At 66.6% G+C, this 454,358-nt stretch carries 410 protein-coding genes, 5 pseudogenes and 2 riboswitches (2 of these 417 running past the window's edge); of the genes and pseudogenes, 233 read left to right on the forward strand and 182 right to left on the reverse strand.

Annotated elements, in window-relative coordinates; genetic code table 11:
• The 4 genes from HWX07_RS14760 to HWX07_RS14775 all read right to left on the reverse strand — a co-directional run.
• Positions 1-568 carry the 5' portion of a response regulator gene (locus HWX07_RS14760; RefSeq protein WP_027809340.1) on the reverse strand. Its footprint begins 125 nt before the window's first position, so the window shows 568 of its 693 coding nt (coding positions 1-568); it begins with the start codon at positions 566-568; its stop codon lies beyond the left edge, outside the window.
• 233 nt (positions 569-801) lie between these two features.
• On the reverse strand, positions 802-4,497 hold the full coding sequence (locus HWX07_RS14765) for an ESPR-type extended signal peptide-containing protein (RefSeq protein ID WP_175876709.1): 3,696 nt from the start codon (positions 4,495-4,497) through the stop codon (positions 802-804).
• A gap of 199 nt (positions 4,498-4,696) precedes the next feature.
• Positions 4,697-7,732 (reverse strand): ATP-binding protein, encoded by a 3,036-nt coding sequence (locus tag HWX07_RS14770; protein WP_244129989.1) that lies wholly within the window; start codon positions 7,730-7,732, stop codon positions 4,697-4,699.
• 136 nt (positions 7,733-7,868) lie between these two features.
• Entirely contained in the window at positions 7,869-8,660 is a 792-nt protein-coding gene (locus tag HWX07_RS14775; RefSeq protein WP_226211924.1) for a winged helix-turn-helix domain-containing protein, read from the reverse strand.
• Between the two features lie 315 nt (positions 8,661-8,975).
• Between HWX07_RS14775 and HWX07_RS14780 the strand changes: the two are divergent.
• The 3 genes and pseudogenes from HWX07_RS14780 (at position 8,976) to HWX07_RS14790 (ending at position 12,486) form a co-directional block, all read left to right on the forward strand.
• A pseudogene (locus HWX07_RS14780) lies at positions 8,976-10,028 on the forward strand (transposase).
• Between the two features lie 306 nt (positions 10,029-10,334).
• Positions 10,335-11,450, forward strand: a complete 1,116-nt coding sequence (locus tag HWX07_RS14785) for a serine protease (protein ID WP_244129990.1) — start codon at positions 10,335-10,337, stop codon at positions 11,448-11,450.
• A gap of 364 nt (positions 11,451-11,814) precedes the next feature.
• Positions 11,815-12,486, forward strand: coding sequence for an NAAT family transporter (locus tag HWX07_RS14790; RefSeq protein WP_074804566.1), 672 nt, complete (start codon positions 11,815-11,817; stop codon positions 12,484-12,486).
• 72 nt (positions 12,487-12,558) lie between these two features.
• Here HWX07_RS14790 and HWX07_RS14795 read toward each other — a convergent pair whose 3' ends face one another.
• The 5 genes and pseudogenes from HWX07_RS14795 to HWX07_RS14815 form a co-directional block, all read right to left on the reverse strand.
• On the reverse strand, positions 12,559-13,047 hold the full coding sequence (locus HWX07_RS14795) for a heme-binding protein (RefSeq protein WP_059721025.1): 489 nt from the start codon (positions 13,045-13,047) through the stop codon (positions 12,559-12,561).
• A 204-nt stretch (positions 13,048-13,251) separates the two neighbouring features.
• Positions 13,252-14,124, reverse strand: a complete 873-nt coding sequence (locus HWX07_RS14800) for an ion transporter (protein WP_175876710.1) — start codon at positions 14,122-14,124, stop codon at positions 13,252-13,254.
• Positions 14,125-14,440: 316 nt separating this feature from the next.
• Complete coding sequence (locus HWX07_RS14805; RefSeq protein ID WP_175876711.1) at positions 14,441-15,250, reverse strand: TlpA disulfide reductase family protein; 810 nt, start codon at positions 15,248-15,250, stop codon at positions 14,441-14,443.
• 575 nt (positions 15,251-15,825) lie between these two features.
• Positions 15,826-16,209: pseudogene (locus HWX07_RS14810) on the reverse strand (DUF4410 domain-containing protein); the annotation flags it as partial.
• A 2-nt stretch (positions 16,210-16,211) separates the two neighbouring features.
• On the reverse strand, positions 16,212-17,213 hold the full coding sequence (locus HWX07_RS14815; protein WP_175876712.1) for a hypothetical protein: 1,002 nt from the start codon (positions 17,211-17,213) through the stop codon (positions 16,212-16,214).
• Between the two features lie 195 nt (positions 17,214-17,408).
• Here HWX07_RS14815 and HWX07_RS14820 point away from each other — a divergent pair, with 195 nt between their 5' ends.
• Entirely contained in the window at positions 17,409-18,134 is a 726-nt protein-coding gene (locus HWX07_RS14820) for a class I SAM-dependent methyltransferase (protein WP_175876713.1), read from the forward strand.
• 184 nt (positions 18,135-18,318) lie between these two features.
• On the opposite strand, the gene HWX07_RS14825 is transcribed toward HWX07_RS14820, so the two are convergent.
• Entirely contained in the window at positions 18,319-19,356 is a 1,038-nt protein-coding gene (locus tag HWX07_RS14825; RefSeq protein WP_175876714.1) for an aldo/keto reductase, read from the reverse strand.
• 127 nt (positions 19,357-19,483) lie between these two features.
• Between HWX07_RS14825 and HWX07_RS14830 the strand changes: the two genes are divergently transcribed.
• The 6 genes from HWX07_RS14830 to HWX07_RS14855 all read left to right on the forward strand — a co-directional run bounded on the left by HWX07_RS14830 (position 19,484) and on the right by HWX07_RS14855 (position 24,325).
• Positions 19,484-20,365 (forward strand): LysR family transcriptional regulator, encoded by an 882-nt coding sequence (locus HWX07_RS14830; RefSeq protein ID WP_175876715.1) that lies wholly within the window; start codon positions 19,484-19,486, stop codon positions 20,363-20,365.
• 179 nt (positions 20,366-20,544) lie between these two features.
• Positions 20,545-20,844 carry a metalloregulator ArsR/SmtB family transcription factor gene (locus tag HWX07_RS14835; RefSeq protein ID WP_023477208.1) on the forward strand — a complete coding sequence of 100 codons (300 nt, stop codon included), beginning with the start codon at positions 20,545-20,547 and terminating at the stop codon, positions 20,842-20,844.
• A 20-nt stretch (positions 20,845-20,864) separates the two neighbouring features.
• Entirely contained in the window at positions 20,865-22,217 is a 1,353-nt protein-coding gene (locus HWX07_RS14840) for a pyridoxal-dependent decarboxylase (RefSeq protein WP_175876716.1), read from the forward strand.
• A gap of 186 nt (positions 22,218-22,403) precedes the next feature.
• The gene (locus tag HWX07_RS14845) at positions 22,404-22,871 is read left to right on the forward strand and encodes a cupin domain-containing protein (protein WP_175876717.1); all 468 of its coding nucleotides are present in this window, start codon (positions 22,404-22,406) and stop codon (positions 22,869-22,871) included.
• A 60-nt stretch (positions 22,872-22,931) separates the two neighbouring features.
• On the forward strand, positions 22,932-23,312 hold the full coding sequence (locus HWX07_RS14850) for a hypothetical protein (protein ID WP_175876718.1): 381 nt from the start codon (positions 22,932-22,934) through the stop codon (positions 23,310-23,312).
• A gap of 191 nt (positions 23,313-23,503) precedes the next feature.
• Entirely contained in the window at positions 23,504-24,325 is an 822-nt protein-coding gene (locus HWX07_RS14855) for an SDR family oxidoreductase (RefSeq protein ID WP_175876719.1), read from the forward strand.
• An 87-nt stretch (positions 24,326-24,412) separates the two neighbouring features.
• Here the strand turns inward: HWX07_RS14855 and surE are convergent, their stop codons facing one another.
• From surE to HWX07_RS14870, 3 genes are all read right to left on the reverse strand, one after another.
• Complete coding sequence (gene surE / locus HWX07_RS14860; protein WP_124550044.1) at positions 24,413-25,192, reverse strand: 5'/3'-nucleotidase SurE; 780 nt, start codon at positions 25,190-25,192, stop codon at positions 24,413-24,415.
• 191 nt (positions 25,193-25,383) lie between these two features.
• Entirely contained in the window at positions 25,384-25,692 is a 309-nt protein-coding gene (locus tag HWX07_RS14865) for an AzlD family protein (RefSeq protein ID WP_124700045.1), read from the reverse strand.
• Complete coding sequence (locus tag HWX07_RS14870; protein WP_175876720.1) at positions 25,685-26,419, reverse strand: AzlC family ABC transporter permease; 735 nt, start codon at positions 26,417-26,419, stop codon at positions 25,685-25,687. Before HWX07_RS14870 ends, HWX07_RS14865 begins: the two co-directional genes overlap by 8 nt.
• Positions 26,420-26,544: 125 nt before the next feature.
• Here HWX07_RS14870 and HWX07_RS14875 point away from each other — a divergent pair, with 125 nt between their 5' ends.
• Both HWX07_RS14875 and HWX07_RS14880 read left to right on the forward strand, forming a co-directional pair.
• Complete coding sequence (locus HWX07_RS14875; RefSeq protein ID WP_006486309.1) at positions 26,545-27,003, forward strand: Lrp/AsnC family transcriptional regulator; 459 nt, start codon at positions 26,545-26,547, stop codon at positions 27,001-27,003.
• Positions 27,004-27,229: 226 nt separating this feature from the next.
• On the forward strand, positions 27,230-27,799 hold the full coding sequence (locus tag HWX07_RS14880) for a hypothetical protein (RefSeq protein WP_011548437.1): 570 nt from the start codon (positions 27,230-27,232) through the stop codon (positions 27,797-27,799).
• An 82-nt stretch (positions 27,800-27,881) separates the two neighbouring features.
• Here HWX07_RS14880 and HWX07_RS14885 read toward each other — a convergent pair whose 3' ends face one another.
• The 7 genes from HWX07_RS14885 to HWX07_RS14915 form a co-directional block, all read right to left on the reverse strand.
• Positions 27,882-28,169 (reverse strand): helix-turn-helix transcriptional regulator, encoded by a 288-nt coding sequence (locus HWX07_RS14885; RefSeq protein ID WP_012338842.1) that lies wholly within the window; start codon positions 28,167-28,169, stop codon positions 27,882-27,884.
• A complete protein-coding gene (locus HWX07_RS14890) occupies positions 28,156-28,434 on the reverse strand; it encodes a type II toxin-antitoxin system RelE/ParE family toxin (RefSeq protein WP_308054887.1) in 279 nt (92 codons plus the stop codon). The genes HWX07_RS14885 and HWX07_RS14890 overlap by 14 nt, the downstream gene beginning before the upstream one ends.
• Before the next feature lie 278 nt (positions 28,435-28,712).
• A complete protein-coding gene (locus HWX07_RS14895; RefSeq protein ID WP_175876722.1) occupies positions 28,713-29,345 on the reverse strand; it encodes a LysE family translocator in 633 nt (210 codons plus the stop codon).
• 142 nt (positions 29,346-29,487) lie between these two features.
• Positions 29,488-30,357 (reverse strand): hypothetical protein, encoded by an 870-nt coding sequence (locus HWX07_RS14900; RefSeq protein WP_175876723.1) that lies wholly within the window; start codon positions 30,355-30,357, stop codon positions 29,488-29,490.
• 111 nt (positions 30,358-30,468) lie between these two features.
• Positions 30,469-30,801 (reverse strand): DUF2322 family protein, encoded by a 333-nt coding sequence (locus HWX07_RS14905; protein ID WP_175876724.1) that lies wholly within the window; start codon positions 30,799-30,801, stop codon positions 30,469-30,471.
• Positions 30,802-30,854: 53 nt separating this feature from the next.
• On the reverse strand, positions 30,855-31,019 hold the full coding sequence (locus HWX07_RS14910; protein WP_244129991.1) for a hypothetical protein: 165 nt from the start codon (positions 31,017-31,019) through the stop codon (positions 30,855-30,857).
• Positions 31,016-31,720 (reverse strand): flavin reductase family protein, encoded by a 705-nt coding sequence (locus HWX07_RS14915; RefSeq protein WP_175876725.1) that lies wholly within the window; start codon positions 31,718-31,720, stop codon positions 31,016-31,018. Before HWX07_RS14915 ends, HWX07_RS14910 begins: the two co-directional genes overlap by 4 nt.
• A 235-nt stretch (positions 31,721-31,955) precedes the next feature.
• Here HWX07_RS14915 and HWX07_RS14920 point away from each other — a divergent pair, with 235 nt between their 5' ends.
• Entirely contained in the window at positions 31,956-32,282 is a 327-nt protein-coding gene (locus tag HWX07_RS14920; RefSeq protein ID WP_006485487.1) for a thioredoxin family protein, read from the forward strand.
• 10 nt (positions 32,283-32,292) lie between these two features.
• Positions 32,293-32,712, forward strand: a complete 420-nt coding sequence (locus tag HWX07_RS14925) for a secondary thiamine-phosphate synthase enzyme YjbQ (protein WP_011548430.1) — start codon at positions 32,293-32,295, stop codon at positions 32,710-32,712.
• Between the two features lie 57 nt (positions 32,713-32,769).
• On the opposite strand, the gene atsR is transcribed toward HWX07_RS14925, so the two are convergent.
• The 3 genes from atsR to HWX07_RS14940 form a co-directional block, all read right to left on the reverse strand.
• Positions 32,770-34,590, reverse strand: a complete 1,821-nt coding sequence (gene atsR, locus HWX07_RS14930; RefSeq protein ID WP_175876726.1) for a hybrid sensor histidine kinase/response regulator AtsR — start codon at positions 34,588-34,590, stop codon at positions 32,770-32,772.
• Position 34,591: 1 nt separating this feature from the next.
• Complete coding sequence (locus HWX07_RS14935) at positions 34,592-35,095, reverse strand: molybdopterin-dependent oxidoreductase (protein ID WP_027806411.1); 504 nt, start codon at positions 35,093-35,095, stop codon at positions 34,592-34,594.
• Positions 35,096-35,159: 64 nt separating this feature from the next.
• Complete coding sequence (locus HWX07_RS14940) at positions 35,160-36,041, reverse strand: helix-turn-helix domain-containing protein (protein ID WP_175876727.1); 882 nt, start codon at positions 36,039-36,041, stop codon at positions 35,160-35,162.
• Between the two features lie 363 nt (positions 36,042-36,404).
• Between HWX07_RS14940 and HWX07_RS14945 the strand changes: the two genes are divergently transcribed.
• The 11 genes from HWX07_RS14945 to HWX07_RS14995 all read left to right on the forward strand — a co-directional run bounded on the left by HWX07_RS14945 (position 36,405) and on the right by HWX07_RS14995 (position 52,512).
• Positions 36,405-36,992 (forward strand): SEL1-like repeat protein, encoded by a 588-nt coding sequence (locus tag HWX07_RS14945; RefSeq protein WP_175876728.1) that lies wholly within the window; start codon positions 36,405-36,407, stop codon positions 36,990-36,992.
• Between the two features lie 121 nt (positions 36,993-37,113).
• Positions 37,114-37,941, forward strand: coding sequence for a hypothetical protein (locus HWX07_RS14950; RefSeq protein ID WP_011545763.1), 828 nt, complete (start codon positions 37,114-37,116; stop codon positions 37,939-37,941).
• 121 nt (positions 37,942-38,062) lie between these two features.
• The gene (locus HWX07_RS14955) at positions 38,063-39,091 is read left to right on the forward strand and encodes a hypothetical protein (protein ID WP_175876729.1); all 1,029 of its coding nucleotides are present in this window, start codon (positions 38,063-38,065) and stop codon (positions 39,089-39,091) included.
• 391 nt (positions 39,092-39,482) lie between these two features.
• Positions 39,483-42,566, forward strand: coding sequence for an ATP-binding protein (locus HWX07_RS14960; protein WP_175876730.1), 3,084 nt, complete (start codon positions 39,483-39,485; stop codon positions 42,564-42,566).
• A gap of 121 nt (positions 42,567-42,687) precedes the next feature.
• Positions 42,688-42,876, forward strand: coding sequence for a hypothetical protein (locus HWX07_RS14965; RefSeq protein WP_175877105.1), 189 nt, complete (start codon positions 42,688-42,690; stop codon positions 42,874-42,876).
• Positions 42,877-43,207: 331 nt separating this feature from the next.
• Positions 43,208-43,867 carry a response regulator gene (locus HWX07_RS14970; RefSeq protein ID WP_089468959.1) on the forward strand — a complete coding sequence of 220 codons (660 nt, stop codon included), beginning with the start codon at positions 43,208-43,210 and terminating at the stop codon, positions 43,865-43,867.
• An 81-nt stretch (positions 43,868-43,948) separates the two neighbouring features.
• A complete protein-coding gene (locus HWX07_RS14975) occupies positions 43,949-46,963 on the forward strand; it encodes a hybrid sensor histidine kinase/response regulator (RefSeq protein WP_175876731.1) in 3,015 nt (1,004 codons plus the stop codon).
• Between the two features lie 345 nt (positions 46,964-47,308).
• Entirely contained in the window at positions 47,309-47,905 is a 597-nt protein-coding gene (locus HWX07_RS14980) for a fimbrial protein (RefSeq protein ID WP_244129992.1), read from the forward strand.
• Positions 47,906-47,970: 65 nt separating this feature from the next.
• Positions 47,971-48,690 carry a fimbria/pilus periplasmic chaperone gene (locus HWX07_RS14985; protein ID WP_175876733.1) on the forward strand — a complete coding sequence of 240 codons (720 nt, stop codon included), beginning with the start codon at positions 47,971-47,973 and terminating at the stop codon, positions 48,688-48,690.
• A 230-nt stretch (positions 48,691-48,920) separates the two neighbouring features.
• Positions 48,921-51,299, forward strand: a complete 2,379-nt coding sequence (locus tag HWX07_RS14990) for a fimbria/pilus outer membrane usher protein (RefSeq protein ID WP_244129993.1) — start codon at positions 48,921-48,923, stop codon at positions 51,297-51,299.
• Between the two features lie 139 nt (positions 51,300-51,438).
• Positions 51,439-52,512 carry a fimbrial protein gene (locus HWX07_RS14995; protein ID WP_244129994.1) on the forward strand — a complete coding sequence of 358 codons (1,074 nt, stop codon included), beginning with the start codon at positions 51,439-51,441 and terminating at the stop codon, positions 52,510-52,512.
• A 359-nt stretch (positions 52,513-52,871) separates the two neighbouring features.
• On the opposite strand, the gene HWX07_RS15000 is transcribed toward HWX07_RS14995, so the two are convergent.
• Positions 52,872-53,879, reverse strand: a complete 1,008-nt coding sequence (locus tag HWX07_RS15000) for a fimbrial protein (protein ID WP_175876735.1) — start codon at positions 53,877-53,879, stop codon at positions 52,872-52,874.
• Positions 53,880-54,383: 504 nt separating this feature from the next.
• Between HWX07_RS15000 and HWX07_RS15005 the strand changes: the two genes are divergently transcribed.
• The 4 genes from HWX07_RS15005 (at position 54,384) to HWX07_RS15020 (ending at position 56,803) form a co-directional block, all read left to right on the forward strand.
• On the forward strand, positions 54,384-54,614 hold the full coding sequence (locus HWX07_RS15005) for a hypothetical protein (RefSeq protein ID WP_175876736.1): 231 nt from the start codon (positions 54,384-54,386) through the stop codon (positions 54,612-54,614).
• A gap of 672 nt (positions 54,615-55,286) precedes the next feature.
• On the forward strand, positions 55,287-55,469 hold the full coding sequence (locus HWX07_RS15010; protein WP_175876737.1) for a hypothetical protein: 183 nt from the start codon (positions 55,287-55,289) through the stop codon (positions 55,467-55,469).
• A 305-nt stretch (positions 55,470-55,774) separates the two neighbouring features.
• A complete protein-coding gene (locus tag HWX07_RS15015) occupies positions 55,775-55,984 on the forward strand; it encodes a hypothetical protein (RefSeq protein WP_175876738.1) in 210 nt (69 codons plus the stop codon).
• 18 nt (positions 55,985-56,002) lie between these two features.
• Positions 56,003-56,803, forward strand: a complete 801-nt coding sequence (locus HWX07_RS15020; RefSeq protein ID WP_175876739.1) for a fimbrial protein — start codon at positions 56,003-56,005, stop codon at positions 56,801-56,803.
• Between the two features lie 357 nt (positions 56,804-57,160).
• Here the strand turns inward: HWX07_RS15020 and HWX07_RS15025 are convergent, their stop codons facing one another.
• Positions 57,161-60,598: a GLUG motif-containing protein gene (locus HWX07_RS15025; RefSeq protein WP_175876740.1), complete on the reverse strand. Its 3,438-nt coding sequence runs from the start codon at positions 60,596-60,598 to the stop codon at positions 57,161-57,163.
• Positions 60,599-60,780: 182 nt separating this feature from the next.
• On the reverse strand, positions 60,781-62,325 hold the full coding sequence (locus HWX07_RS15030) for a ShlB/FhaC/HecB family hemolysin secretion/activation protein (RefSeq protein WP_244129995.1): 1,545 nt from the start codon (positions 62,323-62,325) through the stop codon (positions 60,781-60,783).
• A 902-nt stretch (positions 62,326-63,227) separates the two neighbouring features.
• Between HWX07_RS15030 and HWX07_RS15035 the strand changes: the two genes are divergently transcribed.
• The 11 genes from HWX07_RS15035 (at position 63,228) to HWX07_RS15085 (ending at position 76,188) form a co-directional block, all read left to right on the forward strand.
• Positions 63,228-64,634: an undecaprenyl-phosphate glucose phosphotransferase gene (locus HWX07_RS15035; RefSeq protein WP_175876741.1), complete on the forward strand. Its 1,407-nt coding sequence runs from the start codon at positions 63,228-63,230 to the stop codon at positions 64,632-64,634.
• Positions 64,635-64,771: 137 nt separating this feature from the next.
• Positions 64,772-65,902, forward strand: a complete 1,131-nt coding sequence (locus HWX07_RS15040) for a polysaccharide biosynthesis/export family protein (RefSeq protein ID WP_244129996.1) — start codon at positions 64,772-64,774, stop codon at positions 65,900-65,902.
• Entirely contained in the window at positions 65,899-66,390 is a 492-nt protein-coding gene (locus tag HWX07_RS15045) for a low molecular weight protein-tyrosine-phosphatase (protein ID WP_175876742.1), read from the forward strand. The genes HWX07_RS15040 and HWX07_RS15045 overlap by 4 nt, the downstream gene beginning before the upstream one ends.
• Before the next feature lie 7 nt (positions 66,391-66,397).
• Entirely contained in the window at positions 66,398-68,653 is a 2,256-nt protein-coding gene (locus tag HWX07_RS15050) for a polysaccharide biosynthesis tyrosine autokinase (RefSeq protein WP_175876743.1), read from the forward strand.
• Positions 68,654-68,672: 19 nt separating this feature from the next.
• The gene (wecB, locus tag HWX07_RS15055; RefSeq protein WP_175876744.1) at positions 68,673-69,851 is read left to right on the forward strand and encodes a UDP-N-acetylglucosamine 2-epimerase (non-hydrolyzing); all 1,179 of its coding nucleotides are present in this window, start codon (positions 68,673-68,675) and stop codon (positions 69,849-69,851) included.
• A 28-nt stretch (positions 69,852-69,879) separates the two neighbouring features.
• On the forward strand, positions 69,880-71,124 hold the full coding sequence (gene wecC / locus HWX07_RS15060) for a UDP-N-acetyl-D-mannosamine dehydrogenase (protein WP_175876745.1): 1,245 nt from the start codon (positions 69,880-69,882) through the stop codon (positions 71,122-71,124).
• A gap of 20 nt (positions 71,125-71,144) precedes the next feature.
• Positions 71,145-72,413 carry a hypothetical protein gene (locus HWX07_RS15065; RefSeq protein WP_175876746.1) on the forward strand — a complete coding sequence of 423 codons (1,269 nt, stop codon included), beginning with the start codon at positions 71,145-71,147 and terminating at the stop codon, positions 72,411-72,413.
• On the forward strand, positions 72,410-73,654 hold the full coding sequence (locus tag HWX07_RS15070) for a hypothetical protein (RefSeq protein ID WP_175876747.1): 1,245 nt from the start codon (positions 72,410-72,412) through the stop codon (positions 73,652-73,654). Before HWX07_RS15065 ends, HWX07_RS15070 begins: the two co-directional genes overlap by 4 nt.
• Positions 73,651-74,667, forward strand: coding sequence for a glycosyltransferase family 4 protein (locus tag HWX07_RS15075; protein ID WP_175876748.1), 1,017 nt, complete (start codon positions 73,651-73,653; stop codon positions 74,665-74,667). Before HWX07_RS15070 ends, HWX07_RS15075 begins: the two co-directional genes overlap by 4 nt.
• Entirely contained in the window at positions 74,664-75,428 is a 765-nt protein-coding gene (locus HWX07_RS15080; RefSeq protein ID WP_175876749.1) for a WecB/TagA/CpsF family glycosyltransferase, read from the forward strand. The genes HWX07_RS15075 and HWX07_RS15080 overlap by 4 nt, the downstream gene beginning before the upstream one ends.
• Positions 75,385-76,188, forward strand: a complete 804-nt coding sequence (locus HWX07_RS15085; RefSeq protein WP_175876750.1) for a heparin lyase I family protein — start codon at positions 75,385-75,387, stop codon at positions 76,186-76,188. The genes HWX07_RS15080 and HWX07_RS15085 overlap by 44 nt, the downstream gene beginning before the upstream one ends.
• Positions 76,189-76,233: 45 nt before the next feature.
• On the opposite strand, the gene HWX07_RS15090 is transcribed toward HWX07_RS15085, so the two are convergent.
• Positions 76,234-77,250 (reverse strand): 1-aminocyclopropane-1-carboxylate deaminase, encoded by a 1,017-nt coding sequence (locus HWX07_RS15090; RefSeq protein WP_175876751.1) that lies wholly within the window; start codon positions 77,248-77,250, stop codon positions 76,234-76,236.
• A gap of 195 nt (positions 77,251-77,445) precedes the next feature.
• Here HWX07_RS15090 and HWX07_RS15095 point away from each other — a divergent pair, with 195 nt between their 5' ends.
• From HWX07_RS15095 to HWX07_RS15125, 7 genes are all read left to right on the forward strand, one after another.
• Entirely contained in the window at positions 77,446-77,946 is a 501-nt protein-coding gene (locus HWX07_RS15095; RefSeq protein ID WP_023476957.1) for an Lrp/AsnC ligand binding domain-containing protein, read from the forward strand.
• 288 nt (positions 77,947-78,234) lie between these two features.
• Positions 78,235-79,956: a ubiquinone-dependent pyruvate dehydrogenase gene (gene poxB / locus HWX07_RS15100; protein ID WP_175876752.1), complete on the forward strand. Its 1,722-nt coding sequence runs from the start codon at positions 78,235-78,237 to the stop codon at positions 79,954-79,956.
• A 132-nt stretch (positions 79,957-80,088) separates the two neighbouring features.
• Entirely contained in the window at positions 80,089-80,289 is a 201-nt protein-coding gene (locus HWX07_RS15105) for a hypothetical protein (RefSeq protein ID WP_175876581.1), read from the forward strand.
• Between the two features lie 131 nt (positions 80,290-80,420).
• Positions 80,421-81,011, forward strand: a complete 591-nt coding sequence (locus HWX07_RS15110; protein WP_174433687.1) for a methyltransferase domain-containing protein — start codon at positions 80,421-80,423, stop codon at positions 81,009-81,011.
• 153 nt (positions 81,012-81,164) lie between these two features.
• Positions 81,165-82,598 carry an alkaline phosphatase gene (locus HWX07_RS15115; protein WP_175876753.1) on the forward strand — a complete coding sequence of 478 codons (1,434 nt, stop codon included), beginning with the start codon at positions 81,165-81,167 and terminating at the stop codon, positions 82,596-82,598.
• Positions 82,599-82,630: 32 nt separating this feature from the next.
• Positions 82,631-84,022, forward strand: a complete 1,392-nt coding sequence (locus HWX07_RS15120) for an alkaline phosphatase (RefSeq protein ID WP_174433689.1) — start codon at positions 82,631-82,633, stop codon at positions 84,020-84,022.
• 33 nt (positions 84,023-84,055) lie between these two features.
• Entirely contained in the window at positions 84,056-84,799 is a 744-nt protein-coding gene (locus tag HWX07_RS15125) for a hypothetical protein (protein WP_174433690.1), read from the forward strand.
• A 106-nt stretch (positions 84,800-84,905) separates the two neighbouring features.
• Here the strand turns inward: HWX07_RS15125 and HWX07_RS15130 are convergent, their stop codons facing one another.
• From HWX07_RS15130 to HWX07_RS15145, 4 genes are all read right to left on the reverse strand, one after another.
• The gene (locus HWX07_RS15130) at positions 84,906-86,045 is read right to left on the reverse strand and encodes an acyltransferase (protein ID WP_175876754.1); all 1,140 of its coding nucleotides are present in this window, start codon (positions 86,043-86,045) and stop codon (positions 84,906-84,908) included.
• On the reverse strand, positions 86,042-86,848 hold the full coding sequence (blaOXA, locus tag HWX07_RS15135; RefSeq protein WP_175876755.1) for an OXA-1043 family class D beta-lactamase: 807 nt from the start codon (positions 86,846-86,848) through the stop codon (positions 86,042-86,044). Before blaOXA ends, HWX07_RS15130 begins: the two co-directional genes overlap by 4 nt.
• Before the next feature lie 272 nt (positions 86,849-87,120).
• Positions 87,121-87,474, reverse strand: a complete 354-nt coding sequence (locus tag HWX07_RS15140) for a hypothetical protein (RefSeq protein ID WP_174433693.1) — start codon at positions 87,472-87,474, stop codon at positions 87,121-87,123.
• A complete protein-coding gene (locus HWX07_RS15145; RefSeq protein WP_175876756.1) occupies positions 87,471-88,196 on the reverse strand; it encodes a hypothetical protein in 726 nt (241 codons plus the stop codon). Before HWX07_RS15145 ends, HWX07_RS15140 begins: the two co-directional genes overlap by 4 nt.
• A 239-nt stretch (positions 88,197-88,435) precedes the next feature.
• On the opposite strand from HWX07_RS15145, the gene HWX07_RS15150 reads away from it, so the two are divergent.
• Entirely contained in the window at positions 88,436-88,786 is a 351-nt protein-coding gene (locus HWX07_RS15150; protein WP_175877109.1) for a hypothetical protein, read from the forward strand.
• A gap of 125 nt (positions 88,787-88,911) precedes the next feature.
• A complete protein-coding gene (locus tag HWX07_RS15155) occupies positions 88,912-89,478 on the forward strand; it encodes a hypothetical protein (protein ID WP_175876757.1) in 567 nt (188 codons plus the stop codon).
• Positions 89,479-89,505: 27 nt separating this feature from the next.
• On the opposite strand, the gene HWX07_RS15160 is transcribed toward HWX07_RS15155, so the two are convergent.
• Positions 89,506-90,381 (reverse strand): LysR family transcriptional regulator, encoded by an 876-nt coding sequence (locus tag HWX07_RS15160; protein ID WP_006485479.1) that lies wholly within the window; start codon positions 90,379-90,381, stop codon positions 89,506-89,508.
• 162 nt (positions 90,382-90,543) lie between these two features.
• Between HWX07_RS15160 and HWX07_RS15165 the strand changes: the two genes are divergently transcribed.
• Positions 90,544-91,863: a DUF3422 domain-containing protein gene (locus tag HWX07_RS15165; RefSeq protein ID WP_175876758.1), complete on the forward strand. Its 1,320-nt coding sequence runs from the start codon at positions 90,544-90,546 to the stop codon at positions 91,861-91,863.
• A 34-nt stretch (positions 91,864-91,897) separates the two neighbouring features.
• A complete protein-coding gene (locus HWX07_RS15170) occupies positions 91,898-92,101 on the forward strand; it encodes a hypothetical protein (RefSeq protein WP_124464760.1) in 204 nt (67 codons plus the stop codon).
• A 106-nt stretch (positions 92,102-92,207) separates the two neighbouring features.
• On the opposite strand, the gene cynR is transcribed toward HWX07_RS15170, so the two are convergent.
• A complete protein-coding gene (gene cynR / locus HWX07_RS15175) occupies positions 92,208-93,137 on the reverse strand; it encodes a transcriptional regulator CynR (protein ID WP_175876759.1) in 930 nt (309 codons plus the stop codon).
• Between the two features lie 113 nt (positions 93,138-93,250).
• Here cynR and HWX07_RS15180 point away from each other — a divergent pair, with 113 nt between their 5' ends.
• The 3 genes from HWX07_RS15180 to HWX07_RS15190 all read left to right on the forward strand — a co-directional run bounded on the left by HWX07_RS15180 (position 93,251) and on the right by HWX07_RS15190 (position 94,995).
• Positions 93,251-93,910 carry a carbonic anhydrase gene (locus tag HWX07_RS15180; protein WP_174433703.1) on the forward strand — a complete coding sequence of 220 codons (660 nt, stop codon included), beginning with the start codon at positions 93,251-93,253 and terminating at the stop codon, positions 93,908-93,910.
• Between the two features lie 30 nt (positions 93,911-93,940).
• Positions 93,941-94,411, forward strand: coding sequence for a cyanase (gene cynS, locus HWX07_RS15185; RefSeq protein ID WP_174433704.1), 471 nt, complete (start codon positions 93,941-93,943; stop codon positions 94,409-94,411).
• Positions 94,412-94,560: 149 nt separating this feature from the next.
• Positions 94,561-94,995 carry a GNAT family N-acetyltransferase gene (locus tag HWX07_RS15190; protein ID WP_174433705.1) on the forward strand — a complete coding sequence of 145 codons (435 nt, stop codon included), beginning with the start codon at positions 94,561-94,563 and terminating at the stop codon, positions 94,993-94,995.
• A gap of 61 nt (positions 94,996-95,056) precedes the next feature.
• Here HWX07_RS15190 and HWX07_RS15195 read toward each other — a convergent pair whose 3' ends face one another.
• On the reverse strand, positions 95,057-95,953 hold the full coding sequence (locus HWX07_RS15195) for a LysR family transcriptional regulator (protein ID WP_174433706.1): 897 nt from the start codon (positions 95,951-95,953) through the stop codon (positions 95,057-95,059).
• Positions 95,954-96,092: 139 nt separating this feature from the next.
• Here HWX07_RS15195 and tam point away from each other — a divergent pair, with 139 nt between their 5' ends.
• Positions 96,093-96,878 carry a trans-aconitate 2-methyltransferase gene (gene tam, locus HWX07_RS15200; RefSeq protein ID WP_175876760.1) on the forward strand — a complete coding sequence of 262 codons (786 nt, stop codon included), beginning with the start codon at positions 96,093-96,095 and terminating at the stop codon, positions 96,876-96,878.
• Between the two features lie 50 nt (positions 96,879-96,928).
• Here the strand turns inward: tam and HWX07_RS15205 are convergent, their stop codons facing one another.
• From HWX07_RS15205 to HWX07_RS15230, 6 genes and pseudogenes are all read right to left on the reverse strand, one after another.
• On the reverse strand, positions 96,929-97,519 hold the full coding sequence (locus tag HWX07_RS15205; RefSeq protein ID WP_175876761.1) for a GNAT family N-acetyltransferase: 591 nt from the start codon (positions 97,517-97,519) through the stop codon (positions 96,929-96,931).
• Between the two features lie 130 nt (positions 97,520-97,649).
• A complete protein-coding gene (locus HWX07_RS15210) occupies positions 97,650-98,537 on the reverse strand; it encodes a helix-turn-helix transcriptional regulator (protein WP_175876762.1) in 888 nt (295 codons plus the stop codon).
• A 457-nt stretch (positions 98,538-98,994) separates the two neighbouring features.
• Complete coding sequence (locus tag HWX07_RS15215; protein ID WP_175876763.1) at positions 98,995-100,386, reverse strand: MFS transporter; 1,392 nt, start codon at positions 100,384-100,386, stop codon at positions 98,995-98,997.
• Between the two features lie 216 nt (positions 100,387-100,602).
• Positions 100,603-100,956 (reverse strand): annotated as a pseudogene (locus HWX07_RS15220) (hypothetical protein).
• Positions 100,957-100,986: 30 nt separating this feature from the next.
• The gene (locus tag HWX07_RS15225; protein ID WP_175876764.1) at positions 100,987-102,039 is read right to left on the reverse strand and encodes an RNA-guided endonuclease TnpB family protein; all 1,053 of its coding nucleotides are present in this window, start codon (positions 102,037-102,039) and stop codon (positions 100,987-100,989) included.
• 114 nt (positions 102,040-102,153) lie between these two features.
• Positions 102,154-102,534: a helix-turn-helix domain-containing protein gene (locus HWX07_RS15230; protein ID WP_175876765.1), complete on the reverse strand. Its 381-nt coding sequence runs from the start codon at positions 102,532-102,534 to the stop codon at positions 102,154-102,156.
• Positions 102,535-102,670: 136 nt separating this feature from the next.
• Between HWX07_RS15230 and gstA the strand changes: the two genes are divergently transcribed.
• From gstA to HWX07_RS15260, 6 genes are all read left to right on the forward strand, one after another.
• Positions 102,671-103,303 (forward strand): glutathione transferase GstA, encoded by a 633-nt coding sequence (gene gstA, locus HWX07_RS15235; RefSeq protein WP_175876766.1) that lies wholly within the window; start codon positions 102,671-102,673, stop codon positions 103,301-103,303.
• A gap of 87 nt (positions 103,304-103,390) precedes the next feature.
• Positions 103,391-103,789 carry a hypothetical protein gene (locus HWX07_RS15240; RefSeq protein ID WP_175876767.1) on the forward strand — a complete coding sequence of 133 codons (399 nt, stop codon included), beginning with the start codon at positions 103,391-103,393 and terminating at the stop codon, positions 103,787-103,789.
• 91 nt (positions 103,790-103,880) lie between these two features.
• Positions 103,881-105,173 carry a TolC family protein gene (locus HWX07_RS15245; protein WP_175876768.1) on the forward strand — a complete coding sequence of 431 codons (1,293 nt, stop codon included), beginning with the start codon at positions 103,881-103,883 and terminating at the stop codon, positions 105,171-105,173.
• A gap of 11 nt (positions 105,174-105,184) precedes the next feature.
• Positions 105,185-106,720: an efflux RND transporter periplasmic adaptor subunit gene (locus HWX07_RS15250; RefSeq protein WP_175876769.1), complete on the forward strand. Its 1,536-nt coding sequence runs from the start codon at positions 105,185-105,187 to the stop codon at positions 106,718-106,720.
• Positions 106,717-109,923, forward strand: a complete 3,207-nt coding sequence (locus HWX07_RS15255) for an efflux RND transporter permease subunit (RefSeq protein WP_175876770.1) — start codon at positions 106,717-106,719, stop codon at positions 109,921-109,923. Before HWX07_RS15250 ends, HWX07_RS15255 begins: the two co-directional genes overlap by 4 nt.
• Entirely contained in the window at positions 109,920-110,288 is a 369-nt protein-coding gene (locus tag HWX07_RS15260; protein WP_006484513.1) for a copper-binding protein, read from the forward strand. The genes HWX07_RS15255 and HWX07_RS15260 overlap by 4 nt, the downstream gene beginning before the upstream one ends.
• 95 nt (positions 110,289-110,383) lie before the next feature.
• Here HWX07_RS15260 and HWX07_RS15265 read toward each other — a convergent pair whose 3' ends face one another.
• On the reverse strand, positions 110,384-111,394 hold the full coding sequence (locus HWX07_RS15265; RefSeq protein ID WP_175876771.1) for a sodium:calcium antiporter: 1,011 nt from the start codon (positions 111,392-111,394) through the stop codon (positions 110,384-110,386).
• Positions 111,395-111,463: 69 nt separating this feature from the next.
• A riboswitch (yybP-ykoY riboswitch) is annotated at positions 111,464-111,632 on the reverse strand.
• Between the two features lie 116 nt (positions 111,633-111,748).
• Here HWX07_RS15265 and HWX07_RS15270 point away from each other — a divergent pair.
• From HWX07_RS15270 to HWX07_RS15285, 4 genes are all read left to right on the forward strand, one after another.
• A complete protein-coding gene (locus HWX07_RS15270; protein WP_011548394.1) occupies positions 111,749-112,024 on the forward strand; it encodes a metal/formaldehyde-sensitive transcriptional repressor in 276 nt (91 codons plus the stop codon).
• Positions 112,025-112,036: 12 nt separating this feature from the next.
• The gene (dmeF, locus tag HWX07_RS15275; protein ID WP_175876772.1) at positions 112,037-113,053 is read left to right on the forward strand and encodes a CDF family Co(II)/Ni(II) efflux transporter DmeF; all 1,017 of its coding nucleotides are present in this window, start codon (positions 112,037-112,039) and stop codon (positions 113,051-113,053) included.
• A 2-nt stretch (positions 113,054-113,055) separates the two neighbouring features.
• On the forward strand, positions 113,056-113,241 hold the full coding sequence (locus HWX07_RS15280) for a DUF1289 domain-containing protein (RefSeq protein WP_006479855.1): 186 nt from the start codon (positions 113,056-113,058) through the stop codon (positions 113,239-113,241).
• A 91-nt stretch (positions 113,242-113,332) separates the two neighbouring features.
• Complete coding sequence (locus tag HWX07_RS15285; RefSeq protein ID WP_175876773.1) at positions 113,333-114,541, forward strand: MFS transporter; 1,209 nt, start codon at positions 113,333-113,335, stop codon at positions 114,539-114,541.
• Between the two features lie 23 nt (positions 114,542-114,564).
• Here HWX07_RS15285 and HWX07_RS15290 read toward each other — a convergent pair whose 3' ends face one another.
• Positions 114,565-115,974 carry a heavy metal sensor histidine kinase gene (locus tag HWX07_RS15290; RefSeq protein WP_175876774.1) on the reverse strand — a complete coding sequence of 470 codons (1,410 nt, stop codon included), beginning with the start codon at positions 115,972-115,974 and terminating at the stop codon, positions 114,565-114,567.
• On the reverse strand, positions 115,971-116,642 hold the full coding sequence (locus tag HWX07_RS15295; protein WP_012338817.1) for a heavy metal response regulator transcription factor: 672 nt from the start codon (positions 116,640-116,642) through the stop codon (positions 115,971-115,973). Before HWX07_RS15295 ends, HWX07_RS15290 begins: the two co-directional genes overlap by 4 nt.
• Before the next feature lie 232 nt (positions 116,643-116,874).
• On the opposite strand from HWX07_RS15295, the gene HWX07_RS15300 reads away from it, so the two are divergent.
• The 10 genes from HWX07_RS15300 to HWX07_RS15345 all read left to right on the forward strand — a co-directional run bounded on the left by HWX07_RS15300 (position 116,875) and on the right by HWX07_RS15345 (position 127,123).
• Positions 116,875-117,231, forward strand: a complete 357-nt coding sequence (locus tag HWX07_RS15300) for a hypothetical protein (RefSeq protein ID WP_175876775.1) — start codon at positions 116,875-116,877, stop codon at positions 117,229-117,231.
• An 88-nt stretch (positions 117,232-117,319) separates the two neighbouring features.
• Positions 117,320-117,589, forward strand: a complete 270-nt coding sequence (locus tag HWX07_RS15305) for a hypothetical protein (RefSeq protein WP_175876776.1) — start codon at positions 117,320-117,322, stop codon at positions 117,587-117,589.
• Complete coding sequence (locus HWX07_RS15310; RefSeq protein WP_175876777.1) at positions 117,586-119,076, forward strand: TolC family protein; 1,491 nt, start codon at positions 117,586-117,588, stop codon at positions 119,074-119,076. The genes HWX07_RS15305 and HWX07_RS15310 overlap by 4 nt, the downstream gene beginning before the upstream one ends.
• Before the next feature lies 1 nt (position 119,077).
• Positions 119,078-120,373 carry a copper oxidase gene (locus tag HWX07_RS15315; protein ID WP_175876778.1) on the forward strand — a complete coding sequence of 432 codons (1,296 nt, stop codon included), beginning with the start codon at positions 119,078-119,080 and terminating at the stop codon, positions 120,371-120,373.
• A 66-nt stretch (positions 120,374-120,439) separates the two neighbouring features.
• Positions 120,440-120,784: a copper-binding protein gene (locus HWX07_RS15320; RefSeq protein WP_175876779.1), complete on the forward strand. Its 345-nt coding sequence runs from the start codon at positions 120,440-120,442 to the stop codon at positions 120,782-120,784.
• A 16-nt stretch (positions 120,785-120,800) separates the two neighbouring features.
• Positions 120,801-121,181, forward strand: a complete 381-nt coding sequence (gene copC / locus HWX07_RS15325) for a copper homeostasis periplasmic binding protein CopC (RefSeq protein WP_034175001.1) — start codon at positions 120,801-120,803, stop codon at positions 121,179-121,181.
• Complete coding sequence (locus tag HWX07_RS15330) at positions 121,178-122,119, forward strand: CopD family protein (protein WP_175876780.1); 942 nt, start codon at positions 121,178-121,180, stop codon at positions 122,117-122,119. The genes copC and HWX07_RS15330 overlap by 4 nt, the downstream gene beginning before the upstream one ends.
• Positions 122,120-122,288: 169 nt before the next feature.
• Complete coding sequence (locus HWX07_RS15335; protein ID WP_175876781.1) at positions 122,289-124,103, forward strand: ExeM/NucH family extracellular endonuclease; 1,815 nt, start codon at positions 122,289-122,291, stop codon at positions 124,101-124,103.
• Positions 124,104-124,800: 697 nt separating this feature from the next.
• On the forward strand, positions 124,801-126,648 hold the full coding sequence (locus tag HWX07_RS15340) for a peptidase S10 (RefSeq protein WP_175876782.1): 1,848 nt from the start codon (positions 124,801-124,803) through the stop codon (positions 126,646-126,648).
• 82 nt (positions 126,649-126,730) lie between these two features.
• Positions 126,731-127,123 carry a 2-oxoglutarate dehydrogenase gene (locus HWX07_RS15345; RefSeq protein WP_244129997.1) on the forward strand — a complete coding sequence of 131 codons (393 nt, stop codon included), beginning with the start codon at positions 126,731-126,733 and terminating at the stop codon, positions 127,121-127,123.
• 90 nt (positions 127,124-127,213) lie between these two features.
• Here HWX07_RS15345 and HWX07_RS15350 read toward each other — a convergent pair whose 3' ends face one another.
• Positions 127,214-128,224, reverse strand: coding sequence for an AraC family transcriptional regulator (locus HWX07_RS15350; protein WP_175876784.1), 1,011 nt, complete (start codon positions 128,222-128,224; stop codon positions 127,214-127,216).
• A gap of 88 nt (positions 128,225-128,312) precedes the next feature.
• On the opposite strand from HWX07_RS15350, the gene HWX07_RS15355 reads away from it, so the two are divergent.
• Complete coding sequence (locus tag HWX07_RS15355; RefSeq protein WP_175876785.1) at positions 128,313-129,413, forward strand: DJ-1/PfpI family protein; 1,101 nt, start codon at positions 128,313-128,315, stop codon at positions 129,411-129,413.
• Positions 129,414-129,428: 15 nt separating this feature from the next.
• On the opposite strand, the gene HWX07_RS15360 is transcribed toward HWX07_RS15355, so the two are convergent.
• Positions 129,429-130,508 carry a zinc-binding alcohol dehydrogenase family protein gene (locus HWX07_RS15360; RefSeq protein ID WP_175876786.1) on the reverse strand — a complete coding sequence of 360 codons (1,080 nt, stop codon included), beginning with the start codon at positions 130,506-130,508 and terminating at the stop codon, positions 129,429-129,431.
• Between the two features lie 109 nt (positions 130,509-130,617).
• Here HWX07_RS15360 and HWX07_RS15365 point away from each other — a divergent pair, with 109 nt between their 5' ends.
• Entirely contained in the window at positions 130,618-131,409 is a 792-nt protein-coding gene (locus HWX07_RS15365) for a helix-turn-helix transcriptional regulator (RefSeq protein WP_175876787.1), read from the forward strand.
• Positions 131,410-131,502: 93 nt separating this feature from the next.
• Here HWX07_RS15365 and HWX07_RS15370 read toward each other — a convergent pair whose 3' ends face one another.
• The 7 genes from HWX07_RS15370 to HWX07_RS15400 all read right to left on the reverse strand — a co-directional run bounded on the left by HWX07_RS15370 (position 131,503) and on the right by HWX07_RS15400 (position 141,796).
• Positions 131,503-132,981: an aminotransferase class V-fold PLP-dependent enzyme gene (locus HWX07_RS15370; protein ID WP_175876788.1), complete on the reverse strand. Its 1,479-nt coding sequence runs from the start codon at positions 132,979-132,981 to the stop codon at positions 131,503-131,505.
• Between the two features lie 166 nt (positions 132,982-133,147).
• The gene (locus HWX07_RS15375; protein ID WP_226211638.1) at positions 133,148-133,462 is read right to left on the reverse strand and encodes a TrfB-related DNA-binding protein; all 315 of its coding nucleotides are present in this window, start codon (positions 133,460-133,462) and stop codon (positions 133,148-133,150) included.
• A gap of 18 nt (positions 133,463-133,480) precedes the next feature.
• Positions 133,481-133,738, reverse strand: a complete 258-nt coding sequence (locus HWX07_RS15380) for a PAAR domain-containing protein (RefSeq protein WP_175877110.1) — start codon at positions 133,736-133,738, stop codon at positions 133,481-133,483.
• Between the two features lie 79 nt (positions 133,739-133,817).
• Positions 133,818-135,161: a virulence factor gene (locus tag HWX07_RS15385; protein ID WP_175876790.1), complete on the reverse strand. Its 1,344-nt coding sequence runs from the start codon at positions 135,159-135,161 to the stop codon at positions 133,818-133,820.
• 62 nt (positions 135,162-135,223) lie between these two features.
• Positions 135,224-136,705 (reverse strand): virulence factor, encoded by a 1,482-nt coding sequence (locus tag HWX07_RS15390; RefSeq protein WP_175876791.1) that lies wholly within the window; start codon positions 136,703-136,705, stop codon positions 135,224-135,226.
• Complete coding sequence (locus tag HWX07_RS15395) at positions 136,702-139,014, reverse strand: hypothetical protein (RefSeq protein WP_175876792.1); 2,313 nt, start codon at positions 139,012-139,014, stop codon at positions 136,702-136,704. Before HWX07_RS15395 ends, HWX07_RS15390 begins: the two co-directional genes overlap by 4 nt.
• A gap of 19 nt (positions 139,015-139,033) precedes the next feature.
• Positions 139,034-141,796 (reverse strand): type VI secretion system Vgr family protein, encoded by a 2,763-nt coding sequence (locus HWX07_RS15400; protein WP_175876793.1) that lies wholly within the window; start codon positions 141,794-141,796, stop codon positions 139,034-139,036.
• 620 nt (positions 141,797-142,416) lie between these two features.
• On the opposite strand from HWX07_RS15400, the gene HWX07_RS15405 reads away from it, so the two are divergent.
• The 6 genes from HWX07_RS15405 (at position 142,417) to HWX07_RS15430 (ending at position 148,335) form a co-directional block, all read left to right on the forward strand.
• On the forward strand, positions 142,417-143,232 hold the full coding sequence (locus HWX07_RS15405) for a hypothetical protein (protein WP_175876794.1): 816 nt from the start codon (positions 142,417-142,419) through the stop codon (positions 143,230-143,232).
• A gap of 128 nt (positions 143,233-143,360) precedes the next feature.
• Positions 143,361-144,176 (forward strand): MipA/OmpV family protein, encoded by an 816-nt coding sequence (locus tag HWX07_RS15410; protein WP_175876795.1) that lies wholly within the window; start codon positions 143,361-143,363, stop codon positions 144,174-144,176.
• Between the two features lie 8 nt (positions 144,177-144,184).
• Complete coding sequence (locus HWX07_RS15415; RefSeq protein WP_175876796.1) at positions 144,185-144,859, forward strand: response regulator transcription factor; 675 nt, start codon at positions 144,185-144,187, stop codon at positions 144,857-144,859.
• Between the two features lie 51 nt (positions 144,860-144,910).
• On the forward strand, positions 144,911-146,263 hold the full coding sequence (locus HWX07_RS15420; protein WP_175876797.1) for an ATP-binding protein: 1,353 nt from the start codon (positions 144,911-144,913) through the stop codon (positions 146,261-146,263).
• A gap of 150 nt (positions 146,264-146,413) precedes the next feature.
• A riboswitch (SAM-I-IV-variant riboswitch) is annotated at positions 146,414-146,517 on the forward strand.
• Positions 146,518-146,559: 42 nt separating this feature from the next.
• A complete protein-coding gene (locus tag HWX07_RS15425; RefSeq protein WP_164728209.1) occupies positions 146,560-146,913 on the forward strand; it encodes a hypothetical protein in 354 nt (117 codons plus the stop codon).
• Positions 146,914-147,150: 237 nt separating this feature from the next.
• A complete protein-coding gene (locus HWX07_RS15430) occupies positions 147,151-148,335 on the forward strand; it encodes a hypothetical protein (protein WP_175876798.1) in 1,185 nt (394 codons plus the stop codon).
• A 229-nt stretch (positions 148,336-148,564) separates the two neighbouring features.
• On the opposite strand, the gene glmS is transcribed toward HWX07_RS15430, so the two are convergent.
• Complete coding sequence (gene glmS / locus HWX07_RS15435; protein WP_175876799.1) at positions 148,565-150,394, reverse strand: glutamine--fructose-6-phosphate transaminase (isomerizing); 1,830 nt, start codon at positions 150,392-150,394, stop codon at positions 148,565-148,567.
• A gap of 156 nt (positions 150,395-150,550) precedes the next feature.
• Here glmS and HWX07_RS15440 point away from each other — a divergent pair, with 156 nt between their 5' ends.
• On the forward strand, positions 150,551-151,042 hold the full coding sequence (locus HWX07_RS15440; RefSeq protein ID WP_006479823.1) for an Lrp/AsnC family transcriptional regulator: 492 nt from the start codon (positions 150,551-150,553) through the stop codon (positions 151,040-151,042).
• Positions 151,043-151,071: 29 nt separating this feature from the next.
• Here HWX07_RS15440 and panB read toward each other — a convergent pair whose 3' ends face one another.
• Positions 151,072-151,926 (reverse strand): 3-methyl-2-oxobutanoate hydroxymethyltransferase, encoded by an 855-nt coding sequence (panB, locus tag HWX07_RS15445; RefSeq protein ID WP_175876800.1) that lies wholly within the window; start codon positions 151,924-151,926, stop codon positions 151,072-151,074.
• 77 nt (positions 151,927-152,003) lie between these two features.
• On the opposite strand from panB, the gene HWX07_RS15450 reads away from it, so the two are divergent.
• Positions 152,004-152,822, forward strand: a complete 819-nt coding sequence (locus HWX07_RS15450) for a helix-turn-helix transcriptional regulator (protein WP_175876801.1) — start codon at positions 152,004-152,006, stop codon at positions 152,820-152,822.
• Positions 152,823-152,835: 13 nt separating this feature from the next.
• On the opposite strand, the gene HWX07_RS15455 is transcribed toward HWX07_RS15450, so the two are convergent.
• Together HWX07_RS15455 and HWX07_RS15460 are read right to left on the reverse strand one after the other, a co-directional pair.
• Positions 152,836-153,369: a methylated-DNA--[protein]-cysteine S-methyltransferase gene (locus tag HWX07_RS15455; protein WP_175876802.1), complete on the reverse strand. Its 534-nt coding sequence runs from the start codon at positions 153,367-153,369 to the stop codon at positions 152,836-152,838.
• Positions 153,366-154,838 (reverse strand): AlkA N-terminal domain-containing protein, encoded by a 1,473-nt coding sequence (locus HWX07_RS15460; RefSeq protein ID WP_175876803.1) that lies wholly within the window; start codon positions 154,836-154,838, stop codon positions 153,366-153,368. Before HWX07_RS15460 ends, HWX07_RS15455 begins: the two co-directional genes overlap by 4 nt.
• A gap of 322 nt (positions 154,839-155,160) precedes the next feature.
• On the opposite strand from HWX07_RS15460, the gene HWX07_RS15465 reads away from it, so the two are divergent.
• Positions 155,161-156,453 (forward strand): MFS transporter, encoded by a 1,293-nt coding sequence (locus tag HWX07_RS15465; RefSeq protein WP_124639343.1) that lies wholly within the window; start codon positions 155,161-155,163, stop codon positions 156,451-156,453.
• Between the two features lie 75 nt (positions 156,454-156,528).
• Here the strand turns inward: HWX07_RS15465 and HWX07_RS15470 are convergent, their stop codons facing one another.
• Positions 156,529-157,638 carry a LacI family DNA-binding transcriptional regulator gene (locus tag HWX07_RS15470; RefSeq protein WP_175876804.1) on the reverse strand — a complete coding sequence of 370 codons (1,110 nt, stop codon included), beginning with the start codon at positions 157,636-157,638 and terminating at the stop codon, positions 156,529-156,531.
• Positions 157,639-157,708: 70 nt separating this feature from the next.
• Between HWX07_RS15470 and HWX07_RS15475 the strand changes: the two genes are divergently transcribed.
• Positions 157,709-158,545, forward strand: a complete 837-nt coding sequence (locus HWX07_RS15475; RefSeq protein WP_175876805.1) for an NAD(P)-dependent oxidoreductase — start codon at positions 157,709-157,711, stop codon at positions 158,543-158,545.
• Between the two features lie 28 nt (positions 158,546-158,573).
• On the opposite strand, the gene HWX07_RS15480 is transcribed toward HWX07_RS15475, so the two are convergent.
• Both HWX07_RS15480 and HWX07_RS15485 read right to left on the reverse strand, forming a co-directional pair.
• On the reverse strand, positions 158,574-158,894 hold the full coding sequence (locus tag HWX07_RS15480; protein WP_175876806.1) for a DUF1330 domain-containing protein: 321 nt from the start codon (positions 158,892-158,894) through the stop codon (positions 158,574-158,576).
• A gap of 190 nt (positions 158,895-159,084) precedes the next feature.
• On the reverse strand, positions 159,085-159,543 hold the full coding sequence (locus HWX07_RS15485; protein ID WP_175876807.1) for a MerR family transcriptional regulator: 459 nt from the start codon (positions 159,541-159,543) through the stop codon (positions 159,085-159,087).
• A gap of 77 nt (positions 159,544-159,620) precedes the next feature.
• Between HWX07_RS15485 and HWX07_RS15490 the strand changes: the two genes are divergently transcribed.
• Positions 159,621-160,865 carry an NADH:flavin oxidoreductase/NADH oxidase family protein gene (locus HWX07_RS15490; protein ID WP_175876808.1) on the forward strand — a complete coding sequence of 415 codons (1,245 nt, stop codon included), beginning with the start codon at positions 159,621-159,623 and terminating at the stop codon, positions 160,863-160,865.
• Between the two features lie 88 nt (positions 160,866-160,953).
• On the opposite strand, the gene HWX07_RS15495 is transcribed toward HWX07_RS15490, so the two are convergent.
• The 4 genes from HWX07_RS15495 to HWX07_RS15510 form a co-directional block, all read right to left on the reverse strand.
• Positions 160,954-163,077: a TonB-dependent receptor gene (locus tag HWX07_RS15495; protein WP_175876809.1), complete on the reverse strand. Its 2,124-nt coding sequence runs from the start codon at positions 163,075-163,077 to the stop codon at positions 160,954-160,956.
• Between the two features lie 40 nt (positions 163,078-163,117).
• Entirely contained in the window at positions 163,118-164,599 is a 1,482-nt protein-coding gene (locus tag HWX07_RS15500; protein ID WP_175876810.1) for a PepSY domain-containing protein, read from the reverse strand.
• Positions 164,600-164,840: 241 nt separating this feature from the next.
• The gene (locus HWX07_RS15505; protein ID WP_175876811.1) at positions 164,841-165,326 is read right to left on the reverse strand and encodes a hypothetical protein; all 486 of its coding nucleotides are present in this window, start codon (positions 165,324-165,326) and stop codon (positions 164,841-164,843) included.
• 122 nt (positions 165,327-165,448) lie between these two features.
• Positions 165,449-165,772: a DNA-binding protein gene (locus tag HWX07_RS15510; RefSeq protein ID WP_175876812.1), complete on the reverse strand. Its 324-nt coding sequence runs from the start codon at positions 165,770-165,772 to the stop codon at positions 165,449-165,451.
• Between the two features lie 590 nt (positions 165,773-166,362).
• Between HWX07_RS15510 and HWX07_RS15515 the strand changes: the two genes are divergently transcribed.
• Positions 166,363-166,995, forward strand: coding sequence for a LysE family translocator (locus HWX07_RS15515; RefSeq protein WP_175876813.1), 633 nt, complete (start codon positions 166,363-166,365; stop codon positions 166,993-166,995).
• A gap of 73 nt (positions 166,996-167,068) precedes the next feature.
• On the opposite strand, the gene HWX07_RS15520 is transcribed toward HWX07_RS15515, so the two are convergent.
• Complete coding sequence (locus tag HWX07_RS15520) at positions 167,069-168,697, reverse strand: NADP-dependent glyceraldehyde-3-phosphate dehydrogenase (RefSeq protein ID WP_175876814.1); 1,629 nt, start codon at positions 168,695-168,697, stop codon at positions 167,069-167,071.
• An 811-nt stretch (positions 168,698-169,508) separates the two neighbouring features.
• On the opposite strand from HWX07_RS15520, the gene HWX07_RS15525 reads away from it, so the two are divergent.
• Positions 169,509-171,638 carry a TonB-dependent siderophore receptor gene (locus tag HWX07_RS15525; protein WP_175876815.1) on the forward strand — a complete coding sequence of 710 codons (2,130 nt, stop codon included), beginning with the start codon at positions 169,509-169,511 and terminating at the stop codon, positions 171,636-171,638.
• A gap of 196 nt (positions 171,639-171,834) precedes the next feature.
• On the opposite strand, the gene HWX07_RS15530 is transcribed toward HWX07_RS15525, so the two are convergent.
• Entirely contained in the window at positions 171,835-172,779 is a 945-nt protein-coding gene (locus HWX07_RS15530) for a LysR family transcriptional regulator (RefSeq protein WP_175876816.1), read from the reverse strand.
• Positions 172,780-173,315: 536 nt separating this feature from the next.
• Between HWX07_RS15530 and HWX07_RS15535 the strand changes: the two genes are divergently transcribed.
• On the forward strand, positions 173,316-174,344 hold the full coding sequence (locus tag HWX07_RS15535; RefSeq protein WP_027808207.1) for a DUF1338 domain-containing protein: 1,029 nt from the start codon (positions 173,316-173,318) through the stop codon (positions 174,342-174,344).
• Between the two features lie 237 nt (positions 174,345-174,581).
• Here HWX07_RS15535 and HWX07_RS15540 read toward each other — a convergent pair whose 3' ends face one another.
• From HWX07_RS15540 to HWX07_RS15550, 3 genes are all read right to left on the reverse strand, one after another.
• Positions 174,582-174,779 (reverse strand): CsbD family protein, encoded by a 198-nt coding sequence (locus HWX07_RS15540; protein ID WP_006479804.1) that lies wholly within the window; start codon positions 174,777-174,779, stop codon positions 174,582-174,584.
• A 53-nt stretch (positions 174,780-174,832) separates the two neighbouring features.
• Positions 174,833-175,183, reverse strand: a complete 351-nt coding sequence (locus HWX07_RS15545; protein WP_006479803.1) for a BON domain-containing protein — start codon at positions 175,181-175,183, stop codon at positions 174,833-174,835.
• Between the two features lie 76 nt (positions 175,184-175,259).
• Positions 175,260-175,424, reverse strand: coding sequence for a hypothetical protein (locus HWX07_RS15550; protein WP_006484627.1), 165 nt, complete (start codon positions 175,422-175,424; stop codon positions 175,260-175,262).
• Positions 175,425-175,820: 396 nt separating this feature from the next.
• On the opposite strand from HWX07_RS15550, the gene HWX07_RS15555 reads away from it, so the two are divergent.
• The 4 genes from HWX07_RS15555 to HWX07_RS15570 all read left to right on the forward strand — a co-directional run bounded on the left by HWX07_RS15555 (position 175,821) and on the right by HWX07_RS15570 (position 180,580).
• The gene (locus HWX07_RS15555; protein ID WP_175876817.1) at positions 175,821-177,353 is read left to right on the forward strand and encodes a PAS domain S-box protein; all 1,533 of its coding nucleotides are present in this window, start codon (positions 175,821-175,823) and stop codon (positions 177,351-177,353) included.
• Between the two features lie 142 nt (positions 177,354-177,495).
• The gene (locus HWX07_RS15560) at positions 177,496-177,687 is read left to right on the forward strand and encodes a CsbD family protein (RefSeq protein ID WP_012338779.1); all 192 of its coding nucleotides are present in this window, start codon (positions 177,496-177,498) and stop codon (positions 177,685-177,687) included.
• A 418-nt stretch (positions 177,688-178,105) separates the two neighbouring features.
• On the forward strand, positions 178,106-179,257 hold the full coding sequence (locus HWX07_RS15565; RefSeq protein WP_011694518.1) for a branched-chain amino acid ABC transporter substrate-binding protein: 1,152 nt from the start codon (positions 178,106-178,108) through the stop codon (positions 179,255-179,257).
• Between the two features lie 150 nt (positions 179,258-179,407).
• Positions 179,408-180,580, forward strand: coding sequence for an FAD-binding oxidoreductase (locus tag HWX07_RS15570; protein ID WP_023475367.1), 1,173 nt, complete (start codon positions 179,408-179,410; stop codon positions 180,578-180,580).
• Positions 180,581-180,679: 99 nt separating this feature from the next.
• Here the strand turns inward: HWX07_RS15570 and HWX07_RS15575 are convergent, their stop codons facing one another.
• Positions 180,680-181,861 carry a serine hydrolase domain-containing protein gene (locus tag HWX07_RS15575; protein WP_175876818.1) on the reverse strand — a complete coding sequence of 394 codons (1,182 nt, stop codon included), beginning with the start codon at positions 181,859-181,861 and terminating at the stop codon, positions 180,680-180,682.
• A gap of 274 nt (positions 181,862-182,135) precedes the next feature.
• Here HWX07_RS15575 and HWX07_RS15580 point away from each other — a divergent pair, with 274 nt between their 5' ends.
• The 4 genes from HWX07_RS15580 to HWX07_RS15595 all read left to right on the forward strand — a co-directional run bounded on the left by HWX07_RS15580 (position 182,136) and on the right by HWX07_RS15595 (position 186,695).
• The gene (locus tag HWX07_RS15580; protein ID WP_175876819.1) at positions 182,136-183,263 is read left to right on the forward strand and encodes an aminotransferase class V-fold PLP-dependent enzyme; all 1,128 of its coding nucleotides are present in this window, start codon (positions 182,136-182,138) and stop codon (positions 183,261-183,263) included.
• Positions 183,264-183,359: 96 nt separating this feature from the next.
• Positions 183,360-183,929, forward strand: coding sequence for a YdeI/OmpD-associated family protein (locus HWX07_RS15585; RefSeq protein ID WP_175877111.1), 570 nt, complete (start codon positions 183,360-183,362; stop codon positions 183,927-183,929).
• Between the two features lie 138 nt (positions 183,930-184,067).
• The gene (locus HWX07_RS15590) at positions 184,068-186,092 is read left to right on the forward strand and encodes an SMI1/KNR4 family protein (protein ID WP_175876820.1); all 2,025 of its coding nucleotides are present in this window, start codon (positions 184,068-184,070) and stop codon (positions 186,090-186,092) included.
• 96 nt (positions 186,093-186,188) lie between these two features.
• Positions 186,189-186,695, forward strand: coding sequence for a GNAT family N-acetyltransferase (locus HWX07_RS15595; RefSeq protein ID WP_175876821.1), 507 nt, complete (start codon positions 186,189-186,191; stop codon positions 186,693-186,695).
• A 102-nt stretch (positions 186,696-186,797) separates the two neighbouring features.
• Here HWX07_RS15595 and HWX07_RS15600 read toward each other — a convergent pair whose 3' ends face one another.
• Complete coding sequence (locus HWX07_RS15600) at positions 186,798-187,373, reverse strand: TetR/AcrR family transcriptional regulator (RefSeq protein WP_175876822.1); 576 nt, start codon at positions 187,371-187,373, stop codon at positions 186,798-186,800.
• 146 nt (positions 187,374-187,519) lie between these two features.
• On the opposite strand from HWX07_RS15600, the gene HWX07_RS15605 reads away from it, so the two are divergent.
• Positions 187,520-188,212: a glutathione S-transferase gene (locus HWX07_RS15605; protein WP_175876823.1), complete on the forward strand. Its 693-nt coding sequence runs from the start codon at positions 187,520-187,522 to the stop codon at positions 188,210-188,212.
• Between the two features lie 210 nt (positions 188,213-188,422).
• On the opposite strand, the gene HWX07_RS15610 is transcribed toward HWX07_RS15605, so the two are convergent.
• The 9 genes from HWX07_RS15610 to HWX07_RS15650 all read right to left on the reverse strand — a co-directional run bounded on the left by HWX07_RS15610 (position 188,423) and on the right by HWX07_RS15650 (position 196,618).
• Positions 188,423-189,643 (reverse strand): cation:proton antiporter, encoded by a 1,221-nt coding sequence (locus HWX07_RS15610; RefSeq protein ID WP_175876824.1) that lies wholly within the window; start codon positions 189,641-189,643, stop codon positions 188,423-188,425.
• A gap of 74 nt (positions 189,644-189,717) precedes the next feature.
• Positions 189,718-190,860: an acyl-CoA dehydrogenase family protein gene (locus HWX07_RS15615; RefSeq protein WP_175876825.1), complete on the reverse strand. Its 1,143-nt coding sequence runs from the start codon at positions 190,858-190,860 to the stop codon at positions 189,718-189,720.
• 11 nt (positions 190,861-190,871) lie between these two features.
• On the reverse strand, positions 190,872-191,345 hold the full coding sequence (locus HWX07_RS15620; protein WP_023475376.1) for a YbaK/EbsC family protein: 474 nt from the start codon (positions 191,343-191,345) through the stop codon (positions 190,872-190,874).
• Positions 191,346-191,350: 5 nt separating this feature from the next.
• Positions 191,351-192,916: an amino acid adenylation domain-containing protein gene (locus HWX07_RS15625; RefSeq protein WP_175876826.1), complete on the reverse strand. Its 1,566-nt coding sequence runs from the start codon at positions 192,914-192,916 to the stop codon at positions 191,351-191,353.
• A 3-nt stretch (positions 192,917-192,919) separates the two neighbouring features.
• Positions 192,920-193,684, reverse strand: coding sequence for an alpha/beta fold hydrolase (locus HWX07_RS15630; protein WP_175876827.1), 765 nt, complete (start codon positions 193,682-193,684; stop codon positions 192,920-192,922).
• Positions 193,681-193,938 carry a phosphopantetheine-binding protein gene (locus HWX07_RS15635; RefSeq protein WP_175876828.1) on the reverse strand — a complete coding sequence of 86 codons (258 nt, stop codon included), beginning with the start codon at positions 193,936-193,938 and terminating at the stop codon, positions 193,681-193,683. Before HWX07_RS15635 ends, HWX07_RS15630 begins: the two co-directional genes overlap by 4 nt.
• A 22-nt stretch (positions 193,939-193,960) precedes the next feature.
• A complete protein-coding gene (locus HWX07_RS15640; protein WP_175876829.1) occupies positions 193,961-194,920 on the reverse strand; it encodes a chlorinating enzyme in 960 nt (319 codons plus the stop codon).
• Positions 194,921-195,075: 155 nt separating this feature from the next.
• The gene (locus HWX07_RS15645) at positions 195,076-195,366 is read right to left on the reverse strand and encodes an XRE family transcriptional regulator (protein WP_164728213.1); all 291 of its coding nucleotides are present in this window, start codon (positions 195,364-195,366) and stop codon (positions 195,076-195,078) included.
• Positions 195,367-195,457: 91 nt separating this feature from the next.
• Positions 195,458-196,618 (reverse strand): branched-chain amino acid ABC transporter substrate-binding protein, encoded by a 1,161-nt coding sequence (locus HWX07_RS15650; RefSeq protein ID WP_069230635.1) that lies wholly within the window; start codon positions 196,616-196,618, stop codon positions 195,458-195,460.
• Positions 196,619-196,882: 264 nt separating this feature from the next.
• On the opposite strand from HWX07_RS15650, the gene HWX07_RS15655 reads away from it, so the two are divergent.
• On the forward strand, positions 196,883-197,530 hold the full coding sequence (locus HWX07_RS15655; RefSeq protein ID WP_074804363.1) for a GntR family transcriptional regulator: 648 nt from the start codon (positions 196,883-196,885) through the stop codon (positions 197,528-197,530).
• A gap of 110 nt (positions 197,531-197,640) precedes the next feature.
• Positions 197,641-198,318, forward strand: a complete 678-nt coding sequence (locus tag HWX07_RS15660; protein ID WP_175876830.1) for a hypothetical protein — start codon at positions 197,641-197,643, stop codon at positions 198,316-198,318.
• Between the two features lie 4 nt (positions 198,319-198,322).
• Here HWX07_RS15660 and HWX07_RS15665 read toward each other — a convergent pair whose 3' ends face one another.
• On the reverse strand, positions 198,323-199,294 hold the full coding sequence (locus HWX07_RS15665) for a LysR substrate-binding domain-containing protein (protein WP_175876831.1): 972 nt from the start codon (positions 199,292-199,294) through the stop codon (positions 198,323-198,325).
• A gap of 135 nt (positions 199,295-199,429) precedes the next feature.
• On the opposite strand from HWX07_RS15665, the gene HWX07_RS15670 reads away from it, so the two are divergent.
• Positions 199,430-201,730, forward strand: a complete 2,301-nt coding sequence (locus tag HWX07_RS15670) for an NADP-dependent malic enzyme (protein ID WP_175876832.1) — start codon at positions 199,430-199,432, stop codon at positions 201,728-201,730.
• Between the two features lie 400 nt (positions 201,731-202,130).
• Positions 202,131-202,604, forward strand: a complete 474-nt coding sequence (locus HWX07_RS15675) for a GNAT family N-acetyltransferase (RefSeq protein ID WP_175876833.1) — start codon at positions 202,131-202,133, stop codon at positions 202,602-202,604.
• 144 nt (positions 202,605-202,748) lie between these two features.
• Here HWX07_RS15675 and HWX07_RS15680 read toward each other — a convergent pair whose 3' ends face one another.
• The gene (locus tag HWX07_RS15680) at positions 202,749-203,159 is read right to left on the reverse strand and encodes a GNAT family N-acetyltransferase (protein ID WP_175876834.1); all 411 of its coding nucleotides are present in this window, start codon (positions 203,157-203,159) and stop codon (positions 202,749-202,751) included.
• Between the two features lie 25 nt (positions 203,160-203,184).
• A complete protein-coding gene (locus tag HWX07_RS15685; protein WP_175876835.1) occupies positions 203,185-204,114 on the reverse strand; it encodes a LysR family transcriptional regulator in 930 nt (309 codons plus the stop codon).
• A 258-nt stretch (positions 204,115-204,372) separates the two neighbouring features.
• Between HWX07_RS15685 and HWX07_RS15690 the strand changes: the two genes are divergently transcribed.
• From HWX07_RS15690 to HWX07_RS15720, 7 genes are all read left to right on the forward strand, one after another.
• Complete coding sequence (locus HWX07_RS15690) at positions 204,373-205,284, forward strand: EamA family transporter (protein ID WP_175876836.1); 912 nt, start codon at positions 204,373-204,375, stop codon at positions 205,282-205,284.
• Between the two features lie 62 nt (positions 205,285-205,346).
• A complete protein-coding gene (locus HWX07_RS15695) occupies positions 205,347-206,372 on the forward strand; it encodes an alpha/beta hydrolase (protein ID WP_175876837.1) in 1,026 nt (341 codons plus the stop codon).
• 497 nt (positions 206,373-206,869) lie between these two features.
• Positions 206,870-208,132, forward strand: coding sequence for a DUF6402 family protein (locus HWX07_RS15700; protein ID WP_244129998.1), 1,263 nt, complete (start codon positions 206,870-206,872; stop codon positions 208,130-208,132).
• Positions 208,133-208,140: 8 nt separating this feature from the next.
• On the forward strand, positions 208,141-208,785 hold the full coding sequence (locus HWX07_RS15705) for a hypothetical protein (RefSeq protein WP_244129999.1): 645 nt from the start codon (positions 208,141-208,143) through the stop codon (positions 208,783-208,785).
• 366 nt (positions 208,786-209,151) lie between these two features.
• Positions 209,152-210,351 (forward strand): PLP-dependent aminotransferase family protein, encoded by a 1,200-nt coding sequence (locus HWX07_RS15710; protein WP_175876839.1) that lies wholly within the window; start codon positions 209,152-209,154, stop codon positions 210,349-210,351.
• 12 nt (positions 210,352-210,363) lie between these two features.
• Positions 210,364-210,555: a hypothetical protein gene (locus HWX07_RS15715; protein WP_175876840.1), complete on the forward strand. Its 192-nt coding sequence runs from the start codon at positions 210,364-210,366 to the stop codon at positions 210,553-210,555.
• A gap of 94 nt (positions 210,556-210,649) precedes the next feature.
• The gene (locus tag HWX07_RS15720) at positions 210,650-211,249 is read left to right on the forward strand and encodes a pyridoxamine 5'-phosphate oxidase family protein (RefSeq protein WP_175876841.1); all 600 of its coding nucleotides are present in this window, start codon (positions 210,650-210,652) and stop codon (positions 211,247-211,249) included.
• 16 nt (positions 211,250-211,265) lie between these two features.
• Here the strand turns inward: HWX07_RS15720 and gcvA are convergent, their stop codons facing one another.
• Positions 211,266-212,165: a transcriptional regulator GcvA gene (gene gcvA / locus HWX07_RS15725; protein WP_175876842.1), complete on the reverse strand. Its 900-nt coding sequence runs from the start codon at positions 212,163-212,165 to the stop codon at positions 211,266-211,268.
• A gap of 134 nt (positions 212,166-212,299) precedes the next feature.
• Between gcvA and HWX07_RS15730 the strand changes: the two genes are divergently transcribed.
• The gene (locus HWX07_RS15730; protein WP_174387204.1) at positions 212,300-213,004 is read left to right on the forward strand and encodes an SDR family oxidoreductase; all 705 of its coding nucleotides are present in this window, start codon (positions 212,300-212,302) and stop codon (positions 213,002-213,004) included.
• A gap of 166 nt (positions 213,005-213,170) precedes the next feature.
• On the forward strand, positions 213,171-214,448 hold the full coding sequence (locus HWX07_RS15735; RefSeq protein WP_175876843.1) for an epoxide hydrolase: 1,278 nt from the start codon (positions 213,171-213,173) through the stop codon (positions 214,446-214,448).
• Between the two features lie 53 nt (positions 214,449-214,501).
• Here the strand turns inward: HWX07_RS15735 and HWX07_RS15740 are convergent, their stop codons facing one another.
• On the reverse strand, positions 214,502-215,887 hold the full coding sequence (locus HWX07_RS15740; RefSeq protein ID WP_175876844.1) for a PLP-dependent aminotransferase family protein: 1,386 nt from the start codon (positions 215,885-215,887) through the stop codon (positions 214,502-214,504).
• Positions 215,888-216,050: 163 nt separating this feature from the next.
• On the opposite strand from HWX07_RS15740, the gene HWX07_RS15745 reads away from it, so the two are divergent.
• From HWX07_RS15745 to HWX07_RS15800, 12 genes are all read left to right on the forward strand, one after another.
• The gene (locus tag HWX07_RS15745; protein ID WP_175876845.1) at positions 216,051-217,337 is read left to right on the forward strand and encodes a hydroxymethylglutaryl-CoA reductase, degradative; all 1,287 of its coding nucleotides are present in this window, start codon (positions 216,051-216,053) and stop codon (positions 217,335-217,337) included.
• Between the two features lie 88 nt (positions 217,338-217,425).
• Positions 217,426-217,923 (forward strand): hypothetical protein, encoded by a 498-nt coding sequence (locus HWX07_RS15750; RefSeq protein ID WP_175876846.1) that lies wholly within the window; start codon positions 217,426-217,428, stop codon positions 217,921-217,923.
• Positions 217,923-219,302, forward strand: a complete 1,380-nt coding sequence (locus HWX07_RS15755; protein WP_175876847.1) for a tripartite tricarboxylate transporter permease — start codon at positions 217,923-217,925, stop codon at positions 219,300-219,302. Before HWX07_RS15750 ends, HWX07_RS15755 begins: the two co-directional genes overlap by 1 nt.
• Positions 219,303-219,559: 257 nt before the next feature.
• A complete protein-coding gene (locus tag HWX07_RS15760; RefSeq protein ID WP_175876848.1) occupies positions 219,560-220,603 on the forward strand; it encodes an alpha/beta hydrolase in 1,044 nt (347 codons plus the stop codon).
• Entirely contained in the window at positions 220,603-221,145 is a 543-nt protein-coding gene (locus HWX07_RS15765) for a cytochrome P460 family protein (RefSeq protein WP_175876849.1), read from the forward strand. The genes HWX07_RS15760 and HWX07_RS15765 overlap by 1 nt, the downstream gene beginning before the upstream one ends.
• A 283-nt stretch (positions 221,146-221,428) precedes the next feature.
• Positions 221,429-221,776 carry a DUF4148 domain-containing protein gene (locus tag HWX07_RS15770; RefSeq protein WP_175876850.1) on the forward strand — a complete coding sequence of 116 codons (348 nt, stop codon included), beginning with the start codon at positions 221,429-221,431 and terminating at the stop codon, positions 221,774-221,776.
• Between the two features lie 84 nt (positions 221,777-221,860).
• Complete coding sequence (locus HWX07_RS15775; protein ID WP_175769007.1) at positions 221,861-222,652, forward strand: alpha/beta hydrolase; 792 nt, start codon at positions 221,861-221,863, stop codon at positions 222,650-222,652.
• A gap of 449 nt (positions 222,653-223,101) precedes the next feature.
• Positions 223,102-223,572, forward strand: a complete 471-nt coding sequence (locus HWX07_RS15780; protein ID WP_175877113.1) for a rhodanese-like domain-containing protein — start codon at positions 223,102-223,104, stop codon at positions 223,570-223,572.
• Positions 223,573-223,600: 28 nt separating this feature from the next.
• Positions 223,601-224,539 carry a serine O-acetyltransferase EpsC gene (gene epsC, locus HWX07_RS15785; protein WP_011694557.1) on the forward strand — a complete coding sequence of 313 codons (939 nt, stop codon included), beginning with the start codon at positions 223,601-223,603 and terminating at the stop codon, positions 224,537-224,539.
• A gap of 8 nt (positions 224,540-224,547) precedes the next feature.
• Positions 224,548-224,769 (forward strand): helix-turn-helix transcriptional regulator, encoded by a 222-nt coding sequence (locus HWX07_RS15790; protein WP_006484517.1) that lies wholly within the window; start codon positions 224,548-224,550, stop codon positions 224,767-224,769.
• A 135-nt stretch (positions 224,770-224,904) separates the two neighbouring features.
• A complete protein-coding gene (locus HWX07_RS15795) occupies positions 224,905-225,837 on the forward strand; it encodes a family 2A encapsulin nanocompartment shell protein (protein ID WP_006479760.1) in 933 nt (310 codons plus the stop codon).
• Positions 225,812-227,812, forward strand: coding sequence for a family 2A encapsulin nanocompartment cargo protein cysteine desulfurase (locus HWX07_RS15800; RefSeq protein WP_175876851.1), 2,001 nt, complete (start codon positions 225,812-225,814; stop codon positions 227,810-227,812). Before HWX07_RS15795 ends, HWX07_RS15800 begins: the two co-directional genes overlap by 26 nt.
• Before the next feature lie 72 nt (positions 227,813-227,884).
• Here HWX07_RS15800 and HWX07_RS37175 read toward each other — a convergent pair whose 3' ends face one another.
• From HWX07_RS37175 to HWX07_RS15825, 5 genes are all read right to left on the reverse strand, one after another.
• Complete coding sequence (locus tag HWX07_RS37175; protein WP_279612756.1) at positions 227,885-228,007, reverse strand: hypothetical protein; 123 nt, start codon at positions 228,005-228,007, stop codon at positions 227,885-227,887.
• Positions 228,008-228,304: 297 nt separating this feature from the next.
• Positions 228,305-229,597, reverse strand: a complete 1,293-nt coding sequence (locus HWX07_RS15810) for a hypothetical protein (RefSeq protein WP_175876852.1) — start codon at positions 229,595-229,597, stop codon at positions 228,305-228,307.
• Between the two features lie 159 nt (positions 229,598-229,756).
• Positions 229,757-231,397, reverse strand: a complete 1,641-nt coding sequence (groL, locus tag HWX07_RS15815; protein ID WP_175876853.1) for a chaperonin GroEL — start codon at positions 231,395-231,397, stop codon at positions 229,757-229,759.
• A 12-nt stretch (positions 231,398-231,409) separates the two neighbouring features.
• Complete coding sequence (locus HWX07_RS15820) at positions 231,410-231,700, reverse strand: co-chaperone GroES (RefSeq protein WP_011694564.1); 291 nt, start codon at positions 231,698-231,700, stop codon at positions 231,410-231,412.
• 142 nt (positions 231,701-231,842) lie between these two features.
• A complete protein-coding gene (locus tag HWX07_RS15825) occupies positions 231,843-233,126 on the reverse strand; it encodes an alpha/beta fold hydrolase (protein ID WP_175876854.1) in 1,284 nt (427 codons plus the stop codon).
• 376 nt (positions 233,127-233,502) lie between these two features.
• Between HWX07_RS15825 and HWX07_RS15830 the strand changes: the two genes are divergently transcribed.
• Together HWX07_RS15830 and HWX07_RS15835 are read left to right on the forward strand one after the other, a co-directional pair.
• On the forward strand, positions 233,503-234,183 hold the full coding sequence (locus HWX07_RS15830; protein WP_175876855.1) for a class II aldolase/adducin family protein: 681 nt from the start codon (positions 233,503-233,505) through the stop codon (positions 234,181-234,183).
• 120 nt (positions 234,184-234,303) lie between these two features.
• On the forward strand, positions 234,304-235,437 hold the full coding sequence (locus HWX07_RS15835; protein ID WP_124548054.1) for a sigma 54-interacting transcriptional regulator: 1,134 nt from the start codon (positions 234,304-234,306) through the stop codon (positions 235,435-235,437).
• Here the strand turns inward: HWX07_RS15835 and HWX07_RS15840 are convergent.
• Genes HWX07_RS15840 through HWX07_RS15855 form a run of 4 tightly spaced genes read right to left on the reverse strand, consistent with a single transcriptional unit; the run spans position 235,428 to position 239,271 of the window.
• On the reverse strand, positions 235,428-236,216 hold the full coding sequence (locus HWX07_RS15840; protein ID WP_175876856.1) for an ABC transporter permease: 789 nt from the start codon (positions 236,214-236,216) through the stop codon (positions 235,428-235,430). The two genes, HWX07_RS15835 and HWX07_RS15840, sit on opposite strands and share 10 nt — an antisense overlap.
• A gap of 22 nt (positions 236,217-236,238) precedes the next feature.
• Positions 236,239-237,057, reverse strand: a complete 819-nt coding sequence (locus HWX07_RS15845; RefSeq protein WP_175876857.1) for an ABC transporter permease — start codon at positions 237,055-237,057, stop codon at positions 236,239-236,241.
• Positions 237,057-238,163: a PhnD/SsuA/transferrin family substrate-binding protein gene (locus tag HWX07_RS15850; RefSeq protein ID WP_175876858.1), complete on the reverse strand. Its 1,107-nt coding sequence runs from the start codon at positions 238,161-238,163 to the stop codon at positions 237,057-237,059. The genes HWX07_RS15845 and HWX07_RS15850 overlap by 1 nt, the downstream gene beginning before the upstream one ends.
• Positions 238,164-238,194: 31 nt before the next feature.
• The gene (locus HWX07_RS15855; RefSeq protein WP_175876859.1) at positions 238,195-239,271 is read right to left on the reverse strand and encodes an ABC transporter substrate-binding protein; all 1,077 of its coding nucleotides are present in this window, start codon (positions 239,269-239,271) and stop codon (positions 238,195-238,197) included.
• 441 nt (positions 239,272-239,712) lie between these two features.
• On the opposite strand from HWX07_RS15855, the gene HWX07_RS15860 reads away from it, so the two are divergent.
• The 8 genes from HWX07_RS15860 to HWX07_RS15895 all read left to right on the forward strand — a co-directional run bounded on the left by HWX07_RS15860 (position 239,713) and on the right by HWX07_RS15895 (position 248,809).
• On the forward strand, positions 239,713-240,885 hold the full coding sequence (locus tag HWX07_RS15860) for an LLM class flavin-dependent oxidoreductase (protein ID WP_175876860.1): 1,173 nt from the start codon (positions 239,713-239,715) through the stop codon (positions 240,883-240,885).
• A gap of 50 nt (positions 240,886-240,935) precedes the next feature.
• The gene (locus HWX07_RS15865; protein ID WP_175876861.1) at positions 240,936-241,982 is read left to right on the forward strand and encodes an ABC transporter substrate-binding protein; all 1,047 of its coding nucleotides are present in this window, start codon (positions 240,936-240,938) and stop codon (positions 241,980-241,982) included.
• A 33-nt stretch (positions 241,983-242,015) separates the two neighbouring features.
• The gene (locus HWX07_RS15870) at positions 242,016-242,816 is read left to right on the forward strand and encodes an energy transducer TonB (protein WP_175876862.1); all 801 of its coding nucleotides are present in this window, start codon (positions 242,016-242,018) and stop codon (positions 242,814-242,816) included.
• Between the two features lie 40 nt (positions 242,817-242,856).
• Positions 242,857-243,573, forward strand: a complete 717-nt coding sequence (locus tag HWX07_RS15875; RefSeq protein WP_012338724.1) for a MotA/TolQ/ExbB proton channel family protein — start codon at positions 242,857-242,859, stop codon at positions 243,571-243,573.
• On the forward strand, positions 243,573-243,983 hold the full coding sequence (locus tag HWX07_RS15880) for a biopolymer transporter ExbD (protein WP_006484323.1): 411 nt from the start codon (positions 243,573-243,575) through the stop codon (positions 243,981-243,983). Before HWX07_RS15875 ends, HWX07_RS15880 begins: the two co-directional genes overlap by 1 nt.
• A 36-nt stretch (positions 243,984-244,019) precedes the next feature.
• Positions 244,020-245,084 (forward strand): ABC transporter substrate-binding protein, encoded by a 1,065-nt coding sequence (locus HWX07_RS15885; RefSeq protein ID WP_124464544.1) that lies wholly within the window; start codon positions 244,020-244,022, stop codon positions 245,082-245,084.
• Positions 245,081-246,298, forward strand: coding sequence for an MFS transporter (locus HWX07_RS15890; RefSeq protein WP_175876863.1), 1,218 nt, complete (start codon positions 245,081-245,083; stop codon positions 246,296-246,298). Before HWX07_RS15885 ends, HWX07_RS15890 begins: the two co-directional genes overlap by 4 nt.
• A 195-nt stretch (positions 246,299-246,493) precedes the next feature.
• A complete protein-coding gene (locus HWX07_RS15895) occupies positions 246,494-248,809 on the forward strand; it encodes a TonB-dependent receptor (protein WP_175876864.1) in 2,316 nt (771 codons plus the stop codon).
• A gap of 72 nt (positions 248,810-248,881) precedes the next feature.
• Here the strand turns inward: HWX07_RS15895 and HWX07_RS15900 are convergent, their stop codons facing one another.
• Complete coding sequence (locus HWX07_RS15900) at positions 248,882-249,901, reverse strand: NAD(P)-dependent alcohol dehydrogenase (RefSeq protein ID WP_175876865.1); 1,020 nt, start codon at positions 249,899-249,901, stop codon at positions 248,882-248,884.
• 126 nt (positions 249,902-250,027) lie between these two features.
• On the opposite strand from HWX07_RS15900, the gene HWX07_RS15905 reads away from it, so the two are divergent.
• Positions 250,028-250,957 (forward strand): LysR substrate-binding domain-containing protein, encoded by a 930-nt coding sequence (locus tag HWX07_RS15905; RefSeq protein WP_175876866.1) that lies wholly within the window; start codon positions 250,028-250,030, stop codon positions 250,955-250,957.
• 122 nt (positions 250,958-251,079) lie between these two features.
• Here the strand turns inward: HWX07_RS15905 and HWX07_RS36975 are convergent, their stop codons facing one another.
• Complete coding sequence (locus tag HWX07_RS36975) at positions 251,080-251,589, reverse strand: hypothetical protein (RefSeq protein WP_244130000.1); 510 nt, start codon at positions 251,587-251,589, stop codon at positions 251,080-251,082.
• Between the two features lie 264 nt (positions 251,590-251,853).
• On the opposite strand from HWX07_RS36975, the gene HWX07_RS15915 reads away from it, so the two are divergent.
• The 6 genes from HWX07_RS15915 (at position 251,854) to HWX07_RS15940 (ending at position 257,926) form a co-directional block, all read left to right on the forward strand.
• Entirely contained in the window at positions 251,854-252,573 is a 720-nt protein-coding gene (locus HWX07_RS15915; RefSeq protein WP_175876867.1) for an SDR family oxidoreductase, read from the forward strand.
• A 136-nt stretch (positions 252,574-252,709) separates the two neighbouring features.
• Entirely contained in the window at positions 252,710-254,680 is a 1,971-nt protein-coding gene (locus HWX07_RS15920) for an arylsulfatase (protein WP_175876868.1), read from the forward strand.
• A 15-nt stretch (positions 254,681-254,695) separates the two neighbouring features.
• Positions 254,696-255,745, forward strand: coding sequence for a formylglycine-generating enzyme family protein (locus HWX07_RS15925; protein ID WP_175876869.1), 1,050 nt, complete (start codon positions 254,696-254,698; stop codon positions 255,743-255,745).
• Positions 255,742-256,554 carry a MetQ/NlpA family lipoprotein gene (locus HWX07_RS15930; protein WP_175876870.1) on the forward strand — a complete coding sequence of 271 codons (813 nt, stop codon included), beginning with the start codon at positions 255,742-255,744 and terminating at the stop codon, positions 256,552-256,554. The genes HWX07_RS15925 and HWX07_RS15930 overlap by 4 nt, the downstream gene beginning before the upstream one ends.
• The gene (locus HWX07_RS15935; protein WP_175876871.1) at positions 256,548-257,534 is read left to right on the forward strand and encodes a YkgJ family cysteine cluster protein; all 987 of its coding nucleotides are present in this window, start codon (positions 256,548-256,550) and stop codon (positions 257,532-257,534) included. Before HWX07_RS15930 ends, HWX07_RS15935 begins: the two co-directional genes overlap by 7 nt.
• 65 nt (positions 257,535-257,599) lie before the next feature.
• Positions 257,600-257,926 carry an antibiotic biosynthesis monooxygenase gene (locus HWX07_RS15940; RefSeq protein ID WP_175876872.1) on the forward strand — a complete coding sequence of 109 codons (327 nt, stop codon included), beginning with the start codon at positions 257,600-257,602 and terminating at the stop codon, positions 257,924-257,926.
• A gap of 14 nt (positions 257,927-257,940) precedes the next feature.
• On the opposite strand, the gene HWX07_RS15945 is transcribed toward HWX07_RS15940, so the two are convergent.
• Together HWX07_RS15945 and HWX07_RS15950 are read right to left on the reverse strand one after the other, a co-directional pair.
• Positions 257,941-258,837: a hypothetical protein gene (locus HWX07_RS15945; RefSeq protein WP_175876873.1), complete on the reverse strand. Its 897-nt coding sequence runs from the start codon at positions 258,835-258,837 to the stop codon at positions 257,941-257,943.
• 155 nt (positions 258,838-258,992) lie between these two features.
• Complete coding sequence (locus HWX07_RS15950; protein WP_175876874.1) at positions 258,993-259,925, reverse strand: LysR family transcriptional regulator; 933 nt, start codon at positions 259,923-259,925, stop codon at positions 258,993-258,995.
• A gap of 206 nt (positions 259,926-260,131) precedes the next feature.
• Here HWX07_RS15950 and HWX07_RS15955 point away from each other — a divergent pair, with 206 nt between their 5' ends.
• The 4 genes from HWX07_RS15955 to pdeR all read left to right on the forward strand — a co-directional run bounded on the left by HWX07_RS15955 (position 260,132) and on the right by pdeR (position 268,632).
• Positions 260,132-260,905, forward strand: a complete 774-nt coding sequence (locus HWX07_RS15955; RefSeq protein WP_175876875.1) for a putative hydro-lyase — start codon at positions 260,132-260,134, stop codon at positions 260,903-260,905.
• Between the two features lie 86 nt (positions 260,906-260,991).
• Positions 260,992-262,290, forward strand: coding sequence for an MFS transporter (locus HWX07_RS15960; RefSeq protein WP_175876876.1), 1,299 nt, complete (start codon positions 260,992-260,994; stop codon positions 262,288-262,290).
• A 128-nt stretch (positions 262,291-262,418) separates the two neighbouring features.
• Positions 262,419-266,057, forward strand: a complete 3,639-nt coding sequence (locus tag HWX07_RS15965) for a hydantoinase B/oxoprolinase family protein (RefSeq protein ID WP_175876877.1) — start codon at positions 262,419-262,421, stop codon at positions 266,055-266,057.
• 571 nt (positions 266,058-266,628) lie between these two features.
• Positions 266,629-268,632, forward strand: coding sequence for a cyclic di-GMP phosphodiesterase (gene pdeR, locus HWX07_RS15970; protein WP_175876878.1), 2,004 nt, complete (start codon positions 266,629-266,631; stop codon positions 268,630-268,632).
• 48 nt (positions 268,633-268,680) lie between these two features.
• Here pdeR and HWX07_RS15975 read toward each other — a convergent pair whose 3' ends face one another.
• Both HWX07_RS15975 and HWX07_RS15980 read right to left on the reverse strand, forming a co-directional pair.
• Complete coding sequence (locus HWX07_RS15975; protein WP_059579986.1) at positions 268,681-269,544, reverse strand: crotonase/enoyl-CoA hydratase family protein; 864 nt, start codon at positions 269,542-269,544, stop codon at positions 268,681-268,683.
• 276 nt (positions 269,545-269,820) lie between these two features.
• Positions 269,821-270,168 (reverse strand): hypothetical protein, encoded by a 348-nt coding sequence (locus tag HWX07_RS15980; protein WP_244130001.1) that lies wholly within the window; start codon positions 270,166-270,168, stop codon positions 269,821-269,823.
• Positions 270,169-270,245: 77 nt separating this feature from the next.
• Between HWX07_RS15980 and HWX07_RS15985 the strand changes: the two genes are divergently transcribed.
• Both HWX07_RS15985 and HWX07_RS15990 read left to right on the forward strand, forming a co-directional pair.
• Complete coding sequence (locus tag HWX07_RS15985; RefSeq protein WP_175876879.1) at positions 270,246-272,162, forward strand: DUF3857 and transglutaminase domain-containing protein; 1,917 nt, start codon at positions 270,246-270,248, stop codon at positions 272,160-272,162.
• 69 nt (positions 272,163-272,231) lie between these two features.
• On the forward strand, positions 272,232-272,396 hold the full coding sequence (locus HWX07_RS15990; RefSeq protein WP_175876880.1) for a hypothetical protein: 165 nt from the start codon (positions 272,232-272,234) through the stop codon (positions 272,394-272,396).
• A gap of 43 nt (positions 272,397-272,439) precedes the next feature.
• Here the strand turns inward: HWX07_RS15990 and HWX07_RS15995 are convergent, their stop codons facing one another.
• On the reverse strand, positions 272,440-273,489 hold the full coding sequence (locus tag HWX07_RS15995; RefSeq protein ID WP_175876881.1) for an AraC family transcriptional regulator: 1,050 nt from the start codon (positions 273,487-273,489) through the stop codon (positions 272,440-272,442).
• A gap of 70 nt (positions 273,490-273,559) precedes the next feature.
• Here HWX07_RS15995 and HWX07_RS16000 point away from each other — a divergent pair, with 70 nt between their 5' ends.
• The gene (locus tag HWX07_RS16000) at positions 273,560-274,762 is read left to right on the forward strand and encodes an MFS transporter (RefSeq protein WP_175876882.1); all 1,203 of its coding nucleotides are present in this window, start codon (positions 273,560-273,562) and stop codon (positions 274,760-274,762) included.
• A gap of 49 nt (positions 274,763-274,811) precedes the next feature.
• Here HWX07_RS16000 and HWX07_RS16005 read toward each other — a convergent pair whose 3' ends face one another.
• Positions 274,812-275,690, reverse strand: a complete 879-nt coding sequence (locus tag HWX07_RS16005) for an aldo/keto reductase family oxidoreductase (protein ID WP_175876883.1) — start codon at positions 275,688-275,690, stop codon at positions 274,812-274,814.
• Positions 275,691-275,791: 101 nt separating this feature from the next.
• Here HWX07_RS16005 and HWX07_RS16010 point away from each other — a divergent pair, with 101 nt between their 5' ends.
• Positions 275,792-276,691, forward strand: coding sequence for a LysR family transcriptional regulator (locus HWX07_RS16010; protein ID WP_175876884.1), 900 nt, complete (start codon positions 275,792-275,794; stop codon positions 276,689-276,691).
• Between the two features lie 196 nt (positions 276,692-276,887).
• On the opposite strand, the gene HWX07_RS16015 is transcribed toward HWX07_RS16010, so the two are convergent.
• Complete coding sequence (locus HWX07_RS16015; protein WP_175876885.1) at positions 276,888-277,649, reverse strand: isocitrate lyase/phosphoenolpyruvate mutase family protein; 762 nt, start codon at positions 277,647-277,649, stop codon at positions 276,888-276,890.
• 146 nt (positions 277,650-277,795) lie between these two features.
• On the reverse strand, positions 277,796-278,263 hold the full coding sequence (locus HWX07_RS16020; protein ID WP_175876886.1) for a MarR family transcriptional regulator: 468 nt from the start codon (positions 278,261-278,263) through the stop codon (positions 277,796-277,798).
• An 81-nt stretch (positions 278,264-278,344) separates the two neighbouring features.
• Here HWX07_RS16020 and HWX07_RS16025 point away from each other — a divergent pair, with 81 nt between their 5' ends.
• Both HWX07_RS16025 and HWX07_RS16030 read left to right on the forward strand, forming a co-directional pair.
• Positions 278,345-278,713, forward strand: coding sequence for a hypothetical protein (locus tag HWX07_RS16025; protein ID WP_175808221.1), 369 nt, complete (start codon positions 278,345-278,347; stop codon positions 278,711-278,713).
• A 97-nt stretch (positions 278,714-278,810) separates the two neighbouring features.
• Positions 278,811-279,428: a glutathione S-transferase family protein gene (locus HWX07_RS16030; protein WP_175808222.1), complete on the forward strand. Its 618-nt coding sequence runs from the start codon at positions 278,811-278,813 to the stop codon at positions 279,426-279,428.
• 60 nt (positions 279,429-279,488) lie between these two features.
• Here the strand turns inward: HWX07_RS16030 and HWX07_RS16035 are convergent, their stop codons facing one another.
• The 5 genes from HWX07_RS16035 to HWX07_RS16055 form a co-directional block, all read right to left on the reverse strand.
• Complete coding sequence (locus tag HWX07_RS16035; RefSeq protein ID WP_175876887.1) at positions 279,489-280,211, reverse strand: HAD family hydrolase; 723 nt, start codon at positions 280,209-280,211, stop codon at positions 279,489-279,491.
• Positions 280,212-280,235: 24 nt separating this feature from the next.
• A complete protein-coding gene (locus HWX07_RS16040) occupies positions 280,236-281,207 on the reverse strand; it encodes an ornithine cyclodeaminase family protein (RefSeq protein ID WP_175876888.1) in 972 nt (323 codons plus the stop codon).
• A gap of 107 nt (positions 281,208-281,314) precedes the next feature.
• A complete protein-coding gene (locus tag HWX07_RS16045) occupies positions 281,315-282,445 on the reverse strand; it encodes a DSD1 family PLP-dependent enzyme (protein ID WP_175876889.1) in 1,131 nt (376 codons plus the stop codon).
• A gap of 128 nt (positions 282,446-282,573) precedes the next feature.
• On the reverse strand, positions 282,574-283,533 hold the full coding sequence (locus HWX07_RS16050) for a LysR substrate-binding domain-containing protein (protein ID WP_175876890.1): 960 nt from the start codon (positions 283,531-283,533) through the stop codon (positions 282,574-282,576).
• Between the two features lie 137 nt (positions 283,534-283,670).
• Positions 283,671-284,585 (reverse strand): NAD(P)/FAD-dependent oxidoreductase, encoded by a 915-nt coding sequence (locus HWX07_RS16055; protein WP_175876891.1) that lies wholly within the window; start codon positions 284,583-284,585, stop codon positions 283,671-283,673.
• Between the two features lie 140 nt (positions 284,586-284,725).
• Between HWX07_RS16055 and HWX07_RS16060 the strand changes: the two genes are divergently transcribed.
• The 4 genes from HWX07_RS16060 (at position 284,726) to HWX07_RS16075 (ending at position 290,673) form a co-directional block, all read left to right on the forward strand.
• Positions 284,726-285,166, forward strand: coding sequence for an Rrf2 family transcriptional regulator (locus HWX07_RS16060; RefSeq protein WP_175876892.1), 441 nt, complete (start codon positions 284,726-284,728; stop codon positions 285,164-285,166).
• A gap of 262 nt (positions 285,167-285,428) precedes the next feature.
• Positions 285,429-286,019 carry a DUF2760 domain-containing protein gene (locus HWX07_RS16065; RefSeq protein ID WP_175876893.1) on the forward strand — a complete coding sequence of 197 codons (591 nt, stop codon included), beginning with the start codon at positions 285,429-285,431 and terminating at the stop codon, positions 286,017-286,019.
• Positions 286,016-287,857 (forward strand): Hsp70 family protein, encoded by a 1,842-nt coding sequence (locus HWX07_RS16070; RefSeq protein WP_175876894.1) that lies wholly within the window; start codon positions 286,016-286,018, stop codon positions 287,855-287,857. Before HWX07_RS16065 ends, HWX07_RS16070 begins: the two co-directional genes overlap by 4 nt.
• A gap of 5 nt (positions 287,858-287,862) precedes the next feature.
• On the forward strand, positions 287,863-290,673 hold the full coding sequence (locus tag HWX07_RS16075) for an Hsp70 family protein (RefSeq protein ID WP_175876895.1): 2,811 nt from the start codon (positions 287,863-287,865) through the stop codon (positions 290,671-290,673).
• Positions 290,674-290,928: 255 nt separating this feature from the next.
• On the opposite strand, the gene HWX07_RS16080 is transcribed toward HWX07_RS16075, so the two are convergent.
• The 4 genes from HWX07_RS16080 to HWX07_RS16095 are packed head-to-tail and all read right to left on the reverse strand — an operon-like array spanning position 290,929 to position 294,528.
• A complete protein-coding gene (locus tag HWX07_RS16080) occupies positions 290,929-291,522 on the reverse strand; it encodes a peroxidase-related enzyme (RefSeq protein ID WP_175808231.1) in 594 nt (197 codons plus the stop codon).
• On the reverse strand, positions 291,519-292,049 hold the full coding sequence (locus HWX07_RS16085) for a hypothetical protein (protein ID WP_175876896.1): 531 nt from the start codon (positions 292,047-292,049) through the stop codon (positions 291,519-291,521). The genes HWX07_RS16080 and HWX07_RS16085 overlap by 4 nt, the downstream gene beginning before the upstream one ends.
• Before the next feature lie 44 nt (positions 292,050-292,093).
• A complete protein-coding gene (locus HWX07_RS16090) occupies positions 292,094-293,518 on the reverse strand; it encodes an NAD(P)/FAD-dependent oxidoreductase (RefSeq protein WP_175876897.1) in 1,425 nt (474 codons plus the stop codon).
• Positions 293,515-294,528 carry a LysR family transcriptional regulator gene (locus HWX07_RS16095; RefSeq protein WP_175876898.1) on the reverse strand — a complete coding sequence of 338 codons (1,014 nt, stop codon included), beginning with the start codon at positions 294,526-294,528 and terminating at the stop codon, positions 293,515-293,517. The genes HWX07_RS16090 and HWX07_RS16095 overlap by 4 nt, the downstream gene beginning before the upstream one ends.
• Positions 294,529-294,883: 355 nt before the next feature.
• On the opposite strand from HWX07_RS16095, the gene HWX07_RS16100 reads away from it, so the two are divergent.
• The 5 genes from HWX07_RS16100 (at position 294,884) to HWX07_RS16120 (ending at position 300,096) form a co-directional block, all read left to right on the forward strand.
• On the forward strand, positions 294,884-296,077 hold the full coding sequence (locus tag HWX07_RS16100) for an ABC transporter substrate-binding protein (RefSeq protein WP_175876899.1): 1,194 nt from the start codon (positions 294,884-294,886) through the stop codon (positions 296,075-296,077).
• A gap of 39 nt (positions 296,078-296,116) precedes the next feature.
• Positions 296,117-297,928 carry an ABC transporter permease gene (locus HWX07_RS16105; protein ID WP_175876900.1) on the forward strand — a complete coding sequence of 604 codons (1,812 nt, stop codon included), beginning with the start codon at positions 296,117-296,119 and terminating at the stop codon, positions 297,926-297,928.
• 11 nt (positions 297,929-297,939) lie between these two features.
• Entirely contained in the window at positions 297,940-298,797 is an 858-nt protein-coding gene (locus HWX07_RS16110) for an ABC transporter ATP-binding protein (RefSeq protein ID WP_175876901.1), read from the forward strand.
• 30 nt (positions 298,798-298,827) lie between these two features.
• A complete protein-coding gene (locus tag HWX07_RS16115) occupies positions 298,828-299,559 on the forward strand; it encodes an ABC transporter ATP-binding protein (RefSeq protein WP_175876902.1) in 732 nt (243 codons plus the stop codon).
• 87 nt (positions 299,560-299,646) lie between these two features.
• Entirely contained in the window at positions 299,647-300,096 is a 450-nt protein-coding gene (locus tag HWX07_RS16120; RefSeq protein ID WP_175876903.1) for a hypothetical protein, read from the forward strand.
• 58 nt (positions 300,097-300,154) lie between these two features.
• Here the strand turns inward: HWX07_RS16120 and HWX07_RS16125 are convergent, their stop codons facing one another.
• Together HWX07_RS16125 and HWX07_RS16130 are read right to left on the reverse strand one after the other, a co-directional pair.
• Positions 300,155-301,579: a sensor histidine kinase gene (locus HWX07_RS16125; protein ID WP_175876904.1), complete on the reverse strand. Its 1,425-nt coding sequence runs from the start codon at positions 301,577-301,579 to the stop codon at positions 300,155-300,157.
• Positions 301,566-302,231: a response regulator transcription factor gene (locus HWX07_RS16130; protein ID WP_006479706.1), complete on the reverse strand. Its 666-nt coding sequence runs from the start codon at positions 302,229-302,231 to the stop codon at positions 301,566-301,568. The genes HWX07_RS16125 and HWX07_RS16130 overlap by 14 nt, the downstream gene beginning before the upstream one ends.
• A 237-nt stretch (positions 302,232-302,468) precedes the next feature.
• On the opposite strand from HWX07_RS16130, the gene HWX07_RS16135 reads away from it, so the two are divergent.
• The 3 genes and pseudogenes from HWX07_RS16135 to HWX07_RS16145 all read left to right on the forward strand — a co-directional run.
• Complete coding sequence (locus tag HWX07_RS16135) at positions 302,469-303,494, forward strand: ABC transporter substrate-binding protein (protein WP_175876905.1); 1,026 nt, start codon at positions 302,469-302,471, stop codon at positions 303,492-303,494.
• A gap of 119 nt (positions 303,495-303,613) precedes the next feature.
• A complete protein-coding gene (locus tag HWX07_RS16140; protein WP_175683301.1) occupies positions 303,614-304,924 on the forward strand; it encodes an MFS transporter in 1,311 nt (436 codons plus the stop codon).
• A 158-nt stretch (positions 304,925-305,082) separates the two neighbouring features.
• Positions 305,083-305,247: pseudogene (locus HWX07_RS16145) on the forward strand (prevent-host-death protein); the annotation flags it as partial.
• 37 nt (positions 305,248-305,284) lie between these two features.
• On the opposite strand, the gene HWX07_RS16150 reads toward HWX07_RS16145, so the two are convergent.
• Entirely contained in the window at positions 305,285-307,075 is a 1,791-nt protein-coding gene (locus HWX07_RS16150) for a sensor histidine kinase (protein ID WP_175876906.1), read from the reverse strand.
• Positions 307,072-307,719, reverse strand: a complete 648-nt coding sequence (locus HWX07_RS16155) for a response regulator transcription factor (RefSeq protein WP_175876907.1) — start codon at positions 307,717-307,719, stop codon at positions 307,072-307,074. The genes HWX07_RS16150 and HWX07_RS16155 overlap by 4 nt, the downstream gene beginning before the upstream one ends.
• 331 nt (positions 307,720-308,050) lie before the next feature.
• On the opposite strand from HWX07_RS16155, the gene HWX07_RS16160 reads away from it, so the two are divergent.
• The gene (locus HWX07_RS16160; RefSeq protein WP_011694632.1) at positions 308,051-308,503 is read left to right on the forward strand and encodes a hypothetical protein; all 453 of its coding nucleotides are present in this window, start codon (positions 308,051-308,053) and stop codon (positions 308,501-308,503) included.
• 115 nt (positions 308,504-308,618) lie between these two features.
• The gene (locus HWX07_RS16165; RefSeq protein ID WP_175876908.1) at positions 308,619-310,637 is read left to right on the forward strand and encodes an LssY C-terminal domain-containing protein; all 2,019 of its coding nucleotides are present in this window, start codon (positions 308,619-308,621) and stop codon (positions 310,635-310,637) included.
• A 24-nt stretch (positions 310,638-310,661) separates the two neighbouring features.
• On the opposite strand, the gene HWX07_RS16170 is transcribed toward HWX07_RS16165, so the two are convergent.
• The 4 genes from HWX07_RS16170 to HWX07_RS16185 form a co-directional block, all read right to left on the reverse strand.
• Positions 310,662-310,991, reverse strand: coding sequence for a transcriptional regulator (locus tag HWX07_RS16170; RefSeq protein WP_006479699.1), 330 nt, complete (start codon positions 310,989-310,991; stop codon positions 310,662-310,664).
• On the reverse strand, positions 310,988-311,320 hold the full coding sequence (locus HWX07_RS16175) for a type II toxin-antitoxin system RelE/ParE family toxin (protein ID WP_175876909.1): 333 nt from the start codon (positions 311,318-311,320) through the stop codon (positions 310,988-310,990). Before HWX07_RS16175 ends, HWX07_RS16170 begins: the two co-directional genes overlap by 4 nt.
• Before the next feature lie 406 nt (positions 311,321-311,726).
• Positions 311,727-314,177 carry an alpha/beta hydrolase fold domain-containing protein gene (locus HWX07_RS16180; protein WP_175876910.1) on the reverse strand — a complete coding sequence of 817 codons (2,451 nt, stop codon included), beginning with the start codon at positions 314,175-314,177 and terminating at the stop codon, positions 311,727-311,729.
• Positions 314,164-315,882, reverse strand: coding sequence for a choline dehydrogenase (locus HWX07_RS16185; RefSeq protein WP_175876911.1), 1,719 nt, complete (start codon positions 315,880-315,882; stop codon positions 314,164-314,166). The genes HWX07_RS16180 and HWX07_RS16185 overlap by 14 nt, the downstream gene beginning before the upstream one ends.
• A gap of 290 nt (positions 315,883-316,172) precedes the next feature.
• On the opposite strand from HWX07_RS16185, the gene HWX07_RS16190 reads away from it, so the two are divergent.
• Both HWX07_RS16190 and HWX07_RS16195 read left to right on the forward strand, forming a co-directional pair.
• On the forward strand, positions 316,173-317,204 hold the full coding sequence (locus HWX07_RS16190) for an AraC family transcriptional regulator (protein WP_175808248.1): 1,032 nt from the start codon (positions 316,173-316,175) through the stop codon (positions 317,202-317,204).
• 64 nt (positions 317,205-317,268) lie between these two features.
• Positions 317,269-317,778: an N-acetyltransferase gene (locus tag HWX07_RS16195; RefSeq protein ID WP_053526629.1), complete on the forward strand. Its 510-nt coding sequence runs from the start codon at positions 317,269-317,271 to the stop codon at positions 317,776-317,778.
• A 17-nt stretch (positions 317,779-317,795) separates the two neighbouring features.
• On the opposite strand, the gene HWX07_RS16200 is transcribed toward HWX07_RS16195, so the two are convergent.
• From HWX07_RS16200 to HWX07_RS16205, 3 genes are all read right to left on the reverse strand, one after another.
• A complete protein-coding gene (locus HWX07_RS16200; protein ID WP_175808249.1) occupies positions 317,796-318,749 on the reverse strand; it encodes a leucyl aminopeptidase in 954 nt (317 codons plus the stop codon).
• Positions 318,750-318,807: 58 nt separating this feature from the next.
• Positions 318,808-318,930 carry a hypothetical protein gene (locus tag HWX07_RS37180; protein ID WP_006479692.1) on the reverse strand — a complete coding sequence of 41 codons (123 nt, stop codon included), beginning with the start codon at positions 318,928-318,930 and terminating at the stop codon, positions 318,808-318,810.
• A gap of 404 nt (positions 318,931-319,334) precedes the next feature.
• Positions 319,335-319,790 (reverse strand): Lrp/AsnC family transcriptional regulator, encoded by a 456-nt coding sequence (locus HWX07_RS16205; protein ID WP_124701649.1) that lies wholly within the window; start codon positions 319,788-319,790, stop codon positions 319,335-319,337.
• A gap of 115 nt (positions 319,791-319,905) precedes the next feature.
• On the opposite strand from HWX07_RS16205, the gene HWX07_RS16210 reads away from it, so the two are divergent.
• The gene (locus HWX07_RS16210) at positions 319,906-320,451 is read left to right on the forward strand and encodes an alpha/beta hydrolase (RefSeq protein WP_175876912.1); all 546 of its coding nucleotides are present in this window, start codon (positions 319,906-319,908) and stop codon (positions 320,449-320,451) included.
• Between the two features lie 186 nt (positions 320,452-320,637).
• Positions 320,638-321,888 carry a YbfB/YjiJ family MFS transporter gene (locus HWX07_RS16215; RefSeq protein ID WP_175876913.1) on the forward strand — a complete coding sequence of 417 codons (1,251 nt, stop codon included), beginning with the start codon at positions 320,638-320,640 and terminating at the stop codon, positions 321,886-321,888.
• A gap of 42 nt (positions 321,889-321,930) precedes the next feature.
• On the opposite strand, the gene hpaC is transcribed toward HWX07_RS16215, so the two are convergent.
• Entirely contained in the window at positions 321,931-322,476 is a 546-nt protein-coding gene (gene hpaC / locus HWX07_RS16220; protein WP_006479688.1) for a 4-hydroxyphenylacetate 3-monooxygenase, reductase component, read from the reverse strand.
• Between the two features lie 351 nt (positions 322,477-322,827).
• Here hpaC and HWX07_RS16225 point away from each other — a divergent pair, with 351 nt between their 5' ends.
• The gene (locus HWX07_RS16225; protein WP_006479687.1) at positions 322,828-323,460 is read left to right on the forward strand and encodes a response regulator; all 633 of its coding nucleotides are present in this window, start codon (positions 322,828-322,830) and stop codon (positions 323,458-323,460) included.
• Between the two features lie 135 nt (positions 323,461-323,595).
• Here HWX07_RS16225 and HWX07_RS16230 read toward each other — a convergent pair whose 3' ends face one another.
• From HWX07_RS16230 to HWX07_RS16250, 5 genes are all read right to left on the reverse strand, one after another.
• Positions 323,596-324,339: an SDR family oxidoreductase gene (locus HWX07_RS16230; RefSeq protein WP_027812267.1), complete on the reverse strand. Its 744-nt coding sequence runs from the start codon at positions 324,337-324,339 to the stop codon at positions 323,596-323,598.
• A 59-nt stretch (positions 324,340-324,398) separates the two neighbouring features.
• Positions 324,399-325,523, reverse strand: a complete 1,125-nt coding sequence (locus HWX07_RS16235; RefSeq protein WP_175876914.1) for an amidase — start codon at positions 325,521-325,523, stop codon at positions 324,399-324,401.
• A gap of 32 nt (positions 325,524-325,555) precedes the next feature.
• A complete protein-coding gene (locus tag HWX07_RS16240; RefSeq protein WP_175876915.1) occupies positions 325,556-326,077 on the reverse strand; it encodes a nuclear transport factor 2 family protein in 522 nt (173 codons plus the stop codon).
• An 8-nt stretch (positions 326,078-326,085) separates the two neighbouring features.
• A complete protein-coding gene (locus HWX07_RS16245) occupies positions 326,086-326,463 on the reverse strand; it encodes a hypothetical protein (RefSeq protein ID WP_175876916.1) in 378 nt (125 codons plus the stop codon).
• A 102-nt stretch (positions 326,464-326,565) separates the two neighbouring features.
• Positions 326,566-327,759, reverse strand: a complete 1,194-nt coding sequence (locus tag HWX07_RS16250) for an acyl-CoA dehydrogenase family protein (protein WP_175876917.1) — start codon at positions 327,757-327,759, stop codon at positions 326,566-326,568.
• Positions 327,760-327,908: 149 nt separating this feature from the next.
• On the opposite strand from HWX07_RS16250, the gene HWX07_RS16255 reads away from it, so the two are divergent.
• A complete protein-coding gene (locus HWX07_RS16255) occupies positions 327,909-329,456 on the forward strand; it encodes an ATP-binding protein (RefSeq protein WP_175876918.1) in 1,548 nt (515 codons plus the stop codon).
• A 50-nt stretch (positions 329,457-329,506) separates the two neighbouring features.
• Here HWX07_RS16255 and HWX07_RS16260 read toward each other — a convergent pair whose 3' ends face one another.
• The 3 genes from HWX07_RS16260 to HWX07_RS16270 all read right to left on the reverse strand — a co-directional run bounded on the left by HWX07_RS16260 (position 329,507) and on the right by HWX07_RS16270 (position 331,799).
• On the reverse strand, positions 329,507-329,893 hold the full coding sequence (locus tag HWX07_RS16260; protein WP_053526569.1) for a 2-hydroxymuconate tautomerase family protein: 387 nt from the start codon (positions 329,891-329,893) through the stop codon (positions 329,507-329,509).
• Positions 329,894-330,015: 122 nt separating this feature from the next.
• Positions 330,016-330,519, reverse strand: coding sequence for an aromatic-ring-hydroxylating dioxygenase subunit beta (locus tag HWX07_RS16265; RefSeq protein ID WP_175876919.1), 504 nt, complete (start codon positions 330,517-330,519; stop codon positions 330,016-330,018).
• Positions 330,516-331,799, reverse strand: a complete 1,284-nt coding sequence (locus HWX07_RS16270; RefSeq protein WP_175876920.1) for an aromatic ring-hydroxylating dioxygenase subunit alpha — start codon at positions 331,797-331,799, stop codon at positions 330,516-330,518. Before HWX07_RS16270 ends, HWX07_RS16265 begins: the two co-directional genes overlap by 4 nt.
• Before the next feature lie 140 nt (positions 331,800-331,939).
• On the opposite strand from HWX07_RS16270, the gene HWX07_RS16275 reads away from it, so the two are divergent.
• On the forward strand, positions 331,940-332,857 hold the full coding sequence (locus HWX07_RS16275) for a LysR family transcriptional regulator (protein ID WP_175808261.1): 918 nt from the start codon (positions 331,940-331,942) through the stop codon (positions 332,855-332,857).
• A gap of 134 nt (positions 332,858-332,991) precedes the next feature.
• Here HWX07_RS16275 and HWX07_RS16280 read toward each other — a convergent pair whose 3' ends face one another.
• Together HWX07_RS16280 and HWX07_RS16285 are read right to left on the reverse strand one after the other, a co-directional pair.
• The gene (locus tag HWX07_RS16280) at positions 332,992-333,972 is read right to left on the reverse strand and encodes a PDR/VanB family oxidoreductase (protein WP_175876921.1); all 981 of its coding nucleotides are present in this window, start codon (positions 333,970-333,972) and stop codon (positions 332,992-332,994) included.
• A 214-nt stretch (positions 333,973-334,186) separates the two neighbouring features.
• Complete coding sequence (locus HWX07_RS16285; RefSeq protein ID WP_175876922.1) at positions 334,187-335,590, reverse strand: MFS transporter; 1,404 nt, start codon at positions 335,588-335,590, stop codon at positions 334,187-334,189.
• 410 nt (positions 335,591-336,000) lie between these two features.
• Between HWX07_RS16285 and HWX07_RS16290 the strand changes: the two genes are divergently transcribed.
• Positions 336,001-337,119 carry a porin gene (locus HWX07_RS16290; protein ID WP_175808264.1) on the forward strand — a complete coding sequence of 373 codons (1,119 nt, stop codon included), beginning with the start codon at positions 336,001-336,003 and terminating at the stop codon, positions 337,117-337,119.
• Between the two features lie 38 nt (positions 337,120-337,157).
• On the opposite strand, the gene HWX07_RS16295 is transcribed toward HWX07_RS16290, so the two are convergent.
• Positions 337,158-338,195: a LysR family transcriptional regulator gene (locus tag HWX07_RS16295; RefSeq protein WP_175876923.1), complete on the reverse strand. Its 1,038-nt coding sequence runs from the start codon at positions 338,193-338,195 to the stop codon at positions 337,158-337,160.
• The gene (locus HWX07_RS16300; protein ID WP_175876924.1) at positions 338,192-339,166 is read right to left on the reverse strand and encodes an AraC family transcriptional regulator; all 975 of its coding nucleotides are present in this window, start codon (positions 339,164-339,166) and stop codon (positions 338,192-338,194) included. Before HWX07_RS16300 ends, HWX07_RS16295 begins: the two co-directional genes overlap by 4 nt.
• A 149-nt stretch (positions 339,167-339,315) precedes the next feature.
• On the opposite strand from HWX07_RS16300, the gene HWX07_RS16305 reads away from it, so the two are divergent.
• Together HWX07_RS16305 and HWX07_RS16310 are read left to right on the forward strand one after the other, a co-directional pair.
• The gene (locus HWX07_RS16305; RefSeq protein WP_175876925.1) at positions 339,316-340,422 is read left to right on the forward strand and encodes an NAD/NADP octopine/nopaline dehydrogenase family protein; all 1,107 of its coding nucleotides are present in this window, start codon (positions 339,316-339,318) and stop codon (positions 340,420-340,422) included.
• Positions 340,419-341,429: a 3-hydroxybutyryl-CoA dehydrogenase gene (locus HWX07_RS16310; protein ID WP_175876926.1), complete on the forward strand. Its 1,011-nt coding sequence runs from the start codon at positions 340,419-340,421 to the stop codon at positions 341,427-341,429. The genes HWX07_RS16305 and HWX07_RS16310 overlap by 4 nt, the downstream gene beginning before the upstream one ends.
• A gap of 11 nt (positions 341,430-341,440) precedes the next feature.
• Here HWX07_RS16310 and HWX07_RS16315 read toward each other — a convergent pair whose 3' ends face one another.
• Both HWX07_RS16315 and HWX07_RS16320 read right to left on the reverse strand, forming a co-directional pair.
• Positions 341,441-342,781, reverse strand: a complete 1,341-nt coding sequence (locus HWX07_RS16315) for an MFS transporter (RefSeq protein ID WP_175876927.1) — start codon at positions 342,779-342,781, stop codon at positions 341,441-341,443.
• A 189-nt stretch (positions 342,782-342,970) separates the two neighbouring features.
• Positions 342,971-344,050, reverse strand: a complete 1,080-nt coding sequence (locus tag HWX07_RS16320) for a DUF1176 domain-containing protein (protein WP_175876928.1) — start codon at positions 344,048-344,050, stop codon at positions 342,971-342,973.
• A 245-nt stretch (positions 344,051-344,295) separates the two neighbouring features.
• Between HWX07_RS16320 and HWX07_RS16325 the strand changes: the two genes are divergently transcribed.
• The 3 genes from HWX07_RS16325 (at position 344,296) to HWX07_RS16335 (ending at position 346,590) form a co-directional block, all read left to right on the forward strand.
• A complete protein-coding gene (locus tag HWX07_RS16325; protein WP_175876929.1) occupies positions 344,296-345,042 on the forward strand; it encodes an SDR family oxidoreductase in 747 nt (248 codons plus the stop codon).
• A gap of 152 nt (positions 345,043-345,194) precedes the next feature.
• Positions 345,195-346,049, forward strand: coding sequence for a DJ-1/PfpI family protein (locus HWX07_RS16330; RefSeq protein WP_175876930.1), 855 nt, complete (start codon positions 345,195-345,197; stop codon positions 346,047-346,049).
• A 67-nt stretch (positions 346,050-346,116) separates the two neighbouring features.
• Entirely contained in the window at positions 346,117-346,590 is a 474-nt protein-coding gene (locus HWX07_RS16335) for a nuclear transport factor 2 family protein (protein WP_175876931.1), read from the forward strand.
• Between the two features lie 100 nt (positions 346,591-346,690).
• On the opposite strand, the gene HWX07_RS16340 is transcribed toward HWX07_RS16335, so the two are convergent.
• Both HWX07_RS16340 and HWX07_RS16345 read right to left on the reverse strand, forming a co-directional pair.
• Positions 346,691-347,638 carry a helix-turn-helix domain-containing protein gene (locus tag HWX07_RS16340; protein ID WP_175876932.1) on the reverse strand — a complete coding sequence of 316 codons (948 nt, stop codon included), beginning with the start codon at positions 347,636-347,638 and terminating at the stop codon, positions 346,691-346,693.
• Positions 347,639-347,800: 162 nt separating this feature from the next.
• Positions 347,801-348,322 (reverse strand): GNAT family N-acetyltransferase, encoded by a 522-nt coding sequence (locus HWX07_RS16345; protein WP_175876933.1) that lies wholly within the window; start codon positions 348,320-348,322, stop codon positions 347,801-347,803.
• A gap of 357 nt (positions 348,323-348,679) precedes the next feature.
• Here HWX07_RS16345 and HWX07_RS16350 point away from each other — a divergent pair, with 357 nt between their 5' ends.
• Positions 348,680-349,063 carry a hypothetical protein gene (locus HWX07_RS16350; protein ID WP_011548356.1) on the forward strand — a complete coding sequence of 128 codons (384 nt, stop codon included), beginning with the start codon at positions 348,680-348,682 and terminating at the stop codon, positions 349,061-349,063.
• A gap of 168 nt (positions 349,064-349,231) precedes the next feature.
• On the opposite strand, the gene HWX07_RS16355 is transcribed toward HWX07_RS16350, so the two are convergent.
• Complete coding sequence (locus HWX07_RS16355; protein ID WP_175876934.1) at positions 349,232-350,089, reverse strand: helix-turn-helix transcriptional regulator; 858 nt, start codon at positions 350,087-350,089, stop codon at positions 349,232-349,234.
• Between the two features lie 95 nt (positions 350,090-350,184).
• Between HWX07_RS16355 and HWX07_RS16360 the strand changes: the two genes are divergently transcribed.
• The gene (locus tag HWX07_RS16360) at positions 350,185-351,078 is read left to right on the forward strand and encodes an SDR family oxidoreductase (protein ID WP_175876935.1); all 894 of its coding nucleotides are present in this window, start codon (positions 350,185-350,187) and stop codon (positions 351,076-351,078) included.
• Positions 351,079-351,123: 45 nt separating this feature from the next.
• Here the strand turns inward: HWX07_RS16360 and HWX07_RS16365 are convergent, their stop codons facing one another.
• From HWX07_RS16365 to HWX07_RS16385, 5 genes and pseudogenes are all read right to left on the reverse strand, one after another.
• Positions 351,124-352,113 (reverse strand): zinc-dependent alcohol dehydrogenase family protein, encoded by a 990-nt coding sequence (locus tag HWX07_RS16365; RefSeq protein ID WP_175876936.1) that lies wholly within the window; start codon positions 352,111-352,113, stop codon positions 351,124-351,126.
• Between the two features lie 123 nt (positions 352,114-352,236).
• Complete coding sequence (locus tag HWX07_RS16370) at positions 352,237-353,139, reverse strand: LysR family transcriptional regulator (protein WP_175876937.1); 903 nt, start codon at positions 353,137-353,139, stop codon at positions 352,237-352,239.
• A 79-nt stretch (positions 353,140-353,218) separates the two neighbouring features.
• Entirely contained in the window at positions 353,219-354,598 is a 1,380-nt protein-coding gene (locus tag HWX07_RS16375; RefSeq protein WP_175876938.1) for an FAD-containing oxidoreductase, read from the reverse strand.
• Positions 354,599-354,779: 181 nt separating this feature from the next.
• Complete coding sequence (locus HWX07_RS16380; protein ID WP_175876939.1) at positions 354,780-355,358, reverse strand: hypothetical protein; 579 nt, start codon at positions 355,356-355,358, stop codon at positions 354,780-354,782.
• Positions 355,359-355,406: 48 nt separating this feature from the next.
• Positions 355,407-355,873, reverse strand: a pseudogene (locus HWX07_RS16385) (GNAT family N-acetyltransferase).
• A gap of 150 nt (positions 355,874-356,023) precedes the next feature.
• Here HWX07_RS16385 and HWX07_RS16390 point away from each other — a divergent pair.
• The 5 genes from HWX07_RS16390 to HWX07_RS16410 all read left to right on the forward strand — a co-directional run bounded on the left by HWX07_RS16390 (position 356,024) and on the right by HWX07_RS16410 (position 362,211).
• Positions 356,024-356,662 (forward strand): LysE family translocator, encoded by a 639-nt coding sequence (locus tag HWX07_RS16390; protein WP_175876940.1) that lies wholly within the window; start codon positions 356,024-356,026, stop codon positions 356,660-356,662.
• 428 nt (positions 356,663-357,090) lie between these two features.
• The gene (locus HWX07_RS16395) at positions 357,091-357,879 is read left to right on the forward strand and encodes a DUF3348 domain-containing protein (protein WP_175876941.1); all 789 of its coding nucleotides are present in this window, start codon (positions 357,091-357,093) and stop codon (positions 357,877-357,879) included.
• Between the two features lie 10 nt (positions 357,880-357,889).
• Positions 357,890-360,937, forward strand: coding sequence for a DUF802 domain-containing protein (locus HWX07_RS16400; RefSeq protein WP_175876942.1), 3,048 nt, complete (start codon positions 357,890-357,892; stop codon positions 360,935-360,937).
• 3 nt (positions 360,938-360,940) lie between these two features.
• Positions 360,941-361,585, forward strand: a complete 645-nt coding sequence (locus HWX07_RS16405; protein WP_175876943.1) for an OmpA family protein — start codon at positions 360,941-360,943, stop codon at positions 361,583-361,585.
• Positions 361,582-362,211 (forward strand): DUF2894 domain-containing protein, encoded by a 630-nt coding sequence (locus HWX07_RS16410; RefSeq protein WP_175876944.1) that lies wholly within the window; start codon positions 361,582-361,584, stop codon positions 362,209-362,211. Before HWX07_RS16405 ends, HWX07_RS16410 begins: the two co-directional genes overlap by 4 nt.
• Before the next feature lie 32 nt (positions 362,212-362,243).
• Here the strand turns inward: HWX07_RS16410 and HWX07_RS16415 are convergent, their stop codons facing one another.
• Together HWX07_RS16415 and HWX07_RS16420 are read right to left on the reverse strand one after the other, a co-directional pair.
• The gene (locus HWX07_RS16415; RefSeq protein ID WP_175876945.1) at positions 362,244-362,816 is read right to left on the reverse strand and encodes an NADPH-dependent FMN reductase; all 573 of its coding nucleotides are present in this window, start codon (positions 362,814-362,816) and stop codon (positions 362,244-362,246) included.
• Between the two features lie 54 nt (positions 362,817-362,870).
• Positions 362,871-363,545: a histone acetyltransferase gene (locus HWX07_RS16420; protein WP_175876946.1), complete on the reverse strand. Its 675-nt coding sequence runs from the start codon at positions 363,543-363,545 to the stop codon at positions 362,871-362,873.
• A 685-nt stretch (positions 363,546-364,230) separates the two neighbouring features.
• Between HWX07_RS16420 and cml the strand changes: the two genes are divergently transcribed.
• Positions 364,231-365,430 (forward strand): CmlA/FloR family chloramphenicol efflux MFS transporter, encoded by a 1,200-nt coding sequence (gene cml, locus HWX07_RS16425; RefSeq protein WP_175876947.1) that lies wholly within the window; start codon positions 364,231-364,233, stop codon positions 365,428-365,430.
• A gap of 62 nt (positions 365,431-365,492) precedes the next feature.
• Here cml and HWX07_RS16430 read toward each other — a convergent pair whose 3' ends face one another.
• Entirely contained in the window at positions 365,493-366,776 is a 1,284-nt protein-coding gene (locus tag HWX07_RS16430; RefSeq protein WP_175876948.1) for an isoprenylcysteine carboxylmethyltransferase family protein, read from the reverse strand.
• Between the two features lie 127 nt (positions 366,777-366,903).
• The gene (locus HWX07_RS16435) at positions 366,904-369,216 is read right to left on the reverse strand and encodes a collagen-like triple helix repeat-containing protein (protein ID WP_175876949.1); all 2,313 of its coding nucleotides are present in this window, start codon (positions 369,214-369,216) and stop codon (positions 366,904-366,906) included.
• 366 nt (positions 369,217-369,582) lie between these two features.
• Here HWX07_RS16435 and HWX07_RS16440 point away from each other — a divergent pair, with 366 nt between their 5' ends.
• On the forward strand, positions 369,583-369,981 hold the full coding sequence (locus HWX07_RS16440) for a carboxymuconolactone decarboxylase family protein (protein WP_175876950.1): 399 nt from the start codon (positions 369,583-369,585) through the stop codon (positions 369,979-369,981).
• Between the two features lie 57 nt (positions 369,982-370,038).
• On the opposite strand, the gene HWX07_RS16445 is transcribed toward HWX07_RS16440, so the two are convergent.
• Genes HWX07_RS16445 through HWX07_RS16455 form a run of 3 tightly spaced genes read right to left on the reverse strand, consistent with a single transcriptional unit; the run spans position 370,039 to position 373,524 of the window.
• A complete protein-coding gene (locus HWX07_RS16445) occupies positions 370,039-371,022 on the reverse strand; it encodes an alpha/beta hydrolase (RefSeq protein WP_124547974.1) in 984 nt (327 codons plus the stop codon).
• A 7-nt stretch (positions 371,023-371,029) separates the two neighbouring features.
• Positions 371,030-372,625 (reverse strand): NAD(P)/FAD-dependent oxidoreductase, encoded by a 1,596-nt coding sequence (locus HWX07_RS16450; protein ID WP_175876951.1) that lies wholly within the window; start codon positions 372,623-372,625, stop codon positions 371,030-371,032.
• Entirely contained in the window at positions 372,622-373,524 is a 903-nt protein-coding gene (locus HWX07_RS16455; protein WP_175876952.1) for an SDR family NAD(P)-dependent oxidoreductase, read from the reverse strand. The genes HWX07_RS16450 and HWX07_RS16455 overlap by 4 nt, the downstream gene beginning before the upstream one ends.
• An 87-nt stretch (positions 373,525-373,611) precedes the next feature.
• Here HWX07_RS16455 and HWX07_RS16460 point away from each other — a divergent pair, with 87 nt between their 5' ends.
• The 4 genes from HWX07_RS16460 to HWX07_RS16475 all read left to right on the forward strand — a co-directional run bounded on the left by HWX07_RS16460 (position 373,612) and on the right by HWX07_RS16475 (position 376,086).
• Positions 373,612-374,268 carry a TetR/AcrR family transcriptional regulator gene (locus HWX07_RS16460; RefSeq protein WP_006479640.1) on the forward strand — a complete coding sequence of 219 codons (657 nt, stop codon included), beginning with the start codon at positions 373,612-373,614 and terminating at the stop codon, positions 374,266-374,268.
• 325 nt (positions 374,269-374,593) lie between these two features.
• On the forward strand, positions 374,594-375,076 hold the full coding sequence (locus HWX07_RS16465; protein WP_175876953.1) for a DUF4189 domain-containing protein: 483 nt from the start codon (positions 374,594-374,596) through the stop codon (positions 375,074-375,076).
• A 53-nt stretch (positions 375,077-375,129) separates the two neighbouring features.
• A complete protein-coding gene (locus tag HWX07_RS16470; protein WP_175876954.1) occupies positions 375,130-375,570 on the forward strand; it encodes a hypothetical protein in 441 nt (146 codons plus the stop codon).
• Positions 375,571-375,690: 120 nt separating this feature from the next.
• Positions 375,691-376,086: a hypothetical protein gene (locus HWX07_RS16475; protein WP_175876955.1), complete on the forward strand. Its 396-nt coding sequence runs from the start codon at positions 375,691-375,693 to the stop codon at positions 376,084-376,086.
• A gap of 97 nt (positions 376,087-376,183) precedes the next feature.
• Here HWX07_RS16475 and HWX07_RS16480 read toward each other — a convergent pair whose 3' ends face one another.
• Positions 376,184-377,125 carry a LysR family transcriptional regulator gene (locus HWX07_RS16480; protein ID WP_175876956.1) on the reverse strand — a complete coding sequence of 314 codons (942 nt, stop codon included), beginning with the start codon at positions 377,123-377,125 and terminating at the stop codon, positions 376,184-376,186.
• Between the two features lie 126 nt (positions 377,126-377,251).
• Between HWX07_RS16480 and HWX07_RS16485 the strand changes: the two genes are divergently transcribed.
• The 12 genes from HWX07_RS16485 (at position 377,252) to HWX07_RS16540 (ending at position 393,627) form a co-directional block, all read left to right on the forward strand.
• A complete protein-coding gene (locus HWX07_RS16485; RefSeq protein ID WP_023475046.1) occupies positions 377,252-377,896 on the forward strand; it encodes a glutathione S-transferase in 645 nt (214 codons plus the stop codon).
• 34 nt (positions 377,897-377,930) lie between these two features.
• Complete coding sequence (locus tag HWX07_RS16490; RefSeq protein WP_175876957.1) at positions 377,931-380,000, forward strand: pyridoxamine 5'-phosphate oxidase family protein; 2,070 nt, start codon at positions 377,931-377,933, stop codon at positions 379,998-380,000.
• Positions 380,001-380,120: 120 nt separating this feature from the next.
• Complete coding sequence (locus HWX07_RS16495) at positions 380,121-380,324, forward strand: DUF2970 domain-containing protein (RefSeq protein WP_006486164.1); 204 nt, start codon at positions 380,121-380,123, stop codon at positions 380,322-380,324.
• A 646-nt stretch (positions 380,325-380,970) separates the two neighbouring features.
• Positions 380,971-383,202, forward strand: coding sequence for a TonB-dependent siderophore receptor (locus HWX07_RS16500; protein ID WP_175876958.1), 2,232 nt, complete (start codon positions 380,971-380,973; stop codon positions 383,200-383,202).
• Between the two features lie 59 nt (positions 383,203-383,261).
• Positions 383,262-383,906: a nicotinamide riboside transporter PnuC gene (gene pnuC / locus HWX07_RS16505; protein ID WP_124547964.1), complete on the forward strand. Its 645-nt coding sequence runs from the start codon at positions 383,262-383,264 to the stop codon at positions 383,904-383,906.
• 36 nt (positions 383,907-383,942) lie between these two features.
• Positions 383,943-385,133, forward strand: a complete 1,191-nt coding sequence (locus tag HWX07_RS16510) for a phosphotransferase (RefSeq protein ID WP_175876959.1) — start codon at positions 383,943-383,945, stop codon at positions 385,131-385,133.
• Positions 385,134-385,375: 242 nt separating this feature from the next.
• Positions 385,376-386,689, forward strand: a complete 1,314-nt coding sequence (locus HWX07_RS16515; protein ID WP_175876960.1) for a TolC family protein — start codon at positions 385,376-385,378, stop codon at positions 386,687-386,689.
• Between the two features lie 26 nt (positions 386,690-386,715).
• The gene (locus HWX07_RS16520; RefSeq protein WP_175876961.1) at positions 386,716-388,185 is read left to right on the forward strand and encodes an efflux RND transporter periplasmic adaptor subunit; all 1,470 of its coding nucleotides are present in this window, start codon (positions 386,716-386,718) and stop codon (positions 388,183-388,185) included.
• Entirely contained in the window at positions 388,178-388,318 is a 141-nt protein-coding gene (locus tag HWX07_RS16525; RefSeq protein WP_175876962.1) for a hypothetical protein, read from the forward strand. The genes HWX07_RS16520 and HWX07_RS16525 overlap by 8 nt, the downstream gene beginning before the upstream one ends.
• Positions 388,311-391,523, forward strand: a complete 3,213-nt coding sequence (locus HWX07_RS16530; protein WP_175876963.1) for a CusA/CzcA family heavy metal efflux RND transporter — start codon at positions 388,311-388,313, stop codon at positions 391,521-391,523. The genes HWX07_RS16525 and HWX07_RS16530 overlap by 8 nt, the downstream gene beginning before the upstream one ends.
• The gene (gene irlR, locus HWX07_RS16535) at positions 391,523-392,206 is read left to right on the forward strand and encodes a heavy metal response regulator transcription factor IrlR (protein WP_034205392.1); all 684 of its coding nucleotides are present in this window, start codon (positions 391,523-391,525) and stop codon (positions 392,204-392,206) included. The genes HWX07_RS16530 and irlR overlap by 1 nt, the downstream gene beginning before the upstream one ends.
• A complete protein-coding gene (locus HWX07_RS16540; RefSeq protein WP_175876964.1) occupies positions 392,203-393,627 on the forward strand; it encodes a heavy metal sensor histidine kinase in 1,425 nt (474 codons plus the stop codon). The genes irlR and HWX07_RS16540 overlap by 4 nt, the downstream gene beginning before the upstream one ends.
• Before the next feature lie 79 nt (positions 393,628-393,706).
• Here HWX07_RS16540 and HWX07_RS16545 read toward each other — a convergent pair whose 3' ends face one another.
• Positions 393,707-393,994 carry a DUF4148 domain-containing protein gene (locus HWX07_RS16545; protein ID WP_175876965.1) on the reverse strand — a complete coding sequence of 96 codons (288 nt, stop codon included), beginning with the start codon at positions 393,992-393,994 and terminating at the stop codon, positions 393,707-393,709.
• A 208-nt stretch (positions 393,995-394,202) separates the two neighbouring features.
• Between HWX07_RS16545 and HWX07_RS16550 the strand changes: the two genes are divergently transcribed.
• A complete protein-coding gene (locus tag HWX07_RS16550; protein WP_175876966.1) occupies positions 394,203-394,529 on the forward strand; it encodes a hypothetical protein in 327 nt (108 codons plus the stop codon).
• 199 nt (positions 394,530-394,728) lie between these two features.
• Here HWX07_RS16550 and HWX07_RS16555 read toward each other — a convergent pair whose 3' ends face one another.
• Positions 394,729-395,889 (reverse strand): porin, encoded by a 1,161-nt coding sequence (locus tag HWX07_RS16555; RefSeq protein WP_175876967.1) that lies wholly within the window; start codon positions 395,887-395,889, stop codon positions 394,729-394,731.
• A 315-nt stretch (positions 395,890-396,204) separates the two neighbouring features.
• Between HWX07_RS16555 and HWX07_RS16560 the strand changes: the two genes are divergently transcribed.
• Positions 396,205-396,480 carry a DUF4148 domain-containing protein gene (locus HWX07_RS16560; RefSeq protein ID WP_175876968.1) on the forward strand — a complete coding sequence of 92 codons (276 nt, stop codon included), beginning with the start codon at positions 396,205-396,207 and terminating at the stop codon, positions 396,478-396,480.
• Positions 396,481-396,545: 65 nt separating this feature from the next.
• Complete coding sequence (locus HWX07_RS16565) at positions 396,546-397,034, forward strand: hypothetical protein (RefSeq protein ID WP_175876969.1); 489 nt, start codon at positions 396,546-396,548, stop codon at positions 397,032-397,034.
• 20 nt (positions 397,035-397,054) lie between these two features.
• Here the strand turns inward: HWX07_RS16565 and HWX07_RS16570 are convergent, their stop codons facing one another.
• Positions 397,055-397,780 carry a hypothetical protein gene (locus tag HWX07_RS16570; RefSeq protein ID WP_175876970.1) on the reverse strand — a complete coding sequence of 242 codons (726 nt, stop codon included), beginning with the start codon at positions 397,778-397,780 and terminating at the stop codon, positions 397,055-397,057.
• 164 nt (positions 397,781-397,944) lie between these two features.
• Complete coding sequence (locus HWX07_RS16575; protein WP_175876971.1) at positions 397,945-399,240, reverse strand: aminotransferase class I/II-fold pyridoxal phosphate-dependent enzyme; 1,296 nt, start codon at positions 399,238-399,240, stop codon at positions 397,945-397,947.
• A 150-nt stretch (positions 399,241-399,390) separates the two neighbouring features.
• Here HWX07_RS16575 and HWX07_RS16580 point away from each other — a divergent pair, with 150 nt between their 5' ends.
• The gene (locus HWX07_RS16580) at positions 399,391-400,062 is read left to right on the forward strand and encodes an O-methyltransferase (protein WP_175876972.1); all 672 of its coding nucleotides are present in this window, start codon (positions 399,391-399,393) and stop codon (positions 400,060-400,062) included.
• A 9-nt stretch (positions 400,063-400,071) separates the two neighbouring features.
• On the opposite strand, the gene HWX07_RS16585 is transcribed toward HWX07_RS16580, so the two are convergent.
• The 3 genes from HWX07_RS16585 to HWX07_RS16595 all read right to left on the reverse strand — a co-directional run bounded on the left by HWX07_RS16585 (position 400,072) and on the right by HWX07_RS16595 (position 402,796).
• Positions 400,072-401,223: a DUF1176 domain-containing protein gene (locus tag HWX07_RS16585; RefSeq protein WP_175876973.1), complete on the reverse strand. Its 1,152-nt coding sequence runs from the start codon at positions 401,221-401,223 to the stop codon at positions 400,072-400,074.
• 180 nt (positions 401,224-401,403) lie between these two features.
• A complete protein-coding gene (locus HWX07_RS16590; RefSeq protein WP_175876974.1) occupies positions 401,404-402,156 on the reverse strand; it encodes a class I SAM-dependent methyltransferase in 753 nt (250 codons plus the stop codon).
• Positions 402,157-402,169: 13 nt separating this feature from the next.
• On the reverse strand, positions 402,170-402,796 hold the full coding sequence (locus HWX07_RS16595) for a LysE family translocator (RefSeq protein WP_175876975.1): 627 nt from the start codon (positions 402,794-402,796) through the stop codon (positions 402,170-402,172).
• 166 nt (positions 402,797-402,962) lie between these two features.
• Here HWX07_RS16595 and HWX07_RS16600 point away from each other — a divergent pair, with 166 nt between their 5' ends.
• The 3 genes from HWX07_RS16600 to HWX07_RS16610 all read left to right on the forward strand — a co-directional run bounded on the left by HWX07_RS16600 (position 402,963) and on the right by HWX07_RS16610 (position 405,415).
• On the forward strand, positions 402,963-403,763 hold the full coding sequence (locus HWX07_RS16600) for a helix-turn-helix transcriptional regulator (protein WP_175876976.1): 801 nt from the start codon (positions 402,963-402,965) through the stop codon (positions 403,761-403,763).
• 120 nt (positions 403,764-403,883) lie between these two features.
• Entirely contained in the window at positions 403,884-404,303 is a 420-nt protein-coding gene (locus tag HWX07_RS16605; protein ID WP_175876977.1) for an ATP--cob(I)alamin adenosyltransferase, read from the forward strand.
• Between the two features lie 107 nt (positions 404,304-404,410).
• Positions 404,411-405,415 (forward strand): LysR family transcriptional regulator, encoded by a 1,005-nt coding sequence (locus HWX07_RS16610; protein ID WP_175876978.1) that lies wholly within the window; start codon positions 404,411-404,413, stop codon positions 405,413-405,415.
• Positions 405,416-405,633: 218 nt separating this feature from the next.
• Here HWX07_RS16610 and HWX07_RS16615 read toward each other — a convergent pair whose 3' ends face one another.
• Positions 405,634-406,554 carry a LysR substrate-binding domain-containing protein gene (locus tag HWX07_RS16615; protein ID WP_175876979.1) on the reverse strand — a complete coding sequence of 307 codons (921 nt, stop codon included), beginning with the start codon at positions 406,552-406,554 and terminating at the stop codon, positions 405,634-405,636.
• A 108-nt stretch (positions 406,555-406,662) separates the two neighbouring features.
• Between HWX07_RS16615 and HWX07_RS16620 the strand changes: the two genes are divergently transcribed.
• Positions 406,663-407,745 carry a tartrate dehydrogenase gene (locus HWX07_RS16620; RefSeq protein ID WP_175876980.1) on the forward strand — a complete coding sequence of 361 codons (1,083 nt, stop codon included), beginning with the start codon at positions 406,663-406,665 and terminating at the stop codon, positions 407,743-407,745.
• A 173-nt stretch (positions 407,746-407,918) separates the two neighbouring features.
• Entirely contained in the window at positions 407,919-409,229 is a 1,311-nt protein-coding gene (locus tag HWX07_RS16625; protein WP_175876981.1) for an MFS transporter, read from the forward strand.
• Between the two features lie 120 nt (positions 409,230-409,349).
• On the opposite strand, the gene HWX07_RS16630 is transcribed toward HWX07_RS16625, so the two are convergent.
• The 4 genes from HWX07_RS16630 to HWX07_RS16645 form a co-directional block, all read right to left on the reverse strand.
• Positions 409,350-409,841: a shikimate kinase gene (locus HWX07_RS16630; RefSeq protein WP_175876982.1), complete on the reverse strand. Its 492-nt coding sequence runs from the start codon at positions 409,839-409,841 to the stop codon at positions 409,350-409,352.
• Between the two features lie 225 nt (positions 409,842-410,066).
• Positions 410,067-411,404: an argininosuccinate synthase gene (argG, locus tag HWX07_RS16635; protein ID WP_175876983.1), complete on the reverse strand. Its 1,338-nt coding sequence runs from the start codon at positions 411,402-411,404 to the stop codon at positions 410,067-410,069.
• 318 nt (positions 411,405-411,722) lie between these two features.
• Positions 411,723-412,793, reverse strand: coding sequence for an FUSC family protein (locus HWX07_RS16640; RefSeq protein WP_175876984.1), 1,071 nt, complete (start codon positions 412,791-412,793; stop codon positions 411,723-411,725).
• Between the two features lie 148 nt (positions 412,794-412,941).
• Positions 412,942-414,474 (reverse strand): sensor domain-containing diguanylate cyclase, encoded by a 1,533-nt coding sequence (locus HWX07_RS16645; protein WP_175876985.1) that lies wholly within the window; start codon positions 414,472-414,474, stop codon positions 412,942-412,944.
• Positions 414,475-415,063: 589 nt separating this feature from the next.
• On the opposite strand from HWX07_RS16645, the gene HWX07_RS16650 reads away from it, so the two are divergent.
• From HWX07_RS16650 to HWX07_RS16665, 4 genes are all read left to right on the forward strand, one after another.
• Entirely contained in the window at positions 415,064-416,599 is a 1,536-nt protein-coding gene (locus HWX07_RS16650) for an amino acid permease (RefSeq protein WP_175876986.1), read from the forward strand.
• A gap of 266 nt (positions 416,600-416,865) precedes the next feature.
• Positions 416,866-417,111 (forward strand): DUF3717 domain-containing protein, encoded by a 246-nt coding sequence (locus HWX07_RS16655; protein WP_047901546.1) that lies wholly within the window; start codon positions 416,866-416,868, stop codon positions 417,109-417,111.
• Positions 417,112-417,384: 273 nt separating this feature from the next.
• Positions 417,385-418,302 (forward strand): LysR family transcriptional regulator, encoded by a 918-nt coding sequence (locus HWX07_RS16660; RefSeq protein WP_006479595.1) that lies wholly within the window; start codon positions 417,385-417,387, stop codon positions 418,300-418,302.
• A gap of 121 nt (positions 418,303-418,423) precedes the next feature.
• A complete protein-coding gene (locus HWX07_RS16665; RefSeq protein ID WP_175876987.1) occupies positions 418,424-419,308 on the forward strand; it encodes an alpha/beta hydrolase in 885 nt (294 codons plus the stop codon).
• A 38-nt stretch (positions 419,309-419,346) separates the two neighbouring features.
• Here the strand turns inward: HWX07_RS16665 and HWX07_RS16670 are convergent, their stop codons facing one another.
• Complete coding sequence (locus HWX07_RS16670) at positions 419,347-419,700, reverse strand: hypothetical protein (protein ID WP_006482519.1); 354 nt, start codon at positions 419,698-419,700, stop codon at positions 419,347-419,349.
• 294 nt (positions 419,701-419,994) lie between these two features.
• The gene (locus tag HWX07_RS16675; RefSeq protein WP_175876988.1) at positions 419,995-420,615 is read right to left on the reverse strand and encodes a TetR/AcrR family transcriptional regulator; all 621 of its coding nucleotides are present in this window, start codon (positions 420,613-420,615) and stop codon (positions 419,995-419,997) included.
• 95 nt (positions 420,616-420,710) lie between these two features.
• On the opposite strand from HWX07_RS16675, the gene HWX07_RS16680 reads away from it, so the two are divergent.
• Positions 420,711-421,952 carry a glycosyltransferase gene (locus tag HWX07_RS16680; RefSeq protein ID WP_175876989.1) on the forward strand — a complete coding sequence of 414 codons (1,242 nt, stop codon included), beginning with the start codon at positions 420,711-420,713 and terminating at the stop codon, positions 421,950-421,952.
• Between the two features lie 20 nt (positions 421,953-421,972).
• Here the strand turns inward: HWX07_RS16680 and hutC are convergent, their stop codons facing one another.
• From hutC to HWX07_RS16695, 3 genes are all read right to left on the reverse strand, one after another.
• Entirely contained in the window at positions 421,973-422,668 is a 696-nt protein-coding gene (gene hutC, locus HWX07_RS16685) for a histidine utilization repressor (RefSeq protein WP_175876990.1), read from the reverse strand.
• 181 nt (positions 422,669-422,849) lie between these two features.
• Positions 422,850-423,977, reverse strand: a complete 1,128-nt coding sequence (locus tag HWX07_RS16690) for a porin (protein WP_175876991.1) — start codon at positions 423,975-423,977, stop codon at positions 422,850-422,852.
• A gap of 136 nt (positions 423,978-424,113) precedes the next feature.
• A complete protein-coding gene (locus tag HWX07_RS16695; protein ID WP_244130002.1) occupies positions 424,114-424,428 on the reverse strand; it encodes a hypothetical protein in 315 nt (104 codons plus the stop codon).
• 676 nt (positions 424,429-425,104) lie between these two features.
• On the opposite strand from HWX07_RS16695, the gene hisQ reads away from it, so the two are divergent.
• The 6 genes from hisQ (at position 425,105) to HWX07_RS16725 (ending at position 428,785) form a co-directional block, all read left to right on the forward strand.
• A complete protein-coding gene (gene hisQ / locus HWX07_RS16700; protein WP_175876992.1) occupies positions 425,105-425,794 on the forward strand; it encodes a histidine ABC transporter permease HisQ in 690 nt (229 codons plus the stop codon).
• On the forward strand, positions 425,791-426,504 hold the full coding sequence (locus HWX07_RS16705; protein ID WP_027805616.1) for an ABC transporter permease: 714 nt from the start codon (positions 425,791-425,793) through the stop codon (positions 426,502-426,504). Before hisQ ends, HWX07_RS16705 begins: the two co-directional genes overlap by 4 nt.
• Positions 426,505-426,537: 33 nt before the next feature.
• Positions 426,538-427,305, forward strand: a complete 768-nt coding sequence (locus tag HWX07_RS16710; protein ID WP_069230782.1) for an ATP-binding cassette domain-containing protein — start codon at positions 426,538-426,540, stop codon at positions 427,303-427,305.
• 83 nt (positions 427,306-427,388) lie between these two features.
• Positions 427,389-427,823 (forward strand): cupin domain-containing protein, encoded by a 435-nt coding sequence (locus HWX07_RS16715; RefSeq protein ID WP_059575277.1) that lies wholly within the window; start codon positions 427,389-427,391, stop codon positions 427,821-427,823.
• A gap of 294 nt (positions 427,824-428,117) precedes the next feature.
• Complete coding sequence (locus HWX07_RS16720; RefSeq protein WP_175876993.1) at positions 428,118-428,258, forward strand: HHHH-motif protein; 141 nt, start codon at positions 428,118-428,120, stop codon at positions 428,256-428,258.
• 62 nt (positions 428,259-428,320) lie between these two features.
• Positions 428,321-428,785: a hypothetical protein gene (locus HWX07_RS16725; RefSeq protein WP_175807281.1), complete on the forward strand. Its 465-nt coding sequence runs from the start codon at positions 428,321-428,323 to the stop codon at positions 428,783-428,785.
• Positions 428,786-428,892: 107 nt separating this feature from the next.
• Here HWX07_RS16725 and phaZ read toward each other — a convergent pair whose 3' ends face one another.
• Positions 428,893-430,248 (reverse strand): polyhydroxyalkanoate depolymerase, encoded by a 1,356-nt coding sequence (phaZ, locus tag HWX07_RS16730; protein WP_175876994.1) that lies wholly within the window; start codon positions 430,246-430,248, stop codon positions 428,893-428,895.
• Between the two features lie 287 nt (positions 430,249-430,535).
• Between phaZ and HWX07_RS16735 the strand changes: the two genes are divergently transcribed.
• The 8 genes from HWX07_RS16735 to HWX07_RS16770 all read left to right on the forward strand — a co-directional run bounded on the left by HWX07_RS16735 (position 430,536) and on the right by HWX07_RS16770 (position 442,392).
• Positions 430,536-431,198 (forward strand): glutathione S-transferase family protein, encoded by a 663-nt coding sequence (locus HWX07_RS16735; protein WP_124700829.1) that lies wholly within the window; start codon positions 430,536-430,538, stop codon positions 431,196-431,198.
• Positions 431,199-431,439: 241 nt separating this feature from the next.
• Complete coding sequence (locus HWX07_RS16740) at positions 431,440-432,690, forward strand: cyclic nucleotide-binding domain-containing protein (protein ID WP_175876995.1); 1,251 nt, start codon at positions 431,440-431,442, stop codon at positions 432,688-432,690.
• A gap of 13 nt (positions 432,691-432,703) precedes the next feature.
• Positions 432,704-433,468 (forward strand): flagellar motor protein, encoded by a 765-nt coding sequence (locus HWX07_RS16745; RefSeq protein ID WP_175876996.1) that lies wholly within the window; start codon positions 432,704-432,706, stop codon positions 433,466-433,468.
• 74 nt (positions 433,469-433,542) lie between these two features.
• On the forward strand, positions 433,543-434,214 hold the full coding sequence (locus HWX07_RS16750) for an OmpA family protein (RefSeq protein ID WP_175876997.1): 672 nt from the start codon (positions 433,543-433,545) through the stop codon (positions 434,212-434,214).
• Between the two features lie 178 nt (positions 434,215-434,392).
• Positions 434,393-436,255: a methyl-accepting chemotaxis protein gene (locus HWX07_RS16755; protein WP_175876998.1), complete on the forward strand. Its 1,863-nt coding sequence runs from the start codon at positions 434,393-434,395 to the stop codon at positions 436,253-436,255.
• A 256-nt stretch (positions 436,256-436,511) separates the two neighbouring features.
• Positions 436,512-438,974, forward strand: coding sequence for an AAA family ATPase (locus tag HWX07_RS16760; protein ID WP_175876999.1), 2,463 nt, complete (start codon positions 436,512-436,514; stop codon positions 438,972-438,974).
• Positions 438,971-439,744: a hypothetical protein gene (locus HWX07_RS16765; protein ID WP_175877000.1), complete on the forward strand. Its 774-nt coding sequence runs from the start codon at positions 438,971-438,973 to the stop codon at positions 439,742-439,744. The genes HWX07_RS16760 and HWX07_RS16765 overlap by 4 nt, the downstream gene beginning before the upstream one ends.
• Before the next feature lie 776 nt (positions 439,745-440,520).
• The gene (locus HWX07_RS16770) at positions 440,521-442,392 is read left to right on the forward strand and encodes an ATP-binding protein (RefSeq protein ID WP_175877001.1); all 1,872 of its coding nucleotides are present in this window, start codon (positions 440,521-440,523) and stop codon (positions 442,390-442,392) included.
• Between the two features lie 376 nt (positions 442,393-442,768).
• Here HWX07_RS16770 and HWX07_RS16775 read toward each other — a convergent pair whose 3' ends face one another.
• The gene (locus tag HWX07_RS16775) at positions 442,769-443,977 is read right to left on the reverse strand and encodes a hypothetical protein (protein WP_175877002.1); all 1,209 of its coding nucleotides are present in this window, start codon (positions 443,975-443,977) and stop codon (positions 442,769-442,771) included.
• Positions 443,978-444,665: 688 nt separating this feature from the next.
• On the opposite strand from HWX07_RS16775, the gene HWX07_RS16780 reads away from it, so the two are divergent.
• Positions 444,666-444,962, forward strand: a complete 297-nt coding sequence (locus HWX07_RS16780) for a hypothetical protein (protein ID WP_175877003.1) — start codon at positions 444,666-444,668, stop codon at positions 444,960-444,962.
• Positions 444,963-445,163: 201 nt separating this feature from the next.
• Here the strand turns inward: HWX07_RS16780 and HWX07_RS16785 are convergent, their stop codons facing one another.
• The 9 genes from HWX07_RS16785 to HWX07_RS16825 form a co-directional block, all read right to left on the reverse strand.
• Positions 445,164-446,405 (reverse strand): amidohydrolase family protein, encoded by a 1,242-nt coding sequence (locus HWX07_RS16785; RefSeq protein ID WP_175877004.1) that lies wholly within the window; start codon positions 446,403-446,405, stop codon positions 445,164-445,166.
• Between the two features lie 13 nt (positions 446,406-446,418).
• Positions 446,419-447,735: an MFS transporter gene (locus tag HWX07_RS16790; protein WP_023474996.1), complete on the reverse strand. Its 1,317-nt coding sequence runs from the start codon at positions 447,733-447,735 to the stop codon at positions 446,419-446,421.
• A 139-nt stretch (positions 447,736-447,874) separates the two neighbouring features.
• On the reverse strand, positions 447,875-448,786 hold the full coding sequence (locus tag HWX07_RS16795) for a LysR substrate-binding domain-containing protein (RefSeq protein WP_074804052.1): 912 nt from the start codon (positions 448,784-448,786) through the stop codon (positions 447,875-447,877).
• Between the two features lie 246 nt (positions 448,787-449,032).
• Positions 449,033-449,899, reverse strand: coding sequence for an alpha/beta fold hydrolase (locus HWX07_RS16800; protein ID WP_175877005.1), 867 nt, complete (start codon positions 449,897-449,899; stop codon positions 449,033-449,035).
• Positions 449,900-449,913: 14 nt separating this feature from the next.
• Positions 449,914-451,167 (reverse strand): 3-(3-hydroxy-phenyl)propionate transporter MhpT, encoded by a 1,254-nt coding sequence (gene mhpT, locus HWX07_RS16805; protein ID WP_175877006.1) that lies wholly within the window; start codon positions 451,165-451,167, stop codon positions 449,914-449,916.
• 58 nt (positions 451,168-451,225) lie between these two features.
• Positions 451,226-452,248 carry a 4-hydroxy-2-oxovalerate aldolase gene (dmpG, locus tag HWX07_RS16810; RefSeq protein WP_347879189.1) on the reverse strand — a complete coding sequence of 341 codons (1,023 nt, stop codon included), beginning with the start codon at positions 452,246-452,248 and terminating at the stop codon, positions 451,226-451,228.
• Positions 452,249-452,263: 15 nt separating this feature from the next.
• Positions 452,264-453,211 (reverse strand): acetaldehyde dehydrogenase (acetylating), encoded by a 948-nt coding sequence (locus HWX07_RS16815; protein ID WP_175877008.1) that lies wholly within the window; start codon positions 453,209-453,211, stop codon positions 452,264-452,266.
• A 17-nt stretch (positions 453,212-453,228) separates the two neighbouring features.
• Complete coding sequence (gene mhpD, locus HWX07_RS16820; RefSeq protein WP_175877009.1) at positions 453,229-454,017, reverse strand: 2-keto-4-pentenoate hydratase; 789 nt, start codon at positions 454,015-454,017, stop codon at positions 453,229-453,231.
• A protein-coding gene (locus HWX07_RS16825) for a 3-carboxyethylcatechol 2,3-dioxygenase (RefSeq protein WP_175877010.1) crosses the window boundary here: on the reverse strand, positions 454,007-454,358 show its final stretch. It continues 617 nt past the right edge of the window; the window shows 352 of its 969 coding nt (coding positions 618-969); the start codon falls outside the window, past its right edge; it ends in the stop codon at positions 454,007-454,009. The genes mhpD and HWX07_RS16825 overlap by 11 nt, the downstream gene beginning before the upstream one ends.

Genomic DNA, 454,358 nt, shown 5'->3' on the forward strand with positions numbered 1-454,358 from the left:
TTTTCTGCGTGCTGATCGTCTTCTTGCTGCGGTTCAGCTTGTCGGCGATCTCGTTGACCGACAGCCCCGACGAAAAGAGACGGATCACCTCGACCTCCCGCACCGACAGCGCGGGCGCCCGGCCGCCGACGCTGCCCGTATTGCGCAGGATCCGGTCCATCGACGGCGACAGGTAGCGACCGTTCGTATAGGCCGCATGAATCGCCATCGTCAGGTGATTCGGCATGTCCGACTTGCTGACGATGCACGCGATGCCGATATCGATCAGCGCGCGCAGCGCCACCGCGTTTTCCATCATCGTCATCACGACGATCTTCAAGCCGGGAAAGCGCTTGAGGATGGTCGTGAACATCGCGAGGCCGTCACCGTATTCGGTGCCCGGCATCGCGTAGTCGGACACCAGCACGTCGCACGGATGGTTCGACAGCGCGTCCATCAGCTCCGTCGAGTTGTGCGCGGTCGCGACGACCGCGACGGTGTTCGTCGCCGACAGCTCGTAGCGGGCGCCGATGACGACCGCCGGATGATCGTCGGCGATCGCGATGCGAATGGGAAAGGTTCTGTTCATGGGTTTCTCGCGCGTTGCGCGGTGCCTGGCGGCACGCGCTCGGCGTCGTTGACGCGGATTGGGGCCGGCGCGGGGCGCGATCGGTCGCGGCGAAACGGCTGGCCGGACGCGATCCCGTCGCGCCGACGGCCGGTGGTGACTCGGATGAATCGCCACTGGCCGTCGGCCGAACAGCGGAAGGGATTGCGCCCTTCCGCTTCGGGTCGACGCTCCGCTTGCGCGGAGCGCGCCGGTCAGAACTCGTAGCCGACCTGGGCACGCACCCCCACATCGCCGACCGACGTGATCGACGTCGCGCCGTTCACCAGCCAGTTGCCGTTGCGCGACCGATAGGTGGCGCCGGCGGCAATCGCCGAGCCGCTCTTGAAGTTCGCGGCGCCGACCGCGACGACCGTCTTGCCCGGCTGCGACGGCGTCATGTTCGGCATCGCCATCGCGGCCGCGATACCGGCGTACGCGTTCTTCGCGACGTCGTTGATCGCGCGGTTCGTGTCGTTGAAGCGTGCGTCGACCGATTCCATCGCACGGTCGAGCTGGCCCTTCGTCGCCGCGTCGGACGCGTTGATGCCGTCCGCGATGTTGACGAGCCGGCGGTTGCCTTCTGCCGTGCCGTCGCCGAACGAAACGGTTTTGGCTTCCGTCGCGACCGAACCTTGACCGATCGCGACCGAGCCGCTGCCGGTGGCCGACGCGCCCTGGCCGAGCGACGTGCTGTTCTCGCCCGATGCGACCGCGCCCTGGCCGACGGCCGTGCCGTTCGCGCCCGATGCCGCCGAGCCCTGGCCGAGCGCCGTGCCGTTTTCGCCCGACGCGACCGCGCCTTGACCGAGTGCCGAGCCGTTCTCGCCCGATGCCACCGAGCCCTGGCCGATGGCCGAGCCGTTGTTGCCCGATGCGACCGCGCCCTGACCGACCGCCGATGCGTTTTCGCCCGATGCGAGCGCGCTGTCGCCAATCGCCGAGCTGTTCTCGCCCGACGCCACCGCACCCTCGCCGACGACGGTCGACCCATCGCCCGTGCCCGGGCCGCCCGTGCCGGGGTTCGCCTCGAGATCGCCGAGGCGGTCGGACAGGTCGCCGAAGCGGCTCGACAGGTCGCCGAGCTGGCCGCTCAGGTCGCCGTACTGCTTCGCGAACTGCTCCTGCAGATCGAACAACTGGCTGCCGTTGACGGCGTCCATGCTCGTCGCGCTGATCTCGCCGGCCGCCACGCGCTGCAGCTTCGTGCCGAAGGTGCCGGCGAACGTCACGGTGTCGAAATTCAGGCCCGAGTCGTAGGTGACCGCGCCGACTTCCTTGCCCGTGTAGTCGATCAGGCCGGTCGCGCGGAGCTGCGACACGGTCACGACGTCGTCGTCGTCCACGCCGTTGGCGACGCCGGACAGCACGCGTGCGCCATCGGCGCCGGTGAAGTTCACCGACGTGCCGCCGGCCAGCGCGCCGACGGTGATCGTGCCGGCCGAGTTTTGCTGGACGAGGCCGAGCGAGCCGTTTTCGAGCTGCTCGGAGAGCTTCTTCAGGCCGCCTTCGTTGGTCGTCATGCGGCCGTCGAGGTTGGTGACGACATCGCCGACCGAGTTGACGATCTTCGTGCCGCCGCTGCCGTCGCCGACGGTGAAGGACGGCGCGGAGATCGAGCCGTCGGCGTTCACCGTTGCGCCGCCGCCGATTGCCGAGGCGACGCTGTCCGACACGCCATGCAGTTGCGCACCGTTGATGGCTTCGGTGCTGGTCGCCGACACGTCACCCGCCGCGATGCCCGTGAGCTTGCGTGCGCCGGTCTTGCTGCTGAAGTTCACGGCATTGCCGTCGGTGTTTGCGCCGACCGTGATGTCGTCGCCCGGCTTGGCCTGCTGGACGAGGCCGAGCGTGCCGCTGCCGATATCGTCAGCGAGTTTCTTGATATCGCCTTCGTTGGCCGTCGTACGGCCGTCGAGGTTGGTGACGACATCGCCGACCGAGTTGACGATCTTCGTGCCGCCGCTGCCGTCGCCGACGGTGAAGACCGGCGCGGAGATCGAACCGTCCGGGTTGACGATCGAGCTACCGCCGATGGCGGAAGCGACGCTTTCCGACAGGCCATGCAGTTGCGCGCCGTTCACGGCTTCGTTGCTCGCAGCCGATACGTCGCCTGCCGCGATGCCCGTGAGCTTGCGTGAGCCGTCCGAGCCGGTGAAGTCCACAGCGCGGCCGCCGGTTTTCGCGCCGACGGTGATGTTGTCATCCTTGGCGGCTTGCTGGACGAGGCCGAGCGTGCCGCTGCCGATATCGTCCGCGAGCTTCTTGATATCGCCTTCGTTGGCCGTCGTACGGCCGTCGAGATTGGTGACGACGTCACCGACCGAGTTGACGATCTTGGTGCCGCCGCTGCCGTCGCCGACGGTGAAGACCGGTGCGGAGATCGACCCGTCCGGGTTGACGATCGAGCTGCCGCCGATTGCCGACGCGACGCTGTCCGCTACACCATGCAGTTGTGCGCCGTTCACGGCTTCGGTGCTGGCCGCCGAGACGTCACCTGCCATGACGCCGGTGAGCGTGCGGGTGCCGTCCATGCCGGTGAAGTCCACGACGCGGCCGCCGGTTTTCGCGCCGACGGTGATGTTGTCATCCTTGGCGGCTTGCTGGACGAGGCCGAGCGTGCCGCTGCCGATATCGTCAGCGAGCTTCTTGATATCGCCTTCGTTGGCCGTCGTACGGCCGTCGAGGTTGGTGACGACGTCACCGACCGAGTTGACGATCTTGGTGCCGCCGCTGCCGTCGCCGACGGTGAAGACCGGCGCGGAGATCGAACCGTCCGGGTTGACGATCGAGCTACCGCCGATAGCGGACGCGACGCTTTCCGACACACCGTGCAGTTGCGCGCCATTCACGGCTTCGTTGCTGGCTGCCGACACTTCGCCTGCCGCGACGCCCGTGAGTTTGCGCGTGCCATCCATGCCGGTGAAGTCCACGACGCGGCCGCCGGTTTCCGCACCGACGGTGATGTTGTCGCTCTTGGTGGCCTGCTGAACGAGACCGATCGTGCCGCTCGACAACTCGCCCAGCTTGTCGTTGAGCTTCGTGATGTCGGAGGTGTTCGTCGAGATGCCGGTTTTCGCGGCCGCCATGTCGCCGTTCAACGCAGTAATTTGTGTATTGGCCGTCGACAACGACGCGTTGGTGGCGGCAAGCGTGGTGTTGGTCGTCGACAGGGTTGCATTCGTCGTCGAAAGCGATGCATTGGTCGTCGACAATGCCGAATTCGTCGCCGCAATCGAAGCGTTCGTGGTCGACAGGCCGGCGTTCATCTGGCCGACGTTTACGGCATCGTTGTTTTCCATGCCTGCTGCGACGTTGACGATCTGACGCTTCAGCGCGTCCGAGCCCACAGAAACGGTGTTTTCACGAGTAGCCGAGCTGGCTTGCCCTAAGGCCACGCTATTCAAACCGGTGCTAGTAACCGAGGCTAAACGGCCAAGGGCGATACCGTAGTTCGCAGCGGCATCCACGGTTGCCGCTGAACCGATAGCAATCGACCTGTCGGCGTATGCCCTTGATGAATAGCCAACGGCAATCCCGTTCGCCCCGTCCGCATAGGCTGCGCCCCCGATCGCGACTCCCGCATTGGCGGTTCTTGCGGCTCCGGCACTACCGCTGTTGATTTGGATATATGTGTCTTCGAGAGCGGCTTGTGTGCCGATCGAGCTTGTGCCAAAAACGCTGTCGGTCCGGCATACACCAGCGGTGTCTCGGCTTCCATCCCTTCCATCGTCGGTTACGCACGCATCGATTGCAAATGCGCTGCCGATCGATGTGGCACCAAGTGTCAGTGCGACGACGGCCTGCCGTGCCGCGCGCGACGAACCCTTCGAATGCGACTTCGCCGTTTCGGCCGCGGCCGTCCACGTGCTGGTCACGGCGTTCCAAACGCTGCGATAGGTCTTGTTCATATCCCTACTCCTTTCAGTTTGTCAGTTCACAAACCGATGGTAGGGATCGGCCTCGTCCTAATCAGTCGTCCTTGGCTGATTCGAGATAGCGTCTTTGTAGGCCCAGTCCTACAGGCGTGCAATGCCCTCGCCGGCGTGGTCCGAACGTCAGACAGGGAGAGAGAAAAAGACCGACCGGCGAGCGCCGGTCGCGTCGTATTCAGGCAGACGGGGCTTGCGTCGCACGCCGTTGAAGTGCTTCACGCGCAAGACGTTCCATATGCGCCAGCCGCGCGTCGAAAGCGCTCATGTCACCACCATGAATGGCCGCCTGCAACACGCCGACCGTATCGGCCACGTCATGCTCGTGAATCGTCGCAAACGCCCCGCGCAGCGAATGGAGTTCGTGCCGCAACGCGGCCACGTCATCGCGTGCCCGCGCATCGCGAATCCCCGCCAGCGATTGCACGAGGCTCGTTTCCAGCAGCTTATGGACGTCCGGCGGCAACGGCCCTTCCGCGAGATCGACGAGCGCGCGCCGGGCCGGCGCTTGCGCGGCGGCCGCATGCGCATACCGCCGCACGGTGCGATCGATCGTGTCGAGCAGCACGGGCTTCACGAGCACCGACACGATCCCGGCTTCCGCGCACCGCGCATGCTCGGCCGCGCTTGCATGCGCGGTGACGGCGACGATCGGCAGCCCCGGATACTGCGCACGCAGCACGCGCGCGAGCGTGTAACCGTCCATGCCCGGCATGTTCAGGTCGGTCATCACGAGGTCGTAGCGCGTATCGGCACAGCGCCGCAGCGCCGACGCACCTTCCTCGGCCGCGTCCGCCGCATAGCCGAGCGTGACGAGCTGCCCCTGCAGCAGCGTGCGGTTCACCGGATGATCGTCGACCACCAGCACGCGCGCGCTCACGCTGGGCAGCACGCCATCGTCGGCGAGCGCCGCGTCGTGCTCGGCCACCTGCGCGTCGCTCGCCGCCCGCATCGGCAACGTGACGACGAACGTGCTGCCCTTGCCGGGCGCGCTCTTCACTTCGACCGCACCGTGCATCATCTGCGTGAGCTGCTTCGTCAGCGCGAGCCCGAGGCCCGTGCCGCCGTAGCGCCGCGTGATCGACGTATCGGCCTGCGTGAACGGGCGGAACAGCGCCGCGCGCTGCGCGTCGGTCATCCCGATCCCGGTATCGCTGATGCCGATCGCGATCGGCGAATCGGGGTTCGTGTCGTCGCGCAGATACACCTCGAGCGTGACTTCGCCATGATTCGTGAACTTGATCGCGTTGCCGAGCAGGTTCGCGGCGATCTGCCGGATGCGCGTCGGGTCGCCGAGATAGCGCGACGCCAGCGCATCGTCGACGAACACGTCGAACTGCAAGCCCTTCGCTGCCGCGAGCGGTTCGAACATCGCGCCGGTCTGCCGGATCGTCTCCGCGAGATCGAACGGAATCGCCTCGATCGTCATCTGGCCGGCCTCGATCTTCGACAGGTCGAGGATGTCGTTGATCAGGTCGAGCAGCACCGACGACGCGCCTTCGACCGTATGCAGTCGTTCGCGCTGCGACTCGGCGAGCGGCTCGCGGCCGATCAGTTCGAGATTGCCGAGGATCGCGTTCAGCGGCGTGCGGATCTCGTGGCTCATCGTCGCGAGGAACGCGGATTTCGCGTCGTTCGCGGCGTCGGCGGCGCGCGCCGCTTCGTCGAGCCGGCGCTCGATGTTCTTCTGCGACGTGATGTCGGAAAAGTTGCACAGCACGACGTCCATGTCGTGAAAGCGTGTGCGCACGAGGTTGACGAGCAGGTCGACCGCTTCGCCGCCGGCGGTGGGCAGCGTCACGTGCAGATCGGGTTGCCACGCGGCGGCGGCCGGCGAACGGTCGAAGCGTTCGAGCAGCCTTGCCGGCAACGACGGTTCGCCCGCGCGGCGCGCATCGTAGTCGCGCATCGTGTCGTTCTGCAGCAGCACCGCGCCGTCGGCGAGCGACAGCAGCGCGATGCCGGACGGCGCGGCTTCGACGATCGTCCGGTTCAGGTTCTCGCTGTCGATCACGCGCCGCGTGCGCGCGTCGTCGGGTTTCAGCACGCGGCGGTCGAAACGCACCAGCAGCCACCACACGAGCGCGATCACCGCGAACATGATCGCGACGTACCAGCCCGCGCGCAGGCCGATCGTCGCGAGCAGCGAGCGCAGCGTGAACGCCTGCACGAGCGTCCAGTCGGTTTCGGCGATCGGCTGGCTCAGCGAGAACAGCCCGTCGCCGAACGCGGTGCGCGGCCCGCCGCGGCGGACGGCTTCGCGCGTGTGCGCGCCGAGCCGCTCGACGGCCGCGCGGGTGGCGTCGTCGTCGGCCGCGGTGCCGGCGCGCAGCAGCGTGCGTCCGTGCGCGTCGACGATGATCGCCGAATCGGCCGTGTCGCCGGTCGCGAGGCGGGCGCGCAGCACGTCGACCGGCACCGTCGACAGGAACACCGCGCGCGGCACCTGCATGTCGTAGACGGCGCCGGCGATCCGGAACACGTCGCGCCGCTGCACGGGATCGTAGACAGGCGGATGCCATTCGTATTGCCCGGGTGGCGGCGTCGCGATGCCGGCGGCGACTTTGTCGACCAGCGTGGCTGCATCGGTGGCGGGCGACGCGGTGAGCGGATCGGGCGGCACCGGTTCGGGAATGACGACCGCAAAGCTGCGGTCGGGGCGATACACGTAGCCCGCGATCGAGCGATCGGCGTCGTGCTTCGCGACGTACGCGCCGACGCGATAGCTCATGTCGCTCGCCATCGCCAGATCGTGCGCGTAGCTGTCGGCCGGGTGCGCGGGCGACAGGTCGGCCAGCACGAGCGTCGGCGGGAAAGTCGGGCTGCCCTGAATGATCAATCTGCCATGGCCGGCCGCGAGCGCGGCGACGCGCGCCGGATCGGTCGCACGGGAATTCCACACGGCTTCGTCGTGGGTGACGAGCGTGTCCATGCCCGTCGTGCGCATCTTGAATTCGATCTGGACGAGGAACTGGCGCACCGCGAAGGTCGTATAGCGCGCCTGGATCGCTTCGCGCGCCATCGTGTACAGCATCAGGCCGCTCGCGAGCAGGATCGCGACCGTCACGGCCGCGCCGCCGGCATAGAGCAGCGCGCGCTGGCGGCGGCCGACGCGGGTGGGCGCGGCGGGCGCGGGCGCGGCGGCGGAGCGGGCGGAATCGGGTGCGGCGCGGTGGTCCATCGGGAGCGGGGCGGTCGGCCAGGGTGCCCCCATGATAATGGAGTCCGATCAGCGCGCAATGGAGCCTGTCAGGGTTGCGGGGGGCGGCGAGTCGACCGGGCGACACACGTGCGGCACAGGCGCGCGACTGGCGACCGCGCGAGCCCTCACGATTCCGATGCGCCGCCGGCTATTGCCGCGCCGCGTCTTCCTGCGCGGGCTCCGCACCCGGCTCGCACGTGACGAGCCGATAGCCGAATCCGTACATCGTCATCATCTTCACGCCGTGCCGCCCGTCGAGTTCGAGCCGGTCGCGCAGATACGCGACGTGCGTGTCGAGCCGCCGGCTCGTCGATGCGACGAGCGAGCCCCACACGAGCTGGCTCATGTGCGTACGGTCGAGCGCGCGGCCCATGTTCAGGAAGAACGCGGTCGCGATCTGGAAGTGCTTCTCGGTCAGCACGTGCTCGCGGCCGGCGACGTTCACGCTGCGCGTGGCCGTGTCGAATTCGAACGCGCCGATGCGCCAGTGGCGATGATGGGTCGCGCGATGATGCGACCAGCGCAGCCAGGTCGCGATGCTGGCGATCAACGTGTCCGGGGCCACGGTGTACGGATGATGTTCATTCGCGCCGGCGACGAAACACGCGGAGCGCGCGAGCTCGGCGTCGCGCTGGCTGATCGACACGATCGCCACGGTGCCGGCGAACCGCGCGCGCAGCGCACGGATCGCGTCCGTCGTGCGGCGGCACGCCGTTTCGCACTGGACGATGAAGAGATCGAACGCGCGTGTCTCGCAGCTCGCGAGCAGGTCGGGCAAATACTCGAAGCGCGACGGCCGGTAGCCGGCGCGGCGCAGGATGTCGTCGATGCGCAGGCGGTCGTAGCCGTAACCGGCGCGACGCAGCCGATCGTCGAACGTGCCGCGGCTCGGATGGTCGATCGTCAGGATCGCGACGGCGGTGGAAGGGGCGTCGGTCACGATGCGATCGCACCGGGCGTGCGCGAATGAGGAGAGGAGAGCGCGATCATGGCCGGACAGGTTCCGGGCAGGTAGCGGCGTGACGCCGTCCAAAAAAGTCCCGCCAGGGAGGGCGGGAAAATATCGACTATGGAGCCTGTACTCCAGGAGGCAACGGAGAACAAGCAGGCCGATTGTGTTCGATTCGGAGTGTGAAGGAAATCAGCCTGGTCTGAAACTACGTACGACGAGCGCATTCCGTCCGGTACCGCCGTTAAAATAAACCGCTTTCTTGTCGCTTTTTGTCGGCAGCAATCCTTCGTTAGAGCGATCCGCATGATTTTTGTCTACCGCTACCGGGTGAAGTCGCGCAACGGACTGCTCAACAAGCAGAGCCGCGCGGTGAACTACGTCTGGAACTTCTGCAATGCCACGCAGAAGCACGCGCTGAAGTGGAACAAGAAATGGCCGACCGGTTTCGACCTGAACGTGCTGACGACCGGCAGCAGCAAGGAACTCGGTATTCACTCCGGCACAGTCAACGCGACGTGCGAGCAATACGCGAAGTCGCGCAGTCAGCACCGACGCCCCTACCTGCGCTATCGCGGCAGGAAATCGCTGGGCTGGGTGCCGCTGAAGGGACGTGACCTGAAGCGCGAGGGTGACGCGTTCCGTTTCGCCGGCAACACGTTTCGCGTGTTCAACAGTCGACCGCTTCCCGAAGGCAAGATCAAGGACGGCACCAACTTTGCGCAGGATGCGCGCGGCAATTGGTTTCTCAACATCGTGATCGAAGTACCCGACGTTCAGGCCCGACCTATCCGTTCCGGCGTCGGCATCGATCTCGGCCTGAAAGACTTCGCCACACTTTCGACCGGCGAGAAGCTGCCCAATGACCAGTTCGGCCGACGAGCGGCGGAAAAGCTGGCGAAAGCGCAGCGAGCACGCAAGCACAAGCGACATATCGCGAAGCTGCACGCCAAGGTCGCCAATGCCCGCGCCGACTTCCAGCACAAGCTCGCGTTCGATCTGGTGCGGCGCTTCGATTACATCGCGGTCGGCAACGTGTCGGCCGCGAAGCTCGCCAGAACCAGGATGGCGAAGAGCGTCTACGACGCATCCTAGTCGTCCTTCCGAAACAAGCTCCGCTACAAAGCGATCGCGCACGGGGCCACGTTCGAGGAAGTCGACGAAAGCGGTTCCACCCAGTCCTGTTCGGCGTGCGGATCGAAAGACAGCACGACGCGGCCGAAAGGTATCGCGGGACTGAGAATGAGAGAGTGGGCCTGCAGTGACTGTGGTGCCGAGCATGATCGAGATACCAACGCTGCGCTGAACATTCTCCGATGCGGACGTGCATCGCCATATGTGGGAATCACTAGCCTTTAGGCGCGTGAGGACGTCAAGATCAAGCGCTTTGCCCTGTTGTCCACGATATCTATCTCGGGTATAGCTACGCCGACATGGAAAACGTCGAGACCGGCTTCAACACGTTCGCGAACCGCGTCAACGCGCGCGACGAGCAATTGAAGGCATAGCTGTCGTCGAACGGGATACCCATCGGCCTGCGCGGCCGGTTCTGATGGCGATGCGTCGTCGTGAGGCGGCGCGTGCATGAGTGAGGAGGGGTATCTGGCCCGGCTTTCCGTCGTTGTGATAGGACTAGGCTTACCGCCGCGTGCGGCGGGATGTATCGTGGTCCGATTTACCGAAACCGGTGCCAAAGCGATACTCGAAGCCATTCGTTCAACTACGGGAGCACGGATTGCCGCGACGGATGTCGCGCAATGCGTCGTCGACATCATGAGCATGCAGGACATCACCGGGCATTACGCGATTCCGCTCGCGCATCCGTTCTCGGATGTGCCGCCGCCGTACGGCCGGCGACGCCGACCGTTCGTGGCGAGCCGACGCGCGCGGCAACACGTGTTCGATATCTACGGCGCGCCTCGCGTGCCGGCACCCGCGGCTGGCGGCGGCAACGTCGCCAAGGCCGCGCGGCCCGTCAAGGTCGTGCGCGCGACCGACTTCGGCTCCGACAACCGCGCGTGGGTGCGCCCGCATCCGCTGCGCCGCCGCTGGCGGCTCACGCTGATGGCGTGCGCGCTGTTCGGCGCGACATGCATCCTCGCGACGCATCTGGTCGACGAGCGCCAGCACGCGGCCGAGCACGACGCGGTTTATTCGGCGGCGATCGCGGCCGGGCCGACGGCGGCCGTCGCGGCGACGGAAGTCGCGCGGGCGACGGGCCACGCCGCGGAAGTCGCGATCGTGCGGGCGGATCGGGCGCCGCCGACGGATGCGCAGATGAAGGCTGCCGCGACGGTGGTAGCGCAAACCGCGTCCGCGGAAGCGCGTGCGTTGCACGTCGCGGGTAGCGGCTCGGCGGGTGAGCCGGTTGCGGTGGCGATGGCGGTCGCGTCGAATGCCGTCGTCGCGGAAGCCGCGGCGCCGCGTGCCGATCGTGGATCGTCGGCGCGCAAGCCGGCTGCAGTGGCCGCGGCGCGGCCGGCAGCGAAGTCCGCTGCGGCGTCGCGCGGCAAGGCGGCGCGTCAGGCGGGCGCGAACGCGCCTGCCGCGCAACACGCGGCGACCGCGGCACGCGGGGCGACGCCGCATTCGCCGCAGGCGGCCCGCGGGGCCGATATGCCGCCGGCCACGCCGGTATCGAGTTCGGCCCAGGCCGTGGGCATGACCGCCGCCGAGTTCACGCAATGGCTCGCCGCGACGCGCGATACGTCGCGGCCGGCCGCGGGCGGCGCCGATCTGTCGGTCGAGCTGCCGAGTCATACGCGGTTGATCGGGCAATGATGCGTCGATGCCGGGCAGGCGGCGCCCGGCCGAATCGATGTGCGGAAACTTCTCCTCTCTTGAGCGGCCGCTCGTTCCGACCGGCCGCATTTTTTTGCCCGCATCGCATGGCCGCCGGCGCGTGATCGTGACGTCGCACAACGTTGCCCGGCAACCTCGATGGATCTCACTGCACGCCACGCGCGGCGTGCATGCAGAATCAGACCCGACTGATTCCCTTCCCGGCCCACATTCCCGACAATTCAGTTTCTGCGGCCCGGCATACCCCCCGTGTGCCGGATCATGGAGATATCTCCTCTTCGCGGCCGGTCTTCTCGACTGGCCGCTTTTTTATTCCCGTTCGTTACCGGAGAGCACGATCGCGATGCAGCTCGACCGCCTGATTCCTGAAATCCTGTTCGGCTTCACGGGCCTGATCGGCATCATCAACCCGTTCGGCATGGCGTTCGTGTTTCTCGAACGCACGCAATCGCTGACCGAAGCCGAGCGCGCGATCCTGTCGAAGCAGCTTGCGACGAACGTGTTCTTCACGCTGCTCGTGATCTTCTTCGTCGGCGCGCCGGTGCTGAACTTCTTCGGGATCTCGATGGAGGCGCTGCGGATCGGCGGCGGCTTCGCGGTGGCGGTGGCCGGCTGGTCGATGCTGAACGCGCCGGACGTCCCGGCCGGCGGCGACGTCGCCATGCATGGCGACGATCTGCAGAAGCTGATGTCGCGCGCGTTCTTTCCGCTGACGGTGCCGCTGACGATCGGCCCCGGCTCGATCGCGGCCGGCATCGCGCTGCATGCCAATCGTGCGCATACGGCGAGCGATTACCTGGTGTCGGGTGTCGTGTCGGTGGCGGTCGCGGCGCTCGTCGCGTTCGCGATCTGGCAGATCTACAGCCGCGCGACGACACTCGCGCGCTATCTCGGCAGCGAAGGGACGAAGGTCGCGATGCGCGTGTCCGCGTTCCTGCTGCTGTGCGTGGGCGTGCAGATCATGCTGACGGGCCTGGCCGCGTTCGTGCAGATGCTGGGCGGGCAGGCGGGGTGAGCAGCGGCAGCATTCATGGCTAGTGCTGGCGACAAATAAAAAAACCGCTCAATCAAGGAGCGGTCCGTCGCGTTACATCAGCTTGGCCTGTACCCGCGCAATTCCCTGTAACGCACACGCTTCGTCGAGATGCCCGCCCGGCGCACCACCGACACCCACGGCGCCGATCACTTCGTCGCCGGCCTTGATCGGCACGCCGCCGCCGAGCACCAGGAAGCCGTCGATGGCCGTCATCTGCGCGGCGGCCGGGTTCTTCTGCAGGTTCGTGGCCAGCGTGCCGGTCGGCGTTTTCGTCGACAGCGCGGTATAGGCCTTGCGCTTCGACGCATCCACGGTATGCAGCCCCGCGTTGTCGCCGCGCAGCACCGCGCGTTCGATACCGCTGCGGTCCACCACCGTGACCGTCACGTCGTAGCCGCTGGCCGAGCATGCCTGGATCGTCTGCTGCGCGATGTCGGCGGCGAGATTCAACGGCAGGTTTTTCTCGTGAAGCACCTGGGCGGAAGCGGCGGTCGTCAGCGTGGCGGCGACGAGCGTCGCGAGGGTAGCGCGAATGATCATGTGAACTCCTCGATGAAATGACGGATGCGAGCGGGGCATTGGGCGGGCGGTTTCATGCGAACTTTCATGAAAACCGCCGGCGCTTGCGACCGATGCGCAGGCCGTTGCGGCCCGAGGCGATCGATCGCGGCCGTCCGCTCAATGAGTTCAGTGTCGGCCAGCGGGAAGGGAAGCTGAATAGGACAGGGCTTATTCTTGCAGCGGCTATCGCGCGTTGCGGCCTTTGGCGGGCACGCGGCCGTGCGCATGAGTATCCGCCGCACGTTGCACGGGGAGCGTGCCGCCGCAATGCGGGCAGCACGGCCCGTCGCCGTCGCCGTCGGCCGGCCGCGCGTTCGCCCTGTTGCGCTCCATCGCCGATGCGACGAGTTCCGCGCCCATGATCCCGGTTGGAAACGCGATGATCCCGTAGCCGAGCAGGATCGCGCACGACGTGATCAGTCGGCCGAGCGGCGTGACGGGTGTCAGGTCGCCGTAGCCGGTCGTGCTCATCGTCACCGCCGCCCAGTAGACGCCTACCGGAATGCTCGTGATTCCGTGCTCCGGCCCTTCGACCAGAAAGATCACGGTGCCGAGAATCACGACGAGCACGAACATCCCGCCGATGAACACGAAGATCTTGCGCCGCGCGCGCGTGAGCGCCCGGATCAGCATCTGCCCTTCCTCGAGATAGATCGACAGCCCGAGGATGCGGAACACGCGCAGCAGACGCAGCAGCCGCACGTCGATCAGCGCATGCAGGCCGGGGAAGAAGAACGCGAGATAGGTCGGCAGCACCGACACGAGATCGACGATGCCGAAGAAGCTGCGCGCATACGCGACCGGCTTTTTCGCGGTGCAGAGGCGCAGCAGGTACTCGGCGGAAAACAGCAGCGTGAACGCCCATTCGGCCGCGTAGAGCGCGTGGCCGTATTGCTGGTGCAGCGCCTGTACGCTGTCGGCCATCACGACGAGCACGCTCGCGACGATGAGCGCGAGCACCGCGATGTCGAGCTTGCGCAGGAACGAAGGGCGGCGCACGACATGTGTGACGGCATCGCGCGCCGTGGCGAGGGAGGACTGGATCGGCGAAATCATGCGCCCGAGTGTACGAGCCGCGTATCGCCGGGCCTATCGGACGAGTCTGATTCCAGCGTTGCGCGTCACGCGGGCAGCGCGCCCCTTCCACTTGCGCGGTTTCCCCCGGCCCGCCGTTGAAACCGCGCGGCTTCGTGTCCAAGCGCCTTCGCGCCGCGCAGCACATGAGACAGTGCGTTTCCCGGCACCGGCAAGCCGTTGGCGTGGCCGCTGACCTTTGCGCTACGCGACGAACGTGTCGATCGGCGTACCGGCTTGCGTCGACGCGGGGAGGTGACGACGCGGCGTGGCGCCGCATCCCGTCGGCCGCCGGGCATTACTGCCCGAAGCGTTGCGTGACGGTGTCCTTCAGCCGCGCGGCGGTCAGCTCGCCCATGTGCGATTCGACGAGTTCGCCTTTCGCGTTGAAGAACAACGTGGTCGGCAGCCCGCGCGAGCCATACGCGTGCATCGCGTGGAGCGAAGGATCGAGCAGCACGTGATCGAAGCGCAGGCTCTGCTGTTCGAGGAACGCACGCACGGCTTGCGCGTTTTCCCCCTGGTTGAGCATCAGTACCGTGATGCCCGGATGGTCGCGCTGCGCCTGTTCGAGGATCGGCATCTCGCGGCGGCACGGCGCGCACCACGTCGCCCACAGGTTCACGACGACCGGTTTGCCGACGAAGCTTGCCGGCAACACGGGCGTCGAATCGAGCGCCTGGAGCGGCATCGAGGCAAGCGGCGGCGCGCCGCGCTGCAACGTCGCCAGCGTGCCTTGCGCGATGCCCCACGCACCGAGGCCCGCGACGATGCCGGCCAGCACCGGCCGACGCAGCGCGGGCAGGCGGCGCAGGCGCCAGCCGGCGAACACCAGCGCGGCCGCGATGCCGATGCGTGCGTCGAAGCCGCCGTCGCCGAGCGCGACGATCGCGCGTGGCGACGCCGCATAGTCCGGCCACCATTGCGCGACATAACCGGCCCGCGCCGCAATCAGCCCGAGCAGCAGCACGTCGAGGATCAGGCTCGACGCGGTCTTGTGATGCCCGTCGGGCGGACGGCGCTGGATGAAGCGCGCGACGAGCCACGCCAGCAGCGCGGCGACGGCTACCGCGACGACGCGGATCGAGAAGGGACCGATGCTCAGCATGAGAGAGGAAGAATGGACGTGGTCGAGCGGGACAGGAGAGCCGGTGGTCCGCCGCGGCGATCGAGCCGTCGACGGTCGTGCGGCGTTTCGACCGGTTGCCGCGCATGGGGGTTCCGTCGGAGAACGTAACGGCGTGTTGCGGATCGCGACAGGTGCCCGGGCAGCTCAGGCGTGCGCGATGTTCACGCCAGCGTACCGCGAATCAGACCGGTCCGATGGTCAACGGCATACCGATCATCAACAATAGGCAGGCCGGTCTGGTGTGGTGTCCGCCGGTATCCCGCTAGGGATCTCTCCTTGACGGCCGCTCCGCTTCGGAGCGGCCGCTTTTTACCGACGTGCGTGCGCGCGTGAATGCCTTGTGGCGGTCGGTGGGCGCGGCCGCACTCCGATGCATATCGGCTGATTTAACGGAATAGGACCGCTGCCAGATGCGAGCACAGGGCATTCACTCGCGCATTGCATGACGCATGATGGCCGGTTCGCGACCGGCGAGGCTGGTCGTGGGCGGAGGTACAGGGTCTGCCGCCATGGCCCGACGGGCCGCGCATCTGCGCTCCGTCGGGCGTCGGGTCTTACAGCTTTTTCGACGCTGCCAGTGCCGCGTCGCCTTGCGTGGCCGCGGTCGCCGGATCGAGCGTCGCGAGCGTCTTCTCTGTGAATTTCTCGTACAGCCAGTCCATGCGCATGCTGTCGATGCCGGCGATACCGCCGAGCGCATACGACGCCGACACCTTGAAGTGGTCGACCGGGTGATTGTCGGCATCGGCGAACGTGACGGTGCCATCGACGTAATCGCTGCCGGCCATGAAGCCGAACATGACGGCCGAGAAACTCGAGCGCACGCGAATGCCGGTGAATTCGACATTCAGGGGCATCGCATCGGTTGCATACGCCTTGACCAGCAGCTTGCGTGCGTCGAGTGCGTGTTCGATTTTCTCCTGCAGTTTCTTCGCATCGGTTACCGACCGTTGCCCGACACCGTTTCGCCCAGCCGATACGCGGTAAAGAACTCATACCACGGCGTCCCTTCCCCGACGGGCAGGTCGAGCGCCGTCGTTCGCCGTTTCAGCACGCCGAACACGTCGTTGATGAGCGTGTTCAGCGTGCCGTCGCGGAACGGAACCGGTTGCGCCCGCCCCGCGGCGAACGCGCCGTACGCGATAGCCAGCAGGCGTGCGCGGTCATCGGTGTCCGCGATGGCCTGGTCGATCGTTTCGACGAAGCGTGGCCGGTCTTCCGCGCGTGGCGCGGACAGGCACAGGTACACGATCGTCGACAGTTCGTGCCGATCCTTCACGCGCAGCAACGCAGGCAGTAGCGCAACGATCCGTTCCACCGGTTCTTCCCGTAGCGCAGCGCCGAAGTCGAGCACGGCGGTCATCGGGTTGCCGTCCGCTTTCAGGCGTTCGAGCGCGGCTTGCGAGGCCGTAGCACCATCGGGTATCGAAGGCGGCGCAGACCGCAACGCATCGGCCACCTGCTGCGCCCACTCCGGAAAGATCATCCGCACGTTGCCGAACTGCTCGCCGCCTTCCGCGGCCGGATTCCACCGATAGACGATCGTGCCGCCGCGAATGAACGGCGAATACAGGTGCTCGGGCGTTTGCGGCAACGGCCGCCGGTTGATCGGCAGCCACGCGAGCGTGAGCCAGTCGTAGCGGCTCGTTGCGGGCACGGCGGGGCTCGAACTCGCGACGACCTGCCAGGTGCCGCGATTCGCATAGCGGCGGCGCGCATCGGGGACCGGGACGGTGCGGCCTTTCGCGGTGTCGAAATACGTCTTTCCCGTGACGCTCGCGCCGCTGTCGGCGGCCGGCGTGATGGTCGAGATGACCCACGACGCGCCGTCCGCCGAGCGGTAGTCGGACAGCTTCAGCGTCGCCACGTCGTGCACCATGCGCGTTTCCGCCGCGACGGGGCTGGGCGGGGCATCGGCGGGCGCGGCGAAGATACCTGGCATGGGTTTTCCTCGGAATCGGGTGCGTATCGTCGTCGATCGGGGCGATGCGCGGTGGCACGGGTAGTTGTGTCATAACTGTAGAACGTCGTGGCCGGAAACGGAAACTGGCCAAACGGGTAATCGGCGCACACTGTTCGCCACCTGGGCTTACCATGCGCATCCTGAGCCAACGATGCATACCGGGCAGGAGTACGCATGACCGACACGAAAGCCATCACCGAACACTGGACGCGAGTCGCCGACCAATGGATCGGCTGGGCCGGCAAGCCGGGCCACGATGCGTTCTGGAAATATCGCGCGGGGCTCGCGGCCTACATCGGTCGCGGCACCGGCGCCGCGCTGGAGATCGGCTGCGGCGAAGGCCGCGTGAGCCGCGAGCTGAAGGCGCTCGGCTACGACGTGACCGCGAGCGACGCGGTGCCCGCGATGCTCGACGCCGCGCGTCACGCGGATTCCGCGCATCGCTATCAACTGGCCGATGCAGCGGCGCTGCCGTTCGACGCGGCCAGCTTCGATCTCGTGATGGCGTACAACGTGCTGATGGATCTCGACGACATGCAAGGCGCGCTGAACGAGGCGCGCCGCGTGCTGAAGCCGGGCGGCACGCTGTTCATCTCGATCGTGCATCCGTTCCGCGATCGCGGCGGCTTCGCCGGGCCGCAGCCCGATGCGCCGTTCGTGCTGACGGGCAGCTATTTCGGGCGCGAGCATTTCGACGGCGTGGAAACGCGCGACGGGCTGTCGATGCACTTCGCGGGCTGGTCGCTGCCGCTGCAGGCGTATATGGAGGCGCTGGAAGCGGCCGGGTTCGCCATCGTGTCGCAACGCGAGCCGCCGCCCGATCATGCCGATACGGATCAGTTGAAGCAGTGGGCGCGCGTGCCGCTGTTCATGTGGATCAAGGCGCGGCCGCTGGGGTGAGTGCGGCCGGGGCTTGGTCCGGTGGATTGAATCGGGCGGAAAAATTAGCGCGCACGAATGGAGTCCCGTGGGCTACTGAAAATGAACGGCGGGCCTGTTTTGTATCCCGAGGGCTACCGCATGAATGGGCGGCAGTCCGGCGGCGGCGGCCCGCGAGCCGGCCTGATGCTCGCGCCTCGACGACTTACCCGCGCATCGGCGGATTGAGCCGCGCGAACGCCGCCTGCCGGCGATACGGGAAGTACGGATACGGCGCTTCCACCGCACTCGCCGCATCGAGTTTCGCGACCTGCGCATCGGTCAGCGCCCAGCCGACCGCGCCGAGGTTCTGCCGCAACTGTTCCTCGTTGCGCGCGCCGACGATCACCGACGACACGGTCGGGCGCTGCAGCAGCCAGTTCAGCGCGATCTGCGGCACCGTCTTGCCGGTTTCTTCCGCGATCGCGTCGAGCGCATCGACCACGTCGTACAGGCGCGCGTCGTCGACCGGCGGCCCGTAGCTGGCCGTTTCATGCAGGCGGCTGCCCGCGGGCAGCGGCGCATTGCGCCGGATCTTGCCGGTGAGCCGGCCCCAGCCGAGCGGGCTCCACACCAGCGCGCCGAGGCCCTGGTCGGCGCCGAGCGGCATCAGGTCCCACTCGTAGTCGCGGCCGACGAGCGAGTAGTACACCTGGTTCGCCACGTAGCGCGACCAGCCATGCCGGTCGGCCGCCGCGAGCGACTTCATGATCTGCCAGCCGGCGAAGTTCGACACGCCGATATAGCGCAGCTTGCCCGCGCGCACGAGATCGTCGAGCGTCGACATCACTTCCTCGACCGGCGTGCCCGCGTCGAACGCGTGCAGTTGCAGCAGGTCGATGTAGTCGGTGTCGAGGCGGCGCAGCGCGTCGTCGACGGCGCGCACCAGCCGGGCGCGCGACGTGCCCGCGTCGTTCGGGCCGTCGCCGGTGGGCAGGCCCGTCTTGGTCGAGATCAGCACCTGGTCGCGGCGCCCCTTGAGCGCGGCGCCGAGCACGCGCTCGGACGCGCCGTCCGAATACACGTCGGCCGTGTCGAACAGGTTGACGCCGGCTTCGAGACAGATGTCGATCAGGCGGCGCGCTTCGTCGACGCCGGTATTGCCCCATGCACTGAACAGCGGGCCGGTGCCGCCGAAGGTGCCGGCGCCGAAGCTCAGGGCGGGGACCTTGAGGCCGGAGCGGCCGAGCGTACGGTATTCCATGTGCGGTTCCTCTCGTCGTGTGAGCGCGGCGCGGCCGCGCGTCGATCGTCAGGCGACCAATGTACCGTTTGCGCCTTTCCCGGATAATCCAGAAGATGGCGAAAATATCCTTCGGAAGGGGCGAATAATGCTGCTCGACAACCTCGCGCTGTTCCTGCGCATCGTGGAGAAGGGCGGGCTGGCTGCGGCGGGCCGCGAGGTCGGCCTGTCGCCGGCCACGGTGTCCGAGCGGCTGACGGCGCTCGAGCGCCACTACGGCGCGGCGCTGCTCACGCGCACGACGCGCGCGATCAGCCTGACCGACGAGGGGCGCACGCTGGTGGACGGCGCGCGACGCCTGCTGGCCGAGGCCGACGAACTCGAAAGCCGGGTGCGGCTGGGCGTGCAGACGCTGTCGGGGCCGGTGCGGCTGAGCGCGCCGGCCGATCTCGGGCGCGAGCGCGTGGTACCCGTCGTCGACGCGTTCCTGGCCGAGCATCCGGGCGTGACGGTCGACTTGCATCTCGGCGACGGGTATGTCGATCTCGTCGGGCAGGGGCTCGATTTCGCGATCCGCCGCGGCATGCTGGCGGACAGTTCGCTGCGCAGCCGTTCGCTCGGCCGGGCGCGGCGCGTGGTGTGCGCGTCGCCTGCGTATCTCGCCGCGCATGGCACGCCCGCACATCCGGACGCGCTGGCTTCGCACGACTGCATCGTGATGCGCTTCGGCCAGGAGCTGTATGCCGAATGGCCGTTCAGCATCGATGGTGTTTTGAAGCGGGTGGTGGTGCGCGGCCGGCGCGTTGCCAACGACGGGGCGCTCGTGCGCGCGTGGTGCATCGCGGGGCACGGCGTCGCGCTGAAGTCGCTGGTCGACGTCGAACGGGATCTGGCGTCGGGCTTACTCGTCGAGATCCTTCGCGACTTCTCGCCGGGCGAAGTCGATCTGCAGATCGTCTATCCGGGCAGCGTCGCGCAGCCGCGGCGCGTACGGGCGTTGATCGACCGGCTGGCGGAAGCGCTGGCATAGAAGCACGTTGCCCGCGCGCGGCCTGCGAGACGTTGCGGCGACGATTCCGCTGCGATCGCAGCGAATGCCGACAGTGCATACCGACGAACGACATCACGCACGAAAATCGTTCTTCAAACCATTTGCCCACGTTTCGTCATTTAGCTAATATTCAAAACGTCAAACGAATCCGAATCCCGATGGACGACGTCACCCGCATCAGCGCCCTGGCCAACGAAAGCCGTCTCGCCGTGATGCGCTGGCTCAGGCAGCCGCGCAAGCATTTCCCGCCGCAGCCGCATGGCGATTTCGACGAGCTCGGCGTGTGCTGCACGTACATCACCGAGAAGCTCGGCATCGCGCCGGCCACGACCACGCGCCACATGCGCATCCTTGCGGACGCCGGCCTCGTGCAGGCGACCCGCGTCGGCAAGTTCACGTACTACAAGCGGATCGACGGCGCGCTGCAGCAGCTCGGCCGCGATCTCTCGCAACTCTGACCCTGACCGAGGCACCCGACATGGACGAACTGGCACTGCTGGCCGACGCCGACCGGCGCGCGCACGCGTACCTGGCTGCAACGAACGAACGGCGCGCGTTTCCCGATGCGGCAGCACTCGCCGGCCTCGCCGCGTTCGACGAGCCGCTGCCCGATACGGGCCACCCGGCCGACGGCGTGCTGCGCCTGCTCGACGAGCACGGTACACCCGCGACGGTCGCATCGAATGGCCCGAACTACTTCGGCTTCGTGATCGGCGCGACGCTGCCGGCCGCGGCGGCGGCCGAGCGGCTGATGCTCGCATGGGACCAATGCGCGTCGTCGTACGCGAATTCGCCGGTGGCCGCGACGCTCGAGCGCCAGGCCGCGCGCTGGGTCGTCGATGCGCTCGGGCTGCCCGAAGGCAGCGCGGTCGGCTTCGGCACGAGCGCGACGGCCTGCACGCTCGTCGCGCTGGTGGCCGCACGGCGGGCGCTGCTCGCACGCAAGGGCTGGGATATCGATGAAGACGGCCTGATCGGCGCGCCCGAAGTGAAAGTCGTGATCTCCGCGCTCGCGCACATCACGGTGAAGAAGGCGCTGCGCGTGCTCGGCTTCGGGATGAAGCGCATCGTCGTCGCGCCGGTCGATACGCACGGCCGGATCGACCCGGCGCAGTTGCCGCCGCTCGACGACATGACGATCTTCTGCGTGCAGGCGGGCGAAGTGAACACCGGCGAATTCGATCCGTTCGCGGCATTGATCCCGCCCGCGAAGGCGGCCGGCGCGTGGGTGCACGTGGACGGCGCGTTCGGCCTGTGGGCGCGGGCCTCGTCGAAGCGCGCATTGACGGACGGCATCGACGGCGCGGACAGCTGGACGACCGACGGTCACAAATGGCTCAACACGCCGTACGACGGCGCGATGGTGATCTGCCGCGACGCGGCCGCGCTCGCCACCGCGATGAACAGCGACGCCGTCTACCTGAGCGGCGCGCAGGATGCGCAGAAGAACCTGAACCTCGAATTCTCGCGACGCGCGCGCGGCATTCCCGTGTGGGCCGCGCTGCGCTCGCTCGGCCGCGCCGGCGTGGCGACGATGGTCGAGCGGCATTGCGCGCAGGCGGCGCGCGTCGCGGACGGCCTGCGTGCCGCCGGCTACGACGTGTTGAACCGCGTCGTGCTGAACCAGGTGCTCGTGCGCGCCGGCAGCGACGAGGAAACGGCGGCGATCCTCGAAGCCGCGCAGGCGTCGGGCGACGTTTGGTTCGGCGCGACCGTATGGCAGGGGCGGCCCGCGTTCCGGATCAGCGTGTCGTCGTGGCGCACCGAGGACGCACACGTCGATCGGCTCGTCGCGTTGCTGACGAAGCTACGCGGCGTGCACGTCGGTTGAGCGTCACACGTCGTCCGCGGTCTTAACGGTTGCGTGCGCAACCTTATGGCGTTCGATGATGTGCGATGCGCCTGCGGGCTCGCGACACATCCGCAAGCGTGAAAATATCGGACAATAGCTGCTGCGCGGGCCGCGCCGGCATCGCGTCCAACAGAAAACAGCAGCATTCACGCTTGCGAGATCCCCATGTCGACTCCCTTTCCCCGGGAACTGCTGAAGGCCGCCGATATCGCGAAGATGGAACCGTCGCGCGAGGTGCATTCGCTCAATCCCAATGCCGTGCGTCTGAAGCGGCAGCTCAGCGACCTGACCGGCCTGACGCAATTCGGCGTTCATCTGCTCACGCTGATGCCCGGCCACGAATCGGCCGAATATCACCGTCACCTGTACGAAGAGGAATTCGTGTACGTGCTGTCCGGCACCGGCACGGTGACGATCGGCGAGCACGCCAGTGAAATCGGGCCCGGCGATTTTCTGGGCTTTCCGCGCGGCGGCGAAGCGCATACGGTGCAGAACACCGGCGATGCGCCGCTGGCGCTGCTCGTCGGCGGGCAGCGGCTCGAACATGACGTGTGCGAATACCCGCGCGTCGGCAAGCGGCTTTATATCGCGGGCGAGCTCGAGGATTATGTCGAACTGCCCAGGCAGCCGTGACGGCCGCTTGCACGGCATCTTCGGAGAATCGCTGCAGCCGGCGGCTGTCTGCCTACATCGATGCGTCAGATTCCTTTTCTTGCGTTTGCGCTCTCGGCCCTCGTGCCCGGCCTGGTGTGGTCGTATTTGACCGACGATCCCGGTTCGCTCAGATATTCCGTTCCAATCGCCTACTTCGGCACGGCAGCGTTTGCGATTCCGCTATATCTGCTGGTCACGAAATACGGGCGTGTTTCCGTCGTTTCATCGTGCCTGTGCGGCAGCATCACGGGGTTGCTGACGTGGATTGCCAGCTATTTCATTTACACCGTCATCTGGGATGACGACGTTTTCAAGGAGGGCTTGTCGGTCGCGTTGGGATGCTTGGCGTTCGTGGGCCTGGGGGCAGGGGCGGGCTTCGTGTTCTGGCTCATGCATCGTTGGCAGCGAGCCGGAGGATGAATCCGCTTGGTGCGAGCGGGGCGGCGACCCGATGAACGACTTGCGGCAGGTTGAAGTTCGACGACGCGCGATGCCGCCCGATTCACCGGGCAGCGCCGCCGGCAGGCAGGAAGGGGCCGGATCGATTGCGCTTCGATCCTGTGCCCCGTCGCGCTTATGATGCGGGAACGCCACTGACAGGGTTCCACGCCATGGACGCGCCGCTTCCGCCGATGTCTGCCCCGATTGCCGAAACGGCACCTGAAACCGAAACCGCCGGCGAGCCGCGCGCGTCGCGCGTGCATCGGCCGGTCGCGCTCGTCACCGGCTCGACGTCGGGGATCGGCGCGGCCGTCGCACGGCGTCTCGCGGCCGACGGCTACGCGGTGATCCTGCATTCGCGCAGCTCGGCCGACACCGGCCGTGCGATGGCGCGTGAACTGGGCGGCGCATATGTGCAGGCCGATCTCGCCGACGATGCCGAGCGCGTGCGGCTGATCCGCGATGCGCTCGCCGTGCACGGGCGGCTCGACGTGCTCGTCAACAACGCGGGCGCCAGCCGCGTGATTGCGCATGACGACCTCGCGGCCGCCACGCCCGACGTGTGGCGCGAAATGCATGAAATCAACGTGATCGCGCCGTTCCGGCTGGTGGCCGAAGCGGAGGCGGCGCTGCGCGAAGCGGCGTCGCACGGGCGGGCCGGGTGCGTCGTGAACGTCAGCTCGCATGCCGGCGTGCGGCCGAAGGGCGCTTCGATCCCGTATGCGGCCGCGAAGGCCGCGCTCAATCACACGACACGGCTGCTCGCCCGCACGCTCGCGCCGGCGATTCGCGTCAATGCGGTCGCGCCGGGGCTCGTCGATACGCCGCTGACCGCCGACTGGACGGACGCGCAGCAGCTCTGGCGCGAGCGCGCGCCGATGCGTCGCGCGGCGACGCCGGACGATATCGCACAGACGGTCGCGATGCTCGTCGCGTCCGATTACGTGACGGGCGAGATCGTGATGCTCGACGGCGGGTTGAATCTGACCTGAGGCGGCTGAGGCGGTAATGCAGTGATGCGGCGGCGCGCAGGCATCGCGTGTTGCGCAACCGCCGAGGTCGTTCGTACGCGCGATCGATCAGCCGAGGTTCGATCGCAGCCGCGCGAGCGCCTGCTCGTGCGTGCGCTCGAACTTCAGCGGCGTGACCGCGATATACCCTTCGCCCAGTGCGACCGTTTCCGAATCCGCATCGTCGTCGCGCGGTGCACGCGCAAGCTTCAGCCAGTGATAGTCGATCTCGCGCGGATCGCGTCCCGACACGATCTCGACACCCTGCAGCGTGCCGGCGCCCTGGTTCGTCACCTTCAGGCCGCGCACGTCGTCGGCCGGCCGCGGCGGGAAATTCACGTTGAGACACGCGTCGCTGTCCCAGCCGGCCGCGACGAGCCGGCGGATGACGTCCGGCGCATGCGCGAGCGCGGTGCCCCACGGCACCGCGTTGCGATCGGTGAAGGCCTGGCTCAGCGCGATGGCCGGCACGCCGACCAGCATGCTCGTCATTGCCGCGCCGACCGTGCCGGAAAACACCGTTTCGGTGCCGAGGTTCGCGCCGCGATTCACGCCGGACAGCACGACGTCGGGCCGCGCGCCGTTCATCAAATGGCTGACCGCGATCGCGACGCAATCGCCGGGCGTGCCGCGCACCGCGAAGCGGCGCTCGCCCTTGCGATGCACGCGCAGTGGTTCGTGCAGGCTCAGCGAATGCGACGTGCCGCTCTGGTCTTCGGCCGGCGCCACGATCCACACTTCGCGGGCGAGTTGCGTGGCGACCTGTTCGAGTATGTCGAGGCCGGGGGCATCGAATCCGTCGTCGTTGGTGAGCAGGACACGGTCGAACAGCGGGCGGGTTGCTTGCATCGGGACGATCCTCGTGAAGGGCAATGAGCGGGGAAGTGCGGCGTGGCGCAAGCCACAAGGCTAGCACTCCGGCGTGAGGATCGTCGTGTCGCGCCCGTGGCGCCGGTCAGCGCGGACGTGAAAACGGGCGCATCGTGCGCCCGTTCGTCGTGTCGTGAAATGGATGTGCCAGCGTGGCGGGCCGGAACCGTTCAGCCGAGCAGGTAGCGCAGCAGGCCGGCCGACACGACGCCGACGATGACCGTCGGCAGGATCGACAGGCGCGTCGCTGCGATGAGCGTGACCGCGAGCGCCAGCAAGTCGGCCGGGCGCGTCGACACGAAGGCCGGCGCGATCACCGAGATCAGCACGCAGCCCGGCACGTTCTCCATCACCGACGCCATCCGCGGGCTCAGCGTGCGGTTGCGCAGCAGCACGTAGCCGAGGATGCGCGACAGGTAGGTGGTCGACGCCATCAGCACGATCGTCGCGACGGTGCCGAAATCCGGAAGCTCAGGCATCGCGCGGCTCCCACAGCAGCGCGGCGATCAGCCCCGCGCAGGCGCCGGCCGCGACATACCACGCACCGGGCAGCGCGAGATGGGTAGCCGCCGCGACGACGAGGCTCACGAACCAGGGGCGGCTCGCGCGCACGCCTTTCCACATCCCCCGCAGGAGCACCAGAAACACGGCCGTGAACGCCATGTCGAAGCCGTACTGTTCGACGTTGCCGATCGTCGGGCCGACCGCCGCGCCGAGCGTCGTCATCGAGATCCACGTCAGGTAGAGCCCCATGCAGATGCCCGCGTAATAGGGCACGCTGATGTGCGTGGCCGAGTGCTCGCGCGCGTCGGCGAGCGACATCGCCCAGCTCTCGTCGCACATGAAGAACAGCGCGACGAATGCGCGGCGGCGCGGCAGGCGGCGGATATACGGCTCGAACGCGGCGCCCATCAGGATGTGGCGCGAATTCACGAGGAACGACATCGCGACGATCAGCGCGATGTGCGGCGGCGACGTCCACAGATGGATCGCCGCGAATTCGGAGCCGCCGCCGAAGTTCAGGCCCGTCATCATCGGCACCTCGAACAGGCTCAGCCCTTTCTGCGCGGCCTGCGCGCCCAGCACCAGCGCGAATGGCACGAAACCCAGCATGACGGGCAGCGCCGCGCGCAAACCGCGACCCATCTCGGCGACATAGGCGGGCCTGTCGCGAAGCCCGGACGACGTTGAAACGCTACTGCTCATCACTCCTCCTTCGGGGGAGGGATTGTCTGCTTTTTTGACTCGAATCGGGTTGCGTTGTCGCCAGATTTTTCTCAGAATTTGGCATTGAACGCGTGATACGCGAATTTTTTGGAATCGGATGCCACATGAAACTTGACGCCATCGACCGCCGGATCCTGAGCGCGCTGCAGCGCGACGGCCGCATGCAGAACGTGGAGCTCGCGCACGAGGTCGGGCTGTCGCCGTCGCCGTGCCTGCGGCGCGTGCGGCTCCTCGAGGAAGCCGGCGTGATCGAGAAATACGTGGCCGTGCTGAATCCGGCGAAGGTCGGCAAGGGGCTGACGATCTTCACGCGCGTATGGCTGAAGGGGCAGGACGCGGAATCGGTGAACCGTTTCGCCGAGGCCGTCCAGCAGATGCCGGAAGTCGTCGAATGCCACCTGATGGCCGGCGACTGCGATTTCCTGCTGCGCGTCGTCGCGGCCGACATCGACGATTACCGGCGCTTCCAGATGGAATACCTGACGCGCATCCCCGGCGTGCTCAGCGTGAAGACCGACATTCCGATGCAGAAGGTCAAGCTCACGTCGGCGCTACCCACCTGAAGCGGGGCGGCCGCGCGGCGGCGCGTCGACGAGCAGTCATGCCGCGGTGACGATCGCCCGATAAACTGATGCGGTGCGCTACATCGCATGGTTTGCCGGTGCGGTCGCGCACTGTTCGATGTGCAAGCAACTAACGGTCAATGTCGACGCGCTCGGCCGAGCGGCGCTGCGTAGCGCGCCGGGGTTACGCGTCGGCGCGAATGCGTTTCTTCCTGTCGAGCCCTACATGCAGCCATTCAATACGCCGTGGAATTCGCTGGAAATCGTCAAGCTCGTGCTCGGCGTGCTGACGCCGTTGTCGGTCGCGTGTCTCGGCTGGCTCGTCGCGCGCCGGCTGAAACGGCTCGAGCTCGTGCAGTGGACCAACCAGCGGCTGATCGAGAAGCGGCTCGCGCTGTACGACGCGGTCGCGCCCCAGCTCAATGCGCTGCTGTGCTTCTACACGTGGATCGGCTACTGGAAGGACATCTCGCCGGACGACGTGATCCGCGCGAAGCGCGACCTCGACCGCACGTTCCACATCTACCGCTACCTGTTCGACGACGACGTGTACGACGCGTATCACACGTTCATCCACGCGCTGTTCGAGATGCATACGGGGCCGGGCCGCGACGCGCGGATCCGCTCGCTGATCCAGGCGCCCGACGGCGATCGCAGCGTGCACGGTTCGTATGAATGGAAGCCGGTGTGGTCCGAGCGTTTCTCGACCGCGAATGTCGTGTCGAAGGACGACGTGCTGCGGCACTACACGCGGTTGATGGAGCGGCTGCGCGTGGCGCTGGGGGCGACGCGCTGAAGGGTTCTGCGCCTGGGCGCCTCGCGCGTCATGCCGGTATCGAATCCGTCATGGACGGCCGACTGCTTTGAGCGCGCGTGATTCAGGCGAACGAGATCACGAGCGTCTTGCCGCAAGCCGCCGCATACTTGCGCAGCGTATCGACGGACGGGGAATGCTGCCCCGTTGCGAGCGCGCGCTCGAGTCGGGTAATGGCGGGTGCTTTCGTGCCCATGCGTGCCGCCACGTCGGCTTGCGACAAGCCCGCTTCTCGGCGCGCAGCCAGCATCGCGTCGAGCAGCGCGAATTCCTCGCGATTCAATCGTTCGTATTCCGTGCGCACCGCGGGATCGGCCAGTGCCCGCTCACGTAGTTCCTTATACGTTGCCATCTCGAACCTCCTTCAAGCGACGACGCGCGATTTCCAGTTCCTTCAGCGGCGTCCTTGGCGTTTTCTTCACGAAACAGTGGAGCATGACGATACGCCGCTCGACGATCGCCCAGTAAAACACCCGCGCAATACCGTCCGCGCCCTTCAGTCGCATCTCATACAGGCCGTTTCCCATCGATTGGGAGTGCGGTTCCCCCAGATGCGGGCCGTACCGTTCCATGCGGTCCGCGAGTGCAAAGTACCGGGCAAGCAGCGTCGTCGGCAACGACGCTACGCCTTTCGCTACACGCTCATTGAAGAACTGGATCTCGTAACCATGAGTCGGCATAGTAACAAATATGTTATATCGATACAAGAACGATGACCGACCGCGGAAGCGGACATAGGCGGCGGGTCAGAAGTGAGGGGAGTGCGCGACCGTACTTCTTCGGTCGGAGAGATCGGTGAGGATGTGCGGACCCGAATGCGCTCGGGAAATTCGGGTCCGGAAAGCAGTGTGGCCGAGTATCAGGGTGGACTGCGCGCCAAGAAATCGCGACGGGGTTAGTTCCGCCCCGCCACCGCGAGCCGCGCCGCCAACCCCACGAACACCGACCCGAGCAGATACTGCGGCACCTTCGACGGTCGGCGGCGCGCGCCGATCCGCTGGCTCAGCCGGCTCGCGGAGAGAATCACCGCGCCGTTCGCGACGAGCCCGATCAGGTTGAGCACCGTCGCCAGCACGAGAATCTGCACGGTGATCGAACCCTGTTCGGGCCGCACGAACTGCGGGAACAGCGCGAGCACGAACAACGCCATCTTCGGGTTCAGCAGGTTGGTCGTCAGCCCCTGGCGGAAGATCGTCGCGGTCGAGCGGCGACGTTGCGACGCGACGGGCGACAGCGCGGTCGCGTCCGAACGGAACGTTTTCCAGGCGAGATACAGCAGATACGCGGCGCCGGCGAAGCGCACGACGTCATACGCGAGCGGCACCGCGACGAAGAGCTGCGACAGACCGAACGCGGCCGCGAGCGCGTGACAGTAGGTACCGGCCTGAATGCCCGCGAGCGTCGCGAAGCCGGCGCGCCGGCCCTGGCTCACGCTGCGGGAGGCGATCAGCAACATGTCGGGGCCGGGCGTGATGGTCAGCGCGAGACACGCGCCGGAGAACAGCGCGAGCGTGGAGAGGTCGATCATGGCAGTCCCTTTTGCTGGTGCGGCGTAAAAGGGAACTCAGTGTAGGAGGGCGCGCGAGGCCGGTCAATCGAGCGAACGGACGATGGCCGGACGGCACGAATCGCGTGCGCATGCATCGCCGCATGCGCGGCCTGCACACCGCTCACTGTTTGCGACAGCCAACCTGATAGTCGATCACGGTGTTGGCCGACGGCTCATCCGGTTCGCCGCCCACCGTCGTCACGCCCAGCACGCCGGCCGCGTTCCGGTAGCGCAGCGCGCAATATCCGACGCCGGTGCCCGAACATGCTTCGGCTTCGACGATGCCGTGCTTCGCGAGCGTTGCCGCCCCGTCCATGGCATCCGGCTTCTCGCGCGGTCGCAGCGGCTGCCAGCCATGCGCGATCAGTATCTTGCGCGCCACGTCGAGCGGCTTGGCATACACGTTCGGCACGACCGCGCGGCCGTCGCAGAACGTGCGCTCGGCGGCGACGCGGGTCAGCCGCAGGCCGCCGCTTGCTTCATGCAGTTCACCGACGGGTGCGCCGGGGCCGTTGCCGCCCCACACGAGCAGCGCGCCGTTTTCCATGCGATCGACCGTGCCGAGCTGCCAGCCCGCCTTGCGTGCCGTATAGCCGAGCGCGACGAGCGTCGTGTCGTCGAATACGCCGATATTGCCGTTGCGCGCGAAGCAGATCGCGCTCGTGCCGGCGTTGAATCCGCTCGCGAAGGTCACGACCGTGTAGCGCCCGAGCGGTGCCTCGGACGTCACGATCCAGTTGCGCCGCGCGACTTCGCGGCCGGCCGCCGTGGTCGTTTTCGCGCGATATTGCGTGCAGAACGGATCGAGCGAACCGCTTTCAGGCGAGTGCGGCAGCGTGCCGAGCGGCACGAGCGATGCCCCGGCGATATCGGAGCCCGTGCGCAGCGGCTCGGCCGATGCCGTGGCGCCGAACGGGGTGCCGGCAAATATCGCGATCGAGATGATCGAAGCAAGATGGCGGGTGAGCGGTGAGGCAACGGAAAGAAACACGCAGGCTGTCTCCGGGGGAAAGTGGGACGGGCGTGGCAATCGCCTTTTTTCGCCCGTCTGTCACAGTCGCGCGCATCGCCCGGCGGCATGCGCGCGCGTTTCGCCGCCGACTCAGCCCTTCGCGACCACGTCGATGCGCAGCGCTTCGCCGCCCGCGACGATCGCCAGCAGACGATCGACGTTCGGGTGCGCGCCCGGGCGATTGCGCGCGTCGGCCGTATGTTCGGCGAACACCGCGAGGCCGTGCTCGGCCGCTTTCGCGTCGAGCGTGCCGAACGCCTGCTTCAGATAGTGGTACACCGCGAGCGAGCCCTGCTTGCCCGGCTGGTTCTCGATGGTCGCGACCACGTCGCCGTTCGCGCCGATGAGATCGATGCGCGCGATGCCGTCGATGGCCGGCAGTTGCGCGAGGTTGTCCTTGAATACTTCGGTCGGTTGAATCACTGAAAACACTCCGTCGGTTCGGTCATGGGCCAAGGTGCGTGGCCGGCCGTATCTTATCCGATCGGCTTAGGCGCACCGGCCCGCGTGCCGGTGCCGGCCGTGCGCCACGCGAGCGCCGCGCCCGCGAGCTGCAGCGTGCTGCCCGTCAGCATCGCAACGCCGAATACCGCGCCGATCATCCGGGTCACGTTCATCGGCGACGCCGCGTGCGGCGTCATGACCGTCCGGTACCGGTCAGCATGCCCGCCTCGCGCGAGCGCTCGATGTCGGGGCTGCGATACGCCCGCTCGGGAATCTCGGCGAGCCGCGACGCATGCACTTGCTGCGGCGCCAGCCCGTAGAACTTCTGGAAACTCATGATCAGCGGCGACCACTTGTCCGGATCGATGCGATCCGGATGACCGTCCATCAGCAGGTCGGGATGCGCGTGCACGCGTTGGATGCGCACCTCGAACACGCGGATGCGGCCGCGCAGGTCGGGCAGGTCGTCGCCGATGCCGTGCGTGGCCGCGACGACCGCCTCCATATGCACCGGACATTCGAGCGCACGCGGCGGCGCGACGGTGTGCGACGCGGCTTCGGTGAGCCCGGCCGTGCCGAACTTGTCGGGCTCGAATACGTAGCCTTTCGCGCGCTTGCCGTCGGGCACCGGGTACGTGCCGGTCGTGCGCGCGATCCGGTCGACCGCGTCGGCCTGCGCCGACGACGGCAGGTTCAGCACGCACTCGCCGGTGCGCAGCAGGTTGCGGGTGGTCTGCGAGCTGGCGGCGATGCCGATCACGCCGCGCCAGCCGAGCCAGAACGCCGACGAGATCGGCGCGAGATTGGCCGTGCCGTTTTCGTTCAGCGTGCTGACCAGCACGACGGGCGTGCCGAAGTACAGAATGTTCAGTTCGGTGACGCAATGCGGCGCATTCATGGTCGAGTCCTTCGTTGACGGGATCGGTTCCCATGCTGATCCAGTCGCGGCGGCGCGGCGCTCCGAATCTTGTCGTGTCATTCTGAAAGGCGCACAAAAAGGGGGCTGGCGCCGCGCCGGGCCGAGCCGAGCCGGCAGCGCCCGGCCTTTTCCGCTACAGTAAGAAATCGAAGGCTGCATCCGCGCATCACGCTGGCGCGTGCAGTCACGTTCCGCCAACGCACACGAGGGCCTGATGGACACCGAGCAACGCTATACCGCCAACGCGCCGACCCGCGCGGAAGTCGACGCACTGGGCGGCGCTACCGTCATCGAATTCGGCGCGAACTGGTGCGGGATCTGCGCAGGCGCGCAGCCCGCGATCACGGCGTCGTTCTCCGCACATCCTGCCGTGCGGCACCTGAAGATCGAGGACGGCCCCGGCCGTCCGCTCGGTCGCTCGTTCGGCGTGAAGCTGTGGCCGACGCTGGTCTTCCTGCGCGATGGGGTCGAAGTCGCGCGCGTCGTGCGCCCCGCCGATGCGAAACAGATCGAAGCCGACGGCTTCGCCGCGCTGGCCTGAGGTCATGGCGATGCAACAGGCGATTACGCACGTCGGTGTCGATACGCGCGGCAGCGGGCTCGTCGAAGTCACGCCGCAGGTGCGCGCGTTCGTCGACCAGCAGGCGATCCGCACCGGCCTGCTCACCGTGTTCTGCCGCCATACGTCGGCGTCGCTGCTGATCCAGGAGAATGCGGACCCGTCGGTGCAGCGCGATATCGAACGCTATTTCGCGACACTCGCGCCCGAGGATGACACGCGCTATGAACACGACACCGAAGGCGCCGACGACATGCCCGCGCATCTGCGCACGGCGCTCACGCAGGTGCAGTTATCGATTCCGGTCGAGCACGGACGCATGGTGCTCGGCACGTGGCAGGGGATTTATGTGTTCGAGCATCGCCGCGCGGCGCACCGGCGCGACATCGTGCTGCATCTGATCGGCGAATAAGCGAGCAGACGAGCGGGCGAGCGGGCGGAAGCGCATGACGCCGCGCTGCCGCGCGGCTCAGGCGAGCAGCTTCTCGACGAGCGCGCCGAGCTCGCGCAGGTGAACCGGCTTCGGCAGGAACGCGTCGAATACCCGCTGGTTCTCGCGCAGTGCGGCCGATTCATACGCGCTGACGCCGAGGATCGCCGGATGCCGGCCGTCGTCGTCGGGTTGCGCCATCGCGCGAATGCGCCGCGCCACGTCGAATCCGCTCAGGTCCGGCAGTTCGAGATCGAGTACGACGAGATCGTAGCGGCCCGTACCGAAGCGCGCGACGCCTTCCTGTCCGGTGCTGCACTGATCCGCCTCGAGGCCGAGCGCCGACAGCATCGCGCCGAGCGTTTCGCGCGCGTTGTCGTTGTCGTCGACCACCAGCGCGTGCCGGCCGCGGTGCGCCGGTACGGCCGGCAGCGCGGGCACGTCGCCAGCCGCGGTGCCGGCCGTGTCGACGGCGGGCACTTCGACGGGCAGCGTCACGACGAACTCGCTGCCTTCACCGACCACGCTGCGCACGTCCACATGCCCGCGCAGCGTCGTCACGATTTCGCGCACGACCGCGAGCCCCATGCCGATCCCGTCCACGTGCAGCCCGACCGCGTCGTTCGCGCGATAGAACGGCTCGAAGATCTTCGACAGATGCTGCTTCGCGATGCCCGCGCCGGTGTCGCGTACGGCGATCCTCACCTGCTGGCCGGCCGGCGCGTCGGCGAGCGTGATCGCCACCGTGATCGAGCCGCCGGTCGTGTACTTGACCGAGTTCTCGATCAGGTTCGACAGCACCTGTCGCAGCAGCTTGCGATCGGAACGGATCGCGAGGCCGGGCGGCTCGACGTGCTGCGTGACCGTGATCCGTTTCGTCGCGATCCTCTCGCGCAGCGGCTCGAGCGCCTCGGCAAGCAGCGGCGCGATGCCGACGGTATCGAGTTCGGCGACGCGCTTCGTCGAGCGCAGCTTGATGTAGTCGGTGAGGTCCTTGACGAGCGCCTCCAGCGACAGCGCGGAATTCTGCAGCCGCCGGATCGTCTTCAGGTTCGCGTCGGACTGCGGGCGCGCGAGCAGGATCTCGATCGATCCGCAGATCGCCTGCAGCGGCGTACGCAGCTCGTGGCTGACCATCCCGAGGAACGCGTTCTTCGCCTCGATCATCTCGAACGCGCGGTCGGACGCCTTGCGTTCCGCATCGAGCGCCGCGTTTTGCCGCTCCAGCAGATCGTCGCGCGTGCGCATCGTATAGAACAGCAGCAGGAACAGCGCGCACAGGATCACGCCGAGCACGATGCCGAGGATCAGGATCGCGCGCTGCTTGTCCTTCAATTGATGGAACGTGAAATCGCGCTGCGCCATTTCGATCGCGCGGAAGTAGTTCGCGAGGCCGTTGACCTTCGGCCAGTACGCATTGACTTCGTCGATCACCTGACGCGCCTGCTTCGGCGAGTCGCGCAGTAGCGGCACCTCGCGCTTCAGGCGCGTCATGAATTCGCCGAGCGCGTCGATCTCGTTGCGCGCGCGCGGGATGCGCAGCCAGTATTGGGACACCTCCGACGGCCGCTGCAGGAACCCGAACGACACCGACAGGCTGTCGAGCTGCATCTGCACGTGATCGAAATCGTCGTCCTCGTGCGTCGCGTAGAGAATCAGTTGCCGGTCGAAGCGCGTATAGACGTTGCGGTATTGCGCGGCGGTCCAGAACACGCTTTCGCGCGGCCCCTCGAGCACGCCCTCGTTGACCGAGGTAGCGAGGAGATCCCACAGCAGGAACGCCCACGCGGCGAACCCCATGATCCACAGCGAGCCGAGGACCAGGATGATTTTTCTATTTTTCCATCGCCGCCGCGTCATGTCACTTCACGGTCAGACCGATGATCTGCCACGCGAACTTCGCTTCGCCGAGCGGCGTCTTCAGCTCGTCGGGATACTGGTCGCGCGGATACATGATCCACAGCGGGCCGTAGTTGTCGTTGCCGAGCACCTTGCCGTTCATCGTCCGCGCGAGGATCACGCCGTACCTGGCGGCATCGGACACGGGAATCGTGAACGTGTATTCGTCGATGCAGCGGAATTCGATCTGCGTGCCGTGCGCGCCGACCGTCTTCAGCACGTCGGACAGGCGCGGCCCGGTGAAGGTCGCTTTCGGCGTCCAGCTCGTCGACGTGACGATCGTATGCTGCGGCAGCGCCATCAGCGCCTGTTCGGAAAAGACGTAGGTCATCTTCCCCTGCTGGTTGCTCTTGCTGATCTTGCCGTCGACGGTGAACGTGAACGACGACGCGGCCCACGCCGCGACGGTCATCCCGAGCAGGCAGGCCGTCAGCAGGCTTTTGATCCAGATGGTTGAAACGCGCATGTCTTTCCCTCGGTCTGGTGGTTCGTGTGGCGGGTCTTCGTTCCCGGTGCCCGGCTCCGGGTTTTCAGTTCGTCGCCGCCGCCGTCGCCGCCGCCGGCGGCGTGAGTTTCAGTTCACGGGCGACTTCCGCGAACAGGATCGGCAGGCGCACCGGCTTTTCTTCGCAGCGCGCGTTGTAGTGCGACACGATGTGCGCGATTTCGTCCTCGCTCGCTTCGCCGGTCGAGATCTTGCCGGTCAGCAGGAAGATCGGCGCGCCGCTGTTCTCGCTCGAGCGGATGCCGCGCACGAGTTCGGCGGCCGTCTGGTCGCCGAGCATCCAGTCGAGGATGTAGCCGTCGAAATCCTCGACTTCCAGCGCCTTGCGGAAGCTCGCGCCGTCGAAGTACGGAATCGCGTTCACACCTTTCTCGATGAAATATTCACAGACCGTTTCGGCGACGTCGTGCGAATCGTCGACCACGGCGATGCGCGCTGCATACACGTTCGGCTGTGCCGAGCGCAGCTCGATCACGTCGACCGGATACGTGCGACCCTCGCGCGCGTGCTCGCGCTCGGTGACGATCCATTCGCCCTGCCACTGCAGCGCGACGAAATCCGTTTCGATCTGGCTGGTGGCCTTCGTCGAGATCGCGGCGCGGCAGCGCAGGCGCTTCGACTCGATCACGAACGTCGCGTCGATCATCTCGGCCGCGGCCGGCTGCGTGCCCTTGTCGTCGAGCAGGATCGCGGGCGGCACGCCGAAGTGCGTCGCGATGTCCTGCAACTGCGACAGGTTCCACGGGATCAGGCCCTTCATCTTGCGCGTGACGACCGAGAAGCTCAGGCCGAGCACGTTCGCGATCGTCGTGTTGTGACTTCGCGGCGGAATGCCGTTCCGGTTCAGGAGATCGCGCACCTTGTTGGCGGTGATGAGATCGACGTTGGCCTGCTCGGTGGTGGACATCTCGATGGGGTCTCCAGGGGTTTTTGGCGAGGGAGAGCATATCAAAACTGACGTGTCACGCAAACTTCAAACACGCCAAGGGCCTTGACATGCCGTTTTTCTCCATTATTATTGCTCACCACGTCACTATTGTTTGTTGCGTCATGTTTGGAGATCGTTGCTGGCCCCGGTCGGGCAGCGAAAATCGGCAGCAATGAAATAGTGACGGAACGATTCGAAGAGAGAACCTGAGAGAGCCTAGGACTGCGTGTCGGCGTTGGCGGATGGAATTGTATCCGCTGCGCCGCGCGCAACCAGGTACGAGCTCACGGGGTGGGATAGCTCGAAGAATTGCGGCGCCAATAAAACTTGAGGAAAGTACCCATGTATCGCCGTTTACTCGCACCGGGGCTGCTGTTGCTGTTGGCCGCGTGCGCGCAGGATCCGTCGGTCACCGCCGGCACGGTACGGATCTGCGACGACACAGGATGTTCCGATCGCCCTAAAGATCAGGTCTCCTATCAAAAAAGGGACGATGCGGAAGACCGGGACGATCCGCGCATCGCCGCGCTCAAGCAAACCGCTAAAACCCAGCCGAAGGCCGCCTACGACCTCGGCCTGCGCTATTTCCGCGGCGACGGCGTGCGTCAGGACAGCTACCAGGCCCTCAAGTGGATGCGCGAGGCCGCCGAGCGCGGCGACCTGAACGCACAGAAGGCGCTCGGCAGTTTCTACCTGTTCGGCCTCGAGGAAATGGGCTCGGATGCGCGCGAAGCGGAGAAGTGGCTGTCGATCGCGGCGGGGCGCGGCGACAAGGAATCGAAAAAGCTGCTCGAGCTCGCGCGCAAGGCGAAGAAAGAAGACGAAGAAGACTGGAAATGGCGCACGCAGTGGCGTGACACCTATTACGGGTACTGGTACTCGGGCTATCCGTACTACGGCGTCTGGCAGCAGACGTACTGGTACTACTGACCGGGCATCGCGCAACGGGGGCAGCCGCGGGGAGACCACCATCGCGCGCCACGCCGGGGGGCTTATCGAAGTTCGCACGGACACATAAGCCGAACAACGACTCTAATCGATCGACAACGACATGAAGACCAACCTTTCCCAACGTCTCACTCAAGGTGCGCTGGTGGCAGCGCTTGGCGCGTCCGTCGCGGGCTGCGGCGGCGTGGTGACGCCCGGCGGCCAGAACGCTGGCGTGACGGGCGCGGCGGCAGGCGGCGCGAGCGCCGGCGCCGATTCGCAACTGCAGCGCTGCACGTCGCCGCTCGGCACGATCGCGGTCGACGACGGCCGCAACGCCGACTGGTGGGGCCAGTTCGGCAGCGCCACCAAGGTGACGAGCATCGATCCGCTGCTGCGGCTGGCCGTGCAGCAGTCGAACTGTTTCGTGATCACGTCGATCGGCAACCAGAAGAGCGACGCGCGCCTGTCGCGCATCACGCAGCTGCAGCGCAACTCGGGCGAATACCGCGCGGGCTCGAAGCAGCAGAAGGGCCAGCGTGTCGCGGCCGACTACTACATGGAGCCGCAGATCGTGATCAACGATTCGCCGATCGGCGGGATCGGCAGCATGATCGGCGGGCTGATCGGCAACAGCGCGGTGGCGGCGGTGGCGGGCCACCTGCAGACGAAGGCGTCGGTGGTGACGCTGACGCTGTTCGACGTGCGCTCGGCGGTGCAGATCGCGGCGTCGGAAGGCAGCTCGACGGCGACCAACTACGGCGCGGCGCTGGGCGGCTTCGGCGGCGGGGTGGGCGGCGCGCTGGCGGGCTTCTCGTCGACGCCGGAAGGCAAGGCGACGGTCGTCGCGTTCATCGACGCGTACAACAAGATGGTCGTCGCGCTGCGCAGCTACAAGGCTCAGGACGTGAAGGGCGGGCTGGGCCGCGGTGGCCAGCTGCAGGTGAACTGATGTTGCCGGGCCGGCGGGGCTGCCGGCCGCTTGTTAATTCCTGATTCTTGATGATCGGTGCGTGCGGCGTGATCCGCGCGTGCCGGCTTCGTTCGTCCTGTTCGTTCAGAAGGTGATCCCGATGAAAGCCGTTGCACTGATCGCATTGACCTGCCTCGCGCTGACCGCTTGCGGCGGCGACGATAATTCCTCGCCCGCTGCATCAGGCGGATCGGGCACGAGCAACAACGGCGGCAGCGGCGGGACGGGCGGCACCGGTTCGGGCGGAACGGGTTCCGGCGGTAACGGCTCGGGCGGTTCGGGGGGCTCGGGCGGCGGCACGCTGACGTGGCGCTACGAAGCCCAGCCTGTCGCGGCCGACAAGGCGAGCTTCCTGACGCTGGTCAACAACGAAGGCGCGAAGGGCTATCGCTATCTGGGCGACTACTTCTACACTGCGGGCAATGGCGGAACGCAGTCGATCTTCGTGAACGACGGCACCGCGCAGACCTACACGTACCAGCTGCAGACCGCGCCGGCCGACATGACGTCCTTCGTCAACGCGGCCAACGCGCAAGGGGCGAGCGGCTACCGCTACGAAGGGCCGCTCACGTACGGCGATCTCTATCGCAAGGATGGCGGCTCGTCCGCCACCTACACGTACACGACGACGGGCCTGCCGGCCGATGCGAACGCATTCCTCACGCAGGCGAACGGGCAGGGCCAGTCGGGCTACTGGTTCCTTGGCCCGATGGCGGTGGGTGCCGTGCAGGCGAACGTGTACATGAAGAACAACGCGTCGAACGCGACCTATACGTACGACGCGCTGGCGCCGACGTCGACCGTTAGCGACTTCATCGCACAGGCCAACAGCGAAGGGGCGAAGGGCTATCGCGCGAAGGGCGGGATGGCATTCGGCACGACGATCTCGTGGATTTACGTGAAGGACCAGACGCAGTCGCCGACCTTCGCGTACCAATCGGCCGCGATCCAGTCGACCGGCGCGAACTTCGTGCAGCAGGCGAACACGTTCGGCGCGCAAGGCGCCGCGTATCTGAGTGACATCGCGCTCGGCACCACCGTGCCGCCGGTGATGGCGTCGTTCTATTTCACGCCGAAGAACTGCACGGGCTTCCTGTGCACGACGCTGAATCCGCTTACGCAGAACTGAGCGGGTGTTTTCGGCGCGGCGGCACGGGATGGGTTCCGTACCGCCCACGTCGTATCGGGTGCCTCAGGCGCGCTGTGTCCACCGTGGGTGCGCCTTTTGCCGCCGGCTTGCCGGCGGTATTTCATGTGCGCGGCCGCTCGCCGCGAATCGACGACGCGGCCTGTCGGAGCGGGTCCGTCCACCGACGCGATTCCGCGATGAACTCTCGTTCAAGTTCAAAATCACATTCCAATAATATCGGACGTGTACTAAAAGGATAATACACGACTGATTTTCGCAGAGTCGTTTGGCATGATCGGGACATCGCTATCCCGAATGTACCCATCGTGACGCCCGGTCCGGCAGTGAATCTGCCGCATGTCCGCATCCCCGGGCGCCGTCACGTCGAGCCATGCCATACAGCACACTCCAGTCCATTCGCCGCTACCAGAGCATCTCGATGTTCGGCGGCGGCATCGTCGTCACGGTCCTGATTCTGATCGCCTGCGGGCTCGGGATCACGTCGATCGTATACGGCTATCTGGACGGCGAGCGGCGCAATTTCCTGAACGGGGTGGAGGAAACAGTCGATCAGGTGCAGGTGGCCGAGACGTCGTTCCGCAACGGCGTCGCGAATACGCAACTGATCTGGCGCGAACTCGGCGCGGCGCCGGCGGATGTCACGAAGGCGTTCTTCGATAACGGCCAGCAGCTTGCAATCACCCCGTATCCATCGCTCGTGGTCGGCGTGCCGGGGCAAACCGCGCAACGCACCGAGGTCGGGCGTTACCTTGCGCTCTCGTTCCTGCTGTCCCGCATCTGTGCGGCGAGTTCGATCAATCGCGGGCGCACGCTCGAGGGTTACCACTACAGCACGCGAACCGGGATGTTCGGGCTCGTGCCCCACCTGTCGCGCGACAACCCGGCGCTCGCGTCGGCCGACGCGCGCGCGAAGGTGTTCGATGCGCTGCACGTGGATTTCGACGACCGGCCGCCGGCGCCGAACGACGGCCGGCCGAATGTCCATTGGCTGCCCCCTTATCTCAATCCGGTCACGGGGCAGGCGCGCATCCGGCTCGCCGCCGAGGCCCGGTCCGACGGCCAGCCGTTCGCGGTGCTGGTCACCGAATACGCGCCCGGATATCTGCTGTCATGGCTGCCCGAGCGCACGCAGGCCGGCGTGTTCTTCATTACGTCCGCGGACAACCGGCTCATTGCGATCGATCCCGGGGTCGAGCGCACCCACGCGCTGAGCGAGCGCTTGTTGAACCTCGACGTCGTACACGACGATCGTGCATCCGGCGAGCCGCTCTTTCGCGACGGTGCGATCGTGTTCCGCAGCAAGCTCGCGGCGACGGGCTGGACGATCGCGTATGCGCTCTCCTGGGCCGACGTGGCAGCCGGTATCGGCGTGCAGGCCGGATCGCTGGCGGCGACGACGCTCGTCACGATCGTCGTGATGTGGCTGCTGCTCGTGCGATTCCACCGGCGCGTGCTCGTGCCGGTCTACGCGCGCTCGGCGCGCGTGTTCGACAGCGAGGCGCTGTGCCGCAGCGTGATCGCGATGGCGCCGGTCGGTATCGGCCTCGTGTCGCTGTCCGACCGGCGGGTGATGCTCGCGAGTGACGCGCTGACGCAGATGTTGCTGCCGCACGGCGGCGATCATCATGCGCTGTCCGCGCAGGTGCTCGAGAAGTACGACTCGTTCGTCGCGGACGGCGGGGCAGGGCGGACGATGACGACCGAGTGCGTACTCGATGCACACGGCGATGCGCCGCTGCATCTGGAGGTCATCGCGCACAGCGCGCGTTACGAGGGCGAGGACGTGCTGATCGCCGCGTTCGCCGATACGAGCGCGCAGCGCCGTCTCGTGCACCAGCTCGAGGAAGCGGTGCGCGCGGCCGATTCGGCGAATGCGGCGAAGTCGTCGTTTCTTGCCGCGACGAGCCACGAGATCCGCACGCCGCTGAACGTGATCCTCGGCAATCTCGAACTGCTCGAACGCACGGCGCTCGATGCGTCGCAGCAGAGCCGCGTGCAGACGCTGCGCGTGTCGGCCGAAGGGCTGCTCGCGATCGTCAGCGACATTCTCGATTTCTCGAAGATCGAAGCCGGCGCGATGTCGGTCGAGTCGATCGAGTTCGACGTGATTGCAGTGATCGAGCGTGAGCTCGCGGCATTCGCGCCGGTCGCGAAGGCGAAAGGGTTGCCGCTGTTCGCCGATATCGACGCAAGCGGCACCCAGCGCATGCGCGGCGACCCGACACGGCTCGCGCAGGTGGTCGGCAACCTGTTGAGCAACGCGATCAAGTTCACGAGCGAAGGGCGCATCGTCGCGCGCGTGGCGGTGGGACGAAGCCCGCGCGGTGCGCCCGAGCTCGCGATCGGCATCGAGGATACCGGCATCGGAATCGACCCTGCGCAACGCGCGAGGCTGTTCAAGCCGTTTTCGCAGGTCGACGCGTCGATTACGCGGCGGTACGGCGGCACGGGGCTTGGCCTCGCGCTGTGCGATCGGCTGGTCGCGGCGATGGGCGGGGCGATCGCGGTCGATAGCGCGCCGGGCATCGGCAGCCTGTTCACCATTCGCCTCCCGTTGCGCATGAGCATCGCACCGAAATGTCCGGCCGGCGCGGGGGCGGGCGCCGGCAAGACACTGATCGTCGTGTCGCCGGAGGACGCATGGCGCGCGTTCGCGTTTCCGCATCTGCGTGCATGGGGCTTCGACGTCGCGATGCATCCGAGTCCGATCGGGATTGCCGCCGGGTGCCTCGCGCGCGCTCACGCGATCGTGCTCTTCGGCGATTCCGATCAATGGCGGCGCGAGGAGCTCGACAGTCTAGGCGGTGGGGCGCCGGTCGTACTGGCCACGCCGGACGGCCCGATGCAGCCTGACGTCGCGGGCCGCACGATCCGTGTGTCGAGCTATTCGCTGAACGGATTGCGCACGGCGATCGAGCAAGCCCGCGTCGCCACGGCCGAATTGCGGCGCGGGCGGGGCCGCGCCGCCGATGCCGCCCGGCCGGCGCTGCCGGCTTCCAGCGCGCGTGTGCCACGCGTGCTGATCGCCGACGACGCGGCGGTCAACGGATCGATTTTCCGCGAGCAACTCGACGTGCTTGGCTGCACGGTCCGGTGCGTGTCGTCCGGTGGCGCGGCGCTCGACACGCTTGCTGGCGGCGCATGGGATGTGCTGCTGCTGGGTGCCGACCTGCACGACATGTCGGCGCGCGAGCTGGCGGAGGCCGTCCACGCGCGTGCGCTGCCATGCGAGATGATCGTCGTCGCGTCGCATCTCGCGCCCGACGACGCCCGGCGTTACACGGCATCGAACGTCGAATGCGTGCTGACCAAGCCGGTGACGCTGGCCGACCTGCGCCGCGGTCTGGCACGCATCGCGCGGCGGCGCGGAATCACGTTTCCCGCCGGTGCGGCGGACGAGCGGCCGGGGGCGAGCGTCACGGCGGCCGCCGCGGCGCATTGGCCGGGACGATAAAAAAGAAGCGACGTCGGCGCGGCGGAGATCGCCTGCGTCGGAACGGGGAAGGCAGACACGCCGCATCGCTTCGGTGCCGCGTGATTTCGACTGAAGAAGGAAGGGTAAGGCCGTGCGCTATATGGGAAAGGTGTTCGGGTTGCTGCTCGGATTTGCGACGCTGCCGGAGAAATCCAGACGGGATTTCCTCACGAAGCTGAACGAATTCATGATGATGTCGCCGTCGCAGAAGCGGAGGATCATCACCGAGTGGCAGCACGCCGCGGATGACGGATCGGGCGAATCCGATCCATCCGCGGTCAAGCGTTAGACGGCGGCCTGGGCCGCCCTGCGGGACGCAATGGATCGACGGCGTGGGGGCGCCGCCGATCGGTTGCGTGCGGGCGTCGGATCAATGCAGGTTCATGCAGCAACAACGCCGTGCGCGGCGAGGCCGAGGTCGCATCGGGTCGGTGCAGGCGCAGGCCGCCATGCCGCATTGCACCGCCGCGAAGCGGAACCCGGCTATTATCTTAAAATTACGCTGCGCACCGCCCGGTTCGCCGAACGTTGCGACGCGACCGTGTTGCAGGCTGGATTCGAATCATGGCGCGTCGCACAACATGGCACGTTAGGCCGCGTGTATCGGGAGAAGAACAGAGATGGATGAATTTTTTGTGCGAGTGATGGTCGCGGACGATCATCCTTCGTCCGCACTCGGGATGTCGCAGGCGCTCGCGGGCAGCAGCACGATCAAGCTGCTGGGTACCGTCTCCAATTCGACCGACCTGGTGGCGATGCTCGATGAACAGCAGAGCGACGTGCTCGTGGTCGATTACGTGATGCCCGGCGGCAAGTACGGCGACGGCCTGTCGTTACTGTCGTTCCTGCAACGCCGCTATCCCGCGCTGCGCCTCGTGACGATCACGATGATCGACAACCCGAGCGTGCTGCTTGCGATCCAGAAGCAGGGCGTGGGATGCATCTTGAGCAAGTCCGATGCGATTTCGCACCTGGTCGGCGCGGTTCATGCGGCGTTCGTCGGAGCGAACTATCTGTCTCCGTTCGTCAAGAAGCTGCTGGAGGAGTGTCAGCCGTCCGCAGGTATCCGTACGCTGACTGCCCGCGAGATCGAAGTCGTGCGGCTGTACGGGGCTGGCCTGACGGTCGGCGAGATCGCGGTGCAGCTGCACCGGAGCAAGCAGACGATCAGTTCGCAAAAATCGAGCGCGATGAAGAAGCTCGGCATCGTCCGTGATGCGGACCTGATTCGGTACGCGAGCGAAGGCCAGTTGCCCGAATTGCCGGCGACCGATGCCTAGACGGGCAACCGGCGGGCAGCACCGAGCGACCCGGACGGCATGTGATGCCGTGCCGGCACCGACGCAACTTCGACGATACGTATGCCCGGCAAACTGAAAACGGTGATCGCGCACGCCACCGCCGCGGCGGGCCGCAAGCCGTTCGAGCCAGGGCGCGTGCGACGCCAGCAGCAATGGCTGCTGTACGGAAGCGGCGTGGTGATCACGGTGTTCGTACTGGTCTGCACCGCGCTGGTTGCGCGAATCGACCTGCAGGAATCGGTTGTGCAGTTCCGCTCGGACTTCCTGGTGCGCAAGGCCGATCTGTTGGCGGAGATGGAGGTGGTCAGGGCGCTCCAGAATCGCTACGTCGAGAACCTCGAACTGATCGCGCGGCAAGGTCCGACTGCATCGCCCGCTACGCTCGGGCGGTTCGTCGACGATCGCGGCAGATTGGTCGCAGCGGGCCAGGCAGGGCGTGTGGCGTTTGCCGCGTTCGCGGTCGCGCCATCGTCGCAACCGGTGAGCGCCTACGCACCCTTGCTCGGCAAGCTGCTGGCGCAGGTCGAGTTCACCGGCAGCATGCCGATACAGCAGCCCGGCGACCCGGGGATGGGCGGGTATCTGGTCGATCCGGACGGCAATTTCGTCGTTGTGACCGGCTATCCGCTGGTCAAGCAGGCGCGGGCGCTTCCGGCCGGTTTCGACATCAAGGCATTGGTCCGGCAGTTGCAACCGTCGCGCGATTTCGTGTCGGCGGCGGCTGCGCCGGATTACCGGAAGATTCTCCTTGATCGCCGTGAGGATCCGTTGACCGGACGCTCGGTGCTGCGGTTCGTGCAGGCGGTGCGCGATGGGCAGGGCAAGCCGATCGCCTGGTTCGTCGTGGTCACGCGGCCGGCGGTCGACGATTTTCTCCGTTCCTCGTCGGCGGGCAAGGACTACGCGCTGGTCAGCCCCAACGCGCAGGTGCTGACCGGTCGCGCGGCCGATCCCATGCTGACTGCCCGGGCGCTCGACTTTACGCGTACGGCGCATGGCGAACGCGCCGCGGCCCATCGCGTCGGCATGAACATCGTGATCGGCGACCCGATGCCGGGGTTCCGCGAAGTGCTGACGGCGACGATTTCGTGGCGTAGCCTGTTTGACGATGTGGCCGTCCGCCTGGGTATTGCGGTCGCTCTCGCGCTGCTCGCGATCGCCACGGTATGGTTAGCGATCATCATGTTCGATCGGCGCGCGCTGCGCCCCGCCAATCGCCGCGCGATCCGCCTGATCGAAAGCGAGGCGCTGAACCGCACGCTCATTCGCACGGCGCCGGCCGGCCTCATGTTGCTGTCGCTGGCCAACGGCGAAACCATGGTGCGCAACGACGCCGCACAGGTCTACGGCGACACCGGTCCGGCGCCGTCGCTCGGCAAGCGTATCTGGCAGGCCTACCACGACAGCATGGCGAGCGGGAAAGCGCGGCGCGTCGTCACGCACGAGGTGCCGGTCGAGCGGGCCGACGGCGGCACGACCTATCTCGCCGTGCATATCGTCCGTACGCGCTATCGCGGCGTCGATGTGCTGCTCTGCACGCTGACCGACATCACCGCGCGCAAGCAGGCCGAGGACAAGCTGCGCGAGGCGCGGGAAGCCGCGGACGATGCGAACAAGGCGAAGTCGACCTTCCTCGCGACGATGAGCCACGAGATTCGTACGCCGCTGAACGCGATCGTCGGCAATCTCGAATTGATGACGCGCGCGACGTTGCCGGTCGACGAGCGGCGGCGTCTGCAAACGGTGATGTCGTCGTCGGATGCGCTGCTGCGCGTGATCAACGACGTGCTCGACCTGTCGAAGGCCGAATCCAACCAGATGGTACTGGAGGCCATGCCGTTCGATTTGCGTGCGGTGCTGCACGACGTCGCGGCGATCTTCCGCCCGCTCGCGGAGGCGAAGCATCTGGCGCTCGACTGCCGGATCGCGCCAGAGTTGGCCGACGGCTACATCGGCGATCCGACCCGGCTGCGCCAGCTCGTATCGAATCTCGTCAGCAATGCAATCAAGTTCACGGAGCGCGGCGGCGTAAGCATCGATGCGCGGCCGGCATCGGGCGAAGGGGCGGCGCGCAGTCTCGAGATCGCGGTGCGGGATACCGGAATCGGCATTCCTGCCCGCAGCCTGCCATCGCTGTTCGACGTCTACATCCAGACGGATGCGTCGATCTATCGCCGCTTCGGCGGTACCGGGCTGGGTTTGCCGCTGTGCCACCGGATCGTCCGGCTGATGCATGGCGATCTGGCTGTCGAGAGCCAGCCGGGCGAAGGTACGACAATCACGGCCATGTTCCCGCTGCCCGCCGCGCCTGCCGACTGGCGGGTAGCGCTCGACCAACCGCACGCCGACGCGCCGATCGCGCCGGCGCGGCCGCACGAAGACGAAGCGCCATTGCGTGTACTCGTGGCGGAAGATCACCCGGCGAGCCGCGCGTTGCTGCGCGATCAACTCGATGCACTGCACTACGACGCGACGATCGTCGCGAACGGCATCGAGGCGATGCGTGCGTATTTTTCGCATCCGTTCGACGTCGTGCTGACCGATCTCGGCATGCCGGAGCTCGACGGGTTCGCGCTGGCGAACTTCTTGCGCGAGCAGGGAGCGCGCGTGCCGGTGATCATGATGACCGCTCATGCAACCGAGGAGGACTACCGTCGCTGCACGCAGGTCGGCGCGGTGGAGGTCGTGCTCAAGCCGCTGTCGATCGATGCGCTCGACACGGTGTTGCGGCGGCACGGACGATGCGGTGCCGTGGCCGGCTCCGCCGCCGTCGATTCCGGTGATCGTCGGCCTCCGGCGATCACCGACGAAATGCGTGAAAAGCTGCGTAGTGCGACGGTGCGTTCGTTGACGGCGATCGACGAAGCGCTGTCGCGCGACGACGCCGAGCCCGTCAGGATTGAGCTGCATTCGATGCGCGGCGGTTTCGCGCTGGCCGGCAATGCGCAGGCAACCGATGCGTGCGCGCGAGGCGAACGCACGCTCGCCGAAGGCGGCGTCGATGCGCTGAAGCCCGAGTGGCTGGCGATACGAGCAGTTGTCGAGGCCGCGCTTTCGAGGTTGTCCGGCACCTGAGCCGCCTGGCGTCGCATCTGGCCACGCGGCCAAACGTCGCGATCCGATTGACAAGGTTCATGCGGTGCCGACCACAGGCGGTTTCATGCGAGGCCGTCTTCCTTTCCTCTCGCTTTCTCGTTCTCGAGCGTCCGCTCGCGGGACGAATCCCGCTTCCATCGTATGGAATCCCTGAATTCGATCGGAGTTCAGGTATCCAAACGGCTGAAAATCAGAATTTAGTACATGTACTAGTTATTTCTATGTAGATATCGTTCAGCAACTAAATACCAAATGTGCGTGGATTGGCATCATTCATCCTGCTCTGAAAAGAGTCGTTCAATCACGTTTCATTTGGAGAAAATCGTGGCTCTCAACAAGAAAATTCTCGCCGCAGCAGCGGTCGTCGGCATGGTCGCAGCAGGTTCGGCAATGGCCGCTGACGGCACGATCAATTTCACTGGCAGCATCTCGGCGGCATCGTGCTCGATCACGGGTGGTGCGGGCACCAACGTGACCGGTGAAAAGGGCAAGCAGGACATCGCGGTCAACCTCGGCAAGGTCAGCGCCGATTCGATCGGCGGCACGGCCGGCGGCGGCATCGCGGGCGGCACGTCGATCAGCCTGAACCTCGACTGCGGCAATACGGCAACCGACCTGACGCTGATCAAGATGAAGTTCGATCCGCGCGCGGGCTCGGGCGTCGACGGCAAGAACAACAAGCTGCTGCAGGTCTCCGGAACCGCCAAGGGTGTCGGCATCGGCATCTACAACGGCAGCAACACGCTGGTGAACCTCGCGGCCAACGAGACGATCGATGCACCGCTGGTCAAGGGTGGCACGGAAGCCGCGCCGGTCTACACCGCGGCCCTGGATCTGCGCGCCGGTTACGTCGCCAACGGCGACAAGATCGAAGCAGGTTCGGCGAACGGCACGCTGCCGTTCACGCTGACGTACGAGTAAATCGTCCAACCGAGCGGCGAAATGGCGCGAGCCGTTTCGCCGCCGCCTCCAGGTTCGAATCCGATATGAAGAAATCTCTCATTGCCGGGCTGGTCGCGGCCAGCTCGATGTTTTTTTTGTCCACACCGTCGCATGCTGGCATTTCGCTGTCAGGTACGCGTGTTGTTTATCCTGGGCAAAGCAAGGAAACATCCGTCGTCGTCAAGAATCAGTCGAAGGACGACGTGATGATCCAGTCGTGGATTGAGTCCCTCGATGAAAAGCAAGGCGACTTGCCATTTGCTCTTACGCCTTCGCTGAGCCGGCTCGGAGGCGACAAGCAGCAGATCCTGCGAATTTTCTATGCGGGAGAAGGCTTGGCGGCCGACCGGGAGTCGGCGTTCTGGTTGAGCGTGCAGGAGATTCCGCAGCGCGCGAAGGGCGACAATTCGCTGCAAATCGCCGTTCGCCAACGTATCAAACTCTTTTATCGGCCCGCCGATCTGCCCGGCAAAGCAGACGAGGCACCTGCCCAATTGAAGTGGCGTTGGAACAGCGACGGCGGAAAGCCGGCGCTGGACGTCGTCAATGACACCCCCTATTTTGTTTCGCTCGGCCACGCAAGCCTCAAGGTCGGCACGAATGCCTATCCGATCGTCACCGAGATGGTCGCACCCAAATCCGTGAAGCGTCTGCCGATTAAGGACTACACGGGGCATGCGCAACCGGTGAACGCCAAGGTCGAATTCAGTTCGATCAACGACTTCGGCGCGACTGTCGACGCGCAGGCCGATATGTCGAAGTAGCCCGCCACGCGCCGGATGGCCGGCCGGATTCTTCACGATAAATAAATACGTTCTACTAATAAAGGAGAGGTGCGTATATCCGATAGCTCGCTCGAGTGACAGGTGCACGCAACAAGGACATGAACACAACTGTCAAGAAAATCGTAGAGGCTTGCCAGCGCGCGTCTTGTCTGATGGCGTTCGGCGCCATCATTGCACCTGTTGCCGGTAATGCGGCCGAGTTCAACGAGATGTTCCTCAAGAAGGGGGACGGCCCCGTCGAACTCACATACTTCGAGCGCGGCAGTTCGATCGCGCCCGGCATCTACGACGTAGACGTATCGTTGAACAAGCGGCGCGCGAAACGCGAGTCGATTGCGTTCAAGGAGGACGCGTCGGGCGAAGTGCGCCCGATGATCACGTATGGTTTGCTCAAGTCGCTCGGCGTGGATTTGAAGCGTCTCGAGCGCGAGCACAAGCTGGAAGCGGGTCTGGACGACAACTCGCTCGTTCGTCTCGACCAGCTGGTAGACGGTGCGGCCGCGAGTTTCGACGTCGGTACGCTCACGCTTGATATCAGCATCCCGCAGCTCTATGTGCCGGGGCAAATACGTGGCCTTGTCGATCCGTCGCTCTGGGATGAGGGCGTCGCCGCGGCCTATTCGAACTATCAGGCGAACTTCAGTCACGATACGAATTCCGGATATCGCAGCGACTACGGGTATCTCGGGTTGCGCAATGGCGTGAACATCGGCGCCTGGCGGTTCCGTAACGAGTCGGCGCTATCGTGGCGGCGTGGCTCGCCGTCGGAATTCAGCGTCAACCGCAGTTACGTCGAGCGCGACCTGAAAGGCATCAAGGGCCGATTGGCCGCGGGCGAGGTGTACTCGTCCAGTGAAATCTTCGACAGCGTGCGTTTCCTTGGCGTGCAAGTCAACTCCGATACGGGGATGCTGTCCGACAACGAAGTCGGCTATGCGCCGGTGGTGCGTGGTATCGCGCAAAGCAACGCGGTCGTCGAAGTTCGTCAGAACGGTTACGTGATCTACTCGGCGTCCGTGACGCCGGGCGCGTTCGAGTTCCGGGACATCTACCCGAGCGGCTCGAACGGCGACCTCGAGATCAGGATCATCGAGTCCGACGGGAGCACGCGCACTTTCCGGCAATCGTATTCGTATCTGCCCGTCATGATTCGTCGCGGCACGATGCGTTACGCATTTTCGGCCGGTCAGTATCGCGGCTATGGTCAGTCCCGCCCCAAGTTTGCCCAAGGGTCGCTGGTCTACGGCGTGTCGGACAACCTGACCGGTTATGGCGGCTTGATCGGCGCCGAGCGCTATGCGGCGATTGCGCTCGGCGTCGGCTATAACTCGCCATTGGGCGGGATCTCTTTCGACGTCACGCACAGCCAGTCGAGCACGCAAGGCCGCAAGTCGACCGGGCAGAGTCTCCGCTTCCTGTATTCGAAAACGCTGACATCTACCGACACGACCTTCACGATGGTCGGCTATCGCTACTCGACCGACGGCTATCGCACGTTCAGCCAGCACGTCGACGATCTCGATCGCCAAGGCGGGGGTGGGTATCGTCGTCAGAAAAGCCGCGTCGACCTGAACATCAACCAGTCGCTCGGGGCGAGAGGTTCGATTTACGCGAGTGTCGGCGACACGAGCTACTGGAACCGCGGCGGCTCGAGCCGCAACATTCAGCTTGGTTATAGCGGCGCGCTGAAGAATCTCAGCTACAGCGTCTCGGTCGCGCATACGCGGGACACCGGCGCATTCGGCCGTGCCGACACGCAGTTTTCCGCATCGGTCAGCATCCCGATCGGCGGCGGTGCGCGTTCACATCGTGCGTTCGCGAACACGGTGGCGTCGACGAGTGGCGATGTGAGCGTCCAGGCGGGCGTGAACGGGTTCCTGAACGAAGCCAATACCGTCAACTACTCCGTGCAGGGCGATTACCGCAAGGATTCGGGCGGATCGGGCGGCGTGGGCCTCGGTTGGGATACGCCGATGGCCAAGCTGACGTCGAACTACACGCAATCGGGCCACGGGAAACACGTCGACGTCGGTGCGGCGGGTTCGATCGTCGCACACAGCGGCGGTATCACGTTGGGCCAGACGGTGGGCGAGACTTTCGCGATCGCGGAAGTACCGGGCGTGCGTGGCGCACGCTTCTCGTCGTCGTCGAGTATCAGCACCGACCGTCGCGGCTACGCGATCGTGCCGTATGCGCAGCCGTATCGCTACAACTGGCTGAACATCGATACCGAGAGTCTCGGTTTCGACACGGACCTGACCGACAACTCGAAGTCGGTGGTGCCGACGCGCGGTGCAATCGTCAAGGCCCGCTTCACGGCAGAGACGGGTCGCCGTATCCAGTTCGACGTGACGGGCAGCAACGGTGACAAGGTGCCATTCGGTGCGACCGCGTACGACGAAAACGACAAGGTGCTCGGCATGGTCGACAACGCATCGCGTGTGCTCGTGTTCGGTGTCAAGGATCAGGGGCGCCTGTCGATCCGCTGGAGCGAGGGTTCGTGCGAAGGCAACTACGCGTTGCCGGAACGGAAGAAGTCGCTCGCGTACGAGCGGGTGGCGATGAGTTGCAAGATGGCAGGCCGATGATTGGCAGATGAAATGAAGAGTTCGGCGGGATGCAAAGTCAGAATGTTGAGCGTCCCGTATCCGATAGCTTCAGGCCATCGACGGGGATGGTGAAAATGGACATGTAAGCCGCGAAATAACAGGCTGGCGCCTTTTATACATGGATCTCGATTTGCTGCAAATACTTGCAGTGAAATCAGGCAAGCGGCTTTGCTCTTTCGGTCGGAAGAGGGTGATGAAAATATTTGCCGTTTGTACGTTCGCCGTTGCTGCTGCGATTCCAGCGTCCGCGTTTGCGGAGTGCCAGGTCAGGCAAAACTCGGGCCAAATTGTTCCTTTTCAGAGAGTCGAGTTTCCGTCCTTTCAACCCGCAGTGTTCGATCCCGAGGTTCCGAACGGTACTGTCTTGTATCGAGCTAACGGGACCGCTAGCGGGGTAGGGGGCGTCGCGACCTGCGATGGGAAAATCATGGGCACGCGGATGTATCGGGGAATGGATGCCTATAATTCGACCTATAGTACATATGCGACTTCTGTAGAGGGCGTTGGCTATCGAATCGCGGGAGGCATCAACACGCCCCAATGGTGGCCACAGCAGGACTACTACGATGGGACAGCCGCGCCTCTGGCTGATTCGGCCTATTTTACGATCGAACTTGTCAAAACTGGACCGATCACGTCCGGAGGGGTTTTAACCGGGCAGATTGGGCAAACATATTTCGCCGATCAAGGATATGTGGCCCGCCGCCTTTTCTTGACCGGAGGCTTACCCATCAAGCCTACGGTGCCGACCTGTACCGTGCGGAACAAGGTGATTGGCGTACCGCTTGGTTCGGTCTCGGCCAAGTCGCTCGAGACCGGCGGTGGGTCGGACTTCAAACCATTCTCGATCGATTTGGACTGTTTTGGCGGAACGCAAGGAGCGTCGACCAGAATGTTCATAACCATGACCGACGCTGCGATCCCGGGCAATCGCAGCGGCGTGCTGACGCTGGCGTCGTCCGGTTCGAGCGCGGCGGCTGGAGTCGGCGTGGAAATCCGGCGGGCGGACGATACCATCGTCCGTTATGGACCCGACTCGTCGGCATCCGCTAATCCCAATCAATGGTTTGTCGCGCAGCAGGGTAATGGGCATGTGTCCATTCCGTTGAAAGCGCGCTATCTGCGAACCGTGGGGCCGATGAAGGGTGGAACGGCTAATGCAACGGCTACCTTCACGATGAGCTATCAGTAACCCGTGCAATGCAGGTTTCAATGGCCTTCAACTCAACGCCGATTTCTCCGGATCCAGGTTCAAGCCCCTGCCGGGTTCCATCGTCACTTGCACGGGATATTACGAGAGGGGAGGGCGCGTAGATATTCGGCAAGTACGAGCCTATGTATGAAATCGCTCTGTCGTGCATGGTTTTACGCGACGAGTCATCGAGCGTGCGGCCGGTGGAAGGCGTCAAATGCGAGCCGATAGTGGACGGTAAGCGCGTTGGCTGAGTAGCTATACCGTTACCGGCTATAGTGCGTCCATTGATCCGGGCCTTTCTCGGGCCGCGGCAATCAAGAAAGCCGTCCCCAGTTTGGGTACGGCTCACCGCGATTTCACTGGTAGCTCATCGTGAAGTTTGCGATCGCATTTGCCGTTCCCACTGTAACGCGCGGGCTGGTTTGCACATAGCGCGCCCGCAGTGGGATGCTCATGCCAGAAGCGCCTTGGGCGACCGACCCGCCCAGCCATTGATTGGTGTTGCCGATAGCAGAGGATGCGGGACCGTATCCAAGCACGTCGTCGCCCTTCAGGATCTGAAGGCCCACGCCGGTGGCTTTGGAGTCCTTCGACAGCGATAGCGTTTTCGACGTGTTCCCCGGGTTCGTTGCATCGGTCAGCGTGACATATACCTTGGCGGAGGTACCCTTGTCGCCGCCCGAACAGGAAAGGTTGATCTCGAACGATTGTGACGGCGCGGTCGCGCCGACGCCGGTGAAGACCGTTGAGGCCAACGTCTTGCCCATCGGCACCTGTATGCGCGGGGTCGTGACCGTGCAACTCGGCACCTTGGGCGTGACTAGAACAGGTCCGGCGAAGCGATATTCGGCCAGTACCTGCCCGCCGTCGGTGTTTGCCCTGTAGTAGGCATAAGCGCCGCTCAATACGCCGCTCTCCGTGATGTTTCCGGTCTTGATCAGTTGGATTTTAGGCGCGTAATTGACGTTCCAGGGCGTCTCCCACCCTGGGGGTGCACCGCTAGAGAAGGGAGCCACCTCCCCTCTGGGCGATACGATTCGCATTCCGACATTGGGTATGGAGGTCGGATAGATGTTGGATGCGCCGGGTGTGCCGACACCTGTCATGCGATTCACGAATTGGAAATCGCACTTCGTCAGGGGATTCTGCGGATCGGTCGCATTGGTGAAGGAAAGCCCCGTCGCTGTCGCCTCATAGATGACGCCGCCGATCGGGATGTCGCCGGGGCTGAAAGGGGGCGGGTTGAATCCGCGCCCGGTGACGATAAAGTAATCGCGGCCGTCAGTTGTGTTAGCCTTGCACGCTGCAAGAGCGTGAATGGGAAGTACTGCTGATAGAAAAAGGGCGAGTTTGATTTTCTTCATTGTCGGGAATTGGAACCAGGAGTGGTCGCCCGAATTTCCGGGCCATCGATCGACGATGGACGCTGGAGGCGCATCCGTTGCTGATCGACTAGTGTGATGTGGTTAATGACGTTGGCTCATTATCCATTGGCAGAGCGATGAGCGAAATGAGACAAGTATTAAAGTCGCTCCCGGAACGGTGTCGCAGGCGCATGCGCACCGAACGGCTTTCGTGCTTCGATCGGGCTGCATGCAGACCGCATCCACGCATTGACTAACGTCGTTCACTCGATGTTCGAACCCCTTGAACATTCGAATGGCCGGCCGTCCGGTATGCCCGGCCGGCCAGTCTTTTAGCCAGCGAAGCGGAGCCGCCAGCTACGCGCGTTCACGTTGCGCGCGCCGCGTCAAGGCGTTCGGGCGTCGTTGAACTCACCACACCGACCGCCATACCGGCATGCTCAGGCCCTCACTTGCCCGTAGTTGACACCGACCAGTTGACGCTGGATCTGGTTGTAGCCGTCCGTGACGTCGATCCGGCTGCTGGTGGACGAGTTTTGGAGGGAGCCGAAGTTTCCGCCCGCAAGGCCGCCGGCGATTGCGATGACCGCGCATGCGATCGACGCGGTGTCGCGCCGGCACGGCAAACGCGAGCCGACGGCGGGAGCCGATCCGGCGGTGGCGAGTGCCACGCCCGTCATGACGGACGAGATGCGCGACAGCTACGAACGGCGACGCTGCACTCGCCTGCAGTGATTGACGATGTGTTGTCGCTTGATACTTCGATCCGGTTCGGAGCGAACTGCACTCGTTGTGCGGCGGCTTCGCGCTGGTCGGCGACGCGCTGGCGCGGGACGCGTGCGCCGCCATGGAAGGATCGTCAACGGCGGCGGAACCGACGCGCTCGAGGATCGCTGGCCGGCGTTCCGGGGCGAGATCGCATGCGCCGTCGATCGCTGATGGCCGATCGAACGACATTCAGAGCTGGGCTCGTCCTTGTCGGTTCAGCGTGGCAATTGCGACGCCACCCGTCGGCAAGGCAAACCGCAACCGACGCGAAAGTAGTCGTTCCGCCCATCCTTGATGCTGGCGCCCGGATGTATCGATTCGTTGAAGCGTGTGTTGCCAAATTTAGCCTGCGGACAAATCGCATGGATCTCACAAATTGATAAGAAAATAATTATTTGATGTGACGTGCGTGCATTTGTGGGCCTTATTGTTCTTAAAAGCGCTCTTGAAACTCGATTTTTATAAAAAATAGAGTTTTCATAAAATCGAGATGTTAGTTCCGGTGCGACCCATAAAAATTCAAATATCGTTCGGCAACTAGATACTGAATTTGTAAAGGTTGTCATTATTCTATTAACTCTTGGTCGGGTTTCCATTCCGATAAGGCGCTTCCGAGTTTAGTCAAAACTGGAGAAGATAGTGACGGCTTTCAACGAGAAGATTCTCGCCCCGGCGGCAGCCGTAGGGATAATCACCGCAGGGTCGGCCATGGCGGCCGACGGCACGATCAATACCGGAAAGATCACCGCAGCATCGTGCCCGATCACGGGCACCGACGGCACGAACGTGACCGGTGAAAAAACAAGCACAACATCGACGTGAACCTCGGCACGGTGAGCGTCGACTCGATCGGCGGTTGGTCGGCCACGGCATCATGGGCGGCACGTCGATCAGCCTGAACCTGGACTGTGGCAACACGGCAACCGCTGTGACGCTCGTCAAGAATGCCCGTGTTTGGCATCCAGGATCAAGGGCGCATGTCGATTCGCTGGAGCGAAGGTTCGTGCGAAGGCAACTACGCGCTGCCGGCGCGGCGGAAGGCAGTCGCATATGACCACGTGGCGATGAACTGCAAGATGGCGGGTCGGTAAGCGCCGAGTGATGGTATTGCGGCAGGAGATTATTTCATGCGGAAGATGAAGTCCATTGGACGTTTATCGATTGTTTTTGGATTTTGGTCTGCGCTCTGCACGGGCTCGGTGGTGGCGGCCACGGTAGGCGACTGCTCGTTCCATGACATGTTCCATCGACCGACCGTGGACGCGAGCGTCGAATCCTATGCGTCGTGGGATGTGGGTGAATTCGATCCGAATGTGCCGGATGGAACCGTACTGTAGGAAGCGGCGGCAAGTATCGTGAAGGAAAACGATGTCTATTTGGTTTTGTGTAAAAAGGACGTCGGGTGGACGACCCTCGCCGGCATCGGAGCACGCGGGCCGTACGAGACCTACGCATCCAGTGTTTCCGGTGTGGGCTTGCGTTTTTTGTATAATGATGGCAAGTACGTTTATCCCCATAGGATGTTCAGAATGGGAGGGGCGCTTGCCCTCATGGCGCTCAGAAATACAAGAATTCAACTCGTCAAAACCGGGCCCATTACGGCTCAAGGAAAAGTGACGGGAAAAATCGCGCAATACACATTCGACGATAGAAATTTAGTCGTAGGCAGGCTCTATATTGCGGGCAGCGTGGAGATCAAACCCAAGGTGCCGACCTGCAGCGTCCTCACGAAAACGATCACCGTTTCCATGGCGAGCGCGAACGCAAAGCGCTTTACCGGAGTCGGTTCGACGTCGCCCGGCAAGGCGTTCGACATCAGGCTGAACTGCGGAAACGGCACGCACGGGGCGACGACCAAGATGTACATCACAATGACGGACGCCACCCATCCCGATAACCGATCCACCATGTTGTCCCTCAGCAAGGATTCGACCGCGAGCGGCGTCGGCTATCAAATCGTGCGCCAGACGGACGGATCGCCGGTTACCTACGGGCGCGATTCGTCCGAGGCAGGCAATCCGGGACAGTGGTTCGTCGGTCAATATGGAAACCAGAGCGCGGATATTCCGCTGGTGGCGCGCTACGTTCAGACTCAGCCGAAGATCAAGGCTGGCACCGCGAATGCAGCGGCCTCTTTCACGATGAGCTACCAGTAATACGCACGATGCCGGGTTCGAATGGCCTCGAACCGGCAACCGATCCGGCGAGGTCACTGCCCGGATGGCTGGTTCGCTGCAATATTTCCGAGCCAGATCGTCGCCAGCGCCCGTCCTGCCGCCGGTCGCATGGCTGTATCGTCAGGATCGCTCCGCGCGAGTGAGCCGGCGTTGTTCGTTTTGTTTCCGCATTCCCCCAAAAATCAAAAAGCCGGCCGTCGGATATGCCCGATCGGCCGGCCTTTTTGACCGGCAGCCCGGAGGCTGCCGGCCCGACACGGTGATGCCGCTGGCGACACGTCACGGCGTTCGGTCACCGGTTCGAACCGATGACGCGGAACGCCATGCCGATGACGCTCAGGGCTTCACTTGCCCGTAGTTGACACCGACCAGCTGACCATGGAACTGGTTGTAGCCGTCCGTGACGTCGATCCGGCTGGTGGTCGATGAACCCTCGAAGCGGCCGAAGTTTCCGCCCGCGAGGCCGCCGAGCCTTGCATGGCGGCCGCCGGAAACCGTGCCGCTCGACGACGACGCCTTGACGATCCCGCCGTTGCTGCCGATGAGGCCGCCGACGTAGCTGGCGTCACCGCCCTTCGCCGAACCGGTCGCACGCGACTGATCGACTGTCCCCGTCAGTTCGCCGATGAGGCCGCCGACGTTGGCATTCGCGCCGCCCTCGGCATCGCCCGACGCGCTGGACAGGGTCACGTTGCCCCGCTCATTGACGCCGATCAGGCCACCGACCGCGGAGCTATCGCCGGCCTTCGCCGAGCCGCTCGCACGGGATTCGGAGACTTGCGAGCGATTGCGCCCGATCAGCCCGCCGACCGCACTCGAGTGGCCGGCCACGACGTTCCCGCTCGCTTGGGCCGCGTGGATCGTGCCGTTGTTGATGCCCGCGAAGCCGCCCGCGTTGCTCGCATAGCGGGCGGTGACGTTGCCGGACGCGGTCGACGTGTCGATCTTGCCCGCGTTGTAGCCTGCGAAGCCGCCGACCGTGCTGCTGTCGGTGGCGATCACGTCGCCGGACGCGCCGGATGCGTCGATCGTGCCCTCGTTCAGGCCGACGAAGCCGCCCGCGGTGCTGGCGCCGCCGCCCTGGACCCGGCCAAGTGCGCGGGACGTTTCGATGAAGCCGCTGTTCACGCCCGCGAAACCGCCGGCCGTCGAATTGTCTCCGACGCGCACGCTGCCGGTCGCCTTCGACGCCCGGATGCGCGCATTTTGCTCGTTGCGGCCGACGAAGCCGCCGGCCGTGCTGTCCGAACCGACGACGAGGTCGCCAGTCGCGGTCGATGCGTCGATCTCCCCGGTGTTGACGCCGACGAGCCCGCCAGCTGCCCAGGTCTTGTCGCCCGCCGTCACGCGGCCGTTGGCTTGCGAATTGCCGATGCGGCCGTGGTTCGAGCCGACCAGCCCGCCGACTATGCCGAATTGGCCTGCCACGACGGTGTTGTCGGCGACGGACGACTCGATCGTGCCGAAGTTCAGGCCGACGAGGCCGCCTGCGGTCGAGATGTCGCGAACCAACACGTTTCCGCTGGCGCGCGACGCTTCGATGGTGCCGAGGTTGATGCCCACCAGGCCGCCGGCGATCGCGTTGCCGTTTGTCCTCACGGAGGCGGACGCGGAAGACGACGACTGGCGAATGATGCCGTCTTCGCGGTTGAGCCCGACGAGGCCGCCCACCATCGCCGCGTCGCCGTCCGCCACCACGCTGCCTGCGCTCGACGAGCGCTCGATCGTCCCGTTGTTGATCCCGACGAGGCCGCCCGCGGAGCCGTCCAGGCCGACGCTGACTTGCACGTCGGCATGGCTGTCGCGAATCGTCGCCGTGGCCGGCGACCGGTCCAGCCGCGTCAGGTTCTCGCCCGCGAGGCCACCGGCCGCCATTACGCCTCGATCGCCACCCACGAAGCCTGATACCGTCGCGTGTTCGATCGTGCCGCCGTAGTTGCCGCCGACCAGGCCGCCGATGATCGTGCGCCCCTTGGCCGACACGGCCACGTTGAGCGCCGTCACGTTCGAGATCACGCCGGTGTTGATGCCGGCGAGCGTGCCGCCCAGAACCGGGCTACCGTAGGGCAGGCCCGTTACGACCGTCATGGTGCTGCGCAAGTTGAGGTTTGCGATGCGACCGGCGTTCTGGCTGAACAGGCCGACGGTCGTCGAGCCTGGATTGTAGATGGACAGGCGGCTCAGCGTATTGCCGAGCCCGTCGAAGACGCCCGAGAACGCGCGGTCGCCGCCGATGCTGCGGAGGCGCTCGGTGTAACCGTTGTCGATTGCGTTGCCGAGCACATAGCGGCCCTTCAGGTCCGCGTCGATGCCGCGCAGGTCAGCGAGCGTGTGCAGCACCTTGTAGTCTTCGCCGTTCGAACGATACGATGCGTTGTCGCCGGACAGCGTGACGACGGCCTGGTCGCCGGTGAACGTATGGCCGTTCGTCGAATTCAGCTCGAGATGGGCGTTGCGGCCGGTCAGCTTGATCGCATCGTTCACGCGGATCTTGTCGGCGGCATTGACGACGACACTGGCCTTTTCGCCTGCGGCAGACAGCGCCTGCTTCAGTTCGACGTCGCCGTGCTGCGCGGTGAGCGTAAGCGCGCGGTCGCTGTTCCACGCGACGGGGCCGTCGACGGTCAGGTTGCTGCGCGTGTTCGTCAGCGCGACGTTCGTGGTATCGAGGTTGCGCGACAACGTGTCGGCGCCGATCGACCGGTCGCCGCCACCTTGCCCGTTCACGCCGGCGTTGGCGGCCTCGATCGTCCACGTGCCTGCCGCGTTGCCCGCGCGCGTGTCGACCTGCGTGTCGGCCGCGACGTTCACGCGTTCGCCGCGGGTGAGTACCGTGCCGGTCGCGTCGCCGCCGGCATCGAGCTTGCCGGCAACGTTGACGGTGCCGCCGTCGAGCGTGATCTTGCCGCCTCGGCCGGAGAGCCCCTTCGCTTCGATCGTGCCGGTGTTGTTGACTACCGCATTGAGCAGGTTGCCGGCCGCGCGCGCGGTCATCAGCACTTCGCCGCCGTCGGCCTTCAGCAGACCGCCGTTGGTTGCCTGCGCATCGACCGCGCCACCTTCGACCTGCAGGCTGAGCAGGTCGCTGCCGTCGAAGTTGACCTTGAACGCATTGCCGGCGCCGAGCGCGACGCGCCCCATCTTCGCCTGGATCACGCCGTTGTTCGACACGCGTGCGCCGAGCAGGGCGACACTGCCGCCGTCGGCGGCAGTGATCTTGCCGTCGTTGGCGATCGACGCGGTGGACGTGCCGGAGAAGCGGTAGTTGCCGGCGAGGAAATCGCCGTCGGAGATGTTCTGCGTCGATGCGACGAGGCCGCCGACGTTGATCTGCGCGCCGGAGCCGAACAGCACGCCGTTCGGGTTGACGAGGAAGACCTTGCCGTTCGCGTCGATCTGGCCGTGAATCTGGCTGCCGTTGTTGCCGATTACGCGGTTCAGCGCGATGGACTGGCTGCCGGGTTGATGGAACGACACGCGCTCGCCGCCGGCGACGCTGAAGTCCTGCCAGTTGGTGACGAGCTTGTCGGTATGCTGATTGATCGACATCGACTTGCCGTCCGCGTCGCGGAGGATGTCGGCCTTGCCGTGCGCGATGTTTTCGCCGGTGGGTAGCGCGAATGCGGGCAGGGCCGTGAAGCCGAGCAGCGAGACAGCGGCTGCGGCGACAACACGCTTGCCGCCTGCCGATTTGCCGCGGCGGCGCGCGGTTTCCCCGACTGCGCTCCAGCATCCCTGGGTCTGGTTCCATACCAGTGCGTAGGTCTTGTTCATGAATTGTTGTCTCTCTTGAAGATCCAAAGTTAGTGCTCCGCAAAATCATCTGTATACCTAATGATTGTGCGAAGACGTTGTTCCGGAAGCTCGCTGTCGTGCTGCTTCCGACGATGCGAACCGCAGTGCGGCTCGCAATACTCGCGACCCGGCACGTGACCGGGCCGTTCGTCCACAGCCGCTCAGAAATACCGTGCGGCCTGTATCCAGACGCTCGGTGAGCGCGTGGCCGACGCGACCGCGTAAGCCGGCCCCAGCGGCAGCGCGGCGGTCAGGTTGATTTGATGACGCTCGCCGAACCAGCTTGCACCGACGCCGAGCGACGACAGCTGCACGGTGTTGCGCTCGTGCGCCCACGGTTGCTTGCTGAGCTGCACGCGGCCGGTATCGATGAATGTGCTGAATTGCCAGTGGGGTGCAGCGAAATAGCGCAATTCCGCGCTCGCCTGCCAGCCCTGATCGCCGTTGCCGGCGCCGAGCGCGTACGCGCGCACGCCGTAGGGGCCGCCCAGGCTGAATTTCTCGGACGCGTCGAGATTGCGCGACGATAGTTGCGCGCTGAACTGGGTATAAAGCTGAAAGCGGGTGCCGAGCGCCTGCAGCCGCAACGCGTTGACGTTCAGCTTGGTGAAGCGGCCATGCGTGTGCGCGATGGAATTCATGTCGAAGCCGTCGTTGCCGTCCAGGCGACCGGTGCCGACCGTGACCGAGAAGCCGTTCCGACCGCCGCCGCCCACGCTGTCCTGGCTGTTGCCGCTCAGCCCGACCGTCCACAGGTCGATGCGCTTGTCGTTGTCGAGGTCGAAATAGCCGTAGCTATCGCGTAGGTGCTTGTTGTCGTACGTGAGTTGTGCACTGAGGGTGGCCCGGCGGCTGCGCATCAGCGGTTGCGTGACGAACGCCGACCGGACGTCGGCGCTGCCGTGATAGTCGAGATCCTTCAGGCTGCCGCCGACCCGGTAGTTCATGTCGGAATAGGCGACGCCGATGCGCGTCGACGCAGGACCGACCGGCAATTGATAGGCGGCGCGGTAATAGCGCTGGTGCGTATCGCTGGTCAGCCCGCGCATCGAGAAGCGATCGCCGAGCCGCAACGGCGAGTTGACGTCGACGCTGCCGGTTGCCCGATAACGGCCGGTCAACGGATCGCCGAAGTTGTCGAATTCGAGCGAGCCGGTGGCGAGCGGGCCGCGCTCCGCGTCGACCACGAGATCGGTCGTACCGGGTTCGGTGCCGGGCCGCAGCGTGCCTTTCGCACCGACGCCGGGCATTTCATCGAGCAGCATGAGGCTGCGCTCGAGGCTCCCGCCGTGCGCAATGTCGCCGGGGTGCAGTGCGGCGAGCGGCTGGCGTAGCGCGCGATCGAACACACGTGTCCGATTGTGCAACTCGATTTGCCCGTAGCGCCCTTCGACGATCGCGATACGGACGATGCCGTCATCGATCTCCTGGGGCGGCAGGTAGGCGTGGGCGAGGACGTAGCCGCGCTCGCGATAGCGGGCGGTGATCCGGTTCGCCGCCTGCTGCAACTCGCCGAAGCCGAGGTCGCGACCGACGAGATCGGCGAGCAATGCTTCTAGTCGGATCGTCGGAATCGCCGTGTTGCCTTCGATGACGAACGCGCGGACCGCGACGCGCGGGCCCGCGCCGTCTTCGGCGGCCGGCGCGGGTTCGGCCGGCGCAATGTCGATGTCCGGACGCGTGGCGGCAGGCAGGGACGGACGCACGGCTTCGATGTCACGAATCGATTGCCCGGCGCTGGGTACCTGTGCGTGCGCGAGACTGAAACCGAAGCCGGGAAGGAGCCATGCGGCGGCGATACAGCCGGTTCGCCGGAGAGCGCCGCGCAGGGCGCGGGTGCCGGTCGGCGTCGCGGGGGAGCGTGCGAGGGCGATGTGCGTAATGAACTGCTGGCTCGCTGATACACAGGAGGCGGCTGTCGATGCGCCGACGACCACGGACGCTCGCGTGCGACGGATGATAGGAATATCTCACCCCGGAGAAATAATTGTGGATCTGTCTCAAGCTTTAGAGTCGATCCGTTGAGAATGCCGGGGATATTACGAAAGGGACGCGGTCGTGGATATTGAACAAGTACGAGCGCGTGGGGGAAATCGCTCGGTCTTGCATGATTCTTTGCGAGATGCGCGTGAGCGCCATGCGCGGCGCTGTCGGACGTGGCCGAAAAGCGAGGGTGACGGCCGGTCGTGATCTCAAGGAGACGGCCACGTAATTGCTTGACTGTGAATGGTTCTTTCAATAGGCGCGCCTGTTTTTCTGATATTAGGACGAAACACAGGCTAATCCCAATTTCTTTAGGACGTGTCCGATTAAAAACGCGCTTTCACGATGGCAATATACGGACTCGCATTGGTTTGATTTGAGGTGTCCTGTAAATAAGTGCTGCGTGCCTTGGTTTTTGCGTCCCGGAATGACGCTTTATAAATCAGATATTTAATAGTTTATGACGTTTTTTCGGCTTGTCGTCGTAATCAATATTTTGTATCTCTAAATAACAGGATGAAACTCGTCGTCGATTTGACAATCGAGCCGTGTCGGCACGACCGCATCGCGTAAATACTCGCTGCCGTCCCGCCGTCGTTCGATTTCGGCGGCTGATCGCTCAGATATGCATTCGTTCGACTCTGTTGACTACGCACTCGTTGTTCGCGGGAAGATTTCCAGGTTTCGGCTGGTCGATGGCGGCCTGCTTGTCGCTGCGGCATGGGCGGCGAAGCGCTGGTTCGACGGCGCACCCTGGTCGGCGGCCGATGCCGCGTTGACCGCCATTGCGATCGCATGCGCGCTGGTCCTGTTTCCGTTGATCGGCCTGTACGGCAATCGCGAGCGACGCATGTCGTGGCGTTACATGTGGCGGGTGCCGGCCGGCCTTGCCGTCGCTATGTGCGTCGGCGTGATGTCGGTTACCGCACTCGACTGGCAATCCGGCGCGGCACCCGGCTGGATGATCGGCTGGTTCGTGCTGTCGACGGTTGCACTCGTCGCATCGCACACATTGCGGCGATGGCTGGGCGTCCAGCGAGTGGCGCACGATGCCGGGCGCAGGTCTGTCGCACTCGTCGGGTATCGCGAACGATGCCTGGCGCTTGCGAGTCGCGACGCGCGCGAGGTCGGGTCGCCGTTTCTGGTGGCCGCGATCTTCGACATGTCCGGCGCACCGGCACTCGATGCCGACAAGTTCGAAGTGCATGTCGATCTCGACCGGTTCGTCGACTGCGTGCGCCGCGCGCGCGTCGGGGAGATCTGGATCGTGCTGCCGCTGTCGGAAGCCGACCGCATCGGCGCGATCGTTCGTGCGTTCGACATGGATCTCGTGGATATCCGCTTCATGCCGGACCTCGCCGATCTCACGCCGCTTCATCCGCGCCGCGCGAGTCGCGGCCGCGCGCTCGATCTCGTGGCCGCGCCGCTGTCGACACGGGCGCTCGCGGGCAAGGCCGTGTTCGATCGCGTGTTCGCGGGGCTGGCGCTGATCGCGATCGCGCCGCTGATGGGGGCGATCGCGATCGCGGTGAAGTGCTCGTCGCCGGGGCCGGTGTTGTTCCGGCAGCAGCGCAGGGGCGCGTACGGGCGCATTTTCACGATCTACAAGTTCAGGACGATGCGCGAGCACGACGCCGACGCGCCGGGCGAAGTGCGTCAGGCGACGCGCGGCGATCCGCGCATCACGCGCGTCGGCGCGCTGCTGCGGCGCACGAGCCTCGACGAGTTGCCGCAGTTCCTGAACGTGCTGAAGGGCGACATGTCGGTGGTCGGCCCGCGTCCGCACGCGGTGGAGCACGACCGCTTCTACCAGCATCGGATCGACGGCTATATCCAGCGCTACCGGATCAAGCCGGGCATTACCGGTTGGGCGCAGGTCAACGGGCATCGCGGCGAGACGGACCGCGTCGAGAAGATGCAGCAGCGGGTCGAACACGATCTCTATTACCTGAACAACTGGTCGTTTGGGCTGGATATGCGGATCGTCGCCGCGACCGTGATGTGCGGATTCACGCATCGCAACGCTTATTGAACGACGCGTCGACGCACGCGGCTTGGAAAATACGAATGGAAACTGGAAAACGGTCCCGCTCCTGGGCACAACGCTCGCGAACGGCGCTGACGGTCTTGCCCGTCGTGCTGTTGTCCGCTTGCGCGGTCGAGCCGGGCATGCACATGGATTTCGCGCAAGAGGCGCCGCACACCGGCGGTATCGCAACGCAGACGCGCGACGACGGCCTGACGGTATCGATGCGCCGTATCGATGCGGCCTCGCTCGATCGAGCGCGGCAAGCATCCGCTTCGCGTGACGCGGCGTCGGTGCCGATCGGTTCGATCGACGGTGCAATGATCGCGGCGCAGCGGCGCGATGCCCGCGTACAGGAAGAACGCATGCGCGCCGCGCTGTTTGCCGCACCGGCGCCGTACGCGGTCGACGCGGGCGACGTGCTGCAGATCACCGTGTGGGATCACCCCGAGCTGGTCGCCGCGCAAGGCAACCCGGGCAATCAGACGGTCCGTCCCGCCGATCCGCCGACGGGCTTCGTCGTCGATCAGAGCGGTAACCTCGCGTTTCCGTATGCGGGCGAACTGCATGTCGCGGGCATGAGCACGAGCGAGATTCAGGCCGCGCTGCGCGCGCGGCTGTCGAAATGGTTCGTCGCGCCGCAACTGACGGTGCGCGTCGCGTCGTATCGTGCCAATCGTGTCTATATCGACGGCGAAGTCCATGCACCAGGCGCGCAACCGCTCAACGACACGCCGATGACGCTGCTCGAAGCCGTCACGCGAGCGGGCGGCTTCACGGCCGCCGCCGATCAGAGCCGCATGACGCTCGTGCGCGCCGGTGTCGCCTATCCGGTCGATCTGCCGGGACTGATTCGCGAGCGTCTCGATCCGTCGCGCATCGTGTTGCGCAACGGCGATCTGTTGCAGGTCGGCGCGCGCGACCAGTTCGGCGTGTACGTGATGGGTGAGGTCAACCGGCCGACGACCGCGCTGCCGCTGCGCAACGGTCGGCTCACGCTGGCCGACGCGCTGTCGCAGGCCGGCAGCGTCAACCAGGGTACGTCCGATCCGAAGCAAACCTACGTGATTCGCGCCGGCGAGGGACGGCAGGCTCAGGTGTTTCACCTGGACGGCCGATCGCCGGTGTCGATGGTGCTGGCCAATGAATTCGAACTGCAGCCGCGCGACGTCGTGTACGTCGACAGCACGAAGCTCGCGCGCTTCGGCCGCGTGCTCGCGCAATTGCTGCCGGCCATCAACGCGGGCCTGACCGCCGCAATCGTCACGAAATGATGAAGCGAATCCTGTTGGTGTGTACCGGCAACGTCTGCCGTAGCCCGGCCGCGCAGGCGCTGCTGTCGCGCGCGTTGCCCGGCCGCACGATCGAGTCGGCCGGCCTCGCGGCGATCGGCGGAACGCGGATCGATCCGGTGATGAACGAGTTGCTGGCCGCGCGCGGCTTCGGGCAGTCGCCGCACCGGGCCCGGCGCGTCGACGACCGCGTCTGCCGGTGGGCCGACCTGATTCTCGTGATGGAGACCGCGCAGCGTCATCTGATCGAGCGGACCTACCCGACGACACGCGGTCGCGTGTATCGCCTCGCCGAGCGCTACCAGACCGACGTTCCCGATCCGTACCGCCGAAGCCGCCATGTGTACGACTACGCGATGAAGCTGATCGAACACGGCGTCGTCGACTGGGCCGAGCGGGTCGCCCGCCTCGAATCGAACCGGCCGCGACGCCCTGATCCCGGCGCAGATGTGCCGGAACACTTGAGGTGAGCCTTTGATGAACGCAACCAACCCAGGTCGAGCCCTTGCACGCGAGGCCGACGAGCTCGACGTGCGCGGCATTCTCGACGTGCTGATCGCGCACGCCGGCCGCATCGTCGCGGTCACGGCGGCGTGTACCGCGCTCGGCGCCGCGTATGCGCTCGTCGCGAAGCCGGTCTACAAGGCCGACATTGCCGTGCAGGTGGAAAGCGGCGGGTCCGACCTGCGCAGCATGGCGGAAGGCGGGCTCGTCGGCGGGCTCGGTGCGCTGTTCGACGTGAAGTCGACCGACGACGGCGAAATGGAAATCCTGCGCTCGCGGCTCGTGACCGAACCGGTCGTCGACGTGCAGCGCCTGTACATCGATGCGCGGCCGCGCCGCGTGCCCCTGATCGGGGGCGCGATCGCGCGCTTCAATCGCGGGTTGTCGACGCCGGGCCTCTTCGGGATCGGCGGCTTCGTCTGGGGCACCGAGCATATCGACGTCACTGCGTTCGACGTGCCGCCCGACTTCCACGAACACCCGTTCATCGTCACGTCGCTGGGCGACGGAGGCTATCGGCTGTCCGGCAACGATCTCGATCGCGATGTGGAAGGCGAGATCGGCGCACCGCTGCGCGTGCGGACGTCGGCCGGCGACGTGATGCTGCAGGTCGCCGGCATCGACGCCGCGGCCGGGGCGCAGTTCGTCGTGAAGGCCGAGTCGAAGCAGGTCGTGCTCGCCGAACTACAGAAGAAGCTGGCGATCGCGAATCGTGGCAAGGATCAGTCCGGCGTGATCGGCGTGTCGTACGAAAGCCATGATCCGGTGCGCGCGGCGGCCGTGCTGAACGGGATCGCGGACAACTACGTGCAGCAGAACGCGAACCGCAAGGCGGCGACCGCCGAGAAGTCGCTGGCGTTCCTCAGCGATCAGGTACCGACGGTGGAGCGCCAGTTGCGTACGGCCGAAGACCGGCTCAACGCGTACCAGGCCCGCCATGAAATCGTCGATCTGACCGAACAGGCGAAGGCGATGCTGACGCAATCGACGGCCGTGCAGACGTCGCTGTTCGAACTCGAACAGAAGCGGCTCGCGCTGGCGTCGACGTTGACGCCGGCGCACCCGGAGCTCACCGCGGTCGACCGGCAGATCGCCGCGGCCCGCGCGCAGATCGGGATGGTCAATGATGCGATCCGGCGTTTGCCCGACGCGCAGCGCAACATCGTGCGGCTGCGCCGCGACGTGACCGTGCAGACCGAGATCTACGTCGGCCTGCTGAACAGCATCCAGCAACTGCGAGTCGCGACCGCGAGCAAACTCGGCAACGTGCGCGTGATCGACCGCGCGATCGTGCCGGACGAGCCCGTGCGGCCGAGGCCGGTACTGGTCACGGTGATTGCCGCGCTGGTGGGCCTCGTGCTCGGTACCTGCGGCGTCATCGGCCGCGCGGTGCTGTTCGGCGGCATCACCGATCCGGCCGAGATCGAACGCGACACCGGCCTGAACGTGATGGCGACGATTCCGCACAGTGCAGCCCAGCGCCGGCTCGCGCAGCGCGCCGCCACCGCGGTGCAGGGCGCTGTGCCGATCCTGTCGCTCGCACGGCCGAACGAACCGGCGGTGGAGGCGCTGCACAGCCTGTGCACGGCGCTGCGGTTCCAGTTGCTGGACTGGCCCGAAGGCAACCGCGTGCTGATCACGGGGCCTTCCGCAGGGGTCGGGAAATCGTTCGTGTCGGCCAACGTCGCTGCCTTGCTCGGACAGTCGGGCCAGCGCGTGTTGCTGATCGACGGCGATCTGCGACGCGGGGAGCTGGCCAAGCGCTTCGGCGTGGGGCCGGACATCGGCCTGTCGACCGTCCTGCGCGGCGGCGCGACCGTCGACGACGCCATCGTGCGCGATATCGCACCGAACGTCGACCTGCTGCCCGCCGGCCCGCGTACCGACCGGCCGGTCGAGCTGCTGTCGTCGGATCGGCTGGCGGCATTGCTGACCCACGTTGGCCGCGATTACAGCCTCGTGCTGCTCGATGCACCGCCGCTGCTGCCGGTGACGGACGCCACCGTGCTGGCCGCGCATGCCGACACGATCCTGCTCGCCGCGCGATCCGGCGTGACGACCACGGGCGAACTGCTCGAATCGGCGAAGCGCATCGAACGCGTCGGCGCGCGCACGACGGCCGTCGTGTTCAACGGCTTCCGGCCGGGGCTGCGCTCGGCGCAGTACGGCAACTACGGCGCTTACGCGTATGACAGCGCCGATTCGCACACCGCGGCGGATCGCGCGTGATCCGCCGACGGAGAATCCGATGACTCACCACTACGAAAACATTCTCGTTACCTTCGGCACTCGCCCGGAAGCCATCAAGATGGCGCCGCTCGTCCATGCGTTGCGGGCCCGCGAAGGCGTGCGTTGCGGCGTCTGCGTGACGGCCCAGCATCGCCAGATGCTGGACCAGGTGCTCGACCTGTTCGGCATCGTGCCGGATTTCGATCTTGACCTGATGCGCGCCGGGCAGACGCTCGGCGGCCTGACCGGGCACATCCTCAATGCGCTCGACCCGGTGCTGGATGCGTTCCGGCCCGATCTCGTGCTCGTGCACGGCGATACCACCACCACGCTCGGCGCGACGCTCGCGGCTTACTACCGGCGCGTTCCGGTCGGGCACGTGGAAGCCGGCCTGCGTACCGGCAACCTGTATTCGCCGTGGCCGGAGGAGGCGAACCGCCGGGTGACGGGCGCGCTCGCGCTGCATCACTTCGCGCCGACCGAAACGTCGCGCGCGAACCTGCTGGCCGAGGGCGTCGAGGCCGGCCGGGTTCACGTGACCGGCAACACGGTGATCGACGCGCTGCTGACGGTCACCCAACGCCTGACTCGCGACCGGGCGCTGGTGCAGCAGATGCGCGAGCGGTTCCCGTTCGTCGACGACGCACGACGCATGATTCTCGTCACCGGCCACCGCCGCGAGAACTTCGGTCGCGGCTTCGAACGAATCTGCGAGGCGATCGCGACGATCGCGAAGCGCTATCCGGCATGCCGGATCGTCTATCCGATGCATCTGAATCCGAACGTGCGGGAACCCGTCACGCGGCTGCTCGGCGACATCGACAACGTGATGCTGATCGAGCCGCAGGAGTATTTGCCGTTCGTCTATCTGATGAGCCGCGCGTGGCTGATCCTGACCGATTCCGGCGGGATCCAGGAAGAAGCGCCGTCGCTCGGCAAGCCGGTGCTCGTGATGCGCGATACCACCGAGCGGCCGGAAGCCGTCGCGGCCGGCACGGTGCGGCTGGTCGGCACCGAGGTCGAGCGGCTGGTCGGTGCGGTGGTCGAGCTGTGGGAAGACGGCCGCGCCTATCGCGCGATGAGCCGTGCGCACAACCCGTACGGCGACGGCCGCGCGAGCGGGCGGATCGCCGATCTGCTCGTGTCGCCGCCGACGTTGACGCAGGGGCCCGCCTCTTTGGCCGGCTCGCTCTGCTGACTCCCCTGACGTCTGGAGAACCCCATTCATGTCATTCGAAACCGTTTCCGTCATCGGGCTGGGCTATATCGGCCTGCCTACCGCAGCGGCGTTTGCCGCACGTCGTAAAAGCGTGATCGGCGTCGACGTGTCGCAGCATGCGGTCGACACGATCAATCGAGGCCAGATCCATATCGTCGAGCCCGAGCTCGACATGCTCGTGCATGCGGCCGTGACGCAGGGCCACCTGCGTGCGACGACGACACCCGAGCCGGCCGATGCGTTCCTGATCGCGGTGCCGACGCCGTTTACCGACGGCAACAAGCCCGATCTGAGCTATATCGAAGCCGCATGCCGGTCGATCGCACCCGTGTTGAAGAAGGGCGACCTCGTCGTGCTCGAGTCGACTTCGCCGGTCGGCGCGACCGAACGGATGGCGGCGTGGCTCGCCGCGCAACGCCCGGACCTGACGTTCCCGCAGCAGGCCGGCGAGCGCTCGGACATCCGGATCGCGCATTGCCCGGAGCGCGTGCTGCCGGGCCACGTGGTGCGCGAGCTCGTGGAGAACGATCGCGTGATCGGCGGGATGACGCGCAAGTGCGGCACGCGGGCGCAGGAGCTGTACGCGGTGTTCGTGCGTGGCGAGTGCATCCTCACCGATGCGCGCACGGCCGAAATGTGCAAGCTCACCGAGAACTCGTTTCGCGACGTGAACATCGCGTTCGCGAATGAGCTGTCGGTGATCTGCGACCAGCTCGACATCAACGTGTGGGAACTGATCCGGCTGGCGAACCGTCATCCGCGTGTCAGCGTGCTCCAGCCGGGGCCGGGCGTCGGCGGACATTGCATCGCGGTCGATCCGTGGTTCATCGTCGATTCCGCCCCGGATCACGCGCGATTGATCCGCACCGCGCGCCAGGTGAACGACGACAAGCCGCATTTCGTGGTCGAACGCGTGCGGCACGCGGCGAGCCGGTTCCGCGAGCCGGTGATCGCGTGTCTCGGCCTCGCGTTCAAGGCCGATATCGACGATCTGCGCGAGAGCCCGGCGGTGGAGATCGTCGAAGCGCTGGCCGGGCATGCCGACGCGACGCTGCTGGTCGTCGAACCGAACGTCGATGTGTTGCCGGCGTCGCTCGACGCGAAGGCGCGGCTGTGCGATCTGCCTACCGCGCTCTCGGAAGCCGACGTGATCGTCATCCTCGTCGATCACGCGCCGTTCCGTCGCATGGACCCGGTGCGGTTGCAGACCAAGGTCGTGATCGACACGCGCGGCGTGCTGGCGCACGCGTAACGGGCGGGATGCGCAACGTCATGATGCGGAACGCCGATGCCGGAAAGCTGCTGGGCCGTCTCGAGGCGCTCGTCTGTACGGGCGCGCCCGGCGTGTATCGCGTGCTGACGTTCCGGGTCATCCAGCGGATCTATTCGCTGGACGAACTCGGGCATGCGGCGTCCAACCTGTCGGTCGCGCAGATGATCGGCTTCTTCACGGCCATCGGCTGGGCGACGCTGATCCTGGTACGCGTGCCGGCCAGCGACGGGCGGCACGCGGCGCGCGACGCGTTCTACTCGCTGGTGTCGATGGCGGGATGGACGACCGTGGCCGCCACGCTCGCGTGCGTGCTGGTGTCCGCGAGCGGTCTTGTCGCGTTCGATCTCGGCGGCGTGGTCGCGTTGATGTGGGGCTGGACCGTGTATCAGCTCGCGCGGCATTTCTTCGTGTCGACTCGTCGCTACCGGATCACGATTGCGTTCGACTGCCTGCTGATCGCGGGCTCGTGCGCGATGCTCGAAGTCGGCATGCGGCACGGCTATTCCGCGTCGCTGTGCCTGGCGCTCTCGCTGATCGGGGCGGCCGTCGCGATGTTCGTCGCGATCGGGGCGCCGGGGCGTGGCGCGTTCTCGATGCGGCTCGACATGAAGGGGCTGCAGTTCGGGTTGACCAATTTCCTGTCCGGCGGTATCGCGCTCGTGACGGTGCCGGCGGCCAAGGCGATGTGCGGCGCATCGTTCGCGGGGATGCTGTCGCTGTTCGCATCCGTGACCGCGGTCGGTAACCTGCTGCCGCGCGCCATCTCGATCGCGCAGTTGCCCGATCTCGTGAAGCGGAAGAAGGACAAGGCGCCGCTCGATACGACGCTGGGCGCGATGCGGCGGAACATCGGGCTGTCGAATAGGGTCGTGCTCGTCGTGAATCTGGTGATCGTGGTGGGGCTGACTTATCGGGCGGGGTTGGATAGCCCGGACAGGTACATGGCGCTCGCGGGCGGTGCATTGCTGGCGATTCAGTGCGCGGCCGGCGTGCTCGGCGTGGTCGGCAGCAACGTGATGATGGCGTTCGAGAAGAGTGCCGTCACCGCGCGAATCAACATCGGTACGTCGACGCTGTTCATCGCGTTGCTCGGCGGCAGCGTCGCGATCGGCGGCGAAGTCGGTTTCTTTTGCATGCTCGCGTCGGCCGTGCTTGTCACGCTGATCCGGAACGGGATCGTGGTCTTGCATGCGCGACGGGTTTGTTCGGCGTATGCGGCATCGATTAGCGCAGTGGATGTTCCGGTCCCATCGGGAGCGCGCCCATGAGCGTGGCGATTGGGGGGCCAGTGGTGGGTCGTCGCTCGCGGGTCGCCGACCTGGGCGCCGGCCTGCTGGCGCTCGCATATTGCGTTTTTTGTGTCAGCGATACGTTGCTCACGCTCGACGACGATCGCTCGCAGATCGTCAAGATGGGCGCGTTCGCGCTGGTGTTCGCGGCGATCCTGCTGCGTCCGCGCTTTCACCGGCTGGCCGTCGTTGCGCTTCCAGTCGCGGTGTCGCTGTGCATCGGGATGCTGCTGTCGTTCAACACGGCCGCAGGGATCGAGGAACTGGTCCGCTTCCTCTTTCCGGTCGCGATCACGGTGGCGATCTTTCCGTACCGCGACCGGCTCGACGTGCTGATCAAGACGTTCATCGGCGTGGTGGTCAGCAACGATCTGTTCCAGTTGTACTTCTACGTTTCGTACGCGAGCGGGCTGCCGCTGTTCATGCCGGTCCGGATCGATTCCGGACTGTTCCTGCGCGCACAGGGGTGGATGGGATTCTTCTCGGAATTCAGCTTCATCAATCTGTGCGCATTCCTGCTGTGCCGCTGGTACTGGTCCGGTCGTCGCGCGGCGATGGCGTCGTGGGGCTTCCTGTTCTTCGGGTTGCTCGGCTTCTCGTTCAAGCTGTTCGCGGCGCTGGCGTTCTACCCGTTCGTGCGGAACGTCAGGGACGTGCGCGCTTGGCTGGCCGCGGCCGGTATTGCGGGCGCGATGCTCGTGCTGATGGCGATGGGCGCGCTCGATTCGCTGTTGAAGGTCGGGATGGCGAAGATCCTGTTCTATGTCGTCGCGGGCAATTCGGCGCGCGCCGAATCCTATCGCGTGATGTTCGAATCGATCCGCAACGGCAATCTGCTCGGCGAGGGGCTGGGCAGCTTCGGCGGCCCGGCCTCGGTGAAATTCTCGTCGCCGCTCTACCAGCTCTATCACTTCGACTGGTATGGGCTCGGCGGGCTGTTGAAGACCACCGATACGTTCTATCCGCACCTGTTCGTCGAGATGGGCGTGTTCGGCGCGCTCGCGTGGCTTGTGTTCGTGGTGGCTTACGGGCAGGCGCGGCGCAAGCCGACCGTCTGGCTTTACGTCGTCGGCGCGTTCTGTTTCGACAACATCTTCTCGATGGCGTTTGTGTCGCCGTCTTACGTATTTTCCGCACTGCTGGCCATGTACGCGTTCTCGTGGGGGCGGCCGGGGGCCGGTCGCGCGTCTGGCAACGGTGCGATGGAGGTTCGCTCATGAAAATTCTCGTCGTCACGAACATGTATCTCGGCAGCAACCGCGCGAGCCCATGGCAAGGCGTGTTCGTGACCGAGCAGGTCGAGGCGCTCCGGCGCTCGGGCGGCTGCACGGTCGACGTGCTCGTCATCGAAGGGTATCGCAACAAGGGCGAATACCTGCGATCGATCGGACAAGTCTGGCAGGCGGCGCGCGCGGGACGATACGACATCGTGCACTACCACTTCGGCCTGAGCGCGTGCTCCGCGCCGCTGGTTCGCCTGCTTACGCGGGCGCGGGTCGTCATCACATTTCACGGCACCGACATCCTCGGCCCGCTATGGATGCGGCTGGTATCGAAAACGATGGCCTGCTTCGCGCACGCGTGCATTGGCGTCAGCGCGGAAATTTCATCGCGTTTGATCCGGCTGCGCCGGCGCTGCGAGACGATCCCGTGCGCGGTGAACGAGACGGTCTTCGTCGAGCACCGCGACGATGCGCGTGTTGAATCCGCGTTGCCGATCGTCGTGTTTCCGTCTTCCGCGCAACGCCCGGAAAAGAACTATCCGTTGTTTGCGCAGGTGCTTCGGCAACTGTCGGCGCAACATGGCATCCGGGTGCAGGAGCGGCATATCGATGGTCTGGAGCGCAGCGAGGTGCGTGACCTGCTGGCGCGTGCCGCATGCCTGCTGATGACGTCGACCCGCGAAGGCTCGCCGCAATCGGTGAAGGAAGCGATGGCGGTCAATCTGCCGGTGGTATCGGTCGATGTCGGCAACGTGCGGCAACTGCTCGACGGCGTGTCGCCCGGCATGGTCGTGTTCGACCACGACGCTGGCCGGCTCACGCACGAGCTTGCGGATGTGTTGAAGGCCGGCACGCGATCCAACGGCCGAGAGCGGCTTGCGGCGCTCGGGTACTTCTCCGCCGATGTATCCACGAAGTTGAAGGCGCTGTATGCGTCGCTTTGCCGGCCGCCGCGATTCGCCCGCGTGGCACCGGATACCGAAAAACGCGATAACGAGGCCATGCAATGAACCGCGCCGAATTCTTTTCATGCCCGATTCATCTGATGTCGATGAACGAGACGGTCGACTGGATCGGTGCGAGAGTCGAGAAGCGGGAATTCACGCAGCACGTGGTCGTCAACGTCGCTAAGGTTGTCCATCTGCAGCGCGACGCGGAGCTTGCCGCGTCGGTTCGCGCATGCGATATCGTCAACGTCGACGGCATGGGCGTGGTGTGGGGCGCGCGGCTGCTCGGTATCCCGGTGCCGGAGCGCGTCGCGGGCGTGGATCTGTTCGATCGCCTGCTGGCGCTGGCCGATGCGAAAGGGCTGCCGGTCTATCTGCTCGGCGCGACGCAGGATGTCGTCGAACAGGTTGTGGCCGTGGCGGCCGCGCGTTATCCGCGGTTGCCGATCGCGGGATATCACCACGGCTATTTCTGGGACGACGAACAGGCGATCGTCGACGACATCCGTCGATCGGGCGCGCGCATGCTGTTCGTCGCGATCACGTCGCCGCGCAAGGAGAATTTCATCAATCGCTGGAAAGCGCGATTGGGCGTCGATTTCGTGATGGGCGTGGGCGGGACGTTCGACGTGGTGGCGGGGAAGGTAAAGCGTGCGCCGCTGTGGATGCAGCGCAGCGGTCTCGAATGGGCGTTCCGCGTGATCCAGGAGCCGGGGCGGATGTGGAAGCGCTATCTGTCGACCAACAGCCGGTTTCTGGCGATGCTCGCAGGCGCGTATCTTGCCCGGTTGTTTCGGCGCAAAGGAGCGGCCGATGCGCAGTAGATTGGTTATCGCCGCATGCATGTTCGTCGTATCGGCTTGCCACGCGGGCCCGTCGGGTGGCGCGCATGAGGAAACGCGTTTCTATCGGTCGGACTGGACGCGCGGTATCGATTCGCGGCTTCGTCTGCAGGAACCGGCACCACAGAACATCACGACGGGTGAATTGTCCGGCATTCGCGACACGCTGCTGAAGGTATCGATGAACCGTTCGCAGGACTTCAGCGAGGTGGCGAGCGGGACGCCCCGTGCGGAAGTCAGTTTTTCCCCTGTGTTTCGCTTCGTGAACGGCCGCGATTGCGAGGTGCGCTGGTCCACGGTGATTCCCGCCGATTATCGGTTCGATTCCAGACAGCCGGAACTCATTGCCCAGTTGCATCAGGGCGGTAACGATGGATCGCCGCCGTTCGCGTTGCTGCTGAACAATGGGAAATACGAAGTCGATGTACGTGGCGCGCCAGGCACGCCGAGCCGGTCGTTCGCGTTTGGCGACCCGTTCGCGGATCGCGGGCAACCGGTCCGGTGGATGCTCCGGTATCGGCCCGACGATCGCGGCGTCGATGCGTTGACCGACGTCTTCCGGAACGGGGAACGCGTCGTGCATGTGACGGGTGTACCGAACGCGTTCCCGAACGACCATCAGGCCTACTTCAAGCTCGGCCTCTACAAATGGTGGTGGAAGACCCGGCCGTCCGATGTGACCGAGCGGACCATGTATTACGGCGACATCGAAATGAAGGTATTGCGCCAGTCGGCCGACTGAGCCGAGCGGCGCCGGGCGCATGTCGCGCATGCGCTCCGCGCCCCCTCAACCCTCCCGAAAAATCCCGTTATACGCACTCAACGCCGGCGCTCCGCCGAGATGCGCATACAGCACTTTCGACCCCGGCTCGAATTCCCCCAGCCGCACCTTGTCGATCATCCCGTGCATCGATTTCCCTTCATAAACGGGATCGGTCAGCATACCTTCCAGCCGTGCGCACAGCCGAATCGCTTCCAGCGTGCCGTCGCTCGGCAGCCCGTATTCGGGCCCGCCGTACCGCGTGTCGAGCACGACGTCCTGTTCGACGATATCGCGGCCCAGCCCCACCAGCTCGGCCGTATGCCGCGCGATGCGCGTGATCTGTTCGCGCGCCTGTTCCGGCTTCGCCGACGCGTCGATGCCGATCACGCGGTCCGCGCGTCCGTCGGCCGCGAAGCCCACGACCATCCCCGCCTGCGTGCTGCCCGTCACCGAGCAGACGACGACGTAGTCGAACTTGAAGCCTAGCTGCGCTTCCTGCGCCCGCACTTCTTCCGCGAAGCCGACGAACCCGAGCCCGCCGAGCGGATGCTCGGAGCAGCCGGCCGGAATCGGATACGGCTTGCCCCCCGCCTGTCGCACGCTCTCCATCGCTTCTTCCCAACTGCGGCGAATGCCGATGTCGAAACCGTCGGATACGAGCCGCACGTCGGCGCCCATCATCCGCGACAACTGGATGTTGCCGACCCGGTCGTACACCGGATCTTCATAGTTGACCCAGTGCTCCTGCACGAGCACGCATTTCATTCCGAGATGCGCGGCGACGGCCGCGACCTGGCGTGTCTGGTTCGACTGCACGCCGCCGATCGACACGAGCGTGTCGGCACCCTGCGCAAGCGCGTCGGGAACGAGATATTCGAGCTTGCGCGTCTTGTTGCCGCCGAATGCGAGGCCGCTGTTGCAGTCCTCGCGCTTCGCATACAGCTCGACCTTGCCGCCGAGATGCGCGCTCAGGCGCTTGAGCGGCTGGATGGGCGTCGGGCCGAACGTCAGCGGATAACGGGGGAAGCGTTGCAGATTCATCGGCGGGGCTCCGGAAGGGGAACAAGGCGGGAAATCGGATCGTTCGGGCGCGGCCGGCAGGCCGTGCGCCGATGACGAAAATGATAGGCAGAAGCGCGGGAAATGAGCTTGCGAAATGAATTGCGTCGACCTACTTTATCGGCGTTATGAATTAAAAATAAACAATTCTGATTCGCTGAAAAGGAGATTGGCGCAATGAAATTAGACCGCGGCAGCGCATCACCCGCCGACGCCGCCCCGGCGCTCGACCGCATCGACCGCGCGATCCTGCGGCAACTGCAGCAGGACGCGTCGATCTCGAACGTGAGCCTTGCGGCGAAAGTGAAGCTGAGCGCGCCCGCGTGCCTGCGGCGCGTCGAGCGGCTGAAGGAAATGGGGCTGATTCGCGGCATCGTCGCGCTGCTCGACCCGAAGCCGCTCGGTGCCGGGATGCTGGTCGTGATCGGCTTCGTGCTCGATCGCTCGACGCCGGAAACGTTCGCCGCGTTCGAGAAGGCTGCGCAGAAAGTGTCAGGATGTGTCGAATGCCATGTCGTGACCGGCGAATTCGACTATTTCATGCTCGTGCGGACGCGCGACAACGACAGCTTCAATCGGCTGCATGCCGAACAACTGCTGTACCTGCCCGGGGTACGGCAGGTGCGCTCGTTCATGGTACTCAAGGAGATTCTGTCGACGCATGCGCTGCCGGTATAGCGGATGACGTCCGCCCACGGCCGGGCGGACGCTCCCGGACGAAGCGGCGTCCGGCCGAGCCCGCGTCGGCCCGCGTGCACGGATTGCCCAGGCGGCAGCGACGCTCTTCCGATCGCGCGGAAAGAGCGGGCTGGGCCGCGCGAACGGTCCCGCCGCGCTGTCGCGCATGCCGCTTGCACCGTCACGACGCCGCCCGGCGCGATCGCGTATGCTCGTCCCGTCATCTCGGCGAAGGCCGCAGGCGCCGCAGCCGGATCAATCGACGACCGATCAACGAGCGAGGGCATCATGGCAAGACAGACGATGGCGGAATATCTGGCGAAGACGCTGGCGGCAGCGGGCGTCGAGCGCATCTGGGGCGTGACGGGCGACAGCCTGAACGGCCTGTCGTTCAGCCTGAGCCAGATCGGCTCGATCCGCTGGATGCACACGCGGCACGAGGAAAGCGCGGCGTTCGCGGCCGGCGCCGATGCCGCGTCGACCGGGCGGCTCGCGGTGTGCGCGGGCAGTTGCGGCCCCGGCAACCTGCACCTGATCAACGGGCTGTACGACTGCCACCGCAATCACCAGCCGGTGCTCGCGATCGCCGCGCACATTCCGTCGACCGAGATCGGTCTCGGCTATTTCCAGGAAACCCATCCGCAGGAGCTGTTCCGCGAATGCAGCCACTTCGCCGAGCTCGTGACGAACGCGTCGCAGTTTCCGCGCGTGCTGGCGCGGGCGATGCGCACCGCGATCGAGGAGCGCGGCGTGGCGGTGATCGTGCTGCCGGGCGACATCGCGCTCGGCGACGGCCCCGACGAGGCGCCGGTGTGGAGCGAATCGGCGCCGCCGTCGATCCTGCCGGCCGATGCCGATCTCGACCGGCTCGCGGCGCTGCTCAACGGGTCCGACGCGGTCACGCTGCTGTGCGGCAGCGGCACGCAGGGCGCGCACGACGAAGTGGTCGCGCTGGCCGACACGCTCGGCGCGCCGGTCGTGCATGCGCTGCGCGGCAAGCAGTTCGTCGAATGGGACAACCCGTTCGACGTCGGGATGACGGGGCTGATCGGCTTCAGCTCCGGCTATCACGCGATGGAGTCGTGCGACACGCTGCTGATGCTCGGCACGGATTTCCCGTACCGGCCGTTCTATCCGACCAACGCGAAGATCGCGCAGATCGACTGGAAGGGCTCGCAGCTCGGCCATCGCGCGCCGCTCGCGCTCGGGCTGGTGGGCACCGTGAAGGAAACGATCGCGGCGCTGCTGCCGCGGCTGACGCGCAAGACGCAGCGGCGCTTCCTGGAGAACGCGCTGAAGCACTACGCGGCCGCGCGCAAGGGGCTCGACGATCTCGCGGTGGCCGAGCCGCCGGGCCGCGCGATTCATCCGCAGTACCTGACGAAGATCGTCGACGAAGTCGCGGCGGAGGACGCGATCTTCACGGCCGACGTCGGCACGCCGACGCTGTGGGCCGCGCGCTACCTGACGATGAACGGCAAGCGGCAACTGCACGGCTCGTTCAATCACGGATCGATGGCGAACGCGATGCCGCAGGCGCTCGGTGCACAGGGCGCGCATCCGGGGCGGCAGGTCGTGTCGCTGTCGGGCGATGGCGGGCTGTCGATGCTGCTCGGCGATCTGCTGAGCGCACGCCAGCTCAAGCTGCCGATCAAGGTCGTCGTGTACAACAACAGCCTGCTCGGCTTCGTGTCGATGGAGCTGAAGGCGGCCGGCTATCTCGACACGAACGTCGACCTGAGCCCGACCGACTTCGCGGCGATCGCGAAGGGCGCCGGTATCTTCAGCGTGCGCGTCGAGCATTCGGAGAACGTCGAGCACGCGTTGCGCACGGCATTCGAGCATGACGGGCCGGCGGTGGTGGATGTCGTCACGTCGAAGTACGAGCTCGCGATGCCGCCGAAGATCGAACTCGCGCATGCGAAGGGCTTCAGCCTGTTCATGCTGCGCGCGATCCTCAGCGGGCGCGGTGACGAGATCGTCGAATTGGCGAGAACCAACTTGCGGTGACGGTACGGGCGCGCGTCGTGCGGCGAGCATGGCGCGCGGTTCACAACTAGGCTGTGCCGCGCGCGCACGGCTTCGACGAGCCGTGGCAGCAGAGACGCCGCGCGCGGGAATACTGACCCCATTTCGACCGTCGTGGCGCTGACGGTCGACGATCTCGCCGCGATCGAGATGGCGCTGCGGCAGATCCGGATCGTCGCCGAGCGTTATCCCGCGCACTTCAGCTGCGCGTCGATCGCCAAACGCAAATCGGCGGCTGATCGGGCACGAATTGGTCAGGGGAATCAGGGTCAATCTTCACGTCGCCTTAAGTTTGCGTTTCCTAGAATCGATTGACCGTCGCGCGCCCCGCGGCGGACCGATTCGCCCAAGAGGATGCGCATGAATCTTGCCCGTGTCGCCGTAGCCCTGTTCCTTGCCGTCATCGGCACACCGCCGCCAACCGCGCAAGCGCGGGAGGCCCGCCTATGATGTGGCCGAACGCGTGGCGTGTCTCGGCACTGTTCGTGCGCGAGTGGGTCGGCCGGCCGGCCGCGGTGGGCGCGTTGTGCCCGAGTTCGCGGCATCTGGCGCGCGAAATGGCCGACGCGGTGCCGGATGGAGACGGGCTGGTCGTCGAGCTCGGCGGCGGCACCGGCGCGATCACAGCGGCGCTGCTCGAGCGCGGTGTCGCGCCGCGGCGCCTCGTGGTGGTCGAACGCTCGCCGGCGTTCGTGCAGCATCTGCGGCGGCGCTTTCCCGGGATCTCGATCGTGTCGGGCGACGCGCGGCGGCTCGAACGGCTGTTGCCGCCGGGCGCCACGGTCGATGCGATCGTGTCGTGCCTGCCGCTGCGCACGCTGCCGCGCGAGGACGTGGCGGCGATCGTCGGTCAATGCCGTCGCGTGCTGTCCGCCGACGGCGTGATGATCCAGTTCACGTACGATTTGCGTCCGCCCGGCCGCCATCCGCTCGGCGACTCGGCGTTCGTTGCCAGCGGCAGCCGGATCGTCTGGGCAAATATTCCGCCTGCGCGCATCGTGACCGTACGCTGCGCTGCCGCCGAATACGCCGGCTGACCCGCCGCACGCGGGGCGCCCGGACGCAGCGCCCCGCCGCATTCTTTCATTCGCCATACTGATCCTTCCATCGTCCCTTCATCCTGCCGTCACATCCGGTTCCTACCATCGCCTTTCATTTCGAAAGCATCAACGGCGGGGAGAACCGGCAACATGAATCGAATCAAAATGGCGGCGCTGCTGTGTGCCGGCGCCTTTGCGCTGGCCGGATGCGGCAGCGACGACGGCCCGACCAGCTCGACCCCCGCCCCTGTGAAGACGGCGGCGCGCAACGTGATCTTTTTCCTCGGCGACGGGATGGGGATGACGACGCTGACGGCCGCACGCATCTACGGCGTCGGTGAAGACGGCGCGCTCACGATCGACACGCTGCCCGAATCGGCATTCGTGAAGACCTATTCGAACGATGCACAGGTGACGGACAGCGCGCCGTCGATGTCGGCGTACATGACCGGCGTCAAGACCAACAACGAAGTGATCTCGATGTCGCCCGACACGAAGGCGATCGAACCGAGCGCCGGCCTCACCGGCAACTGCGGCGCGAACAACGGCAAATCGGTGTCGACGCTGCTCGAGATCGCGAAGGCGAAAGGGATGGCGACCGGCGTCGTGACGACCACGCGCGTCACGCACGCGACGCCCGCCGCGACGTATGCGCACGTGTGCCACCGCGATGCCGAGAACGACATCGCCGCGCAGCTCGTGCCGGGCGGCGCGGGCTACAACGGCGCGCTGGGCGACGGCGTCGACGTCGTGCTCGGCGGCGGCACGCAGTTCTTCGTGCCGAAGGACGGCGGCGGCAAGCGCGCCGACGGCCGCAACCTGGTCAACGAACTGAAGGCGAAAGGCTATGCGTTCGCGCAGAACCGCGACGACCTGCTGGCCGTCGATGCGACGAAGAGCGGGAAGCTGGTCGGCCTGTTCGCGTCGAGCCACATGAGCTACGACCTCGATCGCGGCGCGACGAAGGAGCCGAGCCTCGCCGACATGGCGACGCGCGCGCTCGACGTGCTGCAGAACAACCCGAACGGCTATTTCCTGATGGTCGAGGGCGGCCGGATCGATCACGCGCTGCACGACACCAATGCGAAGCGCGCGCTGCAGGACACGATCGCGTTCGACAACGCGATCAAGGCGACGCTCGACAAGGTCCGCAAGACCGATCCCGACCTGACGAACACGCTGATCGTCGTCACGGCCGACCACGATCACACGCTGGTGCTCAACGGCTATGCGGCGCGCACCGGCAAGACTGAAGCAGGCAAGCCCGGCGTGCTGGGCGTGCTGCGCAGCTACCAGACGGGCGCGATCGCGAAGGACGCGGACGGCGCGCCATACACGATCATCGGCTTCGGCAACGGCGAAAACCGCGTGCAGGGCAGCCGCGCGGGCACCGCGCTGACCGATGCGGTGACGGGCGCCGACGACTATCGCCAGGAGGCTGTCGTGCGGATGGACAAGGGCAACGAGACGCATGGCGGCACCGACGTGTTCCTCGGTGCGATCGGTCGCGGCGCGGATGCGTTCCATGGCGTGATCGAGAACAACAAGGTCTTCGAGCTGGTGCGCAACGCGGTGCAGCTTTGAGCGCCGACAACACGGGTACAGGGGAATACAGGATGTCGACCATCAAGTGCATCGCGGCGGCGCTGGCCGTCGCGGGTTTCGCGTGCGGCGCGGCGCAGGCCGCCGGCCAGGCGAAGAACGTGATCTTCTTTCTCGGCGACGGCATGGGGCCGACGACCGTCACCGCGAGCCGGATCTACAAGGTCGGCGAGTCGGGGCAACTGACGATGGAGAAGCTGGCCCGCACCGCGCGCGTCAAGACCTTCTCGAACGACGCTCAGACGACCGACAGCGCGCCGTCGATGGCCGCGTACATGACCGGCGTGAAGATGAACAACGAAGTGCTGTCGATGTCGTCCGATACGCGCGCGGTCGCGCCGGGCAGCGACGTCAACGGCAACAAGACCGTCAACAACTGCGCGCCGGGCAACGGCCAGCCGGTCGCGACGCTGCTGGAGCTGGCGAAGTCGCGCGGCAAGGCGGTCGGTGCAATCACGACGACCGAGCTCACGCACGCGACGCCGGCCGCGACCTATTCGCACATCTGCCATCGCGACGCGCAGTACGACATCGCCGCGCAGGCCGCGCCGGGCGGTGCCGGCTACAACGCGGCGCTCGGCGACGGCGTCGACGTGCTGATGGGCGGCGGCCGCAACCACTGGACGCCGTTCGATCCGGTGTCGAACAAGCGGGGCCGCGCGGACGGACGCAACCTGCTCGACGAGATGAAGGCGAAGGGCTACACGGTCGTCGCGACGAAGGACCAGCTCGCGCAGGCCGGCAACGGCAAGCTGGTGGGCCTCTTCAGCTCGACGAGCCATCTCGAATACGAACTCGACCGCGTCGCGGGCAAGGGCGAAGGACCGACGCAGCCGAGCCTGGCCGACATGACGTCGAAGGCGATCGACGTGCTATCGAAGCATTCGAACGGCTATTTCCTGATGGTCGAGGGCGGCCGGATCGATCACGCGCTGCACGGCACCAACGCGAAGCGCGCGCTGGAGGACACGGCGGCGTTCGACGAAGCGATCCGCGTCGCGCTATCGAAGGTCGACCTGTCGAATACGCTCATCGTCGTGACGGCCGACCACGACCACACGATGACGATCAACGGCTATTCGAAGCGCGGCAACCCGATTCTCGACATCAGCCGCAACTATCGCGACGGCCAGCCGAGCAAGGATGCCGACGGCAATACCTACACGACGCTGGTGTTCGGCAACGGCGCGAACCGGCCGAACGTGCGCGCGTCGATCGATTCGGCCACCGCGATGAACGAGGCGTACCTGCAGGAAGTCGGTGTGCGGATGGGCAGCGCCGGTTCGGAGACGCACGGCGGCGGCGACGTGATGCTGTTCGCCGACGGCGCGGATGCGAAGGCGTTCAAGGGCACGATCGACAACACGAAGGTGTTCGGCCTCGTGCGCTCGGCGTTCGGTTTCTGAGCCCGGAGGTTTCAGGATGAACGGGAACGCGCGATGAAACGTCAGCTTCTCTGTGTGCTCGCGTGCGGGTCGGTTGCCCTGCCGGCTTTTGCCGCGGCCGATCTCGACGCCGTGCTGCAGCACGACAGCCGCACGGTCACGGCCGACGGCGTGACGCGCACGACGTCGTACCGCGAACGGATGGTGCGGCGCGATGGCCACGTGTGGGTCGAACGCGTGCTGCCCGTCGCGGCGGCCGGTGGCGAGCATGGCGACGATCACGGCCATGACCATGACCACGACGCGGGCCGGCGCACCGGCGTGCAGCCGGCTGCCGCTCACGCCGGTCACAAGCACTTCAACTTCCAGGCCGCCGCGCGGCACGTCACGTACGACGGCAAGTCGGCTCGCATCGAGTACGTGGACGTGGCCAACCGGACGGTCGTCGGCGTGCCGCCGGCCGAGTACGAAACCACGGGCTTCGACGGCTCGTGGGACAACGCGTACTACGTGACGCCGCCGTCGCAGTTGAAGCGGCTCGCGGTCGCGAAGCGCGGTGATGCGCCCGGCACCGTCTGGTACGAGCAGGCCGTCGATACGCCCGGTGCGCGCGGCGTGAATCGGATTCTGTGGAGCGAGCGGTGGCAGGCGCCGCTGTCGGTCGAATACCGCAGCGCGGACGGGCGGGTCACGCGCAAGCTGACGTTGACGCCGGCGCCGGCCGCGCGGCGGGATACGTTGCCGTGGCGGACGCTCGCCGGCTATTCGCGCAAGGAATACGCGGACTATCTGGATTGATCGACACGTCGCACGCGGCGCTCGTGGTCAGGCCGGCCGGTATCGCGTTGGCCATACGGCCGAGCGTTGGCCGCTTTCTTCCTGGTTCACCGCCGCACGCGGAAAACTAGACGCGCGCGCTATCGGTCACCCGCGCCGCCGGCCGCGACGCGATGCGCTTGATGAAGCGGTCGAGCGGCGTCGCATAGCCGCGCGCGATGATCGCACTTGCTCCTGCCGACAGCGCCAGATACGCGACGAGCAACGCCAGCTTGCCGTCGCCCTGCGTGGACGACGGCGGCCAGAACGTGCGCAGCGCGCCGAGTACGATCAAATGGAACAGATACAGCTCGTAGCTGAGCCGGCCGCTCCAGCGCAGCGGCGCGAGCACGCGGCCGTGAGCGGGTGCGTGTTCGGCGTGCGCGCCGATCAGCAGCACGGCCGTGCCGAGCGCCATTGCCGAGACGCCCAACACATGGCTTTGCGCGATCGGCCACGCGAGATAGAGCGCGGTCATCAGTGCCGCGACCAGCCATTGCACGGGCGCGGCCGCGAGCAACTGCCAGCGCGCGCGTTCGGCGAGCAGCGCGGTGCAGCAGCCGATCGCGATACCGTCGAAGCAGGCGAAGTACGCGTACAGGAAGCCGCCTTCGTCGCCCGGATGCGTGTAGCGGTACACGGGACCGATCGCCGCAATCAGCAGCCAGAACGCGAACAGCCGCGTGTCGCGGCGCAGTGCGATGCACAGCAGCGGGAACGACAGGTAGAACACCTCTTCGACCGACAACGACCACAGAACGCCGAGCGCGTAGTTGACCCATCCGTACGCGCCGATCAGCACGTTCATCCAGAACGTGAGCGACGCCAGATTCACGAGCCAGTACGATACGGCGATGCCCTGCGGCGCATGGTTCGTGAAGATCGGCACGCCGGCCGCCGCGAGGCCGTTGACGAGCGCGAGCAGCAGAAGCAGGCACGGGACGATCCGCGCAATGCGCGACACGTAGAACGCGCGCACGTCGAGCGCGCCGAGGCTGCCCCAGCGGCGGCGCGCGTTCGACGTGATCAGGTAGCCCGAGATCGCGAAGAACATCGTCACGCCGTAGTTGCCGTTGCGCACGATCGCATGGATCGTGTCCCAGCCGAGCACGCGCGCGAGCGCGGTGTCGCGCAGCGGATACGCGATGTTGAAGTGATGCAGCAGGACGAGCAGGATCGAGACGCCGCGCAGCAGGTCGATGCGGGCGTTGCGGGGAGCGGCGCTCATTGCGGCGGGGCAGCGGCGGCGAGCGTCGGCAGCGCCGCGAGGAACGTGTCGCGCGAGCGCAGGCCGGCATTGGGCGTTTGCCGCTCGTCGTCCTGGATCAGGTTCGCGAACACCAGCGTGCGCGGCCCCTTCGTCGCCCAGCCGACGAACCAGCCGTACGCGTGTGCCGCGTCGTACTGGATGCCCGGCGAGCCGGTGCCGGTCTTGCCGTGCACCGTCCAGCCGCCCGGTTGCGTGTCGAGCAGCGTGATGCGCGCGGTCATGTCATATGCGTGCGCGCTGACGGGCAGCGTCCGCTGGACGATCTTGCGCATGAACGCGACCTGCTCGAGCGGCGAGATCCGTAGCGACGAATTGACCCACGCGCCCATCATGCCGGGGAGTTCGCCCGCTTTGCTGGTGACGTCGGCGTTGCCGTAGCCGAACGCGCTCGTGTACTGCTGGAAGCGTGCCTGCCCGAGCGCCTGCGTGATCTGCTCCGAATACCAGAAGATCGACAGCCTCATCCAGCGCGCCGGATCGGTCGGTTCGCGCCACGGCGCGCCGCCCCAGTCGGGGTAGCCGGCGTGGAACTCGAGCGTGGGCGTGTGTTCGTCCTTCAGCACGCCGGCGTCGAAGCCCATCAGGCCGATGGCGACCTTGAACGTCGATGCCGGCGTGACGCGGGTCGTGCAGTCGCCCTGCTGCACGAGCACCTTGCCGGTAGCGGCGTCGGCGACGACGGTGCAGACGGGGTGCGCGTGAGAGGACGTGGCGGCCAGGAGGCCGGCGAAGGCGAACAGCGCGTAATGCCAGTGCTTCAAGTGCAATTCCTTTGAAAGCGTGCGGAAGATGCGCGGGGCGGACGGAAAGCGGGAAGCCGTGCGCAAGCGAAGCGGCGGCCGGCATCGGTGAGGGCGATCGCGGCCGTCGGGATGGCTCACAGTGTATCGACGGATCGCCGGCTGTCGACCTGTCATGGTTGACGGGGCGCGTGCGCGCCCTGCACCGTTACGGCTGCGGCTGCGGCTGCGGCTGCGGCTGCGGGCAGGCCGGCGGTGAGGCAGTGATAGGGGCCGCCCGTGACTGCGCGGCGTTACAGATCCGGATCCAACCCGAAGTGCAGGAGCGTTTCCCGGCGACAACGCGCTTCGGCGTCGGCTATCGAGATGACGCTCAGCGTGCTCTTCGATCGGTCGATCGGCCCCACGTCGAAGACTTTTCGTTGCGGCGGTGCAGCCGAGCGGCGGAGCAGCCGTGTATCGGGCGCGACGGTAGCCGTATTTGAAGCAGGCGTGTGCGCATCACGACGTTCTTGCGTGATGAGCTCGTCAATGAGCTGCTTGAACTGCGAGAAGCGAATGGGACGATTGGCGTTCGGCGCGCGACTGCGTCCGGCCGGGGGCTTCTTGATCCGGAACCCGGCAATTGGACGGTGTTTCTGAGTCATCCGTATATCCCTTTTTCGATCAAGTATCGTTGCAGTGCTCGCACCGACGCGCCATGACGCGCAACGTTGAACGTCATCACGCGATGCGATCCGGCCACCCGCCAGAAGTCTCGTCCGGATCGAGTCGCGTAAAGCGCACGCAGAGACCGGAGCGATCCGTCGGCCAACCCGACCGGATAGCCCTGAAAGTACTGGAACAGTGCGGCCTCGTCGCCATGCAGGCCGGGAATGGGCGCATCGAAACCAAACCGCGGCCATGCGTAGTATCCGCAGAGACGAGGGCCGCCGGGTACAGGTGGCGCTTTACGGCCGCCTATTGCGAATGCGCTGATCCGCGCGATCTTCAACCTATCACACGCCCTGACGATCCGCCACAGCATTGCCGCACCGAGCCCGGCGACAGCGTTATCGGCGAGATCGACGGTCCCGAGTTCGAGTACGGACGCGTCTTCGGTTTGAAGCACGGATACGCGGTTCTCCGATCGGATCAGTCCCGGATGCGTCACGGAGAATGTCAGTCGACTCGCACAATCGAGATACACCTGAATGTCCGACCCGGCAGGCGCGCCACACAGCGAAACCAGCAGTTCGTCCGAGACGTCGCCGTCTGCGCCGAGGCACGCGGCGATATCCAGATCGTTTCGATCGACCGTCAGGCGATCGTCGAAGTACGTCATCTCGTATGGCAGGACGTGACTGAGATCGACATGCTGGACGGTCATGGTTGCGGGCGACGAGTGGAAAGCGCCCAGCATATCGCCGCGAACCCGGCGGGCCGAGTCCGCCAAACGGCTAATCGGGCGTCGAGGTGATTGCCCCGACGCCACAAGCGACGTACGGGGCGCGATCCCGGCGCTCATGCCGTTTTTTGCACGGCCGCCCCGTTTTTTTGCACGGCGTTTATACCGCCTCTTCTAAGCTGGGGACGTGCCGAACAGCCGAGACGGCTTCCGTCCGCGCCATGACCTTCATTCATCCCTTTCCCGCGTTCGATGTCGCCCGCCGGCGGTGGCGTGCCGGCGCACCCGGCAACGTCGGGCCGTTCCCGGCGCCGCGCCCGCGCCTGCAATTGCCTGTCACGCTGACGGCCGACTCCGTCGCGGCGGCGCACGCCCGGCTTGCCGCGCTGCTGCATTCCCCGCTCGGTGTGTATGTCGTCAGCGCACGCGCCGTGCGCAACGTGATCCACGTGCATTTCGACATCGCCCCGGAGGATCTGGATTTCACGCTGCACACGCTGATCGCGCAGCAAGTCGACGCGGTGATCGGGCCGATCGCGCGCCGATTGTGCGTTCCGGCTGGCGCCCGCTGAGCCGGGAACGGTCATTGCTCAGCTAATCCGCCGCCGATTCGCGGGCCGTGCTGTCCGCCGGCCGCTGACGGTGGCCGTTTGTGCGCTGCGTCGAACGCGGCGCTACCCCTGAACAGGGAGGGCCTATGTACCTTACGGAAGAAGTGCGTATCGCGCGTCCGGTTGCCCGTCGCGCGCATACCGCGGCGTTGCCGTCGGGCAGGCAGCTTGCCCGGCAGTTGATGGTGACGGTTCGCACGGCGGACGTGCTGCTGCGCCAGGCGATTCGCGTGCCCGATCGCCATCAGTGGCTGGTCGACGCCGAACGCGTCGACGCGGCCGGCGGGCCGCTCACCGCGTGGGATTCTCACGTGACGTTCCGCATCGTCAAGGCATTCGCACCGGCGTTCGATGCGGATGCGTGTGCGGCCGACCCCGATCAAGCGGCGGTCGAGATCCGCCTGTTTCTTCCCGAACAGGCTTATGTCGCCGAGCGGCGCATCGGCATCTTCGGCCGGCGGCATGGCCAGCGGTTCAGCGCGACGCTGTCGGTCACGGCCGGTTCGCACTGGGGCGGCCGGCGCAACGAGCACGTTCCGCCGGCAGGGCGCCACGTGCACGGCGACACGCTGGAGGCGCTCGTCGACACGGTGGCCGGCATCGTCAACGCGGCGTTGCGCGTGGCCGGGCATGGCGCGACCGATCACGGCTGACGCGGCGGCGCGCGGCCGCCGGCGGGCTCACGCGTCGCCGGTCTGCCCGGTCTGCCGTTGCAGGTCTTCCATCAATTGTTCCGCGAGGAAGTCGCACGGCGGCCGTTTCGACTTGGTGCTGCGCGCAAGGATCAGCTCGAGCGGCGGCAGGTCGGGCAGCCCGTGCGAGCGGCCGAGCATCGACAGTTGCGCGGGAATCGCGCAGCGGGCAAGCGGCGCGACCGCGAGGCCGGCCTCGACCATGCTGAGCAACCCGAGCAGGCTCGGGCTTTCATACGAGGTGCGGTACGGCACTTTCGCGCGTTCGAGGCTGCGGATCGCGTTCTCGCGCGCGACGCTGCCCGGCATGAACACCGCGATCGGCAGCGGCCGTTCCTCCCAGACGCGCGGCCCGTTCGTCATCGCGGCCCACGCCATCGGCTCGTGGCGGATGAAGTCGCCCGACAGCCCCTTGATGCGCGTCCCGCACACGAGATCGACGGTGCCCTCCTTGATCAGCGGCGCGAGCGCGCTGCTCGGCAGCCCCATCACCTGGATCTCGACCTTCGGGTAGGTCGCGGAGAATTTCTTCAGCACCGACGGCAGCAGCGACGACGCATAGTCGTCCGGCACGCCGATCACGACCTTGCCGGTCACTTCCGGCCGTACCACGGCCGCCCATGCCTCGTCACGCAGCGCCAGCATTCGTCGGGCGAATCCCAGCAGCACCTCGCCTTCCCGCGTCAGCACGATGCTGCGCGGCTTGCGCACGAACAACGGCCGGCCGATCGCGTCCTCCAGGCTCTTGATCTGCATGCTCACGGCCGACTGCGAGCGGTTCACGGCCTCGGCCGCGCGGGTCATGTTGCCGGTTTCCGCGACGGCGACGACGGTGGCCAGCACGTCGTGATCGAGCATCTTCATAGGTATCAGGAAAACTGGACGTAACGATCAGCATTATGCGTTTTTATTGTTGCTGTGTGTCTGCCATAGTGCGATCACGCTGGCGTTTCGCCCGAGGGTGGCGCGGCGGTCGGGCCGCGCCAATCCGGCGTGCGGGACTGAACAGGGAAGCGTGGTGAATCGATGATGGACCATCCGTTGCGCGCCGCACTGGCCGCGGAATTGCATGCGCGGCCGTTCCTGCGGCTCGCCGAAGCCGTGTCGCTCACGCATTACGCGATCTATGCGGACGGCCAGCCCGACATCCACGAAACGCTGCTGCACGCGCTGTGCCGCGATACCGGCATCGACGTGCCGTACGAAGGCGCGACGCACTACGCGGCGCAGTCGCCGTGCGGCTGGCACCTGAAGTGGGAGCGCCACACCGAATTCTCGACCTTCACGTTCGTCGCGCCGCGTCGCGACACCGGCTATTTCGACGATCTCGCGATCGACGGCATTCCGGCCGCGTGGTTCGCGCGGCTGGCCGGTATCCGCTTCGTCGCGGTGCGGATGGAACTGCTGTCCGGCGACGCCGCGCGGCGCGTATGCGGCGACCTGCGGCGCTGGATCGACGGGCCCGCGCTCGTCGGCAGCCGCGTGCTCGGCGGCGGCAAGGTGTTCTGCGACTGGCACGTGCGCGACGACGGCTTCATGCGCTTTCTCGTGGTCGACGAGGATTTCCGCGAGGAGCAGGGCGGCCGGCTGTTGCAGCGTCTGTATGAAATCGAAACGTACCGGATGATGGCGCTGCTGGCACTCCCCGTCGCGCGCCGGATGAGCCGCGAGCTCGACGAGATCCATGCGGCGCTGCACGCGCTGATGCAGCGGATGGATGCGAGCGGCGCAGACGGCGACGATGCGGCGTTGCTCGTCAAGCTCACGCATCTCGCGGTGCGGGTCGAATCGTTGTCGGGATCGGGGGCGCGCTTCAGCGCGTCGCGCGCGTACGAAAAGCTCGTGCTGGCGCGCATCCACGAGCTGCGCGAGGAGCGTATCGAAGGGATGCCGACGATCGCCGAATTCATGGAGCGGCGCTTCGCGCCGGCGATGGAAACGTGCCGCAGCGTATGGGCGCGTCACGAACAGATCGCCGCACGGATCGCCCGGGCGGTCGACCTGCTGCGCACTCGCGTGAATCTCGCGCAGGAAAAGGACGTGACGCGTCTGCTGGCCGGCATGGAGCGCACCGCGCGCAACCAGCTGCATTTGCAGCACGCGGTCGAAGGGCTGTCGGTGGCCGCCATTTCGTACTACGTGCTGTCGCTCGCGACGGCGGCATTCAAGGCGCTGCACGTGATGAACCTGCCGGTCGATCCCGAACTGGCGGAAGGGCTGCTGATCGCGCCGGTCGTGTTCGCGGTGATCCACATCACGCGGCGCACGCGTGCGCAGCTTGCGCGGTCGGAGGCGGTGCATGACGCTGCACCGGCCCATCCGGCGGCGTTGAAGCAGGCCAGCTAGAACATCAACGACCTGTCAAGGCAAAGGAGTGGAGATGACTTTTTCGCAGAATCAAGCGGGTTTTTACAGCGGTTTCGATGCCGCGTTCGATGAGCCGGTGCCGGATGATGCCGGTGTGCCGGAAGCGGTGCGCGTGACGTCGTATCAGGCAGTGCTGCAGGAGCCGATGACGTCGCTCGTTGGCAGCACCATCGATCGTCCGGAGGTCGCGGCGGTGGCGATTCTCGGGTACAACTGACGCACGTTCCTTTCGCGTCGTTTCGACATCACGCCGGCGTTTCGTTCGAGTGAAACGCCGGCCGTCCGAGCGGGACGGCGCTGTTTTCCGTTCCGCGTGGTTGTATTCAGCCGGCCGCTTTTTTGCGCGCCGCGCGCGCGCCGCCTTCCCTCTTTGATCGTTCTGCCCCCTGCGCCAGCGCCAGCTCGACGAACGCCCGCGCGGCCGCACTCCGATATCCACCCTTGCGCTGCAACAGCACGGCCGTGCGCCGCAGCCCCGCCGGATCGAGGGCAACCGCGACGAGATCGTCGTGCTCGACCGCGACCGTCGCCGGCAGCAGCGTCGCGAGGTTCGTGCGGCGCACGATCTCGATTACCGCACCGAGCGAATTCGCTTCCATCAGCACGCGCGGCTGCAGGTCGTGCTCGCGGAAATAGCGGTCGATCTGCATGCGCGTCGCGAATTCCGCGGTGAGCAGCACGAGCGGCGTGCCGTGCAGCGCGCGCAGGCCGGCCTTGCGTTTACCGCCGAGCGCGTGTCCGCGGTTCACGACCAGCGCCAGCGTTTCGACCAGCAGCGCTTGCGCGTCGATATCCGCCGTCCGCACCTCGTCGAATGCAATGCCGACATCGAGCTCGTCGTCGACGAGCAGTGCCTCGATACGCTCCTGCGACATCTCGCGAACCGACAGCGACACGTCCGGATAGCGGCGGTGAAACGCCTCGACGAGCGGCCCGACGAGATAGCTCGTGAAGGTCGGCGTGACCGCGAGGCGCAGCGAGCCGCGACTCAGGTCCTGCACGTCGTGAATCGCCCGCCGGCCTTCCGCGAGATCATGCAGCGCCTGCCGCGCATAGCGGAAATACACGTCGCCGGCATCGGTCAGCCTCGTGACGCGGCCGGTGCGGTCGAACAACTGCGCGCCGAGCGAGTCCTCGAGCTGGCGGATCTGCTGCGACAGCGCGGGCTGCGAGACGTGCAGCGCGGCGGCCGCGCGCGTGAAACTGCGATGTTCGGCGACGGCCAGAAAGTAATGGATGTGACGCAGCAGCATGGCGGTTCCTATAAGTCGTGCTTATCAGGTGGATCGTAAATCAGTCTTTTACGTTATCGGAAGTCGGGCGTAACCTGTCCTTCATCGATTCCACCCGAACCGGAGAACACGCGATGAAGGACATCATCGAAGGCTTCCTGAAGTTCCAGCGCGACGCCTATCCGGCGCGCGCCGCGCTGTTTCGCGATCTCGCACGCAGCCAGAATCCGCGGGCGCTGTTCATCTCGTGCTCGGATAGCCGGCTCGTGCCGGAGCTCGTCACCCAGCGCGAGCCGGGCGACCTGTTCGTGATCCGCAACGCGGGCAACATCGTGCCGTCGTACGGCCCCGAGCCGGGCGGCGTGTCGGCGTCGGTCGAATATGCGGTCGCCGCGCTGCGCGTGACGGACGTCGTGATCTGCGGGCATTCCGATTGCGGCGCAATGACCGCGATTGCGACCTGCCAGTGCATGGACCACATGCCGGCCGTCGGCCACTGGCTGCGCTATGCCGATTCGGCGCGGGTCGTGAACGAGGCGCGCACGCATCGCAGCGAGCGCGAACGGATCGACTCGATGGTGCGCGAGAACGTTGTCGCGCAACTGGCCAACCTGAAGACGCACCCCGCCGTGCGGCTCGCGCTCGAAGAAGGGCGTCTCGCACTGCACGGGTGGGTCTACGACATCGAATCGGGCTGTATCGACGCTTACGACGGCGCGCGCGGCCGGTTCGTTTCCCTTGCGGACCATCCCGGCGTCCGTGCAACCCCCGCGACACTCCCCGTCGCGGCCTGAATCGCTCCCACTCCACTACGAGGCATTACCATGATCCAGTCCCAGCACAGTCAGACGGCGCGCCACGCGCTGGCGGAAACCGTCGTCCTCGCGAAGGCGCGCAAGAACCTGTCGTTCGCGCAGCTCACCGAAGGCACGGGCCTGAGCGAAGCATTCGTCACGGCCGCGCTGCTCGGCCAGCATGCGTTGCCGGCCGACGCGGCGCGCCTCGTCGCCGACAAGCTTGGCCTCGACGACGACGCGGTGCTGCTGCTGCAAATGATCCCGCTGCGCGGCAGCATCGACGATCGCGTGCCGACCGACCCGACCATCTACCGTTTCTACGAAATACTGCAGGTGTACGGCACGACGCTGAAGGCGCTCGTTCACGAGAAGTTCGGCGACGGCATCATCAGCGCGATCAATTTCCGGCTCGACGTGAAGAAGGTCGACGATCCGGAAGGCGGTTCGCGTGCGGTGATCACGCTCGACGGCAAGTACTTGCCGACCAAGCCGTTCTGACGCCGGCGGCGCGTCGTGGCGTCACGGCGTCGCGCGATATCAAGCGATCATCGCGCGTCGTCACGGCGCATGACGACGCGCTATAGTCGCGTGATACCCGCCGCGGGCGCCGCCCGCCCGGCGGTCTTTTCACGCACGCGTTCGCTTCGATGACAGCCCATCCCGACGTCACCCTTCAACTGACCGACACCGAGCAGCCGGCCGCCCGAGACTTCATCAGCCGCAAGCTCGGCGAATTCAACCATGCGATGACGGGGCGCGCCGATACGGCCGCGCTCGACGTCTACGTGACCGATCCCGCGACCGGCGACGTACTGGGCGGCCTCACCGGCCGCACGTCGCTCGGCCTGTTCTTCATCGATCTGTTCTATCTGCCCGAAGCGCTGCGCGGCGGCGGCTTCGGCAGCCGGTTGCTGCGCGAGGCAGAAGCGGAGGCGAAGCGGCGTGGTTGCGCGCGTGCGGTGCTGTACACGATCTCGTTTCAGGCGCCCGACTTCTACCGGAAGCACGGTTACGAGACGTTCGGCGAAGTGCCGTGCGAGCCGGAAGGCGCGGCGCGCGTATTTATGGTCAAGGTGCTTTGAGCGGCAACGGGCGGTTTCCTGACATCTCGTGACAAGCTGGTAGCGCCGCAAGGCTCACGAATCACCGCCCGGGCGCTGCCCGTTCGACGATCATGTCGTACAGCGCCCGCGCGGCGGGCGACAGTTGCGCGTTCCGCCGCATGACGAGCACGAGCGTGCGCGACACCGACGGCTCGACGAGCTCGATCGTGCGGATCATCGGATACGCATTCTTCTGGATCGCGAGCTTCGGCACGACGGCCGCGCCCAGCCCTTGCGCGACGAGCCCGAGCGCGGTCGAACTGCGCTGTACCTCATAGAACGAATGCAGCGACACACCGCTCGTCTTCAACGCGCCATCGAGCAGCCCGCGATTGCCGCTCACTTCGCCGGCGAAGATCAGCGGATGCGGCTGCAGCGCCGCCCAGCGGATGCGCCGCCGCTTCGCGAGCGGGTGATCGTCGCGGCACACGAGTACGTAAGGGTCGTGCGTGAGCGGTACGCTGACGAGTTCCGGGTGCTGGTCGCCGGCGATGCTGATGCCGAATTCCGCCTCGCGGCGCAGCACGGCCTGCAACACCGACGCCGACGCATGATCGAGAATCTTCACGCGATCGTGCGGCCGGTGCGTGGAGAACGCGCGCAGGATGCGCGGCAGGTACTGCACGCCGACCGTCGGCACGCACGCGATCGTGACGTCGCCGCGCTGGCTCAGGCCGGTCTCGCGGATTTCGGTCAGCGCATCGGACAGTTCGTTCAGGAGCCGGCGCGCCTGCGGCAGGAAACGCCGGCCGATCTCGGTCAGCGTGGTGCGGCGCGTCGTGCGCTCGACCAGCGCGACGCCGAGATACGCTTCGAGCTTGCGCAGCCGCTGCGTGATCGCCGTCTGCGTGACGTGCAGCGTATCGGCTGCCTGCCTGAAGCTGCCGCCGTCGGCAATCGCGACGAAAGCCTGGACACCGAGCGTATCGATCTTCATCAGAATTTTGAATCAATCACGATATTAAATTCATTTTACTGGAGCTCGGCGGCAGTCGCAGAATACGCTGAATCGACGGCCCGTTGCATCCGGTGCCCGGATGCGCGGGCGGCTGCTCATGCCGACCAGGAGACCTATCGTGACGACCCCGCTCGATCAATACGCGAACCAGTACGTGCAGTTCGAGGACGAACGCACGCGGCCGGTGCGCGATCTGCTGGCCGGCGTGCCGAACACGCCGATCCATACCGCGATCGATATCGGCTGCGGGCCGGGCAATTCGACAGAAGCGCTGATCGCGCGCGCGCCGGACGCGACGATCCACGGGATCGATGCGTCGGCGGACATGATCGAAGCCGCGCGCAAGCGGCTGCCGGCGCTGCGTTTCGACCTTGCCGATGTCACCACCTGGGACGATCCGGGCGGCTATGACCTGATCCTGTCGAATGCGGTGCTGCAATGGGTGCCTGCGCACGACACGCTGTTTCCGAGGCTCGTCGGCCGGCTCGCGCGAGGCGGCCATCTCGCGGTGCAGATGCCCGACAATCTCGACGAACCCGCGCATCGGCTGATGCGCGAAGTCGCCGCAGGCGGGCCGTGGGCCGACAAGCTGAAAGGCGCGGCGCGCACCGAGCGATTCGATGCGCGCTATTATCATGCACTGCTGGCGCCGCTGTGTTCGCGTGTGGATGTGTGGCGCACGACCTATTACCACCCGCTGCGCGGCGGCGCGGAGGCGGTCGTCGAATGGTTCAAGGGCAGCGCGCTGCGGCCGTTCCTCGCGGCGCTCGACGCGTCCGAACAGCGCACGTTCGTCGCGCGCTATCGCGACGCGCTGGCCGGCCCGAACGGTTATCCGGTGCAGGACGACGGTACGGTGCTGTTGCCGTTTCCGCGCCTGTTCATCGTGGCGACGCGCAAGTAACGCGGCAATCACACTGCATTGACGTGACGATCAGCCGTGCATCAGCGCAATTAGCGCACCGGCTGCACCGATGCCGGGTCGACCGAGCGGCTTCGCGTGGTCTGCCCGTCGCGCAGATCCTTGTACCAGAACAGCGCGACTTCTCCGGCGTTCTCGCCATCGGCGTACAGAAAGCGGTCGTGGCCGCCGAGCACGAAGCCCGCACGCGCATACGTCGAGCAGGCCGCGACGTTGTTCGCCTGCGTTTCGAGCCGCATGAAGCCGAACCCGTGGCTGCGCGCCCACGCTTCCGCGGCTGCCAGCAGGAATTGCCCGATACCCTGGCGCCGGCAGTGGCGGTCGACGGCCAGATCCGCGATCTCGGCCATGCCGTTCCAGCTTTCCTCGATCGCGACGAATCCCGCGAGCCGTTCGCCGGCCGTCGCGCGAAACAGCGCCGTGCGGCCCGACGCGCCGCGCGCCCAGCCGGCAGGATCGAAGCCGTAGTCCTTGCGCCGCGCCGGCAGCGCGCGAAGATCGAGCAAGTCTTGATACGGCGCATTCAATTCCCACACGATGTCGAACGAGAAATCGCATCCGTCCAGTTCGTCGGCGGCAAGCGCGAGCGCCGGTTCGATGCTGATGTGTTCGGCTCGGTCCATAGGTCGTTGTCCTGTCTTCGGCGCGATGGCGTGATGGTATCGGTGATGCGATCGTCGGTACGATGAATACGCGCCGCGTCCTTGTCGTTGCTTCGTTCATTGCGCCGGGACACAGATGCAGCGGCTCAGGTCAGCGCGGGATGGCCGCCGGTGCGTCGCCGGCGTCGTACGATCCGGCGGCGGGGAGCACGGCGGTGGCCGAACCCCACGCGGCGAGTTCGCGCTTCGTGCGCACGCCGAGCTTCGCGAATGCGCGTTTCACGTACGACTCCGCCGACGCGACGCCCACGCCGAGTATCCCGGCGGTTTCCGGCACGGTCTTGCCGGAGAGCAAGTGCTTGCAGGTTTCGTATTCGCGCTTCGACAGCTTCACGCCGTCGGCCGCGAGCCGCGCATCGAACTGCGCGAGCGGATGGACGTCGGGCGTCGCGTGCGCGATGCGCCGCGCGGCGGTGGTCGACGCATGCAGTTCGAGCAGCGGAAACAGCATGTCGCTGATGCTGCGGAAGCGGTTCATCTCGGCGAGCGTGAACGGCGGCCGGTCGCGGCCGCGCTCCAGCGCGATCGAATGCTGCGAATAGCGTGTGCCGCGTGCGAGCACGCATTCATGGCCGATATGCACGTCGTCGAACAGCCGCTGGCGGAATTCGCCGGGCGGGATCGCCGCGATGTCGCGCACGACGAGCATCGTGCCGGTCTTGCCGCGCAGCCCCGCGAACAGCGGATCGCTGTCGAGAAAGCGCTCGTAGTAGAGCGTCATCACGTCGGAGATATCGGTGGACGCGCCGCCGATGCCGCTGCTGCCGATCCATTCACAACGGTAGCCGGAGGGCATCGTCGCATCGACGCGCGAGCGTTCGACGTGCGCGACGTCGAGCGGCACGACCTCGTTCAGCAGTTGCGTGAGGCGCGGCACGAAGTGCGGCGTGCCGACCGTCTCGATCAGTTCGCCCAATGCCTTGAACGATATGTTGACGCGATCGTTGTCGCGGTGGAAGGAGTTCACGTTGAGCAGCATGCGGTTTCCGAAGCCTGTTCCGCCCATGACGCGCGTTCCGTTGATACGAAAAAAGCAACTGTTCGGCTCGTGATCGGGAGGGAATACAGGCAGGCGACCTGCCGATCCGTTCGCCCGTAAAACGTCGCGTGTCATCCCGAAGAGGGCATACCGGGGCAGTGTAAACGAGTCACTGCGTCCCGGTCTTTTTCAATCGAGCGACAAGCGATTCCGATGACCGACCTGATTAGGCGCGTCCTGCCGCAGGGCGCGCGCTTGGGCGAATCGAAGGCGCTCGACCTCGGGGGCACGAAAGCGATCGGCGCGCGGCGCGAAGGCAGGCGCGGCAACTGAATCGACGGCTGTCGGGCAGGCAAGGGCGGGTCAGGTGCGTTTCCGGAGTCGGCCGCATCGGCGGTGTGGCGCGCCGATCGCAGCGGTCAAGCAGGGCGACGCAGGTGCGCCGCCCTTGCAACGCTTACGCGTCGATGCGCTCGACCTTGCCGACGAGCAGCCCGTACGACAGGCTGCCCGCGAGCGCCATCGCGGCGATGTAGGTGATCGCGCGCGAGAAGTCCGCGCCGTCGACCAGCAGCCCGATCACGATCGGCGTCGCGATCGCGGACAGGTTGCCGATCAGGTTGAACACGCCGCCCGTGAGGCCGAGCAGCCGCGCGGGTGCGAGCCCCGATACGAGCGACCACGTGATCGATGCGAAGCCGTTGCCGAAGAACGCGATCGTCATGAACGCGATCACCCAGCCGGTGGAGCTCACGTAGTTCGCGCCGATGATGCAGGTCGAGATCAGCAGCCCCGAGATGATCGGCAGCTTGCGCGCGAAGCCCTGCGATGCGCCGCGCCGCATCAGCCAGTCCGACAGCACACCTGAGCACAGCACGCCGACGAATGCGGCGAGGAACGGCAGCGACGCGAGGAAGCCCGACTTGATGAAGTCCATCCCGCGATACTTGACGAGGTAGGTCGGGAACCACGTGAGGAAGAACCACAGCGTCGAGTTCAGCGCGAACTGGCCGAGGTAGATGCCCCACAGCTTGCGCCGGCCGAGCACGACACCGAGGTCGCGCCACGTCGACGGCGTGCGGTCGCTGCGCGCCGCGATGCGATCCTCGAGATCGACGAGCCCGCCGCCGTCGCGGATCAGCGCGATTTCGGCCACATTGACGCCGCGCAACGCGCGCGGCTCGCGATACACCGCATACCAGATCGCGGCCCATGCGATGCCGGCGAGGCCGGTCGCGACGAACACCATGTGCCAGCCGAGATGAACCTGCAGCCACGCGAGCACCGGCGTGAGGAACGCGAGGCCGACGAACTGCCCCGACGTGTAGCCGCCGATCGCGCTCGCCCGCTCGCGGGTCGGGAACCACGTCGTCACCACGCGGTTGTTGATCGGATAGGCCGGCGCTTCGAGCGCGCCGACCGCGAGGCGCAGCACGATCAGTCCGACGAACGAGCCGGCGAAGCCGAGCAGCAGCGTCGCGGCCGACCACAGTGCAAGCGCACCCGCATACAGCACGCGCGGCGACACCTTGTCGACGAGCCAGCCGCCCGGAATCTGCATCAGCGCATAGGTCCAGCCGAACGCGGAGAACACGAGGCCCGCGCGGACGGGATCGATGTTCAGTTCCTTGAACAGTTCGGGCGCCGCGATCGACAGGTTGCTGCGGTCGAGATAGTTGATCACGACCGTGACGAACAGCAGCGCCAGGATCAGCAGCCGCTTGCGGCTCGGCGGCGTGGCCGGGGGAGCGGTGGCGGCCGAGCGGGTAGCTGATTCGGATGAGGTGCCGGTGTGCGCGGATGGCCGCTGCGGCGGGTTGGCATGGGTGCGTGACGCGGATGGGCCCACGGTCGTCTCCTGTGTTCTATGCCCCGGCCGGCGCTCGTGAACGAGGCGGCCGAATCGAATGGCGTTGGGGCGAACGTTAGAGCCGTGGCGCGGCGTGCGTCAACATTTGGGCAGGTATCCCCATTAATGGGACGTTTGCCTTTCAATATATGGGAACGCGCGCCGAGACGCGCGGGTCGGCGTCGTCGTCACGAAGGAGAGCAAGCAGGCGAACGGTTAGCCGCCCGTGCTGTCGTCGCGATAGCCGCTCTTGCCGACGAAGATCTCCTTCAACGCGGCGCGCAGCGTGCCCGGATCGTACTGACCGGGCGCGAGATGGATCACTTAGCGCGTCTGGCCGTCGAGCCGCGCGGCGATGCCCGGTTCGATCTCGACGTCGATCGTATCGTCGGTCAGCCGCACCGACAGATCCTTGACGCGCACGTTGAGTTGGTCGCGCACCATCACTTCGATCAGCGCATCGTCCGGAAAGCGCGATAGCGCGAAGCAATAGTCCTGCTCCGCATCGTGACAGTAGAGGTTGGCGAAGCTTTCGTCGTCGTCGAGGTCGGACGTGGCCGCCCCGATGATAGCGTGAAGTTCCTTGACGTCCTCCTCTCCCTAAAGGGCGAGGATTCCCACACCTGGCGATGCACGTCCGCATCGGAGAATGTTCAGCGCAGCGTTGATATCACGATCATGCTCGACACCACAGTCACTGCAGGCCCATTCTCTTATTCGCAGTCCCGCGATACCTTTCGGCCGCGTCGTGCTGTCTTTCGACCCGCACGCCGAACAGGACTGGGTGGAACTCCTTTCGTCGACTTCCTCGAACGTAGCCCCGTGCGCGATCGCTTTGTAGCGGAGCTTGTTTCGGAAGGACGACCAGGACGCGTCGTAGACGCTCTTCGCCATCCTGGTTCTGGCGAGCTTCGCGGCCGACACGTTGCCGACCGCGATGTAATCGAAGCGCCGCACCAGATCGAGCGCGAGCTTGTGTTGAAAATCGGCACGGGCATTGGCGACCTTGGCGTGCAACTTCGCGATATGCCTTTTGTGCTTTCTCGCCCGTTGCGCTTTCGCGAGCTTTTCCGCCGCGCGTCGGCCGAACCGGTCATTCGGCAACTTCTCGCCGGTCGAAAGTGTGGCGAAGTCTTTCAGGCCGAGATCGATGCCGACGCCGGAACGGATCGGGCGAGCCTGAACATCCGGCATCTCGATCACGATATTGAGAAACCAGTTGCCGCGTGCATCCTGTGCAAAGTTGGTGCCGTCCTTGATCTTGCCTTCGGGAAGCGGTCGACTGTTGAACACGCGGAAGGTGTTGCCGGCGAAACGGAACGCGTCGCCCTCGCGCTTCAGGTCTCGGCCCTTCAGCGGCACCCAGCCCAGCGACTTCCTGCCGCGATAGCGCAGGTAGGGCCGACGGTGCTGACTGCGCGACTTCGCGTATTGCTCGCACGTCGCGTTGACCGTGCCGGAGTGGATGCCGAGCGCCTTGCTGCTGCCGGTCGTGAGCACATTCAAGTCGAAACCGGTCGGCCACTTCTTGTTCCACTTCAGCGCGTGCTTCTGCGTGTCGTTGCAGAAGTTCCAGACGTAGTTCACCGCACGGCTCTGTTTGTTGAGCAGTCCGTTGAGCGACTTCACGCGGTAGCGGTAGACAAGGATCATGCCGGTGATCCTAACCCGTGGAAGAAGCTGTCTGTCAACAGCACGCCTTTCTTCCCCGTCCTGAAGGACGGGGTTTCTCGGAGCAACTGATAAACGTAGTTCCTGCTGAAAGGGTTATTTGTGAGTGTGCATCGTCGTTTCGGTCTCAGCCGCGGCGTCGGACATCGCATCGGCCAGCACATCGCGCGCCTTCAGCCACAGCCCGAATTCGCGCATCACGTCGACCACCGGCCGCAGCCGCTCGCCGTCCGCGGTGAGATCGTACTCGACACGCACCGGCACTTCCGGATAGACGGTGCGCCGCACGAGCCCCGCGTCTTCCAGCGCGCGCAGGTCGAGCGTCAGCATGCGCTGCGAGATGCCCGGCATGTCGCGCCGCAGGTCGCTGAAGCGGCGCGGCCCGTCGAGCAGATACGACACCAGCAGCAGCCGCCAGCGGCCGCCGAGCAGGCGCATCGCTTCTTCAACGGAACATCCTGTCGCACTCGTTTTCATCGCGCCGAATCCTGGTCGGTAAATTTTTTGTGACTACGGCACAAACGACTGCCGTCTTCTCAGCCGTGTGCCGATGCGAGATATTAGCGCCCGCGTCGCGGCGAATCGATACATGGACAACCCACGAAGGAAACATATGAAGCTCTATCACGCTCCCGGCAGCTGTTCGCAGGCGATCTGCATCGTGCTGCGCGAAGCCGATATCGACGCCGAGATCGTCAAGGTCGACGCGCGCAAGCATGTCGTCGAAGACGGCCGCGATTACTACGACGTGACCGAACTCGGCTACGTGCCGCTGCTCGAACTCGACGACGGCACGTTGCTGCGCGAAGGGCCGGTGATCGCGCAGTATCTCGCGGACCAGCGCCCGGAAGCCGCGCTGGCGCCCGCTTACGGCACGCTCGCGCGCTACCGGCTGATGGAATGGCTGAACTTTCTCGGCACCGAGATCCACAAGGGCTTCATCCCGCTGCTGTATGCGGTGCAGGCGGGGAAGTACGTCGAACCCGTGCGGCAGAAGCTCGACAGCCGCTTCGCATGGATCGACCGCCAGCTCGACGGCAGGACGTTCCTGACCGGCGACACGTTCACCGTCGCCGATGCGTATCTGTTCGCGCTGACCGGCTGGGGCAAGGCCGACTGGATGCGCTCGGTGTACAACGCGGATATCGACCTGAGCCGGCATGCGCATCTGCGTGCGTGGTACGAGCGGGTGCGGGAGCGGCCGGCCGTGCAGGCGGTGCTGGCGGCGGACAAGCTGTTGCGATGACGCGCGGCCGCCGCAGCGGGGAGGGCGCGTCGTTTCGTCGTAGCGGCGCCGCGCCATGCCGCAACAGTGCGCGCTATAATCGCCGCCATGAAACTGCTTCGGACCTTCATCCTGCTGCTGCTGTGCGCGGTGCTGCCCGTCACGGGGCTGGCAGCCAGCGGCCTGACCGGTGAATGTCCGATGCAGCACACGATGTCGATGGACACGGACACGGACACGGACACGGGCATGAACATGGCCATGTCCGCCGACATGAGCGATTGCGATTCGATGCAGCCGCCATCCGCCGATCACGCGAAGGCCAAAGCCAAGGGCATGGCCTGCAAGGTGACGGCCCAATGCCAGTTCGGCAGTCTCTACCACCCGGCCGCCCGCGCCGACGTCAGCCGTCCCGCTGCATTCGCCAGCACGATCGTCTTCCACTACACGCAGTCCGTCCCGGCTCGCGACCCGAACGGGTTGTGGCGCCCGCCACGCATCAGCTGATCCCGATTTGACCGGTTCGCCGCGCACGCGGTGAGGTTCGTCCTGCGCGCAGGACGTGGAATCCCTTTGGGTTCCGATTTGGGGTTACACCATGTCATTCGTTTTCCGCACGCTGCGCATGCCGCGTGCAGGTCGGCGCGCGCCCGTACCGTGGGCCGCGCTGTTGGTGGCGGGCGCCGTTCACGCGCAGCCGTCGCCGCTGACGCTGGACGCCGCGCTGCAGTCCGCCACCGATCGTTCCGCGTCGATGCAGGCCGCGCAGGCTTCCGTGCTCGCGCGTTCCGAAGCGGCCGTCAAGGCGGGCCAGTTGCCGGACCCGATGCTCAAGGCCGGCATCGACAACCTGCCGGTCAACGGCGGGCAGCGCTTCACCGTCGGCCAGGACTTCATGACGATGCGCCGCATCGGCATCGAGCAGGAATGGGTGTCCGGCGACAAGCGGCGGCTGCGTACCGCGCTGGCCGACGAGCAGGTCGGCCGCGAGCGCGCCGGCTATCTGATGCAGCTCGCGGCCGTGCGCCGGCAGACCGCGACGGCGTGGCTCGATTCCGTCTATGCGAAGCAGGCGCTCGCGCTTCAGCAGGCGCTGCTCGGTCACATGAACCATGAACTCGACGCGACGCAGGCGTCGTATCGCGGCGCGAAGGCGAGCGCGGGCGACGTCGTGCAGGCCCGCGCGATGCTCGCGCAGACGCAGGACCAGGTGCTCAAGGCACAGCAGGCGTATCGTGCCGCGCTCATCGCGCTGGCCCGCTGGACGGCGGTGCCCGTGACGGATGTGGCCGGTACGCCGCCCGCGCCCGAATCCTTCGTATCGGCGTTGCCGCCGGACGAACTGCGCCTGTCGCAGCCGGCGCTCGTCGCCGCCGCGGACGACATCGCGGTGGCCGAAGCCGACGCCGCGGTCGCGAACAGCGAGCGCAGCCCCAACTGGACGTGGGAAATCGCGTACCAGCAGCGCGGCGGCGCGTATTCGAACATGGTGTCGATCGGCGTCTCGATCCCGCTGCCGCTCAATCGCAAGAATCGCCAGAACCGCGACGTCGCCGAAAAGGCGGCGCTCGCGACGAAGGCGCGCCTGATGTACGAGGACACGCTGCGTCAGGTACAGGCCGACATCCGCACGCAATCGGACACGCTGGCGAGCGGCCGCGAACGCATCGCGAACCTCGGCGCCGCGCTATTGCCGGCCGCCGACCAGCGCGTGCAGCTCGCGACGGCGGCGTACCGGGCCGGCACGGGGTCGCTCGCCGACACGTTCGCCGCGCGGCGTGCGCAACTCGAAGCGCAATTACAGGTGCTCGACCTCAGGCGCGACGTATCGCAGACCTGGGCACAGCTCGAATATCAGGTCGTGCCGTCGGCGATGGCCGCCGCGCAGTGAAGGAGACGCTCATGACAAGGCAATCACTGATGCGTGCGGCGTTGATCGCATCCGCCGGCGCGGTGCTCGTCGGGGCCGGCTATTTCGCGGGCGTTCGCCATGCAACGAACGGCGCGGCGACGGCCGCCACGCCCGCCGCTGCGCCGTCGGGCGTACCGTCGGGTGTGCCGGCTCAGCAGGCCGCACGCAAGGTGCTGTACTGGCACGACCCGATGGTGCCGAACCAGCACTTCGACAAGCCGGGCAAATCGCCGTTCATGGACATGCAGTTGCAGCCGGTCTATGCGGACGAAGGCGGTGCCGCGGCAGGCATCCGGATCGATCCGGGCCTGCAGCAGAACCTCGGCATCCGCTATGCGACCGTGCGTCGGCAGCAGACGGCGGCCGGCTTCGACGCGGTGGGCACCACGCAGTTCGACGAAGCGCGCGTGGAGGTCGTGCAGTCGCGCGTCACGGGCTACATCGACCGTCTGTATGCGCGCGCGCCGATGCAGCGCATTGCGAAGGGCGCGCCGGTCGCATCGCTGTTCGTGCCCGACTGGCTCGCGCCGCAGGAGGAATATCTCGCGCTGAAGCGCGGCGGCATGGACGGCAGCCTGCTCGATGCGGCGCGCGCACGGATGCGGGCGTTGTCGATTCCGGACGGCATGATCGCGACCCTCGATCACACCGGCCGCGCGCAGACGCACGTCGTGCTGAGTGCGCCGGAGACGGGCGTCGTCAGCGAGCTGAACGTGCGCGACGGCGCGATGGTCGCGCCCGGCCAGACGCTCGCGAAGATTGCCGGGCTGTCGACGCTGTGGCTGATCGTCGAGGTGCCGGAAGCGCTCGCTTTGAACGTGCAGCCGGGGATGTCGGTCGACGCGACGTTCGCGGGCGATCCGGCCCGGCATTTCAGCGGACGCATCCGCGAAGTGCTGCCCGGCATCAGCACGGGCAGCCGCACGCTGCAGGCGCGCGTGGAGATCGACAACGCATCGCTGAGGCTCACGCCCGGCATGCTGATGCGCGTGAAGGTTGCCGCGCAGGAGAAGGCGTCGCGCCTGCTCGTGCCGTCCGAGGCCGTGATCGCGACCGGCCAGCGCACGATCGTCATCGCGAAGCTCGGCGACGGCCGGCTCCAGCCGGTGTCGGTGACGGTCGGCAACGACGTCGGCGGCGATACGGAAGTGCTCGGCGGGTTGAACGAAGGCGATACGGTTGTCGCATCGGGGCAGTTCCTGATCGATTCGGAAGCCAGCCTGAAAAGCGTGCTGCCGCGGCTGGAGCGGGCGGCAGGAGCAAGCTCGGCCGCGTCGTCCGCGACGGCAAGCGCGCCGGTCTACGAAACCACCGGCAAGGTGGAGAAGGTCACGGCCGACGACATCACGTTCTCGCATCAGCCGGTGCCGGCGCTCGGCTGGGGCGCGATGACGATGGCGTTCGGCAAGCCGTCGGCGCACGCGTTTCCGGACGTGAAGCCGGGGCAGACCGTGCGTTTCGCGTTCACGCAGGCCGACGACGGCTACCGGCTGACGAAGGTCGAGCCGCAGGGAGGTGAGCGATGATCGCGCGCCTCATTCACTGGTCCGTCCATCATCGGTTTCTGGTGCTGCTGGCCACCGTGCTGCTCGCGGCATGGGGCGTGCATTCGCTGCGGCAGACACCGCTCGACGCATTGCCCGACCTGTCGGACACGCAGGTGATCGTGAAGGCGTCGTATCCGGGCAAGGCGCCGCAGGTCGTCGAGGATCAGGTGACCTATCCGCTGACGACGACGCTGCTCGGCGTGCCCGGCGCGAAAACCGTGCGCGCTTACTCGTCGTTCGGCGACGCGTTCGTCTACGTGCTGTTCGACGACCGCACCGATCCGTACTGGGCGCGCTCGCGCGTGCTCGAATACCTGAGCCAGGTGCAGAGTCGCCTGCCGGCGGGCGCGACCGTGTCGCTTGGGCCCGATGCGACCGGCGTCGGCTGGGTATACGAGTACGCGCTCGTCGATCGCACCGGCCATCACGATCTCGGCCAGTTGCGCGCGCTCAACGACTGGTTCCTGAAGTTCGAACTGAAGGCCGTGCCGGACGTCTCCGAAGTCGCGAGCATCGGCGGCATGGTGCGCCAGTACCAGGTCGTGCTGGACCCGGACAGGCTGCGCGCATACGGCATCACGCAGGCGGCGGTCGCGGAGGCGCTCGGCAAGGCCAACCAGGCCTCCGGCGGCTCGGTCGTCGAGCTGGCCGAGTCGGAGTACATGGTGCGGTCGTCCGGCTACCTGCGCACGCTCGACGATTTCCGTCACGTCGTGCTGCGCACCGACGACACCGGCACGCCGGTCCTGCTCGGCGACGTCGCACGCATCCAGGTCGGCCCGGCGATGCGGCGCGGTATCGCGGAACTGAACGGGCAGGGCGAAGTGACGGGCGGTGTCGTCGTGATGCGCTCGGGCAAGAACGCGTTGACGACGATCGACGCGGTGAAGGCGAAGCTCGCCGACCTCAAGCGTTCGCTGCCGCCGGGCGTCGAGATCGTCACGACCTACGACCGATCGCAACTGATCGCGCGTGCGGTCGACAACCTGACGGACAAGCTGATCGAGGAATTCGTCATCGTCGGTGTCGTTTGCGCGGTATTCCTGTTCCATCTGCGCAGCGCGCTGGTCGCGATCCTGTCGCTGCCGCTCGGCGTATTGGCCGCGTTCATCGTGATGCGCTACCAGGGCGTGAATGCCAACCTGATGTCGCTCGGGGGGATCGCGATCGCGATCGGTGCGATGATCGACGCGGCGATCGTGATGATCGAGAATGCGCACAAGCATCTGGAAGCGTACGACCGCGCGCATCCCGGCGAGCCGATCACTGCCGCGCGCCGCTGGGAACTCGTCGCGGCGTCGGCGGCGGAGGTCGGCCCCGCGCTGTTCTTCTCGCTGCTGATCATCACGCTGTCGTTCGTTCCGGTGTTTTCGCTGCAAGGACAGGAGGGCAAGCTGTTCGCGCCGCTGGCGTTCACAAAGACCTATACGATCGCGGCCGCCGCCGGGTTGTCGGTGACGCTGGTGCCGGTGCTGATGGGCTATCTGGTGCGCGGCCGCATTCCGCACGAGCACGCGAACCCGATCAATCGCGTGCTGATCCGCCTGTACCGGCCGCTGCTCGAAGCGACGCTGCGGCGCCCGTGGGCCGCGATTGGCGTCGCGGTGGTTGCGCTCGTGCTGACGGCCGTGCCGTTGTCGCGGCTCGGTGGCGAATTCATGCCGCCGCTCGACGAAGGCGACTTGCTGTACATGCCGACCGCGCTGCCGGGCATCTCGGCGGACAAGGCGAGCGAGCTGCTGCAGCAGACCGACCGGCTGATCAAGACCGTGCCCGAGGTCGACACGGTGTTCGGCAAGTCGGGCCGAGCCGATACCGCGACCGACCCCGCGCCGCTCGAGATGTTCGAGACGACGATCCGCTTCAAGCCGCGCAGCACATGGCGACCGGGCATGACGCCGGAGAAGCTCGTCGACGAACTCGACCGGACGGTGAGGGTGCCGGGCCTGTCGAACGTATGGGTGCCGCCGATCCGCAACCGGCTCGACATGCTGTCCACCGGGATCAAGACGCCGGTCGGCGTGAAGATTTCCGGGCCGGACCTGACGGGAATCGACGCGATCGCGACGCAGGTCGAGGCCGCCGTGAAGCGCGTGCCGGGCGTGACGTCCGCGCTCGCGGAGCGGCTGAACGGCGGCCGCTACGTCGACGTCGACATCGATCGGCTCGCCGCCGCGCGTTACGGGCTGACGGTGGCGGATATCCAGTCGGTCGTGTCGTCGGCGATCGGCGGCGAGGACGTCGGCGAAGTGATCGCCGGGCGCGAGCGTTTCCCGATCAACATCCGCTATCCGCGCGAGATCCGCGATTCGCTCGAGAACTTGCGGCAACTGCCGGTCGTCACCGCGCGCGGCGCGCAGATTCGCCTCGGCGACGTCGCGCGTGTCGCGATCGCCGACGGGCCGCCGATGATCCGCAGCGAGAACGCACGGCTGTCCGGCTACGTGTACGTCGATCTCCGCGGGGTCGACCTGAGCACGGCGGTTCGTGCGATGCAGCAGGCCGTCGCGCGGCAGGTCGCGTTGCCGCCCGGCTATTCGATCGCGTGGTCGGGACAGTTCGAGTATCTCGAACGCGCGGCGGCGACGTTGCGCACCGTCGTGCCCGTCACGCTCGTCGTGATCTTCGTGCTGCTGTTCGTCACGTTCGATTCGGCGGCCGACGCGTTGCTGCTGATGTCGACGGTGCCGTTCGCGCTGGTCGGCGGATTCTGGCTCGTATGGGCGCTCGGCCACGCGGTGTCCGTCGCGACATCGGTCGGGTTCATCGCGCTGGCGGGCGTGGCGGCCGAATTCGGCGTGGTGATGCTGCTGTACCTGAAGGGCGCGCTGCAGCGCCGGCTCGATGCCGGCGAACCGCCGACCGATGCGTTGCTGCTCGACGCGATTCGCGAAGGCGCGGTGCTGCGCGTGCGGCCGAAGGCGATGACGGTCGCCGTCGTGCTCGCCGGCCTCGTGCCGATCATGATCGGCCACGGCGCCGGTTCCGAAGTCATGCAGCGCATCGCCGCGCCGATGGTCGGCGGCATGGTCACGGCGCCGCTGCTGTCGATGTTCGTCATTCCCGCCGCGTGGCTTCTGCTTCAGCGCCGTCGTGCGCGAAGCGCGGACCGCACGCGGCATTCCGATGCAGTTCCTTCCGGCACGAACGTGCCACCCCTTCACACCGGAGAATCACGATGAAGATGAATCAATTGATCGCCGCTGCAACCGCTGTCGTCGCGCTGAGTGCTTTCGCGGTACCGGCGCTTGCCGCCGGCGAGATGTCGAACATGGACATGTCCGGCATGAAGATGTCGTCGGACGGCGCGGCGGAATCGAACGCCGCGCTGACCGACGCCGAAGTGAAGAAGGTCGATGCCGCGAGCGGCAAGATCACGTTGAAGCACGGCGCGCTGCAGAACGTCGGGATGCCGCCGATGACGATGGCGTTCAAGGCGAAGGATGCGGCGATGCTCGCGCAAGCGCATGCGGGCGACAAGGTCAAGGTGCGGATCGAGAAAGTCGACGGCACGTTGACGATCGTCAAACTCGTCAAGGGTTCCTGATCGTCCGGATGCGGGCGTCGCAGCCGCCGCCCGCATCCGGCGCCGTGAAGCGCGCCGCGCCGACGTGTTGGTCGGCCGGCGCGCCCGACCGGTGTTCAGCGCGCCAGCGTCACCGCCAGATACCCCGCATAACCCGCGCCATTCGCGAGCAACGCCCAGATCGCGAGCCCGCGCGTGCGTGCATTGACGCGCAGCCACGCCGCCGCCGCGAGCGTGATGATCACGCCGGTCAGCACTTCGGGGCGCGGCTCCCACGGCGTCAGCATGATGCCGATCGCCGGCAGCAGCGTGCCCTGGAACACCATCGCGCCGGTGATGTTGCCGAACGCGAGCGTGTCTTTCCCGCGGCGAATCCACAGCACGCTGTTGACCTTTTCCGGCAGCTCCGTCGCGATCGGCACGATGATCAACGACAGCAGCAGCGCCGACACGCCGAGCACGTGCGACACGCCTTCCACGCCGTGAATGAAGCCTTTCGCGCCGCCGACCAGCAGCGCGACGCCGATCAGCAGTTGCAGCACGATCGTCGCGAGGTTGGTCGGCAGGCCGATGCGCGACAGCAACATCGCGTGCGGCGCCTCGGTGCCGTGCCCGGCATCGACGAGCCGGGTCGACGCGCGGAACGTCAGCACGACGTACATCACGTAGAGGCCGACCAGCATCGCGGCGAGCAGCGCGCGCACGGCCCAGTTGTGATGCGGGACGAACATCGCGACGGTCGCCAGCGAGAAGGCGGCGAGGAAGGTGTTCATGTCGCGCACGAAGCCCGTGCGTTCGGGTGTGATCGTGCCGCCCGGCCCGCGCGAGCGGATCACGGCGAGCGTCATCAGGAACGTGGTGAGCGTCGCGAGCATCAGCGGCGCGCCGAGAATCGCGCCGACCCCGATCTCCTCGTTCACGGCCTGGTTCGACGTGCCGCCGGCCAGCGCGAGCAGCGGCACCATCGTTTCGGGCAGCGCGGTGCCGACGGCCGCGAACAGCGAACCGGTCACGCCTTCGGAAATCTTCAGGCGTTCGCCGAGATGTTCGAGCGCATTGGTGAAGACTTCGGCCGCGACGAGGATGACGACCAGCATGAACGCGAGTTCGACGAACATGAAAGTCATGCGGCACCTCCGCGGGCAGCGGTGGCGTAGGAAAGGCGAGCGGGAAGGAACATGGGGACTCCGTGGTCGGACGCTGACGAACCATGACACATCCGCCGACGTCCGACCAGGAACGACGCGATGTGCCGATGGTCTCGCCAAGCCGATCAGGCCGAACGCGCCACGGCCGCAGGCCGAGTGTGTTGACGCGTTCGCTTTCCGGGGGACGGAAAGCAGGCTACTCCCCAAAGACGGAAAGCAGTCTAGCCGAGCGGTTTTCTTTCGACAAGCCTTCGTCTCGAAAAAATATACCCCTCCACCCTATAGGGGCAGTGCTTCGGAGATATACTCCCCTACCCTATACAGGAGTCATCGATGAGTCATACCGTTCGTGAAAAACAGAAGCTGCTGAACCGCGTGCGCCGTATCAAGGGACAGGTCGAGGCGATCGAGCGGGCGCTGGAAGACGAGCGCGGCTGCAACGACGTGCTGCAACTGATCACGAGCTGCCGCGGCGCGATGAACGGCCTGCTGGCCGTTGTGCTGGAAGACCACATCCGGTCGCATCTCGTCGATGCGGACACGCCCGATGCGCACGAAGGCAGCGCGACCGAGCAACTCATCGAGGTCGTGCACAGCTATTTCAAGTAAGCGGATCGAAACATGAACGAATTCAAGAGCCCGGCGGCCGGCGGCGCGCACAGTCACGCGTTTCTGGGCGCCGCACATGCGCGCAACGAGCGGAAGACGTGGATGGTCATCGGCCTGTGCACGGCGATGATGATCGCCGAGATCGTCGGCGGCACGCTGTTCGGGTCGCTCGCGCTGGTCGCCGACGGGCTGCACATGTCGACGCACGCGGGCGCGATGCTGATTGCCGCGCTGGCCTATACCTATGCGCGCCGGCACGCCGACGATCCGCGCTTCGTGTTCGGCACCGGCAAGCTCGGCGACCTGGCCGGCTTCACGAGCGCGATCGTGCTGGCGATGATTGCGTTGCTGATCGGCTATGAGGCGATCGCGCGCCTGCTGGCGCCCGTGCCGATTCGCTTCGACGAAGCGATTCCGATCGCCGTGCTGGGGCTCGCCGTGAACCTCGCCAGCGTATGGCTGCTGAGCGGCGATCACCATCACGGGCATGATCACGGCCATCATCATGCGCATGGGCACGACGATCGCCATGACGCTGACCACGACGACGCCCAACACGCGCGTCATGCTCACGGTTCGCACTCGGCGGCCGCGCATCGCGATCACAACATCCGGTCGGCCTACGTTCACGTGATCGCCGACGCGGCCGTGTCGGTGCTGGCGATCGTCGGCCTGCTGCTCGCGCGTGCGTTCGGCTGGGTCTGGATGGACCCGCTCGCGGGCATCGTCGGCGCGCTGGTGATCGCCAACTGGGCGTACGGGCTGATGCGCGATACGGGCGGAATCCTGCTCGACGTCAACGTCGATCGCAAGCTGACGGACAACGTGCGCCGCGCGATCGAGGCGCTCGGCGACAAGGTCAACGATCTCCATGTGTGGCGCGTGGGCCCCGGGCACATGAGCGCGATCGTGTCGGTCGAATCCGGCGACACCGCGCGCGACGCGCGCTTTTATCATGCGCTGATCGCGGGGTTCGACGGCGTGTCGCACGTGACCGTCGAAGTGCTGACACCCGCGAAGGCGGCCTGATCGTGGCCGTGAAATCGCCGTGTATCGAGCTGTGCGCGTTCGACGGCCGCACCGGCTTTTGCGTCGGCTGCCTGCGCACGCGCGACGAGGCGCGCGACTGGAAGAAGCTGACCGACCATCGCCGGCACCAGATCCTCAACGACCGCACGCGCCGGCAGGCGAAACTCCGGCGCGACGCGGCGGAATAACCAGGACGCGCGCGCAACCTGCGATCGTGTCACGGGACTGCAGTAGCATCGCGGGCAGTCAGCGTCACGATTCCTGAACCGGGGGCGACCCATGCAGACCGACTCATCGACCGGCATTCTTCGGCAGATTCCGCGCAGCGTGTGGGTGCTCGGCTGTGTCAGCCTGCTGATGGACGTGTCGTCCGAAATCATCCACAGCCTGTTGCCGATGTTCCTGATGACGGGGCTCGGGGCGAGTGCGACGACGATCGGCCTGATCGAGGGGATCGCCGAGGCGACGTCGCCGGTCGTCAAGGTGTTCTCCGGCACGCTGAGCGACTATCTGCGCAATCGCAAATGGCTCGCGGTGGCCGGCTACGCGCTCGGCGCGCTCAGCAAGCCGCTGTTCGCGATCGCGCCGACGATCGGCGTCGTGGTCACGGCGCGGATCGTCGACCGCGTCGGCAAGGGGATTCGCGGCGCGCCGCGCGATGCGCTCGTCGCCGACGTCACGCCCGTTCACCTGCGCGGCGCCGCGTACGGGTTGCGTCAGTCGCTCGACACGGTGGGCGCGTTCCTCGGGCCGTTGCTGGCCGTCGTCATCATGCTGATGTGGCGCGACGATTTCCGCCTCGCGTTCTGGCTGGCCGTGATCCCCGGCGTGCTCGCCGTGGCGCTGCTCGCGATCGGCATCGACGAACCGGCGCGTGCGCCGGGCGAGAAGCGCGTCAATCCGATTCGCCGCGAGGTCGTCGCGCAACTCGGCGCGCGCTACTGGTGGGTCGTGGCCGTCGGCGGCGTGTTCGCGCTGGCGCGTTTCAGCGAGGCATTCCTGGTGCTGCGCGCGATGGGCAGCGGCGTGCCCGTCGCGCTCGTGCCGCTCGTGATGGTCGCGATGAACGTCGTATACGCATTGTCGGCTTACCCGTTCGGCAAGCTCGCCGATACGACGAGCCACACGAAACTGATGGTGGTCGGGCTCGCGCTGCTGATCGCCGCCGATATCGTGCTGGCGCACGGCGCGCACTGGCCGACCGTGCTCGTCGGCGTCGCGCTGTGGGGTCTCCATATGGGCATGACGCAAGGGTTGCTCGCGACGATGGTCGCGCAGGCCGCGCCGGCCGAATTGAGAGGGACGGCGTTCGGCGTGTTCAACCTGATCAGCGGCATCGTCACGCTCGTATCGAGCGTCGTCGCGGGTGCCCTGTGGGACCGGGTGGGCGCCGCCGCCACGTTTTACGCGGGGGCCGTATTCAGCGCGGCGACCATCGTGCTGCTCGTATGCGTGCGCACGTCGTTCGGCGCGGTGCAGGATCGCTAGCGCCGAATGCGGCGGCGCATGACCTAATTATCGGTACCGCGCGGAAAGTACAGCGCGAACGTCGTGCGCCCGTCGCGGCTCGCGACTTCCACCTTGCCGCGATGCAGCTCGATGATCGACTTCACGATCGCGAGCCCGAGCCCCGCGTTGCGCGCCGCGCCGTGCCGCGACGAATCGATCCGGTAGAAGCGCTCGAAGATCCGCTCGACCTGTTCGGGCGGAATTGGGATGCCGCGATTCGTGACTTCGACGACGGCGTAGCTGCCTTGTACGGACACGGCCAGTTCGATCGTCGACGCGGCTTGCGCGTGTTCGAGCGCATTCGACGTGAGGTTGCTTACCGCGCGCCGGAACAGTGTCGCGTCCGCGACGACCGGCGCTTCGCCGTGCACGTCGATGCGCACGCCGGCCTCGTCGGCCAGCGCCTGGAAATACGACGCGAGCCGGCGCAGTTCGCTGCCCGCATCGAGTTCGGCGGTCTTCAGGTGCTGCCGCGCATTGTCGGTACGCGCGAGAAACAGCATGTTCTCGATCATCCGCTGCAGCCGTTCGCATTCCTCGATGTTCGATTCGATCAGCGCTTCATATTCGTCGGTCGTGCGCGCCCGCGACAGCGTGATCTGCGACGAGCTGATCACGTTCGCGAGCGGCGTGCGCATGTCGTGCGCGAGATCGGACGAGAACTGCGACAGCCGCACGAACGCGCGTTCGAGGCGGTCGAGCATCCGGTTTACCGACGTCGCGAGCTCGCGCAATTCGACCGGGCCGCCGCGCGCGTCGAGGCGCGCGTTCAGGTTGTGCGCCTCGATGCGCGACGTCTGCCGGCCGAGGCTCTCGACCGGGCGCAGCCCGCGCGACGCGACCGCGTAGCCGAGCGCGCCGACCAGCAGCGCACCGACGGCCGCCGCGAGCCAGATGTCGACGCGATAGCTTTCGAGCAGCGATTGCCGATCGGTTGCGGTGCGCGCGAGCGCGACCTGGATCGCTTCGCCGGACGGCAGCGTTTCGCGCGCATACACGCAGCGCGACGTGCCGATGCCGGACGGCGCGCACGTGAACGGCCCATCGGCGCTGCCAGCCGGATGCGAGGCCGAGATCACCGACGCAAGCGAGTTGCCGGCTTCGTCGGAATGCTCGACGAGCGGCCGGTGTTGCGCATCGTAGATGCCGAGATACACGCCCGGATGCGACAGCAGCACGTCGTGGAACACGGCCGGATCGGCACGCAGCGCGGCCGTCGATCCGCTGGCGCGTGCGAGTTGCAGGAACTGATTGAGCTTGGCCGAGATCTCGATGTCGTCGCGCCGTGTCAATTCGGCGGACAGCGAGCGGTAGAGGTACGCGCCGGTCAGCGCGAACACCAGCGCCGCGACGGCGGCGAACGCGAGCGTCAGGCGCCGCAGCAGCGAATACGCAGCGGGGCGCGCGGTCACGAACGATCCTCGAGCACGTAGCCCATGCCTCGGATCGTGTGGATCAGCTTCTTCTCGTATGCGTTGTCGATCTTTGCGCGCAGGCGCTTGATCGCCGCGTCGACGACGTTCGTGTCGCTGTCGAAATTCATGTCCCAGATCTGCGACGTGATGAAGGTGCGCGTCAACACCTCGCCTTCGCGTTCCGCGAGCAACTGCAGCAGCGCGAATTCCTGCGCGGTCAGGTCGATGCGAGTGTCCGCGCGCCGCACGCGGCGCTTGAGCAGGTCGATTTCGAGATCGGCGACGTGCAGGATGTCGCGCACGTTGCGCGGCGCGCGCCGCAGCAGCGAGCGGATGCGCGCGAGGAATTCGGCATACGCGAATGGTTTGAGCAGGTAATCGTCGGCGCCGAGTTCGAGCCCGGCGACCTTGTCCTCGATCGCCTCGCGGGCCGTGAGCAGCAGCACGGGCGTCTGCTTTTGCGCGCGCAGCCGCCTGAGCACCTCGAAGCCGTCCAGCGCGGGCAGCATCACGTCGAGCACGATCAGGTCGAAATCCTCGTGCAAGGCGAGGAACAGGCCGTCCTGGCCGTTTTCCGCGACGTCGACCGTGTAGCTCGCCTCCGTCAACCCCTTCCGGAGGTATGACGCCATCTTGGGTTCGTCTTCGACTATCAGTATCCGCATGGTGAGGCAGGCTGTCCGTGATTCCAGCCGGTCAGTGTAACGCCGGAGCTTACGGCAGCGCGCGTGCGTGAAGGATGACCGGCGGATGACGGAATTGTCATGAAAAGCCGGCCATGTTTCGGCCATGCCGCCGTCACCGCGATGGCGATAAGCTGCGACCGTCTTGTCCCCGGAGCGCGCCGTTGTGCCACGCGCCGGCCCTAACGATCGCTGTCTGTCTGATCTCGCATCCATGTCGTACTGGCGCACATTTCTCGTCGTCGTGTTGCTTGCGCTGAGCCTGTCGATCCCGTCGTTGGCGGCGGTTTCGATGCAGTGCGCGGGCGCCGCCGTGCCGCAAGAGGAAACGGCGTCGCATGCGATGGCGGCCGCGCAGGATGGCCAGCATGATCACGGCGATCACGCGCGGCATGCGTCGTCATGTGCCGCGTGCGTGTCCTGCTGCTTCGGCACGGGGATGTCGAGTGCGGCCGCGGTGCCCGCCGCGGCGAGCGTCGGCGTCACGATCGTCGCGCCTCCGCGCTCGGCCGGGGGCGTGTCGTTCCTGACGGGCGGCATCGACCGGCCGCCGCGCCGGATGCCCGCCTAGTCGCTGCCCGCGGCCGATGCGCCGCGATCCGCCATCCGCTCCGGCGGCCGCATCAGGCGCGCCGGACGACTTACGACGAGACATGTTCATGCGATTGATCATTGCGGCGCTGTTGGGCGCGGTGGCCCTCGTGCCGTCGCTCGCGCCCGCGCAAACCCTTTTTCCCGATCCGGCGGACGCCGCCGCGTCGGTGCCGGACGTCACCGTGACGTCCGTGTTCGACGGCTACCGGCCGTATCGGGACGACGCAGGCCCGGGCTGGAAGCAACTGAACCGGGACGTGATGGAGCGGCCCGCGAAAGGGCGCACGACCGGCAACGCCGCCTCCCATTCGACGCACGGAGGGGCCACGCGATGACGACGCTGGCGATATCACCGAGGATCGGCGCGGCCGCGATCGCGCTGGCGTTTCTCGCGGGCTGCACGACGTTTTCGAAGGATGGCGGGTTCGACGCCGTGTCGTCGGCTGCATCGGAACGCATCGGAAAGGACGCGGTGGTGGTGAGGACCGACGCCGACCGCGAAGCGGTCGACCAGCGGACGAAGGAACTGCTCGGCAAGCCGCTGTCGATGGACGACGCGGTGCAGGTCGCGTTGCTGAACAACCGCGGGCTGCAGGCGTCGTACGCGGAACTCGGGCTGTCGGAGGCCGACCTCGTGCAGGCCGGCCGGTTGCCGAACCCGCGCTTCGCATTCAGCCGCACGCGTGCCGGCGCCGGCGAGCTGACGCTCGGCCGCACGTTCTCGGCGAACGTGTTCGCGCTGCTGACGATGCCGCTCGCAACGAAGATCGAACGCCGCCGTTTCGAGCAGACCAAGCTCGAAACGGCCGATGCGATGCTGAAGGTCGCCGCCGACGCGCGCCGCGCGTATGTCGAGGCCGTCGCCGCCGAGCAGGCCGCACACTATGCGCAGCAGGTGCGCGACGCCGCGAGCGCTGCAGCCGAACTCGCACTGCGCATGCGGCAGGCCGGCAACTTCAGCCGGCTCGACTACGCCCGTGAACAGGCGTTTCATGCCGATGCGGTCGCGCAGCACGCGAAGGCGCGGCAGCAGGCCGTCGCCGCACGCGAGAAGCTCACGCGCGCGATGGGGCTGTGGGGCGAGCGTACGCGGTACGCGCTGCCCGAGCGCTTGCCGGATTTGCCGAAGGCGCGCCCGAACCTGCCCGACCTCGAACGCTTCGCGATGGGCAATCGCCTCGACGTCCAGGCCGCGAAGCTGCAGACGCAGGGCGTCGCGTCGTCGCTCGGCCTGAGCAAGGCCACGCGCTTCGTCAACGCGGTCGAGCTGGGCTACGTGAACGACTACGAAACCGGCAAGGGCCACGAGCACGGCTACGAGATCAGCATCGAGATTCCGCTGTTCGACTGGGGCGGAGCCAAGGTCGCGCGCGCCGAGGCGATCTATATGCAATCCGCGAACCGGCTCGCGAAAACGGCCATCGATGCACGCTCGGAAGTACGCGAATCGTATGCGGCGTACGTGACGAGCTACGACGTCGCGACGCACTATCGCGACGAGGTCGTGCCGCTGCGCAAGAGGATCTCCGACGAACTGCTGCTGCGCTACAACGGGATGCTCGCGAGCGTGTTCGAGCTGCTGACCGATGCGCGCGAACAGGTCGGCTCGGTCAACGGCTACATCGATGCGCTGAAGGACTACTGGCTTGCGGAAACCGATCTGCAGATGGCCGTCGGCGGCCGGTTGCCGTCACCGGGCGCGACGCATTCCGCCGAATCCGCATCCGAATCCATACCCGACGCAGACGCTGCGCCGCAGCCGGCTTCCATTCCCGAGGCGCCGTCGGCGCCCGCCACGCAACCGCATCCGGAAGGTCATTGACATGGTGTCCCGTCGACAATTTCTCAGCGGCTCGGGCGCCGCGCTGCTCGGTGCGGCGATGGTCAGCAAGGCTGGCGCCGCGTCGTTGCCCGACGCGCCTACGATGGCGAAAACCGGCACGCAGCCGCCGCTCGTGCCGCCCAACGGCCGCCCGTACACGCCCGTCGCGACGCTGAACGGCTGGTCGCTGCCGTGGCGGATGAAGAACGGCTGGAAGGAATTCCACCTGACGGCCGAGCCCGTCGTGCGCGAGATGGCGCCCGGCATGAATGCGAACCTGTGGGGCTACAACGGCCAGTCGCCGGGCCCGACGATCGAGGCCGTCGAAGGCGACAAGGTCCGCATCTTCGTGACGAACAGGCTGCCCGAGCATACGACGATCCATTGGCACGGTATGCGGCTGCCGAACGGGATGGACGGCGTCGGCGGCCTCACGCAGCCGCACATTCCGCCCGGCAAGACCTTCGTCTACGAGTTCCAGCTCGAAGCGCACGGCACGTTCATGTATCACCCGCACGCCGACGAGATGGTGCAGATGGCGATGGGGATGATGGGCATGTTCATCGTGCATCCAAAGGACCGCGGCACGATGGCGGTCGATCGCGATTTCGTGTTCCTGCTCGCCGCGTACGACATCGACCCGGGCAGCTACACGCCGCGCGTGAACGAGATGACCGACTTCAACATGTGGACCTTCAACTCGCGCGTGTTCCCGGGTATCGATCCATTGCCGGTGCGCGCCGGCGACCGCGTGCGGATTCGTTTCGGCAACCTGACGATGACGAACCACCCGATCCACCTGCACGGCTACAGCTTCGAGGTCGCGGGCACCGACGGCGGCTGGATTCCGCCGGCCGCCCGCTGGCCGGAAGTGACGGCCGATGTCGCGGTGGGCCAGATGCGCGCGATCGAGTTCACCGCCGATCGTCCGGGCGACTGGGCGTTCCATTGCCACAAGTCGCACCACACGATGAATGCGATGGGCCATCAGGTGCCGAACCTGATCGGCGTGCCGCAGAAGGATCTCGCGAAGCGCATCGGCAAGCTCGTGCCCGACTACATGGCGATGGGCAGCACGGGCGGCGCGATGGGCGGCATGGAGATGCCGCTGCCCGACAACACGCTGCCGATGATGACCGGCACGGGCCCGTTCGGGCCGCTGGAGATGGGCGGGATGTTCACCGTGCTCAAGGTGCGGCAAGGGCTGGGCCGCAATGACTATCGCGATCCGGGCTGGTTCCGGCATCCGAAGGGCACCGTCGCATACGAATACACCGGCGAATTGCCGGACGGCTGAAGCAGCATGCGGCGGCCGCGTCGATGCGGCCGCCGGTTTCCATTCACTCACACGGGAGTCGACACGATGAAGAAGGGACTGGTTTTGATGGCGACGGGGTGCGCGCTGGCGTTCTCCGCGGCGTCGTACGCGGCCGGCGACATGGCCGGCATGGACATGAGCGCGAATGCGAAGCTGGACGCCGCGGCGTCGCGCATGTCGCACGGCGAGATCCGCAAGGTCGACACGACGGCCGGCAAGCTGACGATCAAGCACGGCCCGCTGGAGAACCTCGGGATGGACGCGATGACGATGGTGTTCAAGGTGAAGGACCCGGCGATGCTGGCGCAGGTGAAGGTGGGCGATACGATCGATTTCGTCGCCGAGGACGTGGACGGTGCGTTGACCGTCGTCGAGCTGAAGAAGCCGTGAAGCGGAGCGCGTGAACATGACGATCTCGATGCTCAAGCGGCTGGCCGGCTTTGCCGCTGCTACCGCCATCTTCGCAGGCGCACCGGTCGCGGCGTCGGCGCACGGCAAGCTGGAGCGCGCCGTACCGGCGGCCGGCGGCACGGTCGATGCGGCGCCCGACACGGTACGGCTCACGTTCAACGAAGACCTCGAACCGGCGTTCAGCTCGGTGAAGGTGTCGGACGCGAGCGGCAACGCCGTCACGCAGGACAAGGCGAAGGTCGACGCGTCGAACCCGCGCGTGATGACCGTCGCGATACCGAAGCTTGCGGCAGGCGCGTACACCGTACAGTGGGCGGCGATGACGGCCGATGCGCATCGCACGAAGGGCGCCTATACGTTCCGGGTGAAGGAATGAACGACGGCATCGTCGGCCTGCTGCGGCTCGTGGCGGTGGCGATCCAGAACGCCGGGTTCGCGGTCGTCGTCGGCGCATTGCTCGGCCGGCACTGGCTCGCACGCGGCGTGTCCGCGTGGCAGCGCGACGTTGGCCGGCGGCTCGCCGCGACGCTGCGCATTGCGTCCGTCGTATCGCTGCTCGCGAGCGTCGCCGCATTCTGGGCGCACTGCGCATTGATGAGCGAGGTGTCGCTGCTCGACGCAGGGCCGGCGGTGTGTTCGATGCTCGCGCGCACCGGCTTCGGTCATGCGTGGCTGGCCGGAGCGGTGTTCATGCTCGTCGTCGTGCTGTTGTCGTTCGTCGGACGCGCGAACGACACGCGGTTTCCGCTCGCGATGGTGGCTGCCCTCGCTTGTGTCGCGCTGGCGCGCAGCAACGGCGGCCATCCGGTGGACGCCGGGCTGTTCAGCGTGCCGGTGTGGATCGACTGGCTGCATCTGCTGGCGATCAGCGCGTGGGTGGGGCTCGTGCTCGTGACGGCATTCGGCGTGATGTCGCGGCTCGCCCGCATGCCGGCGAGCGAACGCGCGACGGGCGCATCGTTCGTGCAGTCGCTGTCCGATGCATCCACTTACGCGCTGGTCGTGCTGTTCGCAACCGGCGCGTACAACGGCTGGCGCGGCGTCGATACGCCCGCCAACCTGTTCGCGTCGACGTACGGGCAAATCCTGCTGCTGAAGCTTGTGCTCGTGCTGATTGCCGCGATGCTCGGCGGACACAATCGCTTCTTCGGGATGCCGAAGCTGCTGGCCGCGTTGAAAGACCCGGCCGCCGCGATACCGGTACGCGCGTTGAAACGGTTCGGCACGGTGCTGCGAGCCGAGGCGGTCGTGCTCGGCGGCGTGCTGATGGCGGCGGCCGTGCTCGTGTCGAGCGCATTGCCGGGGACGGCCTAGCGGCGGGGCTTCGTCGTCGGAAGATCGGCTGCATTGTCGAGACTTGACCGGACGACGCATGGCGATCGCGGCGTGATGATGACAATTACATCGGCCTGTCTCCCGATTACCAAAAACTGTCACCGAGCGCCGCTAAGCTTTCGCCACCCTCACAACCGGGATTCCCGCCATGCGCTCGACAATCCGCCTGTTTGCCCCGCTATTGCTGCTCCCGACGCTCGCCGCGCCGGTATTCGCCGCCACTGCCGCGCCCGTCAGCGCGAATTGCGGCGGCAGCACGACGCCGATCGCCGATATCCAGGGGGCAGGCGCGCCGTCGCCGCTCGCCGGTCAGAACGCCTCGATCGAAGCGGTCGTCACCGCCGATTTCGGCGGCACCGACGGCTTCGGCGGCTTCTTCGTCCAGCAGGCGGACGCGCAGCGCCGCAACCAGCCGGGCGTGTCCGAAGGCCTGTTCGTCTATGCGCCGAAAGCGCGCGCGAAGGCCGGCGATCTCGTGCACGTGACGGGCAAGGTCGAGGAGAAATACGGGCAGACGCAGCTCACGCTGCAGGGCGCGATCGCGGTATGCGCGAACGGCCAGACGGTCACGCCCGCGACGCTCACGCTGCCGGTCGACAGCCGGAGCGCGTTCGCCGCATACGAAGGGATGCTCGTGCGCCTGCCGCAGACGCTGAGCGTCACCGACAACTACGAACTCGGCCGCTACGGCAGCGTGATGCTCAGCAACGGCCGCCTGCGTACGCCGACGAGCGTCGTGCCGCCCGCGCAGGCGCAGACGCAGATCGACGCGAACGCGCGCAACCGACTGATCCTCGACGACGGCTCGAACAAGCAGAACCCCGCGACCGTGCCGTATCCTGCGCCGGGGCTGTCGGCCGCGAACACGCTGCGCGCGGGCTACACCGTGCGCGACGTGGAAGGCGTGCTCGAAGTGCGTTACGGCGCATGGCGCGTGCAGCCGCTGCCCGGCGCGGCCGTGCCGGCGTTCGACGCGCGTTCGAACCCGCGCACCAATGCACCGGCGCGCGATCCGAAATCGAACCTGCGCGTCGCGTCGTTCAACGTACTGAACTACTTCAACGGCAACGGTCTCGGCGGCGGCTTCGACGATCCGAACAATCGCGGCGCGAAGACGTTCCAGGAGTTCCAGCGCCAGGAAGCGAAGATCGTCAGCGCGCTGAAGGCCATCGACGCCGACGTGATCGGCCTGATGGAAATCCAGAACAACGGTTATGGCGAACTGAGCGCGGTGCGCCAGCTCGCGGCGAAGCTCGGCAACCACTGGCGCGTGGTCGATCCGGGCACGTCGCGGCTCGGCGGCGATGCGATCGCGGTCGCGCTGATCTACGACAGCCGCAAGGTCGAACCGGTCGGCCGCGCGGCGACGCTCGCGATCGACGACAAGAATCGCCAGCCGCTCGCGCAGTCGTTCCGGCTGATCGGCGGCAACAAGCAGGCGCTGACGGTGGCCGTGAACCACCTGAAGTCGAAGAACTGCCCGGACGCCGCGAACGACGATCTCGACCAGGGCGATGGTCAAGGCTGCTGGAACCCGACGCGCACGCGCGCGGCGGCGAAGGTCGCCGACTGGCTGGCCGGCAACCCGACGGGGGTCAAGAGCCAGGGCGTGCTGCTGATCGGCGACTTCAACAGCTACACGTACGAAGACCCGATCCGCGCGCTGGAATCGCGCGGCTACCGCAACCTCGTCGCGCGCTGGATCGGCGCGAACGCGTACAGCTACGTGTACAACGGCGAAGCCGGCTATCTCGACCACGCACTGGCGACGCTGCCGCTCGCGTCGCACGTGAAGGCCGTGCACGAATGGCACATCAACGCGGACGAGCCGCTCGCGCTGCAGTACACGCTTGCGTACAAGTCGGCCGAGCAGCAGAAGACGTTCTACGCGGCCGATGCGTATCGTTCGTCGGATCACGATCCGGTGCTGATCGATATCGCGCTGCCGGGCGGCGGGAAGTAATCGCGGCTCGAGTCTTCAAGACGGGCGCGATGCGCGGCAATACCGGCATCGCGCCTGTCCACGAAAGCCGTTTGAATATCGGGTAAATAATGCCGCGAAGAATTAATCGAACCGGTATTTTATGGATGATGCGATGCACATCAATGCCGCGATTGAAGCCTGATTGAAGTGAATCGAATCATTCAATGCCGCGCGCATGCCGCGGCATTGCGTTAATCGATTGGCCATAATAAAAATGAAAGAATTGCCCTGCCGATCTGAAGGCTTTGAACGCACTGCGTCAATGCAGTAGCGGCTTCTACGTCGTGCGGAAAATTAAAACACTCGGCGGGGCATTGCCGGTAAAGCGCGCCTTCCACGCATAATCCCGCTTCCTTTCAAATGCCAGACACTGTCCGGCCTTCGCATCATTGCGGGATTTTTAATATCCGAATGATCTTTGACAACGCGGCGCAGCACCGCCTATTTTTGTCATGTCGTAAATTTCGGTAATACACAAAGTAGGCCAAACTGCAGGGGGCGCGTCCGGGCATCATTCTCGCCAGCAGTTTGCTGTGTCTGTATCAAGTTCAGTCTCTGAGAAGTCCCATTCCCAACCGCCGACTGCCGACCGTGCAACGCGAGTGGCGGGTCGGCCTGCGCGTGTCGCAGGCGTTGGCGGCCTTTGTGATGCGGTATCCGAAGCCAAAGGAAAGAGATGAAACCAGACAGGAGCAGTATCGGCAGCCGCCGTGTTCGTCGCGGCCGGCTGGCCGGGCTAGGCGTATTGTCCGCCATGACACTGGCGCTCGCGGCTTGCGGCGGCGACGATTCGTCGTCCGTCGGCGCGTCGAGCCTTGCGCAGGCCACCGCGAGCCAGCAGGCCAGCGCGCAGGCGGTCGGCACCCAGGCGCCTGCGGCCAACCAGCCGTACGTCGACCCGGTCGCGTACTCGATGAACGCGACCGACGGCCTCGCGCCGTCGCAGGTGTCCGAGAAAGCGGCCGTCATGCATTACCAGTGGAAAGGCGGCGGCAAGACGATCGACTACACGACCACCACCGGCCACCTGACCGCGCAGGACGCGAGCGGTAATCCGGAAGCGTCGATGTCGTATGTCGCGTACACCGCGCCCAGCACGAACGGCAAGCCGCGCCCGGTCACGTTCGTCTACAACGGCGGGCCCGGCTCGTCGTCGATCTGGCTGCGGCTCGGCTCGTTCGCGCCGACCCGCGTGGCCACGCCCGATCCGCTGTTCGGCAACAACTGGCCGAACTATCCGCTCGTCGACAACGCGGAGAGCCTCATCGACACCACCGACCTCGTGTTCATCGACCCGCCCGGCACCGGGCTGTCGGAAGCCGTGTTGCCGAACACCAACCAGAAGTACTGGGGTTCCGACGTGGACGTGAACATCATGCGCGACTTCATCCAGCGCTACCTGAACGTCAACAGCCGCGGCACGTCGCCGATCTACCTGTACGGCGAATCGTACGGCACGCCGCGTACCGACATGCTGGCGCTCGCGCTCGAATCGGCCGGCGTGCACCTGACCGGCATCGTGCTGCAGTCGGCGATCCTCAACTACTTCGCGGACGCGGTGGAAGCGGTGGCGATCACGCAGTCGACCGAAGGGCTGCTGCTCGACACCGATACGGTGGCCGGCTATCTGCCCGGCTACGCGGCGGTCGCCGCGTACTTCAACCAGGTGTCGCCGGCGCCGGTGAACCAGGGTCTGTACGCACTGCAGACGGAACTGTTCACGACGCTGATCTACAGCCAGTTGCAGAAGTACTCGCAGTCGTGGGTGTTGAGCCAGCTTGGCATTCCGGATGCGCTCGGCACGCCGGTGTTCCCGAGCGATGCGACGCTCAGGCTGTGGTCGATTCCGTCGAGCCTCACGCAGCAGGCGCTGCGCGGCTACTTCAACGCGAATCCGTTCGGCACGAGCCTGCTGCCCGGCACGACGATCGGCCGGTATGACGGGCGCGTGTCGTTGCCGAATTCGGACCCGCGGCTGCAGAACGACGGCGATCCGTCCGACATCCTGATCTCGCAGCCGTTCACGAACGCGCTCGCGACGCAGATGCCGGACTACCTCGGCTATACGGCCCCGAACGCGACGTACCTGCCGCTGAACGACAACATCATCGAGGTCTGGGACTTCTCGCACGACGGCCAGCCGATGCCGGACACGATCCCCGATCTGCTCGGCGCGCTGCAGCTCAACCCGAAGCTTCGCGTGCTCGCGGAGAACGGCTTCCACGATCTCGCGACGCCGTTCTTCAGCACCGAGAAGCAACTCGCGCGGCTGCAGACGGTGAAGGGCCTGAATCCGAAGCTGCAGGTGAACTTCTTCCAGGGCGGTCACATGATCTATCTGGACGACGTCGCCCGCCCGCAGATGAAGCGGGATTTGCAGACCTTCTACAAGGGCGCGCGGATTCCGACGGCGCTGACGCTGCACACGCTGCCGCCGCCGTGGCCGGATGAAAACCCGCCGAGCGTCCCGACCGGCAGCGTCCCGAGCGCGACGGCCGCGACGACGCTGGCGGCAGCCCCTTGAGCGACGGAGTCCTTATCAAAGGAACCCTCTCTTCATCCATTGAATGCGAGCGATCATGTCCCTAATCCAATTGATGCGGCGTATGTCTCCGTTGATCGTGCTCGGTGCCGTGATGAGCAGTGCCCATGCGTTGCCGCCGCAGGCGGTGGCGCCGGTGAAGCTGCCGCACGGCGGGCGCGGTGTCGACGGTCCGTTCTTTCCGGCCACGCGGGCGGCGCCGGTGTTGCCGTCGACCGGCGCGGCCTTGCAGCAGCAGGCGCAACAGCGCGTCGACGCGCGGCTCGGCGGCAAAACCGTGCTGAGCAACGGCGCGGCGGTGACGAAGGCGCAGGCGCAGAGCAGCGGGCTCGGCTTCGTGTCGAAGCACTTCGACGAGATCGATGCGAAGCACACCGGCCGCGTGACGCTGAGCGATGTCCGGCAGTTCATCCGGCAGCGGCAGGTGCAGGCGCAGCAGGAACAGCAGGACGAGTGATGTAGCCGGGCAGGGCGGCGGCCGGTGCGGCTTTCGGTCGCGCGGGCCGCCGAATGGTCGGCGGGCGCAGGCGCTGGATCGCCCGGCGTCCTATTCCCTCCGCCGCCTCTCGCGTCGCGGCCCGAAGCGCGCGCGATAGTCGCGCGGCGAGGTGCCGACGCGTTTCGCGAACGCACGCTGCAGCGCGTCCACGCTGCCGAATCCCGCGCGCTCCGCGATCCGTTCGAGTGGCCAGTCGGCCCGCTCCAGCAGCGCCTTCGCTCGCTCGACACGCGCGGCCAGCACGTACTGCGCGGGCGACACGCCGGTCTCCCTGAAGAAATTGCGCGCGAAGGTCCGTTCGCTCATGTGCATTCGCGCGGCCAGCGCGGCGACGCCGAGGTCGCCGGCCGGATCGTCGGCGATGTCGGCGAGCAGTGACCGCATGCGCGGCGTCGCACGAGCCTGGATGTCGAGCCCGACGCTGAACTGCGCCTGTCCGCCAGGACGATGCATGAACAGCACGAGTTCGCGCGCGACCGCGAGCGCGGTGGGCGCACCGCAGTCCGCCTCGACGAGTGCCAGACACAGATCGATGCCGGCCGTCACGCCGGCCGACGTATGGAACGGCGGATCGCTCACGTAGAGCGCGTCCGGTTCGATCCGCGCGTCGGGACAGAGCGCCTGTAGCGTCGCACACTGGTTCCAGTGCGTGGTCGCGCGCTTGCCGTCCAGCCATCCGCCGGCGGCGAGCACGAACGCACCCGTGCAGATGCTCGCGATGCGCCGCGTGTCCGCGATCCGCGTGCGGAGCCACGGCAGCACGCCGGCTTCCGACGCCGCGTGCCGCAGCGCCGCTTCAGCGCCGCCCGCGACGATGATCGTGTCGATTCGTGCGGGCAGTGCCGCCAGTGCGGCCGCGCCGGCGAGGCGCAGGCCCGCGTGCGTGACGATGTCGTCCCCATGTTGCGACGCGAGCGTGAGCCGGTATGGGGCGGCGTGCTCCGGAAGATGACGGTTCGCGACCGCGAACACTTCCATCGGCCCCGTGATGTCGAGCGACTGGACGCCTTCGAAGCCGACGACGACGACGTCGCGTGCCGAACAGTTTGACTGGGACATGGCGGAAAGTGCGGTGGAGTTGTCCTTGTGACCGCGAGCATGATCCTTGTAATTTCCCGGACATGCAATCGATCGATACGGGTGGGCGATGCGGGAACGGAAGACAGGCAGCGCGGTGTTGCTCATGTGCGGGCTGCTGGGTGCGTGGGCATTGGGGTGGCCGACGCGGGCGATGGCGGAAGATGCGCCGGCGGCGGCCCGGACGCTGACGATCGGCATGCCGAAGGCGGGCCGCACGCGGCCGCTCGTTGCGGTCGTCGCGGACAACGCCGGCACGGAGACGACCGATTTCATCGTTCCGTACGCGATTCTGAAGCGCTCCGGCGCCGTCGATGTCGTCGCCGTGTCGGCCGACGAAGGCGCGGTCGAACTGATGCCGGCTCTACGCGTGCTGGCCGATACCACGTTCGACCGGTTCGACGCGACGGTTCCGTCGGGGGCGGATGTCGTGATCGTTCCCGCGATGCACCGCGCCGACCGGCCGGCCGTGCTGGCCTGGCTACGCAAGCAGGCTGCTGCCGGCGCGACGATGGTGGCGATCTGCGATGGCGCCGAGGTGCTCGCGAACACCGGCCTGCTGCGGCAGCGCACCGCGACGTCGCACTGGTATTCGCGCGAGGGGCTGCGTCGCCGCTTTACCGATACGACCTGGGTGGACGATCGTCGCTACGTGATGGACGGCAACGTCATGACGACGACCGGCGTGTCCGCATCGATTCCCGCTTCGCTGGCGTTGCTGGGTGTGCTGGCCGGCCCGAGCGCGGCGCGCGAGACGGCGCGGGGCCTCGGCGTGCAGGTATGGAGCGATGACCACGACGGTGGCCGGTTCGGGTTGACCGCGCGCGCGGTGGCGATTGCATTGATGAACCGCGTCGCGTTCTGGCGGCACGAGACATTCGATCTTCCGGTCGAAAGCGGGTTCGACGAACTCACGGTTGCGTTGACCGCCGACGCATGGGGGCGGACCTGGCGCAGTGACGTCGTCGCGACGGCCGATGCGAGCGTGGTCGAGTCGAGGCACGGGCTGCGGTTGCTGGTGCAGCCGGCCGATGTCCGGCACGCGCGTGTGACGATACCCGCTGGCCGGCGGGGCGATTCGGTGCTGCCCGGCGTGCTCGCCGATATCACGGCGCGCTACGACGACGCGACGTCCAGCTGGGTCGCGCTGCAACTGGAGTATCCGAAGTAGCACCCGTCGCGCAGGCTAAGGCGCGATCACCGTCATCCTGAACGGGCCGCCATGTTCCGCCGCGTGCGCGACCGCTTCGTTCGCGTCGTCGAGCGCGAAGACCGTCACGTCGAAATGCCCGAGGTCGAGCAGCCCGCCGCGCACGAGCCCCGTCATCAGCGTCACGGCTTCCGTCGGGTACATCCATTTGCCGCGCAGCGTGATGTCGTTGCGCATGATCCACGGGTACGGCAGTTCGAGCCCTGCTCCGCCGAGCATGCCGACGCCGCCCATCAGCACCACGCGTCCATAAGGACGCACGGCCATCACGGCGGCACGCACCGTCGTCGCCGGCACCGACGGCGGCATCAGGTCGATCACGCAGTCGATCGGCCCGGGCGCCGCCTGCTGCATGCGGATGCGGTCCGCGGTTTCGTCGCCGGTCAGCGCGACCGTGCGCACGCGTTCGCCGAAGCGGCGTTCGAGATCCGCCAGCACGCGTGCATTGCGGCCGGGCGCGACCACGCATCGTGCGCCCATCGCCAGCGCGACGGCGATGCAAGCGCTGCCGAAATTGCCGGTCGCGCCGCTGACGAGCAGGATTTCACCGGCGCGCAGGTCGGACGCAAGCAGGCCGCCGTACGGCACGAGCAGCGTATTGAGCGCGCACCAGCGCGCGGCGTCGGCCGGCGTTATCGCGCCGATGCGCACCGCGTTCTCGGTCGGCACGCGCAGCCGCTCGGCGAACGGGCCGTCGTGAAAGTAGCGTTGCAACTGCTTGCCACCTTCGCCGCGTGCACTCCAGCCCTGCAGCACGATGTCGGGCATCCGTGCGTCGTCGCGCGAGCGTACGGTCGGGTCGCAGAATACCCAGTCGCCCGGCTGCAACCGCGTCGCGTCGGGGCCGGTTTGCCGGACCCGGCCGATCGCGCCGCAGCCCGGCACCATCGGCAGTTCGATCGGATAGCGGCGCTCGCCGCTGAACACTTCCCGCGCATAGGACAGGACCGGTGTCGCGACGACATCCACGATGACTTCGCCGGTGCCGAGCACGGGCTCCGGCATCGTTTCGATCGCGAGCGGCTGGCCGAGCGACTTCAGAATCGCAGCTTTCATGACGCTTCCTCGGGGTAGGGACGCGTCGATTCTGGCAGGCTTAGAATTCGCAACAAGGCCCGGCGCGAACCCAGGATCGGCCGGTACCACTCAGCACGGAGCGAACCCGATGACCGTCACCACGCGAACCCCGTTCGGCGATTTCCTGCGCTCGCGGCGCGAGAAGCTGCGCCCGGATGCCGTCGGCCTGCACGACGGCCCGCGCCGGCGCACGCCCGGCCTGCGGCGCGAGGAAGTCGCGGAACGGGCGGGCATCGGCGTCGACTGGTACGTGCGGCTCGAGCAGGGGCGCGACGTCAACCCGTCGGATGCGACGCTCGACGCGCTGGCGCGCGCGTTGCGGCTCGACAAGGCCGAAGCCGCGCATCTGCGCATGCTCGCGCGGCGCGATGCGTCACGTGCGTTCGTGCCGGAACGCGTGCCGCCGACCATCGCGCGGCTCGTCGCGCATCTTCAGCAGCCTGCCTACGTGACCGGCCGGCGCTGGGACATCCTCGCGTGGAATGCGGCCGCGGCCGATCTGCTCGGCTTCGACCGGCTGGCGCCAGCCGATCGCAACATCCTCGTCTACATGTTCATCGAGCCGCATGCGCGTGCGCTGTTCGCCGCGGGCTGGGCCGACGAGGCGCGCCGGATGATCGCGCTGTTTCGCACGAACCACGATCTCTACGCGAACGATCCGGCGTTCGTCGAACTGGTCGCGCGCTTGCGCACCGGCAGCGGTGAGTTTGCGCAATGGTGGGATGCGCACGACGTGCGCAGCGGCGTGTCGGGCGAGAAGGTGCTCGTGCATGCGCGACGCGGCACGCAGCGCTACGAGTACGCGACGTTTCAGGCGAACGATGATCCCGCGCTGAAGCTGGCGATCTATACGCCGGTGAGCGGCGATGAACAGACGTGACGCGGAAGTGACCGGCGCCACCTGGCGGCCACGCGGCGAAGCATCGGCTCCATGCGTGAGCGCAGGTGGTTGGGCGTAACGGCGGGGAGCGGCTTATGCCGTGCGTCGCGCGGACAGCCGATTCCACAGCATGCCGGAGCGGCTGCCGCTGCGGCAATACGCGAGCACCGGCTTCGGCAGCGTGTCGACCAGTGCGCCGAACGCATCGATTTCCGCATCGCCGATGCGATCGCGTTCGACCGGCAGGTAGCGCGCGTCCATGCCCAGTTCGCGCGCGGCGGCGGCGATCTCCTCGAACGCCGGCTGATCCGCGCCTTCGCCGTCCGGCCGATTGCAGATCACCGCACGGAAGCCGGCATTGCGGATCGCCTTCAGGTCGGCCGGCGTGATCTGCCGCGACGCGGTGAAGCCGGTCGCCGCGGCTGCCCGGCATTGCTCGATCGCCCGCGCGAAACAGGCGATCGCGTAGTCCACATCCTGCTCCGTCGTGAAACGCCCGAAACTGATGCGCACGGTGCGGCCGGCCGCTTCCGCATCGAGGCCGATCGCGGTCAGCACGTGGGACGGCGCGCCGCTGGTCGAATTGCATGCGGAGGTGGACGACACGGCGAGCGCATCGCCGAGCATGAACGGGAAGAAGCCCGGCGCGTGCACCGTCAGGCTCAGCGTGTGCGGGATGCGGCGGGCCGTGGCCGCGTTCTGCGTGACGTCGCCGAGCGTGGACAGCGCTTCGATGAGCCGCGCGCCGAGCGCCGCGATCCGTGCGGCTTCGCCGTCGAGTTTTTCAGCGGCGACTTCGCACGCGACGCCCATGCCGACGATCTGATGCGTGGCGAGCGTGCCCGAACGCAGCCCGCGCTCGTGGCCGCCGCCGTGGATCTGCGGCGCGATCCGGCTCGCGATCTCGCGGCGGACGAACAGCGCGCCGATGCCTTTCGGGCCGTACACCTTGTGGGCGGACATCGACATCAGGTCGATGCCGAGCGCGCGCACGTCGATCGGCGTCTTGCCGAGCGCCTGCGCGGCATCGACGTGGAGCAGTGCACCGGCGGCGTGCACGATGCGGGCGATCGCGCCGATGTCGGTCAGCGTGCCGATCTCGTTGTTCACGAGCATCAGCGACACGAGGCCCGTGTCCGGGCCGATCGCGGCCGCCACCGCGTCGGCGGTGATTTCGCCGTGGGCGTCGGGCGTCAGGAAGGTGACCTGCATGCCGTGCTTCGACAGGTTCGCCATCGTGTCGAGAATGGCCTTGTGCTCGAGGCGGCTCGTGATCAGGTGGCGCTTGCCGGTCGCGTTTTCCGCATAGCCCTTCAGCGCGAGGTTGTTCGATTCGGTGGCGCCCGAGGTCCAGACGATCTCGTCGGCGTCCGCGCCGATGAGGGCGGCCACTTGCGCGCGGGCGTGCTCGACCTTGTCTTTCGCGAGCCGGCCGGCGGCATGCGAGCTGGATGCTGGGTTGCCGAAGATGCCGTCGAAGCCGAGGCAGGCCGTCATCGCTTCGATCACGCGGGGATCGGCTGGGGTCGTGGCTGCGTAGTCAAGGTAGTGCAGCGGGGTGGTGTCGCTCATGTCCGTCTCTTGCTGATTGCGTAGTGACGGAAATGATACGGGGGACAGAAGGGAAAAAGGATCCAAAGTTGGCTGAAGATGCGGCTCGAAGTGGAATTATGTTTTCTCGGGGCGGGGAACGGGGGAATTGGTTTCTATGGGGCTTCGCCGGCCGGAATCGTCGCGATTACGTCGCCGCGTCGCCGCGGGATTGGGTCGATAGGCGGTGCGCATCCCGCACCCATGCCAGCAACGCCTGCTCGTACCTCGACGGAATCGTGACCGTGAGCGTCGTGAGGCGGGCGGCGTTGCACGGCAGTTCGAGATAGCGTCGCCAGGCTTTCCGCACGAGTTGCGACATCGCGGAGTGCGTCATGCCGAGTTCGGCAGCCAGCGCCCGTTGTGATCTGCCCTTCACGAAAATCTCATGCAAGGCCCACTGGTTCAGCGGCTTGATCCGCGTATCCTGCATCCGCAACGACCGGAACTGTTCGGCGGTCATGCGTCGGGTCGTCGGCATTCAGACTCGCCCCGAATGTTGAAGCGACGACATCAATTCCGCGCCGCATGAAGTCTTGTGGCCGTCGAACGCGGCGGGGCGGCCTTCGATGTCGAAGGCCGGGTCGCCTTCGGCAATCGTGCAGGCGCCATGAATCGGACACGAGCACGCGTCGCCGATACGAGCGACCGCGCGTCCCATCACCGTGCTTTTTCGGGCGCCGGATTCGACCCGGCCGCCGTGGGTGTGCGTATCTTCCACCCGGATAATTCCCCGCATGGGATTCCATCCTCCAAATGGTTTGAGGTCTGACGCGGCGATCACGTTCGGATGAAGCAATCTGCCGCACCGGTGTGCATCACCATGAATAGCCTTGCATGCCGTAATTTGTATCGTGTCGGCGGCCCCACCACGGCAGGTAGGCATTGTTGCCGCCGCGTGCGCGGAACCAGTCCTTGTCGGGATCGATCGGCGTGAGCTTCGACGGCGGCAGGACGACGACCGCGACCGGGTGCTCGGGGTCGGTCGTGCCGGCGACGAGTGCGTTGCCGCCGAAGTGATTGATCCGGCCGATGGCGAGCGCGACGTCGGTCAATGCGCTGCCTGTTCCCATGTCGCCGAGCAGGGCGGCCGTGTTGAATGTCTGCTTGCGGTGGTCGTATTCGGGGAGGGTTTCGGTCAAGGTCTGCGCGAGCACGGCAAGACGTGCCGACGATGCGTCGCTGCCTTTACCTGCGTCGTGGACGATGTAGTTGAGGTCAGGGACCGCGATGCCGACATTGCGTGCCGCTTGGTCGATGGTCGCCTTCCACGCCTGCACGGCGCGGGTCGTGCCGACCTTCTCCGGAAAATCGTGCGTGTTGCCGGTGGCGACCTTGCCGATCCAGGCGAGGGGCTCACGCTCGGTGTTGAAGGTTGGGCCAGCGAGGAACAGAACGACAAGATTCTCATTGATCTGTGCATCTGTGGGCGGGAAGTTGGGTGCGTCCCAGTTCATCACCCAGACGCTCTTGTCGGGGTTCGACTGCAAGTAGTCCAATGCGTTGTTCAATGAAGTGAACCCGGCGTTCGCGCCGCCTCGCGTGATTTGTACGTCGGGAAGCGCGCTGCGACTCCACATCGTCGGGAAATGTGGGTTGCCGATAAAGAAGGTTTTTCGGATCGGCTCTGCCAGGTATTCGCGCGCGATAGCCGGATCAAGGCGCTCAGAAACTGCACCCTCGATGCGAATCCCGGAAAGTTCGCGCCAATCCTTCTTGTCATCCGGTTTTACTGTGTAGAAATACTTGGCGTTCATCGCGTAACGACTACTCAATAGGCCGGGAAATTTTTCCATGTACTTGTGGTAGAAGCCCTTGAATGTCTCCGTGCCGCGATTCCCATAAGCGATTCCGGCTACCGATTGCAACGTAGTGAAAGACTTCGGATCTGTGCGCACCATGTCGTCATTCTTGTTCGGCGAGGCAAGCCCTTGCGTCCACAGCAGTTGCCATTCGGTCGGGTAGTCCATGCGTTGCAACGGATTCAGCCAGATCATGCCGACAACCTGTGCAACGAACGGTTTCACTGACTCTTCGACGGAGGGAGCTGCGTTCGCTATTGGTTCAGCGGCAGGTGCGGAATGCGCCGAGCGCATCATGACCGTCGGGAACAGAAGCGCCACGAGTGCCACCAAACTAGGTACAACTACAAATCGTTTCATCCCATCTCCTGCTGCTCGATGTAGCTACGTTCACATGTAGCGTGCTGCCGCACCGGTGTGCATCACCATGAATAGCCCTGCATGCCGTAATTTGTGTCGTGCCGACGCCCCCACCACGGCAGGTAGGCGTTGTTGCCGCCGCGCGCGCGGAACCAGTCTTTGTCGGGATCGATCGGCGTGAGCTTCGACGGCGGCAGGACAACGACCGCGACCGGGTGATCCGGATCGGTCGTGCCGGCGACGAGTGCGTTGCCGCCAAAGTGATTGATCCGGCCGATGGCGAGCGCGACGTCGGTCAATGCGCTGCCTGTTCCCATGTCGCCGAGTAGGGCGGCCGTGTTGAATGTCTGCTTGCGGTGGTCGTATTCGGGGAGAGATTCGGTCAAGGTTTGCCCGAGCACGGCAAGGCGTGACGATGATGCGTCGCTGCCCTTACCTGCGTCGTGGACGATGTAGTTGAGGTCAGGGACCGCGATGCCGGCGTTGCGTGCCGCTTGATCGATGGTCGCTTTCCACGCTTGCACGGCGCGGGTCGTGCCGACCTTCTGCGGAAAATCATGCGTGTTGCCGGTTGCGGCCTTGCCGATCCAGGCGAGCGGTTCGCGTTCGGTGTTGAAGGTTGGGCCGGCGAGGAACAGCACGACAAGGTTCTCGTTGATCTGTGCATCAGTGGGCGGGAAGTTGGGCGCGTCCCAGTTCATCACCCAGACACTCTTGTCGGGGTTCGCCTGCAAGTAGTCCAATGCGTTGTTCAATGAAGTGAATCCGGCGTTCGCGCCGCCTTGCGTGATTTGTACGTCGGGAGGCGTGTCGCGGCTCCACAAAGTCTTGGGTGACGGCGGGCCGATTTCGAAGTATTCGACAATCTCCTTGGTCAGGATAGCTTTGGCATAGCCCGGTTCGAGCCTGACGGGTATGGCGAGTTCGACGTGAACTCCGGCGAGTTCGCGCCAGTCTTTTGAATTTTCAGGACTAACTGTGTAGAAGTACTTTGCGTTTATCGCGTAACGCGTATGCATCAAACCAAGCGCTTCGTTGATGTACTTGTGATAGAAACCTTTAAACGTCTCTTTCCCTTGGTTGCCATATGCAACGCCTGCTACTGATTGCAACGTTGTGAACGACTTCGGGTCGGTTCGTACCATGTCATCGTTCTTGTTCGGTGCGGCGAGTCCTTGGGTCCACAATAATTGCCATTGAGTCGAGTAGTCTTTACGCTCCAATGGATTTAACCAGATTAGCCCAACGACCTGTGCGACGAACGGCTTCACCGCTTCTTCCACAAAGGGTCCCGCATGCGTTACGGGTTCCGTCGCCGGTGCCGCGTACGCCGACCGTACCGTGGCAGTGGTGAACAGGAGCACCATGAGTGCAGCTAGGCTGGGCACGACGAAGAATCGTTTCATCCAATCCTCTATTTCCAGTTGTGTCGGGTCCGGTTGTTCTACGTGTGCCATCAACGACGCCATGAGTACGGCCGCGATCATCCATGCTGCGACCGCAACGGCGGCGCGTCGCGGCCATGTAGCGATCAATGCCTTCATATCGCTCCCCCGACCTTCAGATAGAACTGACCTTCACGCTCATCCACAATCGTACCGGGCATGTTTCCTTCGCTTTTTTCAGCGTGGACCCATTCATACAATGGCAAATTATCAAGCTTCCCTTTTGCGAAATAGCTTGCATATTTCTCGTTTGGATTGTCTTCAGGGATACCCGTACCCATCCGCCAGTCCGCCTCAATTCGCAGGTCGTAGAGCTGCTCGGGCGTCAGATAGCAAACCCCAATCGCCACATCGTACGCAAGCGCCTTTTTGGCATGATCCGGATTGGTCATCGTCGTGGAGTGATTTGTCGGGCTGTTGGTCGAGCCACGATCGAGCCAATCGACAATCTGTTGATCGCGCCATTCCTTGTAACCCTTCGGCATTTCGCTCTTGCCGTCCTCGCCGATCACGTGGCCGTCGCCATCGAGCCATTCCGTATTCAGCGTGCGCCGTGCCTCCATCCGCATCAACGCGCGGTCCTCGTAACGCTGTCCGGCTTCGCTCTCTGCCGTCCCTTGCGCGACGCTGTCCGCGTTCTTCGCCTCGTACTGATCGTAAGGATCGTCCGCGCGCTTGTCTGCCTCGCTCTTGCTTGCGTCACGCCATGCGGCTGGCGGATCGTTGCCTTCGTTGAAGTCGCTTATCGCATTGCCGTCCCTCGTTTCGATGGGCTTGCCGAACCGCAACGCTTGCGGCGGGAACGGTTCGTCGAGCGCCGGCGCGTCCGCTACAACGGCCCAGCCCTTCGGCGGAAGGGCGTTCACGCGGAACATATTCAATGCCGAGCTGATCTGGGTCACGAAAAACATGATCGGCGCGGATGCAAGCGTGGCCGCCACCCCGAACACGGACTCGTTTCCCTTGAGCGCACCGATGAGATTGAACTTGGCGGGCGGCGAAGGCGGATACCAGAATCCCGACGTCTTTCCCTTTTGCCGATGCCGCCAGTCGTCTTCCCGATACCGATAGCGCTCCTGCACGCCAACCTGGAAGCCGGAGGCAAAGACGCGCTGCGTCAGCACGCCGGGGACGCTGATATCGTTCAGCTCGTTCTCGTCGATGCCGCGCCAGCCGATGCCTTGAACCGTGACCGCCGAAATCACCTGGTCGTGTGGACAGCAATACGCGGTGACGCGACCATATGTCGATCCGTTCAGGCCGTGGCGAGCCCGATCCTCTTGTGCCGCATAAGACCGCTTGCTGGTCGGCGATACCCGCTCGTTGGCCATGTCTTCATCGATCTTGTCGGCGGGCAGTTCGTAGGCTTTGCGCGTGCCGATGATCGACAGAAACTTGCCGAACGTTTTCGTGCGGGCGGCGTAGGTCTGCCGTCCGCGGCGGCCGGCACCGTCCCTGGTCGCGCGTTGCGACCAGGTATCCATGAACGTATCGGATGGATTGGGGCCGTCTGCGCGCGCAAGGCTGTACGGCGCATTCGCCAGTACATAGGCATCCGCCACGCAATGCCCGCTACGTCCCCACGGATCTTCGACATCGGGCAGCGCATCGCCGAAGAACGCCGCCGTCAGGCCCACGATGTTGCCCTGGCTATGGCATACGACGGTAATCGGCACGTCGGCCTGCATGCGGCGAATCGACTCGATCAGCCTCGCAAGGCGCAACGCCGCGAGCACGCCATACGCGCGGGGCGGCGCGCGATATAGCGGCCGATTGGTCGGGTTGATCCCCTGGACGGTCAACCATCCGGCCGCACGGTCGTCGAGGCCGCCGTGCCAGAGATCGGGCAGGCTCGCGCAGCCGTTCGTGAACGGACCGCCGCCCCAATAGTCCTTCTCGTTCAGGAAAATCTTGTCGCCGTACTCTTTCAGTTCTGCGGCAGTCGCCCGATAGCCCCATCGGAAATGAATGACGGGCGAGAAGGACGGGTCGGATTTGATGTAGTTGCCGGACCAAAGCTTCGGATTCAGAAACCCGTCCGGCGTCACGCTTTCCGTGTACTTCGCCGGCACCAATTGCCCGGCGTCGATGCCGTGATACATCAATTGATCATCCAGCCGCCCGAGCCGACGATTCAGGCCCTCGCACAGCCCTTGCTCGGCGGCTTCGAACCATTCGCCTTCGGAGTTCACCCCATGGACGAAGATGACGACACCAGGCAACGACATTTGCTTGATGCAGATCAGCCGCGTGTCTTTCGTCCACATCGAGACCCCGTCGCTCCGGCCGACGACGATCTGAGGTGGCTCCGGGCGCGGTGCAGCCGGATCGGGCACGTCGGCCTTCGCGGCGTGCTCGTCGGTGCGTGCGTCCTCTTCCGGCCGAGGATCGAGAGATGAATCAATCATCGGGACTCCTGCGCTTGCGTTAAACATTCTTCTTGGTGAACTGCACCGCCAGCCTTTCGAACCGGTCGGTATCGACCGCCGGCAGTTCCCCGGCCGTGTCGGTCGTCAAACTCGACATCGTTCCCGATGCCTTTCGAATCTGTCCCTCGAACCCCGGCGCCGCGTTACCGTCCGTCGGGCGGATCAGCTTCGGGACGCGGCCGAGCGGACTTTGATCGAATGTCGGCAGGTCGACGCTCATGCTGGCGGGGCCGTCCCACGCATGACCATCGGATTTCACGGTGAACTTGCCGGGGCATCCCAGTTCGATATCGCCGCCATGCAGCTTGAGATACGCGCCGCCGGACGTGACGAATACGATTTCGTCGCTTGCCGTGCCGGCAAGCCTGCCGTCGGCTGCGGTCAACTGGATGTTTTTGCCGGACTCGATCTGCGTGTCGTCGTTCTGCGATTGAAGGGCCACTTTCCCCTGATGCGCGATCGCCGATATGCCGTTGCCATGCGCGAACATCGCGACGCCGCGCCCGGCTTGCAGATTGATTCGCTCGCCGCTCGTGATTTGCATGTGTTGCTGCGCGATCTGATCGATGTTCTCGCCCGCATACGTGACGTGCGTCTTCGGCGTGACGTTCAGCGACCCCGCTTGCGCGCCGAACGCCATGAACGCGGATGCGTCGTCTGTGGTGCCGGATTCCGACCGGCCGGGTTTCCAGTGACGGAATGCATTGGCGATGTTGTCCTGACCGGCCGTGTCGGCGGATTGCCCGCCGTGCTGGCCGGCGTGATCGCCGAGCGACTTGAACAGCGCCGTGCATTGATCGAGCAAGCGAATCAGTTCGTCGCGATCGAGCTGACCGCCGGTTGCGTGCGAACGCGCATAGGTCGTCAACAGCATGCCCTGGGCGGCGCGCAACGCCGCAGCGGCGTCGGTGCGCAACTCCGCGCCTTCGCCCCGATCGTTCCCGTGCCCGTCCTTGCGCGGCTGCGTCAGGTAGCCGAGATTCAACTGGGTATGCGCATGTTCGCTCGCCAACTGCGCGGAGATTTGCGATGGCGTATCGTCCAGCCGAAGCTGGTTGTGCCGGCGGCCCTTGATCTCCCGCGTCTTGATCCCGGACACGTAGCGATTACCCGGCAGCGCGCCGGTATTGCTGAAAGTCGCGGGCGGGTTCTCGCCGTTGCTCAACACGCCGATGATCACCAGACGGTCCGGATCGCCCGCCAGGCTCCCCAGCAAGACCTCCATGCCGACACGCGGCAGGAACAGCGCACCGAAGCCTTCGCCCGCGAGACTCGCGGCGACGCGAATCGGCGCGCTGTCGCCGGCCAGGCCGTTCGTGCCGGCACCTTGCGCGTGCGCATGGTCCGCCGGGTCCAGCCCGTGAATTTGCACACGCACGCGGCCGGCCTTGTCGCAAAACACCTCTTCGCCCTGCGTGCCGACGATCGTGCCGGTCAGCAGGTGAACCGGCGGCACGTCGATCGCCGGATCGTAGGCGGGCTTGAGCGGCACGCCGCGTTGCACGCACGTGAAACTGTTCTCGTAGCGGGTGTCCGTTTGTCCCGATGCATCGGGCGGCGGGGCGGTTGGCGTCAGGTTGCGGCTCGCCGCGAACAGCCCGCTTGCGCGGCCCGACAGGTCTTTCGGCAGGTTGTTCCAGATGACGTGTCGAATCGACGTGACGACGAACCGGCGACGATCGATCGACTTCATGTCCAGTTCCGGGTCGCCCGTCAGCGTGAATCCGTGCCCCACCAGCATGTCGCGCACGGTGCCGATGCCTTCGAAGCGCGCGGCCGCGAACTGATGGGCCAGCATCCGGTCGTGCGCGATGCGCGCGTGATCGTTCCACGAGTCGCCGACGTGCGGGATGTCGATCGCGACGTCGGTCAGCAGGCGCGCAAGATCGTTCCCCGACTCGCCCTGGTCGAGGCCGGTGACGGCCTCGAAGTCGTCCATGCGAACGGTCTTGTAATCCCACGATGGGCGGCGGACCTTACTGGGCGACAGGCTCTGGTCGTACGCAAAGAGGGTGACGGTGTCGCGTTGCTCGACGCCGGCGTCGCGCGGGTGAAGGCGGACGGTGCCGGCCGGTGCGTCCGGCAGACGATGCGGATCGTCGCAGAACACGAGCGTGTGAAGCGGCCGCTCGTCGGTCACGCCGCGTCTCCCGTCGACCGGGGCGGCCTTCGCGAAGACCGTGATGCCTTCCCGGCGCAGCAGACGCCGGATGAAGCGTGCGTCGGATTCGTTGACCTGCCGCGTCAGCTCGCGTGCCGGATACCGATCGGCCCGCAATGCCGACAGGTCGAAATCGAACGCTCGCGCGAGTGCGGGGCTGCGCTGTTTCCACTCGTTCATCAGCGTCGCCAGAATGTCCGGCACGCTGCGCGAGCGGAACAGGCGGGCGTTCGTGCGACGGTCCATCAGCGAAAGGGCGTCGCACACCTGCAGCTGATAGACGGTCAGTTCACCGTCGGATTGCCCGGCTCGCACTTCGTGCACGATCGCGTTGATCGCCTGGATGTTGCCGCGATCGGTCGTCAGCCGGACCGATACGGGCAACCCGAGAAACAGCGCAGGCGGCAGATGATCGTAGGTCGACACGCAGGTCAGTTGCCCTTCGATGCCCGACATCAGCCCCTCGCGGATATCGGCGTGATGGAGCGCCAGCAGATGGCCGACCGCGCGTTGCGCCTGCCCGAAATGAAGGGAGACGGGACGCTTGTTCAGGTCGACCCGGCCCGACGCAAAGTTTCTCAAAGTTGCTGCTATCGACATAACGACAATCTCGTTATTTTTGTTCCGGATTCGGATGGGTTCGAATCCGCCTCTCAGGATGGCAATGCGACGGCACTTGGAATTTCGGTGCGAAGAATAGCAAGCTATTTCTAGCTTCAACTAATATTTTTATTTTGAGATGAGAAATAATTTCTTTTGAAACAATGGTTAATGTTTCTTTGAATTGAGTGGGTTTTTTGTTTGGATGGAAATATATCGAGGTGATCATTATGAATTGGTATTTGTCGTGCCTCGTTTGCCCATATCGTCGAAATAGGGGATTTTTTGTCAAGACATGATTGAATTTGATGGTGAGAATTCGGAATTGTCCCGAATCAAAATGAGCAACGGCACGTCACGCCATTGAAATCAGCGCGAGCGGCCTTGTGCACTGGCGCGCGATGTGTACGCCCGCCGATGGGATGCCGAAAAGGCATCTTTCAACATACAAATTCGCCGCCAGATGGTTCGGTCAGCGCCGATTGACGTGCCGCGGGGCGACAAGGAACCTATGACGAGGCGTACCGGCATCGGCGAATTTCGAACGGTGGGTGCGTTGCCGATCATTCCACCCTATAGTGCTCGTCGTTGATCGATCCGCAAGCAATCGGGAGTTCGTCGTGTTTCACCGGAAATTCAAATTGGGTTGTTCGCGCTTCGCGTGCATCGTCGCCGTGACGACGATGCTGGCGCCCGTCGCGGCGCATGCAGAGGTGGAGGCTGTCGACGGCACGGCGCACGTCGCGTCGGCTGTCGACCACGACACGTCCCCGGCACGACCGATTGTCGGCGACGATCCGGTTGCCATCCGGGACGCGCTGCAGAAGGTGCATGCCAGCACGCTCCCACCTTCGTTGCGCGACCGGGTTCGCGGCGCGGTGTCCGGCGCCGCCGGCCGGCACGGCCCGACGAATCCCGACCTGGCGGCCGTCGGTCTGGATCGTGACGTGACGTTCGTGGTGCCGGTGCGGTACGGGGTGAGGTACCGGTCGCGGCGGCAACTGCTGACGCTGGATGTCGACCTGTTCGATGCGGAGCGCGACGGCCAGGCAGGCATCCTGCTCCACAAGGTGACGACGGGGCCGCGAGGGCGCGGGCTCGTGATTGCACCGGAAGCGAAGGCAAAAGGGTACATCCAGCACGTCGACATCATCGAGCTCGAGGCCGGACAAGGCAAAAAGAACACGGTTCGGAGCCGCATGCGGCTTTCGCCCGCCGAATACGCGCAAACGCATGGCGACTTCGCACTGGTTTTTTCCGGACGCCTGGTTCGGCCTTATCTGACCGAACAGACCGAACACGCCGATCCGAGTATCGAGGAGCCGACGGACATTTCGACGAGGATCTCCACGTTGCATATGGATCTCCGCGACATCTGGCTGGTGAGTCCGTCGAGCGGCGTCGTGGTGTCGAAGAAGCTGGGGTTGTCGAAGTAGCGGGTTTCGGCGGGCGGGTCATGCAGGCGCGCGGAGAGGCCTTGGACGATATTTTTCCTGGTAAGTGAGCGGTAAGTCGACTGGTCCTACAGTAGCCCCCGTTTCGACCCTCGACTCCAGGAACGATTGTGAAAACTGCCTTCCGCCGCGAACGCCCGTTATGGCTGATTGCCGCTTCATTCGCACTTTCATCTGTTTCCGCGTGGGCGGACGAGGGCATGAGCCCGCCCGATCCCGACAATACGGGGCTGACCATCCTCAACAACGCGACGAACGTCACGCATTGGGGATTGGGCGCGGGCGTCGGCATCGAGCCGTCGGCCTACAGGGGCGACGGCACCCGTGTATTGCCTTTTCCGCTGGTCTACTTCGACAACAAATGGGTGCAGGCCATCGGCACCACCGTCGATCTGAAAATCGGCAACTGGAGCGGCGTCAATGTCGCGCTGCGTGGCCAGTTCTCGCTGTTCGACGGATACAGTGGCTCCGACGCCCCGATCCTGAACGGCATGGAAAAGCGCAAGGGCGCGTTATGGTACGGGCCCGCGCTGTCATGGAGCACCAGCTTCGGCACGTTCTCGGGTAGCTTCCTGCTCGGCGGAAACAAGGGCGAGCGCGCGAAAATCGGCTTCGAGAAGGCGTTCGCCTTGGGCGCATTCTCGATCACGCCGCATGTCGGCGCGGAATGGCTGAGCAACAAATACGTCGACTACTATTACGGCGTGCGACCATCCGAGGCGCGTGCGTGGCGCGCCGCCTACAGCGCGGGTTCGGCCGTGAACATGTCGGCCGGCACCCGTGTCGACTATCGGTTGACGAAGCAGCAGACGATGTTTGTGGACGTCGGCGTGTCGCGTCTCGGCGACGGCATCACCGACAGTCCGCTCGTCGGCAGGCGGTTCATTCCCGAGGCCCGGATCGGCTACATGTATCGGTTCAAGTGAGTGCGAGCATGCCAAGAGTGGCGATAGTCGAGGATCACGAGCGCCTGGCTGGCCTGTTGTCGCAGGCGTTGGCCGCGGCGGGCATCGAATCCGATCGGTTCGGCAACACCCGGGAAGCCGCTTACGGTATCGACCGGGCCGATTACGCGCTGCTGATCGTCGATCGCGGATTGCCCGACGGAGACGGTCTGGCGTTCTTGCGGACGCTGCGCGCGGCGGGGCGCATGATGCCTTGCCTGATGCTGACGGCGCGCGACGCGTTGCATGACCGCATCGACGGACTCGAAAGCGGCGCCGACGACTATGTGACCAAGCCGTTCGAAATGAGCGAACTCGTCGCCCGCGTCCGTACGCTGATGCGGCGCCCGGCGCTGCTCACGACGCTCGTCGCGTCGTTCGCGGACGTGACCGTGGACCCGCCCCAGCGGGCGATGCGCTGTGGCGACCGGACGGTACTGCTGGCCCCGGCCGAGCTGCAGATCATGCTTTGCCTGATCGAAGCCGCGGGCCGGACTGTCCGGCATTCGAACCTCGAGCATGCCGCATGGGGGCTCGCGGAAGCGGTCACGCCGAACGCGCTCGAGGTGACCGTACACCGCTTGCGCAAGAAACTGACGGCGATCGGCGCAACGATGCGGCTCACCAATATCCGCGGCGCCGGCTTCGCGCTGCGGGAGGCGTGACGATGCTTCGCCGCGTGTCGCACGTGGCTACTCCCTCGTAAGAAAACCGCCATGTTCCGTCATTGGGTCTTGCGTCTGTCGACGCGCCTGTGGGTGACCAACGTCGCCGCGTTCGCCATCAGCCTGGCGCTGCTGTCCGCGCTTTCCGTCTATTTTCTGGATCGATATCCCGATTTCCTGGGAAGACGCCAGCAGATGGAGAGCATCCGCCATATCGTGGCCGGGATGCGTTTCGATGCGGCCGGGCGGCCGGCATCCGTGCGATTGGGCGAGCATCCGGCGGTGATTTTCCGGCTCTTGCCGGCCGACGTGCAGTATCGCGTGCTCGACGCGACGGGGAAGGTGTTGCTGGCGTCGGTGCCTTCGAGCGAGGATCGATCGTGGTTGACGGAGGACATCGCGACCGTGGCCGGCAAGGTGCTGCCCACCACGATCGACGGCAAGGCGTACGCGGTCGCGACGCAGCGCGCGTTGAACGGGAGCGTCGTCTATTACGTGCAGGTGGCGCAAAGCAGGCAACTCGTCGATGCGCTCGTCAGGACGCGGATCGATCCGATACCGAAGACCGTCGCTTATGTGCTGGTCATCGCGACCGTCATTTTCGGACTGACGCTGCCGTTGACGATCAGCCATGTGCTGAAGCCGTTGCGGGAGGTGTCGCGGGCCGCGCGGGAAATCGAGCCGCGCAATCTGAAGACGCGGCTGTCGTCAGCCGGGATTCCCAGCGAGATCAAGCCGCTGATCGATGCGTTCAACGACGCGCTGACCCGGCTCGAGAATGGCTTCGCGGTGCAGCAGCAGTTTCTGGCCGACGCCGCGCATGAGTTGCAGACACCGCTCACGCTGGTCAGAGGGCAGATCGAGTTGCAGCCCGATATCAGTCAGAAGGCGCTTTTGCTTCGCGAGATCGATTTGATGGCCCGGCAGGTCAAGCAACTGCTGCATCTGGCTGAAGTCAGCGAGGCGCAGAACTTCAGTTTCGGCGACGTGAATGGTGCCGACGTCGCGCGGGACGTCGTGAGCTTGCTGGCCGGCAAGGCCGATGCGAAGCAGGTGACGCTTCATATCGAAGCGCGTGATTCCGCGTCGCCGATACGCGCGGACGGCGGGGCGCTTTTCATCCTGCTCAAGAACCTGCTCGAGAATGCGATCAATGCGTCGCCGTCGGGCGGGGTCGTGGTGCTGACTGTTCTTGATACGGCGATTCATGTCGAAGATGAAGGGCCGGGGATTCGGCGGGAACATCTTCCTCGGCTATTCGACCGATACTGGCGGGCGCCGGATTCGCGGTATGACGGTGCGGGGCTCGGCTTGTCAATCTGCAGGGAGATTGCGGAGGCCCATCAATGGACACTGACGGTCGATGTGCTGATGACGGGGACGCGGTTCAGTGTTTGGTTTTAGTCGGGGCGGTGGTCGTGCGGTGGCGGCTTCCACGGTAAAAGGGCTGGATCGAACGGTCCGTCCGGTCGAATTGCGGCTTTCCCCGGGTGACTTGTTCGGCGTCGGGTTTTCGGTATAATGAACCAACGTTCGGAATGTCGAACGTGAGAAATCAAGCATCCAGAGTCGGGTTTCCCGACGCCAACCTGCCCTCCCGGGCAAGGTGGACGCCCTTGGGGCGATGCGGCCGATTGACGGCAACGAAACGGGAGCAGCATGGCTGGCACCGGTTCGATAACCATTCATCCGGAGCAACCATGAGCCAAGTTTCCTCCGCTTCCCATCCGACGGTCTGCGAAGACTGGTCGCATTTTCTTCCCGGTTTTACGTTGACGCATACGGTTCATCTCGTTTCGAGACGGAATCCGGGCATCGTTTCGACCGCGGCGGCTGTGCTCGAAGGTGAAACGGCTACGGTCGATCGGTGGGCCATTACTCGCTGTGGCGACGTTCTCGAACAAAAAATCGTGCTCGGTGAGATGACGGAAGGGCAAGCGGTAAGGCTGCGTGAGCGGCTTGCGGCGGTGGAGGGTGTGCTCCGGACGAGGGTCGAGCATCATTTTGTTCGAGCGAGGGCGGCGGCGGGAAGCGCGTCGGAGGGTAGCCACTAGACAATGCATGCGCGTCGTCGCTGTATCAGGTGATATGTATGAAGCTGGACTAGACCAAACAGACAGCGTCGTTTCATCTGACTCAATTCGGCCAAATTCAGTCGTTCGTGCTAGCGCTCGGAGAGCAACTGGATGTCGCCTCCTCCTTAATATCGACCGTTCGCCTTTCGAGGCATTGACCGCACGACCAGTCGGATAGAATTGCTCCAACAGTATTGAACGAGCTCGAGGTCAACCATGTTCGAACACGTCGTTCTGCGAAGAGCTGAAGGCGGATCTCCCGTGACCGCTGGTCAAATCGCAGAGGCACTGCTCTACTATCAGAAAGTGCATGTCGTGATCGACCGTGGCACGCTGTTCCAGCTAGTAAAGCAGATCGGCATCGAGCGTCTCAAGTTACTGTTGACGCGTCCAGAGTTGTCCGCTGTTTACTGTGAAGAGAACCTAGGCACGCATACCACGTCTGTGGGCGTCACCCAGTTTCACGACTATCTTGCTTTTTCGCTAGCTGGCGACCAAAGCACCAAGCTTAATTCGCCCGAAGAGCGAACAGCGTTTGAACTGGAACGCCAAGGCATTCCGCGAAAGACCGCCAAGGAATTTTCGAAGTGGTTCACTAACCGCGTTCCGATTCATAAGTACACTGGAAACCACTTTGTAAAGGGCGGCATCCCTGATGCCGCAAGGCGTGACCTATCCGATGCCGAATTTGTACGGGAAGCGATTCGACAGGCGATTGCCGCGTCATTGGAGGGGCAGGCACCTAGCAGTGATCTGCAGTTTGAGCTATTGCACACGGAGCAAGGTTATTGCGCCTTCTCGAACATCGACTTCGACACAATTAATACACGACGGGCGAAAGCGGTGCCGCCATTGGAGCCCGTTACCGTCGCACATTTTCTGACTAACATTCTGGATGCGCGGGCGGATCTCACGATGGCTTCTTACTATGGAGGTGACTTTGTAACCTCTGCGCTCACGTCAGCAATTATCCGCGTACGGTACGAAGATGTGTTGCGGCGTTCGCAACTGAATCTGGAGTCGCGGGAACAATTTATTGACATTGTCCTTCCAGGGGCGCCAAGTCTGTCCGAAGCTATCGACGCGGGCGAACGTTCGATCGATGAGTTCTTTCGCTTGCTAGATAAGAGTGGTCGATTCAGAAACTGGCTTGGAACAGTGAATCCAGATGAAAATTTGGTCCGCGCCTACATTCGCGAAATTACATCCGAACCTTCAGTTCAAGGCATTACAGCAAAGACCGTACGATACGCTTTAACGACCGCACTTGGTTTTGCAAATCCAGTCGCAGGCGTGGTCGCGGCGGGTGTAGACAGTTTTGTTGTTGACAAACTTTTGTCGGGCTGGCGGCCAAACCATTTCATCGTCAAAAAACTTTTGCCTTTCGTGCGTGGTTATTGACTGATGGGGTTAGCAGTGACCGTTGTACCTTGAAAACTACCGTTGAGAGGATCTCGCGTCGAAGGGCTGAAACGGGTCGGCAGCGGGCATCGACGCTGCCTTCTTTCCGAGTCAGTAACGGGGTCGATTTCGTCGCTTGATGAAGTGACGGCCAGGCAAATCCAAGATCCTGATCCGACGCTGACTGAGAGAACAGATCTTGGCATACGCAGGTGGGAGAAAACACCCCTCACTCCACCGTCACCGACTTAGCCAGATTCCTAGGCTTATCAATATCTGTGCCCCGTGCCAACGCCGCGTGATACGCGAGCAATTGCATCGGCACAGTATGCAAGATCGGCGACAACGGCCCGTAGTACTCATTGAGCCGAATCACCTCGATCCCTTCAGTCGGCACCAACCCACAGTCCACATCCGCAAACACAAACAGCCGTCCATTCCGCGCACTGACCTCATGCATGTTCGATCGCAGCTTTTCAAGCAACATGTCATTCGGCGCGACCGCGATCACCGGCATCTCGTTGCTGACGAGCACCAGCGGCCCATGCTTCAGCTCACCGGCCGGATACGCCTCCGCGTGAATATAGGAAATCTCCTTCATCTTCAGCGCACCTTCGAGCGCGATCGGATAATGCATCCCGCGCCCGAGAAACAGCATGTTGTCGCGTCGCGCGAGCAACTCCGACCACGCCATGATCTGCGGCTCCAGCGCGAGCACTTTCGACATCGCATCGGGCAGGTGCCGCAGCGCGCGCAAATGCTCCTTCTCCTCGTCGTCGCTCAATCGTCCGCGCACCTGCGCGAGTGACAACGTCAGCAGGAACAACGCAACGAGCTGCGTCGTAAACGCCTTCGTCGAAGCGACGCCGATCTCGATCCCCGCACGCGTGACGAACTGCAGCGCACATTCGCGCATCAACGCACTCGTCGCGACGTTGCAGATCGCGAGCGTATGCGTCATCCCGCTTTTCTTAGCGACATGCACGGCACCGAGCACATCGGCCGTTTCACCGCTCTGCGACACCGCGACAACCAGCGTGCGCGGATTCGGCACGCCGTCGCGGTAACGAAACTCACTGGCGATTTCGACGCTCGCCGGAAGCTTCGCGATGCTTTCGATCCAGTACTTCGCGGTCAGCGCTGCGTGATAACTGCCGCCGCACGCGAGCAGCAGCACCGAATCGACGTCGTTGAACACGCGCCAAGCGCCGTCGCCGAACAGCTCGGGCATGATCGACGAAACGTCGAGCAGCGTATCGGCCACGGCCTGCGGCTGCTCGAAGATTTCCTTCTGCATGTAGTACCGATACGACCCGAGATCGGCCGCGCCGCTATGCGCGGCGACGCGTTGCACCGCGCGCTCGACGCGTTGGCCGTTCGCATCGACGATCCAGTAGCGATGCAGTTGGATATCGGCGACGTCACCGTTCTCCAGGTAGGCAATGCGATCGGTGATACTCGACAGCGCAATCGCATCGGACGCCAGAAAATTCTCGCCTTCGCCGACCCCGACGACGAGCGGCATCCCGTCGCGCGCGCCGACGATCCGGTGCGGCTCGTCGCGGCACATCACCGCGATCGCATAGCTGCCGCGCAGTCGCGCCACCGCACGTCGAACCGCGTCGAACAGGTCGCCGTCGTACAGGTGGTCGATCAAATGCGCGATCGCCTCGCTGTCGGTCTGACTCGCGAATACATAACCGTGGCCCTGCAGTTCCGCGCGCAGTTGATCGCAGTTCTCGATGATCCCGTTGTGCGACAGCGCGATGCGCGCATTCGCGTCGCTCGGCGAGAAGTGCGGATGCGCATTGAGCGTGACGGGCGCGCCATGCGTGGCCCAGCGCGTATGCGCGATGCCCGTGTAACCGGATAACGCCAATTCGGCAATCTCACGCTGCAGGTTCGCGACACGATCGACGCTGCGGGCGCGCGCCAGCGCGCGGTCGCGGTAGACCACGACGCCGCACGAATCGTAGCCGCGGTATTCGAGCCGCTTCAGGCCGTCGACCAGGTTCGGCAGGATGTCTCGCTGGGCGACCGCCCCGACAATTCCACACATATCGCGCTCCGTAAATGTCCTGTCTGAATCAGTGAGAGCGATGGTAGAGCCGGTGAAATGGAATTAAATTTCAAAAAACAAACGAATATGAAACGGACAGATGATCTTCTATCATGTTGAAATTAAATTTCACTCACTAACCGGAAGGAGTGGCCGATGGCCGGCATCACCCTCGACGATCTCGACCTGCGCATCCTCGCGATCCTGCAGGACGACGCGTCGGTGTCCAATCTGCAACTCGCCGAGCGCGCGCTGTCGTCGCCGCCTACCTGCATGCGTCGAGTGCGCCGGCTGACGGAGGCCGGCGTGATCCGCCGGCAGGTTGCGGTGCTCGACCCGGTCGCGATCGGCACGGCCGTCACCGCGCTGATCGAGATCAGCCTCGATCGTCAGACGGCCGAGGACTACGACGCGTTCGAAGCGTACGTGTGCGCGGAGCCGGCCGTCACGCAGTGCTACCGCGTGTCGCCGGGGCCCGATTTCGTCGTGATCGCCGATCTGGCCGACGTCGCCGAATACGACGAATTCGCGCGGCGGCTGTTCACCGGCGCGTCGAACGTCCGCAACGTGCGGACGTTTTTCTCGACGCATCGCGCGAAATTCGAAGCGAACGCACGGGTCGCGCATGCGATGCGCAAGCGCACGTAGCATGAGGTAGCCGCGTCGTTCGTCCCGCATCACGCAGCGGTGGCCGCGTCCGCCAGTTGCAGCGGCTTGCCGTACCCGAAGCAATGCGCGGGCTCCGGAAACACGCGCTCCCGCACGTCGTGCGCGTACTGGCGGATCGCGTCGCGCATCACCGCATTCGCATCCGCGTAACGCTTCACGAAGCGCGGCGTGTACGCATCGAATGCACCGATCATGTCCTCGGTCACGAGCACCTGTCCGTCGCACGCGGGCGATGCGCCGATGCCGATCGTCGGGATCGTCAGCGTGTCGGTCAGGTGGCGCGCGAGCGCCTCGGCCGTGCCTTCGATGACGACGCCGAATGCGCCGGCCCGCTCGGCCGCGCACGCGGCGTCGAACACCTGCGCGGCGGAACGCGGGTCCATGCCCTGCGCGCGGAAGCCGCCCGTCGCGTTGGCCTGCTGCGGCATGAGGCCGACATGCGCCATCACCGGAATGCCGCGATCGGTCAGGAAGCGGATCGTGTCGGTCATCTCGCAGCCGCCTTCGAGCTTCACGGCCTGCGCGCCGGTTTCGGCGAGCAGCCGCGCGGCGGAGCGATAGGCTTGCGCGGGCGATTCCTGGAACGTGGAGAACGGCAGATCGACGACGACGCACGCCTGCGCGGCGCCGCGCACGACGGCTGCCCCGTGTGCAATCATCATGTCGAGCGTGACGCGCAGCGTATCGGGCATCCCGTACAGCACCATGCCGACGGAGTCGCCGACGATGATCACGTCGGCCACTTCATCGACGAGCTTCGCCATCGGCGCGGAATACGCGGTCAGCGACACGAGGCTGCCGATGCCTTTGGTCGAGCGGATCGCGGTGACGGTCTTGCGGGTGATGCGGGTATGAGCGCTCATGGGCGGAAGCCGTGTGAAAAAGGAACCGCCACGGTAGCATCGCGCTCGTTCGTGCAATGACCTTCGGAGGACGTCTTATGTTGCTGGCGGGACAACCCGGGCACCCTTACGCGGTGCCGCCGATGGCGCGCCTGCCGAGGCCGCTGTACGTGCGTGCGTTCGGGATTCCCGGCAACGTGAGCGTCGACGCGCACAGTCATCCGTGGGCCCAGCTGATGTATGCGACGAGCGGCGTGCTCGAAGTGTCGACACCGTCGGGCCGGCAACTGCTGCCGCCGCACTACGCGATGTGGATTCCGCCGCACGTGCCGCACGCGGTGTCGACGCGCGATTGCGTCGCGTTCCACAGCCTGTATCTCGACGAGGCAATCGCGCGCAGCGACGTGAACGACGATTGCACGATCCTCCGCATGACGCCGCTGCTGCGCGAACTCGTGCTGGCGACCGGCGAGTTGCCGGTGAACTACGACGAGTCGGGGCCGGACGGTGCGCTCGTGTGCCTGATCGCGGACCGGATCGCCCGCATGCAGCCGGCGCCGCTCACGGTGCCGATGCCGCGCGATCCGCGCCTGCTGAAAATCGCGCGTGCGTTGCATGCGGCGCCGGGCGATACGCGCAGTCTCGACGAATGGGGCCATCAGGTCGGCGCGACGCGGCGCACGCTGTCGCGGCTGTTCCGGCAGGACACGGGGCTGTCGTTCACCGAATGGCGGCAGGCCGTGCGGCTGCTCGCGTCGCTGCCGCTGCTCGAGGCGGGCGTGCCGATCGGCACGGTGGCCGCGCAACTGGGTTACGACTCGACGTCGTCGTTCATTGCGCTGTTTCAGGCGAAATTCCGCGTGACGCCCGGCGCATATGCGAAGCGTGAAGCGCGCCGGCCGGTGTTGAGCGCGTGATGCGCACCCTCCATCAGAACGCGAGCGCCTGCTGCGTCGGTTGATACGCGCCACGCGAAAACCCCGCGCCTTCGAGCGACAGCAGCGCGCGCTTGCGGTCGATCCCGCCCGCATAGCCCGTCAGGCTGCCCGACGCGCCGACCACGCGATGACACGGCACGATGATCGATACCGGGTTGCGGCCGACCGCGCCACCCACGGCGCGTGCGCCGCTCATCGGCAGCCCGACGCGCTCGGTGATGTCGCCATACGACACGAGTTCGCCGAACGGAATCGCGAGCAGTTCCTGCCATACCCGTCGCTGAAACGCGGTGCCGCGCAGGTGGATCGGCACCGAGAACGTGTCGCGCGCGCCGGTGAAGTACTCGGCGATTTCCTCCGCGACCCGGCGTGCGACCGGCGACCTGGCGAGCGCGTCCGCTTCGCGCATGATCGCAAGCGACGGGAAGTATTTCTGGCCGACGAAGTACAGGCCGGTCAGCGCATCGTCCTCGATGCGCACGGCGATGTCGCCCAGCGGGCTCGGAATCAGGTGAGCGGGAGTCATCGCGATACATCTCCATGAAGGCGCCACACATGCAGTGCGGCATACGCGCGCCACGGCGCCCAGCGTGCCGACGCGTGCGGCGCGGAGGATGCCATGCGCGCGGGTTCGGTGCGGGCGGGCAGCCACGCGTCGTCGGCGGGGAACGCGTTCGGCCACGCCATCGCACGCATCGCGACGTACTGCACCGCGCGTTCGTCGAAGCGAGGCAGCGCGCGCAGCGCGGCAAGCGTCGCATCGAGCGGCGCCATCGGTTCGAGCGCGAGCGTGCCGTCGTCGACGGCGCGGGCGAGCGACACGATCGCGCGTGCGGTGTCGCGTTCGACGCCGATCGTTTCAAGGGCCGAAGGCGGCAGCGCGGCCAGCGTCGCGGCGCAGGGCAGCGCGTGCGTGAGGCCCGGCGGCGCGTCGTCGACGGAGTGGCCGAAGCGTTCCGCGATCCGTGCCAGCAACGGCGTATCCGCCTGCGCCGACGCAAGCTGCTCGCCCACGATCGCACGGATCGCGATCTCGAGACCGTCGAACGCGCCGGGCACGCGCAGGCCTGGCGAGCCGCTCGCGAGATCGCCGAGATGCGCATCGATCACGTCGGGGCGGCTGTCGAGATCGAACAGCCGGCGCACGCGTGCGAGCACGGCCGGCACGACCGGCGTCAGCGCGGGCGACACGGTGACGGCCAGCGCGAAGCGCTGCGGCACGTGCGCGACGGACAGCCAGCCGGCCACACGGCCGCCGTCGTTTCGATTCGGCAATTCGACGATGCGTGCATAACCCTTCGCGTCGATCCGCTCGACGCCATCGATCTGCCGCTGCGCGAGAAACCGCATCAGGTCGGCCCACGCGAACGGCGGCCGGTACGGCAGCGGAAACGTCATGTCGCCGTCGGCCGCTGCACCGGCCCCTTTGCGCAGCCGCAGCGGATTGAGGCCGTAGCGCTGGCGGAACAGGTCGTTGAAGCGCCGTACGCTGCCGAACCCGGCCGTCGACGCGACGACGGCCACCGGCAGCGCGGTATCGGTCAGCAGCCGCTTGGCCATCAGCAGCCGCTGCGTCTGCGCGAACTCGACCGGCGACACGCCGAACTGCGCGCCGAAGATGCGGCGCAGATGGCGTTCGGTCACGCCGACGCGCCGTGTGAGCGCAGCGACGGAATGCGCGTTCAGGAAACCGTCGTCGATCAGCGTCGCGGCCGCGTCGGCGAGGTTGCCGGACAGGTCGAGCAGCCCTTGCCCCGGCGCGAGTTCGGGGCGGCAGCGCATGCAGGGCCGGAAGCCGGCTTTCTCCGCGGCCGCGGCGGTCGGGTAGTAGCTGCAGTTTTGCGCTTTCGGCGGCTTCACCGGGCAGACCGGGCGGCAGTACACCCCGGTCGTCGCGACGCCGACGAAGAACCAGCCGTCGAAGCGGCGGTTTCGCGAAAGCAGGGCGTCGTAGCAGGTGTCGGGGTCGAGGCGCATGGGACGACTGTAAACCATCCTTGCGGTCGATTCTGGCTGGAATCGGACATGTGTCTCAACGGTCGCGCGCCCGCCGCGCCGCAGCGGGAAAATCAGGGGAAAAACGGTTAATACCACTCTGCGAAACAGTCGTCTCTTTTACCGCGACTAATTTGAGATGACTCATCGAAATCCCCGACTGACACGGCCCCGGCAGACGCCCTATCCTTTGAAAAACGTTTTCCAGATTGGTTGGTGAAAGGGCCTGTGCGTCAGCGCGCGGGCCGTTCGCCCCGGCGCCGGTCGCCGGTCAACGAATACCGCGCGGCGCGACGGGCGCGACCGCGCATCGGAGACATTCATGCCTTCTGCCGTCGTCGGCGCCGTGCGCGCGGCCGCCAGCCGCTACCGCTGGACCGTCTGTGCGCTGCTGTTTTTCGCGACCGTGATCAACTACATGGATCGGCAGATCCTCGGCCTGCTCGCGCCGATGCTGCAGCACGACATCGGCTGGAGCCAGGTGCAGTACGGCCGCATCGTGATGGCGTTTTCGGCGTTCTATGCGTTGGGCCTGCTCGGCTTCGGGCGCATCGTCGACTGGCTCGGCACGCGCGTGTCGTACGCGGTCGCGATGCTGGTATGGAGCATCGCCGCGATGCTGCACGCGGCGGTCGGCTCGGTGACGGGCTTCGCGGCCGTGCGCGCGCTGCTCGGCATCGGCGAAGGCGGCAACTTCCCGGCCGCGATCAAGACGACGGCCGAATGGTTCCCGCGCCGCGAACGCGCGCTCGCGACCGGCATCTTCAACTCGGGCGCGAACATCGGCGCGGTGTTCGCGCCGGCGATCATCCCGGCGATCGCGGTGGCCTACGGCTGGCGCGCGGCGTTCGTGATCATCGGCGCGATCGGCATCGTGTGGCTCGCGGTGTGGCTGGTGATGTATCGCACGGCCGACACGCGCGCGCTCGCCGCGGAATACGACGAGCCGCGCGACGAAGCCGAAGCGCTCGACGCGGCGAACGCGAACGCCGGCGCGCCGCGCTGGGGCGAACTGATCCGCAAGCGCGAGACGTGGGCCTTCCTGATCGGCAAGTTCCTGACCGATCCGGTGTGGTGGTTCTACCTGTTCTGGCTGCCGAAGTGGCTCAACGAGTCGCGCGGGATGGACATGCAGCACATCGGCTTGCCGCTCGTCTGCATCTACGCGCTGACGACGGTCGGCAGCATCGGCGGCGGCTGGCTGTCGTCGATGCTGCTGCGTGCGGGCTGGAGCGTGAACCGTGCGCGCAAGACGGCGATGCTGATCTGCGCGTGCTGCGTGCTGCCGATCGCGTTCGTGTCGCAGGTGCAGAGCCTGTGGATCGCGGTGCTGATCGTCGGCCTTGCCGCCGCCGCGCATCAGGGCTGGTCGGCGAACCTGTTCACGACGGCGTCCGACTTGTTCCCGCGCCGCGCGGTCGCGTCGGTGGTCGGCATCGGCGGGATGGCCGGCTCGATCGGCGGCGTGCTGTTCTCGGAAGTGATCGGCCAGGTGCTGCAGCGCACCGGCCACTACTGGGTGCTGTTCGCGATCGGCGCGTCGGCCTACCTGATCGCGCTGGCCGTGATGCACGTGCTCACGCCGAAGATGAAGCCCGCGAAACTCGATGCGTGATTGCGCGTCGGCAAGCAACAACGCCGCCCTCGGGGCGGCGTTTTTCGTTCGGGGACGTGACGCGTCGCGATCGCGTTATCCGGCCGCGGCCGGGGCCGTCGACGCACGCATGATCAGCCGCGGCTCGAACGTCGAATAGCTCGCGTCGGTGCGCCCGGCGAGCGCATCGATCAGCTTCTGCATCGCGAGTTCGCCCATGTTCTCGCTCTGGATGTCGACGGTCGTCAGCGCGGGCGCCGCGTATGCGCCGTACGGCACGTTGTCGATGCCGGCGACGGACACGTCCTGCGGCAACCGGAAGCCGAGCGACGCGGCTTCTTTCATGAAGCCGAGCGCGATCAGGTCGTTGTAGCAGATCACGGCCTGCGGGCGCTGCGGCCCGAGCATCACGCGCGAGCACGCACGCTCGCCGGCCTCGGCGGTCGGCGCGTGCGCGTCGTGCACGTCGAGCGTGAGCCCCGCTTCGGCGAGGCAGTCGCGCGCGCCCTGGATTCGTTCGTCGTTCACGCGCGCGGTGCCGAAGCCGAGATATGCGATGCGCGTGTGGCCGAGGTTGAGCAGGTGGCGCGCGAGCATGTAGGTCGACAGCCGGTTGTCGATGCCGACGCTCGGAATCGGCAGGCCGGGGCTGCGGCGCAGCAGCACGAGCGGCTTGTTGAGGTCGAGCATCCAGCCGGCTTCCTCGTCGGGCATCCGCGTGCTGACGATCAGCCCGTCGACGCGCTGCGCGAGCGCCTCGATCAGCGAGCGTTCGCGCGCCTGGCTCTCCTCGGTATCGACGAGCAGCAGCGTGTAGTCGTGCTGCAGCGCGACGCGGTTCGCACCTTTCACCACGTTCGTGAAGTGCGGGTTGCTGATGTCGAGGATCACGAGGCCGATGGTGCGCGTGCGGCCGGTGATCATCGAGCGCGCAAGCGGATTCGATCGGTAGCCGAGCCGCTCGATGGCCTCCTTGAGCCGTGCCTCGACGGTCGGCGAGAAGCGCTGCGTGCCGTTCACGTACTTCGATACCGTCGCGACCGACACGCCGGCTTCCGCGGCCACGTCGCGGATCGTCGAGGAAACTTTTTTCATCGGAAGGGTAACGTTTTCGTTCGATAACGCCGGATTGTGGCAGAAAAAGCCGGCGTGCAGCCACCCGTCGATATCGGGAAAGTGCGGATGGCTGCGAGCGGATTCGACCATTGACGCTCGACGCCGCGCACGCGTATAGTTGGAAAACGTTTTCCGATTTAGGTCAGATCAAGGAGATTCGATGAACGCCTCATCCACCGCCGCGCGCAAACCGTTCGGCCGCCTGCTGCTGACGGGCGCGGCCGGCAACCTCGGCCGCCAGTTGCGCGGCGCGCTCGCCGACTGGGCCGACGTCGTGCGCGTCAGCGACATCGCGGCGCTCGGCGACGCGGCCGCGCATGAAGAACTCCGCGTGGTCGACCTGGCCGACCGGCCGGCCGTGATGGATCTCGTCGACGGCGTGGACGCGATCGTCCACCTCGGCGGCATTTCGGTCGATGCGCCGTTCGACGATCTGGTCGGCGCGAACATCACCGGCACGTACAACCTGTATGAAGCCGCGCGCAAGCACGGCGTGAAGCGTGTCGTATTCGCGAGCTCGAACCATGCGATCGGTTTCCATCCGGTCACCGAGGTGCTCGACGCCGATGCACCGTTGCGCCCCGACAGCCTGTACGGCGTGACGAAGTGCTTCGGCGAATCGCTGTCGCGCTACTACTTCGACCGCTTCGGGATCGAGACGGTGTGCCTGCGGATCGGCTCGTCGTTCGAGGTGCCGAAGAATCCGCGCATGCTCGTCACGTTCCTCAGCTATCGCGACTTCATCGAGCTCGTGCGCTGCTCGCTGCTGACGAACCGCGTCGGGCACGCGATCGTCTACGGCGCGTCGGACAATCCGGTGAAGTGGTGGGACAACACGAAGGTCGGCTTCCTCGGCTTCCGCCCGCGCGACAGTTCCGAGCAGTTCGCCGGGCTGTTCCCGGTGACGGCGCCGACCGCCGAGTACGACGATCCCGCGCAGCGGTTCCAGGGCGGCGGGTTCGTCGTCGGCGAGCCGATGGAGCGCAACGCGTCGTAAGCATTGCCGGCGTCGCCTGCGTCACGCGTCAACGCAGAATGTCGGTCGCCTTGTGCCGCTCGTCGACGCCGTCGATCAGGATCAACGGGCCGCTCGCGTGCCGTGCGCGCAGCGGCTGGATCTGCCGGTACGCATCCGAGTCGTACCACGCGCGCGCCATGTCGAGATCCGGAAACGCGATCGCGATCAGGTCGCCGTGCCATGCGCCTTCGCGTACCTCCGGCCGTGCGCCGTGAATCACGAAATGGCCGTTGTACGGTGCGAGCGTGCCGTCGATGCGTTCGAGGTATTCGACGATGTCATCGCACATTTCGACGTCGTGCAGGTGGGCGATGGCGTAGGCGGTCATGGCGGGCTCCTTGGCGTGATGCGGTTCGAGAGTCGATGGCGCCATGATCGCGGCGCGGGCGGCGCGCGTCGATTACCTGCGACGTAAGCAAATCGGGGCGAGCGCGCCGCGTCTTGCTTCAGGCCGAGGCGCACATCGATCGATGGACGGCGCCGCGCAATCCCGCATCACAATCCCGCAGCACACGCCATCACGCCCGCTTGCGCGCTGGCCGCACGACGGGCGTCGCCTCCAGCGGCTCGCTGGCCTGCTCGCCCAGCTGGTCGAGTATCCGTTGCGCGGCGCCTGCGCAATCCTCGCCGGCCGGCTTGTTCTCGATCGCGTCGATCAGCGTTTCCAGATGCTGCCGGTTCTGCGCGAGACGCCGTTCGAGCAGCGCGATTTCGTCGACCTTGTGCCGCAGTGCGGCCAGCAGTTCGTCGTGCGGCCATGCGCCGAGGTCCGGCGGCAGCACCGTGCGGATCTCGTCGAGCGAGAAGCCCGCGCACTGCGCGCGGTCGATGATCGCGAGCCGCGTCAACGCTTCCGGCCCGTACTCCCGATAACCGTTCGCCTGCCGGCGGGCCGGTTCGAGCAGGCCGCTCGCTTCGTAGAAGCGGATGCGCGATGCCGCGAGGCCGCTCGCCTTCGCCAGTTCGCCGATTTTCATGATGGATTCCAAAAGGGCTTGACCTTAAAGTTGACTTTAAAGTTATCGTTGGCCATCGTCAATCGAGGATCTGCACCATGAATCTGTTTGCGCCCCTCACACTGCCCAACGGGGCGGTGATTCCGAACCGTCTGGCCAAGGCCGCGATGGAAGAAAACCTGGCCGATGCGGACCACGCACCGTCCGACGCGTTGCTGCGCCTGTACCAGGCGTGGGCCGACGGTCAGGCCGGGCTGATCCTGACCGGCAACGTGATGGTGGACGGCCGCGCGATGACGGGGCCGAACGGCGTCGTGCTGGAAAACGACGCGCATCTCGACCGTTTCCGCCGCTGGGCGCAGATCGCACGCTCGAACGGCGCGCACGTGTGGATGCAGATCAATCACCCGGGGCGCCAGATGCAGGCGGCGCTCGGCCAGACGACGCTCGCGCCGTCGGCCGTGCCGCTCGCGCTCGGCGCGCTGTCGAAGCAGTTCCCGGTGCCGAAGGAGATGACGGCCGCCGACATCGCGGACGTGCAGCAGCGCTTCGTCCGTGCCGCTCAGCTCGCGGAGCAAAGCGGCTTCACCGGCGTGCAGGTGCACGCGGCGCACGGTTATCTGCTGAGCCAGTTCCTGTCGCCGCTGACGAACCGCCGGCAGGATCAATGGGGCGGCGGCATCGAGAATCGCGCGCGCCTGCTGCTCGATATCGTGAAGGCGGTGCGCGCGGCGGTGTCGCCGGCGTTCGTCGTCGCGGTGAAGCTGAACTCGGCCGATTTCCAGCGCGGCGGTTTCAGCGCGGACGACGCGAAGCGCGTGGTCGAACTGCTGAATCCGCTTGGCGTCGATCTCGTCGAACTGTCGGGCGGCAGCTATGAAGTGCCGGCGATGCAGGGCGAGGCGCGCGACGGCCGCACGCTGGCGCGCGAAGCGTATTTCCTCGAATTCGCGCGCGACATCACCGCCGTCGCGCGGATGCCGCTGATGGTCACGGGCGGCATCCGGCGCCGTGCGGTGGCCGAGCAGGTGGTGAACAGCGGCGTGGCGATGGTCGGCATCGCGACCGCGCTGTCGATCGACCCGAACCTGCCGCGCGACTGGCGCGCCGGCAAGGACAGCGCGCCGGTGCTGCAGCCGATCCGCTGGAAGAACAAGGCGCTGGGCGCGCTGGCGAACATGGCCGTCGTCAAGTTCCAGCTCACGCGGTTGAGCGAAGGGCGCCGCACGCATCCGCGGGTGTCGCCGTTGCGCGCGCTGGTGGGGCAGCAACTGGCCGCGCAATGCCAGACGCGGCGCTACCGGAAGTGGATGGCGGGGCGCGCGGCGGGCACGCGTGCGTGAGGCATCGAGGCCGGCCGGCGATGCCGAAGGCTGACCTGCATGCCGCCGCGCCCGTGCCGCCTGGCACGTTGCGCGGCGGCCTGCGCGCTCAGAACCGGTAGTTCGCCAGCACCTCGAAGCGCCGGTCGTTGCCGAGCAGGTACTGCGTCTCGTTGTAGTACGCGGACTGCACGTAGCGGCGATTGAACACGTTGTACGCGCGGGCGGTGATCGTCGTGTCCTTGCGCGGCTTCCACGCGAGGCCGAGGTCCACGGTCGTGTACGACGGCATCACGAGCTGGTTCGCGGTATCGGCGAACCGCTTGCCGACGTACTTGATGCCCGCGATGCCCGTCCAGTCCGGCGCGAAGCGCCAGCTCACCCACAGGTTCGCGAGCCGCTGCGGCACCGACACCGGCACGTTGCCGGCGCGCGATACCGTCATGCCGCCGGACGTCTGCTGGAAATCGTCGTATTTCGCGCGCAGGATCGACACGTTCGCATCGACGCGCCAGTCCTTCGCGATCTCCGCGCCGACCGTCGCCTCGAGCCCGCGCGACGACTGCTGGCCGACCTGGATCGACTGGTTCGGATTCACCGGGTCGGCCGTCAGGAGGTTGCTCTTGACGATCCGGTACGCGGCGAGCGTCCATTCGGCCTTGCCGTCGAGGAACGACTGCTTCACGCCGATCTCGATCTGCCGGCCGGTCGCGAGCGTGAAGTTCGCCTTCGACGCATTGAGCGACAGCAGCGAGCTGACCGGATCGGCCGCGACCGAATACTGGCCGTACACGGCGAGGCCGGGCCGCACGTCGTACACGGTGCCCACGCGCCAGCCGGTGTTCGCGAACACCTTCGTGAACGCGCCGCCGTTCGCGAGATCGTCGCGGTTCACGCTCGCATGGTCGTAGCGCAGCCCGCCGATCACCGACCAGCGCGGCGTGATCTCCAGCCGGTTCTCCGCGAACAGCGCGTACTGGTTCGACTGGCTGCGGTACTTCGGGAACGTGCCGGCCGTGTTGATGAAACTGCCCGGATCGAAGTTGAACGGATCGACCGTCGACGTGCCCGCATACGGCGAATTGTTGTCGTGCTGGAACGTCGTGTGGTTGAACTCGACGCCCGCCGAAAACGTGTTGCGCATGCCGAGCAGCGCGCTGCCGACGGTGGCCGTCGTCACGTTGCCGTACTGTTCCTGGTCGTGAAAGATCTCGGTGTAGCTGCTGCGTCGCACTTGCGCGCTCGACGGCAGGTACGTGTAGTACTCCGCATCCTTCCAGTGACGGTTGCTCTTCATCCGGTACAGCGTGGTCGTCACGTTCAGGCTGTCGCTCGGCTGCCAGTTCGCCGAGACGGTGGCCCAGCTGTCGCGGAACGCGATGTCGGCGTCGCCGACGTTGTAGTTCTTCTTGTCGAGCGCGCGATCACGCGCACCGTTGACGAGCGGCACGCCGAAATACTGCATCGGATGCATGAAGCCCTGTGCGTACGACGCCGTCACGTACAGGTCGGGTGTCACATCGTAGCGCAGCGCGCCGGACACCGACAGGTTGCGCGAATCGCCGCGATCGACCCAGTTCGACGAGCGGTTGCCGCTGATGTCGAAGCGGTACGACAGCTTGTCGTTGATCGCGCCGCCGCTGCCGAACGCGGCGCGTGCCGTGCCTTCGGTGCCGCCGCCGACTTGCAGTTCGTTGCGGATCGGCGTGCGCGTCGGCTTCTTCGGCACGATGTTGACCACGCCGCCGATCGCGCCTTCGCCGTAGATCACCGACGCGGGGCCGCGCAGCACGTCGATATGGTCGACCGACCACGTGTCGAACGGGAACGTGACGCCGATCGCGCCGTACGGGCGCACGCCGTCGTAGAGCTGCGTGACCGACGACGCGCCGACGAAGCCGCGCGCGGCGAGCTCCGAGTTGCCGTTGCCGGGGTGCGGCGACGCGCTGATGCCGGCGGCGCGGCTCACGGCGTCGATGATCGAGCTGTCGCCGCGCGTGTCGAGCGTCGCGCGGTTGATCTGCTCGACGCTCGCGGGCGTTTCGAGCGGCGACAGCCCGAGATGGCTGCCTGTGTCGAGCGGTTGCGTCAGGGCGGGCGCCTTCCGCGCGTCGACGCGAATCGGCGCGAGCGTGGCGCCGGTGCCGTCGACGTTGCGTTCCTGTGTTTGTGCCTGCCCGGCCGACGACAGCGCCGCGAGCACGGCGGCGGGCAGCATCAATCTGAACTTCATGGGTTCGGTTTCCTTCGAATGGGGGAAGCGCTTGCGTCGGTCACGCCGCGGCGCGCGCCGCGCGGCCGAACAGCAGCCGGTCGAGCGACCAGACCGCGACGATCGTCAGCCCCATCAACGGGAAGACGAGGCCGAGCAGCACGAGCCCGGCGATCCAGCCGCGCATCGGCGGCGCGCCGCGTTCGCGCGACGGTGCGCCCAGCGTCCCGGCCGGACGGCGCTTCCACCACATCACGGTGCCCGTGGCGGCCATCGCGGCCAGCCCGAGCGACAGCACCGCGCAAATGATCTGGTTCGCGAGCCCGAAATAGCGGCCCATGTGCAGCGACGTGCCGTACGACACCGCTTTCGATACCGCGCCGTAGTCGCCATAGCGGATGTCTTTCAAGACGGCGCCGCTGTACTGGTCGACGTAGATCGTGCGTTCGGCCTTCGGGTCGGCCGGGAAGTACGATGCGGTGAACACGCCGTCCGGGCCGGACGGCAGCGCGAGCGTGTAGCCGCTCGTCACGCCGAGCCCGGCGACGATCGCGATCGCGCGGCCCAGCGGCAGCGGCACGGGTGTGGGCGCGGGCGCGGCCACGGCCGGCGAATGCGGCACCGGCACGTTGCCGACCGCCCACGGTGTTTGCGGCAACGGCAGGTCGTCCATCACCATGCCCGGCATCGATTCGCCGGAATCGTGGTGATGGCCGGACGGCGCGGCGGCCTGCGCAGGGGCATGCCCGGCCGTCGCGGCGGCACCCGGACGCGTCGAGTGCATCGACGCACCGCCCCACGCGCCTTCCGGCGCGCCGAGGTTCACGGTCGCGGCGAGCGCCTTGAAGTTCTTGCCCCACGAGCCCGACCACGGCAGCCCGGTCAGGATGAACGCGATCGTGCCGGCCGCGAGCCAGATGCCGGCCGTCGCGTGAAGGCTCTTCCACAGCGGCCGGCCGCGCAGCGACAGGTCGGGCCGCAGCGCGCGCCCGACGCGTGCCGCGCCGCGCGGCCACCACAGCGCTATGCCGGTGCCGATCATCACGAAGGTCCAGCAGGCGGCGAGCTCCATCAGCAACTCGCCGGTCTTGCCGAGCAGCAGCTTGCGATGCAGCATCCGGTCGACCTGCATGAAGCGGTTCTCGACGCTCAGCGTGCCGAGCACGCTGCCGTCGTACGGGTTCACGTACACGCTCTCGCGGCTGCCGTCGCGCAGCCGGAACACGTACTCGACGCTACGGTCCGGCGCGGTGGAGACCTGCACGGAAACCGGCGTGGCGTCGGCCGGCATCGCGGTGCGGGCACGGGCGAGCAGCGTGTCGGCATCGAGCCGCGGCGTCGTGCGCGGTTCGACGACCAGTCGGTGCGGATACAGCAGCGGCTCGATCTGCGGCTGGAAGCAATAGAGCGTGCCCGTGATCGCGAGGATCACGAGGAACGGCATCACGAACAGGCCGGCATAGAAGTGCCAGCGCCAGAGCGTCCGGTAACCGGCGCTGGCGGAACGGGCGGGCGCGATGGCCCGATCGACGGTGGTCGACATGGTGTGAACTCCTCGGGTTCGTCGAGCGGCGGGGCCGGCGCGGGCCGGCGGCCGTCAACGTGCGTCGCACCCGCGTGCGGGCATCGCCGCGGCAGGCGGCGCGGCGCGCTGCGCAAACGGGCGCAGCGCGGCGTCGCCCGCGCGATGCGGGCAGGCGGGTGAACGCGTGAATCAGGTCGGGTGAAACGAACGGCGTGAACGCGCAGGCACGTCGACGTGCCTGCGCCACGGGGCGGAACGTTCAGCAGAACAGAGGAGGGGCGCGGGAGGGCGGGCGATCGTCGAATATCGATCGCACGAAAGGAAGACTGTCGAAGTGAACGCGGAAGCGTCGCGGTGCCGCCGCGGGAAACAGCAGCACCAGCAGCACGAACGATGCGAGCGCGGTGAACAGCGCGGCGCCGAATGCGCACAGGCTGTCGCCGTTACCGGAAGACGCCGCCTTGTCGGCGTGCGCGTCATGTTTCAGTGCATCGACGAGCGCCAGCGCATCGTTGGCCGGCGTGATCGGCGCGCTCGCGTCGAAGCGGGCGGCCAGCGCGGCGCCCGTGACGATCAGCGGGCCCTGGCCTGAACACAGCACCACCGAGCCCGCATCCGGACCATCCGGATCGAGCATCACGGCGCCCGACATCAGCGCGCGGGACAGCAGCGTCACGAGGAGGAGCCCCCACAGCCACTGTCGCGCGACGCCTGGCCGGAGCAGGAAGCGGCGAAGTGCGTTCATGGCGCGCGATTGTACCTCCGTTTGCGCGGAGGGGCAGGCGGGCCGTGCGTGTGCGGGGGGCCAATCGCGCATGGCCGGCGTGGCCGCAAGGGTCGTGCGCGGCCCCGGTCCGTCGCGCCGGCTTACACCGGATACGCGTCGTCGACCTTCAGGTTCGCGAGCCGGAACAGCGTGCGCAGCGTCTGCGGATGAATGTCGCGATGCGCGGCGAGCGACGTCAGCATGAAGTCGAGCACCTTCGCGTAGCGCAGCAGCACGAGGCAGCGCGCGAGATCGGGCGTGCGGCCACGCATGTCTTCGGCGAGCGTGACCATTTGCGTCGACAGCGTGCGCGCCATCTCGAGTTCCATCTGCTGTTTTTCGGTCCAGTCGGGCAGCGGCTGTTCGAGCACCTTCGCGAGGAAGAGCTGGAACGACGAATCGGACGAGTTGGGCTGCGCATCCATGGAGAGCCTCGTTGCGTATGCATTGCGTACGGGCGGATCCGTGGAGCGCCCGAGGGTGAATTCATGTCCGCGCGGTACCGGGCGGGGCTTCTGCCCGAACGGAATGCAGATTCCGTACCAGCGCCGCCGGACGATTGTTGAGGAATGTTGAGCCGCGATCCGGCATCGCGCGGCGAGTCCCGTCGGGACTGGATCGCGCAGGCGATCGAGGACGGTGTCTATGGGCGGGAGCGGGACCGTGTCGAGCGCCCGGCGAGGCGCGACGACGCGAAATGCTTCACGGATGTAACGTAACGCGGGCATTCGGCGCATCGTGCGTTTCTGCCGGCGATAGGCCGGGACGACGCGTGCCGGCGGATGGCCGCGCCCGCCGTGCGTTCGCCGACGGGAAACGGCTGCACGCCACGCCCCGCCGCCGCGTCGCGCGAACCGGCGGCGGATGCGCCGGTTGTTTCAAAACAGAGACGGTCCGGCGCGCGACGATCGGTTGCATGGCCACACAACTGGCCCAGCGAATTGCCGCGCAATTGTCCATGGGCAGGCGACGCAGGTTTGCCAACAATCTCCCGATCATCCCCGCGAGGTTCGACATGAACGTCCACGCCTTCTTCTCCGCCAACCTGCTGCTTGCCTACACCGCTTATTTCATCGGCACGGCCAGCCCCGGGCCGAGCAATCTCGCGATCATGTCGGTCGCCGCGAACCAGGGCCGCAAGGCGGCGTTCGCGTTCGCGCTCGGCGTGATCACCGGGTCGATGTTCTGGGCGACGATCGCGGCGCTGGGCGTTTCGGCCGCGCTGCTCGCGTGGTCGAAGCTGCTGGTCGCGATCAAGGTATTCGGCGGGCTGTACCTGCTGTGGCTCGCGTTCAAGTCGGGGCGCACGGCGCTGTCGGGCCCGCCGGCGGCAGCGGCGAACGCGGCGCGCGAGCAACGGCTGTCGCGCTTCTACGTGCGCGGCGCGATGCTGCACCTGACCAATCCGAAGGCGATTCTCGTGTGGGTGTCGATCGTCGCGCTGTCGTCGAACGGCGCGGGCGGCGCGCACGGCGCCGTCGTGCCGGGCTGCCTGGCGATCGGCTGCGTGGTGTTCGGCGGCTATGCGCTGGTGTTCTCGATGGACGGGGCGCGCCGGTTGTACGTGCGCGGGCGGCGTGCGATGGAAGCCTGCCTGGCCGTCGTGTTCGGCGTGGCGGGCGTTCGGCTGCTGGTGACGAACGTCTAGCCGCGCAGCGTGTGCCGGAAGCGCTCCGCCGCATTGGCGTGCGACGGAGGCGCCGGCATCGATCAAGCCGGCTTCAGAAAATGAAGCCCGTATTGATGAACTTCGAGTGGTGATCCGACACGATCGAGTCGAGCAGCTGCTTGCTGCTGTCGGTCTGCTTCGCCGCGACCATCGAGCGGATCGAGAACGCGCGCAGCGCGTCGCTCACCGACAGCGTGCCTTCCGCCGAATCCTTGCGGCCCGCGAACGGGAACACGTCGGGCCCGCGCTGGCACTGGCAGTTGATGTTCACGCGGCACACCTGGTTCACGAGCGGATCGACGAGCGCGCCGATCTGCGCCGGATCGGAGCCGAAGATGCTGACCTGCTGGCCGTGCTCCGACGTCGTCACGTAGTCGAGCGCGGTTTCCACGTCGTCGAACGGCGCGACCGGAATGATCGGCCCGAACTGCTCCTCGCGGTACAGCTTCATCCCTTCGGACACCGGATACACGACGGCCGGGTAGAACAGCGTCTTGCTGAATTCGCCGCCCTGATGGTTGACGACCTGCGCGCCCAACGCCTTCGCGTCGTCGATCGCATCCGTCATGTACGCGGTGCGATGCATGCCGGGCAGCGGCGTGATGCTGACGCCCTTTTCCCACGGCATGCCGATCTTCAACTGTTCGAGCGCGGCGGTGAAGCGCTTCAGGAATTCGTCGACGATCGAGCGATGCACGAGCAGCATCTTCAGCGCGGTACAGCGCTGGCCGTTGAACGACAGCGCGCCGAGCAGGCACTCCTTCACGGTGAGGTCGAGATCGGCGTCGGGCAGCACGATCGCCGCGTTCTTCGCGTCGAGGCCGAGGATCGCGCGCAGCCGGTGCGACTTCGGGTGCTGCTTCTTCAGGTGATCGGCGACCTTGCTCGAGCCGATCAGCGCGAGCACGTTGATCTTGCCCGACGCGAGCATGTGCGGCACGACCACCGCGCCCGGCGCGTAGATCGTGTTGATCACGCCCTTCGGGAACGCGTCGCGGAACGCTTCGAGCAGCGGCTCGAACAGCAGCGTTCCGTACTGCGGCGGCTTGAACACCACGGTGTTGCCCATCAGCAGCGCGGGGATCAGCGTCGCGAAGGTTTCGTTCAGCGGATAGTTGTACGGGCCCATGCATAGCACGACGCCGAGCGGCGTGCGGCGGATCTGGCCGATCGTGCCTTCGGCGATCACGAAGCGCGAGTTCGCGTTGTCGAGCTCCTTCAGCGCGTCGATCGTCTGCGTCATGTACGTGACGGTGCGATCGAACTCCTTCTGCGAATCGGCGAGGCTCTTGCCGATCTCCCACATGATCAGGTTCACGACGAGTTCGCGCTGCGCGACCATTCGCTTGATGAAGTCCTGCATGCACGCGATGCGTTGCTCGACCTTCATCGTCGGCCACTCGCCGCGGCCGGCGTCGTACGCGCGCACGGCGGCGTCGAGCGCCGCGTCGCTTTCCGTTTCGCCCATCACCGGGTAGCTGCCGATCTCGACCTGCTCGACGCTGCCGTCCGCCTGCCGCACGCATACCGGCGACAGCACGGTCTTGGTTGCGCCGTCCCACGGTCGCAATTCGCCGTCGACGAGCGACACGCGCTGGTGGATCGGCGAAGCCAGCCGGAATTCGGCGGGAATCTCTTGCAAGGCGGGAAACAGGTGCTGCAGGGAGGCGGAATCAGGCATGACGGTCTCGTTTGACGGGGTGTCCGGGAAGGACGGGCGATGCGAATCCTGAGCGGAATGATCCTCGATCCTGAATCGGCATCATGACGCGCACGCGGCTGCTCGTCACGCACGAGCATGGCCGATTCAATGAATGGAACCAGTTCCATTTAAAAGGAACGCCGCAATGAATGCAACCTGGGCGTTATCGCGTCGAAATGACCGTAAGCATTTGGAAAGATTGTTGCCGAATTGCCGGTATAACAGCGTGGGTGCAACCGCAAACGTTTTACTTCGGCTGAATTGAGCGGATAATGGCCCGACGCGGTGAGGAAAAAAATGCAGTGAACCTGAGAGCAGACGTAGTGAAGAACAGAAGAAGATCCGCCGCGCCGCCGATACGAGGTCGGCTGCCCGGAGCGCCGGGTCGGGGTTGCCCGGTCCGGCGCGCACCGGACCATTGAATCCGTGCCGCCTGCTGCTCCTGATCCTTCGCGATCCTCTCCAGCTTCTCCGTCACCCTATCCCACATCCCGCCTTTTACCGATCGTTGCCGCATTCAGGCGATCGATTCAATTCTTTCGTTTTTATTACGGTTCAGGCCGTTCAATAGTCTGAAATGGAAAGGCATTCGTCAGGAATGCAGAGCGCGATACGTATTCACGTTGCGGGCAGGCGACACGACGAAAATTAATTAAAAACACGAATCATTCTCGTTTATTATTTCGCCGCATTACGCGCCGTGACGGGAGGTCACGGCTTTTTTCGTGCCGGTTGCGCCGGCCGGATGTGCTCTCGTTCGCCGTTTCCTTCACCACCTTCTACGTTCACGATGAAACTCAACACGAGCGCGTGCCATGCGCTTCTGATCGCCACGTCGCTGGCCGGCGCCCGCACTTCGTTTGCGCAGGCGGCCGACGCCGCGGCGACCCTGCCCGCGATTTCCGTCAACGCGGCCGCCGAGCATGCGTCGTACGACGGCGGCCATTCGCGCGCGGCGACCAAGACCGACATGTCGCTGATGGACGTGCCGCAGACCGTGAACGTCGTGCCGCACGCGGTGATCGAGGATCAGAACGCGACGTCGCTGCAGGACGCGTTGCGCAACGTGCCGGGCGTCGGCTTCTCGGTCGGCGACGGCCAGCGCGACCAGATCACGATCCGCGGCTTCAACAGCATCACGGACCAGTACGTCGACGGCATTCGCGACGACGCGCTGTACTACCGCGACCTGTCGAACGTCGATCGCGTGGAAGTGTTGAAGGGGCCGGCGGCCGTGCTGTACGGACGCGGCTCGGCGGGCGGCATCGTGAATCGCGTGCTGAAGCGGCCGCTCGCGAACCCGGTGAACGACGTGGGCGTGACGCTCGGCACGCGCGGCGAGCGACGCGGCGAATTCGACCTCGGCTGGAACGCGAACGACGCGGCGCGCTTTCGCATGACCGGCGCGGCCGAGAATTCGAACAGCTTCCGCGACCAGTTCCAGCTCAACCGGCAGGCGATCGCGCCATCCGCGCAGTTCAAGCTCGACCGCGACACGGTGCTGAACGTCGAATTCGACTACCTGCACGACCGCCGCACGTCCGACCAGGGGATCCCCGCGTATCTCGGCCGGCCGGTCGACGTGCCGATCAACACGTACTACGGGTCGGCCGACGGGGTGAACAGTTCGTACAACGACGTCTCCGCGAAAAGCGCGACGGTGTCGCTCGATCATCGCTTCAACGATTCGCTGTCGTTCCACGGCGCGATCCGCGCGTACGACTTCTCGCTCGAGCGGAAGAACTACGTGACGTACGAGCCGATCAAGACCGCCGCGCACCCGGTCGTCACGCTCGACCAGTCGACGCGCCAGCGCACCGATCACGGTATCGACGGGCTCTTCGAACTCACGCAGAAGACGTCGCTGTTCGGCATGCGCCACGAGCTGCTGTACGGGCTGGAACTGTCGCAGCAGCAGAAGTTCGACACGATCTACAGCGTGTCGAAGGTCGCGACCTACGATCTCTTCAACCCGCAGCCGGTCGTCCTGCCCGGCGTGCCGACCGGCACGCGTGCGAAGACCAACGCGTCGACCGTCGTCGGGCTCGCGGGCGTCTACGCGCAGGACCTGATCTCGCTGACCGAACACTGGAAGGTGCTCGCCGGCCTGCGCTTCGACTACCTGAACCAGATCCGCCACGACTACACGTCGTCGAACGTCAATCTCGACCGCACCGACCATGCGTGGAGCCCGCGCGTCGGCCTGATCTACGAACCGCTCGACTGGCTGACGCTGTACGGGTCGTTCAGCCAGTCGTTCTCGCCGCTGGCCGACACGCTGATCAGTTCCGGCGCGTTCTCGAACGGCGCCGCGCTCGCGCCGCAGAAGACCACCGCGTATGAAGTCGGCTCGCGCTTCGACCTCGGCGGCAAGGCGACGGCCAGCGTCGCGCTGTTCGACATGCGCCAGACCAACCAGCAGATCGGCGACCCGGCGAATCCGGGCTACGCGCTGCCGATCGGCACGCAGCACGTGCGCGGGATGGAGCTCGGCTTCACCGGCGAAATCGCGCCGAAGTGGTCGGTGTATGCGGGTTACGCGTACCTGAACGGCACGGTGGACGGTTCCGCGCAATCGACGGCGGCCGGCCTCGCGGTCTCGAGCAACACGCCGGGGCTGATGCCGCGCCACAGCGCGAACCTGTGGCTCAAGCGCGAGCTGCCGTACGGCTTCTATGCGGCGGCCGGCATGCAGTTCCAGTCGGCGCGCTACACGTCGGCGAGCGATCTCGTCACGCTGCCGTCGTTTACGGTGTTCAACCTGGGCGCCGGCTATCGCAGCAAGAAGGTCGACGTGACGCTCACGCTCGACAACCTGTTCAATCGCCGCTACTTCATCGCCGCGCACGGCAACGCCGATGTGTACAACATGCCCGGCGACCCGCGCACGCTGACCGCCACGGTGAAGTGGCACATGTAACGCACGCGGCGCGCGACGATGCGGGGCGCCGTCACGATGCCCCGCACGCGAGCGCCCATGATCCGGCCGACGATTGACGTGTCGAGCATGAGCGGCCGCACCCGTGCGCAGCGGGTGAGGATCGTTTGGGCCGACGCACTGGCGCGGCGCGCATCCAACAACGCCACTGCGTCATGACACCGGTGCGACCGCGTCGTTACTCGACGTCTTCATCCTCTTCATCGGTGTCTTGCGTGTCGCGTTCCGGCGCCGCATACGCGCTCGCCTGTTCGAGCAGCCAGCCGCGGAACGATTCCAGCGGCTTGCTGTGGCTGAACTCGGTCGGATACACGAGGTAGTAAGCCGAATCGCCGACGGTTGCCGCGTCGCACGGCACGACGAGGCCGAGCTGCTGCAACTGTTCCTCGACGAAGAACTTCGGCACGAGCGCGACGCCGAGCCCGGCCGCGGCCGCGCTGATCAGCATCGTATGCAGTTCGTAGCGCACGCCCTGCATCGTGCGGATGTCCTCGACGCCGTGCGTCTCGAACCATTGCGCCCACGCGCCGGGGCGCGTCGTCGAATGCAGCAGCGGATACGCGAGCAGATCCTCGACGCGCTCGACCGGCCCGTTCAGCAGCGCGGGCGAGCAGATCGGCACGACTTCCTCGCCGAACAGGTAGTCGGACGACGTGCCGGGCCAGGTCGGCTTGCCGTAGTGGATCGCGGCCTCGAAGTGCGTGTCCTCGAACGAGAACAGGTCGGTGCGGCTGCCCATGTTCACGCGCACGTCGGGCGTGCGGTCGTAGAAGCTCTTGATGCGCGGGATCAGCCAGTGCGACGCGAAGGTCGGCAGCACCGCGAGTTCCAGGTAACCGCCGCCGCTGCCGTGCGCGATGATCGACAGCGTGTCGCGGTCGAGCGTTTCGAGCGCGCGCCGCACCTGCGTGCCGTACAGCTTGCCGGCGCGCGTCAGCACGACGCGCTGCTTCACGCGCGCGAACAGCCGCACGCCGAGGCTCGCCTCCAGCGTCGCGATTTGCCGCGACACCGCGCTTTCAGTCAGGAACAGCTCCTTGGCCGCGTGCGTGAAGCTCTCGTGGCGGGCGGCGGCTTCGAAAGCCACGAGCGCGCCCATGTTGGGGATCTTGAATTTGCGCATGATGTCAGGGTCTGTTTAGATATGGAACGCGCATGCGTTGCCACGAGAACGGCCGCTCGCGAGGCGCGCGACGCTGCGAATACTGACGTATTCGCAAGGAGCGCAACGCGGCGAGCGGCCGTTCTCGTGGCAACCCCAAATTAAAAAATCATTCCACGGGAATGCCCGAAATCGCCCGTATGGCGGCGTCGCTCGTCGCTTGTTTGGCTCGGCCAAACGGCGCTCCTCACTCCTTGCCCTACGCCCCGAAGGAAGTCCCCTTGGGGGACGAGCGATTTCGGGCATTCGCATGTGTGTTCCATATCTAAACAGACCCTGAATTCATCTAATAAAAAGGGCCACTCCGGACGGGAGCGAGAGACGAGCGAAAAACGGCTGATAATTCCAAAAACTCATCACATATCAATTTAATCTCGCTTTACGCCCCGCTGCAACCCTTTGAATAATGCTTGCCATGCAAGGTCGGGCGCCCGTGGGCGGCCGGCCGACGAGTGGCCGGCACGTTTGCCGGCGGGTCCCCCGAGACGAGAATCCTGATGCGCAATCCGAATATCGACAGCTTGCTGACCAAGCTGCTGGGACAGGCGAAGACCGACGCCCTGTTCTCGACCCTGAACATGCCGGCCATCCTCGAAGAATGGGAAGACGGCGTCGTGACGCGCGCGGAAATCGCGCAGGCGATGAACATGGCGCTGTTCGAAGGGCTGCTCGAGCGGTCGGCGAACGGCCGCGCGTACACGGCCGAGGCGATCGAAAACGGCGGCTCGGTCTATTTCGACCACGGCGCGCTGCGCACGGTGCGCTGGCCGCACACGGGCGCGCTGCCGCCGGGCGAGGCGGCGTTCACGCGCATCCTGCGTCCGCTCGGCTTCCGCCTGAACGGCCGCTACCCGCTCGACAAGCTCGGCATGACCGGCCGCGCGTATGCGCATGAGGACGCGCCGGACGAAATCGCGCAGTTCTTCGTCAGCGAACTGCATCCGGAGCGCTTCTCGAAGGAATTCCAGCAGGCCGTGACGAACGTGGTCGGCTCGTCGCGCGACCCGCTGTCGCCGGCGGCCGTCGCGCGGCTCTGGGAAGTCGAGCGCGAAGGCTGGCTGTCGCTGGAAGACGCCCATGCGCTGCTGCCGGAAATCGTCGGCGCGTTCGCACGCCAGCACGACGTGCCGAACGAACTCGACTACGAGACGCTGCTGATGGAATCGGCGGAAATGGCGTGGATCGCGACCGAGGGCAACGCGTTCAATCACGCGACCGACCGCGTCGCCGACGTGTTCAAGCTGTCCGACGACGAGAAGGCGAAGGGGCGGCCGATGAAGCCCGAAGTCGAACGCTCGCGCTCGGGCCGCGTGTTCCAGACGGCCTATCGCGCGGATACCGTCGAGCGCGAGTTCCGCACCCGCGACGGCGGCACGGTGAAGCGCAACGTGCCGGGTTCGTTCTACGAGTTCATCACGCGCAAGCGCACGTTCGACCAGGCGGCGCGCCGCTGGGTGACCGACCTGCGCTTCGATGCGGGCAACGCGCAGGGCATCTTCAAGATGACGGCGAACGCGGCGAAGTAAGCACCGCGCGTCACGCACTGCGCAAGAAAGGAAACGGGCCGGCGGCTGATTTCAGCCGTCGGCCCGTTTGCATTGACGGGGCGTCGCGCGTCAGAAGAGGTGCGTGACCAGAAAAAACAGCACCAGCAGCCCGATCGGTACGCCGAGCAGCCACGCGATCAGATATTTGCCCATGTCGTGGTCCTCCTCGTGGCCGCGACGCGGTGTGCGTCGCGGCGGGGTGAGACGACTGGCGCGTTACAGCTCGCGGTCGAACTCCTTCAACTGCTTCTCGGCTTCGTCGCGGGCGATCCCGTAACGCTCCTGGATCTTGCCGGCCAGATAATCGCGATTGCCTTCCGCGACCTGGAGATCGTCGTCGGTCAGCTTGCCCCACTTGGCCTTCAGCTTGCCGGTGAGCTGCTTCCACTGGCCCTTGATCTTGTCTTCGTTCATGGTGTGCTCCTTTCGTAAGGGGAGAAAAGTGCGGCGCTCGGCCGCGGGGTAGCTCAGGCCTTCGCCTTCAGGCCGGATGCGTCGACGTGCTTCACGCCCTTGATCGCGCGTGTCACGGCGACGGCCTTCTTCACGGCGACCTTCGTCGGCAGCACGCCCGTCAGCGTCACGACGCCGTCTACCGTCTTCACGCTGATGTCGGTGCTCTTCACGCCGTCGGTGGTTGCGAGCTCACCTTTCACCTTGGTCGTGATCCACGTGTCGGTGACAGGCTGATTCGATTCGCTCGCCATGCCGCTGTCGGTCGACGAGGCCTGGGCATGCGCGTTCGTGAGCGGCGCGGCGGAAAGCAGGAAGGCCGCGCTGACGGCGAGCAGGGTCGAAAGGTGCGAGGTCTTGTTCATTGATGTTCTCCTTCGATTGGCGGGTTGAATCAATCAGTCGGTGAGCACGGCGCGTTCCCGCGCGGTGCCGGCGCGTTCAGCGCGCGATCGGCGTGTCGTAGCCGGGCTCGCGCGGCGGCATGTCCGGGCGCGGCACGTCGGGCGGAAGCGGGACCGGCGGGTCGGTGCCGGGCGCCGGTTCGGGCGGATTGTCCGGGGCCGGTTCGGGCCGCGTCGGATCGGGTGTCTGATGCAATTTCATCCGTGTGTCCTCCCTCTGCGGTATGAAAGGGCAGCGCATGAGCGCCGATGCAGTACCAGCGTACCGACGCGAACGCGAGCGGACATCGCGCAAATTCACCGGATCGGTTAGTGCGTTTGCACTGGGGGACGGAACAGACGGCGGGGCGGGTACATGCACCACGGCCCGGGCAACGCGGCGCGACAGGCGCCAGCCGCACCGCACCATTCGGCGGGGCACCGCACGATCACGGGCGGCGTGCGAATGTACTATTCGAGATAGTGCATTCGCGCGTGTCGCGCCGTTGCGCGGCACGCGATCATCGCCGCACGCGCCGGCCGGGGCATGCCGCTGCAACGGGCGCTCGGCCGGCGCTCGTGTTGATCGCTCATGTTGACGACAAGGGACAACGATTCGATGAACGAACCAGTAGACGAACAGGCGCTCAAGTCGCATACCGACCGGCGCCAGCTGCACCAGATCATCGCGGGGCTGACCGAGGGCGTGATCCTGATCGAGCCGGACCAGCGGATCGTCTGGGCGAACGAGGCCGCGCTCGCGATGCACGGCGTGACCGAGCTGAAGGCGCTCGGCGCGGACGTCACCGAATACCGCGAGCGATTCCGGCTGCGCTACCGGAACAACCATCCGGTGCGCGACGGCCACTATCCGATGGATCGCGTGATCGCCGGCGAGGAATTCAGCGACGTGACGGTCGAAGTCGAGTCGGCCGCCGACGAGTCGGTGAGCTGGGTGCACCGCATCCGCAGCCTGGTGCTGACGAACGCGGCCGGCGCGCCCGACTGCCTCGCGCTCGTGCTGCATGACGCGACCGAATGGGCGAGCGCGGAGGAACGCTTCGAGCGCACCTTCAACGCGAATCCGGCGCCGGCCGTGATCTGCCGGCTCGACGACTTGCGCTACGTGAAGGTCAACCAGGGCTTTCTCGACATGACGGGCCACGCGCGCGACGACGTGCTCGGCCGCTCGGTGTACGAGATCGACGTGCTCGAACAGGCCGAGCGACGCGAACTGGCGATCGAGCGGCTCGGCGAAGGCGCGACGATCCCGCAGATGGAAGCCGTGCTGAAACTCGCCGACGGCAACACCAAGGCGGTGGTCGTCGCCGGGCAGCCGATCGACATGAATGGCGAGGCGTGCATGCTGTTCACGTTCATGGATCTCGAGCCGCGCAAGCAGGCCGAACGCGCGCTGATGCAAAGCGAGGAACGCTTCGCGACGGCCTTCCGGATGGCGCCGGTCGCGATGGCGATCGTCACGGCCGACCGTTTCGAGCTGCTCGACGTGAACGACGGGTTTGCCGCGATGACGGGCCATGCACAGGCCGATCTCCTTGGTAAATCCGCGGACGAGATCGGGCTGTGGGCCGAACGCGGCGCGTGGTCGCGTATCGAAGGCCGGCTCGCGGGCGACGGTCACGTGCGCAACGTGGACGTGCAGATCCGCACGCGCGACGGCGACGTGCGCGATTGCGTCGTGTCGGCAGACCCCGTCGCGATTCACGGGCGCGACTGCCTGCTGGTCGCGCTGCTCGACATCAGCGACCGCAAGCGCACCGAGATGGAGCTCGTCTATGCGATCGAGACGGCGATGCAGGACGCGTCGTGGTTCAGCCGCACGCTGATCGAGAAGCTCGCGAACGTGCGGCGCGCGAATGCGCCGGATGCGGGCGCGCAGCTGTCCGACCTGACCGCGCGCGAGCGCGACGTGTTCGACCTGCTGTGCCACGGTCTGGCCGACAAGGAAATCGCCGGCCGCCTCGGGCTGGCGCCGAACACCGTGCGCAATCACGTCGCGACGATCTACGCGAAGCTCGACGTGCACAGCCGCGGCGAGGCGATCGTATGGGCGCGCGAGCGCGGGATCGTCGGCGCGGCCGAAGCGAACGGCGCGCGCGGCGACAAGGGCGGCGCGAAGGGCAAGGCCTGAGCGCGGCGGTACGAATGCACCATGCGAATTGGTGCATCCGCATCTACCTCGCGCGGCGCCCGCTTGCGATCCTGTCCACTCGGCGGTGCGACGCGGCGCGCCGCATCGCCGGCTCTCCCTCAAACCATCGCAGGAGATGACCATGGACAAGAATCGCATCGAAGGCAAGCTCAAACAGGTCAAGGGTTCGGTCAAGGAAGCGCTCGGCAAGGTGACGGGCGACCGCGAGACCGAAGCGGAAGGCGTGGCCGAACAGCAGGCCGGCAAGCTTCAGGAGAAGGCCGGCGAGGCGGCCGATGCGGTGCGCAACCAGACGGGCACCGATCGGCACTGATCGATGACGCGACGCCCGCAAGGGGCGTCGCGAAGGCCGGCCGGGCCGGCATCGCAACGATGATGCGTTGCCGGCATGACCACGGTCGGCCTTTACCCGGCGGCGCGGCCGCCATTCCCTACGAAGACCTCCATCCAGAGCCGACCGTCGTACGGGCCGCGGATCGGCCATGACCACGGAACTTGATGACCAAATCTCACAACATAGTTCCGATATTTCGTTTGCTGCACGGGTATTGGCTACCCACAATCCATTCACCTCTTTCGCGGTGAAAGGTTCTTCGGAGACGGAGCCGCGGTGATTGGCCAGCCGGTCGGGCGCATGGCGCTCCGGCGGCGCAAGCCAGCACCGGCGCGCAGGAGGTTGCCGACGCGCGCCGATCGCGCGTTGCATCCCGACCCCCAGAAGAAGGACAGCCATGACGTTCCGCATTCGTTCGCTTTCCGGCGTTGCACTGACCGCCGCGCTTCTCGCGTTCCAGACGGGCGCGGCCCATGCGCAGGAGACGATCGTCAAGGTGGGCGTGGCCGGCCCGCTGACGGGCGGCGGCGCCGCCTACGGGAAAGACATCGAGAACGGCGTGCGCATGGCGGTCGACGAAGCGAATGCCGCGCGCACGATGGTCGGCGGCAAGCCGGTGAAATTCGTCATCGCGTCGCAGGACGACCAGAGCGATCCGCGCACCGGCGTGCAGGCCGCGCAGCAGCTCGCCGACGCGCAGGTGGCCGTCGTGATCGGCCACTTCAATTCCGGTACGACGCTGCCCGCGTCGAAGATCTACGCGAAGGCCGGCATTCCGATGATCACGCCGTCGGCGACCAATCCCGACATCACGCGCGCCGGGCTCGGCACCGTGTACCGCGTGATCGCGACCGATACGCAAAACGCGGGCAACGCCGGTGCGTACGCCGCGAGCGTGACGAAGGCGAAGCGCATCGCGATCATCGACGATCGCACCGCGTTCGGCCAGGGCGAAGCCGACGAATTCGAGAAGGCCGTGAAGGCGAACGGCGGCACGATCGTCACGCGCGAATTCACGAACGACAAGGCCGTCGACTTCAGCGCGCAGCTCACGAAGATCAAGAGCACCAACGCCGATCTCGTGTTCTTCGGCGGCCTCGACGCACAGGCCGCGATGCTCGTGAAGCGCATGCGCCAGCTCGGCATCCGCGCGCAGTTCCTCGCGGGCGGCGGCGTGATGAACGCGAACTTCATCAAGCTGGCCGGCAATGCGGCCGAAGGCGCATCGGTGTGGGAATACGGGCAGCCGCTGTCGCGTCTCGCGAAGGGCAAGCTGTTCGAAACGAAATTCAAGCAGAAGTACGGCGTCGACATGCTCGCGTATGCGCCGTTCGCGTACGACGCGACGTGGATCGCGATCAACGCGATGCAGAAGGCGAACTCGACGAAGCCGGCTGATTTCAACGGCGCGCTGAAGGGCACGCGCTACGACGGCATCACGGGCACCATCGCGTTCACGAACACGGGCGACCTGAAGAACCCGAGCTCGACGCTGTATGAAGTGAAGAACGCCGCGTGGCAACCCGTCACGACCCAGTCGGCGGACTGAACGCAACCTGCGCGCGGACTTTCGCGGCGATGCCGGGCGTGCTGAAATAGCCAGGCGATCGTCGAGGAAGTTTGCCCGCGCGACGCCGCGCGAGTCGCGGCGCGAATCACCCACAGGCCCTGAGCCTTTTACGTGCAACCGGAGTCAGTCGTGAGTTCTCAAGTCGTCATCGTCGGCGGTGGTGTGATCGGCAGCTCGATCGCTTATTTCCTGCGCGCCACCGATCCCACGGTCGCCGTGACCGTCATCGAGCGCGACCCCACCTATGCCAGATCGTCGTCGGCGCTGTCGGCCGCGTCGATTCGCCAGCAGTTCTCCACGCCGCTGTCGATCGAGATGTCGCTGTTCGGCATCGAGTTCCTGCGCACGATCGGCGAGCGGCTCGAAGTGGACGGCAACCGGCCGTCGATCGATCTGCACGAAGGCGGTTACCTGTTCCTCGCGACGCCGGCCGGCGACGCGACGCTGCGCGAGAACCATGCGCTGCAGACGCGCCTCGGCGCCGATATCCGGCTGATGGACGGCGACGCGCTGCGCGCGAAATTTCCGTGGCTGAACGTGGACGATCTCGTGTCGGGCGCGTACGGCGTGAGCGGCGAAGGCTGGTTCGACGGCTACGGGCTCGTGCAGGCGCTGCGCAAGAAGGCGCAGGCGCTCGGCGCGCGCTACGTGCCGGCCGATGTGAAGGACGTGGTGCGCGACGGCCGCAGGATCACGCATGTCGTGACGGGCGACGGCGAGCGCTATGCGTGCGACACGCTCGTCAACGCGGCCGGCGCATGGACGCGCACGCTGTCGTCGATGATGGGCATCGACATTCCCGTGTATGCGCGGCGGCGCAGCATCTTCAACGTGTCTTCGCCGGCGAAGCTCGCCGATTGTCCGCTGCTGATCGATCCGACCGGCGTGTATTTCCGGCCGGAAGGGCGTACGTATATCTGCGGCACGTCGCCGAGCCCGGATCGCGACCCGGACGACCTGCCGCTCGACGAAGTCGACCACGATCTGTTCGACGACGTGATCTGGCCGACGCTCGCGCACCGCGTGCCGGAATTCGAGGCGCTGCGCGTCGAGAATTGCTGGTCCGGTTACTACGAGTACAACGTGTTCGATCACAACGCGATCATCGGCTACCACCCCGAACTCGACAACGTCGTGTTCGCGAACGGCTACAGCGGCCACGGGCTGCAGCAAGGGCCGGCCACGGGGCGGGGCGTCAGCGAACTCATTCTGGGCGGGCGTTACGACACGCTCGACCTGTCGTCGCTCGGCTGGGCGCGCGTGCTCGAAAACCGGCCGATCGTCGAAAAGAACGTCGTGTAGCGCGGCGTGACCGCCCGGTATGGGGTGGGCGGGATTCTCCTAGTGTCTCAAACCCGTTGGCCCGACGCTTGTCGGGCCTTTTTTCGTTGCGCGGGCGGGTTATCGCGCGTCGTAGACGGCATCGCGCAGATCGAGCGTGTACTGCCCGTTCATTCCTTCGTAGAGCGTGTTCGTCAGCGACACGACGGTGAGCCCGCGTGCGCGGTCGACGAACCACGAATGACCGTATACGCCGCCCCAGCGCCACGTGCCGACGGATTCCGGCGATGCGGCCGCCTGCGGGTCGCGCAGCACCGAAAAGCCGATCCCGAAGCCCGCGCCGGGCAGGTCCGGCAATTCCAAATCGCCGGTTTGTACGCGGCCCATCTCGTCGACCAGCTCGGCGGGGAGGATCGCGCCGCCGCCCGTGCGCAGCGTGTCCAGCACCGTCAGCACGTCGCCCGCGGTGCCGACCATTCCGGCGCCGCCCGACGGGAACGCTTGTGCATTCAGCGCGCGCGACGGCGAGTAGGTGACGCCGACGAACCCTTCGTCGATGGGCACCGTCTCGTTCTCGGCGAGTAGGTGCGGCTGCGGCGTGTCGTTCACGTACGGCGTGGCGAGCCGCGCCGGATCGCGTGCGACGAAGCCCGTGTCGCGCGCACCGAGCGGGCGCAGCACGAGCGCATCGATCGCATCGGGGAGCGGCACGCCGCAGACGGCCTCGATCAGCGCACCGATGACGTCGATCGACAGCGAATAGTTCCAGCTGGTGCCGGGCGCGAACAGCAGCGGCACGCTCGCGATCCGGCGCAGGTTTTCGGCGAGCGTGATCGATGCGCCATCGAGCCCGTCGGAGACACCCGCACGCGCATAGGGGCCGTTCGCGTCGGTTTCGTTGAAGCGATAGTCGAGGCCGGCGGTATGCACGAGCAACTGGCGCACCGTGATCGTCGGCACGCGGCCGTCGGGCAGCGCCGGACGGAAGTCGGGCAGCCAGCGCGCGATGTCTTCGTCGAGCGACAGCTTGCGTTGCGCGACGAGCGCCATCGCGGCGGCCGACACGATCGGCTTCGTCACCGATGCGAGCCGGAACAGCGTGTCCTCGCGCATCGGCGTACGTGATTCGCGATCCGCGAACCCGGCCGCGCGGCGATAGACGAGCTCGCCGTCGCGGGCGACGAGGACGACCGCGCCGACCAGCCGCTGCGTGTCGAGCTGGCGGGACAGGACCGTGTCGATGCGCTCGGCGAGCGCCGGATCGGTGGACGAATGCAGTGACGATGCGGGAGAGGAGGTCATCGTGAATTCCGTCGTGAGGGGGCTGTCGACATGTTAGGCGGCTGTTGCCGCACGCGTCGTTAACCCTTACACGGAACAGGGCAATGTGCGCGCGGCGGGCGGCGGCGGCGAACACCGACCCCGGCGGCCGCCAAAATAGGCGCCAATCGTCCGGCGGCGTTCGTTAGAATCTGCTTTCGTCGAGGAAATGACGCATTTGCATGGTGCAGAGCAGTATCGAATCGAAGACGCTGCTCGTCCTGATTCCATCGTTCATCTTTCACCGGAGGCGAGCATGCCAGGTTTACTTCCCGATGTTGACCGCGAGGGGCTCCTCGAATATTCGGTGGTGTACACCGATCGCTCGGTCAACCATATGTCGCAGCGCTTCCAGAGTGTCATGCGCGACATTTCCGCCACGCTGAAAAAAGTCTACAACGCGAAGTCGGTCGCGATCGTGCCGGGTAGCGGGACGTTCGGCATGGAGGCCGTGGCGCGACAGTTCGCGACGAACAAGAAGTGCCTCGTGATCCGCAACGGCTGGTTCAGCTTCCGCTGGTCGCAGCTTTTCGACATGGGCAGCATTCCGTTCGAGACGACGGTGCTGAAGGCGCGCCCGGTCGAAGCGGGCAGGCAAGCGGCCTATGCGCCGGCGCCGCTCGAGGAAGTGGTCGCCGCGATCCACGCCAACAAACCCGATTTCGTGTTTGCGCCGCACGTCGAAACCGCGTCCGGGATCATGCTGCCCGATGCATACCTGCGCGCGGTGGCCGATGCCGTGCATGCGGTCGGCGGCATGTTCGTGCTGGATTGCATCGCATCCGGCACCGTGTGGGTCGACATGCAGGCGAGCGGCGTCGATATCCTGATCAGCGCGCCGCAAAAGGGCTGGAGCGCGTCGCCGTGCTGCGCGATGGTCATGTTGAGCCCGCTCGCACGCGAGCGTATCGATGCGACGACCAGCACCAGCTTCGCGTGCGATCTGCGCAAGTGGCTGCAGATCATGGAAGCGTACGAGGGCGGCGGGTTCGCGTATCACGCGACGATGCCCACGGACAGCCTCACGACGCTGCGCGACGTGATGAAGGAAACCGACGCGTACGGCTTCGACAAGGTGAAGGCGGAACAACTCGAACTCGGCGAGCGCGTTCGTGCGCTGCTGACGGAGAAGGGGTTCAGGAGCGTGGCCGCGAAAGGGTTCGAGGCGCCGGGTGTCGTGGTGAGCTACACGGACGATGACGGGATTCGCACCGGGAAGAAGTTCGCCGATGTCGGTTTGCAGATCGCGGCGGGTGTGCCGTTGCAATGCGACGAACCGGAGGATTTCAAGACGTTCCGGCTCGGGTTGTTCGGTCTCGACAAGCTGCATGATGTCGATGGCGCGGTGAAGCGGTTTGCCGATGCGTTGAACCGGATTGTTTGACGCGGCTTTGCGGGGTGGAGTGTTTTGGTGGCCGCCGCTCATTCGTTGAGCGGCGGCTTTTTAGTCGTTGAAAACGCAACCATTCTGGATCGTGACATGACCGAAGGCGCTCTAACGTTTGCCAGTCAGGCTGAATGGGAAAGCTGGTTGGAGCAAAACGGCGGCACGTCGACTGGAGCATGGCTGCGGCTCGCGAAAAAAGGCGCGGGGCAGCGAACCGTCAGCTATGAAGAGGCGGTGGAAAGCGCCCTCTGCCACGGCTGGATCGATGGCCAGAAGAAGGCCGAGAGCGAGCAATACTGGTTACAACGCTTCACCCCGCGCTCGGTGAAGAGCATCTGGTCCAAAATCAACAAGGACAAGGCCGAAGCGCTGATCGTCGCCGGCAGAATGCGCCCGGCCGGCCTGCGTGAAATCGAGAAGGCCAAACAAGACGGCCGTTGGGAGGCTGCCTATACGTCGGCCAGCAATTCGATCGTGCCTGATGACTTGCAGGCGGCTCTGGACGCCAATCCAAAAGCCGCTAAGTTTTTTGCGACGCTGAACAGCCGTAATCGCTATGCGATCCTGTTCCGGATACAGAACGCCAGGAAGCCGGAAACACGGGCGCGCAAAATCGCGGAATTCATCGACATGCTGAAGCGGGGCGAGACTTTTCATCCGTAGATGAGTGGGGTTTCCGACGGAGATTTTGTCGAATGGGGCGTATAGCTCGTAGTGATCGCTCGCACCTGGCAGCCGTCGTGCGCTTGCATGCCACGAAGGGCTGGTATCTTCGGACCGCGGCACGAAAACATTCACCATATGAGCGATCACGAGAACTTCCCTTTCTGGCTTAACCAGCCCTATGAACGCTGTCGCCGCGTCGTGCCGGGCGCGATGCAATCCGAGACAGTGCCGATCGAGGATGCGCTGACGCGCGTGACGGCGGCCGATGTTTTCGCACCGGAGAATGTCCCGCCCGTTCCGCTCGCTGCGGTCGAAGGCTATGCATTGCGCGCATCCGATACCGTACATGCGACGCATGGTGCACCGGTCGAGCTCGATTTCGAGTTCAGTCGACGCGCACTGGCTTCGTCGGCGGGCAGTCCGGCGGCTCGCGCAATCCACGCGCAGTGTGCGGTCGATGTCCCTCCGTATTTCCCGCTGCCGGAAAACGCCGACACCGTCGTCCCGAAAGGCGGTCTTGAAGTGACGCATCGCGGCGCTCGGCCTTTCCTGCTGCTGCACGCGCCGTTATCCGCCGGGCAACACGTCATCGCTTCCGGCAGCGAATATCGACAAGGCAGCCTGCTCCTGCCCAAGGGCAGCCGGATAACGGCCGAATTGCAGATCGCGCTGACAGCGGCAGGCGTCCGCGATATCGAGGTGACGAAACGGCCGCGCATTGGCGTAGTGATCGTCGGGTATGAGCAGCGCGCTCCCGGCATCGCTCGCGAGCAATGGCAGCGGCCCGATACGAGCGGACCGTATATCCGTGCGGTACTGCAGCGCTGGGGATACACGGTGTCGTCGATCGAGTACATCGAGCCGCCGGACATGACACTGCCGCCGCTCGAAGTGCAACAGAACGAGTACGCATTCCAGAAGAAGCTCGCCGAGTTCGCGCAACGTTACGACCTGATCGTCGGAGCCGGATTGCCTGCCACGCCGCCCTTCCGGGACATCGGACTGAATGCGCGACGAGTGTATTCGCGCGACGAGGCGACCGTCGAGATCAGACAAACACCGGCTGATCGTTTCAACTTCGGACGCAGTGACGATCGCTCGCCACCGAAGAAGACCACACTCCCGTTCACGCGGCCCGATGGTACGCAAAGCGGGATGACGGTCCTGACCAGCTACGATCAGGCCACGCTGATCAACCTGCCGGGCCACACGAGCGCAGTGGCGATGCTGATGCACGCGATCATGCCGCGTGTGCTCGATTTGCTCGAGCACGCCGCAACGCCCGGGCCGCATTGGGAAACCGGCATCATCGACCACAGCGTCGAGCGCGATGCCCAACTGAACGCGATGCGATGGGGTAACCTGCATCGTGGGGCCGACGGACACGTGGTCGTCCGCCTGCTTCCGCCCGAAGGCGACGGGTTGATAGGCGGTGTCGTTCGTGCCGATGTGCTCGTCGCGATCCCGGCTGCGGAATATCCGATGGGGGCAGGTTCGCCCGTGCTGTTCCTGCGTCTCGATCGCGACCTTTCCAGCGAGCCGCCGCGCCAGGTGGCGGCGACATCCGCCGAGGCAGCCCCACAATCGCCGCCGGCCGTCGAAACCCGCACGACAACCGTCGATATCGACGACGCACGCCCCGTCGACCTTCGCGAAACATGGCAATGGCTCGACGCAGCATTCGCCGCCGATGCGTCACGCCTGCCTGGCGGACTCAACGGACCCGCGTCCGACGATGACATCGCTGCCTTACAGGTCGCGCTGGGTGCGACGCTGCCTGACGCACTCGTCGACAGTCTGCGCATTCACGATGGACAGGCGGCGTTGGGCGAGGCGTTTTCCGGAAGCGATGCGCTGCTGAGTGCTCGCGAGATCCTCGCGCAATGGCGCATTTGGAAAGGTCTCGTGGACGCTGGCGATTTCGGTGACATGACATCGGAACCGGATGCCGGCATCGCCGACGACTGGTACAACCTGAAATGGATTCCGTTTACGCATGACGGCAGCGGTAATCACTTGTGTGTCGACCTCGATCCCGCTGAGGGCGGCGTCGCCGGCCAAGTGATTCGGGTCTGGCATGATGATGCGCGGCGCGAGCGTATCGCGAGGAGTTTTCCGGAGTGGCTTGCCGGTATCGCGTCGGCGCGACAATCAAGTTGAGTATCCGTGGAGCGTGTGGTCGTGCCATCTCGTCGATAATCGACGCGTGACGCGATGCGCCGAGATGGCGGCTCAGACTCAACGGAGAAACGAGCGATGATCTCAAAAAGCGTCCGCAGAGCGACGGCAGACGATGTCCCGGTGCTGACACAGATCCGGAACGACGCACATGCCAAAAAAGTCACGCACGGCGACTACGTGTGGGGCAGGGAAGGCGACGGCTTCTCCGAGCGGTGGGTGCGAAACCATGTCGCCGAGAAAGCCGTGTACGTCGTCGAACAGGATGGCGCGCTGATCGGCACGTTCTCGCTCGACTTCGACGAGGACAGGCACTGGGGGCCTCAAGCGCCGATTGCAGGCTACGTGCACGGCCTTTGCGTGCGGCAAGGTTTCAACGGGTTCGGGCTCGGCGGCTTCATGCTCGACTGGTGCGCGCATGAGGTGAGCCGCTTGAATCGGCGTTTGCTTCGACTCGACTGCGGCGCTGAAAACACGAAGCTCTGCGCTTACTACGAGTCGCTGGGCTTTGTCCGCGTCGGATTGAAAACGGACGGTATTGTCTGGTCCCTGTACGAAAAACCTGTCAGTTCGACCAGCCGGTGATCGCGGCGGTTCGTCTGCAAACGCTACCAGTAGGCCGCACGATTGACCATCGCGCGTTCGCGAACGTTCGACGTCACTCGAAGCCGCGTCACCGTTGCCCTGCTACGCAGGCAAGAGGCCCGCTTTACGATAATTGTCGATCAGCGCGTCATAGAGCGACAGATCGGCGCGACTCCGCGCGATGAGCTGGGCGCCGGCGATCGCGGCGAAGATGGCCCGCGCCCGCTGTTTGCTTTCCCGAGCGCCGACCACCGCCGCCGCGGACAGAACCTTGCTCAGCCACGCGACATTCACGTCGGCGAAGGCCAGGACTTCTTTCATCACGACTTCCGGCAGGTCGTCGGTTTCGGCCGCCATGAAGCTGCAAAGGCACAGGCGGTTGCCGGTCTCGAGCGCCTTGCGGAAGGTATCCGGATAGCGACGCAGGCAATCCAGCGGATCGCGCGAGTTGGCCAGCATGTCGTCCAGCGCCGCCGCTGAATCCTCCCAATAACGCCGCGCTACCGCTGCGCCAAGATCGGCCTTGCTTTCGAAGTGGTGGTAGATGCTCGCGGCCTTGATCCCCACCTCGCTGGCGAGATCCCGATAGTTCAACCCGCCGTAGCCGTGTGTCTGCGCGAGCCTCGTGGCGGCTGCCAGGATTCTTTCTCTCGAGTTCGAGCTCGCATCGTTCGTCACCGCTTCAGTCTCCGCGCGCAGGAAATGGATGTTGACACCCCGGATTGTACCTTATATGGTTAACCTAACAAACGTTAGGTAGATTCGTGGGCGACGTGGTTTCACGTTGTCCGATCCAGTGCAACCGACTACGGAGCGCCCCTGCAATGACTTCCAGTAACGCCGATTTCGACCCAGCCCGACTACCCGTGATGAAGATCCACGATTTCCCGACAGGGCCCTATCCGACCCGCGTGCGTATCGCGCTGGCCGAAAAAGGGCTGCAATCGCGCGTCGAGTTCGTGATGGTCGATCTTTACAAGGGCGAGCACAAAAAACCCGAGTTCATCGCCGGCAAGAATTATTCGGGTACGTTGCCGGTGCTGGAGCTCGGTGATGGAACCTGTATTGCCGAGTGCACGGCCATTACCGAATACCTCGACGCGCTCGATGGCGTGCCTACGCTCACCGGCAGCACGCCAAGCGAGAAGGGCATCATCCACATGATGAGCAAGCGCGCCGAGCTGGAGCTGCTCGATGCCATCAGCGTCTATTTCCATCACGGCACGCCGGGGCTGGGCCCCGACGTCGAGACGTATCAAAATCCGGAGTGGGGGTTCCGCCAACGCGACAAGGCGCTGAGGGGCATGCGCTATTTCGATGCCGTTCTGCAAAGCCAACCGTATGTCGCGGGCGAGGCGTTCTCGATGGCCGACATCACCGTCATCGGCGGTCTGATCTTTGCGATGCTGGTGAAGCTGCCGGTGCCCGAGGAGTGCGAGGCGCTTCGGGCCTGGTACGCGAGAATGCGCCAGCGTGAGAGCGTCAGGAACCAGCCGGTGTTTGCCAACTTGACTTGATCTGGCGTGGCCGCCGGCCGATAAAGGGCAGGCGGTTCACGCAGCACCTGGACGGCGCACATTGAACGGCGCGGGACGCGGCAGGCGATGCTTCGTTGTATGAAGTAATCGCTGTCATACGGCATGAAATCCCTTGCCGTTGAGTCGGCCAGAGTGGCGGGGCCGTAGGCGGCACCGTGGTCTGCACTGAGCCGTGGCCGCCGCCTTGCGCTACACCGACCCCGTCGCGCCGTCCGCCACCGGGCGCAGATGGTGGCGCAACAGCGGCGCGGTGATCGCGGTGGTGAACAACGCGAAGATCACCAGCATCGTGTAGACGTTCTGCGGCAGGATGCGCAATTGCAGCCCGATCGACAGGAAGACTAGCTCCATCAGGCCGCGCGCGTTCATCAGCGTGGCGATCACCGTCGCGTCGCCGCTCGTGTGCCCCGTCAGTCGCGCGCCGGCGAACACGCCCAGGTATTTCCCGGCGAAGCCGACCACGATGAAGGCCAGCAGCCAGAGCCATTGCGCATGGGCGGTGACGTCGAAGAACTGCAGGTTCAGGCCCGCGCAGGCGAAGAAGATCGGCATCAGGATGGTATGCAGGAAGCCGCCCAGCAGGCGGTCGAACTGCTCGCGCACACTCGGTACGTCGCGCAGCAGCATGCCGATCAGCAGCGCGCCGAACGCGCTATGGAAGCCGAGCTGCGAGGTGATCCACCCCGACACCAGCACCGAGGCGACCAGGATCGCCACCGTGTCGCGCGACCAGCCCTGCGCAAGCGAGCGCCCGACCACGCGCAGCAGCACACCCTTGGCCGCGATCACGAGCAGCGCCACGTAGGCGACGAGCAGCACGACGTTGACGCCGAGGGCGCGCCATCCGGCGGCGTTGTGCGACAGGCAGACGAGCAGCGACAGCGCGCCCCAGCCGAGCAGGTCGCCGACCATCGCCGCCGAGAGCGCCGACGCGGCGCCGGCATGCCGCGTGAGATTCAGGTCGGTCACGATGCGCGCCATCACCGGCACGGCCGATACCGACAGCGCCACGCCGCAGAACAACACGAACGGCCAGAACGGCTGCTGCGGCGCCAGGACGTCGTGGGCGAGCCAGCCCACCGTCAGCCCCCCGCCGAACGGCAGCAGCATGCCCGGCACGGCGATCAGCACCGGCCCGAGCAGCGCGCGTTGCGCCGGCAGGCGCACGTCGAGGCCGATCTCGAACATCAGCAACGCGAGGCCGATCTCGCCGATGCGACTGATCGCCGAGGTGTTGTCGGGCGTGAACAGCTCGTGATAGAGCGACGGGGTGACGACGCCGAGCGCGAGCGGGCCGAGCAGGATGCCGCCGGCGATCTCGCCGATCACCTTGCATTGTCCGAGCCGCTCCGCGATCGCGCCGCAGCCGTTACAGACCAGAACGACGAGCGCCACTTGTATCAGCCACATCACGTGTTCCTTGCGCAGGAAGGGAAAAGTCGTTTCGCGACCGTGCGGCCCTGCGGGCGCGCGCGGCAGTGGGTTCAGTCGAGCAGTGCTTCCGAGTCGACGCTGTCGAAGATGATTTCGCGCACCAGTTCGCTGGCGCCGGCGGCGATCGTGCCGGCGGTCGCGTCGCGATAGAGCCGCGCGACATCGGATTCCGACAGGTAGCCGCGCGCGCCGTGAAATTGCGCGCACAGATGGGCCGCTCGCTTCGCCAGCTCGGTGCTGCGCAGCTTCAGGATCGACGCGTCGCCGCTGCCGAGTTTGCCGCCCACGTATTGCTGCACCAGCTGATAAGCGAAATGGCGCAACAGCCGCAATTCGGCGATCAATTCGACCAGTTCGTGACGGATCGTCTGGTTCGCGCTCAGCGGCGCGCCGCGCACCACGCGCTGGCGCACGAAGCGATTCATCAGCCGGATGCTGCATCCCGCGCCACCGAGCGCGAGCATGCCCGCCACCATGCGCTCGAAGTCGAGGCATCGCATCAGGTAGGTGAACGCCTTGTCGGGCTTGCCGAGCGTGTTCTCGCGCGGCACCGCGACGTCCTCGAAACGGATGTCGCAGACGTCGGCGCTGCGCCAGCCCAGCAGGTTCAGCGGCGTGCGCGTGATGCCGGGCGCCTCGGCATCCACGACCAGCAGGCTGCAACCGCCCAGCGCGTGGCGCTGCGCGTTGCTGCGGACCAGCGCGACGATCAGCGTGGCCTGCGAGCCGTTGGAGACGAAGCGTTTCGTGCCGTTCACGCGCCAGCCGTCGTCGCTCGCCGCGGCGCTGCATTGCAGGCCGCTCAGGTCGCTGCCGGCCTGATCCTCGGTGATGGCGAGCGCCGCCACGGCCGTGCCGTCGCGCATCCTCGCCAGATAGCGCTCGCGCTGTGCGTCGTCGCCGAACCAGGCGAGGTAGGACGCCGCCATGAACGCATGCACGCCGATCGCGGCGCGCACGCCCGCATACCCGAGGCGTCCCAGCTCCTCCAGGAACACGGCGCTGCGCACGAAGCCTTCGCCCGCCAGCGGCAGGTCCAGCCAGCCCTCGGCGGCCAGCGCCGGCCAGATGGCGCGCGGAAGATGGCCGCGCGCCTCGGCGCCCTCGGCTTCGGGCAGCAGGCAGGCCTGCAGGCGCTCGCGCAGCTCGGCCGCGAAGCCGCGATACGACTCGTCCGGATAGGGGCTGGACATGGGCAGCCTCGTTACTTCACCGAGACCACGCGATGCGCGGGCAGCACGTCGGTGAAGCGGCCGGCGATCTTGAACACCGCGCTCGGCGTACCGGCCGCCGCCCACAGTTCGTCGAACTGGAGCAGGTCCTCGTCGACCAGCAGCGCAACTTCCTCCCGGTGGCCGAACGGCGGCACGCCGCCAATCGCGAAGCCGGTGGTTTCCTTGACGAAGTCGGCATCGCCCTTGACGATCTGCGCGCCGATCAATTCGGAAATCGCCGCCTCGTTCACGCGATTCGGCCCGCTGGCGAGCACCACCACCGGCCGGTTGTCGGCCAGCGAGCGAAATACCAGCGACTTGACGATCTGCGCCTTCTGGCAGCCGAGCGTGCGTGCGGCGTCGTCGGCGGTGCGCGTGGAGGCGGGCAGTTCGAGGACTTCCATCTGCAGGCCGCGATCCGCCAGCAGATCCTGGAAATATTGGGCGCGTTTGCTCAGGCTCATGCTTGTCACTCCAGTGTCTGTTTCAGATGTCGATGATCGATCTTGCCGTTGGCCGAGATCGGCAGTTCGTCGCAAAGATGGATTTGCGCCGGCACCATGTACGCGGGCAGGACCTCGGCCAGCGCGGCCCGAATCTGCTCGGCCCCGCTGCCTTCGCTCTTGGGCACGACGAACGCCACCAGCCGCTTCTCGATGCCGTTGTCATGCACGGTCACATAGCTGCGCCGCACTTCGGGCCGGTTCTGCAGATGGAACGCGATCTCCCCGAATTCGATCCGGAAGCCGTTGATCTTGACCTGGTCGTCCAGGCGCCCCTTGAACACCAGCACACCGTCCTCGCGCAGGTAGCCGATATCGCCGGTGTGGTAGAGCCGCTCGCGTCGCCCCGCGATCTCGTATTCGACGAAGCGCTCGCGGGTGATCTCCGGCATGCCGAGATAGCCGGGCGTCAGGCCCGGCCCCGCGACGCAGATCTCGCCGGGCTCGCCGGCGCGGCACAGCGCATCCTGGTCGACGACATAGAGGCGTGTGTTCTGGATCGGCAGGCCGATCGGCAACATGGTTTCGTCGGGGCCGATTTCGCGCACCGGATACCAGGTCGTGAAGGTCGTGCATTCGGTCGGACCGTAGACGCTGACGATCCGGTCCGCGCCGTAGCGGCGCAGTGCCTCGTTCATGTGGCGTAGCGAGTGGGCCTCGCCGCCGGTCAGCACCGTTTCGACGCTCGCGAGCGTCGCCGGCGCTTCGTCGACGAGCGCGTTGAACAGCGCGGTGGTCAGGAACAGCAGGTTGATCCGGTGGCGCTCGATCAGGTCGCGCAGGCGCGACGCGCGCACGAAGCCGTCTTCGTAGACGACGCACGCGCCGCCATTGAGCAGCGGTCCCCAGATCTCGAAGGTCGCGGCATCGAACGTGACCGGCGCCATCTGCAGCACCCGGCTTTCCGTGTCGAGCCGCGCATAACGCGCGCCGAAGACCAGCCGCGCGACGCTCCGATGCTCGATCGGCACACCCTTGGGCTGGCCGGTGGAACCCGACGTGAAGTTGATGTAGGCGATCGAGGCCGCCGTCGCGCGCCCGTGGGGCGCTTCGCATCGGCCTTCCTCGCGGAGCGCGTCGACCGACACCGGCAGCGCGCGACACGCGCCGAGCGCCGCGGGCGCCGGGCCGGCCGCGCCGTGCAACGCATGGCGGCAGCCGGTCTGCTCGATCAGATGCGCGACACGCTGGGCCGGCCACGCTGCGTCGAGCGGCAGGTAGGCCGCGCCGGCCTTGACGATCGCCAGCAAGGCCGCCACCAGATCGACGCCGCGCGGCAGAACCAGCGCGACCACGTCGCCGGGGCGCACGCCCTCGTCGATCAGGCGCCAGGCCAGCGCATTGGCGCAGTCGTCCAGCTCACGATAGGTGCAGGTCCGGCTCGCCGTGATCACGGCTGCCGCGTCCGGCCGGCGCGCCACGACGCGATCGAACAACTCGCCGATGCTCGCGTCGTCAGGGTACGGCACGGACGTCTGGTTGATCCGCTCGTGAAGCGACCATGCGGCTTCATCGCAGCGAAGCGATTTCATCAACTAGCTCCTCAAACGAGTGGCCATGTGCGCAAGCAACAGTTCGCGATGGCTATCGAGAAAGAAATGCGCGCCGTCGAACCCGACCAGCTCGCATCCGGATGTGGTGAAGCCGCGCCAGCCGGCCACGCTGGCCTCGCTGTCGATCGGATCGGCGTGGCCGTAGTAGACATGCAGCGGTACGTCGAGCGGCGTGCGGTGCCAGTTGCCCCACAGCTCCGCGAGCCGCATGTCGGCGCGCATGATGGGCAGCATCAGGTTCATCAGCCGCTCGTCCTCGAGCACCTCGGTCGGCGTGCCGCCCATGGTGCGCAACGCGGCGCGGAACGCCGGCTCCGGCAGTTCGTGCAGGTAAGGCCGCGCCTGCGGACTGTCGGGGCTGCGGCAGCCGCCGATGAACAGCCCCCGGCAGGTGCCCGGCGGCAGCACCGGGCGCATTCGCTGCGCGATCTCATAGGCGAGACGGCCGCCGAAGCTGTGCCCGAACAGCGCGTGCGGCTCGCCGAGATACGGCGCGAGCGCGCTCGCGCAATCCTCGACGAGCGCGGGCCATTCGCCGTACAGCGGCTCGCGCAGCCGCATGCCGCGGCCGGGCAGGCGCACCGCCACCAACTCGACATCCGGGGCGAGGTGCTCGACCCAGTTGCGGAACAGGTCGGCGCTGCCGCCCGCATAGGCGAAACAGATCAACCGCAGCCGGGGAGCGGCCACGGGGCGCGGAACCAGGCACCACCGTGCCTGGGCCGCGCCGGCTTGCGCCTGCGTCACGAGGTGCGCGTTTCGCTGTGTTGCGCGATGTGGCTCGCGATGTCGGACAGGCGGCTCTGCTCGAACAGCGCCTCCGGGGTCAGCGCATCCTCGCCGAAGCGCTCCTCCACGCGCGAAAGCAGCTTGACCGCGGTGATGGAGGTGCCGCCCGCCGCGAAGAAGTCGCTGTCGGCGTTCTCGATCCGCAGGCCCAATGCATCGCAGGCCTCGACCAGCCACGCCTCGATCTCGGTTATATCGTTGCGATTGCTCATGGTATTTAGTGCTCCTGCCGGATTAGTTGGCCTGGAAACGGAAGCCGTTGACGTTCTCGGTGACGAAACGGTTGTGACCGAAGGCGTCCTGGCCCGCGACCTGCACGCAGCCGAACTTGTCGAGACTGGCGCTGCCGCCGAATTCCTCCAGCGTGTTGGAATACGGATAGACGCGCACCGAGTTGGGCAGATAGCGCGCGGCGAACCCCAGCCGCATCTTGTCGGTCAGCCCGCTGTGCGGATGCGACGCGTGCATGAGCGTCGACCAGAAGATGATGAACTGGCCCTGGCGCATGACCATCGACTTGGCCTGGCTCTCGTCCGGGCTCCAGTTCGGGTCCTTCTGCAGCTGCCGGTAGTCGTAGCCGAAGAAGCCGCGGCGCACGCCCTGTTTTTCCCGGTTGTTGATGGCGTCCTCGCGATACTCCATGACCTTCGATTCGTCGTAGTTCATGGTGCGATGCGTGCCGGGAATGAACTGCAGGCAGCCGTTCTCGATGGTGGCGTCGGTAAACGCCGACCAGACCGTGATGGTGCCGCCGAATTGCGCATCCTCCGGCCATACGATCTGCGGGTGCTTGGAGCCGGCCACGTTGGAGAAGTTGTCGGCCTGATGCCAGTCCGTGCCCTCGTCGCCCGGATACTTCGGGAAGAACTCCGAGCGCCAGCACAGTACGTCCGGGCCGAGGATGCTCGCGACCCGGTCGGTGATTTCCGGGCGCGTGATGTGCGAGGCCAGGAAGTCGACATCGAGATGGCGATCGTAATTGGCCAGATTGGTGACGCCGGAAATCGATTTTTCCTGGCTGTAGATGGCCTTTTTGGTGTTCAGCAGCTTGGGGCGCAGCGCCTGAAGGTTGGCTTCCATCTGGTCGCTGGGGTAAAGATCGAACGGCCCGATATAGCCGTTGCGATGAAAATCTGCCAATTCTTCCTGGCTCAAAGCAAACCTGGAACTACGTACCTCGATAGTATTGTTCATGGTTATTTTTACGGCCCTCGAATGATGGAACTGCATTGCTCGACTGCGACATCAAAAAGCGAATCTATTTTATTGTTGTTACGTTTTTGTTTTTAATCCGGGAGTTTGATTCGCGCCGCGGCATGCATGTCGCGAGCCGCAGGCGATACAGCTGCTCAGCCCTGCAGGGCCGGCTTGGCGTGGCTCATGCCGAACTTGATCGGCGCGCCGCGCGGTTTCTTCTGCTCGATTTCCATTTGATCGATAATATCGCGAAATTCGATTTGATGGTCAGCCATTTCGCCCATCAAGAGAGCGATTACCGCGAGGTGAGACGGTACCACACCTTTTTGTGAATAATTGGTGATTGAATTTTCATTCATCTTCACCAGGCTCGCGAATTCCCGTACGGTCAGCCGCGCGCGTTTGAGCTGATCGCGGAATTCGAAATACGTCATTACGGACACAACGGCTCTCCTTCAAAAAGATCCGGGGTTTTGCCTGAACAAATCCGCCCTGCACGATTTCTCGATTCCGCGATCCCGGGCAACGGCCCGCTTACATCTTCACCTGATCGAGGAACGTCTTCTTGCCTGCCTTGTAGACGTACAACGAGATCACGCCATGCGCGAGATCGCCGTGCGAATCGAACTGGGTTTCACCGATCACGCCGTGATAGTCGGTCGGCGGCATCTGCGCGAGGATCTTGGCGGGGTCGGTGGATTTCGCCCGCTTCATCGCATCGACGATGATGTACACGGCGTCGTAGGCGAACGGCGCGTCGTATTCGACCACCTGTCCGAAGCGCTTCTTGTACTTCGCCTGGAACGCCTCGCCGCCCGGCATCGTCTGGATCGCCGCGCCGGCCTGCGAGCACACCACGTTCTCGGTCGCATCGCCGGCGAGATTGGCCAACGATTCCGTGCAGACGCCGTCGCCCGTGAAGACGCGTGCGCGCAGGCCGAGCTGCTTGGCTTGCTTGGCGAACGGGCCGCCGGTCGAATCCGAGCCGCCGTACATGATCGCGTCAGGCGTCTCGCCCTTGATCTTGGTGAGTACCGAGCGGAAGTCGATGGCCTTGTCGCTGGTGGCATCGTGCGACAGCACGGTGATGCCCAATTCCTTCGCGCGCTTCTCGAATTCGTTCGCCAGGCCCTGGCCGTAGGCGGTCGAATCGTCGACGATCGCCACACGGTGGATATTGCCCAGCTTCTTCGCATAGTTGGCCAGCGCCGGGCCTTGCTGCGCGTCGGTGGCCACGACCCGGAAGGTGGTCTTGAAGCCCTGCTGCGTGTAGACCGGATTGGTCGAGGACGGGGAGATCTGCGTGATGCCGGCTTCGCTGTAGATCTTCGAGGCCGGGATCGACGTACCCGAGTTCAGGTGACCGACCACGGCCACCACCTTGTCGTCGACGAGCTTCTGCGCTACTTGCGTGGCCGTGCGCGGATCGGCTGCGTCATCCTGGGCGTCGAGCTGCAACGTGACGGAATGCCCGCCGATCGTCAGACCTTTCGCGTTGATTTCCTCCACCGCGAGGCGCGCGCCGTTTTCGTTGTCTTTACCAAGATGCGCGATCCCGCCGGTCAACGGCTCGACGCTGCCGATCTTCACGACGACCGGGTCTGCACTCGCGGCCGTCGCGGCGGCAAGCGCCAACACCGAAAGCGTGGCGTTCAGCGAAAGCTTGAGTGCGCTGGATAAATTTGCTCGTTTCAAGTGCGGCTCTCCTGCGAGTGTGGTTGAGAACTTCCCGTCACGCCCGGCAACTGACCGGTGCCTTGTTTTGAATCACGCCAGCCCCTCGCTCGCGACCCCGTGGGCAGCCTGCTGGCCCCGGGTCTCGCCGCTCTGGTGCAGGACGACGACGCGCAACACCGCAAATCGTCTTATGTATCCATATTATGTATTTTGGATACATTGGTAGCATATCGGTGCCAAGATACAATTGGCAAGTCAAAAAAATCAAGCCGGAGGTATGCATTGCGACCCCCAAACACGCTGGTCGCGGAAGCGATTCGCGAGGACATCCTGCGGGGAGAATTGCCGCCTGGAACGCCGCTGATCCAGGAGAACCTCTCGGTCAGATATGGTGTGAGCCGGATCCCGATCCGGGAGGCGCTGGTGCGCCTGGAAGCCGACGGGCTCGCCCGGCAAGAGGGCAAGCGCGGCCTGACGGTGGCGCCGCTGCATGCCACCGAGGCCGAGGACTTGTGGATGATGCGTTCGCGCCTGGAGCCGCTCGCGCTCGAAATGGCGTTTCCGTTCCTGACCAAGAGCGTGCTGGGCGAAGCGGAGGACCTGATCGACAAGGTCGAACACCTCGGCAACGATCCCGCGAAACAGAGCCAGGCGAACTGGCTGTTCCACCGCACGCTTTATGAGAAGGGCAACCGCCGGCGCCTGCTGGTCACGCTCGACGGGCTGCATTTGCAGGCGGAAAGGTACTTGCGGTTCCAGTACGACGTGATGAGCCACAGCCGCGACAGCCGCACCGAGCACATGGCCATCCTCGATGCGCTGCGTGCCCGCGACCTGGAGGCGGCCTGCCAGGGCCTCGTGCGGCACATCGAGGATGCCGGGCGCAAGCTGGTCACGGCGTTGCGCAACGTGCCCATCGCGGAGGCGTAGGCTTTCGCCGCATGGGCTCGCCGAATGAACCGATGCCCGCGATACCGGTGGGCGGCAGCCGGCGAGATCACTGACAATGTGCCGCTGTAAAAAATGAGAGAGGGTGCGGTATGCGTTGGATCGGCAAGACGCTCACGGTGATTTCGGGCATTGCGGTCGTCGGCATCGCCTGTGTTCAAGCCGCCCCCAGCGAAACCGTATTCCCGCGCTTCACGCAGGCCCAAGGCAAGCTCGATGCCGACGGGCTCCCGCTGTCCGGCGTGAAGCTCTGCGTGCTTCCCGACCATGCGCCGTGCTTCGAGATGCCGCCGAAGCTTGTCCCCGGTTCCGCCAAGGAGCTGTATCAGTTCGGTCTGAATCCACGGTCCGAACGACTGCCGATTGCATCCGGCGGCTCGTGGGTGTTTTTAGCCGGAACGTTTTCAGGCGGCGGCAGCGGCATGCTGGAGCGCGTGGCCGTCCTGCGTGTCGGCGCGAACGGCAAGATCGAGAACCTGATGCCGATCGTCACCGAAACGGAGATGGCCGATCGCGCGATGTGGAACTTGCCGGCGGTGTCGCCGTATCCGCTGTTCGTCCGGGCCGACTATGCGTGGGGCAAGGGCGAGGATCATTTCGGCAAGCACTTCTTCGACGTCGACGCATGGGCGTTCGATCCCGCCGCCAATCAATACGTGAAGCGCTTTTCCTACCGGACGAGCCAGCGCTACGACAGGGGCGAGGGCGCGGACCACGTGCTGAGCGCCGAGCGTGCGGAAATCCTCCGCCGCCTCGCCGCCGCCCAGTAGCGCGTTATCGCTGCGCGTCCCCGTAAGTTTCCTTGCATACCGTGCGTAGCGCGTCGACGAGCAAATCCCGCGCGGGCGACCGCGAATCGGCGGAGCGCGTGAACAGCGCAATGGGCGGCAGCGTCCACACCAGCGAATACGGCACGATCGCCACGCCGGCGATGCGCACCAGTTCCTCCGCGATATCGGCCGGCACGATCGATACGGCTTCGTCGCTCGACGCGATCATTTCGCCGATCAGCTTCGACGAGTAGCTTTCGACGATCGGCACGGGCGGCGCGATGCCGGCCGACAGGAACAGGTCGGTCACCTGTTCGCGCATTGGCGTATGCGGCGCACCGAGAATCCAGTCGAGCGCGTGCAGCTTGTGCCAGTCGAGCGGCGTGCGGGCGAGCTTCGCCGCCAGCCGCCGGCTCGCGATCATGCGCGGCTGCTGCTGATACAGCACTTCGAACGAAACCTGCCCGAGATCGACCGCCGACGACGCGCGCCCGATCACGATATCGACACTGTGATCCTTGAGCTGCAGCAGCAGCTGATCGCTGGTGCCTTCGTGAATCGTCACGGTCAGGCGCCGCTCCATGTGCGCCTGCAGCCGCTTCAGCGCGGCCGACAGCATCTGGCCGGAGATGAACGGAATCACGCCGATGTGCAGATGCGCCGCATGCCCGGCGGCGACGGCTTCCATCTCGCGGGCGAGGTGGTCGAGATCCTTGATCATCGCCTTCGCGCGCTCGAGCACGACCGCGCCGAGCGCCGTGGGCCGCATGCCGCGCGACGAGCGCTCGAACAGCGGCGTGCCGAACATGCTCTCCAGTTCGGACAGCGCGTTCGTCACGGCCGGCTGGCTGCTCGCCATGTGCTCGGCGACCCGCGTCAGCGAGCCGTGCTGCTGGATCTGCAGCAACAGCACCAGATGCCGGATCTTCAGACGCGCACCGAGCCGCCTGACCACGTCGTTTGCATCAAAATTCATTGACTGGTCATGCATTCATCAGGAAAAAGTGATGGACCGATATTAAAACAGAATCATCACGTTATGGCGGATCCCTAGAATCCCCTTCATGGATCGCGCCGGGACTGGCCTGGCGCCCACGCCGAGACCCAGAACATGAAACAGACAGAGACACAGCAGCAGGCCGCGTTCGACTATCACGAGTTTCCGACGCCCGGGAAAATCTCGGTCGTGGCGAGCAAGCCGCTGGTGACCCAGCGCGATCTGGCGCTGGCCTATACGCCCGGCGTGGCGAGCGTGTGCGAGTCGATCGCCGCCGATCCGCTGCAGGCGCACCGCTTCACGAGCCGCGGCAACCTGGTCGGCGTGATCACGAACGGCACCGCCGTGCTCGGTCTCGGCAACATCGGCCCGCTCGCATCGAAGCCGGTGATGGAGGGCAAGGCCGTCCTGTTCAAGAAGTTCGCCGGGATCGACGTGTTCGACATCGAGATCAACGAGACCGATCCGGACAAGCTGATCGACATCATCGCGGGCCTCGAACCGACGTTCGGCGGCATCAACCTCGAGGACATCAAGGCGCCGGAATGCTTCACCGTCGAGCAGAAGCTGCGCGAGCGCATGAAGATTCCCGTCTTCCACGACGATCAGCACGGCACGGCCATCACCGTGTCCGCCGCGTTCATCAACGGGCTGAAGGTCGTCGGGAAGTCCATCAAGGAAGTGAAGGTCGTGACGTCGGGCGCCGGCGCGGCCGCGCTGGCGTGCCTGGACTTGCTGGTCGACCTCGGGCTGCCGGTGGAAAACGTGTGGGTGACCGACATCGAAGGCGTCGTCTATCGCGGCCGTACCACGCTGATGGATCCGGCCAAGTCGCGCTTCGCGCAGGAAACCGACGCGCGCAAGCTCGCCGAAGTGATCGGCGGCGCGGATGTGTTCCTGGGGCTGTCGGTCGGCGGCATCCTTACGGCGGAGATGCTGAAGGCAATGGCGGCGCGCCCGCTGATTCTCGCGCTGGCCAACCCGACGCCGGAAATCTTCCCGGAACTGGCGCATGAGACGCGCGACGACGTCGTGATCGCGACGGGCCGCTCGGACTACCCGAACCAGGTCAACAACGTGCTGTGTTTCCCGTACATTTTCCGCGGCGCGCTGGACGTGGGCGCGACGACGATCACGCGCGAGATGGAAATCGCCGCGGTGCACGCGATCGCGGGGCTGGCCGAGGAAGAGCAGAACGAAGTCGTCGCGGCGGCCTATGGTGCGTACGACGTGTCGTTCGGCGCGCAATACCTGATTCCGAAGCCGTTCGACCCGCGCCTGATCGTGCGGATCGCGCCGGCCGTGGCGAAGGCGGCGATGGAAGGCGGCGTGGCGACGCGTCCGCTCGCGAATCTCGATGCGTACGTCGAGCAGTTGCAGCAATTCGTCTACCACTCGGGCGCGTTCATGAAGCCGCTGTTCGCGACCGCTCGCCAGCTCGTGCGCGACGGCGGCAAGGCGCGGATCGTGTTCACCGAAGGCGAGGATGAGCGCGTGCTGCGGGCGGTGCAGGTGATCGTCGACGAGAAGCTTGCGCGGCCGATTCTGGTCGGTCGCCCGGAGGTGCTGCTGGGGCGCATCGAGCGGTTCGGCCTGCGCCTGCGACTCGGTCAGGATGTCGAAGTGACCAATCCGGAATATGACGAACGCTTCCCGCAGTATTGGACGAAGTATTGGGAACTGCGCTGCCGCGACGGCATTTCGAAGGAAATGGCGCGCGTGGAAATGCGCCGCCGCCTGACGCTGATCGGCGCGATGATGGTGCAGCTCGGCGACGCGGACGGGATGATCTGCGGGACGGTGGGCGAGTATCACAATCACCTGCGGTTCGTGGACGAAGTGATCGGCAAGAAGCCGGGGGCATCGACCTACGCGGCGATGAACGTCCTGTTGCTCGATCAGCGCACGGTCGCGCTGGTGGATACACACGTGAACGACAACCCCGATGCGGAGCAGATCGCGGAATTCACGATCGCGGCGGCGCGGCAGATGGAATGGCTGAACCTGACGCCGAAGGTGGCGCTGCTGTCGCGGTCGAATTTCGGGTCGGGGAGCGCGGCTTCGGGCGTGAAGATGCGTCGGGCGCTCGAGATCGTGCGCGAGCAGGCGCCGGATATCGAGGCCGATGGCGAAATGCATGGCGACTGCGCGCTCGATGAAGGGCTGCGGGCGAAACTGCTGCCGATGTCGCCGTTGAAGGGCGCGGCGAATTTGCTGGTTTGTCCGAATGTGGATGCGGGGAATATCGCTTACAACCTGCTCAAGACCGAGGCGGGGAGCAATGTGGCGGTGGGGCCGTTCCTGTTGGGCGTCAATGCGCCGGTGAATATTCTTACTTCCAGCGCGACCGTGCGGCGGATCGTGAATATGGCTGCGTTGACGGTGATCGAGGCGAATCGGGGTGTGGCGGGCTGATTGATGGGGCGGTTGTTGCGGGGCGGCTGAGGCCGCCCTTCGTTTGTCGACATTCGGCCAGTTTGAGACATTCGCGTAGACCGCTTGAATCGCTCGATCTCCGGCTGGTCATTGACGGCTACCTCGTGGAACGGCAATATGGTCCGCATGAACTTCAACGCGCTCCAATCCATGATGTGCACCATGACAGCCTATGGCGAGTCGTGGGAGACGTGACGTTCATACATCGCACACACATTTCCTCTACGGCCCCGCCATCATGACGGGGCCGCGTCTTTTCAGTCGCTCCGGATTGCATTGGCTCAAACAGGAGTGATTGCATGCATGACAGAGTAGGTATTTCCGCCCCCCGAGCCTTTGCAGGCGTGTCAACTCGATTGCACGAGCCGAGGAGAGTGACATGCTGACGATACGAAAAGCGGGTTGCGATGACGCCGTCGACGCATGGGATATACGTAAAACTTCAGTGCATGCTGCATGCGCTGAGCATTATTCGGAGGCCGCTCTGTCCGGATGGGTCGATGGTGTGCTCACCGATAAATGGGTGAGCGTCGTCGCACGTGACTTCTACGTTGCCGTCGATGAAGGACTGGTTGTTGGCACAGGCATGCTTACAGTCGAGAACGGGCGGGTCGACGCAATCTTCGTCCGTCCATCCCATATGGGGCGTGGCATTGGCCGCAGGATGCTGCGCTTTCTCGAAGCGTTGGCCGCCGAACATGGCCTGGTCGAAATGCGCCTCGATGCAACGCTGAATGCAGCGCCGTTCTATCGTAGTTGCGGTTGGGCGGGCGATTCGGTTTCGACATATCGAACGTCGCGTGGATTGGAATTGGCGTGCGTGCCGATGAGTAAGTACATCGTCCTCGCGTAGGTGCATCCCGTGCCGATTGCTGTCGCCAGCAGTCGGCAAAATGGCGACGTTGAAGAACAGTAACCGGGAGCGCCGTAAGTTTGCTCCGGGTTGGCGGCGGTCGCATCATTCGGTTCCTCCTGACATTGGTAAGCGCGACCTGCATCATTTAATGCGAAGAAACATCCCCGCTTTCTCGGGAAGTATCGACGGCTGGAATCCATAGCGCTCATAGAACTTCGGTGTTCCGTGATCTGCCATCAGGCTGACATAGGCAGTCGGCGGCGCATTCTCGTGAATGTAGTCCATCAGTGCGCGCATGATCAGATCGCCTACGCCCTTCTTCTGGTGAATCGGCAATACGGCAATATCGACCACCTCGAAGAAACAGCCACCGTCGCCGATAATCCTGCCGATTCCGACCGGAACGCTATCCCAGTACGCGACGACGCTGAAGAGGCCATTCTTCAACCCGATCGTTGCAGCTTGCTCGGACTTGCGGCTCAACCCCGCAGCGAGGCGAATCTCGATATATGTCGATACTGCGGGTACTTCGTGGCAGATGATGTATTCCATGTGAGCCCTTCAAGGTCGGACCAACTTAGTTGACGAACGGCAGCCGCTCGGCACCGCGCCAGATTTGGCTGTCGATGATTTCGTCGACCATCCCGAGAACCATCCGCTTGCCTTCAAGCACCGCTTGCGAATGCGAGCGCGCCGCATTTTCACAGAGCGCCCAGGTGATGTAGGCGCCCCGGATCGGACTCCACGAGATTGATTCTTCCCAGAACGCGTTGCCGCTGACCGCGCAACATGGCGTCACGGTGTCCGCGATTCCCCGCCGCGCGAGGTCCATCGACAGATGCATCGCATCGAGTTCGAACAGGATGTCGAGTTCGAAATTGCGACGGGCCATCGCGTGCTCGATGGTCGAACGGATCACATTTTGTTTTCCCGCCAGCGCGAGTTTGCGATCTCTGAGACGCGACAGCGGCACCGCTTTGTCAGGCCTCAAGCCGGCATCCTTGGCGCTCACGAGAATCAGCGGCTCCCGAACGAGTGGGGTATGGACATAGCCCTGCGGCGGCGACGCTTCGAACGGCACGATGGCGAGGTCCAGCATGCCCGCATGCATGACGTCACGAAGCTCGTGGCTCACGCCCTCGTGAACACGAAGCCTCACGCGTGGATAGTCGGCGACCACGCGCGCCACGAAGTTCGATGTGAACAGATTGCGCCAGGAAGGCGTAATGCCTATCGCCAACTGGCCCGCAGCACGGTCGCCCACCTGCTCCACCAACCAAGTCAACTGACGAAGAATGGGCCGCGCGCGCTCCACCAGCAGCGTGCCGGCCTCCGTCAGCTGAACGCCGCCCTGCGTTCGCGTAAAAAGCTTCGCGCGAAGTTGATGCTCGAGCAGCGCGATGTGGCGCGACAGCGCCGGCTGGGAGAGCCGCAAATCAGTTGCGGCCTTGTTGATACTGCCGAGTTCGGCAACACGCAAGAAGTACTCGATAAGGCGGGAGTCCACTGGCGCCTCCGTGCGTTCCAGTTGGGTCTATTGCGAAAGCAGAGCAAGCATAACGCCGTTATTCAATATATGGATAACAGCCATAAAACGTCCGCATTATCGGGATAACGATGCGCTCGGTAGCATTGAAGTCAGCGCATACGAGGTCGTCGACCGCAACGGTCCCAAGGCAGCCCCGTATTGGGAGCATTTCATGAGCCTGTGCCCCTGCGGCAAGGAGGCCACGATCGCCGGATTCGTCAGGGAGGAGGACGGAAAGTGACTGCGACAACCACGGCCCATACCGGCTGGAGCGCGCATCGCGGGTGGGTCGCGCTCGCCGTCGGCTACCAATGGTTCTACAACGGCGCCAATTTCCTGGCTTTCAAGGTGGCCGGGAACGCGTTGCATCCTCTGATGGTGGCGACATTGCGCTTCTCGCTCGCGGCGCTGGTCGTCCTGCCTTTCGCGCTGGCGCGCTGGCGCCGATCGCCTGCGTCAGTCCGCGAGTCGGGTGGGGCGGCGTTGATTGGCGTCACCATGCTGGTGGCCAGTCAGGCACTCGCGATCTGGGGGACGCATTTTCTGCCGGCAGGCGTGGCCGCGGTATTCGGTTCGTCTTCGCCGCTCTTCCTGGCGTTGTTCGCATGGGCCGTGTTTCGCCAGCCGCTGACCAGCCGTCAGATCGCCGGGGTCGCCATCGGCTTTGCCGGCCTCGCGCTGATGGGCTGGACGTCTGCTACCGGCGGCGACTTCCGGCCGATGGGCGCGGTGCTTGCGCTTACCGCGACGGCAGCCTGGGCAGTCGGATCGTTGCTTGCGCCGCGACTGGCGTTGCCTCGCGATCCCGCGATCAGCCTCGCGATACAACTGATATCAGCCGGCGCGCTGCTCGGCGCGATCGTCGCCGTGTCGGGCATCGCTGCCACGACGCACCTTGCGCGCGTACCGCCTGCGGCATGGGCAGCGCTCGCGTTTCTCGTCGTGGCGAGCACGTTGATCGGTTACGCCGTGTTCCTGACGCTCAACGCTCAGGTCTCGACGACGCTCGCCAACACCTTCAACTATGCCGCGCCGGTGATCGCGCTGTGTCTCTCCGCGCTCCTTCTGCACGAGCCGTTGACGCTCGTGAAGCTGATTTCCGGCGGCATCGCGTTGGTGGGCGTGGCGCTGATGATCGATCGCAAGTAGCGCGGCGAACGGCGGGCTTTTCATCTTCAGCAAACTTCCGAAATCGACCGAAGCCTTGGATCATGACGAAGACATCTCGACATCCGCTGGTATCGCACACGCTCAACATGACGGGTCAGTCGACGCACTATCTCGAGAGTGGGCCGGCCGACGGGCCGCTGATGTTCTTTCTGCACGGCTGGCCGAGCATGAGTTTGATGTGGCGCGCCCAGATGGAGGCCTTCGCCGCCGACGGCTGGCGCTGCGTCGCGCCGGACCTGCGCGGCTACGGCGGTTCTTTTGCGCCTGAAGCCAACGACGCCTACACCATCGAGGCCGCCGTGACGGACATGACCCAACTTCACGACCACCTCGGCGGCACGCCTGCGATCTGGGTCGGGCACGACTGGGGGAGCGTGGTGGTCGCCGAGTTGTCCGCACATGAGCCGGAGCGCAGCCGTGGTGTGGTGCTGACCTCGCTGGCCTATCAACCCGACGGGCACGCGCTGAGCACGATCGTTCCACTGGTCGACCGGACGATTTATCCCGCCGACGCGTATCCCGATGGTCAGTGGGATTACTACCGCTACTACATCACGCATTTCGACGCGGCGGTCGCAGACCTGGATGCGGACCGGACGGCATCGCTGGCGTCGATTTTTCGATCGGGCAACCCTGATGGCGTCGGCAAGGTGTCGCCGAATGCGGTCGTCACGCGCAATGGAGGGCGTTTCGGTGCCGCGCATCGGGCGCCGCCGACTCGCCCTGATCCGGCTCTGTGGCCGCCGGCGGACTTTGAAGCGCTGGTAGCGTCGTTCAATACGCATGGCTTCCGTCCCGCGTGCGCGTGGTATCTGAACGACGAGGCCAACATCGATTACGCGCGCAACGCGCCGGATGGCGGCCGTCTCTCGCAGCCGGTGCTGTTCGTCAACGGCGAATTCGATCAGATCTGCAGCATCACCGGAAATCGCCAGGGCGATCCCATGCGTGCGGCATGCGCAGACCTGACCGTGACAACGATGCCGGCTGGACACTGGTTGCCGCTGGAATGCAAGGCACAGCACGTCGAGGTTATCCGTGCGTGGCTTCGGAGTAGAAATCTTTGATGCGGTGAGACATCGGTCGGATCGGGTGCATAGATTGACGTCTCATGGGCGGTGCAAGGAGACGGGTGGCGAGCTGCTGTGTGCTCGCGGCTGGTGCGCAGAGCGTTTCGATGCGCAGTCCGTTCATATAACGAACGAATTCAGCTTGACCTTCTCGTGAAGATTTCTCATGCCCTCGAGATAGCGAAAGCATCCGATTAGCGTCAGTGTAAAAATTGGCAGCAGATATCGATCCCCGCTCATTTTTCAGTTTTTCCTAAATTCATAATCGGACACATGGCTTGATGGCTCGATAAGGCGACAACGAAGCTCTAGAACGCGATATTTGAAGCGACCTGAGACAAAACCTTCAGCATCAATTTATCCATTGAGAATTGTCCCAATCTTCACGACTCTTGCGTACTGGGACAGATTTAACAGTTGTTTTAATTGCTATTGCGGACTTGCTTGGGCATCGATTATTTTGGCGCCGACTCATTCAGAGGTGCTATTTACCCATGCCAGTTGTCAAAAAAGTCCCGTACTACCAGATGGAGCCGCGGCTTTTATATTCCGGAAAGCATTGGAAATGCTACTCGGGCGTTGTCGGGTGCGTTCCCATCGACACGCAGCAAAAGATCTCGTTCGCCAGGCTTGCGCCAAATGAGCAGCCACCGCCACCTCCACCCAAGGTAGCCGACCCAGTCGCAGCACAGAAGCCGCCAGCCTCCGCTCCAGCACCGGCCAGGCCGCCGGACAAGCCACAGCCGAGCGACAAGCCTCAAGACGCCGAGCAAGCCGACAAACTGCCCGAGTTCGATCTGCAGGACATCCCCAATGCGATGGACAAGAAGGGCTGGCCAATTTCGGCCAAGTTGGCGCGAAAGTGGTTAGCGAGCCCCAAGCATGTCTACAACAACAAGCTCAACTCACCGCAGCCGATCGACGACACGACAGTCACTCTGGAATGGGCGTTGAGATTTCGCGGTGCATCCTGGCGATTCAAGCAACTCGTCCGGCACGCGATATACACGGAGAAAGCTGCTGAAGCAGTCAAGAATGCGCTGGCGCCCGTGATCGAGAGGTTTTTTTCTGCCGGAAAAATGAACACGGCAGGTATCGTGATCGACACTGCTCCGTTTCTGACGGACCTTCTCCAGTTTCATATCGCCTGGAGATTTCAGTTCCAGTCGGTATCATCCTTTGCGACGCTCGACGGCAGGGCTTTGACCGATCTAACCGGCGCTCTGGGAAACTTCAATTTCTACGCTGCTGTTGGGAGAGTGACTGTTACCGGTGAGCGCTACTACAAGTACGAAGGCAAGAACACAATATTCTGTCTCGAACCGGTTGCACAGATGACCCACATCTATGTCTACATCAAGGATAGCTATTCGTTCAACGACGATTCGTCTTCCAAGAGTCAGTATCTCGGCCACTGGAACAAGAACGGGATGGTGCTGCCGTACGCCGCGGTCATCAACGATTTTTTCGAGAGCAGCAACTTGAACGTTGGGAACTCGACAATTGAGGAAGAGCGCTATCTCCCAGAGGGAGAAGAGGTCGATAAGCCAATCGACAAACGAACCAGTCGCTTTCGGAAATTTCGAGCGAAGGATGTCTACTGGCCGGTGCATAACAAGACGTACCGGCACTGGAGGTCGGTGCATAATCGCGGCGGCGACTTCATGGTCTACAGCAAGCCAAAACTCATCAAGCTGGACAAGCCGATCATTCTGAAAATAGACACCGTATGCAGAACCATTCCGGCCGGGCAATGAACGTGGCAATGACCATCCTCAAAGTGGCCTTGTCTGTGGTCGCCATATATCTGGTGATCGATGCTGGGTGGACGTTCGTGCCGGTTGACGTGCATAACGCGATCACGATTTTCGCGCTCCTGCATACGAAGCTGGCGATCTTTGCCGTCACGTCGATCATCTTTGGGTTCTACGTGTACCGGCTCGTCAGAAATTTCAACCGTTTCAGCCGAGCGAAGCGCGCAGGCGTCGCGATTGTCACGCTCATTTTTTTTGCATTCGTCTACTTGGTAGGCTTTCGCGGAATCATGATTGACGGTACCGATTGTCAGCGCTTCAACTACAACGTCAGGATGAATGGTGGTGTCAAACAGGTCGACGGCACAACCTACATCGTCAACATCTGCGGAAGCGGTGTCCGCAGCAATAGTTTTTGGGGTGATCAGAATGAGCAGGTCAAACTCGTCGTCAGCGATGTACATGGCTCGACGCTTGCCACTCGACTATTTTTCGTTTTTTGGGACGGCCGGCCGGGTGAAGACTCGACCATCATCCGTAAGAACAAGCTGATTTATTTCGACGCATCGGATGAGGACGACAGTGAAAGGTCGATCTCGCTGCCACCCACCACGTTCGATTGGGTCGTGGCGAGAATTCCGATTTGGCTTCGCTGAGAACGGTTCCGCTGCCCGGGTGGTCGTCGCGTGGATGCGGCGCCACCCACGATTCGAGATTCTCGCTGAGCTGTCCAAGCCAAGAAAGTCGTAGTGATCGCTGTGCCCCCCCGGCGAAACAATCGCCCGAATCAAACACCCGTTCGACGAACCGCCCCCGAACCCCGCATCCCCCACGCACCGCCCACACCCCCCACCGCGATGTAATGACCAAACCGCAAGACCTAGTGCATAGATATCGTTTGCCGAGCCCTTAATGACTATCGACAATCGTGGCTCGAATTCACCGCCGCGGCGCCAGAAGCGCCTTGGCGGCCGGCACTCGGCGGCTATCCCGGCCGTCCGCGCCCCCCAGCACACGACGACATGTACGCGTTCACGCCCTCATTCCAAAACCCTGCCGGCTCGCCGATCCGCGAGTTGTTCAAGTACCTGTCCGAACCGGGCATGATTTCCTTCGCGGGCGGTTATCCGGCCAGCGACCTGTTCGACGTCGACGGCCTGAACGCGGCAGCCGAACGCGCGTATGCGCAGCCTGTCCGCTGCCTGCAATACGGCCCGACCGACGGCCTTGCCGAGCTGAAGCAGCAATTGATCGCGCTGATGGCGCGTCGCGCCGTCGCGTGCACGCCGGCCGAACTGCTCGTCACGACCGGTTCGCAGCAAGGCCTCGACCTGCTGCTGCGCGTGATGGTGTCGCCCGGCGACGTCGTGCTGACCGAACAGCCGGCATACCCGGCCACGCTGCAGGCCATGCGTTTGCAACAGGCGCGCATCGTGACGATTCCCGTCGATGGCGAAGGCCTCGACGTCGATCGCCTCGGCGAACAGCTCGCGTCCGGCGCGATCGCGCAGCCGAAGCTGCTCTACACGGTCCCGACCTTCGCGAACCCGACGGGTGCGACGCTCACGCGCGAACGCCGGCTGAAGCTGCTGCGTCTCGCGGTGCAATACCGCTTCCTGATCATCGAGGACGATCCGTACGGCGACCTGCGTTTCGCGGGCGAAGCCGTGCCGTCGATGCTCGCGCTGGCCGGCGAAGTGGACGGCGCGCGCGACTGGCTCGTGCATTTCGCGAGCCTGTCGAAGATCGTCGCGCCGGGGCTGCGCGTGGGCTGGACGATCGCGCCTGCCGAAATCGCGCGGCGCTGCGTGATCGCGAAGCAGACGGTCGACCTGTGCAGCGCGCCGTGGACGCAGGCGACCGCCGCCGAATATCTGGCCGACGGCGCGCTCGAACGTCATCTGCCGCGCATCACGGCCGCGTACCGGCGCAAATGCGACGCGATGTGCGATGCGCTGCGCGACGGGTTCGGCGATGCGATCGAATTCCATCGTCCCGAAGGCGGGATGTTCGTGTGGGCGCGGCTCGGCGCGGTATCGTCGGACGCGCTGCTGCAACAGGCGATCGCCAACAAGATCGTGTTCGTGCCCGGCAAGGCGTTCTTCGCGGACAACGTCGACGCGGCGTCGCTGCGCCTGTCGTTCGCCGCGCCGGACGTCGATGCGATCCGGGAAGGCATCGCGCGCCTCGTGCGCGCGTATGGTGCGGCGCTGGCCGCGTGAGGAGACATCAGCGTGAATATCACCGTCAACGAAACGGCATTGATGGGGGCGGCGGCGAGCGCCGCCTATAAGCAGCCGGCGAAGCATCGCTCGTCGCAGATCAGCGCCGGGCCGCAGTATGTGGCCGACGTGCTCGGCCGCTTCGGCGCGGAGCCGGCACCCGATGCTGGCGATGCGGCGCCGGTCGTGCTCGGCTACAACTGACCGGCACAACGGCGGCGACGCATCCCATGCGAGCCGTCGCCGAAACAAACGGGTAAGCTGGCGCGATCGAAATACCGACGATCGCCGCCGCCCCATGTCCGACTCGACCACCGACTCGATCTCCGACTCGCTCGCGCAAACCTACAACCGCCTGTGGTCCTGCCTCGAATCCGGCGTCAGCGTGCAGCGCTCGCCGTTCACGATGCTGCAGGCGGCGACGCTCGGCCTCGATGGTGCGCCGAAGGTTCGGACGATCGTGTTGCGTCAGGTGAATCGCGTCGAGCGCGTGCTGTCGTTTCATACCGATGCACGTTCGGCGAAGGTCGCGGAGTTGCGTCGCGATCCGCGTATCTCGATCGTCGCCAACGATCTCGACGCGCTCGTGCAGATTCGCGCGGAAGGCGTTGCGTCGATCTGCGACGACGAAGCGCGACGGCGCGCGATCTGGGAAGCGAGCCGCCCGCATACGCTGCTGCTGTATCGCGCGCCGCTGCCGCCCGGCACGCAGGTCGTGTCGCCGGAAGTCGCGCATCTCGACAGCACCGCACCCGCCGCAGACGGCTACGAAAACTTTTGCCTGATCCACATGACGGTCACGCGCGTCGACTGGCTCGAACTCGCGCGCACCGGCCATCGCCGCGCGGTATTCGATCTGAACGAATGCGGCTACGAAGCCCGCTGGATCGCCCCCTGACGCTGGCCCGGCGCGCTCACACCGTTTCAGGCCGCCCGTCCGACGCGGCGTGGATCATCCACTCGCGCATCACCGCGATCGCGTCGTCGTCGCGGCGCTCGGCCGGATACACGAGATAAAACCCCATCGACAGCGGAAACGCGAAATCGAACGGCTTGCACAGCCGTCCGGCGGCGATGTCGCGCTCGACGAGCGGCTCGGTCGCGAGCGCGATCCCCTGGCCGGCGACGGCCGCGTCGATCGCGAGCGACGTCTGGTTGAAGCGCAGGCCCTTGTGCGGATCGACGTCGACCGGTTCGGGCATCGCCGCCAGGAACTCGGGCCACAGATCATGCGCGTCGTGCAGCAAGACCTGACCGGCGAGCGCGCGCGGCGAAGCCGGCGCGGTCAGCACTGACGGGCTGCACACCGCGCACACGTCGAGCGGAAACAGCGCATGGGTAGCGAGATGCTTGCCGAACGGCGGCTTGCCGTAGCGGATCGCGAGATCGACGCCGTCGTGGCGGAACGTCGCGATCTGCGGATCGGCGATCACGCGCACGTCGTAGTCGGGGTGTGCTTCGGTGAATTGCGCGAGCCGCGGAATCAGCCACTTCGACGCGAACGACGGCGTCGTGCTGATCGTGAGCGCCGCGCGGCGCTTGACGAGCTTGTCGGTGGCGTCGGCTATCGCATGCAGCGCGCGCTGCACGTCGGAGAAATACGCGGCGCCGTCGTGCGTGAGCGCGAGGCCGCGCGGCAGGCGCTCGAACAGCTTCAGGCCAAGCACGTCCTCGAGGTGGCGCACCTGCTGCGCGACAGCGCCCTGCGTGACGCCGATCTCGCCGGCGGCGGCGCGGAAATTGAGGTGCCGCGCGGACACTTCGAACGCGCGAAGCGCATTCAGCGGCGGCAGGCGGGAAGGACGTGGCGGCATCGTCAGACTGTAGAAAAACTATCGGCTGGCGGCAGAAATACTGGTTCGACAGCCGGAATCGATGCGCCTACATTACCACCATGGCGCGCCGAATGGCGGCTGCGCGGCGGCAGAATCGGAACGAGGAGCGGATCGTGACTGTAGAAAAAGTGGCGTTGATCACGGCGGCGGGCAAGGGCATGGGCGCGGCGATCGCGCGTGAACTGGCGGCGACGGGCTATCGCGTCGCGCTGATGTCGCCGTCGGGCAGCGCGGTGGCGCTCGGCGAGGAATTGGGCGGTTTCGGCATCAAGGGCTCGGTGACGGAAGAGGCCGATATCGACAAGCTCGTGCAGGAAACGATCGCGCGCTACGGGCGGATCGACGCGGTCGTGAACAACACCGGCCATCCGCCGAAGGGCGAGCTGCTGGCGATCACCGACGACAACTGGCATGCGGGGCTCGACCTGATCCTGCTGAACGTGGTGCGCGTGATGCGCCGCGTGACGCCGATCTTCCAGAAGCAGGGCGGCGGCGCGGTGGTGAACATCTCGAGCTTCGCGGCGGACGCGCCGGAGCAGCCGATGCCCGTGTCGTCGGCGCTGCGCGCGGCGTTGAGCGCATGGACGCGCCTGTACGCTGAACGCTATGCGGCCGAGAACATCCGGATGAACGCGGTGCTGCCGGGCTTCATCGACAGCTGGCCGGAAACGCCGGAGATCGTCGCGCGCATTCCGGCCGGGCGCTTCGGCAAGACCGGCGAGATCGCGAAGACGGTCGCGTTCCTGCTGTCGGACGGTGCGGGCTACATCACCGGGCAGAACATTCGCGTCGACGGCGCGATCGTCAAGGCGCTCTGAGCGCCGCGCTACAGCTACAAACGCGTACAAATCAGACAAATCCGGGATACATCAGACCTTTCGAATAGGCGACGCCGCGTGACGAGGGCGCGCCTGATTGAAAGCCCGGGTGCGATCCCGCGCGCGGCATGTTCACTTTCCACTTCACGAAAGGAGATGCCGAACGATGTCTTCCACACCGTTTTCCCCGATGCGTCGTCACCTGCTGGCCACTTCCGTGGCCGCCGGGGTGTCGGCGATGCTGCCCACCGCGCTGCATGCCGCCACCGGCGCGAGCGGCATACGCCCGTTCACCGCCCACATTCCCGATGAAGCCGTGGCCGACCTGCGCCACCGCATTGCCGCGACGCGCTGGCCGGGCCGCGAGACCGTCGCCGACGAATCGCAGGGCGTGCGGCTCGCGCGCATGCAGGCGCTGCTGCGCTATTGGGGCACCGACTACGACTGGCGCAAGGGCGAGGCGCGCCTGAACGGTTTCCCGATGTTCATCACGGAAATCGACGGGCTCGACATTCATTTCATTCACGTCCGCTCGCGGCACGAGAACGCGATGCCGATGATCATGACGCACGGCTGGCCCGGCTCGATCTTCGAGTTGCTGAAGGCGATCGGCCCGCTGACCGACCCGACCGCGCACGGCGCGAGCGCGGACGATGCGTTCCACGTCGTCGTGCCGTCGCTGCCGGGCTTCGGCTTCTCGGGCCGGCCGACGAAGACGGGCTGGGGCTCCGATCACATCGCGCGAGCGTGGGGCGAGCTGATGGCGCGGCTCGGCTATACGCGCTTCGTGTCGCAGGGCGGCGACTGCGGCTCGGTGATCTCGCACCGGATGGCGATGCAGCGCGTGCAGGGGCTGGCCGGGATTCACGTGAACATGCCGGCGACGGTGCCGCCGGATATCGCGACGCTGCTCGCGACCGATGCGCCCGCGCCGGCGTCGCTGTCGCCGAAGGAGAAGGCCGCGTACGAGAAGCTCGCGACGTTCTATCGCGACAACTGCGGCTACTCGGCGATGATGGTCACGCGGCCGCAGACGGTCGGTTATGCGCTGGCGGATTCTCCGTCCGGGCAGGCTGCGTGGATGTACGACAAGATTTCGCAATGGACTTATAGCGAAGGTGTACCGGAACGCTCGATTCCGCGCGACGAGATTCTCGACGACATTTCGTTGTACTGGCTGACGAACACCGCAACGTCGGCCGCGCAGATCTACTGGGAGGATCACTCGAACAACTTCAACGCGGTGGATATTTCGTTGCCGGCGGCGATCACGGTGTTTCCGGGCGAGATCTACCAGGCGCCGCGCAGTTGGGCCGAGCGCAGTTATCACAACCTGATCTACTTCAACGAAGTCGACAAGGGCGGGCACTTCGCGGCATGGGAGGAGCCGGAATTGTTTGCGCGTGAAGTGCGTGCCGGGTTCCGGCCGTTGCGGCGCGTGTAAGCAGGGTGGCGCGACGAATGCGGGCTGGCCTGTCGCGCGGCTCGTGTTCGTTTTCAGGTCACCGCCTGCAACGCCTGCGCAAACCGCTTGTCCGCGAGATACGCGACGTTGAAGCGGCAATACTTCGACGGACGATCGGCCTGCGGCGAGAACACCGCCCCGGGCGCGAGGATCACGCCGCGCTCCAGCAGCGCCTGCGCGAGCTGCATCGAATCGGGCCAGCCGGGCAGCGCGGCCCACAGATACAGGTTCTGCTCGCACGGCCGATAGACTTCCGCGCCGAGACGGCCGAGCGCATCGAGCGCGGTGCCGGTCGCGCGCCGCAGCTTCTCCTGAAGATGATTCGTATGCCTGAGAAAATGGCCATCGCTGACGATCGCATCGAGCGTGCGTTCGCAGTATTCCGAGCTGCTGACGTGCGTCAACATCTTCACGTCGGCGAGATCGCTGGCAAGCGCCGCATTGCACGCGAGGAACCCGACGCGCAGCGCGGCCGATACCGATTTCGAAAAACTGCCGATATAGATGGTGCGGCGCAACTGGTCGAGCGTCGCGATGCGCGTGAGCGAGCGTGGTCGCAGGTCGGCCAGCGCATCGTCCTCGACGATGATCAGGTCGTGCGCGTCGGCGAGTTGCAGGATGCGGTGTGCCTTGGCCGCGCTCGTATCGGTCGCGGTCGGGTTGTGGCCGACCGATTGCGTGAAGAACAGCTTCGGCCGGTACGCGGCGATATGCTCGGCCAGCTTCGTGACGTCGGGGCCGTCGATCTCGCGCGGCACGCCGACGATGTTCGCGCCGCTCAGTTTCAACTTGCCGAACAGCGGGTAGTAGCCAGGATCGTCGACGAGCACGGTGTCGCCGGGGCGCACGAAATAGCGCAGCACGAGGTCCATCGCCTGGTTCGCGCCGTGCGTGAGCACGATCTGCGCGGGCGGCGCCTCGATCTCGTAGCCGGCGAGCTTCTGCTGCAGCGACTGGCGCAGCGGCAGGTAGCCGAAGCGGCTGCCGTAGCGGAACAGCGACGCGGCGCTCGTGCGCATGATGCGCTGCTGGTACTGGTTCAGCCGCGTTTCCTCGAGCCACTCGATCGGCGGGAAGCCTTCGCCGAGATTGAGCACGTCGGGCTTCACGTGCAGTTGCTCGCGCATCAGCCACACGATGTCCATCGCGCGGTCGAGCGAGCTCGGCTCGTCGAGGTCGGGCGCGGCCGCCGCGCGTCGTGTGACGAAGAAGCCCGAGCCGCGGCGCGGTTCGATCAGGCCGTCGGCCGCGAGCATCTCGAACGCGCTGATCACGGTGTTCTTCGAGCAGCCGGATGCCTCAGCGTATTCCCTGATCGACGGTAGTTTCGCGCCGGCCGGTAACATCCCTTCCTCGATCTGTCTGGCGAGATTGTCCGCCATCGCGCCAGACAGGCTGGCTTTTGCACGCTGTTTCATCGGAATCTTCCGTCGGGCCGCCCCACTGTCATGGGTACGGTTGAGTGACTGTCTGCGCCGTCTGTACCTTTTCAATGGGTACAGCGTGACTATTATTCGGCTGTCCGCCGCCCGCCGCAAGCACCGACGGGCAATACCGCCACCCCGCAACAGTCCACCCATCATGCCGATCGATTCCGCCTTGCCGAACTTCCGCTCGCTGACGCCCGAGCAACGCCTGTCCCACCTGTCCCGCATCGTCGGGCTCGACGATGCCGAGCACGCGCTGCTCGCCCAACCGGGCGCGCTGCCGCTCGATACCGCGAACGGGATGATCGAGAACGTGATCGGCACGTTCGAGCTGCCGATGGCGGTGGCCGGCTACTTCCGGATCAACGATCGGGACGTGATCGTGCCGATGGCCGTCGAGGAGCCGTCGATCGTGGCGGCCGCATCGTATATGGCGAAGCTTTCCCGCGCGGCGGGCGGCTTCCGCACGTCGAGCAGCGGCCCGCTGATGCGTGCGCAGGTTCAGGTGATCGGCGTCGACGATCCGTACGGCGCGCGGCTGGCGATCCTGCGTCATGCGGGCGAACTGATCGCCCTCGCGAACAGTCGCGACAAGGTGCTGGTCGGGCTCGGCGGCGGCTGCCGCGACATCGAGGTTCATGTGTTCCCCGACACGCCGCGCGGCGCGATGATCGTCGCGCACCTGATCGTCGACGTGCGCGACGCGATGGGCGCGAACACGGTCAACACGATGGCCGAAACCGTCGCGACGCGCATCGAGGCGATTACCGGCGGCCAGGTACGGTTACGAATACTGTCCAACCTCGCCGACCTGCGGTTGGCGCGCGCAGAGGTACGCTACTCGGCCGCGACGCTCGCGACCGACGATTACGCCGGCGAAGCGGTGATCGACCGCGTGATCGACGCATACGTGTTCGCGGCGACCGATCCGTACCGCGCGGCGACCCACAACAAGGGCATCATGAACGGCATCGACCCGGTGGTGGTCGCGACCGGCAACGACTGGCGCGCGGTCGAGGCCGGCGCGCATGCGTACGCGAGCCGCAGCGGCCGCTATACGTCGCTGACGACGTGGGAGAAGGCCGCCAACGGCGACCTCGTCGGCACGATCGAGATGCCGATGCCGGTCGGGCTCGTCGGCGGCGCGACGAAGACGCATCCGCTCGCGCGCCTCGCATTGAAGATCATGAACGTGACGTCGGCGCAGGAACTCGGCGAAATTGCGGTCGCGGTCGGGCTTGCGCAGAATCTCGGTGCGCTGCGCGCGCTCGCGACCGAAGGGATCCAGCGCGGCCACATGGCGCTGCATGCGCGCAACATCGCCGTCGCGGCCGGCGCGATCGGCGCCGACATCGACCGGATCGCGCAGCAGATGGTCGCGGCGAAGGACGTGCGTACCGATTTCGCCGTCGAGCTGCTCGCGGGCCGCAGCGGCGGCTGACGCGCGGCTGCGCGCCGCGTGATCGATGCGGCGTGCAGTCCGCGCCGCGCCGGCATGGCCGGCGACATATCAAACCAGGAGGAGACACATGGAACAGACCGGTTCAAGCGCCGTCGCACCCGCGCCGCATCGCACCCGGCCGTTGGCCGGCGCCGAGGCGGCGGCCACGACGCTCGTCGAGGTATGGGGCGACACGGTGGCGACGAGGCATCTCGCGTGGTCGGTGCTGCTCGGCATCGCGATCAGTCTCGGCGCGTTCGAGATCGGCCGCATCGCGCTCGCATCGTTCGTGCACGACGCACCGATCGCACGCGCTTATGCGATGCTGATCGGCCTCGGCGGCTGCCTGCTGGCGGGCACGATCTGCGCGGTGCTGTTCAAGCCGAAGCGCACGGTGATCGAACATGCGGCGGGCAGCGCCGAGCGCGACGACGCCTTGCGGCAACTTGCCGAAGCATCGGGCGGGCTCGGCGCGACGAGCGATCTGTCGGCCAGCGCGCGCGCCGAGATGGAGGAACTCGGGCTGCTCGACCTGTTCGCGTCGTACGACGCGTCGACCGGGCGCGCACGCGCGGGAGGCCGCTGATGGACGCACTGCTGCAGGCTTTGCCGGCCGCGTTCGCGATGGGGCTGCTCGGCGCGATCGTGTTCTCCGGCATCGGGCTGATCTCCGGCACCGACGAAACGACGACGATCGCGCCGCTCACGTTGCTCGTCGCGCTGCTCGGCGTGCCGCCGGCCGGCGTGTTCACGTTTTTTCTCGCGGGCGCGGTGGCCAAGCACATCACGCATGCGATCCCGACCGCGCTGCTCGGCATTCCCGGCGACACGATGGCCGCGCCGCTGCTGCAACAGGCGACGCTGCTGCGCGCGCTCGGCGTGCCGCATATCGCGCTGCGCAAGATGATCTCCGGTGCGATCGTCGCCGCGTTCGTCGCGCTGCCGCTCGCGGTGCTGTTCGCGTCGTTGCTCGCGCCGTTCGGCGCGGCGATCGCGAAGGCCGCGCCGTGGGTGTTCCTCGTGGCGGCCGTCGGCATCGCGTACTGCTCGGCGGGGCGCTGGGCGTCGGTGCTGCTGCTGGTGCCGTTCGTGATGCTGGTGGTCGGGCTGCAGGCGCTCACGGGTCATTACGGCGTGAAGCTGAGCGTCAGCTACTTCCTCGGGATCGCGATCGGCCCGCTGGTGGCCGACCTGTTCTCGATCCTGTCGCCGGCCGAGCGGCGGCGCATGCGCCGCGACGGGCCGTCGACGTTCGTGCTCGCACCCGACGTGAAAAGCTGGCGCGGCTATTTCCCCAATCCGCTGAAGGTGCTCGACCGCGAGCAGGTCGCGTGGACGGTCGGCACGGCGGCCGTGTCGAGCGCGACGTTCGTGTTCAGCCCGGTCGCGATGACGGTGCTGATGGGCGAGATCGTCGGCGCGCGCGTGCGTCATGCGTACCAGCGCCTGACGACCGTGATCGCCGCACGCAATGGCGTGACCGAGGCCACCTATATCGCCGAAGCGCTGATTCCGCTGATCGCGTTCGGGCTGCCGCTGAGCCCGGTGGCGGCCGGGCCGGCCGCGCCGCTGTTCAATGCGCCGCCGCGCTTCACGGTCGACGCGGTGAGCGGGCAAATCCACAACCTGCATACGCTGATGAGCTGGCCCGAGTTCCTCGGCTACGGGCTGCTGTCGATCGTGCTGGCCGCGCTGATCGCGTATCCGCTCGCGATGCACCACGCGCACCGCGCGGCATCGTTCGTCGCGCGCAAGCTGAGCCACGAAGCGATCATCGCGACCTTCGCGGGGTTGATCGTCGTGATCGGCGTGTGGGAAGGGCAACTGCTTGGGCTCGCCGTGATCGTGACGATCGGCCTGTTCGGCGGGATGCTGTCGCGCTTGTTCGCGTTCAACACCGGCGTGCAGTTCATGGGCTATTACGTCGCGGTGCTCAGCGTGCCCGCGATCGCCGGGCTGTTCTGACTCGCCGGCGCACGGGGCCGCGAGTGCCGCGCGGCCGTGCCGAAGCGTCGTTTTTCCCGCCATTTTTGAATCGCTGTGTGTCGTGTTCGCACACGGATACGTTGAGATACAAAGCGTCCGGACGGTTCGGATATAAAACCGGTGAAGCGATTCACACGGCGGCGCGGTGCCATGCGCCGCCGCCCCGAATGGCGAGAACCGATTGCCCGCGCGTGCCGCGGGCCCTTTCCTTAGCGATCGACAATGGAGAACGAGTCATGCCCGATACCGTGAACACCCGCCGCCGCCTGATCCTGGGCTCGACGCTGGCGAGCCTGAGCCTGGCCGACCTCGGCTTCAGCGCACTCGCGCAGGCGCAGTCGGCGCCCGATGCATCCGCGGCGAAGCGCCCGGCCAGCGTCGCGTCGCTGGGCACGATCCACCAGATCGACGCGGGCGTGCTCAACGTCGGGTATGCGGATCTCGGCCCGAAGAACGGCCCCGTCGTGTTCCTGCTGCATGGCTGGCCGTACGACATCTACAGCTACGCGGACGTCGCGCCGCTGCTCGTCGCGGCCGGCTATCGCGTGATCGTGCCGTACCTGCGCGGCTACGGCTCGACGACGTTCCGCTCGGCCGACACGGTACGCAACGGCCAGCAGGCGGTGACGGCCGTCGACATCGTCGCGCTGATGGACGCGCTGAAGATCGACCGCGCGGTGTTCGGCGGCTACGACTGGGGCGCGCGCACGGCCGACGTCATCGCGGCGCTGTGGCCGCAGCGTGTGAAGGCGCTGGTGTCGGTGAGCGGCTACCTGATCGGCAGCCAGGCGGCGAATGCCAAGCCGTTGCCGCCGCAGGCCGAATTCCAGTGGTGGTATCAGTTCTACTTCACGACCGAGCGCGGTGAACTCGGCTATACGCAGAACCGCGAGGCGTTCAACAAGCTGATCTGGCAGCTCGCGTCGCCGAAGTGGCAGTTCTCCGACGAAACCTATGCGCGCTCGGCCGCATCGTTCCGGAATCCCGATCACGTGGCCGTCGTGATCCACAACTATCGCTGGCGTCTCGGGCTCGCGAAGGGCGAAGCGCAATACGACGACATCGAGCGGCGTCTCGCAGCGGGGCCTGCGATCACCGTGCCGACGATCACGATGGAAGGCGACGCGAACGGCGCGCCGCATCCCGAGCCGGCCGCGTACGCGAAGAAGTTCACCGGCAAGTACCAGCACCGGACGATCACCGGCGGCATCGGTCACAACCTGCCGCAGGAAGCGCCGCAGGCATTCGCCGATGCGGTCCTGCAAGTGGAGCATCTGTGATGCGGGCCCGTGTAGGGCTCGGGCGGCGCGGTGTGCGTCGTGCGCTCGTCGCGGGTGTGCTGCTGGCCGGCGCGTGGTCGGCGAGCGGGCCGGCCGCGTTCGCGCAACAGCCGAAGCCGGCCGCGGCCGCGTCGCCGATCTACGGCGTGACGATTCCGCCCGGCTACCGGAAGTGGGAAATGGTCGCGCCGGCCGAAGAGGCCGCCCCGCTCGACGAGCTGCGCGTGGTGCTCGGCAACCCGGTCGCGATCCGCGCGCTCGAGCAGGCGACGCTGCCGTTTCCGGACGGCACGATTCTCGTGAAGCTCGCATATAAGCGCAAGCAGTCCGACGAGTTCGCGCCCGCGACGGTGCCTGGCCAGGCGACGACCGTGCAGGTGATGGTGAAGGATTCACGCCGTTACGCAGAGACGGGCGGCTGGGGATTCGGGCGCTTCGTCAACGGCGTGCCGGCCGATATAGGCCAGCATCAGACGTGCTTTGCGTGCCATCAGGCGCGGGTAAAGAATCACGACTACGTGTTCACGCGGCTTGCGCCGTGACGTGACACGGCGGTGTGAAGGCGAAGGAAAGGCGTGCCCCGCGAGGCACGCCTTTTTTCGTGGTGCGTAGCGCGAGGCGAAACGAATCCCCTCGGCAAACGGGTTTGTATCGCTCTGTATCTGCGGCCGTTCCTGAAAAACTGGCATGCAGAAAGCCCGGTTTCGGAAACATGCCGGATACGTGCGCGGGTTCTACTGTCGACATGCAGCAAACGTTCGGTGCCAGACGTTCGCACCGGATGCCAAGTGATCGACCACCCAACTTCGTTCAAGGAGAAATCTCATGAAAGCCGCTCGAATCCTCGCCGTTGCCGTTCTCGCCGTCGCCCCCGCATTGTCGTTCGCCGATACCGGCCACGGTCTCACGCGTGCCGAAGTGCGCGCCGACCTCGTCCGTCTCGAGCAGGCCGGCTACAACCCGGCCGGCAGCGAAGCGCATTACCCGGACGACATCGCCGCCGCAGAGCATGCCGTCGCGGCTGCCGAGCAGGTCGCGCGTTCCGACCAGAACGGCCCGGCGAAGTCGCAAGGCGACAACGTGGCCGATGCGTCGACGCCGGCCGGCCATCGCGATGCCGCGCCGTCGCGTGCCGCACGCAACGCCGCCGACGACCTGTACGCGCATTCGTGATCTCGCGTCGCGCCTGCCGCATGCAGGCGCGATCGCTCAGACAGCACTTCACTTCAACGACACGATAAAGAAAGGAGCATGACGATGGCCGGTTTGATGAAACGCGCTCTGGTATCCGCCGCGATGATCGGCGGACTGTTCGGTGCGGTCGCGGCGCAGGCCGCGCCGAAGGAAGACCTGAAGGGCACCAACGTCGTGCTCGTGCATGGCGCGTTCGCCGACGGGTCGAGCTGGAACCGCGTGATTCCGCTGCTCGAGGCGCGCGGCCTGCACGTGGTGTCGGTGCAGAATCCGCTGAGCTCGCTCGCCGACGATGCAGCCGCGACGAAGCGCACGATCGACGAACAGAAGGGACCGGTCGTGCTGGTCGGCCATTCATGGGCCGGCGTCGTGATCAGCGATGCGGGCAACGACGACAAGGTGAAGTCGCTCGTATACGTCGCGGCATTCGCGCCCGACAATGGCCAGTCGATCGCGGACGTCACGCAGGGGCTGCCGGCGCCGTCATGGGCCGGTGAGCTGCGCAAGGACGCGGGCGGTTTCGCGCGGCTGTCGGACAAGGCGATCGCGCAGGATTTCGCGCCGGATCTGCCGCCCGCGCAGCAGCGTCTCGTTGCCGCGACCCAGGGGCCGTGGTACGGCGGGTGCATCTCGGAGAAGGTCACGCAGGCCGCGTGGCATGCGAAGCCGTCGACGTTCGTGGTCGCGACGCAGGACCGGATGATCGATCCGGCGCTGCAGGAAGCGATGGCGAAGCGGATCGGCGCGACGGTCACGCGCGTGCACGCCAGCCACGTCGCGATGCTGAGCCAACCGAAGGCCGTGGCCGACGCGATCATCGCCGCCGCCGAGCGCGCGAAGCAGGATACGCAGTGAGCGAATGCGGCGCCGCGCTGCCGTGATATCGAGGCGCGCGGTGTGCCGGTGGCGGTGGTCGAACACGGTGGTGTGATGTACTGAACAACCATGCATCGGCGAGGCTCGGGCGGCTTCGTCGGTGCCTGACGTGATCCGTTCCATTTCGGATTCCGTGACGACACCCCGCGGACCAAGTCGATCGCCTCATCCTTCCTTCCAAATCCCTTCGATACACGCCATCGAACGGCGCTTGTCCTCCCTTTCCATCCCGCCATCGACCGCGCACCAATAGCGCGCGTCTGCTATTGCATTCCCCGCGGCGCTGATTAGGAAATGAATTTTTATTGGTTCTGCTTCCCCGACCGCGCTCGCATAGTGGCGTTGACGGCTATAGACAGCACGCAAGCTGCAACAGCCGCATTCCCGGTGTCTTTGTTCATACGAATCTGAGAAAACAAGGAAGTGTCATGACGGTTGAACTGGAAGAACGAACCGCTGCGCAGCAGGCGCTCGAAGACGCGCGCGCGGCAGCCTTGGCGGCCGGCAAGCCCTACGCGGGCGGCGTTGCGCCGGAAACCGCGTGGGCGTTGTTTTCGGCGGGCGACGCCGTGCTGGTGGACGTGCGCACGGCCGAGGAACGGAAATTCGTCGGCTACGTGCCGGAGTCGCTGCACGTGCCGTGGGCGACCGGCACGAGCCTGACGCGCAACCCGCGCTTCGTGCGCGAACTGGAAGCGAAGACCGGCAAGGACGTGGTCGTGTTGCTGTTGTGCCGCAGCGGCAACCGCTCGGCGCAGGCGGCCGAGGCCGCGGCGAAGGGCGGTTTCAAGCAGGTTTTCAATGTGCTCGAAGGCTTCGAGGGCGACCTCGACGAGCGGCAGCATCGCGGCGGCCAAAACGGCTGGCGCTTCCGCGGCCTGCCTTGGGCGCAGGATTGATTCACGGCCGTTACGGGGAGAAAGCAGCATGGCCGCATTCGATATCGACGACATCGTTCAATCGCTGCAAACGGTGCGTCGCGCATGGCGCGAAAAGCAGCGGCGTTCGCTCGAACCCGGCGGGCGCGATCTGCCGGCGCGCGAAGCGCTCGCGCAGATCGTCGGCGCACTGAAAGGCGTGCTGTTCCCGATGCGGCTCGGGCCGCCCGACCTGCGGCAGGAAAGCGAGAACTTCCACGTGGCCCACGCGCTCGACGCGGCGCTGAATGCGTTGCTCACGCAGGTGACGCTCGAATTGCGCTACGCGGCGCGTCACCGCAATGCCGACGGGCCGGCCGACAACCTCGACGAAGTCGCGTCGAAGGCCGTGCAGGCGTTCGCCGCGCGCTTGCCGGAGATTCGCCGGCTGCTCGACAGCGACGTGCTCGCGGCGTTTCACGGCGATCCGGCGGCCGGCAGCGTCGACGAAGTGCTGCTGTGCTATCCCGGCATCCTGGCGATGATTCATCACCGGCTCGCGCACGAACTGTACGGGCTCGGCCTGCCGCTGCTCGCGCGGATCATCGCCGAGCAGGCGCATGCGGAAACGGGCATCGACATTCATCCGGGCGCGCGCATCGGCGCGGGCTTCTTCATCGACCACGGCACGGGCGTCGTGATCGGCGAAACGGCGATCATCGGCGAGCGCGTGCGCGTGTACCAGGCCGTCACGCTCGGCGCGAAGCGCTTTCCGCGCGATGCGGCCGGCCATCTGGAGAAAGGGCTCGCGCGCCATCCGATCGTCGAGGACGACGTGGTGATCTATGCGGGCGCAACGATCCTCGGCCGCGTGACGATCGGGCGCGGCGCGGTGATCGGCGGCAACGTGTGGCTCACGCAGGACGTGCCGGCCGGCGAAAACGTCACGCAGGCCGTGCTGCGCAGCGAAGCGAACGCCGCGCCGCGCACGGCGGCGCGCGTCGCCTAGGAGGCGCGATGAGCGACCTCATCCATCACTTCGGCGCCACCGTGCGCAAGCTGCGCGAAGCGCGCACGTGGTCGCAGGAGCAACTGGCCGAGCATGCGGGGCTGAACCGCTCGTATGTCGGCGAGATCGAGCGCGGCGAGGCGATCGCGTCGATCGTCACGGCCGACAAGATCGCGCGCGCGTTCGACGTGTCGATCTCGACGCTGCTGCCGGGCGCGTACGTCACCTGAGCCGCCCGCATCGATTCCCCTTTCGGGTGCGCGACCTGACGGCTATAGCATGTTGAGCCGGCAGGGGCGTGCTTCCGATAATCACCCAGCGTCATAAGCAATCCCGTTTTTCATCTTAAGAACCCGGAGCCACACATGTCGACCGTTGCAAGCGGCACGGCTGCGCTGAGCGATCACGCCGCCCGCCAACTAGCGAACGCTACCAAGACCGTCCCCCAGCTTTCCACGATCACGCCGCGCTGGCTGACCCATCTGCTGCAATGGGTGCCGGTCGAGGCCGGCATCTATCGCCTGAACCAGGTCAAGAACCCGGAAGCCGTGCGTGCCGCGTGCACGCAGCTCGAGGACGAAAGCGTGCTGCCGCAGACGTTCGTGCCGTACGAGGAACAGCCGCGCGAGTACTTCCTGAACGCGGTGAGCACGGTGCTCGACGTGCATACGCGGATCTCCGATCTTTACAGCAGTCCTCATGACCAGATCAAGGAACAGCTGCGCCTGACGATCGAGACGATCAAGGAGCTGCAGGAAAGCCAGTTGATCAACAACCCCGACTACGGGCTGCTCGCGAACGTGACCGACGAACAGCGGATCTTCCCGCTGACGGGCGCGCCGACGCCGGACGATCTCGACGAGCTGCTGACGAAGGTGTGGAAGGAGCCGGCATTCTTCCTCACGCACCCGCTCGCGATCGCCGCATTCGGCCGCGAATGCACGCGGCGCGGCGTGCCGCCGCCGACGGTCAGCCTGTTCGGCTCGCAGTTCCTGACGTGGCGCGGCATTCCGCTGATTCCGTCGGACAAGGTGCCGGTCGCGGACGGCAAGACCAAGATCCTGCTGCTGCGCGTCGGCGACAAGCGTCAGGGCGTCGTCGGCCTGTATCAGCCGGGCGTCGCGGGCGAGCAGGGGCCGGGCCTGTCGGTGCGCTTCATGGGGATCAACAACCAGGCGATCGCGTCGTACCTGATCTCGCTGTATTGCTCGCTCGCGGTCCATTCGCCGGATGCGCTGGCTGTCCTCGATGACGTCGAAATCGCCAAGTTCCATGACTATCCCGACACCTACCGTTAATCCCGGCCTGGCCGGCGGCGACGCGCACGCGTTGCCGCATGCGCCGCTGCCGGCCGGCTTGCCCGACCCGGCGACGCTCGCGCGGCTCGCGTCCGAGTTCTTCGCGACGCCGCCCGGGCAGGCCACCGCGCCCGGGTTGTCGGCGGGCAGCGGCGCGGTCGGCGGCGTGCCGTCGGCCTTGCCCGCGGCGGCGCCGATTCTCGCGTCGGTGAGCAACCCGGTGCCGGGCGGTTCGCCGCTCGCAGGCCCGGGCGGGGCGGGCACCGGCGTGCCGGGGCTCGCGCTGCCGCAAGGCAAGGTACCGGGCGCGAACCTCGCGCCGTCCGCGCCGACGCACGTGCTGTCGCTCGGCAACCGCGCACCCGCGCTCGCGCCGCATGCGGCCGCGCAGAACGGGCTGCCCGACAACGCCGTGTCGATCGCGCCCGCGCTCGAACCGCGTGTCGGCGGCGCGGCCCTCGGCGTGCCGCAGGTGAATGCGCCGGTATCGGAAGGCGCGGCGAAGGCCTCGCCGTACTACTTCACCGACGGTTCGCTGCAAGGCTGGCAGGGGACGCCACAGGACATCGTCGTGCCGTCGAACGGCCTCGCGTCGCCGGAAGCGTTCGGGCTGCCGGGCGACGATGCGCTGCGCGCGCTGCTCGCCGTGCATCGCGACGTGCCGGTGTCGCGTGCATCGGGCGCCGACGTGCCGCGTTACTTCATCGACGACGCGCACGCAGCCGAGCCGCAAGGCCAGCTGTATCGTGGCGCTCATCCGCCGTTCGACGTGAACGCGATCCGCCGCGATTTCCCGATCCTGCAGGAGCGCGTGAACGGCAAGCAGCTCGTCTGGTTCGACAACGCGGCGACGACGCACAAGCCGCAGGCCGTGATCGACCGCCTCGCTTACTTCTACGCCCACGAAAACTCGAACATCCACCGCGCCGCGCACGCACTGGCCGGCCGCGCGACGGATGCGTACGAGCATGCGCGGGAAACGGTGCAGCGCTTCATCGGCGCATCGTCGCCCGACGAGATCGTGTTCGTGCGCGGCACGACCGAGGCGATCAACCTGATCGCGAAGTCGTGGGGTGTGCAGAACGTCGGTGAAGGCGACGAGATCGTCGTGTCGCATCTCGAGCATCACGCGAACATCGTGCCGTGGCAGCAGCTTGCCGCGCTCAAGGGCGCGAAGCTGCGCGTGATTCCGGTCGACGATTCGGGGCAGGTGCTGCTCGACGAATACCGGAAGTTGCTCAACGATCGCACGAAGATCGTGTCGGTCACGCAGGTGTCGAACGCGCTCGGCACGGTCGTGCCGGTGAAGGAGATCGTCGAGCTTGCGCATCGCGCTGGCGCGAAGGCGCTGGTCGACGGTGCGCAGTCGATCTCGCACATGCGTGTCGACGTGCAGGCGCTCGATGCGGATTTCTTCGTGTTCTCCGGGCACAAGATCTACGGGCCGACCGGGATCGGCGTGGTGTACGGCAAGCGCGCGATCCTCGACGACATGCCGCCGTGGCAGGGTGGCGGCAACATGATCGCGGACGTGACGTTCGAGCGCACGGTGTTCCAGCCGCCGCCGAACCGTTTCGAAGCCGGCACCGGCAACATCGCGGATGCGGTGGGGCTCGGCGCGGCGCTCGACTACGTGAACCGTGTCGGCATCGAGAACATCGCTCGCTACGAGCACGATCTGCTTGCGTATGCGACGAGCGTGCTCGCGCCCGTGCCCGGCGTGCGGCTCGTCGGTACCGCGCGCGACAAGGCGAGCGTGCTGTCGTTCGTGCTGAAGGGCTATGAGACCGAGGAAGTCGGGCAGGCGCTGAACGAAGAGGGCATCGCGGTGCGCTCGGGGCATCACTGCGCGCAACCGATCCTGCGGCGCTTCGGGCTCGAAGCCACGGTACGGCCGTCGCTCGCGTTCTACAACACGTGCGACGAAGTCGATGCGCTGGTGCGTGTCGTCAGGAGACTGGCGGCGCGGCGCTGACGTTGTCGTTGTGCTGACGCTGTCCGCTTGCGGCGGCCTTTGCGGGCCGCCGCAAGCGTTTTGATTACGCGATCAGAAGCGCATGACCGGCTTCTGCTCGACATTGAACCCGTCGCGCAGCACGCACGCCGAATCGGCGAAGTAGCGACGAGTTTCCGACAGCAGATCGGTGTTGCCGCGCCGGCAGAACACCACGCCCGATCCTTCCTCCGATGCATGTGCTTGAACGCACGCATGGCGATGCATGACGACCGCATTGACATCGTGTTCAAGCGTGCACGGGAAGGACTACGGCGCGCACCGTCCGCCTGGCGGCAGGACGGTGGCTCGGGAGGGACACGCAGTCGTCCGGCCCGTCAGGCAGAAAAGCGACTCGGAGCACGAGGACTTCGGATGCGCATGGCGCGTGCTCTCTGATGGATGACGAACCCATTCTAGTGAACGGATGCGCGCTCGCAAGTAAAAAGGTCGTAGAGGCGTGTGAATCGCGCGTTACGTGCACTGCCATAGATGCGCGCTGGTGCGGCAGCATGAGCACCAGAACGTGTAATTCGCGCCGCCGCTGCCCCACAGCCATTCACCGCCGTCGACCTGTGGAAGCTGCGAATCGAGCTGCATCGCGAAGTGCATCGTGCGGCCGCAGTCGGGGCAAGCGGGATACCACGCGGACTGTACCCACGACGGCGGGCCGCCGACGCGGCTCAGGTTCTGCCGGTCGTTCGACTCGCCCCAGTCCTGCCAGGTCCACCGTGCAGGGGCGGCAAAGAGTGCGACGTCGGATTCGACGAAGGCGGCGGCCGGGTAGTCGGGTTCGATCGGGGCATCGTGCTGCTGCGACGGGTGAGCGATCGCGTGGCCCGAGTCGTCGTGCCGGTAGAACAGCGGGCCGTCGCTTTCCCAGCCGAGACACGACAGGCAGGTGTCGAACGACACCGGCGTCGTGCTGTCGATGCCGGTGTCGGCGGGTTGCGGCAGCGTCAGCAGCCGGTGCAACGGCTGATGACACAGGCCGCATCGATGCGATGTCGTGCCGCCGAAGTGTGCGGTCGACCGAGGCGATTCGCCTGCGTGCCAGGTCGCATGATGCGTCTGAATCTCGCGTTTCCACTTCGGCATCTCGCGAAGCGCCGGTGCGCGCAGCGTGCGTCCGAAGTCGACATGCAGCGGCGAATCGCCGTGCAATGCGCGCAACGTGCCATGCTCCAGCGTGTAGCCCGCGGACATGAGCCAGTTTGCGGCTTGCTCCGGATCGTCGGGGAACAGCCGGCCCACTGCGTCGAGCACGGCTGCCGGTTGTCGAGAATGAAGCAGCGCGACAGCGCGTGCGCGTGCTGCATCGTCAAGCCCAGGGGTTTCCGCAAGCCGTCGGCGCCACGCATCGATCGTCGCGGGATCGAGCGCCCGCCACGCGTGTTCGGCGAGATATACGCTCGGTGAGCGCCGGGCGACGACCACGTCGAGCAGTGCATCCCAATGACCGGCAAACACCTGCGGCGAGCGCAGCGCCACGCTCGACAGCACGTTCGCGAGCCGCGCGTTCCACGCGCCTTCGAGCACCCGTCGCCATGCGTCGGCGGCAACTTTCTCGAACGAGGTGCCGTCCATCAGATCGAGTGCTGCGTCGATGAACGTCGCATGCGGCAACGCGCGATCGAACGACGCGATCACCAGATCGGCGAGCGCGGTCGGCTCTTCGCGCCGCAGCGCCAGCATCTGCGACATCGGATCGCCGCCGGTCCGGCCGAGGCGTTCGTAGTCGTCAAGAATGGTCTGTGCGGTCGGCATGGGAGCTGAATGGTGAGAGGGGAATTCATCTTACCCGAGCACGATAGCGGTTCCGCAAACGGCCGATCCAAAGAAAAACGCGTGACGACTTCCATCGCCACGCGTTGCAGGATCCTGCCAGGCCGCGCGCGCCGGCGAACCGGCGCGCACGCTGCGTCGTCAGAAATCGAATCCCGGCCCGCCCGCACCCGGGCCGCCCGGTGCGGCGGCCGGCGCCGCATCCTTCGGCGCTTCGTACACGGTCGCATCGGTCGTCAGCAGCAGCCCGGGCACCGACGCCGCGTTCTGCAGCGCGGTGCGCGTGACCTTGGTCGGATCGAGCACACCCGATTCGACGAGATCGCCGTACTCGCCCGTCTGCGCGTTGTAGCCGAAGTTGCCCGTGCCTTCCGCGACCTTCGCGACGACGACGCTCGCTTCCTCGCCCGCATTCGTGACGATCTGGCGCAGCGGTTCCTCGAGCGCGCGCAGCACGATCTTGATGCCCGCGTCCTGATCGGCGTTCGCGCCCTTCAGTTCGCGGATCGCCTGCCGCACGCGGATCAGCGCGACGCCGCCGCCTGGCACGATGCCTTCCTCGACGGCCGCGCGCGTGGCGTGCAGCGCGTCGTCGACGCGGTCCTTCTTCTCCTTCACCTCGATTTCGGTCGCGCCGCCGACCTTGATCACCGCCACGCCGCCCGCGAGCTTCGCGACGCGTTCCTGCAGCTTCTCGCGGTCGTAGTCGGAGGTGGCTTCTTCGATCTGCACGCGGATCTGCTTCACGCGCGCTTCGATGTTCTTCGCATCGCCCGCGCCGTCGATCACCGTGGTGTTTTCCTTGCCGACCTCGATGCGCTTCGCCTGGCCCAGTTCGGCCAGCGTGGCCTTCTCGAGCGTCAGGCCCGTTTCCTCTGCGATCACCTGCCCGCCGGTGAGGATCGCGATGTCCTCGAGCAACGCCTTGCGGCGATCGCCGAAGCCCGGTGCCTTGACCGCGACCGTCTTCAGGATGCCGCGGATGTTGTTCACGACGAGCGTCGCGAGCGCTTCGCCTTCGACGTCTTCCGCGATGATCAGCAGCGGCCGGCCCGACTTGGCGACCTGTTCGAGCACCGGCAGCAAATCGCGGATGTTCGAGATCTTCTTGTCGTGCAGCAGGATGTACGGGCTTTCGATCTCGGCGATCTGCTTGTCCGGATTGTTGATGAAATACGGCGACAGGTAGCCGCGATCGAATTGCAGCCCTTCGACGACATCGAGCTCGTCGGCGAGCGACTTGCCGTCTTCGACGGTGATCACGCCTTCCTTGCCGACGCGGTCGATCGCTTCCGCGATGCGCTGGCCGATCGACTCCTCGCCGTTCGCGGAGATCGTCGCGACCTGCGCGATTTCCTTGCTCGTGGTGGTCGGCTTGCTGATCTTCTTCAATTCCTCGACGGCCGACGTGACGGCCTTGTCGATGCCGCGCTTCAGGTCGAGCGGATTGAGCCCGGCCGCCACGTACTTCTGGCCTTCACGGACGATTGCCTGCGCGAGCACGGTGGCCGTGGTCGTGCCGTCGCCGGCCGCGTCGCTGGTGCGTGACGCGACTTCCTTCACGAGTTGCGCGCCGATGTTCTGCAGCTTGTCGGCGAGTTCGATTTCCTTCGCGACCGACACGCCGTCCTTCGTGACGACGGGGGCGCCGAAACTGCGTTCGAGCACGACGTTGCGGCCTTTCGGGCCGAGCGTGACCTTCACCGCGTTCGCGAGGATGTTCACGCCTTCGGTCAGCTTCGACCGTGCGATGTCGCTGAAAAGAATTTCCTTGGCTGCCATGATTGCGCTCCGTTATTGATTGACGACCGCGACGATGTCCTCTTCGCGCAGCACGAGAAACTCGTTACCGTCCACCTTGACGGCTTGCCCCGCGTACTTGCCGAACAGCACGCGTTCGCCGACCTGCAGGTCGGGCACGATGCGCTGACCATCCGTGTCCTTGCGGCCGGGGCCGACGGCAATTACTTCGCCCTGGTCGGGCTTTTCGGCGGCGCTGTCGGGGATCACGATGCCCGACGCGGTGGTGGTTTCCTGATCGAGTCGCTTCACGATCACGCGATCGTGCAAGGGGCGTAGGCTCATTTTTTCGTCCTGTCCTGTTCTGTCGAAATTGGCTGGCACTCTTTAACAGAGAGTGCTGACGAGTATAAAAATGCGCGGCGGCGCGATCCAATAACGGATTTGCACAAGCATTCGCGCCGTCGTGCAAAGCGCCGTAAGCCGGCTATTGCGACACGGCGGGCTGCGCGACCGGCGAACAGACCGGGCGGATCGTCTCGCCGGCCAGCACGCGCTTCACGAACGGAATCGAATCGGCGAGCGACGCGTTCACGGTGCCGTTGTGCTCGCGGCCCGCATACAGATGCGCTTCGACCGTCGTGCCCGCCGCACAGGCGTCCCTGGCGAGCGCGAGTTCGAGCGGCGCGAGCCCGTCGTCCGCGCCCGCGCCGATGAAAACGGGCGTCGCGATCTTCAGCGTCGGGTACTTCAGGTAGTCGTCCCACCATGCCTTCAGCCGCGCATCGCCACCCGGCTTCACGGTGTTCGCGTGCGTGAGGTGCGCGAGCGCCGCATCGTCCTCGAGCGATGCGAGGCAACTGATGCGCGACTGTTCGAGGATCGGCAGTGCGGTATCGGTCAGCACCTCGTCGGCGCGCAGCGACGGGTCGATCTGCTGCGCGGACAGCACCGAGTAGAACTGATACGCGAGCGTCGGATCGACGTGTTCGGGATCGCGCCGGTAGGCCGTCTCGAACTTCGGCAGCGATGCGAGGGTGGCGCGCGACGCGTTGTAGATCGTGCCGGTCGCGACGGTCGCGCGGATCGCCAGTTCGGGCGCATAGGCCGGCGCATAGCCGGCCGCCGCGATCACGGCCGTGCCGCCTTGCGACTGGCCGACCAGCACGACCTCGTTCGCGAGGCCCGGCACGCCGGCGAGCACCGCGCGCACGCTGTCGAGCAGCGTGTAGCTGTTCGAGCGGTTGTTGAGCTGTGGATTCGGGCCGGGCGTGCCGAGCCCCTGATAGTCGGTGGCGACCACCGCGAACCCTTGCTGAAGCCACGCGTTCAGGTAACGCACGTCGCGATACGAGCGGCCGAACCATGACGGCGCGCAGATGTCGGCCATCCCGAACGTGCCGTGCGCCCACGCGACGATCGGCCAGCCGCCGGCCGGCGGCGTGCCGCGCGGCAGGAACAGCGCGCCCGACACCGCGATCGGCGTGCGGCCGCCGACGCCGTCGGTCGACGCGTACAGGATGCGCAATTGCCGCGCGGCACTCGCGAGCCCGAGCGTCGCGGGCAGCGCTTCGGTGCGCAGCAGCGCGCCGGGCGTGGCCGGAACGTCGCGGTCCCACGTGTAGAACGCGGATACGCGGCCGTCGCCTTGTAGCGGGTCCGGGGCGGGGACACGGCCCGGCGACGCCGCGAGCGAAACGACGGAAGACACGGCGAGTGCCGATACGAGCAGCGTGCGCGCGGCGATGCCGCGCAGGGAAAGAAGCGTCATGGCTGGATGAAGGTCGGTGAGAGCGGATACGCCGGATAAGGCCGGCGCGGGCCGAGTGCGATGCAAGTTTCGAACCAGCGGGGTCGTTGCGTACGCAACGCGCGGTATGGCGGAGCGATGGATCGATGCCGCGCGCATCGTCCACACGCACTGACTGCGTGTCATGCAGCAATCCCGGCCGGCACGGTGTTGCTTGCGCAACAGATGCGTAGGCGCAGGCTGCACGCCGCAAGTCGGGCGTCGCATGCCTGCGCCGCGTCAGCCGGCCCTCGAGATGCCCATCGCCGCGCTGGCACGATTGCTGCTGATTCGTCGGCCATGCGTCGCTGCGTTGCGACGCGAGCCCATCCGTTCAACCGATCAAGGAACCTTCCTCATGTCCGTCACCCAAGCCATCGACAGCGGCGAACTCGTGGCATTCGTCGAGCGCGCCACGCGCGAATTCGCGCAGGCCGAGCGCGTGCTGAAGGAAACGCGCACGCTCAGCGCCACCAACACGTTCCAGGCGTTTCAGCGCGTGCCGGGCACGGAGCTCGTCGTCGCGCTGTCGGCGCCGAGCCCGTGGGCCGCGTCGCGGGAGATCCAGCCGGTCGTCGTGACGCTCGACGGCGACGTGCTGCACGGCGATGCGCGCGCGGGCGGCAACGGCCCGCGCTACGCGGGCGTATTCCGCGAGGTGCCGGAAGTCGACGTGGTGATTCATGTCCACGGCCCGTATCTCGGCGCATGGGCGAGCGCGCATCGTCCGCTGCCGATCCGTTACGCGCCGGCCGCGCGCTACACGCGGGCACGCGAAATCCCCGTCTACGTCGATCGCCGCCCCGGCGAGCCGCGCTTCATCGTCGACACGATCCGGCGCGATCCCGACGTGCCGGCGATCATCGAGGCGAACGGCGGCGCGACGTTCTGGGGCAAGTCGATCCTCGACGTGTCGAAGTACATCCTGATCCTCGAGGAAGCCGCGTACTTCCAGGCGCTCGCGGAACCGCTCGGCGGCTCGCTCGAATTCGGGCCGGGCGCGCTCGAACAGCAATGGAAGATGAGCGGCCTCGCATGATGCGGCGCGGCGGCCGGCGCAATCCGGCCGCCGTCATACCGATAGCTCGATGAATTGGTTCGTGGCCGGCGTGCGCCTTGCTATCGTCGAACCTTCCCCGTTCAACACGCCGGTCGTGCCATGGCCATCTTCAGCTTGCCGGACCCGACTTCGCACGCGATCACGATTCGCGCGAAGGCACTGACGTTCGACGATCCCAAATCGCGGGTGCTGCTCGAACGCATCCAGCTCGTCGCACCGAGCGATGCGACGGTGCTCGTCACCGGCGAGAGCGGCACCGGCAAGGAGCTGATCGCGCGCCTCGTGCATTCGCTGAGCGAGCGCCACGACGGGCCGTTCGTCGCGGTCAACTGCGGGGCTTTTTCGGAAACGCTGATCGAAAGCGAGCTGTTCGGCCACGAGCGCGGCGCGTTCACCGGCGCGATCAACAGCCAGCCCGGCTGGTTCGAATCCGCGAATCGCGGCACGCTGTTTCTCGATGAAGTGGGTGACCTGCCGCTGTCCGCGCAGGTCAAGCTGCTGCGTGTGCTGCAGGAGCGCGAGGTGACGCCGGTCGGCTCGCGCAAGACCGTGAAGATCGACGTGCGGCTCGTCGCGGCGACCAACGTGAATCTCGAAGCCGCGGTGCGCGCGGGTAATTTCCGCGAGGATCTGTACTACCGGCTCAACGTCGTGAAGCTGAGCCTGTTGCCGCTGCGCGAGCGGCCCGGTGATATCGCGCCGCTGATCGAACACTTCATCGACACCTACGCGAAGCGGCTGCGCGTGGCCGCGCCGACGTTGACCGACGCCGCGCGCGCGCGGCTGCATGCGCATGCATGGCCCGGCAACATCCGCGAACTGGAGAACGTGATTCACCACGCGGTGCTGATCTGCGCAGGCGGCGCGATCGACGTCGGCGACCTGCAATTCTCCGCGCTGTCACTTGCGCCCGACCCGGCCGACGCACCAGGCACGGCCGCCGCGCCGCCGCGCCGCGCGCGCGACGTGGCCGAAGCGACCGACGCGCTGCGCCACGCGGTGATCGAACTGCTGGATCTCGGCACGCCGGCGCTGTGGCAGCACATCGAGGACACCGTGTACCGCAGTGTGTTCGACTACAGCGAGCACAACCAGCTGCGGATGTCGCGCCTGCTCGATCAGTCGCGCAACATCGTGCGTGCGCGGCTCGCGCAGCTCGGCATCCTGAAGCCGCGCGACGCGGGCGACGGCGGCGACGCCGACACCGGCGCGCGGCTGCGCCGTCAGGCGTGATCGCGCCAGCGCAGCGCGCGCTGGGCGATCCGCTCGCATAACGCACTCATGCCGACGGCCAGCGCCGTCACGCCGAGCACGCACACCAGCAGCACGTCGGCGCGCGCGCCGGCCTGCGCGTTCTGCATCAGGCTGCCGACGCCGGCGCCCGTATTGAACAGCAGCTCGCTGCTGGTCGCGGTGATCCACGCGAACGGCACGGCCTGCAGCACGCCCGCGAACAGGTCGGGCAACGCGCCGGGGATCAGCACGTCGCGCCACAGGCCGATGCGGGTCAGGCGATACGACTGCGCGAGTTCGACGTAGCGCGGATCAACGCGGCGCAACCCGTCGAAGCTGGCGGTGGTCATCGGGTAGAACGCGGCCAGCGCGATGATGAACACCTTCGCGAATTCGCCGGTGCCGACCCACAGGCTCAGCAGCGGAATCAGGCCGAGCAGCGGTACGTAGCGCAGCGCCTGGAACGCCGGTTCGCCGAGCTTGCGTGCGAGCGTCGAGCGCGCCATCGCCGCACCGAACACGAGCCCGAACGCGACGCCGAAGCCGAGCCCGAGCGTCGTGCGGCGCAGGCTCGCGCCGAGATCGGTCGCGAGTTCGCCGCTGCGCGCAAGTTCGACGAGCGCGGCGCCGACCTGCTGCAGCGGCACGAACGCATATTGATGGGCCGCGTCGCCGGACGAGGCGGTTTGCCAGGCGGCCAGCAACAGCGCCGGTACGACGAGGCCGCGCGCGCGGCGGCGCAGCGGGGCGAGCGAGGCAACACGGGTAACGAAGGTCATGCCGAAGCGGTTCCGGTCAGGGTCAGCGCGCGGGCGTCTGCCAGCGCAGCGCATAACGTTGGACGAGTGCGATCGAGCGGTCGAGCGCGAAGCCGATCAGCCCGATTACCGCGACGTCGACGAGCACCACGTCGAGCCGCAGCATCTGCCGAGCGAGTTCCATCATCTGGCCGATGCCGCTGTCCGCGCTGAGCAGCTCGACCGCGACGAGCGCGAGCCACGCACGCGCGAGCGCGATCCGCACGCCGGTGAGCAGCGGCGGCAGCGCGGCCGGCAGCAGTACGTCGCGCAGCAGCGCGAAGCGGCCGAGCCCGTAGTGGCGCGCCATCTCGACGAGATCGCGCGGCGCGTCGTGCACGCCCGTGTACGCGGCCAGCGCGACCGGGAAGAACACGGCCTTGCCGACCACGACGAGCTTCAACGGTTCGTCGACGCCGATCAGCAGGATCAGCAGCGGAATCAATGTGAGCGTGGGCAATTGCCGCAACAGGTCGAAGGTCGGCCGCAGGTAGTCGGCGAACAGCCGGCTGCGTGCGAGCAGGATGCCGAAGGCGGCGCCGCTGGTCGCGCCGATCGCGAAACCGAGCACGAGGCGGTGCAGCGTGATCGACAGGTTGTCGCGCAGTTCGCCGGTGTCGAGCAGCGTGCGCAGCGTCGCCGCGAGGCGCTCGGGCGGCACGACGAGCTGCGGCGGAAACCAGCGCTGTGCGCTCGCGAGCCACCACAGCGCGGCGAATGCGACGGGTGTGATCCACCACAGCGCGTGGTCGACGAGCCGCGCGACGCTCGGCAGGCGAACCGCCGCGCGCAAGCCGTTCGGCGCGAGGGCGCGCGTCGCCATCAGCGGCTCGCGACGCGCGGGGCGTCGGCGCGCCAGTAGCCGTCGAGGCCGAGCTGCTTGAGCGCGGTCGACACGAAGGTCGGCGCGAGCAGCGCGTTCACGTCGACCGGCGCCGACGTCAGCCCGGCCTGGCGGCTGTACGCGACGACATCGCGGTAATGGCCGGTCAACGCCGGCGTGAACAGCGGCGTCCATTGCTCCTTCCACGGCGTCGCTTCGTCCGCGTATTCGCGGCGCAGGACGCTTTCCGGCTGGCCGGACGCGCTCAGGATCTTCACGTACGCATCGCGGTTCTGCGGCTGCGAGATCCAGTGCGCGGCCCGGACGTAGGCCGTCGCGACGATCTGCGTGATGTCCGGGTAGCGCCGCACGAAATCGTCGGACGCCCACAGTTCCGCGCGCATCTTCCAGTCGTCGGGCGCGCGCTTGGTCGACCAGATGATCTTGCCGACGTTCGTGTCGACGAGCGAATACGCGTCGGACAGCGTGAAGAAACCGTCGACGCGGCCGGCTGCGACGGCCGCCGCGCCGGCCTGCGGATCGAGGTTGTAGATCCTGAAGTCGGACAGCTTCAGCCCGTTCTCGGCGAGCAGCTTGCTGAACGGCACTTCCCACGGCCGGCCGCGATTGAGGGCGATGCGCTTGCCCTTGAGGTCGACGATCGACTTCGCGCTCGAGCCGGCCGGCACGACCAGATAGGTGTTGCTGCCGATGCCGCCCGGCACGATCAGGCGCGTATGCGTACCCGACGCGTTGACGACCACCGACGGCAGGTCGCCGTAGCCGGCGAAATCGATGCTGCCGTTCGTGAATGCCTCGTTGACGAGCGTGCCGACCGCGGCGGTCGACACCGGCACCCATTGCAGCGTCACGTGTCGCGCGGCGAGCGCTTTTTCGAGCGACTTGTCGGCGTCGATCAGCGCGGATGCGCCCGCGTATTGCGTCTTGCCGCCGCTCGAATACGCGACGACGGCGATTCGCACGACCTTGGGCGCGTCTTTCGCGTGGGCGGCGGGCGTGACGAACGATGCGACGGCCAATGGCAGCGCGGCGAGCAGCGTGCGCAGCGGGCGATGCAGCGACGCGAGGGAGAGTGTGGGTTTCATGATGGTCCGGAGCAGTGAACGTGAAAGGGGCTCACGCGCGCTTCTGCAACGACGGCCGCAGCACGTCGGCGAGCGGGCGCGGATCGATCCAGTCGGCGACGTCGAAATCGGCTTCCAGAAAACCGTGGTCGTGCAGGAAGGTCTTGAACTCGTCGAGCGCGGCGACCGATTCGTCGTCGAGATTGATGCCAAGATGCCGGTGCAACTGGTTGCCGTACGCGGCGCGCACCCAGTCGATCGACGACGCGGTTTCGCCGGCCACGTACTGCGCGGTTTCGTCTGGATGCGTGCCGGCCCATTCGCCGGCTGCGACCACGAGTTTCAGGAAGCCGGCGACGATGTCGGGGTGGTTCGCGAGCACGTCCGCGTTGACGGTCAGCGGGCGCGGCGTGCCGTTGTTGTTGCGGATCGAGCGCTCCGGATGAAAGCCGATGTCGATCACGACGTGTGCACCGATCAGTTGCGCGATCTCGAGGCCCGTCGAACCCTTCACGTAGATCGCGTCGACTTCGCCGCGCAGCAGCGCGCCGGCTTCGGCCGCATACAGCGCACGGCTCGAAAAGCCTTGCGGCGACGCGAACAGGCTGGCCGCGCGCGCCGGGCCGACGGCCTGCAGCGTGCGGGCGCGCACGTCGACGCGGTCAACGTCGCCGAGCGTCAGCCCGTCGAGGCTCAGCGCATTGACGAAGCCGCGCAGCGCCGACGCGCGAAAGATGTCGATGCGATCGTCGGGGCGGCTCGGAATCGCGATCCGGCGCCCGCGCAATGCCTTCACGGAGCGGATGCCCGACTCGGGGCGCGCGAGGATCAGCTGCGATTCGTCGACCCACGACAACCCGATCACGCGTGTGTTCGCGTCGTTCGAGCGCGCCCACATCGCGGGGATGCTGCCGCCCTGGCGAAACGACTGCGCGAGCGTGTGGTCGCTGATCGACGACACGTCGTGCCGCGTGGCGCCGCGCGGCGAGCGGATCGCGACGCCGTCGGCCGAGGTCTCGCCGTTGAGCCAGCCGAGGTGCACGGCGATGCCGAGCGGCGTCGGCACCGGCGATCGGGCGTACCAGAACGTCTGCTGCTTGTCCGATGACGAATCGGGCCTGTCTGTCATGTGTGAGATTCCCCTGTCTGGGTGAGCGTGGTCGAGGCGCGGTGTCGCCCGCGCGGGCCGTTCCACGTTGCAAGTTCCGGGCCAGTGAACGGCAACCGCCGTGCGGCCGGCGGCGCAGGCCTCGCGGGCGATGCGCGGCATGGCGGCAGTCCCCGGCGTTGTTGCGTGAGCAACAGTCACGTCGGGCGCTGTTGCGCGCGCAGCACCGGTGCGGCGGAAGCAGCAGCGGCATGGGTGCGTGTCGCGACATGTCCGGCGGCACCCGGCACACGTGATTCGAATCGTCGCGCACGCCCGACCCGCAAGGCGCCGCGCGCATTCGCCGGCGGCTTCGCGCATGTCGCGGCGAGCCCGTTGGCACACCGCGTGCTTTACAGCGCTACAAACGCGCGGCACGCCGGTGCCGCACGCAATCCGAATGGGCCGACAAGGAGAATCCCGATGGCTGTTGAATTTCTGTGGCGCCTGCCGATGCACGGCGACGGCCGGCGCGCACACGATCTGCATACGCGCGGCGAATGGAATCGTCAGCGCGCGTCGCGCGTCGCACCGAAAGTCGACGACGACGCGTTCGGCTACATCGACTATCTGTCGCAGGTCGCGCGCGCGGCCGACATCGCCGGCTTCCACGGCGCGCTGATTCCGATCTTCCGCTTCACCGAGGAACCGTGGGTCGTGGCGGCCGCGCTGGCGCGCGAGACGCGCCGGCTGCGCTTGCTGATCGCGCTGCAGCCGCATTTCGTGCATCCGGTCTATGCGGCGCAGATGGCCGCGAGCCTGCAGCGGATCAGCCGCGGCCGCGTCGAGTGGAACGTCGTCACGGGCGGCGGCGGGCCAGACCAGCGTGCGTACGGCGACTTCATCGATCACGACAGCCGCTATGCGCGCACCGACGAATTCCTCGATGTCGTGAAAGGCGTCGCAGCCGGCGCGCCGTTCACGTTCGACGGCCGCTTCTATCGCGTCGAGGAGGGCGGCCTGCTGCCGCCGCTGAGCGGCCAGAAACCGCCGCGGATCTATCTGGCCGGCGCGAGCGACGCGGCGCTCGCGGTCGCCGCGAAGCACGGCGACGTGCACCTGAGCTGGGGCGAGCCGCTCGCGAAGCAGAAGGAAGTGATCGATGCGGCGCGCCGCGCGCTCGACCGGCAGAACGCCGACCGCGACCTGCGCTTCGGCATGCGCATCGACATCCTGGCGCGCGAGACCGAAGAGCAGGCGTGGGCCGAGCTGCGGCAGATGTTCGCGACGGTGGGCGACACGACGCGCAATGGCTTCGGCGGGCGTGGCGCAGCGTCGGAATCGGTCGGCGCGAAACGCCAGTTCGCGCTGCACCAGGGCAACACGCAACACTTCGATAACCTGATCGTCGGCCCGAACCTGTGGGCCGGGATGTCGCAGATCCGCGGCGGCCCCGGCTGCGTGATCGTCGGCAGCCACGAGCAGGTGGCCGAGCGGCTCGCGGAATACGTCGAGATCGGCGTGTCGACGTTCATCCTCGCGAGCAACCCGCACCTCGAAGAAGCGTACCGCGTGGGCGAGGAAGTGCTGCCGCTCGTCGATGGCGCGCTGAACGCGCGCGGCACGCAGGCGGCGCTGCGCGTGGCCGGCGCCTGAGCGCGGCGGCCCGCCGCCACGCACCCATGACAACGACAAGGACACTCACCATGACGACACTCGCTGCGCAGGCCACGGCTTGCGACGCACTCTGGTACACGCGCTGCCCGGTGCCGACCGCGCTCGGCATCGCCGTGCATCGCGGCTGGTTCGACGAGGAGTTCGGGCAGGACGGCATCGCACTCCATTCGCTGCAGGAGACGGCCGACGCCGACAAGCGCGAATCGCACTTCGATCACAGCCTGCCGCACTCGTTCCGGCAGGGCGGCAACATTCCCGCGCTGTGGGCGCGGGCCCGCGGCGCCGATACGCGCGTGATCGGCCTGTCGTGGACCAACGAATTCCAGGCGATCGTCACGCTGCCCGAGCGCGGCATCCGCACCGCGCGCGACCTGCGCGGCCGACGGCTCGGCTTGCCGCGCCATCCGATCAGCATCGACTTCTGGCGCGCGGCCGCGCTGAAGGGGTTCCTGAGCGCGCTCGAGCTGGAAGGGCTCGGCCACGGCGACGCCGAATGGGTCGACTTGCCCGACACGCGCGAGCGCTACACCGGGCCCGCCTCGTTCACGCGTGGCCCGCACGAATACGGGCTCGAAATCGCGGCGCTCGTGCGCGGCGACGTCGAGGCGGTGTTCGTGAAGGGCGTGGCCGGACTGGAAACCGTGCATCTGATCGACGCGCAGGTCGTCATCGATCTCGGCGCGCATCCCGATCCGCTGGTGCGGATCGGCAACGGCACGCCGCGCACGCTGACCGTCGACCGCGCGCTGATCGACGCGCGTCCCGATCTCGTGAGCCGCTTCCTGTCGGTCGTGGTCGGCGCGGGCGACTGGGCCGCGCGCCATCCGGCGGAGACGGTCGCGTATATCGGCCGCGAAACGCGTGCATCCGACGAGTGGGTGCGTTACGCGTATGGCGCGGACGTGCATCGCCATCTGGAGACCGGGCTCGCGCCGACGTCGATCGACGGGCTGGTCGCGTTCAAGGATTTTCTCGTCGAGTGGGGCTTTCTCGAACACGATTTCGACGCGCGCGCGTGGATCGATCCGGCGCCGTTCACGCAGATCGACCGGCACCGCCATGCGTGGGTCGCGTAGCGCGCCGCGGCGTGTCATTGCAAGGAGTCGAACATGACAGGGCTGACGATCGAATACGGCGTGCCGCCCGCACGCCGGCATGCGGCACGTGCGGCGCCGCGCACGGTGGCGGCGGTTGCGCGGCCGCCGTCGTTGCCGCCGCCTGCGCAGGTCGAGGCACGGGCCGCTCCGGCGAACGGATGGCGTGGCGCGGCGGCGATTGCGCTGGCCATCGCGGCACTGCATGCGGGCGTCGCGTTGCTGGCCGCGCGCGTGCCTGCCGCACCGCCCGTGCAGCCGCCGCGGCCGCTGCCGATGACGGTCGAGCTGACGCGGCCGCCCGAACCGCTGCCGCAGGCCGCGCACCCGCCGCAGCCGGTCGTACCGCCGAAGCCGTTGAAGCAGGCGCCGGTCCCGCCGAAGCCGCGCGCGGCCGTACCGCGTCCGGCGACGGCGGCCACGCCGCAGGCGACGCGCGAAGCCGCACCTGCACCCGTGCCGGCGACGCCGGCCGTCGCCGCGCCCGCTGCCCCGGTTCAGGCGCCCGCGCCCGGACCCGCCGTACCCGTGCGCGAAACCGCGCCGATCGGCGACGCGGCGTACCTGCGCAACCCGGCGCCCGACTATCCGGCGTTCGCGCAGGACCAGGGCTGGGAAGGGCGCGTCGTGCTGCGCGTGCACGTGCTCGCGAGCGGCACGCCCGATTCGGTCGAGGTCCGCACGAGCAGCGGCCGCCGCTTGCTCGACAGCGCGGCGGTAGCCGCCGTGAAGCGCTGGACCTTCATCCCCGCGAAGCGCGGCGACGAAGCGGTCGACGGCTGGGTCAACGTGCCGATCGATTTCAAGCTGGGCTGACCCGCCGGGCCGCCCGCACATTTTTCGAGGAACTCACATCATGAACGCTATCCCGACCACCTTCATCGTCCAGGGCGCGCTCTGGCTGCTGGTCGTCTTCTCCGTCGTCACGTGGACGCTGATCGTCGTGAAGGCGATCCAGAGCCTGCGCTCGAGCGCGCGCAACCGGCGTTACGTCAGCGCGTTCTGGGCCGCGAACAGCTTCCACGACGCGGCCACGCTCGACGGCGCGAACAGCCCGGTGGGCGAACTCGCCGCGACGGGCTTCGACGCATTGCGACGCGCCGACGAGAGCAGCGCGCACGATCTCGAACACAGCTGGAGCCGCCACGATCTGCTCGAACGCCATCTGCGCCAGCAGATCCACAACGCGCGGCGGCGCGAGGAAGCGGGGCTCGCGGTGCTCGCGTCGATCGGCAGCACCGCGCCGTTCGTCGGGCTGTTCGGCACCGTGTTCGGCATCATCCACGCGCTGACCGCGATCACGCACAGCGCGTCGGCGAGCATCGACGTCGTGGCCGGGCCGATCGGCGAGGCGCTGGTCGCGACCGGCATCGGCATCGCGGTCGCGGTGCCGGCCGTGCTCGCGTACAACTTCTTCGTGCGCCGCGTGAAGGCCGCGTCGGCCGATCTCGATGCGTTCGCAACCGACTTCGTCACGCTCGCGCAGAAAGCCGGCTTCCGCGTGCCGGCTGCCGTGCCCGCCGCCGCGCCGGCGCGCCGTTCCGACGACACGCGCCAGGAGGCGTTCGCATAATGGCCTTCTCGTCCTCCTCCGACAACGACGACGTGCTCAGCGAAATCAACATCACGCCGCTCGTCGACGTGATGCTCGTGCTGCTGGTCGCCTTCATCGTCACCGCGCCGCTGCTGAACAACGCGGTGCACGTGAATCTGCCGAACACCGTCGCCACCGCGCCGGCCGACCGCAAGCCGAACGTCACCGTGAGCGTCGACGGCAAGGGCGTCGTGTACCTCGACAAGCGCGCGGTCGCGCTCGACACGGTGCCGGCCGAACTGGCCGCGCTGAAGGCCGGCCGGCCCGACGTCGCGCTCGACCTGCAGGCCGACGAGCACGTGCCGTACGGCACCGTCGCGAAGCTGATGGCCGCGATCGAGCACGCGGGCATCACGCGATTGTCGGTGCTCACCGCGCCGCGCGGCTGACGCGCGTTTCACGACTCCTTTTTTGCGAACGCATTCATGAGCACCACGGCTTCACACAACGTTCAGTCGATCTGGTACACGCGCTGTCCGGTGCCGACACCGCTCGGCATCGCCGCGCATCTCGGCTGGCTGGATCACGAATTCGCCGGCGACGGCATTACCGTGCGCGCGCTGCAGGAAAGCCAGCACGCGGCGCTGCATCACGCGCACGTCGACCATTCGCTCGACAACGCGTTCCGGCAGGGCGGCAGCATTCCGGCGCTGTGGGCGCGCGCGTCCGGCGCCGACACGCGCGTGGTCGCGCTGACCTGGGTCGACGAGGCGCAGGCGATCGTCGCGCTGCCGGAAGCCGGCCTCGCGCGGCCGAAGGATCTGCGCGGGCGCCGCATCGGCCTGCCGCGCCGCGACGGCGAGCGGATCGACATCTTCCGGGCGGCGGCGCTGCGCGGCTTCGTCAGTGCGCTGTCGCTCGACGGGCTCGGCCCCGGCGACGTCGAATGGGTCGACGTACCGGCATCGAACCTGCGCGCGCCGGTGTCGACGCCCGCGACTCGCGACGCGGCGTTCAGTCATCCGGCGAGCCTGTCGAGCCGCCGGCTCTATGCGGCCGAGGCGGCCGCGCTGGTGCGCGGCGACGTCGACGCGATCTACGTGAAGGGCTCGCTCGGGCTCGAAACCGCGCACCTGATCGGCGCGCAGCCGGTGGTCGACATCGGCTTTCATCCCGATCCGCAGATCCGCATCAACAACGGCTCGCCGCGCCCGCTGACCGTCAATGCGTCGACGCTCGAGCGCCATCCCGACATCGTCAGCCGCTTTCTCGCACGCGTGACCGACGTCGAAGGCTGGGCGCGCGAGCACGAGCACGAAGTGCTCGGCTATCTCGGCCGCGAGACGGGATCGGGCCATGACTGGCTGCGGCTCGCGTACGGCGTGGACGTGCACCGGCGGCTGCGCACGGATCTCGACGAAGCGTCGATCGCCGCGCTCGACGATTTCAAGCGCTTCCTGGTCGACTGGCGGTTCCTGCCCGCCGACTTCGACGTGCGCGCGTGGATCGACCGGCGCGCGCTCGATGGCATCGCGACGCTGTCGCGGTGAGCACGCCGGCACGCGTCGCCGACGCATGGCGGCGCGAGCGCTTCACCGGCGGCTTCATGCTGCTCGCGCTCGCGAGCGGCACGACGATCAGCATGGCGCAGCTCGCGACGACGCTGTATGCGCTGGCGCTCGGCGTCGACGACGCGCGGCTCGGCATCATCGCCGCGATGGAGCCGCTCGGCATCGCGCTGATGACGTTGCCGGCCGGGCTGCTCGTCGCGCGCTACGGTGCGCGCCGCGTGTACTTCGCCGCCAGCATGGGGCCGATGCTGCTCAATCTCGTCGTGCCGTTCACGGGCGCGTGGCCGCTGATCGCGCTCACGCAAGGGCTGATCGGGCTGTGCATCCCGTTCCGGATCGTGTCGATCAACGGCGTGTTTCTCGCGCGGCTCGCGCAGATCGGCCTGGCCCGTGCGGGCTGGTATCGCGCGGCGATGTCGATCGGCACCGGGATGGTGGGGCCGTGGCTCGCGAGCGGGCTGATCGGCACGCACGGTGCGGTCGCGACGTTCTGCGTGGCGTCGGCGAGCTTCGCGGGGATGGCGCTGTTCAGCCGCGTGTTGCTCGGCGATGCGGCGCCACCGTCGCGCGGCGCGTCACTTCGAACCGGCGGCCTGCGCGCGCTGTCCGCGCTCGCGTGGAGCCGCGACATCCGCGAGCAGCTCGTCGTGGAAGCGGTGAACAGCGCGACGCGCGCGCTCGTCGGCACCTATACGGTGGTGCTCGCGATCCAGTCGCTCGGCCTTACGCAGACGCGTGCCGTCGCACTACTGACGTTGCAGGGCGCGGTCGCGGTGATCGCGCTGTTCGGGCTCGGGCACGTCGCGCAGCGAATGACCGAGCGCCGCTGTCATGCACTCGGCCTCGCGGGCGGCATGGCCGGGCTGCTCGCGCTCGGCCTCGGGCGCGATGCGTGGATCGTCGGCGCGGGGCTCGCCGCGCTGTGCGCCGGCTCGTCGCTGCTGCATCTCGTCAACATGCAGCATCTCGGCCGTCATCCGGCCGACAAAAGCCAGGTATCGAGCCTCTACAACCTCGCGTCGATGACCGGCGCGTTCTGCGGTCCGCTGGTCGGTAGCGCGCTCGCGCCGCTCGTCGGGTTGCGGGCCGTGTTTCTGTGCTGGCTGCCGGTCGTCGTGCTGGTCGCACTTGCGCTGCGGCTCGCACACGGGCGTCGCGGTGCGACGCAAGCGCTGCCTGCGAAGCTGTCCTGACGAATTCGGCATCGTGCGCTGTTGCGTGACCAGCAATTTTCCGCTTACACAGATGCGCATGCAGCAACACCGGCGCAGCAGGCCCGCCGCGCGCCCCGTGCGACGGGCATGTCGATGCTGGCATCCGAATTGCATGAGAGAACCCGTGCGTCGCGCACGCACTGCGTTCAACCGATCAAACAGGATGACTCATCGATGTTCAGGAAAAAACTAATCGTCACCGCGCTGGGGGGACTGCTGACGGGCGGCACCGTATCGTTGCCCGCATGGGCAGAAGATGGCGCGGCGACGGCGGAGGCGCCGGACGCGAAGCCGGCGCAACAGGCATCGGACGATGCGGCCGCGGCCGCTGCGAAGGCGGTGCGTGCGAACCGCGGCACGGCCGTACGCGAAACGAACCTCGGCACGGTGACCGTGACGGCACGCCGGCGCAAGGAGCGCATCCAGGACGTGCCGGTCGCGGTCAGCGCGCTGAGCGGCGATGCGATCAAGAACAACGAGCTGCGCGTGATCAACGACGTGACGAAGTACGTACCGAACTTCACCGGGCAATCGACCGAAGGCCGCGAGCGGCCGCGCTGGTTCCTGCGCGGCGTCGGCAGCAACGATCCGTCGGACCTGTCGCTGAGCCCGATCGGCGTGTACTTCGACGACGTGTACATCAACAGCGTGTTCGGGCAGGGCTTTCCGCTGTTCGACCTCGACCACATCGAAGTGCTGCGCGGGCCGCAGGGCACGCTGTGGGGCAAGAATACGGTCGGCGGCGCGCTCAACATCACGTCGCAGAAGCCGACGTTCGACGTGAGCGGCTACGGCAAGCTCGGCTTCGGCCAGTACAACAGCCGGCTCGCGGAAGCGGCGATCGGCGGGCCGATCGGCAAGAACGACGTGCTGGCCGCCCGCGTGTCGGTGTATCACGAGAATGCCGACAGCTTCTACACGAACACGGTGCAGCAGGGGCGCTTCGGCGGCTTCCACGACAACGCGGTGCGCTTCCAGGTGCTCGCCGTGCCGACGTCGGACACCGATTTCCTGTTCAACATCCATGGCCGCAACTACACAGGCGGCGGCAACGCATGGCACGCGGAAGGCGCGGGGCGCGGCGGCACGAACCAGTTCGGCTTCGTCGGGTCGAGCGATCCGTATACGGTGTCGCTCAATGCGCCGTCGAGCGATCACATCTCGACGTGGGGCACGTCGCTGACCGCGCACTGGCGCATCAACCCGGCCGTGTCGCTGACGTCGATCACCGCGTTCGAAGGGCTGCACCGCTGGTACCAGGACGACGAGGACTATTCGCCGTTCGATGCGGCGCGCTCGCACGACCGCCTGTCGAGCCGGCAGTTTTCGCAGGAATTCCGGCTCGAATCGCCGCAGAGCGACCGCCTGAGCTGGATCGTCGGCACGCACTTGTTTACCGAGCAACTGGCCGAGCAGGGCGCAGGCGGCGGGCTGCCGGGCTCGCCGTCGCCCGCGTACTATCACCTGACGGATCTCACGCAGCACACGCAGAGCGCGGCGATCTTCGGCAGCGTCAAGTACCGCTTCAGCGACCGCTTCAACGTGACGGGCGGGCTGCGTTACACGATCGAGCGCAAGACCATCAACCTGACCGGGCTGCAGGATACCGGCAACGTGACGTTCAGCGATCCGAACAGCTGGTGGTCGCCGTCGTCGGTGTCGTCGCCGCTCGCGGTCAGCGCGCGGCAGAACCAGACCAACACCTGGCGCGCGCCGACCTGGGACCTCACGCCCGAATATGCGCTCAGCAGCAACGTGCGTGCGTATTTCCGCTATGCGCGCGGCTTCCGCTCGGGCGGCTACAACGGCAACGCCTATACGCAGAGTACGGTGTCGACCGTGTCGCCGGAGTACCTGACCGATTACGAGGTCGGCATCAAGAGCGAGTGGTTCGACAAGCGGCTGATCGTCAATGCGAGCGTGTTCCACTACGACTATCGCGACATCCAGGTGTTCGCGCTGGCGCCGAACCCGTTCGGCGGGCCGCCGGTGTCGACGCTGTCGAATGCGGGGCAGGGGCACGCGGACGGCTTCGAGTTGGAGCTGAAGGCGCAGCCGGTCAACAGCCTGTACCTGTTCGCGAACCTCGGGATGCTGAACACGCGCTACACGGAATTCCGCAACGTGCCGACGGCCGTGGGCAACTCGTTCGCGCGTTCGCCGCATACGACGCTGAACGCGGGCTTCGACTATCGCGTACCGGTGTCGTTCGGCACGCTGACGGCGGGCGGCGACGTGAACTACCGCAGCCGCGAGTACTTCAGCGCGACGCGGCAGACGATGCCGCAGCTGTGGCAGGGCGGCTATACGGTGCTGAACGCGCACGTGTCGTACACGACGCCGAACCAGAAGTACATCGTGACCGGCTACGTGACGAACCTGACGAACAAGATCTACAAGAAGCTCGAGCTGTTGCCGTCGTATGGCGCGTATCCGACGCTGTACGGCGATCCGCGCACGGTCGGGATCACTCTGACCGCGAAGATCTGACGCTGACGGGAGACGCCTGCCGCGGCGCCGGCGCCTGGAGCGTCGAGCCGCGGCAGGTCGTCCCTTCACGCGTCACGAAGCGACGCGAATCACCACCTTGCCGAAGTGCTGCCCCGATTGCAGGTGCGCATATGCTTGCGGCGCTTCGTCGAAGCCGAACACGCGATCGACCACCGGCTTGATCCGCTTCGCGTCGACGAGCCGCACGACGTCGTCGAGCATCGCGCGGCTGCCGACCATGAAGCCGTGCAGTTGCTTGACGCCGCCGATCAGCGGCAGCAGATCGAGTACCGGCCCGCCGAAGCTGCTGAGGCCTCCGATGATCGACACGATGCCGCCGAGTTTCGTCGCGGCGATCGAGCGCGGCAGTGTATCGCGGCCGCCGACTTCGACGACGAGATCCGCGCCCGCGCCGCCGGTGAGCCGTGATACTTCATGTTGCCATTCGGGCGTCGTCCGATAGTTGATCGTTGCGTCCGCACCGAGCGCGCGGGCGCGTTCGAGCTTCGCGTCGCTCGACGACGTGACGATCGTGCGCAACCCCGTGGCCTGCGCGAGCTGCAGCGCGATGATCGATACGCCGCCCGTGCCGAGCAGCACGACGGTCGCGCCCGGCTTCAATCCGCCGCCGACGAACAGCGCGTTCCACGCGGTGATGCCCGCGCACGACAGCGTCGCCGCTTCGTCGTAGTCGAGATGCGGGGGCATCGCGACCAGCGCGGTTTCGTCGGCGACGAAGCGTTCGGCCAGGACGCCATCGAATTGCGCGCCGGGCGAACCCGACACTTTGTGCGACGTCGGCGGCCCGTCGATCCAGCGCGGGAAGTAGGTGTTGATCACGCGGTCGCCCGGCCTGAAGCGCGTGACGTCGCGGCCGGTCTCGACCACTTCGCCGGCGCCGTCGGCGACCGGGATCAGCGCTTCCTTGCCGATACCCAGATAGTCGCCGCGCGCGAACATCAGGTCGCGATAGTTCAGCGCGGCCGAGTGGATCTTCACGACGACGTCGGTCGGCCCGACCGCGCGTGGCGTCGCGTCGATGCGCCGGAGCGCGGCAATGCCGTCGCCCGGTTTGAGGTGCCATGCATGCATGTCGACTCCTTTTCGAGATAGTCCGGACTATCATAGTGTTGCGCAGGCGGACGCATTGGCGAGAATTCGGCCAACGATTGTCGCCGGCACGGACACAACCTTGTCATCGCACCGGAGCGGAGCGGCATGGATGAACGGCTGAGAGGCGTCGCCGAATTCGTCGACGTGGTGGAATCGGGCAGCTTCGCGGCGGCGGCGCTGCGCCTCGGCATGACGCGCTCGGCGGTCGCGAAGATCGTCGCGCGGCTCGAACTGCGTCTCGGCGCGCGGCTCTTGCAGCGCACGACGCGCCAACTCGGCCTGACCGACGAAGGGCTCGTCTATTACGAGCAATGCCGGCGGCTGCTGGCCGAACTCGGGGAGACGGAAGCCGCGCTCGACGCGGGCCGCCGCGAGCCGGCCGGGCGCGTGCGCGTCAGCGTGCCCGTGCTGTTCGGGCGGCAGTGCGTGGCGCCCGTCGTGCGGCGTCTCGTCGAGCGCCATCCGCGGCTCGAAATCGACATGTCGTTCAGCGATCGCGTGGCCGATCTCGTCAACGACGGTTTCGACCTAGCGGTGCGCATCGGCGAGCTGGCCGATACGAATGCGCTGGTGGGGCGGAAGCTCGGCGTGCAACGCATGGGCATCTGCGCATCGCCCGCGTATCTGGCGCGTCACGGCCGGCCGTCGGGGTTCGAGGCGCTCGCGTCGCACGTCGGCATCGCGTATTCGCGCGGCGGGCAACCGACGCCATGGCGGATCATCGGCGCGGACGGCGCGGTGCACGACCATCGCGCGGTCGGCCGGCTGCGGTTCGACGACTTGCAGGCGATCGCCGATGCGGCTGCCGCCGACGCGGGCCTCGCATGGCTGCCGTGCTGGCTGATGGCGCCGTACGTGCGCGACGGCCGCCTCGCGCTCGTGATGGACAGCAACAGCGTGTCCGGCGCCGAGGTGTTCGTGGTGCGGCCGGCGGCGCGTCACGTGCCGTCGAAGGTGCGGGTGGTCGTCGATGCGCTGGTCGACGAGATTCCGCACATGCTGGCGTCGGATGACGCGAGCGGCGAGCGCGGATGACGGAGACTGATTCGCCGATGACGACGCGACAATCTGGCTGGATGTGTATCGCGTTCCCACGCGTCTCGCATAGTCAGCCTGAACCGAATGAAGAAATACCGGTAAGCCGCTTTTTCCGGCGACTAACGCTTGCGTCGTCTCGGATCGATGCCGTTTTGTTCGAGCAGCTTGCGCAGCCGCGAGTTTTCTATCCACAGTGAAGCGAACGCGGTCACCGTCATCAGAAGCGGAAACCATTCGCCTGTCGCGCTGATGATCGCCCAACCTGCGGCCGTGACAATCAGTGCCGTGACGATGAGAAGCAATCGGTCTCCAAGCCACTTCATTGCGCATCCCGGATCGCAGTGCCCGTCATCGCGGCAACGCTTGCGATGGGTGTTTGCAGTGTTGCGAAAAGCGTCGTTGGAACGGGCATATGCAACACGGTCGTGTTTGCATGGAAGGTTGTGAAAAAACTCGGACATTTCGACATCGGGACTTTCTCGGGATAAGTCGCGCAATGCTTGCATATCCTTTTCTCGAAATGGACCGGCAACTCTAGCAGGTTGTCGCGCAAACCGATCGAGTCTGGATCGGATGATCGCGCCGGTGATATCCCCACCGACCATGCCGGGTAGCGTTGATGCAGACATGCTGACCGATCGCGGCAACCTCCGCGATTGTCGCGATCGGCGTAGTTTGGCCGCTCGTCTCCACCGTCTTTAGACCTTTTCTAACGTTTTCACGCCAAGGACGGCGAGGGTATGGAGAACGCTGTAGCGACCGCTCGACGCGACGATGGCGACGACCGTACGCATTTCTCACCGCTGCGGCACAATCGGCCGGAGCACGCGCACGCCGGGTGACCCCAGGCGTGTCGCGCCATTTCCTCCGGATTCCTCGTCAAGGGCACGCCCATGTCATCCCGCACTTATCTCGTCACCGGCGCGTCGCGCGGCATCGGCCTCGCGATCAGCACCACGCTCGCCCGACGCGGCCATCGCGTCGTCGGTCTCGCGCGGCACGCGCAAGGCATCGACTTCCCCGGCGAATTGCTCGCGTGCGATCTCGCCGATATCGAACAGACCGCCGCGACGCTCGCACGGATCGGCGAACGCCACCACGTCGACGGCATCGTCAACAACGCGGGCATCGCGCTGCCGCAACCGCTCGGGAAAATCGATTTCCAGTCGCTGCAGACCGTGTTCGATCTCAACGTGCGGGCCGCGATCCAGGTCACGCAGCACTTTGCCGATGCGATGAAGGCGCGCGGCTACGGGCGCATCGTCAACATCTGCAGCCGCGCGATCTTCGGCAGCCTCGACCGCACCGCGTATTCCGCCGCGAAGAACGCGCTGGTCGGCTGTACGCGCACGTGGGCGCTCGAACTCGCCGAACACGGCGTGACCGTCAACGCGGTGGCGCCCGGCCCGATCGAGACGGAACTGTTCCGCCAGACGCGCCCGGTCGGCAGCGAAGCCGAGCGCAAGGTGCTCGCGACGATTCCCGCGCGGCGGCTCGGCACGGCCGACGACGTCGCGGCCGCCACCGCGTTTTTCTTGTCGGACGAAGCCGGTTTCGTCACCGGGCAGGTGCTGTCGGTGGACGGCGGCGGCAGCCTCGGCGGGCGCAGCTGACGCACGGCGGCGCGGTGCGTGGCGCACGACCTACGTCGCATATTCCCCCACCCCGTTAGCATGTGACGAATCCGACTTTGGGCGCCGCGCGAGCGACGCTAAGATCGCCGATCCCGTAGATCGAGCGTCAACAATAATGAAAAAGTCCGCGTCGCCGTTGCATGCTTTTCGTTTCCGTGTCGTTTGCGCCGCGATTGCCGGCGCGGTGTCGCTCGCGTCGTGCGGCGGCGTCGACAGCGATGCGCCGCCGTCGCAGGCCGGCGTCACGCCGACGCCTACCCCGACCCAGGCCGCGAAACGCCCGAACATCCTGTACATCATGGCCGACGATCTCGGCTATTCCGACATCCATGCGTTCGGCGGCGAGATCAACACGCCGAACCTCGACGCGCTCGTCGCATCGGGCCGCATCCTGTCGAACCACCACACGGGCACCGTCTGCGCGATCACGCGCGCGATGCTGGTGTCGGGCACAGATCACCATCTCGTCGGCGAAGGCACGATGGGCGTGCCGACCGACGAGCGGCGCGGGCTGCCCGGCTACGAGGGCTACCTGAACGATCGCGCGCTGTCGTTCGCGCAATTGCTGAAAGACGCCGGCTATCACACGTATATCGCGGGCAAGTGGCACATCGGCTCGGGGATCGTCGGCAGCGCGACGGGCAGCGGGCAGACGCCTGACCAGTGGGGCTTCGAGCGCAGCTACGTGCTGCTCGGCGGCGCGGCGACGAACCACTTCGCGCACGAGCCGGCCGGTTCGTCGAACTATACGGAAGACGGCCGCTACGTGCAGCCGGGCCAGCCCGGGCAGCCGGGCGGCACGGGCGGCAGCCCCGCCGTGTTCTATTCGACCGATTTCTATACGCAGAAGCTGATCTCGTACATCGATGCGAACAAGCAGGACGGCAAGCCGTTCTTCGCGTACGCGGCCTATACGTCGCCGCACTGGCCGCTGCAGGTGCCCGATCCGTGGCTGCACAAGTACGCGGGCGTGTACGACGCCGGCTACGACGCGATCCGCAACGCGCGGATCGCGCGGCAGAAGGCGCTCGGCCTGATTCCGGCCGATTTCAAGCCGTTCGACGGGCTGCCCGAGACGACGGCGGCATCGCCCGCGACCGCGAACAACGGCACGGCCAGCGCGAAGTACATCAACGCGGTGCATTCGGCCGCGGATGGCTATGGCGACTACGGCCCCGGCAAGGTCGACAAGCTGTGGTCGAGCCTGTCGCCGGCCGAGCGCAAAGCGCAGGCGCGCTACATGGAAATCTACGCGGGGATGGTCGAGAACCTCGACTACAACATCGGACTCCTGATCCAGCATCTGAAGGACATCGGCGAATACGACAACACGTTCATCATGTTCCAGTCGGACAACGGCGCGGAAGGCTGGCCGATCGATTCCGGCGCGGACCCGACGGCGACCGACACCGCGAACGCGCAGGAGCCGACCTATTCGGCGCTCGGCACCGACAACGGCAAGCAGAATGCGCAGCGCCTGCAGTACGGGCTGCGCTGGGCGGAAGTGAGCGCGGCGCCGTTCCGGCTCACGAAGGGCTATTCGGGCGAAGGCGGCGTATCGACGCCGACGATCGTGCACCTACCGGGCCAGTCGCAATCGTTGCCGACGCTGCGCGCGTTCACGCACGTGACCGACAACACGGCGACGTTCCTCGCGGTCGCGGGCGTCACGCCGCCGTCGCAGCCGGCGCCGCCGCTCGTCAACACGCTGACGGGCGTCGATCAGAACAAGGGCAAGGTGGTCTACAACAACCGCTACGTGTATCCGGTCACGGGCCAGTCGCTGCTGCCGGTGCTCACCGGTTCGGCGACGGGCGAAGTGCACACGACACCGTTCGGCGACGAAGCGTATGGCCGCGCGTATCTGCGCAGCGCCGACGGCCGCTGGAAGGCTTTGTGGACCGAGCCGCCGCTCGGCCCGCTCGACGGTCACTGGCAGCTTTACGACCTCGCGTCGGATCGCGGCGAGACGACCGACGTGTCCGCGCAGAATCCGTCGGTGATCGGCACGCTGGTCGATCAGTGGAAGACCTACATGGGCAACGTCGGCGGCGTCGAACCGTTGCGTCCGCGCGGCTACTACTGATCGCGGGGCGACACGATGCGGTTGCGTTTCTGGACGATCGGCGCGGCGCTGGCCGCCACGCTGTTCGCCGCCGCGTTCGCGGCGGGCTATGCGAATCCGGCGGCGCCGGCGGACGGCGCGTTCGACGACCTGAATCGCGGCCGCGCGCTCGCGCCGCTCGGTTCGGAGCGCGCGTGCGAACGCTATTCGGGGCTGCCGTCGAAGTGGCGTGACGATCCGCAGGCCGGGATGGTGCATCTGCGCGGCGGCGCATTCGTGTTCGGCAGCACGCGCGGCTATGCGGACGAGCGCCCGGTCGGCGACGGCAAGACGCGCGTCGGCGGCTTCTGGATCGACCAGACCGACGTGACGATCGCGCAGTTCGCCGCGTTCGTGCAGGCCACCGGTTACGTGACCGAGGCCGAGCAGCAGGGCGGCGCGGCGGTGTTCCATGTGCCCACGCGCGACGAGATGAATGCGCGCGACCTCGCGTGGTGGTCGTGGGTGAAGGGCGCGTCGTGGCGGCATCCGCGCGGGCCGGGCAGCGACGTGGAAGGGCTCGGCAACCTGCCGGTGACGCTCGTCACGCAGCACGATGCGCTCGCGTATGCGCGCTGGCTCGGCCGCGACCTGCCGACCGAGGCCGAATGGGAATACGCGGGCAAGGCGGGCCGCGACGACGCATCGCTCGATGCGGCGCCGCGCGATGCGCAGGGCAAGCCGGCCGCGAACTACTGGCAGGGCGCGTTTCCGGTGCTCGACTCGGCCGAGGATGGCCACGCCGGATTGGCGCCCGTCGGCTGCTATGCGGCGAACGGCTTTCGTCTTTACGACATGATCGGCAACGCATGGGAATGGACGAAGGACGCGTACACGGGCCCGCATCAGTCGCACACGAACGGCGATACGGCGGCCGTGGCGCCGCCGACGCGCCGGCACGATACGCCGATGGTGATCAAGGGCGGTTCGTTCCTGTGCTCGCGAGACTACTGCGTGCGCTATCGCGCATCGTCGCGCGAACAGCAGGAAGCCGATCTCGGCGCGTCGCACATCGGGTTTCGCACGATCTTGAGGGACGCGTCATGACGGCGCACATCGGGCGTTTCATGGCGGCGTGGCTGCTGGCTGCATGCGGCGTCGTGCTTCATGGCGCGGCAGTGGCTGCCGAAGCCGCGACGCCGGCCGTGCGCGTCGGCGTCACACGCGGCGTGCATGCGCAGATCCTCGACGAAGTGAAGCGAGTGGCGGCCGCGCGCGGGCTGGGCGTCGACGTCGTCGAATTCGACGACGCATCGCGCATCGACACGGCGCTGGCCGACGGCCGGATCGACGCGGCCAGCTTCGAGGATGCGCAACAGCTTGCCGCGACGCGCGCACGGAAGCGCTATGCGCTGACCGAAGTCGCGCCGACCGTCACGCTGCCGATGGCCTTCTATTCGCGCAAGCTGAAGAATCTGAACGAACTGCAACCCGGCGCGACGGTCGCGTTGCCCGCCGATCCGCGCGGGATGGCGCGCTCGCTCGTGCTGCTGCAGAACGACACGCTGGTGACGCTGCGCGAAAAAGCCGGCCTGCACGCGACGCTGCGCGACGTCACCGGCAACCGGCTAGGGCTGAAATTCGTCGCGCTGCGCCGCGACCGGCTTTACGCGGCGCTCGAGACGGCCGCGTTCGTCGCGATCGACAGCGACGACGCGGCTCGCTTCGGACTGCAGCCCGCGCGCGACAGCATCAGCCTCGAGGACGCCCGCTCGCCATATGCGAACGTCCTCACGGTGCGCGATGCCGATCGCGCGAAGCCGTGGGTCGCGCGGCTCGTCGCCGCGTATCACTCGGACGACGTCGCGCGCTTCATCCTCACGCGCTACCAGGATTCGGTGCGGCGGCCGTGGTAGACACCTACCTGCTCGCGTGCAACGCGTGCGGCCGCTGCTGCAACAGCGCGCCGGCGCTGTCGTTGCGCGAGCTGTTCCGGCATCGGCATCGCTTCGTCGGCGCATTGACGATTCGCCGCGTGCCGAAGCGGCGGATCGGCGAACGCTGGCAGGCGGGCGGGGGCGAGCATGTGCTCGGCGCGGACGACGTCGCGGCGGCCGATGCGCTGGCGGACCGGCTGTTCCATCGCGGCGGCGGCGTGCAGGGCGAATGGCTCGCGCTGACGCTGCAAGGCTACGACTATCCGTCGCTGGGCCGTTGCGCGGCGCTCGCCGACGACGGCCGCTGCGGCGTGCATGCGAACAAGCCGTCGATCTGCGGTGCGGTGCCGCTCGATCCGATGCTGCCCGACCGGTTGCAGGCACGCGTGCTCGCGGCACGGCGCGACGATGCGGCGTGGCTGGGCGCGAACTGCATCGTCGAGGCCGGGAACGTGCCATCCGCGAACGAATCGGTGTTCCCCATTCCGCTGGTGACGGCCGGGCAGGTCGCGGATCGCGCGGCGCTCGACGCGCATCGCGAGGCACTCGTGTTCGAGCGCGCGGTGTGGCGCGACGCCGTGTTCGCGTCGCTGGCCGACGGCGGGCCGGGGGTGAGCCATGCGCTGGCGCGGCTGGCGCCCGGCGGCTACCTGACCGTGTCGATCGTGCCGGTGCTGCTGGCCGTCGCGCAGGTTTCCGCGCGTTGCCGCACGCTGTGCATCGACTTCATCGACGCCCAGCTGACCTTGATCGGCGCGAACGTCGAAGCGGCACTCGCGCGCCGACAGGCGGCCGACCGGCCCGCGACGCACGAATTGCGCGGCTTCGCGCAGGCGCTGGGACGGGCGCGACAAGCGCTCGCGGCGACGCCGGTACCGGCAGCCACCGCGCATGAAGATGCGTCACGCATCGACGCGTGGCTCGACGATCGCGCCGACGCCGCGCCACTCGCCGCCTGACGCTTGCGGCACGCCGCGCGTGCCGTACACTTGGCGCTCTTTCAATCGTGGCAGAGTGAGCGGGCATGTACGCGTCGACCTTCATTTTTCGTGCCGGGCAGTACGACGACGAATTCCATCGGCTCGACCGGCAGATCGCCGACATGGCGCGCGCGACGCAGGGCTATCTCGGCGAGGAAACGTGGGAGAACGCGGAAGCCGGATTGATCCAGAACGTCTACTACTGGGAATCCGAGGCGGCGCTGCGGCAGTTGATGCAGCATCCCGCGCATCTGGAGGCCAAGGCGAAGCAGGCGCGCTGGCTGGACGGGTATCGCGTCGTGATTTCGCAGGTGCTTCGCGAGTATGGCGACGGCAAGCTGACGCCGCCGCATGCGGGGCCAGTCGCGTAACGCTTGCCGGTCGGTCAGGCGGTCGCGCCGGTTTCTCCCGGCGTGGCCGGTTCTCCCGCCGCGCGCGCCCAGATCGGGAACGTCGCGTTCTGGATCGACGTCTGCGCGTCGATGACCTTGCGGTGGTCGATGCCGGGCAGGTCGAGCAGCCGGTCGACCGCTGCCTTCGCGCCTTGCGCATCCTGCGGGAACGCGCATGCGAATTGCTTGTTCGTATCGAACAGAATCCACCAGATATCCGACGCGAACGGCCCCTGGTCGTTCGTCTCGATCATGATCGCGCCGAGGTCGGACAGCGCGATGCCGCGCATCGCCCCGGTTCCGTCGGTCGCTTCGATGCGCGTGTCGGTTGCCGTCACGGTCCAGCCGCGCTGCCGGGCAGGCGGTCGGGTCGATGACGGCGCGGCATGCGGTCCGGCCGGCCCGTCGGTCACAGCACCTGTGCCGCTGCCGGTCGGCATGGCTCCAGCCGCGGCACCCACGGCGAGGCTCGGCGCACCGTCATCCTGCGAACCGCGCCCATCGATCCACGGCAGCGCGGCGGCGCCCACCATCGCCGCCATCCATAAGTAGTACCCGGCCCCGAACGTGCGGATCGTTTCGTAGTTCGCGTCGGTCGGGATCGTATGCCACCCGAGCGCGAAGACTACGACCACGGCCAGCAGCGCGGATACGGTGCGGCTCGGCCTGAGCAGCGCGACGACGAGCAGCGGGTTGCCGAGCCATGCGAATTGCAGGTCGAGGATCGCGAGCGGGCCGAGCACGAGCACGGTGTAGCCATGCCACCAGCTCACCGCGCCGGCCGCATTCGGCGGTTCGGCCGCGACGGGCAGCAGCAGCGACGCGACATACAGCGCGACGATCACGACGCGGGCGAGGTTCAGGCGAGGCGAAGCGGAGCGAATCTGCATGTTGCCTTCTCGTGGTGCACGATCATGCGAAGCGACGAATGCCGGGCGGCCGGGCCGTCATTCTCGATGCGCGGCGCCGATAGGGCGACGCGCCGAACGCGATTGTGGGCGATTCGAGCGGCGATGTCGAACGCGCGTCGTTCGCCGCTGCAAGGTCAAAGCGCTTCGACCAGCAACCGCGTGCTCTTCTCGCAATACTCATGACACGCCGCCCGCGCGGCGATCGACGCACCGTGCACGAACCGCGGCGCGTCCGTTCGCCGCGACATCGACACGACGATCGACGGCGGCGACGGCTGCAGCGGCAGTTCGACGACTTCGCCGCTTTCTATCAATGCATCGACGAACAGCACCGGAATCGCGGCGACGCCGAAACCGTCACGCACCAGTTGCACGATCACCGAGATCGACGGTGACCCGGTGATGCGCGTCTCCGACAGCGGCACGCCGTGCGCATGCGCGAGGGTGCGGACGATGTCCTCCAGCGCGCGATGGGGCGCGGTGCCGCGCCCGTAGGTGAGGATCGGCTGGCGCAGCACCTGCCGTGCGAGGCCCGCGCGGGTATTGGGCAGCAGCCCGGCGCGCGCGATCCAGCGCACCGGGTAGTTCGCGAGCGCGTCGCACACGACCGACGCCTCGTCGCTGCCTTCCACACGGATGATCAGGTCGAGCTCGCCGGCCATCAGCCGGCGTTGCAGCACGACGCTGACGTCGACGGTCAGGTCGATCTCGAGTTCAGGATAGTCGGCGGCGAGCCGCCGCATGTAGTGCGGCAGCCAGCTGTGCACGACCGTCTCGATCACGCCGAGCCGCAGCTTGCCGCGCAGCGCGCGCTCGCCGGACGCGGCGGCCTGCAGTTCCTGCGTCGCCTCGACCACGGCTTTCGCATAGCCGAGCAGGTATTCGCCGTTCGGCGTGAGCCGGAACGCACGGCTGTCGCGATCGACGAGTACCGTATGCAGTTCGTCCTCGAGCGCCTTCAGGCGCTGCGAGATCGCGGCCGGCGTCGCGTGCAGCGCCGCCGCGGTCGTGCGGAAGTTGCGCAGCTTCGCGAGCGTGACGAAGGTTTCGAGAAAACGCGTGTTCATGGCGGTCGGGCGAGGCGGTGGATGCGCAGCTTGCCGGCGACGAAAAGTGAACGGGACCGGGGAAAACCCGCAGATCCGTTAAGAAATTCTATACGGCAGGCGCAAAAAAACTCGTTGGCGACAAAATTTTTTCCTTTCTATTCTTCGCCCTATCCGATGACACATCACCGTCATCGCCCCGCCATCCCGATCTGCGACCGACTCTCATGACGCCTTCCGAATTCCGTCAATCCGTGCGCCGCGGCGCGTTCCGCGGCCCGACCGCCGGCCATTGCGGCCCGTTTGCCCAGGCGAACCTGGCGATCCTGCCCGACGCGTACGCGCATGATTTCCTGCGCTTCTGCCAGGCGAACCCGAAGGCCTGCCCGCTGCTGGGCGTCGGCGAACCGGGCGCGTTCCGGATCGACGCGCTCGGCGAGGATCTCGACATCCGCACCGACGTGCCGAGCTACAACGTATACAGGGACGGCCGCCTGACCGAGCGCGTCGAGTCGCTCGACGCGCTGTGGCGCGACGATTTCGTCGTATTCGCGATCGGCTGCTCGTTTTCGTTCGAGGACATGCTCGCCCGCGAAGGCATCGGGCTGCGCCACGTCGAGGAGGGTCGCAACGTGCCGATGTACCGCACGTCGATCGCGAACCGCCGCGCGGGGATCTTCGGCGGCCAGCTGGTCGTGTCGATGCGGCCGCTGCGCGGCGCGGACGCGATCCGCGCGGTGCAGATCACGAGCCGGTTCCCGGGCGTGCACGGCGCGCCGATCCATATCGGCGATCCGCGGGCGCTCGGCATCGAGGATCTGAACGCGCCCGAATTCGGCGACGCGGTGACGATCCGCGACGGCGAGCTGCCGGTGTTCTGGGCATGCGGCGTGACGCCGCAAACCGCGCTGATGGACGCGAAGCTGCCGATCGCGATCGCGCATACGCCCGGCCACATGCTGATGACCGACATCACGAATGCCTCGCTGGCCGTGTTCTGACCCGGCCGGCCCACCCGTAAGCGACGTACAGACGACACACCGCACCCCACGCCATTGGATCGGCGCATAACGACAGGAGTACCACCATGGAAAGCAAGACCCTCGCGGCGCCCGCCGCCGAGCCCGCGAGCCGCGAGCGCAACGGCCTGTTCTCGTGGTACGCGGATGCGCAGCCGCGCGAGCGCCGCGCGTTCTGGAGCTGCAAGGTCGGCTACATGCTCGACGGGATGGACACGCAGATGCTGTCGTTCGTGATCCCCACGCTCGTCGCGACCTGGGGCATCACGCTCGCCGATGCCGGCTTCATCGGCACCGTCACGCTGCTCGCGTCGGCGCTCGGCGGCTGGATCGCCGGCATCCTGTCCGACCGGATCGGCCGCGTGCGCACGCTGCAGCTCACGGTGCTGTGGTTCGCGGTGTTCACCGCGCTGTGCGGGCTCGCGCAGAACTACCACCAGCTCGTCGCGGCGCGCGCGCTGATGGGCTTCGGCTTCGGCGGCGAATGGACGGCCGGCGCGGTGCTGATCGGCGAAGTGATCCGCGCGCGCGACCGCGGCAGGGCGGTTGGCCTCGTGCAGTCGGGCTGGGCGATCGGCTGGGGGCTGTGCGCGCTGCTGTATGCGCTGCTGTTCTCGGTGCTGCCCGCCGAGCAGGCGTGGCGCGCGCTGTTCCTGGTCGGGCTCGCGCCCGCGCTGCTGGTCGTCGCGATCCGCCGCTACGTGAAGGAGCCGGACGTCTACGAGAAGGAGAAGGCCGCGCAGACGAAAGTGGCCGACGCGCCGCGCCTCACCGAGATCTTCGCGCCGAAGCTGATCACGACGACGCTGCGCGCGGCGCTGCTGACGACCGGCGCGCAAGGCGGCTACTACGCGATCACGACGTGGCTGCCGACCTTCCTGAAGACCGAGCGGCACCTGACGGTGATGGGCACCGGCGGCTATCTCGCGATGATCATCTTCGGCTCGTGGGTCGGCTACCTGACGAGCGCGTACCTGACCGACCGCCTCGGACGCAAGCCGAACTTCATCCTGTTCGCGGTCGGCTCGATGGTGATCGCCTTCGCGTACACGTCGCTGAACCTGACCAACGCGTCGATGTTGTGGCTCGGCTTCCCGCTCGGCTTCTTCGCATCGGGCATCTTCTCGGGGATGGGCGCATTCCTCACCGAGCTGTTCCCGACCCGCGTGCGCGGCTCCGGCCAGGGCTTCTGCTACAACGTGGGCCGCGCGATCGGTGCGCTGTTCCCGTTCCTGATCGGCGCGCTGTCCAAACAATACGGGCTCGGCACGAGCATCGGCATCTTCGCGGTCGCCGCCTACGGCGTGGTGATCGTCGCCGCGCTGACGCTGCCCGAGACCCGCGGCCGCGAACTCGACGCCGCCTGACCGGCGGCAGCGGCGGGGCGGCCGGCCCCGCGGTTTTCTTTCCCTTTCATCGACACCGTGACACGGCGCGCGACGCGCGCCGTGCGGCGGCGCTCGTCCCTCGAATCAACGACGCATCGACCGACATCATGACTGACCGACAGCTTTCTCCCGTTCCCTCCGACACCGCGCGCTGGCAATTCTGGATCGACCGCGGCGGCACGTTCACCGACATCGTCGCGCGGCGGCCCGACGGCACGCTCGTCACGCACAAGCTGCTGTCGGAGAACCCCGAGCAGTACCGCGACGCGGCCGTGGCCGGCATCCGCCACCTGCTCGGCCTCGCGGCCGACGAGCGGATCACGCCCGCGCAGGTCGACATGGTGAAGATGGGCACGACGGTCGCGACCAACGCGCTGCTCGAACGCAAGGGCGAACGTACCGCGCTGGCCACGACGCGCGGTTTTCGCGACGTGCTGCGCATCGCATACCAGAACCGGCCGCGCCTGTTCGATCTCGACATCGTGCTGCCCGACGCGCTGTACGAGACGGTCGTCGAGATCGACGAGCGCGTCGGCGCGCACGGCGACGTGGTCGTGCCGCTCGATGTTCAGGGTGCCGAAGCGGCGCTGCGCCGCGTGTTCGACAGCGGGGTGCGCGCGCTCGCGATCGTGCTGATCCACGGCTACCGCTACACCGCGCACGAACGGATGCTGGCGGAACTCGCACGCCGCATCGGCTTCACGCAGGTATCGGTGTCGCACGAGGTATCGCCGCTGATGAAGATGGTGTCGCGCGGCGATACGACCGTGGTCGACGCGTACCTGTCGCCGATCCTGCGCCGCTACGTCGAGCAGGTCGCGCACGAGATGCCGGGCGTGAACCTGCAGTTCATGCAGAGCAGCGGCGGCCTCACGCGCGCGGATGCGTTCCAGGGCAAGGACGCGATCCTGTCGGGCCCGGCCGGCGGCATCGTCGGGATGGTGCGTGCGGCGCGCGCGGCCGGCTTCGGCCAGGTGATCGGCTTCGACATGGGCGGCACGTCGACCGACGTGTCGCACTACAACGGCGAATTCGAGCGCGAATTCGAGACGCAGGTGGCCGGCGTGCGGATGCGCGCGCCGATGATGAGCATCCACACGGTCGCGGCCGGCGGCGGCTCGGTGCTCGGCTTCGACGGCGCGCGGCTGCGCGTCGGGCCCGAATCGGCCGGCGCGAACCCGGGGCCGGCCGCGTACCGGCGCGGCGGCCCGCTGACGGTGACCGACTGCAACGTGATGCTCGGCAAGATCCAGCCCGATCATTTTCCGCGCGTGTTCGGCCCGCATGCGGACCAGCCGCTCGACCGCGACGGCGTGGTCGCGAAGTTCGCGGCGCTCGCCGACGAAATTCACGCGGCGACGGGCCGCCGCGAGACGCCCGAGGCGCTCGCCGAAGGGTTCCTTGAGATCGCGATCGGCAGCATGGCGAATGCGATCAAGAAGATTTCCGTGCAGCGCGGCCACGACGTGTCGCGCTACGTGCTGACGACGTTCGGCGGCGCGGGCGGCCAGCACGCGTGCGGCGTGGCCGATGCGCTCGGGATGACGCAGGTGTTCGCGCATCCGCTCGCCGGCGTGCTGTCCGCATACGGGATGGGGCTGGCCGACCAGACCGCGATGCGCGAGCGCGCGGTGGAAGCCGTGTTGTCCGACGCATCGCTGCCGGCGCTGAATGCCGCGCTCGACCGGCTGGCCGACGAGGCCATCGGCGCGCTGCTCGAACAGGGCGTGCCGCCGGAGCGGATCGCGACCGAGCGGCGCGTGCACCTGCGCTACCAGGGCACCGATTCGGCGCTCGACGTGCCGGCCGGCAGCGTCGCCGCGATGCAGGAGGCATTCGAGGCCGCGTACCGGCAGCGCTACGCGTTCCTGATGCCGGGCACGCCGCTGGTGGCCGAGCTCGCGTCGGTCGAGGCGATCGGCCGCTCGGACGCGCCCGTCGACATCGCACCGCTCGCGCCACGCGAAGCGGGCGCGGCGCCGCAAGCGCACCCGGCCGTGCGCTTTTATTCCGGCGGCCAGTGGCACGACGCGGCGCTGGTCGTGCGCGACACGCTGCGCGCCGGCGACACGATCGACGGCCCGGCGATCGTCGCGGAGCAGAACGGCACGACCGTCGTCGAGCCCGGCTGGCGCGCCGCGATGACCGCACAGGGCAACCTCGTGCTGACGCGCGCGACGCCGCTGCCGACGCGCCGCTCGCTCGGCACCGATGCCGACCCGGTGCGGCTCGAGATCTTCAACAACCTGTTCATGTCGATCGCCGAGCAGATGGGGCTGCGGCTGCAGAACACCGCGTACTCGGTGAACATCAAGGAGCGGCTCGACTTCTCGTGCGCGATCTTCGACGGCGACGGCAACCTGATCGCGAACGCGCCGCACATGCCCGTGCACCTCGGCTCGATGGGCGAGAGCATCCGCACGGTGATCGAGCGCAACCGCGGCCGCATGCGCGACGGCGACGTGTTCATGCTGAACGATCCGTACCACGGCGGCACGCACCTGCCGGACGTGACCGTCATCACGCCGGTGTTCGCGGACGGCTCGGACGCGCCGCTGTTCTACGTCGGCTCGCGCGGCCACCACGCGGACATCGGCGGCACGACGCCGGGCTCGATGCCGCCCGATTCGACGCATATCGACGAGGAAGGCGTGCTGATCGACAACTGGCAACTGGTGTCGGCCGGCGTGCTGCGCGACGCCGACACGCGGGCGCTGCTGGCGTCGGGCCGCTACCCGGCGCGCAACGTCGAGCAGAACATGGCCGACCTGCGCGCGCAGGTCGCCGCGAACCAGAAGGGCGTCGACGAGCTGCGCCGGATGGTCGCGCAGTTCGGCCGCGACGTCGTGCTTGCGTTCATGGGGCACGTGCAGGACAACGCGGAAGAAGCCGTGCGGCGCGTGATCGGCGCGCTGCAGGATGGCGCGTACCGCTACCCGCTCGACAACGGCGCGCAGATTCGCGTCGCGATTCGCGTCGATCGCGCCGCGCGGTGCGCGGAGATCGATTTCACCGGCACGTCCGCGCAGCTCGACAACAACTTCAACGCGCCGAAGGCCGTCTGCATGGCGGCGGTGCTGTACGTGTTCCGCACGCTGGTCGGCGACGACATCCCGCTGAACGCCGGCTGCCTGAAGCCGCTGACCGTGATCGTGCCGGCCCGCTCGATGCTGAACCCCGAATACCCGGCGGCCGTCGTGTCGGGCAACGTCGAGACGTCGTCGGCGATCACCAACGCGCTGTACGGCGCGCTCGGCTGCGTCGCGTCGAGCCAGGGAACGATGAACAACTTCACATTCGGTAACGATCAGTACCAGTACTACGAGACGATCGCCGGCGGCAGCGGCGCGGGCGACGGCTTCGCGGGCGTCGCCGCGGTGCAGACGCACATGACGAACTCGCGGCTCACCGATCCGGAGGTGCTCGAATGGCGCTACCCGGTGCGGCTCGATTCGCACGTGATCCGCGCCGGCTCGGGCGGCGGCGGGCGCTGGCGCGGCGGCGACGGCGCGGTGCGGCGGGTCCGCTTCCTCGAGCCGATGACGGCGTCGATCCTGTCGAACAACCGGATTCACGCGCCGTTCGGCGCGGCGGGCGGCGCGGCCGGCGCGCTCGGCCGCAACACGATCGAGCGGGCGGACGGTACGGTCGAGGTGCTCGACCATATCGGCCGCGCGCAAATGGCGGCCGGTGACGTGTTCGTCGTCGAAACGCCGGGCGGCGGCGGCTACGGCGCGGCGGACTGAGCCGCGCATCCGGCTTCCGGCGCGGATGCCCCGCGCCGGGGCGGGTAGAGGATATTGCAACGAACTGTGGAATAAAACCCGGCATTCACGCGCGAATGGAATCAAAAACGATAAAAAACCGGAGCGCGGCACCCGATTCGACCCCGCCGCGGCGCCCCTTTCGAGCATCCGGCCCCTTATCCTTTGATCGGTCATAAACGCCCGCCCGGCGTGGCTTCCGGGCTATCTGGCCGCCCCGAATGCGCGCCGCGTCACCTGCGCATTCGCCGCTGCCAATCATGAAAAATCCGGCTTGCCAATCGAGTCCCGATTCCTTGACACTCTGCTCTAAATGTGAGTGCCAATCCTCATCGTCATTTGATAAGATGGCTCTCATCGTTCGTAAGGTGGAACCTGCGCATCACGCGCGAACGCCGGTCGCATCAGCTGGAAACAAGTAACGGGACGAGGCCCGCTGTCACGGCAATCACGGCAGCCCTGCCAGGCACGCGCCCTGCGTGTGCCCGGGAAGGCGGTCGGCCCACTCGCCTCCGTCTACACTATGCGTTTTTTTCTGGATCGGGGCGTGTCCATGGATGACGAAAACGATAGCGCGGTGCTCGAGGCGCATGTCGGTACGCGCAGCCCCTGCTGGCGTCTCGGCAGCGACAGCAACGCACTCGAACTGGCCGCGGTACGCGGCCTGACCAACGTCGCGGTCGCGCTGACGGTCGAGCAGGCCGCGCGCATCCGCGCGCTGACCGGCGTCACGTCGCACCTCGTGCTCGACATCGTGCTGTTCGGCAACCCGGTCAGCCTCCATCTCGTCGGCAGGAAGGTCAATACGGTCGACTGGGCCGGCACGGCGTCCGCCTATTGCGATACCGAGTCCGTCGCCGGTGACCTGGCGCACGGGCTCGCGTTCGCCGAGCAGGTCGTGTCCGAAGTGAATTCACTCGTCGTGATCCTCGACCGCAACGGGATGGTGCAGCGCTTCAACCGCCTGTGCGAGGAAGTGACGGGCAAGCGCGAGGTCGACGTGATCGGCCGCAGCGCGTTCGAGCTGTTCATGAGCCCCGAGCAGGGCGCGCAGTCGCGCAGCAACATCACGGGCTTCTTCGCGAGCAACCAGTCGTTCGCGGTCGAGCGCTACATCAACACGGTCAACGGGCCGCGCCTGTTCCAGTTCCGCAACAAGTTCGTGCAGAGCGGCAGCGGCGTCGACGAGCAGTACCTGATCTGCTCGGGCATCGACATCACCGAGGAGCGCAACGCGCAGCAGCGGCTCACCGAGCTCGCGAACACCGACGTGCTCACCGGGCTGCCGAACCGCCATGCGATCAGCGAGCGCATCCACGCGGCGATCGCGGAGGAAGACGCCAATACGCGCGGCCAGGTCGGCATCCTGTTCCTGGATCTCGACAACTTCAAGCGTGTCAACGATCACTACGGGCACATCACCGGCGACCGGCTGCTGCAGGACGTGTCGGCGATCATCAGCGGCTGCCTGCCGTCGGGCGCGACGCTCGCCCGGCTCGGCGGCGACGAATTCCTCGTGCTGTTCGAACACGCCACGCGGCCGCTGCTCGAAGCGACCGCGCAGATCATCCTCGAACGGCTGCGTACGCCGATCCATCTCGGGCTGATGGAGGTCTACACGAGCTGCTCGATCGGCATCGCGATGCATCCGCAGCACGGCGATTCGCTCGAGACGCTGATCCGCAGCGCCGACACCGCGATGTACGTCGCGAAGGAAGAGGGCAAGCATACGTATCGCGTGTTCTCGCTGGAGATGAACCAGAAGGTCGCGAAGTACATGTGGCTCGACACGAACCTGCGCAAGGCGCTCGAGGAAGAGCAGTTCGTGCTGCACTACCAGCCGGTCGTCGACATCGCGACGGGCGACGTGCATGCGGTCGAGGCGCTGATCCGCTGGCAGTCGCCCGATCGCGGGCTCGTCGCGCCGGTCGAGTTCATCCGCTTCGCGGAAGAGTCGGGGCTGATCGCGCCGCTCGGGCGCTGGGTGATGCGCACCGCGGCCGCGCAGGCGGCCGCGTGGAAGGCGAAGGGGCTCGGCGTCCGGATCGCGGTGAACCTGTCCGCGCGGCAGTTGCAGGACATGAACATCGTGCACCAGTTCGCGTCGATTCTCGACGGCGCGGGGCTCAAGCCCGGCCTGCTCGACATCGAGCTGACCGAGAGCTGCTTCATCGAGGACGAGGAGGCGGCCAACGGGCTGATGCGGCAGTTCCGCCAGCTCGGCGCGGAGATCCATCTCGACGATTTCGGCACCGGCTATTCGTCGCTGTCGCAGTTGTCGCGCCTGCCGCTCGACGCGATCAAGCTCGACCGCACCTTCATCACGGCGATCGACCGCAACCCGCGCTCGCAGGCGCTGGTGCGCTCGGTCGTGTCGCTCGCGAAGGCGCTGAATTTCGCGGTGGTCGCGGAAGGTGTCGAAACGCATGCGGAAGCCGAATTCCTCAAGCAGCTCGACGTCGATCACGCGCAGGGCTACTACTACGCGCGGCCGATGCCGGCGCAGGCGTTCGAGGCGTGGCTCGCGGAGACGAGAAAGCTCAGGCTGATCGCCTGAGCGTCGTTCCGGAAAAAGGCGCCGCCGGCCCCGGCGGCGCCCATCGCATTACACCGTGCGCAGCTTCGACACGCGCCGGTTCTGCAGCATCACCAGGCGTTCCATGTACGCGAGATCCTTCGGCTCGATCGTGAACGCCGCATGCACCCACGCTTCCGTGATGTCCATCAGCTCCGAGCGCGACAGCTGGAACACGCGTTCGCGGGCGCGCAGCATCGCGCGGATGCCGTTCAGCTTGGGCTTCGTCACGTCGATGAAGGTGCGCGTCGCCAGATACGCGTCACCGGCGTCGAACGTCTCGTCGATCAGCCCCTGGTCTTCGTACCACTCGGCCGCATGCGCTTCGCCGGTCGCGATCAGCGATTCCGCGAGGCCGCGGTTCGCCTTGCGCGCAACCAGCGAATAGCCGCCCATGCCCGGGAACAGGTTGAACGCGATCTCGGGGAAGCCGAGTTTCACGCCCTTCTGCGCGAGCACGTAGTGATGCGCGAGCGCGGCCTCGAAGCCGCCGCCGAGCGCGCTGCCCTCGACCATCGCGATCGAGATCGCGCCGGTGCCGAAGCCCGTGTAGATCTCGTACACGCCGTCGATGCACGAACGCGCGTACGCCATCAACTGGTCGCGTCGGCCACTGCGGATCGCGTCGACGAAGAAGCTCAGGTCCCCGCCGACGTTGAACAGCTCGGGGACGAGCGAGCCCGTCACCCAGAAGTCGAACGTGAGGCCCGAGTCGCGTGCGACGCGCGCGAGATGGATGATGTCGGTGACGAGTTGTTGGTTGAAGCACGGCCGCGGCTCCGATCGCAGCATCATCCACATGACGTTACGGCCTTCTTCGTAGAAGGCGGTCAGTTGCGAGAGTTCGCCGGCTTCGTAAAACGGGCGGCATGCCGGATGGGATTGGAGTTGCATGGTATGTCCTCGTGAGATGTGGTTTTAAAGACCGCCGCGCCAGGCGCCATGCGGGGGATCGGGTTGCCCGCATGGCGCCTGGCGCGAGGCATCGCCATTGTTGCGCGCGCACAAATGTCGAATTGCGGGGAACAACGCACGACCGGGACACCGGTGCGGCTTGCGTTCGGGGCGCGGGGGCGGGTGACGACGGATCGAGGGGCCGAGGTCGGTGGATGGAAGGGACTGGAGCGGAGCGGGCGCGCCGGCGATGAGGCTGCCGGCGTCGCCGGTCGCTTACGCGCCGAAAGCGACGTCGGGACGCCGATCCGCTGTTGCGGGTCGGGCTGGCCGGCGTGCTGGCGGTTCGTCTCGCCGTGCGCGTGAGGGAGCGCGCGGCGCGCATGGCCGCTCGGCGTCGATCAGCTTCGGATGCCGCCGTTCGAGACGCAGCACCGTTGGCAGCGTGCCTGACAGGATCACGCGCAGCCACGCGAACGCCATCACGCGGTCAGCGGTTGCGGAAGCGTCGCCGATCGGCACGAGGTCTCCTTCCCGCTGGCGCGGCTTGACGCTCGCCAGCCCGTCGCCCACACTGGGCCGCACGGCGGCCACGCGTGCGGGTGCGTGCGAGCGGCCTGTCATGCGCGCGTCATGCGGTACGACTCCCGCTCCGGCGCGCGGCGCTGACGTCCGGTAACGAACGCGCGGAGAGCTTCGACGTGGTGCGTTTTTATTTCCGATGGACCAGCTGCCTGCTCGTGTGCGCCGTTGTGTTCGGCGCGGGCACGGCCGTGGCCGACACGCGCGGCTCACACGACACGCGGGACGCTCGCGACGCGGCCGATATGGCGCCCGTCACGCTCGTGAGCGATGTTCACGAATTCGTGATCCAGCACGACGGTTCGCTCGACGAGCACGACGATTCGACGCTGCGCGCGAACGACGCGAACGGCATCGATGCCGTTGCGCAGCGCTACGTATGGTTCGACAAGAATCTCGAGAAGGTGGAACTGCTCGCGGCCGAGACGATCGACCGCGACGGCGTCGCGCATCCGGTCGGCGCGGATGGCATTCGCGACGTGCAGGAGCCGCGCTCGGCCGGCGCGCCGACGTTCCAGGACGGGCTGCTGCGCACCGTCGTGTTTCCCGGCGTCGAAGCCGGGTCGAGCACTCGCGTTGCTTTCCGCAAGACCCGCACGAAGCCGGTCAATCGCGGCTACTTCGGCTACACCGTCGAGCCGTCGCGCGAGCCGGTCGACAGCCAGCGGCTGATCTTCGACGTGCCGGCCGACATGCCGCTGTACGCGGACGCGCGCGGCTACGTCGCGCTGCCGCCGGTCACGGCGAACGGCCGCACGCGTTACGAATTCGACTACCGGCACGGTGCGTATGATCGCATCGAAAGCGGCGCGGTCGGCTATCCGACCTACGGCGACCGGCTCGTCGTGTCGACGCTGCCCGACTACGCGGCGTTCGCCGCGCGCTACCGCAACGCGGCCGTCGACCCGAGCACGAACGATGCGGCCGTCGTGCAGCTGGCGCGTGCGCTCACGGCGAATGCCGCCGATCCGCGCGACAAGGCGCGCATCCTGTACGACTGGGTGCAGGCGAACGTGCGCTACGTCGGGTTGTTTCTCGGCGAGACGGCTGCCGCACCGCATCGCGTGACCGATATCCTGCGCAACCGCTACGGCGACTGCAAGGATCATGTCGCGCTGTTCGGCGCGTTGCTCGCGGCGGTCGGCGTTCGCAGCGAACCGGTGCTGATCAATCTCGGCGCCGTGTACACGCTGCCGTCGGTGCCCGGCTACGGCGGCGGCGCGATCAATCATGCGATTACGTGGCTGCCCGATCTCGGCCTCTACGCGGATACGACGACGGCCGGCATCGCGTTCGGCTACCTGCCGCCGATCGTGATGGATCGCCCGGCGCTGCTGGTCGATACGGGCGTGCTGTCGCGCACGCCGGCCACGCAGCCGCGTGCCCGCACCGCGCGGATCGCGATCGATGCCGCGCAGCCCGGCGCCGCGCGTTTTCAGGCGTATGTCGAGGACGACGGCTGGACGGCCGAACTCGAACGCAACCTGTTTCGCCGCGCGTCGCGCGAGCGCATCGCGCAACTGGCGAACGAGCGTCTGCGGCAAAGCGGCCTGCGCGGCCGCGCGCAACTGTCGACCAGCGACCGGCGCGTGACGGACGGGCCGTTCGACGTGACCGTGACCGGCACGCTCGATCATTTCGTCTGGCCGGACGGCACGACCGCGTTGCCCGCGCTGTCGAGCGTCACGGGCGGTATCGCGACCCAGGTCGAGACCTGGCTGGCCGAGCCGGTGCGCACGCAGCCGTGGGGCTGCATCGGCGGCGCGTTCGACGAGACCGGCCAGATCGCGTTGCCGGCGGGCGTGGTCGTGACCGACCTGCCGGCCGATACGGCCGTGCACGACCGCTTCGTCGACTTCACGTCGCATTACGTGTTCGATGCGGCCGCGCGCGTCGTGCAGATTACGCGGCGGATGAACGCGGATTTCGGGCGGCAGGTCTGCACGCCGGACGAATTCGCGGCGCTGCGCGCGTCGCTCGAGCGCATCGAGCGCGACACGCAGGCGCAGATCGTCGTGCGGGCGAAGCCGCGTTGAGCGGCGCGGGCACGGCATTCGCTCCGAACCGGCGAATCACCGGAATCGCCGACGCGCAGGAGGGACATCATGACGGAACGGGATCACGAGATCGCCGAACTCTCGAAGGAATTGCTGGGCCGGATCGTGCAGGGCACGCTCGCGACCGGCGCGACCGTCGACGTGGAGCAGTGCGCGGCGCTCGCCGTGCAGTGCGCGACGGCGCTGGTCGACCGGCTCGACGCGTTGAAGTGACGGCCAGCGGGCCGCCACCGCCGCCGGCGCCGCGCGTCGGTCGTTACGCTTCGGCGGGCACGTCGCCGTCCGCGCGCACGGCGCCCGGCGGCTTGCCGACCACGCGCTTGAACGCACGGCTGAACGCCGCGAGCGAACCGTAGCCGAGCCGGTACGCGACCGCTTCGATCGTCTCGCGGTCGCGGGCGATCCATTGCGCGGCGAGCCGCATCCGCAGCTCGGTCAGGTAGCGCACGGGCGTCATCCCGGTGGCCGCGAGGAAGCGCTCGGCGAACACCGAGCGCGACACACCTGCTTCGGTCGCGAGTTCCGCGACGCTCCAGTTGCGGCCCGGGTCGCGATGCAGCGCGACGATCGCGCGGCCGAGCTTCGGCTCGCGCAGCGCCTGCACCCAGCCGGTCGCGTCGCCGCATCCGCACTCGACCCAGCCGCGCACGATGAACGCCGCGACCACGTCCGCCAGCCGCGCGAGGATGCCCGCGAAGCCCGCGCGCGCCGTGCACGCCTCGCGCTCCATCGCGTCGAGCATCGGGCGGATCTCCGGGTAGCGCGCGAGCAGCGTGCCCACGTGCATGAACGCGGGCATCGTGCCGACCAGCGGCTGCATGCCGCCGAGGTCGAGTTCCATGCAGGCGCTGAAGATCAGCGCATCGCCGGCGCCGGGTTCCGTCGTCGCGCAGCTCGTGGGCGACACGCCGGCCGACGCCACCGACGCGACCGTATCGCAGATCTTCGCGACCTCGAAGCCGTCGATCTCGCGGCACGGCACATCCGGATCGGACACCAGTGCGTGCATGCCGCCCTGCGGCAACAGGATCGCGTCGCCGGCCTCGAGCCGCATCGTCTCGCCCGATGCGCCGCGCAGCAGCACGGGCCCGCGCACGACGAAATGGAACTGCGCGCGGCCCGGCGCATGGCCGAAATTCAGCCCGAACGGCCGCGCGACCTGGATGCGGCGGTACTGGACGCCGCTCAGGCGCATCCCGAGCAGCAACTCGCTGACGAGGTCGTGCACGTCGGGAATAGGGGGCAGAAGGGGCTCGGACATATCGAGATACGGACGTTCGATCAACAAGAACGGATTGTATGTCATAGACCGTCCTGTCGCTGTTCCTTACGATACGCCTTTATCAGTACTTTCCCTAACCGACACGGAACCCCGCATGAATCCCGGAATCTCCTCGGCCGCCTCGACGGCGGCCCCCCGCGAACCGGCCTGGGGCGCGGTCTTCGCAATGACGCTCGGCGTGTTCGGACTCGTCACGGCCGAATTCCTGCCGGCGAGCCTGCTGACGCCGATGGCCGACAGCCTCGGCGTGACCGAAGGCGTGGCCGGACAGGCCGTCACGGCCACCGCCACGGTCGCGCTCGTCACGAGCCTGCTGATCTCCGCACTCACGCGCACGATCGACCGGCGGCGCGTGCTGCTCGTGTTCTCGGTGCTGCTCGTCGTATCGAACCTCGCCGTCGCGTTCGCGCCGAATCTGGCCATGCTGCTGTTCGGCCGCGTCGTGCTCGGCATCGCGCTCGGCGGCTTCTGGACGATGGCAACCGCCACCGCGATGCGGCTCGTGCCGACGGCGATGGTGCCGCGCGCGCTGTCGATCATCTTCAGCGGCGTGGCGGTCGCGACCATCGCGTCCGCGCCGATGGGCAGCTACTTCGGTCACCTGATCGGCTGGCGCAACGTGTTCCTGATCGCGGCCGTGCTCGGCGGCATCGCGTTCGTGTCGCAGATCCTCACGCTGCCGTCGATGCCGCCGAGCGGCACGACGCGGCTGCGCACGCTGATCGACGTGCTGCGCCGGCCGAGCGTCGGCCTCGGGATGTTCGCGACGATCCTCGTGTTCACCGGCCATTTCGCGTTCTTCACGTATCTGCGGCCATTCCTCGAACAGGTGGCGGGCGTCGGCGTGAACGGGCTGTCGGCGATCCTGCTCGGCTACGGCATCGCCAACTTCGTCGGCACGTCGCTCGCGGGCCGCGTGCTCGAACACCGGCTGCGGCCGATGCTGATCGGCATGCCCGCGCTGATGGTCGTGCTCGGCATCGCGCTCGTCGTGCTCGGCCGCGCGCCGATGATCGACGCGGTGCTGGTCGCGTTGTGGGGGATGGCGTTCGGCGGCGTGCCGGTCGCGTGGTCGACGTGGGTCACGCGCACCGTGCCCGACGAGGCCGAGAGCGCGGGCGGGCTGATCGTCGCGGCGATCCAGCTCGCGATCGCGACGGGTGCGGCCGCCGGCGGCGTCGTGTTCGACGCGAACGGCGCGGCCGGCGTGTTCGTCGGCGCGGCGATCGTGCTGGCGGTCGCGGTCGCGACGATCGTGACCGGCGTGCCGAAGCGGGTCGGCGTGGTGGCGTCCTGACCGGCCTGGCGGCCCGCGTGGCACGGGCCGCCAGGCGATCGTCCGCGCGTCAGGCGGCGCCGGCGCCCGCGATGCCGTCGAGTGCCGCGAGCGCGTCGGCCGGCAGATCGAGGTCGGCGGCCGCGAGATTCTCGCGCAGATGCGCGACCGACGACGTGCCGGGAATCAGCAGGAGATTCGGCGCGCGGCGCAGCAGCCACGCCAGCGCGACCTGCATCGGCGTCGCGCCGAGGCGGGCCGCGACGCCGGACAGCGTCGACGACTGCAGCGGCGAGAAGCCGCCGAGCGGAAAGTACGGCACGTACGCGATGCCGTCACGGGCCAGCGTGTCGATCAGCGCATCGTCGCCGCGATGCGCGATGTTGTAGTGGTTCTGCACGCAGACGATGTCGCAGATCCTCCGGCCTTGCGCGACCTGCGCGGGCGTGACGTTGCTCAGGCCGATGTGCCGCACGAGCCCGCGCCGCTGCAACTCCGCGAGCGTGGCCAGCGGCGCCTCGATCGATCCTTCGGCCGGCCCGTGCGTGTCGAACATGATGCGCAGGTTGACGACGTCGAGCACATCGAGCCCCAGGTTGCGCAGGTTGTCGTGCACGGCCCGTTCGAGTTCGTCGGGCGCGAAAGCGGGCAGCCATGATGCGTCGTCGCCGCGGCGCGCGCCGATCTTGGTGACGATCACGAGATCGTCGCGATACGGATGCAGCGCGTCGCGAATCAACTGGTTCGTGACGTGCGGGCCGTAGAAGTCGCTGGTGTCGAGATGGTCGACGCCGGATTCGACGGCTTCGCGCAACACGTTCAATGCGGCTTCGCGATCTTTCGGCGGCCCGAATACACCGGGGCCCGCAAGCTGCATCGCGCCGTAGCCGATCCGTTTGACGTGGCGATCGCCGAGCCTGAAGGTGGCGGTGTGGCGAATATCGGGCATGACCGTACTCCTGTCGAAGAGATGAATGCGTTCAGCATAAGGACGAGTCGGCTGCGCGATAAGCCGGCATAATTCGCACGGGTTGTACGAAAAGGCGAACAATGCAAACCGATCTGGGCGATCTGAACGCATTCATGGCCGTGGCACGCGCCAATGGATTCCGCGATGCCGCACGCGTGACGGGCCTCAGTGCGTCCGGCCTGAGCGAGGCCGTGCGCCGGCTGGAAGCGCGGCTCGGCGTGCGGCTGCTGCACCGCACGACGCGCAGCGTCGTGCCCACCGAAGCCGGCGAGCGCCTGCTCGCGCGCCTCGCGCCCGCCCTGACCGAAGTGGCGGCGGCGCTCGACGGTATCGACGAATTCCGCGGCCGACCGGCCGGCACGCTGAAGCTCAACGTGCCGGTCAGCGCCTCGCGGCTCGTGTTGCCGGCGATCGTGCCGCGCTTTCTCGAGGCGTATCCGGACATCCGGCTGGAAGTGACCGCCGACGAAAGTTTCGTCGACGTGCTGGCGGCCGGCTGCGACGCGGGCATCCGCTACGACGAACGGCTCGAACAGGACATGATCGCGGTGCCGATCGGCCCGCGCATCCAGCGGTTCGCGACCGCGGCGGCGCCCGGCTATCTCGACCGGCACGGCCGGCCGCGGCATCCACGCGACCTGCTCGGCCATCGGTGCCTGCGCGGACGCTTCGCAAGCGGCGCGATGCCGCCGTGGGAATACGAGCGCGACGGCGAGGTCGTGCGGGTCGAGCCGGCCGCCGGGCCGCTGCTGGTCCAGATCGGCGGGGCGACGGAGCTGATGGTCGACGCGGCGATCGCCGGGACGGGGGTCCTGTATCTGTTCGAAGACTGGGTGCGCCCGCATTTCGACAGCGGCGCGCTCGAGCCCGTGCTCGAACCGTGGTGGCGGCCCTTCTCCGGCCCCTTTCTGTATTACCCGGGGCGGCGGCTCGTGCCGCCGGCGCTACGCGCGTTCATCGATTTCATCAAGGTATCCTGAGCATTGGTTCGTGCGCCGGGCGTGCGCGCCGAGCAGGTGCCGCGTGCCATCGTCGGTCAGGGGGCGATCGATGCGCGACGCATGTGCCGCAGCAGACCGCGCGACCCCGAAGCGTGGAAGCGGGCGTGCCGTGCGCCAATGACATGCGATGTAATCGTTTGACGCGCGGTGGACGCCCGCCGGTCCCGCGAATCCGTCAGTTGCCTTGCTTGACCAGCGCCGCGAGCGCTTTCATCGCCTGCAGATACGGATACGGCCCGTGGCTGATGCGCGCCACGCCGTAATCGGCGAGTTCCGCGAGCGTCGGCGTTTCCGCGACGCGCATCACGTTCACCGGCAGCGGCGACGCGGCGGTCAGCGCGCGAATCAGCGCCGGCGAGCGCAGGCCCGGCACGAACAGGCCGTCGGCGCCGGCCGCCGCATAAGCGCGGGCGCGCGCCAGCGTCGCGTCGAGCAATCGTTCGTCGTGCGTATCGGCGGCTGCCTTGAAGAACACGTCGGTGCGCGCGTTGATGAAGTAGTCGGCGCCCGCGCGATCGGCGGCTTGCCGGGCTGCCGCGAGGCGGGCCGCCGCTTCGTCGACGTCGCGCAGTTCGCCCGTCGACGGAAAACTGTCTTCGAGATTGCAGCCGATCGCGCCGGCCCGGATGCTGAGCGCGATCGTCTCGGCGACATCTTCCGGCCGCTCGCCGTAGCCGCTTTCGAGGTCGACGGTGACGGGCAGGTCCGTCGCGCGCACGATCCGCTCCAGCACTTCCATCATCAGCGCGCGCGGCATCTGCTCGCCGTCGCCGAAACCGTTGGCTGCCGCGACCGACCAGCTGCCGGTCGCCAGCGCGGCGGCGCCGGCGTCGGCCGCCGCCCGCGCACTGCCGGCATCCCATACGTTGAACAGCGCCAACGGCTGGCCCGCGCGGTGAAGCGACCGGAAAATCGCGCCTTTCTCGTTGCTGCCCATGCTCGTCTCCTCGTGAATACCGGATCGGTTGTCGTGCCGAGCGATATTGCCATCGAATCGGGCGGTGCGACCGGCGTGCGCAATGTCTGCTGACAGCGTGTGACAGGAAGTGCGCATGGCGGCCGCGGCACGATCCGTGCGCCGCCTCAGTCGCGCGACCCCGGCTCGATCGACAGCGTGCGCAACTGGCCGCGCAACTGGTCGACTTCGCCCGGCGCGAACGGCCGCTCGATCTCGGCATGCGTCTGCTGCCACAGCGGGAACGCTTCGGCCAGCAGCTCGTGTCCGGCTGGCGTGAGTTCCAGCAGGCGGCTGCGTCGGTCGTCCGGGTCTTGCGTAATCGTGACGAGGCCGCGCCGCTCGAGCGGCTTGAGCGCCGCGGTGAGCGTGGTGCGGTCCATCGCGAGCAGCGACGCGACCGATTTCATCGGGCCCGGTTGCGGCCGGTTCAGCGACATCAACAGCGAAAACTGGCCGTTGGTGAGGTCGAGCGGGCGCAGCACGTCGTCGAAGATGCGCGCCAGATTGCGGGCCGCGCGCTGCATGTGCAGGCATAGGCAGCAATCGCGCACCATCAGCGTCGTTTCGAAGGGAAGCTTTTCTTTGCGTGCCATGTTGCAATTGTGTTGATATCAACCTATCGTGTCAAGGTCGAGGCGCGGCAGCCCGCCGCGCCCGTCATCGGAGGAGAAGGCATGAGTGCGCAACAACCGTTGTATCTCGCCGTATTTCTCGGAACCCAGGATAGCCCGGCGATGAAGGCCTGGATCGCGCTGCCGGAGGAGGAGCGGCGCACCCGCGAGCGTGACGGCATCGCCGCGTGGCATGCGTGGGTCGAGCGGCATCGCGACGCGATCGTCGAGCTGGGCGGCCCGCTCGGCAAGACCAAGCGCATCGACGCGAGCGGCATTCACGACACGACCAATGCGCTGAGCGGCTTCACCGTCGTGCGGGCGGCGTCGCACGAGGCGGCCGCCGCGCTGTTCGAAGGTCATCCGCATTTCACGCTGTTCCCGGGCGTGTCGGTGGACGTGATGCCGGTGCTGGCGATTCCCGGCGCATGAGCGACGCGCGCTGCGGGGCGCCGCGCGTCGCGTCGCGCGACGTGTCGTGCCCGGCATGCGGCAAATATTTTTACGACGTTCTGGATGGAGACTGGCGATGAAGCTTTACGGATTTGCCGGCACCCGCTCGCAACGGGCGCTGTGGGGGCTGAAGGAACTGGATGCGGATTTCGAATTCGTGTCGGTCAACCTGCTCGAGGGCGCGCACAAGCGGCCCGAATTCCTGCGCCTCAATCCGGCCGGCAAGGTGCCGGTGCTGGTGGACGGCGACCTCGTGATTCCCGAATCGGCCGCGATCGTTCTGTATCTCGCGGACAAGTACCCGGAGAAGGCGCTGCTGCCCGTCGATCCGGCGCTGCGGGCGGAGGCCTATCGATGGATCATGTTCGCGGTGACGGAGCTGGAGCAACCGCTGTGGCGGATCACGCGGCATACGTTCCTCTATCCGCCGGAGAAGCGCTCGCCGGCCGATATCGAACTGGCGCGCGAGGATTTCACGACGATGGCCGCGATTCTCGACACGCATCTCGAAGGGCGCGAATTCATCGTCGGCGATTCGCTGACGGTGGCCGATTGCGTGACGGCCTACCTGATCGACTGGGCGAGCGAATGCCACTTGATCGAACCGTTCCCGCAATTGCGCGCGTATCTCGAACGGCTGTATGCGCGGCCGAAGGCGCCGCAGCGGATCGCGGACGCGAGGAAGGCGGCGTGAAAGTGAAACGGGCGGCGGGTCATGTGCCGCATCGGCATGACGCGCCGCGCCCGCCCATGATCACGAAACGGTGTCGGGCCCGCCCAGCGCACGACACAGCATCGCCAGGTCACGCAACATGAGATGCGGTGTTTCCGTACGCAGCGGCGCCTGTCCTCCTTCCTCCCCAGGCTCGCGTACGACCCAAGCGGCCTGAAGCCCCGCATTCAACGCGCCGACGATATCGAGGTGGAAGTCGTCGCCCACATGCAGCAATTCGGCCGGCCGCACGCCGAGCGCGTCCGCCGCCGCATGGAAGATTTCGGGTTCGGGCTTGGCGAAGCCGAATGCACGCGCGCTGAGCGTCGTGCGGAAGAATTCGCCGCCGCCGGTCAGCCGAAGGTCGGCGTTGCCGTTGGTGACCGCGATCAATGGAAAGCGGGCGCTCAACCACGCCAGCGCCGGCAATGCGTCTTCGTAGAATTCGACACGATTGCGCGCCGCGTAGAAGACGTCGTAAGCGGACTCGGTCAGCGAGACATCTTCGTTCGCGCGTTCCAGCGCAAGCCGGATCGAGCCGATTCGCATCGCGCGATAGTCGCTGGCGAGATCCGGGCACAACCGTTCGTATTCCTCACGGAGCGCACTGAGCGCCTGTTGCGTCGGCAGCACGCTTGCGGTATTGGGCGCGTGCTCGATCAGCCATGTGCGCAGCGTCGCCTCGGCCCGAACGACGGACGGCCCGAACGGCCACAGGGTGTCGTCGAGGTCGAACGAGAGGGCGGAAACTTTGGCGAGACGCATGGCGGTTGAAAGCGGGAAGTCGTTTTACCAGGGCCACGGAACGGAGGTTCCACTGCCGTTGTCGAGGGCATGCCGATACAGGAAGCGCGCGACGGTCAGATCCTGCAGCGCGAGCCCCGTCATGTCGAAGACGGTGATCTCGTGCGCGGCACGGTCGACCGATGTCGCACCCGCGAGGATGTCACCGATTTCCGTGCGCGGCAAATCCGGCGCCCACTGGCACTCGCCGATGCTGCGTGCCTGATCGTGATCGTCGACGACGATGCGCGCGCGTTCCAGCACGCCGGCCGGCAGTTCGCGCTTGCCCGCGGTATCGGCTCCCACGCAGGTCAGGTGGGTGCCCGGCTGAACCGCATCCGCATCGAACAAGGGGCCGCCGCCGGGCGTGGCCGTGATCACCACGTCGCTATTGGCGACCGCATCGTTCCGGTCGCGCGCCACCCCGATCGTGCATCGATCGACGAAGTGCGCTTCGAATACAGGGTCCGGTTTGCCGCTGACGGTCACGTATTGCACCGTGCACCGCCGCGGCAGCAGCGCGAGCGCGTAGTCGAGCTGCACGCGCGCCTGCACGCCGGTGCCGAACACGCAGAGCCGCGTGCTGTCGCGCCGCGCGAGCTGTTGCAGCCCAAGGCCCCCCGCCGCGCCGGTTCGCGCGGTGGTGATCGCGTTGCCGTCCATGATGCACAGCGGGCGGCCCGTCGCCGGATCGAACAACGCGACGGTGGCCTGATGCGGCTCGCCGCCGACGGTTCGATTGGCCGGCCAGAATCCGGCCGCCTTGAAGCCGAGCAGATCCTGGCCGGCGACGTCGCCCGACTTGATGCCGAACACGCCGCCGGTATGCAGCTTCTCGCGCACGACCGGGAATACGCGTCCGGCCCTTTGACTGTGCAGCACGAAGGCTTCGCGCACGGCCGCCATCACTTGCCCGGTTTGCAGGGCGGGCTCGACGGCATCGCGGTCGAGGAGAAGAAGGCGGGCGTCGGTCGGCATGGTCGGGGTGCCTTTGCGGTACGGGGCGAATCGAGAGTTTTTAAAGTTTGTCCAAATATGGACAAATAGTCAATGTGCGGAGGGCGCGGGATGGAAGCGGGCCTCGCTCACCAACCATAGAAGCGCGGCCACGTCTGCGCGGCGCCGTCGTCGCCGATGGCCTGGTATTCGGGATGCTGAGCGCCGGTGGCGCACGCGTGATTCGGCAGGATGCGCAGCCGCGTGCCGATCGGAAACCGCTGCGCGATGCCCGTATCCGGCGTGCCCGCGCGCGACACGATTCCGTGTTCCTGGTTGGCGCCGCTCATCAGGTAGTCGCCGAGCACGTCGCCGGCTTCGGTACAGACCTGCCCATAGCCGAAATCGCGCGCCTGGCGCTGCGTGCCGCGGTCGCGGCTCATCGCCATCCAGCCCGCGTCGACGATCGCCCACCCTTTCTCTTCCTGATGGCCGATCACGGTGGTCAGCACCGACAGCGCGATGTCGGACGGCTCGCACACGCCGATGTTGTGCATCACGAGGTCGAACATCACGTACACGCCGGCGCGCACTTCGGTCACGCCGTCGAGCCGTTCCGCGGCCAGCGCGGTGGGCGTCGACCCGATGCTCACGACCGGGCACGGCAACCCGGCGGCCCTCAGGCGGTCCGCCGCCCGCACGGTGCGGCTGCGCTCCTGTTCGGCGATCGCGATGAGTGCCGCGCGCGTGTCGTATTCGTAGCTGGAGCCCGCGTGAGCGAGCACGCCGCCGAGCAGCATGCCGCCGTCGGTCAGCGCGCGGCCGACGTCGATCAGCAGGTCGGCGTCGGGCGGGATGCCCGAGCGGTGGCCGTCGACGTCGACCTCGATCCACACGTCGAAACGTTCGCCGTGCTCGCGCCCGAAGGCGGCGATCGCGTGCGCGGCCGGCAGGCTGTCGGCGACGATCTTCAGGTCGCAGCCTTGGCGGCGCAGCGCAAGCGCCTGGCCGAGCTTGGCGGGCACCATGCCGACCGCATAGACGATGTCGCGGATGCCGTCCGCGAAGAACTGCTCGGCTTCCTTGAGCGTCGATACCGTGATGCCTTGCGCGCCCGCCGCGATCTGCGCGTCGACGACCTGTCGGCATTTGGTGGTCTTGACGTGCGGCCGGAACCGCACGCCGAGCGCGTCCAGATGCGTCTGCATGCGCGCGATGTTGCGCTGCATGCGGCCGACGTCGATCAATGCGGCCGGGGTGTTGAGGGTATGAAGGTCCACGATGCGTCCGATTGCGGGGTTGCCGATGCGGACACTGTAGGGCGGTTGGCTCGCGTCGTGTTTAATGCGGGGCTAATTTGCCATTAAGCGGCTTTTAATCCGGAAGTGCCTCGTGGACAGCAGTCGGTTCACGCTTTGCCGCGCCACGGCGGCGGATCGAGAAACTGCCGCGCGGCATCGAGAAACACGCGCTGCCGCGCGGAGCGGCCGGTGCGCGACGGCAGCAGCGCCGTTACCGGCGCGGGCGGCAGGCGCCAGCCGGGCAGCAACCGGACGAGCTTGCCGTTCGCGAGCAGCGGCGCGACGTCCCATTCGGAGCGCTCGACGATGCCGAGCCCGGCCAGCGCCCATTCGGTGATGACGGTGCCGTCGTTGGACGACAGCGCGCCGGTGACGCGGATGACGGTAGCCCGTCGCGATTCGCCCTCGATGCCGTTCGCGGGCGAGAAGCGCCAGCGCGGGATGTCCTCGTCGTTTTCGCGCAGGCACAGGCAGTCGTATCGGGTCAGGTCGGACGGATGATTCAGGTCCTTGAGGCGGCGCGCGTACCCGGGGCTCGCGCACAGGAAGCGCTCGTTGGGCGCGAGCGGATAGCCGATCCACGAAGACGACTTGAGGCTGCCGACATGGACGACCACGTCGGCCCCCGATGCGCTGGTCAGCGGGCTCTCCGACAGGTGGAGCGAGATTTCGAGTTTCGGATGCGCGCGCTGCACGTCGCGCACGATCCGCGCGACGTACTTGCGGCCGAAGCCGAGCGGGGCGACGACGCGCAGCGTGCCCTGCACGTCGCCGTGGTCGCCCGCGATGCTGACCGGCAGCGCCTCCACGCGCTCGAGAATGCCGACGGCTTCCTGGTACAGCCGCTGCCCTTCGTCGGTCAGCGCAATGCCTTTCGGCTGCCGCACGGCGAGCCGCGCGTTCAGGCGTGCCTCCATTCGTTGCAGGCGAATCGTGACCGCGGGCGGCGTGAGATCGAGCAGCCGGGCGGCAGCGGCCAGGGATCGCGATGTGCCGATCGCCCGGACGAGTCGGAGATCGTCGAGGTCGAGCATTTCATGGCTCTTAATGCGGATGATGTCGAGCATTAAACCGCATATCGAGCGGCGAAGCCATCGACGTGGCGTGGAGCCACGACGCCGAGGATGGCCGGAACGCGCCTGTCCCATTCGCCCGATATATTGAGTTTTCCGAATCGATCGCGACGTTCCGCCTGCGAACCCACCTACGCATCCAGCCCGAAAATCAGCGACCGGTGGGCGCCCACGCCGGCCGCCACGCCCGAAGCCGATGCGAACGTCGCATTGGTCATCAGGCTCGACGCGTCGCCGGCCGCGTACACGCCGGCGACGCTCGTCTGTTTCCACGTATCGACGCGAATCGCGGTGCCGAGCGGCCCTTCGTCGAACGCGCAGCCGAGTTGCCGCGCGAGGTCGCTCGCCATGTCGGTGCGCGCGCCGATGAAGAGTGCGTCGATCGGCACGACCTGCCCGTCGGCGAGCCGCAGCGCGTCGATACGCGGCGCATCGCCGAGGATCTCGACGACCGGCGAGTGCTCGATGCGCACGCCGCGCGCCGCAAGCAACGCGGCTTCCTCTTCGTTCGCTTCGACCACGCCCTGCGTGAACCACGTCGTCGGGCCCCAGTCCGGAATCAGGATCGCCTGATGGACCGACAGCGGATGCGTGGCGAGCACGCCGAGCCGCTGGCCGCTCACTTCATATCCGTGGCAGTACGGGCAGTGCAGCACGGTGACGCCCCAGCGTTCCGCGAGCCCCGGCAGCGCGGGCAGTTCGTCGCGAATGCCGGTCGCGAGAATCAGTCGGTCGGCGCTTGCGCGGCTGCCGTCGGCCAGCGTCACGTGAAAGCGTCCGTGCGCGTCGCGCTCGGCGGTGCGCGCCTCGCCTTCGATGCGCTGCACGGTCGGATACGCGGCGAGTTGCGCGGCGGCTTCGGCGACGATCCGCGCGGGCGGCTTGCCGTCCTGCCCGAAGAAGCCGTGCGCGTGTTCGGCAAAGCGGTTGCGCGGCCGGCCGGCATCGATCACGAGCACGCGGCGGCGTGCCCGCGCCAGCTGCATCGCGGCCGACAGCCCCGCGAAGCTGCCGCCGATCACGATCACTTCATGACGGGAATGCATGCATCAACTCCTTTCTGAACCTGCGTGAATGACCCACGTGCTCCGCTTGCGGCCAACTCATGAAACACGAGAAGTTGCATGATAGGGCGGTGATATCATTCATGCAACTTCAGAAGTTTCGAGAGAGGGGAGTCCCGCTTGTGAGAACCGACAGCCGTTTGTCGCGCATGCTGCATGCGCTGATCCACATGGACCAGGCCGACGGCCCGCTGACGTCGGAGACGATCGCGACGATGCTGTGCACGAACCCGGTCGTCGTGCGGCGCCTGCTCGGCGGGTTGCGCGATTGCGGCTACGTGCAGTCGGAGAAGGGGCACGGCGGCGGCTGGGCGCTGAGCGTCGCGCTCGACGACATCACGCTGCTCGACGTCTATCGCGCGGTGGGCGAGCCGCCGCTGTTTTCCGACCTGGTGCCCGAGGACGAGCCCGAATGCCTGGTCGAACAGGCGGTCAACGCGCATCTGTCGGCGACGCTGAAGGACGCCGAAGCGTCGCTCCTGGCACGCTTCGGCGAAGTCACGCTCGGCATGCTGTCGCGCGATTTCGAAGCGAAGGCGGCGCTGCGGGGGTACACGCGCTGACGTGGCGCAGGCATCCCGATCGAGCGCGCCTGACACGCAATCTGGCACGATCCGGCGCGGCCGAAACCGCCGCGCCGCCATGTTCTGTCCCCCAACTTCTGCCCGGTTCGCCCGCCACAGGGCAAAATACGGGTTTTCCGCACCCGCGAGGGCGCGTTCGAATCACGCGCCGGGCGGCGCCAGTGCGCATGCCGCACGCCGCCGCCGGGCGCCCAGGCAAGAAACGCTCGCCGTGCTGCGAGCCCACAGGAGTCCAGACCCCATGCCCGAATCCAACCTGTCCTTCTTCGGCCGGCTGTCGCTGGCCGTCGGCACGTTCTTCTCCGTGCTCGGCAATCGCGAGTTCGCGGCCGACGTACTGCGCGTGCGCGATGGCGCGCCGGCACCCGTTGCACCCGCCCCGACCCCGGCGCCCGCTGCCGCGCCCGTCGCACCCGCGCCGGTGAAGGCGGCGGCCCCCGAGCTGCGCGAAGCGAGCCCGCAGGCCGCCCTGCAACTGCTCGGCCTGCTGCAACGCGATGCGCGCTTCATCGATTTCGTCGAGGAAGACATCGCCGGCTACGCGGACGCCGACATCGGCGCGGCCGCACGCCTCGTGCACGACGGTTGCCGCGCCGCGCTGCGCGAACACTTCACGATCGTGCCGGTGCGCGACGAAGCCGAAGGCAGCCGCGTGACGCTGCCGGCCGGCTTCGACGCGACGGCCGTGCGCGTGACCGGCAACGTGGTCGGCTCCGCGCCGTTCACCGGCACCGTCAGCCATCGCGGCTGGCGCGTGGCCGACGTGCGCCTGCCGAAGCTGACGGGCAGCCACGACGCATCGGTCGTCGCACCGGCGGAGGTGGAACTGTGAGCGATCCACGCTATTCGATCGGTATCGACCTCGGGACGACCCATTGCGCGCTGTCGTACGTCGACAGCAGCACGAGCGACGGCGAAAAGATCACGCAGCAGGTGCTGCCGATCGCGCAGTTGACCGCACCCGGCGCGCTGGAATCGCGCGACCTGCTGCCGTCGTTCCTCTACCTGCCGCATGAAAGCGAACTGACGCAGGGCGACCTGACGCTGCCGTGGACGGATTCGCGCGGCTTCGCGGTCGGCGAAATGGCGCGCACGCGCGGTGCCGGCACGCCGATCCGCCTCGTATCGAGCGCGAAGAGCTGGCTGTGTCACCCGGGTGTCGACCGCCGCGCGGCGATCCTGCCGAGCGATGCGCCGCCGGAAGTGGCCCGCGTGTCGCCGCTGGAAAGCTCGATCCGCTATCTGACGCACCTGCGCGAAGCGTGGGACCACGCGCATCCCGACGTGCCGTTCGCCGACCAGGACGTGACGGTCACGATCCCCGCGTCGTTCGATCCGGCCGCGCGCGAACTGACGGCGGAAGCCGCGCGCGCCGCCGGCTACTCGCGGATGACGCTGCTGGAAGAGCCGCAAGCGGCGCTTTACAGTTGGATCCAGAAGAGCGAAGGCGGCTGGCGCAAGCAGGTGCAGGTCGGCGACCTGATCCTGTGCGTCGACGTCGGCGGCGGCACGACCGACCTGTCGCTGATCGCGGTGGTCGAGCGCGACGGCAATCTCGAACTGCATCGCGTGGCGGTGGGCGAGCACATCCTGCTCGGCGGCGACAACATGGACCTCGCGCTCGCGCACGTGGTCGCGCGCAAGCTCGCGCAGCAGGGCACGCAGGCCGATCCGTGGCAACTGCGCGCGCTGACCTACGCGTGCCGCTCGGCCAAGGAAACGCTGCTGTCCGACCCGACCACCGACGCGGTGCCGCTCGTCGTGCCGAGCCGCGGCTCGAAGCTGATCGGCGGCTCGATCCGCACCGAGCTGACGCGCGCGGAACTGACGCAGACGATTCTCGAAGGTTTCTTCCCGCAGGTCGATGCGGCCGCGCGCCCGGTGAGCCGCGCGCGTGTCGGCCTGACGCAGCTCGGCCTGCCGTATGCGCAGGATGCCGGCATCACGCGCCATCTCGCGGCATTCCTCGGCCGCCAGGTCGCGGCGCTCGACACGCTCGAAGGCGTGCAGCGCACGCTGCCGCAGGGCGCGACGTTCCTGCATCCGACCGCTGTGCTGTTCAACGGCGGCGTGTTCAAGTCGACGCTGCTCACGCAGCGCGTGCTCGATACGCTCAACAGCTGGCTCGCCGCGGAAGGCGCGCCGCCCGCCCGCCTGCTCGAAGGCGCGGATCTCGATCTCGCGGTCGCGCGCGGCGCGGCGTACTACGGCTACGTGAAGCGCGGCCGCGGCGTGCGCATTCGCGGCGGCACGGCGCGTGCGTACTACGTCGCGATCGAATCGGCGATGCCCGCGGTGCCGGGGCTCGAGCCGCCGGTGCAGGCGCTGTGCGTCGCGCCGTTCGGGATGGAGGAAGGCTCGGACGCGGCGCTGCCGCCGCAGGAGTTCGGTCTCGTCGTCGGCGAACCGGTGCAGTTCCGCTTCTTCGGTTCGTCGGTGCGCCGCCAGGATCAGGTCGGCACGCTGCTCGACTACTGGTCGCCGGAAGAGCTGCAGGAGCTGGAGGAAATCCAGGCGACGCTGCCCGCCGAAGGGCGCACCGTCGGCGAAGTCGTGCCGGTGAAGCTGCATGCGCGCGTGACCGAAGCCGGCACGCTCGAACTCGAGGCGATCCCGAGCGGCACGAACGAGCGCTGGAAGGTCGAGTTCGACGTGCGCGGCGCCGCCTGAGCGCGATGAAGCGTTATACGGTCGGCATCGACCTCGGCACGAGCAATACGGTCGTCGCGTACGTCGAGGCCGGCTCCGACGCGATCCGCGTGTTCGACGTCGAGCAACTGGTCGGGCCCGGCGCGGTGGCCGCGCAGCCGCTGCTGCCGTCGGTGCGCTATCACCCGGCGGCGGGCGAGCTGCCGCAGGATGCGTTGCGGCTGCCGTGGGCGGCGGATTCGAAGGGGGATGCGAAGGCGGTTTCGAAGGCCGCTCCGAACGCGGACGCGAAGGCTGATCCGAAGGCCGACGCTAATGCGGCCGGTGCACTGCCCGCCGTGATCGGCCGCTACGCGCGCACGCTCGGCGCGCAGGTGCCGGGGCGGCTCGTGACCAGCGCGAAGAGCTGGCTGTCGCACGCCGCGGTCGACCGGCTCGCGGCGATCCTGCCGTGGGGCGCGGCCGATGGCGTCGACAAGGTGTCGCCGGTCGATGCGAGCGCGAGCTATCTCGCGCATGTGCGCGACGCGTGGAACGCGCGTTTTCCCGATGCGCCGCTCGCGCAGCAGGACGTGATCCTGACGGTGCCCGCGTCGTTCGACGACGGCGCGCGTGCGTTGACCGTCGAGGCCGCGCGGCGCGCGAAGCTGCCGGCGCTGCGCTTGCTCGAAGAACCGCAGGCCGCGTTCTACGACTGGCTGTACGGCCAGCGCGACACGTTGCGCGAGACGTTCGCCGCGGCGCGGCGCGTGCTGATCTGCGACGTCGGCGGCGGCACGACCGACCTCACGCTCGTCGACGTCGCGCCGGGCGACGACGGCGAACCGACCTTCACGCGCGTCGGCGTCGGCAATCACCTGATGCTCGGCGGCGACAACATGGACCTTGCGCTCGCGCGCCTGGTCGAGTCACGGCTGACCGAGCCCGGTACGCGGCTGTCGGCCGCGAGCCTGTCGCAACTCGTCGAGCGCTGCCGCGCGGCGAAGGAGCGGCTGCTCGGTGACGACGCGCCGGCGTCCGTCACCGTCACGCTGCTCGGCGCGGGCAGCAAGCTCGTCGGCGGTGCGCGTTCGGCGGAGCTGACGCGGCAGGAAGTCGAGCAGATCGTCGTCGACGGGTTCTTTCCGCAGGTCGAGGCCGGCGAATTGCCGCGCCGTGCGCGCGCGGCGATCGTCGAATTCGGCTTGCCGTATGCGAGCGACGCGGCCGTCACGCGCCACGTCGCCGCGTTTCTGAACCGTCATGCGGAAGGCCCGCTGCCGGACACGCTGCTGCTCAACGGCGGCGTGTTCCGCGCGGGCGCGCTCGCCGGTCGTCTCGCGCAGACGCTCGGTGCGTGGCGCGGCGCACCGCTCGACGTGCTGCACAACGCGCATCCCGATGTGGCCGTCGCGCGCGGCGCGGTGGCCTACGGGCTTGCGCGCGCCGGGCATGCGCCGCGCATCGGCGGCGGCTCCGCGCGGAGCTATTTCCTCGTGCTCGACGATGGCGAAGGCGACGCAGCCGCCCGCGGCGTCTGCCTGCTGCCGCGCGGCGCGGAAGAGGGCCGCGAGATCCGCCTCGACGATCGCACGTTCGCGCTGCAGCTCGGGCAGCCGGTGCGTTTCCACCTCGTGTCGACGGTGGCCGACACGAAGTATCAACCCGGCGATCTCGTCGATCTCGACGGCGGCGATTTCGTGCGGCTGCCGCCGATCGCGACGGTCGTCGACGCGAAGGCGGGCGGCGACGCGCGCGAAACGCCGGTGAAGCTCACCGCGTCGCTGACCGAGGTCGGCACGCTCGAAATGCATTGCATCGCGACCGACGACGCGGCGCGCCGCTGGCGGCTCGAATTCCAGTTGCGCGGCGATGCACCGGTGCAAGGCGACGATGCGGCGCTCGCGCGGCATCCGCGGCTCGACCAGGCGCTCGAGCTGATCGAGCGTTCGTTCGGCAGCAAGGCCGCGGGCGTGACGCCGAAGGACACGCGCCGGTTGCGCGCGCAACTCGAACAGGTGCTCGGCGCGCGCGAAGACTGGGATGTCGCGCTCGCACGCGAACTGTTCGACGCGTTGCTTGCGCGGGCGCGGCGGCGGCGTCGCTCGGCCGATCATGAGCGCGCGTGGCTGAATCTCGCCGGGTATTGCCTGCGTCCGGGTTTCGGCCATCCGCTCGACGCATGGCGCATCGAGCAGCTGTGGCCGCTGTTCGACGACGGCATTCAGTATGTGACCGATGCACAGGTGTGGTCCGAGTGGTGGACGCTGTGGCGGCGCGTGGCCGGCGGCCTCGACGACGATGCGCAGACGCAGGTGCGCGACGCGATCGCGTTCCTCGAGCCATCCGACGACAAGCGGCGCAAGCTGCCGTTCGATCCGGCCAAGGTCGGGCCGGCCGACATGACGCGGTTGTCCGCGTCGCTCGAACGGCTGCCCGTCGCGCGCAAGGTCGAGCTGGCCGAGCGCCTGATCGCGCAATTGCAGAAGCCGGCCGATCGCGCGTTGTGCGCGTGGGCGCTCGGGCGGATCGGAGCAAGGCGGCCGTTCTATGGCAGTGCGCACAGCGTCGTGCCGGCGGAAATCGTCATCGGTTGGCTCGATGCGCTGTTCGCGCTCGACTGGAAGCAGGTCGAGCCGGCTGCGTTCGCGGCTGCCCAGATCGCGCGGATGACCGGCGACCGTTCGCGCGATCTGCCGGACGACACGCGCGAGGCCGTCATCAAGCGCCTGTCGGCGGCGAATGCATCGGCGGCGTGGATCGACATGGTCCGTGAAGCGATCGCGTTCGATGAAGCCGATACGGTGCGCGTGTTCGGTGAAACGCTGCCGGCCGGGTTGAAGCTGCTGGGCGGGTGAGCGCAGTACGGAGGCTTCGATCTCGTTCGCAGACCGAAGCCTCCAGTCTCGATCGCGGTCGCGCCGCCCATCGCACGACGTCGAAGCCGGTTTCATTCAGGCGTGCGACATCACTTCGCGACGCTTTTCCGCTGCCCGATTGCTGCACCATCGCGCGCGGTTACCGAACGGCGATCGCCCATACCGAGACGAGCATCTTGTTGTCGACGCACAAGGCGTGACGCGGGCAGGGCCGCGCCGCGTCCCTGCGCGCGGTCAGGCGCCGGCCGCCGATTCCGGAAACACCGGCTCGCCGAGCGTCAGCATCAACCGGTTCGCCCACGCGAAGATCGCGATCGCGTGCGACAGGTCGAGAATCTCCTCATGCGTGAGCCCTTCGGCTTCGAGCGCGGCGATGTCGCTTTCGCCGATCGCGTCGGGCCGTTCGGTCAACGCGATCGCATAGCGGACGATCGCGCGTTCGCGCGCCGTCGTGCCGGCCGTCGCCGGATCGTCGAACACCTGTTCGATCGCATCGGTGCGTTTCGCGAGCTGCGCGAAGCGTTGCGCATGCACCGACGCGCAGTACACGCAGCCGTTCACGCGCGACACGGCCGTGCTGGCCAGTTCGCGTTCCGCGCGCGACAGGCCGCCGGGGCCGTACATGATCGCGTTGAACACGCCGGAGCGTTGCCGCAGGATCTCGGGCAGGTGCACGAGCAGCAGGTAATAGTCGGACGTCTTCGCTTGCGGATGGCTTGCTTCGAGCACCGCAAGCTGATCGGGCGTCGCGGCGTCGAGCGAGACCGTGTCGAGCCACGCGCGCCAGCCGAGCGTGTCGGATGTGAAGCCGTGAGCGCTCGTCGTCATGCGGCCTCCTTGCCGGCACGGGCCTGAAGCGCCTGCGCGGCAACGGCAACGCGCAACTGATAGGCGACGAACGCCACGAGCTGCGACAGCGCGACGATCGCGGGTGTCGTGAGTCCGGCCGACTTCAGCGCGTCAAGATCGGATGCGCGTGCATCGACAGGGGAGAGCGTCAGGCGCTTCGCGTGCGCGAGAAGCGCGCCGAGGCGTTGAGACAGTGCGTCGAATGCATCGGCATCCGCGTGTTCGATGTCGCGTGTCGTGCCGCCCGCGTCGAGCAGCCGGGCGCGATAGATGTCAGCCAGCGCGTGTGCATTCGACTTCCGCGCGACATACCGCGCCGCATGCAGCCGCTCGACCCGCGAAAGATCGGGCAATGCGGGATCGAACAGCGCGGCTTCGCTCAGCTGCGTATGCAGCAGCACCTTGTCGCGTGCGCGGCGCAGCGCGGCGACGGCATCGCCGTCGTGCAGTCCGGCCACCGCGTCGATCGTATCCGGCACGGCGTCCGGCGTGATGGAGTCAGTCATCGTTTCGGTTTTCCTTCTTCGTCGGTGTGATCGATGGCGTGCGTTCACGCATCGGCGTCGCGCCATTCGTCGCCTTGCAGCTCGGCATTCGCGTACGCAACGAGCGCGTCGTAATGGCGGTCCCGATCGGCATCGAACAGCCGGCTCGCAATGCCGCGCGCCAGCCGCTGCGCGCCCGCGCTGATCGCCGGGATGTCGCCGGACAGCTTGCCGTGGCTCAGGCTCGCCGCATGGTTGAAGCAATGGATGCGCGTGACGGCCGGACAGGCGCCGCGCTCGCGCTCCTGGAACGCGAACGCGGGGCCGAGATCGGGCGACTCGGCGAGCTCGTCGAGCCACAGCGCCGGTTCCGGCCGATAGCGATCCTTCCAGCGCCGCACGTGCGCGCCGAACGACGCGAATTCCGCGCGTGTCGTCCAGTCCGAATGAAAGCCGGTCGCGAAGATCAGGAAATCGACCGTGTAGCGGCCGCGCGGCGTCGTCACGTCGAGGCCGTCCGCATGGCCGGCGAGCGTCTCGATCGGGCTGCCCGCATGGAAATGCGCATGGTCGTGGCGCGAGACGCGCAGCACGCTGTCGCGCGGTGGCGGCGTCTGCGACGTGAGCGCGTAGTGCATGAAACGCCACTTCGTCGCATCGTCGAGATCGGCATAGCCATGCACGAGGCCCGGGCTGCCGATGCCGGTCAGCTTGTTGATGCGTGGAATGTCGGCGCGGCGGAAGAACAGGTCGACGCGGGCGGCGCCCGCTTCGAGCGCAGTGCCCGCGTTGTCGAACGCGGACGCGCCCGCGCCGACCACGCCGACACGCTTGCCGGCGAGCGCGGCGAAATCGATCGGCTCGGACGAATGGGCCCAGCGCGAGCGCGGCACGCGTTGCGCGACGGGCGGCACGTACGGGCCGCCGAGACCGTCGCGGCCGGTTGCGAGCACGACGTGCCGCGCGAGCAGCGTCTGCGCTTCGCCGTTGCCGCGCACGTCGAGCGCGAGCAGCCCGTCGTCGCGCGGGCGCAGCGCGACGAGCGTCGTGTCGTTGCGCACCTGCAGGTCAAGCACGCGCCGATACCAGCGCAGGTAGTCCATCCATTGCGGGCGCGGAATCTTGTAGAGCGCGTCCCACGCGTCGCGGCCGTATTGCGCTTCGAACCACGCGCGGAACGTCAGCGCGGGCAGCCCGAGCGCGGGGCCCGCAAGCTGCTTCGGCGAGCGCAGCGTCTCCATCCGCGCGAACGTGACCCACGGGCCTTCGTAGCCGGCCGGCGCGCGGTCGATCACGCACTGGTTGTCGATGCCGAGCAGGCGCAGTTCGGCGGAGGCCGCGAGCCCGGCCATGCCGCCGCCGACGATCGCCACGTCGAGCACGCGCACGCCGTCCGCTTCGCGCGGCGGCACCCACGACGGCGCGGGCAGGTCGAGCCAGCGCAGGTCCTGCGCGAGCCGTGCTTCGAGTGCGTCGAGCTGGGCCGTCATGCGGCCTCCGGGCGCGCGCGGCGCGCACGGGTCGGGCGAGGCGGTCGCGCGTTGCGGTCGGTGCGCAGCCGGTCGCCGCGCAGCAGCGCGTCGTGCGCGGCGGCGTCGTGAAAGATCACGTCGTCGAGCAGCGTGCGCGTCGTGCGATGCAGCGCGTCGAGCAGCGCATCGACGGCCGCCGTGCGCGCCTTGCCGGCCGGCGTTGCAACGCCGAACGCGAACGGGATGTCGACGTCGAGCGCGCGTGCGACGACACCCTCCACCGGCAACGCGACACCGGTCGCAGGATCGACGATGCCGATCCCGATGCCCGCGCGCGCTGCCATCACCGCATTCAGCGACGCATTGGTTTCGATGAATACGCGCGCATCGACCCGCGCGGCCGCGAACGCCGCGTCGATGCGCTGGCGCAGCCGGTGCCGGTTCGCGACCGTCACGATGCGGCGTCGCGCGAGGTCGCGCAGTGCGATACGCGGCTTCGCCGCGAGCGGATCGTCGGCCGGCAATACGGCGACACAGGGCGTCTGCGCGATCCAGTGCACGTCGAGCCCGGCATGCGCCATCGGCAGCGTGACGACGCCGACATCGGCCGTGCCGGCCAGCACCTCGTGCACGACATGCTCGGCCGATTCGCTGCGCAACTGGTAGTGCGGCGCGTGCGCATCGTCCGGCAGCGCGGCCAGCGCGGCCGGCACGAGCGTGGCCGCGAGCGACGGCGTCGCCGCGATGCGCACGGGTTCGGCGGTTTCATCGCCGAGCGCGCGGGCCCGCGCCTCGATCGCGCGCAGCCCGACCAGCGAGCGCTCGACTTCCTCGTACAGCAGGAACGCGCGGCGCGTCGGCGTGACGCGCGGGCCGTGCCGGTCGAACAGCGCGTAGCCGAGATCGGCTTCGAGTTCCTGGATCTGCCGCGTGACGGCCGGCTGCGAGCGGCCGAGCAGTTCGCCCGCGCCGGTCACGCTGCCGGCCGACATGACCGCGGAAAAGGCTTCGAGTTGATGCAGCTCCATGACGCGTTCCGATGATGCGATTTACGCATTGTAGGAGCGTGAGCATGCGCGATTCATATAATGATTTTTGCTATCGACAGCGGGAAAACTGCGAAGGGCATGACCGGCCCGGCGACCGGCGATGCGCGCATGCGCGCCGGTTGCGCGGGATGACGAGAACGAAACGCCAATCGAATCAACGCGATGCGATGCATGCCCGCATGTCGGTCGATGTGGCGGGTCGACACGATCGATCGCGAACGTCATCCGCTTCGCGCCGCATGCGATATCGATATGCACAAAACTTCGTTGGATCGTCCCGAACCCGATGGTTACATGCCCTCACTCTTTTCGACTGACTGAAGCTGGGGGACGCATGAACGTTTCGGGGAACGACGCACGCGGCGCATGGCGGCGTGTGCTGGGCACGGTGGCGGCGCTCGCCGCCGCATGGGGCTTGTCGACGAGCGGCGCGCTCGCGGCCGGCGTGTCGGGTGAGCCGGTGGTGATCGGCGTGAGCGGGCCGCTCACAGGCCAGGACGCGCAATACGGCGAGCAGTGGAAGCGCGGCTTCGATCTCGCGCTAGACGAGATCAACGGCAGCGGCGGCATTCATGGCCGGCCGCTCGCGGTCGACTTCCAGGACAGCCGCAGCGATCCGCGCCAGGCGGTGGCGATCGCGCAGAAGTTCGTCGCCGATCCGCGTATCGTGATCGAGCTCGGCGATTTCTCGAGCGCGACGTCGATGGCCGCGTCGCCGATCTACCAGCGTGGGCAACTAATCCAGTTCGGCTTCACGAATTCGCATCCGGATTTCACGAAGGGCGGCGATTATCTGTGGAGCACCGCGCTGAGCCAGGCCGAGGAACAGCCGCTGCTCGCGCGCTATGCGGTGAAGGAACTCGGCTTCAAGCGGATCGCGGTGCTGTACCTGAACACCGACTGGGGCCGCACCAGCAAGGACATCTTCGCGAAGGCGGTGACGGGGCTCGGCGCGCAGGTCGTCGCGGCCGAAGGCTACCAGCCGACGGAGAAGGATTTCCGCTCGACGCTCGTGCGCATCGGTGAGTCGAAGCCCGATTCGATCGTGCTGATCTCCTATTACGCGGACGGCGCGCAGATCGTGCGTCAGGCGCGCACATCGGGCGTGGCAGTGCCGATCGCGGCGGTCGGCTCCGTGTATTCGCCGAAATTCCTCGAACTGGGCGGCACGGCCGTCGAAGGCGTCTATACGGAATCGAACTTCTTCCCGGCCGAACCGCGCCCCGAGGTGCAGGCGTTCGTGCAGCGCTATCGCGCGAAATTCCACGCCGATCCCGATTCGTTCGTCGCGCGTGCTTACGATGCGCTGATCCTGTCGGCCGAGGTGCTGCGCCGCTACGGCACGACGCGCCAGGCCGCGCACGACGGCTTCGCGAAAGTGAGCGACGTGCCGAGCGTGATCTTCGGCAAGGTGCGCTTCGATCCGCAGACGCGCCGCGTCGCCGGCGCGCGCACGGTCTATCTGGTCGTGAAGCAGGGGCAGTGGGCGCTGTGGGACGGCGCGAAGCCGCAGCTCGCGGCGCGCTGAACCCGACATGAACCGCCTGCACCTGACGGACGCATCGTGATGGCTTACTGGCTCGACTACACGCTCAACGGCCTCATCGTCGGCAACATCTACGCGCTGCTCGCAGTCGGGCTCGCGCTGATCTTCGGCGTGTCGCACCTGATCAACTTCGCGCACGGCTCGGTCTACATGGTCGGCGCGTTCATCGGCTGGCTGTACCTGACGCGCTTCGGGCTGCCGCTGCCGGTCGCGCTCGCGGCGGTCGTGGTCGGCTGCGGCGCGCTCGGCATCGCGATCGAACGGATCGGCCTGCGGCCGCTGCGTCATGCCGCGCGCATCGCGCCGCTGCTCGCGACGATCGGCATCAGCTTCATCCTCGACCAGCTCGCGCAGCTCGCGTTCGGCGCGGACCCGCGGGCGGTGCCGACGCCGCTGCCCGACTGGCACGTGCGGATCGCCGGCGCGACGCTCGGCTCGCTCGACTTGCTGATCGCGGGCATCGGCATCGCGGCGGCCGCGCTGCTGTACGGCTTCCTGCGCTTCACGCGCCTCGGCTGGGCCGTGCGCGCCACCGCGCAGGATCGCGATGCGGCGCTGCAGATGGGTGTCGACGTCGATCGCGTGAACCAGACCGTGTTCGCGATCGCGTGCGCGCTCGGCGGCGTGAGCGGGTTGCTGGTCGGTATGTACTACAACAGCATCGATCCGGCGATGGGCTTCCAGGCGACGCTGAAAGGCGTCGTCGCGCTGCTGATCGGCGGGCTCGGCAACGTGCCGGGCGCGATCGCCGGCAGCCTGCTGCTCGGTCTCGTCGAAAGCTACGGCGTCGCGCTGTTCGGCACCAGCTATCGCGACCTGTTCGCGTTCGGGCTGCTGATCGTGTTCCTCGTGTGGCGGCCGAACGGCTTGTTCAGCGCGAATCGCGCGCTGCCGCCCGAGCCGATGACGGGCACTTTCCTCGCCGCCGCGAAAGCGGTGCGCGTGCCGCGCCCGCTGCTCGTCGCGCTGATCGCGGCGGCGGCCGTGCTGCCGTGGCTCGGTGCATCGCCTTACGTGCTGCAGACGCTGACCAACGCGTGGCTGTACGGGCTGCTCGCGCTGAGCCTCACGCTCGTCGCGGGCACGGTCGGGCAGATCTCGCTCGGCCACGCCGCACTGCTCGTGATCGGCGCGTATGCGTCGGCGCTGCTGTCGTCGGATCTCGGCTGGTCGCCGGCCGTGACGATCCCGTGCGCCGGTGCGATCACGGCCGTGCTCGGCACGCTGCTCGTCTATCCGGCGTTCCGGCTGCGGGGGCACTACGTGTCGATCGCGACGCTCGGCATCGGCGAAGTGGTGAGTCTCGTGATCCTGAACTGGGACGGCCTGACGCGCGGCCCGCTCGGCATCACCGGCATCGCGCCGCTGCCGTGGGCGACGACCGCGCGCGCCGCGTACTGGTTCACGTTCGCGGTGCTCGTCGTGTTCGCGCTCGTGCAGGTGCGGCTGCTGCGCTCGCATCTGGGTCGCACGCTGCGCGCGGTGCGCGAGGACGATGTGGCCGCGCGTGCGCACGGCATCGCGCCGAACCGCTACAAGGCGATCGCGTTCGCGGTCGGCGGCGTCGCGGCCGGTGTGAGCGGCGGCATCGCCGCGCATCTGTACAGCTACATCAATCACCAGACCTTCGATTCGCAGGTGTCGATCCTCGCGTTGACGATGGTGATCCTGGGCGGGCTCGGCAACGTGCTCGGCGGCATCGTCGGCGCGATCGCGCTGATCGGGCTGCCCGAACTGTTCCGCTGGGCGGCCGATTACCGGATGCTGATCTACGGCCTCGTGCTGCTGCTGCTCGTCCGGTTCCGGCCGCAGGGCCTGCTCGGCACGGTGTGAGGAGGAATGCGATGACCACCACTCGACCCCTGCTCGACGTACAGGGTTTGACGCGCCGCTTCGACGGCGTGACCGCGCTCGACGGCGCGAGCCTGACGCTGGCCGACGGCGAACTGCTGAGCGTGATCGGCCCGAACGGCGCGGGCAAGTCGACGCTGTTCAACCTGATCGCGGGCGCCGACCGGCCCGACGCCGGCCGCGTGACGTTCGACGGCCGCGACATCACCGGCACCGCGCCGGAACGGCTCGCGGCGCTCGGCATCGCACGCACGTTCCAGCACGGCCGCGTGTTCGGCAACCTGAGCGTGCTCGACAACGTGCTGATCGGCGCGCATGCGCGGCTGCGTGCGGCACGGCCGGGCTGGCCGGCGCTCGGCGCGGCCGCCGAAGTGCTGCGCGCGCTCGTGCGGCCCGCGTCGGTCCGGCGCGAGGAAGCCGCACTGCGCGAAGAGGCGCGCGCGATCGTCGCCGGGTTCGGCGAACGGCTCACGCCGCGCATCGATCATCCGGCGCACAGCCTGTCGTATGCGAACCGGCGGCGCGTGGAGATCGGCCGCGCGCTCGCGCTGCATCCGCGGCTGCTGTTGCTCGACGAGCCGACGGCTGGCATGAACGAGACGGAGACGGCCGAGATGCTGGAACTGATCCAGTCGCTGAAGGCAGGCGGCCTGACGATCCTGTTGATCGAGCACAAGCTCGAACTCGTGATGCGTGTGTCCGACCGCGTGATGGTGCTCGACAACGGCGTGAAGATCGCGGAAGGCGCGCCGCGCGACGTGCGGCACGATCCGCGCGTGATCGAAGCCTATCTCGGCCGCCGCCACGCGGGTGGCACACCGGCCGAGCGCACCGCGCAGGCGGCCGCATGACCGTGCAATCTTCCGTGACCTGATACGACCATGACCGACATGCTGCTGAAACTCGAACATCTCGACACGTTCTACGGACCGGTACAGGTGCACTTCGACGTGAACTTCGAGGTTGGCCGCGGGCAGATCGTCAGCCTGCTCGGCGGCAACGCGAGCGGCAAGTCGACGACGATGAAGCTGATCCTCGGGCTGATGCGGCCGAAGCGCGGCGTCGTGCGTTTCGACGGCGACGACGTGACCGCGCTCGCGACGCCGCAGCGCGTACGGCGCGGGATCGCGGCCGTGCCCGAGGCGCGGCGGCTGTTCGGCGACATGAGCGTGCGCGAGAATTTGCTGATGGGCGCGTACACGCGCGGCGCTCGTGCGGCGGTGGCCGAAGACTACGAACGCGTGCTCGACCTGTTTCCGCGTGTGCGCGAACGGCTCGCGCAGCGCGCGGGCACGCTGTCGGGCGGCGAGCAGCAGATGCTTGCGATGGCGCGTGCGCTGATGGCGCGGCCGAAACTGATCTGCATGGACGAGCCGACGATGGGGCTGTCGCCGCTCTACGTCGACAAGGTGCTGGAGCTGATCGACGCGATCAACAAGCAGGGCGTGACGGTGTTCATGGTCGAGCAGAACGCGAGCCTCGCGCTGGAGATCGCGCACTACGGGTACGTGCTGCAGACGGGGCGCGTCGTGCTCGAAGGGCCCGCGAAAACGCTGCTCGACGATGAGCGCGTGCGCGATGCGTATCTCGGTGGGGAGGCGGTGGCGGTGTAGGCTGCGCAAGCAGGTGCTGCCAAGCGCCGTGAAATGTGGAGTAGATTGGCGTTCTGTCGCGATCGACACCACGGAGAGCACTGCGCCATGTTGACCTATTCCATCCAGAAAGTCGGCTACGATTTCAATCAGCTCGATCAGCAGGGCGCAACCGACTACGCGTCGTTCGTTCACGTGTTCGATGCGTTCCCTTGGGCGGCCCAGCACGTCGAATGGAACGACACGCAGGACGGCCCGCTGCCGGCGCTCGTGCTGCAGCATGCGGACGATCAGCGCGAACTGTGGGTGACTGCGTTGACGGATGCGCATTCGGACGGTTTTCAGCTGAATGCGGTGTCCATGCGGATGAAGAAGGGCCTCTTCGGCATCGGCAAGGGCAAGCTGGAGCAGCACGTCGAGACGATCGACGTGAGAAAGCGCGTGGACGTCGATGCGTTGTGCCGGTTGTTCTGCGACCGCCAGTATGACGAACTGGATCAACGGGTGGCGCGGTATGCGCAGCGCAACGCCGACGACGATCGGGACAGCGACGACTGAACGCGTGTCGCCGCGGTGGCGTTCAATCGAGCCGTGCTTGCACCGGATCTGAGGTTGCTTAAGCGTCGCTTGCAGCGTGCGTCGCCGCCGCCCGCGGAAACGTCAGCACCACCGCGAACCCGCCTGCATCGGGAAACGCGAACCCCACGCGCCCGCCGTGCGCCTTCATCACTTCCTGCACGATCGCGAGCCCGAGGCCGGACCCCGTGCGTCGCTCACTGCCGTCCGGTGCGATCCGCACGAACGGCTGCAACGCCGCGTCCCAGTGCTCGCGCGGCATCCCGCGCCCGTTGTCGGTGACGGTCAGCGTCACCGCTTGATCCGCGTTGCCCATGGTCGCGACCGCCACGACGATGTCGTCCGCATGCCCATGCAGCAGCGCGTTGTGCAGCACGTTCGACAGTGCTTCCTGAAGACTGATCGCATCGCCGTCGATCCATGCGTGCGGCGCGTCGCTGGCGAACGCAACGGCCACGTCGCGTTCACCGGCGAGCGGAATCGTGCGGCCCAGGACCTCTTTCGCGAGCGCGACGAGGTCGACCGGTTGCAGCGGCACGGCCTCGGTGCGATGAATCACCATCGCGTGATTGAGCAACTGCCCGGTGAGCCGGCCGACGTCGGAAGAAGTCGTACGCAGTGCATCGAGCCGCGCCGCGTGACGCGCGGGATCGGATTCGCCGTCGAGCAGCTCGATCTGCGCGTCGAGCCGCGCAAGCGGCGTGCGCATCTGGTGCGCGGCGTCGGCGATGAAGCGCTGCATCGCGTTGATCCGCTCGGCGAGGCGGTGCATCAAGCCATTGATCGACCCGATGATCGCGTCGATCTCGCTCGGCGTATCGACGGCCACGGGCCGCAGGTCGGCCGGGTCGCGCGCGGCGATGATCGCGCCGATCTGCGCGAGCGGGCGCAGGCCGCGCCGGATCGCGAGGCCGCTCGCACCGATCGCGAGCACGCTCATCAGCAGGATCAGCGTCCACACCTTGAAGCTCATGTCGTTCGTCAGCTGCTGGCGCGCGTTGGTTGTCTGCGCAACCGTCACGAGCGCCCAGCCCGGCGTGCTTTCCTCGGGCATGTAGCGCGCGATCGTCGCGGTACGGACCCGATGCCCCTGATAGACGGCATTCGCGAACGCCGGGCCCTGCTTTGCGGCTGCGAGCGTCGCGGGGCTCGCGAGATCGTGGTAGCCGGCCACGACCACGCCGCGCGAATCGACCACCTTGTAGTAGACGAGGTCGTAGCGCGACAGCGTCGACAGCGCGGCCACCGGCGGGTTCAGCGCGAGCACGCCGCCTTGCACGTAGAGGTTTTCCGCGACCTGGATCGAGGCGCCGGCGAGCAACTGATCGTATGCGCGTTCGGCGGCGACGCCCGCGTAGTAGCGCGCGATCGCCGCGAGCGCGAGCGCGCCGGTCGCGACGACGAGCGCGATGAACAGCAGCGTGCGGCCGAACAGCGTCTTCGGGAACCAGTCAATGCGCGGCAATCTGATACCCCATTCCGCGGGCGGTGCGGATCTCGACCGAGCTGCCCTGCAGCTTCTTGCGCACGCGCGTCACGTATTGCTCGACAGCGTTCGCGGTCGGCTCGTTGCCGAAGCTGAACAACTGGTTCAGCAGTTCTTCCTTCGAGAAGATGCGCTGCGGGCGGCTCGCGAGGATTTCGAGCAGCGCGAATTCCTGGCGCGACAGCGACAGCGGCTGGCCGTCGAGTTCCGCGAGGCGGCTGCTGCGGTCGATCACGAGGCCGCCCAGCGTCAGCACGTCGTTCGCGTGGCCGCTGTTGCGGCGCAGCAGCGCCTGCACGCGCGCGTCGAGTTCGCGGTAGTCGAACGGCTTCACGAGGTAGTCGTCGGCGCCGAGGCCGAGGCCGCTCACGCGGTCGTCGATCGCCGAGCGGGCGGTGACGAGCAGCACGGGCGTCGTGCTGCCCGACGCGCGCAGGTGGCGCAGTACCGTGAAGCCATCCATGCCGGGCAGGTTCGCATCGAGCACGACGAGATCGAAGCGCTCGACGCGCAGCAGCCCGTTCGCGGTCGCGCCATCGGTTTCGAGATCGACGGCGTGGCCGAGCCGGGCCAGCCGGCTGCGGATCGCCGCGCCGATTTCGGCATCGTCCTCCACGACGAGAATGCGCATGGTGCCGTTTGAAGGTAGGTGAATTAGGGGTTTTCCCGGGGCCGGGATGTCAGCATTTTCTCAGACTCGGCCGATAACCTGTGTCGAGCCGGAAGCAGGATGCAAGGACGGCATTAATACCAGAAATATTCAAGGAGACGGCAACATGCAGCATGTCACGGGCACGACGAACGCGCGCCGCGGCGCCACGCCGGCCCGCGCGTGGCTGCCGGCCGTCAGCCGCACGGCGGCACGCGCATGACGACGTCGCCCCGCCGCCGCGCGCTGATCGCAGCCGGGCTCGGCGTGCTGGGCGGGCTCGGGGCGCCGGCGCTGGTGCGCGCGAAGCCGCGCACGGTGCGGATCTCAAAAGGCTATGGCGTGCTGTACCTGCCGCTGCTCGTGATGGAGAAGCAGCGGCTGTTCGAGCGGCACGCGGCGCGCCACGGCGTGCGCGACGTCGCGGTCGAATGGGTGCTGCTCGATGGCGGCAATTCCGTCAACGACGCGATGATGGCCGGCACGCTCGATTTCGCGGGCGCCGGCGCGCCGGGTTTCATCGAGCTGTGGGCGCGGGCGCGCGGCATTCCGAACGTCGAGGTGATCGGCATCAGCGGGCTGTCGACCACGTCGCTGTCGCTGAACGCGAACCGTGCGGGCCTCGCGTCGCTGCGCGACTTCACGCCGTCCGACCGGATCGCGGTGCCGGGCATCCGCACGTCGCTGTCGGCGGTCGTGCTGCAGATGGTCGCGAGCCGGCAGCTCGGCCCGACGCATTTCGCGCAGCTCGATTCGATCACCGTGAACCTGCCGCATCCGCAGGCGATGCAGGCGCTGATCCGCCGCGAGAACGGCGTGACCGCGCACTTCACGTCGCCGCCGTTCTCGACGCTCGAATTGCGGCAGCCGGGCATTCGTCGCGTGGTGAGCTCGGTCGACGTGCTCGGCCCCATGACGCTCGACGTCGTGTTCGCGCCGAAGCGGCTCGTCGATGCGGAGCCGGCGCTCGCCGTCGCGTTTCTCGGCGCGCTCGACGAAGCGAACCGCCTGATCGCGCAGGACCCGCGTGCGGCGGCGGCGCTCTATGCGGCGTCGTCGGGCGTCGGCGTGTCGCACGACGACGTGATGCGGATGCTCGCCGCGCCCGACACGCGCTTCTCCGTGCTGCCGAACCAGCTGATGGACTACGTCGAATTCCTGTATCTCGCCGGCACGATCAAGGCGAAGCCGCGCGCGTGGCACGAGATGTTCGCGCCGATGCTCGACGACTACCGGTCGGGTTGAGCCACGCCCGTCGCGATCCGATTCCATTCATCGAAACACCTCGCGCGGGCGCGTTCGTCACGCGCGGCACCGATTCAACTGATTCAACCGATTCAACCGATTCACCCAAGGAGCCTGAAGTGAACGCTACCGACACCCTGGACCCCGCGTCCGCCGAAGAACAGCGCATCATGTCGAAGATGGCGCGGCGCCTGCTGCCCATCCTCGTCGTGATGTTCCTGATCGCGTTCATCGACCGGCAGAACGTCGGTTTCGCGAAACTGCAGATGGTGCACAGCCTCGGCATGACGGAAGCCGCGTTCGGGCTCGCGTCGTCGCTCTTCTTCATCGGCTACCTGCTGTTCGAGGTGCCGAGCACGCTCGCGCTGCATCGCTACGGCGCGCGCGTGTGGCTCGCGCGGATCATGCTGACGTGGGGGCTCATCACGGTGCTGATGGGCTTCACGACGTCGATGCCGGCGTTCTGCTCGCTGCGTTTCGTGCTCGGCATCGCCGAGGCCGGCTTCTATCCGGGCGTGATCTATTACCTGACGTTGTGGTTTCCGCAGAGCTACCGCGCGAAGGTGCTCGGCATCTTCACGCTCGGCAGCGCGCTCGCGAACATGCTCGGCTCGCTGGTCGGCGGCGTGCTGCTGAGCCTGAACGGCGTATGGGGGCTGGCGGGCTGGCAGTGGGTGTTCGTCGCGACGGGCATTCCGGCCGTGGTCGTCGCGATCGTCGTGTTCCGAGTGCTGCCCGCATCGTTTCGCGAAGCGCGGTTCCTCGACGAGCGCGAGAAGCAGATCGTCGCGGCCGCGCTGGAGCGCGAGAAGCCGGCGCAGGCCGAGCACGGCCAGCCGTGGAAGGCGCTGCTCGATCCGCGCGTGATGCTGTTCGCGGCGACCTACATGCTGATGTCGACGTCGCTGTACGGCGTCACGTACTGGCTGCCGACGATCGTGAAATCGTTCGGCGTGTCGAGCACGACGAACGGCTTCCTGAGCATGCTGCCGTGGGCGCTCGCGGTGGTGCTGCTGGTGTGGCTGCCGTCGAAGCTGCGCCGCGCGAAGAGCATCCTGCGCACGATCGCGATCGTCGCGGCGCTCGGCGCGCTCGGTTTTCTGCTGAGCCTCGTGCTGCCGTCGACGCCGCTGCGCTTCATCGCGCTCGTGCTCGGCGGCGCGTGCATCCCGCTGCTGTATCCGTGCTTCTGGTCGATGCCGCCGCGTTACTTCACCGGCGCGCGGGCGGCCGCGAGCGTCGCGGCGATCAACTCGATCGGCAACCTCGGCGGCTTCTTCAGCCAGAACCTGATGCCGTTCGCGGGCAAGGTGACGGGCACCGCGTTCGGGCCGATGATCGTGCCGATCGTGTGCCTCGCGCTGCTCGGCGTCGGCGCGCTGGTCGCGTGGACGCGTTCGGAGCGGGGGATGGTGGCGGCGCGGGCGTGAGGGCGCGTGTCGCTATCGCAGCGGCGGCCGGTTTCCGATGATCCTGAAACCGGGCGACGCATGACGGTTCGACGGCAAGTACCCGAGCGCGCTACCATGCGGTGCACATGCGACGAATGGAGCGGGCAATGAAGAAAGTGACGACGATGAATATGTCTCGTGACGGCGGTCAGCGCCGCCGCACGCAGTGCGAGTTCGTCGCACGCGGGCTGGCATCGCGTGACGAGGCGCGGCGGACCGGCGAATATATCGATGCGGATAACGTCCGCGCGGAACTGGAGCGGATGCTGAAAGCGGCGCGCTCGACGAAGGCGGCTGACTGAGCCATCGTTGTTCGGCACCTGTCGTCGCCTTCGCGACCTATCTCCGCGAATCCCCGTCCACGCCATGCGCGACCGCCACAGGCGCCCGCGCCCGCGGAATCTCCACCTCGACCGTCGTGCCTTCGCCGAGCGTCGTCGCGATCCGCAGCGTGCCGCCGACCAGATACGCACGCTCGCGTAATCCCACCAGCCCGAACGACGCCGACTTGCGTGGCACTGCGGGATCGAATCCCGCGCCGTCGTCGCGTATCGTCAGCGCGATCGCTTCGCCGCCGCACACGAGTTCGACGTCCGCATGCGACGCGGCCGCGTGCCGGGCGACATTCGCGAGCGCTTCCTGCGCGATGCGGAACACGGCCGTCGCATACGGCTCGTCGAGTTGAAGCTCCGGTGGCTCGACGCGCAGCGAACAGGCAATCCCGTGACGGTGCCGAAAATCCTCCACGAGCCATTGCATCGCGGCCGCGAAGCCGAGATCGTCGAGCATCAGCGGGCGCAGGTCCGACGCGATGCGGCGGGTCGCGGCCACCGCGCCGCGCGCGAGCGCATGCATCGCCGCGATCTTGCGTGCCAGCGATGCGTCGTCCTGCGGCACGTGGTCGATCAGCCATTCGAGATCGTTCTTCAGCGTCGCGAGCGTCTGTGCCAGTTCGTCGTGCAGCTCGCGCGCGATGCGGCGCTGCTCGGCTTCGCGTGCGCTGGCGCTGATCGCGGCGATCTCGCGCAGTTCCTCGCGCGAGGCCTGTAGCGCCCGCTCCGCGCGTACGCGCTCCTCGACTTCGCGCCGCAGGTCGCGGTTCGACGCGCTCAGTTGCGCGGTGCGCGCGGCGACGCGCTGTTCGAGCCGTTCGTTCGCATCGTTCAACTGCGCGCTTTTCTGCACGACGAGCAGATGCTGGTAGCGTGCGCCGGCCAGCGCGCGCACCGTCTGCGCATGCAGCCGGCCGTTCTCGAACAGCATCGCGAACAGCACGACGCCCGACGCGACGAGACCGTACGCGCGCCCCGCATAGAAGCCGAGATCGAAGCGGCCGTGATTCAGCATCGACGACAGCGCGATGTCGAACAGCCACGCGACGAGCACCGTCATCACCCACAGGTCGAGCACCGAATGGCGGCGCCGCTGCCGCCACATCAGCATCAGCGCGACGAGGTTCAAGCCCCAGACGACCGTGATGGCTTTCGACATCGTCGCGGTCATCCGGTTGCCGCTCATGATCCGCGGCAGCAGGTCGTGGCCGGCGGTCGCGAGCAGCGCGAGCGCGACCGTCGCGCCGCCGGCGGCCGCGATGCAGAGGACGACCGGAATCGCCGCGCGCCGCTGCGGAGCCGGGACCGGGCGCCCGCGTGACGTCGCGCGCAGCAGCGCGTACGCGGCGACCGACAACGGAAAGCCGCCATGCCAGAACAGGTACAGCCATGCGGTGGTCTGTTCGCCGGCGCCGAGCAGGCCGGTCGGCGTGAACAGCCCGGGGAAGGTCAGCATGTGCGTGCCGGCCATGAATGCCGTGAACAGGTAGCCGCCCGCCAGCACGAGCAGCGGCTTCTCGCGCAGGATCGCGTACTGGCCGAGCAGCAGGCCGGCCGTCACCATGTCGTTGACGACGATCGCCGACTGGTACACGGGAATGAACGCCCCGCCCGGCGCGAGCGGCATGGCCGCGAACGGCGCGAGCGCGGCGAAGATCACGGCCGATACGAGTACCGTCGCGAGCGCGAGCCGCCGCTCGCGACGGCCCGGCGGCAGCGACGACATGAACAGGCGCGACGTGTCCGGATCGTCGTCGTCCGGCGGTGGCGCGGGCGGGAAGCGGAATGCGGCCGTCATGCGTCGTCGTCGCCGAGGTCGAGATCGTGGCGCACCGTGTAGCGGACCAGTGCGGCTTCGTGCGGCAGCCCCATTTTCTCGAGGATGCGCGTCTTGTACGTGCTGACCGTCTTCGCGCTCAGCGCGAGTTCGGACGCGATTCGCGTGACGGTCTGACCCGCGACGATGCGGCGCATCACGTCGAACTCGCGCGCCGACAGCCGTTCGTGCGGCAGCGCCTGAGCCGGCGCGCGCAGCGTGTGAGCGAGGCTTTCGGCCGCGGACGGGCTCACGTAGACGCCGCCCGCCGCCACCTTGCCGACGGCTTCGACGAGCTCGGCCGTCGCACTGTCCTTCGTCAGGTAGCCGGTGGCGCCGGCCTTGAACGCGCGTGCCGCGTACTGGCTTTCCGCGTGCATCGTCAGCACCAGCGTGCGCAGCGACGGCGCCTGGCGCTTGACCAGCCGGATCAGCTCGATGCCGGTCGGCGCGGGCATCGACAGGTCGAGCAGCAGCACGTCGGCGGCCGCGCGCTCGGCCAGCGCGAGCGTGCCCGAGCCGTCGCTCGCTTCGCCGACGATCTCGAAACCGCCGGCCCGCTCCAGGATGTGACGCAGTCCGTCCCGCATGACTGCGTGATCGTCAGCCAGAATTACCCTGATCATCTTCCAGCGATCCTCTTCGGGATGACGCCGCGCATTGCTGTCGTTGCTGTCCGGGTGTCGCCGCGGCTGTTCTTCTGACCAATATATGCGCCCGAACCCGAAAACGGTACTCGTTCGTGAAATTTTCGGGAGGGTTGATCGCGGAATGTGCACTGAAACGAAATAATCGGCAGGAAAGGGTACGGTGCAGTGCGCAGGTGGTTCAGGGTATTCCCGGGCGCCGTTGCCGCCGCCGCGAGCCGGAGCGGCCTCCCCGGCACCGCGCCACGAACCGTTCGGATTCGGGACTAAACTGGTGCCCGATGCCACCACTCGAACCAGGAGCCCTGCAATGATCGACCTTGCCGATATCCTGCCGTCCGCACTGCCCGCCGCGGTCGCCTGGGCCGAAGCGGAGGCCGCGCGCGGGCTCGCGCAGGGCGCGCCGCTGACGCCGGCGCAAGCCGACGACGCGCGCACGGTGGGCGTCGCGCAGCCGGACCGGATTCGCGTGATGGCGGTCGACCGCATGCCGTTTCCCGACACGCCAACGCTGGCCGCGATCGCCCGCGACTCCGGGCTGCTGGCGCCCGGGACGATCGGCCTCACGCTCGGTCATGCCGTGTACGTGCTGCGCGGGCACGACACGCGCCGCCTGCTGACCCACGAATTCAGACATGTCCATCAATACGAGGCGGCGGGCTCGATCGGCGCGTTTCTTGCGCGCTATCTACGGGAGATCGCGACGGTCGGCTATCACGACGCGCCGCTCGAGGCCGACGCGCGGCAGCACGAGTTCGACTGACCCCGCCTGCTGACCTCCGACGCCGGCGCGAGTGTGCGCATGTCGCGATGAACGTATCCAATGCCCTTGCCGGCCCGGTAGTCGCGCACCGGGCCGCATCGTCCGGGAGGGTGCAATGAGCGACACGATCCATGCGTGGATCGGCGCGATCGGCGCGCATCCGCTGCTCGTGCTGGCGATCGTGTTCGTGGCCGCGTGCGCCGAGGCGATCGCGCTGGTCGGCACGATCGTGCCGGCCGGCGCCGTGATGTTCGCGGCCGGTGCGCTGATCGGCGCGGGCGCGCTCGACGCATGGGCGACGATCGGCGTCGCGGCCGTCGGCGCGGTGATCGGCGACGGGATCAGCTACGAACTCGGGCGACGTTACCGCGGGATGATCCGCAACGCGTGGGCGCGCTTCGGCTATGCGACCGCCTACGCGCGCGGCGAGGAATTCGTGCTGCGTCACGGCATGAAGAGCATCGTGCTCGCGCGCTTTCTCGCGCCGGTGCGGGCGGTCGTGCCGGTCGTCGTCGGCTGCGCGACGCTGCCGCGCCGGTCGTTCTATCCGGTCAACGTGGTGTCGGCGCTCGTATGGGCGCCCGTGCACGTCGCGCCCGGCATCCTGTTCGGCGCGTCGGCCGCGCTGGCCGCGGCGATCAGCGTGCGGGTCGCCGCGATCCTGCTGGTCGTGGCCGCGCTGGTCGCGCTCGTGTGGATCGGCGTGCGCGTCGCGCTGCGGCGCGGCTGGCCGTTGCTGCGCCGCGCGCTCGTCGAAACCGTGCATGCATGCGCGCGCCGCTGGCCGCGATTCGGCGCGCGGCTGCACGACGGGATCGCGTACCTGCGCGGGTTGCCCGGCGCGGTGCCCGTGCTCGCGCTGCTGTTCATCGGCTGCATATGGCTGTTCGCGGGGATCGTGCAGGACGTCGTCGCGAACGATCCGCTGATGCATGCGGACATTGCGCTGTATGCGTTCCTGCAGAACCTGCGCACGCCACCCGGCGACGCCGTGATGAGCGCGCTCGCCGTGCTGCATGGGCACGACACGGGGTTGATCGTCGCGGCCGCGTTCCTCGTGTGGCTGATGATCCATCGCTGCTGGCTGACGGCTGCCTGGTGGCTCGCGACGATCGGCGTCGCCTTCATGCTTGTGCCGGTGTTCGGTGCGGGCGCGCCCGGCGCGACGCCCGCGAGCCTGCCGCCGGGCACGCTGCACGTGCCGCTGCCGGACGGCGACGCCGCCTTCGCGATCCTCGCGAGCAGCGGCCTTGGCTGGGTGCTGGCGCGCGACCGGCCCGCGCGGTGGCGCATTCCGGTCGTGACGGCGGTCGTGCTGTGGATCGTGCTCGGCGGCTTCGCGCGGCTGTACGTCGGCGATACCTGGTTGTCGGGTTTGCTGGGCGGATGGAGCCTCGGGCTCGCATGGTTCGCGTTGCTCGCCGGCGCCTATGCGTACTGGCGTGTGCGCGAGCACGTGCAGCCCAGAGGCGCGCTCGTCGCGGTCGTCGTCGTGCTCGCGACGGCCGGCGTATGGACGGTTCCCGCGCAGTGGCAGCTCGATCGCGCGGCGCGTCCGCATGTCGGCGACGTGGTCGCGATGACCGTCGACCAGTGGCTGCGCGGTGGGTGGCAGCGGGTGCCGACGCGGCGCACCGAGATCGGCGGCGACCGCGAGGAATTTCTGCCGCTGCAATGGAGCGCGACGTCGGACACGCTCGATCGTCATCTCGCGCAGGCCGGCTGGCAGCGCGCGACGCCGTGGACGCCGGCCACCGCGCTGCGCTGGCTGTTGCCGCAGGCGCCGGCCGATACGCTGCCCGTGCTGCCGCGCTATACACATGGGGAAAGCACGCGGCGTGTGTTCGTTCGCGTCGATCCGGCCCACCCGGAAAGCCGCTTCGTGCTGCGGTTGTGGCGCTATCCGTACGTGTTGCAGGATGCGCTCGGCATGCGGCCGCTGTGGTACGGCGCGCTGTATCGCGAGACGCTGCGCCGGCCGGCGCGGCTGATGACGTTCGTGCGCTCGACGACGATCGACGATGCGGCGGCGATCGCCCACGCGCTGGCGGTCGAGCCGACGATCGCGCATCGGCCGGCGGGGATGACGGCCGCGCCGGACGCGATGCTGCTCGTGTGGATGGTTCAGCCGTGAGGGGGCATGCGTGCCGTGCGCCCCTTACGCGTGCGACGGTTGCGCGGGAACGACGGACAGGCGCAGGCCGACGGTCTTGAGCACCGCAAGCAGGGTCTTCAGCGTCGGGTTGCCGTTCGGGGACAGCGTGCGATACAGCGATTCGCGGCTGATGCCGGCTTCGGCCGCGACCGCGCCGAGCCCGCCGTACGCTTCCGCGACCGTGCGCAGCGCCAGCAGGCCGGCCGCGCGGTTGTCGGGATCGTCGAGCGATTCCATCGCGACGCGCAGATAGGCGACCGCGAGCTCGCGATCGGCGCCGAGTTCGGCGACTTCCGCGTCGTGGTGCGATACCGCGCCTTTGAGCTTGTTCACATTTGCCTCCGTTTCCAGTTCGACCAGTGTTCCTTTGCGCGCCTGATGTCGTCGGATTGACTCGCCTTGTCGCCGCCGGACAACAGCAGCACCAGGGCGCTGCCGTGCCGGCCGAAGTACACGCGATAGCCAGCGCCGACATGGACGCGCAGTTCGATCACGCCTTCGCCGATCGGCTCGCAATCGCCGAAGTTGCCGGTCTGCACGCGGCGCAGGCGCTCGCGAATCCGCGCCTGCGCGGGCTTGTCACGGACGGCGTTCAGCCATTCGGTGAAAGGCTCGCGACCGTCGTCGCGTTGATAGCGAAGGAGTTCGAACTTGGAGAACATTGTAACTTATAAGCTACAAAGAGGGTAGTGGGAACGAAGCGGTTTGCATCGCAATGGTTTAGAGGCCGACACGCATACGGCGTCTTCATGGTCGGGATATCAGGGCGTGGTGCGGGCCCCCGGACGACGATCATTCTTTCATCGGGGATGGCGCATGACGATTCGGCCAAATGGCCGGTTGTCGATGGCGTGAGGAGAGGAGACGCACCCCGAGACGGGGAGCGTGAGGGAATGAATGATGGGCGGAAAATCCGCCGGCAGACTGTGTGAATTACTGCTTCGCCGGCACGGCCGTCGCGATCTTGGGTGGTTGTCGCCCCGGCGGCGCTCCGTTGCAAGCGGACACGACGATCGGACACGCGCCGATCGTCGTGCGTCATCGTTTCATCGTCATGCCGTCATGCCGTCATGCCGTCGTGGCGACGCGTTCCGACGCAAACCCCGCCAACGTCCGCAACGCGTCCCGCGCCGAGCGCAAGTAAAACGCCTGCAGATGAAACACATGCCAGCGCGCCGCGTGAATCTCCAGCCGGCACGGCACACCGCACGCGTGCGCGTGCTCGGCCAGCCGCTGCGCATCGGACAGCAGTACCTCCTGTTCGCCGGCCTGGATCAGCATCGGCGGCAGGCCGTGCAGATCGGTGTCGAGCGGCCCGCGCGCCGCGGCGGAGCCCGTGCCGTGATACCAGCGCAGCCCCTGTTCGAGCCAGCCGCGCCGGATCATCGGATCGTCGTGGCGGCGCGAGGCCAATGTTGCGCCGCCGAGCGCGGGGTCGGTCACGGGCGAGATCAGCAGCAGTGCGGCGGCGGCCGGCTCGCCGCGCTCGCGCAGCGCGATGGCGAGCGCCAGCGCCAGCGCGCCGCCGGCCGAGTCGCCGGCAATCACGATCCGGTGCGGCGCGTAACCCTGCGTGCGCATCGCGTCGTAGGCGGCCAGTGCGTCGTCGAGCGCGGCCGGGCTCGGATGCTCGGGCGCGAGCCGGTAATCGGGCACCCACACCGGCAGGCCCGCATCGTTCGCGAGGCGCGTCGTCACGCCGCGATGCGTATGCGGCCCGCCGAGACAAAACGCGCCGCCGTGCAGATAGAGGATCGCGCCACCCGTATCGCCGCGTTTTGGCGCGACCACTTCGATCGGCACATGCTGCGCCGACGTGCGGTAGCGCAGCGTGCCGCCCGCACCGGGCATCAGCGGCGACAGCAGCGCGACGACGCGGCGCTGCATGCGCGCGCCGAACGGCGGCCCGATCAGCGGCCGGAACGCGACGCGCAGGAACCCGCGCAACGAAGCGGCCGTGAAGGCTTCGAATCTGCCGGCGGGCGGCGCGACCACCGTGCCGTGCATCGGCGCGGCCGCCCCGGGCAGCGGCCGCGACAAGCGGTACGCGGACATGCCGGTGAAGCGCGTGATCCACCGGTAGGTCAGCGTGAAGCCCGGCCAGTTCGTGCTGTTGTGCCCCGATGCATCGACGTACCAGCTCTTGCAACTGCTCCACACCGATCCTTCGAGCCGCTGCTGCACGTGCACGTTGAAACGCCGGTAGCGGCGCGCGTCGACGTCGATCTCGCGCGCGCCGTCGCGACGCATCGCCCGTATGCAGCGCACCACGTGCGCGATCTGGCTCTCGAGCATGTAGACGATCGAGTTGTGACCGAGGTTGGTGTTCGGGCCATACAGCATGAAGAAGTTCGGAAAGCCGGGCACGGTGAGTCCGAGATACGCCTGCGCGCCGCGTCGCCACGCGTCGTTCAGGTCGAGGCCGCCGCGGCCCGTGATGCGCATCGGCGACAGGAATTCCGTTGCCGCGAACCCCGTGCCGTAGACGATCGCATCGACGGGATGATGCACGCCGTCGACGGTCTCGATCCCGTCCTCGGTCACGCGCCGGATCGGCTGCGTGACGAGTTCGACATGGTCGCGGCTCATCGCGGCGAGGTAGTCGCTCGACAGCAGGATGCGCTTGCAGCCGACCGGATAATCGGGCGTGAGCCGTGCGCGCAACGCGGGGTCCGGCACGTCGCGCGCGAGCAGCTTGCGAAACGGCCGGCCGACCGCGACCTTCATCAACCCGTGCAGGCGCGTGAACGCGATCGCACGCGCTTCGTAGCGCAGGTAGATCGATGCGCGATGCAGTTTCATCGCCGCCGGCAGCCGGCGAAACAGCGCCTTTTCCCACGGGCGATACGCGCGGTCGGGGCGCGGCATCACATAGGCCGGCGAGCGCTGGAACACGATCAGGCGCCGCACGTCACCGGCGATCGCCGGAACGAACTGGATCGCCGATGCACCGGTGCCGACCACGGCCACACGTTTGCCGGCGAGTGCGTAATCGTGATCCCAGTGCGCGGAGTGGAACGCACGGCCGCGAAACGTGTCGATGCCGGGCAGGTTCGGCATGACGGGGCGGCTCAACTGGCCGGTGCCGCTGACGAGCAGCGCGGCGCTCAGCGTCGTGCCGTCGCGCAGCGTGACGTGCCACAGCGCACCGGCTTCGTCGTAGCGTGCGTGTTCGACTTCGGCGCCGAAGCGCAGATAGCGGGCGAGACCGTACTTGCGCGCGCAGTGCTGCAGGTACGCGTGAATCTCGGGCTGCGGCGCGAACACGCGCGACCACGCGGGATTAGGTTCGAACGAGAACGAGTACAGGTGCGAAGGCACGTCGCACGCGGCGCCCGGATAGCGGTTGTCGCGCCACACGCCGCCGACGTCGTGCGAGCGTTCGACGATCACGAAATCGCGAATGCCGGCGCGCTGCAGCGCAATTGCCATGCCGATGCCGGCGAAGCCGGCGCCGATGATGATCGCTGCAAGCGGCGTGGGGGAGCCGGCGGAACGGGAAGGATCAGGTGACAACATGGCGGTTTTCCTCGGGCTGGTCGCCGGCGTACGCGGCGCGGGTTGCAAGGGTAGGGTCACGATCCGTCGTCATCCTGACGGTTGCTTCGGCATGCGGCTGCGCCGGCACGCGGCATATGCCGCGCATCAGGTCGACGGCCTTCTCGGCGATCATGATCGTCGGCGCGTTGGTGTTGCCGCCGATGAGCGTCGGCATCACCGATGCATCGACGATGCGCAGCCCTTGCAGGCCATGCACGCGCAGTTGCGGATCGACGACGGCGAGCGCGTCGCGCCCCATCCGGCAGGTGCCGACCGGGTGATAGACGGTGTCGGCGCGCCGTCGCAGCACGTCGCGAATCTCGTCGTCGGTCGTCACGTTCGCGGTGAACAGGTCGCGCGTGGTCCAGCTGGCGAGCGCCGGCGCCTCCATCAGGCGACGTGTCATGCGGAAGCCCGCGACCATGTCGTCGAGATCGCGCGGATCGTCGAAGAACGCGGGATCGATGCGCGGCGCCGCGAGCGGGTCGGCGCTGTTCAGCGTGACCGAGCCGCGGCTGCGCGGCCGCAACAGGCACACGTGGCACGACAGCCCATGGCCGGCATGCGGCTTGCGCGCATGGTCGTCGACGAGCGCGACGACGAAATGCAGCTGGATGTCCGGTGCGGCGAGATCGGCGCGCGTCTTGAGGAAACCGCCGCCTTCCGCGAAATTCGACGTCAGCATCCCGCGCCGTTCGCGGCGAAAGCGGGCGAATTCGCGCAGCATGCGCAGCCCGCCGCGGACGGACACGCCCATCGTGTCGACGCTGCGCGTGCGGTAGCCGAAGATGAAATCCGGATGATCCTGCAGGTTGCGGCCGACGCCCGGCAGATCGGCTTGTACCGCGATGCCGAACTGCTGGAGTTCGCGCCCCGCGCCGACGCCCGACAGCATCAGCAACTGCGGCGTCTGCAGCGCGCCGGCCGCGAGCACGACTTCGCGCCGCGCGCGCAGCGTGCGGATTTCGCCGTGCTGCCGCACCTCGACGCCGGTCGCGCGCGTGCCGTCGAACAGGATGCGCAGCACCTGCGCGTGCGTCTCGACCGTCAGGTTGTCGCGGCGGCCGACGTGCGGCAGCAGGTACGCGCGCGCCGCGCTCCATCGTTCGCCGTGCTTCTGCGTGACCTGGTAGATCCCGATGCCTTCCTGCCGCGCGCCGTTGAAATCGTCGGTGAGCGGCAGGCCGGCCTGTTGCGCGGCTTCCAGATAGCGCGCATGAAACGGGTTGCCGGTGCGCAGGTCGCTGACCCACAGCGGGCCGTCGCGGCCGTGCCAGGCATCGTCGAAGCGCTCGTTGTGCTCGCTCAGGCGGAAGTACGGCAGCACGTCGTCGTACGCCCAGCCTTCGTTGCCGAGCGCGGCCCAGCCGTCGTAGTCGACGCGATGACCGCGGATATAGACCATCGCGTTGATCGCCGACGAACCGCCAAGCGTCCTGCCGCGCGGCTGATAGCCGATGCGCCCGCCGAGCCCCGGCTGCGGCACCGTGTCGAACGCCCAGTTGTTCAGGCGGGTCGGCATCATCGCGACCGCGCCGGTCGGCACGTTGACGACCGCGCTGTCGCCGCGGCCGCCGGCCTCGAGCACGCAGACGGTCACGGCCGGGTCCTCGGTCAGCCGGCCCGCGACGACGCAACCGCCCGACCCGCCGCCGACCACGATGTAGTCGAAAGTCTTGCTCATGGAATCGTCTCCTTGCTTCGGTAATCGGTGGGTCACGCGACGCGTGTCGGCATGCGGGCGCGGGCGGCGCGCCGGCGGGCGAAGTGGGCGAAGTGGGCGAAGCGGGCGAAGCGGGCGGCGGGATCGGTCGGACGACTCGGTCGCATGGTGTCTCCTCCTGGGGCGATGGCGTCGTTCGGGCGACGACTGGATGACGCCGATGGTGCGGGCCGCATGGGAAAACACCAATGCTGCTTGGGGACAATTGTTTTAGTATTTGGGCCAAATCGGCGCTTCGAGGGTTTCTCCGCATGAGCTTCTGGGATTTCACCCGGAGTCCGGCCAGCGCCCGGTTGCTGGTCGATTTCGGCGACGAACGCGGTGTGCCGCATGCCACGCTGCTGGCCGGCACGGGCCTCGCGAGCGCGCAGCTCGACGACCCGAAAGTCGAGGTGACGGCCGCGCAGGAACTGCGGCTGACCGGCAACCTGCTGCGCGCGCTCGGCCGGGCACAGGGCCTCGGGTTCGAGGTCGGCCGGCGTTACCACTTCTCCGCGTACGGCGTGTGGGGCTACGGGCTGATCGCGAGTGCGACCGGGCGCGATGCGCTCGCGCTCGCGATGCGTTTTTTGCCGCTCACGTATGCGTACACCGTCATCACGTACCGCGAGGCCGCGGATACCGGCGTGCTCAACTTCGGCGCGCCGGAACTCGACGCCGACCTGAGCCGGTTCCTCGTCGAGCGCGACATGACGGCCGCGGCCGTGCTGCTGCACGAAATCGCCAGCGGCGATTTCGCGTTGTCGCGCTTCACGCTGCAGGCCGCGCGTTCGCCGGCGCTCGCGGCGCCGCGCATCGCCGGCATCGAGCCGACGTTCTCCGCGCGGACGAACAGCCTCGCGTTCGACCGTGCGTTCCTCGACCGGCCGCTGCCGCATGCGAATCCGCTGACGGTGTCGATGTGCGAGCAGATGTGCGGGCAACTCGTCGAAGCGCGGCGTGCACGCGTGGGCACGTCGGAGATGGTGCGCCAGTACCTGAACGCGACACCGGGCAGCGCGCCGTTCTCGCTCGACGACATGGCGCGGCTGATGAACACCAGCCCGCGCACGCTCAAGCGGCGATTGCAGGAGGAAGGCACGACGTTTCGCGCGCTGCTCGCGCAGACGCGCGGCGCGATGGCCGAGACGCTGCTCGGCGATGCGCGGCTGTCGCTCGCGGACGTGGCCGAGCGGCTCGGCTTCAGCGATCTGTCCAGTTTCTCGCAGGCCTTCAAGCGCTGGTACGGCGTGCCGCCGGGCGCGTATCGCAGCGCGGCGCGGCGAGCAGGCGACCGTCGATGAATCGCGGTACGATCGCTCGCTTGCCTGTCCTGCCTGTCGACATCCCACTCACGAGAGACCCCGCATGATCACGATCCGCCCGATGACCGACGACGATTTCGCGCGTTTCTGGCCGACCTACCGCGCCATCGTCGCTGCTCAGGAAACCTATGCATTCGATCCCGAGCCGACCCAGGAAGCGGCACGCGCACTGTGGCTCGATGCGCCGCTCTGCACGTGGATCGCGGAGGAGGACGGCGTGGTGCTCGGCTCGTATTTCCTGAAGGCGAACGCGGCCGGGCCCGGCAAGCATGTGAGCAACTGCGGCTACATGGTGAGCGAGGCCGCGCGCGGCCGCGGCGTCGCACGCCTGATGTGCGAGCACTCGCAGCAGGTGGCGCGCGAGCGCGGTTTCCTCGCGATGCAGTTCAATTCGGTGGTCGCGACGAACGAGGTCGCGGTCGCGCTGTGGCAGAAGCTGGGATTCGAGATCGTCGGCCGGCTGCCGCGCGCATACCGTCACGCGCGGCTCGGCTTCGTCGACTGTTTCGTGATGTTCAAGTGGCTCGGCGACGCGGCGGCCGCCGAAGCCTGAGTAACCTGCTCGCAGCGTCAGACGGCGAACGCGCCGTCGAACACGATCCGGTCGTCGAGCGCGAGCGTGCCGCGCGCGAAGATCAGGTCGAGATGGTGGCTGCCGTTTTCGCCGCCGCCGAGCCCGAGATGCAGCCCAGGGTGACGTTCCTCGAACCCCGCGTTGCGGCCGTACAGGCCGCGTATGCCGAGGTTCGTGCCGATGCCGAATTCCTCGATCCGCCGGTGATTCGCGTGCCGGTCGAGATAGGTCGAGAAATCGCGCCGGAAGCCCGCGTCGTCAGTGTCGAAATCGACGATCGTGCTCTGCTCGACATGCAGCGTCGCGAGCCGCTCGGCCACCTTGTACTTGATCGCGAACGGCACGGTGCCGAGAAAGGTGCCGCTGAACACGACCGAGCCGTTGAGGTCGGTCACGTGCGTCGCGATCTCGCCGGGCACGACGTCGAGGTTGCCCATGCCGTCCACGCTCGTCCATTTCTGGTCCGGCCCAAGCGAGCCCGTCAGCGTGTTGCCGGCTTCGTCGATGAAGCGGATCTGCGACGCGCGTGCGGCGGCTTCGATCAGCCGGCCGTTGCGTGCGGCGATGTCGTCGAGCGATTCGGCGAACGCCTCGTCGAGGTGCGGGCCGTAATCCTTGAATAGAACCGATTTGCTCCAGTGTTCGACGATCGCGGGACGGATCGCGGCGAGGAACGGCGGCCCGCTCGGCGATGGCGTCGGCAGGCACGACGAGTCGTACAGCAGCACGAACAGGTCGGCGTCGTCGAGCGCGGCGGCGATGTCGGCGGGCGGGGTGCTTTCGAGGCAGAGGGTGGTCGCGTCGAGCGAATCGGGCAGGGCGGAAAAGGCGCGCAACGCGATGTCGCGGTTGCGGGTGTCATGCCCGACCAGCAGTTTTCCCGATTCGCCGCGGGCCAGCTTGTCGCGCAACGCGGGATGAAAGCCGAGCGCGCGGTGCAGGTTCAGCATGCGTATCTCCGGAAGCGGCGGAAGGGCCGCGGCCCTTCCGCGAGAACGGGTGGCCCGCTCAGACCGGCCAGAGCGCGGTGCCGAACGGCACCACGGCGTCCTCGACCATCATGTCGACGGCCTCGGGGTGCGTGTCTTCCTGCATCCAGTCAAGCAATTCGATCTGCTGGGTTTCCTGCATGTCAATTCTCCTGTGGTGAACATGAGTGATTCAACATGGAAGCGCGGTAAAAACATGACCGCTCCTCGTTCGATATTTCGTGAATGCCGGACGAGTGGCGTCGATATTAGTCTGACGAATTTTCGAATGCAATGCGTTGCGGTGTTTTTAGCCAGGACGTGCTAAACACGAGGCATTCGCGATTCAAATATTGAAAAATAGGGATAAAGCGAGCGACATATCGCGCATCATTTTCTATCGGAATGAATCCGGACAGCCGAAATGAATTCGGTTATTTTTAATTTGAATTCAATTGCCTCGATTGCTGCGTTTTATGTCATTCACGAAAACGCGTGCGCGATCGCCTGGTGCTCGAACCGGTCCGCTTGATTCCACGTGTCACGGAATCGGTCCGTATCCGCACGTCATCCAAGCAACGCCTTTCCGATCGCCTTGGTCGGTTCGGAGCGCAGCACCAGCGAAGTCGTGACCGCGCCGAAGCGGGCAATCGCGTCGATGAGCGTTTCAAGCTGGCCCGGTGTCGGCACCAGCACCTTCAGCAGAAAGCAGTCCTCGCCGGTCATGCGGTGGACTTCGATGACATGCGGCATCTCGGCGAACGCGCGCAGCGCCGGCTTGATGTGCTCGTGAGTCGTTTTCAGCCGGATGATGGCCATCATGCCCAACCCGAGCGCCGCCGGATCGATGCGTGCGCCGTAGCCGGCGATGATGCCGCGTTCTTCCAGCCGCTTGACGCGCTCCGAGGTGGCGGGCTGCGACAGCCCGATGCGTCTGCCGACTTCCGACAGCGGCGTCCGCGCGTTCTCCTGCAGCGCTTCGAGGATCGCAAGATCCAGGCGATCCAGTGCTTCGTCCGGCATGGCGGCCCTCCGGTACCGTTGATTCATCGGCATTTTGTCTCAATAACCGATGACTTGTCATTCCATGCCGACCGGCGCGGGGTCACACTCCGGGTTTCAGTTGACGGAGGGCGTGATGGATCAGGCGATCGTGATCGTGCCGGGTATCGGCAATTCGGGACCGGATCATTGGCAGAGTCAGTGGGAGACGGCGTTTCCCGGCGCCGCGCGCATCGCGCCGGCTTCGTGGGAGGCGCCCGACCTCGCCGACTGGACGGCGGCGCTGGACGCGGCCGTCGCGAACGCCGGGGCGCCCCCGCTCGTGATTTGTCATTCGCTGGGCTGCCTGTTGTTCGCGCATTGGCATGCCGGGTCGGCGCGCGCGGTGCGCGGCGCGTTTCTCGTGGCCGTGCCCGACCCGGCAGGGCCGCGCTTTCCGGTTGCCGCCGCCGCGTTCGCGAACCTGCCGGGCGGTCGGTTCGGGCGCGTGCCGGTGCTGGCGATCGCGAGCGCGGACGATCCGTACGATCCGTCGGGGCGAGCGCTCGAATGGGCCACGGAACAGGGCGCGACGCCGCTTCTGCTTGGCGCGCGCGGCCATCTGAACGCGGCGTCCGGGTTGGGCGGATGGCCCGAAGGGCGCGCGCTGCTTGCGGCGTTTGCGGCCGGACTCGGGCGGTAGTGCGTGCCGGCGCCGGCGGGTATTCCGCGTTTCCCGGCCGTCGCGCGCGTCGCGCCGTGGAGCGGGACCCGGGCGCGACGGCCATCGGGTTTTTGCCGCCGTCGCGCGCCGGTTTCACGGCGCCTCCAGTATGATCGACCGACGGCGGCGAACGCCCCGGAATCGAACAACGAAGGAGACACCCCGATGCGTGCAGTGCCGCAACCGGAGCGTGACGGCCGCTCGCGGCCGGACGCCGGCGCGACCGATCCCGGCCGCATGGCCGCGTGGCGGCTCGCGATATGCCTGTCGCTCGGCAGCGCGATCGCGCTCGGCCTCGCGCGTTTTTCATATGCGCTGCTGCTGCCGCCGATGAAGGCCGATCTCGGCTGGACGTTCGCGCAGGCCGGCGCGCTGAACACGGCGAACGCGGCCGGTTACCTGATCGGCGCGCTCGCATTCCCGCTGCTGTCGCGGCGCTGGCGCGCGGGCACGCTGCTCGCGGCCGGCTGTGTACTGACCGCCGTGCTGATGGCCGCGGGCGGACTCACGTCGGACATGCACGCGCTGCTCGCGCAGCGGCTCGCGACGGGTGTCGGCAGCGCGTTGATCTTCATCAGCGGCGGCGTGCTGGCCGCGCGGCTCGCATCCGCGTCGCCGCGCGACGCAGGGCTGTTGCTCGGCCTCTATTACGGGGGCACAGGATGGGGCATCGTCGCGGCGTCGCTGCTCGTGCCGGCGACGCTCGTGCACCGTGTACACGGCTGGCAGCCGGCATGGTTCGCACTCGCGGTGGCGTGCGTGCTGTTCTCGGCGGTGGCCGTGTCGGCTGCGCGCCGCATCGAGCATGCTCATGCGGCACCGGCCACGCAGGCCGACGGCGCGAAACCGGCCGCGACCGCGAGCCCCGCCCGCTTCGCACTCGCGCTGGCCGGCTACGGCCTGTTCGGCGTCGGCTATATCGGCTACATGACGTTCATCGTCGCGCTGCTGCGCGGCGCGGGGATGAGCGGTACGGTGGTCGCCGCGTTCTACGTGATGCTCGGCGTCGCGACCGTCGTGTCGGCGCGGTTGTGGTCGGGGCTGCTCGACCGGATGCGCGGCGGCCAGGCGCTCGCCGTGCTCAACGCGCTGCTCGGCGTCGCGACGCTGATGCCCGCGCTGTTCGTGCATCCGGCTGCCGCGTTCGCGTCGGGCTTGCTGTTCGGCGCGACATTCCTGTCGGCGGTTGCGTCCACGACCGCCTTCGTGCGGCACAACCTGCCGCCCGACGGCTGGGCGAAAGGCATCAGCGCATTCACGACGGTCTTCGCCTTCGGGCAGATCGCGGGTCCGGTCGCGATCGGCTGGGTGTCCGACAGCGCGGGGCTCGCGCGCGGGCTCGTATATTCGGCGCTGACGCTGTTCGCGGGCGCGGCGCTTGCGGCCGGGCAGCGCGCGCTGCGGGCGTCCGCATAGCCGGCACGGGCTCGCACCCGGCGCGGCGGCACGCCGGCATCGTTACCGCACGCACGCGGTGCGCGACACGCGATGAAACGCGCGGCTGAAGTAGATCAGGCTGTCGCCGTCGTCGCGCACGCGAATCGACGTCGCCTCGATGAACATCACCGAATGCGAGCCGACTTCCTTCATCTCGGCGATCGTGCCCTGCAGGCTCGCGAGCGCATCGCGCAGCACCGGCACGTCCTGTTCGCCGCGATCCCACACGGGCAGTTCGAAGCGCTGTTCCATCGGCAGGTCGGTGAGTCCTGCGAAGTGTCGCGCGAGCAGCTCGTGCTCGGCGGGCAGCACGTTGATGCAGACCTGACGGTTGCGCTCGAAGGTCGCATGCATCGCGCTCGACCGGTTCAGGCATACGAGCAGCGTCGGCGGCGCGTCGGTGACCGAGCACACGGCGCTCGCGGTGATCCCGCAGCGGCCGTGCGGCCCCGCGGTGGTGATCACGTTGACGGCCGCGCCGAGGTGGGCCATCGCTTGACGGAAGGCCTTCTGCGCGTCGGTCGGTTCGACGCGCGCCGGTCGCTGGATATCGGTCGTGGAAGACATGGGCGCTCCTGATTGGACGAAAGCGGCGAACCGCGCAGCGCTGCAACGGCAGCGCCGGATCGCCGACGATGACCCAAGCGTACGTCGCGAAAATGCGGCCGACCATTCGCACGATTGGCGATCGGGATGGCGTTCCTGCCGACGCGTCTAAAGGTTCTACCTAGATGTGCTGCATCGCGCGCGAAAAAAAACGCGATTGCGCGTTCGTGCGGCACGTGCAGGGGTTTGCAGCGGGTTTTCGGCTCGTTATGATGTGGCGCACCCCCAGCGAACGACGCTCGCGACACGCCGCCACCGGCGTTGCGCGCGGCGCGTGCGATTCCGATACCGATATTCAGCGAGACCTCCGCGATGACGTCACCCGCACCGATCGTATACATCGTCGACGACGACAGCGGCATGCGGACGTCGCTCGCGTGGTTGCTCGAATCGGTCGGCATCGCGTCCGAAGGGTTCGCGAACGCCGCCGACTTTCTCGCGCGTTTCGACGTGAACCTGCCCGCGTGCCTCGTGCTCGACGTGCGGATGCCGGAGAAAAGCGGCTTCGACGTGCAGGCCGAACTGAATGCGCGCGGCGCGACGCTGCCGGTGATCTTCGTCAGCGGGCACGGCGACATTCCGATGTCGGTGCGCGCGCTGCAGAACGGCGCGATCGATTTCGTCGAGAAACCGTACAACTCGCAGCAGATGCTCGAGCGTGTGCAGCGCGCGCTGCGGCTCGCGCAGCAGCGGCACGCGGTGAGCCAGCGTCACCGCGAGCTGCGCCAGCGGCTCGACGCGCTGACCGCACGCGAGAAGGAAGTGTTGCGCGGCGTCGTGGACGGCAAGGGCAGCAAGCAGATCGCATCCGATCTGTCGATCAGCGTGAAGACCGTCGACGTGCATCGCGCGAGCATCAAGGAGAAGCTCGGCGCGACGTCTATCGCCGCGCTGGTGCGCGACGTGATGGTCGTGTGGGGCGACGACGGGGAGTCGTCGCGCTAGCGGTCGGGGCTGCATGCGGACGGGCTTGCGCATGCACGCCACGCGAAGCATCCGAAGCAGGCCAGGGACGCGCCACGCGCACCCTAACGCCACACGTATTGCGCACGGCACCACACGCTCGATGCGTGGCGCCGCTCAACGCATGTACAACCCGCCGTTGATGTCCCAGCATGCGCCGTTCGCGAAATGCGCATCGCCCGACGCAAGCAGCACGGCCGCATCTGCGACGAAGCCTGCCGACCCGAGCTTGCCGCCCGGCAGGCTCGCGAGCACCTGACGCAGTTTTTCGGGCGCGACGCTTTCGTACACGATCGGCAGATCGAGCGGGCCCGGCGAGATCGCGTTGACGGTCACGCCCTGGGCGGCGAGATCGCGGGCGAACACCTTGGTCAGCGTCAGCGTGCCGCCTTTCGCGGCCGCGTAGTGCGCACCCGTCGCCGAGCCGCCGTTTTGCCCGGCGAGCGACGCGATGTTGACGATGCGGCCCGCGCCGCGCTGCGCGAAGTACTGGCCGAACACCTGGCAGCCGAACAGCACGCTGCGCAGGTTCACGTCGATCACCTGGTCGAACTGCTCGGCCGTGATCTCCATCGCCGGCACGACCTTCGAGGCGCCCGCGTTGTTGACGAGCACGTCGATCGTGCCCCAGCGCGCGACGAGTGCATCGCGCGCCGCTTCGAAATCGCGTTTCGACGTGACGTCGAGCGGCAGCGCGAGCGCGCGTTCGCCGCTCGGGTCGAGGTCGCGCGCATGCGCGTGAATCGCGTCGGCGGCGATGTCGGCCAGCGCGACGCGATAGCCGGCCGCATGGAAGCGTTCGGCGATGACGGCGCCGAGCCCGCGCGCGGCGCCGGTGACGAGGACGACTCGATCTGACATGGTCTGGAATTCCGTGGTTCGCGGGCGCACGCCGGTGGCGGCGGCGCCCGCATCGTGGTTCATGCGGCGAGTGCCGCTTCGAAGTGTGCCGCGATCGCGCAGACCTGTTCGTCCGCGCCCTTGCGTCCGACGACCTGCAAGCCGGCCTTCAACGGCGAACCGGCGAGCGGCAACGGCAGGCTGAGCGCCGGATGGCCGCTCAGGTTGAACGGCCGGATCAGCGACGACATCGCGATCACCGATACGCCGTCGCGTGCCTGCTGCAGCGTGATCGGCAACACGGGCAGGGTCGGCAGCACCAGCACGTCCGCGTGTTCGAGCGCGGCATCGACCTGCGCGGTGAAGCGTGCGCGCACGGCTTCGGCTTCCGCAAGCGCGGCCGGTGTCGTCGTCGCGGCCATGCGCAGTCGCGCATCGAGATCGGCGCCGAGCCGGCCCGTTGCGACCAGATGACCGAATGCGCGCGACGTTTCCGCGTTGATGACCGAGAGCCCCGCGGCGAACGCGGCGGGCATGTCATCGAGCACGACATCGTGCGAACGCAGCCCCGATGCGCGAACGGCCGCATCGAGCGCGGCGGCGATCGCCGGATCGGCTTCGACGGTGAGTTGCGCAACCGTGCAGCCGGCCGCGGAAGCCGCCGCCCGCGCACGGTCGAAGCCCGGCGCGATCGCGGCCATCACCGCGACGAGCGTGCGGATTTCGCGGGCGAACGGCCCGACGCAATCGAGCGTGGTTTCCGCGGGCGCGACGCCGCGCCGCGACACGCGGCCGAACGTCGGCTTCAGCCCGGCCACGCCGCAGCACGCGGCCGGCCCGCGAATCGAGCCGCCGGTATCGGTGCCGAGCGCCGCGTCGACGGCGCCGAGCCCGACGAGCGATGCGGAGCCGCTCGACGAGCCGCCGGGAATGCGCGCGGCATCTTGCGGATTGACGGGCGTGCCCGTGTAGTCGTTGATGCCGGTCATCCCGAACGCGAGCTCGTGCATGTTCGCCTTGCCGGCGATCTGCCAGCCGGCGTCGAGCAGCAGGCGGACCACGTCCGCGTGGTGTTCGGCGGGCGGCGCATCGGCGAGCGCGCGGCTCGCCGCGCGGGTCGGATGGCCGGCGATGTCGATCGTGTCCTTGATCGCGATCGTCGGGCCGGGGCCGCCTAGCGTGAAGGTATCGATGAAGCCTGTCATGGTGCGATGGCGTGCGAATACGGTGGAAGGGTTCAGGACCGTGGCGCGGCGGCGAGCGGCCACGGGCCGTCGAGCACGCGTTCGGTGCGGAAATGGCGGATCAGCCACGCGGCGCCGTCGGCGGCCGGCGCGAAGTCGATCGTGAGCCGCGCGGCGATCAGTTCGGCCGCGCCGTGCGCGTAGCGCGACGCCTGCAGCATGATCCAGCGGCCTCGCGCACTTGCAAGATCGGAGGCGATCTCGATCGACTCCGACGTGAGGAAGTGCAGGTTCGCCGAGAAATGCGGATCGGGCGGCAGGTAGCGGGCGAGCATCGCGATGATCGCGGCGGTGCCTTCGAGGCGGCCGAACTTGTGCGCGTACTGCGGGCCGATGCCTTCCCATACGGCGTCGGGCGTAAACAGTGCGGCGAGCGACGGGCCGTCGCCCGCCTCTTCGGGTACGTCGCACAGCGCCATGTAGCGCGTGATCGTCGCGCGCACCGCGCGCTCGGCGTCGAGCGCCGCGACGCGCTGCACGAGCGCGTCGATCGCGGCGGGTGACAGATCGGTCATCGCGCGCCTCACGCCGCGGGCTTCGCGGCCGGCGGCACGGTCAGCGCGCGACCCACGCGCGCCTCGATCTTGCCGTAGCGCCACAGGTTGTATTCGCCGACGGGCGTCGTGCGATACAGGTTGCACACGGCGACCGTCGTGTCGAAATCGGCGACGTCGGCCATGATGTAGAAGGTCCACGGCGCGCCGTCGGCCTGCCCGACCACGAGGCGGTCGTCGTCCATCACGCCGAGCACGCGCACGCCGGGCATCGCCTCGACGGCCGCGAGCATCGCGCCGTACGCCTGCCACACTTCGCCGATCTGCCCGCGCGGCAGGTCGAAGAAATTCTGCGACACGCCGCAGCAGAACAGGACGCGCAGCGGCAGCGGATTCGAATCGGACATATCGGGTTCTCCAGAGGAATCGGTCGGGCGCATGAACCGGCCGGCGATGCTCCGTCGGGTTCGGCTTCATGCGCGTTCGTCTAAAGCGTCGCGCGACGCGGGTTACAGATAGCCGGGAAACGGCGTGACGCCGGTGAATACCGCGCCCGCACCGTCGAAGTTGCCTTCGGCGAGAAACGCGTGCTGCGTGACGACCATCGCGTCGCGCAGCAGCCGCTGCAGCGGATGCGACCGGTAGATCGCCGCCGTGCCGCCGAGGCGATACGCGCGTTCGACGACGCTCGCGCCTTCGCGCGCGATCTGCGTCGCCGCGAGCCGCAGCAGGCTGACCTGGTCGGGCATGACCGGATTGCCGGCGAGGATCGATTGCCAGACCGAGTCGGTCGCGTCGTAGAAGAACGCGCGCGCCGAGCGCAGTTGCGCTTCGGCCTTCGCGAGTTCGATGCGGAAATACGCGCGATCGGCGAGACGCGGCGCGCCGGTCGTCGTCTGGCGGCCGCCGGACATGCGGTTCACGACGTCGAGCGCCGCACGCGCGAGGCCGAGGTTGACGACGGCCAGCACCTGCGCCGCATACGCGACGGTCGGGTAGCGGTACAGCGGCTCGTCGACGGTCGGTTCGCCGCCGCGCACGAAGGTCCACGCCTCGGGCACGAAACGGTCGTTCACGCGCAGGTCGTGGCTGCCGGTGCCCTGCATGCCGACCACGCTCCAGTTCTCGACGATCTCGACGTCGGCGGCGCGGAATACGGCCGTGCGCGGCTTGTTCGGCGCGGCGTCCTGCGCGCCCGGCACGGCGATGCCGACGCCGAGCCAGTCGGCACCCTTGCAGCCGCTCGCGAATTTCCACGTGCCGTTCACGCGCCAGCCGCCCGGCGCGTCCTGCGCGGGCTGCACCGGGAACAGGCCGCCCGCGAACACCTGGTCGGGGCCGCTCGCGTACAGCTCGGCCTGCGTGTCGAGCGGCAGCGCGGCGAGGTAGACGTTCGCGGAGCCGAAGCTCGCGACCCACGCGGCCGAACCGTCGGCGGTCGCGATCCGTTCGATCATGTCGAGGAACGCGGTCGGCGCGAGCGCATCGCCGCCGAAGCGGCGCGGCGTGCCCGCGCGATAGATGCCGGCCTGCTTGAACAGCGCGATCACGTCGCGCGGCACGTGCGACAGCCGGTCGAATTCCTCGCGGCGCGCGGCGACGGTTTCGATTACCGCGTCGAGCGGCGACAACTGCCCGGCCGCGGGACTGACCGCGGGCGCCGAGGTCGGCGCGGATTCGATGGCGAGGGCGGCTTGCGGCATGAAAGTCTCCTGGGGATGGGGCGATTCTGGTGTCGGTGGCGGGGGGGCAAGACGATGCAGCCAGTCTAGAAACGCCGAAAACACGCAGCAATTGGTGCGTTGGGCCGCGCGACTGGTGACGCTCCGTGTCCGCCTAAAGAAATCTTCAGATGCGATCGGCGCGCGCCGGTGCTATGTTGGGTTTCCGGCCGCGCGATGCCGCGCGCCTCCCTCCGAATCCGATCATGAGTTTTCCCGACGAAGACGATTTCCACCGGCTGCTCGACGCGCTGACCACGTGCGTGCTGCTGCACGATGCGCGCACCCGGGCGATCGTGTGGGCGAATCGCGCCGCGTGCATCGCGCTCGGCTTTTCCGTCGAGGAACTGCTGCCGCTGAAGGCGCCGGACATGACGCGCCCCGAGCCGAAGTACCGGCGCGAGATCGCGGTGAGCGCGTGGGATCGTGCGCTCGTCGATGGCCCGCAGGTGTACGAGTGGTGCTATCGATCGCGTACGGGCGTCGACATGCTGTCCGAGGCCACCGCGACCTACGTGCCGCTGCGCGGGCGCGACGTCGTGATGGTGCAGTTCCGCGACATCAGCGCGGAAGAGGCGGTGCGCCAGCAGTTGCGCCGCTACGAGGCGCGGCTGCGCGAGTTCATGCAGGATCTCGACGAAGGGATCGCGGTCGTGACGCCGCACGGCGGCGTGCAGTTCATCAGCGAGTCGGGCCGCCGCGTGCTCGGGCTCGCGCCCGACGAACCGCTCGGCGAGGTGCTCGACTACTGCTCCGCGGCCGATCGCGACCGGCTCATTGCGCAGTTGCGCGACGCACCGTCCGAATGCCCGTCCGCGCCGCAGCGCTACCGGATCGTGCGGCGCGACGGCTCGGCATGCTGGCTGCGCATCCTGTGCCGGCAGGTCGAGATCGAGGGCGATCTCGACGGGCTGCTCGTGCAGTTCCGCGACGTGAGCGACGAAGTCGCGATCGAGGAGGCCCGGCGTGCGGAGGCGCGGATGCTCGAATACGCGGGCCGCTACAACGCGATGGGCGAGATGGCGACCGTGATCGCGCACGAGTTGAGCCAGCCGCTCGCAGCGGTGCGCAATTTCATCGAAGGCGCGGTGCGGCGGCTGAACGGCAACGGCGCCGTCGACGACGCGATCTGGGGGCTGCGCAGCGCGGACCGGCAGGCCGAGCATGCGGCGCTGATCATCAAGAGCGTGCGCGAGTTCATCGTGAAGCGCGAGCCGGCCGTCGCGCGCGCCGATCTGCGCGACATCCTCGCGGACGTTGCGTACTTCATCGAGCTGCGCGCGAAGGAGGCCGGCGTGACGGTCGCGATCGTGCAGGCCGACGCGCCGCTGCCGATCCGCTGCGAGCGTGTGCTGATCGGGCAGGTGATCCTGAATCTCGCGTTCAATGCGATCGAGGCGTTCGCCGGTTGCGAGCGCGTGTCGCGCACGCTGACGCTCGGCACCGCGAATGTCGATGGGCACGCGCAACTGCGTGCGATCGACAACGGGCCCGGTATCGCCGAAGGCGCGCACGACCGGCTGTTCGACGGCTTCTCGTCGTCGAAGGCCGGCGGCAACGGGATCGGGTTGTCGCTGTGTAAGAGCATCGTCACGCGCCACGGCGGGCGGATCGCCGCGACCCCGGCCGCGGGCGGCGGGCTCGACTGCCGCGTGACGCTGCCGCTCGCCGACGGTTGAGCGCAACCGCGTCGGCGCGTCATGGCGGGGCAGCGACGCGCGGCGCATGGTCAGCGCCCCAGCGCCCGCGCGGTCTGGCCGCCGATGCCGAAATCCGTGTTCGGAATGTCCTTGATGATTACGCGCGTGGCCTGCAGCGGCGCGTCGAGCACGTTCGCGCCCGCGTCGGACAGCGCGGCGATCAGCGCGCGTTTTTGCTCGTCGGTGCGGCCGGCGATCAGGATCGCGACGATCACCGGCAGCGACGGCGGCGCGCCGTCCGCGGCGCTGCGGCCGCCGAGGCCGATATGCGTCGCGGGCAGTTCGGTGAGCAGCACGCGCACCGATTCGATCGGTGCGCCGATCGCGTCGACGGTCGCGTGGCTGAGCCGGGCGATCAGCTCGGCCTTGCGCGCGTCGTCATGGCCGGCCGGCAGGAAAACTTCGAGTGTGGGCATGGTCGTCCGGAAAGGTGAAGGTGACTGGCTCACCGTTGTGCGAGTGACGGCGAAGCGGTCGCCGCCGAAAGGTGAAGGTGACCGGTTCACCATTGCGTTGGCGACGGTGAACCGGCCACGGCTTACAGCAGGAAGCCGATCGCGCTGAGCGCTTCGGTCGAGTCGATCAGGCGCACGACTTTCTCCGCAATGCGTATCTCGCTGTCGGCATCGACGTGCAGCTTGTGCGTGACGTCGGCCGCGAACAGCGTCGCGACGCCGCGTTTGTACGCGACCACGACCTGCGCCGATTTCAGCTCGACGGTATCGGCGCTGCCGCTTTCCAGCGTGAAGCGCGACACGGTACGCACCGTGCGCGCCGCGTCGGTGGCGGACGCCGAATAGCCGGACACCATCCGCTGCACGCGCTTCTCGCGCATGTCCTGGTCGTCGAACACGTAGTTCAGCGTCGCCGCGAAATCGGTCGTGTCCGGATCGATCGGCACCACGTAGTGGCCGGCCGGATCCCACAGGTCGAGCCACGCGCGGTAGTCGCGGCGGTCGAGCATCTCGGCTTCGCGCCACACGAATTCGACCGCGCGGGCGAAGGTCTGCTCGGAAAAGAGGGCGTTGCGGTCGTCCATCACTGTTGCTCCATCATCTTGCGCCATTGCTGATAGGCCTCGCGCATGCCGGTTTCGTCGGTCGCATGCGCGGTCTTTTCGCCGTTCGCGGCGGTCGTCTCGCGGTTCAGCCCGCGATTCACGAGGATCGGCACGTCGGGGCCCGCATGCGCGCCGCGCTGCACGCGCTCCCAGGCTTCCGCGTCGTCGGGGCTGCCGAAGCCGAACGGGCCCTGGAAGTGCTCGTGAATGCGCAGCCGCTCGCGGTTCGCTTCGTCGGGGCCGCCGTCCATCGCGAGCGCGACGTGGCGGATCTCGGTTTCGTTCGCGGAGATCGGCCGCAGCACGCGGAAGAACGCCATCGACAGCGCGAGGTTCGGGAACAGGTTCAGGTTGAAGCCGACGCCCATCAGCGAGCGCACGATGCGGCGCACCTCTTCGGGCGTGTGACGTTCGGCGAGTTTCGCCGCGAGCGGCGCGAAGCGTTCGGGTAGCGGTGCGCCGTCGTCCTCGTCGAGATCGATCAGCTCGGGCATCAGCACCGCGAGGCTGTGGCCGTTGCCCAGCCCGCGGCAGAACGCATGCTCGCTCGTCATGAAGCTCGTGATCGCGGCGGCCGTCTCGTCGTCGATCGACTTCATCCACGACTTGTGCACGACCGGGAAGTGGTAGAGGTCGGTGGTGTTCTCGAGCTGAATCTTCCAGTTGCCCTTGAACTTGAACTTGTGTTCGCCGTTCGCCTTGATCGGGTAGCCGGCGCCCTGTTTCATGAACAGGTCGATCCACGGCTTCGCGCCGCCGAGGAAATCTTCCAGCGGCTCGATCGCATCGTTGAAGCTCGCGAAGATCAGCCCCTGGTACACGCCGACGCGCAGCTTCACGAGCGGCAGGTCGCCTTTGTCGCACACGCCTTCGTAGCCGTCGCCGTACGGCAGCGCGCGCAACGTGCCGTCGAGCGCATACGACCAGCTGTGATACGGGCACGTGAAGCCCTTCGCGTTGCCCTTGTGCGCTTCGCACACGGTCGCGCCGCGATGGCGGCAGCGGTTCTGCAGCACGTTGATCTCGCCGGTCTTGTCGCGCACGACGATCACCGGCTGGCGGCCGATCGTCGTCGTGATGAAGTCGCCCGGCTTCGGCAGTTCGCTCTCGTGCGCGACCCAGATCCAGGTGCGGTAGAAGATGCGCTCGAGCTCGGCTTCGAACAGCGCGGGGTCGTGATACATCGCGGGCGCGATGCGGTCGGGCTGCGCGAGGCCATGCAACGCGCGGGTGTCGATCGTCTGGTAGGCAATGTCGCTCATCGTCGTCGTGGGGAAAGAGTCGCGAAAATCGGGCCGCGCCGTGCGCAGCGTCCGGGGACCAGTCTCGTCTTCTGCTACATATCGGTCAAATTGATCTAAAATCGATGATCAAATAAATGCGGCAAATGATGGAGGTCACGATGACATCGGTCGATCATCTCGATCTGAACCTGTTGCGGGTATTCCAGGCGATCGTCGAGGAACGCAGCCTGACGAAGGCCGGCGAGCGGCTTGCGCTGTCGCAGCCGGCCGTCAGCTATTCGCTCGGCCGGCTGCGCACGCTGTTCGACGATCCGCTGTTCGTGCGCACGCGTTCGGGCATGCAGCCGACGCCCGTCGCGCTCGAACTCGCGAGCATCGTCGGCAAGGCGCTCGACATGGTGCGCGTCGCGCTGCGCTACGCGGAGCGTTTCGATCCGGCCACCAGCACGCGCACGTTCAGGGTGTCGCTGTCGGATGCGGGCGAGATGGCGTACCTGCCGGCGATCTGCCAGGCGCTGCGCGAGCGCGCGCCGCGCGTGACGTTGAGCGTGCAGCCGCTGCCGGTGGAGGAGATCGAGGAAGCACTGCGCGCGAGCCGGCTCGATTTCGCGATCGGCAACCTGCCGGAGCTGATGCCGCGCACGCGCCACCAGGTGCTGTTCGAGGAAACCTACGTGTGCATGACGGGGCGCCGGCGCGGGCTGCCGACGGCCACTGCGCTGAGTCTCGAGCAGTTCGTGCGCGCCGCGCACGTCAACGTGAAATCGGTCGAGCACAGCCACCACGCGCTCGACGACGCGTTGCGCGCGCAGGGCGTGGGCCGCAACATCGCGCTCGAGGTGCCGCACTTCGTCGCGCTGCCGAGTGTGCTGTCGGTCACCGATCTGTATGCGACGCTGCCGAGGCGGCTCGCGCAGATCCTGAACCGCGACAACGCATTCCGCCTGTACGACTTGCCGGTCACGCTGCCGCCCGCGCCGGTGACGATGCACTGGCACGAGCACTTCCACGAGGACGAGGGCAACGCGTGGATGCGCGCGCTGCTCGCCGAGATCGTCGAGCGTTTCGACGAATGACGGTCGGGCGGTGCGCGATGGAGTGCCGATGCGTGTCGCCAGCGCCGGTTCACATCGGCCTCCAGTGCACCGGTGCATCGGCGCGTCAATCAAGCGCTAGATCGGCGGCGCAGCATGGCGGCGCGCTCGGCGCATCAGAGATCGAGCACGAGCACCGCCGAGCGCGCACGTGACACGCAGCAGCAGATCACCGTGTTGCTCGCGCGCTCGGCCTTGCTCAGGCAGTGGTCGCGGTGATCGGGCTCGCCGTCGAGCACCGGCACCATGCAGGTGCCGCACACGCCTTCGCCGCACGACGTATCGACCTCGATGCCGATTCGCGCGAGCGCGTCGACGATCGACGTATCGGGGGCGACGCGCACCGACTGGCCGCTGCGTTGCAGGCGTACTTCGAAGCCTTTCGCCGGGGCGGCATTCGCGGCGGTGACGGCCTCGGACGGTTCCGCCGCGAAGCGTTCGAGATGAATCGCGTCTTCCGGGATTCGCTCGGCCGCGGCCGTGACGACGGCATCCATGAACGGGCCGGGGCCGCACGTATAGACATGCGCTGTCGGGTCGATCGATTCGACGCAGCGGCGCAGTTCGGCCGCGAGCGCATCGGGCTCGACGCCGTAATGGAACGTCACGTGCGACGCGAACGGTTCGGCCGACAATGCGTCGACGAACGCGGCATGCTCGCGGCTGCGTGCGAAGTAATGCAACCGGTAGCGCGCGCCGCGCTTGTGCAGCGCATACGCCATCGACAGCAGCGGCGTGATGCCGATGCCGGCCGCGATGAGCACGTGCTCGCTCGCGTCATCGGTCAGACGAAACAGGTTGCGCGGCGTGCCGATCGACAACTCGGCGCCGACGCTCACGTCGTCGTGCAGCGAACGCGAGCCGCCGCGCGACTGCGCTTCCTTCTTCACCGCGAACAGATAGCTGCCGCGCTCGTCGGGGTTGCCGCACAGCGAGTATTGCCGCGTGATGCCGCACGGCGCGGTGACGTCGATATGGGCGCCCGGTTCGTACGCGTCGAACGGCTGGCCGTCGACGCGCGAGACCCGGAAACAGCGGATGTCCTGCGCCGCGTCGATCAGCGCATCGATCCGGACCTGATGGCGGTTCGCTTGCATGGGAAATTCCGTGGGGTGGAGGAAAGCGGCGCGGCAGAGCCCCGCGCCGTCATGCGATCGAGAATAGGGACGCGCATCGCATAAATCAAATCGATTAAAAAGCGATGATGAAATAAGTGGGGTGGATGATGGTGGCGTGCCGATTGTCGCCGGTCGGCGATGCGGCGATCGCGCGGCCGGTGCGCCGGCCACGCGATCGGTGAACCGCGCGACTTCAGCGAGCGGCAATAGCGTTGCCGCCGTCGACGGCCGCGTCAGCCGAAGCCGATGCCGCCGCATGACCGCGTTCGCGCTCGAGGCTGCGGCGATAGTGGCGACAGCCGGCGGCGAGCAGCAGCGCGGCGAGCGTGGCCGCCGCGACGTTGACGATCGACATCGAATGACCGACCGCGGCCGGCGCGCCGAACACGCGATCGGTGAACAGCGCGACGACGGTCGTGCCGATCCCGAGCGCGATCAGGTTCGATACCAGCAGGAACAGCGCTGAGATCTGCGCGCGCATCTGGTTCGGCGCGAGCGTCTGCATCGCGGCGGTCGACGTCGGCATCGGGAACGACGCGAAGAACATCGCGACGACCAGCATCGCGAGCGACGCCGGGAGGCTGTCGAGCTGCGTGAACAGCGTCGCGGGGATCACCATGCACGCGGCGCCGATCGCGCCGGCACGCATCGGCGCATCGCCGCGGCCGCGCCGCAGCAGCCAGTCGTTGAGCCAGCCGCCGCAGAACACGCCGGCCGTGTTCGCGACCAGCAGCACGATGCCGAGCGTGTAGCCGGCTTCGACGGCCGTCATCCCGAAGCGGCGGATATAGAACGCGGGCGTCCAGCTCAGCAGGCAGTACAGCGCCATCGCGTAGAACGAGAAACCGAGGTAATGGCACGCGAAGGTCGCGCGGTGCGTGCCGACGAAGCGCAGCGAATCGCGCATCGACACGCGCCGCACGGCGCCCGAGCAATCCTGCGCGAGCCCCTTGCGCTGCGGGTCGCGCACGGTCGCGGCGAACAGCAGCGCGACGAGGATTCCCGGCAGCCCCACGATCAGGAACGTGACCTGCCACGCATGCACTTGACCTACGATCGGCAGCGTGAATGCGCTCGCATGCTTGAGCAGCGCGATCACGTAGCCGCCGATCAGGAACGCGATGCCGCCGCCGATGAACGAGCCGAGCGAATACACGGCGATCGCGCGTCCGAGCTTCTCCTTCGGGAAGTAGTCGGCGAGCATCGAATACGCGCCGGGCGACAGCGCGGCCTCGCCGACGCCCACCCCCATCCGCGCGACGAACATGTGCACGAAGTGCTGGCTCATCCCGCACGCGGCGGTCGCGACGCTCCACAGCGCGATGCCGATCGAGATGATGCGCGGGCGCGCATAGCGGTCGGCGAGATACGCGACGGGCAGCCCCATCACCGCATAGAACAGCGAAAACGCGAAGCCGTTGAGCAGACTGAACTGCGTGTCGGACAGATGCAGGTCGCGCTTGATCGGCTCGATCATCAGCACGAGGACTTGCCGGTCGACGAACGAGAAGATGTACGCGAGCATGCAGATGACGACGACATACCATTCGTACGTATAGCGCTTGCCGTCGGCAGCGCGGGCCGTGGATGCGGACATGCGGGTTCTCCAGGAGCGGGCGGTGGAAAAGCGCGGCATCGGCCTGGCGGGCCGGGCGCCGTCGCGGCGCGAAAGCGTGTGGGTGACACGATCGGAAACGCAGCGTAGTCGGCCAAATTCGGCCGCCATAGCCGGAGTGACAGCCGCGCCACACGGACATTTACCGACCCGGATAAAGAAAACACCGAGACCGTGCGCGCGAGCCGCCGCGCGGCGCGCGTGCGGCGGGGCCCGCGCGCGTCATGCGGCACATCTATAAGCGTTATAGAGCGCATTGCGTCGACGTCCGAAATTGTCGTTTCTAGACTCGGCCCGTTTTTTATCGGCGGCGTTGGCCCTTCGTGGCGAACGCGCTTCACACCACACGGCGCGAGGCCGACCGGCGCCGGCACTTCCACGGGACGACGAACATGAACCAACCGAACGGGCGGGCCCTCCGGCTTGCCGTACCGCTTGCCGCGCTGCTCGCATGCATGGCGCAGCCTGCCGCCGCGCAATCGAGCGTGACGCTTTACGGCCGCATCGACACCGCGATCGAATACGCGAACGCCGGGCCGAACCACGTGACGCGCATGGGCAGCGGCAACCTGTGGGCGTCGCAGTGGGGGCTGAAGGGCGTCGAGGATCTCGGCGGCGGCTACGCGACGATCTTCAAGCTCGAGGACGGTTTCAACGCGGCGAGCGGCGCGTTGTCGAACAGCAGCGCGCTGTTCGGTCGCGAAGCGTGGGTCGGCATCACGGGGCCGTTCGGCGGCGTGCAGTTCGGCGAGCTCTACACGATCCTGCATACCACGCTCGTCACGTACAGCCTGCCGGGGCTCGGCGCGGGGCTCGCGTGGGGCAACGCGACCAACAACTTCGTCGGGCCCGCGTTCCTGCGCGTACGGAACTCGATGCGCTACACGTCGCCGCGCTACGCGGGCTTCCTGCTGCGCGCGATGGCCGCGCGCGGCGCCAATGGCGCGGCCGGGCAACCGGCGACGCTCGGCGATACGTACGGCGCGGGCATCAACTACGTGCGCGGCGGGCTGTCGGTCGACGTCGACTACATGCAGCAGAAGTTCAGCCCGGTAGCCGCATCGGCGCTCGGCGCCACGAGCACGGCCGCGAACGGCAACTACACGCTCGGCGCGATTTCGTACGACTTCAACGTCGTGAAGGTGGCCGCGCTGTACCTGCGCCATCGCGGCGGCCCCGATGTCGCCACCGCGATCGACAGCCAGAGCGCCTATCCGCACAGCGACATCATGGAACTCAGCGCGACGGTGCCGATCGGGCGTGCGTCGCTGCTGCTGAGCGTCGGCCATTACCGGAAGGTGGCCGACAGCGACGGCAATGCCGATTCGTACGGCATTCGTTTCGACTATCCGCTGTCGAAGCGCACGGTGCTGTACACGGGCGCCGCGATGGTACGCAACGGTGCGCATGCCCGCTTCGTCGTCAACGGCGCGGCAGGCGGCGGCGTTGCGGTGGCCAAGCCGGGCGCGACCGCGAGTTCGCTCGTCGCGGGCATCCTCACGTCGTTCTGAGCGTCTCGGCGAGCCCGCACCCGTGTCCGCTCGCGCCGCTACGCGCAGGCGGGCGGCTGCGGCGCGAGCCATGCGTCGAACGGCGCCTGCTCGCCGATATTGAACAGCTCGAGCAGCAGCGCACGCAGCCAGCGATGGCCGGGGTCGGCATCGAAGCGGCGGTGCCAGTACGCGTTGACGGGCCATTCGCCGGCGCCGGCGATCTCGTAAAGCACGCACGGCTGGCGTGCCGCGAACGTGATCGCGATCGTCTCCGGCAGGATCAGCGCGTAGTCGCCGTCCTGCAACAGCGCCGGCACTACCAGAAAGTCGGGTAGCGCCGCGCGTACCCGCGGCATCAGTTCGTGCCGTTCGAGCAGTTGCATCGACTGTGGATGCGACGTGACGGCGACGAAGCGCAGCGCGTCGGGCGCCGCGCCGTCGAGCACGAAATCGTCGGGCAGCCCGACGCGCTGCGCGGTGCGGCGCGGCATCAAGAGCACGCAGCGCTCGTGCAGCAGCGCGGTGCGCTGGAAGTGGCTCGACGCATCGGCGAAATGCCCGAGCGCGAAGTCGATGCGCCCCGATTCGAGCGCGACGTTCAGCTGGCATTCGTCGACGTGCAGCGTCTCGATCACGGCGCCCGGCGCGCGCCGGTCGAACGCGGCGAGCAGTGTCGGCAGGAACGCGCTTGCCGCGAAATCGCTCATGTGCAGGCGGAACACGCGTTGCGTGCTGTCGGGCGTGAAGCGCGAGCCTTCGTCGAGCAAGTCCTGCAGGATCGCGAGCGCCTTGTCGACCGAGATCGCGAGCCGCTGCGCGCGCGGCGTCGGCTCGACGCCGGTGCCGGTGCGCACGAACAACGCGTCGCGGAACATCAGCCGCAGCCGGCCGAGCGCGTAGCTCACCGACGGCTGCGTGACGCCGAGCCGCAGCGCCGCGCGGCCGACGTGCCGCGCTTCATACACCGCGCGAAACGTCTTCAGCAGGTTGAGATCGAGATCCTGCACGCGCAGGCCGTCGGTGGAGTCGCTGTCGTGCGGCGCCGGTTCGGGGCGGAACGGGCCCGTCGGCCGGCCAGGAGCGGAGAGCGTCATCGTGTCTGCCTCGCGGTGACGGAAGGCGCGTGGCCGTAACGCCGCGCATACGCCTTCGCGAAATGGCCGAAGCCATGGATGCCGTGCGCGATCAGCACGTCGGTCACGCTGCGCGCGTCGCCGCGTTGCAGGGCCGCGTGCACGGCGGCGAGCCGGCGTTCGCGCACGTACGCGGCCGGCGTGGTGTGCAGGAACGCGCGGAACGCATGCTGCAGCGTGCGCGGCGCGACGCCCGCGACGGCCGCCAGCGCGGCGAGCGCTAGCGGTTCGCCGAGGTGCGCGTCGACGTGAGCGCAAGCACGCCGCACGTGCGCGGGCAGCGGCGGTGTGCCGCGCAGCAACGCGTCGCTGTACGAATGCGGCAGGTGTGTGAGCAGCAGCGACATCAGCCATGCGGTGAGGTCGGCGCCGAACACCGGCGACACCGTGCCGATGCCCGGATGCGCGCCGAGCCGGCACAGGTATTCGAAGGTCGGCCGTACGAGCGCGGCGCCCGCGCCGGCGCCGCCGGCCGCGAGATCGAATTGCAGCGGCCGCGTGAGCGTCACGCGCAGCATGTCCTGCAACTTGCGCTCGAGCGCGCCGCGTTCGAGCCGCAGCACGAGGTTGCGGCAATCGGGGCTCGTGCGCAGACGGCTCGGAAGCGCGGGCGACGATACGGTCAGCGCGCCGGGGCCGGCGCGCGCGATGACGTTGCCGGCCTGCAGTTCGCACGCACCGGCGAGCGTCAGCCGGAACAGGAAGTGATCGGCGTCGTCGCCGAACTCGATGCGCGTTTCGCGGCCGTAGCAGAGTTCGAGCAGCGCGCCGTGATGCAGCGGCACTTCGTACAGCTCCGCGTGAAACGGATCGCGGCCGGCCGCGGCCATCCGGTGCGGCCCGAGCCGGTGCGCGACCGCGCGTTCGACTTCGTCGGGCGCCTGCAGCGTGCCGAGCCGGTTCGGCGCATGGCGGGAGAGGGCGATGTCCATTCGTAGACCTCGTGACGGATGCAGGGGCGCGGCGGCATCCGCCGCACCGCGATTGCGTTGCGCGAACGGGCGCGCCGTTGCGCGTTTTGAAGCGACGCGGTGCAAGTGCCCGCGTAGTCTCGGACATACTCGATCACCGGGAGAAAACGATGAAGGTATGTGTTCTGGGCGGCGGCCACGGCTGCCATGCGGCGGCCATCGACCTGCTCGAAAAAGGCCACGACGTGACGTGGTGGCGGCGCGATCGCGAGCCGCATGAGCGGCTGCGCGAGCTTGGCGTGCTGAACGTCACCGACTATCGCGGCAAGCGGGCCATGCCGCTCGGCGATGCGCCGGGCGCGATCCGCCTGACCGACGATCTCGCCGCCGCGCTGCGCGGCGCGCGGCTCGTGGTGGTGCCGCTGCCGGCCACCTCGCACGACGCGCTCGCCGCGCGGGTCGCGCCGCTGCTGGCGGATGGCCAGGTCGTGTTCCTGCCGCCCGGCACGTTCGGCAGCGTCGTGTTCGCCCGCGCGGCCGCCGACGCCGGCAACCGTGCGCGCGTCGCGTTTGCCGAAACCGGCACGCTGCCGTACCTGGTGCGCAAGCATGGCGACAACGACGTCGTGATCAGCGCATACGCGACGCGCCTGCCGACCGGCGTGTGGCCGGCGAACGCGGCCGGCTGGGCGTTCGACGTGCTGCGCGCGGGGTATCCGTCGGTCGAGCCGGTCGAGGATGCGTTGTCCGGTGCGCTGATGAACGCGGGCCCCGTGATCCATCCGCCGCTGATCCTGATGAACGCCGGGCCGCTCGAACACTTCGACGCGTGGGACATCCACAACGAAGGCACGCAGCCGTCGATCCGCCGCGTGACGAACGCGCTCGACGCCGAACGCATCGCGGTGCGCGAAGCACTCGGCTACCGTGCGCCGCATTTCCCGCTCGCCGATCACTACGCAACCGACGGCGACGAGTGGATGTACGGGCGTGGCGCGCACGGCAAGCTGACCGATAGCGGCGACTGGCGCGAGAAGATCGATCTGCGCACGCATCGCTACATGCTCGAGGACACCCGGCTCGGGCTGTCGTTCATCGTGTCGTGCGGGCGCTGGGCCGGCGTGCCGACGCCCGTCGCGCAGGGGCTGCTGAGCATCGCGAGTGCGGTCGCGGTGCGCGACCTGTATGCGGAAGGGCGCACATTGGAGCGGCTCGGGCTCGCGGCGCTGTCGAAGGATGCGCTGCGCGCGCTGCTCGACGCGGGGTATTCGGCATGAAGGCCGCCGCCGATGTGACGCGCATCCACGTGCTCGGCGCGGGCCGGATGGGGCAGGGCATCGCGCTCGTGTTCGCGTTCGCGGGCCTCGACGTGACGCTGATCGACTTCAAGCCGCGCGATGCGGCCGGCCGGCACGCGTTCGACGTGCGCACACGCGACGAGATCATCCGGCCGCTGCATGCGCAGGTCGCGCTGGGCCGCATCGACACCGTGCAGGCGGATGCCGTCGTCGCGCGCATCGCGCTGGTGGCGCGGGAGGGCGCGGCCGATGCGGTGCGCGATGCCGACATCGTGTTCGAGGCGCTCCCGGAAGTGCTCGATGCAAAGGCCGACGCGCTGCGCTGGCTTGGTCGACACGTCGATGCGCACGCAACGATCGCGTCGACCACGTCGACGTTCGTCGTCACCGAATTGCAGCGCCACGTCGCGCACCCGGCGCGAATGCTGAACGCGCACTGGCTGAACCCCGCGCTGCTGATGCCGCTCGTCGAGGTCAGCCGCAGCGATGCAACGGATCAAACCGTCGTCGACGCGCTCGCGGCGCTGCTCGAGCGTGTGGGCAAGAAGCCGGTGATCTGCGGGCCGGCGCCCGGCTACATCGTGCCGCGCATCCAGGCGCTCGCGATGAACGAGGCCGCGCGGATGGTCGAGGAAGGCGTGGCCAGCGCCGAGGACATCGACACCGCGATCCGCACCGGCTTCGGCCCGCGCTTCGCGGTGCTCGGGCTGCTCGAATTCATCGACTGGGGCGGTTGCGACATCCTGTACTACGCGTCGCGGTACCTGGCCGGCGAGATCGGCCCGCGCTTCGCGCCGGCCGCGAGCGTCGTGCGCAACATGGAAGCCGGGCGCGACGGCGTGCGCACGGGTGCCGGCTTCCACGACTATGCGGCGGTCGACGTGCCCGCGTACATGCGCCAGCGGCTCGGTGCATTCGCGCGGCTGCTCGACCATCTCGGGCTGGCGCCGGCGTTCGACAGCGCGCGGCGCGACGCCGGGCGCTGAGCGTCGCGCGCTCATGCCGGGTCGCGGCGCGAACCGTCGGCGGGCGTGATGCGCGTCTCGCGCATCACGCACAGCGTCGCGACCGTGACGAGGCCGAGCGCGATGAGGAACAGCGACACCGGCCACGACGCGTGATAGCGCGCGAGCAATGCGGTCGCGATCAGCGGCGACATCCCGCCCGCGAAGATCGACGCGACTTCGTGACCGAGCGCGACGCCCGAATAGCGCACTTCGGTGCTGAACAGCTCGCCGACGAGCGCCGGCAGCGTACCGATCATCGCGCCGTGGCTCACCGCCGTGCCGATCGTCAACGCGAGCCATACGAGCGGCGTCACGCGCGTATCGAGCAGCCAGAAGAACGGAAACGCGCACGCGACGAGGCTCAGCGCGCCGATCAGGTACACGGGCTTGCGGCCGATCCGGTCGGACAGCCGGCCCCAGGCGAGCATCGCGCCCATCTCGACGATCATCGCGATCATCACGCCGGTCAGCATCGTGCCGTTCGGAATCCCGACGTACTTGCCGTAGACGAGCGAGAACGCGAGGAAGATGTACGCACCGCCGTTCTCGGCCACGCGCAGCCCCATCGCGAGCAGAATTTCCTTCGGGTGGCGGCGGATGCACTCGACGATCGGCAAATGCGCGTGCGCGCCGCGCTTGCCGGCCTGCTCGAAGTCGCGGCTTTCCGGCAGATGGCGGCGGATATAGATGCCGATCGCGAAGATCGCGACGCTCGCGAGGAACGGCAGCCGCCAGCCCCACGTGCGGAACGCGTCGTCCGGCAGCGCCTGCGCGGCGAGAAACGCGGCCGACGACAGCACGAAGCCGCCGCCCACGCCGAGCTGGCTCCACGCCGCGTAGTAGCCGCGCTGCTCGGGCGGCGCGTTCTCGCTGATCATCAGCACGCCGCCGCCCCATTCGCCGCCGGACGCGATGCCCTGCAGCAGGCGCAGCACGACGAGCGCGGCCGGCGCCCACAGGCCGATCTGCGCATAGGTTGGCAGCAGGCCGATCGCGAAGGTCGACGCGCCCATGATCAGCAGCGTCCAGACGAGCGATGCCTTGCGCCCGTAGCGATCGCCGACGTGGCCGAACACGATCCCGCCGAGCGGTCGCGCGACGAAGCCGAGCGCGAACGCCGCGAAGGCGGCGAGGCTGCCGGCGAGCGGCGATGCGCCGGGCGGGAAGAACACGTGGCCGAACACCAGCGCCGCGGCCGTGCCGTACACGAAGAAGTCGTACCACTCCATCGCGTTGCCGGCGACGGAGGCGATGACGATCCGGCGTAGCTGCCGGTCGGCGAGCGGCGCGGCAGCGGCGCTCGGGGATTGCACGGTGTCGGTCGGGTACATGGCGGAACTCTGAAGGGGAGGCGGGCGCGTGCCGTCTCGTGCGGCACTGCGGGCTAGTGTTGTCGGCCCGCCGCTCCCCGGTCAAATCCGCAGAAAAAGGGGAGTGTCATCACTCCCGCAAATGATGGTCGGGGCGCGAGGGGCCGTGCCAGTGCTCGCCGCGGCCCGTTACCGCAGCCGATGGCCACCTTACTTCCGTCGCGACCGATAGAGTGTGGGCCAGTCACCCGGTTCAGCACCACCACACGTTTCCTGCCGGGCCGACGACGACAACTGAAATGCCTGGCCATCCCAGATCCATTCGGTGCGAAACCCGCAATCGGCCAGCCCGCGCCCTTTGCCGAAAGTCGACAAGGTGCCGGTAGCCGGATCAAAGCCCGGTTCGAAAAGCAGGTTACCCAGAACGCCTCCGCCTGGATCGCTCAGCTTGACGGGCTCCGGCGCTACGTTACCCGTACGCTGGGCGATGAACACATGGGACGATCCCTGGTAGGCGCCCTGAATGCACGGAAGAAATACCAGCGCCTTTCGTGCATCGAGGGCATACGCCGCTTCTTCGAGATACTTCGACGCATTCTCGTCGCAGTCACTGGCGTCCCGGATACGTTTCGCGCGTGCGATCAGGGTTGCGGCCTCTCGATCGGACAATTGCGGGGCGATCTTCCGGGTCGGGACGACCGGCAACGAAGGGGCGGGTGCGACCTGCGATGCGGGAGTGGGGCCTTTGCGGATCAATGCGGTTACACCGCCGATGCGCCCCTGCCGATCGTCGATGCGCAAGAGGGCGGCAACCATGCCGTCGAGCGGAATATAAGCGCTCGCATCCGAACCGATCTGCAGCTTCTTGCCGTTGCGAAGCCGGGACACGAAGGCGGCTATGGCGGCCGGCTGGGTTGTCGACAACGTCGTCTGATTGTCGACGCGATTGGTGTTCAGGTGCCACGCCGAAGCTTCCAGCCGCAATGGCGCGCCGTCGACACGCAGGTCATCGAGATCGATGTCGGGGCCGCCGCTCAGGCGCGCTTCAAGTGAGCCGTCCGGTCCGGCCGCGCGAATGAAGCGCAAGTCCATGCCGGTTTCACCACCGCTCGCGAAACCCTTCGCCTCGCAGGTCAGGCCGTTGTCGCAGGCGACCAGCCATGACTTGTAGGTATCGTAGCTCGGCGCGTTGACCTGCTGAGGAGGTGCTGCATTGGCAATGAGCGGGGCAGTTGCGATCGCGAAAAGCGCAACGACTACGACGCTTGCCTTGACGGGACGATTTCTCATGTCCTTCTGCGTCTGCGGAGTTGGGGGATGACGTGCATCGTAACGCAACTGCCGTACCGCAAATGATCTGTGCCGACGCCGCACCCACTCGCAGAAGATGACGCTTTTCGAGGGTTATACGACCTTTGAGCCATTTACGTCCCGTTCCATACTTCACATGAACGATCAAGCCGGAACCCGCATGCAAACGCGATGACGCGTTGCCTATCCGGCCTGGTCAACCACCACATGAAAAGGAACGGAAAATGCGACTCAGGAACAAATCGGCGTTGATCACGGGCGGCACCAGCGGCATCGGTCTGGCCACCGCGAAGCTGTTCATTGCAGAAGGCGCGCGCGTCGCGGTGACGGGGCGCGACGAAAGCGTATTCGAGCGCGTGAAGGCGGAGCTCGGCGAGCATGCGGTCGTGCTCAAGGGCGATGTGCGGTCGCTCGACGACATGCGCGCGATTGCCGGCGAGGTTAACGAGAGGTTCGGCGGTCTCGACGTGGTATTCGCCAATGCCGGCTGGGCTTTCCCGTCCGCCGTCAACGACATCGACGACACGCTCTACGACGACATCATGGACGTCAACGTCAAGGGTGTGGTGTTCACGCTTCAAGCGGCGCTGCCGTATTTGCGCGAAGGTTCTTCGGTGATCCTCAATACCTCGTTCGTCGCGCAGACCGGCAAGCATGGCATCTCGTTGACCGCCGCGGCGAAGGCCGCCGTGCGCTCGCTGGCCCGCAGCTGGTCGTACGAATTTCTCGACCGGAAAATCCGCTTCAACGCGATCGCGCCCGGCGCGATCGATACGCCGCTGCTCTGGAAGTGGGGCAAGCCCGACGAATGGGTGCGCGACCGCAAGGCCGAATTCGCCGAAGCGATTCCGGTGGGCCGCATGGGCCACGCCGACGACATCGCGTACGCGGCGCTCTATCTCGCCAGCGACGAATCGTCGTTCGTCGTCGGCACCGAGCTGGTCGTCGACGGCGGGGCGTCGCAGCTTTGAGCCTGCGCCGCACGCTTTCTGAGTCCGGCACGTCATCCCGGCTCATCCCCATACCGATTTGACGTCCGCCACGCCGTTCGCGGTGGCGATTATTCGATCCGGCCCGGCGTGGTCGCGCTCGCCCATGGGCCGAAGTGCAAGGAGCAATCATCTTGACCGACAGTAGCGACAATCATGCCCCGAGCGGGCAACTCACGCGGGCAGGCCGTTCGCGCCGCGATGCCCTGAAGTTCGGCAGCGCCGCCACCCTCGGCGCCGTGCTGGGCGGCGGCGCGTTGCTCGGGCACGCCACACCTGCGCCGGCACCGACGGGCAGCGCTGGGCTGCTTGCGCCGACCGAGCCGCTCAACATCCTGATCGTCAATTACGACGGCGGCACGCTGCTCGACTTCGCGGGCCCGAGCGAGATATTCCACCGGCTGCCGAATACGAACGTTCGCTACGCGAGCCTCGACGGCGGCAACGTGACGCTCGAATTCGGCGTGGTGTACGGGAAGACCGAACGGCTGGCCGATATCGACCGGACCGACGTGATCCTCGTGCCTGGCGGGTCCGATTTGTCGGCGCCGATGCGTCCGGCGTATCAGGCGCAGATCCGGCGTCTGGCGGAGAGCGCCAAACACGTGACGTCGGTGTGCAACGGCTCGCTCGTGCTTGCCGCGACGGGCGTGCTCGATGGCAAGCGCAGCGCGTGCCATTGGGCGTTCGTCAACAAGCTGGCCGAATACGGCGCGATTCCCGTTCCCGATCGCTTCGTCGAAGACGACAACGGCCGCTTCATGAGCGGCGGCGGGGTGACGGCGGGCATCGATTTCGCGCTGCGCGTGGCGGCGAAGCTGCGCGGCCGGCAGGCCGCCGAATACACGCAGCTCGTCGTCGAATACGATCCCGATCCGCCGTTCCACTCCGGTCATCCGAGAGAGGCGCGGCCCGAACTCGTCGCGATGGTCGACAAGAAACTGCCCGGCGCATCGAAGGGACTCGCACGCGTTCCCGGCGTCCGCTGACACGCTGGCCGGCGATGCGTGCAGGGTCGCCGCTTCTTCCATTCAAATCCGGTTCGGAAATCATACGATGCGACAGATTCATCTTTGTACTACTGCGCTTGCAGCATGCATGTCCTTTTTTGCATTCACGGCGCCGGCTGTCGCCGGTGGTGCGCAACGCCTGCCCGAAGCGGCGATCAAGGCCGAAAACGCACGGTGGGCGGAAGCCTTTGCGCGAGGCGATTACGACGCGATCGGCCGCCTCTATACCGACGACGGCACGCTCTTGCCGCCGGGCGGCGACAAGGTCACCGGGCGCCGCGCGATCACCGAGTACTTCACCAGCGGGTATGCCGGATCGAAGCCCGGCACCGTATCGTTCAGCAATGACGAGTTCTACGGTGACGACCGGGTCGTGACGGAGGTATCGGATGTGGACGTTCGCGACGGCGACGGAAAGCTCAAGATCCGCGCGAAGCAGACGCTCGTCTTCCTGAAGCAGGGCGGCACGTGGAAGCTGCATCGCGACATGTGGAACGCTTACCCGCCCGTCAAGGACTGACGGCCATCGCCGTCCGGCGATGGGCGCGCTACGTGCCCACGCGCCCATCGCCGGTTAGCGGGAAGTGGACCACGCAGCGCGTGGATCGGCAGGCGCTCGATCAGCGCGCTGCGTTCGACCTGCTCTCGCGCCGAATCGCTTGCGGCGGGTGTCCGAGCAGCTTGATGAAGGCCCGGCGCATCCGCTCCGGATCGGTGAACCCCACCGCCAGCGCAATCTGTTCGATCGGTTCGCTGCCGCCCTGCAGGCGCAGCCTCGCCGCTTCGACGCGCAAGCGCTCGACCGCCCTCGCCGGCGTTTCACCGGTTTCCCGGCGAAATGCGCGCCCGAACTGTCGCACGCTCAAGCTCGCTGCATCGGCGAGCCGTTCGACCGGCAACGCTTCGGCCAGGTGTTCGCGGGCGAAATTCAGTGCGATGCGGATGCGATCCGATTCCGGCTCCATCTGCGACATCGCGGAGAATTGCGACTGCCCGCCGGGCCGCCGATACGGCACGACCAGCAGCCGCGAGACCTCGCGCGCGATTGCCGCACTCATGTCCCGTTCGATCATGCCGAGCGCCAGATCGATGCCGGAGGCGATGCCCGCCGATGTCCAGACGCGGCCATCGACCACATAGATACTGTCGCCGTCGACCCGCGTGCGAGGAAAGCGCGACTGCAACTGCGCCGCGTATCGCCAGTGCGTCGCGGCTCTCAAACCGTCGAGCGAGCCGGTTTCCGCGAGCAGAAATGCGCCCGTACACACGCTGGCCACTCGCGATGCCTTGGCGGCCAGCTTGCTGGCCGCTGCGATGTTTTCGGAGGTCTGCATCGGCGCGATATCGCCGCCGACGAACACGATGGTGTCGAATGCGCGCCGTCCGACCGGCTTCGTGTCGATCGAAAGGCCGGTATTGCCGGGAATCGGGCCGCCGGTGGGCGAGATGACGTGAAGATCGTAGGGCGTATGGCCGGCGGCCGTGGCCACCTGATTGAAGGCCGACAACGGGCCGCCCAGATCGAGCGCGTCGTAGCCACGGCAAACGAAAAATCCAATGCGATGCATGACGAAGCAATTGATCGAGAACCCCGGAATGGCGAATTTTACCGGGAACCCTCGAATTATGTCGTTTGGCTCGAAACGAGGGAAAAACGTCGTTTACGCCGCCATTGATCGACTGTATTCGTTTGTGCCGCGCGCTGATGCGATACCGACGGAAAGCGATGCTCAGCGACGGTAGATGAACTCCAGATCGGTCGATTCGCCGACCTTGAAATCGTACGTGCCGACACGCTTGAAGCCCGCCTTCTCGTAGAACGCGATGGCCTTCGCGTTGCCTGACCACACGCCCAGCCATACCGGGCCGGGGCGCGTCGCGGCGAGATACGCGAGCGCGGCGTCGAACAATGCCCGTCCGGCGCCGGTTCCCTGCGTGCCGCGTCGAAGGTAGATCTGATGGATCTCACCCGAGCCGTCCGCCACTTCCGGGTGCGGAAGCTTGCACGGCCCCGCGTGCGCATATCCGACCAGCGTGCCGTCGTCGCCTTCCGCGACCCACGTGCGGCACTGCGGGTCGCCGAGCTGTTCGGTGATCGCTGCCACCGAGTAAGTCCGGGCTTCGTACTCGGCCAGATCGTTCGGCGGGTAGTCGATGCCGAATCCGTCTTGCAGAAAGGTTTCGCGAAACGTATCGCGCTTCAATTCGGCAAGCGGGACGGCATCGGCCAGGGTCGCAACGCGGATCAACATGTGGCTTCTCTCGGTTCGGTAGCGGCCTGACAGTTTATCCCGGGTGATGTCGAGCAGCCGCTTCTTCGCCGGCCAACCGGCGACCGTCGCGGTCGGACGCGACGCTCTCGTTCACGTCGACATCGGCGGGCCGCACGATCGCTTCCGGGTCAGGCAGCGATGTCGCGCGCGGTCGTGCAGGCGGCTTCCCGGTTCGGGAAAAAGCGCCGATTTTGCAGCGCAGCGAAAGGCGCCGACGCTCGGCTGGCGCGGCCCCCGTAACCAACGGAAACCGCCGGCATGGTCATCATGCGGATGCCGATGGTTGACCGCCGTCGGACATGCTAGGATTTCCGTCAAACAACTCCGGAGACTGCGATGCCGTTCATCTGCGAAAACGTTGAATGTCGTGCCGTGCTGGCTCGCGGGCAGGTCAGGCACCATCAGGAGGGCGCCGGCTGGTGCTTCTATTGCCCGGACTGCAACACCAGAAACGAGTTGATGAATATCGGCACGCTCAGCGGCCCGGTCGAGCTGGTTCAGCCGGAGCGGGCGAGCCCGCCGCACAAGGTCGTCGCGACGGCCCGGCCGCTGGACGACGGCCGATACGCGGCGCAGTTGAGCGTCCAGCGGGCGCTCGCCGTGAAAGGCACCTACGCGGCCGAGGAGCACTGGGATCAGCTCGGCGTATTCGGCGACGCGCAGGAAGCCGTCGCGCATGCGAAGTCGTTCGCCACGGATCTGCTGCAGCGCGCCGCGTAGTCGGCGCTTTTCCGTGAACGATCAAAGGGGCGTCGCGCATTCGTGCGCGACGCCCCTTTGCGTTTTCCGCCCGCGTTCGTCAGCGGTGGATGTCGAACGATGAGGTCTGCCTCGTGATCCGCTGATACGTGTCGTCCTGAATCAGGCTCCGGGGAAAGCCGCGTGAGGTCACGCAGCCGGCGTCTGCGCTGCACGTGCCTGTTCGCGGGTCGCGACGAATTCCCGGATCCGCGCGCGGTCGGCCGGCGTCACCGGCGTGAAGATCACGAGGCTCAGGTCCGGGCTGCCGGTGACCGAGAACGCCGAATATTCGAGTGCGATCCGGCCGGCTTGCGGATGGCGGATCTCCTTCGTACCTTCGTCGTGCGTACGGATATCGTGGTCGCGCCACATCGCGTCGAATTCGGCGCTCGTCGCGCGCATCTCGTCGACGAACGCCTGCACCGCCTGCGTCGCGCCACTGCGCGCGATGTCCGCACGAAACGCGCCGACCGCGAATCGCGCGACGCGCTCCCAGTTCGGCTGCGCGTAACGCACGCCCGCGTCGACGAAGATCAGCCGCAGGATGTTGCGCGCGGCCGGCGGCAGCGTCGCATAGTCGGTCAGCGTCGCGGCCGCCGCGTCGTTCCACGCGGCGACGTCCCACGTCGCGGTGCGGATGATCGCCGGGCTCGCGTCGAGCGAATCGAGCACGTGCTGCAGGCGCGGCGTCACGCCGGCCGGCGCGTGATAGCGCACCTCGGGCGGATGGCCGACGCCGATCAGGAACAGGTGCTCGCGTTCGGCCTCGTTGAGCATCAGCGCGCGGGCGAGCCGGTCGAGCACGTCGGCCGACGGCGCGCCGCCGCGCCCCTGTTCGAGCCACGTGTACCACGCGGCGCTCACGTGCGCGCGCTGCGCGACTTCCTCGCGCCGCAGGCCCGGCGTGCGGCGGCGCGTCGCCGGCAGCCCGAGCGCGACCGGGTCGAGTTTTTCGCGGCGGTCCCGCAGGTACGCGCCGAGCAGGTTGTCGGGGGCGTCAGCCATATCCTGTTAGTTCGTTTACCAGTAAACCGTCACGACTTCACCGCGAGCGGCGCTCGACAGATAGTAAGCCTCCATTTCATCCGGAGGTGCTGAACATGCGTGTCTTTGTTACGGGAGCATCGGGATTCGTCGGCTCGGCCGTCGTGGCCGAGCTCGTGGCCGCCGGGCACTCGGTGCTCGGGCTGGCGCGGTCCGACGCGGCCGCGGCGTCGGTTGCCGCGGCCGGCGCCGACGTTCATCGCGGGTCGCTCGAGGATCTCGACAGCCTCACGCGCGGCGCCGAAGCCGCCGATGCGGTGATCCACACGGGATTCAATCACGACTTCTCGCGCTTCGCGCAGAACTGCGAACTCGACCGCCGCGCGATCGAGACGATCGGCGCGGCGCTCGTCGGCTCGGCGCGGCCGCTGATCGTCACGTCGGGCCTTGCGCTCGTCGCGCCCGGCCGCGCGGCGACGGAGGACGATCCGCACGTGCCGGTGTCGGCGAACTATCCGCGTGCGTCCGAAGCGACGGCGGTTGCGCTCGAAGCGCGCGGCGTGCATGCGTCGGTCGTCCGGCTGCCGCCGTCCGTGCACGGCGACGGCGATCACGCGTTCGTGCCGCGCCTGATTGCGTTCGCGAGGGAGAAGGGCGTGTCGGCGTATGTCGGCGATGGTGCGAACCGCTGGCCGGCCGTGCACCGGCTCGACGCGGCGCGCGTGTACCGGCTCGCGATCGAGCGTGGCACGGCCGGCGCGCGCTATCACGCGGTCGACGATACGGGCGTGCCGTTTCGCGAAATCGCCGAGGTGATCGGCCGGCGGCTTAACGTGCCGGTCGTCGCGAAGTCGGCGGCGGAAGCCGGCGAGCACTTCGGCTGGTTCGCGATGTTTGCGGGGATGGATGCGCCCGCAACCAGCGAGCGCACGCGGGCATCGCTCGGCTGGGCGCCGACGCAGCCGGGGTTGCTGGCCGACATCGACCGGCCGCGGTATTTCGAAAGCTGACGAGCGGCGCGCGCCGCTCGCCATGGGTGCGGCTCGGGCAACGGCTCAAACCGTGACGACGATCTTCCCGACCTGCGCGCCGGCTTCCATGTAGCGGTGCGCCTCCGCGATGTCGTCGAACGCGAACGTCCGATCGATGCGCGGCCTCAGCGTGCCGGCCGCGAGCCCGTCGACGATGAAGCGCTTCGCGCGTTCGAGCCGCTGCGCGTCGCCGGTGATCTCGAACAGCTCGTAGCCGCGCAGCGTCAGGTGGCGCGCGAGCAGGTCCATCAGCGGCACCGGGATGTCGCGCGTATCGAGCGCGCCGTACTGGAAGAACGTGCCGTTGGTGGCCAGCGCGCGCAGCAGGTTCGCCGCCTCGGGGCCGCCGACCGGATCGAACACGAGGCGCGCGCCGATGCCGCCCGTGAGTTCCGCCACTTGCCGCGGCAGGTCGGCGGGGCTGCCGACGATCACGTGCGTTGCACCTGCGTCGAGCAGCGCCTGGCGCTTCGATTCGCCGCGCGTCAGCGCGATCGGCACCGCGCCGACCTGATTCGCCACCTGGATCGCGGCCTGCCCGACGCTGCTCGACGCGGCGCCGATCAGCACCGCGTCGCCGCGCTGCAGCCCGCCGAGTTCGATCAGCGCGCCATAGGCCGTCACGAACATCATCCACGTCGCGGCCGCCTCCTCGAACGACAGGCTGTCCGGGTGCTTGACCACCGCGCGCGCGGGCACGTTGACCACTTCGCCGTACATCCCGTAGTCGGCGAACGAGAAGGCCGGCACGACGCTCACCGCGTCGCCTTCCGCGAACGCCGTCACGTTGCGGCCGACCGCCGCGACCACGCCCGACGCCTCGTAGCCGAGCGACGCCGGAAAGCGCGGCATGAACGTGTATTCGCCGCTGCGGAACATGACTTCCGCACGATTGACGCCGATCGCCTTCACGCGCAGCTGGATGTCGTCGGGGCCCGGCGCGGGCACGTCGACAGTGTCGATCTGCAGGACTTCGGGGCCGCCGATGCGGTGGAAACGGACGATGCGGGTCATGGGGCGCTCCTTCGATGAACGGGTGTCGATGAAGCAGCATCGTAGGCGGGCGCCCGCGCCGGATAAACGCGCGGCCGGATCATTGATTGTTATTTGACGAATAACAATCGATGCGAACCTGTTTTATGCCGGATAACGCCGCGCGAACAGCTCGGTCAGCCAGTCGATGAACGCGCGCACCTTGTCGGGTAGATGCGCGCGGTTCGGGTACAGCACCGACACCGGCTTCGGCACGGCCGGCACGCCGGGCAGCAGCTCGATCAACTGGCCCGAGTCGATGCTCGGCTGCAACGCGGGCCGCAACGCGTGCACGATGCCGAGCCCCGCGAGCCCGCACGACAGCAGCGCTTCCGAGTTGTCGGTGAGCAGGCTGCTCGCGAGCTTCACCGCGACGGTTTCGCCGTGCGGGCGGAACGTCCATTCGAGCACGCGGCGGTTGCGGCCGGTGAAGAAGTTGACCGCGCGATGCGTCCGCAGATCGTCGAGCGTGCGCGGCAAACCGTGGCGCGCGATATAGGCCGGCGACGCGCACGTGGCCATCGACACCGCGCCGACGGTGCGCGCGACCATGCTCGAATCCTTCAGCGTCCCGACCCGCACCACGCAGTCGATGCCTTCGCCGATCAGGTCGGCCGGCTGGTCGCTCGCGCCGAGCACGAGTTCGATCTGCGGATAGCGCTGCTGGAAGTCGGGCAGCGCCGGAATCACGATCGTCTTCGCGAGCGCGAGCGCGATGTCGATCCGCAGCCGGCCTTTCGGCACCGCGCGCTGCTTGGGGAACGACGCGAACGCATCGTCGATGCTGGCGAGCAGTTGCACGCAGCGTGCATGAAACGCCTCGCCTTCGGCCGTCACGCTGACGCGGCGCGTGCTGCGGTTCAGCAGCCGGACGCCGAGCTCCTGTTCGAGCTGCTGCACGGCTTTCGTGACGGCCGGCCGATGCAGCTGCAGCGCGTCGGCGGCCTGCGTGAAGTTGCCGCGTTCGACGATCTGTACGTAGATCTGCATCGTTTGCAGGCGGTCCATGGCGTTCCCGGATGGCGTGGCGAGCGGCCATCTTCGCACAGCGCCGGCGCGCGGTGCGCGGCCGGCCCCCTGCCGTGCGTCATTCGACCGGATGCAGGTCCTGCAGCAGCGTCGGCACCAGCTCGGACACGGTCGGGTGGATATGCATCGCGCGGCTGATCGTCGTATACGGCGCGCCGGCGGCCATCACGTCGAGGATCCCGTGCACGACCTCGTCGCCGGTCACGCCGAGGATCGACGCGCCGAGGATCGCATGGCTGTCCGCATCGACGATCACCTTCATGAAGCCCTGGCTTTCGCCTTTCTCGACCGCCCGGCCGACGCGCGTCATCGGGCGCGTGCCGACCAGCAGCCGGCGGCCCGTCTGCTTCGCTTCCGCGAGCGTCATGCCGACGCGGCCGAGCGGCGGATCGATGTACATCGCGTAGGCCATGATGCGGTCGGACACCTTGCGCGGATCGTCGTCCAGCAGGTTGGCCGCGACGATCTCGTAGTCGTTGTACGCGGTGTGCGTGAACGCGCCGCGCCCGTTGCAGTCGCCGAGCGCCCAGATGCCGGGCACGTTGGTGCGCAACTGCTCGTCGACGGTGATGTAGCCGCGCGCGTCGGTATCGACGCCCGCGCGGTCGAGCCCGAGATCGTCGGTATTCGGCACGCGCCCGACCGCGAGCAGCAGGTGCGAGCCCGCGACCTCGCGGCCGCCGCCCGCGCAGTCGAGGCCGACCACGATGCCGTCGCCGTCGCGGCGCGCGCTCAGGCAGTTCGCGTCGAGCTGCACGTCGATCCCTTCGTTTTCGAGGATCTCGCGCACGGCCTGCGACACGTCCTCGTCCTCGCGGCGGATCAGGCGCGGGCCTTTCTCGACGATCGTGACCTGCGAGCCGAAGCGGCGATACATCTGACCGAATTCGAGCCCGACGTAGCTGCCGCCGACGATCACCAGATGATCGGGCAGGAAGTCGACGTCCATCATCGTCGAGTTGGTCAGGTACGGCACCGAGTCGAGGCCCGGCATCGCGGGCACCTGCGCGCGCCCGCCGACGTTGATGAAGATGCGTTCGGCTTCGAGCACGTCATCGCCCACGCGCACCGCGTTCGCGCGTTCGAAGCGGGCATGACCCTGAAAGACGGTCGTGTTGTCGAGGCCGCGCACCCATTGCTCGACGCCGTGGTTCGAGCGGCCGGAAATCTGGTCCTTGCGCGCCTTCACGGCTTTCATGTCGACGCTGACGGGGCCGCCGACCGACACGCCGTATTCGCTGGCGCGCCGTGCGAGCTGCGCGGCGTACGCGCTCGCGATCAGCGTCTTGGTCGGGATGCAGCCGGTGTTCACGCAGGTGCCGCCGAAGCGGCCGCGCTCGACGATCGCGACTTTCATGCCGGCGCCGGCGAGCCGCGCGGCGAGCGGCGGGCCGGCCTGGCCGGTGCCGATGACGATCGCATCGAAGTGTTGCGTCATGACGTCCTCCTGTGCGGGGGCAACGAGGAAAGGGGCAGGCGCAAGCCGCATGCCGTGCCGGCGGTCGCTGCTGGGCGACGAGCGCCTATGGTAGACCTGTTGGCCGGGTGCCGCGAGCGGCAGGCGGGTGGCGCGTCGTATTGAAAAACGGCACCGCCGCGGGCGTGGAGGCGTGCAGCGTCTAGTCCTTGCGCTTCCACTGCCCGAACGACACCGGCCGGTGCGCATCGGAGCGCGTGACGGTGACGTGATCGGGCTGGTCGTCGAGCGGAAACGATTCGGTGACGATCTGGTTCGAAAAGAGCCAGCCGTGCGTGCGCGGGTCGTAGCGGAACGTGATGTAGTCGGTCCAGTGCTGGCCGCACGCGACGAAGTTCTGCACGGTGAAATAGCGGCCCTTCACCGACAAGCCGTTGTCGGCGGCATCTTCAGGATCGAACGGGTCGCACTGGCCGCCTTCGTTCGCGCGCAGCACGACCTGGTCGTTGCGGGCGGCGAGCCGGTAGGTATGGTCGGCCTGTTCCTCGTAGATCAGCAGCGGACGCGGCGATGGCTGCTCGCGCGTGTCGACCGCACGATGCGCGACGACGAGAAAGCTGTGGCGTCCATTGTCGAGATCGGGCCCGGCTTGCGCGAGCAGCGGCTGGTAGCCGGCCGGCAGTTGCGCTGCGATCGACTTCGGCAGGGTGTCGGCGCGGGCGCCGAACGAGAGCGCGGCGAGCAGCGGGAGCAGTAGGGCGGAAAGGCGAAGAGCGCGCATGGCGGGCGGTCCGGTCGAAAGGGGGAAAGGGGAATGAGCCGCGCGACGTTACAGATCGCGCCCGAGAAATTCCGTGCCCGGCACGGGATTGAACGCGACGGGCGGCGCCGGCGCGAAGCCGAGCGACGCATACAGTCGCCGGGCGGCGACGAACTCCGGCAGCACGTCGAGGCACCAGCGCGTGTAGCCTGCCGCCTTCGCGTCGTGCAGCAGCCCCGTTCGACGAGCTGGCGGCCGACGGTCAGCCCGCGCGCGTCGGGCCGCACGTACACGCGCTTCATCTCGCAGGTCGCCGCGTCGATTTCGCGGAACGCCGCGCAGCCGACCACACGCTCGCCGCGCCACGCGAGCAGCAACTGCCCGCGCGGCGCCGCGTATTTGCCGGGCAGCGCGGCGATTTCGGCTTCGTAGTCCTGGAAGGCGAGGCTGACGGTCGGGCTCACGACGTACTCGCGAAAGATCGCTTCGACGGCGGCGGCATCGTCGGGAAAGCGGGCGGCGCGGATCGCGATCATGGGGCGGCGCGGGATGACGGGAAAGAGGGCCAGCATAGCAGCGCACGGCCGCTTTCGGCGATGCGCGAAGCGTGCCAGAATCAGCGGCTCGATCGTCGGAAACGACACGCAGGCGCCGGCGCAGCGGCGTCGCTCACCCAGGAGACTTCGATGACCGCATCGGCTGCCGTACTCGCCATCCTCGCTGCGCTGTTTCTCGGCGCGATGATTCCGGGCCCGAGCTTCGTGCTGGTGGCCCGCAATTCGATCGGGCTGTCGCGCCGCGACGGGCTGGCCACCGCGCTCGGCATGGGCATCGGCGGCATCGTGTTCGGCGGCGTCGCGCTGGCGGGGCTCTACACGCTGCTGCAGGCCGTCGAATGGCTGTACGTGGGGCTCAAGGTCGCGGGCGGCGCTTACCTGATCTACATGGCGTCGAAGATCTGGCGCGGCGCCGACCGGCCGATCGCGATGGACGATCCGCAGGCGATGGCCGGTGGCAGCGCGCGCAAGTCGTTCTGGACCGGCCTCACGACCCAGCTCAGCAACCCGAAGACGGCGATCTGGTACGGCAGCATCTTCGCGGCGCTGCTTCCTCAGCATCCGCCGCTGTGGTGTTACCTCGTGCTGCCGCCGCTCGTGTTCGCGGTCGAATTCGGCTGGTACACGCTCGTCGCGCTGTGCTTCTCGACGCGCGGGCCGCGCGAGCTCTACCTGCGTGCGAAGAAGTGGGTCGACCGTATCGCGGCCGGCGCGATCACGCTGCTGGGGCTGCGGCTGATCCTGAATGCGCCGAAAGCGGGGATCTGAGGGCTTTCATTCCCCCTCTTTATCAGCACGTGGCGGCGGCCGGCCGTGGCCGTCGCCGGTTAGCGGTGGGAACCGCCCGCGCCGCTCGCCCGAGCGCGCGTCGGTGTCCCGAATTCCAGGATTACCGGTTCATCGTCAGGCCATAGTCAGGCGCGGCTTGCGGAATGCCCGCGCCCGTCGTGGCGGCTCGGCCCCTTCATCGTTCATGCCGGGCCGGCACTGCGAACACACAACGCATGGCTTCCCGATGGCGCGGCCGCTCGCCGGCCGCCGCCTCCCATGTTTCCCCCCTCACCACCGCCCGCCGAGCCTTGCCCGACGGGCGTTCCCGTGTGTCGCACGGCACGCCGAACCGCGCCGCTTCCCCGATTCTGGCGGCCGACCGCCCGACGACGTGTAAACTGCTGCCTTTTTTGACGGTTTGCAGCATGGTGCAAGCATCTCCGCGCCCGGCGTTGAGCGGTCCGACGCTCGTCCGGCTGCTCGCGCGCCTGGCCGATGCCGACGTCGCGGAATCCCGGCAAACGCTGTCCGACCGGCTGAGCCAGTGGCTCGGCTGGACCGACGCGATCACGCTGTCGTCCGCGTTGAATGCGAGCCCGCCGGGTGTCGCAACCGGCGTGCGCGGCTACGACGCCGAGCGCGACTGCGCGCGCGTGCGCCATGACCTCGCGCAGGCGATCACGGCCACCCAGCGGCCGCGCGCGCGGCGCCGGCCGGGCGAGCCGCCGCCGCCGGCCGCCGACACGGCCGATTTCGCGGACTTCCGCCAGCGGTATCTGACCCTCCAGCAGGACATGGAAACGGCGATCGGCCAGTTGCGCGGCCGCCTGCGGGTCGCGCTCGCCGCGCGCTCGTCCGGGATGGCGCGGCTCGCGGCGCTCGACACGATCATGGAGCGCGTGCTCGGCGCGCGCGAGCGCAGCCTGCTGTCGGCCATACCCGCGCTGCTCGGCACGCGCTTCGCGCGACTGCGCGACGCGGAGCGGCAGGCGCTGGCCGAAGCCGAAGCCGCGGCGGCCGCTGCGCCCGCCGCCGCCGACGCATCCGCTGCGGCCGATGAAGGCACTGCGGCCGATACCCCGACCGTCGCGGCGATCGTGCCCGGCGCATGGCTCGATACGTTTCGCGACGAGATGCACAGCATCCTGCTTGCCGAACTCGAAGTCCGGTTTCAAACGGTAGACGGGCTGCTCGCGGCCCTTCGCACCTGCTAATCAACACGCTATGTCCAGAATTCGCCTTGATCTCGTTGTCTTCGTCGCCGGTCTGCTCGCAGTGGGCTGGATCGGTGCCGGCTATGTCGCGTCGAACCCGCTGGCGGCGGCCGTCACGCTGCTGATCGGCGCGTGCTACGTCGCCGGCGCATGGGAGCTGCTGCGCTACCGGCAGGCGACCGCCACGCTGTCGCACGCGGTCGCCGGCCTGAGCGCGCCGCCCGCGACGCTCGACCCGTGGCTCGATACGCTGCATCCGGGCCTGCGCGGCGCGGTACGCGCCCGAATCGAAGGCGCGCGCGTCGCGCTGCCGGGCCCGGCGCTCACGCCTTACCTCGTCGGCCTGCTGGTGCTGCTCGGCATGCTCGGCACGCTGCTCGGGATGGTCGTCACGCTGAAGGGCACGGGCGCCGCGCTCGAGAGCGCGACCGATCTCGATGCAATCCGGGCGTCGCTGATCGCGCCGGTGAAGGGGCTCGGGTTTGCATTCGGCACGTCGATCGCCGGTGTCGCGACGTCCGCGATGCTCGGGCTGCTGTCCGCGCTCGTGCGCCGCGAGCGGATCGACGCGGCCCAGCAGCTCGACGCGAAGATCGCGACGACGCTGCGCGTGCATTCGTCCGCGCACCAGCGCGACGAATCGTTCCGGCTGCTGCAGCGCCAGGCCGACGTGATGCCGGCGCTGGTCGACCGGTTGCAGACGATGATGACGACGCTCGAGGCGCGCAGCGTCGCGTTGCACGATCGTCAGCTCGAAAGCCAGCAGGCGTTTTTCGACCGGACCGAGCGGGCGTATGCCGGCCTGGCGTCGAACGTCGGCGACGCGCTGAAGGAAAGCGCCGCCGAAAGCGCCCGCGTGGCCGGCGCCGCGCTGCAGCCGGTCGTCGCCGCGACGATGACGGGGCTCGCGCAGGAGATGGCCGCGCTGCGCGATACGGTGACGGGCGCGGTGCAGCGTCAGCTCGACGGGCTGACGGACGGCTTCGAGAAGACCACCGGCAACGTGACGGCCGTATGGAACCGGGCGCTCGACGAACAGCGCCGCGCGGGCGACGCCGTCGCGCAGCAGTTGCAGACGACGCTCGGCCAGTTCACCGACACGTTCGCGCAGCGTTCGTCGGATCTGCTCGACGGCGTCGCGACGCGCCTCGAGTCGACCGAAGGCCGCCTGTCGGACGCATGGCGCGAGGCGCTGGCGCGCCAGGAGCAGGTCGGCGAGACGCTGGCCGGCCAGCATGCGCGCGCACTGGGTGAAGCCGCCGCGACGTTCGAACGCCATTCGGCCGCGACGCTCGCCGCGATGCACGAGTCGCACGCGGGTTTGCAGACGCAACTGGCGGCGCGCGACGAAGAACGTCTCGCTGCGTGGAACGACTCGCTGGCCGCGATGGCCGCGAAGCTCGGCGACGAATGGCAGCGCGCGGGCGCGCATAGCGCGGGCCGTCAGCAGGAAATCTGCGACGCATTGGCGCAAACGACGCGCGATCTCGCGGTACAGGCATCGACGTTCGAACAACGCTCGACCGATCTGCTGACGACGATCCGCGAGTCGCACACCGGCCTGCAGTCGCAACTGGCGGCACGCGACGAAGAACGTCTGTCGGCATGGAACGACTCGCTGGCCGCGATGGCGGCGAAGCTCGGCGAAGAATGGCAGCGCGCAGGCGTACATAGCGCCGGCCGTCAGCAGGAAATCTGCGACGCACTCGCTCAAACGACGCGTGACCTCGCTGCACAGGCTTCGACGTTCGAACAACGCTCGAACGATCTGCTGTCGACGATTCGCGAGTCGCACACTGGTCTGCAATCCCAACTGGCCGCACGCGACGAAGAACGTCTGTCGGCGTGGAGCGAGTCGCTGGCCGCGATGGCCACGAAGCTCGGCGAAGAATGGCAGCGCGCGGGCGTGCACAGCGCCGGCCGTCAGCAGGAAATTTGCGACGCACTCGCGCAAACGACGCGTGATCTGGCCGCACAGGCATCGACGTTCGAACAACGCTCGACCGATCTGCTGTCGACGATCCGCGAGTCGCATACCGGTCTGCAATCGCAACTCGCCGCACGCGACGAAGAACGTTTGTCGGCGTGGAACGAGTCGCTGGCCGCGATGGCCACGAAGCTCGGCGACGAATGGCAGCGCGCAGGCGTGCATAGCGCCGGCCGTCAGCAGGAAATCTGCGACGCGCTCGCGCAAACGACACGTGACCTCGCCGCACAGGCTTCGACGTTCGAACAACGCTCGACCGATCTGCTGACGACGATCCGCGATTCGCACGCAGGCCTCCAGTCGCAACTGGCCGCACGCGACGAAGCCCGCCTCGCCGCCTGGAACGATTCCCTCGCCGCGATGGCCGCCGCGCTGCGCGACGAATGGGCGCAGACGAGCGCGCAGGCCGCGGCGCGCCAGCAGGACATCTGCGACACGCTGACCCGCACCGCGAACGACATCACCGCGCAGGCGCAGGTGCACGCGAGCGACACGATCAACGAAATCGCGCGCCTCGTGCAGGCCGCATCGGAAGCGCCGAAGGCCGCGGCCGACGTCGTCGCCGAGCTGCGTCAGCGCTTGTCCGACAGCATGGTGCGCGACACCGCGACGCTCGAGGAACGCAGCCGCCTGCTCGCGACGCTGGAGACGCTGCTCGGCGCGGTCAACCACGCGTCGACCGAACAGCGCGCCGCGATCGACGCGCTCGTCAGCACGTCGGCCGATCTGCTCGACCGCGTCGGCGCGCGCTTCAACGACACCGTCGATGCCGAGATGCGCAAGCTCGATTCGGTGGCCGCGCAGGTCACGGCCGGCGCCGTCGAAGTGGCGAGCCTCGGCGATGCGTTCGGGATGGCCGTGCAGGTGTTCGGCGAATCGAACGACAAGCTGCTGACCCATCTGCAGCGCATCGAGGCCGCGCTCGAGAAATCGCTCGCGCGCAGCGACGAGCAGCTCGAGTACTACGTTGCGCAGGCGCGCGAGGTGATCGACCTGAGCGTGATGTCGCAGAAGCAGATCGTCGAGGATCTGCAACAGCTCGCCGGCCGGCGGGCGAGCGTCGGAGCGTAACGCATGCACGACGAAATCGACGGCGGCGCGCCATCGGCGCCGGTGTGGCCCGCATTCGCCGACCTGATGTCGGTGCTGCTCGGCGCGTTCGTGCTGATCCTCGTCGGCGTGATCGGCATGCAGCTCCAGCTCACGTCCAAGCTCGAGGAAGCGGTGCGCGCGCGCCAGCTCGAGGCGCAGCAGCGCAAGTCGCTCGAACAGGCGCTCGCCGGGCCGCTCGCGGCCGGCCGCGTGACGCTCGTGAACGGGCGCATCGGCATCAGCGGCAACGTGCTGTTCGCGCTGAACTCCGACCAGTTGCAGCCCGCGGGCCGCGATCTGCTGAAGACGCTGGCCGGCCCGCTGGCCACGTACCTGAAAACCCGCGACGAGATTCTGATGATCAGCGGCTTCGCGGACGACCAGCAGGTGCACGCGGGCAACCGCCTGTTCGCGGACAACTGGGAACTGTCGGCCAAGCGCGCGTTGACCGTGACGCGCGCGATGATCGATGCCGGCGTGCCGGCCTCGTCGGTATTCGCGGCCGCGTTCGGTTCCGAACAGCCGGTCAGCTCGAATGCGGACGATGAAGGCCGCGCGAAGAACCGTCGCGTGGAAATCGCGCCGGTGCCGCGCAAGTCGGCGTCGAACGGAGAAAAGGCAAAGTGACGGGCGACGCGACGCAGGTTCGCGCGATGCTCGACGCATGGCGCGAGCAGGGCGCCGACCGGCTCGACCCGGTAGGTTTTCACCGGATCGATGCGCTCGAGAAGCGCGCGGCCGCGCTCGACGGCGCCGCGCGCGCGTTGCTCGACGCGCGGCTGAAGACGCTGCTCGACGGGTTTGCGGAGATCGTCGCGCGCGCCGACGATGATGCCGAAGCCCCGCGCGAGACGGCGCAACCCGCGACGGGCGCGCCCGCGCGCGGCGCGCTGGCCGCGCTCGTCGCAGGGCTCGGCCGCGATGCGCAGGCCGACCGGCGCGGGCTCGATCCCGAACTGGTCGACTACTTCCGCACGATGTGGTCGAAAGTCCGCACGGAACAGCAATACCGCCAGTCGCTCGACCAGGTGCCGCGCAACGCGGGGCCGCTCAACTCGAACAGCCTCGTGCACCGGTCGCTCGCGACGATGCGCGAGCTGTCGCCGGAATACCTGCAGCAGTTCCTGTCGTACGTCGATGCGCTCGCGTGGCTCGAGGATCTCGTCGGCGGCGGCGCGCAACCCGAGAAGGAAGCGCCGCGTGCGAAGGCCGCGAAGCCGGCGAGAAAGACGACGCGCGCCAAGGCGCGATAACGCCACGCCGCACATTCGGGCGCGCGGCCGACCTAGCTGCCTGACGCCGACGTTTCGATCGCCGCGCGCAGCGCGTGCAATGCATCGACGAGCGCCGACGCGAACGGCGGATGTGCGGCGATGCCCGCCGCGTGGAGCTGGCTGCCGAGGATCGGCAGCGCGATCGAGGCGGGCTCGACGATGCGCGCCGACATGACCGACAGCGTCTCGCGCAGCGCCGCATCCGCATGCGTCGCGCGCGGCGACGCGTTCAATACCGCGACCGGTTTGTACACGACGGCCTCGCATCCCACGACCCAGTCCAGCGCGTTCTTCATCACGCCCGTTACGCCGTGCGCGTATTCCGGGCTGGCGATCAGCACGCCGTCGGCCGCGTTCAGGCGGTCGATCAGGTCGCGCACCGCGGCGGGCGTCGGGTATTCGGCATCGGGATTGAACAGCGGGAATTCGCCGAGGCGACCGAAACGCGTGATATGCATGTCGCGCGGGGCGACGAGTGCGGCTGCATCGAGCAGCGCCGCGTTGTACGACTGCGCGCGCAAGCTGCCGCATAGCGCGACGATGTCGAGGGAGCGCTCGGAATCGGTTCGGGTTTCGTTGGCCATCGCGGAACGGGTGGGTAAGTGGCTCGCGCGGCGGCGGCGCGCGGCTCCGGCGAATTATCGCATCGGTGCGTGAGCCACATGAGTCACGTGAGCCGTATGAGCGACAGGCCGCGCGTGGCCGACGCTTGGCACGTTCACGTTCGCATATTCGGCGGCATCGACGCCGGTCATCCCGGTAGCTTGTGCCAGTTCACCGAGGGTCCATCCGTTGCCGAGCAACAACCGCCGCGTATGCAGCGCGCCGTGCACGTCGTCGGCAACGGCTTCGCCGAGATAGCGCAGCGCGCGGCCCTCGACATCGACGAAGCCATGCCGGTAATCGTGCGCGAGCGCGGTCCACAGCCGCGCGGCGCCGACCGACTGGCGTGCGCCGCTGATCAGGCACAGGCCCGCGTCGAGCCCCCAGCGGTACAGCGTCGTCGCGAGGCCCTTGCGTTGGGCCGAGCCGCGCAGCCGCGTGTGCGGCGCGCGCAGGTAGCGGTCGGCGCGGCGCGGCAGTTCGGGCAGGCGGTTGAACACCGTGTAGCCGGCGAGCTGGCGCGCGGCTGGATCTTCGACGTACAGGAAGTATTCGCCGTCCGCCTCGCGGTGGCGGACGATCAGGCCCGAGCGGCCGAGCGCGATGGCTGGCAGCCCATGCAGGCGATGGCCCGGCTGGTGGAGACGTTCATACAGGGTGTCGAGTTCGTCGTCGATGTCGTGCTGGGAATGCTGTACGTCGATACGCATGGCAAAAGGCGCCCGTCTCGGGCGCATCGAGAAAGGGATTCATGGCAACGGGGAAACGGAAATGGAAGCGGCCCCCGGGCTCGGCGAAGCGAGCCGGGGCCGCGAATCAGCTGGGGATGTGCTGGAAACCGGCGGCGATCGCGGCGAGGCCCGCGATGCAGAGTGCGAACAGGATCAGGACTTTGTGGATCACGCCTCTTTCCTCATGAATGCGCGGCGCCGAACGGGCGGCCGCGGAGACGGTGACGGCGGGCGGGGCCCGCGCAGCCGTCGTGCGGGACGACGGTCGGAGGTCCGGGCGACGGGCGCACGCGGACGGTCAGCACCATACGCGACGGCCGCAAGGTGGGCAATCGGACTGACGGAGAAAAGCGATGAAAAGTGGAGGATCGCGGTGTTTCGCGACAATTGGCCGCAAGCGGGGGCTGTGGACGCGCCACGATTCGCCACGAAGTCCGCGGTTGATCGCGTAGCGGTTTCCGACCGCCCCCTTTCATGCCGCGAGATCGCATACACTTCACCGCGAACGAACCCCACAAGGATCTGACCATGGGAGCGGGCCCGTCCACGGATCGCTGAGCCGCAGCAACCTGCTTTACCCGGTTGTTGCGGCGATCTCCTCTCGTCGATGAACTCAGCAGGCAGATTGCCGCCGGATTTCCCTTTTCCGAGCGGATGCTTCGTCATGCCTGATCAAACCCGAACCACGCCCGCATGGGCTTACTCGCTGCCGTCGGCGTTGCTGCTGATGGCCCCTTTCGATCTCCTCGCGTCGCTGGCGATGGACGTGTATCTGCCGGTGGTTCCGGAGATGCCGTCGGCGCTGCACACGTCGCCCGCCATGGTGCAACTGACGCTGAGCGTCTACATGGTCGTCCTCGGCCTGGGCCAGTTGATGTTCGGCCCGCTGTCGGACCGGCTCGGACGTCGACCCGTGCTCCTGGGCGGTGCGCTGCTGTTCTCGGTGGCTTCGCTGGCGCTTGCAATGGCGGGCAGCGGCGGCGTGTTCGTCGCGTTGCGCCTGCTGCAGGCGTTAGGCGCGTCCGCGGCGCTCGTGGCGACCTTTGCAACGGTGCGCGACGTGTATGCCGACCGTCCGGAAGGCAGTACCCTCTACAGCCAGTTCGGGGCGATCCTCGCGTTCGTCCCGGCGCTCGGGCCGATGCTCGGCGCAGGCATTGCGCACGGTTTCGGATGGCGTGCGATCTTCATGACCCTCTGCGGCGCCGGATGTCTGGCGTTTTACCGCGCGTTGTCGCGTTGGCACGAAACACGGCAGCAGGCCGGCGGCAAGCCGCGGCAATCCGCCGTATCGATCCTGCACAGTCCTTCTTTCCTCGTCTATTCGTTCGGTTTCGGCACGTCCATGGGCGCTTTTTTCGTGTTCTTTTCGATTGCGCCGCGTGTGCTGGTCGGACAGGCCGGCTATTCCCGCACCGAATTCAGCGTGGCGTTTGCCACCGTCGCGATTGTGATGATCGTTGCCGCGCGCTTTGCGCGATGGTTCGTGTCGAACTGGGGGATTCCGGGCTGTTTCGTGCGCGGCGCCGGTGTCATGATGGCCGGCGCAATCGCGCTGGCGGCGTGCACGGCCCTGATGGCGCCGTCATTCGTCTCGTTCGTGATGCCGATGTGGATCGTCGCGATCGGCATCGTGCTGATGTCGTCGGTGACAGCGAACGGCGCGCTTCGGGATTTCGACGACGCGGCGGGGACGGCGGTTGCGTTGTATTACTGCGTGCAGAGCCTGATCGTCGGCGGGGCCGGCACGTTCGTGACGCTGGTGCTGCCCGGCGATACGCCGTGGCCGCTGGCGGCGTTTTGTTTCGTCATGCCGACGGCATGCGTCGTCGCGCTCGCCGCATTGAAGCGCACGCGCGGATGAACTCGAATGTGTGCGTTCCCGGCCGGGTCGATGCATCGGCAGCCCGGCCGGGAAGCGGCGCGTCACACCGCCTGCCGCCCACCGAACGCCTGCCTGATCCGCGCGAACAACCCGTGCTGCGCGATCCATTCGGCATACGCGCGATAGTCGGGATCGCGCATCAGGTGACGCTCTTCCGTCTTCGCGCGCGTGTAGTAGATCAGGTTGACGGCGACGAGCCCGGCGCAGTGCATGAGCCCGAGCTGCCAGCCGAGCGGCTCGACGAACGGCACCGACACCATCCAGTACGACAGGTTCTTCGTGATGTAGGCCGGATGCTTCGTGAAGCGGTACGGGCCGGACGTGATGATCCCGCGGTTGGTGAGGTTCGAGAACCGCAGCCCGAACGAGATCGTGCACAGCGCGTAGGTCAGCAGCAGCAGGATGATCACCGTGCCCCAGATCACGCGCAGCGTCGGCGCCGACAGCAGCCAGTTGTCCCAGAACATCGAGCCTTCGTAGCGGATGTAGTTGTTCGAGATCAGCGACCAGAACGGCTGGTAGCAGATCAGCGCGGCGACCCAGCCGAGCGTCGTCGGCTCGACGGTGCGCACGTGGCTGTCGAGGATGCGGAACGTGCACAGGTAGCCGACGGTGCCGAACATCAGGTCCATCGTGAACGACAGGTCGTACATGAACACGAAGGTCGCGATCGTCATCGGCGCGTGCATCGCGTTCGCGAGCGACGCGCTCAGGTGATCGGCGTCCTTCGACAGGTAGACGGTCATCAGCGGCAGGAAGAACGCCTTCACGCCCCAGCCGGCCAGCATCTCGCGCACCGGCTTCCAGCTCGCGGGCTGCTCGCGGCGAAACAGGAAGCGGCCCCACAGCAGGTACGCGTCGTCGGTCTCGCGCTGGTGGCGGTCCATCCACGCGAAGTAGAACGGCGCGGCGACGATCACGTACGGCGCGAGCGAGCGCAGCAGCGACCAGAACGGCAGGTAGAACGCGCCGTGGTATTCGGGCAGCAGCCAGTAGATCGCGCCGATGCCCGCGTAGATCGACGTCAGCGCGCCGAGCCGTGTCGCGACGCGCGCGATGCCGAGCGGCCGGACGGCCTGCCGCGACAGCCCCGCGCTCGGGCGCAGGTAGACGCGCGAGATGAAGAGTTCATGCAGCGCGATCGTGCCGATGATCGCGAGGCTCGCGATGACCGCGCGCGTGGCCGCGTCGAGCGCCGGGTGGTCGCGCGTGATCCATAGCGCGAAGAGTCCGGCCGCGATGCCGAGCAGGCCGGCGCGGAACGGCGTGGCGGAACGGGGCGGGCGGTCCGGGGCAGCGACGATGCCGTCGAGCGTGGAGTTCATGATCGGATCCTCGTAGGGATGAGGGCCGGCGCCCCCGCTTGGCGGGTGACGCCGGCCGTCGGCCGGGCTTTGTATGGATGCGCGCCCGGCCATTGGCCTGTCGTTCTGATACGTGATGCGTTACCGCTTACTTCTTGGTGCCGGCGCCCAGCAGACCGCCGAGCAGGTTGGTCACCGGCGACAGCAGGTTGCCGGTGCCGCCCGCGGTGGCGCCGCCCGTGCTGCCGGTCAGGCCGGTCACCACGGAGCCGCTGCCGCCCGGCGTCGTCACGGTGCCCGCTGCGCCGCCGGGGCTGACCGTGCCGGTGGCGCCGGCCGAGCCGGCCGGCGTGCCCAGCGCACCCGTGAGCGTGCCGACGGGGCCGCTCGTCAGCACCCCGCCGAGCGTGCCGGACAGGTTGCCGCCCGGCGTCGTGACGGTGCCGGTGAGGCTCGCGCCGAGCGGCGTCAGCGAATTGACGAGGTTGGTGACCGGCGCCAGCAGGCCGCCGAGGCCTGCGCCACCCGTACCGCTGGTGCCGCCGGTCCCGCTCGTTCCGCCCGTGCCGCTGGTGCCGCTCGAACCGATGCCGCCGAGTGCGCCCGTCACCGTCCCGAGCAGGCCGGTGATCGGTGCGAGCGGGCCGCCGCTGCTGGTGCCGCTGGTGCCGCCCGAACCGCTCGAGCTGCCGCCGCCGAGGCCGCCCGTCAACGTGCCGAGCAGGCCCGTGATCGGCGCGAGCGGATTGCTGCCGCCCGTGCCGCTGCTGGAGCTGCCCGCGTTGTTGTCGTGAACGAGGCCGCCCGTCGACGTCACCGTGTTGCCGAGCTGCGTCACGACGCCGCCGAGCCCCGCGCCGACCGGGTTGTCGGTCGCGCCGCCGACCTTCGTGCCCGCAAGCGCGAGACCGTTGCCCAGCGTGCTGAGCAGGCCGTTGAGCGGCGTGCCGAGCAGTGTCACGCCGCCGAGCGTCTGCGTCGCGCCCGGCGTCGTGACGCCGCCGGTCAGCGTGTTCGTGATCGGGTTGATCACCTTGCCGAGCTGCGTTTCGAGCTGCTGGACCGGCGAGCTGTTCAGTGCCGTGTTCAGCGCCGATGCGGTCGAGTTGACCGCGGTGCCGACCGTGTTGACGAGGCTGCCGACCAGTGTCGTCGCGGGCGCGAGCGGCGACAGCGGACCGGTGCCGAGGCTCGTCACTGCATTGCCGAGGTTGTTGACCGCGCCGCCGGCGCCGGTCAGCAGGCCGGTGGTCGACGTGATCGTCGGCCCGAGCGGGTTCGCCGACACGCCGATCGAACCCAGGCCGGCCGCGATGCCGTTGCCGAGCGATTGCACGCCGTTGCCGAGGCTGCCGACCGCGTTGCCGATGCTGTTGGCCGTCGTCGGGTTCGTGCCGGGGATCTGCACGCCGCCGATCTGAGCGCCGCCGTTCACGACCGTCGTGCCGAGCGCCGTCACGAGGTTGCCGGATTTCTGGAGGACATTGCCGAGCGGGGTGACGCCGGTGCCGGAGGTGCCCGAGGTACCGGAGGTGCCCGAGGTACCGGAGGTGCCTGAGGTACCAGAAGTACCCGAGGTACCCGAGGTACCCGAGGTACCCGAGGTACCCGAGGTACCCGAGGTACCCGAGGTGCCCGAGGTGCCCGAGGTGCCGGAAGTGCCCGAAGTACCGGAAGTACCGGAAGTACCGGAGGTGCCCGAAGTACCCGAGGTGCCCGAAGTACCGGAGGTGCCCGAAGTACCGGAGGTACCGGAAGTACCCGAGGTGCCGGAAGTGCCCGAGGTACCCGAAGTACCGGAAGTACCCGAAGTACCCGAGGTGCCGGAAGTGCCCGAGGTACCGGAAGTGCCCGAGGTACCGGAAGTGCCCGAGGTACCGGAAGTGCCCGAGGTACCGGAAGTGCCCGAAGTACCCGAAGTACCGGAGGTGCCCGAAGTGCCGGAAGTACCCGAGGTGCCGGAAGTGCCCGAAGTACCGGAGGTGCCCGAAGTACCGGAGGTGCCCGACGTACCGGAGGTGCCCGACGTACCGGAGGTGCCCGACGTACCGGAGGTGCCCGACGTACCGGAGGTGCCCGAGGTACCGGAGGTGCCCGAGGTACCGGAGGTGCCCGAGGTACCGGAGGTGCCCGAGGTACCGGAGGTGCCCGAGGTACCGGAAGTACCCGAGGTACCGGAAGTGCCCGAGGTACCGGAAGTACCCGAGGTACCGGAGGTGCCCGAGGTACCCGAGGTGCCGGACGTACCCGACGTACCGGAAGTCCCCGAACTACCGCCGCCCGACGTCCCCGACGAACCGCCGCCCGACGTCCCCGACGTCCCCGAAGTGCCGCTCGTCCCGGACGTGCTCGGTTTGATGGTCGGCGGGGTCGTCGGTCCATCGACCGAGCCGCAGCCGTACAGCGCGAGCAGTGACGAGACGGCCATCGTTACCGTCGTCTTCTTGAAGAGATTCTGCATGTTGGCCTCGACATTGGAAGTGTGTCCAAGCCTTCTCTGCAAATTCCGCGCCATGACAGGTTTCGCGAAACGGTGTCGCGATTTGTTGCGGAAATCGGGAATATCGATGCGATTTAAACGGAGGAAGGGCGGTTTCGCGCGACAGGCGCGCGCGGTGCGCGAGCGTCGCGGCTGCGATGTTCCCGTAAGGCGCCGTAACGCGCGACGGGATGTTACGTAGCGTTCGACCGCCCGTTGCGCGACCGGCCGCGAACCGAGGGCCGCATCTTTGACGAAACGCGCCGTCCCGCAGAACATGGCGCGACATCCCCCCCGGCCGCCGGCGGCGCGGCAGCGGCCACGACTTCCAACCACCAGGACACCGACATGAGCGAACAGGACAGGGAATACGGCAAGGCGCGGCGGATCGACGTGATGGGCGAGGCGTTCGTCGAGCGCGCGATGCGCGACCTCGACGGCTTTTCGCGTCCGCTGCAGAACTGGCTGAACGAACATGCGTGGGGCAGCACGTGGCAGCGGGGCGGGATCGACCTGAAGACGCGCAGCCTGTGCACGTGCGCGATGCTGGCGGCGCTCGGCCGCAGCACGGAGCTGAAGGGGCATGTTCGCGGCGCGCTCAACAACGGCGCGAGCCTCGTCGAGATTCGCGAGGTGTTGCTGCACAGCGCGCTGTACGCCGGGGCGCCGGCCGCGGTCGAGGCGTTTCGCAGCGCGCGCGAGGTGCTCTCGGATCTCGGGCTGTCGATACCCGACGACGAAGCCTGATGCCGTCGCGGCGTCGGCTGCCCGCCACGGAATCAGGCCCCGCTGCGTTGCCGCGATCTACGCGATGCGCACTGGCTGCGCGGCGACGTCGGCCGGCGCGGCGGCGACTTCGAGCAGCCAGTCGGCCGTCGCTTCGGGAATCGTGACCGGCAGCATGTGGCCGCCCTCGACGACCTTCAACCGCACGCGCGCGGATTTTTTCGCGAGCGCGTCGCCGTGCGCGCGCCAGTTCAGGATCGGATCGGCGCGGCCGTACAGCACGTCGACCGGCAGCGCGAGTTCCGCATAGCGACGCTCCATCGCGGGCAGGTCGACGGGCGCCGACAGCAGGTCCGTCGCCGTCGCGTAGAACACGTGCGGGCGCATCCCGAGCAGGCCGCCGCCCTTGACCGGGAAGTCGCGCGGCACGGCCTCCGGCGCGAATACCTGGCGCACGGCCTTGCGGCCGGTGAGGATGGTCAGCGGGATCGCGAAGGTCCACGACACGAAACGGCGCACGAGCGGCGACGGCAGCATCAGCGGCTTGAACGGCGCGGGCGGCTCGGTCTGCTCGTGCGACAGCGGCGCGATCAGCGCGAGCCGGCTCACGCGGTCCGCATGGTTGAGGCCGACCGCGAGCGCGATTGCGCCGCCGAGCGAATGGCCGACCAGCACGGGCTTGTCGAGCTGCAACGCGTCGATGAACGCGGCGACCGTGCGGGCCTGCGCGAACACGTTCGCCTGCGAGGCAGCGCCGCGCAGCGAGCGGCCGGCGCCCGGGCGGTCGAGCAGGATCACGCGATGCTGCTGCGCGAGCCGCGTGAGCGGCAGGTACGCGAAATTGCGCCATTGCCCCGCGAGCCCGTGGACGAACACGATCGGCGGGCCGTTGCCGTATTCGACGTAGTGGATACGATCGCCGTCGATGTCGACGAAGCGGCCTTCGGGCGGAAACGCGCGCGTCACGCGACGGGCCACGTAAGCGGAAAACAGCGCGAGCGCGGCGAGCACCGCGACGACGCCGAGCAGTACGTTCTGGATCAGATGGAGCGTAGGAGTCATGTCGGCCTCAGCGGGTTTCGAGTACGGGTTCGGCAGCCGGCGCGGTGGCGGCCGGGCCGGTTTGGGCGCGGCGTTCGAAGTGCATCGCGGAATCGGCGAGCGCGCTGAACTTCAGCGACGCGAGATCGAGCACGTAGTTCTGGTGGAACTTCCACGGTTTGCGGTGCCCCTGCTTCGGCAGGATGCCGGCCGCGCGCTGGATGTAGCCCGAACTCAGGTTGACGGCCGGCACGTCGCCGAGATCGCCCGCGCCGAGCCGCGGCACGCACGTGTCGTACCCGTTCGCGCGCATGTGGTTGAGCAGCCGGCACACGTAGCGCGCGATCAGCTCGGCCTTCAGCGTCCACGACGCATTCGTGTAGCCGAACGACGATGCGAGGTTCGGCACGCCGCTGTACATCATCCCCTTGTACGACACCGTCTCCGGCAAATCGACCACGCGGCCGTCGACCGTCACGCGCGCGCCGCCGAGCATCTTCACCTTCAGCCCGGTCGCGGTGACGATCACGTCCGCGTCGAGCTGCTGGCCGCTCTTCAGCTGGAGGCCGGTCGGCGTGAAGCGCTCGATCTCGTCGGTGACGATCGATGCGCGGCCCGCGCGGATCGCCTTGAACAGGTCGCCGTTCGGCACGAGGCACACGCGCTGGTCCCACGGCATGTAGCGCGGCGTCAGGTGCTTCGCGACGTCGAAGTCGGGGCCGAGCTGCTTGCTGGCCGCGCGGATGATGAATTTTTTCGTCTGGTCCGGCTTGCGGCGCGACACGTTGTACAGGTACATCGTCAGCAGCACGTTCTTCACGCGCACGAGCCGGTGCGCGAGCCGCGACGGCAGCACGCGGCGCAGCGCGTTCGCGATCTTGTCGCGCGCGGGCAGCGACACGATGTAGGTCGGCGAGCGCTGCAGCATCGTCACGTGCTGCGCGTCGGCTGCCATCGACGGCACGAGCGTGACGGCCGTCGCGCCGCTGCCGATCACGACCACGCGCCGGTTCGCGTACGACAGATCCTTCGGCCAGTGCTGAGGATGCACGAGCTGGCCCTCGAACGTGTCCATGCCGGCCCAGTCGGGCAGGTAGCCGGCGTCGTAGTCGTAGTAGCCGCTGCACATGAACAGGAAGCGGCAGGTATAGACGAGCGTGTCGGTCGCGCCGTCCCGCGTGCGCTCGATGCGCACCGTCCAGCGCGCGCGGTTCGAATCCCAGTCGGCCGCGACGACCTTCTGGCCGTAGCGGATCGTCTTGTCGATGCCGTAGGCGCGCGCGGTGTCGCGGATGTAGTCGAGGATCGTCTGGCCGTCGGAGATCGCCTTGTCGCTGTGCCACGGGCGGAAGCTGTAGCCGAGCGTGAACATGTCGGAATCCGAACGAACACCCGGATAGCGGAACAGGTCCCATGTGCCGCCGATCGCGTCGCGCGCCTCGACGATCGCCACGCTCGCATGCGGGCAGCGCTGCTTCAGGTGGTAGGCGGCGCCGATGCCGGACAGGCCGGCGCCGACGATCAGCACGTCGAGGTCGCGGGTATCGTGGTTATCGCCACTGTCGCGGCGGGTGTCGCGGGCGGGCGGCGCGTCGCGCCGGTCGGTCGTCGTCGTCGAGGTCATGCGAGATCCTTGGTCGGCGTGGTGGGGCGCGTGGCCGGGGCGTGCGCGCGTTCGAGGTTGCGTGCGCGGGCGCGGCGCACGTGGCGCAGCATCAGCCACTGGTAACCGGCGCCGAGCAGGCGCGCGATCCGGTCGAGCCGGCGTGCGTCGGCGCCGACCAGCACGCGGCGCGCATTGCGCTCGACGCCCGCGAGGATCTGCCGCGCGGCCTCGTCGGCCGTCGTCGCGTTGATCAGGCGGTTGGCCTGGCGGCGATGCGTCACTTCGTCCTGGCCCGTCAGCGCGTGGATGCTGGTGTCGACGCGGCCCGCGTCGACGATGCTCGTCGCGACGCCGCCCGGATGCACGCAGGTCGCGCTCACCGGCGCGCCGTCGAGTTCGAGTTCCATCCGCAGCGCCTCGGTGAAGCCGCGCACCGCGAACTTGGTCGCGTTGTACGCGCTTTGCGTCGGCATCGCGACGAGCCCGAACAGGCTCGACGTGTTGACGACGTGACCGTCGCCCGATGCGCGCAGATGCGGCAGGAACGCCTGCGTGCCATGCACGACGCCCCAGAAATTGATGCCGACGATCCATTCGAGATCGGCGAGGCGCGCGGTTTCGGCGCTCGCGGCCAGCGACACGCCCGCATTGTTGAAGATCAGGTTGACCTTGCCGTGCTCGGCGCGAACGAAATCGGCCCACGCGAACACCGCGTCGCGGTCGGCGACGTCGAGCCGCCGCGTGCTCACACGCACGCCGTGCTGCGCGCAGGCGGCCGCCGTGCCGGCTAACCCGGTTTCGCTGACGTCGGCGAGCGCGACCTCGCAGCCGCGCCGCGCAAGCTCGACCGCGAGGCTGCGGCCCATGCCCGAACCGGCGCCCGTGATCGCGGCGACCTTGCCGGAAAACCCCTTCATTCGTCGTCCTCCCGTTCCGCTTGCGCTGCACCGGCGGCGCATCTATTGTGGTGTTGTTCGTCACCACTTTAGTTTTCGGGTGTCCTGATGTCAAATAGCGGAATGGAGAAAGCACTCGAAACGGAAAAAAGGGGCCGGGCGTATGGCGGCGTGGCGCCCGAGGTGCGGGCCGCCGAGCGGCGCGATGCGTTGATCCGCGCGGCGACGCGCGTGTTCGGTACGGTGGGTTTCCGCAAGGCGACCGTGCGGTCGATCTGCCAGGAAGCGAAGCTGAACGATCGCTATTTCTACGCGGCGTTCGACAGCACCGAGGATCTGTTGCGCTGCACTTACCTGCATCACGCGCAGCAGCTGCATGACGCGGTCGCGCAGGCGGTCGCCGCGCGCGGCGGCGAGCTGCGCGAGCGCGTCGACGCGGGGCTCGCCGCATTCTTCGCGTTTCTGCGCGACCCGTGCGCGGCGCGCGTGCTGCTGCTCGAGGTGATGGGCGTGAGCGCGGATACCGACATGACGTACCAGCGCATGCTGATCGACTTCGGCAAGTTGATCATGGCGATCGGCGCGCCGGGCGAGGCCGTCACGCCTGCCGAGCGCACCGAGCAGCGGCTGATCGGGCTCGCGCTGGTGGGCGCGATGACGAACGTCGGCGCGGCGTGGCTGCTGACCGACTATCGCGATCCGGAGGCGCAGATGATCGCGAGTTGCAGGAAGGTGTTGCTGGGGACGTTGGGAACGGGCAGGTAGCGGGCGTCGGAAACTGCGGCTCGGGCATGAATCCGTCGAAACAACTCAGGTATATTTGCACGCATTTGCACGCGCATCCAGCCATGAAAGAGGCGGCGTTTGCGAAAGTATCGCCACTTCACAACGGTTAGTCGGTACGTTACTGCGCGCGGGGGGCGATTGCTCGCGTGCGTCGATTCGCTTTGGTCACCGTACCAAACGCGGGGAGCAGGTCGGTACAACGACAAACGGGTCAAGGGCTCCCTTGGCTATCTCGGCCCATCGAGTACCGTGAAAACCCAGCGACTGGAATAACACGAAAAGCGCTAGACGCGTTACAGAGAACATGCGATCCAAAATTCTTTCAATCGCTTGCCTGGTCGGTATCAGTATCACCGCGCACGCCCAAGTGGCATGTCCGTCGGGCTGGATTCCCTATAGCGCGACGTCTTGTGGCCCGGCCCCCCGCGCGCAGGCGGCACCCACACAGCAGGCGCCCACGTTCAGTTTGGCGACGACGTGGGGAGCGATCGCGACCGATGGTGTAAAGGGCGTACTCGGCACGGCCGTCGGCGGGGAAAGCGAACGCGGAGCCGCGCGCACGGCGATGGCAGATTGCCAGGCCAAGGGTGGGGCTACCTGCAAAGTTCAGTTGACCTACTCCAACGGCTGCGGCGCCATGATCGTTGGAAGCAAAGGATTCAGTACGGCCGGTGCTGGCACCAAGGAAGAAGCCATACAGAAAGGCATGGCGATCTGCCAGACGGATGGCGATACCGCGTGCCGTGTCTATTACACCGATTGCAGCCTGTCAAAAAGCGCTCGCTAGCGGGCAGTTGTCGACCCGGAGCTGGCGCTCGGGCATACGCGGGAAACTCCAACATGAAGCACTTCAACACCCGCCTTCTCCTGTTGAGCGTTGCGACGTCGTTTGCATCGTCCGTTTCCGCGAGCGGCCATTTGCCGCCGGTGGATATGCCGCCGCAATCGTTCGCCAGCTTCGACGCATGCGTGGAGCATCTTCGTCAGTTGTACGCGCACGACCTGGTCGGCGCGAAACAGGGCCCTCGACAGATCGAGGGCGGCGCGACGCGCGAGGCCGTTGTCGAGTCCAGGGGCGTCGTAACCAACGAACGCGATGAAGCACATTACGACGCCGAATTGGGTTGGTCGATTCGCAAGCCCGGCGGTGATGCCGTCGGCAATCGCTGGATCCAGACGAACTACAACTTCGAGCGCTGGAGCTGGACCTGTCGGAGCGCTTCGTTGACCGGCACAATGGAAAGCGGTTTCACCTCACCGTCGGTCGAGCCGTTACGTTAGGGGGCGCCGTGGTGGGTGTGGAACGATTCCCCTTCGTCGCTGCGGTTGTCGTGAGGTACCGATGATCTCGCGATCCATTGCGATAGGGAACGGGCTGACGTCATCGACCAAGGAGTGATCGTGAGAGCAAGGTATGTCGACTACAACGGCCGATATTTCGTATGCCTCAGCGTGGCAGTTTTTCTGATGGTGTCGTTCGGGTCGGTGATGACGGTGGTTGACATATCGAATCTGGTCCGCCGGCCGTCGGATGAATTGACGACGATGGCATTCTATTGGGGCTATCTGTTGCTTCCTGCGGTCTTGCTTTGGGCGATGCATTCAGCCGGGATGCTCGAGAAATCCCGCTTCGCTTTCTCGTTGATCGTTCTAACCCTGCTGTGTGCCTGCTTCGTCTGGAGCGCAGCCCATGAACGGAGCGCGTGGGTCTGGGTCGCGTATTGGCCAGCCTGTTTGGCTTGCCTGTTGCTCGCGATGTTGGCGCATTGGGTGCGGAGACGAACCAGCAAAATCTGATGCGGCGTCTGCCGACGACATCGGCGGAGCGGCTCGCCGTTATCGGCGAATGCACTGCCGTCGAATACCGTAAGCGCGCAATGAACCACGTGGCTTGCTACTTCGACCATGAGCGCTTTGTCGTAGGCGCTGTTGGCGCTTCCCCCAGCTTCCCCTTCATCGCCTCGATGAACGCCCGCACCTTCGGCGAAGGCAGCCGCGTCGACGGATACACCGCGTGGATCCCCGCCGGCGCCGTGCGCCAGCCCGGCAGCAGCCGCACGAGCCGGCCCGCCGCGACATCATCCGCGGTCGAGAAATCCGTCAGCAGCCCGAAGCCGCCGCCCGCGAGCACGATGGCGCGGCATGCGGTCGCGGTGTTCGACACGACCGGCGCGACGCAGCGCACCGACGCGCGGCCACCGCGTGCGTCGTCGAGTTCGAGCGTATGCGGGCGCGGCAGAGACGACAGCATCACGAACGGCAGCGCGGCAAGCGCATCGGGGGCGCGCGGCAGCCCGTGTCGCGCGACGAACGCCGGGCTCGCGACCAGCCATTTCTCGTAGGTGCCGAGCTGCACCGCGCGATAGTTGGAATCGGCAAGCCGCCCGATGCGGATCGCGACGTCGAGGTTGTCCGCGACGAGATCGACGACGCGGTCGTTCGCGACCAGTTCGACGGCGAGCGCCGGATGCCGGTCGCGCAGCGCGACGACGGCCGGCGCGACGACCAGCGCGCCATAGTCGATCGGCACGCTCACGCGCAGCGTGCCGCGCAGCGGCCCGGCGTCGGACGACACCGCGTCGAGCGCGGCTTCCGTGGCGCGCACGATGTCGCGGCACGCGTCGTAGAACACGCGTCCCGCGTCGGTCACGCTTAGCCGCCGCGTCGTGCGCACCAGCAGGTTTGCGCCGACCTCGGATTCGAGGCGCTGCATGTGCGTGCTGACGACCGTCTTCGCGAGGCCGAGCCGCTCGGCGGCGGCCGTCAGCGAGCCGGCGTCGACCACCGCGACGAAGATCGCCAGCCGGTTCAGGTTCACGTCGCGCAGATCGGCCATCGTCGATTGTCCTATGAAAGCGGATAATGTTTCCGCGATTATCCGTCTTCTGGCGACGAACGGCGAGCGCTACGCTGGAGCCGTTCGTCGCCGATTCCCGGCGGCGCGAGATTCCGGAGTGTTTCCATGTCTGCCGCCAGCAAGCCCGCCTCGCCCATTCGCGTCTATTCGTTCCTGCTGTCCGGGCACGCGCACCGTGTCCGGTTGTTCCTGTCGCTGCTCGGGTTGCCGTCGAAGACCATCGACGTCGATCTCGCGGCCGGCGCGCAGCGCGAACCGGCGTTTCTCGCGTTGAATCCGCTCGGGCAGGTGCCGGTGATCGACGACGGCGGCACCGTGATCGCCGATTCGAACGCGATCCTCGTGTATCTCGCGAAGCGCTACGGCGACGCGCACTGGCTGCCCGACGATCCGGTCGGCGCGGCGGTCGTGCAGCGCTGGCTGTCGTACGCGGCCGGCCCGATCGCGTCGGGTCCCGCGGCCGCGCGGCTCGTGACCGTGTTCGGCGCGCAGCTCGACCCGGAAGCGGCCAAGCGCACGGCCGCGAAGGTGCTCGACGTGATCGATCGCGAACTGGCCGGCAAGCCGTTCGCGGCCGGCGCGCAGCCGACGATCGCGGACATCGCCGCGTACACGTACATCGCGCACGCACCGGAAGGCGGCGTGTCGCTCGAACCGTATCCGCACGTGCGCGCATGGCTGGCGCGTATCGAGGCGTTGCCGGGCTTCGTCGCGATGCCGACGACGCGCGCGGGTTTGCTCGCCGCTTGACATTACTGCCACCGCGCCTGTTCAGGAGAACGTGATGAATGCACCGACCGCCGTCGTCCCGGGCTGGGAACTCGATACCGCGCCATTTCATGCGGGCGAGCTTGCCGTGCAGCAGCGCGCAGGCGTGACGGACGCGGCGAGCGCGGCGGGCCGGCGCGGGATCCGGCGCTTCATGCCGGACCAGCACCGAGCGTTTTTCGCGCAACTGCCGTTCTTCGTGCTCGGGGGCATCGATGCGCACGGCCAGCCGTGGGCGACGCTGCGGGCCGGTGCGCCGGGTTTCATCACGTCGCCGGACGCCCGCACGCTGCGCATCGCGGCGCCCGCGCTGCCGGGCGATCCGCTGGCCGGTGCGTGGCAGGCGAGTGCGCCGCTGGGCGGCCTCGGAATCGAATTCGATACGCGGCGGCGCAATCGCGTGAACGGCGTCGTGCGCACGGTCGACGGCGATGCATTGACGATCGCGGTCGAGCAGAGCTTCGGCAATTGTGCGAAGTACATCCAGGGCCGCAAGCCGACCTTCGTCGCGCGGGACGTTGCGGCGTCTGTCGCGCCGGACGTGTCGGATGTGCTGAGCGACGCGGACCGCGCGCTGCTCGCGCAGGCCGATACGTTCTTCGTCGCGAGTGCGAACACATCGGCGGAGGCGGGCGCGGCCCGGGGCGCGGACGTGTCGCATCGCGGCGGGATGCCGGGCTTCGTGCGGGTCGACGATGCGCGTACGCTGACGACGCCCGATTTCAGCGGCAACCGGTTCTTCAACACGCTCGGCAACCTGCAGCACGATCCGCGCGCGGGGCTGCTGTTCATCGATTTCGACAGCGGCGATGTGCTGTATGTCGCCGCGCGCGCGGAAATCGTGTGGGACGGGCCGGTCGTTGCGTCGTTCGACGGCGCTCAGCGCGTCGTGCGTTTCCATGTGAAGGAAGTGCGGCGTGTGCGGGCCGTACTGCCGTTCCGATGGTCGGCGGTCGAGCGTGCGCCGCAGTTCGCGGCGATGGCGATGGCGGCGGTGTCGAGCGGCGCGGCGGCGACGGTCGAACCGACGCAGTCGGCGGCCGCACCCGCATTGGCGCCCGCATGGCGATCGCTGCGCATCGCGAAGATCGTCGACGAAGCGCGCGCGATCCGGTCGTTTCATTTCGAACCGGCGGATGGCGGCGCATTGCCTGCGTACGAAGCCGGGCAGCACTTGACGCTGCGCATCGCGCTACCGGGCAGCGACGCGCCGGCGGTTCGCAGCTACACGCTGTCCGATGCGCCGGGCGGCGCGCATTACCGGATCACGGTGAAGCGAGAGGGGCGCGTATCGGCGTGGTTGCACGATCACGCGCAGGCAGGCATGACGCTCGACGCGCAGATGCCGCGCGGCCGCTTCACGTTCGATCTCGCGAGCCCGCGGCCGGCCGTGTTCGTGTCGGCCGGCATCGGCATCACGCCGATGGTCGCGATGCTGCGCCGCGCGCTGGCGGACGACTCGCCGTCGCGCCGCGTCGTGTTCGTGCATGGCGCACGCGAAGCAGCCGACCGGCCGTTCGCGGCGGAACTGGCGCGCGTCGCGGCCACCGATGCCCGCCTGTCGCTTCACTGGTTCGACAGTCATCTTCGAGAAAGCTCGGCCGCGCGGCATGGCCGCATCGACATCGGGCAACTGAAGCGGGTCCTTTCTTTTGACGATTACGACTTCTACCTGTGCGGGCCGTCGGCGTTCATGCGCGACCTGTACGACGGGCTGCGCGCGCTGAACGTGCCCGACGAGCGCATCCGTTTCGAGGCGTTCGGGCCGTCGAGCGTCTCGCGCAGCGCGACCCGCGCGGCTGCCGCGCCTGCGGCGGCGAGCGTGCCGGTCGTGTTCCGGCGCACGGGGCGCGACGCCGCGTGGACGCCCGCCGACGGCACGCTGCTCGAATTCGCGGAGGGGCAGCGCGTGGCCGTGCCGTCCGAATGCCGCTCCGGTTCTTGCGGCACGTGCGCGACGCGCGTGCTGTCCGGCGCGGTCGACTACGAGCAGACGCCCGATGCGCCGGTCGAACCCGGCTGCGCGCTGCTGTGCGTCGCTCGGCCCGCGCAAGGCGCGACGGAGCCGCTCGTGCTCGACCGCTGACGCGTGTGCGACATGCCGCCGCAGATGGTCTGCTGCGCGAAAACCGTGCGCAACTGCTTCTTTTTTCGGATGCCGTCCGGATCGACGATAGCGTCAACCGATTCGATAAAGGAGCCCATCATGAAACTGCTCGGCATGGTCCGCCTGGTCCTGTGGAGTTTTTTCGGCGTGCGCAACAGCAAGGCGCACGCGACCGATCTCGCGAACGCCAACTTCACGCTGCTGCCGTTCGTGGCGATCCTGCTTGCGCTGCTGGTCGGTGCGGTCATTTACGGCGTCGTGCATCTGGTCGTCGATCCGACCGTGACGATGCAGGGGTTCTGAGCGAACGGCTGATGAACCGGTCGCGGGTCGCCATTCCCGCTCCGGTTCGAGGTCGCCCGACCGGCGGAGGAGGACGCTGGCGTCGGCGGCCGACACGCACGACGTGCATCGCGACCGCATCGCCGCCGTCGCCGCCGTCGCCGCCGTTATCGCGCCGCCCAAGCCGTCTGTCCCCGTCCCCCGTCCCCGTTCCGCCCGACTCTGCGGCCCTTCGCCCCGCCCGGGGTAAAATGCGCGCCACGCCGCGATGTCGCGCGACGGGCAGGCCGCCGTTCCGATGAACGGCCGGCGCGCGTGCCCGCCGCCCGCACCGGGGCGTTCGAAGCGTCCCCCGCATGACACGACCGCGCGAGGCAGCCGGCCAGCCGACAGGCACCCGACGAACCCGTCGGCCGCTGGGTCGGTTCCCGGCGCGTCATCCGAATCCGATGTCCCATCCTGCGTTGTTCCGACCGGTCGGCCCGCGTGCACGCCGCAGGGTCCGGTTCGTCTGATGAATATCGTGTCGACGCACGTGTCCGGTGATGGGCGCGGCGGCATTCGCGGGCGCACGTTTCGCAGCTTCCTAACGGGTTTCGGGTTTCGGGTTTCGGGTTTCGGGTTTCGGGTTTCGACAGGTCGAGTGGCGAGTTTTCCATCCAGAACAATGACGGTGAATAGAACAACAGCGGCGCCCGCACGGCGGCGGCGCGCGAAGGTCGGGCTCGGTGTCGGTCTCGGCGTCACGCTTTTCGCGGCGCAGGCTGCCGTGGCTCAGGGCGACACGCCCGCGCCGGGCGCCGAGGCGGCCGGCAACGCGACGTTGCCCGCGATCACGGTGAGCGGCGAGCGCGGCCAGCCGCTGCGCGCGCGCGAAGCGTCGGTCGCCGGGCTCGACGACGCGCCGCTGCGCGACACGCCGGCGTCGGTCAACGTGATCACACGCGCGGTGATCGACGATCAGCAGGCGAAGCGGCTGAGCGACGTCGTGCGCAACGACGCGTCGGTCGTCAACGACTATGCGCCGGTCGGCTATTTCGAAGGCTTCGCGATCCGCGGCTTTCCGGTCGATCTCGCGAGCGCGATCCGGATCGACGGGCTGACGGTGTCCGGCGAGCAGAACGTGCCGCTCGAGAACAAGGAGCGCGTCGAGATCCTGAAAGGGCTCGCGGGCATCGACAGCGGCGTCGTCGCGCCGGGCGGCGTGATCAATTTCGTGACCAAGCGTTCCGCGAACGTCGCGAGCGTGACGGGCGGCGTCGACAGCCGCGGCTCGACGTCGGCGGCCGTCGATCTCGGCCGCCGCTTCGGCCCCGATCATCAGTTCGGGTTCCGGATCAATGCGGCGAAGGAGAACATGCACTCCTATATCGACGGCACGAACGGACGGCGCACGTTCGGCTCGATCGCCGCCGACTGGGACATCAGCCCGCGCGCGAGCCTGCAGCTCAATGCCGAATTCCAGCAGTGGATCCAGCGTTCCGCGCCCGGCTACCAGTTGCTGGGCGGCACCGTCGTGCCGTCGGTCAAGACGACGTCGAAGGCGCTCGGTACGCAGCCGTGGGCGAAACCCGTGACGACCGACGCGCTGAACCTGAATGCGCGTTTCGACTACCAGTTCAACGACGACTGGAAGGCTTATATCGCCGCCGGCCGCAGCCGCACGATGATCGACGACAACAGCGCGTTCGCGTACGGCTGCTATTACGCGGCAAGCTGCGCGGCCGGCGCGACGTCGCCGTTCTTCTTCGGCGCGAACGGCGACTACGACGTGTACGACTTCCGCAGCCCCGGCGAATACCGGCGCAACGACGATCTGCGCGCGGTCACGACCGGCAAGTTCGCGACGGGGCCGCTGCGGCACGAGCTGACGCTCGGCGTGAGCGTGCAGCGCCGCGTCGTGCACATGGCGACTGCCGTGTACGACTATGTCGGCAGCGAGAACGTCTACGGACCCGACGTCACGTTTGCACCGTCGCCGAATACGCCAGGGCCCTCGTATCCGCAGCTCGATTCATGGCAGTACGGCGTGTTCGGGCTCGACCGCATCAGTATCGGCGAACACTGGCAGGTGCTCGCGGGCGGCAAGGAAGTGCTGCTGCGCCAGCGCAGCTGGAGCAGCCTCGACGGCGAGACGACGCATACCGACCGCTCGGTGTTCCTGCCGCAGGTCGCGCTCGTCTACAAGCCGGTGAACGTGCTGTCGCTGTATGCGTCGTACAGCAAGGCGCTGTCGCTCGGCGACCAGGCGCCCGTGCGCGCGACCAACGCGTATGCGTTCCTGCCGCCCGTCGAATCGCACCAGATCGAGGTCGGCGCGAAATACGACTGGCTCGACCGGCTGAGCCTCACGGCCGCCGTGTTCTCGATCAGCAAGCCGTTCCAGTTCGCGGACCCGGATGCATCGGGCACGAGCTATACGTTCGTGCAGCGCGGCACCCAGCGCCACCAGGGGATCGAACTCGGCGCGGCCGGGCGCGTGACCGAGCGGCTGGGCCTGACGGCCAGCGTCGCGGCGATTCGCGCCCGCGCGGTCGATTCGGGGTCGCCCGCATACGAAGGGCACCAGATCATCAACGTGCCCGCGCTGCGCGCGTCGCTGTACGCGGACTACGCGGTGCCGGGCGTCGCGGGCCTGAACGTGCTCGGCGGCGTGGAATACAGCGCGGCGCGCAACGCCAACGAGGAAGGCACCGCGCGCGTGCCGTCGTGGTTCGTGTTCAATCTCGGCGCGCGTTATACGACGAAGATCGGCGGCCATCGCACGGTGTTGCGCGTGTCGGTGGACAATCTGTTCAACAAGTTCTACTGGCGCGACGCCGGCGAGCAGCAGGGCGATGCGTACCTGTTCCCCGGTGCGCCGCGCACCGCGCGTGTATCGTTGACCTATGATTTCTGACCGACCGGGTTCGGCCGCGTGACGCGCGGCCCCGGCAGCCTCTCAGGAGAGCACAGACGATGTCCCCACTCGAAATCGCCGGCGTGATCGTCAGCGCGCTCGCGATCTGGCTGACCGCGAAGCGGCGCATGCTGTGCTGGCCGGTTGGCCTCGCGTCGGTCGCGTTGTACGGCTGGATCTTCTTCGATGCGAAGCTGTACTCGGACATGCTGCTGCAGGGCGCGTTCGCGGTGCTGCAGGTGTACGGCTGGCAGCGCTGGCTCGCGCAGCGCGCGAGCGAGGCGGGCGGTGGTGCCGACGGCGGGGCTGCGCCAGCCGGCGACGTCGCGCCCGTGACCGGCGTGCGGCCGCTCAGGATGCTGCCCGACCTGATCGCAGCGGTCATCGGCAGTGCGCTGCTCGGCGGGATGATGGCGCGCTGGACCGATGCGGCGCTGCCGTTCGTCGATGCGTCGCTGACCGCGTTCAGCCTCGTCGCCCAATACTGGACCGCGCGGCGCTACATCGCGTCGTGGGGGCTGTGGATCATCGTGAACGTCGTGTACGTCGGGATGTTCGTGTTCAAGGAGCTGTATCTGACTGCCGGGCTCTATGCGCTGTTCATCGGGCTGGCCGTCGTCGGCTGGCGCGACTGGAGCCGCACGGCCGCCGCATTGCGCGCGGCCGCTGGCGGCCCGCTCGCATCGGGCGGCGGCGCGCGCTGATCCGCGCACGGATTCAACCACGGAGCAACGTCGTTCATGTCATTCCCCCTCGAGCCGGACGGCCCCCTGTCGCGCGACGTCGCACCGCCGCAATTCGGCGTGGACGGCGAGCAGGCCGAACGCGACTGGCCGCTGATCACGCACGACGAGGTGGCGGCCGTGCTCGCGCGGATCGACGGCGCGGGCGAGCCGGTGCGGCTGACGTGGCACAGCCCGCGGCAGTTCGCGGCAGCGGTGCTGGTGCGGATGGCGGACGGGCGCGGGTTGTTCGTCAAGCGTCATCACGCGAGCCTGCGCGACGTCGCGGGGCTCGAGGAAGAGCATCGCTTCATCGCGCATCTGCGTGAACGCGGGATGCCGGTGGTGGACGTGCTGGCCGATCGTCACGGTGCAACCGCGTTCGCGTGCGGCGAGTGGACGTACGAGGTGCACGTGCTCGCGCCCGGCGTCGATCCGTATCGCGGCGTGATGTCGTGGCAGCCGTTCATGCATCCTTCGCATGCGTATGCGGCCGGCCGTGCGCTGGCCGAACTCCATCGCGCGTCGGCCGGCTACGATGCGCCCGCGCGGCCCGTGCGCACGCTGCTGTCGAGTTTTCGGGTGCTGTCGTCCGCCGATCTGGCGGACGCGCTCGAACGCTGGGTCGATGCGCAGCCGCTGCTGGTGCGCGCGCTCGGCTCGCGCGACTGGCGCGGCGACGTGGCCGATGCGATCGGCCCGTATCACGCGCGCCTCGTGCCGTTGCTGCCCACGTTGACGCCGCTGTGGACGCACGGCGACTGGCACGCGTCGAACCTGCTGTGGACCGATGCGGGGCCTGGTGCGCAGGTGCGGACGGTGCTCGATTTCGGGCTGTCGGATCGCACCTGCGCGGTGATGGATCTCGCGCTCGCGATCGAGCGCAATACGGTCGACTGGATGGCGCCGGCCGATGCGCGGCGCGTCGAATACGAGCAGATCGACGCGCTGCTCGACGGCTATGAATCGCTCGAACCGCTGAGCGACGATGCGTATGCGGCGCTCGTCGCGCTGTTGCCGATCGTGCATACGGAGTTCGCGCTGTCGGAAGTCGCGTATTTCGGCTGCATCATCGATGCGCCGGCGATCGTGGATATCGCGTACGACGGTTACCTGATCGGGCATGCGCGGTGGTTTGGTGAACGCGACGGGCGGCAACTGCTCGACTGGCTCGTGCAGCGGCGGCGGGGGAAGCAACGCATCACCTGATTCACACGCAGGGCGTGTGGTCTGCGCGTCTCGATTCTCCGAACCTCTGTATTCTTTCGTGCGGCCATCGCACCGCGCGGTCACCGAATCTTCCTGATCGTCGAAAGGGGACGCCGTTCCCACAGGGCACCGCACGCCTGCGTACGGTTGCGCCCAACATGACGGAAATATCATCTTCGCCTCATGTTCGCACTGCGGCCGGTCCGTAGCATCGGTCGCGAACCGTTACCGCAGAACCGAACATGCTCAAGCTCAACCTCGCCGCGGCCATCGTTTTCGCGACGGCCGCGACGGCTCATGCGCAGCCATCGCTGTCGCCGGGGCCGGGCGCCGCTGCCGCCAGCAGCGCGACGCCGATCGGCGCTCTCCCCTCCGATACGCTCCCCGCATCGTCACTGACGCTCTCCGATGCGCTCGCGGTCGCGGCCCGGAACAATCCGGCGCTGCGCGGCGCGCGCGCGGATGTCGATGCGTCGGCCGGCGCGCTGATGCAGGCCGGCGCGCGCCCCAACCCCGAGGTGTCGTTCCTGCAGGAAGGCTTCAGCCGCGCCGAACGCACGTCCACTGCGCTGATCAACCAGACCATCGAACTGGGCGGCAAGCGCCGCGCGCGGCTCGACGTGGCGTCGTACGGCCGCGAGGCGGCCAACGCGTCGCTCGACGAGCAGGGCGCGGCCGTGCGTGCCGACGTGATCGCCGCGTTCTATGGGCTGCTCGCCGCGCAGCGCCAGCTTCAGGTGACCGAGGAATCGGCCGCGATCGCCGCGCGCTCGGCGGATCTCGCGGGGCGTCGCGCGCAGGCCGGCAAGGTGTCGCCGGTCGAGGCAACCAAGGCGCAGGTGGCGGCGGCCGGCGTGCAGATCGAAGTCGTGACCGCGCGCGGCCGTGTCGAGGTCGCGCGCGAAAAGCTGAACGCGGTGATGGGCGAAGCGCGCGATGACCGCCTTGCGGCGCGCGGCGACCTGGAAACCGTGCCGCCGGTCGAGCCGCTGTCCGCGCTGACCGTGCAGCTCGACGATGCGCCGCTCGCGCGGGTCGCGCGTGCCGAGATGCTGCGTTCGAACGCAGCCGTGTCGCTGGAGCGCGCGCGGCGCATTCCGGACGTGACGGTCAGCGCGGGCTTCAAGCGCGTGACCACGGGCGGCGTGCCCGACAACCAGGCCGTGGTCGGCGTATCGATCCCGATTCCGCTGTTCAACACGAACAAGGGCGCGCTGCTCGAGGCGACGCACAAGGCCGAGCGCGCGAACGCCGATCTCGATCGCGAACGCACGCGTCTGCGGCTGGAACTGACGCAGGCATACGCGAATTTCGAGGCCGCGGAGCAGGAAGCGCAGCGGCTGAAGTCCGACATCCTGCCGGCCGCGCGTCTCGCGCTCGATGCGATGTCGCGCGGCTACGAACTCGGGAAGTTCAGCTTCCTCGACGTGCTCGACGCGCAGCGCACGCTGTTCCAGGGGCAGTCGCAATACGTGCGTGCGCTCGCCGGCGCCCATGCGGCCCGCGCCGATATCGGCCGGCTCGTCGGCACGCCGCTCGCGGCCGTCGCGCAATGAGCGCCCCTCTTACCTGAAGGATCATCATGTTACGCAGCAGAATCTTCGTTATTGCGGCGGCCGTGCTCGGCGGCGCAGGGATCGTGATCGGCGCGCTCGCCGTCACGCGGGGCGGCAGCAGCGCATCGGCGCCGCCGGCCGCCGATGCCGCGCAGCCGGCCGAGGGCGCAGGTGCGCGCGGCGGTGTCGTGCTGAAGCGCGGCAAGCTGTCCGTCGAGATCGTGATGACGGAAAAGCCTGGCGACGCGCGGCTCGTCGTCTATCCGTTCGTCGACGGCAAGCCGGTGGACAAGGGCGTGACCGTGTCCGGCACGCTGGTGCGGTACGACCGCACGCACGAGCCGTTGCGATTCGACGCGGCCGGCCAGAAGTTCGTGTCCGCGCAGTCGATCGCGAAGCCGCACGTGTTCGATGCGACGATCGACGTAAAGGCCGGCAACGACGCCGCGTCGTTCCCGTTCGCACGCGCCGACGGCGCGATCGCGCTGACCGACGCACAACTGGCGACGTCGAGGATCGCGCTCGCGAAAGCCGGCCCCGCGCAGATCGCGACGCCGTTCCAGCTTCCCGGCGAAATCAAGTTCAACGAGGATCGCACCGCGCACGTGGTGCCGCGCGTGGCCGGCATCGTCGAGCAGGTGTCGGTGTCGCTGGGGCAGAACGTCGCGAAAGGGCAGGTGCTCGCCGTGATCGCGAGCACCGATCTCGCCGACCGCCGCAGCGAGCTGTTGACGGCCGAGCGCCGGCTGTCGGGTGCGCGCGCAACCTACGAACGCGAACGCACGCTGTGGAAGGAGCGTATCTCTGCCGAGCAGGATTACCAGCAGGCGCAGGTGCAGTTGCGCGAGGCCGAGATCGCCGTGCAGAACGCGCGGCAGAAGCTCGCCGCGCTGAATGCGCCGGTCGGCGCGGGCGCGCTGAACCGTTATGAACTGCGCGCGCCGTTCGCGGGCACGATCGTCGAGAAGCATGCGACGCCGGGCGAGGCGATTGCCGCCGACGCGAGCATGTTCGTGATCTCCGACCTGTCGACCGTATGGGCCGAGATGGCGGTGCCCGCGCAGCGGCTCAACGACGTGCGCGTCGGTCGCGATGCCACGGTGAGCGCGACCGCGTTCGAATCGCGTTCGAGCGGCCCGATCGCGTACGTGGGGTCGCTGCTCGGCGAGCAGACGCGCACCGCGCCGGCGCGTGTCGTGCTGCCGAACCCGGACCGCGTGTGGCGCCCGGGAATGTTCGTGAACGTGTCGGTCGACGCGGGCAGGCAGGCCGTGCCGCTCGCGGTCGCGAGCGACGCGTTGCAGGACGTCGACGGTGCGCCGTCGGTGTTCGTGCGCTCGCCGAAGGGCTTCGTCGCGCAGGCCGTCGAAACGGGGCGGCGCGACGAACGCGCGACCGAGGTGTTGAAGGGGCTCAAGCCTGGGCAGGAATACGCGGCGTCGAACAGCTTCGTGCTGAAGGCGGAGCTCGGCAAGGGGAGCGCGGAACATGAATGAGCAATACGCGTGCGCCGTGGCGCGACTGGCGGCCCGCTATGCGGCCTGCTTCCCGATCCGCCGGGTGACCGGCCGCGCGGCCCGGCCGGTGCGGCCGACCATGCTCCGTTTCAAGGAATCCCGACATGTTTGAGCGCCTGATCCGCTTTGCGATTGCGCATCGCTGGCTGGTGATGCTGGCGATCGCGGCCGTGGCCGCGCTCGGCGTGTTCAGCTACCAGCGGCTGCCGATCGACGCGGTGCCCGACATCACGAACGTGCAGGTGCAGATCAACACGTCCGCGCCCGGCTACTCGCCGCTCGAGGCCGAGCAGCGCATCACCTATCCGGTCGAGACCGTGATGGCCGGGCTGCCGGGGCTGGAGCAGACGCGCTCGATCTCGCGCTACGGGCTGTCGCAGGTCACCGTCATCTTCAAGGACGGCACCGACATCTACTTCGCCCGGCAGCTCGTCAACGAGCGCATCCAGGAAGCGAAGGACAAGCTGCCGGCCGGTATCGCGCCCGCGATGGGGCCGACGTCGACCGGCCTCGGCGAGATCTACCTGTGGACCGTCGAGGCCGACGCCAACGCGCGCAAGCCCGACGGCACGCGCTATACGGCGGCCGACCTGCGCGAGCTGCAGGACTGGGTCGTGCGGCCGCAACTGCGCAACGTGCGCGGCGTGACCGAGGTCAACTCGATCGGCGGCTACGTGAAGGAATACCGCGTCGCGCCGAATCCGGCGAAGCTGATGTCATACGGGCTGACGCTTGCCGACGTCGTGCGCGCGCTGGAGCGCAACAACGACAACGTCGGCGCCGGCTACATCGAAAAGCGCGGCGAGCAGTATCTGGTGCGCGTGCCGGGCCAGGCGCGCACCGTCGACGACATCGCGAACATCGTGCTGACCAACGTCGGCGGCGTCCCGGTGCGGATGAAGGACGTCGGCGCGGTCGACATCGGCCGCGAACTGCGCACCGGCGCCGCGACGTCGAACGGCGAGGAAGTCGTGCTCGGCACGGTGTTCATGCTGATGGGCGAGAACAGCCGGACGGTGTCGAAGGCCGTCGCCGCGAAGATGGAGGACGTGAACCGCACGCTGCCGGCCGGCGTGAAGGCGATTCCGGTGTACGACCGCACGGTGCTGGTCGAGAAGGCCGTCGCCACCGTGAAGAAGAACCTGCTCGAAGGCGCGGTGCTCGTGATCGCCGTGCTGTTCCTGTTCCTCGGCAACATCCGCGCGGCGCTGATCACCGCGCTCGTGATTCCGCTGTCGATGCTGATGACCTTCACGGGGATGGTCAACGCGAAGGTGAGCGCGAACCTGATGAGCCTCGGCGCGCTCGACTTCGGGATCATCGTCGACGGCGCGGTGGTGATCGTCGAGAACTGCGTGCGGCGGCTCGCGCATGCGCAGTCGGCGGCCGGCCGGCCGCTCACGCGCGACGAGCGTTTCGCCGAAGTGTTCGGCGCATCGCAGGAGGCGCGCCGCGCGCTGATCTTCGGGCAACTGATCATCATGGTCGTGTATCTGCCGATCTTTGCGCTGACCGGCGTCGAAGGCAAGATGTTCCACCCGATGGCGATCACCGTCGTGATGGCGCTCGCCGCCGCGATGGTGCTGACCGTCACGTTCATTCCGGCGGCCGTTGCGTTGTTCATCGGCGAGCGGGTCGAGGAGAAGGAGAACCGGTTGATGGGCTGGGCGCGCCGAGCGTACGAGCCGGTGCTCGCCGCGTTCATGACGCGCCCGGCGCGCGTGATGATCGGGGCGGGCGCGATCGTGCTGGTCACGCTCGGGCTCGCGACGCGGCTGGGCAGCGAGTTCATTCCGAGCCTCAACGAGGGCGATCTGGCCGTGTCCGCGCTGCGGATTCCCGGCACGAGCCTGTCGCAGTCGGTCGAGATGCAGAAGTCGATCGAGAAGACGCTGAAGGCGCGCTTTCCCGAGATCGAGCGCGTGTTCGCACGCACCGGCACGGCCGAGATCGCGGCCGACCCGATGCCGCCGAACCTGTCGGACGGCTACATCATGCTGAAGCCCGCCGATACGTGGCCCGACCCGAAGAAGCCGCGCGACCAGCTCGTGCGCGAGATCGAGGACGCGCTCGCCGAGCTGCCGGGCAACGCGTACGAGTTCTCGCAGCCGATCCAGCTGCGCTTCAACGAGCTGATCTCGGGCGTGCGCAGCGACGTCGCCGTGAAGATCTTCGGCGACGACATGGCCGTGCTGAACCAGACCGGCGAGCAGATCGCGGCCGCGTTGCAGAAGGTGCCGGGCGCGTCGGAGGTCAAGGTCGAGCAGACCACGGGCCTGCCGGTGCTGACCGTCAACCTCGACCGCGACAAGCTCGCGCGCTACGGCGTGAGCGTCGCCGACCTGCAGGACTCGGTGGCCGCGGCCGTCGGCGGGCAGAAGGCCGGCACGCTGTTCCAGGGCGACCGCCGCTTCGACATCGTCGTGCGATTGCCCGACGAACTGCGCTCCGACATCGAGGCGATCAAGCGGCTGCCGATCGCGCTGCCCGCGCCGGCCGCCGGCGCCAGCGCGCCGCTCGCGGCGGCGCCGTACGTGCCGCTCGCGGAGCTCGCGACGATCGACGTGGCCCCCGGCCCGAATCAGATCAGCCGCGAGGACGGCAAGCGGCGGGTGGTCGTCAGCGCGAACGTGCGCGGCCGCGACGTCGGCTCGTTCGTCGCCGATGCGCGCGAGCAGTTGCAGCAGGACGTGCGCGTGCCGGCCGGGTACTGGGTATCGTGGGGCGGGCAGTTCGAGCAGCTGCAAAGCGCGAGCGAGCGCCTGAAGCTCGTCGTGCCGCTCGCGCTGTTCATGGTTTTCGTGCTGCTGTTCGTGATGTTCAACAACGTGAAGGACGGGCTGCTGGTGTTCACCGGCATTCCGTTCGCGCTGAGCGGCGGCGTCGTATCGCTGTGGCTGCGCGGGATTCCGCTGTCGATCACGGCGGCGGTCGGCTTCATCGCGCTGTCCGGCGTGGCCGTGCTCAACGGTCTCGTGATGATCTCGTTCATCCGCAACCTGCGCGACGAAGGCATGCCGCTCGATGCCGCGGTGCACGACGGCGCGCTCACGCGGCTGCGGCCCGTGCTGATGACCGCGCTGGTCGCGTCGCTCGGTTTCCTGCCGATGGCGTTCGCGACCGGCACCGGCGCCGAGGTGCAGCGCCCGCTTGCGACGGTCGTGATCGGCGGTATCCTGTCGTCCACGGCGCTGACGCTGCTGGTGCTGCCGGTGCTGTACCGGGTCAGCCATGCGGTGTCGTGGCGCGCGGCGTTGCGCGGCGGTTTCGGCGCGAGCGTGCTGCGCCGGCTGGGTTTCTTCAAGGGTAATGCGTGATGCGAATTCTGATTGTCGAGGATGAACCGAAGACGGGCGCGTATCTGCGCAAGGGCCTGACCGAGGCCGGCTACGTCGTCGACTGGGTCGAGGACGGCATCACGGGCCAGCACCAGGCCGAAACGGAGGAGTACGACCTGCTCGTGCTCGACGTGATGCTGCCCGGGCAGGACGGCTGGACGCTGCTGCAGAACCTGCGGCGCAGCAAGTCGACGCCCGTGCTGTTCCTCACCGCGCGCGACGACGTGGGCGACCGCGTGAAGGGGCTCGAGCTCGGCGCGGACGACTATCTCGCGAAGCCGTTCGACTTCGTCGAGCTGACCGCACGCATCAAGTCGATCCTGCGGCGCGGCCAGCCGCGCGATTCGAACACGCTGCGCGTGGCCGATCTCGAACTCGACCTGACGCGCCGCAAGGCCACGCGGCAGGGCGACACGATCCTGCTGACCGCGAAGGAGTTCGCGCTGCTGTGGCTGCTGATGCGTCGCGAAGGGGAGATCCTGCCGCGCGCGACGATCGCGTCGCAGGTATGGGACATGAACTTCAACAGCGACACGAACGTCGTCGATTCGGCGATCCGCCGGCTGCGCTCGAAGATCGACGATGCGTACGAACCGAAGCTGATCCACACGGTGCGCGGGATGGGCTACGTGCTCGAAACGCGCGGCGGCGCGGCCGCATGATCGCGCGCCTGCTGCCGCGGACGCTGCGCGGCCGGCTGACCGCGCTGATTATCCTGTCGACGTCGGTGATCCTCGCGTCGAGCGGCGTCGCACTGTACGAAGCGCTGAGCAACCGCGTCGAGACGACCGCGGCCGAGCAGATGGCCGGCATCTCCGCCGCATTGGGGGCGCACCTGGCCGAGGCGCGCGCGACGGCCGACGTCGCGCGCAACCCCGATATCTGGATCGACCAGTTGCACGGGCATCCGAACATGGATCTCGCGATCTTCGATGCAAGCGGCGCGCGCCTGGTCGGCACGCCCGGCTTCCGTCCGTACGCGCCGCTGCTGTCGATGAACGCCGGGCGCGCGCCGGTCGGCGTCGCACCGCCCGGCGCGCGGCACCAGTATCTGTTGACTACCGTCCCGCTCGCCGGCGCGGGTGCGCCGGTGGTGCGCGTCGCCGTGCAGTACGACCGCAGCGCCGACATGCTGCTGTTGCGCACGCATGCCTATACGATCGTCGTGATCCAGGTGTTCGGCGTGGTGATCGCGGCCGCGATCGCGTACGGCATCGCCGCGCTCGGGCTGAGCCCGCTGCGGCGGTTCGCGGCGCGCGCGGAGCAGATGTCGTCGAGCCGGCTCGCGCATCCGCTGCCGGAACTCGATACGTCCGGCGAGCTGAAGGAGCTCGAGCATGCGTTCAACGGGATGCTCGCGCGGCTGAACGAATCGTTCACGCGGCTGAGCCAGTTCTCGTCGAATCTCGCGCACGACATGCGCACGCCGCTGACCAACCTGCAGGCGGCCGCGCAGGTCGTGCTGTCGCAACCGCGCGGTGCGGACGAATACCGGAGCGTGATCGAGTCGAGCATCGACGAATACCAGCGGCTGTCGCGGATGATCGAGGACATGCTGTTTCTCGCGCGTTCGGAACAGGCCGGCACGTCGATCGATGTGCGGCGCCTGAACGCGGCGGAGGAGGCGGAGCGGGTGGCCGGCTACTACGAGCCGCTGGCGGAAGACGAAGGTGTGACCGTGAAGGTCGACGGCCACGCATGGGTCGATGCGGACCTGACGCTGTATCAGCGCGCGTTGAGCAACTTGCTGTCGAATGCACTGACCTATGCGCCGCGCGGCAGCGTCGTGACGATCGATTGCGTCGAGCAGGGCGGCGCGACGACGATCGCCGTGTCCGATACGGGGCCCGGCATCGACGCCGAGCATGTCGGGCGGATTTTCGAGCGCTTTTATCGCGTCGATCCGTCGCGGCACAATTCGGCGTCGGGCACGGGGCTCGGCCTCGCGATCGTCCGGTCGATCATGGACAATCACGGCGGCGAATGCGGCGTCGACAGCGAGCCGGGCCGCCGCACGACCTTCTGGCTGCGCTTTCCGCGACGGCCGGCCGAACCTAAGCGGCCGGCCGCCATCGGCACCTGACAGCGCGGGCGGGAACGCCCGCGCGTTCGCCGCGAGGCAGCCGCGCGCGATGCGCTGCCCGCGCCCACGTGGCCCGCCATCATTGCTTCGCTGTCAGGTCGTCGTGGTTGTCAGTCTGCGGCTTCTTCTCGCCGCCATGCACCGAAATCCCGTGAAGCTCCTTGTTGCGCGCGACGATCTCGCCGGTCGGCGGGTACTGCGTCTTGCTGATCGGCACGACGCCGTCGTGCTGCGCCTGCTTCAGTTCGTTGACCACTTGCGTGCGAGACTTGCCCTGCGTTGGCGTTTGGGCGAATGCGGCCTGCGTGGCCATGCCGAGCGACAGCGTGGCGGTGACGAACAGTGCTGCGAGTTTTGCCGTTTTCATCGAGTGCTCTCCTTGATCAGGGCCGCCGGATGGCGAACCGTGGACCCAGTATGCGAAGGCAGCCGTGCGTGATCGTGATCGCGAGATGAAAAATGCGTCAGATAGTTGGGGGGGCAAGAAGGCGTCATGCGAACTCGGTCGACATGACGCAACCGTCATGTTCGCGTCATGAGTGCGATGAGCGGGAAGCGGAACATGAAGCCTGCCGTTGGCCGATCGTGCCGCGGCGTTCGTGCCGATCGCGACAGCAGCATCGACAGCGGGCGGCACCGTTCAGCCCTTCATTCCGGACCGAAAATTGCCTCGTCCCGCCATTCGCCTCGCCTTGATCGCAGTCCTGATCGTCCCGTTGTTCGCGGGTTGCGCATCGACACGTTCCGACACCACGGCCACTTACGGTGCCGCGCGCAAGCCCGTGCCGGCCGACCGGGCGCCGGGCGAGCAAGTCGACTATGCCGGGCATCGCTGCGGCAATCCGAACCTGTACGTGAAAACGCATCCGTGCGTGTACCCGCCGCGCGATTCCGCGCCGTGATCGTCGAACGCGCATAAAAAATGGCCCGGCACTCGATGAGCCCGGGCCTAATGCGTGATCGTGCCGTACGGCAGCGACCCGCTGCGTGGACGGGAACGGGCAGGGCCCGATACCATGCCGATCGTAGCGACGCGACGCGTCGCGAACCTGATCGGAACATGAAATTTTCGTCACGCAGCGCGCATGGTCGGTGGCGCGATCAGAAGCGGTGGCGCAACCCGAGATTGACGATGCCCTGCGTGCGCGTGCCGCCGTAGCCGTACGAGCCGATCGACGCCTGCGCCGTCTGCGTGCCGCCGTCGAGTGTGCGCTGTTCGCCGTTCGCGCGCTGCCACGCGCCGACCGCATAGAGATCGGTGCGCTTGGACAGCACGTAGTCGGCGCCGGCGGACACCTGATGGTAGGTCGCGCTCGTATCGCCGCGGGCCTTCGTATAGCTGTAGCCGACGCCGACGAGCAGGCTCGCGGTTGCCTGATAGTTGAAGAACCCGCGCGCGGTGTCGTATTTCTGCGTGCTGCGAAAGGCCGACATCGCATCGGCCTTGTACTGCGCATTGCTGTAGTCGATACCGACCGTGAACGGCGCGAAGGTGTAGCGCAACGCGCCGCGTGCAATGCCGATCGATTTCGCGGAGAGGTAGCCGCCGTTGACCAGCGACCCGTCGAACGTGCCGTCCGACGTGCCGTTCCAGCCGGTCCGGACGCCGTTGGCGAGCGAGGCGCGGTTGGCCGCATAGTAGTAGCCGCCCGCCGCGTCGAACGGGCCATGGTTGTACGACAGGCCGGCCGACCAGGTTTGCCCGGCGCCGCTCTTGCCGGCCACGCCGCCGAGCGCGTACATGCCGACGAACTGGAATCCGCCGACCACGGGCGACGTGTACTTCACCGCGTTGTCGGTGCGCGACGACGTGTCGTAGTTGTCGACGTCGCCGGGTGTCGCGTACACGCTGCCGAAGTGGAAGTCGCCGGTGATCGGCCACGCGACATCGGCGAGCGCGTCGTACTGGCGGCCGAGCGTCAGCGTCCCCCAACGCTCGCTTTCCAGCCCGACGAACGCCTGCCGGCCGAACATCCGGTTGCCTTGTCCGAGCGCCCCGGTGTTCGGGTTGAAGCCGTTTTCCAGCGTGAAGATCGCTTTCAGCCCGCCACCGAGATCTTCCGCGCCTTTCACGCCGAAGCGGTTGCCGAGCAGGTTGCCGTTGCCGAGGCCGACGAGGTTCCTGCCTTGCGCATCGGCATTCCACACAACCGTCAGCGATGTATCGAACAGGCCGTACAGCGTGACTTCCGTTGCGTGAGCCGCGTGCGCGGCCGTCAGCAGCGCCCCTGACATCATGACGAGTCGAACTGGAGTTTTCATGGTGTGTCCCTGAAGTTCAAGATGAACGTTTCGTGCATCGTTCGATGCCGGTGCCGCACGTGGCAGCGACGGGCCGGCATATCGCGATTGCGCTGGCGATTCTGGAAAGCGTTCGGATCGTGGAGGTGAGGGACAAATGAGAAAAATGTCATCGCGGTGTCATGCGTGCGGAAACAAGCGGTGATTTTCATTCGTACTGCGATGGGAGAGATGCAAGAACGGTGACGAAAACGTCATGAAGCGGTCACGCATCCGCACCGCCGCGGGATCAAAGTGAAGGCTCCTGTCACCGAATTCCAGCAAGGAGCCCACCCCATGAACATTCCGCGTCCGCTGATCGCCATTGCCGCCGCTGCGATATCGATTGCCGCTTTCTCGCAGGCCGTGGCCGCGCAGCCGAAGAGCCGGCAGGAAGTGATTCAGGAACTCGTGCGTGCGCGCCACGACGGCGTGATCCCGAGCCCGAATCACGACTATCCGGCGAGCCCGGCCGCCGTCGCGCGCAATCAGGAGATTCATCGCTCGACCGTTCATCGCGGCGAGAAGACGCCGATGGTCGATGCGCACGACAACCGCTTCGCGGTGCTTTGATCGTTCACTTGCACCGGCCGGGATGGTGCCGGTCGGCCGTATTCATCGACGGAAAGGAGAGCGCGATGCGCCATGTCGCGAAAGGAATCGTACTGGCGGCCTGTCTGATGTCGACGGCCGTGATGGCGGCCGGCTGGCCGGAACGTGCGCTGTCGCACGCGCCGGCGCACGACGTCGGCAGCCGCGCGAACGAGCGGATGCGCTGCGAGTTTGCGGCCGTGCCGGCCGGTACGTGGACCGCGACGTTCGCGCGCGGGCAATGCGAAGTCGACAACGGTCGGTTGACGTTTGTGCCGACCGAGGCAGGCGACGAGAAACGGATCGTGCTCGGTGACGTCCGTACCGCGTCGCATCAATCGCGCAAGCTGAAGGAGCAACTGCAGTTGACGACACGCGACGAAGTGATCGCGCTGAACGTGCTGACCGACGATGGCAGCCGCAAATCACGCGAGCATGCGATCGACCTGTGGACCGCGCTGCGCAACGCGGGTGTCACGCCGGTCAACGCCACGCGCATCGTCGACACCTATCCGACCGGCGCGACGACCTGGTAAGCGCCGCGCCGTCGCGCGGCTTACCCGGCCTTCACCGTTCCTTCGATCAGGAAGAACACGATGAAGCCGATGAAGAACGCGGCCGTCGCGAACGGCGTTTCGGGCACCTCGTGCGCTTCGACCAGCAATTCCTCGGTGACGAGATACAACAGCGCGACGGTGCCCAGCCCCAGAAGCGCCGCATAGAGATTCGCCGGCAGCCCGGCGAACGCCGCATTGCCGGCAACGGCCGCGATGCTCAGCAGCGCCGCCAGCGCGACCGGCACGACGATCGCCAGCATGCGGCCGACGCCGGCCGCGGCCAGCGCCGCGCTGACCGACAGCGCGAGGAACAGCACCTCGAGCGTCAGTGCAACGGTCAGGATGATGCCGCTTTCGTCGCTCGCGGAAAAGGCGATGCCGAGCACGAGGCCGTCGACGACGAGGTCGATCGCGGTGACGACGATCAGGCTCACCGGCAAACGCGCCTCCTCGAAGCGTGTCTCGATCGCGCCCGACAGCGCGCGGATCGCCAGCATCAGCGCGATGCCGAGCACGAAACCGACGACGACCGGAAACAGCGCATGCGCGCGGTCCTGCGGCAGCAGTTCGAGCGCGGCGGCCGCGAACACGATGCCGCCGGTGAAATGCTGGATCACGCTCGACGTCTTCGGGCCGGGCGCGCGCCATGCGGCCGCGAGGGCGCCGAAACAGGCCGCCAGCACGGGCGGTAACGTGAGCAGCGCAAGCTTCGCGGTCGGTGTCATGAATCCTCTCGGCGGTTGGCGTGTCGCAGCGGGCGCTGCGTCGCACGATCATACGCACCGGGTATCGCCCCGGCATCAACCGGGGATTGAACACCTTGAAGCCGCTCCAGAGTCAAGCGGTTTGATGCGGACGCACCGGCCGGCGGCCGGCGCGCCCGTTTCGGTCAAAGCTGCGCGAGCGCCTGGTCGAGATCGGCGAGCAGGTCGTCGATGTGCTCGATGCCGATCGACAGCCGCACCGTTTCCTCCTTCACGCCGGCCTTCGCGAGTTCGGCCGGCGACAACTGACGGTGCGTGGTGGAGGCCGGGTGCGTCGCGAGCGACTTGGTATCGCCGATGTTCACGAGCCGCGTGAACAGCTTCAGCGCATCCTGGAACTTCGCGCCGCCGTCGCGGCCGCCCTTCACACCGAACGTCAGGATGCCCGGCGCGCGGCCCGACAGGTAGTGGGCGACGAGCGAATGATCGGGATGGTCGGGCAGGCCCGCATAGCTCACCCATTCGACGTGCTCGTGGCGCGCGAGATGTTGCGCGATCTTCAGCGCGTTGTCGCTGATTCGCTCGACCCGCAGCGCGAGCGTCTCGATCCCCTGCAGGATCTGGAACGCGTTGAACGGCGAGATCGCCGCGCCCATGTTGCGCAGCGGCACCACGCGGGCGCGGCCGATATACGCGGCCGGCCCGAACGCTTCGGTATAGACGACGCCGTGATAGCTGACGTCCGGCTCGTTCAGCCGCTTGAAGCGGTCCGCGTGCTCGGCCCACGGGAATTTGCCCGAATCGACGATCGCGCCGCCGAGGCTCGTGCCGTGCCCGCCGAGATACTTCGTCAGCGAATGCACGACGATGTCCGCGCCGTGCTCGAACGGGCGCAGCAGGTACGGCGACGGCACCGTGTTGTCGACGATCAGCGGAATGCCGTGGCGATGCGCGACGTCCGCGAGTGCGGCGATGTCGGTGACGTTGCCGAGCGGGTTGCCGACCGATTCGGCGAAGATCGCCTTCGTGCGCGCATCGATCAGCGGTTCGAACGAGGAAGGGTCGCGCGGGTCGGCGAAGCGCGTGGTGATCCCGTATTGCGGCAGCGTGTGCGCGAACAGGTTGTAGGTGCCGCCATACAGCGAACTCGCGGACACGATGTTGTCGCCGGCTTCGGCGATCGTCTGGATCGCGTAGGTGACGGCGGCTTGCCCCGACGCGAGCGCGAGCGCGCCGATGCCGCCCTCGAGCGCGGCGATCCGCTGCTCGAGCACGTCCGTCGTCGGGTTCATGATCCGCGTGTAGATGTTGCCCTGGACCTTCAGGTCGAACAGGTCGGCGCCGTGCTGCGTGTCGTCGAATGCGTACGCAACGGTCTGGTAGATCGGGACGGCGACCGCGCGCGTGGTCGGGTCGGGACGATAACCGCCGTGCACGGCGATGGTTTCGAGACGCCAGTTCGAATGGGCCTGATCGGTCATGGGTGCTCCGTTTGTTGTTGTGAAGGTCGAGGGGGGGCTGCCGTCCGGCGATTATAGGAGCACGTGCGCCGCTACCCTTAGAACGAATGGTGGGTTGCTTATGGGCGCGCGGCGCATAGAATGCCCTTTTCCGCAGACGATAGGTGCGCGATGAATCAGGATCGATGGAACCAGGTGGATGCGTATTTCTCGGCGACGCTCGTGCCGTCCGACGCCGTGCTCGACGCCGCGCTCGCGGCGAGCGACGCGGCCGGGCTGCCGGCGATCAACGTCGCGCCGAACCAGGGCAAGCTGTTGCAACTGCTCGCGACGATCCGCGGCGCGCGACGGATTCTCGAAGTCGGCACGCTGGGTGGCTACAGTACGATCTGGCTGGCGCGTGCGTTGCCGCCGGGCGGCTCGCTCGTGACGCTCGAGCTGAATCCGGCACACGCGAAGGTCGCGACGGAGAACATCGCGCGCGCCGGATTCGCGCAGGTCGTATCGGTGGTGGTCGGCAGCGCGAAGGATAGTCTTGCGCGGCTCATCGACGCCGGGGAGGCGCCGTTCGACTTCATTTTCATCGATGCGGACAAGGACAACAACGCCGTTTATCTCGACGCGGCGCTGAAGCTGTCGCGGCCCGGCACGGTGATCGTCGTCGACAACGTCGTGCGCAACGGGCGCGTGGCCGATCCGGACAATCGCGAGCCGGACGTGGTCGGCGTGCGCGACGGGTTCGCGCGGCTCATGGCCGAGCCGAACCTCACGACGACGGCCGTGCAGACGGTCGGGCAGAAAGGCTGGGACGGATTCTCGATCTCGATCGTCGGTGCTGCGTGAGGTGACGCGTCAATGCGGGCTGCCGCCTGCATCGGCCCGGCGATACAGGCGCGGCCACTGGTCCTGGAACAGGCCGTTGCACGCGCCGTGCGTCGCGAGGCCGTCGAGCACGAAACGCTTGCCGTCGAAGACCCACGACGCGGTCGAGCCGCAATCGCCGGCGCTGCGCAACCGGACCGTGCTCGACAGCGTCGCGCTCGCGGAATCGTAGCCGGCGTCGGTCAGCTCGTTCGCGAACGACGCCGAATCGAGGCCCGCACTCGCGTTCTCGCCGAAATTCATCGCGGCGGGCGCATACGGGGCGGTGCGCCGCACGCGATACCACAGGTCGGTGTGGTTATACAGGCTGCTGGTCTGGCACGGAATCGAGACGAGCGCCTCGTCGGACGAGATCGCGACGGCGTGCGACGCCTTCCTACGATCGCTCGCCGACATTTCGTCTTCGACATCCGCTGCGCATTGCTTCACGTCGGCGCCGAATTTCGCGAGGACCGCATCGACGAGCGGACGCTGCTCCGCAGCCGACAGGGTCGAGGCCGGCGGCGGTGCTGGCGTGACGGCGGGCGGGAGTGCGGGCGCGGCCGGCACCGACGACGCCGGCCGGGTGCCGGCGCGCAGCAGCGCCGTGACCGTGCCGACGCGGCCCTGCGTGTCGTCGATCAGCAGCAACGCGGCATTCAATCCCGCCAGCGGCGTGCGGGCGGTGTGCGCCGATGCCGGATCGCCGAAGCTCAGCAGTTGCGCATTGCGCGCCGCAGCCAGCCACGCGGCGACCGTTGCCGGATCGGTGGTCCGGATCCGGAACGGGGGCGCTTCGTCGTCGGTTGTGTCGCCGAACGCATGCCATTGCGCCGGCATCGCATCGAACGGTTGGCCATCGACGCGTGCCGTGCGCAAGTCGACCGGCGCCGATGCGTAGAGGGCGAGCGACGGTTGCGCGTCGGGGCCGGCATCGCGCGTCACGCGCAGGATCAGGCGGGTACGTGCATCGTCGATATCGTCGGCCTGGCTTTCCGCGATACAGCGATTGCCGTTGTCGCAGACGACCGACCAGCTCTTGAATTCGCGTTCGACCGGCGGTCGCGATAGCGGGCGGGCTTGCGTGACGATCGGGGAAGCGGCGAGGAGGACGGCGAGGGCGAGCGAAAAACGGTGCGACATGGCGGTTCGGATCGACTGGGAAAAAGCGAGCGGAGGATGCCGGACTGCAAGCACATCGTCAGCAAGCGGTGCAGGTCGAGTGCAGTGGCGCGAACGGCATCCAGTATACCGCTGACGCTCGGATGGTCGATGTGACGACGTAGGGTGCTGGCGCGCGCGTCGGCGACGACGCATGCATACTCAAGCGCGGCAGATCGCAATGATCTCCGCGCTCGTCGCCTCGTCGAATGGCGCGCGCTCCCAGTCGCCGTACCAGTCGGCCGGCACGAAACCGGCTGCCGTCACGCGCGCTTGCAATTCGGCGTGCGCGATGAAACGCAGCCGGCTCGTATTCGTCAGCACCGTGTCGTCGCGGCGGAAGCGGTAGTGCGTGTCGAACGTCACGATCGCGCCGTCGATCGCCCGCACCGCGTGATGGAGATCGACGATGCCGAGTCCGTGCGACTCGACGCTGCGTGCCGATTGCGCGGGTGTCCATGCACGCCACGGTTCGGTGCGCGGGTTGCGGGTATCGAACAGGAAATGGCCGCCGTCGTCGAGTACGCGTCGCACGCCGCGCAGTGTCGCGTCGATATCGTCGTCGGTCAGCAGGCACTGGAACGCGTGGCCGGTCATCACGACCGCATCGAACGGCGCGCCGGGCGGCAGGCCGTCGAGCGCGCACGCGAACCAGCGTACGGCGTCGGCACCCGGCTGGCGTCGCGCGTAATCGATCATCGCCGGCGCGGGATCGATCGCGACGACGTCATGCCCGGCCGCCGCGAGCCGCCGCGCGAACGTGCCGGTGCCGCAGCCGAGATCGAGGATGCGTCGCCGGGCGGCGCCGATCGCGGCGGCGTAGAACGCGAAGTCCCGATCGCCGGCGTTGAACAGGTCGTACACCGCGACGAGGCGCGCTTCGGTGTAGAGCAGGTCCGCGTCGGCGCGCGTCATGCGGCCGCTTGCGTCAGCGCTGCTGCACGGCTACCCGCAGCCCGAGCGCGATGAGGATCGAGCCGATGATCTTGCCCTGCCAGCGCGTGAGCCACGTGAGCCGCTTCACGATGCGGCCGAGCGGACGGATCGAGCATGCGATCAGCGTCGTATAGAGCGAGCTGAGCACGACGAAGATCAGCCCGAGCACCGCGAACTGCACGAACGTCGAGCCGCGTTCCGGATGCACGAACTGTGGCATGAACGCGAGAAAGAACAGCGCGGTCTTCGGATTCAGCACTTCGGCGGGAATCGCCTGCAGGTACGCCTTGAGCGGCGTGACGGGCGACACCTGCGGCAGCGACGGATCGGACGGTTTCTCGAGCAGCGCCCGCACGCCGAGATAGATCAGGTACGCGGCGCCGACGAGCTTCACGACGTTGAACGCGAGTGCCGACGTCATCAGCAGCGCCGACAGCCCGACGGCCGCGAACAGCGTATGCACGAAGTCGCCGCTCGCGACGCCGAGGCCGGTCAGGATGCCGGTCTTGCGGCCGCCCTGCACGGTGCGGCTCAGCACGAGCAGCACGGCGGGGCCGGGGATCAGGAACAGGCCCAGAACGACGGCCGTGAAGGTGGTCAGCGTGGTCAGGTCGAACATGGCGGCTCCGGCGGGTTGGCGCGGCGGCAGGGGATCGGCGCATTGTATTCGGTTCGGCGCGCGGCCGCAGACGCGCCCTCGAACGGCGCGGCTGCGTCGGCGCCTTTCTGGTATAAGCACGACAGGACGCACCGGCGTCCGGCCTTTTTTCACAGCCCGTCGTTCCATGCGCGACCTTCCATCGATCACCGATCCTGCCGCGGACGCCGACGCCTATCACGTGCCGCGTCCGCTCGTCGTGTTCGGCGGCTCGGTCGTCGAGCCCGAGTGGCGGCTGGAGCGGCACAGCCATCGTCAGGCGCAACTGCTCTACACGCTGAGCGGCGTCATCTACTGCGAGATCGACGGCGGCGTGTGGACCGCGCCGCCGCAATGTACGGTCTGGATTCCCGGTGATGTCCCGCATGCGGCGCGCGGCTCGGCCGGCGCCACTTTCTATGCGGTACTGGTCGAACCCGACGCGGCGCTCGACCTGCCCACGCGCTGCTGCACGCTCGCCATGTCGCCGCTGTTGCGCGAGCTGCTGCTGAAGGCGGCCAGCTTCCCGAACCTGTACGACGTCGACGGGCCGCAAGGGCGGCTGGTGGCGACGCTGCTCGACGAGCTCGTCGCGGCCCCGGTCGAGGACTTGTACCTGCCGATGCCGGCCGATCGCCGGCTGCGCAAGCTGATCGACCATCTGCTCGACGATCCGGCGGACAAGTCGCCGCTGCCCGAACTCGCACGGCGTGCGGGCATCAGCGAGCGCAGCCTGACGCGCCTCGCGACGAAGGAGCTCGGCATGAGCCTCGGCGACTGGCGCCGGCGGCTGCACGTCGCGCTGTCGCTGCGAATGCTGACGACCGGCCGCCGCGTGCACCAGATCGCGATCGATCTCGGCTACGAAAGCGCGAGCAGCTTCGTCACGATGTTCCGCAAGGCGACCGGCAAGCCGCCGACGCAATTCCTGACCGACCGGCAACGCTGAACCGCCGGACGGCGCGCCCGCGCCCGTTTGGCCGGATTGAAAAAGCAGTTGGCCGGGATGAGAAATGACGCATGAGGTCTCGATCCATAGAATGAGAATCGTTCTCATCTGGAGGCCGACATGCAAATCACCACGACTGAATTTCCGTTCGTCTGGCTGCGTTACAGCGGCTCGACTCCTACCGATCCCGCCCGCCTGATTGCCGAACTCGACGCGTTGCTCGCGCGCCGTGAACGCTTCGTTCTTCTGACCGACGATGCGCCGTCCGGCGACGATCGCGCCGACAACGATCACGAGATGCGCAAGCAGCTCGCGAAGTGGAGCAAGGCCAACCGCGCGCTGTCGCGCGAATGGATTCCCGGGATGATCGCGATCGAGCCCAATGCGGCGCGGCGCGTGGCGCTCAATGCCTTTTCGGGCGCCTTCGAGAAAGTCTGGGGTTATCCGCTGAACGCGGCGGCGAGCCGCGACGACGCGCTGGCGCTCGCGCAACGGCTGCTCGCCGAACCGGCGCCCGGCGTCGCGGCGGCGAACGCCTGAGCCGACGGCCGCGCCGCTCGCGCGACTTGCGTCGACATCGACCTCGACACGCACGCACGATGCGCGAACGCGCGCCGCGGCCTGTCCCAACCACGCAGAGGTGTCCGGTGGACAATCCGATCCGCGCGATGCGCATCTTCACGCGCATCGTCGAAATGAACAGCTTCACGCGCGCGGCGCAGGCGCTCGGCATTTCGCGCGCCACCGCCACGCGCACCGTGCAGGAGCTCGAAGCGGCGCTCGGCATGCCGCTGCTGGTGCGCACGACGCGCGCGTTGCGGCCGACGCCCGAAGGCGACGCGTATTACCGGCGCTGCGTCAGCATCACGGCGGATGTCGACGAGCTCGAAGCCAGCATCCGCGGCGCCGCGCTGCATCCGAGCGGGCCGCTGCGCGTCGAATTGCCGGCGTCGGTGGCGAGCACGATCGTGTTGCCGGCGCTCGGCGAATTTCATGTGCGGCATCCCGATCTCGAGCTGACGCTCGCCGTAGCCGGGCGCGCGGGCGATCGCATCGGCGACGCGATCGACTGCAGCATCCGGCTGGGTGCGCTGCCCGATTCGTCGCTCGTTGCGCGCCGGCTCGGCTCGCTCGAACGCGTGACGTGCGCGAGCCCCGCGTATCTCGACCGCTTCGGCGTGCCGCGCACGCCCGACGATCTGGGCGCGCATCGCGCGGTAGGCGGGTCGCACGTGTTCGGCCAGCGCTCGGCGGAGCTCGAGTTCGTGGTGGACGACGCGGTGCGCAAGGTGCGGCTCGACGGCATCGTCAGCGTGGACGACGAGCAGGCGTATCTCGCCTGCGGCCTGCACGGCCTCGGGTTGATCCAGCCGACGCGTGTCGCCGCGCAGCCGCTGATCGACGCGGGACGGCTGCGGGAAGTGTTGGCGGGCTGGCAACCCGATGCGCTGGCCGTGTCGGCCGTCTACGTGAAGCGCCCGCACGTGTCGCCCGGCGTGCGCGCGTTCGTCGACTGGATCGCGGAGCGTTTCGTGCAGGCCGGATACGAGCAGACAGGGTTGGCGGCGGCGGGGGCGGTGGGGTGGCGGCCGGCGCCGCCGGGTGCAGCCGCTACCGGCGATCGCTGTAGCGGGCTGGTAGCGGTGGCCTGACGGAAAGACCTCGAGCAGCGTCCGCGAGGCGGAACGCGCTGGCCATCCATCCAATCTGTATCGAACGATGTAAATATTTTGGCGATGCAGCACGAAATTCGCCGGAATATTTTCATCGGACGCCGAACGGCCAGCAGTGCAGCCGTATAGGGCGAGTCGGGGTGTGCGCGTGCATCACGCATCGACAGCCGACACACACGACGTATGGAACGGGCGCGCTACACCGTCCTGAGGCGCCCCAATTCTTCCGCCAGGAAATCGACGAACGCGCGAATCCGCGTGGACATGTGGTGACGCTGCGCATACACCGCGTAGATGTCGGCGCTCGGCGTTTCATGGTCGGGCAGCACGACGACCAGCCTGCCGTCCGCGAGATAGTCGCGCAGATCCCATTCCGCGCGCATCAGGATGCCGTGCCCGTCGAGCGCCCACTTCACCGCGATCTCGCCATCGTTCGTCGTCAGGTTGCCGTTGATCCGCACGGCTTCCGTGTGGCGGGCCGCGCCGCGCCCGCTCGTCAGGCGCCACACGCCGTAACCTTCGTCGCCTTGCCGGATGCCGATGCAGTTGTGCTGCGTCAGGTCGTGCGGCGTGCCGGGCACCCCGTGCCGCGCGAGATACGCGGGCGCCGCGCACAGCAGCCGGCGGTTCGGCGCGAGCCGCCGCGCGACGACGCGCGTGTCGGGCGGCTCGCCGAAGCGGATGCACACGTCGAACGCGTCGTCGGTGAGCGGCGGCGGCATCACCGAGAGCTGCAACTGCACCGACACTTCCGGATAGCGCGCGACGAAGCGCGAGATCGCCGGGCCGACGTGGCTGCGCCCGAACCCGAGCGTCGCATTCACGCGCAGCAGCCCCTTCGGCCGCTGCTTCGCGCTGCCGAGCAGTTCGCCGAGTTCGTCCATCTGGTCGAGAATCCGGCGCGCGTATTCCAGGTACACGTCGCCTTCGGGCGTCAGCATCATCCGCCGCGTCGTGCGATTGACGAGCGTCACGCCCGCGCGCCGCTCCATCTGCGTGAGCCGTTTGCTGACGGCCGCCGCGGTCAGCCCGAGTTCGCGCGCGGCCGCGCTCAGGCTGCCCGACGCGGCCAGCGTCGAGAAGAAGCCGAGATCGGCCGGCTGGACGGTATCCGCCATGACGGGATTCGTGAATTGAAGTTAAAGATGCTTTGAGTATAGCCCCGGTTTCCACACTACCGGTTCGGTAAAGTGCGTTCACGCTCACGATCAATCGAGGATGTCCGCATGAAGATCTACCGTATCGCAACGATTCCCGGCGACGGCATCGGCAAGGAAGTGGTGCCTGCGGGCAAGCAGGTGCTGGAAGCGCTGGCCCGGGGCAGCGACCGCTTCGCGTTCGAGTTCGAGGATTTCGACTGGGGCGCCGATTACTACCGCGAGCACGGCGCGATGATGCCGGCCGACGGCCTCGATGCGCTGCGCGGCAAGGACGCGATCCTGTTCGGCTCCGCGGGCGACCCGGACGTGCCCGACCACGTGACGCTGTGGGGCCTGCGCCTGAAGATCTGCCAGGGCTTCGACCAGTACGCGAACGTGCGCCCGACACGCATCCTGCCCGGCATCGACGCGCCGCTGAAGCGCTGCGGGCCGGACGACCTGAACTGGGTGATCGTGCGCGAGAACTCCGAAGGCGAATACGCGGGTGTCGGCGGCCGCGTGCACCAGGGCCATCCGATCGAGGCCGCGACCGACGTGTCGATCCTCACGCGCGCCGGCGTCGAACGCATCATGCGCTTCGCGTTCCGGCTCGCGCAGTCGCGGCCGCGCAAGCTGCTGACCGTGATCACGAAGAGCAACGCGCAGCGGCACGCGATGGTGATGTGGGACGAGATCGCGAAGCAGATCGCGCAGGAGTTTCCCGACGTGGCGTGGGACAAGGAGCTCGTCGATGCGGCGACCGCGCGCATGGTCAATCGTCCGGCGTCGCTCGACACGATCGTCGCGACCAACCTGCACGCGGACATCCTCAGCGATCTCGCCGCCGCGCTCGCGGGCAGCCTCGGCATCGCGCCGACCGGCAACATCGATCCCGAGCGCCGCTATCCGTCTATGTTCGAGCCGATCCACGGCTCGGCGTTCGACATCATGGGCAAGGGGCTTGCGAATCCGGTCGGCACGTTCTGGTCGGTCGTGATGCTGCTCGAGCATCTCGGCGAGGCGGAAGCGGCCGCGCGCGTGATGCACGCGATCGAGGCCGTGACGGCCGACCCGTCGCTGCATACGCGCGACCTCGGCGGCAGCGCGACGACCGCGCAGGTGACGGCGGCCGTCTGCGAGCGCGTCGCGAACGCGGCGGTCGCGGCCTGACGGCGGTGCGGGGCGGGCGGCCCCGCGCGCGCAGCCACCCGGGCGCCGCCCGTTCGTTTCAGTCACGCATTTTTTCTGCCCGCGACTCGCGCAAGCGACGCGAGCCGGGCGCCGGCCGGCGCTCGCGGTCCACCGACCGACGGCGCACGGCCCGACCTCGAAGGAGGAGACACATGCAAGCGGATCTGGAAACCCGCGTCGCGCGGAAACTGATGTGGCGCATCATTCCGTTCGTGATGCTGCTTTACTTCGTCAGCTTTCTCGATCGCGTGAACGTCGGCTTCGCGGCAATGACGATGAACAACGCGATCGGTCTGTCGCCGACCGCGTTCGGGTTCGGCGGCGGCCTGTTCTTCATCGGCTACTTTCTGTTCGAAGTACCGAGCAACCTGATTCTCCATCGTGTCGGCGCGCGCATCTGGATCGCGCGCGTGATGATCACGTGGGGCATCGTGTCGGCCGTGTCCGCGTTCGCGGCCGGGCCGACGAGCTTCTACGTGCTGCGCTTCCTGCTCGGCATGGCGGAAGCCGGCTTCTTCCCCGGCATCATCCTGTACCTGAGCCTGTGGTTCCCCGTGAAGCAGCGCGCAGTGGCCGCCGCATGGTTCATGGCGGCAGCGCCGATCTCGACCGCGATCGGTTCGCCGCTGTCGGGCGCGATCATGCAGATGCCGCCGATGTTCGGCCTGGCCGACTGGCAGATGCTGTACATCGTCGAAGCGCTGCCGGCGGTCGTGCTCGGCTTCGTCGTGCTGAAGCGGCTGACCGATGCGCCGTCGCAGGCCGCGTGGCTGCGTGCCGACGAGCGCGACTGGCTGATCGCGAAGCTGAAAGCGGAAGCGGACGCGCGCCACACGCACGCCGGGCACACGGCCGGTGCGTGGCAGGCGCTGCGCGATCCGCGCGTGCTGGCGCTCGCGCTGATCTACTTCGGCACGTCGGCGGGGCTCTATACGCTCGGCCTGTGGGCGCCGCTGATGGTCAAGCAGTTCGGCTTCAGCGCGCTACAGACGGGCTTGCTGACCGGTATTCCCAGCATTGCCGCCGTGGTCGCGATGATCGTGTGGGCGCGGCATTCGGATCGCACCGGCGAGCGCACCTGGCACGTCGTGATTCCGTGCGTGCTGGCCTGCATCGGGTTCGTGTTCGCGGGGCAGGCGAACACCGCACTGCTGACCGTGCTCGCGCTGGTCGTCGTCAACATCGGGATCAGTGCGGCGAAGGCGCCGCTGTGGGCGATGCCGAGTGCGTTCCTGTCGGGGGCCGGCGCGGCGGCGGGGATCGCGATGATCAATTCGATCGGCAATCTCGGCGGGTTCGTCGGGCCGTTCGCGATCGGTTGGCTCAAGCACGCGACGGGCGGGTATGCGGCGGGGCTATACGTGGTGGCCGGCACGCTCGCGGTGTCGGCGGTCGTCACGCTGATGCTGAGCCGCAAGGGGGCGCGGGGAGCGGTCGTGCCGGGCGTGCGGCATCACTCGTGAGCGCGGCGACGTGCACGGTGCAGGGCAGCCGGACGGGCGCGTGGCGTACCCGTCCGGCTTCATGCGTGGCGGCGCGAGCAGCGGTGCGTGGCGTCAGTGCATGTTCGCGCGCGGGAGCCGCTACGCGGCCATCACCTGCTGCGCGATCCGCGCCGCACACGTATCGGGCGTCGCATCGGACGTATCCAGCACCATCTCGCTGAACGCCCGCGCCGCATACCCTTCCCGATACATCTCGGCGATCCGGTTGCGCTCCCAGTCCGTCAACGCACGCGAGCCGCGATTCGACGCCGCGACCGCTTCGGGCGGCGCGAGCGTGACGACGAACAAGCGCGCGTCACGCGCGTCGCAGGCCACGCGCAGCCGTTCGAATTCCGCTTCGCCGATCGGATAGGCGATGACCAGATGGCGTTCGCGTGCGTCCGCGATCTGCGTGACGAGGCGTTCGAGCGCGATCGCCCATTGCACGTCGAACGGCGCGTCTTCGGGCGCATCGTGATCGTCGCCGTCGATGAAGCGCGCATCGGGCAGCAAGCGTGCGAGCGCGAGGCCGATCGTCGTCTTGCCGCTGTTGATCGGCCCGTTCAGGTGGATGACAGTCAGGATGGTCATGAGCCGAGGCAGGAATCGGACGACTCGAAGCTTGCCATGACTGGCGCGGCGGTGCGGTGCCATTGAGGCGTCATGCGGCTGGATGCGAATACGGCGGGAAAGCGGACAGGCGGGGAGAGGGGGGGAAGGGGAAGCAGCAGGCTGCGTGCGTAACGATGCGCCACACGGGCAGCCTGCCCGACCGTGCCGCATACGACGATGCGGCACGGCGTCGAACGAAGCGACTTACTTGTCGCCGTCGCCCTTGATCTGCGGCAGCGCCGACGCTTCGCTCGGAGTCAGCAGTCCGACTTGCGAATACACGCGCAGCTTGTCGCGCGTATCGGTGATGTCGAGATTGCGCATCGTCAGCTGGCCGATCCGGTCGCGCGGCGAGAACGTCGAGGCCACCTTCTCCATCGACAGGCGTTCCGGCTGATACGTGAGGTTCGGCGACTTCGTGCTCAGGATCGAGTAGTCGTTGCCGCGGCGCAGTTCGATCTTCACTTCGCCGGTGATCGCGCGTGCGACCCAGCGTTGCGCGGTTTCGCGCAGCATGATCGCCTGCGGGTCGAACCAGCGGCCCTGGTACAGCAGGCGGCCGAGGCGGCGGCCGTTCTCGCGATACTGCTCGATCGTGTCTTCGTTGTGGATGCCGGTGACGAGACGCTCGTACGCGATGTACAGCAGCGCGAGGCCCGGGGCTTCGTAGATGCCGCGGCTCTTCGCCTCGATGATCCGGTTCTCGATCTGGTCGCTCATGCCGAGGCCGTGGCGGCCGCCGATGCGGTTCGCTTCCAGCAGCAGCTCGACCTGATCCTTGAACTCGACACCGTTCAGCGCGACCGGCTGGCCGGCTTCGAAGCGCACCGTCACTTCCTCGGCGGCGATCTTCACGTCGTCGCGCCAGAACGCGACACCCATGATCGGGTTCACGATCTTGATGCCGCTTTCGAGGCTTTCCAGATCCTTCGCCTCGTGCGTCGCGCCGAGCAGGTTCGAGTCGGTCGAATACGCCTTCTCGGCCGACATCTTGTACGCGAAGCCGGCCTGGTTCATGAATTCGGACATTTCGGCGCGGCCGCCGAGCTCGTCGATGAACGTCTGGTCGAGCCACGGCTTGTAGATCTTCAGATCCGGGTTCACGAGCAGGCCGTAGCGGTAGAAGCGCTCGATGTCGTTGCCCTTGTACGTGCTGCCGTCGCCCCAGATGTTGACGCCGTCTTCCTTCATCGCGGCGACGAGCATCGTGCCGGTCACGGCGCGGCCGATCGGCGTCGTGTTGAAGTACGTGACGCCGGCCGTCGTGATGTGGAACGCGCCGCTTTGCAGCGCCGCGATGCCTTCGGCGACGAGCTGCGCGCGGCAGTCGATCAGGCGGGCGCCGGCTGCGCCGTATTCGATCGCGCGCTTCGGGATCGCGTCGTAATCGTCTTCGTCGGGCTGGCCGAGGTTCGCCGTGTATGCATACGGGACGGCGCCCTTCAGTTTCATCCAGTGCAGCGCGGCGCTGGTGTCCAGGCCGCCGGAGAAGGCGATACCGACCTTCTGGCCGGTCGGGAGGCTTTCGAGAATCGTGCTCATAGGAATTACCGTGGATTGAAGCCGGTGGGATCGTATTTCGCGGAATATGCGAGTATCGGCTGTCCGGGAAGTTGGGGCAAGGGTTGATTTTGGTGCGGAACCGGCGTCGCGCCTGTCGCGGCGGGCCTGACGGGCGGTGAGCCGGCTGGAGAACACCGTGCCGGACGGCGTTGCGTCGCCGCCGAAACGCGCGCGACAAGCCGGCCGCCGGCGGGATTTTCAGGGCCGGATCGGCCGTCAACCCAGGTCGAGGCCATCAGCGCGCCGCTTGATTTCATTGAAAGGCATTTGAAAGAATTTGTGCGCCAGTCCGGCCCCTCAGATATTCCACGACCGCGCGGTATCGAGCAGCCGCTCGCGCAACTGGTCGACTTCGCCGGCCAGCTTGGCGGTGATCGACACGTAGCCGGACAACTGCGGCGGCGGCGCGTCGTGCAGCGGGTCGACCGGCCGCCGGCGCGGGGCAAGCCGGCTCGGCGTGCCGAACTTGAGCGCGCGGCTCGCGCCGACCAGCGTGTCGCGGATGCGCCGGTTCAAGGTCTTCATCTCGACGCGCATGTAATCGCGGGCCGCCGCGTCGTCGGCGGCCGGCAGCGCGCTCGACAGGATCTCCAGATAACCGATGCACAGGCGCAGGCTGCGCTGGATCGCCTCGAGCTGCGTCATCGACGTCTCGCATTCCTTCGACACCGACGGCATCAGCGAGCGCAACTGCACGAGCAGCGCGCTCAGTGCGGCCATTTCCTTCAGGTGCGCATCGTCGCTCACCGGGCGATCGCCCGCGAGCCGCGCATGCACGGCCGCGCACGCGCGCAGCGCGTCGGCGAGCTTGTAGCGCCACGAATAGGTCGCGTAGAGCGGTAGCGCGAACGAGAACGCCAGCGCGATCGCGATGCCGGCCAGCACGTTCACCGCGCGCCACAGGCCGTCGACGATCTCGTTGTCGCCGTGCCCCGCGACGATCACCATCGTGATCGCCGACAGCAGCGCGATGTAGCCGGCCTTGCCGATCGCGTGATACGCACAGACGCCGCACCCGACGGCCATCAGCAGGTAGATCGCGAACGGTGCGTGCAGGAACGAGTAGAGGAGGATCAGCCCGAGCCCCGCCAGCGCGCCGATCGACGTGCCGAGCGCGCGCTCGGCCGCCTTCTTGCGGATGTTGCCGTGATGCTGCAGCCCGCCGACGACGATCAGCACGGTGATCGTCGACCACTCGCCATGCGGCACGTTCAGCCCCGTGGACAGCGCGATCGACACGAGAACCGCGAGCGCGACGCGCGCCGCGTGGATCAGCTTCGCGTGCCGGTAGCGGCGGTACGGGTCGAGCAGCGGGCGAAGCGCGTGGCGCACGAGCGGAGGCAGTCGGGTCGGGAGCGGAGCGGTCATGACGAAGCGGAAGTGGCGGGAACGCGCACGGCGGCCCGCGCGGGCCGGCGCCGCGCCGCATGCGCAGCAGACGTAACGCTAGCCGAACATGGGTGGGCTGTCCACGGCGGGGCCGCCGGGCAGCCGCGTCCGAGTGCGGCATGGCGCGTCACGCGTCGGCCGCGGTCGACTGCGCGTCCAGCACGCGGTTGCGGCCGCCGGACTTCGCGCGGTACAGCGCTTCGTCGGCACGCCGCAGCAGTGTCGCGGCATTCATCCGGCCGTCGTCGGCGGTGGCCGTGCCGATGCTGACCGTGACGCGCCCGTACTGGCTCTTCACGTGCTCGATCCCGAGCCCCGCGATCGCGCGCCGGATGCCTTCGGCGACGGTTGCCGCGCCTGGCCCGTCGGTGTCGGGCAGCGTGACGACGAACTCCTCGCCGCCGTAGCGCGCGACGTGATCGCTGTCGCGGCGCAGGCAGCGCGACAGCGCTTGCGCGACCTGGCGCAGCACGTCGTCGCCGGCCGGGTGGCCGTAGTAGTCGTTGAACGCCTTGAAGTGATCGACGTCGACGAACAGCACGGACAACGGGCGGCCGCTGCGCGATGCGCGCTGGGTCTCCTTCGCGAGCACCGTGTCGAACGTGCCGCGGTTGTCGAGGCCCGTCAGCGAATCGGTGTGCGCGAGCCGGTACAGCTTCGATTCGGCCTCCTGCCGGCGCTTCAGTTCGCGCGACAGCGCGAGCGAGCCCCACGCGATGAACGTCGTGAACAGGCTCATCAGCACGATGGTCCAGATCGCGCGGTGGTGCCACGACGCGTAGATATCGATCTCGGCGGGCGCGACGTCGACGATCAGCGGCAGCCCGGCGAGATGCTTGTAGACATAAACGCGTCGCACGCCGTCGATCGCGCCGACCCCGGTCAGTTCGCCGGTGCGGCTGCGTTGCGCGTCGATGAACAGCGGCGAGTCGTGCAGATCGAGGCCGACCACCCGGGTGTCGTACGGCAGGCGCGATACGAGCGTGCCGTTGTCCTCGACGATCGCCGCGCTGCCGTGCCGGCCGACCGCGAGGCCATCGAGCAGCGCGCGGAAGTAGTCGATGCTGAGCGTGCCGACGACGATCCCGCCGAAGGTGCCGTCGGGCTGGTTGATCCGGCGGCTCAGCGCGATCGTCAGCGCGCCGCCGCGCAGCCGCGACGCGTACGGCCGGCTGATGTAGAGGCCGGGTGCGAGCCGGTCGCGGTGTACGGTGAAATAGTCGCGGTCGGCGAAATTGCCTTGTCGCGCGGGCGAATCGGTCGAATCGATCGTGATATTGCCGTGCGCATCCATCACGAAAATCGAGCCGAGATAGGCGCCGGTCGCCGCGCGATCGAACAGCAATCGGTGGCGCTGGCGCGGCGGCAATGTCATCAGTTCCGGATCGGCCACGCCGTCGACGACGTTTTGCAGCGACAAATCGTAGAGTTCGATATTGCGCGCGATATCGCGTTCGATCAGTAGCATCAGGTTGCGCGCATTTTCGACCGCATGGCCATACGCGTCGCGCCGTGCCTCGATTAATAGCGACGTGGAAAGTCCCCAACTGAACATCAGCAGGACGATGCCCGCCACGAGTACGCCGCGGGGCGACAGAATGCGTGCCACGATCGACGCGGTATGGCGGCGCAGCGTGGCGGGCAGCGGGAATGACTTCATCCTCGGGGGGGGCGGCGGGCGGCGGCTACTCGCGTCATTGGCGGTTCCGCACGCTGATTATTTCGAATTAAGCGTCATTATCCCGCGAATTCCTGAAATTCGCGCGCACATGCAAAACATGCATGCGGGTGCGGCGATTGGAAACGGTTACGCATCATTACCACGGTGCGCGCAGGCGATTTGATTTGAATCAATCGCCAGTGTCGGGCTTTTCGTCTGATTAATAACGTGCTGATCGGTCGATTTTGCATATTGATCCGGTATTTGGCGGATCGGGACAGGATTGCGTGCCGACCAGAGAAATGAAAATCGAGTGACCGGCCGGTAATCGAGGTTTTCGCGACGCCGGGCGGCGGTGGTGCGGCCGACACGGCCAACTCATTGATTCTGCGAAATCCGCGGCGGTGGCGGCGGGCGGGGCGAGCGCAGCTGTCCCCCTATCGAATCAGGTAGAATCCGCGCTTCGCCGCAGGCGCCCGCCGCGCAACGCGTATCGGGGCCGCATCGAATGCATCGCAGGACGCGCCCCGCGCTCCGATACCGCATGCGCCGGCTACGGATGCCGGCCCGCTCAACGTTCGTCTCGTTTATGTCCGCAATTCCGAAGTCCGACTCATCCGGTTCGTCCGCGAACCCACCCAAGCTTCATCGCGCGCTGAAGGCGCGCCACCTGACGATGATCGCCATCGGCGGCTCGATCGGCACCGGCCTGTTCGTCGCGTCCGGCGCGTCGATCTCGCAGGCCGGCCCCGGCGGCGCGATGGTCGCGTACATGCTGATCGGCCTGATGGTCTACTTCCTGATGACGAGCCTCGGCGAGATGGCCGCGTTCATGCCGGTGTCGGGCTCGTTCGCGACCTACGGCGCCAAATACGTGGACGAGGGCTTCGGCTTCGCGCTCGGCTGGAACTACTGGTACAACTGGGCGGTGACGATCGCGGTGGAGCTCGTGGCCGCGCAGCTCGTGATGCACTACTGGTTTCCGGACGTGCCCGGCGTGTGGTGGAGCGCGGCGTTCCTCGCCGTGATGTTCCTGCTCAACGCGCTCACCGTGCGGGGCTTCGGCGAAGCCGAATACTGGTTCGCGCTGATCAAGGTCGTCACCGTGGTCGCGTTCATCGGCGTCGGCCTGCTGATGATCTTCGGCATTCTGAAGGGCGCGCCGGCCAACGGCTGGGGCAACCTGACGATCGGCGACGCACCGTTCGCGGGCGGCCTGCCGGCGCTGATGGGCGTCGCGATGATCGCGGGCTTTTCGTTCCAGGGCACCGAGCTGATCGGCGTCGCGGCCGGCGAATCGGAAAACCCGCGCACGACGATTCCGCGCGCGGTGCGCCAGGTGTTCTGGCGCATTCTGCTGTTCTACGTGTTCGCGATCTTCGTGATCGGCGTGCTGATTCCGTATACCGACCCGAACCTGCTGAAGACGGACGTGACCGACATCGGCGTGAGCCCGTTCACGCTGGTGTTCCGCCACGCGGGCCTCGCGTTCGCGGCCGGCGTGATGAACGCGGTGATCCTGACGGCCGTGCTGTCGGCCGGCAACTCGGGCATGTACGCGTCGACGCGGATGCTCTACAACCTCGCGACCGAAGGCCGCGCGCCGAAGGTGTTCGCGAAGCTGTCGCCGGGCGGCGTGCCGCGCAACGCGCTGTACGCGACCACCGCCGTCGGCGCGCTGTGCTTCTTCACGTCGCTGTACGGCGACAAGACCGTGTACCTGTGGCTGCTGAATACATCGGGGATGACGGGCTTCATCGCGTGGCTCGGCATCGCGGTCAGCCACTACCGGTTCCGCAAGGGCTACGTGAAGCAGGGTTACTCGCTCGACCAGTTGCCGTATCAGTCGAAGTGGTTCCCGTTCGGCCCGCTGTTCGCATTCGTGCTGTGCCTCGTGATCGCGCTCGGCCAGGACTATCAGGCGTTCCTCGCGAACCGGATCGACTGGGCCGGCGTGGCCGCGACCTATGTCGGCATTCCGCTGTTTGTCGTCGTGTGGCTCGGCTTCCGGTTCCTGAAGAAGAGCCGGTTCGTGCGCTACGAGGACATGGAGATCGCGCCGTGGATCGCCGCGAGCCGCGGCGCGCAGCGCCCGCCGGTGGCGAACCGCGAAACCACGGGCTGACGCCGGCGCGGCACGCGCCCGCGCGACGGTCGACGAGAAACGGGAAGCCGCGTGCTTCCCGTTTTTTTTGCCCGGCTATTGCCTGCACGGGGTCAAAGCCGGTTATATTGCCCGACCCTACCGGGCCACGGCCCGGCCGGCGCGACAGGCGCGGCGCGGATCGGCATCCGGCGCGCGCGACGCGCGGCGGCCGGTGAGATGCCCGGCGTTTTCATCGTTCCATCCGGGCCGACATGGCCCGCGGAGCGCGCAACCCAGAGGAATCCATGAGCGCATCACCCGCCGAGCGGAAGGCCGGACCCGTTTCCATCGTGCGAATCGAAGCCGCGATCAATGCGTGGCGCGAAGTGTACCCGCCGGCGCCGGACGGCGAGGACGGCTACGCACTCGACGCCGGCAGCAACTGCCTGGCCGAGCTGTACGGCACGATGATCTGCTATCAGTTGCCCGACGTGCCGCTCGACACGCTGAGTAACGAGCAGCGCGACGCGCTGTATGCGACCGAGGTGTGATGCGCGGTCGCGACGCCGGCCACGCCGCAACGATGCGGCGGCGCTGAAACGACGGGAAGCCTCGCGGCTTCCCGTTTTGCTTTGCGCGGCCCTGGGCGTCGCCGCGAGCACGGCGCGGCTCGAGCCGGGATCGGCGCCGGCTGAGGTATCGTGACGGGATCGGGAAGCAGGCGATCGAGGAGGCCGGTACGAAGCCGGCGAGGGTGACCGGTGCGGACGCTGTCCGCGCGGCGCCGGATGAGCGTCCGTTGCCTGTCCCGGGAGGATTCGAACATGGAGTTGAGACACCTCCGCTACTTCGTCGCGGTAGCCGAAGAGCGGAATTTCACGCGGGCGGCGGAACGGCTGCATATCGCGCAGCCGCCGCTGAGCCGGCAGATCCAGCAGCTCGAGGAAGCGCTCGGCGTGCCGCTGTTCGAGCGCACCGCGCGGCCGCTGAAGCTGACCGATGCCGGGCGCTTCTTCTATTCGCACGCGGTGCAGCTGCTCGCGCAGACCACCGAGCTCGAATCGATGACGAAGCGGGTCGGCAAGATCGAGCGCAGCATGTCGGTCGGTTTCGTCGGCTCGACGCTGTACGGGATGCTGCCGAAGATCATCCGGCGCTTTCGCAGCGAATATCCGGCCGTCGAGCTGAGCCTGCACGAGATGTCGACGATGGACCAGATCAAGGCGCTGAAGGAAGGGCGCATCGACGTCGGGTTCGGGCGCATCCGCCACGAGGACCCGAGCGTGCGGCGCGTCGTGCTGCGCGAGGAGCGGATGATCGTCGCGCTGCCCGTCGGCCACGTGCTCGACAGCGCGAAGCCCGTGCTGTCGCTGCACGATCTCGTCAACGACACGCTGATCATCTTTCCGAAGGCGCCGCGCCCGAGCTATGCGGACCAGGTGCTCGCGGCCTTCCACGATCGCGCGCTGCAACCGCGCAGGATCTACGAGACGCGCGAACTGCAGATCGCGCTTGGCCTCGTCGCGATGGGCGAGGGCGTGTCGGTCGTGCCGCAGAGCGTGTATGGGCTCAAGCGCGACGACATCAGCTACAAGCCGCTCGACGATCCGAACCTCGTGTCGCCGATCATCATGAGCATGCGCATGCTCGACGAATCGGAGGACATCCGCGCGATGCAGGCGCTGATCTACCGGCTGTACGACGAAGCGCAGATGGAGTATCTGCCGCCGCAGCCCGAATGAACGCGCGGGCAAAAGGGGCTTGGGCTTGCTTGACGCCGCGCGCGCGGCCGGGCCACCATCGACGGCATTCGATGCGGCGCGCCCCCGTGCGCGCTGCCTTCATGCAGATGACGACATACACATGACTGAAATCGTGACCGAGGAGACCTGGGTCGAGACGCCGCAAGGGCGGCTCTTCGCGAAGCGCTGGCGCGGTGCGCCGGCTGAATCGGCAGCCCATGAGCCTGCCGCACCTGAGCCGGCCACGCTTATGCAGGCCGCGCCTTCGCCGGCCGCGCCTTTGCAGGCCGCGCCTTTGCAGGCCGCGCCGATCCTGCTGCTGCACGATTCGCTCGGCTGCGTCGATCTGTGGCGCGACTTCCCCGCGAAGCTCGCCAGCGCGACGCAACGCGACGTGATCGCATACGACCGCCTCGGTTTCGGCCGTTCGGACCGTCATCCGGGCAAGCTCGGCACGACGTTCGTGCGCGACGAAGCCGATCATGCATTCGCTGCGGTACTGGAACAGCTTGGCGTCGATGCGTTCGTCGCGTTCGGGCACAGCGTCGGCGGCGGGATGGCGGTCGGCTGTGCGGCCGCGCATCCGGCGCGTTGCCGCGGCCTCGTGACGGTCGCCGCGCAGGCGTTCGTCGAGGAGCGCACGCTGGCCGGCATTCGTGAAGCGGGGCGGCAGTTCGACGAACCGGGGCAACTCGACCGGCTCGCGCGCTATCACGGCGACAAGGCCGAATGGGTGCTGCGCGCGTGGGTCGACACGTGGCTGTCGCCGGCGTTTCGCGACTGGCGCCTCGACGACGACTTGCCGCGCGTGCAGTGCGCGACGCTCGCGATTCACGGCGAAGACGACGAATACGGGTCCGACTTGCATCCGAAGCGGATCGCCGCTGGCGTCGCGGGGCCGTCGTCGTTCCTGTTGCTCGCCCGCTGCGGACACTTGCCGCACCGCGAGCGAACGGACGACGTGCTGGCCGCCGTCGCGACGCTGCTGCGCGACGCGGGCGCCTGAGCGTTCGCCATCGCCAGCGGGCGGACGCCCGCCGGCCGTCAGAACGAAAGCTGGATCGCGAGATCGATCGCCAGCAGCACGATCGACAGACCGATGCCGAGAATCACGTTCGGCAACCGGTGCTCGAAATCGCGATGATCCTTGCGCATCGCCGCGCCGAGCAGAAAGATTGCCTCGACGACGATCTGCAGTCCGACGAACAGCAGCATCAGCAGATACTCGTAGCCCATCTGCTTGAACGCGACGAATTGCATCCCGTGATCGCGTATCCACTGGCCGACGCGCAGCAGTTCGTAGACGAACAGCAACGCGGGGAACAGGTAACTGATGAAGTAGGTCGGCGCGGTGGCGTGCCGTAGTTCGAGGTGGAAGTGCTGATGCGTGGTAGCCATCACAACCCTCCTTGCAACGCATGATTGCGGTCGCGACGGCGGCGCGTGTCGCGTGCGAACAACGGGATTACCCGGTGCACAGTGCGCAGCCGTACGCCATCAGCATACTGCTGCCCGGGAAATTTGGCATGCGAAGTGTGGGGTCGTTGTAACAATGCGTGTGCGACGTGCGACGCGTTGGCTGCGTCCCACTGCCGGTTGCGCTGCGTTGTGCCCGGCTATGCGGCGGCCTTCCGGGCGCTCGTGAGCGGCGATTGGGCGCCGCGGAACGCATGATGCAAAGGCCTGCGTACGTCACCGTTTCGCTTCCGCGCCTTCGATGAACAGCTTCGCGACCGACTGAAACTCCCGTTTCAGCGACAGCCCCGGCACGGTCAGCCAGCGCAGCATCGCCGCGAGATACAGGTGATGGAACCAGGTCGCGAGCTGATCGGCCCGCAGCGTGCGGTTCAGTTCGCCGGCCTGCTGCCCCGCTGCGATCAGTTGCTGCCACACCAGTGCGATGTCGCTGCCATTCTCTCCCGCACGCTCCGGTTCGGCTGCGCCGATGCTCAGGAAGCGGTGCCGCAGGTACGCGAGCAGATACACAGGATGTTGTTCGCACCACGCGGCCGACGCGTCGAGCACGCAGCCCAGGCGCGACGCAAAGGTCTTGCGCCGCGCGACGTCGCGCTGCAGATGCGCGAGATCGCGCGCGAGTTCGCCTTCGAGCCAGTGCGCGAGCACGGCTTCCTTCGTCGGAAAGTGGTTGTACAGCGTGCGTTTCGCGACATCGGCCTCGGCGGCGATCTGCTCCATCGTGACGGCCTCGTAGCCGTGCGCATCGAACAGGCGCGCGCCGGTCGCGGCGAGATGCGCGAGCATCTGAATGCGTTTGCGCGCGCGGCGGCCCGGCTCGTCGGTCGGAATCGTCATGGTGGGGCGGGTGAGTGAAAGTGCACGAATTGCATTAGTATACGACGTGCACTTTTATGAAACCATTCTTTTCCGCCGTGCACGAGGAGCCCCGCATGAAACTCGTCATCGCCACCTACGGCACCGAAGGCGACACGCGTCCGCTCGCGGCGCTCGGCCGCGCGCTGATGGATGCCGGGCACGCGGTCCGGCTGCTGGCCGATGCGGCGACGCTCGGGTCGGCTGCCGCGCTCGGCGTGCCGTCGGCGCCGCTGGCCGGCGATATCCGTCGTGCGATTGCGCCGGAAGGCGCGTTGGCCGATGCGGTGCGTGGGCGCGGCGGCTTTAGCGATACCTCGAAGGCGCTCGCGGCAATCGCGAATGCGAACACGGCCGCGTGGATGCGCGAAGTGGCGGACGCATCAGGCGGGTGCGACGCGCTCCTGGTGTCGGGCCTCGTGTCGTTCGTCGGCTTGTCGGTCGCAGAATATCGCGGCATCCCGGCGATCGGCACGGGCATGATTCCGATCACGCCGACCACCGAATTCGCGTCGCCGTTCCTGCCGCCGGGGAAGGTGCCGCGCTGGCTGAATCGCGCGAGCCATCGGTTCGTGAATGCGCTGCTGTGGCAGGCGTTCAGGAAGTCGACGAATGCCGCGCGCGCCAGCGTATGCGGATTGCCGCCGCGCCAGCACGTGTGGACCGATCATCCGATGCTGTATGGCGTGTCGCCGGCGTTGCTGTCCGGCCCGGCCGACTGGCCGTCGAACGTACGGGCCTGCGGCCAGTGGCGGATCGATACGCGTGCGTGGGCGCCCCCGCCCGAACTCGCGGCGTTTCTCGACGCGGGCGAGCCGCCGGTGTACGTCGGTTTCGGCAGCATGGCCGGCTTCGATCGCGCGGCAATGGCCGCGGCGCTGACGCAGGCGCTGGCCGGCCGGCGCGCGCTGTTCTATCCGGGCTGGAGCGGCATCGATGCGTCGCTGCTGCCCGCGCACGTTCGCGTGATCGGCGACACGCCGCACGACGGGCTGTTCCCGCGCGTCGCGATGGCGGTGCATCACGGCGGCTCGGGCACCACGCATTCGGCCGCGCGGGCCGGTATTGCGTCGGTGGTCGTGCCGTTCGCGGGCGATCAGTTCTTCTGGGCGAACCGGCTGCAACGGCTCGGTGTCGCGGCTGCGCCGGTCGCGGGGCGGCGCATGGACGCCGTCGCGCTGGCGCGGGCCATCGCGTTTGCCGAACGGGGCGAGACGAAGGCGCGGGCGACAGAACTCGGTGCGCGCCTCGCGCAGGAGGATGGCTTGAAGCGGGCCGTCAGTGCGATCGAGCGATGGGTACAACCGCGCGCGAGGTGAGCCCGCGCATCGGCGTCGGATCAGAAGTGTCCGGTGAACCGGTAGCGGCTGCCCGGGTGCCACAGATTGGCGACCGATGCGACCAGCCCCTGCGACCACGTGCGCCGATGCAGCAGCAGGCACGGCTCGCGATCGTCCATCGTCAGGTGACGGCGCGTTTCGGCGTCGGGCATCGCGGCCTCGATCCGGTATTCGACGCGCTGCAGCGGCGCGACGCGCGTCAGGTACTGGTTCGGCGTCGTCGTCGTGAAGTCCTGCAATGCATATTCGGGCGCGCAGGCCGGGTTGACCCAGCGTTCTTCCAGTTGCACCGGCGTGTCGTTCTCGAAATGCAGCACGCGCGAATGGAAGATCGGGCTGCCGGTGTCGAGCTGCAGTTCGTCGGCGAGCTTCGCATCGGCGACGGCCGCGCCGATCTGCAGCACCTGCGCGCGATAGCCGTGGCCGCGCGCGGCGACTTCGTCGGAGATGCTGCGGATCGCGACGAGCGTCGACTCGTATTTCGGCGACGCGACATAGGTGCCGGAGCCGCGCGTGCGCGTGAGCACCTGTTCGGCCGTCAGCTCGCGCAGCGCGCGGTTGACGGTCATCCGCGCGACGTTGAATTCGCGCGCGAGCTCGTTCTCCGACGGCACCTGGTCGCCTTCCGCCCACTCGCCGGCATGAATGCGCGCGAGGATGAAGTCCTTGATTTCCTGATAGATCGGTGTGGTCATGGGATCACGATTCAGAGTCGGCAGCGGGCCGCCGCCGAATGCCGATCCGGCGCGCGCCCGGCGCCGAGTGTACCGGTTTCGCGGGCGCGCCGGCCCGGATTCCCCGAATGATCCCTGGTCGGCCGGCGCGCGTCCATGCGGGATTGCACAGAGCGGCCGGCCTTCCGCGGCCCGCTTGCGCTCAGAACCGATGCCGGATGCCGACCGTTGCGACCATCTGCGTACGCGTCGACGAAGCCGCGAGCCCCGTGACGTTCGCGAACCCGAGCGTCGCGCCCGACGGCACGCCGAACGCGTGCTGGTACACGGTTTCAGCATACACGTCGGTGCGTTTGCTCAGCGCGTAGTCGGCCATCAGCGTCGCCTGGTGCCACTTCGGCCGGTGCCTGCCGGTTGCGTCGTCGTAGCGGCCGTCGGTGAACGTATAGGCGCCCGTGAACGAAACCGCCGGCGTCAGCGCATAGCGCGCGTTGACCTCGTAGTTGTCGAAGCGCAGCGCATTCAGCGCGCCGGGGAGCGACGACGCGGCCGTCTCGTCGAACATCGCGTGCGTCCACAACGCGCCGATCGTCAGCCGGTCGAACGCGTAGCTGCCGCCTGCGCCCATCACGCGCTGCCGCAGGGCCGGGAAGTTCGGCGCGTCGTTCGTCGACAGTGCGCCGCCCGTCGTCAAGCCGCCGCGATTGAGTTGCAGGTAGGCGGCGCCGAGGCTGACCGGCCCGTTCGCATACGACACGCCCGCACTGTATGCGCGGTTGTTCGCGAAGCCGCCGGCCGCGTTGCCGAACCCGTACAGGCCGCCGAACTGCCAGCCGGCGAGCGTCGTGCTCGTGTATTTCACCGCGTTGTCGATGTAGAACGAATCGTCGAGGTTGTCGTTGTCGAACGGATGCGACGCGAGGTTGTTGCCGTCGCCGTTGTTCGCCATCGCGAGCGGGCCGAGATAGTCGACCACGGCATCGTACTGGCGGCCGAGCGTCAGCGTGCCGTATCGGTCGCTCTGCAGGCCGACGTACGCACGGCGGCCGAACAGCGTGTTTCGATAGGACTGCGTGCCGCTGTTTAGGCTGAAGCCGCTTTCAAGGCGAAACAGCGCATGCAGGCCGCCGCCGAGATCCTCGTTGCCGTTCAGCCCGAAGATCGTATTCGACAGCAGCCCGCTGCCTTGTTGCCACGCGCTCTTGCCCGACTGGTTGTTCGTATAGGCGATACCGGCATCCAGCATCCCGTAGAGCGTGACGCTGCTTTGGGCATGCGCGGCGGCGCCGATGAATGCGAACGACAGGGCACCGACGACTGCTTTTTTCATTACGTGTGTTTCCTGGAAAGACCCGTTGCGACGGGAACGGCGATCCGCCGCGCGTGGCCGTGCGGACATGCGCGTTCGAATCGATGAAAAGGGGAAGCGCGTGACGCGTGTCACGCGCGGCGGCGGCGAACGCCGACTAGTGCTGCAACAGGCGGATCGTGCCGAACTCGGCGGCCGGCAGCACGCGCTGGATCGACAGGACCGCGGGCGATGCCTGCGAACGCGCGACTTCGAGCTCGATGCACGCGCGCCCGGTGCGGTGGTCGAGCGCGGCCGTATAGAAGTTGAGCGCCGCGCCGACGGCCTGATGCAACCGGCGCCGCACGAGCGCGAGGTCGTCCGCTTCGACGCGGATCGACAGCAGCACGCGTGCGTCCGCGGAGGAGCGGCGCCGCGAGCGATCGGACAGCAGATCGCATGAAGCGGCAAGTTCCGTTCTGGTCGGTGTCATGTGCTCATCCCCCGTCACGTCGTGTTCCGCACTGCGGAGGCCTCGTCCTGGACATGAAACCCATTCTAGGAATCGCCGCGGCGAAACGGTGTATAGACTCGCCGCGCGTCTGCAAAGGAGGCGTAAACGCGCCGTGCCGTGCTGGTGCTCAAGAGGGAAGGGTATGACGAGCACGCGGCGGCCATGCCGTCGGTGAATGACCGGCTGGCCGGCGTGGAAAAATCGTCGCAGTTGGGGAAGTCTAGACAGCTGCCGTGCGCCGTTCGGCGGCTTCCGTACGCCGCAAGAAAGCCGTCATTCAGCTTCGCGTAACCAATAATTAATTGAAAATTAATGAAAATCCTGCGCGCGGCCCTAATCTGCCGACAATTAGAGATAAACACGGATTGCTGACCCCATCCCGGAAAAGGCAAAGTTGTATGTACAACTTGGAATCGCCGAAGCACGCGATTTCCCGGTGGGAAGGGTTCACGGCGGGTAGCCCGACCGGAACCCGCCCCGGTTCGCCTCTGACAGGAACGCCATGAAGAAACTCGCGCTCAGTATTGCCCTCGCCGCGCCGTTCGCGTGATACGTCCGGCTTGATGAGCCGGCAGCATCACATCGTGCGTAGAACTCGTTTGATGCGCCGTTAATGGCTGTTGACAATCCCGCCACCTCGTTCTGGGTCCCTCATATGATCTTCCAAGGATTTGGCCCGCTGCTGTGGGCCGGCACGGTCGAGACCGTGAAGCTCGCGGTACTGTCGCTCGCCGCGTCGCTGATACTGGGCCTCGCGGGCGCAGCCGCGAAACTGTCGGCCAACCGCGTGCTCAAGTCGGTCGGCACGTTCTACACGACGCTGATCCGCGCGGTGCCCGACCTCGTGCTGATGCTGCTGCTGTTCTACGGGATCCAGATCGTGCTGAACAACGTGACGGACCTGCTCGGCTGGGACCAGATCGACATCGACCCGTTCGCGGCCGGCGTCGTCACATTGGGCTTCATCTACGGCGCGTACTTCACCGAGACGTTCCGCGGCGCGTTCCTCGCGGTGCCGCGCGGCCAGCTCGAAGCCGGCTTCGCATACGGGATGAGCGGCTGGCGCGTATTTCACCGCATCCTGTTCCCGCAGATGATGCGCTTCGCGCTGCCGGGCATCGGCAACAACTGGCAGGTGCTCGTGAAAGCCACCGCGCTCGTGTCGATCATCGGCCTCGCCGACGTCGTGAAGGCGTCGCAGGACGCGGGCAAGAGCACGCTCGATTTCTTCTTCTTCACGCTGGCCGCCGGCGCGATCTACCTCGCGATCACGACGGTGTCCAACGTCGTGCTGCACCACCTCGAGAAGCGTTATTCCGTCGGCGTCCGGAGGCTCGCACTGTGATCGAACTCGTCGGCCAGTATTGGCAAAGCTATCTCTATTCCGACGGCTACCGCTTCAGCGGCCTCGCAATCACGCTGTGGCTGCTGGTCGTGTCGATCGCGCTCGGTTTCGCGCTTGCGGTGCCGCTCGCGATCGCGCGGGCATCGTCGAACCGCTGGATCTCGGGCCCCGTATGGCTCTATACGTACGTGTTCCGCGGCACGCCGCTCTATGTGCAGCTGCTGATGTGCTACACGGGCATCTACAGCCTGCAGGTCGTGCACGACCACGTGCTGCTCGACACGTTCTTCCGCAATGCAATGAACTGCACGCTGCTCGCGTTCGTGCTGAACGAATGCGCGTATGCGACGGAGATCTTCGCCGGCGCGATCAAGGCGACGTCGGCCGGCGAGATCGAGGCCGGGATGGCCTACGGGATGTCGCGCTTCAAGCTCTATACGCGCATCATCCTGCCGTCCGCGCTGCGCCGCTCGCTGCCCAGCTACAGCAACGAAGTGATCCTGATGCTGCATGCGACGACGCTCGCGTTCACCGCGACCGTGCCCGACATCCTGAAGGTCACGCGCGACGTCAATTCGGCGACGTACATGTCGTTCCAGGCCTACGGCATCGCGGCCGTGCTGTACGCCGTCGTCGTGTTCGCGCTCATCTGGGCGTTCCGCAAGCTGGAGACGCGCTGGCTCGCGTATCTCTCGCCGCGCGGCCACTAACGCATTCGCACGATCCGCAACGAAGGACCCCGCATGTACAAGCTTACCGTTGACAACCTGCACAAGAAATTCGGCGACAACGAGGTGTTGAAGGGCGTGTCGATGAAGGCGAAGGCCGGCGACGTGATCAGCATCATCGGCTCGAGCGGCTCGGGCAAGAGCACGTTCCTGCGCTGCATCAACTTCCTCGAGCAGCCGTGCTCGGGGCAGATCACGATCGGCAGCGAGCCGATCCAGACCACGCGCGATCGCAACGGCTCGCTGCGCGTGGCCGACCAGAAGCAGCTGCAGCGCATGCGCACGAAGCTGTCGATGGTGTTCCAGCACTTCAACCTGTGGGCGCACATGACGGTGCTGGAGAACGTGATCGAGGCGCCGATGGCCGTGCTCGGCATCGGCAAGGACGAGGCAATCGACCGGGCACGCAAGTATCTGGAGAAGGTCGGCCTCGCGCCGCGCGTCGAGGGCATGTATCCGTCGCACCTGTCGGGCGGCCAGCAGCAGCGCGTGGCGATCGCGCGTGCGCTCGCGATGGAGCCGGAAGTGATGCTGTTCGACGAACCGACGTCGGCGCTCGACCCGGAACTGGTGGGCGAAGTGCTGAAGGTGATGCAGAAACTCGCCGAGGAAGGCCGCACGATGGTCGTCGTCACGCACGAGATGGGTTTCGCGCGCAACGTGTCGAACCACGTGATCTTCCTGCATCAGGGGAAGATCGAGGAAGAGGGTGATCCGCAGCAGATTCTCGTGAATCCGAAGAGCGAGCGGCTCGGGCAGTTTCTGTCGGGACGGTTGAAGTAAGTACGCGCACGGATTCGACCCGCCGCCAAACTGGAACGCTTAATGCTTGTCTCGCGTGATCCTTTCGATGAAGGAGCAACGCGATGAGCACGCCGACCACCACCGCTTTTTCCCACGTGAAGCCGCAGGACACCGCCTTTCAAGGCGAGGGCCTGCGCGACTTCTTCCTGTACCGCGATCTCGGTATCGCGGCCGCGACGAACGGCAAGGTCGTCGCGCAACTCGTCAGGGCCAATCATGCACCGGAGGCGGGCACCGGCTGGCACCGTCACGAGGCCGAGTTTCATATCGTGATCATGCTGAAGGGCTGGGCGCGCTTCATGTACGGTGAACAGGAAACGCTGGTGGCGGCCGGCGACTGCGTGCACCAGGCGCCGGGGATCGTTCACTACCTGTTCGACTACTCGCCGGACATGGAGTACCTGGAGATCGTCGGGCCTGCCGACTTCAAATCTATCGACGTCGAAGGGCCATGCGCGGTGCCGGAGCCGACGCCGTGGGGCGAGGCCGGTGCGTAGCGTGCCGGTTGGGTGTGCGCTTTCGACGAACCGCCTGCATTCAGGCGGTTTTTTATTGCTCCGCTGACTTCCGCGAACTGCTTTCCGCTTGGACACATTCCTTCGAATTCCAAACGGTCGCGCAGCTGAAGAGCCAGAAAGAAAAGAAAGACATTCGTCAGCTTCGAGCATCGATTGGCGAGGCGATGTCAAAGATCGTCAATTGCATGCAGGTGCGGTGCACGGCCCGTCGACGACCGGCGTTAAGGAGGTACCAGCCGGATCACCGGCTGACCTATCCGGGAGAGTTTCACCATGAACCGCATCGCGAAGATCCTGACGGCCACCGCACTGGCTTGCGCCGTGCTCGTGCCGGCACTGGCCGAAGCGCATTCGCACCGCGTGTGCCACTTCGATCATCACCACCACCACCGCGTGTGCCGCTGGGTGCGGTAACCATCGTGGTTCCCGGGAATGCCCCGGACGCTTTCATCATTCAGGCAAATCAGGAGAGGACCATGAAAAAGACAATGTTGATCGCCGCGCTCGTCGCCGGCATGGGTATGTCGATCGGTGCGTTCGCGCAGGTTCCGGCCAGCGCGCCGGCCGGCACGACCGGGCTGTGCAAGGACGGTTCGTTCTACTCGGGCGCATCGAAGAAGGGCGCGTGTGCAGGCCACAAGGGCGTGAAGACGTGGTACGGCGCGTCGGCCGCCGCCGCGGCGAGCGCACCGGCCGCCGCGCCGGCCACGGCGGCTTCCGCGGCCCCGGCGTCGGGCACCGCACCCGCGAAGAGCGCCGCCGCGACGACCGCCGCAGCGCCGGGCGGCGGCGCGGGCAAGGTGTGGGCGAATGATGCCTCGAAGGTCTATCACTGCTCGACCGACAAGTACTACGGCAAGACGAAGCACGGCAGCTACATGTCGGAAGCCGACGCGAAGGCGAAGGGTTACCACGCATCGCACGGCAAGGCCTGCTCGTAACGAGCCGGCCCGGCGCGCGGGTGGTTTCGCTCACGCGCCGTCCTGATGCCGCAGCAAACATCGCCCCGCCTCTCCGGCGGGGCGATTCGCTGTGTCGCTACCCGCGTTCAGTGCGCGTGATCCGATTGCGCTTCGGGTGCCGCATCGATCGCGGCTGCGCGCGCATCGAGCAGCGCACGCAGCGTGACGTAGTGGGCGCCGCTGGTGTCGCCTTGCGCATCCGCGGTGCGATCGTACGGTTCGTTGTCGTGGATCGTCGCCCGCACGATCGGATAGATCTGCGTTTCCCACCGGCTGCCGTTGAACACGCCGTAGTGCCCCACACCTGTCTGTACATGGTGCGTCTTCAGGTACGACGGCAACCCCGAACACAGTTCCTGCGCGGCCACCGTCTGGCCCACCGCGCAGATGTCGTCCTTCTCGCCTTCGATCGTCAACAGTGCGGTGCGATGAATCGCCGCCGGTTCGACGAGCGTGTCGCCCACCGCCAGCTCGCCGCGCGCGAGCGCGTACTGCTGGAACACCTTCTCGACCGTTTCCAGATAGAACTCCGCGGTGAGATCGGCCGTCGCGAAATATTCGTCGTAGAAGTGCCGCAACGTGTCGGCTTTCGCGGGGTCGCCTTTCGCGCGTTCGTAGTACAGATCCGCGAACGACGCCGCATGCCGGTCCGGGTTCATCGACATGAACGCGCCGACCTGCACGAAGCCCGGATACACGCACCGCTGCGCGCCGACGAAACCCGTCGGCACCACGCTGATCAGGTTGTGCGCGAACCATTCGATCGGCTGGCTCGTCGCGAGCTCGTTGACCTTCGTCGGATTCACTCGGCAGTCGATCGGGCCGGCCATCAGCGTGAGGCTCGCGGGTTGCGCCGGATCGCCGCCGGCCGCCATCAGCGAGACTGCCGCCAGCGACGCGACGGTCGGCTGGCAGATCGCCAGCACGTGCGCGTCCGGGCCGATGTGGCGGATGAAGTCGATCACGTGCGTGACGTACTCGTCGAAACCGAAACGCCCGGCCGCCAGCGGGATGTCGCGCGGGTTGTGCCAGTCGGTGATGTACACGTCGTGGTCGGCCAGCATCGTGCGTACCGTGCCGCGCAGCAGCGTCGCGAAGTGCCCGGACATCGGCGCGACGATCAGCACGCGCGGCTGGCGCGCGATCGGCCGGGCCTTGCGGAAGTGCAGCAGCGTCCCGAACGGCGTGGTCGTCGCGGCTTCCTCGACGATCGGCACCGTTTCGCCGTCGACGACGACCGACGCGATGCCGAACGGCGGCCGCCGGTGCGAGAACGCGCAGCATTCGAGCAGTTCGCACAGCGCGTCGACCATGCGGCCCGTCGGCGTCGAAGTCGCCGGCGGCCACAGCGACATCGTCGCGCGCGTCGCGGCTGCCCAGGCACGCGCCGGGCGCAGGCATTCCGCAGACCATTGGTAAAACGGATAGGCAAGCAGATTCATGACCGTCGCTCGTGACGCCGCAGTGAAGGGAACGAGGCAAGCCGTATGCCAGCGTGAGGCTGGCACGCCCGTTGCAGCGGTTCGGGAGCGCGGCGGCGCGGGCGGGACGCGATGATGCAGGGCGAAGGCGATGCGCTGCCTTGCCAGTCGGGCGTGCGACACGTGCCGCGATGCCGTGCCGCGTTGCGCCAGTTCGGCGAACGGACCGCACAGGTGTGGTGCGGCCGTTCATGCGGCGCGTCCGTTTACGGTGCAGGGGCACGAACGACATTCAGCAGGGGAGCAACATGGAATCCAACGCACGGACGACGCTGACCATCAGCAGCCGCAATTATTCGTCGTGGTCGATGCGCGGCTGGTTGCTCGCGAAGCTGAGCGGCCTCGCGTTCGAGACGATCAGCGTGCCGATCGATGCGACGTCGCGCGCGGAGCTGCTGCTGCTGTCGCCGTCGATTCTCGTGCCGTGCCTGACGCATGACGGCAACGCGGTGTGGGATACGCTCGCGATCGCCGAATACCTGAACGAGATCCGCCCGCAGGCGCGGCTGCTGCCCGATGACCGGCATGCACGCGCGCATTGCCGGTCGATCTGCGGCGAGATGCACTCCGGCTTCAGCGCGTTGCGATCCGCGCTGCCGATGAACCTGCGCGGGCATTTCCCCGGCTTCCGGATCTGGTCGCGCGCGCAGCACGACATCGAGCGGATCGTGACGATCTGGCGCGAGTGCTTGGCCGAGTACGGCGGCCCCTGGCTGTTCGGTGCGGAGATCGGCATCGCCGACGCGATGTATGCGCCGGTCGTCACGCGTTTTCTCACCTACGACGTGAAGCTCGAGCCGGACGTCGCCGAGTACTGCATGCGCGTCCTCGCGCATCCGTTCGTCGCCGAGTGGATCGAGGAGGCGAAGGCCGAGCACGAAGACATCGACGAACTCGACATGGAGTTCTGACCCGACGAGGGCGATCGCGGCAGGCTTTCAATTTCACTACTTGCGCAAGCGGCGAAACGAACAATCGTTGCGCCTGCGCAATCCGCAAACGTTTCACCTTGATTTCGGTTCGAAACGAGTACGAATGCCCTAAAGGATGTTGCGCACGATGACGTAAACGAGTCACGGGGACGACTCGTGATCGCATGCTTCAGACGTGCGACGCGCGGTCCGCAATAACCAGCGCAGCAGGGGAATCGACTTGAATCGTCAGCAATCGTGGACGCGTACCGCGGCGCCCGGAGAAATCATCTATTCGGAGGGCTTCGCGGGCGAGCCCGTCCTCTTCCTCATTACCGACGGCAAGGTCGAGCTGTCCACGCGCTGCGACGACAAGCGCGTGATCGTCGCGACGCTCGGCCGCGGCGAGTTCTTCGGCGAATCGGCGCTACTCGCCGCCGAACCGCGCGCGCATACCGCGAAGGCGCTGTCGTTCTGTCAGCTCACGGTCGTGCCGGCCGGCGTGCTCGATGAAGAAATCGAGCGCGTGTCCGCGCTGCTGCGCCATATCGTGCGAACGATGATTCGCCGCGTGAAGCGCAAGGACGACCAACTGGCGACCTATACGCATGCGGACTTCATGCCGGGCGTGCTGTCGTATGCGCACGTGCTGTCGCTGATGGCCGGCGCCGATGCGCGTGAAGCGGGCGACACGTGGGCGCGCCGGGCGATGCAGGCGCATGCGGCCGAAACTTCGGTGCCGCTCGCCGAAGTGATCCGCAAATGCCGCGCGATTGCCGGCCACTCGCGGCCGCACGTGCTCGCGATGCTGCGGCGCATGGAGAAGCTCAACCTCGTCACGATCGAAGCCGCGCAGACCGACGGTGCCGGCGGTGTGACCGACTACGCGGCTTCGTCGGATGCGCGCCAGGTCGTCACGTTCGACGCGGCACGCGTGATCGACCGCGCGCAGCAGGTCGCCGATCACGATCTCGATCTGTCGATCAACAGCGAACTCGAACTCATCGAACTGGCCGATCTCGAATCGCTGATCGGCGTCGACAAGACGCTGCTGCTCAACAAGCTGTCGAACGGCGAGATCGCGGAAGAAGTGTTCGCGTTCCGCAAATCGAAGGTGCTCAACTACGTCGAACAGAAAGGTGTTGCGTACTTTTCGCGCCGCAACGCACGCCGTGGCGGCGACGTGCGCGCGCTCGAGGATCTCGTGTGGGTCGACCAGCGCACGCTGTTCGACGTGATCAGCGCGTTCGATACGTACGACCTCGCGAAGCTGATCGCGAACCTCGACGATCGCGCGGTGGCCGACAAGCTGTTTTCCGTGATGACCGAGGCGCGGCGCAACGAGGTGTCGTGGGTGATGCGCCGCGAACTCAAGCTCGATCCGGTCGAGATCGAGGACATCGAGCAGCGCGTGCTGGAGGCCGTACGCGCGGCGAAGGCGCCTGCGGCGGGAGTAACGGCCGTCGCGTCGGCTTCAGCGTCGAATGCGTGATACGGGGGCGCATATGGATCTGTTGACCCTGGTCGGTGTGGTGCTGGGTGGCGCGGCGATCGTGTTCGGGTTCGCGCTGGAAGGCGGGCACTTCTCGATGCTGTTCCAGTTCGAGGCGCTCGTGATCGTGCTCGGCGGCACGCTCGGCGCGGTGATGATCCAGAACACGTGGGCGCGCTTCTTCGATGCGGTGAAGCAGTTGCGGCTCGCGTTCGTGCGGGCCCGCGAAGTCGATCGCAAGAACCTGTCCGACCTGCTCGAATGGGGCGACCGCGCGAAGCTCGACGGGCTGCTCGCGTTTGAATCGATGGATGTGAGCGGGATTCATCCGTTTGCGCGGCGCGGGCTCGAACTGCTGGCGAACGGTGTATCGACCGCGGTGCTCGAAGATGCGTTGCAGCGCGAACTCGATGCGTACGAACGCAGCCGCCTCGCCGCCGTGCGCGTGTGGCAGCAGGCCGGCGGCTATGCGCCGACTTTCGGCATTCTTGGGTCGGTGCTCGGGCTCGTGCAGGTGACGAGCCATATTCTGGAGCCGGCACAACTCGGGCCGGGTATCGCGGTGGCGTTCGTCGCGACACTGTACGGGCTCGCGTTCGCGAACCTCGTGTTCCTGCCGCTGTACGGCAAGCTGCGCGCACAGATCGACAGCGAGATGCGGTTCCGCAAGCTGTATCTCGATGGATTGCTCGCGATTTCGCGCAAGGAGTCGCCGCATACGATCGAGACTCGGTTGACCGGCGATGTGCGCGGGCGGGCGGCGGAAACGCTGGCGTGATGTTCGTGCGCTTTGTGCTTGCGTGTGTCTGCACCTGCATCTGTACCGTTTGACGAACCCGGATTCCCGACAGCATGACTGCTCGAACTGACGGCGCATCCACTGCCGATCGCGACGATGACGAACTCGAAGGCGCGCAGTCGGGGCGCTGGTTGATTTCGTACGCGGATCTCATCACGACGCTGATGGTGCTGTTTCTCGCGCTGTATGTGCTGCAGCTCGCGAAATACAACGCGCTCGATGCGCGGTATCAGACGCTTGCGCGGCAGGCTGGGGGTGCTGCGACTGCTTCCGTCGATGCCGCCAAGTCCGATCCTGCGCCACCGTGGCTCGCGTTGCTCGATTCGTTGAAGTCGAATGGACGCATTTCACTGGTGAAGGCGCCACACGGCGTCGAGATCGGCATCGACGCGAAGATACTGTTCAACGTCGGCGATGCACGCTTGCTGCCCGATTCGTCGCCGGTGCTGAACCAGATCGCGCAGGCACTGAGCGAGCATGCGACGGGCGACATTCTCGTCGAAGGCCACACGGACAGCGTGCCGATCTCGAACGCGAAATACGAATCGAACTGGGAGCTTTCGTCGGCGCGCGCGGGGAGTGTGGTGCGCTACTTGACCGAGCGCGGCGTCGCGCCGCATCGGCTGGCGGCGATCGGGCGGGCCGATACGCAGCCGCTCGTCGCGGGGGATGATGCGGCTTCAAGGGCAAGGAACCGGCGCGTCACGATCTTCGTTGCGTATTGATCCGCGCTTTGTACTTTGTGTTTGCGTTGGTCCCGCACATATAGGCGGCTGCGTATGCCCGCCGCTCAACAACATAACGAATCTCGAATGATCGCTATCTGAAAGCAGCGATGCGATTCTGCGCCCGCCTGCCGATAACCCAATCTGGCTCAGACCGAGCGGTTATCGAGGGTTCCCCATGCATTTCTGGCGCAAGCTTTCCATTCAGAACAAGCTGATTCTCAGCATGACGAGTTGTCTGCTCGTGTTCGTCGCGATTTCGAGCGGGCTCAGCGTCCGTCTGATCGGCAACGCGGTGCGCGATCGCGTCGTCCGCGAAGAGCTGCCGACCGCCGTCAACGGCATTCGCGCCGACGTGCAGCGCCAGATGGCCGGCCCGATCGCCGCGTCGCGCATTCTGGCGCGCGATGCGTTTCTGCTGCAATGGGAAGCCGACGGCGAACCCGATGCCGGCGCGCGCAACTGGATTCAGCTCGCGAAGAACGTGAAGGACGAGCAGAAGGCCGCTTCCGTGCAGTGGGTGTCGGTGAAGAGCGGCAACTACTACAACGAAGCCGGCTTGCAGCGGAAGGTGACCGACAAGGATCAGTGGCTGACCAGTTTCCTGTCGTCCGGCAAGGCGTACGACGTGAACATGGATCGCGAGGTGACCGTCGGCGGCTACATGATGTTCATCAACAGCCGCGTGGAAATCGACGGTGTGCCGATCGGCGCGGCGTGCATGAGCCTGTCCGTCGATGCGCTCGCGAAGGGAATCTCGGCTTACCGGATCGGCGAGACCGGGTTTGCGTACCTCGTGCGTCCCGACGGCGCGATCATGATGCATCGCGATACGTCGCTGATCGACGGCAAGCATTTTCTGAAGGACGAGCCGGGCCTGCCGGGGGATGCGTCGTCGACGCTGCTTGCGGGCAAGCCGTATGCGTATCTCAGCTATGAGGGCGATGGCGGCGCGCGCTTCATCGCGACGTCGTTCATTCCGGAACTGAATGCGTATGTGGTCGTTCAGGTGCCGCAGGCCGAACTGCTCGGGCCGGTGACGCGTGCGATTCGGAGCGCGGCGCTGGTGGCGGCGGTGGTGGGGCTTGGGGTTGCATTGTTCGTGATCTGGCTGGTGGGGCGCGCGATTGCTGCGCCGATTCGTCGGGCGGCGACGCTGCTGTCGGAGATCGCCAGCGGTCAGGGCGATTTGACGCGCCGCATGACGGTCGAGAGCGAGGACGAGATCGGGCAGCTGTCGGATGCGTTCAATCGGTTCGTGTCGTCGCTGTCGACGCTGGTTCATCGGATTCGGGCGGCTTCGGCTTCGATTGCGACCGGGTCGGCGCAGATTGCTTCGGGGAATGCCGATCTGAGCGAACGCACCGAAGGGCAGTCGAGCAACCTGGAGCGTACGGCTTCGTCAATGGAAGAGATCACGGCCGTGGTGCGGAATAACACCGAGACGGCGACTACTGCGGCGAAGATGATCAACGGCGCGGCGGATACGGCGGCGCGGGGTGGGCAGGTGGTGGGCGAGGTCGTGACGACGATGGAGCAGATCAGTAACGCTTCGCAACGGATTTCCGAGATCATCGTGATGATCGACAGTATCTCGTTTCAGACGAATATTCTGGCGCTGAATGCTGCGGTGGAAGCGGCGCGGGCGGGGGAGCAGGGGCGCGGATTTGCTGTTGTCGCTTCGGAGGTGCGGAATTTGGCGCAGCGTAGTGCGCAGGCGGCGAAGGAGATTAAATCGCTGATCGAGCACAGCGCGGGGACGGTGAGTGCCGGGTCGCGGCTCGTTAGTGAGGCGGGGAAGGTGATGAGTGATGTTGTCTCGCAGGTTCAAGGCGTTAGCGCGATGATGAGCGAGATTGCGGAGGCTAGCCTGGAGCAGAGTGCCGGGATCGATCAGATTGGGGATGCGGTGCAGTCTTTGGATCAGATGACGCAGCAGAACGCGGCTTTGGTCGAGGAAAGCGCAGCGGCGGCGGAGAGTTTGAAGCAGCAGGCGGCGGAATTGACCAAGCTGGTTTCGGCTTTTAAGGTGGATGAGTAAGGAGTGGTTTGGGGTTTGGAGTTGGGTGTTTCTGAGGGCGGCTGCCGTGGGATTGCGGTAGCCGCTTTTGCTTGTCGGCGCCGGATTTGGCGGCGTTTATAGAAATGAAACGCATTTCCAGATTGAATGTTGGGGCGAGTGTCGTTGGATCGCCGAATGTGATTTAGCTTAAAATCGAGTAGTGATCGATGTCTCGATGGATCGAAATCAGACTTAAGAAGCATAATCGCTGCTAGAGTTTTCCGAGGAAGTAAGAATGATTGACGAGCGAGTCGTACAGACGGCTAAGTTCTGGGAGAAACTACGTCTATTGCGTGGTCGCACTGGGCTACGAGAAGATGAGTTCGAACAATTCGCGCTAATGGTGCTAGGGTTGGTTTGCGTGACGCGGTCGCCTGATCTTTGGCCAGATCCGAGGGCCAACCAGATACGGTATAACTTTGATGTCTTGATGACAGCGGCAAAGCGCAGGGAAGAACGTCATTTTCAACACGAATGGACCGACGTTTGCAATTCACTAGCTAGCGTCGTGCGTTCAGTCAGTCAAGCCGACACTCGGCTCGAGGTCGGGTCTCTCGATGATTTTTGCGACATCATCGAGCTAATCGACAGCTTTGAGAGCGCTTGGAGCCCCGGATGGAATTTTATACTGGGCTGCTTTGACGAAGTATTCCATCGAGTTGTCGGTCGTCTAACGGCGAGTGGGTACCGGAGTGGTGACACGGCGGCAGCTTTGGCTGCGCACCTTTCTGCAGGCTTCGATCATATTTCGGAGTATTTCTCAGTCACAGGCGAGTTTGCTGTGCTGCGAAAGTCTGTTCTCGGTGTAGCGACGACCGCACGTATTGCTGCGATTGATCGCCTGAACTTCATTGTTGACCTTCGGCTTTACTTGTACGGCATTGATGTGGAGGATCGACCTCCGAAGCAAGATGATTTTTCGTCCTTCGGCGCTAGTCGTTTTCTGTTGGTTGATCACCCGCGCCGAAATGCTACCGTGAGGCGTCCACATTCACCGCTGTGGACTGATCACCAGACTTCACTTGAGGCCCTGGAACACCTCCTTCAGCGCGGTTCAAATATCGACCTGAGCCTGATCGTGGTTCCCGGGACTGACCGATCGGCCGGGGGATGGCGAAAGGAGATGCGAGAGCATCTCGTGCGCAGTGACCGACTGCTCGCGGTGATCGACTTGCCGGCGGAGCGCAGCGGTGCTTCGCGCAAGCAGGTATCTGCTTGGCTCCTGTCGGACGGGCCGCGGCCTAGCGACGATGTGCTGATGGTAGACGCGAAGGGGCTCGCCAGCAGAGGTGAGCTTAGCGAGGTTGGCCTTCTGATGGAATTTGTAGCGGCCATCGTGTCACTCGGTGCACCAGACGGTCGGCTTTCTCGGGACTTCGCAGGACAGAGCCGTTCCAGCTCAGATGTGGAAGCGATGCTGTATGCCTACTTCAAGGATGGGTATCGGGACGTGGAGGGTGTCTGCCGGCGGGTACGAGCCGAAGAACTCGTTGCGAACGACTACAAGCTCGCGGCGTCCGTCTATCTTGAAAGCGCAGGGAGGCGCAAGACGTTCATGCCGTTGCTCAACAGTGAACCCGTGCTTAAGGCGCTGTGGCAGGAACATGATCGTGGCACACGCATTTACATTATCGGGAACAACGGCGAGGGCAAGAGCATTCTGCTCGGAGATTTGGCAGAACGCCTGGTGGAGCTGGGTCGACGCGTCGTTGGCATCTCGTTCGGATTGACTGACAGGTTTCCTTTTGAGCGTCCCAAGAACGATGAGCAGCCCTTCATCTATGTTGGGGCGCGTACCTCGGAGCGAGGTATCGCGCTTGGCCGCACTTCAGCCGACGTTGATCGTATGGTGCGCGAAATTCACACAAGTGCTAAACGGCTCGACGTTTTCAATGCGGTTGTGAGGCACCTTGGTTTCGGTGAGCGTCGATATTTGGTGCCAGTCGATTTGAAAAGTTCGCTCGACGACGATCGAACCCGCTACGCCGAACTGCTGCAACTCACGGAGAGTGCTGATGACAACGCACACATCCTTCAGTCCGCGATTTCCAATGGATACGTGCTGGGTCTCATGCGGCAGGAGTCGCAGAATTCCATCACAACCTTCGACGAGTTGAGCTCGGGCGAACAGCAGTTGTTGACCCTCGCGCTAAAACTCACGGCCTACTCTGGCGATAACACGGTGATACTGGTTGATGAACCGGAATTGAGTCTTCACGTGAGTTGGCAGCGCGCCATCCCCGTGATGCTGAAAATTGTCGGTTCTAGCTTCGGTTGCTCAATCGTCGTAGCGACGCACTCGCCTGTTATCGTTGCCAGCGCGATCCATCCCGACGACCAGTGCTTTGTCGCCCGTCGGCATATGCTGACGGAACTTAGTTTGCGCCAGCGTAGGTCGGTCGAAACAGCACTATTCGACGGATTTCGGACCTACACGGCGAACAATCGACAAGTGCACGAGCGGTGCGCTGCAATGGTATCGGAAGCTATCCAACGTCTCAATGTCCAGTCGCCAGCGCAGGATGGAGATATTGCAGCCGTAGAATCGCTGCGCGAGGAGTTGGAACGGATGGAGCGGATCATTCGGCTGGCTGACTCTGCGCACTTATCGCATGCCCAGGAGGATCTTGAGTTGGTTGCTCGCACCCGTGCAGCCATCGATGAACTTGCTGCGATCGAGCGAGGAAACGCCGCATGAGTTGGTTCAAGGGGATATATCCATCGCCGGCCGAGATGAGTCAAGAGGTTAAGCTGTACCTAGGCGTTGCGCACAGAACCAAGAAGCATATCTCGCGCACACAGGTGCTGCTTCGCTATCTTTGGATACATTCACGCCGCCGCCCGTATGCTGACGTGTGGCCCACACTGGATGCAATGTCCGATGTCACTGAGCGTGGGACTATCACGGGGGCAGCCATCAAATCTGCCTTCAGGCGTAGGCTGTTGGAGTTGCAGAGTGGGAGATGTTGCTATTGCCGCCGATGGCTGATCAGTACAGCGTACGCCAAACCTATCGAGCACATTTTGCCGCGTCGGCACTATCCGCAGTTCTCTATCGAATTCTGGAATCTGGCGGTGGCCTGTAGTGACTGCAACGGTGCCAAGACCGATGATGTATGGGGCGCGATATCGACGGTGAGGCGTCGCTATCCGAGAGCCTGGGAGTTCAGTGAGGCGTTTCACCCCCGCTTTCATCGATACGATGATCATATCCGCTTCGTGAGGCTGGAGACCAATCTAAGCGCAGTAGTCGTGTTTACCGGGCTAACTGCTCAGGGAAGGCATCTGTGTCGATCCTTACTGCATCGTATTGCCGCTAAAGAGACCTTGGTCGAGAATAACCCCGCCTTAGCGTCCGCGATGGATCAGATTCGCAGTTTCGAGTCGAAGGTCGAAGGTTTGCGCCTGACGCGGCTCAATGAATTCCGTGCGGCACTTGATCAAAGCATAGTGCGTCTGCTTGAGTAGTGCCAACCAGTCATACTTTTCTATCGTCGCTTCGGATGTACGGAATCTTGCGCAGCGCAATCGGTGAGGAAGGTCAAGGAGTTGATTAAACATGAAGCATAGAGAGCGAATACACGATGGCCGCTGGCCAGCGAGGCTGGGAATGTTATGAGTGGCGTTGGCCCACAGGTTCAGGGTGTTAGCGCGATGATGAGCGAGAGTGCAGAGCTCGCGTGGAGCAGAGTGCGGGGATGGGTCAGATTGGCGACGCGGTGCAGCCGCTCGATCAAATTCGCGGTTTGGTATTGAGGGACGGCGGCCGTGGGGTCGCGGCCGCCGTTTTTTATATGTCGATTCGGGATTCGGAGACGCTTGTCAAAGGAAACACATTTCGAGAGTAAAGGCTGGAGCAGATATGGTACAGCTCGTCGTCATTGCCGCGGTGAGCGTGAAAGGTTTTTGCGCAGGCGGGGGTAACATACAGAGCATTGTTCCTGATGACGGGATGACGGACGGACCGGATGTGTTGTTCACTAGTTCGGATGATGGGGAGGTCGCTGTCATTCTTTGAGAATCGCTGTAAGTTTAACTGGGGAATCTTAGCCAGGATCTTTTGGGAGTCTCCCGCTGCGGCCCTTGCGATGCTAGATGCGCCGGCAGTAAAGTATGCTTTCAGTCAAATTTCAAATAAGGGGGGGCGAGAGCGGCAATGTGATTCGTTTCGAATGGATGGAGATTGGATTGCGCGTAGCCCCATGGGCAGTTGGCCAAAGTTTATTGTCATAAACGGATAAAAAGTGAAACCATCGATTGAATTTAAGCATGTCCTCGGGGAATTGTCGGTAAATAGAAATGATCCGTGTGAAGTCATACGGGAGCTTATCTCCAATTCTTATGACGCGAACGCGAAGAATTTGTTCTATGCCGCTTTGCAAGATACGAATGGATTTATATTTTTCGATGATGGGGAGGGGCTTAGCACTGAAAAGAAGATAAATGGAATAACTCCGTGGGAAGCATTTTTTTCGATTGGAAAATCCACGAAAAAGAAGGGTGATGCGATTGGTTACAAGTGTCAGGGTTCGAAATTATGCTTCGCGTGTGCAAGAATCTTTGTGGCATCTAAGATATCAAAAAAATCCAATCAATGGAATTACAAGATTGTAGAAAATCCTAGAAACAATCTTGATGTGGATTACGATATCGATCCAACTAAAACATCTGATATATCGGAGGAGATTCGGGGCTTCATAGGGACCGTATCATCGGCTACATCTAAGGCGCTGGAGGCACTTGAGAAATTTACGGCGTCGCCAGAAACGGGAACTGGAACTCTTATAATAATTGGAGGTCTTGATACTGAAAACTTCGGCAAATATTTCACCATGAATACAAAGGCTCCGGAATCTTACTTGTATAATTACATTAGATTCTATACGCGCCATGGTGATATTCGGAAGATAACTTCTGATCAAGGCTTTACTGCTAATCAAATCGCGCAGATTGCGCAACCGGCGGCAGCCAATTTTAGTGTTTTCTCCAATAAAAAGCTCTTCTCGATTCCATTTGGTTATCCCTATCTTGATACGATGGATGCGGATGTTAATGTTAAGACTCCGTCCCAGGTTTCGAGACTTCGAGATGGTCGATTTTTTAGTCGATCAGCTAAATCATTTTCGGTTGGTGGTAATAAATACTCGATTGTGTTTTCGGTCGATGGAAATCGTCGAGCACACGAGGAATACGCTAATCTCGCAAGAAAGGGGCAGAGCAAGTCCGGTATTAAATTGAGTGATCATCGCGGGGTATTTGTATCGGTAAAGGGGATAAAGATATGCAAATATCTGGATCTTCTGTTGTCGCTGGAGGATTACTCGATTCTCTCCGAAGGGGATAGTCCGAGTCATTATGCTATCATCATCGATGGCGATTTTGATCTGGTCACAAATAGAAATGCATTAAGCAAGAAAGCTTACGATACGCTGTCTGATCCGGAATTTATTAAGAAAGTAAAGGAATTTCTGGATGCGCAAAGGACGAAGGATAAGATATTTTCCGAATTGGTCTCTCGGCTTAGAAGGGAAAGTTCTGAAAATCTTCTGAATGAACAAATAGAAATTTTAAATGAGTCGAGAAATAATCTAAAGCGCCGCGAGCGATTTAGAATCGAAGACCTTTCCGGGAGGCGCCATTTATTCTTGTCTCCACTCCCGGGTGAGGAGTATTTGGTTGGGGTGCTCTATGCGATGCTGGGTTATTTTGTTCCCGTGGATTCTGATTATCGGGAATATTGGAGGCAAATTATAACCTTCTCGACGCAAGGTATCGATAGTTTGGCTTATATTGATCCTGACTCAAGTAACCCATTGAAGGCTGAAAATATTCAGGCGGTGGAGTATAAGTACGAATTTAATAATTTCGGTCCGTTCAATCATGCGCTTGCTGTTGTTGATTATATAGTTGCATGGGAGGTGAACGTTGATGTGAATAATCCCGTTCGGGATTCGTTCACTTGTTTTGGTAAGATTAGGGAGACAGATATTCCATTTGTGTGGGAAATTCACGATATTGAAAACGATGAAGGCGGCGAGTACCCGGCAGTGGTTCGAGTGATTGAGCTTAAGGAACTTATACACCAAACCTTCGACACGGATTTCAAATCTCCCTGAATCCGGAGGCGGAGGAAGCTACGCGCTTGAATTGGTGATTTTGCTAGATCGAGTATGGGCAACGGCACAGAACACGTGCCGTTCGTCGAAAAAGCTGGCGCTGGTTAGCTTCTGAGGTTGATCGTTAAGGTGATGCTGATTCTAATGTCCAGTGCTGAGAGGGGGGGATGGTCGGTGGGAGATCCTTAGCTCGAGTGATTTTAGAATCAGCTCTCAATCGAGAAGCTCATAACCGGTTTGCGGCATTAGTCCAGACCGGAAGCGGATGCCCTCCATTACGGTCACTTCAATATATTTCGCGGTAAAACCTCGTTGAAGCAGCCGAGTTATCTTAAAGTTGTCATGGATCAGATCAAGAATAGAAGGGGAACTTGCTTTACTTGACTTGCCTAACCATTTCGACAATATCCTTAAGCCCACACCCCTGCACCAAGAATTCTTGTAGGAAATAGGATCTTGTAAAATAAGCATCCAAGACAGTGTAGAGGGAGAAAGTTCCGTCATCAAGTACTAATGGGAGTTTGGAGCGATCAACTTTGAAGGTCTTAATTCTTTTCTTTGCACCGGCTCTTTGATTATAGTCCTCGAGTCTTCGGTCAAATTCTTCATAGCTATAGAATAAATATTCGTGATCGATGTGGGATATTTTTACTCTTCCGTCATCAATTACGTATTCCAGGTGAATCATTTGAGTGACAACGCAGTCGTCAAGAACTTCAGGGCTTTCAAGGATTTCTTCAAATTCAACGCTATTTCCATTCGAAAAAACCCAAACCGAATCGCCGCAGCCAATTTCGTGGAATTTGTAAATCGCATCGGACAAGAATAACTTATCTTCTGAAACTAACCGAGAGTAAATTATATCCTGCACGACATGTGGGAAATTATCTTGGAAAATATTCTGAATTTTAGGGGCAACCGGGATTTGATATGTTCCCAAGAGAATAGATATGCGCTGATCTGATTCAATGGGATTTTGGGATCTTGCCAATAATGCCAAATCCTGGACATGGCCCCTCTCTTTGGAGTCGACCAACATTTGAAGGAGCGCCTCTTGCATTTCAACAATGAATTGGAGATTATTCTTTTTGTCGATTATTCTCGATGGTAGTGCCACAAATATTTCAGAGTCATCATCTACGGAATAGAGGTCATATTTTCTAAATTGCTGATCGTGTTTTGTGATATTGATGTCAATATTTTTATAATATTTATATATTAAATTTTCCTTGTATTCTGTGCGACTGTATTTTTTATCGATATCTGATTGCTGCGAAAGATTTTCGTATGCAATCCCAAGGAGATGGGCGTAAAAATAATTCCTTTTGCTTTGATTTTCGGAGGGAGTTTTGATTTCCGGAAGAATTGCGCTGTGGAATACGGAATTTGCATCCTCCTCTAGCATTTTAAGTGATAAGTTTTCAATAATCTTTTCTTTGTGTTCGATTAGTGCTATTTCTCTGTCTTGTTCAATTATTCCGTTATTTAAATTGGCGTAGTGATTTTCAATTTCTGTGGAAATTTTATTTTTTTGAAATTCGACAAGATCCTTTCCGAATTCGCCAGCATCCAAGAGCTGGGCCACGCTTGGTAAAATCGTGGTGAATAATAATTAATCACTGTCTATGAAACATTGACCAATAGGGGAAAATTTGCCGACTTCAGAGTAATCTCCCGATAGAGCTTTGCGTAAATTTAGATTCTGTGAATTATTTAAATTGCCGAGAAAATCGCTGATCAACTCGGATGGGCTCTTTGGGGACATTGGGTGGCTCGTTTGGGTATTTAAATGCTTGGTGGTCGGCCATCTGGTGCTGGCTGGATGTAGTCAGTGCCGCTCAGGATAGCAGTTTGTCAATCTGCAAACTCACGGATTCTCATGCTAAGTCGCGGCGCCGAGTTGAAGCCGCTGGTGGAAGCGGCTTCCCGGAAATCAGAACTCATCTGATGGTCAGTGTCAGTCAGTTTGGACTAATACAACTTAGTGTCTCGCGTTACCCTCTCGTCCCTCTACCAAACGGCTTGCTCCCCCAATTACCCCATTTCTGAGATGCCAGCCCGGCTACACTGGTCATGAAGCGTTGCTTCTCGCCATCGGAAGTTGACCGCAGTTCCCTCCGCCCCGATGGTCGAAAGAAAGCCGTCTTGTCCAACAAGACCCAGCGAAGAGGGGAGAAAGAAGGGGAAACCCAAGGCAACAAAGAAGCGCGGGCCGCATGGGCGGCAACCCATACGACCCGCTGACCACCACCAACTCACCCAAGGAGTCGGAAATGGCTGACGCCAATACTAAGCCACGTCATAGAAAGAACAAACCCGTCAACATGCAAAAGACGTTTGAGCTGGTCCTGCGCAACTACCCGGACCTTCCCAAGCGTGGCTGGCCGTACCTGCCGTGGATGAAGGCGATCGATATCAATTTCAATATCTTCGGCTTCAAGCCGCGCGACCGCGTGTACCTGAGGGTTAGGGATGTCGACCGATCGATCACGATCACGCCGGACTACAGCCAGTTGGCGCTGCGAGAGCAGCCGTACAACGATCCTGACCGGGGACCGTCGCCGCTCTAACGCCTGCAAGGGCCGCTTGATGCGGCTCTAACCGGTGGAGCGCAAGCGTTTCCGGAACGCAATTGAAAGCCGGGGCGACACCGCCCCGGCCATTGCCGCGAACGCCGCGACCCGCACCCAAAGCGACCTTCAACAACTGTCACGACCGTAAGGTCCTTGAGGCCGTACCGTGCCCGCCGAGATTAGCCGTATGGATTCAAGTCAACGACCGCCAGCCCGCCGCTTCACAACCGCCCCCCGCTGCAACACATACTCGACCTTCGCACCTTCATCGGCCACAACCCCGATATCCTCAAGCGGATTGCCATCCAGCACGACGAGATCGGCGATCGCCCCCACCGCAACGACCCCAAGCTCCCCCGTCATATTCACAATCTCCGCCGCCACCGTCGTCGCCGACCTAAGCGCCTCCAAATTCCCGAGCACTTCCGCCCGAATCCGAAACTCCCCAGACTGAAACGCGTGCATTTCTCCGAGCAGATCCGACCCGAACCCCATCTTCACGCCGGCTTTCGCATAGATCTCAAGCGACTCGCGTCCTTTCTGCTGCACGGAAGCGACTTTCGCCACCGAGTCGGCCGGCATCCCAAACTCCGCCCCATGTTTAGCCAACGCGTCATAAGTCACCAGCGTAGGCACCACAAACGCCCCCCGCTCATGCATGAGCGTCGCCGCCGCCTCATCTACCAGATTCCCATGCTCGATCGTCCGCACGCCGCATCTCACAGCCCGTGCAATCGCCCGCCCCGTATACGCATGCGCCATCACATAAGTATTCGCGGCCTCAGCCTCATCGACGATCGCCCGAATCTCGTCCTCCGAATACTGCGTGTTCGCAATCGGATCGGTCGGCGAAGCCACGCCGCCTGACGCCATGATCTTGATCTGCGTCGCGCCTTTCTGAATCTCTTCACGCACGGCGAGCCGCACGCCTTCAACACCATCGACCACCCGCGCAATCGCCCCCGTCCTGAAACAGCAGGAGCACGGCTCCAGCACATCGCCACGAGGCCGGAAATCCCCATGCCCGCCGGTCTGCGACAACGCTTTCCCCGACGGAAAAATCCGCGGCCCCGGAATCAGACCTGTCTCAACGGCCTGCATCAAACTCCAATCCGCGCCCCCCGCATCCCGCACACTGGTAAACCCCCGCGCCAACATCGCATCGAGAATCGGCAGCGACCGAATCGCCGCGAGAATATTTGGCTGCGTCGCATTCGCGCCCAGGTTCGCATTCGACGCCAGCACATGCACATGGCAATCGATGAACCCCGGCATCACGGTCTTGCCGCGCACGTCGATCACCTGCGCATTCGGCAAATCCACCGGCCGATCGGTGACTTCGACGATCCGCTCGCCTTCGATCACGACATGATGATATTCGAGCAACACGCCTCGTTCGAGGTCGAGCACGTTGCCACCTTGAAGCACGGTAATGGTCATGGGAGAAATATCCTTATCGAGTCGTTGCGGCCGCACGCTTCGCATCCTTCACGAAGCGCGTGCCGACGAAACTGACGGCCGCCGCGAGCATCACGTAGAACGCGGGCGCCATGTTGCTGCCGGTGCGGGCGATGAGCCACGTGATCAGGAACGGCGCGAACCCGCCGAAGATCGTCACCGCGAAGTTGTACGCAACGGATAACCCGGTCGACAGCACCTTGGTCGGAAACAGCTCCGCGAACGCCGCGAGAATCGGCCCGGTGTAAGTGGCGATCAGCACGCCGAACACGGCCTGGAACACGATCAGTGACGCGAACCCGGGCGCATGGTTGATCCACGAGAACATCGGCCACGCGAGCACGAGGATCGCGAGCGCCGAGCCGGAGAGAAACACGCGGCGTCCCCACGCGTCGGCGAGTCGCCCGACGATCGGCGAGCAGCACATGATCATCAGCCCGCCGACCATGCCGGCCGTGAAGCCGGTCGATTGCGGCAGATGCAGCGTGCGTACGGAATAGGTCGGCATGTAGAACAGCAGCACGTAGGTGCAGACGGTCCACAGGATCACCATCGAGAAACTCGCGAACGTCTCGCGCGGGTAGGTGTGCAGCACTTCCTTCAGCGGCGAGCTTTCCTTCGCCTGCGATTCGACGGCGCTGAACGCGGGCGTCTCGTCGATATGGCTGCGAATGAAGTAACCGACCGGCCCGACGATGATCCCGAGCAGGAACGGCAGCCGCCAGCCCCAGCTATGCAGCGCCTGCGTGTCGAGCGACGTCGTGACGAACGTGCCGGTCGCCGCACCGAGCAGCACCGCGAAGCCGATGCTCGACTGGATCCAGCTCGAGTAATACGCGCGCTTCTCCGGCGGCGCGTATTCGGTGAGGAACGCGGTGGCGCCGCCCATTTCGCCGCCGGCCGAGAAGCCTTGCAGCAGCCGCGCGACGACGATCATCAGCGGCGCGGCGATGCCGGCCTGTTCGTAGGTCGGCGCGATCCCGATCAGCGCGGTGCCGGCCGCCATCAGCAGGATCGTGAGCGACAGCGCGGCCTTGCGTCCGACCTTGTCGGCATAGACGCCGAGCACGATGCCGCCCACCGGCCGCATGAAGAAGCCCACGCCGAACGTCGCGACGGTGAGCAGCACGGACGTGAGTTCGTTGCCGGTCGGGAAGAACAGCTTCGCGATGATCACCGCGAAGAAGCTATAGACGGTGAAGTCGAACCATTCGAGGCCGTTGCCGATCACGGTCGCGACGATGGCGCGGCGGCGCTGTTGCACCGCCGCATCGACGGAAGGCGCGGCGCGCGGGGAAAGCGTTCCTTGCATGGTCTCTTCCTTTGTCAGAAGTCCGGAGACGGGACGGCTGCCCCGCGTGAATCCCATGCTAAGGACAGCCGGATTTTTTTCTGAAACGAAAGATTCGCATGCCTGCATGCGCTGCACGCATGCGTCGCGCGCGGGGCAGTCAGGCCCCGGTTTGCTGCTCTGCCTGTTCGAACAGCCAGCGGGTGAACAGGCGGGCGGCCTGGTTCTGCGCGCGGTCGTTCGGCGAGATCACGTAATAGCCGCCGCCGTGGCTCGCGGACGCTTCCGTCACGCGCACGAGCAGGCCGGCTTCTATGCATGCGTCGATCATGTAGCGCCAGCCGAGCGACACGCCCTGACCGAGAATCGTCATCTGCACGATCTGCGGATAGGAGTTGATCGTGATGTCCTGCGGCTGCGCCTTCTGCCGGTCGACGTCGTTCATGTCGAACCATTCGGACCACGACATCCATTGGCGCTGGCCGTCTTCGAGGCGCAGCAGCGTTTCGTTCGCGAGATCGGCCGCATCGAGCGTGCGGCCGGCCAGATAGCCGGGCGCGCAGACGGGGAACACTTCCTCGTCGAACAGCCGGCGCGCGGTGTATTCGGCCGGCGCCTGCTGGCGCACGTAGTAGACGCCGACGTCGAATTCCGCGGGCGACATCGACGCAAGGCCGTCGCGCACGATCAGGCGCAGCTTGATGTTGGGATACGCGGCGCGAAAACTCGGTAGCCGCGGCGTGAGCCACAGCACCGCGACACCGGACGAGCACGCGATCGTCAGTTCGAGATCGCCGTACGGTTTCATCACGTCGTGCGTGGCTTCCGCGCATTGCGTGAGCAGATGGTGGACCTGCGCCGCATATTGCTCGCCGGCGATCGTCAGCCGTAGCGAACGGTGCTCGCGCACGAACAGCGAGCGGCCGAGGAATTCCTCGAGCTGCTGGATCTGGCGGCTGATCGCGCTTTGGGTCAGGTGCAGTTCGGCGGCGGCTTTCGTGAAACTCGCGTGCCGCACGGCGGCTTCGAACGCGACGAGGCACTGCAGGGGCGGGAGAGGCGTGATGCGCATGGCGGGGAGGGAATCAGAGAGGGCGCTGCCTCCATGATACGGGGGACTCGACGGAAATCGCACTCCGTGAAGGGGCAGTGGATTCACCCCCATTCATGCGAAGATTCAGCGAAACGACGCTGACACGGGACCCATCTCGTTCGTACGGCGCCAGCCTCCCGTCGACGGCCGTTTTCGAGGCACAGACGCCACCCGCCGGAAGGATGGCGAAGGCAGACTAAACGGCCTCCGCCGATGCCCCCGTCGTTATTGGCGCAGGAACGCCAGCACCATCCGGTTGAATCGCTCCGCGTGCTCCCATTGCGCCCAGTGCCCGCAGCGCCCGAACACATGCAGATCGGCGTTCGGTAGACCCCACACGAGCCGCAGTCCGACATCCATCGGCACGAAACGGTCATCGCGCCCCCAAATCACGAGCGCGGGCGCCTTGATCTCGTTCAGCCGGTGACCGTAGTCCGGAAATTGCTTCGGATTGGCCGCCAGACTCTTCACGAAGTTCTCGAGATGATCGCGCCGCGCGAGCATGTTATCGAGCCGCGTCTGCATCAGCTCTTCCGTCATCGTGCTCGCATCGTAGACGAACACGTTCAGCATCTTCTTCAGGTTCTCGAGCGTCGGGTCGCGATACAGCCCTTGGAGCAGCTTGATGCCTTCCGTCGGCATCGGCACGAACTGGCTCGGGCCGCCCGTGCCGCCGCCCATCAGCACGAGCTTGCCGACGCGCTCCGGATTCGACAGCGCGAACGCCACCGCGCTATGCCCGCCCATCGAGTTACCGACGAGATGCGCGCGCTCGATGCCGAGCGTATCCAGCACACCCTTCAGCACGCGCGCGTTCAGGTCGGAGCGCGAGCCGGTGCAGACGATCGAATCGCTCTTGCCCCAGCCGGGACAGTCGACGAGGATCACGCGATAGCCCGCATTCGCGAACGCGTCCACATTGCGATGGAAGTTGGCCCAGCCGCTCGCGCCGGGACCGGAGCCGTGCAGCAACACCAGCGTTTCCGTGCCCGCGCCGGTGTCGTTGTAGTGCACACGCAGTTCCGTGCCGCCTTCCAGCACGTTCACGAACTTGCTGGTCGCGGCCTCTGTATGAATCACGGTGTCAGTCATGTCGATGTCCTTCGTCAGATCGATTCGGTTCCAAGGGTATGCGAGCCGTTGATCGACTCGCGCGGAGATTTCGCGACCACGGCGAGCGCGCCGAGCGCCGCGATCACGATGAGCGGAATGCTCGAGATCACGAGCATCGACGCGCTCTGGCCCAACGCCAGCAGTTGCCCGGCGATCAGCGGGCCGACCATTGAACCCACACGGCCGACGGCCACTGCCGCGCCAACGCCCGTGCCCCGTACGCGCGTCGGATACGTTGCCCCGGCGAGCGCATACAGCACCGACTGCGTGCCGACGAGAAACAGGCCCGCCAGCAGGCCACCCCATGCCATCGACACGCTGCCCGCGGCGCTGGCGAGCGTCAGTAGCGAAATCGCGATGCCCGCATACATGCCGATCACGACCGGCCGCTTGCCGATGCGATCCATCAGCCCCGCGATCACGATCGCGCCGACGCCGCCGCCGACGTTGAACATCATCTGAACAATGCCCGCCTGTACCGGCGTGAGGCCGCGCGAGAGCACCATCGAGGGCAGCCAGTTCATCAGGAAGTACAGCACGATCAGCGTTCCCAGGTAGCTGATCCACAGCGCGAGGGTCATCGCCGCGCGCCCGTCGCTGAAGAGCGCGCGGACGATGCCGTCCTTCGACTCGCCGTTCGCACGCCGGCTTGCCGCGACGAAGTGCGCCGACTCCTTCAGGAAAAGCGCCAGCAGCGGCAAGGTCAGCAGCGGCCCGATTCCGCCGACATAGAAGATGTGCCGCCAGCCCTCGGCCCCCGGGCTGACGATGCCGATCACTGCCGCGAGCGCTGCGCCGAACGGCATGCCGCAGTACATCGCCCCCACCGCCGTGCTGCGTTGCCCGGGCGCCGCCGCTTCCGCGCACAGCGCAATCAGGTTCGGCATCGCCGCGCCGAGACCGAGGCCGGTGAGAAAGCGCGCGACGAGCAGGCTCTGCAGATCCCACACCGCGGTCGTTGCGATCGAAAATATCCCGAACAGCGCGACCGACATCATCAGCACGCGCTTGCGGCCGATGCGATCGGCGAGCCTGCCGCCAATCGCCGCGCCCGGCAACAGGCCGAGCGCGCCGATGCCGAATGCCCAGCCGAGCTGCGCGACCGCGAGATGAAACTCGTGGGCCATGCGCGGCGCGGCGATGCCGGTCGATTGCAGGTCGAGCCCTTCGAGGAGCGCGACCGCGAGGCACAGGCCGATGGTGAGGGCGCCGCCTGTGCGTTGGGGGGAAGCCGTTGACGTTTTCATCGATGTCTCCAGGTAGAACGATGCCGCGCTCTTCGTGGCGCGTGGCATGACGGATGGTTCACGCGCGTGCTTCGCGCTTCTTCAGATCGAGTGCGACGTCGACGATCATGTCTTCCTGGCCGCCGACCATTCGGCGCTTGCCCAGCTCGACGAGAATGTCGACGGCTTTCAGCCCGTATTTCTTCGCCGCGATTTCGGAATGCCGCAGGAAACTCGAATACACGCCCGCATAGCCGAGCGCGAGCGTTTCGCGGTCCACGCGCACCGGTCGGTCCTGCAGCGGGCGCACGAGATCGTCGGCCGCATCGAGCAGGCGATAGAGATCGGTGCCGTGATGCCAGCCGAGGCGCTCGGCCGCCGCGATGAACACCTCGAGCGGCGCATTGCCCGCTCCCGCGCCCATGCCCGCCAGACTCGCATCGACGCGGTCGCAGCCTTCCTCGACCGCAACGATCGAGTTGGCTACGCCGAGGCTCAGGTTGTGATGAGCATGCATGCCCGTCTGGGTCTCGGGGCGAAGCACCGCCTTGAGCGCCCTGAAGCGCGCACGGATGTCGTTCATGTTCATCGCGCCGCCGGAATCGACCACGTACACGCAGGTCGCGCCGTAGCTTTCCATCTTCTTCGCTTCGATCGCGAGCTTGTCCGGCGTGGTCATGTGGCTCATCATCAGAAAGCCGACGGTGTCCATGCCGAGGCTGCGCGCATAGTCGATGTGCTGCTTCGAAATGTCCGCTTCCGTGCAATGGGTCGCGACACGGACGACACGCGCGCCCGCGTCGTATGCGGCCTTCAGATCGTGAATCGTGCCGATGCCGGGCAGCAGCAGCGTCGCGATCGTCGCGTGCTTCACCACGTCGGCAACCGCCTCGATCCACTCCAGATCGCTGTGTGCGCCGAATCCATAGTTGAAGCTCGAACCCTGCAGGCCATCGCCATGCGCGACCTCGATGCTGTCGACCTTCGCGTCGTCCAGCGCGCGGGCGATGTCCTGCACGTTCTGAATCGAATACTGATGACGGATCGCGTGCATGCCGTCGCGCAGCGTCACATCGGAGATATAGAGTTTCTTGTCCATGATCGAGTGCTCCTTGCTTCAGGCGTTCGCCAGCGACGCGGCCATGCGCTCGGCCGTTGCCAGCGCGGCGGAAGTCATGATGTCGAGATTGCCCGCGTAGGCCGGCAGATAATGGGCCGCGCCTTCCACCTCGATGAAGATCGAGGTCTTGAGCCCGCTGAAATGGCCGAGTCCGGGGATATGCAACGGCGCAGCGGCGGGGATGTCGTCGAACTGCACGGATTGCTTCAGGCGATAGCCGGGCACGTAGGCCTGGACCGCGGCGGCCATCCTTTCGACGGACGCCTCGATCAGCGCCTGGTCTACGGCTTCGGACAGCACATAGACCGTGTCGCGCATCATGAGCGGCGGCTCGGCCGGATTGAGCACGATGATCGCCTTGCCCTTGCCGGCGCCCCCGACCGCTTCAATCGCCTTCGACGTCGTCTCCGTGAACTCGTCGATATTGGCGCGCGTGCCGGGCCCCGCCGACTTGCTGCTGATCGATGCGACGATTTCCGCGTAATGGACCTTGGCGACCCGCGACACCGCGGCCACCATCGGGATCGTCGCCTGTCCGCCGCACGTGACCATGTTCACGTTCGGCGCATCGAGATGCGCGTCGAGGTTCACCACCGGCACGCAGTACGGGCCGATTGCAGCGGGTGTCAGATCGATCACGCGAATGCCGGGCTTGTGTGCGCGCAGGAACGCGTCGTTCTTCACATGTGCGCCGGCGGACGTCGCATCGAACACGAAGTCGATCTCGTCGAACACCGGCAAACGCACCAGCCCCTCGACGCCTTCATGCGTCGTCGCCACGCCAAGCCTCGCGGCACGCGCGAGGCCGTCCGAGGCCGGATCGATACCGACCATCGCCGCGACTTCGAGATGCGTGCCGCGACGCATGATCTTGATCATCAGATCGGTGCCGATGTTGCCGGATCCGATGATCGCGGCCTTGCATTTCGTGTTGTCTGTTGCCATGGGGATGTCTCCGTCGGTCATTCGCTGAAACTGGCGCGCACACTTCCGAGCCCTTCGATGTGCGCGGTATAAGTGCCGGCCGCCTTTACCGCGACCATCGGGCCAAGCGCGCCCGTCAGCACGATGTCGCCCGCGCGCAGCGGCGTGCCGAGTCGAACCATCCGATCCGCGAGCCACGCGGCCGCATTCAGCGGATTGCCGAGGCACGCACTTCCATTGCCGCGTGAAAGCACTTCGCCGTCCTGCGCGAGCGTCATGGCACACGCGCTCAGCTCGATATCGCGCAGCAGCACCGGCCGGCTGCCGAGCACGAACAGCGCGCTCGACGCGTTGTCCGCGACGGTGTCGAAAAACCGGATGTCCCAATCGCGGATGCGACTGTCGACGACCTCGATCGCGGCCACCGCATACGCGGTCGCGGAGATCAGATCCGCGAAGGTGTGTTTCTCGGCGGTCAGGTCGCGTTCGAGCACGAGCGCGATCTCCGCTTCGACCTTCGGCTGGATCAACGACGCAAGCGGCATCGGCTGGCCGTCGCCGTAAGCCATCGACGCGAACAACGCGCCGAAGTCCGGCTGATCGACGCCCAGTTGCGTCTGCACCGCGGGCGAAGTCAGGCCGATCTTCCTGCCGACGACACGCTCGCCGTTCGCCTTGCGCAAGTCGTTGTTGATCTGCTGGATCGCGTAGGCGAGTGCCGCGTCGCCTTCGGGGCACGCGTCGCGTAGCGGCGCGATCGTCCGGCGCGAGGCCTGCGCTTCACGCAGGCGCTCGGCCATCGCCAGCATGCTGTTGTCATTCGTCATGGCCGTATCTCCTGGAAAGGGCCTGTTCTCGCGCGTGCATCGCGCCGAAGCCCGCGATCCACTCCGGAATCGCGCGGTAGTAATCGATCGATGCCGCGTAAGGACCGCTCGCCGCGAGCGCGCCGAATGCGGCAACCCATGTACGGATCTCGTGCGCGGACTTGCCCGCATCGCGCGTGATCGCATCGTTCGTGAGGCCATCGGCGGCGGTGATTTCACCGCGCTCGAGCAGTTCGAGAAACGTGCGGTCCCATGCGGGATTAAGCGGATGCAGGCGGCTGTCGCCCGCCGCGAATGCCTTGGCCGCCGCGACGGTGCGGGATTGCCGCGCGTCGCGCGAC

Source organism: Burkholderia sp. BCC0097, from assembly GCF_902832985.1.
Classification (GTDB): Bacteria; Pseudomonadota; Gammaproteobacteria; order Burkholderiales; family Burkholderiaceae; genus Burkholderia; species Burkholderia orbicola.

What these genes read in the sequence shown, in the direction of transcription:
- HWX07_RS14765 (WP_175876709.1), bottom strand. Translation starts at nt 4,497, where the DNA reads ATGAACAAGACCTATCGCAGCGTTTGGAACGCCGTGACCAGCACGTGG.
- HWX07_RS14770 (WP_244129989.1), bottom strand. Translation starts at nt 7,732, where the DNA reads ATGGGGGCACCCTGGCCGACCGCCCCGCTCCCGATGGACCACCGCGCC.
- HWX07_RS14790 (WP_074804566.1), top strand. Translation starts at nt 11,815, where the DNA reads ATGCAGCTCGACCGCCTGATTCCTGAAATCCTGTTCGGCTTCACGGGC.
- HWX07_RS14795 (WP_059721025.1), bottom strand. Translation starts at nt 13,047, where the DNA reads ATGATCATTCGCGCTACCCTCGCGACGCTCGTCGCCGCCACGCTGACG.
- HWX07_RS14800 (WP_175876710.1), bottom strand. Translation starts at nt 14,124, where the DNA reads ATGATTTCGCCGATCCAGTCCTCCCTCGCCACGGCGCGCGATGCCGTC.
- HWX07_RS14805 (WP_175876711.1), bottom strand. Translation starts at nt 15,250, where the DNA reads ATGCTGAGCATCGGTCCCTTCTCGATCCGCGTCGTCGCGGTAGCCGTC.
- HWX07_RS14815 (WP_175876712.1), bottom strand. Translation starts at nt 17,213, where the DNA reads ATGCCAGGTATCTTCGCCGCGCCCGCCGATGCCCCGCCCAGCCCCGTC.
- HWX07_RS14820 (WP_175876713.1), top strand. Translation starts at nt 17,409, where the DNA reads ATGACCGACACGAAAGCCATCACCGAACACTGGACGCGAGTCGCCGAC.
- HWX07_RS14825 (WP_175876714.1), bottom strand. Translation starts at nt 19,356, where the DNA reads ATGGAATACCGTACGCTCGGCCGCTCCGGCCTCAAGGTCCCCGCCCTG.
- HWX07_RS14830 (WP_175876715.1), top strand. Translation starts at nt 19,484, where the DNA reads ATGCTGCTCGACAACCTCGCGCTGTTCCTGCGCATCGTGGAGAAGGGC.
- HWX07_RS14835 (WP_023477208.1), top strand. Translation starts at nt 20,545, where the DNA reads ATGGACGACGTCACCCGCATCAGCGCCCTGGCCAACGAAAGCCGTCTC.
- HWX07_RS14840 (WP_175876716.1), top strand. Translation starts at nt 20,865, where the DNA reads ATGGACGAACTGGCACTGCTGGCCGACGCCGACCGGCGCGCGCACGCG.
- HWX07_RS14845 (WP_175876717.1), top strand. Translation starts at nt 22,404, where the DNA reads ATGTCGACTCCCTTTCCCCGGGAACTGCTGAAGGCCGCCGATATCGCG.
- HWX07_RS14850 (WP_175876718.1), top strand. Translation starts at nt 22,932, where the DNA reads ATGCGTCAGATTCCTTTTCTTGCGTTTGCGCTCTCGGCCCTCGTGCCC.
- HWX07_RS14855 (WP_175876719.1), top strand. Translation starts at nt 23,504, where the DNA reads ATGGACGCGCCGCTTCCGCCGATGTCTGCCCCGATTGCCGAAACGGCA.
- surE (WP_124550044.1), bottom strand. Translation starts at nt 25,192, where the DNA reads ATGCAAGCAACCCGCCCGCTGTTCGACCGTGTCCTGCTCACCAACGAC.
- HWX07_RS14865 (WP_124700045.1), bottom strand. Translation starts at nt 25,692, where the DNA reads ATGCCTGAGCTTCCGGATTTCGGCACCGTCGCGACGATCGTGCTGATG.
- HWX07_RS14870 (WP_175876720.1), bottom strand. Translation starts at nt 26,419, where the DNA reads ATGAGCAGTAGCGTTTCAACGTCGTCCGGGCTTCGCGACAGGCCCGCC.
- HWX07_RS14875 (WP_006486309.1), top strand. Translation starts at nt 26,545, where the DNA reads ATGAAACTTGACGCCATCGACCGCCGGATCCTGAGCGCGCTGCAGCGC.
- HWX07_RS14880 (WP_011548437.1), top strand. Translation starts at nt 27,230, where the DNA reads ATGCAGCCATTCAATACGCCGTGGAATTCGCTGGAAATCGTCAAGCTC.
- HWX07_RS14885 (WP_012338842.1), bottom strand. Translation starts at nt 28,169, where the DNA reads ATGGCAACGTATAAGGAACTACGTGAGCGGGCACTGGCCGATCCCGCG.
- HWX07_RS14895 (WP_175876722.1), bottom strand. Translation starts at nt 29,345, where the DNA reads ATGATCGACCTCTCCACGCTCGCGCTGTTCTCCGGCGCGTGTCTCGCG.
- HWX07_RS14910 (WP_244129991.1), bottom strand. Translation starts at nt 31,019, where the DNA reads ATGACGCCGCACGCGGCGTCGCCGATGAACGTGACCCGGATGATCGGC.
- HWX07_RS14915 (WP_175876725.1), bottom strand. Translation starts at nt 31,720, where the DNA reads ATGAATGCGCCGCATTGCGTCACCGAACTGAACATTCTGTACTTCGGC.
- HWX07_RS14920 (WP_006485487.1), top strand. Translation starts at nt 31,956, where the DNA reads ATGGACACCGAGCAACGCTATACCGCCAACGCGCCGACCCGCGCGGAA.
- HWX07_RS14925 (WP_011548430.1), top strand. Translation starts at nt 32,293, where the DNA reads ATGCAACAGGCGATTACGCACGTCGGTGTCGATACGCGCGGCAGCGGG.
- atsR (WP_175876726.1), bottom strand. Translation starts at nt 34,590, where the DNA reads ATGACGCGGCGGCGATGGAAAAATAGAAAAATCATCCTGGTCCTCGGC.
- HWX07_RS14935 (WP_027806411.1), bottom strand. Translation starts at nt 35,095, where the DNA reads ATGCGCGTTTCAACCATCTGGATCAAAAGCCTGCTGACGGCCTGCCTG.
- HWX07_RS14940 (WP_175876727.1), bottom strand. Translation starts at nt 36,041, where the DNA reads ATGTCCACCACCGAGCAGGCCAACGTCGATCTCATCACCGCCAACAAG.
- HWX07_RS14945 (WP_175876728.1), top strand. Translation starts at nt 36,405, where the DNA reads ATGTATCGCCGTTTACTCGCACCGGGGCTGCTGTTGCTGTTGGCCGCG.
- HWX07_RS14950 (WP_011545763.1), top strand. Translation starts at nt 37,114, where the DNA reads ATGAAGACCAACCTTTCCCAACGTCTCACTCAAGGTGCGCTGGTGGCA.
- HWX07_RS14955 (WP_175876729.1), top strand. Translation starts at nt 38,063, where the DNA reads ATGAAAGCCGTTGCACTGATCGCATTGACCTGCCTCGCGCTGACCGCT.
- HWX07_RS14960 (WP_175876730.1), top strand. Translation starts at nt 39,483, where the DNA reads ATGCCATACAGCACACTCCAGTCCATTCGCCGCTACCAGAGCATCTCG.
- HWX07_RS14965 (WP_175877105.1), top strand. Translation starts at nt 42,688, where the DNA reads ATGGGAAAGGTGTTCGGGTTGCTGCTCGGATTTGCGACGCTGCCGGAG.
- HWX07_RS14970 (WP_089468959.1), top strand. Translation starts at nt 43,208, where the DNA reads ATGGATGAATTTTTTGTGCGAGTGATGGTCGCGGACGATCATCCTTCG.
- HWX07_RS14975 (WP_175876731.1), top strand. Translation starts at nt 43,949, where the DNA reads ATGCCCGGCAAACTGAAAACGGTGATCGCGCACGCCACCGCCGCGGCG.
- HWX07_RS14985 (WP_175876733.1), top strand. Translation starts at nt 47,971, where the DNA reads ATGAAGAAATCTCTCATTGCCGGGCTGGTCGCGGCCAGCTCGATGTTT.
- HWX07_RS14990 (WP_244129993.1), top strand. Translation starts at nt 48,921, where the DNA reads ATGTTCCTCAAGAAGGGGGACGGCCCCGTCGAACTCACATACTTCGAG.
- HWX07_RS14995 (WP_244129994.1), top strand. Translation starts at nt 51,439, where the DNA reads ATGGATCTCGATTTGCTGCAAATACTTGCAGTGAAATCAGGCAAGCGG.
- HWX07_RS15000 (WP_175876735.1), bottom strand. Translation starts at nt 53,879, where the DNA reads ATGAAGAAAATCAAACTCGCCCTTTTTCTATCAGCAGTACTTCCCATT.
- HWX07_RS15015 (WP_175876738.1), top strand. Translation starts at nt 55,775, where the DNA reads ATGCGGAAGATGAAGTCCATTGGACGTTTATCGATTGTTTTTGGATTT.
- HWX07_RS15025 (WP_175876740.1), bottom strand. Translation starts at nt 60,598, where the DNA reads ATGAACAAGACCTACGCACTGGTATGGAACCAGACCCAGGGATGCTGG.
- HWX07_RS15035 (WP_175876741.1), top strand. Translation starts at nt 63,228, where the DNA reads ATGCATTCGTTCGACTCTGTTGACTACGCACTCGTTGTTCGCGGGAAG.
- HWX07_RS15040 (WP_244129996.1), top strand. Translation starts at nt 64,772, where the DNA reads ATGCACATGGATTTCGCGCAAGAGGCGCCGCACACCGGCGGTATCGCA.
- HWX07_RS15045 (WP_175876742.1), top strand. Translation starts at nt 65,899, where the DNA reads ATGATGAAGCGAATCCTGTTGGTGTGTACCGGCAACGTCTGCCGTAGC.
- HWX07_RS15050 (WP_175876743.1), top strand. Translation starts at nt 66,398, where the DNA reads ATGAACGCAACCAACCCAGGTCGAGCCCTTGCACGCGAGGCCGACGAG.
- wecB (WP_175876744.1), top strand. Translation starts at nt 68,673, where the DNA reads ATGACTCACCACTACGAAAACATTCTCGTTACCTTCGGCACTCGCCCG.
- wecC (WP_175876745.1), top strand. Translation starts at nt 69,880, where the DNA reads ATGTCATTCGAAACCGTTTCCGTCATCGGGCTGGGCTATATCGGCCTG.
- HWX07_RS15065 (WP_175876746.1), top strand. Translation starts at nt 71,145, where the DNA reads ATGATGCGGAACGCCGATGCCGGAAAGCTGCTGGGCCGTCTCGAGGCG.
- HWX07_RS15070 (WP_175876747.1), top strand. Translation starts at nt 72,410, where the DNA reads ATGAGCGTGGCGATTGGGGGGCCAGTGGTGGGTCGTCGCTCGCGGGTC.
- HWX07_RS15075 (WP_175876748.1), top strand. Translation starts at nt 73,651, where the DNA reads ATGAAAATTCTCGTCGTCACGAACATGTATCTCGGCAGCAACCGCGCG.
- HWX07_RS15080 (WP_175876749.1), top strand. Translation starts at nt 74,664, where the DNA reads ATGAACCGCGCCGAATTCTTTTCATGCCCGATTCATCTGATGTCGATG.
- HWX07_RS15090 (WP_175876751.1), bottom strand. Translation starts at nt 77,250, where the DNA reads ATGAATCTGCAACGCTTCCCCCGTTATCCGCTGACGTTCGGCCCGACG.
- HWX07_RS15095 (WP_023476957.1), top strand. Translation starts at nt 77,446, where the DNA reads ATGAAATTAGACCGCGGCAGCGCATCACCCGCCGACGCCGCCCCGGCG.
- poxB (WP_175876752.1), top strand. Translation starts at nt 78,235, where the DNA reads ATGGCAAGACAGACGATGGCGGAATATCTGGCGAAGACGCTGGCGGCA.
- HWX07_RS15110 (WP_174433687.1), top strand. Translation starts at nt 80,421, where the DNA reads ATGATGTGGCCGAACGCGTGGCGTGTCTCGGCACTGTTCGTGCGCGAG.
- HWX07_RS15115 (WP_175876753.1), top strand. Translation starts at nt 81,165, where the DNA reads ATGAATCGAATCAAAATGGCGGCGCTGCTGTGTGCCGGCGCCTTTGCG.
- HWX07_RS15120 (WP_174433689.1), top strand. Translation starts at nt 82,631, where the DNA reads ATGTCGACCATCAAGTGCATCGCGGCGGCGCTGGCCGTCGCGGGTTTC.
- HWX07_RS15125 (WP_174433690.1), top strand. Translation starts at nt 84,056, where the DNA reads ATGAAACGTCAGCTTCTCTGTGTGCTCGCGTGCGGGTCGGTTGCCCTG.
- HWX07_RS15130 (WP_175876754.1), bottom strand. Translation starts at nt 86,045, where the DNA reads ATGAGCGCCGCTCCCCGCAACGCCCGCATCGACCTGCTGCGCGGCGTC.
- HWX07_RS15140 (WP_174433693.1), bottom strand. Translation starts at nt 87,474, where the DNA reads ATGACTCAGAAACACCGTCCAATTGCCGGGTTCCGGATCAAGAAGCCC.
- HWX07_RS15145 (WP_175876756.1), bottom strand. Translation starts at nt 88,196, where the DNA reads ATGACCGTCCAGCATGTCGATCTCAGTCACGTCCTGCCATACGAGATG.
- HWX07_RS15150 (WP_175877109.1), top strand. Translation starts at nt 88,436, where the DNA reads ATGACCTTCATTCATCCCTTTCCCGCGTTCGATGTCGCCCGCCGGCGG.
- HWX07_RS15155 (WP_175876757.1), top strand. Translation starts at nt 88,912, where the DNA reads ATGTACCTTACGGAAGAAGTGCGTATCGCGCGTCCGGTTGCCCGTCGC.
- HWX07_RS15160 (WP_006485479.1), bottom strand. Translation starts at nt 90,381, where the DNA reads ATGAAGATGCTCGATCACGACGTGCTGGCCACCGTCGTCGCCGTCGCG.
- HWX07_RS15165 (WP_175876758.1), top strand. Translation starts at nt 90,544, where the DNA reads ATGATGGACCATCCGTTGCGCGCCGCACTGGCCGCGGAATTGCATGCG.
- HWX07_RS15170 (WP_124464760.1), top strand. Translation starts at nt 91,898, where the DNA reads ATGACTTTTTCGCAGAATCAAGCGGGTTTTTACAGCGGTTTCGATGCC.
- cynR (WP_175876759.1), bottom strand. Translation starts at nt 93,137, where the DNA reads ATGCTGCTGCGTCACATCCATTACTTTCTGGCCGTCGCCGAACATCGC.
- HWX07_RS15180 (WP_174433703.1), top strand. Translation starts at nt 93,251, where the DNA reads ATGAAGGACATCATCGAAGGCTTCCTGAAGTTCCAGCGCGACGCCTAT.
- cynS (WP_174433704.1), top strand. Translation starts at nt 93,941, where the DNA reads ATGATCCAGTCCCAGCACAGTCAGACGGCGCGCCACGCGCTGGCGGAA.
- HWX07_RS15190 (WP_174433705.1), top strand. Translation starts at nt 94,561, where the DNA reads ATGACAGCCCATCCCGACGTCACCCTTCAACTGACCGACACCGAGCAG.
- HWX07_RS15195 (WP_174433706.1), bottom strand. Translation starts at nt 95,953, where the DNA reads ATGAAGATCGATACGCTCGGTGTCCAGGCTTTCGTCGCGATTGCCGAC.
- HWX07_RS15205 (WP_175876761.1), bottom strand. Translation starts at nt 97,519, where the DNA reads ATGGACCGAGCCGAACACATCAGCATCGAACCGGCGCTCGCGCTTGCC.
- HWX07_RS15210 (WP_175876762.1), bottom strand. Translation starts at nt 98,537, where the DNA reads ATGCTGCTCAACGTGAACTCCTTCCACCGCGACAACGATCGCGTCAAC.
- HWX07_RS15225 (WP_175876764.1), bottom strand. Translation starts at nt 102,039, where the DNA reads ATGATCCTTGTCTACCGCTACCGCGTGAAGTCGCTCAACGGACTGCTC.
- HWX07_RS15230 (WP_175876765.1), bottom strand. Translation starts at nt 102,534, where the DNA reads ATGAAAACGAGTGCGACAGGATGTTCCGTTGAAGAAGCGATGCGCCTG.
- gstA (WP_175876766.1), top strand. Translation starts at nt 102,671, where the DNA reads ATGAAGCTCTATCACGCTCCCGGCAGCTGTTCGCAGGCGATCTGCATC.
- HWX07_RS15240 (WP_175876767.1), top strand. Translation starts at nt 103,391, where the DNA reads ATGAAACTGCTTCGGACCTTCATCCTGCTGCTGCTGTGCGCGGTGCTG.
- HWX07_RS15245 (WP_175876768.1), top strand. Translation starts at nt 103,881, where the DNA reads ATGTCATTCGTTTTCCGCACGCTGCGCATGCCGCGTGCAGGTCGGCGC.
- HWX07_RS15250 (WP_175876769.1), top strand. Translation starts at nt 105,185, where the DNA reads ATGACAAGGCAATCACTGATGCGTGCGGCGTTGATCGCATCCGCCGGC.
- HWX07_RS15255 (WP_175876770.1), top strand. Translation starts at nt 106,717, where the DNA reads ATGATCGCGCGCCTCATTCACTGGTCCGTCCATCATCGGTTTCTGGTG.
- HWX07_RS15260 (WP_006484513.1), top strand. Translation starts at nt 109,920, where the DNA reads ATGAAGATGAATCAATTGATCGCCGCTGCAACCGCTGTCGTCGCGCTG.
- HWX07_RS15265 (WP_175876771.1), bottom strand. Translation starts at nt 111,394, where the DNA reads ATGACTTTCATGTTCGTCGAACTCGCGTTCATGCTGGTCGTCATCCTC.
- HWX07_RS15270 (WP_011548394.1), top strand. Translation starts at nt 111,749, where the DNA reads ATGAGTCATACCGTTCGTGAAAAACAGAAGCTGCTGAACCGCGTGCGC.
- dmeF (WP_175876772.1), top strand. Translation starts at nt 112,037, where the DNA reads ATGAACGAATTCAAGAGCCCGGCGGCCGGCGGCGCGCACAGTCACGCG.
- HWX07_RS15285 (WP_175876773.1), top strand. Translation starts at nt 113,333, where the DNA reads ATGCAGACCGACTCATCGACCGGCATTCTTCGGCAGATTCCGCGCAGC.
- HWX07_RS15295 (WP_012338817.1), bottom strand. Translation starts at nt 116,642, where the DNA reads ATGCGGATACTGATAGTCGAAGACGAACCCAAGATGGCGTCATACCTC.
- HWX07_RS15300 (WP_175876775.1), top strand. Translation starts at nt 116,875, where the DNA reads ATGTCGTACTGGCGCACATTTCTCGTCGTCGTGTTGCTTGCGCTGAGC.
- HWX07_RS15305 (WP_175876776.1), top strand. Translation starts at nt 117,320, where the DNA reads ATGCGATTGATCATTGCGGCGCTGTTGGGCGCGGTGGCCCTCGTGCCG.
- HWX07_RS15310 (WP_175876777.1), top strand. Translation starts at nt 117,586, where the DNA reads ATGACGACGCTGGCGATATCACCGAGGATCGGCGCGGCCGCGATCGCG.
- HWX07_RS15315 (WP_175876778.1), top strand. Translation starts at nt 119,078, where the DNA reads ATGGTGTCCCGTCGACAATTTCTCAGCGGCTCGGGCGCCGCGCTGCTC.
- HWX07_RS15320 (WP_175876779.1), top strand. Translation starts at nt 120,440, where the DNA reads ATGAAGAAGGGACTGGTTTTGATGGCGACGGGGTGCGCGCTGGCGTTC.
- copC (WP_034175001.1), top strand. Translation starts at nt 120,801, where the DNA reads ATGACGATCTCGATGCTCAAGCGGCTGGCCGGCTTTGCCGCTGCTACC.
- HWX07_RS15330 (WP_175876780.1), top strand. Translation starts at nt 121,178, where the DNA reads ATGAACGACGGCATCGTCGGCCTGCTGCGGCTCGTGGCGGTGGCGATC.
- HWX07_RS15335 (WP_175876781.1), top strand. Translation starts at nt 122,289, where the DNA reads ATGCGCTCGACAATCCGCCTGTTTGCCCCGCTATTGCTGCTCCCGACG.
- HWX07_RS15340 (WP_175876782.1), top strand. Translation starts at nt 124,801, where the DNA reads ATGAAACCAGACAGGAGCAGTATCGGCAGCCGCCGTGTTCGTCGCGGC.
- HWX07_RS15345 (WP_244129997.1), top strand. Translation starts at nt 126,731, where the DNA reads ATGTCTCCGTTGATCGTGCTCGGTGCCGTGATGAGCAGTGCCCATGCG.
- HWX07_RS15350 (WP_175876784.1), bottom strand. Translation starts at nt 128,224, where the DNA reads ATGTCCCAGTCAAACTGTTCGGCACGCGACGTCGTCGTCGTCGGCTTC.
- HWX07_RS15355 (WP_175876785.1), top strand. Translation starts at nt 128,313, where the DNA reads ATGCGGGAACGGAAGACAGGCAGCGCGGTGTTGCTCATGTGCGGGCTG.
- HWX07_RS15360 (WP_175876786.1), bottom strand. Translation starts at nt 130,508, where the DNA reads ATGAAAGCTGCGATTCTGAAGTCGCTCGGCCAGCCGCTCGCGATCGAA.
- HWX07_RS15365 (WP_175876787.1), top strand. Translation starts at nt 130,618, where the DNA reads ATGACCGTCACCACGCGAACCCCGTTCGGCGATTTCCTGCGCTCGCGG.
- HWX07_RS15370 (WP_175876788.1), bottom strand. Translation starts at nt 132,981, where the DNA reads ATGAGCGACACCACCCCGCTGCACTACCTTGACTACGCAGCCACGACC.
- HWX07_RS15375 (WP_226211638.1), bottom strand. Translation starts at nt 133,462, where the DNA reads ATGACCGCCGAACAGTTCCGGTCGTTGCGGATGCAGGATACGCGGATC.
- HWX07_RS15380 (WP_175877110.1), bottom strand. Translation starts at nt 133,738, where the DNA reads ATGCGGGGAATTATCCGGGTGGAAGATACGCACACCCACGGCGGCCGG.
- HWX07_RS15385 (WP_175876790.1), bottom strand. Translation starts at nt 135,161, where the DNA reads ATGAAACGATTTGTAGTTGTACCTAGTTTGGTGGCACTCGTGGCGCTT.
- HWX07_RS15390 (WP_175876791.1), bottom strand. Translation starts at nt 136,705, where the DNA reads ATGAAGGCATTGATCGCTACATGGCCGCGACGCGCCGCCGTTGCGGTC.
- HWX07_RS15395 (WP_175876792.1), bottom strand. Translation starts at nt 139,014, where the DNA reads ATGATTGATTCATCTCTCGATCCTCGGCCGGAAGAGGACGCACGCACC.
- HWX07_RS15400 (WP_175876793.1), bottom strand. Translation starts at nt 141,796, where the DNA reads ATGTCGATAGCAGCAACTTTGAGAAACTTTGCGTCGGGCCGGGTCGAC.
- HWX07_RS15415 (WP_175876796.1), top strand. Translation starts at nt 144,185, where the DNA reads ATGCCAAGAGTGGCGATAGTCGAGGATCACGAGCGCCTGGCTGGCCTG.
- HWX07_RS15420 (WP_175876797.1), top strand. Translation starts at nt 144,911, where the DNA reads ATGTTCCGTCATTGGGTCTTGCGTCTGTCGACGCGCCTGTGGGTGACC.
- HWX07_RS15425 (WP_164728209.1), top strand. Translation starts at nt 146,560, where the DNA reads ATGAGCCAAGTTTCCTCCGCTTCCCATCCGACGGTCTGCGAAGACTGG.
- HWX07_RS15430 (WP_175876798.1), top strand. Translation starts at nt 147,151, where the DNA reads ATGTTCGAACACGTCGTTCTGCGAAGAGCTGAAGGCGGATCTCCCGTG.
- glmS (WP_175876799.1), bottom strand. Translation starts at nt 150,394, where the DNA reads ATGTGTGGAATTGTCGGGGCGGTCGCCCAGCGAGACATCCTGCCGAAC.
- HWX07_RS15440 (WP_006479823.1), top strand. Translation starts at nt 150,551, where the DNA reads ATGGCCGGCATCACCCTCGACGATCTCGACCTGCGCATCCTCGCGATC.
- panB (WP_175876800.1), bottom strand. Translation starts at nt 151,926, where the DNA reads ATGAGCGCTCATACCCGCATCACCCGCAAGACCGTCACCGCGATCCGC.
- HWX07_RS15450 (WP_175876801.1), top strand. Translation starts at nt 152,004, where the DNA reads ATGTTGCTGGCGGGACAACCCGGGCACCCTTACGCGGTGCCGCCGATG.
- HWX07_RS15455 (WP_175876802.1), bottom strand. Translation starts at nt 153,369, where the DNA reads ATGACTCCCGCTCACCTGATTCCGAGCCCGCTGGGCGACATCGCCGTG.
- HWX07_RS15460 (WP_175876803.1), bottom strand. Translation starts at nt 154,838, where the DNA reads ATGGTTTACAGTCGTCCCATGCGCCTCGACCCCGACACCTGCTACGAC.
- HWX07_RS15465 (WP_124639343.1), top strand. Translation starts at nt 155,161, where the DNA reads ATGCCTTCTGCCGTCGTCGGCGCCGTGCGCGCGGCCGCCAGCCGCTAC.
- HWX07_RS15470 (WP_175876804.1), bottom strand. Translation starts at nt 157,638, where the DNA reads ATGGTCGAATCCGCTCGCAGCCATCCGCACTTTCCCGATATCGACGGG.
- HWX07_RS15475 (WP_175876805.1), top strand. Translation starts at nt 157,709, where the DNA reads ATGAACGCCTCATCCACCGCCGCGCGCAAACCGTTCGGCCGCCTGCTG.
- HWX07_RS15480 (WP_175876806.1), bottom strand. Translation starts at nt 158,894, where the DNA reads ATGACCGCCTACGCCATCGCCCACCTGCACGACGTCGAAATGTGCGAT.
- HWX07_RS15485 (WP_175876807.1), bottom strand. Translation starts at nt 159,543, where the DNA reads ATGAAAATCGGCGAACTGGCGAAGGCGAGCGGCCTCGCGGCATCGCGC.
- HWX07_RS15490 (WP_175876808.1), top strand. Translation starts at nt 159,621, where the DNA reads ATGAATCTGTTTGCGCCCCTCACACTGCCCAACGGGGCGGTGATTCCG.
- HWX07_RS15495 (WP_175876809.1), bottom strand. Translation starts at nt 163,077, where the DNA reads ATGAAGTTCAGATTGATGCTGCCCGCCGCCGTGCTCGCGGCGCTGTCG.
- HWX07_RS15500 (WP_175876810.1), bottom strand. Translation starts at nt 164,599, where the DNA reads ATGTCGACCACCGTCGATCGGGCCATCGCGCCCGCCCGTTCCGCCAGC.
- HWX07_RS15505 (WP_175876811.1), bottom strand. Translation starts at nt 165,326, where the DNA reads ATGAACGCACTTCGCCGCTTCCTGCTCCGGCCAGGCGTCGCGCGACAG.
- HWX07_RS15510 (WP_175876812.1), bottom strand. Translation starts at nt 165,772, where the DNA reads ATGGATGCGCAGCCCAACTCGTCCGATTCGTCGTTCCAGCTCTTCCTC.
- HWX07_RS15515 (WP_175876813.1), top strand. Translation starts at nt 166,363, where the DNA reads ATGAACGTCCACGCCTTCTTCTCCGCCAACCTGCTGCTTGCCTACACC.
- HWX07_RS15520 (WP_175876814.1), bottom strand. Translation starts at nt 168,697, where the DNA reads ATGCCTGATTCCGCCTCCCTGCAGCACCTGTTTCCCGCCTTGCAAGAG.
- HWX07_RS15525 (WP_175876815.1), top strand. Translation starts at nt 169,509, where the DNA reads ATGAAACTCAACACGAGCGCGTGCCATGCGCTTCTGATCGCCACGTCG.
- HWX07_RS15530 (WP_175876816.1), bottom strand. Translation starts at nt 172,779, where the DNA reads ATGCGCAAATTCAAGATCCCCAACATGGGCGCGCTCGTGGCTTTCGAA.
- HWX07_RS15535 (WP_027808207.1), top strand. Translation starts at nt 173,316, where the DNA reads ATGCGCAATCCGAATATCGACAGCTTGCTGACCAAGCTGCTGGGACAG.
- HWX07_RS15540 (WP_006479804.1), bottom strand. Translation starts at nt 174,779, where the DNA reads ATGAACGAAGACAAGATCAAGGGCCAGTGGAAGCAGCTCACCGGCAAG.
- HWX07_RS15545 (WP_006479803.1), bottom strand. Translation starts at nt 175,183, where the DNA reads ATGAACAAGACCTCGCACCTTTCGACCCTGCTCGCCGTCAGCGCGGCC.
- HWX07_RS15550 (WP_006484627.1), bottom strand. Translation starts at nt 175,424, where the DNA reads ATGAAATTGCATCAGACACCCGATCCGACGCGGCCCGAACCGGCCCCG.
- HWX07_RS15555 (WP_175876817.1), top strand. Translation starts at nt 175,821, where the DNA reads ATGAACGAACCAGTAGACGAACAGGCGCTCAAGTCGCATACCGACCGG.
- HWX07_RS15560 (WP_012338779.1), top strand. Translation starts at nt 177,496, where the DNA reads ATGGACAAGAATCGCATCGAAGGCAAGCTCAAACAGGTCAAGGGTTCG.
- HWX07_RS15565 (WP_011694518.1), top strand. Translation starts at nt 178,106, where the DNA reads ATGACGTTCCGCATTCGTTCGCTTTCCGGCGTTGCACTGACCGCCGCG.
- HWX07_RS15575 (WP_175876818.1), bottom strand. Translation starts at nt 181,861, where the DNA reads ATGACCTCCTCTCCCGCATCGTCACTGCATTCGTCCACCGATCCGGCG.
- HWX07_RS15580 (WP_175876819.1), top strand. Translation starts at nt 182,136, where the DNA reads ATGCCAGGTTTACTTCCCGATGTTGACCGCGAGGGGCTCCTCGAATAT.
- HWX07_RS15585 (WP_175877111.1), top strand. Translation starts at nt 183,360, where the DNA reads ATGACCGAAGGCGCTCTAACGTTTGCCAGTCAGGCTGAATGGGAAAGC.
- HWX07_RS15590 (WP_175876820.1), top strand. Translation starts at nt 184,068, where the DNA reads ATGAGCGATCACGAGAACTTCCCTTTCTGGCTTAACCAGCCCTATGAA.
- HWX07_RS15595 (WP_175876821.1), top strand. Translation starts at nt 186,189, where the DNA reads ATGATCTCAAAAAGCGTCCGCAGAGCGACGGCAGACGATGTCCCGGTG.
- HWX07_RS15605 (WP_175876823.1), top strand. Translation starts at nt 187,520, where the DNA reads ATGACTTCCAGTAACGCCGATTTCGACCCAGCCCGACTACCCGTGATG.
- HWX07_RS15610 (WP_175876824.1), bottom strand. Translation starts at nt 189,643, where the DNA reads ATGTGGCTGATACAAGTGGCGCTCGTCGTTCTGGTCTGTAACGGCTGC.
- HWX07_RS15615 (WP_175876825.1), bottom strand. Translation starts at nt 190,860, where the DNA reads ATGTCCAGCCCCTATCCGGACGAGTCGTATCGCGGCTTCGCGGCCGAG.
- HWX07_RS15620 (WP_023475376.1), bottom strand. Translation starts at nt 191,345, where the DNA reads ATGAGCCTGAGCAAACGCGCCCAATATTTCCAGGATCTGCTGGCGGAT.
- HWX07_RS15625 (WP_175876826.1), bottom strand. Translation starts at nt 192,916, where the DNA reads ATGAAATCGCTTCGCTGCGATGAAGCCGCATGGTCGCTTCACGAGCGG.
- HWX07_RS15635 (WP_175876828.1), bottom strand. Translation starts at nt 193,938, where the DNA reads ATGAGCAATCGCAACGATATAACCGAGATCGAGGCGTGGCTGGTCGAG.
- HWX07_RS15640 (WP_175876829.1), bottom strand. Translation starts at nt 194,920, where the DNA reads ATGAACAATACTATCGAGGTACGTAGTTCCAGGTTTGCTTTGAGCCAG.
- HWX07_RS15660 (WP_175876830.1), top strand. Translation starts at nt 197,641, where the DNA reads ATGCGTTGGATCGGCAAGACGCTCACGGTGATTTCGGGCATTGCGGTC.
- HWX07_RS15665 (WP_175876831.1), bottom strand. Translation starts at nt 199,294, where the DNA reads ATGAATTTTGATGCAAACGACGTGGTCAGGCGGCTCGGTGCGCGTCTG.
- HWX07_RS15670 (WP_175876832.1), top strand. Translation starts at nt 199,430, where the DNA reads ATGAAACAGACAGAGACACAGCAGCAGGCCGCGTTCGACTATCACGAG.
- HWX07_RS15675 (WP_175876833.1), top strand. Translation starts at nt 202,131, where the DNA reads ATGCTGACGATACGAAAAGCGGGTTGCGATGACGCCGTCGACGCATGG.
- HWX07_RS15680 (WP_175876834.1), bottom strand. Translation starts at nt 203,159, where the DNA reads ATGGAATACATCATCTGCCACGAAGTACCCGCAGTATCGACATATATC.
- HWX07_RS15695 (WP_175876837.1), top strand. Translation starts at nt 205,347, where the DNA reads ATGACGAAGACATCTCGACATCCGCTGGTATCGCACACGCTCAACATG.
- HWX07_RS15700 (WP_244129998.1), top strand. Translation starts at nt 206,870, where the DNA reads ATGCCAGTTGTCAAAAAAGTCCCGTACTACCAGATGGAGCCGCGGCTT.
- HWX07_RS15705 (WP_244129999.1), top strand. Translation starts at nt 208,141, where the DNA reads ATGACCATCCTCAAAGTGGCCTTGTCTGTGGTCGCCATATATCTGGTG.
- HWX07_RS15710 (WP_175876839.1), top strand. Translation starts at nt 209,152, where the DNA reads ATGTACGCGTTCACGCCCTCATTCCAAAACCCTGCCGGCTCGCCGATC.
- HWX07_RS15720 (WP_175876841.1), top strand. Translation starts at nt 210,650, where the DNA reads ATGTCCGACTCGACCACCGACTCGATCTCCGACTCGCTCGCGCAAACC.
- gcvA (WP_175876842.1), bottom strand. Translation starts at nt 212,165, where the DNA reads ATGCCGCCACGTCCTTCCCGCCTGCCGCCGCTGAATGCGCTTCGCGCG.
- HWX07_RS15735 (WP_175876843.1), top strand. Translation starts at nt 213,171, where the DNA reads ATGTCTTCCACACCGTTTTCCCCGATGCGTCGTCACCTGCTGGCCACT.
- HWX07_RS15740 (WP_175876844.1), bottom strand. Translation starts at nt 215,887, where the DNA reads ATGAAACAGCGTGCAAAAGCCAGCCTGTCTGGCGCGATGGCGGACAAT.
- HWX07_RS15745 (WP_175876845.1), top strand. Translation starts at nt 216,051, where the DNA reads ATGCCGATCGATTCCGCCTTGCCGAACTTCCGCTCGCTGACGCCCGAG.
- HWX07_RS15750 (WP_175876846.1), top strand. Translation starts at nt 217,426, where the DNA reads ATGGAACAGACCGGTTCAAGCGCCGTCGCACCCGCGCCGCATCGCACC.
- HWX07_RS15755 (WP_175876847.1), top strand. Translation starts at nt 217,923, where the DNA reads ATGGACGCACTGCTGCAGGCTTTGCCGGCCGCGTTCGCGATGGGGCTG.
- HWX07_RS15760 (WP_175876848.1), top strand. Translation starts at nt 219,560, where the DNA reads ATGCCCGATACCGTGAACACCCGCCGCCGCCTGATCCTGGGCTCGACG.
- HWX07_RS15765 (WP_175876849.1), top strand. Translation starts at nt 220,603, where the DNA reads ATGCGGGCCCGTGTAGGGCTCGGGCGGCGCGGTGTGCGTCGTGCGCTC.
- HWX07_RS15770 (WP_175876850.1), top strand. Translation starts at nt 221,429, where the DNA reads ATGAAAGCCGCTCGAATCCTCGCCGTTGCCGTTCTCGCCGTCGCCCCC.
- HWX07_RS15775 (WP_175769007.1), top strand. Translation starts at nt 221,861, where the DNA reads ATGGCCGGTTTGATGAAACGCGCTCTGGTATCCGCCGCGATGATCGGC.
- HWX07_RS15780 (WP_175877113.1), top strand. Translation starts at nt 223,102, where the DNA reads ATGACGGTTGAACTGGAAGAACGAACCGCTGCGCAGCAGGCGCTCGAA.
- epsC (WP_011694557.1), top strand. Translation starts at nt 223,601, where the DNA reads ATGGCCGCATTCGATATCGACGACATCGTTCAATCGCTGCAAACGGTG.
- HWX07_RS15790 (WP_006484517.1), top strand. Translation starts at nt 224,548, where the DNA reads ATGAGCGACCTCATCCATCACTTCGGCGCCACCGTGCGCAAGCTGCGC.
- HWX07_RS15795 (WP_006479760.1), top strand. Translation starts at nt 224,905, where the DNA reads ATGTCGACCGTTGCAAGCGGCACGGCTGCGCTGAGCGATCACGCCGCC.
- HWX07_RS15800 (WP_175876851.1), top strand. Translation starts at nt 225,812, where the DNA reads ATGACTATCCCGACACCTACCGTTAATCCCGGCCTGGCCGGCGGCGAC.
- HWX07_RS15810 (WP_175876852.1), bottom strand. Translation starts at nt 229,597, where the DNA reads ATGCCGACCGCACAGACCATTCTTGACGACTACGAACGCCTCGGCCGG.
- groL (WP_175876853.1), bottom strand. Translation starts at nt 231,397, where the DNA reads ATGGCAGCCAAGGAAATTCTTTTCAGCGACATCGCACGGTCGAAGCTG.
- HWX07_RS15820 (WP_011694564.1), bottom strand. Translation starts at nt 231,700, where the DNA reads ATGAGCCTACGCCCCTTGCACGATCGCGTGATCGTGAAGCGACTCGAT.
- HWX07_RS15825 (WP_175876854.1), bottom strand. Translation starts at nt 233,126, where the DNA reads ATGACGCTTCTTTCCCTGCGCGGCATCGCCGCGCGCACGCTGCTCGTA.
- HWX07_RS15830 (WP_175876855.1), top strand. Translation starts at nt 233,503, where the DNA reads ATGTCCGTCACCCAAGCCATCGACAGCGGCGAACTCGTGGCATTCGTC.
- HWX07_RS15835 (WP_124548054.1), top strand. Translation starts at nt 234,304, where the DNA reads ATGGCCATCTTCAGCTTGCCGGACCCGACTTCGCACGCGATCACGATT.
- HWX07_RS15840 (WP_175876856.1), bottom strand. Translation starts at nt 236,216, where the DNA reads ATGACCTTCGTTACCCGTGTTGCCTCGCTCGCCCCGCTGCGCCGCCGC.
- HWX07_RS15845 (WP_175876857.1), bottom strand. Translation starts at nt 237,057, where the DNA reads ATGGCGACGCGCGCCCTCGCGCCGAACGGCTTGCGCGCGGCGGTTCGC.
- HWX07_RS15850 (WP_175876858.1), bottom strand. Translation starts at nt 238,163, where the DNA reads ATGAAACCCACACTCTCCCTCGCGTCGCTGCATCGCCCGCTGCGCACG.
- HWX07_RS15855 (WP_175876859.1), bottom strand. Translation starts at nt 239,271, where the DNA reads ATGACAGACAGGCCCGATTCGTCATCGGACAAGCAGCAGACGTTCTGG.
- HWX07_RS15860 (WP_175876860.1), top strand. Translation starts at nt 239,713, where the DNA reads ATGGCTGTTGAATTTCTGTGGCGCCTGCCGATGCACGGCGACGGCCGG.
- HWX07_RS15865 (WP_175876861.1), top strand. Translation starts at nt 240,936, where the DNA reads ATGACGACACTCGCTGCGCAGGCCACGGCTTGCGACGCACTCTGGTAC.
- HWX07_RS15870 (WP_175876862.1), top strand. Translation starts at nt 242,016, where the DNA reads ATGACAGGGCTGACGATCGAATACGGCGTGCCGCCCGCACGCCGGCAT.
- HWX07_RS15875 (WP_012338724.1), top strand. Translation starts at nt 242,857, where the DNA reads ATGAACGCTATCCCGACCACCTTCATCGTCCAGGGCGCGCTCTGGCTG.
- HWX07_RS15880 (WP_006484323.1), top strand. Translation starts at nt 243,573, where the DNA reads ATGGCCTTCTCGTCCTCCTCCGACAACGACGACGTGCTCAGCGAAATC.
- HWX07_RS15885 (WP_124464544.1), top strand. Translation starts at nt 244,020, where the DNA reads ATGAGCACCACGGCTTCACACAACGTTCAGTCGATCTGGTACACGCGC.
- HWX07_RS15895 (WP_175876864.1), top strand. Translation starts at nt 246,494, where the DNA reads ATGTTCAGGAAAAAACTAATCGTCACCGCGCTGGGGGGACTGCTGACG.
- HWX07_RS15900 (WP_175876865.1), bottom strand. Translation starts at nt 249,901, where the DNA reads ATGCATGCATGGCACCTCAAACCGGGCGACGGCATTGCCGCGCTCCGG.
- HWX07_RS15905 (WP_175876866.1), top strand. Translation starts at nt 250,028, where the DNA reads ATGGATGAACGGCTGAGAGGCGTCGCCGAATTCGTCGACGTGGTGGAA.
- HWX07_RS36975 (WP_244130000.1), bottom strand. Translation starts at nt 251,589, where the DNA reads ATGTCTGCATCAACGCTACCCGGCATGGTCGGTGGGGATATCACCGGC.
- HWX07_RS15915 (WP_175876867.1), top strand. Translation starts at nt 251,854, where the DNA reads ATGTCATCCCGCACTTATCTCGTCACCGGCGCGTCGCGCGGCATCGGC.
- HWX07_RS15920 (WP_175876868.1), top strand. Translation starts at nt 252,710, where the DNA reads ATGAAAAAGTCCGCGTCGCCGTTGCATGCTTTTCGTTTCCGTGTCGTT.
- HWX07_RS15925 (WP_175876869.1), top strand. Translation starts at nt 254,696, where the DNA reads ATGCGGTTGCGTTTCTGGACGATCGGCGCGGCGCTGGCCGCCACGCTG.
- HWX07_RS15930 (WP_175876870.1), top strand. Translation starts at nt 255,742, where the DNA reads ATGACGGCGCACATCGGGCGTTTCATGGCGGCGTGGCTGCTGGCTGCA.
- HWX07_RS15940 (WP_175876872.1), top strand. Translation starts at nt 257,600, where the DNA reads ATGTACGCGTCGACCTTCATTTTTCGTGCCGGGCAGTACGACGACGAA.
- HWX07_RS15945 (WP_175876873.1), bottom strand. Translation starts at nt 258,837, where the DNA reads ATGCAGATTCGCTCCGCTTCGCCTCGCCTGAACCTCGCCCGCGTCGTG.
- HWX07_RS15950 (WP_175876874.1), bottom strand. Translation starts at nt 259,925, where the DNA reads ATGAACACGCGTTTTCTCGAAACCTTCGTCACGCTCGCGAAGCTGCGC.
- HWX07_RS15955 (WP_175876875.1), top strand. Translation starts at nt 260,132, where the DNA reads ATGACGCCTTCCGAATTCCGTCAATCCGTGCGCCGCGGCGCGTTCCGC.
- HWX07_RS15960 (WP_175876876.1), top strand. Translation starts at nt 260,992, where the DNA reads ATGGAAAGCAAGACCCTCGCGGCGCCCGCCGCCGAGCCCGCGAGCCGC.
- HWX07_RS15965 (WP_175876877.1), top strand. Translation starts at nt 262,419, where the DNA reads ATGACTGACCGACAGCTTTCTCCCGTTCCCTCCGACACCGCGCGCTGG.
- pdeR (WP_175876878.1), top strand. Translation starts at nt 266,629, where the DNA reads ATGGATGACGAAAACGATAGCGCGGTGCTCGAGGCGCATGTCGGTACG.
- HWX07_RS15975 (WP_059579986.1), bottom strand. Translation starts at nt 269,544, where the DNA reads ATGCAACTCCAATCCCATCCGGCATGCCGCCCGTTTTACGAAGCCGGC.
- HWX07_RS15980 (WP_244130001.1), bottom strand. Translation starts at nt 270,168, where the DNA reads ATGACAGGCCGCTCGCACGCACCCGCACGCGTGGCCGCCGTGCGGCCC.
- HWX07_RS15990 (WP_175876880.1), top strand. Translation starts at nt 272,232, where the DNA reads ATGACGGAACGGGATCACGAGATCGCCGAACTCTCGAAGGAATTGCTG.
- HWX07_RS15995 (WP_175876881.1), bottom strand. Translation starts at nt 273,489, where the DNA reads ATGACATACAATCCGTTCTTGTTGATCGAACGTCCGTATCTCGATATG.
- HWX07_RS16000 (WP_175876882.1), top strand. Translation starts at nt 273,560, where the DNA reads ATGAATCCCGGAATCTCCTCGGCCGCCTCGACGGCGGCCCCCCGCGAA.
- HWX07_RS16005 (WP_175876883.1), bottom strand. Translation starts at nt 275,690, where the DNA reads ATGCCCGATATTCGCCACACCGCCACCTTCAGGCTCGGCGATCGCCAC.
- HWX07_RS16010 (WP_175876884.1), top strand. Translation starts at nt 275,792, where the DNA reads ATGCAAACCGATCTGGGCGATCTGAACGCATTCATGGCCGTGGCACGC.
- HWX07_RS16015 (WP_175876885.1), bottom strand. Translation starts at nt 277,649, where the DNA reads ATGGGCAGCAACGAGAAAGGCGCGATTTTCCGGTCGCTTCACCGCGCG.
- HWX07_RS16020 (WP_175876886.1), bottom strand. Translation starts at nt 278,263, where the DNA reads ATGGCACGCAAAGAAAAGCTTCCCTTCGAAACGACGCTGATGGTGCGC.
- HWX07_RS16025 (WP_175808221.1), top strand. Translation starts at nt 278,345, where the DNA reads ATGAGTGCGCAACAACCGTTGTATCTCGCCGTATTTCTCGGAACCCAG.
- HWX07_RS16030 (WP_175808222.1), top strand. Translation starts at nt 278,811, where the DNA reads ATGAAGCTTTACGGATTTGCCGGCACCCGCTCGCAACGGGCGCTGTGG.
- HWX07_RS16035 (WP_175876887.1), bottom strand. Translation starts at nt 280,211, where the DNA reads ATGCGTCTCGCCAAAGTTTCCGCCCTCTCGTTCGACCTCGACGACACC.
- HWX07_RS16040 (WP_175876888.1), bottom strand. Translation starts at nt 281,207, where the DNA reads ATGCCGACCGACGCCCGCCTTCTTCTCCTCGACCGCGATGCCGTCGAG.
- HWX07_RS16050 (WP_175876890.1), bottom strand. Translation starts at nt 283,533, where the DNA reads ATGCTCGACATCATCCGCATTAAGAGCCATGAAATGCTCGACCTCGAC.
- HWX07_RS16055 (WP_175876891.1), bottom strand. Translation starts at nt 284,585, where the DNA reads ATGCATTCCCGTCATGAAGTGATCGTGATCGGCGGCAGCTTCGCGGGG.
- HWX07_RS16065 (WP_175876893.1), top strand. Translation starts at nt 285,429, where the DNA reads ATGCCCGAATCCAACCTGTCCTTCTTCGGCCGGCTGTCGCTGGCCGTC.
- HWX07_RS16075 (WP_175876895.1), top strand. Translation starts at nt 287,863, where the DNA reads ATGAAGCGTTATACGGTCGGCATCGACCTCGGCACGAGCAATACGGTC.
- HWX07_RS16080 (WP_175808231.1), bottom strand. Translation starts at nt 291,522, where the DNA reads ATGACGACGAGCGCTCACGGCTTCACATCCGACACGCTCGGCTGGCGC.
- HWX07_RS16085 (WP_175876896.1), bottom strand. Translation starts at nt 292,049, where the DNA reads ATGACTGACTCCATCACGCCGGACGCCGTGCCGGATACGATCGACGCG.
- HWX07_RS16090 (WP_175876897.1), bottom strand. Translation starts at nt 293,518, where the DNA reads ATGACGGCCCAGCTCGACGCACTCGAAGCACGGCTCGCGCAGGACCTG.
- HWX07_RS16095 (WP_175876898.1), bottom strand. Translation starts at nt 294,528, where the DNA reads ATGGAGCTGCATCAACTCGAAGCCTTTTCCGCGGTCATGTCGGCCGGC.
- HWX07_RS16100 (WP_175876899.1), top strand. Translation starts at nt 294,884, where the DNA reads ATGAACGTTTCGGGGAACGACGCACGCGGCGCATGGCGGCGTGTGCTG.
- HWX07_RS16105 (WP_175876900.1), top strand. Translation starts at nt 296,117, where the DNA reads ATGGCTTACTGGCTCGACTACACGCTCAACGGCCTCATCGTCGGCAAC.
- HWX07_RS16110 (WP_175876901.1), top strand. Translation starts at nt 297,940, where the DNA reads ATGACCACCACTCGACCCCTGCTCGACGTACAGGGTTTGACGCGCCGC.
- HWX07_RS16115 (WP_175876902.1), top strand. Translation starts at nt 298,828, where the DNA reads ATGACCGACATGCTGCTGAAACTCGAACATCTCGACACGTTCTACGGA.
- HWX07_RS16120 (WP_175876903.1), top strand. Translation starts at nt 299,647, where the DNA reads ATGTTGACCTATTCCATCCAGAAAGTCGGCTACGATTTCAATCAGCTC.
- HWX07_RS16130 (WP_006479706.1), bottom strand. Translation starts at nt 302,231, where the DNA reads ATGCGCATTCTCGTCGTGGAGGACGATGCCGAAATCGGCGCGGCGATC.
- HWX07_RS16135 (WP_175876905.1), top strand. Translation starts at nt 302,469, where the DNA reads ATGACGACGTCGCCCCGCCGCCGCGCGCTGATCGCAGCCGGGCTCGGC.
- HWX07_RS16150 (WP_175876906.1), bottom strand. Translation starts at nt 307,075, where the DNA reads ATGACGGCCGCATTCCGCTTCCCGCCCGCGCCACCGCCGGACGACGAC.
- HWX07_RS16155 (WP_175876907.1), bottom strand. Translation starts at nt 307,719, where the DNA reads ATGATCAGGGTAATTCTGGCTGACGATCACGCAGTCATGCGGGACGGA.
- HWX07_RS16160 (WP_011694632.1), top strand. Translation starts at nt 308,051, where the DNA reads ATGATCGACCTTGCCGATATCCTGCCGTCCGCACTGCCCGCCGCGGTC.
- HWX07_RS16165 (WP_175876908.1), top strand. Translation starts at nt 308,619, where the DNA reads ATGAGCGACACGATCCATGCGTGGATCGGCGCGATCGGCGCGCATCCG.
- HWX07_RS16175 (WP_175876909.1), bottom strand. Translation starts at nt 311,320, where the DNA reads ATGTTCTCCAAGTTCGAACTCCTTCGCTATCAACGCGACGACGGTCGC.
- HWX07_RS16180 (WP_175876910.1), bottom strand. Translation starts at nt 314,177, where the DNA reads ATGTTGTCACCTGATCCTTCCCGTTCCGCCGGCTCCCCCACGCCGCTT.
- HWX07_RS16185 (WP_175876911.1), bottom strand. Translation starts at nt 315,882, where the DNA reads ATGAGCAAGACTTTCGACTACATCGTGGTCGGCGGCGGGTCGGGCGGT.
- HWX07_RS16190 (WP_175808248.1), top strand. Translation starts at nt 316,173, where the DNA reads ATGAGCTTCTGGGATTTCACCCGGAGTCCGGCCAGCGCCCGGTTGCTG.
- HWX07_RS16195 (WP_053526629.1), top strand. Translation starts at nt 317,269, where the DNA reads ATGATCACGATCCGCCCGATGACCGACGACGATTTCGCGCGTTTCTGG.
- HWX07_RS16200 (WP_175808249.1), bottom strand. Translation starts at nt 318,749, where the DNA reads ATGCTGAACCTGCACCGCGCGCTCGGCTTTCATCCCGCGTTGCGCGAC.
- HWX07_RS37180 (WP_006479692.1), bottom strand. Translation starts at nt 318,930, where the DNA reads ATGCAGGAAACCCAGCAGATCGAATTGCTTGACTGGATGCAGGAAGAC.
- HWX07_RS16205 (WP_124701649.1), bottom strand. Translation starts at nt 319,790, where the DNA reads ATGCCGGACGAAGCACTGGATCGCCTGGATCTTGCGATCCTCGAAGCG.
- HWX07_RS16210 (WP_175876912.1), top strand. Translation starts at nt 319,906, where the DNA reads ATGGATCAGGCGATCGTGATCGTGCCGGGTATCGGCAATTCGGGACCG.
- HWX07_RS16215 (WP_175876913.1), top strand. Translation starts at nt 320,638, where the DNA reads ATGCGTGCAGTGCCGCAACCGGAGCGTGACGGCCGCTCGCGGCCGGAC.
- hpaC (WP_006479688.1), bottom strand. Translation starts at nt 322,476, where the DNA reads ATGTCTTCCACGACCGATATCCAGCGACCGGCGCGCGTCGAACCGACC.
- HWX07_RS16225 (WP_006479687.1), top strand. Translation starts at nt 322,828, where the DNA reads ATGACGTCACCCGCACCGATCGTATACATCGTCGACGACGACAGCGGC.
- HWX07_RS16230 (WP_027812267.1), bottom strand. Translation starts at nt 324,339, where the DNA reads ATGTCAGATCGAGTCGTCCTCGTCACCGGCGCCGCGCGCGGGCTCGGC.
- HWX07_RS16235 (WP_175876914.1), bottom strand. Translation starts at nt 325,523, where the DNA reads ATGACAGGCTTCATCGATACCTTCACGCTAGGCGGCCCCGGCCCGACG.
- HWX07_RS16240 (WP_175876915.1), bottom strand. Translation starts at nt 326,077, where the DNA reads ATGACCGATCTGTCACCCGCCGCGATCGACGCGCTCGTGCAGCGCGTC.
- HWX07_RS16245 (WP_175876916.1), bottom strand. Translation starts at nt 326,463, where the DNA reads ATGTCCGATTCGAATCCGCTGCCGCTGCGCGTCCTGTTCTGCTGCGGC.
- HWX07_RS16250 (WP_175876917.1), bottom strand. Translation starts at nt 327,759, where the DNA reads ATGCCGCAAGCCGCCCTCGCCATCGAATCCGCGCCGACCTCGGCGCCC.
- HWX07_RS16255 (WP_175876918.1), top strand. Translation starts at nt 327,909, where the DNA reads ATGCGATCGGCGCGCGCCGGTGCTATGTTGGGTTTCCGGCCGCGCGAT.
- HWX07_RS16260 (WP_053526569.1), bottom strand. Translation starts at nt 329,893, where the DNA reads ATGCCCACACTCGAAGTTTTCCTGCCGGCCGGCCATGACGACGCGCGC.
- HWX07_RS16270 (WP_175876920.1), bottom strand. Translation starts at nt 331,799, where the DNA reads ATGAGCGACATTGCCTACCAGACGATCGACACCCGCGCGTTGCATGGC.
- HWX07_RS16275 (WP_175808261.1), top strand. Translation starts at nt 331,940, where the DNA reads ATGACATCGGTCGATCATCTCGATCTGAACCTGTTGCGGGTATTCCAG.
- HWX07_RS16280 (WP_175876921.1), bottom strand. Translation starts at nt 333,972, where the DNA reads ATGCAAGCGAACCGCCATCAGGTCCGGATCGATGCGCTGATCGACGCG.
- HWX07_RS16285 (WP_175876922.1), bottom strand. Translation starts at nt 335,590, where the DNA reads ATGTCCGCATCCACGGCCCGCGCTGCCGACGGCAAGCGCTATACGTAC.
- HWX07_RS16290 (WP_175808264.1), top strand. Translation starts at nt 336,001, where the DNA reads ATGAACCAACCGAACGGGCGGGCCCTCCGGCTTGCCGTACCGCTTGCC.
- HWX07_RS16295 (WP_175876923.1), bottom strand. Translation starts at nt 338,195, where the DNA reads ATGACGCTCTCCGCTCCTGGCCGGCCGACGGGCCCGTTCCGCCCCGAA.
- HWX07_RS16300 (WP_175876924.1), bottom strand. Translation starts at nt 339,166, where the DNA reads ATGGACATCGCCCTCTCCCGCCATGCGCCGAACCGGCTCGGCACGCTG.
- HWX07_RS16305 (WP_175876925.1), top strand. Translation starts at nt 339,316, where the DNA reads ATGAAGGTATGTGTTCTGGGCGGCGGCCACGGCTGCCATGCGGCGGCC.
- HWX07_RS16310 (WP_175876926.1), top strand. Translation starts at nt 340,419, where the DNA reads ATGAAGGCCGCCGCCGATGTGACGCGCATCCACGTGCTCGGCGCGGGC.
- HWX07_RS16315 (WP_175876927.1), bottom strand. Translation starts at nt 342,781, where the DNA reads ATGTACCCGACCGACACCGTGCAATCCCCGAGCGCCGCTGCCGCGCCG.
- HWX07_RS16320 (WP_175876928.1), bottom strand. Translation starts at nt 344,050, where the DNA reads ATGAGAAATCGTCCCGTCAAGGCAAGCGTCGTAGTCGTTGCGCTTTTC.
- HWX07_RS16325 (WP_175876929.1), top strand. Translation starts at nt 344,296, where the DNA reads ATGCGACTCAGGAACAAATCGGCGTTGATCACGGGCGGCACCAGCGGC.
- HWX07_RS16335 (WP_175876931.1), top strand. Translation starts at nt 346,117, where the DNA reads ATGCGACAGATTCATCTTTGTACTACTGCGCTTGCAGCATGCATGTCC.
- HWX07_RS16340 (WP_175876932.1), bottom strand. Translation starts at nt 347,638, where the DNA reads ATGCATCGCATTGGATTTTTCGTTTGCCGTGGCTACGACGCGCTCGAT.
- HWX07_RS16345 (WP_175876933.1), bottom strand. Translation starts at nt 348,322, where the DNA reads ATGTTGATCCGCGTTGCGACCCTGGCCGATGCCGTCCCGCTTGCCGAA.
- HWX07_RS16350 (WP_011548356.1), top strand. Translation starts at nt 348,680, where the DNA reads ATGCCGTTCATCTGCGAAAACGTTGAATGTCGTGCCGTGCTGGCTCGC.
- HWX07_RS16355 (WP_175876934.1), bottom strand. Translation starts at nt 350,089, where the DNA reads ATGGCTGACGCCCCCGACAACCTGCTCGGCGCGTACCTGCGGGACCGC.
- HWX07_RS16360 (WP_175876935.1), top strand. Translation starts at nt 350,185, where the DNA reads ATGCGTGTCTTTGTTACGGGAGCATCGGGATTCGTCGGCTCGGCCGTC.
- HWX07_RS16365 (WP_175876936.1), bottom strand. Translation starts at nt 352,113, where the DNA reads ATGACCCGCATCGTCCGTTTCCACCGCATCGGCGGCCCCGAAGTCCTG.
- HWX07_RS16370 (WP_175876937.1), bottom strand. Translation starts at nt 353,139, where the DNA reads ATGGACCGCCTGCAAACGATGCAGATCTACGTACAGATCGTCGAACGC.
- HWX07_RS16375 (WP_175876938.1), bottom strand. Translation starts at nt 354,598, where the DNA reads ATGACGCAACACTTCGATGCGATCGTCATCGGCACCGGCCAGGCCGGC.
- HWX07_RS16380 (WP_175876939.1), bottom strand. Translation starts at nt 355,358, where the DNA reads ATGCGCGCTCTTCGCCTTTCCGCCCTACTGCTCCCGCTGCTCGCCGCG.
- HWX07_RS16390 (WP_175876940.1), top strand. Translation starts at nt 356,024, where the DNA reads ATGACCGCATCGGCTGCCGTACTCGCCATCCTCGCTGCGCTGTTTCTC.
- HWX07_RS16395 (WP_175876941.1), top strand. Translation starts at nt 357,091, where the DNA reads ATGGTGCAAGCATCTCCGCGCCCGGCGTTGAGCGGTCCGACGCTCGTC.
- HWX07_RS16400 (WP_175876942.1), top strand. Translation starts at nt 357,890, where the DNA reads ATGTCCAGAATTCGCCTTGATCTCGTTGTCTTCGTCGCCGGTCTGCTC.
- HWX07_RS16405 (WP_175876943.1), top strand. Translation starts at nt 360,941, where the DNA reads ATGCACGACGAAATCGACGGCGGCGCGCCATCGGCGCCGGTGTGGCCC.
- HWX07_RS16415 (WP_175876945.1), bottom strand. Translation starts at nt 362,816, where the DNA reads ATGGCCAACGAAACCCGAACCGATTCCGAGCGCTCCCTCGACATCGTC.
- HWX07_RS16420 (WP_175876946.1), bottom strand. Translation starts at nt 363,545, where the DNA reads ATGCGTATCGACGTACAGCATTCCCAGCACGACATCGACGACGAACTC.
- cml (WP_175876947.1), top strand. Translation starts at nt 364,231, where the DNA reads ATGCCTGATCAAACCCGAACCACGCCCGCATGGGCTTACTCGCTGCCG.
- HWX07_RS16430 (WP_175876948.1), bottom strand. Translation starts at nt 366,776, where the DNA reads ATGAACTCCACGCTCGACGGCATCGTCGCTGCCCCGGACCGCCCGCCC.
- HWX07_RS16435 (WP_175876949.1), bottom strand. Translation starts at nt 369,216, where the DNA reads ATGCAGAATCTCTTCAAGAAGACGACGGTAACGATGGCCGTCTCGTCA.
- HWX07_RS16440 (WP_175876950.1), top strand. Translation starts at nt 369,583, where the DNA reads ATGAGCGAACAGGACAGGGAATACGGCAAGGCGCGGCGGATCGACGTG.
- HWX07_RS16445 (WP_124547974.1), bottom strand. Translation starts at nt 371,022, where the DNA reads ATGACTCCTACGCTCCATCTGATCCAGAACGTACTGCTCGGCGTCGTC.
- HWX07_RS16450 (WP_175876951.1), bottom strand. Translation starts at nt 372,625, where the DNA reads ATGACCTCGACGACGACGACCGACCGGCGCGACGCGCCGCCCGCCCGC.
- HWX07_RS16455 (WP_175876952.1), bottom strand. Translation starts at nt 373,524, where the DNA reads ATGAAGGGGTTTTCCGGCAAGGTCGCCGCGATCACGGGCGCCGGTTCG.
- HWX07_RS16460 (WP_006479640.1), top strand. Translation starts at nt 373,612, where the DNA reads ATGTCAAATAGCGGAATGGAGAAAGCACTCGAAACGGAAAAAAGGGGC.
- HWX07_RS16465 (WP_175876953.1), top strand. Translation starts at nt 374,594, where the DNA reads ATGCGATCCAAAATTCTTTCAATCGCTTGCCTGGTCGGTATCAGTATC.
- HWX07_RS16470 (WP_175876954.1), top strand. Translation starts at nt 375,130, where the DNA reads ATGAAGCACTTCAACACCCGCCTTCTCCTGTTGAGCGTTGCGACGTCG.
- HWX07_RS16480 (WP_175876956.1), bottom strand. Translation starts at nt 377,125, where the DNA reads ATGGCCGATCTGCGCGACGTGAACCTGAACCGGCTGGCGATCTTCGTC.
- HWX07_RS16485 (WP_023475046.1), top strand. Translation starts at nt 377,252, where the DNA reads ATGTCTGCCGCCAGCAAGCCCGCCTCGCCCATTCGCGTCTATTCGTTC.
- HWX07_RS16490 (WP_175876957.1), top strand. Translation starts at nt 377,931, where the DNA reads ATGAATGCACCGACCGCCGTCGTCCCGGGCTGGGAACTCGATACCGCG.
- HWX07_RS16495 (WP_006486164.1), top strand. Translation starts at nt 380,121, where the DNA reads ATGAAACTGCTCGGCATGGTCCGCCTGGTCCTGTGGAGTTTTTTCGGC.
- HWX07_RS16500 (WP_175876958.1), top strand. Translation starts at nt 380,971, where the DNA reads ATGACGGTGAATAGAACAACAGCGGCGCCCGCACGGCGGCGGCGCGCG.
- pnuC (WP_124547964.1), top strand. Translation starts at nt 383,262, where the DNA reads ATGTCCCCACTCGAAATCGCCGGCGTGATCGTCAGCGCGCTCGCGATC.
- HWX07_RS16510 (WP_175876959.1), top strand. Translation starts at nt 383,943, where the DNA reads ATGTCATTCCCCCTCGAGCCGGACGGCCCCCTGTCGCGCGACGTCGCA.
- HWX07_RS16515 (WP_175876960.1), top strand. Translation starts at nt 385,376, where the DNA reads ATGCTCAAGCTCAACCTCGCCGCGGCCATCGTTTTCGCGACGGCCGCG.
- HWX07_RS16520 (WP_175876961.1), top strand. Translation starts at nt 386,716, where the DNA reads ATGTTACGCAGCAGAATCTTCGTTATTGCGGCGGCCGTGCTCGGCGGC.
- HWX07_RS16525 (WP_175876962.1), top strand. Translation starts at nt 388,178, where the DNA reads ATGAATGAGCAATACGCGTGCGCCGTGGCGCGACTGGCGGCCCGCTAT.
- HWX07_RS16530 (WP_175876963.1), top strand. Translation starts at nt 388,311, where the DNA reads ATGTTTGAGCGCCTGATCCGCTTTGCGATTGCGCATCGCTGGCTGGTG.
- irlR (WP_034205392.1), top strand. Translation starts at nt 391,523, where the DNA reads ATGCGAATTCTGATTGTCGAGGATGAACCGAAGACGGGCGCGTATCTG.
- HWX07_RS16540 (WP_175876964.1), top strand. Translation starts at nt 392,203, where the DNA reads ATGATCGCGCGCCTGCTGCCGCGGACGCTGCGCGGCCGGCTGACCGCG.
- HWX07_RS16545 (WP_175876965.1), bottom strand. Translation starts at nt 393,994, where the DNA reads ATGAAAACGGCAAAACTCGCAGCACTGTTCGTCACCGCCACGCTGTCG.
- HWX07_RS16555 (WP_175876967.1), bottom strand. Translation starts at nt 395,889, where the DNA reads ATGAAAACTCCAGTTCGACTCGTCATGATGTCAGGGGCGCTGCTGACG.
- HWX07_RS16560 (WP_175876968.1), top strand. Translation starts at nt 396,205, where the DNA reads ATGAACATTCCGCGTCCGCTGATCGCCATTGCCGCCGCTGCGATATCG.
- HWX07_RS16565 (WP_175876969.1), top strand. Translation starts at nt 396,546, where the DNA reads ATGCGCCATGTCGCGAAAGGAATCGTACTGGCGGCCTGTCTGATGTCG.
- HWX07_RS16570 (WP_175876970.1), bottom strand. Translation starts at nt 397,780, where the DNA reads ATGACACCGACCGCGAAGCTTGCGCTGCTCACGTTACCGCCCGTGCTG.
- HWX07_RS16575 (WP_175876971.1), bottom strand. Translation starts at nt 399,240, where the DNA reads ATGACCGATCAGGCCCATTCGAACTGGCGTCTCGAAACCATCGCCGTG.
- HWX07_RS16580 (WP_175876972.1), top strand. Translation starts at nt 399,391, where the DNA reads ATGAATCAGGATCGATGGAACCAGGTGGATGCGTATTTCTCGGCGACG.
- HWX07_RS16585 (WP_175876973.1), bottom strand. Translation starts at nt 401,223, where the DNA reads ATGTCGCACCGTTTTTCGCTCGCCCTCGCCGTCCTCCTCGCCGCTTCC.
- HWX07_RS16590 (WP_175876974.1), bottom strand. Translation starts at nt 402,156, where the DNA reads ATGACGCGCGCCGACGCGGACCTGCTCTACACCGAAGCGCGCCTCGTC.
- HWX07_RS16595 (WP_175876975.1), bottom strand. Translation starts at nt 402,796, where the DNA reads ATGTTCGACCTGACCACGCTGACCACCTTCACGGCCGTCGTTCTGGGC.
- HWX07_RS16600 (WP_175876976.1), top strand. Translation starts at nt 402,963, where the DNA reads ATGCGCGACCTTCCATCGATCACCGATCCTGCCGCGGACGCCGACGCC.
- HWX07_RS16605 (WP_175876977.1), top strand. Translation starts at nt 403,884, where the DNA reads ATGCAAATCACCACGACTGAATTTCCGTTCGTCTGGCTGCGTTACAGC.
- HWX07_RS16615 (WP_175876979.1), bottom strand. Translation starts at nt 406,554, where the DNA reads ATGGCGGATACCGTCCAGCCGGCCGATCTCGGCTTCTTCTCGACGCTG.
- HWX07_RS16620 (WP_175876980.1), top strand. Translation starts at nt 406,663, where the DNA reads ATGAAGATCTACCGTATCGCAACGATTCCCGGCGACGGCATCGGCAAG.
- HWX07_RS16625 (WP_175876981.1), top strand. Translation starts at nt 407,919, where the DNA reads ATGCAAGCGGATCTGGAAACCCGCGTCGCGCGGAAACTGATGTGGCGC.
- HWX07_RS16630 (WP_175876982.1), bottom strand. Translation starts at nt 409,841, where the DNA reads ATGACCATCCTGACTGTCATCCACCTGAACGGGCCGATCAACAGCGGC.
- argG (WP_175876983.1), bottom strand. Translation starts at nt 411,404, where the DNA reads ATGAGCACGATTCTCGAAAGCCTCCCGACCGGCCAGAAGGTCGGTATC.
- HWX07_RS16640 (WP_175876984.1), bottom strand. Translation starts at nt 412,793, where the DNA reads ATGACCGCTCCGCTCCCGACCCGACTGCCTCCGCTCGTGCGCCACGCG.
- HWX07_RS16645 (WP_175876985.1), bottom strand. Translation starts at nt 414,474, where the DNA reads ATGAAGTCATTCCCGCTGCCCGCCACGCTGCGCCGCCATACCGCGTCG.
- HWX07_RS16650 (WP_175876986.1), top strand. Translation starts at nt 415,064, where the DNA reads ATGTCCGCAATTCCGAAGTCCGACTCATCCGGTTCGTCCGCGAACCCA.
- HWX07_RS16655 (WP_047901546.1), top strand. Translation starts at nt 416,866, where the DNA reads ATGAGCGCATCACCCGCCGAGCGGAAGGCCGGACCCGTTTCCATCGTG.
- HWX07_RS16660 (WP_006479595.1), top strand. Translation starts at nt 417,385, where the DNA reads ATGGAGTTGAGACACCTCCGCTACTTCGTCGCGGTAGCCGAAGAGCGG.
- HWX07_RS16665 (WP_175876987.1), top strand. Translation starts at nt 418,424, where the DNA reads ATGACTGAAATCGTGACCGAGGAGACCTGGGTCGAGACGCCGCAAGGG.
- HWX07_RS16670 (WP_006482519.1), bottom strand. Translation starts at nt 419,700, where the DNA reads ATGGCTACCACGCATCAGCACTTCCACCTCGAACTACGGCACGCCACC.
- HWX07_RS16675 (WP_175876988.1), bottom strand. Translation starts at nt 420,615, where the DNA reads ATGACGATTCCGACCGACGAGCCGGGCCGCCGCGCGCGCAAACGCATT.
- HWX07_RS16680 (WP_175876989.1), top strand. Translation starts at nt 420,711, where the DNA reads ATGAAACTCGTCATCGCCACCTACGGCACCGAAGGCGACACGCGTCCG.
- hutC (WP_175876990.1), bottom strand. Translation starts at nt 422,668, where the DNA reads ATGACCACACCGATCTATCAGGAAATCAAGGACTTCATCCTCGCGCGC.
- HWX07_RS16690 (WP_175876991.1), bottom strand. Translation starts at nt 423,977, where the DNA reads ATGAAAAAAGCAGTCGTCGGTGCCCTGTCGTTCGCATTCATCGGCGCC.
- HWX07_RS16695 (WP_244130002.1), bottom strand. Translation starts at nt 424,428, where the DNA reads ATGACACCGACCAGAACGGAACTTGCCGCTTCATGCGATCTGCTGTCC.
- hisQ (WP_175876992.1), top strand. Translation starts at nt 425,105, where the DNA reads ATGATCTTCCAAGGATTTGGCCCGCTGCTGTGGGCCGGCACGGTCGAG.
- HWX07_RS16710 (WP_069230782.1), top strand. Translation starts at nt 426,538, where the DNA reads ATGTACAAGCTTACCGTTGACAACCTGCACAAGAAATTCGGCGACAAC.
- HWX07_RS16715 (WP_059575277.1), top strand. Translation starts at nt 427,389, where the DNA reads ATGAGCACGCCGACCACCACCGCTTTTTCCCACGTGAAGCCGCAGGAC.
- HWX07_RS16720 (WP_175876993.1), top strand. Translation starts at nt 428,118, where the DNA reads ATGAACCGCATCGCGAAGATCCTGACGGCCACCGCACTGGCTTGCGCC.
- HWX07_RS16725 (WP_175807281.1), top strand. Translation starts at nt 428,321, where the DNA reads ATGAAAAAGACAATGTTGATCGCCGCGCTCGTCGCCGGCATGGGTATG.
- phaZ (WP_175876994.1), bottom strand. Translation starts at nt 430,248, where the DNA reads ATGAATCTGCTTGCCTATCCGTTTTACCAATGGTCTGCGGAATGCCTG.
- HWX07_RS16735 (WP_124700829.1), top strand. Translation starts at nt 430,536, where the DNA reads ATGGAATCCAACGCACGGACGACGCTGACCATCAGCAGCCGCAATTAT.
- HWX07_RS16745 (WP_175876996.1), top strand. Translation starts at nt 432,704, where the DNA reads ATGGATCTGTTGACCCTGGTCGGTGTGGTGCTGGGTGGCGCGGCGATC.
- HWX07_RS16750 (WP_175876997.1), top strand. Translation starts at nt 433,543, where the DNA reads ATGACTGCTCGAACTGACGGCGCATCCACTGCCGATCGCGACGATGAC.
- HWX07_RS16755 (WP_175876998.1), top strand. Translation starts at nt 434,393, where the DNA reads ATGCATTTCTGGCGCAAGCTTTCCATTCAGAACAAGCTGATTCTCAGC.
- HWX07_RS16760 (WP_175876999.1), top strand. Translation starts at nt 436,512, where the DNA reads ATGATTGACGAGCGAGTCGTACAGACGGCTAAGTTCTGGGAGAAACTA.
- HWX07_RS16765 (WP_175877000.1), top strand. Translation starts at nt 438,971, where the DNA reads ATGAGTTGGTTCAAGGGGATATATCCATCGCCGGCCGAGATGAGTCAA.
- HWX07_RS16780 (WP_175877003.1), top strand. Translation starts at nt 444,666, where the DNA reads ATGGCTGACGCCAATACTAAGCCACGTCATAGAAAGAACAAACCCGTC.
- HWX07_RS16785 (WP_175877004.1), bottom strand. Translation starts at nt 446,405, where the DNA reads ATGACCATTACCGTGCTTCAAGGTGGCAACGTGCTCGACCTCGAACGA.
- HWX07_RS16790 (WP_023474996.1), bottom strand. Translation starts at nt 447,735, where the DNA reads ATGCAAGGAACGCTTTCCCCGCGCGCCGCGCCTTCCGTCGATGCGGCG.
- HWX07_RS16795 (WP_074804052.1), bottom strand. Translation starts at nt 448,786, where the DNA reads ATGCGCATCACGCCTCTCCCGCCCCTGCAGTGCCTCGTCGCGTTCGAA.
- HWX07_RS16800 (WP_175877005.1), bottom strand. Translation starts at nt 449,899, where the DNA reads ATGACTGACACCGTGATTCATACAGAGGCCGCGACCAGCAAGTTCGTG.
- mhpT (WP_175877006.1), bottom strand. Translation starts at nt 451,167, where the DNA reads ATGAAAACGTCAACGGCTTCCCCCCAACGCACAGGCGGCGCCCTCACC.
- HWX07_RS16815 (WP_175877008.1), bottom strand. Translation starts at nt 453,211, where the DNA reads ATGGCAACAGACAACACGAAATGCAAGGCCGCGATCATCGGATCCGGC.
- mhpD (WP_175877009.1), bottom strand. Translation starts at nt 454,017, where the DNA reads ATGACGAATGACAACAGCATGCTGGCGATGGCCGAGCGCCTGCGTGAA.